The following is a 448,189-nucleotide window of genomic DNA, read 5'->3' as shown; positions in this document are numbered from 1 at the left end:
TGCAGGTCGCCCGTGACGTTGTCGGACGGCAGACCGGTGGCCTCATCGGTCATCGCGTCGAGCGACCGCCAGGTGTCGGCCGCCCAGCGGTTCAGCTCCTCGGTTCCCGGCTTACCGCCGCCGTGCCCGCCGTGTCCTGTGCCGTTGCCGCCGGCCACCGCAGGGCCGGCGAGAGCCAGCCCCGAGACGACCAGTCCTGCGGTCGCCACTGCACTCATCCATCGCTTCATCGCTTCTCCTCGTCGAGAACGGCGCTGCCGATCGCAGCGCTCCGATTCCCGAAAACCTAACAGGTGTTCGGTGTTCACTCAACCCCTCTCGTCACCGGGCGACCGCAGTCCTGGATCATGCCGGCCCTTCGCTCGTCGACGCCGAGGCGTAACCCGCACGCCGTGGGTCAGCGCGCAGCGCGCGAGATCGATACGGTGAGAGGGTGACGTCGTCGACCCCCGACCCCGCCGTCCGCCCTGCGCGACTCGACTGGCCCGATTCCGCGCGCGGACTCAGCGTGGCGCTCATCGTCGTGCTCCACCTCTGGGCCATCCACCTGACCTATTGGATCGCCGACGCCGCCGTGCTGCGGGTGATCGTCGACGTCGTGGAATGGACGATGCCGCTGCGCATCCCCCTCTTCTTCTTCGTGTCCGGCTACCTCGCGCACCGCTCCCTCGTGAAGCCGTGGCGTCAGGCGTGGCGGTCGCGCGTCTTCGCGATCCTCTACCTGTACCTGGGGTGGGTGGCTTTCACGACCGCGTTCTTCTGGCTCGAGAACCGGGCATACGGCAACCCCACCGAGAACCCCTTCGTCACCGTCGCACAGAACCTGATCGCCCCCCACACCCACCTCTGGTACCTGTGGGCGCTCGTCGTGTTCTTCGTGGCCGTGTGGGCGACGCGACTCGTCCCGGGCTGGATCGTACTCGCGATCGCCGCCGTGATCAGCGTCAGCGCGCCGTTCTTCCTCGCCCAGCCCTACCTGCAGGTCGGCTCCGCAGCCGTCTTCTACGTCGCGGGCGCACGGTTCCCCGCGATCACCGCGTGGCTGACGTCGACACGGCGGCTGTGGATCTTCACCGCAGCCGCCGCCCTCTACATCGCCTCCATGCTCCTCGGCCCGACCGGGCCCTACGGGCTCTCGGACCCGTTGACGTCGACGCTGGGTGTCGTCGCTGTGGTGGCGCTCCTGGCGATGGTGTCGCATCACCGGTGGATGGCGGTCTTGAAGATCATCGGACGCAACACTCTGCCGGTGTTCATCCTGAACCCCTTCATCTTCATCCTGCTCAACGACCTGCTCCTCAACAACCCGAGCCTGGCCGCATGGTTGAGCGAGCACCCGCGTGGTGCAGCGGTCTATACCGCGGGCGTCATCGTCGCCACGCTCGCACTCAGCGTCGGACTCAAGCTCGGAGCCGACCGCATCGGCCTGCGTTGGCTGTTCGCGATGCCGGATCGCTGGTTCCGGCGAGCGCCCGCGCGCAACGCGTGACCCCTACACGGCGCTTGGCGCGTGCGCCTCGAGGAACTCGTACACATCGGTCGAGTCGACGCCGGGGAAGGCACCGGTCGGCAGGGTCGCGAGCAGCGTCCGCGGCGTCTTCACGTTCGGCCACGACTGCTCGCGCCAGCGCTCCTCCAGGTCGGCGGGCGCCCGGCGGCAGCACACCTCGATCGAGTGCCGCGAAACTCCCCGATTCGGGGTGTCACGCCCCACGAACCATTTCGTGTCGTCGAAGCGCACGCCGACGCTGACCGAGTGCAGCCCCTCGCTCGACGCCTCCACGCGCGCGGTGCACCAGTAGGTCCCATTGCCCGTGTCGGTGTACTGGTAGTACGGGTTGAAGCGGTCGTCCTCGTCGAACACGACGCGGCTCGTCCATCGGCGGCAGCACATCTGCCCCTCGATCGCGCCGAGCCGATCCGTCGGGAAGTTCACGTCGTCGTTCTCGTACGCCTTGGTGATCGTCCCCGATTCGTGCACCTTCAGGAAGTGGACGGGGATGCCGAGATGCCGCGTCGCGAGATTGGTGAAGCGGTGCGCGGCGGTCTCGTACGACACCGAATAGGCGTCGCGCAGATCCTCGATCGAGATCGACCGCCGGGACTTGGCCTCCTGCAGCGCGGGCACGACGTGCGCCTCGGGCATCAGCAGCGCCCCCGTGAGGTAGTTCGTCTCGACGCGCTGACGCAGGAACTCGGCGTAGCTGCGCGGCTCTGCGTGCCCGAGCACGCGGCTCGACAGCGCCTGCAGCACCGCGGTGCGGGCGTCGCCCTTGGCCGGCACCGTGCTCGACAGGTACAGCCGCCCGTTCGCGAGATCCGCGACGCTCCGCGTGGTCTGCGGCAGGTCGGGGGCGTAGTGCAGCGTGAAGCCGAGGTAGGCGGCGATCTCCGACGCCGTGCGCTGCGTGAGCGGACCGCCCGGATGCCGCACCGCGGCGAGGATCTCGGACGCCTGGGCCTCCAGCTCGGCGAAGTGGTTGTCCTGTCGACGCATCAGGTGCCGGAGCTCGACGTTGGCGCGCCGCGCCTCCTCGGGCGTGGCCGCTCGCTCGTCGCGGAGTCGGTCGATCTCGCCGTGCAACGCGAGCAGCGCCTTGAGCGCATCGGTCGGCACGCTCTTGGCGATCCGGAACGGCTCGATGCCCAGCGCCTGGAACGTCTGCCCCTTCATGGCGCGTTCGAGGGCGATCTCGATCGCGCTGCGCTCGTCGAGCGGTTCTCCCTCCAGCAGTGCGTCGATCGTCACGCCGAGCGCACGGGCGATCGCCTGCAGCTGCGTGAGCTTGGGTTCGCGCTTGCCGGTCTCGATCATCGACAGCTGGCTCGGGGCGCGGTCGACGGCCGCCGCGAGGTCGTCGAGTGTCATCCCCCGCGCCGTGCGGAGCTGGCGGATGCGTCGCCCGATCGTGAGGGCATCGGTCTCTTCTGCACCGGCGGAGGCGTCCATGACGGTGATTCTGTCACAGAAACAGAATTTCGCCCGATCTTCACTCACAGAATCGTCATCGAGGGTGCGGAACTTCACGGATGGTGGATACACGCCACCCGGCACCGCCGCCGGCATCCGATGAAGGAGACAGCATGTCGAACACCGCCGAGAACCACACGCCCCGCCCCGCCGGACTCCGCGCGGGCGATCAGGTCCAGACGGCCGCCGAGCTGCAGGAGATCTGGGACACCGACCCGCGCTGGGACGGCGTCGAGCGCACCTACACGGCAAGCGACGTCATCCGCATCCGCGGCTCCGTCCGCGAGGACTCGACGCTCGCGCACCGCGGCGCGGAGAACCTGTGGAACCTGCTGCACACCGAGGACTACGTCCGGGCGCTCGGCGCCTACACCGGCGGACAGGCCGTGCAGCAGGTGCGCGCGGGCCTCAAGGCCATCTACCTCTCGGGCTGGCAGGTCGCGGCCGACGGCAATCTCGCGGGGCAGACCTACCCCGACCAGTCGCTGTACCCCGCGAACTCGGTGCCGGCGGTCGTGCGTCGCATCAACAACGCGCTCCTCCGCCAGGACCAGCTCGAGCACGCCGAGGGCACCGTCACGCAGGACTGGCTCGCGCCGATCGTCGCGGATGCCGAGGCCGGGTTCGGCGGTCCGCTCAACGCCTACGAGCTGGCGCAGTCGCTCATCCAGGCGGGCGCGGCAGCGATCCACTGGGAGGACCAGCTCGCGAGCGAGAAGAAGTGCGGCCACCTGGGCGGCAAGGTCCTCGTGCCGACGCAGCAGCACATCCGCACGCTCAACGCGGCCCGGCTCGCAGCCGATGTGGCGGGCGTCCCGACCGTGATCATCGCGCGGACGGATGCTCTCGCCGCCGACCTGCTGACGAGCGACGTCGACGAACGGGATCAGGCGTTCACGACAGGCGAGCGCACCCCCGAGGGCTTCTACCGCGTCCGCGCCGGCATCGACTCGGTCATCAGCCGCGGTCTCGCCTTCGCCCCGTACGCCGATCTGCTGTGGGTCGAGACGGGCGAGCCCGACATCGAGCTGGCCCGCGAGTTCGCGGCGGCGATCCACGCCGAGTTCCCCGGCAAGATGCTCGCGTACAACTGCTCCCCGTCGTTCAACTGGAAGCGCCACCTCTCGGATGCCGAGATCGCGACGTTCCAGCAGGAGCTGGCGGAACTGGGCTACAAGTTCCAGTTCATCACGCTGGCCGGGTTCCACGCCCTGAACCACTCCATGTTCGACCTCGCCCGCGGTTACGCCGAGCGCGCCATGAGCGCGTACGTCGAGCTGCAGGAGGCCGAGTTCGCCGCCGAAGCCGACGGCTACACCGCCACCAAGCACCAGCGCGAGGCGGGCACCGGCTACTTCGACGTGATCTCGACGGCGCTCAACCCCGACAGCGTCACGCTCGCCCTCGCCGGCTCCACCGAGACCGCGCAGTTCCACTGACCGCCCTTCCCCTCGCCGCGTTTCGTCTCGTCGCTCCCCGGTCGTTGAGCGAGGACGGCGAAGCCGACCGAGACGAAACGCGCCACACAGACAAGGACACCGATCATGACCACTCCCACCATCCAGCCCACGCAGCAGGGTCCGGCGATCACCGTCACCGGCCCACTGCGCGACCGCTACGCCGAGATCCTCACCCCCGAGGCGATCGCATTCCTCACCGAGCTGCACCACCGTTTCGCGTCGCGCCGCCACGACCGCCTCGCCGATCGGATGCGTCGCCGCTTCGAGATCGGCAACGGCCACGACCCGCGCTTCCGCGACGACACCCGGCACATCCGCGAGGACGCGTCCTGGCGGGTCGCCGGCGCCGGCCCGGGGCTCGAGGACCGCCGCGTCGAGATCACCGGCCCCACCGATCCGAAGATGACGATCAACGCGCTGAACTCGGGCGCGCGGGTCTGGCTGGCCGACCAGGAGGATGCCACGAGTCCCACCTGGAAGAACGTGATCGAGGGGCAGTTGTCGCTGCATGACGCGATCCGCGGCGAACTCTCCTTCACGGGACCGGCCACCGCCGAGGGCCCCGGCAAGGAGTACCGCGTCACCGCCGAGCGGACGCCCACGATCGTGATGCGCCCCCGCGGCTGGCATCTGCCGGAGAAGCACGTGGAGTTCATCGATCGGGCTGGACGTCGCACCGCGGCATCCGGTTCCCTCGTGGACTTCGGGCTGTACTTCCTGCACAACGCGCAGGAGCTCATCGCGAACGGCCGCGGCCCGTACTTCTACCTCGCGAAGATCGAATCCAGCGAGGAGGCGAAGCTGTGGGACGACGTGTTCTCGTTCAGCGAGGAGTACATCGGGATCCCCCACGGCACGATCCGCGCGACCGTGCTGATCGAGACGCTCCCCGCCGCGTTCGAGATGGACGAGATCCTCTACGAGCTGCGCGACCACTGCGCCGGCCTCAACGCTGGTCGCTGGGACTACATCTTCTCGATCATCAAGAACTACCGCGGCCGCGGGGCGCGCTTCGTGCTCCCCGACCGCAGCGAGGTCACGATGACGGTGCCGTTCATGCGGGCCTACACCGAGCTGCTCGTGCAGACCTGCCACAAGCGGGGCGCGTATGCCATCGGCGGCATGAGCGCCTTCATCCCGAACCGACGCGACCCCGAGGTCACCGCCCGGGCGATCGAGAAGGTGTCGGCCGACAAGAAGCGCGAAGCGGGCGACGGCTTCGACGGCACCTGGGTTGCGCACCCCGACCTGATCCCCACGGCGCAGGCGGAGTTCGACGCCGTGCTCGGCGACCGCCCGAACCAGCTCGACCGGCTGCAGCCCGAAGTGTCTGTCGCGCCGGAGGACCTGCTCGATCTGCACATCGGCCGGCCGATCACGGCGCAGGGCGTGCGCGACAACGTCTCGGTGGCCATCCGCTACCTCGAGGCGTGGCTGCGGGGTCTCGGCGCCGTGGCGATCGACAACCTCATGGAGGATGCCGCGACCGCCGAGATCAGCCGCTCGCAGGTGTGGCAGTGGATCCACCAGGACCGCACCACGGAGGACGGCACGCCCATCACGGCGGAGTACGTCGAGGGACTGATCGGGCAGGTGCTGGCTCAGGCGACCCGCTCTGCCGGCGACCGCTTCGACGACGCGGCCGAGGTGTTCCGCGAGGTGGCGCTGCAGCCCGAGTTCCCCGCGTTCCTCACGGTCGGCGCCTACTCCCGGTTCCTGCTCGAGGAGGACTGAGGTCGCGGATCTCGAGGGGCCCGGACGCCGAAGGCATCCGGGCCCCTCGTCGTGTCTTCCCGGCCCCCGCCCGCTCTGACGGGCGTAGCCTGACTGCATGACTGACACCTGGACCGGGATCGCCGCGGAGTTCCTGCACGTCTACCCCCGAGGGAAGCGACTGCTCGCGGTCGCGGGAACGGATGCCGAGCGCTCGCGCCGCGCCGCCGACGACCTCGCTGCGGCGCTGGTCACCGCCAGGCACCCGGTCGAGCGCGTGCACAGTGCTGACGGCGACGGGGACGTGCTGCGGACCGACGTGATCGCCCCGTTCCGCGCCGACGGGTCCGGCGGCGCGGTGCTCGTGGTCTCAGGACCCGCAGCTCTGCTGGGCGAGAGCACCCGTGGCCTGTGGAACTTCACGCTGTGGCAGCTCGCCGGCGAGGAGCAGCCGCACTCGGTGGCTTCCGCATTGGTCGACGTCACCGACCCCGAACACCCGACCCGGCGCTTCGCCGACTACTGCGCCCTCCCCGCCGCCTTCGGCGCCTGACTGGCGAACGTAGACAAATATCTTTATTTGCTAGAATCGGATGATGAAGACCATCTCCGTCGGCGATCTCCGTCAGAATCCGACTGCCGCCCTCGACGCGGTCGCACACGGAGAAACGTACTCCGTGACGCGACACCGTCGGGAGATCGCGCAACTCGTGCCGCCACGAACCCGCCGCGCGACGACCGCCGCCGATCTGCGCCGCACGCTTGCGGAAACGCCCGTGGATGCTGCGTGGGAGCAGGAGATCACCATCGAGCGCTCCGACCTCGACGACGCGCGGAACGCGTGGGAAGGATGATCGCGCTTCTCGATACGAACATCCTCATCGCCTCCGACTCTCGCGGCGAGTCGGCCGCCGATCTCGACGCGTTCGACGACCTGCGCGTGAGCTCCCTCACGTGGGCCGAACTCGCCAAGGGCCTCCACACGACGCAGGACATCCAGATCTTCAGGCAGCGGTCGGCACGACTGGCCGCGCTGCGCGCCGCCTTCGGCGATGGCATCCCGTTCGACGACGACTGCGCCGACGCCTACGACCGAGTACTCGCCCACTTGAGCGCGCAACGACTGCCGGCTCGTCCGCATACGTTCGACCGCATGCTCGCCGCGACCGCGCTCGCGCACGGGTTCACGCTCGTATCTCGCGACAGCGACGCCTTCCGTGGTCTGACCGACCTGGTCCCCGTGGTCCGCGCCTGACGGACGCCTACTCCGCGACGACGCCCGCGCCCTCAGCGGAACGACGCCGCGACCGAGTTGCGGTGGTAGTCGAACACGATGCTCGTGCGGGTCGAGGCGACGCTCGACTGCGCCGACAGGTGCTCGAGGACGAATTCCCGCATCTCCGACGAGTCGGCGACGGCGATGTGCAGCAGGAAGTCGTCGTCCCCACCGAGGAAGAACACCTGGATGACCTGGGGCAGCACGCGCACGCGGTCGGCGAACTCCACGATGCTCTCGCGTCGACCGCTCGGGCGCAACGTGACGCCGATCACGGCCTGGAGCCCTGCGCCCAGCATCCGCTCGTCGACGCTGGCGTGGAACCCCGTGATGACCCCGCGGTCGACGAGTGCGCGCAGCCGGGTGTGCGCGGTCGACGGCGCCACGCCCAAATGGCCGGCGAGCTCGGCGTTGGTCATGCGACCGTTGCCGCTCAGCAGTTGCACGATCCGGGCGTCGACACGGTCGAGCGCGGGCGCCCGAACGCTGTTCGACTCCGCCCCCTCAGGTGATGTCTCCATGCGAACGATTATGCAGGATTCACTCGCTCATCGATGATCCTTCAGTGAATCTGTCGCTTCGACGATGTTTCTGCGATTCTGTAGTCACGAACGTCACCAGGAGGATCGATGAAGATCGGCGTGCCCACCGAGGTCAAGAACAACGAGAACCGCACGGCGCTCACCCCCGCCGGAGCCGACCGGCTGGTGCACGAGGGCCATCGCGTCCTCGTCCAGTCGGGCGCCGGCGTCGGCTCGGGCATCTCCGACGATGCGTACCGCACCGCGGGCGCCGAGATCGTCGCGACGGCAGAGGAGACCTGGGGCGAGGCCGAGCTGCTCATCAAGGTCAAGGAGCCGATCGCTCAGGAGTACGGCTTCCTGCGCTCCGACCTGACGCTCTTCACCTACCTGCACCTCGCGGCCGACCGCGCCCTGACCACGGCGCTCGTCGACGCCGGCACCACGGCGGTCGCCTATGAGACCGTGCAGCTGCCCGACCGCAGCCTTCCGCTCCTCATCCCGATGAGCGAGATCGCCGGACGCCTCTCGGTCACGATGGGCTCGTACTCGCTCATGCGCTCCGCCGGCGGGCGGGGCGTGCTCATGGGCGGCATCGCCGGAGCGCCACGCGCACGGACCGTCGTGATCGGAGGCGGCGTCGCCGGAGAGCACGCGGCCGCGAACGCTCTGGGCCTCGGCTCGCAGGTGACCGTGATCGACATCTCCCTGCCGCGCCTGCGCGAGCTCGAGCACCGCTACGGCGGCGCGCTCGAGACGCGCGCGTCGAGCCGCTACGACATCGCCGAGGCGCTCACGACAGCCGATCTCGTGATCGGCTCCGTGCTGATCCCGGGCGCCGCCGCCCCCAAGCTCGTGACCGATGAGATGGTCGCGACCATGAAGCCGGGCTCGGTGCTCGTCGACATCGCGATCGACCAGGGCGGATGCTTCGAGGGCTCGCGCCCCACCACGCACGACGACCCCACGTTCGCGGTGCACGACTCGATCTACTACTGCGTCGCGAACATGCCGGGCGCCGTGCCGGAGACCGCGACGCGCTCGCTCACGAACGCCACCCTCCCCTACGTGTCGGCGATCGCCGGCAAGGGCTGGGAACGGGCCGCGGCCGAGGACCCGGCACTGGCGAAGGGGCTGAACGTGCAGGGCGGTCGCATCACCCTGGATGCAGTCGCCCAGGCTCACGGCTTCGCGACGGTCTGAGCATCCCGTCGCCCATGAAAGATCGGCGATTCTTGATGACGACTCACCCGGCGCGACGCGCGCCTTCCCGAGTACGCTCGTAACGTGACCGAACGCGCTCCCCTCTCCCGCAAGCTGTCCGCCATCGCCGAGTCGGCGACCCTCAAGGTCGACGCCAAGGCCAAGGCCCTCAAGGCCGAAGGCAAGGACGTCATCTCCTACGCCGCGGGAGAGCCGGACTTCTCGACGCCGCAGTTCATCGTGGATGCCGCGGCCGAGGCGCTGGCGGATCCTGCGAGCTACCGCTACACCCCGGCCGCCGGCCTCCCCGCGCTGCGCGAGGCCGTCGCCGCCAAGACGCTGCGCGACTCGGGCCTCGAGGTCTCGCCGTCGCAGGTCATCGTGACGAACGGCGGCAAGCAGTCGGTGTACCAGGCCTTCCAGACCGTCGTGAACCCGGGCGATGAGGTGCTGCTGCCGGCCCCGTACTGGACGACGTACCCCGAGGCGATCCGTCTCGCCGACGGCATCCCGGTCGAGGTCTTCGCGGGCGCCGACCAGGAGTACAAGGTCACCGTCGAGCAGCTCGAGGCCGCGCGCACCGAGCGCACTACCGTGCTCGTGTTCGTCTCGCCGTCGAACCCCACCGGCTCGGTGTACACGGCCGAGGAGACGAATGCGATCGGCGAGTGGGCGCTGGAGCACGGCATTTGGGTGATCTCCGACGAGATCTACCAGAACCTCACGTACGAGGGTGCCACCGCGACGTCGATCGTGGCGGCCGTCCCCGAGGTCGCCGGGCAGACGATCCTCGTGAACGGCGTCGCGAAGACCTACGCCATGACCGGATGGCGTGTCGGCTGGATGGTGGGTCCGGCCGACGCGATCAAGATCGCCGGCAACCTGCAGTCGCACCTGTCGAGCAATGTCAACAACGTGGCACAGAAGGCCGCGATCGCCGCCCTCAACGGCCCGCAGACCGAGGCCGAGCAGATGCGCGAGGCCTTCGACCGTCGTCGTCGCCTGATCGTGTCGGAGCTGTCGAAGATCGACGGCCTCATCGTGCCGAACCCGCTCGGCGCGTTCTACGTCTACCCCGACGTGCAGGGCCTCCTCGGCCGCACGTGGGGCGGCGTGACGCCGACGACGTCGCTCGAGCTCGCCGATCTCATCCTCGAGCAGGCCGAGGTCGCGGTGGTGCCGGGCGAGGCCTTCGGCCCGTCGGGCTACATCCGCATGTCCTACGCGCTGGGCGACGACCAGCTGCTCGCGGGCGTGCAGCGCCTGCAGCGCCTGTTCGCCTCCTAAGACGCGCGGCGCGTTTCGTCTCGCTGCGCTCGCTCAACGACCGGGTGGATACTCCCCGGTCGTTGAGCGACGAGACGAATCGCGCCGACGCGCACTACTCCCCCTGGAAGCCGATCAGCCAGCGGATGCCGTAGCGGTCGACGAGTGTGCCGTCGTAGTCCCCCCACGGGCGCTTCTGCAGCGCGTCGATCACGCGGCCTCCCGCGGACAGCTGGTCGAACCAGCTGGTGAGGGTCGTGGCGTCGGCGGTGCCGAGCAGCGACAGGAACATGCCGCTCATCTGCACGGCGTCGTCGTCGGCACCGGCATCCGCTCCGGCGAGCTCCACCGGACCGGTCAGCTGACCGTGCGCGATCGCGTCGCCCGGACCGTCGTGCCGACCGGCATCCGCGTAGCTCATGGTCTGCAGCTCACCGCCGAACACCGACCGGTACAGCTCGAGAGCCTCCGCCGCATTTCCGGGGAACAGCAGGTACGGGATCAGTCCGCTCATCCCGCGAGTGTAACCTCGCCGGGACGACCCCGCACCCGCTGTGATCTCAGGCCGCGGGCTTCGTGACGACCGCGACGGGCTTCGACGGGGCGGACACGTTGCCCGCCGCGTCCACCGCGACGACCTCGAGCTCGTAGGTCGTCGCCGGCGTCAACGCGACGCTGACGCCTTTCAGCCCGGTGATCCCGATGGTGCCGGGAACGGCCGCGACGGTCGTGCCCGAGATGCGGTCGCGCACCCGGTACTCGACGACACCGAGGTCGTCGACGGACTTGGACCACAGCAGGTACGCCGACGTGGATCCCACCCGCGCCTTCGGAGCGGCGAGCGACTTCACCGTCGAGGGCGCGGTCACGTCCGGCAGCAGGAGGGCTGCATCGCTCGACGGCATCCGCAGGTCGACGACGTTCGACCCGCTCGTGTTCCCGGCGGCGTCGTACGCCCACACCTGGAGCGAGTACCAGGCACCCGGCTTCAGGTTCGCGAGCGTCGCCTGCGTGGTGCTGCCGTCGACCGTCGCGAGCACCGTGGTCGAGGGGCTGCGGACCTCGTAGCGCGCGACCGCGACATCGTCGACGGCCGCCGCCCAGGAGAGGTTGATCGTCGAGGCACTCGTCGCACGAGCCTGGAGCGCGGTGACGTCCGACGGAGCCTGCGCATCCGTGGCACTCGCGGAGACGAGCCGCGTCGCGGGCTCCTGGGCGACGGCGTTCCCGGCCGAACCGAGCGCGGAGAGCAGGACGATCGCGCCGACGGCGCCGAGAGCGGTGGACTTCTTCGAGGAGATGATGGTCATCCTTCGAGCGTGTCAGCCACCGATCCCGGGAGTCGAGTGACCGCCGTGTCCCATTCCGGGATGCCGATGCACCGCAGGAGAGATGCCGACGGCGCGGACTACAGCTCCACGCCGAGCAGCACGGGCTCCGGCTGCAGCACCAGGCCGAACTCGGCGTGCACCCGGCTCTGGATGAACCGGGCCAGCTCCGAGACCTCCGCGGCGGTCGCGCCGCCGCGGTTGGTCAGGGCGAGCGCGTGCTTGGTCGACACCGAGGCGCGCGACCGCGGCAGCTTGAAGCCCTTGCGGATCCCCGCCTGCTCGATGAGCCAGGCGGCGCTGACCTTCACGTCCGGCGCCTCGGTCTTCGTCACCGGCACGAGCCCGTCGTACGAGGAGAGCGGGATCACCGTGACCGCGTCGAGGTCCGGGGCGACCGGCCACCGCGGGCACTCCGGAGGAAGGGTACGCGCGACGGCATCCGTCACGATCGCGTTCTGGAAGAACGATCCCACGCCGTGGGTGTCGGGATCGTGCTCGTCGAGCAGCATCCCCTTGGACGCCCGAGTGGCGAGGATGCGCTCACGCACCCACGTCAGCGGTACGGGATCGTCGGAGGCGAGACCCAGCGCCCGACGCAGTTGCTCGCCACGCACGACGCGCTCCCCCGCCACGAGCAGATCGACCGTGACCGACAGGATCACGGCCCGCCGCTGCGGCTCGTGCCCGTAGTGGTGCTTGAGCACCGAGGTGCGGAAGCCGAGGCCCAGGTCTGCGGCGGGGACCGTCGAGACCTCGCCCGTCGACTCGTCGATCAGCTCGACCTCGACCAGAGTCTCCTGGATCTCCTGGCCGTACGCGCCGATGTTCTGCACGGGGGACGCCCCGACCGTGCCCGGGATGCCGCTCATGGCCTCGAGACCCGCGTAGCCGTGCTCGACCGCGTACGCCACCAGTTCGTCCCACCCGTGGCCGGCCTCGACCCGCAGGCGGATGCGACCGGGATGCGGCGAGGGGTTCTCCTGGATGCCGCGGGTGAGGATCCGGATGACCGTGCCCTCGAAGCTCTCGTCGCCGACGAACAGGTTCGAACCGCCGCCGAGGGCGAGCCACTCGTCCCCGCGTTCCCAGACGTCAGCGAGCGCCGCGATGAGCTCCTCGCGAGTACGCGCCTCGACCATGCGCTCGGGAGCGCCGCCGGTGCGGAGGGTCGTGAGCGTCGACAGCCGCAGCGGCGGGATCTCGCGGACGTCGGGCACGGTGGAGCCCGCCATCACGCGGCGATGCGCAGCTGCGCCTTGACGAGGACCGTCGTCTCACCGAACGTGACCTTGAGGTCGACGCGGGTCGCCGACTCGTCGACCGCGCCGACCGTGGCGAGGACGTGCAGGTCCGCGCCGTCCTCAGGGTCGACCACCACGGGCTTGGTGAACCGCACGCCGTAGTCGAGCACGCGCGCCGCGGGGTCGAGCGCCGCGATCACGACCGACGACGCGATGCCCATGGTCAGCATCCCGTGCGCGAGCACGCCGGGCAGTCCCACGGCGGCGGCGATATCGTCGCGGTAGTGGATCGGGTTGAAGTCGCCCGAAGCGCCCGCGTAGCGCACGAGAGACTCACGGGTCAGGTGGACGGTGCGCTCGGCGACCACGTCTCCGACGGCGTACGGCATCACTCGGCTCCCTCTTCCGCGCCGACCAGCAGCACGCTGGTGGCGGTCACGACGTGCGCCCCCTCGGCATCCGCGATCTCGGCCTCGCTCGTGATCATGGCGTTGCCGCCCATCATGCGGATGCCGGTGACGCGGAGCTGCGCGGTGAGCTCGTCGCCCGCGACGATCGGACGGCTGTAGGCGAAGCGCTGCTCGGCATGGATCGTGCGGGCGAGCACGATGCCCGAGTCGGGCTCGCCGAGGAGCTGCTGCAGCGTGAGGTCCTGGATCACCATGGCGAACGTGGGCGGCGCGACGACGTCGGCGAAGCCCGCGGCGCGCGCGGCCTCGACGTCGGTGTGCTGCGGGGCGTCGGCGAACACGGCGCGCGCGAACTCGCGCACCTTCTCGCGTCCGACGAGGTACGGGGTGGTCGGCGGGAACTCCCGGCCGACGAGATCTTGGTTCACTGCCACCCCTCGATCCTACGTTCTCCGCCGTGCGCCGAGGATGCGTGCGACCGGACGAAACCCCGGTCAGTCCTTCTTACGACGCCCCTTGATCGCCTTCATCGCCATCTGCACCGCGATCACGACGAGGTATGCCGCGAACAGCATGTTCGCGGCCATGGGGTCGATCACAGTGGCGAGCCACGCGCCGAGCGCCGTGGTCGTGCACGCGGAGATCCCGACGAACGCGGCGGCGACCACATCGACGTTCTGGTTGCGGAGGTTGCCGATCGTGCCGGAGATCGCGGTCGGGATCATCATGAGCATCGAGGTTCCCTTGGCGACGAGGTCGCTCGTGCCGAACGCGAGCATGAGCACGGGTACGACGACGATCCCGCCTCCGACGCCGATGAGCCCCGAGAGGATGCCGGTCGCGACGCCGACCGCGACGAGCGCGATCCCGCTGAGGAGCGTCAGCTCGAAGACGGCGTCGCGCGAGGGGATCACGAGGAACAGGCTCACGATCACGACCGCGAGGAAGCCGACGAAGAACCAGCGGAGCGTCGTCTGCGAGATCTTGGGCAGCAGTCGGGTGCCGATCTGCGCGCCCACCACGGAGCCGGCGGCGAGGATGAGCGCGGGGATCCACGCGACCGAGCCGTGGATCGCGTACGAGATCACGCCGACGGTGGCGGTCGGGACGATCGCCGCGAGCGAGGTGCCGGCGCCGAGACGCTGGTTGAAGTGCAGGAACAGCACGAGGAGCGGGACGATCACGGTGCCGCCGCCGACGCCGAACAGACCGGAGAGCAGGCCCGCGACCAGGCCGATCACGATGAAGGATGCGTAGGCACGAGGCCCTCGGGTCAGGGTCTCTGCGTCACTCACCGGATCAGCCTACCCCCGCAGGACTCTTCTACTCTCACGAACGCTCCTGTGAGACGAGCACTGGGACCGGGTGCCCAGCTATGCGACACTGGATCGCATCACACGGCCCTGTCGCCGACCCGGATCGAAGGAGATCTCATGGTTCGCAGCACGTATCCCGACGTCGAGGTCCCGGAGGTCTCGATCTACGACTTCCTCTTCGGAGACATCGACCCGACACGCCTCGACGCGGTCGCCCTCGTCGACGGCACGAGCGGGGCCACCACCAGCTACCGCCAGCTCATCGGCCAGATCGACCGCTTCGCCGGCGCCCTGGCCGCGCGCGGCGTGGGAGTCGGCACGGTCGTCGGCGTGCTCTGCCCCAACGTGCCCGCCTTCGCGACCGTGCTGCACGGCATCCTGCGCGCGGGAGCGACGGCCACGACCATCAACTCCCTGTACACCTCGGAGGAGATCGCGAACCAGCTGACGGATGCCGGGGCGACGTGGCTCGTCACCGTGTCTCCCCTGCTGCCCGGGGCTGCGGCCGCCGCGGAGAGTCTCGGATTCGACGCGGACCACGTGATCGTGCTCGACGGCGCCGACGGACACCCCTCGCTGGGCGCGCTCCTGGGCGAGGGGCGCGGCGCCCCCGATGTCTCTTTCGACCCCGTAACCCACATCGCGGTGCTCCCGTACTCCTCGGGCACGACCGGGCGTCCGAAGGGCGTCATGCTCACCCACCGCAACCTCGTCGCGAACGTCAGCCAGTGCCGCTCGACGATCTCCCTCGCCGACGACGATCGCGTGCTGGCCGTCCTCCCCTTCTTCCACATCTACGGGCTGACGGTGCTCCTGAACTTCGCGCTGCGGCAGCGCTCCGCGCTCGTCACGATGCCGAAGTTCGACCTGACCGAGTTCCTCCGCGTCGTCCAGGACCACCGCACGAGCTGGATCTTCATCGCTCCGCCGATCGCGGTCGCCCTGGCCAAGCATCCGCTCGTCGACCAGTACGACCTCTCGTCGGTCAAGGTCGTGTTCTCGGGTGCCGCACCGCTCGACGGCGCTCTCGCGTCGGCGGTGGCAGCACGGCTCGACTGCACGGTGTGTCAGGGGTACGGGATGACCGAGACGAGTCCCGTGACGCATGCGATCCCGTACGACCGCACCGAGATCGACCGGTCCACGGTCGGCATGCTGCTCGCGAACACCGAGGCTCGGCTGCTCGCGGAAGACGGTACCGATGTCGACGCGCCCGCCGAGGGCGCCAGCGACCCCGGCGAACTGCTGATCCGCGGGCCTCAGGTCATGGCGGGATACCTGAACCGCCCGGACGCGACGGAGGAGATGCTCGACGCCGACGGCTGGCTGCACACGGGTGACGTGGCGACCGTCACGGCGGAGGGCGTGTTCCGCATCGTCGACCGTCTCAAGGAGCTCATCAAGTACAAGGGCTACCAGGTGGCGCCGGCCGTGCTGGAGGCCGTGCTGCTCGAGCATCCGTCCATCGCGGATGCCGCGGTGATCGGCTCCCTCGACGAGGACGGGCAGGAGGTCCCGAAGGCGTTCGTCGTGGTGCAGCCCGGATCGGGGCTCGACGCGGATGCCGTGATGGCGCATGTCGCGGCGCGCGTCGCGCCGCACGAGAAGGTGCGGCAGGTGGAGTTCATCGACGCGATCCCCAAGTCCGCCTCGGGCAAGATCCTGCGCAAGGACCTCCGCGCTCGCGCCTGAGGACCCGTCCCGATCTGCGGACGCCGCCTCGATCGGCCGACCGAACCCGACGAAACGTCCGCGGATCGGGACACGGTCCGCGAAACGGACCCTGTCGACCCCGACACGACGAAGCCCGCCACCCCGAGAGGGATGGCGGGCTTCGTGCGATGCGAGAGCTTACTTGTTCTCGACGGCGTCCTCGGCGGCGGCCTCAGCGGCCTCGCCCTCGGCCTGCGACTCGGCGCCGGCGTCTGCAGCGGTCTCCTCGGCGGGAGCCTCCTCGACGGCGGTCTCCTCAGCCGGAGCCTCCTCGGCCGGCTTCTCAGCCTTCTCGGCCTTCGGAGCAGCCTTGGCAGCCTTCTTCTTGGGGGTGACGGGCTCGAGGACGAGCTCGATCACGGCCATGGGCGCGTTGTCGCCCTTGCGGTTGCCGACCTTCGTGATGCGGGTGTAGCCGCCCTCACGGTCCGCGACGAGCGGAGCGATCTCGGCGAACAGCGTGTGCACGACGTCCTTGTCACCGATGACCGAGAGAACGCGACGACGAGCGTGCAGGTCTCCGCGCTTGGCGAAGGTGATCAGACGCTCGGCGAGCGGACGCAGGCGCTTGGCCTTCGTCTCGGTCGTCTTGATGGACTTGTGCGTGAACAGCGCAGCGGCGAGGTTGGCAAGCAGCAGGCGCTCGTGGGCGGGGCCGCCTCCGAGGCGGGGACCCTTGGTGGGCTTGGGCATAATCGTCTAACTCCTGGTCAGAAGGTCGGGGTTCAGAAGGACTCGTCTTCGCTGCCGCCGTAGAAGTGGGCGCCGTCGAAACCGGGCACCGAATCCTTGAGCGACAGACCGAGCGAGATGAGCTTGTCGCGCACCTCGTCGACCGACTTCTGGCCGAAATTGCGGATGTTCATGAGCTGCGTCTCCGACAGGGCGACGAGCTCCGAAACGGTGTTGATGCCCTCACGCTTCAGGCAGTTGTACGAGCGCACCGACAGGTCGAGGTCCTCGATCGGCATCGACAGCTCGCTGGAGTTCACAGCCTCCACCGGCGCCGGGCCGATCTCGATGCCCTCGGCCTCGACGTTCAGCTCGCGGGCGAGACCGAACAGCTCGGTGAGCGTCTTGGCAGCCGATGCGACGGCGTCGCGGGGGCTGATCGCCGACTTGGTCTCGACGTCCAGGACCAGCTTGTCGAAGTCGGTGCGCTCACCCGCACGGGTGGCGTCGACGCGGTAGCTGACCTTGAGGACCGGCGAGTAGATCGAGTCGATCGGGATCTGACCGGCCTCGGCGTACTCGTTGCGGTTCTGCGTCGCGGAGACGTAGCCACGGCCGCGCTCGATCGTGAGCTCGAGCTCGAACTTGGCGGTGTCGTTGAGCGTCGCGATGACGAGCTCGGGGTTGTGCACCTCGACACCGGCCGGAGCCGAGATGTCGGCGGCGGTCACTTCGCCCGCACCGGTCTTGCGGAGGTACGCGGTGATCGGCTCGTCGCGCTCGCTCGAGACGACGAGCTGCTTGATGTTGAGGATGATCTCGGTGACATCCTCCTTCACGCCGGGGATGGTGCTGAACTCGTGCAGCACGCCGTCGATGCGGACGCTGGTGACGGCGGCACCGGGGATCGACGACAGCAGGCTGCGACGCAGCGCGTTGCCGATCGTGTATCCGAAGCCGGGCTCCAGAGGCTCGATGACGAACCGGCTCCGGTTCTCGACGATCTTTTCCTCGGTGAGTGTGGGACGCTGTGCAATGAGCACTCTGTGTTCCTTTCGATCACATGACCGCTATATGACATGTGGTGGGTGAGGTCTTGAGTTGTGACGTTTCCGTCGGCCCGCAGTGCGGGCGAACCCGCGGAACGGGCATGTGAGGGATGCCGGAGCACCCCTCACATGAGCCGGATCAGACGCGGCGGCGCTTCGGCGGGCGGCAGCCGTTGTGCGCCTGCGGGGTGACGTCCGAGATCGAGCCGACCTCGAGGCCGGCGGCCTGGAGCGAGCGGATCGCGGTCTCGCGGCCGGAGCCCGGACCCTTCACGAGGACGTCGACCTTCTTGACGCCGTGCTCCGCAGCCTGGCGGGCGGCGGACTCGGCCGCCATTCCGGCGGCGTACGGGGTCGACTTGCGGGAGCCCTTGAAGCCCACGCCACCCGACGATGCCCACGCGATGACGGCGCCGGACGGGTCGGTGATCGAGACGATGGTGTTGTTGAACGTCGACTTGATGTGGGCCTGGCCCAGCGCGATGTTCTTCTTCTCCTTGCGGCGCGGCTTGCGCGCGGCGGCCTTGGGTGCAGCCATGAAAATGTTCTCCTAGTCCCTGGGGCCGCGCTTAGCGGGCCTTCTTCTTGCCGGCGACGGTGCGCTTCGGGCCCTTGCGGGTACGGGCGTTGGTCTTGGTGCGCTGACCACGGACCGGGAGGCCACGACGGTGGCGGATGCCCTCGTAGGAGCCGATCTCGACCTTGCGGCGGATGTCTGCGGCGACCTCGCGGCGCAGGTCACCCTCCACCTTGTAGTTGCCTTCGATGTAGTCGCGGAGTGCGACGAGCTGGTCGTCCGAGAGGTCCTTCACGCGGATCGACTCGTCGATCTCGGTGGCCTTGAGGATCTCGACCGAGCGGGTACGGCCGACGCCGTAGATGTAGGTAAGGGCGATCACCACGCGCTTGTCGCGCGGGATGTCAACGCCGGCAAGACGTGCCATGCGGTTCTCCTGAGTGTGGTGGAGGTGTGGAGCAGGATCGGTGCCCGGGCCTCCGCCCCGAGGTGTCCCCCACCGGAGTGGGATCTGATCCTGCCAGTATCCTTCGGTCGTTGAGCGAACGGAGCGAGACGAAACGCCTCGACGCTCGCGCGACCTGTATTGAGTTGTGAGTCAGATCTGTGTGATCAGCCCTGGCGCTGCTTGTGGCGCGGGTTGCTCTTGCAGATCACCATGACGCGGCCGTGACGGCGGATCACCTTGCAGTGATCGCAGATGGGCTTGACGCTGGGGTTGACCTTCATGATGATTCCTGTTCGCTGTCTTCACCGGGCAGGCACGGATGCCTGGGGTGTTACTTCTCGACCGATCAGCGGTAGCGGTAGACGATGCGGCCGCGGGTCAGGTCGTAGGGGCTGAGCTCCACGACCACGCGGTCCTCGGGGATGATGCGGATGTAGTTCTGCCGCATCTTTCCGGAGATCGTTGCCAGGACCTTGTGTCCGTTGGAGAGCTCAACGCGGAACATCGCGTTGGGCAGAGCCTCGGAGATCACGCCCTCGATCTCGATGACACCGTCTTTCTTAGCCATAGCCTCGCTTGCGCTTCTGCAGACCGGTCGATCTGCGTTGTGAGTGGGATTGCGGTGTCTCGCCGACTCGGACACGCCGAATCAAGGCACAAGGCACCAAAGATCTATGTTAGACGACGACGGGAGTTCCGGCAACCTGAGCAGGATGCCGGAACTCCCGGAATGGGCGAACCTCGATCAGCTGATGAGATCGGTGAACTTCTTGAGATCGGTCTGGTTCTGGAGATCCAGGCGCTCGCCGTTGATCTCGACGGTCGGCGTACCGCCGATCTCATTCGCCTTGGCTTGAGCGGCACCGAACTTGCGATAGGTCTCGTCGGTGATGCACGACACCGCGTCGGTCGCTCCGACCTGAGTGGCGAAGTCGGCGAGCTGGTCCGTCGTGAGACCCGGGGTGTTCTCGTCTGGCTGGTTCTCGAACAGGGTCTTGGCGTAGTCGAGGTACAGGTCGGGGTTCGACTCCGCGACGCAGACCGCCGCACCGGCGGACCGCGAGGAGAACTCCGTGCCCTGTGAGAACCGGTCGAGGATGGCGATCGGGTGGTACTCGAGCGTGATCCGGCCATCGGCAGCCGCGGACTCGAGTGCTGCCCCGAACTGGTCCTCGAAGTTCTTGCACACCGGGCACTGGAAGTCGACGAAGACCGCGACGGTGTCCTCGCCATCGCCGAAGGAGATCGACCCGGTCTCGGAATTGAACGTGTCGTTGCTCTTCGGCTGAGCGCCCGGGGCGGTGGCCTGGTTGTTCAGGAACACCACGACGAAGGCGAGGACGGCCAGCACGACCACCACGGCCGCCGAGACGCCGATCACGAACCAGTTGGGACTACTGCTCTTCGCGGCTGCCATTGCTTTCCGTTTCTGTCGAGGCCCGCTCGCGGCGAGTCCGGCCTGAAATCTGCGGGTGCAGTCGCACCCAAGCATCCATTCTGCCCGGAGAAACCTATGCGCCGGTTGTGATGCCGATGACGATACGGCGTCGTTACGCGAACGCGCGCGACAGGATCAGATCGTCACGCGATCGGAGTCGGCGTGACACCGAAGGCAGCGAGACCCGCCGCTCCCCCGTCGGCTGCCGTGAGCACCCAGATGCCGCCGTCGTGCAGCGCGACGCTGTGCTCCCAGTGCGAGCCGTCGGTGCCGTCGACGGTCGAGACAGTCCAGTCGTCGTCCTCGACGAAGGTCTCCTCGCCGCCGGCCGTGACCATGGGCTCGATCGCCAGCACGAGGCCCGGCTTGATCTCCGGGCCGGGGTCGGGCGTGCGGTAGTTGAAGACGCTCGGGGCCTCATGCATCTTGCGGCCGATGCCGTGCCCGACGTACTCGCGCAGGATGCCGTAGGTCTTCCCCGACACCGCAGAAGGACCCTGGTCCTCGATGTACCCCTGGATGGCGGCACCGAGGTCGCCCAGGTGCCGCGCAGAGGCCATCGCGGCGATACCCGCCCACATCGACCCCTCGGTGACCCGGGAGAGCTCCTCGCGGCGCGCGACGACCTCAGGACGCGTGTCATCCGGAACGACGACCGTGATGGCGCTGTCGCCGTTCCAGCCCTGGTACTGCGCGCCGCAGTCGATGGACACGATGTCGCCGGCCTGCAGCACGCGCTCACCGGGGATGCCGTGCACGACCTCCTCGTTCACCGAGATGCAGGTCGTGTGCCGATAGCCCCGCACGAGCTGGAAGTTCGACTCCGCGCCCCGCTCGAGGATCAGCCGGTTCGCCGCGGCGTCCAGCTCGAGAGTGGTGACGCCAGGGCGGACCAGCGGTCGCATGGCGTCGAGAGCCGCCGCCGTGATCAGCCCCGGCTCCACCATCGAGCGGAGCTGAGCCTGCGTCTTGTAGATCGACCGGCGGAACATGGACGACGTCAGGCGGCGAGGCGCAGACCGCGAGCTGCCAGCGCCGCGAACACGCGCTCAGTGATCTCGTCGAGCGTGCCGACGCCGTCGATGCGATCGACGATGCCGCGCTCGCCGTAGACCTCGAGGATCGGAGCGGTCTCGTGCTCGTAGATGTCCAGACGGTGCGCGATGGCCTCGTCGGTGTCGTCCGAACGGCCCTGCTCCGCGGCGCGGAGCTTCAGCCGGGCGATGCTCTCCTCGCGCGGCACGTCGAGCAGGATGACCGCGTCGAGCGACTCACCGCGTGCTCCGAGGAACTCCTCGAGGTGCGCGACCTGAGCCGTGTTGCGCGGGTAGCCGTCGAGCAGGAACCCGTTCGCGGCATCCTCCTGCGACAGACGATCGCGGACGATCTCGCTGGTCAGGGCGTCCGGCACGAGGTCGCCCTTGTCGAGGATCGCGGTGACCTGCAGTCCGAGGGGCGTGCCCTCCTTGATGTTCGCGCGGAACATGTCGCCGGTCGACACCACCGGGATGCCGTAGGACTCGGCGATGCGGACGCCCTGCGTGCCCTTTCCGGATCCCTGAGGACCGACGATCAGGAGACGTGCGGATGCGGTCATCGGAGGAGCCCTTCGTAGTGACGCTGCTGCAGCTGCGCATCGATCTGCTTGACCGTCTCGAGACCCACACCGACGATGATGAGGATCGAGGCGCCGCCGAACGGGAAGTTCTGGTTGGCGCCGACGGTGGCGAGGGCGATGAGCGGGATGAGCGCAATCAGACCGAGGTAGATCGAGCCGGGCAGCGTGATGCGGGTGAGCACGTAGTCGAGGTACTCGGCGGTCGGACGACCGGCACGGATGCCGGGGATGAACCCGCCGTACTTCTTCATGTTGTCGGCGACCTCGACCGGGTTGAACGTGATCGCGACATAGAAGTAGGTGAACCCGATGATCAGCAGGAAGTACGCCGCCATGTAGATCGGGTGGTTGCCCGTGGTGAAGTACGTGCTGATCCAGGTGACCCACGCGGCCGGCTCCGAGCCGTCCTGCGGGGTGTTGAACTGCGCGATGAGCGCCGGGATGTACAGCAGCGACGACGCGAAGATCACGGGGATCACACCCGCCATGTTCACCTTGATCGGGATGTAGGTGTTCGTGCCGCCGTACGTGCGGCGACCGACCATGCGCTTGGCGTACTGCACGGGGATGCGTCGCTGGGACTGCTCGACGAAGACGACGAGACCCATCACGATGATGCCGACGAGCAGCACGAGCAGGAAGACCTCGAAGCCGCGGCTCTCCCAGATCAGCCACATCGCGCCGGGGAACGTCGCGGCGATCGAGGTGAAGATGAGGAGGGACATGCCGTTGCCGACGCCGCGCTCGGTGACGAGCTCGGCGAACCACATGATGAGGCCGGTGCCGGCGGTCATCGCCATGATGATGAGCAGCTGCGCCCACCACACGTCGTTCGTGAGGAGGTTCTGGCACGCGGCGATGTCGGTCTGCCCGAACAGCTGTCCGCTGCGGGCCACCGTGACGAGCGTCGTCGACTGCAGAAGCGCGAGAGCGATCGTCAGGTAGCGCGTGTACTGGGTCAGACGGGCCTGGCCGGCCTGGCCCTCCTTGTGCAGCGCCTCGAAGTGCGGGATGACCACGCGGAGGAGTTGGGTGATGATCGTCGCGGTGATGTACGGCATGACGCCGAGCGCGAAGATGGAGAGCTGGAGGAGCGCGCCGCCGGAGAACAGGTTGACGAGACCCAGGAGACCGTCGGTCTGCGTGTTCTGTGCGAGACACTGCTCGACGTTCGGGAAGTTGACGAACGGAGCGGGGACGTTGGAGCCGAGTCGGTAGATCGCGACGATGGCGAGAGTGAAACCGATCTTCCGACGCAGGTCTGGCGTGCGGAAGATCCGCGCGATGGCGCTAAACAAGGGACGTTCCTCCTGAAAAGGTTGCCGATCCCCGAGGGACGGCTGAAAGAACAGGCTAACGCATAAGAGGGGCCGGAGAATCTCCGACCCCTCTCACGACGTGGTTACTTGACGGATCCGCCCGCTGCCACGATCTTCTGCTCGGCAGAACCCGAGACCTTGTCGACCGAGACGGTGAGCTTCACGGCGATGTCGCCGTTACCGAGAACCTTGACCTTCTCGTTCTTGCGAACGGCGCCCTTGGCGACCAGGTCGCCGACGGTGACGTCGCCGCCCTGGGGGTACAGCTCCGCGAGCTTCTCCAGGTTCACGACCTGGTACTCCACGCGGAACGGGTTCTTGAAACCGCGCAGCTTCGGGGTGCGCATGTGCAGAGGCATCTGCCCACCCTCGAAGCCGACGCGCACGGTGTTTCGCGCCTTGGTGCCCTTGGTGCCGCGACCGGCGGTCTTGCCCTTGGAACCCTCACCACGACCGACACGGGTCTTCGCGGTGTTGGATCCGGGGACCGGACGCAGGTGGTGCACCTTCAGGACGCCGGGACGGGATGCCGGAGCATCCTTCTTCGGCGCAGCCTTCTTGGCGGCGGGCTTCTTCGCAGGACCCTCGGCCTTGGCGTCGGCCGCGGCGGCCGGTGCCTTCTTGGCGGCGGGCTTCTTCTCGGCTGCAGCCTTGGGAGCGGCAGCCTTCTTCGGGGCCTTCTCAGCCTCGACGGCTTCGTTCTTCTCAGCCATTAGTCGATCTCCTCAACCTTCACGAGGTGCGCGACGGCCTTGACGTAACCGCGCGTCTGCGCGTCGTCGGGGCGGACGGTGCTGTCACCGATCCGCTTCAGACCGAGCGAACGCAGCGTGTCGCGCTGGTTCTGCTTCTCGCTCACCTTGGACTTCACCTGCGTGACCTGGAGCCGGGCGGCCATCAGGCACCTACCTTCTGTGCGGCGATGGCGTCGGCCTCGGCGCGGACGAGGCGCGCGGGTGCGACCTGGTCGAACTCGAGGCCACGACGTGCGGCGACCGCACGGGGCTCCTCGAGCTGCTTCAGGGCCGTCACCGTCGCGTGCACGATGTTGATCGTGTTCGACGAGCCGAGCGACTTCGACAGCACGTCGTGGATGCCGGCGCACTCGAGCACGGCGCGCACGGGACCACCCGCGATGACACCGGTACCGGCGGCAGCGGGACGCAGCAGCACGACACCGGCCGCAGCCTCACCCTGCACGGGGTGCGGGATGGTGCTGCCGACGCGCGGCACGCGGAAGAAGTTGCGCTTGGCCTCTTCGACGCCCTTCGAGATCGCGAGGGGGACCTCACGAGCCTTGCCGTAGCCGACGCCGACCAGACCGTTACCGTCGCCGACGACCACGAGAGCGGTGAAGCTGAAGCGACGACCACCCTTCACGACCTTCGACACGCGGTTGATGGTCACGACGCGCTCGAGGAACTGGTTGTCACCACGGTCGCGCGAGTTGCGGTCGCGTCCACCCTGGTTGCGGTCACCACGGCCGCCGCGGCGACCGTCGCGCTGGTCACGAGTCGGCTCGGCCTGCGTCGTGCCGGCGGCCGTCTCGGAAGTGGCAGCAGCCGCTTCGGTCACTTCGTTCTCCTTGTTGTCACTCACAGTGCCAGGCCTCCCTCACGAGCGCCATCGGCGATGGCGGCGACACGACCGGCGTAGCGGTTGCCGCCACGGTCGAACACTGCCTCGGAAACGCCTGCGGCCTTCGCGCGCTCGGCGAGGAGCTCGCCGACCTTGCGGGCCTTGGCGGTCTTGTCGCCCTCGAGCGAGCGCAGGTCGGTCTCGAGCGTCGAAGCCGACGCGACGGTGTGACCCTTGCTGTCGTCGACGAGCTGCACGAAGACGTGGCGCGACGAGCGGTTGACGACGAGGCGCGGACGCACCTCGGTGCCGACGACCTTCTTGCGAAGGCGGGCGTGACGACGCGCGCGGGCGTCAGACTTTGACTTGAGAGCCATGGTTACTTACCACTCTTTCCGGCCTTGCGACGCACGTTCTCGCCGGCGTAGCGCACGCCCTTGCCCTTGTACGGCTCGGGCTTGCGGATCTTGCGGATGTTGGCAGCTGCCTCGCCGACAGCCTGCTTGTCGATCCCGCTGACGGTGAGCTTGTTGGTGCCCTCGACCGTGAGCGTGATGCCGGCGGGAGCGTCGATCAGGACCGGGTGCGAGAAGCCGAGGGCGAACTCGACCGAGCTGCCCTTCTGCTGCACGCGGTAACCGGTGCCGACGACCTCGAGACCCTTGGAGTAGCCCTGGGTCACGCCGATGATGTTGTTGTTGATGAGCGTGCGGGTCAGGCCGTGGAGAGACCGCGACTCGCGCTCGTCGTCGGGACGGGTGACGAGAACCTGGTTCTCCTCGACCGCGACCTCGATGGGGCTGGCGACCGTCAGGGTGAGCTCACCCTTGGGGCCCTTCACCGCGACCTCACGGCCGTCGACCGAAACGGTCACGCCCGCGGGAACGTCGATGGGAAGTCGTCCGATACGCGACATGTCGAATCACCACACGTAGGCGAGAACTTCTCCGCCCACGCCCTTCTGCTCAGCCTGACGGTCGGTGAGAAGACCGGAGGAGGTGGACAGGATGGCCACGCCGAGGCCGCCGAGGACCTTGGGGAGCTCGGTGGACTTCGCGTACACGCGGAGTCCGGGCTTCGACACGCGCTTGATGCCCGCGATCGAACGCTCCCGGTTGGGGCCGTACTTCAGCTGCAGGGTGAGGTTCGTGCCGACGCGAGCGGCAGAGGTCTCCCAGCCCGCGATGTAGCCCTCCTGCTGGAGGATCTCGGCGATGTGCGTCTTGAGCTTGCTCGACGGCAGCGTCACGGAGTCGTGGTGCGCCGAGTTCGCGTTGCGCAGACGGGTCAGCAGATCTGCGACCGGGTCTGTCATTGTCATTGGTGTTTTCCTTTGTTCATGAGGTTCCGGCTGCCGTTACACGACAGACGGCCTGCGATGAGCACGCAATCTTCAATTGTACGGGCACTTCGACGGGCTCAGTGACCAGATGGTCGCCGAGCCCGTCGAGGTGTCACGCCTGTGCGTCGTCCGAGCGGAACGGGAAGCCGAGGTGGCGCAGCAGGGCGCGACCCTCGTCATCCGTCTTCGCGGTGGTGACGACGGTGATGTCGAAACCGCGAACCCGGTCGATCTTGTCCTGATCGATCTCGTGGAACACGCTCTGCTCCTGGAGACCGAAGGTGTAGTTGCCGTTGCCGTCGAACTGCTTGGCCGACAGACCGCGGAAGTCGCGGATGCGGGGCAGTGCGAGCGAGACCAGGCGGTCCACGAACTCCCAGGCGCGGTCGCCACGCAGGGTGACGTGCGCGCCGATGGCCTGTCCCTCACGCAGCTTGAACTGCGCGATGGACTTGCGGGCCTTCGTGACGATCGGCTTCTGGCCGGTGATCTTGGTGAGGTCGTCGACCGCGCCATCGATCACCTTGCTGTCGCGAGCTGCCTCGCCGACACCGGTGTTCACGACGACCTTGACCAGTCCGGGGATCTGCATGACGTTCGTGTAGCCGAACTCGTCCTGCATCGCCTTCTTGATCTCGGCGTTGTACTTCTGCTTCAGGCGGGGCTGGATCTTGCCAGCCTCCACGGCAGTCTCGGTTGCCATCAGAGGTCCTTACCGCTCTTCTTCGCGAAGCGCACGCGGACGGTGCGCTTGACGCCGTCCTTGGTCTGCTCCTCGACCCGGTGGCCGACCTTGGTCGGCTTCTTGGTCGAGGGGTCGACGAGTGCGACGTTCGAGATGTGGATGGGAGCCTCGACAGTCTCGAGGCCGCCCGTCTTGGTGCCGCGCTGCGTCTGACCGACGCGCGTGTGCTTGGTGACGTAGTTCACGCCCTCGACGACGACGCGGTTGCGCTCGGACAGGATCTCGAGGACCTTGCCCTGCTTGCCGCGCTCGTCCTTGGGTCCGGTGATGACCTGGACCAGGTCACCCTTCTTGATCTTCGCCATGACTTAGATAACCTCCGGCGCCAGCGAGACGATCTTCATGAACTTCTTGTCGCGAAGCTCACGGCCGACCGGGCCGAAGATACGGGTGCCGCGGGGCTCCCCGTCGTTCTTCAGGATCACGGCGGCGTTCTCGTCGAACTTGATGTACGAGCCGTCGGGACGGCGCGTGGACTTGACGGTGCGGACGATGACGGCCTTGACCACATCGCCCTTCTTGACGTTTCCACCGGGGATCGCGTCCTTGACGGTCGCGACGATGGTGTCGCCCAGGCCCGCGTAGCGGCGCTTGGAGCCACCGAGCACACGGATGGTGAGCAGCTCCTTGGCGCCGGTGTTGTCGGCGACCTTGAGGCGAGATTCCTGCTGAATCACTTGGCCTTCTCCAGAATCTCCACCAGACGCCAGCGCTTGGTGGCGCTGAGCGGGCGGGTCTCGTTGATCAGGACGAGGTCGCCGACGCCGGCGGTGTTCGCCTCGTCGTGCGCCTTGACCTTCGAGGTGCGGCGGATGACCTTGCCGTAAAGCGGGTGCTTCACACGGTCCTCGACCTCGACCACGATGGTCTTGTCCATCTTGTCGCTGACGACGTAGCCACGGCGGGCCTTGCGGTAACCGCGGGCGTCCGCGTCGCGGACGTCGTGCGCGGCGTGCTCGGCCTCAGCGGCTGCAGCCTTCTTCTCAGCCATCACTCGGCCTCTTCCTTCACGGCGTCGTCAGCGGCATCCGCCTTCTTCGCCTTCGACTTGGACGCCTTCTTGGCCGGAGCCTCGACCGGAGCGGGCGTCGCACGGATGCCCAGCTCGCGCTCGCGGATCACGGTGTAGAGGCGCGCGATGTCGCGCTTGACGGCGCGGATGCGGCCGTGGCTCTCCAGCTGGCCGGTGGCCGACTGGAAACGGAGGTTGAACAGCTCCTCCTTGGCCTTGCGCAGCTCCTCAACGAGGCGCTGGTCTTCGAACGTGTCGAGCTCTGCCGGAGCGAGCTCCTTGGTGCCGATCGCCATTACGCGTCGCCCTCCTCGCGCTTGATGATGCGTGCCTTGAGCGGCAGCTTGTGGATTGCTCGGGTGAGTGCCTCGCGAGCGAGTTCCTCGTTGACACCCGCAACCTCGAAGAGGACGCGACCCGGCTTGACGTTGGCGACCCACCACTCGGGCGAGCCCTTACCGGAACCCATGCGGGTCTCGGCCGGCTTCTTGGTGAGCGGTCGGTCCGGGTAGATGTTGATCCACACCTTTCCGCCACGCTTGATGTGACGGGTCATCGCGATACGAGCGGACTCGATCTGACGGTTCGTCACGTACGCCGGCGTGAGCGCTTGGATGCCGAACTCGCCGAAGGAGACCTTCGTGCCGCCGGTGGCCTGGCCATCGCGCTTGGGGTGATGCTGCTTGCGGTACTTGACCTTGCGGGGAATAAGCATCAGGCAGACGCTCCTTCTGCGACAGGGGCCTCGTTGCGCGGAGCGCGGCGGCGGTCGCCACCACGGTCGTCACGACGCGACTTCGGTGCGTTGGCCTGCTCGCGAGCAAGCTCCTTGTTGGTCAGGTCGCCCTTGTAGATCCAGACCTTCACGCCGATGCGGCCGAAGGTGGTCTTCGCCTCGTAGAAGCCGTAGTCGATGTTCGCGCGCAGCGTGTGCAGCGGCACACGACCCTCGCGGTAGAACTCCGAGCGGCTCATCTCGGCGCCGCCGAGGCGGCCGGAGACCTGGATGCGGATGCCCTTGGCACCAGCGCGCTGCGCGCCCTGGAGACCCTTGCGCATCGCACGACGGAACGCCACACGAGCAGACAGCTGCTCGGCGATGCCCTGCGCGACGAGCTGAGCGTCGGCCTCGGGGTTCTTGACCTCGAGGATGTTCAGCTGGATCTGCTTGCCGGTGAGCTTCTCGAGGTCGCCGCGGATGCGCTCGGCCTCGGCTCCACGACGACCGATCACGATGCCCGGGCGGGCGGTGTGGATGTCGACGCGGACGCGGTCACGGGTGCGCTCGATCTCGATGTTCGAGACGCCGGCGCGGTCGAGCTGCGTCTGCAGCAGACGACGGATCTTGATGTCCTCGGCGACGTAGTCGGCGTAACGCTGACCCGGCTTCGTCGAGTCCGAGAACCAGCGCGACACGTGGTCCGTGGTGATGCCGAGGCGGAAGCCGTACGGGTTTACCTTCTGTCCCATTACTTGCTCGCCTTCTTGTTGCTGTCGCCCGCAGCGGCCGGGGCCGCCTCAGGCGTCGAGAGCACGACCGTGATGTGGCTCGTGCGCTTCTTGATCTGGAAAGCGCGACCCTGTGCACGGGGCTGGAAACGCTTGAGCGTCGTGCCCTCGTCCACGTACGCGTTCTTCACGTACAGGTCCTGCTCGTCGAGGTACTCGCCGTCACGATCCGCCTTGACCTGCGCGTTGGCCATGGCCGACGCGACAAGCTTGTAGATCGGCTCACTGGCGGACTGCTGAGCGAACTTCAGGATCGCCAGAGCCTCCTGGGCCTGCTTGCCCTTGATGAGCGCGACGACACGACGAGCCTTCTGAGGGGTCACGCGGATGTGTCGCACGCGTGCGATGGACTCCACCATTTCTCTCTCCTCTATCGCCCCCGCGTCAGCGGCGGCGGCCCTTCTTGTCGTCCTTCTCGTGGCCGCGGAAGGTGCGGGTGGGCGCGAACTCGCCCAGCTTGTGGCCGACCATGGTCTCGGACACGAACACAGGGATGTGCTTGCGTCCGTCGTGGACCGCGATCGTGTGACCCAGCATGGCCGGGATGATCATGGACCGGCGGGACCAGGTCTTGATGACGTTCTTCGTGCCGGCTTCGTTCTGCACGACCACCTTGCGAAGCAGGTGCTCGTCGACGAAGGGGCCCTTCTTAAGACTGCGAGGCATCTTCTCTTACTCCTACTTGCGCTTCTTGCCGGCGTTGCGACGGCGCACGATGTACTTGTCGCTTTCCTTGTTGGCGTGACGGGTGCGACCCTCAGCCTGGCCCCAGGGGGAGACGGGGTGACGTCCACCGGACGTCTTGCCCTCACCACCACCGTGCGGGTGGTCGACCGGGTTCATCGCGACACCGCGCACGGTCGGGCGGACGCCCTTCCAGCGCATGCGGCCCGCCTTGCCCCAGTTGATGTTCGACTGCTCGGCGTTGCCGACCTCGCCGATGGTCGCGCGGCAGCGCGCATCGACGTTGCGGATCTCACCGGAGGGCAGACGCAGCTGGGCGAAGTTGCCGTCCTTGGCCACGAGGCGCACCGAGGCACCGGCCGAACGCGCCATCTTCGCGCCGCCACCGGGACGGAGCTCGATCGCGTGGATGACGGTACCCGTCGGGATGTTCTTCAGCGGGAGGTTGTTGCCCGGCTTGATGTCGGCGCCTGCACCCGACTCGACGATGTCGCCCTGCTTGAGCTTCGCCGGCGCGAGGATGTAGCGCTTCTCGCCGTCGAAGTAGTGCAGCAGCGCGATGCGTGCGGTGCGGTTGGGGTCGTACTCGATGTGAGCGACCTTGGCGTCCACGCCGTCCTTGTCATTGCGACGGAAGTCGATGACACGGTACTGGCGCTTGTGGCCACCACCGATGTGACGGGTCGTGATGCGTCCCTGGTTGTTGCGACCACCGGTCTTGGCGAGCGGGCGCAGCAGCGACTTCTCCGGCGTCGATCGGGTGATCTCGGCGAAGTCAGCCACCGACGAGCCGCGACGGCCCGGGGTCGTGGGCTTGTACTTGCGAATAGCCATGATTGTCCTTTATCCCCCGGATCAGCCGATTGCCGTGAAGATGTCGATGGTGCCCGACTTCAGGGTCACGATGGCGCGCTTGGTGTCCTTGCGCTTGCCGGTGCCGAAGCGGGTGCGACGAGCCTTGCCGACGCGGTTGAGGGTGTTGACCCCAGCGACCTTGACGCCGAAGATCTTCTCGATGGCGAGCTTGATCTCGGTCTTCGAAGCGCGCGGGTCGACGAGGAAGGTGTACTTGCCCTCGTCGATCAGACCGTAGCTCTTCTCGGACACGACCGGCTTCAGGATGATGTCGCGCGGGTCCTTGTTCAGGGCCGTCTGGAGAACAGATGCCTGCTCGCTCATGCGGAGACCTCCTGGTTGGCGCCGGTCTTCGAGGCGATGAAGCCCTCCAGAGCGGCCTGGGTGAAGACGATGTCGTCGGAGACGAGCACGTCGTAGGCGTTGAGCTGGTCGAACGTCAGCACGTGGACGTGGCCGAGGTTGCGGAGGCTCTTGAGCGCGAGCTCGTCGCCGCGCTCGGTGACCACGAGGACGTTCTTCGACGTCGCGACCTGGGCGAGGAAGCTCGCCGCGGCCTTGGTCGAGGGCGTGCCCTCGGCGCCGAACGTGTCGATCGCGTGCAGACGGTCACCGCGGAAGCGGTCGCTGAGCGCGCCCAGCAGGGCGGCGGCGATCATCTTCTTGGGGGTGCGCTGCGAGTAGTCGCGCGGCTTGGGGCCGTGCACGATGCCACCACCGGTCATGTGCGGCGCGCGGATGGAGCCCTGACGGGCGTTACCCGTGCCCTTCTGCTTGAAGGGCTTGCGGCCGGCACCGGAGACCTCGCCACGACGCTTGGTCGAGTGCGTGCCCTGGCGTGCCGCCGCGAGCTGCGCGACGACGACCTGGTGGATGAGCGGGATGTTCGTCTTGACGTCGAACAGCGCGGCGGGAAGCTCGACGGAGCCTGCCTTCTTGCCGTCTGCCTTGAGGACGTCGAGCGCGAGAGTCGAGTCAGCCATGATCAGGCACCCTTCACTGCGTTGCGGACGTAGACGATGCGGCCGCGCGCACCGGGGACGGCGCCCTTGACGAGCATGAGTCCCTTCTCGGCGTCGACGGCGTGCACCGTGAGGTTGAGGACGGTCACACGCTCGCCGCCCATACGGCCGGCCATGCGCATGCCCTTGAAGACGCGGCTCGGGGTCGACGATGCGCCGATGGAGCCGGGCTTGCGGTGGTTGCGGTGCGCACCGTGCGATGCCGAGACGCCCTTGAAGTTGTGGCGCTTCATGACACCGGCGAAGCCCTTGCCCTTGCTCGTGCCGACGACGTCGACGAGCTGGCCGGCCTCGAACGTGCCGTCGACCGTGAGCTCCTGGCCCAGGGTGTAGTCACCGGCGTCCGCGGTGCGGACCTCGGTGACGTGACGGCGCGGCGTGACGCCTGCAGCCTCGAAGTGGGCGGAGAGCGGCTTGTTGACCTTGCGGGGGTCGATCTGACCGTACGCGATCTGCACGGCGTTGTAGCCGTCCTTCTCGGGGGTACGGATCTGCGTGACCACGTTCGGGGCGAGCTCGATGACGGTGACGGGAACGAGCTTGCCGTTCTCGTTCCACACCTGGGTCATGCCGAGCTTGGTGCCCAGCAGGCCCTTGGAAACCTTGGAGTTGATGTCAGCCATGTCGGACCTCAGAGCTTGATCTCGATGTTGACGTCGGCCGGCAGGTCGAGGCGCATCAGCGAGTCGACGGCCTTGGGCGTCGGGTCGACGATGTCGATCAGACGCTTGTGGGTGCGCATCTCGAAGTGCTCGCGGCTGTCCTTGTACTTGTGGGGCGACCGGATAACGCACACGACGTTCTTCTCGGTCGGAAGGGGCACGGGGCCGACGACGGTCGCGCCCGCACGGGTCACGGTGTCGACGATCTTGCGTGCGGACGTGTCGATGACCTCGTGGTCATACGACTTCAGGCGAATGCGGATCTTCTGTCCCGCCATTGTCTGCTCTCTCTCTTTAGGCGTCTTACCGTCCTGGGCCGGGTGACCCAGGGGCATTGGACGCACGTCGGCGCTGTTCGCGCCTCGGCACTCGAACGGCTCCGGGGAGCCGGCCTGCGCACCACTGTTCTGCTGTCAGCCCGCACGCCTCTCGACGAGCGGATGCCGACCCCCGCCGCGCACGGCAGGGCCCTCGGGATGAGGGTGTCGGGGGTGTTCTGCCACCCGCGGCCTAGGTCCCTGCGCTCCCGCGCCGCCTATGCACTGCCCTGGTGGTGATCCGGCGCACGCGCGAACGCCGCCGAAATGTCGAACCTGTCTATTCTGCCACGGCGGATTTCCGTTCCGCAAACCCGGGCGTGTCGCGCGGGCTGAGCATCCCCTGAGGATGTCCGACTGCGGTCGTCGAGCGAGCGCGGAATGCGCGATCGGATGGCTCAGCGACGAGGTGAGAGCGGGGCGAGGCATCCCCATGCCTCGCCCCGCTTGGGGAGGGCGTTCAGTGCGAGGGGGCACACCGAACGCGAGGACACCGGCGTGAAGGGACGCCGGGTTCCTCGACCGAGGGCGCGGCGAGATGACCGCCGCGCAGGCGGGAAGACGCCAGGGCGCACAGAGTGCGCGCGTCGCACGATGATCCCCAAAATCGCTTTCCCCAGTTTGACGCGGCGAACCGCGTGATGTCAGGACGTCGAACCCCTTCGACATCCTTCGACCGCAAGATCCCCAGGCGGTCGTGTCCATCATAGGGGACTAGACCGCCGAAGCGCGAGAGCGCGACTCGAGAATATCGATGCACCGGTACACGGGAACGGCGGCCCTCCCCCGGAGAGCCGCCGTCCGCCGTCGCGTGACGGTCCTACTCGTTGCCGACGGCCTTGTCGGCCTGGTCGCGGATCTCGTCGATCTTGTCCGCGGCGCCGGGAGCGATCTTCTTCGCGAAGTCCGCGACGCCGTCGAGCACCTTGTCGCTGATGTCCTCGGCCTGCTCGCTCTTGACCGCATCCGCGATCTTGTCCTTGTTCTGCTCGTACAGGTCCTTGCCCTTGTTGACGACGTCATCGATACCCATGGCGGGCCCCCTTTTCGTTGATCGGAGCGGTGGAACTCCCGCGCCACGTTCATTCTGCACGGCGCGCACGGGGCGCGGAAGAGGGGTGGCCCCGCCCGGAGGACGCGCACCACCCCTCGCCCGACGCGTCAGTCCGCTCGCCGTGCGCCGGCCGCGCCGACCCGCCGGCGGTGGATGACGAGCGCGACCCCGCAGACCACCAGCAGCAGTGCGATGAGCACCAGGGTCCAGACGGGCCCTGCGCCGGTGGTCGCGAGCGCGTCGGCCGCCGCGACCTCCGCCGCGGCGCTCGCGACCAGCCGCGCACCGTCGAGCTGCTCGGAGGGCGAGTCGACCGTGACGACGTTCACGACCGACGGGAACGCCGCCTGATCGACGCGGACGTGGAGCGTCAGCGTGACCTCGCTATCTACCGGGATGCCGTCATGAAGCGTCCAGGTGACGGTCCGACCGTCCACTGAAACGCCGCCGTCGGGCGAATCGGCGAAGGAGAGGCCTGCGGGCAGCGCATCCGTGACGACGACGGGTCCCGGATCGGCGGTCGGGCCGTCGTTGCGCACGACGATCTCGTACGTGGAGGTCTTCCCGACCTGGAAGGTCCCGATCGCGGTCTTGGTCGTCGAGAGCGCCACCATCGCGGGCACCGAGACGGCGTCCTCGACGCGGTTGTCCTCCGGGGTCCGGTCGGGATGCTCGTCCGTGATCTCCGCAGCAGTCACAGCTGCCGTGTTGACCACCTCGGGATACGCCGCCACCTGCACGCGCGTCACGATCTCGAGATCCGCGGACTCGGCACCCGGCGCGATCGCCGGCGCGTAGCGTGCAGTCACGCGGGTTCCCCCGGCGGGGTCGTCCACATCGATCGGCTCGACGGACTCCACGGTCCAGCCCGCTCCGACCGGGTCGCCCGGCGCGGTCAGCACCTCCAGCCCCGCCGGCACGGTGTCGACGACGACGACGTCCGTCGCCTCGGACGGGCCGGCGTTGCGGACCTGCAGCGTGAACGGCAGCTCGTCGCCGATGCGCACCGCTCCCGCGTCGTGGCGCTTGAGGATCGCGAGGTCCACCTCTCGGGCGGCCGTGACGTCGGCGGTGTCCGTGTCGTTGTCCGCGTGGGAGTCCGGGGTTCCCGACGACACCGTCGCCGTGTTCCTCAGGACGGCCCCGTGCACCACGGCGGCGTCGACGTGCGCCTCGAACTCGATCGTCGGTGCGGACACCCCGCTCCCGAGGCCCGCCGCGGAAGGGATCAGCGCGAAGGTGACCGACCGCGGGTCCGTGTCGTCGACCGACGCGGACCACAGGTCGGCGGCAGCGCCCGTGAGCGCGACGAACGAAATGCCGTCCGGCAGCCGGTCGACCACCGAGATCGGGCCGATCGCGTCGCTTGCACCGAGGTTCTCGACCGCGATGCGGTAGCGGACGTCCTCCCCCGCCACGGCCGCAGCTGTCTCCTCGCCCTCCGTCGTGATCGCCGTCTTGACGAGCCGCAGGTCGGCGTCGGTCGTGACGTCGATCCGCGCGGAGTCCTCGTCCTCGTGCGGCGAGGTCGATCGGCTGTCCGTCCACGTCAGCGTCGCGGTGTTCGTGAGAGCCGTGCCGGTCGGCACGTCCGATCCGATCCGCGCGACGACCGTGATGGTGCTCTCGCCGACCGGGTGCTCGGCGCGCAGGCAGCTCTGGGTGCCGTCGTCGCAGGTCCATCCGTCACCCGCGATCGACACGGCGGTGAGCCCCGTCGGGAGCACGTCGGCGACGAACGCATCGGCGACCGAGGGGCCGTCGTTCGCGATCGTCAGGGTGTACGCGACCTCGGTCCCCGCGATCCACGGTCCGGCAGCCGCATCCTTCACGATCGACATCTCGGCCAGACGCACGATGTCGATCGCCGCCTCATCGTGGTTGTTGCTCGGATCGACGTCGTCCGTTCCGGTGACGTCCGCCGCGTTGACGAGCCGCTGCACGCGGACATCGGCGTCGACCGCTGCCGTGACCTCGATCACGATCGTCTCGCCGGTCGCGAGGGTGTCGGTGCCGGTGAGCGCCGCCCAGGAGATCGACCGCTCGTCCGTGCTGACGATCGCGTCGGCATCCGACGCAGTCGCCCCGGCCACGGAGATCGTGGACGACACGTAGGCGAGCCCGGCGGGAAGGCGGTCGTCGACCGTGATCGGTGCGCCGGAGATGCTCGGGCCGCGGTTGGTCACGGTCAGCAGGAAGCGCGTCTGCGTGCCGGCGGTCACCTCGGGGACGACGCCCTCGGCCACCGGTACGCCGGCCGCGTCGAGCGCCTGCTTGACGATCGACAGGTCGGCGACGCGGTCGGATGCCGTGGAGTCGCCGTCCCGCGGGACGTTGGTGGCGTTCTCCCCCTCGGCCCGCGCCTGGTTCTCCACCTCGGAGCCCGGAGCGAGTGCGGCGTCGACCGTGTAGGTCACGACGAAGGATCGCGTGTTCCGACCGGAGGCCGCGGGCACGGCCCCGTCCACGGTGAACGTGTCGAACGTGCCGGGGCCGGCCGTGCGGGTCCACGCGCCCGACTCGTCCTGCACGGACGCGAAGACCAGCATGTCGGGGACCTCGTCCACGACACGGACCTCGCGCGCATCGGCGGGCCCGTTGTTCGTCACCACCACGCGGTAGCTGATGGTCTCGCCGGCGAGCACAGCGGGCAGAGCGGTGCCGAGTTGTCCGGCATCCTTCCACGTGCCGCCGTCGAGCACCACGCGCGTCTTCGTGATCGCGAGGGTCGTGTCGTCGCCGGGCGTGACCGAGACGTCGCCCCGGTCGTTCGTCGGCGTCGGGTCGGTCGTGATCCCCGGCGCGACGGTGGCGGCGTTGCGGATCTCGCCACCGGTCCACGAGGAGTCGATCGTGCCGGTGAGCGACAGGTCCTGGGCGGGGCCCACGGCGAGCTGCGCCCCGAGGAACGTCCAGGTGATCGTGTCGCCGGATGCAGCGGGCCATCCGTCCGACGCCGTGACGCTCCACGCCGTGAGACCCGCGGACGGATCCGCCACTCCGCTGATGCCTGCGGGGATCGTGTCGGTCACGGTGATCGGCGACGAGGTGGTCGCCAGCGCCACGGACGGACCGTTGTTCCGCACCTTGATGCTCCAGGTGATGGGTCGTCCCGCTGTCGGCTCGGCCGTGTTCACGGTCTTCGTCACCGCGAGGTCGGCGGCGCTGGAGATCTCCTTCGACGCGGTGGCGGTGTTGTCCTTCGCGATGTCCTCGGGTCGCTCGAACGTGCGGGTCGTCACCGAGGCGGTGTTCGACGCCGTGCCGGTGGCCGGAGCCTGTACGGCGACGTTCGCCAACAGCACGATGCGGTCGCTTCCGTCGGCCTTGAGAGTGCGAGCGCGGTCGCCGACCACGAACGGATCGCTCGCCGTGCCAGTGCCCGACAGCGTCACCGCGACGCCTGTCGTGTCGGCGGCGCTGGAGTGGTACCGCGCGGTGAACCCGCCGGTCGTCACTCCCGCGGGGAGGTCGACGGCGTCGGTCACGAGGAACGGCCCGCTCGCGGCATCCGGCCCCTGGTTCGTGACGGTGATGCGCCACTGCGGCTGGGCGTAGCCCGCCCGAGCCGTCTCGCCCGCGGTCCAGGCGCCGTTCGAGTCTCCGCCGATCGCCTCCTTCGCGACACGCAGATCGGCGCGAGCGATGTGCGCGGATGCCGCGGCGTCCGGACCGGCGTAGGAGCCGGACGCGTTGCGCGTCGCTCCGGTCGTGTCGGTCGCCACTCCGCCGACGGTGTTCCGGTGGTCGATCGAGAGACCGGCGCCGGGATCCGTCACCGCGCCGGGGTGCGGCACGGTCGCGAAGGTCACGAGCAGCGTGCGCTGCGACTCGGCGGCCCCGCCGGTCGTCCCGGGGAGCAGCGGCTGCCCGGTCGACGACCCGAGAGCCCAGGTCAGCACCTGACGGCCGTCCTTCGCGGTCACGACGGGCGCGGCCAGATCGACCGGAGCCTGCGTACCCACCGTGAGGCGCGGCACGACCGTGGCGTCGTACTCCCAGTTGGCGGGCAGCGTGTCGGTCAGCGTGATCGTCTGCGCCTCCCCCGTCCCGGTGTTGCGCGCCTGGAGGGTCCACGAGAAGGACTCCCCGACGAACGCCTCGCTGCCCGAGGCGACGCGCTTGCTCAGCGCGACCTGCGGGAAGCGCGGGGTGATGTCCGCGGCGCTCGATGTGTTGGTCGCGAGGATCGCGCCGCCACCCGGTCGAGATCCGGTGCCCGGACGATAGGTCCATCCGCCGGTCTCGGCGGACTCGTAGCGTGTGACGACGGCACGGTTGCCGAGCGCCCCGGCGCCGAGGGACTCGGCCGGCACGAACGTGCCGCGGTAGACGAGGTCGATCGTGTTCGCGCCCGCCCGATTGTTCAGCGGACCCGCGAGCGTCCAGGTGATCACGCCACCGCGGCCCTCGCGCAGTGCGGTCTCGTCCGAGAACGTCGCGCCGGCGAATGCCGACTGCGTGGTGTCGATCCGGATGCCGCGGTCCACGGTGTCGGTGACGACCACGCCGTACGCGGGCGCGGTGCCGACGCCGGTCGCGTTGCTGACGCGGATCCGGTAGGTGAACGACTGCTCGGGACCGCCGGTGGAGGCGGCGCCGTAGGCGCTGTCATCCGCACTCGTGTTCTTGACCGCCTTGGCGATCGTGACGTTCGGGTTGAGGATCGTGAGCGGCGCGGTCGCGGTCTGCGTGCGGCGGTCGGACGACGTCGTCGAGCCGTCGACCTTGCTCCACGCGAACGTCGCGCTGTTGATCGGCGCCGCCGACGTCACGGCCGTCGTGATCCGCGCCTGGTACGTCACGGTGATGGACCGGGCGGACGTCCAGGCGAGCACGTCGTCGGACGAGATCGTCCACGACAGCGCGCGGCCGTCGACCGTCGGCGCGCCGATGACCGGGGCGTCGGGGCCGCCGGCCCATTGCACGGTCTGCGTGGTCGTCCCGTCGGCGAGGAACTCGACGCCGGCCGGGAGGGTGTCGCGCAGCGTGACGTCGTAGAAGTTGGTGTTCGACGGGAGGGATGCGGTCACGGAGTACGTGACGACGTCGCCGACGGCGGCCCCGGTGGGGCCGACCTTCTTCTCGATCGACGCCTCGGGCATCTTCACGGTGGCGGTGGTGGAGCGCGTGTACGTGCCGCGACGATCCGCGGTGTCTCCGTCGGTGCCGACGGCGAGGGGCAGCGTGTACCCCGTGAGCTCGGCGCGGTTCACGAACTCGGAGCCGCCGCCGGCGTGGGCCTGCACCGTGCCGAGGTATGTCAGCGTCGGCGCGACGTCGTCACCGCGCACCGCAGGGATCGTCCACTCGATGAGCGTTCCCGTGCCGGAGCCTCGGGCGATGGCGGTGGACGCAGAGCCGCTGCAGTCCTCGTCGAGGATGCGAGCGGATCCGACCGTCGCGCTGAGGGCGCTCGGGGTGACCTCCTGCGGCACGCAGTCGATCACGACGACGTCGTACAGTGCCGGACGACCCGAGGCATTGCTCGCGGTGAGCGTGTACGTGACCGTGCCGCTGGCCGACACCGTCGCGGAGGAGGTGGTCTTGCGCAGCGTGGGCGAGGGTTCGACGAACTGCGCGGACGCGGTGTCCGTGCGGGTCAGCCGGGCGCCGCCCGTCGCGTTCGGGTCGAGGAAGGTCAGACGTGCGGTGTTCGTGAGCGCCGTGCCGTGCGCGATGTCGGCTCGCGAGCCGCCGTCGGCCGAGGCGTCCTTGTCGGTCACCCACACCGTGATGCGTGCGCGGAAGGTCTGCGGCGCGGACGTCGCGTTGGTGTAGACGTCGGGGAAGGTGAGCACGCCGTGCGACTCCCCCGCGCGCTCGGAGGCACGGAAGTCGTTCGAGCCGGCGCCGATCGCGAGAGGAGCGCCGGAGGGACCGAAGAACGCCGCACTGCCCTCGACGTAACGGTAGGCCGTGGACCCGGAGCCGGGCGAGATGCCGAGCCGTCCGTCATCGGAGAGGATCGCGCCCCGAACCGTGGTGCGCGCCGGGATGGTCACGGAGTACTCGAACGTGGCCTGCTCGCCCTGCACGATCTGCGTCGCGCCGTTGCGCGTCCCGTCGCCGAGGTCCACGACGCCGGCCGCGGCATCCGCGGTCGGAGCCACCTCGGTGGAGACCAGCTTCTTCTCGATCACCACATCGGGCAGGTGGATCTCGGCGCTGTCGACGGTGTCGACGTCCGAGGCCGCCACCTCGCCGTCGCGCGGCGTGCGGTTCGTGAGCTGCTGAGCCCCGCCGTCGCGCTGCGGCACGACCGTCGTCGTGCGGCTCGGGGTGTTCTCGACGGCGTAGCTCACGATGCCCGCGGTGTTCGTGTAGCTCTGGGTCAGCTGTGCGGCATCCCCTCCGCCGACGATGCCTGCGGGGACCGTGAGCGTGTAGCCGAGACTCAGACCGCGGACGCGGGCGGAGGTCGTGTCGGTCGCGGCGACGGACCCGGCGAGGGACGCGTCGACGGTCCAGGCGATCACAGAGCGGTCGCCGAGAGCCGGGTCGAGCGCGATGCCGTCGGGCAGCGTCTCCCCCGCGTCGTACGCGGTCGCGGAGTACTGGGCGCTGGAGAGCGCCGAGGTGGCGCCGCCGTCGTAGCGCTCTGCGGAGTAGGCCGAGACGTCGGCCTTCTTCACGCCGGCCGGGAGGACGTCCCACACCACGTAGTCGGTCGTCGTGTTCTGCGGGGTCGTCACGTCGATGCGGTACTCGACCGCGTCGCCCTGCACGACCTGCCTGGTCTCGACGCGGGAGCCGAAGTCCGCTCCGATGACCGTGCCGCCGATCGCGCGGATGCCCTTGGTGAGCGTCGCCCCCCAGTCGAGGTCGATGCCGGCGTCGTCGCGGAGGAAGGAGATCTCGCCGTCGACGTTCACCTGCTGGTACTTGGCGTGGTTGAGGGGGCTGTCGACGTCGTCCTGCGAGGCGGACTGCGCCTGCACCACTCCTCGCAGATACACCGTGACGGCGCTGCCGGCGGGCATGAAGCGGTCGCCGCTGCCGCTGCGGTTGTGCGCCCCGAACTCCCAGGAGAGCGAGGTACCGGTCGCCGCGGTGTCGGGGATGTAGGCGGTCGGGAACGAACCGCTCCCCCAGGCGGTCGGGGTCGTGACGTCGGCGAATCCCGGGATGCCGCGGTAGGCGTAACGGAGCTCCGCGAGCTCGACGCCCTCGGGCAGATAGTCGGTGAGGATCGGATTGCGGGTGTCGATGCCCGTCGCGAACGGCACGACGAGGCGGTACCAGACGTCGTCGCCCGGAGAGAACGGCGCGGTGCTCTCGGCGGACCACGTCGCCCCGGCATCCGTCGGCGTCTGCCCGCGTTCGAGGACGGTCTTCTCGAGTGCGGTGAAGCGCGAGGTGATGAGCGCCGAGGAGTCGTCGAGCACGCGTCGCACTCCTCCGACGCGGTCGCGGAGCGCGGGGTCGTTCGCGATCGCCGCGATCGGGGTCGTCTCGGCCGCGACCTGCACCGTGTTGAGGAAGCGGTCACCCGAGCTCGTGCCTCCGTTCGCTCCCGTGTAGTTCGGGCGCTGCATTACGGCATATCGGCCGGTGTAGGACGAGTCCGCGGCGAGGTCGGCCACCGCGAAGGTCACGGTGAAGGTGCCGTCGCCCGGCGCGTACGTCATCGACGTGAGCGTGAGACCGTCCGAGAGCTCGGCTCCGCGCGCCTCGGTCGGGAAGTTGCAGGCGTCGCCCGGGATCTCGGCGTTCCACTCCGCCGCCGTGACGGATCGATCGCCGATCCTGAGCGCGACATCCGATCCCGAACCGGGGAACGCCGGGCAGAGCCCGTTCGGGATGACGTCCGTGAGCACGATGTGCGAGGCGTCCACGTACTCGCTGACGTCGACGCGCACGGCGTAGGCGGCGACCGCCCCCGTGTCGAACAGTCCACCGGTCTCCACGCTCTTCACGACGCGGACGTCGACCGCCTCGATCACCTCGTCGTCGTCATCGCGCGCGGCGCGGAGCGCGGGATCTCCACCGAGAACCGGCCCCTGGTACGTGCCTGCGACCGCCGCCACGTTGCGGAACGACTGCGCGGACTCCGCAGCGTCGGCCCCGCCGTGGCGCGTGGATGCACCGGTGTTGTTGTCGAGGTTGGCCGCCTGGGCACCGGCCGAGACATCGGGCGCGGTTCCGTCCCACAGCGCGTTCGCGAAGAGGGGCACCGCGGCGTGGTAGCGGATCTCGGCTGTGGCGCCGGGCGCGAGGTCGCCGAGCGACCAGACCACGACCGTGTAGACGCCGGCCCCGGGAAGGCCGAGGGCGTTCGCCCGGGCGGCGTCGATCCGCACCGTGTCGACGGACTCCGTCGCCGTGACGCCGCCGACCAGCGCGGGCGCGCCGTCGTACTCGACGCCCGCGGAGTTGTCGCCCGTGGCCAGGCCGAGGTACTCCAGACCCGCCGGAAGGTAGTCGGTGACGGTGACACCGGTGGTCGCACCACGAGTCGTGTTCTCGATCTTCATGGTGTAGGTCGTCACGTTGCGGTGCACACCGCGCAGGAGCTCGCTCTCGACGCTCGGCTCGTCCTTGACGATGCGCACCGCCTGAACGGGAACGTCGTCGGTCGCGGTGCCGGCACCCGAAGTGTGAGTGCTGGTGCGGGCGACGCTGGGCGAACCGTCGTAGGTCGGCAGACGCGAGGGATCGCCGCTCGTATAGGCGCGGACCGAGAATCCGATCTCGCCGCCTACCGGGTAGAGGTCACTGATCGGGGCGATCGCGATGCTCGAGGAGACCGTGGCTCCCTGCGGGAGGTCGTTGACGTTCGACCACACCCACACCTGCTGACCGGCGGGCACCGCGCAGAGCGGAGTCTCGGGAGAGTCGACGAGACCCTCCGCCGCACAGTCGCTCGCCGTGGTCCGGGAGCGGTTCGGCAGCGTCTCACCCTCCGCATACACGACAGGCGTGCCGAAGGATCCGCCGGAGACGAATGCGACGGATGCCGGCAGGGTGGCGACCAGGCTGAGGTTGAACTGCGCACCCCCGTCGCTGTTGCGCACGGAGACGTCGAAGGCGACGTCCTCGCCCGCGAGCACGAAGTCCTTGCCGGCTCCGGACGGGTCGACGTTCTGCGTCGTCACCGTAGGGGCCCAAGGGGCCGCTGCCGCCGTCTGCGCCGTGACCCCGAGGGCGAGCGCCCCGGTGACGAGCGAGACGACGGCGGTGACGGCCGTCAGTCTCCGGGCGCGCTGATCGAATTTCCGACGCAGGGTCGAACGCATGCTGAAACTCCCCTAAGACCCCGCACACCACTCCCCGATGTGCGGGCACTCCCCTCGCGCATGCACCGGGCGAGCACATCAGAGGAGGTTCGGGTTCCCCAGGTCACCCACGTCGGCTGCCGTCCCGGCCTTGACCCCGGTTCGACGCATACGGGCTGCACGATGTGCAGCAGCTCTCACCGTATACGACACTTCAAGTTATATTCAAAATCATGCACCGGCGCGTCGCGCTCGAATACGAGGAGATTCTTTGACTTCAGGGCACGAAAAAGGGGCCGGACCCGAAGGTCCGACCCCTTTTCAGTGATCTCAGGATGAACGAGGTTTCGACTTGCTCCGCTCGCTCAACCTGAGTCGATGCCGGGTCAACGCGGGCTTCGCTCGCATTGACCCGGCCCGACTCACTTGATGATGCTGGTCACCGTACCGGCGCCGACCGTACGACCACCCTCACGGATGGCGAAGCCGAGGCCCTCCTCCATGGCGATCGGCTGGATCAGCTCGACCGTCATGTCGGTGGTGTCGCCGGGCATGACCATCTCGGTGCCCTCGGGCAGCGAGATGACGCCGGTGACGTCCGTGGTGCGGAAGTAGAACTGCGGGCGGTAGTTCGTGTAGAACGGGTTGTGACGGCCACCCTCGTCCTTCGACAGGATGTACGCGGTGCCCGCGAAGTCGGTGTGCGGCGTGACCGAACCCGGCTTCACGATGACCTGGCCGCGCTCGACGTCCTCACGCTTGGTGCCGCGGAGCAGCAGACCACAGTTCTCGCCGGCCCATGCCTCGTCGAGCTGCTTGTGGAACATCTCGATACCGGTGACGGTCGTCTTCTGCGTCGGGCGCAGACCCACGATCTCGACCTCGGAGTTGATGGCCAGCGTGCCACGCTCGGCGCGACCCGTGACGACGGTACCACGACCGGTGATCGTGAAGACGTCCTCGACGGGCATCAGGAACGGCTTGTCGCGGTCACGCTCGGGGTCCGGGACGTTGTCGTCGACGGCCTGCATGAGGTCCAGGATCGCCTGGGTCCACTTCTCGTCGCCCTCGAGGGCCTTGAGAGCGGAGACGCGGACGACAGGAGCGTCCTCGGCGAAGCCCTGAGCCGCGAGCAGCTCCGAGACCTCGAGCTCGACGAGCTCCAGGATCTCCTCGTCGTCGACCATGTCGGCCTTGTTCAGCGCGACGAGCAGGTACGGCACGCCGACCTGCTTGGCGAGCAGCACGTGCTCACGCGTCTGAGCCATGGGGCCGTCGGTGGCGGCGACCACGAGGATCGCGCCGTCCATCTGAGCCGCACCGGTGATCATGTTCTTGACGTAGTCGGCGTGGCCGGGGGCGTCAACGTGTGCGTAGTGGCGCTTCGGGGTCTCGTACTCGATGTGCGAGATGTTGATGGTGATACCACGCTGGCGCTCTTCCGGCGCCGAGTCGATGGAAGCGAAGTCGCGCTGCACGTTGGTGTCGGACGGGTACTTGTCGGCAAGCACCTTCGAGATCGCTGCGGAGAGCGTGGTCTTGCCGTGGTCGACGTGACCGATCGTTCCGATGTTGACGTGCGGCTTGGTCCGCTCGAACTTGGCCTTAGCCACTGGGTCCTCCTCAGGACGTCGTTGTAGAGGTTCCGGGCACTGGATTGCGACCGGTTCTCTACGGGTTAGGTTCTCAGTTTAGTAGAGAGGGAATGTGAAGTTGTAGGGGACCTGGGAGCCGAGCCTCAACCCGGCTCCCAGGAAGTGTTACTCGCCCTTGGCCTTCTGGACGATCTCGTCGGCCACGGCACGGGGAACCTCAGCGTAGCTGTGGAACTCCATCGAGTAGACGGCGCGACCCGAGGTCTTCGAGCGCAGGTCGCCGATGTAGCCGAACATCTCGGACAGCGGGACCTGGGCACGGACGACCTTGACGCCGGCGGCGTCCTCCATCGACTGGATCTGGCCACGACGCGAGTTCAGGTCGCCGATGACGTCGCCCATGTACTCCTCGGGCGTACGGACCTCGACGGCCATGAGCGGCTCGAGCAGCACGGGGTTGGCGCGACGAGCCGCCTCCTTGAAGCCCATGGAGCCCGCGATCTTGAACGCCATCTCCGAGGAGTCGACGTCGTGCGCGGCACCGTCGACGATGGTCGCCTTGACGCCGACCATCGGGTAGCCGGCGAGCACGCCGACGTTCATGGCGTCCTGGAAGCCGGCGTCGATCGAGCCGATGTACTCACGCGGGATGCGACCACCGGTGACCGAGTTCACGAACTCGTAGGTCTTGTCGCCGTCGAGCTCGAGCGGCTCGATGTTGAACTGGATCTTGGCGAACTGGCCCGATCCACCGGTCTGCTTCTTGTGCGTGTAGTCGTGCTTCTCGACGGCCTTGCGGATCGTCTCGCGGTACGCCACCTGCGGCTTGCCGACGTTCGCCTCGACGCGGAACTCGCGCTTCATGCGGTCGACGAGGATGTCGAGGTGCAGCTCGCCCATGCCCTTGATGGTCGTCTGACCGGTCTCGGGGTTGAGCTCCGTGCGGAACGTCGGGTCCTCTTCGGCGAGCTTCTGGATCGCGGTGCCAAGTTTCTCCTGGTCGGCCTTGGTCTTCGGCTCGATCGCGACCTCGATGACGGGCTCGGGGAACGTCATCGACTCGAGGACGACGGGCGCGTCGATCGCGGCGAGGGTGTCACCGGTGGTGGTGTCCTTCAGACCGATCACGGCGTAGATGTTGCCCGCGGTGAGCGAGTCGACCGGGTTCTCCTTGTTGGCGTGCATCTGGAAGATCTTCCCGATGCGCTCCTTCTTGCCCTTGGTCGAGTTGATGACGGCCGAGCCGGAGTCGAGGTGACCCGAGTAGACGCGGACATAGGTCAGACGACCGAAGAACGGGTGCACGGCGACCTTGAACGCCAGGGCCGCGAACGGGTCCTTGGCGTCGGGGTGACGCTCGATGACCTTCTCCTCGTCCTTCGGGTCGTGCGCCTCGATGGCGCCGACGTCGAGGGGGTTCGGGAGGTAGTCGACGACCGCGTCGAGCATCGGCTGCACGCCGCGGTTCTTGAACGCCGAGCCGCAGAGGACCGGGTAGATCTCCGACGCGACGACCATCTTGCGGATGGCGCCCTTGATCTCGGCGACCGTGAGCTCCTCGCCGCCGAAGAACTTCTCGAGCAGCGCGTCGTCGGTCTCGGCGACGGTCTCGAGGAGCTGCTGACGGTACTCGTCGGCCTTCTCCTTGAGGTCGGCCGGGATCTCCTGGATCTCGTACGACGCGCCCATGGTCACGTCGCCCTTGGCGTCGCCGGGCCAGACCAGCGCGCGCATCTCGATGAGGTCGACGACGCCGACGAAGTCGTTCTCGGCGCCGATCGGGAGCTGCAGCACCAGCGGCTTGGCCCCGAGGCGGTTGACGATCGTGTCGACCGTGAAGTAGAAGTCCGCGCCGAGCTTGTCCATCTTGTTGACAAAGCAGATGCGGGGGACGTTGTACTTGTCGGCCTGACGCCACACGGTCTCGGACTGGGGCTCGACGCCCTCCTTGCCGTCGAACACGGCGACCGCGCCGTCGAGGACGCGGAGCGAGCGCTCCACCTCGACCGTGAAGTCCACGTGACCGGGGGTGTCGATGATGTTGATCTGGTTGTTGTTCCAGAAGCAGGTCACGGCGGCAGACGTGATCGTGATGCCGCGCTCCTTCTCCTGCTCCATCCAGTCGGTGGTCGAGGCGCCGTCGTGCGTCTCGCCCAGCTTGTGGTTGACGCCCGTGTAGAACAGGATGCGCTCGGTCGTGGTGGTCTTGCCGGCATCGATGTGAGCCATGATGCCGATGTTGCGGACCTTGCTCAGGTCCGTGAGCACGTCTTGTGCCACAGGAGTGTCCTTATCTTTTGGAGCAGGTGTACTGCGAAGAGGGGTGCCCGTCCCTCGGCGAGTGGCCGAGGGACGGGCGGAGCTGTTTACCAGCGGTAGTGAGCGAACGCGCGGTTCGACTCGGCCATCTTGTGCGTGTCCTCGCGGCGCTTGACCGCGGCGCCGAGACCGTTCGACGCGTCGAGGATCTCGTTCTGCAGACGCTCGGTCATCGTCTTCTCACGACGGCCCTTGGCGTAGCTGACGAGCCAGCGCAGCGCGAGCGTGTTGGCGCGGTGCGGCTTGACCTCGACCGGCACCTGGTAGGTCGAACCGCCGACGCGGCGGCTCTTGACCTCGAGGGTGGGACGGACGTTGTCGAGCGCCTTCTTGAGCGTGGCGACGGCATCCTGGCCGTTCTTCGCCTCGACGCCCTTGAGGGCGTTGTAGACGATCGACTCGGCGAGGGACTTCTTGCCGTCGACCAGGATCTTGTTGACCAGCTGGCTGACGATGGGAGCGCCGTAGACCGGGTCGTTGACGACGGGACGCTTGGGGGCGGGACCCTTACGAGGCATTGGACTCAGCCCTTCTTCGCGCCGTAGCGGCTGCGAGCCTGCTTACGGTTCTTGACGGCCTGGGTGTCCAGGGCGCCACGGACGATCTTGTAGCGGACACCGGGGAGGTCCTTGACACGACCACCGCGCACGAGCACCAGCGAGTGCTCCTGCAGGTTGTGGCCCTCACCGGGGATGTAAGCGGTGACCTCGGTGCCGTTGCGGAGCTTCACACGGGCGACCTTGCGCATCGCCGAGTTCGGCTTCTTCGGGGTGGTGGTGTAGACGCGGGTGCAGACCCCGGCCTGCTGCGGGTTCGACTTGAGCGCCGGAGCCTTGGTCTTCGAGACCTTGGGCGAGCGACCCTTGCGAACCAACTGCTGAATGGTTGGCACGTTCTCTCCTCATAGTGCTGCACGGTGACAGCGTGATGGGTTTCACATCATGACCCACCGGCACGCCGGAACCGGCGGGCTTTTGTGGTGGTGGGTATGCCGTGGGGGCGGACCGGCCATGGAGCCGACGCCCAGCGCGCACGTCGAGACGTGCACACACCTGACCAAGTGTAATGCCGCGTAACGTGACGGGTCAAATGAGCGCTGGACGCGGGCCCGTCTACGGCAGGTCGGGGTCGAACGGCGAGTCCAGCGACTGCGTCAGCTCGGCGAGCATCGCCTCGATCTGCGGCTCGACGTGCTGCGAGATCGCCGCCTGGATGCGGATGCGGTGGCGCAGCAGGATGCCGCAGATCTCGCGCCCCACGAGGTTCGCGTACTCGTCGGCGAGCGCGACCTCCTGTCGGAGCGCGGTCTTCGCCTCGTCGCTGAGCGGCGGAAGCGGCGGGAGGGCCGCGGCCTCGTCGTCGGCCATCCCCGCGATCGTGAACAGGAAGGGGGCGCCGGGCACGGGATCGGGATCGAGCGGCAGCCCGTCGAACTCCGGATCGAGGCCGTCGGCGGGTCGGTAGCTGCGCGCGCGATTGCGCGCGGCCTGCTGATCGAGCTCCTGCTGCAGCATCGGCAGGTTGCGCGAGGTGTACTCGGCGACGGCGTGGTCGACGATCGTCTTCATGCGCGTCGAGAGCCCGTGCTGAACGCCGTGCGGCGCGTTCGCCCCGATGCCCGCGGCGGACAGGATCGGCGACCCGAGGCAGCGTCGGCAGGGCGCGACGCGACCCCGATGGGTGGCCGGCTCCCAGCGCGGCACCCAGCGCAGCCAGGCCTCGACGGCCTGGTCGACCTGCGTCTCCAGCGAGCGCTCCACACTAAGAGAGTACGGCGCGGCGGTCGCCACCGCCGCGATTTCGCACCGGACGGCGGGGCGTCACCCCTCGTCGTCCCGCTCCCAAGGCCAGCGCGGATGCTCGGCGCGGGTGCGTCGCAGCGCGATCCCGCTCCATGCCGCGACCGCGGCCGCCACGAAGAGCACGATGCTCGCTCCCCCGCTCACGAGACCGCCGACCACGGCCGTGGCGATCACGAGGTCGCCGTCGCCGACGAGCACGCCGACCCACACTCCGGCGAGGTGGGCGAGCGCGGTCGCGAGCGCGACGACCGGTGCGGATGAGAACGACGGACGCGGGCGCCGCAGCCCCGCCCAGAGCACGAGGGCGAACGCGAGGAGCCCGACGAGCATCCCGAACACGCCAGGGCCCTGGCCGAGTCCGCGCACCGCGATGATGTCGGTGTCGGTCGCGACGCTCAGCGCCCCGAGGCCGAAGACGGCGAGCGCGAAGAACCCGATGACCGCGAGGACCAGCGCCAGGACGGCCGAAACCCCCGCAGGCTCGGGCGTGCGGGGGTTCGGCGAGGAGGTGTCCGTGATTACCTCGAGAGCGTCGGGCCCGCCTCGAGCGTGCGCTCGTACTCGCGCTGCGCCTCGGCGTTGAGCTCGGTCTTGCGGGCGCCGCTGCGGGCGACCCACGCGCCGAACCAGATGGTGAGCTCGCGACCGAACACGAAGGCGGCGATCGCGAGCGGCGCGAACAGCTGCCCGCCGATCAGCTCGTTCCCCTCGGATGCCGTGAGGAGCCAGAACCGCTCCTGGAACAGCTGGCCGAGGAGGTGACCGCCGTATGCGATCACGCCGACGATGATGCCGAAGACGACCCACAGGCCCCAGCGACCGCGGTTGATGAACGCGCCGAGCAGCCAGAAACCGAGGAAGAACACGACGACGGGCACCCAGTAACCCCAGGTCATGAGGGGCTCGAGCGCTGCCTCGCCGATGTTCTCACCCGTGACGTCGCCCATGAAGGCCCCGAGCCCGAGGGTGGTGCCCAGGTAGAGGATCGCGAACGCGAGGGTGGCGAGAAGGCCGATCGCGCCGGCCGTGCCGCGGTTGCCGCGTTCGCGCGGCGGCTCGGGAGCCTGAACGAAGATCGGCTGCTGTGCGAACGCGGGTGCGACGACGGGCTCGGCGACGACGGTCTCGGCCACGACGGGCTCAGAGGGGACGACGCGCGTCTCGGCGTCGTCGGGCGACGCGTACGCGGCATCCGCCATCGACGAGGAGTCGCGCGAGACGGGAGCGGAGTATGCGTCGGTTCCGGCGCCGAACGCCGGGGGACGCTGCGCGAACTCGGCGTCGTCGCGGACCGGCGTCGAGAACGTGCCGGGGTGGTCGCGCTCGGCGGCCTCGAAAGCGGCGAGATCGGGATCGACCGCCGGTTCGGTGCGAGGAGCGGGGACGTCGTCCGACGGGACGTAGGCGGCGTCGGACGACGCGGGCACGTCGGCGCGCGCGGCCTCGGCGGCGTCGAGACCAGCGTTGGCGCTGTCGACGACGTCATCGACGTCCTTCGGCCTCTCGGGCTGGGGAACCTCGGGGTCACTCATGGCTGCGCCTCTCCTCGGAAGTGTGCTCTGCGAGGGTACCGCCGCGTCTCGACGCGGGAACGGAGGCGAGCCGACGTGTCGTGGACCCCACGGCGTGTCGCGCTCGAGACGCGCCCCGGCGCCCTCAGCGCAGGACCGTGCGGAGCGTGTCCCCCACGAACGATGCCAGCACGGGCACGAGCGGGAACGAGAGCCAGACGAGGCTCACCACCACGCCGGTGCAGATCACGCCCGCGATCCAGCTCATCGCGATGCTGCGCCCCGCCACCCGTGCCATACCTCAACGCTACGACCGCAGTCCCCGTTCTGCGCGGCGCAACGCCGCGACGGATCGGCCCGTCGTAGAGCCGTCCGTCGGCCCGCCGACGATGCGGTGCCGCAGAGCAGGGGCACAGCGCCCTCGTGATCGATACACTTCTCGTCATGGCTGACAGTTCCTTTGACATCGTCTCGAAAGTGGATCACCAGGAGGCCGAGAACGCCCTGAACCAGGCCCGCAAGGAGATCGAGCAGCGCTACGACTTCAAGGGCACCGGCGCATCGATCGCCTGGAGCGGCGAGCAGGTGCTGATCATCGCCGGCACCGAGGAGCGCGCGAAGGCCGTGCTCGACGTGTTCCAGTCCAAGCTCATCAAGCGCGGGATCTCCCTCAAGAGCCTCGACTCCGGCGAGCCGTTCGCGAGCGGCAAGGAGTTCCGCATCGTCTCCTCCCTCAAGGACGGCATCTCCTCGGAGAACGCGAAGAAGATCGGCAAGATCATCCGCGACGAGGGCCCCAAGGGCGTGAAGAGCCAGATCCAGGGCGACGAGCTCCGCGTGCAGTCCAAGAGCCGCGACGACCTCCAGGCCGTGATCGCGCTACTCAAGGGCGCCGACCTCGATCTCGACCTGCAGTTCGTCAACTACCGCTGACGCGCGACCTTCGACCGACGAGGGGCGGATGCTGCGGCATCCGCCCCTCGTCGTGTGCTCACGGCCGTGCACCAGCCCTGCAAACCGCCGGGGAACCCGGCGCACGATCACACTCAGCCACTCCTCATGTGAACACCACTCGTGTACACCTGTGGATTATTGGCAGAGTGATCGACTTCGTGATGTAGTGGCGTTCCGGGCATTTCGGGGGGCTCGGGTCGGGAACGCAACTGGGGGCAGTCCATGAACAACAACCGTTCGACGACGGGCGTGCGGGAGAGCAAGCAGCTGCTTGCCGAAGAGGTCTTCCGGCACATCGGTTCGCAGATCGTCGACGGCAGGCTCGGGCCGGGCCACCGCATCCGCGACGTGGACGTCGCCGAGGAGCTGCATGTGTCGCGCACGCCGGTGCGCGAAGCCCTGCAGCGTCTGGAGCGACTGGGACTCGTCGTGATGTACCCGAGCCGCTATACGGAAGTCACCACGGTGACCCCCGAGATCGTCGAGCAGACCCTCGAGTTCGCCGGCTACCAGGCGGGCATGGCGGCCCGCATGGGCGTCGAACGCATGAGCCACCGCGACCGCGAACGCGCCGCCGCCCTCGTCGAGGAGCTGTACGACGAGCACGACGACCTGCGCGTCTTCGACATCCGCTGGACCGTGTTCACGTTCCTCAGCGACCACAGCCGCAACATCCAGCACCAGATCCTCCTCACCGACGCCAGCATGGCGCTCGCCCGCAACCTCCGTCACTGGAAGGTCCCCGCGAGCGAGCGGGAACGAATGCACGACATCTACCGCGACTTCCACGACGCGATCCTGCGCGGCGACGCCGGCGACGCCGAACGGCTCGCGCGCGCGATGCACGGCGTCTGACGCCTCCACCCTCGCAGCGGCCGCTCAGCCTGCGGACGACCAGCCCCGCACCCAGCGCTCGAGCCGTCGGTACGCCTCCTCCCGAGCATCGTGCCGCGAGAGGAAGACGTCGTGCAGGGCGCCGTCGATGCGTTCGACCGTCACCGACGGCCCCAGCTTCAGGGCCGCCCGCGCGATGTCGTCGACCACGAGGACCGAGTCGGCACGGGTCAGATCGTCCGACCACCGGGTCGGCGTCGCCGAACGCGCCGACAGCAGGACGCACACGGGTGCGCCGATCGCGAGTCCCGCGGCGACCGTCGCGTGTCCGGAGAGGATCGCGTGGAACCAGCCCGCGTGCACCGCCATCGTCTGCGCCGGACGCCACGCCAGGTTCACCTCTACAGGGTCATCGGGGTCAGCGACCGCCTCCTGGGCCCGGGTGTAGAACCCGAGGTCGACCTGGGGCGCGACGTCCCGCGGCGCCCACCGCGCCTGCAGCTCCGCCACCGGCGCGATGAGCGGCCGTGCCGACGCGACCTGGAACTCGAGCCAGGGGCTGTTGAGGATCACGGCATCCGCCGTGCCGGGGTGCCGGGAAGCCCACAGACTCAGCGTGAGCCCTCCGGTCGAGTGCCCCAGCAGCACGAGCCTTCGTCCCGACCCCGCTCCGTCGGCATCGCGTCCCATCGCGTCCAGCGCGGCAGCGATGTCCTCGTCGTAGGCGGCGAGGTCGGTGATGAATCCGGGAGTCTGCCCCTCGCGCAGGCTGCGTCCGTACTTGCGGAGGTCCAGGGCGAAGAACCTCGCACCCCGGGCCGTCCAGAACCGCGCGAGCCGTTTCTGGAAGAAGTAGTCCGACCACCCGTGCACGTACAGGACGTCGACGTCCTCCAGCATCCGCACCCGACCGCGCCAGCGATCCCACCACCCGATCTCTTGCGGCAGCGCCCGGACGAGCGTCGCGACGACGTCCCCCTCGTCGTCGGGCTCGAGCGCGAGCGTCAGCTGCGCGAACTCGTCGCCGAGGACGTCGGGGACCCAGTCAGCCATGCCGCCAGGCTAGCCGACACCCCCACGACTACTGCGGCGCGGTGACGCCGACGGTGAGGTTCTGGACAGCCGTCTCCGCGAACGGTCGCGGGTCGGATGCCCCCGACCCGTTGTCGTACGTCGTGAATCGGATCCAGTCCGATCCGACGCGTACGTCGAGGATGCGCTCGCCGTGCTCGCCCGCGCTGGCCTTCGCAGCGACGGCTCCGGCCACCTTCTCAGGCTCACCGCCTTGATGCTCGAACGCCCATGCACCCGCCGGAAGCGTCGTGATGCCGAGATAGCTCGCCAGTGAGCCGAGGTCGCCCTCGCCTGACGTGTAGTAGCAGATCCTCGACCCGTTGACGACCTGGTACACCTCGGCGGGAATGCCCCATCCGCCGAAGTCCGTGAAGAGCTTCACGTCGTCACCGACCGCCGCTGCGACCTGCTGCGGAGTGATCAACCTCTCGCAGGGAAGACCCACGATGTCGCTGTCCACGTACTCGACGTCATGGATGCTCGCGGCAGCCGCCGAAGCGAGGCGCCCGAGTGCGGCTCCGACCCGATCCGCGTCGTCATCGCCCAGCGCGGGGTCGGTGATCGATGCCGACAGCAGTACGTCGCCCTCCGGGAACTCGAAGGCGCAGAACCCGTTCTCACACCGACGCTGCTCCCCGAAGTACCCCTGCCGCTCGGTCGCGCCTGCGATGACGGAGTCCGCTCCCGGCACCATCGTGACCTCCCAGTATCGCGGGTGGTCGCCCGCCGAGCACGCGATGCCTCCCGCGCGCTGGAACGCGTACTGCATGGGTCCGGGTGTCCAGTTCGACGAGGACACGACCGACAGCGTGCCGCTGACAGCGGTCGTCGGCTCACCGACCAGCGCCGCCATCTCTGCCGCGACGTCGTCGCACGTGACGTCAAAAGCCGTCTCCGGCTCGACGATCGGATCGGGGGTCGGGGTAGACGTCGGCGTGGCCGCAGGGGACCGCGTGGGGGTCGGGCTGGGCGCAGGCTCGGGAGCGCACGCCGTCAGGACGAGCAGAGCGGCCATGCCGAGCATGAGCAGGGGACGCAGTCGCATGCGCCCAGCCTATTGACGCGGTCTCCCCGACACACGGTGGGCGGGTGACCATCCGGTAACGGTCACTCGCCGCGAGAGACCCGCACCATCTCCTCGCGGGGAACGACCTTGACGCGGGCGCGGTCCTGCGGGGCGCCCAGGCCGATCTCGTGCTCGTCGAGCCGGTGCCAGCCATCGAGGTCGGTCCAGCGGACACCGCGCTCCTGCAGGAGCGCGACGACGGCCTCCTCCGACGGGTCCTCCGGGTGCCACCACGAGCCCTGGTCGTTGATGATGTGCCGCACGGTCTCCATGGCGTCGGACTTGGTGTGGCCGATGAGGCCGACGGGTCCGCGCTTGATCCAGCCGGTCGCGTAGATGCCGGGCATCTGCTGGTTGGAGTCCTTGGCGAGCACCTGTCCCTCGCGGTTCGGGATCACGCCGTGCTTCTTGTCGAAGGGCACGTCGGGCAATGGCGATCCGAAGTAACCGATCGCGCGGTAGAGGGCCTGCAGGGGCACCTCGCGCAGCTCGCCCGTGCCGATCGCGCCGCCCTGCCCGTCAGGCTGCGTGCGCTCGTACACGAGAGCGGCGACGCGACCGGAATCGTCGGTGCGCACCTCGACCGGACGCGCCCAGAAGTGCAGGTGCAGACGGCGGGAGGCCGTGCCGCCCGCGTTGTTCACGGAGTCGCGCTTGCGCCACGACTGCAAGATGCGGTCGATCACCATGACCTGCTTGTTACTGGCGACGGCATCCTTCGACGCCTCGTCGTAGTCGAAGTCCTCGTCGTAGACGACCATGTCGACGTCGCGGAGCTCGCCGAGCTCACGGAGCTCGAGCGGCGTGAACTTCACCTGCGCGGGACCACGGCGGCCGAACACGTGCACATCGGTGATCTCGCTGGCCTTCAGACCGTCGTAGACGTTCTCCGGCACCTCGGTCACGAGGAGGTCCTCGGCGTGCTTCGCGAGCATCCGCGCGACGTCCAGGGCCACGTTGCCGTTGCCGAGGACACCGACCGATGCCGCGTCCAGCGGCCACTCACGCGGGACGTCCGGGTGACCGTCGAACCAGCTCACGTAGTCGGCCGCGCCGTACGAGGCCACCGCGTCGATGCCGGGGATGTCGAGCGAGGTGTCGCGGATCGCGCCGGTCGCGAAGATCACCGCGTTGTAGTGCTTCTTGAGATCCTCGAGCGTGATGTCCTCACCGAAGCGCACGTTGCCGAACAGGCGGATGTCGCCGCGGTCGAGCACGTCGCGCAGCGCCGTGATGATGCCCTTGATGCGGGGATGGTCGGGGGCGACGCCGTAGCGCACGAGGCCGTAGGGCGCGGGGAGCTGCTCGAACAGGTCGATCGACACGTCGAACTTGCGCTCGGCCTTCAGCAGGATGTCGGCGGCGTAGATGCCGGCGGGGCCCGCGCCGACGATGGCCAGTCGGAGCTTGGTCATAGGAGGGTCCTTTCGTGTGCCGTCACGCCCGGATCCGCACGGCCCGTGGCCGCGATCGGATCAGCTGGAGCGTTCGACGAGGGTCTCGGCGAAGCGCGTGAGCGCCTCGCGCACGGTGCCGCGCGGAAGCGGGGCGAGCGCGTCGATCGCATCCTGGGTCCAGGAGTGCGCGAGCGCCAGTGTCTTCTGCGTGCCGGTGTGGTCACGCAGCTCGGCGAGCGGACCGTCGAGGATCATGGGGTCGCCGCCGTCGGCGATGCGGGCGACGCCCTCGTCGATGCGCGCGGCGAGGTCGAGGGAGGCGTCGTCCGTCTCGGCTTTGAGGAGGAGGTACGGCATGGTCGGCACGCCGGCGCGCAGGTCGGTCCCCGGCACCTTGCCCGTGTCCTCGGGCTTCGCGGAGAGGTCGATCACGTCGTCGAGGAGCTGGAAGGCGACGCCGATCTTCTCGCCGTACACGCGCAGTGGCTCCTCGTACTCGCTCGGAGCGTTCGAGAAGATCACACCGCCCTGCGTCGCCGCGGCGATCAGCGAACCGGTCTTGTCGGCGAGCACCTGGATGTAGAACTCGATGGGGTCGTCGTCGGGCTGTGCGCCGATGGTCTCGTGCATCTGCCCGAGCACGAGCCGCTCGAAGGTGTCGGCCTGCAGACGGATCGCCCGCTCGCCGAGTCGGGACATGAGCTGGCTCGCCCGCGAGAACAGGATGTCGCCCGTGAGGATGGCGATGTTGTTGCCCCACACGGTCTGCGCGGCCGGCACCCCCCGACGGCGGTCGGCGCCGTCCATGACGTCGTCGTGGTACAGCGAGCCGAGATGCGTGATCTCGAGCGCCTTGGCGACGTCGACGACCTGCTGGGTGGTGCCGTCGCCGAGTTGGGCTGCGAGGAGCGTGAGCACCGGTCGGATGCGCTTGCCGCCGGCCTCGTACAGGTAGCGGCTCGCGGCGTCGGCGAGCGGGTCGGCGACGCGCACGTCCTCGGCGAGACCGGTCTCGACGAGCTCCAGTCCGTCTTCGATGGCCTGGGCGATGCGGCGGCCGGCCGTGCCGATGAAGACGCGGTCGCTGAAACCGAGACGGCTCGCCAGTCGCGAACCCGGGGCAACGCGGCTCGAAGTCACGGGTTCAGCCTACCGTCGTCCGTGATGCGGATTCGCGCGCGATGCTCACGCGGTGGTGCCGGTGCGGGGCTTGCGGGCGCGGTGCAGCGCCACGATGCCGAACGACAGATTGCGGTAGGCGACATCGGTCCAGCCGGCGTCGCGGATCCACGCGGCGAGCGTCTTCTGGTCGGGCCAGTCCCTGATGGACTCGTTCAGGTAGTCGTACGCCTCGCCGTTCGTGCCGGCGACCCGGGCGACGCGCGGCAACACCTGCGCGTTGTAGAAGCGGTACGCCGAACGGAAGAGCGTCGAGGGCGGCGTGGAGAACTCGTTGATCACGAGTCGACCGCCGGGCTTGGTGACACGGAACAGCTCGCGCAGAGCCTTCTTGGGGTCGTTCACGTTGCGCAGGGCGTAGGACATCGTGACGGCGTCGAACTCCTCGTCCGCGAAGGGCAGATCCGTGGCATCGGCCTGCACGAAAGACAGGTTGCGGATGCTGCCGTGCCGACGTCGCCCTTCCGCGAGCATCCCCGGCGAGAAGTCGGCGGCGACCACCTCGGCTCCGCTGCGCGCGAGGGATGCCGACGAGGAGGCGGTCCCGGCCCCGAGGTCGAGGATGCGCTCCCCCGGCTTCGGCGCCACGGCGCGCGTCGTCGCCGCGCGCCACAGCGCGTCGTTGCCGACCGTCATCGCCGTGTTCGTGCGGTCGTAGCCCGCGGCGACCTGGTCGAACATGCCGCTCACGCGGTCGGGGTCCTTGCCGAGGTCGGCGCGGTTCACATCGTTCGGGGTCACGGGTCCAGTCTAGGCGGGCGACCTGGGCGGCAGCCCGAGGGCGTCGAGGCGGTCGAGCCACTGATCGGCGGTGGCGTCGTCGAACGGCGCGACCTGAGCGCGCACACGCTCCTCGAGGTCGAGGGCGAGCTCCTCCAGCGTCGTCACGACCTCGGGCGGGTAGCCGAACAGCGCGCTGTGCTCGGCCCACTCGTCGCGATCGTCGACCCAGGTGCCGCGCTCGCCCACCACCCGGACGACGTCGAGGTCCATGTCGATGCCGGTGGCGAGCAGCGGATCGTCGGACCACTCGATCTCCCATCCGAGATCGATGTACACGCGCATGCCGCGGGGATGCGCTCGATTGACGGTGAGGGCGAAGTCGGGTCGCCGCGGGATCAGCGTGACGTTCGGCGTCTCGGCGATGAACGATGCCCTCGGACGGGCGCTGAGCCACCCCGTGGGCTGTCCGATCCAGTCGCCCCACTCGTCGGCGCCGAGGTACACGCACTCGTGACGCCAGTGCGGCGACCCGTCCCATTTGCGCCACTGGAAGATCATCTCGGCACCGGGAGCGGGTCGTGCGTCGGTCATGCCCTCAGCGTAGGCGGCGAGGGCAGGTCGTAGCGGAACTAGGCTGGTGGGGTGAGCAGCAGGCTGGTCGTGCGGACCCGTGAGATCGATCCGATCGAGGACCCTCTGGCCTACGCCGACCCCGACCGGCCGCTGGCGTGGCTGCGCCGCGGCGACGGGATCGTGGCCGTCGGAGCAGACGTCGTCGCCACGATCCGCGTCCCCCGCGGCGACGCCCCGCCGCGCTCCGGCGCCGTCGCCTCCGCGTGGCGGGAACTCGCCGACGGCGTCGAGATCGAGGATCCGCTCGGGCTCCCCGGCACCGGACTCGTCGCCTTCGGAGCCCTCGCGTTCGACGAGGACTCGGCCGCCGACAGCGTGCTCATCGTGCCGGCGCTCGTGATCGGCCGACACCACGGACGCACGTGGCTCACGAGCATCCGGGTCGCGGATGCACCGGAGCCGACCGATGCCGAGACGCATCCCTACGGCCCGCACTGGGCCGGCACCGTCGGCCCCGGCGCGCAGAGCCCTCAGGGCTACCAGGATTCGGTGCGCGCCGCGCTCGCCCGCATCGCGGACGGCGAACTCAGCAAGGTCGTGCTCGCCCGCGACCTCACCGGCAGCATCCCGGCCGGCTCCGACCTCCGTCGTCTCGTCCGGGCGCTGTCGACCGGCTACCCCGACACCTGGGCGTTCGCCGTCGACGGACTGATCGGCGCGAGCCCCGAGACGCTCGTGACCGTGCAGGACCGCACGGTCACGGCGCGAGTCCTCGCCGGCACGATCGGCCGCGGCGCCGACGCCGACGCCGACACCGCAGCATCCGCCCACCTCGCCTCCAGCACGAAGGACCTCGACGAGCACCAGTACGCGGTGCAGAGCGTGCTCGCCTCGCTGCGACCGCATACGCGTGCCCTGGCGGCCAGCGAGCAGCCGTTCCTGCTCAAGCTGCCGAACCTGTTCCATCTCGCCACGGACGTCGAGGGCGAGCTGGCCGAGGGCGGGTCGTCGCTCGACCTGGTCGGCGCGCTGCACCCCACCGCGGCGGTCGCCGGCACTCCGACGCCGGCCGCGATCGCCGCGATCCGCGAGCTCGAGCCCTTCGACCGCGGTCGCTACGCCGGACCGGTCGGGTGGGTGGATGCCGCGGGCAACGGCGAGTGGGCCATCGCGCTGCGCTGCGCGCAGTTCTCGCCGGTCGCGGACGGCATCGCCGTCACCGCCTACGCAGGCGCGGGCATCGTCGCGGGGTCGGACCCCGAGTCGGAGCTGCTCGAGACGCGGGTGAAGTTCCGCCCGCTGGTGGATGCCCTCGCCTGAGGTGTCCCGCGGGGCAGGGCGCGTTTCGTCTCGTCGCTGCGCTCCTCGCTCAATGACCGGTGGGCGGGTCCCGGCTCAGCTCGCCGCGAGACGCTTCTTCTCGGCCTCGACGTCGAAGTCGGCGGCGGGCCACTGCGGATCGATGCGCTGCAGGGCGTCGAGCAGCAGTTCCTGCACCGCCAGCCGCGCGTACCACTTGTGGTCGGCGGGCACCACGTGCCACGGCGCAGCCGCGGTCGAGGTGCGCTCGAACACGGTCTGGTACGCGGCCATGTACTCGTCCCAGAGCATCCGCTCGTCGACGTCGCCGGGGTTGTACTTCCAGTACTTGTCGGGCCTCTCGAGCCGTTCCATGAGCCGGGACTTCTGCTCCTCGCGGGAGATGTGCAGCATGACCTTGACGATGCGCGTTCCGGCCGCGGCCGCGGCATCCTCGAACTCGGTGATCGCCGCGTAGCGCCGCTCGATCTCGTCGGCCGGCGCGAGCGCGCGCACGCGCCCGATCAGCACGTCCTCGTAGTGGGAGCGGTCGAACACCCCGATGAACCCGGGCTCGGGCAGTCGCTTCTCGACCCGCCAGAGGAAGTCGTGCGCGAGCTCGTCCGCGGTCGGCGCCTTGAACGCCGTGAGCATGACGCCCTGCGGGTCGACGCCGCCGACCACGTGACGCACGATGCCGCCCTTGCCGGCCGAGTCCATGGCCTGCAGGATCAGCAGCACCGAATCCTCGGCCACCCCGACGCGGCTCCCGGCGAACAGGCGCTCCTGCAGGATGTTCAGCTCGTCGAGGCCTGCGGCGAGGTCGCGCGCACCGTCGGCCTTGCGCCCGTGGTACCCGGGGGTGCTCGCGGGGTCGACGTCGGCGAGGCGGAAGCCCTCGCCTACCTGCAGGGTGCGGGACCAGGAGTGCGCGTTCATGCGCCCATCCTGCCGCGTCGACCGCGCCGAGCGCGAGCACGGCGCGAAGCGCGTCACCGCGTCAGCGGAACCTCGATGAGCTGCCGACCGCCGGCCGGCGCCGTCAGCGCCTGATCGAGCGCCGCGCGCGTCGTGACACGGAGATACTCCCAGCCGTACGCGATCGCGAGCTGCTCGAGGCGCACCGTGTGCGGGGTGTAGAACGCACGGTCGAGGTCGGCGCGTTCGGCCGTGGTCGCGACCTCGAGCGCGTCGAAGATGGTGCCGCCGCCGTCGTTGCCGACGATCACCTGCAGGCGCGGCTCGTCCTCGTCGGGCGGGAGCAGCAACGACCCGACGTCGTGCAGCATCGTGAGATCCCCGAGCAGCACGCGCGTGATCCCGGGGGCGCCGCCCGCCTGACTGGCCAGCGCGATCCCGGTGGCGGTCGCGACCGTGCCGTCGATCCCGGCCAGGCCGCGATTGGCGTGCACGGGCACCTTCTTGCCGGGGAGCACCGCGTCGGCGACGCGCACGATCCGCGAGGACCCGAACACGAGCCGGTCGTGCGGCCAGGTCGCCCGCCACACCGCGTCGACCAGCAGCTCGCGGTCGAGGGGGCGGCGCACGGCGGCGAGCTCGGCGGCCACGGCGTCGCGTCGCGCCACCGGATCGGCCGAGACGAGTCCGTCCTGGTCGGGTGCGGCCTCGCTGAGGTCGACGACGTGAGAGGCGGATGCCGTGAGCCAGGCGCCGAGCCACTCCCGGTCGACCGGCCCCTCGGCGACCCGGACTGCGCCCACCGAGGTCGTGCGCCCGTTGAGGTCGAGGGCGTCGCCGCCGCGGCGCACCGCGATCACCTCTACGTCGGGCCGAGCGAGGAGTCGTGCGACCTGGCGGCTCAGGGTCGGGTGGCCGAGCACGACGGCGCGCTCGATGCGACCGCCGAGCTCCGGGTCGTCGAGCAGCGCACGGTAGCCGTGCACGAGTCGGCGGCCGAACCGGGCGCCGCTGACGATCTCGGCGAGGAGCGGCCATGATCCGGCATGCGCGAGCTCCTCGGCATCCGGCCCCGCATCCGCTCCGGCGACCACCACGGTCCGCGGCCCCTGCGCGAGTTCGAGCGGCTCGGCGACGGGAGGGCGCGGTGCATCGCCCGGTGCGAGGTCGACCGCGGGATGCGTTCCCGACAGCGGCTCTCGGGACGGCAGGTTCAGGTGCACCGGACCCGCGACCCCGGGCAGTCCGTGCGTGGCGTCTCCGCCCATCGCGGCGGTCACCGCACGCGCGCCGAGCCCCGCCCAGTCCCCGTCGGCCGGGCCGTCTCCGGGCACGGGCGCGTCGATCTGCTCACGGGCCCACGCGGCGAACATCCCCGGTTGCACCGTGGCCTGGTTCGCACCGATGCCGCGCAGCTCCGGCGGACGGTCGGCGGTGAGCAGCAGCAGCGGGACCCCCGCGTGGAAAGCCTCCATCGCGGCCGGCAGAAGGTTCGCGGCGGCGGTGCCGGACGTGCACACGACGACTGCCGGCACCCCGCTCTCACGCGACAGGCCGAGGGCCGTGAACCCGGCGACGCGCTCGTCGATGCGCACGTGCACGCGGAGCGCTCCCTGCTCGGAGGCGTGCACCGCGGCGAGCGCGAGAGCCTGCGAACGCGAACCCGGCGAGAGCACGACCTCGCGCACCCCGTGGGCGACGAGTTCCGCGAAGAGAGATGCCGCGGCATCCATCGCCGGCGATGAGGTCACGGACGCGGGTCCGGCGCGGTGCCGTCGTCGGATTCGTCCTCGAGCTTCGCGAGCTCCTCCTCCAGGCGGCGGATGCGCGCATCCTGCTCGCTCTTGCTGATGCTGCGGAGGAACTCGGGGTCGTCGTCCGGTGCGATCACGCGGATCGCGCCCTTCTCGTTCGCGCGGCGCCGGCCGATCGTGAACCAGAGGATGCCGCCGATGACGGGGATCAGCACGACGATGAGGATCCAGACCGCCTTGCGCACGCCCCGGTGACGCGTCGACGGCTGCACGGCGCAGTCGACGATGCTGAACACCCAGAACACGGCGGCCAGGAAGCCGCCTACGATCAACAGTCTCGCCACCCCTCCAGTCTAGGCGCGTGTCGCGGCCTCGGCTCGGCCGCGGGCCCCGGAGGCGGCACCGAGGCCGGATTGTTAGACTGCGCGCACCATGCGCACCCCGACGAACCGACTCTCCCCACGCGGGATCGAGCGGATGCTGATCGTCAGGGTCGCCCTCGCTCTGGGCCTCGCGCTGCTGCTCGTGATCGGCGCGTGGTCGACGTCGCACCGCACCGCGGACGCGCATTCCGCGCTGTGCCTCGCGCCGGGCGTCTCGGCGTCGTCGACGGGCGTCTCGGCGTCGTCGACGGGCAGCGGACGCGACCTCACGGCGGCCGCGTCGTCGCCGGTCGAGGCCTCCCCCATGGATGCCGGCGGCGTCGTGATCGCGGTGCTCTGCTGCCTCCTGCTCGTGCTGCTCCTGCTCCGCCTCCCCGGACGGGGCGCGCTGCTCTGCACCGACTCGCCGTGGCGCTCCGTGATTCCGTCACGGGCCGGCCCTCGTCGCGCGGTACCCGCCCTCACGCTCATCCAGCTCTCCCTCTCCCGTACCTGATCCGGCGCGCCGCGCCGCGGCATCCCCGCACTCGCACGCACCTCGCCCTGCCCGGATCACACGCCCGGATCACACGCCGGACCACCGTTGGAGAGACCCATGAAGACCCCTGTCAAAGCCACCCTGATCGCCCTCGGCGTCGCGATCGTTCTCGCGATCGTCGCCATCGTCTACGCCATGACGCAGCGCGCCGCCGACCCCGCCCCACCCGAGGGCGAACGCCTGCAGACCATCCGCACCGACTCGCACGTGCTCGACCAGGGCGGTGACGGCGCCGTGACGGTCGTGGAGTTCCTCGACTTCGAGTGCGAGGCGTGCGGCGCCTTCTATCCGATCGTCGAGGACCTGCGCGCGCAGTACGCGGGCGACATCACCTACGTCGTCCGCTACTTCCCGCTGCCCGGGCACATCAACTCGACCCAGGCCGCGCTCGCCGCCGAGGCCGCGGCGCAGCAGGATCGCTTCGAGGACATGTACCACCGCCTGTTCGAGACGCAGGCGCAGTGGGGAGAGAACAGCGTCGAGACCCCCGAGGTGTTCCGCGGCTTCGCGGAGGAGCTCGGACTCGATCTCGCGGCCTACGACGCCGCGATCGCCGACCCCGCGACGCTCGACCGCGTGCAGGCCGACAAGAGCGACGGCGAGAAGCTGGGCGTCCGCAGCACGCCGAGCTTCTTCATCGACGGGGAGGCCGTGACGCTGCAGGCGTGGGGCGACCTCGAGGCCGCGATCGCCGAGGCGGTCGGCGGCGGGCGGTGACCCACCGGTCGGCGATCACGACCTGAGCGACCCGCGCGTCCTGGTTCGCTCCCGGATCACCCCGCGACCGGGACGGAGATGATGCGGTCGTCGCCGTCGCGCGGTGTGCCGCGGCCGTCGGTGTTGTTGGTCAGCACCCACACCGCGCCGTCCGGGGCGATCACGACGTCGCGCAGTCGTCCGAGCTCGCCGATCCCGCGCTCGGACTCGGCCGAGAGGTCGTCGATGGGCACGACGCGCAGGCGCTCGCCGCGGAGGTTCGCGATGAGGATCTCGGAGTCGGTGACGGCGATGCCGCTCGGGCTCGCCTCGTCGGGAGACCACTGCTGCACCGGATCGATGAAGTCGCCGTCGTCGGCGATGCCCTCCACCTCGGGCCAGCCGTAGTTCCCCCCGGCCTCGATCACGTTGAGCTCGTCCCAGGTGTCCTGGCCGAACTCGCTCGCGTACATGGCGCCGGCGGCATCCCAGGCGATCCCCTGCGGGTTGCGGTGCCCGTAGCTGTAGACGGGAGAGTCCGCGAAGGGGTTGTCGTCAGGCACTGCGCCGTCGGGCGTGAGCCGCAGGATCTTGCCGGACAGCGCGTCGAGATCCTGAGCGCTGTCGCGGTCTCCCGCGTCGCCGGTCGTGACGTACAGCATCCCGTCGGGTCCGAACGCGATCCGTCCGCCGTTGTGCGTCCCCGCCGAGGGGATGCCGTCGATCACGACCTCCGCGTCGCCGAGCATCAGCCCGCCCGGTTCCCCGATGATCGTGCGCCGCTCCACCCGGTTCTCGCCGTCGGCGGTGAAGTACGCGTAGAGGTCGACGCCGCGCACCGCGAGGCCGAGGAGCCCGCCCTCTCCCCCGGGCGCGACATCATCGATCACGCCGACCTCACGGACGGATCCGTCGTCGCCGATCTCGAGGATCCGCGCGCTGTCGCGCTCGCTGACGAGCGCGGTCCCGCCGTGGAAGGCGATCGACCACGGGCCGTCCAGCCCCTGGACGATCGTGTGGACGTCGCTCGCGGGGGCGGGCGCGGGTTCGACCGCTCCGCATCCGAGGAGCGCACCCGTCGCGAGCATCAGGATGGATGCCGCGAGCGCCGCCATTCTGGCATTTCGGCCTCGTGGGCCGTGAGGTGTCCGATCGATGCTGCCCATGGGTCCATCCCATAACGCTTCGCGCCCCGCCGGCAAGGGAGTCCCCTCCCGCGGGCGCACCTCCGTCGCTACGCTGAGGCGCATGACCGAGGCGCGCCGCACCCCGTCCCCCGTGCATCCCGTCCGGGCGTTCGCCCGACGGATCCCCGCGACGCTCACGTTCGTGGCACTGATCCTCGTGGTGGGGGTCGTGTCGCAGGGACTCTGGCGTCCCTTCGAGGAGTCCGTGCTGTTCGGGGACGTCGCCTATGGCCTGCCCGCCTTCCTCGACGGCAAGTGGTGGACGCCGATCACGGGTACCTTCTTCGTCAACCAGCCGTGGGTGTACGCCTTCACGATCGCCGGTTTCTGGGGCATGGCGTACTTGGAGCACCGTCGCGGCAGCCGCGTCGCCCTCGCCTACTACGGCATCGGCCAGCTGTTCGCGATCCTCGCGACCGCACTGCTGCTGTCGGTCCTGTCCCTGTTCCCGTGGGCGTGGGCGACCACTCAGGCGCAGGCGCTCGACGTCGGCGCCTCGGGTGGCACCATGGCCTGCATCGCCGCGGCCGTCGGCCTGTTCCGGCCGCCCTGGCGGGTGCGCGGCTGGCTGATCCTGCTCGGGTTCGTGTTCATCGCGATGCTGTTCTGGGGCAAGGTCGCCGACCTCGAGCATCTGCTCGCGGTGCTGCTGGTGCTCGTCGTCGACCGCTCGCTGCGGGTGTCCCGCACCACGGTGCGCGAGCAGCGTCTCGTCGCCGTGGTGGCGATCCTCGTGCTCGGAGCCGTGGAGATCATCACGACGCTGATCGCGACCGACGGCCCGTTCGGGCCCACCGAGCCCGTCTCGGGCGGGTTCATCGACCTCGCGATCGACGTCGTCGTGATCCTCGTGCTCGTGAACGGGCTGCGCCGCGGACGACGCCTCGCCTGGGTGCTCGCGATCCTGCTCGGTGTCTTCAACGTGCTCATCGCCGCTCTGATCCTCACTCTCATCACGGTGTTCAGCCAGGCGCAGGTGGACTTCCGCTGGGACGGCGAGACCGAGCTCGCGCTCGCGAACGGGTTCCTGTGGGTCGTCATGCTCGCCTACCTCATCGGTGTGCGCCGGGCCTTCCGTGCCAAGCGCAAATCGCTGCTCGGAACGCAGCCCGCTCCGACCGTCGACGACGTCAAGACCGCTCTGCGCGCGCACGGCGGCGGGACGCTGTCGTGGATGACGACCTGGGACGGCAACAGCTACGCGCGCACCGAGGGCGGCATCGTCGCCTATCAGCGACGCAGCGGGGTGGCGCTCGCGCTCGCGGATCCGATCGGTCCGGCATCCGAGCGGCCTGCCGCCGTCGCGGACTTCATCCGGGTCGCCGAGCACGCGGGGCTGGTCCCCTGCTTCTTCAGCGCGGACCAGGCCACCCGCGACGCGGTGCCGGCAGGCTGGCGCAGCCTGGTCGTCGCGGACGACACGATCGTCGACCTGCCGGGGCTCGAGTTCACCGGCAAGCGCTGGAACTCGGTGCGCACCTCGCTCAACAAGGCCGGACGCGAGGACATGACGTTCCGGATGACGCATCTCAAGGCGGAGTCCTGGGGTGTGCAGCAGCAGCTGCGTGCGATCTCCGAGGCGTGGGTCGGCGATAAGGACCTCCCGGAGATGCGCTTCACCCTCGGCACGCTCGAGGAGGCAGAGGACCCCGAGGTGCGTCTGGCGCTCGCGCTCGCCCCGAACGGCGATGTCGACGGGTTCCTCTCCTGGCTGCCCGTGTACGGCGGCGACGGGGTCGTGCGCGGCTGGACCCTCGACCTCATGCGCCGACGGGAGGGCGGCTTCGGGCCGGTCATGGAGTTCCTGATCGGATCGTCGGCACGGGAGTTCTCGGATGAGGGCGCGGAGATCATGTCCCTCTCGGGCGCACCGCTCGCACACGACTACCCGCCGGATGCCGGGATGATCGCGGCGCTGAGCGACCGGCTCGCCGATGCACTGGAACCCGTGTACGGCTTCGGCTCGCTGCACCGCTTCAAGCAGAAGTTCCATCCGCGCTACGAGACCATGTACCTGCTGTTCCGCGACGAGAGCGACCTCGCGGCGATCGGACCGGCGCTCACCAGGGCGTTCCTCCCGGATGCGACGCTCCGCCAGTTCGCGGGCGCGGGGCTCGAACTTGTGCGCGGCGGAGGCGACGGAAAGGACTGAGCATGACCCCTCACGACAGCACCCCGATCAGACTCTCGGGCAACGCCGATTTCGACTTCGAGCTGAAGACCGTGATCGGCGCCGGCGTCGAGGGGGCGAGCGAGCCGGGCGAGGTCTTCGCGGCCGTCGGCGGCGTGCGCAAGGGAGACCACGACGGCTGGTTCACGGCGTGGAAGGGCCTCGGGGACCGCACTCTGGCGACGGCCACGAGCACCGCGGACGCCGGGCACGGTGTCAGCGCGGCATCCGCGTTCCTGCGCGCATCGACGTACTTCGGGGTTGCGGTGAACGCGGCGAGCGCCGCTGATGATTCCGAGCAGCTGTCGGCGCTGTTCGCGCATCAGCAGGAGGCGTGGCGCGGATTCACCGCCCACACCTCGACGCGCGTCGACGAGGTCGCGATCCCTTACGAGGGCGCGACGCTGCCCGGCTGGTTCTTCCGGCCGGAAGGAACCGCGACCGGCACTCTCGTGGCCGTGAACGGCAGCGATGGATCGCTCGCGTCGCTGTGGGCGTCGTGCGTCGCGGCCGGCCTCCGACGGGGGTACAACGTGCTCGTGTTCGACGGTCCCGGTCAGCAGTCGCAGCTGTTTGAGAAGGACGTGCCGTTCCGAGCCGACTGGGAGCACGTGCTCGCACCGGTGTTCGACTTCGCAGCCCGCCTCGACGGTGTGGACGCCATGCGCGTCGCGGTCTACGGCATCAGCCAGGGCGGGTACTGGGTGTCGCGAGCGCTCGCCTTCGAGCACCGCTTCGCCGCGGCGATCGTCGATCCGGGCATCGTCGACGTCTCGACATCCTGGACGAGCCACCTCCCCCACGGTCTGCTGAAGACCCTCGACGCCGGCGACGTCGCGAAGTTCGACAGGGAGATGGCGCTCGGCATGAAGTTCTCCGCCGACACCGCCCGGACATGGCAGTTCCGCGCACGCCCCTACGGCACGTCCGGGTACGGCGAGACGATCAAGGCGGTGCGCACCTACACAGTGGCCGACGTCGCCGCAGAGATCATGACGCCGCTGCTGATCCTCGCCCCCGAGGGAGAGCAGTTCTGGCCGGGTCAGGCGGAGCAGCTCGCCGCGCTCACGGCATCCGTCTCGACGCTCGTGCGGTTCACCGCCGCCGAGGGAGCCGACGGCCACTGCCAGCCGCTGGCCCGCACGCTCACGGCGCAGCGCATGTTCGACTGGCTCGACGAGCGGCTCGCGTGACCCTCCTGGTCACAGGTCGCGAGGCCGCTGTCGCAGCTGCTTGACGTCCGTGCGGCGGTGCTTGGCGGTGAGGCGGCGCTCCTTCGAGCCGCGGCTCGGCTTCGTGGCGCGCCGCGGCGGAGCCGGGGGCCGCAGCGCGGCGGCGACGAGTGCCGCGAGACGCTCGCGCGCGGCATCCCTGTTGCGCAGCTGCGCGCGATGCTCGGATGCCGCGATCGTCAGCACGCCGTCGACCAGTCGTGACGCCAGCCGATCGAGCAGCCGTTCGCGCTGCACCGGCGACAGCACGGTGCTGCGCCCGGCATCCCAGACGAGCTCGACACGCGAGTCGGCCGTGTTCACGCCCTGACCGCCCGGACCGGACGACCGCGAGAACCGCCACGACAGCTCGGCCTCGGGGATCGTGAGCGCGCCGGACACCCGAAGACCGGGGCGGTGAGGGGCGGGCATGCCTCCATCATCCACCCCGGCCGGGATGCGGTGACTCAGCCGCCGACGGGATCGAGCGTCTGCGCCTCAGGCACGGACGCGGATGCCGGCTCGCGCTTGGCCGTGTTGGCGATGTGCGCGCGGCCCACGACGATCGCGGCGACGATCATGAGGACGACGCCGAGCCAGTACGGTGCCGCGTGACTGACGGTCGTGTACAGCGCGGCGGCGATGAGCGGTGCGACCGTGCTCATGGCGGCGTTGAGCGACTGCGTCGCCCCGCCGAGCCATCCCTGCTCGTCATCGCCCACCGCGTTGGACATGGCGCCGTCCATCGCGGCCTGGGACGCCCCCTGCCCTGCCGCGAGCAGCAGCGCACCGACGATGAACACCCACGGTTGGGCGAGCACGGAGGCGACGATCGCGAGGCCGGCGAGGCCGACCATCTGCGCGATGATGCCGCTCACGATCACACCGCGCTCGCCGATGCGCGGAAGCAGGATGCCGAGCAGCACGCCCTGGATCAGGATGTCGATGATGCCGACCGCGGCCGTCAACAGGCCGATCTGCGTCGGCCCCCACTGAATCGAGTCGAGGGCCAGCACGCTGAAGTTGTTGACGAAGAAGCCGAAAGGCAGGGCGAGGAGGCCGAAGCCGATCATCAGCGCGCGGAGTTCACGACGGCCGAACGCCTCCTTGAAGACCGCGAAGGGCTGGACGTCGCGGGCGCGGATCGCGGGGATGCGGTTCTCGGGCTTGAGGCTCTCGGGCAGCAGGAAGAGGCTGAGGATCGCGATCACGAGCGAGACCGCTGCGGTGAGGAAGACGGGGAGCTGCAGGCTGACCGCCGCGAGGAGGCCGCCGATCGCCGGGCCGAGCATCATGCCGATGCCGGAGAGAGCGCCGAGGAGGCCGAAGCGCTGTGCGCGCTTCTCGGGCGGGGTGATGTCGGCGAGGTAGGCGAAGAGCGCGGGCATGTCGCCAGCGGTGAGGCCCTGGATGACGCGTGCGAGCACCAGCACCCAGATGGCGCCTCCGATGCCGAACAGCGCCATCGAGAACGCGGCGCCGAATGCGGCGGCGACGATCACCGGACGGCGACCGAACCGGTCGGAGAGACGTCCGAGGAACGGCGCCACGAGGAACGCGCAGAGCCCGTTGATGGCCTCGAGCACGCCGACCCAAAGCGCGAGGTCGTGCTCGTGGGTGACGTACTGCAGGACGACGAAGGGCAGCACGGGAAGGACGACGGTCATGCCGATGACGGTGAGCATCGTGAGGACGATGAGCATGACCCAGGCGCGCGTGTCGCCGCGAGCAGACGTGTTGAGTGAAGTCACTCCGTAACTGTATCAATACCAGTTTCGGTGTCAAGCCAGTTTTGGATCGACTTCGCGATAGAGTGACGGCATGACGACCAGCGAGCCCCTCGGCCGTCGCGAGCGCAAGAAGGCCGCGACGCGCAAGAACATCTCCGACGTCGCGACCAGGATGTTCCTCGAGCGCGGCTTCGACGAGGTCAGCATCCGTGAGGTGGCCGACGCCGCCGACGTCTCCCCCACGACCGTGTTCGCGCACTTCCCGCAGAAGGAGGCGCTCGTGTTCGACGAGGACGACGAGCAGCGCGACCGGCTCGTCGCCGCCGTGCGCGAGCGTCAGGACGGTGTGACGATCAGCCGCGCGATCCACGACTTCTACCGCGGGGAGGTGGGCCTGAACCTCGACGAGCACGGCGAGGACATGGCGCGCGTGTTCATGCGATTCCTCAACGCGACCCCCGCGCTGCGCGACTACGCCGCGAAGATGTGGCTGCGCCACGAGGATGCCCTCGCCGAGGCCATCGCCGACGAACTGGGCCTCGACGCCCCGACGGCCGAGGTGCGCGTGTTCTCGCGTTTCGTGCTGCAGATGCAACTGCTCGTGACGGACAGCGAGGATCAGCTCGCGACCCTGGAGGCCGGCTTCGCGGTGCTCGAGGGCGGCTGGGACCCGATCGAGAAGCGACTCGCGGGCCGCTGAGAGAGTGGACGCGACGGCGGGAGTCGAACCCGCAACGCCGTCAGATATGAGCTGAGGCCCGGGACCGCCCGGATCGCCGCGATGGGGTCGACGTTACCTGCGCGTGATCGGGAAAGCCAGCATCCGACGAGGGGTTGACGCCGCGTGTCGGGACGTGTCCTCCCATGACGGCGAGCGTCGGCGCGTGACCCGGTGACCAAGCGGAATACCGGTGTAGCGTCACGGGCATGGCCGCCGACGACGCCCCCGCCACCACCGGCCAGAAGACCCACCGCTACCTGCGCCTCGCGCTCGTGCTCGTCGTGTTCGCGCTGCTCGCGAGCGTCGCGCTGCAGAGCGTCGTCGTGACGTGGCAGCCGCTGCAGTTCGGCTGGCATCCGCTCGCGTCGATCAGTCACTCCTTCTACACGCCGATGCGCGATGTGTTCGCGGGCTCCCTGATCGCGGCATCCGTGGCGCTCCTGGCGCTGTCGGGACGGAACCGGGCGACCACGCTTCTCGACGTGTGCGCGGTGTTCGCGCCGCTCATCGCGATCGTGCCGACCGGGATCGCCGATTCCCGGGCCGAGGGGCATCTCCCGTGCCCGGCCGCGATGGACTGCATCCCCGGCGGAGCGATCGAGTCCGCGAAGGCGGGCATCGCGGTGTACGCGGTCGTCGTCGTCGCGACCGTGATCGTGACCGCGGTGATCCGCGGCCGCACGCGCACGCCGAACCGCTCGGCCGTGATCGTGTCGGCGATCGCGCTTGTCGCGGCCGCTGTCGTCACGGCGCTCGCGTTCTCGCCGGCCCTGAACCAGAGCTTCCCGTTCAACTTCTGGCCGGTGCGCAGCATCCATTTCGTGGTGACGCTGCTGTTCTTCGGATGCTTCGCGGCCGTGCCGATCCTCTACGCCGGCGGCCCGCTCGACGCGCACGAGACGCCGCCGACCCCCCGCCAGCGGGCCGTCTACCGGTGGATCTCCGGCCTGCTGATCGTCGACCTGCTGTTCCTTGTCGCGGCGATCTCGTTCCGCCAGGTGTTCGGCGAGACTCCGGCGGTGCTGATCGGCGAGGCCGTGGCGCTGCTGCTGTTCGCCTGGTTCTGGACCGTGCAGACGTTCCAGCGGTGGAACGACCCGAACCCGCCGTCGATCCTCGCGCCCCGCGGTGCGGGACCGCGGCGCTCAGAACCGTGATGGCGGCGTGGGAGCGTCGAGCGCGCGGATGAGGCGGCCGAGCGCCTCCCGCAGCTCCGCGCGGTGCGGCTCCGGGAAGTCGGTGGTGTACTCGACGCCGGGCGGCACGTAGAACATGCCGTACACGGCCTCCCGCCAGTCCGAGCCGCCGACGGGCCACCGGGTCCGCGTCTCGTCCTCGGGGATCGCGCCGTCCGCCCAGATCCCGAAGTGCTCGCGCATCCGCTCGATCGGCAGGTCCATGACGACGTCGGCCTCGATCTTCTGCGGCGACCAGGACGTCGCGAGCAGGATGCGCTCCTGCACCTCCTCCTCCGACAGATCGCGGGGCGCGAAGAGCACCCGCGTGTGCTCGACGGACTCGATGCGGTCGACGCGCAGGGTGCGCCAGTCGTCGCGCTCGAGGTCCCAGCAGAGCAGGTACCAGTTGCGGTCGGCGGGCGACAGCACATGCGGCTCGACACGGCGGATGCTCTCGACGCCCTCGCGATCGACGTACCGCAGCCGCACCCGCTCGTGGTCGCGCGCGGCGAGTGCGAGCTCTCCGAGCACCACGGGTGAGATGACGGATGCCGCGCGCGTCGACGTCGGCTGCACGGATGCGGCGAGCGCGTTGACCCGGCGACGCAGCGCGGCCGGGAGCACCTGCTCGAGCTTGGCGAGCGCGGTGAGCGTCACCTCGGATCCACCGACCAGCTGCTGCGTCGCCGCGACGCGCAGACCGATCGCCATGGTCACGGCCTCGTCGTCGGTGAGCAGCAGCGGCGGCACCGCGCTCCCCGCCTCCAGGCGGTACCCGCCGGCCGCTCCGGGCGTGGACTCGACGCGGTAACCCAGCTCCCGCAGCCGGTCGACGTCACGGCGCACGGTCCGCTCGGTCACGCCGAGCCGCGTGGCGAGCTCGCTGCCCGGCCAATGGCGGTGGGTCTGCAGCAGGTTCAGCAGGGAGAGGGCTCGCGAGGTGGTGTCGGACATGGGTCCAGATTGTCACGCATCGCGGACAGGATGTGTCCTGGTTGCCTCCTACCGTCGAGGCATGGCGAACGAACCCATCATCGAAACCGAGGGCCTGACCAAGGTCTTCACCGTCAAGAAGTCATCGGTCGAGGCTGTGACCGACCTCTCCTTCATCGCGGAGCGCGGCGAGCTCGTCGCGTTCCTCGGGCCCAACGGCGCGGGTAAGTCGACGAGTCTGCGGATGCTGACCACCCTGATCCCGCCGACCGCGGGGACAGCCCGAGTGGTCGGGCACGACATCCGCTCGGATGCAGCGGGCGTGCGCGCCCGGATCGGCTACGTCGGCCAGCTCACCAGCGGCAGCTTCTCGCAGCGCGTGCGTGACGAGCTTCTCAGTCAGGGCGCCTTCTACGGCATGTCGCGACGCGACAGCATCCGTCGCGCCGACGAGCTGATCGGCTCGCTCGACCTCGGGTCGTTCGCGACCCGCACGGTGCAGCAGCTCAGCGGCGGTCAGAAGCGCCGCCTCGACATCGCTCTCGGGCTCATGCACGCACCGCCGCTCATCTTCCTCGACGAGCCCTCGACGGGTCTCGACCCGCAGAGCCGAGCGAACCTCTGGGAGCACATCCTCGATCTGCGCACGCAGCACGGGACGACCGTCTTCCTCACCACCCACTACCTGGAGGAGGCCGATCGCTACGCCGAACGGGTCATGGTCATGGACAAGGGGCGCATCATCGCCGACGACGACGCCGCGTCGCTCAAGGCCACCCTCGCCGGAGACGTGCTGACGTTCGGCTTCGCGACCGAGGCGGATGCCGCGGCCGCGCGCCCCGTGATCGCCCGGCTCGCCGCGACCGAGGTGACGCTCGAGGAGGACGCGGTGAGTCTCGCAGCACCCGACGGCGACCGCCTGCTGCCGCGGATCGTGCGGGAGCTCGACGCCGCGGGCATCCTCGTGCGCCGGGCGACCGGTGTGCCGCCCACGCTGGACGACGTGTTCCTCGCCCTCACCGGGCGCACGCTGCGCGAAGCGGGCGAAGGGGACTCCTCGGCATCCGATCCCTCCGACGCCACCGAATCCGACAAGACAGGAGCCCTCTCATGAGCATCACCACCGACACCCTCGTGCGGCCGAACCTCGCCCGCGACACCCGCAACGTGCTCATGCGTGAACTGAAGCCCGTGCTGAGGGATCCGTTCACGCTGATCTTCAGCCTGCTACAGCCGCTCGTCTTCCTCGGACTCTTCGCGCCGCTCCTCGTAGGCGGGTCGGGGCAGCCGACGGGAGAGACCCTCGCCTGGTTCGTGCCCGGTGTGCTCGTCATGATCGTGCTGTTCGGCACGGGGGCGACCGGATCGAACCTGCAGTACGAGATGATGACCGGCTCGCACGAGCGTACCCTCGTGGCACCGCTCGCGCGCTCGTCGCTTCTCATCGGGCGCGCCCTGAAGGAGATCGCCCCGATCGTCGTGCAGGCCCTGGTGATCGTGCTCATCGCGTGGCCGTTCGGGTTCGCGATCCATGTGCCGGGGCTGCTGATCGGCCTCGCGCTGCTCGCGGTCTTCGGCGTGGGGCTGGGGGCCCTGTCGTACTCGCTCGCCCTGGCCACCAAGGACCGCGAGTGGTTGTTCTGGGGCGTGCAGCAGTCGCTCATCTTCCCGCTGCTGATCCTCTCGGGGATGCTGCTGCCGCTCGATGACGGCCCGGCATGGATGCGGGCTGTCGCCACCGTCAACCCCGTGAACTGGGTCGTGCAGGCCGAGCGCGCGCTGTTCGCCGGCGACCTGGGCGACATCACGGTGCTGTGGGGCTGGGTCGCCGCCCTCGCGGTCGCGGTCGCCGGTCTCGTGGTCGGGGTGCGGGCCATCCGCCGCAGCAGCTGACGCCGGCACGACCCCTCTGCTCAGCGCCGGATCGAGTCGTGGAACGGGTTCGGCTCGAGCGTGAAGTCCGTCGAGGCGTCGGCCCAGGTGCCGCCCTCGGCGGACGTCCGGCCGCGTCGCAGGCGGGAGATCGCCGCGGTCGCCGGCACGCCGAGCGCCAGAGCCGCCGCGCCGCGCAGCGACCGGTCCTCCCGCCCGAGCACGCTCGCGCGGTGCCAGGCCTCATGCATCGATCCGCCGCGCGGTGCGGGGACGGTCCGTGCGGGCAGGGCGCCCGTGCGCCGCAGCGCCACGAGCTCCTCCACCCGGTTCCACCACGTCGACTCCCCTGCCGGGTGGAAGTAGTTGTCGCGCAGCCAGTCAGGGTGCGGATGCCGGAACCGGCCGGCCACGACCTCGCTGCGTCCCCCGAGCAGACCGCTGCCGACGAACACCGTGTTCAGGAGCCCCTTGCTCACGCCGAAGGAGTCCAGCGCGATCACGGGGACGCCGAGCGCCACGGCCTCGACCGCGGCGGTGGAGCTCACGGTCACGAGGCCCGCGGCGGTGGACAGCGCCTGCGCCATCGAGTCGTAGGAGACGACGAGGTTCTCCGGACGCCGTGCGGGCAGCAGTTCGAGGTACGGGTCGCGTTCGAGGTGCGTCTCCGATTCCCCCGGACGCGAGCGCAGCTTGACCACGACGCGCCGTCGCGGGTCCGCCTCGGCTGCGCGCACGAGTGTCGCAGCGATCTCGGACCGCTCCTCCCGACCCGTCGGCACGAGCGCCTGAGCTGCGAACACGATGTCGGTCGCGGGCGCGCGCACGGCTCGTGGTTCCGTGTCCCCGGCGCGATCGGGACGCTCGGCGAGCAGTGTCGCCGTCGCGCCCGGCACGGTCGGGCCCGCGAGCACCCTGGCCCGGTCGGGCGCGAGCATGCGGGACCGGGGTCGCGCGAACGGCAGCGTCGCGAGCGCGGTCGGCAGCGTCACCGCGATGCGACGCCCGAGTTCCGCGAACGCGCGTTCCTCCCGGTGCGAGTGCACCACGAGCAGGTCGGCGTGCCGACGGTAGTCGAGCGCTCCGCGCTGCGCGGGGATCGCCATGCCGGGGAGGCCGGCCACCACCACGGGACGCCGTGACAGGCGGTCGATCACGCGACCGAGCAGCCGCACGAACGGACCTCGTCCGGCGAGCAGCACGACGTCGGGACGCTGACCCTCGAGCCACCCCGCGGTCTCGGCGAAGGTCAGCCGCGTGACGGCGGATTCCGGCATCCCGGTCCCGGCGAGCGCGGTGCGCTGCTGCTCGACGCTCGCGGTGAGGGGCGTCTGCACGAGCAGCAGGTGAGGCCGGATGCCGGGCACACCGCCGAGCAGTGACGCCGACCACTTCACGAACGAGTCGGCGTCGGCGATCGCCACGACCCGCAGCGGCTGCCCTGCCCGCGTGCTCATGCTCATGCGGTGACGCGGCGGAGCTTCGCCATGGGGGCGCGTTCGCTGTCGAACACGTGCTTCACGCCGTCGCCCAGCGCGGACTCGATCACGCGGATGTCGCGCACGAGGTGCTCGAGACCGGTGGGCTCGAGGGATGCCGCGTGGTCGGAGCCCCACATCGTGCGGTCGAGCGTGATGTGGCGCTCGACGGCGACGGCGCCGAGCGCGACGGCCGCGAGCGAGATCTGCAGGCCGCGCTCATGCCCCGAGTAGCCCACCGGAACCCCGGCGTAGCGGTCGCGCAGCGTGGCGATCATGCGCAGGTTGGCCTCGTCGGGCTCCAGGGGGTAGGTGGAGGTCGCGTGCATGAGCACGACGCGGTCGGTGCCCAGGGTGTCGAGCGCGCGATCGATCTGCTCCATCGTCGACATGCCGGTCGACAGGATGACGGGCTTCCCGGTCTCGCGCAGTGCGAGGAGCAGCTCGGTGTCCGTCAGGCTCGCGGAGGCGACCTTGTGCGCGACAACGTTCAGGTCCTCGAGGAAGTCGACGCTCGGCACGTCCCACGGCGAGGCGAACCAGTCGAGTCCGAGCATCGTGGCGTGGTCGCCGATCGCGATGTACTCGTCGCGGCCGAACTCGATGCGGTGCCGGTACTCGAAGTAGGTCATCGTGCCCCAGGGCGTCTCGCGCTGGACGTCGCGCATGTGCTCGGGGGTGGAGATCTCCGGAGTGCGCTTCTGGAACTTCACGGCGTCGGCTCCCGCCTTCGCCGCGACGTCGATGAGCCGTTTGGCGATCTCGACGTCGCCGTTGTGGTTGAGGCCGATCTCCGCGATGACGTAGGCGGGGCGGCCGCCTCCGATGACACGCGATCCGATGCTGACAGTCATGATTCCTCCGGTCGTCGAAATGGCCTACTCCCCTGGGTACGCGCCGAGGGTGAACTGCGTGCGACAGGACGGTTACCGGCACCCGTCAGGCACAGGTCAGCCCGGCAACACCCGTTCGATCAGCTCGCGCACGGCGCCGTGACCGCCGCGACGGGAGAGCACGACACGCGCCTCGGCGCGCACGCGCGGGTGCGCGTCGGCGACGGCGATCGGCCAGCCCACGATCCGCATCGCAGGCAGGTCGTTCACGTCGTTGCCGAGGTAGGCGATCTCGGCGAGGGCGAGGCCGTTCTCCTCGGCCCATCCGCGCAGCGCGGATTCCTTGTCGTCGATCCCGTGCAGCACCGGCACCTTGAGCTTCTCGGCCCGGGCGCGCACGACCGCGTTCACCTCGGTCGAGAGGATGAGCATGGGGATGCCGGAGCGTCGCAGCAGCGCGACGCCCATGCCGTCCTCACGGCTGACGCGCACGCGCTCGACCCCGTCGGCGTCCACGCTCGCGGTGTCGTCGGTGTGCACGCCGTCGAAATCGGTCACGACGGCCTGCACGCGGATGCGGGCGGGCGACTCGTGCAGGGCGGCGAGCGCGCGGGCGATCTCCAGCTGCTGGGCGTCGTCGATCTCGATCGCCGTCCACTCCGGCACCTCGGCGATGCGGATGCGCCCGAAGAACCGGTGCTGCGCTGCGCGGAAGCCCTCGGCCCCGAAGACGTAGAACGCCCCGGTCTCGAGATAGTGCGGCTCGCGGTCCTGCCGACGGGGGCGATGTCCTGCCTCGTGATTGAGTGCGACGGCTGCGTCGTCGCCCGTGCGCGCCCACAGGAATCCGTAGGTCTCGAACGCCGAGAACACGCTGTCGGCGCGGTCCTCCCGCACCTCGCGCACGGCGGAAGACAGGGCGTCGGAGGGGATGAACGGCGACGTCGCCTGCAGGAACGCGACGACGTCGATGTCGTGTCCGGCCGCGTCGAGCTCGTGCATGGCATGCAGGATCGCGCTCTCGGAGGACGCGGTGTCGCCCGAAATCTCCTCCGGACGACGGATGACGACGGCGCCGACTGAGCTCGCGACCGCGGCGATCTCGGCGTCGTCGGTCGACACCGCCACCAGGTCGACCCCCTCGGCGGCGAGCGCGGTGCGCACGGCCCGTTCGACGAGCGGCACACCGCCGACCCGCTGCACGTTCTTGCGCGGCACTCCCTTGGAGCCGCCGCGAGCGGGGATGATCGCGACCGTCGTCATGCGGTGTCCTCTCGTCCGTCTTCTCTCGTCACGCGCATCAACGCCCACGCAGAGCACGCCACGCGCGCCCCACCCGCCGCCTCGCTCCGAGCGCCGTGAGCTTGAGCTCCTCCACGCGCCCGATTCCCCCGGCGGGACGGATCGCCCGCTGCACGAGGCTCTGCTCCGGGGCTCCCGGCAGGCGCAGCTCGGTCAGGCGCTCCGCGGAGAAGTACCGATCCCGATCGGCAGGACGGATGCCGGCGAGCAGCCGCTCCGCCCGCTCGCGCAGGTGACCGGCGACCACGGGCTGCATCGCGTAGCCCACCGCGTCGATCAGCAGCTGCAGCTGGGCCGGCTCCCGGTACGGGGAGTCCGGACGGGTGAGCACGTCGACGATCGTGGCCGGGATGCGGTTGCTGTTCTCGTAGGGCGTGAGACGCCGCAGCAGGGCATCCGTCCCGACCGCGTCGATGTCGCGGCCGAACAGGGCGCGCACGGTCGGCAGAGCGGTCGAGAACCCGGCGACCACCATCCGCGCGTCGAGTCGTTCGGCGAGCAGTTCGGCCGACAGCGCTCCCCGGTACTCGACGAACTCGATGTCGTGGAACACGGCGCGCTCCCGCAGCGCAGCGGTCACCCGCGGCGGGGCGGCCGGGTGCGGCTTGAAGACGATGCGCCGCGGGGCGTGCCGCAGGGCGCGGTCGATCATGTCGACCTGCAGCGCGACCTCCTCGGCGGCCGTGAGGAGACCGAGCGCCGCGAGGTACTGGCCGAGCACGAGAACCGTCGGACCGTCGACGGGGCCGGGCACGGCGGCGTCGGGATCGCTCGGGACCGCATCCAGAAGCGCCCGACGGAACAGCTCCGGCGCCACGGGCACGGCCTCGGCGTGCGGCGCGCCCACGAGCGGCGCGACTCCCGGCACCACGTCGGCGTGCACGACGCGTCCGATCCGCGCGGTCACCGTGTGCGGCATCCGCACCCTCATCGGCGAGTAGGTCATGAGGCCGTCGCCGATGATCGTGAGGCGCGCCCGGGGGAACAGGGTCATGAGCGTGCGCGTCGGGGCCACCTGCGGGCTCTGCACGAGCAGCTCCAGGTCGTCGGGATCGAGATCCCACGCGCGGGTGAGCAGACGCTCCAGCACCGGCAGTTCCGCCGGCTCGGGCGTCCAGCCGCTCGGATGCAGCGGCCCGAGCAGCGCGTCGAGGTCCTCGATCCGGTCGAAGCGCGCACGTAGACGGGCGAGAGCGGGTTCCGCCGCGATGCCGACCGTGGTCTCGGGCACGCGCGCCGATACGAAGGGCACGAGCAGGCGGTCGCCGTGCGCGCCGAGCAGACCGCCGTCGATCGCGGCGGCGGCGGTCGCGAGACCGTAGGCGCTGTGCAGGGCGAAGAGCTGGGTCACGCGGCACGCCCCACGGTGCGCAGGAGCGGTGCGAGCACCCGTCGACGCGGACCGTCGAGGCGGCGCAGCACCTCGGACGATTCGGCCTGCGGCAGACGACCGAGCAGCTGCCGGATGCCGGAACGCATCTCCGCGCGGAGCCCCGGCGTCATGCGGCGAGCGCGCACGAGGTGCCGGGAGCTCAGCGCCAGCACGCTCCACACCGCCTTGGGCAGGAAGCGTTCGGCCTCGGCATCCGCGCCGACGATGTCGAGCACTTCGCCCATCGCCCTCACGAAGTCGAGCTGCCGCCGGTCACGCACCTGCGTGAGCGAGGTCGAGACCCCCCGCCGGTACAACAGCGCGGGAGCGTCGACCACCGCGAACGAGCGGGCGTTCAGGTGCAGGCGCCAGATCCACGGGCGATCCTCGGCCGTGAACAGACCGGGGGTGAAGTCCGCGAGCCCCTGGTCGAGCACGCGACGGTGCAGCAGCCCCGCCCAGGCGAAGGGATAGTCGACCATGGTCGACTCGTCCTCCGGCAGGATCGCCTCGCGGGGAGAGGCCGCGGTCTCGCGCCAGGCGAACGGCGCCCGCACGAGCGCTCGGGCGCTCCCTCTGACCGTGACGTGGTCGGTGCGCACGAGATCGCAGTCGAGGTCGCGCAGACGGCGCGCGAGCACGTCCAGTCGCTGCGGCTGCATCCAGTCGTCGCCGTCGAGGAACGTGAACGCCTCCCCCTCGACGTGCGCGAGGCCCTGGTTGCGGGCGGTCGCGAGGCCCTGCGGCCGGGGGTTCGCGATCACGGTCGCCCGCGGCATCCGCTCCGCGTAGCTGCGCATGATCGCGCCGGTGTCGTCGCGGGAGCCGTCGTCGATCGCGACGAGTTGCAGCGCCGTCGGATCGTCGAACTGGCGGGTCAGCGTCTCGAGCGTCGTGCCGATATAGGCACCGGCGTCCTTCGCAGGAAGGATGACGGTGACGAGGGGTGTGCGCACGGGTCTCCCGGGGTGGACGGTCCCGGCATGGTGTCAGGCGCTCGTTGCCGACCGGCGACCGGCAGGTGAACGCGGGGTGACTCGCCGGACGCCCCGCACCTCGGGTTCGCGTGATCCGACGCGATCGACCACGATGGAGGGCATGCTCTGGCCGTTCGGAACCACGTGGCGCCCGGTGCGGCAGAAGACGCGCACCGCGGTCGACCTGCGCTGGCTGACCGCGCGGTCGTGGACTCGTCGCTGGTACCCGCAGGGCGTCGACGTGGGCGAGTGGCACGGCCGCCGCACGCTCGCCGTCAGCTGGTTCCGGCAGCGTCTCGACGGGCACCACCTCGCCTCCCGGGTGGCCCTCGTCGACCTGGAGCGGTCGCGGCATCTCGACGTGCTGCTCGCCGTCGAGGACGACGGAGGGCTGCAGCCGGCGCCCATCCACGCGGGTGGGATCGCCTGGTTCGACGACCGCCTGTTCGTCGCGGCGACCGGCAAGGGGATCTGGGAGTTCGACCTGTCGCGCATCCGGCGTGTGCACGGCGCCGAGGCGCGGCGCGTGGCAGGATCCTCGGGGCGCGGGCCGCGCGTGAGCGCTCTCGTCGCGGTGCGCACCCGCGTGCATCCGATCGATCTGCGCTGCTCGTACCTCGGACGCGTGATCGACGCTGACGGGATGCCGGTGGACCGCGTGCTGATCGGCGAGTACAAGCCCGACGACACGGGACGCATCGCGGAGTTCGACCTACCCGAGGACGACGGCGGCTTCGTCGAGCGGGAGCGCTTCTCCCCCGGCATCCCCCGCATGCAGGGGGCCGTGCGCTGGGGCGACCGGCACTTCGTCTCGCAGTCCGACCATCTGCGGCCCGGGACCCTTTGGACCGGCGCTCGGGATGCTCTGACACCGAGCCGCATCCCGCTGCCAGTCGGCTGCGAGGACCTCGCCCTCGACCCCGAGGCGCGGCTGCTGTGGACGCTGGGCGAGCACCCGTGGAAGCGCGTCGTGCGCGGCATCCCGCTCGGCGCGCTGGGGCTCTGACGGCTGCCGTCCGCGTCCGGGCGCTCAGCTCGCTGCTCAGCGCGCGAACGTAGACTGGGAGCGTGAAGAAGCCCGCACCCCTCCTCGTCTACACCGTGCTCCGGCTGCTGGCGTTCCTCGTCCCGCTCGCGATCCTCTGGTTCTTCTTCCCGATCTTCCGGGAGTTCTGGTGGCTCGCCGCGGTCTTCGCCGCCCTGATCGGCGTGAGCATCTCGATGCTGTTCCTGCGCGCACCGCTCACCGACGCGTCCGCGCGGATCCAGGAGCGACGCGACAGCCGCTCCGCGGGAGAGCGCGCGGACGCGGATGCCGAGGACGCGGCCATCGACGCGGACGACGCCGACCACCCCGGTCGCTGACCGCGCCGCCGACCCCGGTCACTGGGTTGTCGAATCTGGGCGGGCCGGGCACAGCTGCGGACTCCCTCGACGACACGCCGGGACCTTCGTTCTGGGGACGGCGTGTCGGCTCTCGACTCCGAAGTCGTGCCCGCCGTCAGCCGGCGAACGCCCAGAACAGCGCACCCGCGTAGAGCAGCGCGGTCAGCGAGGTGAGCGCCAACGCGATCACCAGCTCCTTGGCCTCACGGTACGTCCAGACGATGAGGATCGCCGGGCCTCCCGCGAGCAGCGCGAGGAGTCCGATCCATCCGATCGGATACAGCAGCGCGAGGAACGCGAGGATGCCGAAGGGCGCGAGCACGAACAGCGTGAACAGCACCTGCGTGGCGCGCCGGCCGATCAGCACCGTGAGCGTGCGCTTGCCGACGAGGCGGTCCTGGTCGATGTCGCGGAGGTTGTTAGCGAGCAGCACGGCGCACGCGAACAGACCGGCCGCGATGGCACCGAGCCAGGCCTGCTGCGGGAGTTCGAAGACCTGCACCCAGGTCGTGCCGAGGGTGGCGACGAGGCCGAAGAACACGAAGACGAAGACCTCGCCGAGTCCGAAATAGCCGTAGGGGCGCTTGCCGCCGGTGTAGAACCAGGCCGCGACGATGCAGGCGGCGCCGACCGCCAGCATCCACCACTGGCCGGTGCGCACGACGATCGCGATGCCCACGGCGGCGGCGAGCGCGAAGAACACGAGTCCGATGATCAGCACGGTGCGCGGCTTCACCCGTCCGGAGGCGGTGAGGCGGGCGGGTCCCACGCGCACGGCGTCGGTGCCGCGGATGCCGTCGCTGTAGTCGTTCGTGAAGTTCACGCCGATCTGCAGCAGCACCGCGACCGCGAGGCAGGCGAGCGCGATCACCCAGTGGAACTCGGGACCGGTGCTCCGAGCAGCGCCCGTGCCGATCACGACCGGGGCGACGGCGAGGGGCAGCGTGCGCAGGCGCGCGGCGCCGATCCAGTCGCGTGCCGTGACAGGCCCTGCCTCCACGACCGGACGCTTGGCCGGGTTGCCGCTCGCGTGCGGCGCGGTCCGCCGGGACTTGGTGTTCTTCTTGCGCTGGGAGGATGCTGCCACGCAGGGAATCCTACTGGCCGCGTCTCTCCCGGCCGGTCAGGGATTCGGGTTGGAGTCCTTGCCGTCGAGCCAGAGCGTGTCGGACTTGTCGCCGTGCGCCCCGCCCGTGCCGACATGCTTGTCGCTGATCTTCGGGCCCTTGAGGATCACATGCACCATGGCCTGTGCGTGCCCGTGTCCGAGGCTGTACTCCTGCTTGAGCCAGTTCAGCACGACGGTCGATTTCGTGGTCTCGTCGAACCCCTGCTCCTTCGCGAGCTCGATGAACTGCCGCGGGGTGAGACCGGTCTGGGACTCGACCTTGTCGAGGTAGGCCTGGAAGGACATGCATGCTCCTGACATCGAGGGACATCGATCACGGTATCGCTTCGCGTCCCGCGGCCACTACCCCTCGCCGACGGTGACGATCGGTCGGTGCTCGTAGTAGGTCTGCAGCACCACGGTCGTGCGGGTGTTGACGTTCGCGGCGAGGCGTATGTCGCGCACGAGCTCCTCGAGATCGCGGGGCGTCGCGACGCGCACGAACAGCATGTAGCTCGCGTCGCCCGCGATCGAGTGGCATGCCTCGATCGCGCTGAGGTGCTCCAGGCGATCCGGAGCGTCGTCGGGCTGGGCCGGGTCGAGCGGCGTGATCTCGATGAATGCCGACAGCGGTGCGCCGACCTGCTCGGGGTCGAGCACGGCACGGTAGCCGGTGATCACCCCGCGGGTCTCGAGGCGACGCAACCGGGACTGCACGGCGGAGACGGACAGGCCGACGGCCTCGGACAGCTGGGCGAGGGTCGCCCGTCCGTCACGGGAGATCGCGGCGAGGATCGATCGGTCGACAGCATCATCCATGGATGTAAGATTATCGTCAGGATTCCGCATTGACCGGAATATTTCCTGCAACTACCGCGATCGGAGGTTCCATGTCCACTCCCACCCTGAACTCTCAGGCCATCGTCGGCGAACCCGAGGTCGTCGAGGACGCGTCGATCGCCGAGCAGAGCGCCGCGTGGGCGCAGCTCAAGGACGCCGCGATCGCGATCCGCGAGATGCAGATCAAGGACGGCTCGATCCCGGATGCCGCGCACCACGCCGCCGCGCGTGACCTCGTGTCCGCGATCACGGCGTCGATCCGCGCGCTGGCCCCGGCCTTCCCGCACGACGCCGACTACCTCGCGGCGTCCGTGGTGGACTTTGAGCGCTGGGTCTCGGAGGGCTTCGGCGTGCCCGATTTCCTCGACTCGCTGCTGGCCTTCCAGCCGCAGCAGCACCGCGTCGACGGCATCCGTCACCTCGTCGTGTTCCCGATGTACACGCAGAACGGCTCGAGCGACCGCCTCGTCGAGGCGCTGATCGTCGAGACGATCTGGCCGGAGTTCATCGCCGCGCTCGAAGCCGGCGACTACGGCAACAAGCTGTTCGTCTCGCTGCGCCTCGTGGACTTCACCCCCGGCTACGACACGAACTCGGCCGTGCTGTTCCCCGAGACCGTCGCGATGCGCGAGATCCCTTCGTTCACGTGGGGCGCGATCTTCCAGGACCGCGAGGCCGCCCGCTACCGCCGGGTCACCCGCGCGGCCGCCGAGATCACGAACCTCGACCTGCCGGAGCGCGCCGCGACGATGCTCGACGACCAGGCCCTCACGGAGCGCGCCTTCGTGATGTGGGACATCATCCACGACCGCACGCACATGCGCGGCGACCTGCCGTTCGACCCGTTCATGATCAAGCAGCGGATGCCGTTCTTCCTCTACTCGCTCGAGGAGATGCGCTGCGACATGACCGCGTTCCGCGAGTCGGTGAAGATCGAGCGCGCCCTCGCGGCCCGCATGGATGCCGGAGAGGAGCTCACCGACGCCGAGCGCGAGATGCACGACCACGCCGGTCTCGTGCAGTACGCCGTGATCTTCGACCGGATCTTCCGCTTCGCGATCACCGGCACGCGGGTGCGCAACTACGACGCGGTCGGCGGACAGCTCCTGTTCGCGTGGCTGCACCAGCGCGGCGTGCTGCACTGGACCGACACCGCCCTCGCGTTCGACTGGGACGCCGTGCCGGATGCCGTCGTCGCTCTCGGCGACGCGATCGACGACCTGTACTGGCACTCGATCGACCGCCCGAAGGTGGCCCACTGGCTCGCGGCGTACGAACTGGTGCGCGGCACGCTCACGCCGCACCCGGCGTCGCAGTGGGCCCGCGGATTGTCGGACGAGATCCTCGCCGGTGCTCCCAAGGGGTACACGGATGCCGTGATGGACGACGAGTTCCCGCTGTCGATGTTCTTCGAGACCCTCGACAAGAAGATGAAGCCGGTCATCGAGTCGACCGTCGGCATCCGCGGCGAGGACGACTGATCCGAGCGTGGTTTCTGGGGAGTCCGGTCGACGTTCTGCGGCCGGGCGCGATCTCTGCGGCCACTCCAGGGGGCAGTGGCCGCAGAAGTCGTTCTGATGCGCGAGAGTTGAGCACATGAGCGTCGCACACCGCACGATCGTCCTGGCCGGGGCCACGAGCCCATCCGGCATCGCCCTGACCTCGGCCCTGGTCGCCGCGGGCGCGCGCGTCGTCGCGACCGGGCGCTCCGCCGACCGACTCGCACCTCTGCGCGAACTCGGCGCGGAGGTCGCGGTAGCGGACGCCACGTCGCTCGATGCTATGACCGCTCTCGCCGCCCGTCTGGACACGGTCGACGCCGTGGTCCCGTTGGTCGGCGGATGGCGCGGTGGCGGCGGGCTCGCGGGACAGTCGGACGAGGACTTCGCGGCACTCCTGCCCGCGTTCGAGGCCGTGCGGGCGACGAGTCGCGCGTTCGACCCGCTGCTGCGTTCGGCGGAGGCCGGGCGCTTCGCGATCGTGTCGTCGACCGCGGTTGGGCGTCCGCTCGCCGGCGGGGCGAACTACGCGGCGGTCAAGGCCGCGAGCGAGGCGTGGGCGCGGGCGGTGGCCCAGGGGTATGCGAAGGCGGCACGGGATGCCGGAGAGCCGCTGCGCGCGGCATCCGTGATCTTCCGCGCGAAAGCCCTGAACCCGTCTTCGCTCGCGCCGCGCATCTCGGCGCTGTGGGATGAGGACGCCGCCGCGTTCAACGATCAGATTCGCCTGCTCGACGACTGACGCGCTCAGCGCCCTGCGGCACGGGCGGCACGGGCACGGGCACGGGCACGGGCACGGTACCGCGATGATCGGCGGCCGGCGTCGTGTCCCGCGGCGGGATCATCGGCGAGCGTCGGGGACCTCCGGCGGGAGGCCGCGCACCGGGGCGGGAGCCTCGAGCGCGGATCCGCTCGGGCCCTCTGCATCCGTGTCCGGGCCCGTCTCGGCGGCCGGCGCGTCCACTCCCCCGGAATCCGCCTCCCCACCGGGCAGCTCCTGCTCCGGCGCGTTCGCGTAGAGATCGGTGAGCTTGCGGTAGGACTTCGTGAAGAACGCGAGCGTTCCGACGACCACCATCACGAGACCCGCGAACAGGCAGATCAGGGCGATGCCCCGCGCATCGCCCTCGCCGAGCAACCAGCCCCACTGCTGCCGTCCGGCGCTGGTCTTCATGTAGGGGATCACCATGAACTCCGCAATAGGAGCGATCAGGAACGCGGTCACCGGAGCCGCCGCGGCCTCCATCGCGGCGGCGACGCCGAACACGCGCCCCTGCCGGTCGAAGCGCACGACCTTCTGGATCACGGTCTGCTCCGCCGCCTCGGCGGGAGGCACCAGCGCCATATAGATCCACATCCCGACCACGTACAGCGGCCACCACTCGCGCAGCATGAACACCGCCCCGAGCAGTCCCATCGCGATCACGACGAGCAGCAGCGTGCGCATGGGTTTCTTGCCGAGGCCGAACTTGGCCACGAGGCCGCCGCCGATCAAGAACCCGGTGGAGGCGAAGGCGAGGGCGAAGCCCCAGGTCTGCGCGTCGAAGAGCGTGAGCCCGTAGGGATCCATGAGCGCCATGTAGACGCCGCCGATCAGGTTGTTGAACGTCGAGAAGACGATCAGCGCGAAGAGTCCGGGCGCGAGGCGGATCGCCGCGACGCTGCCGCGGAAGTCGAGGGCACTCGAAGCCTCGGGGTCGGGCGCCGGGGTGCCCTCCGGGATGCGGATGAACAGCAGGTGCACGAAGGTCAGCACCATCGCCGCGATCGCGATGCCCAGGGTCCAGCCCATGCCGAGGAACCCGATGGACAGTCCGGAGAACACGCTCGTCACGAGGAACGCGAGTCCCTGCACCGTGCCGACGAGTCCGTTCGCGTTCGCCCGCCGCTCCTCGGGCACGAGCAGGGTGACCGTCGTCGAGAGCGCGATGTTGCGCATCTGCTCGATCACGCCGCCGAACAGGATGAGGATCGAGAACGCCCAGAACCACGGCCCGCCCAGGTCGAGGATCGCCGACTCCGGCTGCCAGACGTAGAGGATGCCGGCGAGGAGGAACGCCACAGCCGAGACGACGCTCGACAACAGCATGACGGTGTGCTTGCGATGACGATCGACGATCGTGCCGAAGATCATCGCGAAGAAGGCGATGAACAGCATGTAGGCGCCGCCGATGATGCCCGTCGCGAGCACCGACTGCGTCTCGATGTAGACCCAGAACGTGAGCGCGAACCACAGGAAGCTCGTCGTCACGTTGGCGATCAGCGTGTTGACGAGAACGTTCGCGAAGGCCGTCTTCGCCGGGGTGCGTTCCATGGGTCCGAGGGTAGGGGGTGCCTCCGACATCCGGTAGGGCGTCCGCGGATTAGGCTTGACCGGTGAGCATTCAGCATGACCCCGCGATCCGCGGCTTCGCGAGCGACAACTACTCCGGTGTGCACCCCGAGGTGCTCGAGGCGATCGCCCGGGCGAACGGCGGACACCAGATCGCGTACGGAGAGGACGCCTACACCGAGCGTCTGCAGGAGGTGTTCCGCGACCACTTCGGCGAGGGCGTCCAGGCGTTCCCGGTGTTCAACGGCACGGGCGCGAACGTCACCGGCATCCAGTCGATGCTCCCCCGCTGGGGCGCCGTGATCGCCGCATCCACCGCCCACATCAACGTCGACGAGGGCGGCGCCCCCGAGCGCATCGGCGGGTTCAAGATCCTCGCCGTCCCCACAGACGACGGCAAGCTCACGCCCGAGCTCGTCGACCGCGAGGCCTGGGGCTGGGGCGACGAGCATCGCGCGCAGCCGCTCGTCGTCTCGATCACGCAGTCCACCGAACTCGGCACCCTCTACTCGGTCGACGAGATCCGTACACTCGCCGACCACGCGCACGAGCACGGCATGCGACTGCACCTGGACGGCGCCCGGATCTCGAACGCCGCGGCCGCGCTCGACCTGCCGCTGCGCGCATTCACCCGCGACGCCGGCGTCGACGTGTTGAGCTTCGGGGGCACAAAGAACGGGGCGATGCTGGGCGAGGCCATCGTCGTGCTGAACCCCGAGGCGTCGACCGGCCTCACATACTCGCGCAAGTTCAACATGCAGCTGTCGTCGAAGATGCGGTTCGTGTCCGCTCAGCTCATCGCACTGCTCGAGGGCGACCTCTGGCTGCGCAACGCCCGACACGCGAACGCCATGGCCCAGCGCCTGCGCGGCTCGATCGAGGCCGGGATCGCGGACGGCGCCATCCGCGGCGTGGAGTTCACGCAGCCCACGCAGTCGAACGGCGTGTTCGCCACTCTGCCCGAGGGCGTCGCGGATCGGCTGCGCGAGAGCTTCCGCTTCTACGACTGGGATGCCGCTCGGCGCGAGGTCCGCTGGATGTGCGGCTTCGACACCGAGGAGTCCGACGTCGACCAGTTCGTCGCCGCGCTCGCGCGGCTCACCTCCGCCTGAGCTCCGCCTGAGCGCTCTCCGTCCGCGCTGCTCTGCGGCGGTCCGCTCGCCGACGCCCCGCCTGGTCACCCACGCCCCTGCTGGACGACGTACCTGAGCAGGGGCGTCGGCGACCAACAGGGGCGTCGGCGAGCGGGAGGCTTACGAGCAGGGGCGTCGGCGAGCGGGAGGCCTACGAGCAGGAGCGTCGGCGTGAGAAGGCGAGGGCGTCGGCCGGCAACACCGATCAGCGCAGAAGGCCGAGGTTGGCGAGCGCGAGGCGGATGAGCGTGCCGCGCCCACCCTCCATCTCGGCGGCGACCGCATCGGAGGCGGCGGCCTCGGGGGTGAACCAGGTGACCTCGAGCGCGTCCTGACGCGGTTCGCACGTGCCTGTGACCGGAACGACGAACGCCAGCGACACGGCGTGCTGCCTGTCGTCGTGGTACGCGCTCACGCCGGGCAGCGGGAAGTACTCCGCGACCGTGAACGGCAACGGCGACGCCGGCAGCAGCGGGAACGCCATGGGTCCGAGGTCGTTCTCGACGTGCCGGAAGAGCGCATCGCGGATCGTCTCGCCGAAGCGGACGCGACCCGACACGATCGTGCGGGTCATCTCGCCCAGCGGCGTGGAGCGGAGCAGGATGCCGATCTCGGTGACCTGCCCGGAACCGTCGGTGCGCACCGGGATCGCCTCGACGTAGAGCATCGGCAGGCGACGACGCGCTTCCTCGAGCTCGAACTCGCTGAGCCAGCCGGGGTTGCCGTCCGGCGCGGGCGGTTGCGCATCGCCGAAACCGCCGATGCCGTCGTCGGGCTCAGGATCGGGATCGGGTGTGCGGACGGCCATGTGTCCTTTCTACCAGCCGCACCTGCGCGTCGACAGCGACGACCGGCATACGGCTCCGGGCGGATCGGGTGTCGGCGGCCCCTGGCAGGATGGAGACGTGAGCGAGGAACTGAGAATCGACGGCGCCCTCACACGCTGGTCGACCGGCGAGCGCAGCGGGATGCCGCTGCTCGTGCTGCTGCACGGCTACGGCGCCGACGAGCACGACCTATTCGGACTCGTGCCCTACCTGCCCGAGGGCATCGCGGTGGCCGCCGTCGCCGCACCGCTCGCTCCCCCGTGGCCCATGCCCGGCCGCTCCTGGTACCCCATCGAAGGTCTCGACGGCCGCAGCTCGGCGAGTGTGACGGTCGCGGCCGAGGCGTTCCTGCGCTGGCTCGACGAGGATGCAGCGGATGCCGCATCCGTCGCCTTCCTCGGCTTCTCCCAGGGCGCTGCCGTGGCCTTGCAGGCGCTACGTCTCGACCCCGGCCGCGTCGGGGCGGTCGTGGCGCTGAGCGGCTATGTCGCGCCCGGGGACCTACCCCGCGACGAGGAGCTCGCCGAGCTCCGCCCGCACGTCTTCTGGGGTCGCGGCACGCACGACGATGTGATCCCCGAGGCACTCGTCGTGCACACCGCCGACTGGCTGCCCGGGCACTCCGAGCTGTCGGGCCGCGTCTACACTGGCCTCACGCACAGCATCTCCGAGGAGGAGCTCGGCGACGTCCACGCCTTCCTCGCGCGCTGGCTGGAACGCGTCGCCACAGGCTGACCGCTACCGCGCGCCGGGGCCGCCGATGTCGCGAGGGTCGTCCGGATCCTGGTCGAGCTCGTCTCCGGGCAGGCTCTCATCGCCCGGCATCCGCTTGTCCCGCCGCCACGGCGCCCGACTCAGCGCGACAGACAGCGAGAGGCCGATCACGAGGCCGATGCTGATCCCGACGATCATGTTGTCGAAGGTGACTCCGAGAGCGACGCCCACCCCCATGCCGATCGCGATCCCCGCACCCAACCCCATCCGGGCGCGCATCTCTTGAGGACTCGGTTCGCGGTCTGCCATGACTCCACCGTACGGAAGGCGACCGGCGGCGGCATCCCCCGCACGACGGAGCCTGCGACACGCCCGGGCGGTTGCGCAGACCGACACGCCCGGGTATGGTCGTCAGGTCCTGTCCGCCGTGTCTGGAAGTCCTTTGATCTGAATCGTCGCCCTCGCGCTCTCTCATCCGCGCGCTGACCCGACGACGCCTGTTCCACGGCCGACCACCGCCCGCCGTCTTTCTGACGGCATCCGCTTCTTGCGGTCCCCGATTGCGGGGACCCGGGCGATCGGTGTCAGTGCACCCTCGCACTCGACAGGAGACCCCATGACCACCCCCACCCTCCATTCCTCCGTCACGCTCGACCGCGTAAGCCTCATCTGGCCGGACGGCTCCACGGCCCTCGATGCCGTATCCGGATCGTTCGGCACGGGGCGCACCGGCCTCGTCGGCCGCAACGGCGCCGGCAAGTCCACGCTGCTGCGCCTCATGGCCGGCGAGCTCGCCCCGACGTCCGGCGTCCTGTCGACGACGGGCGAGGTCGCGTACCTGCCGCAGCAGCTCACGCTCGACGTGGATCGTCGAGTGGCGGAGCTACTGGGCGTCGCCGAGACGCTCGACGCCGTACGTGCGATCACGGCGGGCGACGTCGACCCCGCGCACTTCGACACGGTCGGCGACGACTGGGACATCGAGGCGCGCGCCGAAGTGGCGCTGGCCGAGGCCGGACTCGCCCCCGACTTCCTCGACCGTCGCGTCGGAGAGCTGTCGGGCGGCGAGGCCGTGCTCGTCGCGATCGCCGGCATCCGTCTGCGACGTGCGCCGATCACCCTGCTGGACGAGCCGACGAACAACCTCGATCGGGACGCACGGGCCGCGCTCGCGGCGATGGTGCGCGCCTGGAAGGGCACACTGATCGTCGTGAGCCACGACCTGTCGCTGCTCGAGCTCATGGACGACACGGCCGAGCTCTACGCCCAGACGCTGAGCGTGTTCGGCGGACCGTACTCCGAATGGCGCGCCTGGTTGGATGCCGAACAGGACGCCGCGCGCCAGGCCGAGGCGACCGCCAGACAGGAGTTCCGCAAGGAGAAGCGTCAGCGCATCGAGGCCGAGGTCAAGCTCGCACACCGTGCGCGCACGGCGAAGAAGGCCGAGATCGAGAAGCGGGTGCCGAAGATCATCGCACACGGGCGGCGCGGTGCCGCCGAGGTGTCAGCCGGTCGGCTGCGTACCGAGGTCGCCGGTAAGGAGGATGCCGCGCGGGCGGCGCTCGACGACGCGGGACGCCGCATCCGCTCCGACGCCTCGATGAAGATCGAGCTGCCGGACCCGCAGGTGTCGCCCGGCCGCCGCATCGCCGAACTCGGCGACGGCGAGCGCACCTGGGTCGTGCAGGGCCCGGAGCGGGTCGCGCTGATCGGACGCAACGGCGCCGGCAAGACGACGCTGCTGGAGCGGTTGGTGCACCCGGGGCTCGACAACTCCGGAGAGCCGGGCGCCGGGGGGTCGGAGTCGCCGGGAACCGCCGCTGGCGGCGCGGATCTCCGGAGTTGTGGACGACCGCAGGTGGCGACCGCGCTGCCGCTGACGGATCGGATCGGCTACCTGCCCCAACGGGTCGACGGGCTCGACGAGACGCGGTCGGTGTTCGAGAACATCGCGGATGCCGCGCCGCACGTTCCCGAGAAGGAGCTACGCAACCGCCTGGCGCGGTTCCTGATCCGCGGGGCGACCGCCGACCGGCCGGTGTCCGCGTTGTCGGGCGGCGAACGGTTCCGGGTGGCGCTCGCGAAGCTGCTGCTGTCGGACCCGCCGCCGCACCTGGTGCTGCTCGACGAGCCGACGAACAACCTCGACATCGACACGGTCGACCAGCTCGTGGAGGCGCTGCGCGCGTATCGGGGCGCGGTGCTCGTGGTGAGTCACGACGACGCGTTCCTCTCCCGGCTCGACCTCGACCTCACGCTCGAGATCGACGGCGAGGGGATGCTGCGGCAGGTGGACTGACCCTCAGGCCCGCCGGCTCCGCATCGCCCTCGTGTGGGCAACCGCGGGGTCGGCGGCGCGGAGCGTGTACTCCTCGGACTCGCGCGGCACCAGAGCGACGCGTCCCTCCTCGTCGTGGTCGAGTCCCCAGCCGTAGCGCTTGCCGAGCGGCGAGGACCGCAGGCACGGCTGTCCCTTTGCGAAGAACGCCTCGCGCGCGGCGGCGTCGTCGGGGTCGATGCCCTGGCGCAGCGCGTGGGTCGTGAAGATCACGTCGTCGGACGTGCGACCGTAGGGCTGCTCGGCGATCAGCCGGTAGTGCAGCGCGGCGATCGTCGGCTTCTCGCCGGTGGGCGGTTCTTCGGCATGATCGACCGGGCAGTCCTCGGCGACCTCGATGAACGTGGTGCGGTAGTTCGTGGTGTGCGCGGCCATGCCTACAGCATGCTCCCGACCTCGGACAATCCGGAACCCGATGTCGGCGGCACCCGCGATGATGGAGGGATGGGTGACGTCCTCGAGCGCTTCACCCCGGCCACGCAGGACTGGTTCCGGGGTGCGTTCACCGCGCCCACGCCCGCGCAGGCCGGCGCGTGGGAGGCGATCTCGCAGGGCAAGCACGCGCTCGTGGTCGCTCCGACCGGATCGGGCAAGACGCTCTCGGCGTTCCTCTGGGCGATCGACAGTGTGTTCCGCGAGCGCATCGCCGCGGGAGCCGTCGCCGGCGAGAAGGAGAGGAAGGCGAAGAAGGATGCCGAGGCGTCGCGCACCCGCATCCTCTACATCTCTCCGCTCAAGGCGCTGGGCGTCGACGTCGAGCGCAACCTGCGTTCCCCGTTGATCGGGATCGGTCAGTCCGCCCGGCGGCTGGACATGCCGGCACCGGCGGTGACGGTCGGGGTCCGCTCCGGCGACACGACGTCGAGCGATCGGCGCAAGCTCGTGTCGGATCCGCCCGACATCCTCATCACGACGCCCGAGTCGCTGTACCTCATGCTCACGAGCCGTGCCGGGGACACGCTGCGCGACGTGCACACCGTCATCATCGACGAGGTGCACGCGGTCGCGGCGACCAAGCGCGGAGCGCACCTCGCGGTGAGCCTCGAACGGCTCGACGCGCTGCGCGCAGCGCACGGGCACGAGCAGCCGGCGCAGCGCATCGGCCTGTCGGCGACCGTGCGACCGATCGACGAGGTCGCGCGCTTCCTCGGCGGCGCGGCCCCCGTCGAGATCGTCGCCCCACCCGCCTCGAAGACCTTCGAGCTCGGGGTGGTCGTGCCGATGGACGACATGACCAACCCGCCCCCGCCGCCCGGGGCCTCCACCACGACCGCCGACGAGGATGCCGCCGAGTACACCGAGGTCACGGGCTCGGTGTGGCCGCACGTGGAGGAGGCGATCGTCGACCGCATCCTGCAGAACAACTCCACGATCGTGTTCTCGAACTCCCGCCGACTGGCCGAGCGACTGACCGGCCGGCTCAACGAGATCTACTCCGAACGCATCGGCGTCCCCCTCCCCGACCAGACCGTGCCGGCGTCGATGATGGCGCAGGCCGGGGCCACGGCGGGCGCCGATCCCGTGCTCGCGAAGGCCCATCACGGCTCGGTGTCGAAGGAGCAGCGCGCCCAGGTCGAGGAGGAGCTGAAGTCCGGGGTCCTCCGCTGCGTGGTCGCGACGAGCAGCCTCGAACTCGGCATCGACATGGGCGCGGTCGACCTCGTGATCCAGGTCGAGGCCCCGCCCTCCGCCGCCTCCGGCCTGCAGCGTGTGGGCCGGGCGGGCCACCAGGTCGGCGAGATCAGCCGCGCTGCGCTGTTCCCCAAGCACCGCGGGGACGTGCTGCACACGGCGATCGTGACCGAGCGGATGCTGGCGGGCAAGATCGAGGCGATCCAGGTGCCCCGCAACCCGCTCGACATCCTGGCTCAGCAGACGGTCGCGGCCAGCGCGCTCGGGGCGATCAGCGTCGAGGAGTGGTTCGAGACCGTGCGACGGTCCGCACCGTTCCAGTCGCTCCCCCGTTCGGCGTACGAGGCGACGCTCGACCTCCTTGCCGGGCGCTTCCCCTCCGACGAGTTCGCCGAGCTGCGCCCTCGGCTCGTCTGGGACCGGGATGCCGGAACGCTGACGGGTCGGCCCGGCGCGCAGCGCATCGCGGTCACGAGCGGCGGCACCATCCCCGACCGCGGGCTGTTCGGCGTCTTCGTCGCAGGAGAGTCCACGGGCGCGCGGGTCGGCGAGCTCGACGAGGAGATGGTCTACGAGTCGCGGGTGGGAGACGTGTTCACGCTCGGCACGACCAGCTGGCGGATCGCCGAGATCACGCACGACCGAGTCAACGTGATCCCCGCCTACGGACAGCCGGGCAAGGTGCCGTTCTGGCACGGCGACGGCATCGGCCGCCCGTTCGAGCTGGGTGAGGCACTCGGGAAGTTCTCCCGTGAAGTGTCGTCGGCTGCCCCCGAGAAGGCTGCGCAGCGGCTGATCGAGGCCGGTCTCGACGAGCAGGCTCGGGCGAACCTCATGGCCCACCTGACCGAGCAGCGGGAGGCCACGGGCACGCTTCCGACGGATCGCTCGCTCACGGTCGAGCGGGGGCACGACGAGGTCGGCGACTGGCGCGTGATCCTGCATTCCCCGTACGGCATGAAGGTGCATGCGCCGTGGGCGCTCGCGATCAACGCCCGAGTGCGGGAGCGCCTGGGCGTCGAGGGATCGGCGGTCGCGAGCGACGACGGCATCATCGTCCGCCTGCCGGATGCGGAGTCCGAGCCGCCCGGAGCCGAGCTCTTCGTGTTCGACCCCGACGAGCTCGAGCAGCTCGTCACGCAGGAGGTCGGCGGCTCCGCGCTCTTCGCCTCCCGGTTCCGCGAGTGCGCAGCGCGAGCTCTGCTTATGCCCCGCACCAACCCCAACCGCCGTACGCCCCTGTGGCAGCAGCGGCAACGGTCCGCGCAGCTGCTCGAAGTCGCACGACGGCATCCGACGTTCCCGGTGATCCTGGAGACCCTGCGCGAGGTACTGCAGGACGTCTACGACCTGCCGTCGCTGCGGCGGCTCGCGACCTCGATCGCCGATCGTCGCATCCGGCTCGTCGAGACCCAGCCCTCGCAGCCGTCGCCCTACGCTCGCGACCTGCTGTTCGGCTACGTCGGCGCGTTCATGTACGAGGGCGACTCGCCGCTGGCCGAGCGACGCGCCGCCGCACTCTCGGTCGATCCGGCGCTCCTCGGCGAGCTGCTCGGCACGGTCGAGCTGCGCGAGCTGCTCGACCCCGCGGTGATCGCGCAGTTCGAACGCGAGGTGCAGCGGCTCGACCCCGAACGGCGAGCGCGAGGGCTCGAGGGGGTGGCCGACCTGCTGCGCGTGCTCGGCCCGCTGGACGCCGCGGAGGTGGCGCTGCGTCTGGAACGTGCGACCGAGACGACGACGGACACCGCGCTCGACACCGCGACGGATGCCGACACCGGTGCGATGATCGAGGCTGCCACGGCCCATCTCGACGCCCTCGTCGCCGCGCGACGCGCGATCCCCGTGACGATCGCGGGCACCACGCGCATCGCGGCGATCGAAGACGCCGGACGTCTGCGCGATGCACTCGGAGCCGCGCTGCCCACCGGCATCCCTGTGGCGTTCCTCGAGCCGATGGCCGATCCGCTGGGCGACCTCGTGGCGCGCTACGCGCGCACGCACGGTCCGTTCACGACCGATGCGCTCGCCTCACGGCTCGGCATCGGCGCCGCGGTCGCCCGGCACACGCTGCAGCGCCTCGAGCACTCCGGCCGGCTGACGAGCGGGTACTTCCTGCCCGAGGCCTCGGGGTCGGGCAGCGAGACCGAGTGGTGCGACACCGAGGTGCTGCGGCGGCTGCGGATGCGGTCGCTCGCAGCCATCCGCGGCAGCGTCGAGCCCGTCTCCCCGGAGGCCTATGCGCGGTTCCTGCCCGACTGGCAGCACCTGCATCGTCCGTTGGAAGGCATCGACGGCGTGCTCACGGTCATCGAGCAGTTCGCAGGTGTACCGATCCCCGCGAGCGCCTGGGAGTCGCTCGTGCTTCCGTCGCGGGTGCGCGACTACTCCCCCGCCCTGCTCGACGAGCTCACGGCCGCCGGTGAGGTCATCTGGTCGGGACACGGCACCCTGCCCGGCCGCGACGGGTGGGTCTCGCTGCATCCTGCCGACCTCGCGCCCTTCACCCTGCCCGAACCCGACTCGGAGATCGCCGCGGACTCGCTCGAGGCCCGCGTGCTCGAGGCGCTCGGCGCGGGAGGGGCGTACTTCGCCGCTCAGCTCCGCGACATGACCGGCGCCGAGAACGAGCAGTCCGTGCTCGAGGCACTCTGGAACCTCACCTGGGCCGGGCGCGTCACGAACGACACGTTCGCCCCGATCCGCTCCCTGCTCGCGGGCGGGTCGCAGGCGCATCGCGTCACGCGCCGCGCTCCGCGCACCCGGGCCTACCGAGGCATGTCGCTCGCGCGTCCCACACCGCGCCCCTCCTCCGTCGGCGGGCGCTGGTCGCTGCTCCCCGGGATCGAGACGGATGCCACGCGCCGCGCGACCGTCACTGCGGGCCTGCTGCTCGACCGCTACGGCGTCGTGACCCGCGGCGCCGTGCAGTCCGAAGGCGTTCCCGGAGGCTTCGCGCAGGCCTACCGCGTGCTCGCGGGTTTCGAGGAGGCCGGTCACTGCCGTCGCGGCTACGTGATCGAGAAGCTCGGCGCCGCGCAGTTCGCGGCCTCCGCCACCGTCGACCGCCTCCGCACCTTCGCGGGTCTCGCCGATCCGCCGCCCCGGCTCGCCGTCACGCTCGCGGCCACCGACCCGGCGAACCCCTATGGCGCGGCTCTGGGCTGGCCGCGCCGCGACGACGTCTCGCACCGGCCCGGACGCAAGGCCGGTGGACTCGTCGTACTCGTCGACGGCGCGCTCGTGCTGTACCTGGAACGCGGCGGACGCACCGTGCTCTGCTTCACCGACGACAGCGAGATCCTCCAGGCGGCCGCCGCCGACCTCGTCGCCACCTCCCGCGCCCGTCGCCTCGACACGCTCACGGTCGAGAAGGTCAACGGCGAAGGTGTCTACGGCACCGAGCTCGCGACCGCGCTGCAGGAGGCCGGGTTCGTCGCGACCCCACGCGGCTACACGCTCCGCAAGGCGATCTGAGGGACTCCCGCAGGGCGATCTGAGGAACTCCCCACAACGCGATCTGCGAGACTCCGAGGTCTCGGCTCCTCCCCGCGCCCGCAGGCCTGCGAGCTCACCGACCGCGACCTCACAGGCACGCGACCTCACCGACCGCGACGCCACCCGCCCGCTGTCACCCCGTCTGCCGGGTGAGTGACATGCCCTGCAGCGACGACTGCACCTGGAACGACATCACATCGGGCAGGTAGCGATCGTCGCCCGCCTCGATCGCCCGCCCGTCCGCAGCGTAGCTGACCCGGTTCACCCGCAGCAGCGGGCTCGACCGCCGCACGTCGAGCAGACGGGCGTCTTCGCTGGGGGCGGCGATCGCATCGATCGTGTGCTCGCCGTGCACCATGCGCACGCCGCGCTCTTCGAGGGCGCCGACGACCGAGGGCTCCTCCGGCGACAGATCCTCGACGAGCGGCGCGATCCACGACGGGTACGCGGTGCGCTCGAGCATCACGACCCGTCCGTTCAGCATCCGCAGGCGCACGACCTCGAGCACGTCGCCGATGCCGTGCCCACCGCGGAACCGCCGGACCTCGTGCGCGGTGGCCGCACGTCTCCGCTGCTCGACGACCCGTCCGCCCGGTTCCATGCCCCGACTCCGCGCCCACTGCGCGAACGACCGCATCTCCGAGAAGCGCTGGCTCAGCCCCGTCGTGCGCACGAGCCATCCGGACCCGCGTCGGGGGGCGATCGCGCCCTGCCTCGCCATGAGCACCAGCGCGTTGCGCACGGTCCCTCGAGACACCTCGTAGGTCACGGCGAGCTGCGCCTCTGCGGGCAGCATCCCGGTGGCGTCGAAGGCGCCGTCGGCGATCTGCATGGTGAGGTCGCGGGCGATCTCCCGGTACCGGTGCACGGTTTCTCCTCTCTACGGCGCCGGGTCGGATGCGGGCCGGTCCGCGGTCAGCGTAGCCCCGCGGCGGCGCGCGGATCCGCCTGTGCGACAGCATCCTGCACACCTGCACGCACCTGTCCGCGGAGTTTCCCGCGGCGTTCTCCTCGCGTTCACCCGCCGTTCCCGCTCAGTCCGGGCGGCGTCCTCCTGCCCCCGCGGAGATGGGGGCAGCGGTCCGTGGAGATCGACGCGACCGGAGGACGACCCATGACACACGATCCCGCGCCCCGATGGGGCGTCCTGAGCGACATGGACGGCACACTCCTCGACACCGAGAGCACGTGGCTGCGCGTCATCGAACGTTTCGTGAACGACCACGATGGAGCGGATGCCGTGGGCCTGGCCGCCGCCTCCGAGGGTCTCGACCTCGATCGCGCCGCGGCGCTGCTGAGCGAGCGCCTGGACCTCCGCGAGCCGCAGTCCGCGATCGCCCTCGACCTGGACCGTCGGGCTCTCGCGGCCTACGCCGAATCGGTCACGTGGCGTCCGGGAGCTCCCGCCCTTCTGCGCGCGCTGACGGAGGCCTCGGTGCCGCTCGCTCTCGTGACGTCGTCGCCGCGGCACTGGGTCGATCGCTTCGCGGAGAGCGTCGATCTGTCGGCGTTCCGGGTGTCGATCACGGCCGACGACTCCGTCCGCACGAAGCCGGCCCCGGATCCCTATCTCGACGGCGCTGCCGCACTGGGCCTCGACGCCGGACGCTGCGTCGTGCTCGAGGACTCCCAGGTCGGTGCGTGGTCGGCCGTGTCGGCAGGCTGCACGACCGTCGTGGTGGGCGACCCCGCCCGGAGCCTCCCACCCGGGGTCCACCGGGTCTCGTCATTGGAGCACGTGGATGTGGGGATGCTGCAGACGATCGTCCAACGCTCCGCGGCGTCCTGAGCGCGAGGTGCTCCCGCCGGGTGTCGGAGCCGTCTCCTAGGCTGGTCGCATGATCCGCGAGTTCGGCGAGGGCGTCCGCATGCTGCTGCGCGGCTTCGGCACCTGGCGCTCCCGTCCCCGGCTCATGGCGCTCGGCCTCGTGCCTGCGGTCATCGCCGCCGTGCTGCTGCTCGCGGCGCTGATCCCCCTGGCGCTCTCACTCGGCACGATCGCCGACGCACTCACCCCGTTCGCCGACGGCTGGGTCGAGCCCTGGCGCGGCCTGTTCCGCGGGGTCGTCGGTATCGTGCTCTTCGCCGCGGCCCTCGCTCTGGCGAGCACGGTGTTCAGCGCTCTGGCGCTCGCGATCGGAGACCCCTTCTATCAGCGCATCTGGCGGGCGGTGGAGGCCGATCTGGGCGATGCGCCCTCCGCCGACGGCGGCGGGTTCTGGACGGCGCTGGGCGAGGGCATCCGGCTCGTGCTGCTCGGCGTCCTCGTGGCGATCGTCGTGCTGCTCCTCGGTTTCGTGCCGCTCGTCGGCGGACTCCTCGGCCCGGTGATGGGTGTCACCCTCACGGGGCGGCTGCTGGCGCGCGAGCTCACCGCTCGGGCGTTCGACGCCCGCGAGCTGTCGCCCGCCGATCGCGCCGCGCTGTTCCGCGGCAGTCGCGCGCGGGTGCTGGGCTTCGGGGTCGCGACGCAGCTCTGCTTCCTGATCCCCGGGGGTGCGGTCGCCGTGATGCCCGCCGCGGTCGCCGGCTCGACGATCCTCGCCCGAACGATGCTGCAGCGCACCACTCTCGCTCCGCCGCCGCCCGCGCCGGACGCCACGGCCGCGCCGCTCCCGCCGCCCGCCGGGCACTCCTCCGGCACGGGAGCCGTCTGATGCCCGAGGGCGACACCGTCTTCCGCACCGCCCGACGCCTGGAGGATGCGCTCGTCGGATCGGAGGTCACGCGCTTCGACCTCCGCGTGCCCCAAGCCGCGACCGTCGACCTCACAGGCCAGCCGATCGTCTCCTCGGGCGCCCGGGGGAAGCATCTGCTGCTGCGGATCGGCGACAGCACGCTGCATTCCCATCTGCGCATGGATGGCGCCTGGCTCGTGTATCGACCGGGCGAGAAGTGGCGGCATCCAGCCTTCAAGGTCCGCGCGATCGTCGGTACGGCGCAGCGCGAGGCCGTGGGCATCGACCTGGCCGAGATCGAGGTCGTGCCGACCCGCGACGAGCAGCAGCTGATCGGCCATCTGGGTCCCGATCCACTCGCTCCCGACTGGGATGCGGCCGAAGCGGTGCGGCGACTGAGTGCCGACACGCGCAGCATCCACGTCGCGCTCCTCGACCAGCGCAACGTCGCCGGGTTCGGCAACGAGTACGCGGCGGAGCTCTTGTTCCTGAGGGGCGTGCTGCCCACGACGCCGACTCCCGAGGTCGACGTCGCAGCGCTCATCGAGCTCGGGGTCCGCACGATACGCGCGAACCGCGATCGTCGCCATCGCACCTTCACGGGTGTCGACCGGCCGGGCCAGGGCACCTGGGTGTACGGCCGCTCCGGCCGCCCCTGCCGACGCTGCGGCACCCTCATCCGCCGCGGCGAGCTGGGCGCCGATCCGACGCGCGAGCGCGTGACCTTCTGGTGCCCCGTCTGCCAGCGCTGAGGCGACACATCCGTCCCATCCATTCCGGGGAATGAATCCGAACCACTCATGGTTGTTCATATATCCGGGAGACTCCGGAGCACGGGAGGAATCGTGGGCAAGAACTACGTCGACATCGAGAACGACCGAGGCGACACGCTGCGCTACCGCAAGCACGCCAACGGTCGGGGTCTCGTCGCGCACGGCGCGAAGGTCCATCCGAAGGCGCACATCGAAGCGGGCGCTTACATCGAACCCGGCGCGCGCGTCGGCGCCGGGGCGTCCATCGCCCGCGGCGCGTGGATCGAACCGGATGCCGTGATCGGCGAGGGCGCGTTCATCGACGCGCACGCACACATCGGCGAGGGCGCGGCCGTGGGAGACCACGCGCACATCGGCGTCCGCACCGAGGTCGGGGCCGGGGCACGCATCGTGCGCGGCGCGCGGATCGGCGACGACGAGACGGTCGCGGCCGGTCTGACCATCGCCACGACGCCGAAGGGCCTGTGGCTCGCGGCGTGATCGGGTGACGGATCAGCGTCGCCTGGAGCCGCGCGGCGGGTAGCCTGGAGCGCATGGCGACCCAGGGACGACGACCGGCGCGCGGCGGGGGCAAGGGGTCCGGACGGGGCACGCCCGTGCGGCGCAACAAGGCCGCGCCCGCGCAGCGGTTCCCGCCGCCCAAGCCACCGCGCAAGACCGCGGATGTCGTGTTCGACGCGCCCGCACCCGAAGAGCCCCGAACGTTCCGGCTCGGAGCCGTCCCCGGAGCGACCCCCGGCAAGTGGATCGACGCGTGGAAGCAGCGGATGCCGCACGTGCCGCTCGAACTCGTCCCGATCGAGGTCGCGGGGCAGCGAACCGCGCTCGACGGGCTCGACGCCGCGCTCGTGCGCCTTCCCCTCGCGGATGACGATCTGCACGTCATCGCGCTCTACGAGGAGGTGCCCGTCGTCGTCGCCTCGAACGAGTCGCACCTGCTGGCGGCAGAGGAGCTCGCGATCGCCGACCTCGCGGGCGAGGTCGTGCTCGCGCTGACCGACGACGCACTCATCCCCTTCGACATCGCGGATGCCGTCGCACCGCGCTTCTCCGCGATGACGACCGCGGACGCGATCGCGACCGCCGCCACGGGCACGGGCGTCGCGATCGTACCCATGTCCCTGGCGCGCCTGCACCACCGCAAGGACGTCGAGCACCGGCCCCTCGCCGACGGTCCGACGTCGACCGTGGCCCTCGCCTGGCTGCGCGATCGGACGACGCCGGACGTCGAGACGTTCGTGGGGATCGTGCGCGGCCGCACCGCCAACTCGTCCCGGTGACGCCCGCGTCCGGAGGGGTCCCTCGCGCTCGTTAGACTCGCGTGGTGGTCTCGCTTCTCTACGTCTGCGTGCGTCCCGAGCTCGGGGCGGCGGATGCCGAGCACGCCTCGTTCCGACGGGCTCTCGGCGTGGATGTCGTCGACCGTCTCGACCTGCTCACGCAGCGCCTCGACACGGTCGACCTGACCCGCTACCGGGGCGTCGTCGTGGGCGGGTCGCCGTTCAACGTGAGCGATGAGCACAAGCCGACCGAGCAGCTCCGCGTCGAAGCCGACCTCGAGACTCTCGCGCGGCTCGCGATCGACCAGCGCATCGCAGTGTTCTTCACGTGCTTCAGCATCGGCGTCGTGACGCGGATGCTGGGAGGCGAGGTCACGACGGCGACACCCGAGCCCGCGAGCGCGACCGTGATCGAGACGACCGCGGCGGGTTCTGCCGACCCGGTCTTCGGCCCCAGCGCGCCGGCGCTCACGGTCTTCACGGCGCACAAGGAATCCGCGGCGTCGCTGCCCGACGGCGCTGTGCTGCTCGCGACGAACGCCGCGTGCCCGGTGCAGGCGTACCGCGTGGGCACGCACCTGTACACGGCGCAGTTCCACCCGGAGCCGACGCCGCGGGACTTCGCCGACCGCATGACGTTCTACCGCACGACCGGGTACTTCGACCCGGAGGAGTTCGACCTCGTGCAGGGCCAGGTGCTCGCGGCCTCCGTCACGGAGGGCGCCGCGCTGCTGCGACGCTTCGCGGAGACGTTCGCCGGGTGACATCGAAGGCGGCGCCGGGGCGTTTCGCCTCGTCACTGCGCTCCTCGCTCAACGACCGGGAACGCCTCGCTCTCGCTCAGCCCCGAAGGAGCTCCACCCGCTCGCGCAGGTAGGTCTCGAGCTGCATCCATCCACCGGCTGTGCTCCAGCGCACCGAGGGCACGCCGTCGACGACTGCGAGCGGACCGGATGCTCCGCCGGCATCCACCGCATCCACGTCGATCACGGTCCACCCCACGTGCGCGACCTCGCCCTCGTCGAACCCGCCGCGCAGGGCGAGCGCCCGACGCGCGGCTCGCTCGCGCGCGGACTCGGCCGTGTAGCCGCGTCGACCCGGGTCCGCGGCGCGCAGCACCTCGGCCGTCGCGAGCGCGTGCGTGTCGGTGAGCAACAGCACGCCGAGGTGCCAGACCCGGCCGATCTTCACGATGCGGTGGCCGCGCCAGCGCGATTCCCGCTCCTCCCCGAGCCCTTCGGTCGGAGCGCCCTGCAGAGCTGCGCGCGCCTCGGCGAGCAGCCGCGAGGCGAGGGGTGCGGGCGTCTCCATCCCTCCAGGGTATGGCGGCGATTCGCCCGGGGGTCGCATCCACGGCAGAATCGATGCACACCCCGAGGAGTCCTCCATGCCCCAGCCCGACACCGCCCGCCTGCTGATCGCCTGCGACGACCAGCCCGGCATCGTCGCCGCCGTCGCCGGCGTGCTCGCACAGCACGGCGCGAACATCATCTCGCTCGACCAGCACTCGACGGACTCCGAGGGCGGACGCTTCTTCCAGCGCACCGTCATCCACCTGCCCGGTCTCGCCGCGGCCCGCACCGCGCTCGAAGCCGATCTCGAGCGGGTCGCCGAGCGCTTCGGCATGGAGTGGTCGCTGCATGACACCGCCCGCCGCAAGCGCGTCGCTATCTTCGTGTCGAAGTACGACCACTGCCTCATGGAGCTGCTGTGGCGCACGCAGCGCGGACAGCTCGACATCGACGTGACGATGGTCGTCTCGAACCACCCCGACCTCGCGGAGGCCGTCCGGTCGTTCGGCGTGCCGTTCGTGCACATCCCCTCGGGCGACAAGGAGTCCATGGAGCAGCGCCAGCTGGAGCTGCTCCGCGGCAACGTCGACCTCGTGGTGCTCGCGCGCTACATGCAGATCCTCACGGACGATTTCATCGAGCGCCTCGAGGCGCCGGTGATCAACATCCACCACTCGTTCCTGCCCGCGTTCATCGGCGCGAACCCCTATGCGCGTGCGAAGGAGCGGGGCGTCAAGCTCATCGGAGCCACGGCGCACTACGCGACGGCCGACCTCGACGAGGGGCCGATCATCGAGCAGGACGTCACGCGCGTCACCCACTCCGAATCGGCCGCCGAACTGCAGCGCCGCGGCGCCGACGTCGAGCGTCTCGTGCTCGCGCGCGCCGTGCAGTGGCACGCGGAGGACCGCGTGATCGTGCACGGCCGCTCGACCGTCATCCTCTAGCGACGGAGAGCTTTCAGCCCGAACCGGCGTCGTCGATCACGTCGACGGCGAGACCGTGCGACGCGGATGCGAGCCTTCGGTCGTTCGTCCAGAACTCCGTGCATCCCGAGAGCTGCGCTGCGGCGAGATGCAGGGCGTCCGGCGTCTTGACCCCGAAGTCCGCGCGGAGCTCAGCGGCACGCACGAAGACTGCGGTGTCGAGGGGGATGCTCTCGAGGTGATCGAAGAGCGCCAGATATCGATCCCGCACCTCGAGGTTCCGCTCCCGGATCGGGAGCACGAGGCACTCCTGCAGCGCGAGCGGACTCGACGCCACCGTCTCGTCCATGCTTCGAAGCCGTCGGCGAACGGCATCGCCGCGGGGCCCTGCGTCCTCGAGCGCGTGCATCAGGATGCAGGAGTCGAGATAGATCATTCCCAGGCGTCCCGGTTCTCGGCGACCTGCGCGTCGATCTCGCGTGCGAGGCGCGAGAGTCGCGGGGGGAGCGGTGAACTCTCGATCCATTCCACGAGCAGTCGTCCGCTCTGAATCATGTCGACGGGGCCGACCGGCACGAGTCGTGCCACCGGCGTCCCGCGGCGGGTGATGACGACGTCCTCGCCGCTCTGCGACTCCACGATCAAGCGTGAGAGGTTGTTCCTCGCGTCGAGAACGTTGTGAGTTGACATGCGCACATTCTAGCCAGATATGTGGCTAGAACGGCCGTCACCCCTCCCGCGGCACCCCCGCCAGCAGCTCCGTGAAGGCCTCGGATGCCGTGCGGGCACGCGCCAACGGGGCACCCTGACCCATCCACAGCGACTGCAGCTCGCCGAGACCCTGATCGTTCGCGACAGCGCGGAACTTCCCGGTGAGCCAGTTCTGCATGGGGAACGGCGCGATCGTGCCGCTCGCCTCGATCGCCCGCACAGCGCGGTTGCGCGCTCCGCGGGCGAGACGTCCGCTCATGGCGCGGGTGAGCACGGTCTCGTCGGCGGCAGTGGAGCGGATCGCCTCACGGTGGGCATCGGTCGTGGCCGACTCGGCGGTCGCGAGGAAGGCTGTGCCGACCTGCACGGCCGAGGCTCCGAGCGCGAATGCCGCCGCGACTCCGCGCCGCTCCGCGATGCCTCCGGCCGCGACCACGGGCACGTCGACCGCGTCGACGACCTGCGGCACGAGCGCCAGGGTGCCGATGAGGGAGTCCTCGGCTGGACGCAGGAACGAGACACGGTGTCCTCCCGCCTCCAGACCGGTGGCGACGACGGCATCCACTCCCGCTTCGGCCAGCGCGACCGCCTCGGCGACCGTCGTCGCGGTGCCGACCACGCGGATGCCGCGGCGACGCGCCTCGGCGATCATCTCGTCCGTGGGCACGCCGAATACGACGCTGAGCACGGGCGGCGCGGACTCCCAGATCGCGTCGAGCTGCTCGTCGAGCGAGGGAAGGTACTGCTCGGGACGCCCGGGGACGTCGAGTCCGACCGCCTCGTAGAAGGGCTGCAGCGCCTGCGCGAACACGGTGTGCTGCGCGTTCGGCTCGACCTCGTCGCCGGTCGGCAGCCAGACGTTCACGGCGAACGGACGTGCGGTCGCCGAGCGGAGCGCCGCGACCGTGGAGCGGATGCGGGCGCCGTCGAACCCGTACAGCCCGAAGCCGCCGAGCCCGCCGGCATCGCTCACGGCCGCCGTCAGTGCGACCGAGGAGAGCCCGCCGAACGGGCCGAGGACGATCGGATGCTCGATGCCGAACAGGCGGCGCAGATCAGTCATGCCTCGAGGCTACGCCCGGAGCGGACAGCCCGTCCGCTCCGGGCCGCGGCACGGGCGCCGGTGTTACGCTCACGGTGAGGGAGGTGTGCGCGTGAGCGAGGGGTTCGGTCAGATGCTGGCCTTCGTCGCGTCCGCGCTCGGCCTCGTCGCCCTGCCCGACGCCGCCGCCCTCGGTCTCGCGATCGCGTTGATCGCGCTGACCACCCTCACGATCGCCGTCGCGCTGAGCCTCGCTCCCCCGTCGCCGCGCAGCGCCCCGCATCCGCTGCGTGCGATCGACGCCTCGACGCTGCTCGCGCAGAGCGATCCGGATGCCGCGGGGCATCCTCGTCCTCGTGCGCCGGGAGTCGCCGCCGCCGCGTAGTCCGTCTCTCGTACGGGACCGCGCGGCCTTCGCCGACCCTTCCCGACACACGAACGGACTTCCATGGACACCTTCGCCTTCCCTCCCCTCGCCGCCCTCCTCGACGCCGCCTACGGCGCGCTGGCCGGCCTCGCCACCCTCGTCGAGCCACTCGCCGGAGCATCCGCCGCGGCCCTCGCGGTCGTGCTCGTGACCCTCCTCGTGCGTGCGCTCCTGATCCCCGTCGGCTTCTCGCAGGCCAAGGCCGAGCAGACCAGAGCGCGCCTCGCGCCGCGGCTGCGCGAGCTGCAGAAGCGCCACAGGAAGAACCCCGAGCGACTGCAGAAGGAGATGATGGAGCTCTACCGCTCCGAGAACACCTCCCCCTTCGCGGGCATGCTGCCGGTGCTCGCCCAGGCGCCGGTCGTGGGCCTGATCTACACGCTGTTCCTGCGCCCCGAGATCGCCGGGCACCCCAACGACCTGCTCACGCACGAGCTGTTCGGCGCACCGCTCGGCACGAGCCTCGTCTCGGCGCTGTTCGGCGGCACGGCGACCCCCGCGACCTTCGCCGTGTTCGGCGTGCTCCTCGCGATCATCGTCGCGGTCGCCGAGGTGTCGCGCCGGGTCTTCCGTCCGGCGCCGGTCGAGGGTGCGGAGGAGTCTCCGTTGAACTCGCCCGCCATGATGAGGGTGGCGGGAGCCCTGCACTACCTGACGGCCGTGTTCGCCGCCTTTGTGCCGTTGGCCGCCGCGCTCTATCTGACCGTCACGGTCGCGTGGACGCTCGTGCAGCGGGTGCTCCTGCGGCGCCGGTATCCGCTTCCGGTCGCCCGGGCGGCCGCCCGAGTCGCGTGAGACGATGCCGCAGAGCGGTTCGCGAGATCAGTCGGGCAACGGGAGGGGGCCGGTGAACGGACCGGCCTCGTCCTCCTTCCGACGGCGTCGTGCGTCCTTGTCCTGGCGTCGCGCACCGAGCGTCGTCCCGACGCTGGCGGCGACCACGAGACCGATCGCGAGCAGCTTGAGCGGCGTCGCCGACTGACCGAGCACGAGCCAGCCGGCGAGGGTCGCGAAAGCGGGCTCGAGGCTCAGCAGCACGCCGAACACCCGCTGAGGCAGCCGCCGGAGCGCGGCGAGCTCGAAGCTGTACGGGATCACCGACGACAGCACAGCGGTGATCGCCGCGAGCAGCAGCAGCTGAATGTCTCCCGCCACGGTGACGGCGGCGGGCACCCCCACGGGGATCAGCAGCACCGCGGCGACGGCCAGCCCCATGGCGAGCCCGCCGCTGCCCGGGATCACAGCGCCCACGCGCGCGCTCATCCGGATGTACATGATCCAGAACCCGGCCGCGACGAGCACGAACAGGACGCCGAGCGGATCCAGCGGCTCCGCTCCGATCAGACCGTCGACCCCGAGCAGTACCATGCCGAGCAGCGCGATCCCGACCCAGGCGAAGTCCGCGAGGCGGCGCGTGAGCACAGCGGCGAGGATGAGCGGTCCGAGGAACTCGATCGCGACGGCCGGGCCCAGCGGGATGCGGTCGATCGCCGCGTAGAAGAACGCGTTCATCGCCGCGAGCGACAGCCCGAACAGCGCCGCGGCCGTCCACTGCTGCCGCGTCCACCCCCGCGGGTTCGGCCGCACGATCACCAGCAGCAGCAGCGCCGCGATCGCGACCCGCAGCGAGGTCACTCCCCACGGACCGAGCACCGGGAAGAGCTGCGCCGCGACGGCCGCGCCGAAGGGCAGCGACAGACACGATCCGATGACGAGGGCGATGCCCACCAGCGGGCGGGAGGACGCGGACTGCTGCACCGGTCCAGCCTAGGCCGCGCGCGGCCCTCTACAGGTGCTTGCCCCCGGTCACCGGGAGCACCGCGCCCGAGGTGTACGAGGCGTCGTCGGAGGCCAGGTACACATAGGCTCCCGCGAGCTCAGACGGCTGGCCGGCCCGACCCAGGGGCGTGTCCTCGCCGAAGGTCGCCAGACGTTCGGCATCCCACCCTGTCGCCGGGATGAGCGGCGTCCAGATCGGTCCGGGCGCCACGGCGTTCACGCGCACGCCCCGCGGACCGGCCTCTTCAGCGAGCGCCTTCACGAAGGCGACCTGGGCCGCCTTGGTCATGGCGTAGTCGATCAGGCCCGGCGACGGCTGGTACGCCTGCACGGATGCCGAGACGATCACGCTCGCGCCGGGCTGCAGGTGCGGGAACGCGGCGCGCGCCGTGAACAGCATCCCGATGAGGTTCGTGTCGAAGACCCGGCGCATCCGCTCGGTGCTGAGGGACTCGAAGCCGTCGATGTCGTGCTGGTAGGCGGCATTGAGCACGAGGACGTCGAGCCCGCCCAACGCGCTGCGCGTCTCGGTCACCACCCGGGTCGCGAAGTCCTCGTCGCGCACGTCTCCCGCGAGGCTGAGCGCCTTGCGCCCCTCGGCGCGGACGAGCGCGAGCGTGTCGTCGGCATCCTTCTGCTCCTCCGGCAGATGAACGATCGCGACGTCTGCTCCCTCTCGGGCGTAGGCGATGGCCACGGCGCGGCCGATGCCCGAGTCGCCGCCGGTGATCAGAGCTCGGCGCCCCTGCAGCCGTCCGTAGCCCCGATATGAGCTCTCGCCGTGGTCGGGATCGGGGCGGGTCTCGTCGGTCAGCCCCGGCTGATCCTGCTGCTGCGCGGGGAAGCCCTCTTCACGATGCGCGTGGCGCGGGTCGGTGGTGTCGGTCATGTCGCTCCTCTCGATCCGTGTCGTTCGAGACTCGCGGGAGCCGGCCGAGGTCGGCAGGGGGTTGACACGATCGCACGCGTCGCGCGGTGCGCGCCGCGCGGTGCGCGGGTCGTGCGGTGCGCGGGTCGTGCGGGCCGCGCTCGTCAGACCGGCGGCGTGACCGAATCGTCGACGTGGTCGGCCGACGAGCCGTGCGCGTCCTGCGGCTCGGGGACGAGATACAGGCCGCTGGGAGCATTCGCCGTGTACGCGAGGGCTTCGATCCAGGCGCGGTTGATCGACGGCTGACGACTGCCGAAGTACTTGAACACGAGCGAGCTTCCCGGCTGCACCCAGACGGTGGTGCGGCCGCCGCCGACGCTCGCGTCCTCGCGCCAGCTGAACGGGAAGGGCTCGGCGCGGCGGAGCTTGGCGGTGATGACGAGCTGGAGGTGCGTGAGCGCGCGGTCCTCGATCTCGGTCTTGACGTTTCCCTCGTAGATGAACTTGCCCATCGGCCCCTCTCCTCACTCGACACGGGGGCGCCGAACGACATCCCCCTGTCGGAGCGGCGCGCACCTGCGTAGCGTCGATCCTATGGGAATGATCTACTACGACGGTGCGGACAATCCGATCCAGATCGACGATCGCGCCCTCGCACATCTCAAAGTCGTGATCGCGACGAAGCTGCGCCGCAACGAGAGCTTCACGCTGAGCTGGCAGCATCCCGAAGGCGACGCTCCGGGCCGCACCACGATCTGGTTGCACCCCTCGATCCCCCTGCGCTTCATCTTCGACGACCCCACCCCCGTCGAACTCCGCTCCGAGTGGATCGCCGCGATGGCGAACTCGGCCAGCAGCACCGGAGGAATCACGCTGGTGCCGGAGGACGTCCTCCCGGCCCTCGAATTCGGGGAGTCGGACGACGCAGGGCGCTGAAGTCAACCCCCTGCAGAACGTCACCCCGCGCGGTAGCGTCGACACACGACCCGAGGAGGCCTTCTCATGAACGCACGGCACATCGACGACCGCCCGGACGAGGGCTACACGCCCGCGACGACGCATGCCGAGTACGGCGCGGGCGATCCCCGGTTGCGGATCAACCACGACGACGACCGCTCCGAGTTCGCGCTCGAGGCCGAGGTCGTGCGCATCGGATCCGCCGCCGAGGCCGACCTGCGGGTCCCGGGCGCTGACCCGGTTCACGCCACCATCACGCACGACGAACGGGACGAGTACGTCCTCGAGATGCACGGCGAGGGCGGGATGAACACCAACCCCGCGGCGGATGCGACGCATCCGGGCGACCGGACCGAGACGCTCCGCACGGGCGCGCAGTTCACGATCGGGGACTGGTCGTTCACGTTCGCTCGCGAGGAGTTCGCGGACCACGGCCGCCCGTTCGGCGGACGCCTCGGCGGCGAGTACTCCGACCAGCCGCTGCAGCAGCCGCGCCCGGACTATTCCGACCAGGCGGACGAGGCGCACGAGGCGGATGCCGCGGCGGGTTCGGATGCCGCGCCGGGTTCTGGTGCCGCGTCGGGTTCTGGTGCCGCGTCCGGCCCTGATGCCGCGTCCGATAAGGCACCCGACGACCCGGATGCCGTGCGATGACGACCGCGCGGGAGATCATGACGCCGAGCCCCCGTTGCATCGGTGTCAATGACTCATTGCGCATCGCGGCATCCGTCATGGCCGATCTCGACGTCGGCGCGCTGCCGATCTGCGGAGAGGACAGCAAGCTCAAGGGGATGCTCACCGACCGCGACATCGTGGTGGGCGCTGTTGCGATGGGCATGGATCCCGAGACGACTCCCGCCGGCCGGCTCGCGAAAGGCGCTCCGGTGACGATCGCGGCCGACGACGACGTGCGCGTCGTTCTCGAGCGCATGCAGCGTCATCAGGTGCGACGTCTCCCCGTGATCGAGAACCACAAGCTGGTGGGAATCGTCAGTCAGGCCGACGTCGCGCTGTCGCTCTCGGCGGCCTCGACGGGCAAGACGGTCGAGGGCATCTCGCAGTGACCGCAGCGCGAGACGCCCTGGAGAGACTGAGCGAGATCTCTGAGGAGCGCGGGTTGCGCGTCTGCGTCGTGGAGTCGCTCACCTCCGGTCGCCTCGCGAGCACGATCGGTGCGGCCGAGGGGGCCGGCGAATGGTTCGCCGGTGGCGTCGTGGCCTACCTCACCGACGTCAAGGAGCGCGTGCTGGGGCTGACGCCGGGAACGGATCCGGTCTCGGCGTCCTGCGCCGAACAGCTCGCTTCGAGTGCGCGGGACCTGTTCGACGCCGACCTGTGCGTCGCGACGACCGGGGTGGGCGGTCCGGGGCCGGACGGCGGGCATCCAGCGGGAACCGTCTTCCTCGGGTGGGCGGGGCCGGACGGCATCGGACACCGGATGCTCGCGCTCGCAGGCGATCCGCACGAGGTCCTCGACGAGACGGTCGACGCGGCCGTGAAGCTCTTGGCGTTCCATGCGGAAGGGCTGCGCGCCCCGGGGCCGCGCCGCGAGCGCGCCGATGCGCCCTGAACCGTGAGCGCGGTGATGTGCCCTGAACCGTGAGCGCGGCGAGGAGTCCGGCTCAGCGCGGCGACGAGGATGCCGGTATGTTCCGTGACTGACCCTCGGTATATTCGAACGTTTGTTCTAGACTGGGAGCATGACCCGGCGCACCGATCTCGACCTCGACATGGAGGAACGGTGCCGCCTGCTCGATGACTGGGTCGATACCCGCCGACAGATCGCGGCACTGGAGGCGCGCGCGTCGAACCTGTTGATCGACCGGATCGCGGTGCACGATGCGGATGTGGCGGAGAGTCCGTTTCACCGGGACGCGATCTACCGGTCGATGATCGCCGAGTACGCCGCCGCCGGACACATACCGCGTGCGACGGTGGAGCACGCGTTCACCGACGCTCGCACCCTCTCCCGCGACCTGCCCGCGGTGCGCGCCGCGTTCCAGGCCGGGACGATCACGGTCGGACACGTCCGCGAGATCGTCCAGGCGAGCACGGTCGTCTCCGAGGCGGTGCTCAACAACGTCGTGGATGCCGAGACGTTGGGCCTGTACGAGCAGTCGGTGCTCGTCGTCGCCGAACAGGACACCGCCGCCCGCACCCGAGCACACGCCCGCAAAGTCGCCGCCGCTCTCGCGAAGCAGACCGTCGTCGAACGCCACCGCCGCGCCACCGACGAACGATGCGTGAACGTCCGCTCCGTCGACGACGGCCTCGCCCTGCTCACCGCCGTGCTCCCCGAATGGCTCGCCGTCGCGATCGCCGACCGCCTCACCCGCATGGCCCGCGAGATCGTCCGCACCCGCAACGACCGCGAACCCGTCCTCCCGCCGCTCGAACCCTCCGCCCCCGACGACGAGTTCGCGCGCGACCTCGTGCCCGGCGATCCCCGCCTCGACGCCGACCAGGGGCAGAACATCATCCACGGCAAAGACGGAACGTACACGATCGACCCGCTCGCCGGACTCGTCGACCCGCTCACGGATCCGTCCAGCCCCGACATCGAGCACGTCCCGGCCGATGAGCGCACGCTCGACCAGATCCGTGCCGACCTCCTCACCGACCTGCTCCTCGCCTCAGCCCCCTCCGAGACGCTCGGCACCGGACTGGACACCATCCAGGCCCGCATCCAGGTCACCGTCTCCGCGACCACCCTCACCGGCACCGACGACCGGCCCGCGGAACTCGACGGCCACGGCCCGCTCCACCCCGACATCGCCCGCGACCTCGCCGGACGAAACACCGGATGGTCCCGCCTCTTCCTCGATCCCACCGGACTCGTCACCGAGACCGACACCTACACCCCCACCGAACCCATGCGCAGGTTCCTCCGCGCCCGCGACCAACACTGCCGCTTCCCCGGATGCCGAATGCCCACCCATCGCTGCGACATCGACCACACCCACGACCACGCCCTCGGCGGACCCACCCGCACCGACAACCTCGCCCACCTCTGCCGCACCCACCACACCCTCAAACACCCCGACAACGACGACCCCTACCGATGGACCGCACACCAGCACCCCGGAGGCGACCTCACCTGGACCAGCCCCCTCGGACGCACCTACACCGACCCACCACGACGACGCGTCATGTTCATCTGACGCACGCGTGTCCGCGAGGCTAGTGGGGGTATGCGCTCGTTCGGCACGTGGGCATGCCTCAGCGTCCGGGCACGAGTCCGATCCGCAGCGGTGCGTCCGGGGCGGTTGCCGCGACGAGCGCCTCGTCGATCGCCGCGAGCTGACGGACTTCTCCGACCGCGTCGGCGAAGGGGTATGCCCGCCCACGTCCGGCGAGGAAGGCGACGGCCTCGGCGAGCTCCGCTCCGGTGTAGTTGTGCACGCCCGCAATCGTCACCAGGCGACGCACAGCGCTCTCGGCATCGAACGGCACGGGATCAGCCGGGAACACACTGCCGACCAGTACGACCGTTCCGCCCGTGGCCACGCCCTCCAGGGCCTGCGACACCGCATGTCCCGACGCCTCGATCACGACGTCGGGATCGCGGTCGAGGCACGTGGCCCCGAAGCGCGACGCCAGTGCACGACGCAGCGGGTTGGGGTCGAGGACCTCGACCGTCGCGCCCCGCTCCACCGCGATCGCCGCGGCCGTGAGCCCGACCAGACCCGCGCCGTGGACGCGGACGGCGGCGCCGTCGAGATCCCGATCCCGGGCCGCGCGGGCGACAGCCGCCCACGCCGTCGCGGTCGCGCACGAGGCGGGAGCGAGCACCGAGGCAGGGAGCGACTCCGGCGCGCGGACGATCGCAGTCCCGCCCCGCACCTGCACATGGCTCGCGAACGCCCCGGTGAGGTCGCCGTGGACGCCGATGCGGTCGTGCCCGTACTTGCCGAGCGTGCGGCACTTCTGCGACAGGCCGCCCACACAGCGGTCGCAGGTGCCGCACGAGATCGTCACCGACCACACCACCCGGTCGCCGATGCGCAGCGGTGTGCCGTCGACCGCGGTGGCACCCGCATCGCCCGTCGCGATCACGCGACCGACGCACTCGTGCCCGAGGACCAGGGGCACGGGCACCGCACGCCGTCCCTGCACGGTGTGCACGTCGGAGCCGCAGATGGTCGACAGCTCGACCGCCACGAGCACGTCGTCGTCGCCGAGCGCCACTCCGGGCACCGCGATCGTCTCGTGCGGATGGCCGTCGCCGATCCACACCATCGCCGTCGCGGCGGGGCGCAGTGTGACGTCGCGGCGATGGCCGGGGGGCCGGATCAGCAGAGTGCCCATATCCCGCGCCTCAGGAGGTCGCGACGAGACGCAACAGCCCGTGCTCCGCCAGCGACCCGCGCAACGCCGAGACGTCGGCGAGCACCGCGTCGGCCCCCGCGCCCGACAGAGCGCGGAAGTCGTGAGCACCCGTCAAGACCCCGGCTACGAAACCCGCGCCGGCCCGGCGTCCGGACTCCACGTCGCTGACGGTGTCCCCTGCGACCGCCACCGCCGCGACCGCGGAGGTCCCGGTGCGCAGCAGCGCCGTGAGAACGAGGTCGGGAGCGGGCCGTCCACGTCCGGCATCCACCGGCGAGAGCGCCAGATCGACGAGTCCGCGCCAGCCGAGGCCGTCGAGCAGCGCATCACGGGTGACGGGCGCGAACCCCGTCGTCAGCACGACAGCGAGACCCGCGTCCTTGAGATCCTGGATCGCATCGGCAGCACCCGGGATCGGCGACACCCCCTGCTCGGCGACGATCTCGGCATAGGCGCCCTCGAACGCGGCGGTGGCGCGCCTCGCCGCCTCCCGGTCGCCGCCCGCGAGATGCGTGAACACGTCGATCTTCGACTGGCCCATGGTGTCGCGGACATACTGCAGAGCGTCCTCCCACGGCATCCGGTCGGCGACGCCCGTGCGTTCCGCCGCGCGCTGGAAAGCGGACTCCACGACGCCGTCGTCGAGCACGGTGGTGCCTGCCATGTCGAGGACGACGAGTTCGACGGGTCGGGGTTCGTGAGCGGTCATGGCGTTCCTTCCATAGCGGGTGTCCACCCGAAGGCGGCGGTGAGATTCTCTTCGGCGAACCCCAGTCCCGTCGTCATACCGATGCCGGTGGTCGCGGCGAGCACCAGCACCCCCTCGACGCCCCTGTCGACGAGGAACTCCTGCGGCCCCTTGGCGTAGACCCCCTGCCAGCGCTCCAGTACGCGCGGGGCACCGATCTCGAACAGAGCCTCGGCCTCGGCAAGGAAAGCCGCGAACGCGGCTTCGGGCTGGAACGGCGGCGGAGCCGCCGCGGTCGCATGCGAGTCACCGAGGATGAGCGTGCCGTCGGGCAGCTGCGTGTACATCTGGTTGAGGTCGAGCGCGGCGAGGTCGGGCCGTTCGGCGTGCAGTCGCTCGCGCAGCACCTGAGCCGCCGTCGACTGCGCGAAACGCCCGTACCGCACGAGCGACCAGCCCGTGAGCAGCGGCGCCGACAACGGCCGCGGAAGATCCGCCGCGATGCGCATCATGTCGAGCGCGCAGCGCTCTACGCCCACCCGCTCCGCGACGTCGGGCAGCAGCTGGTCGACGTCATGGTTCGCCGCGACCACGACGACCTCCGCCGAGATCACCCCGCGCGTCGTGCGTACCGCGCCCGCCGCGACCTCGAGGGCCGCCGTGCGGAACCGGAACTCGACGCCGAGTGCGGCCAGATGCCGCACGATGGCCGGGGCCGCCGCGCGCGGGTCGGTCTGCAGATCCGTCTCGATGTGGGCGCCGCCCACCAGCCCTTCGATGCGCAGCGGCGCCAGGTGGCGCAGCTCCGAAGCATCCAGCATCCGGATGCCGCCGTCCTGCGCCGCATGCTCCAGCACCGCGATCTCGTCGACGTGACGGGCCGCGACCAGCGTTCCCGACTCGCGGAGCCAGAACCCCGCGTCACGCGACAGCCGCAGCCAGAGGTCGCGGGACGCGTCGGCGTAGCGGCGGGCCTCCCCCGTCTGCGCACCGATGCACAGGTGCCCGAAGTTGCGGATCGTCGCGCCTACCGGAGCGTCCGAGCGGTCCACGACCACGACCCGCAGCCCGCGGCGGACGGCCGCGTACGCCGCTCCGAGCCCGACGATGCCCGAGCCGACGACGACGAGGTCCGCGGAGTCCCGGGAGGTCCGCCCGCCGATCATCGGAACACCTTCCGCATCCACATCGCGAGCCCCTCGACGACGAGCACCGCGACCAGGATCATCAGCACGATCGCCGTGACGGTCTCGTAGCGCGACCCCTGGCTGGCGTTGAGCAGGTAGTACCCGACTCCCCCGCCGCCCACGATGCCGAGGATCGTCGCCGCGCGGATGTTGGTGTCGAGCATGTAGAAGCTGTGCCCGATGAGAGCCCGCACCCCCTGCGGCACCGTGGCGGACGCGTACGTCTGCAGCCGCGTGGCGCCCACCGCACGCAGAGCGCGCTCCGGTCCGCGGTCGACCTCCTCGAACGAGTCCGCGATGAGCTTGCCGAGAAGTCCGATGCCGCCGATCGCGAGAGCGATCACGCCCGCCTGCGCGCCCAACCCCGTGACCACCACGAGCACGATCGCGAGGATGAGCTCCGGGATGCCGCGGATGCCGACGAGCAGGAGACGCGCGATGCCACGGACGCCGGGGCCAGGGGCGACGTTCGACGCCGCGAGCGACCCGAGCAGCAGCGACGGGAGCAGCGTCAGCACGGTCGCGGCGAGGGCGATCGCCACGGTGTCGCGCATCGCGAGGAACATGGCGGAGGCGTCGTAGCTGCCGAACGACGGCGGCCAGAACTTCACGGCGACCTCGGGCAGCTTGGCCCAGAAGGTGACGAAGTCCATCCAGTCGATCTGGCTCACGACGACGCTGCCGATCACGACCAGCACGGCGATCGCCACGCCGATCGTGTTCCGCACGCGCTCGGCCGTCCACGGACGACGCACGGCGGTCTGCGGTGAGGCCGCCCAGGCCGGACGAGCGGCCGACGCCCCGGCATCCGCATCCCGCATCCGCGGGTGGATGATCCGGTCGATCCACGAGCGCGTGTGCTTCTGCTTCCCGAGCATCGCCCCGCGCACCATGCTCGAGACGATCTCCATGACGATGCAGAGCACGAAGATCACGAGTGCGACCCCCAGGCCCTTGCCGTAGTTGAGAGCCTTGAACGCGTACGACATCTCGAGGCCGAGACCCGCGACGCCGACGTAGCCGAGCACCACGCTGCCGCGCAGGTTGATGTCGTTGCGGTGCAGCACGGTCGCGACCCAGCTCGGCAGCACCTGCGGGAGGATGCCGGCGGTGAACTCCTGCACCTTCGACCCCCCGGCGGCGCGGATGGCGAGACGGGGTCCCTCGTCGATCTGCTCGATCGCATCGGCGAACATCTTCGAGATCATGCCGATCGAGTGGATGCCGATCGCGAGGATCCCGGGCAGTGTGCCCAGCGAGAACATGAGCACGAACGCCATCGCGAGCACGACGTCCGGAAGAGCTCGGGTGAGCACGCCGACGAATCGCGCCGCGGCCCGCCAGCCGTTGCCGGGGGTCGTGTTCGCTGCGGCGAGATAGGCGATCGGCACCGACAGCACGGCGGCGAGCAGCGTGCCGACCAGCACGAGACCGACCGTCAGCGCGATGAGCCACACGAGGTCGCCGAACTCGGGGAACGACAGTCCGCCGACGCGGGCAATGAAGTTCTCGGCGTTGCCCCAGCTCTGCACCATCGCGGGGATCGAGATGTCGACCTCGCGGACGGCGAGGATGCCGAGCACGACGAGCGTCAGCAGCGTCAGCCCGGCGGCGATGCGCTCGGGCGAGATCGGACGACGAGGAGCGCGGGCGGCGACGGATCCGCCGCCCGCAGGCATCGGAGTGGCAGAGGTGTCCAGGAGCGTCACGAGACGGAGGCCTTGCTCACGGCTGCGGAGGCGGCGACCGCGGCTTCCCGGTCGACCTGCGCGACGTCGACGGCGGTCTCGGTGAGCTCGACCTGCACGGCCCGGATCTCGGCCGTCGACGTCGCGACGCGTCCGTAGATCTCCATGACCTCGGCCTTCGTGAGGTCGGTCGTGGGGGTGTCGAGCACGACCTCGCCGTGGCGGAGGCCGACGATGCGGTCGGCCCAGGAGATCGCGAGGTCGACCTGGTGGAGGCTGCACACGACCGTGAGGCCTTCATCGGCCGCGATCTCGCGGATGAGCGCCATCACCTGGTCGCTCGACTCCGGGTCGAGCGAGGCGACGGGCTCGTCGGCGAGCAGGATGTCCGGCTTCTGCATGAGGGCGCGCGCGATGGCGACGCGCTGCTGCTGCCCGCCGGAGAGGGTGTCGCTGCGCTGGTACGCACGGTCGAGCAGGCCGACGCGGTCGAGGTGCTCGAGGGCGCGGAGCTTGGCGGCCCGTGAGTACCCCCACAGCCCGAGGCGCGGACCGCGGACAGTCGACAGCGATCCGGTGAGCACGTTCTCGAGCACGGTGAGCGAGGGCACGAGCTCGAACTGCTGGAAGATGAAGCCGACGCGGCTGCGGAGCGCGCGCAGGGCCCGGCCCTTCAGCGCGGGGACCTGCTCGCCGAGCACCTGCACGGACCCGGTCGTGGGCACCTCGAGTCCGTCGAGGTGGCGCAGCAGTGTCGACTTGCCTGAGCCGGACAGGCCCAGGAGCACGACGATCTCGCCGCGCGCGACCTGGAGCGACGCGTCTTTCAGCGCCGTGGTCGAGCCGAAGGTCTTGGTCACGCCGTCGAGGCGGATCAGGGAGTCGGATGCTGCGTTCATGGTGTTCTCCCGGGAGTGAGGTCGTCGTGGAACTCGGTCGTGGAGCGAGGAGCGAAGAGACGAGACGAAACGCGCAGTGTCGACACGCTTCGTCTCGCCGCGCTCGCTCAACGAACGGGCGGGTGCGAGGTCAGGCCTTGCACTGCTCCGCTTCGGTCTCCGTGCAGATGTCGCGGATCAGGTCGTAGTACGCGTCGTCGACCGGCTCGGTGGCGTGGAACACGCTGCGGAACGAGTCCGAGTCGGCGCTGTCGATGCCCGCGGCGATGATGTCGTCGATCGTGATCTGGCCGAGGCCGTCGATGAGCTCCTGCGCGATGTCGTCCGGGAGGGTCGAGGAGTACACGAGCGGCGCGCCGGGGACCATGGTCTCGTCGATGACCTTCACCTTGTCCGACTTGGCGACCTCGGAGTCCTCAGCGAATCCGACCTCGCACTCGACACCTTCGCCGACCTTCTGCACCGATACGTCGTGCTTGCCTGCGAAGACCGGCGTGATGTCGGTCGTCGGGTCGATGCCCGCCTCGAGCAGGTTGTACGAGGGGAAGAGGTAGCCGGAGGTCGAGGACGGGTCGACGAAGCAGACCTTCTTGCCCGCGAAGTCCTCGATGCTGTCGATGTCGCTGTCGGCGGGAACGATGGCCTGGGAGTAGTAGCCGGGCTCCTGGCCCTCCTCGGTGACGATCGAGGAGATCGGGGTGAGCTTCGCACCGTTGTTGGTGGCGGTGACGTACGTGAAGCCCGAGAAGGAGGCCACGTCGACCTTGCCGGCGACCGCGGCTTCGATCAGCGCGGCATAGTCGGTGGACTCGTGGTACTCCACGGTCTTGCCGGTGATCTCGGCGATGTAGTCCATGAGCGGCTGGTAGTTCGTCTCGGTGTCCACCGAGTCGGGGACCACGCCGAACACGAGCGTGTTCTCGTCGACCGCGAACCCGCCGGTGGCGGACGCCGTGTCGACGTCGGAACCGGAGCCGTTCGCCTCGGCGTCGCCGGAGCAGCCTGCGAGACCGAGCGCGAGGATCGCTGCGCCGGCGAGGACGGGGAGAGCGCGAAGCTTCATGAGGACCTTTCAGAGGTGTGAGGGAGGTGATCCACGAGCAACTCTGACAGGAGCAAGCGCGACTTATGTACCTAACTCAGAAGAGTTCAGGTGCCGTTCACCGGGGATTCGTGCGGATGAACGCACGCCGAACAGGGAGACGGGCGTCGACGTGGCGAAGTAGTATGCCTATGTGGCCGAAGCTGTGTACACCCAGATCGCCGATGAGCTGCGCGCCCAGATCGCGACGGGGGCGCTGCGCCCGGGAGACGACGTCCCCACCGAGGCGGAGCTCGCCGAACGATGGAGCACGTCCCGCGGACCCATCCGCAACGCGCTCGCGCGCCTGCGCGGAGAGGGCCTGATCGAGACGGGTCGCGGACGCCCGGCCCGCGTGGTCGCGCGCAAGGCGAGCCAGGCGGTCGACGTATCGGTCCCGTTCACCCGATGGGCGCGGGAGCTGGGCGTCACCCCGGGAGCCGAGACCCAGGAGCTGAGCCTCCGCCGTGCTGGGGATCGCGCCGAACTGCTCGGCGTCACTCCCGAGGACACGATCGTCAGCGTGGTGCGCCTGCGTCTGCTCGATGGACGTCCGACCATGCTCGAGCGACTCTTCTATACGGAGGTCCCCGGACGGAGGCTCTTCGAGGTGGACACGGATCAGATCTCCATCACCGAACATCTGGCGTCCATCGGCCATCCGATCGTAGGACTGCAGCATCAGATCGACGCCGTGGCGGCCGATGAGCAGGATGCGGCGCTGCTGCGTGTCCCGCAGGGCACCCCGATCCTTCGCCTGATCCGCATCTCCCGAGATGCGGAAGGCCGGATCTTCGAGGCATCGGAGGACCGTTACCTCAGCGAGGTCGTGCGGTTCACGGTCGCGGCATCCGGGATATCCACAGACGGACACTACATGCGCGCCGTAGGCGGCTGAACCGGCGTCCAGCGAACGAGGGCGATGCGCGGCGAACGGCGGAGAACCTGATCGGTTCCGGAGAAGCCGATCGCGAGCGCGATGGGGATCAGATTCCAAGGATCGCGCTCGCGATCAAAGCGCTGGGGATGCGCTATTTCTGGGGTAGTACCAAGGTAAGCGTCCCGGTGCACCATAGAACACCGTCGAACGTCGAGACATTGCCTAGACTTTCGTCTAGTTCTGCTTGCGCCTCGCCCTGCGGAGAACTCGAGTCTCGACGCGGGCACCTTCCGAGGACTCTACCGCCTCCGCACTCGGTGCGCCGACATCCGCGGCGGGCGCGTCGTCCGTGTCCCGCGCCTGGCGGGCGATGGGCAGGTGGGCGGCGACGACCCAGCGGCCGTCGACCTCGCCGGCGCTGAACTCGCCGCTCGCGCCGAGCACGCGCTCAGCCATGCGGCCGATGCCGGTGCGGCTGGACGAGAGTTCACGCCGGGGGCTCGCCGAAAGGGGGCTGCCGATGGTCAGCCCTGCGGCGTCGTCCGTCACGTCGAGGCGGATCTCGATCTGACCCTGCCCCGCGTACTTGAGCACGTTGGTGGCGGACTCGCGCATGATGCGCGCGAAGATGATCTCAGCGGCACGCGGAATGCGCTCATCGGCGGGGTCGCCCACGAGCAGCACGGTGTGGCCGGCTGATTCGAACTCCTCGGTGGCCTCGGAGATCGAGGCGGCGAGGTCGCCGGTCGGCATACCCGCTGCGCGGGGGCCGTCATCGGCGAGATCGATCACGAAGCGGAGGTCCGTCATGGCCTTGCGGGCCGCGATGCGGATGGCCTCCTGCGACGCCGGGCTCGCGTCGGCGTCATCGAGCATCTGCACGTGCAGCGACACCACCGTGAGGTGATGGGCGATGCTGTCGTGCAACTCGCCGGCGATCCATCGTCGCTCGGCGAGAACCGCCTGTCGTTCCTGCTCGGCCTTCTCGGCCAGTTCCACCTCGAGCCTGCGCCCTCGGGCGAAGGCGAGTCTCAGCGCGTATCCGATGGCACCGGACACCGCCGCGCTGATGAGGAAGATGCCGACACTGATGTTGGCAGGGCCTTCCGGGTCGGAGAGAGCGACGAGCGCCGTCGCGACCAGGAACAGACCTGCATACGAGAGGATCAGGGCGTTCCACCCGAGGCGCATGATCAGACCGGCCGCGAAAGCGGCGGCGATCAGGACCTGGGATTCACTGCCCGTGAGGAAGGAGAGTGCGAACACCACGGCGAGCGCGCATGTCGCATAGAGAGGAGACCAGAGATAGAGGCCGAGCGAGACGGTCGTCGCGACGCCGATCGCAGCGACGAACGGGTCCACCCCCGGAGGGACGAAATACCCGATGACGTCGACGGTCAGGATCGTGACGAGGATCGCGAGAACGAAGATCCGTTCCAGAGCGATCAGCTTCTCACCCTTGCCGAGACGCGCGCCCGTCGTATCACGTGCGCTTCTCGGACTTAAAGCCATGCTTCAGTATCTCCTATTCGCCAGATATATTAGCGAGTGAAGCCAAAGAACTTACCGACACCCTGCCAAAAAGTCATATCAATTCACCTCCCGAGTTGGTCTTTTGTGAAGTCGTGATTACACCTTCTCGGCGATCTGAGCTCCGCACATCTGTCTTTCCGCTAGAGCTGACTAGACGAAGGTCTAGTCCTTCGCTCATCGACGCGCCGCGGGTAGGCTTCCCCCATGCCGGAAATCCGTGTCGTGATCGTCGATGACGATCCCCTCGTGCGCTCTGCCCTGTCCCACTTCGTGTCCCGCGACCCTGAGATCACCGTGATCGCCGAGGCGGAGACCGGACTCGAGGGCATCGACACCGTCGAACGCGAGCGTCCGGACGTGGTGATGATGGACGTGCAGATGCCGGAGATGAACGGAATCGAGGCCACCGCCGTGATCGCCGAGCGCTGGCCGGAGATCCGCATCCTCGCCGTGACCACGCTCGACGGCAGCGACACCGTTCTGCCGATGCTCAGCGCCGGCGCCTCCGGGTACATGCTCAAGGACTCCAGTGCCGCAAGCATCGTGTCGGCCGTGCGCGAGGTGTACAGCGGCCAGAGCTCGCTGTCGCCGCGGATCGCCTCGCTGCTCATCAAGCACGTGCGCGACACCGAACCCGTCACGAGCGACGGCACGCTCGAAGAGCTCACCGACCGCGAGCAGGAAGTGCTGCAGCGCCTCGCCCAGGGCATGTCGAACGCCGAGATCGCACGGTCGCTGATCGTGTCCGAGGGGACGGTCAAGGCCCACCTCGGACGCATCATGTCGAAGTGGCACGTGCGAGATCGCGTGCAGATCCTCGTGACGGCAGCCCACGCGGGACTCGTCGAGTTCCGCTGAGATCGGGTCGACCGGATCCGCTCACCGCGCCGACGGCACGATTCACAGCGCCAGCAGGACGATGCCCGCGGCGACGACCGCTGACGCCGCGATCCGCCACCCGGGGCGACTCTCGCGCAGCACGAAGACGCCGAAGAGGCTCACGAGCACGACGCTCACCTCGCGCAACGGCGCGACGAGCGCCACCGGCGCGATCTGGATCGCCGTGAGGACGAGGATGTACGACAGCGGCGACAGGATGCTGAACGCCGTGATCCGCCGCCACTGCGTCGTCCACAGCATCCGCACGGCCGACCACCGCCCCCGCACACCGACCGTGTAGAAGGGGATCTCGAGCAGCGTCGTACCCACCATGAACGCGACCGGCGAGAGACTCCAGGTGCGCACGGCGTTGGCGTCCCAGATCGTGTACGCGGCGATCGCGACGCCCGTCAACAGGCCGAACACGAGCCCGGGGTCGATGCGTCGCCGCACACCGCCGGAGCGCCCGCGGTCGACGATCCCGATCGCGACCACCCCCACGATGATCGCCGCGACGCCGAGCAGTGCCACGGCCGAGGGGCGTTCACCGAGCAGCAGCACCGCGACGATCACCGAAAGGAAGGGTCCGGTGCCGCGGGCCGTCGCGTACACGGTGGACAGATTGCCCTCGCGATATCCGCGCTGCAGCACGGCCATGTAGAGCACGTGGAGCACGCCGGACACCGCGACGCCCAGGGTGAAGCCCCACAGGTCGTCGGTTCCGAGTCCGCCCGTGAACGGGATGACGCCGATCCACACGACCGTGCTCCCGACCGCGCCCCACCAGAGGAACGGCGTGCCCGCCCGGCTCACGCCGTGCGCGATGACGTTCCAGGCCGCGTGCGCGAGAGCAGCGGTGATGACGAGGACGAACGCGAACGCGGACATGACCGACCCTTCCCTGCGTCGCGAGGCGCGACGCAGAGGGTCCTCCGGGCTTTTGTCCTGTCAGATGACGGCGTCCCTGCGGAGGGAGGCCGTGGCGCCGCTCGGACCAGACGGGGCGATCCCGACCGTCCGGCCGGCATCGCGCCCCGGAACCCTAGGCGCTATCGAGATCCATGGTAACGGCGGTGCGTGAACGCGCGGTGACGCAACGGGGACGGGCCGCGGAACTCACACGTTCCCCGGGCTCCGCCGGCGCCGCACCCGCTGACCATGCCGACGGCGCTGCCGGGCGAGCGCGAGCATCAGGCCGCCGAGCACGAGCAGCACGACGGCGGCGACCACGGCCGCGATCGACGTGGCCATCCCGCCGGTGGCCGCCAGGGACGACACGTCGACGGAGGCGGTCGCGCCGGACGTCACGACCACGGCGCCCGCAGCGGCGCTCACAGTCGCGACGTTGACGACCTCGCCGGACGCGACGTCGACCCCGGTAAGGCGGTAGCGGACCGGTCCGCATCCGGTGGTCTCCCCCGGCGCCAGGTCGGGGATCCGGCAGTCCAGTCGACCGCCGAGCTGCGGATCCTCGATCACGATGTCCGTGAGCGACCGCGCTCCGGTGTTGGTCACGGAGAACCGGAACGCCACCGAGTCGCCGGGGCTCACCTTCCGGTCGCCGTCGTCGTCGGCGTACTCGCCGCCGGACTTGACGAGGGCGATCGCGGGCTGGTTCTCGACGGGTGTGCGCACGGTCGCCTGGGCGGACACGGTCTCGCCGTTCGTCCTCGCCGCGGTCGCGGTCGCGGTGTTCACGATCTCGCCGGCGTCGATCTCCGACTGCGCGAGCACGGCCGCGATGCCGTGGCACATCGTGGAGCGGCCGGGCGCGAGGTCGACGGCGTCGCACCGGATGTCGCCGTCGAGGCGCGCATCCGCGACGACCACGTCGCGCAGACCGGTCGTCCCGAGGTTCGTCACGGTGAAGGTGTAGGCGATGGTGTCGCCGGCATCCACTCGTCCGCTGCCGTTCGCATCGACCGTGGCCGCCGCCGACTTGAGCAGGCCGATGCGGGACGCACCGGCGACCTCGACGTCGATCGTGGCGGAGTCCTCGACGGCATCCGCCCCGGACCGCGCGCCGACCGTGGCGGTGTTGCGGAGGATGCCGGCGTCGACGTCCTGCTGAACGAGGAGGTGCTCCACGGGCCCGCACTCGACCTCGGCTCCCGGCGAGAGCGCGAGGCCGACCAGCGCAGGGCACGCGATGGCGCCGCCGAGCAGCGGATCGTCCAGCGCGACGTCGCGCAGCGTGGTGCTGCCGACATTGCGGATCAGGAACGAGTACGCCACGCTGTCGCCTGCGCCGATCGCGCCGTCCGCGTCGACGTCGGTCACGGCTCCCGCGGACTTGCGCAGCTCGATTCCCGTCGAACCGTCGATCGTGACCTCGATCTCCGCCGCATCCTCGACGATCACGGCGCCCGGGGCTGTCGCCCGCACCACGGCCTCGTTGTGCACCCGTCCGCCGTCCACGTCCTCCTGGGAGAGGGTGTGGACGACGGGATCGCACGAGACGACCGCCCCGGGAGCCAGATCCGCGCCGTCGAGTCCCGCGCACGCGACGGCGCCTCCCAGCATCGGGTCCGTGATCTCCGCGGCACGCAGGGTCCGCGTCCCCGTGTGGGAGACGACGAATGCATATGAGACCGCGTCACCCGCGCCGATCGCCCCGTCGCCGTCGACGTCATCGACGGAGACGGCGGACTTGGTGAGCGCGATGCCGTCCGCACCCGGCACGGGCGAATCGGCCTCCGCACCATCGCCGACGTCGCCCGCCACCGACCGGGCGAGGACGGATGCCGTGTTGTGCACGGTGCCGGCATCCGCGTCCGCCTGGGAGAGCGCGTACGGCACGGGACCGCACGTGACCTCCGCCCCGGGGACCACCGCACGCTCCTCCAGCGCCTCGCAGGGCACGGCACCGCCGAGCAGCGGGTCGTCCAGCACGACCCCTCGCAGCGCGGTCGTGCCGGTGTTGCGCACCAGGAAGGTGTAGTCGATCGTGTCGCCGGCGCCCGCACGACCGTCGGCGTTCGTGTCGACCACGGGCCCGGCTGTCTTCACGAGCTCGACGCCGCTGGTGCCCCGGGCCTCCACACGTGCGGACGTGGTGTCCTCGGTCACACCGCGCGCACTGTCCGCGCTCGCACTCGCGACATTGAACGCGGAGCCGCTCTCGATGTCCCGCTGGGTGAGGGTGAGATCGACCGCGCCGCAGGTCGCCGACTGCCCGGGCGCGAGCGTGAGACCCTCCAGTGCCGGGCAGTCCACCACGCCGTCGAGGCGGACGTCTTCGATCACGATGTCGCGCAGCACCGTGGTCCCCGCGTTGCGGACGGTGAAGGTGTAGGCGACCGTGTCGCCCGCCCCGATCCGGCCATCGCCCGTGGCGTCGACGGGCGTCCCCGGCGTCTTCGTGAGGCGGATCACGCTCTCTCCCTGCACGACCACGTCGACGGACGCGTCGTCCGCGACCGCGCCGAGGGGGCTCGTGCCCTGAACCGACGCCGTGTTGCGGACGGTGCCTGCCTCGACCTCAGCCTGCGTGAGGGTGTGCCTGAACGGACCGCACTCCGCGACGGCATCCGGCGCGAGCACCCCGAGGTCGCACAGCGGCGCGGTGGCGAGCAGCGGATCCGAGACCGACACCCCGGTCGCGCTCGTGGTGCCCGTGTTCCGCACCGCGAACGTGTACTCGACCGCGTCGCCCGCGCCGATCATGCCGTCGTCGTCGACGTCGATGACGTCGCCGGCCGTCTTGCTCAGCTCGATCGCGGCGGTGCGGTCGAGGTCGGCGGATGCCGTGGCCGAGTCCCTCACCGTCCCTATCGGCGCGTCGGCGACCACGGACGCCTCGTTGCGCACGACCCCGGAATCGATGTCGTCCTGCGTCAGCGTGTACGACACCGCCGGGCACCTCACGGATCCGCCCGGATCGATCGCGATGCCGTCCAGCTCCGGGCACGAGACACCGCCCCCGAGCATCGGGTCGGTGATCCGCACGGCGCGGAGCGTCGTCGTCCCGGCGTTCGTGACCGTGAACGTGTACGAGATCGTGTCCCCCGCATCCACCCGTCCGTCCGCGTCGACGTCGACCACGGTGCTCGAGGACTTGGCGAGGTCGATCGCGTTGACCGCGGGCACCGTGACGGCCGCCGCGGCCTCATCCGTCGCGCTGCCGCGGGCCGACTGCGCGAGCACCATCGCGTCGTTGCGGAGCGTGCCCCGGTCGACGTCCTCCTGGGTCAGGACGTACAGCACGGGCGCGCACGTCACCTCGCTTCCTGGAGCGAGCGGCGCGGCGAACGCGGCGCAGCCGACCTCCCCGCCCAGAAGGGGATCCTCGATCGTCGCGGCCGTCAGCGTCACCGGACCGGTGTTGCGGATCGTGAAGGTGTAGGCCACCGCATCGCCCGCGCCGATGCGCCCGTCGCCTGTGGAGTCGGTCGGGGCGTCGGCGCGTTTCACGAGCTCGACCTGTGGCGTGCCCGTCACGGGCACCACGACCGTCGAAGAGTTGTCGGCCGGATCGGGGTCGGATGTGGTCGAGGCCACCGTCGCGGTGTTGGCGAGCGTGTCGGCCGCGGTCGCCGGGTCGAGCGTGCCGCTCACCGCCACGACGAACCTCGCCCCGGCGGCCAGCGTCGGCCGCGTGCAGGTCAGCTGCGATCCGGAGACCGTGCAGCCGGGACTGGTCGTCGCGGGCGACAGCAGCTCGGCAGGGAGCGCGTCGGTGACCGTGACGGCGGCGGCCTCGCTGGGCCCGTCGTTCGCCACCGTCAGTGTGTACGCGACCGGTCGGTTCAGCGCCGCTGGTGTCTCGGCGATGGTCTTCACGATCGACACGTCGGCGGACGGGGCGACGTCGACGGCCGCCGTCGCGCGGTCGTCCGACGGATCGGGGTCGGGCGTGGTCGTACTCGCCACGACGGTGTTGACGTGCCGCCCCTCGGCCGTACTCCCGGCCGTGACCGCGAGCGTCGCGGACGCTCCGGGCAGCAGAGTGCCGACCGTCCAGCGGGCGTCCTTGGCCGACCTCGAACCCGCGGACGGCGTCGCGGCGGTGATCGCGAGCCCTGGTGGGACGGCCTCGTCGACCGTCACGCCCCCCGCAGCCGAGGGACCGTCGTTGCGGACCGTGACCAGGAAGGACGCCGTGCCGCCACGCGGCAGCGTCGGAGTCGTCGTGGTCTTCACGACCGAGACGTCGGCGCTCGGCACGAGCCGCACCTCCGCCGTGGACTCGTTGTCGGCGGTGCGCGGGTCGGGGGTGGCCGAGAGGACGGCTGCGGTATTCAGCACGACACCGGACGCCGTGGCGCTCCACCGTCCCTCGACCCGGACGGTCGCCTCCGCCCCGGGCGCGAGGTCCCCCAGGTCGCACACGAGGGTCCCCGCGGAGACGACGCATCCGGGGCGGTCGACGGCGGCGGACTCGAAGCCGGCCGGCAGGGTGTCCCTCAGCGACGCTCCACGCGCGACCGAGGGGCCGGCGTTCGTGACGAGGAGCGTGTAGGCGAATCCGCTCCCGGGCTCGCCCGTCGCCGGGGCGGTCTTCTCGACGCGCAGGTCCGCACTGTGCACGATCTCGACGTCGACTGCATCCGCGTTGTCCGAGGTGTCGGCGTCGTCGGCTGGCGCCGCGACGGACGCTGTGTTCGTGACGATCCCCGCGGGTGCGTCCGCGGATACCCGGGCGCGCACGACCACGTTCGCCGGGCCGCCGACCGGGAACGTCGCCCACGTGCAGCGCACCGCGGCACCGGTGACCGTGCAGCTCGCCCCGGCAGGCGCCTCCACCCCGGCGACCGTGAATCCGGCGGGCAGGGTGTCGTCCAGCACCACGTTCGCCGCATCGGAGACTCCGCGGTTGCGCACCGCGAGGGTGAAGTCGACCGGATCCCCGGCCGACACCCGATCCGCGGAGGCGGTCTTGGTGAGCGAGAGGTCGGCGACGACACCGGGCTGGAAGCTCACCGAATCCACGTTGTTCGCGGGCTGGGCGTCGGACGTGCTCATGGTGACGGATGCGGTGTTCTGCACCACCGCGGTCACCCCCGCGGGTATCCGCACGACGACGGTCACGTCGACCGATGCACCGGGGGCCAGGGTGCCGATCGCGCACGTCAGGATCGAGGTCTGCACGGCGCAGTCGCCCTGGGGCGTCGTGGCGCTGACGAACGTCGTCGCGGGGTCGAGGGGATCGGTCAGCACCACATCGCGCGCCTCGGACGGCCCGGCGTTGTGCAGTGCAAGGGTGTACGTCAGGTCCTGCCCGGCGATCGGGGCCGCCGGCGCGAAGGTCTTCGCGATCGACACGTCCGCGACGGTCGAGATCGTCGCGGACGCGGTCGCCGTGTTGTTCGCGAGCATCGGGTCGGTGCGCGCGCCCATGACGGTCGCTGTGTTCGTGAGCGCGGCTCCGGGGTCCGCGTCGGCGCGCACGGTGCCGTTCACCCGGATCTGAACGGCTTCCCCGACAGCCATCTCGGGCACGGTGCAGCTCACGGCAGCGGCCACTGTGCAGGTCGCGCCCGCGGACGTGGCCGTCACGTCCGTCATCCCCGCGGGGATCGGGTCTGACACGACGACCCCCGTGGCGGCGTGCGGGCCGTTGTTCGAGACTGCGAGGGTGAACGACACGGCGCGTCCGGCGACGACCGTGGCGGTGTCGAGCGTCTTGATGATCGCGAGGTCGGCCGCTCGGTTCACGGGTGTGCTGGTCTGCTGACTGATGGAGGTGCGGCTCTGCGTCGTCACGTCGTCGCGGAAGACGACCCGCGCCTCGTTGAGCAGCGTGCGGCCGGCCGCCTCCACGGTCACCCGGGCGTCGAACGTGTAGCTCGTGCTCGCTCCCACGCCGACGGATCCGCCCGTCGTGGCCGTGGCTCCGTCGCCGAGCCGCACCTGCACCGTGCGGGTGGCCGCGAGGTGCTCTCCGCGATCGTCCGCGACCGCGTCGCTCACCGCGCCCTTGCCCGGTCCGCTGGCGATCGACAGCGAGCCGGGGACGAACTCGAGCCCCGCGGGGAGCACGTCCGTCGACACCGCCTGTCGCGCGGGGTTGCCGCCGTCGTTGCGCGTCGTCACGGTGTAGCGGAGGATGTCGCCGACCTCGGCGGTCGTGCCGCTGCGCGACAGGTTGGTCACCGCCTTGGTCGTGACGAGGCACGGGAACGAGCCGAAGGTGATGTCGTCGAGGAAGTTGCCCGCCGAGGCGTTGCCGCCCGCAGAGCTCACGGCCTCGAAGGCGAAACGCGTCACGGTCTGGCCGGCCGGAACCGTGTAGGTGCCCGTGTGCGTGCCCCAGGCGGTGTTGCCGTCGGACAGGTTCGCTCCGCTCTGCACGAGCGTTCCCCCGGGGGCGCCGATCATGACCCTCATGACGTCCGTGCCGATGCGCCCGCGATGGCGGAGCGACCAGTAGAAGGTCTGCCCCGGGGTCGTCGCGACGTCTTCGAACAGCCGGCTCGGGGTGTTGGCGTTGAGTTCGACGAACTGCCGCCCCTGGGCCGCCGGCACGCCCAGGAAGCCGCTGCTCCAGATCTCGATCACCTTCTGGGCGTCGGTCGTGGACCACCCGGGCACCTGGCTATCGGGGGTCAGCTTGTTCGTGGCATTCCCGATCGCCGGGGTCTCGAAGCCGCCGTTGCTCAGGGAGACCGCGCCGAGGCACTGCGCCGGGTCCTGCGCTGCGGATGCCGAGGGCGCGGCGATGCGGTCGTTCGCCACGGCAAGCCCGGCGACGAGAAGCAGAGCACAGGCGATCGCCGCGAGTGTCCGCCGGATGCTCGACCGCGCGCCTGCAGACACCGCTGCCCCCTGATTCTCCCCGTGGAGTCCCGCGATCCCCGGATCACGAACCTCTGGAGATGGACCTTATCCGAGAATCAGCGGACACTCCCGGCCTGCGCGAGGCTCTATATCGGCATACCGGTTGGGGCTCGACGAAGGGCGGGATGCCGTCGCATCCCGCCCCTCGTCGCTCACGCGTCCTGGGTCCGGCGGCGCATCCGGGCGACGAGCAGCACGAGCGCGCCGAGCACGAGCAGCGCGAGCGCCCATCCGAGTCCGGTGATCACGCCGCCCGTGGTCGCGAGCGCGGAGAGGTCCACGGTGGCCGTGGCCGCCGCCGTCACGACCACGCCTCCCGCTGCACCCCGCACGGTCGCGACGTTCACGACCTGCCCGTTCGCGACGTCGGCGGCCGTCAGCGTGTAGGCGATCGGGCCGCAGGCCGCGGTCGCTCCGGGAGCGAGGGTGGGGATGGCGCACTCCACGGCTCCGCCGAGCTTCGGATCGTCGATCGCGACGTCCGTCAGCGTGCGGGCTCCCGTGTTGGTCACGACGAAGCGGAACGCGATCGTGTCGCCGGCATCCGTCTTGCCGTTGCCGTTCGCGTCGGCGTACTCGCCGCCGGTCTTGGCGAGCGCGATCGCCGGCTGCGCCTCGAGCGGCGTCACGACCGTATCCTCCGTCGTCGGCGGCTGGTCGCCCGTTCCGGTGCCCGTCGCGGTGGCCGTGTTGACGATCTCGCCCGCGTCGACCTCGGCCTGCGTCAGCACCGCCACGGGGCCGGTGCACACGGTAGAGGCTCCGGGAGCAATCTCGGTCACGTCACAGACCACGGCGCCGTCGAGACGGGGGTCGGACACCGAGACGCCCGTCAGCGTCGTGGTTCCCGTGTTCGTCACGGTGAACGTGTACGCGATCGTGTCGCCCGCGTCGGTCCGGCCGTTGCCGTTCGCGTCGACGACGGCCGCTGCCGACTTCAGTAGCGTGAGGGCGTCCGTGCCGACCACCGTCACGTCGGCCGAGTCCTCGTCGTCGGCGGGACCCGCGACCGACTGAGCGCTCACGGTCGCCGTGTTGCGCACCTCTCCCGCGTCGACGTCGGCCTGCGTGAGGACGTAGTCGACCGGTCCGCACACCACCTCCGTCTGCGGCGCGAGCGCGAGCCCGTCGAGCGCCGGGCAGTCGATGGCACCGCCGAGGAGCGGGTCGTCGAGCAGGATGCCGGTGAGCAGCGTGGTGCCGGTGTTGCGGATCGTGAACGAGTATCCGACGGTGTCACCCGCGCCGATCATGCCGTCACCGGTCGCGTCGACCGGCTGGGTCGGCGTCTTGGTGAGTGCGATCGCCGCGGTCCCCGCGAACAGGACCTCGGCGGACGAGGTGTCGCCCACGGGCCCCAACGGGCTCGTGCCGGCGGCGGTCGCGGTGTTGGGCCGACGTCCGTCCTCGATGTCCTGCTGCGTCAGCGTGTAGGTGAACGGACCGCAGTCGGCGGACGCCCCGACGACGAGCGACGCGACCGTGCAGAGGGTCCCGGTGCCGAGCAGCGGATCGGTCACCGCCACGTCGGTCAACGTCGTGTTGCCGGTGTTGCGCACGGTGAAGGAGTACTCGACGGTGTCGCCCGCCCCGACCGCGCCATCGGCGACGGTGTCACGCACCTGACCGACCGTCTTGACGAGATCGAGTCCCGCCGTGCGGTCGATGTCGGCGGACGCGGATGCCGTGTCGTCGACGGTGCCGTCCGGTGCGTCGGCCGTGACGGTCGCCGTGTTGCGCACGACGCCCTGGTCGATGTCGTCCTGGGTGAGCGTGTAGTCGACCGGAGCGCACGTGATCGACTGCCCCGGTGCGAGGGACACGCCGTCGAGAGCAGCGCAGGTCACGCCGCCGCCCAGCATCGGGTCGGTGATCTCCGCGTTCTGCAGCGTCGTGGTGCCGGTGTTGGTGACCGTGAACGTGTAGGCGATCGTGTCGCCCGAGGTCACCTGACCCGCGCCGTCGACGTCGACCACGGTGCTCGGCGACTTGGTCAGCACGATGCTGTTGACCGACGGCACGATCACGTCGGCGGAGGCGTCGTCGGACACCAGGCCGAACGCGGACTCGGCACTCACGTCGGCATCGTTGTGAACTGTTCCGGCATCGATGTCCGCCTGGGTGAGCGTGTACGACACCGGACCGCACGTCACGGCGGCGCCGGGCGCGAGCGGGTCGGCCAGCGCCGCGCAGGCGATCGCGCCGCCGAGCACGGAATCGAAGAGGCTGGCATCCGTGAGCGTGACATCGCCCGTGTTGCGGACCGTGAACGTGTAGTCCACGGTGTCGCCGACGTCGATGCGGCCGCTGCCGTTCGCGTCGACGGGCGCGGCGACGGCCTTGACCAGCTCGATGCCGGGAACGCCGGCGATCGGCACCTCGACGGTCGAGGTGTTGTCGTCCGGGTCGGGGTCCGGGGTGTCGGACGTCACGGTCGCCGTGTTCGCGATCGCGGTGTCCGCCGAGGCGGGATCGACCGTGCCGGTGACGGTGGCCGTGAACGTCGCGCCCACCGCGAGCGTCGGGATCGCGCAGTCGAGAGCGCCCGCGGTGATCGAGCATCCCGCGGTCGGCGTCGTCGCGTTCAGCAGCGCGGCGGGGAGCGGATCCGAGATGACCACGGCGGATGCCGGGCTCGGCCCAGCGTTCGTCACGACGATCGTGTACGTGAGCGGTCCGTTCGAGGGCGCCGGGTTCGCCGAGGCCGTCTTCACGATCGACAGGTCGGCCGAGGGGGTGACCTCGACGGTCGACGTGCCGGTGTTGTCGGAGGGGTCGGGATCGGGCGTGGGCGACGTCGCGGTCGCCGTGTTCGTGTGCGTGCCGACCGCGGTCGCGGTGGCGGTCACCGTGAGGGTCGCGGACTCGCCGGGCAGGAGGGTGCCGACCGTCCAGCGATGATCAGTAGGAGCCCAGGTGCCGACGGACGGCGTGGCCGAGGTCACCGCGAGTCCCGCCGGCGCGAGCTCCGCGACGACGACTCCTGCGGCGGCCGAGGGGCCGTCGTTGCGCACCGTGATGACGAAGTCGGCGGTTCCGCCGAGCGGCACGCTGGGCGTGGAGGTCGTCTTCACGACGTTCACATCCGCGCTCGGCGTGAGCGCGACGTCCGCGGACGAGGCGTTGTTCGCGGTGTTCGGATCCGGCGTCGCGGACGAGGTCGTCGCGGTGTTGCGGATCGTGCCCACGACGGTGGCGCTCCAGACCCCGTCGACCGTCACGGTCGTGGAGGCGCCCGGAGCGAGATCGCCGAGCGCGCAGGTCACGGTGCCGGCGACGATCTCACAGCCGGCGGTGCCGACGGCGGCGGTCGTGAAGTCGGCGGGCAGGGTGTCCGAGAGCGTGGCGCCGCGGGCGACGGACGGGCCGTTGTTCGTGACGGCGAGCGTGTAGGTGAACGCACCGCCGGGGACTCCGGTCGCCGGCGCCGTCTTCGCGATCGCGAGATCGGCGCTCTGCACGACCTCGACCTCGGCCGAGTCGGAGTTGTTCGTCGGGTCCTGATCGTCGGCGGGCGAGGCGATCGACGCGGTGTTGATCACGGTGCCGGTGGGGGCGTCGGCCGCCACGACCGTGTTCACGACCACGGGCGTCGGTCCGCCGACCGGGAGCACGTCCCAGACGCAGCTCACCGAGGTCGAGGTGGAGGAGCACACCGCGCCAGCCGGAGCCTGCACGCCGGTCACCGTGAAGCCCGCGGGCACCGTGTCGGAGAGCACCGCGTTCACGGCATCCGAGGAGCCCAGGTTCCGCACCGCGAGGGTGAAGTCGACCGTGCCGCCGGCGGCGACCTGCGCGACCGAGGCGGTCTTCTCGACCGCGAGGTCGGCGATGATCTCGGGCTGGAAGCTCGTGGAGTCGACGTTGTTGCTCGGGTCCGGGTCGGGCGTGCTGCTCGTGACGGCGACGGAGTTCTGCACGACCGCGCTCGCACCCGCCGCGATCTGCACGACCACGGTGGTCACCACGGTCTGCCCGGGCGCCAGCGTGCCGATCCCGCAGTCGAGGATGCTGTTCGCGACCGTGCACGTGCCCTGCTGCGTCGCCGCACTGACGAACGTCGTCTCGGGGTCGAGCGGATCGTTGAGGCGCACGTTGCGCGCTTCGGACGGGCCCGCGTTCTGCGTCGTGAGCGTGTAGGTCACGTTCTGACCGGCCACGGGCGTCGCGGGGTCGAAGGTCTTGGTCACGGAGACGTCGGCGACCGCGGTGAGCGTCCCGGACGCGGTGGCGGTGTTGTTCGCGAGGTTCGCGTCGAAGCGGGAACCGGACACCGTCGCGGTGTTCGTGAGAGCCGCGCCAGGGGTGAACGACGGCGAGACGTCTCCCGTGACCGTGATCGTGGCGCTCGCCCCGACCGCGAGGTCCGGCAGCGCGCACGTGATCGTCCCGGTCACGGTGCAGGTGCCCGAGCTCGGGACCGCCTGGACGTTCGCGAACCCGGCGGGCACGGCATCCGTCACGGTGACCCCCGTACCGGTCTGCGGGCCGTTGTTCGTCACCCCGATCGTGAAGGTCGCGGGGCGTCCCGCCACGAGCGGTGTGGTGTCGAGCGTCTTCGTGACGGCGAGGTCGGCCGCGGGGTTGACGGGCGTCAGAGTCTCCTGAGTGACCGAGGTCCGATCGAGGTTCGTGACCGGCTCGCGGAAGGCGACGCGCGCCTCGTTCACGATGGTCGTGGCCGCGGCATCCGCCCGGACCTTCGCGTCGAACGTGTAGGAGGTGACGGTACCGGCGCTGATGGAGCCGCCGGTGGTCGCCGTGCCGCCCTCTCCGAGCCGAACGCGAACGGTGCGGCTGCCCGCCGCGTACTCGCCGCGGTCGTCGCCCGTGGCATCCGTCAGCGCTCCGGCTCCCGCGCCGCTGACGAGGCGGATCGAGCCGGGCACGAAGTCGATGCCGGCCGGGAGCACGTCGGTCGAGACCGACTGGAGGGCGGGGTTGCCGCCGTCGTTGCGCGTGGTCACGGTGTAGCGCAGCGTGTCGCCGATCTCGGCCGTCGTTCCGCCGCGCGTGAGGTTGGCGACCGTCTTGGTCGAGATGAGGCAGGGGCCGGTGCCGAAGGAGATGTCGTCGAGCAGGTTGCCGACCGACTGGTTGCCGGTCGCCGTGCTCACGGCCTGGAACCCGAAGCGGGTCGTCGTCTGCCCGGCGGGCACCGTGTACGAGCCGGTGTGCGTGCCCCACGCGGCGGTGCCGTCGGCGAGAGATCCGCTGACGTTGGTGAGCGTGCCTCCCGGGACGCCGATCATGACGCGCATGGTGTCCGTACCTTCTCGGCCACGGTGCTTGAGCGACCAGTAGAGCGTCTGGCCGGGGGTGGTCGCCACATCCTGGTAGAGCATGCTCGCCTGCGTGGCGTTGAGCTCGGCGAACTGCGATCCCTGGGCTGCGGCGTAACCTCGCGGATTGCCCGGAGAGCGCCAGATCTCGACCTGGTTGTCGGTCGCGGTCGTCGACCATCCCGGAACGACGTCCGCGTTGACGATCGACACTCCCGCGGTGAACGCCGGCTGCTCGAAGCTGCCGTTGGCGAGCGCGAGCGATCCGGCGCACTGCGTCGGATCCTGCGCGGCCGACGCCGGTGACGGCGAGACGGTCTCGGTGACGACGGTGAGTCCCGCCGCGATCATCAGTACCGACAGCGCCCCTGCGAGGGCGCGCCGAATAGACGAGTGAGCGTGTGCAGACACAGCTTTCCCCTGTTTCTCCCCCGGAGCCTCCCCGCGCCGTTCGAAACGACGCGACTCCCTGAAATGGGACCCTAACCGAGCCCCCGACTTAAGTCCATATCGGCATATCGGCATACAGGCGCTCGGGACGCGCTCGTCCGCAGCCCTCGCCCGCGCCGATTACGATCGAAACACGCCATCAGGAAGGTCGACCATGCCCGTCACCCCGGACGCCATCGCCCACGCCGAGGATCTCGCCGACTTCGTCGCCGCCTCCCCCTCCAGCTACCACGCCGCCGCCGAGACGGCCCGCAGGCTCGAGGACGCCGGATTCGAGCGCCTCCACGAGGAGCAGGCGTGGGAGATCGCCCCCGGAGGCCGCTACGTCGTGGTCCGTGACGGCGCGACGATCGCGTGGACCGTGCCCGCCGACGCGACCGCCACCACCCCGACGAACGTGTTCGGCGCGCACACCGACTCCCCCGGCTTCAAGCTCAAGCCGCAGCCCACCATCGGGTCCCGCGGATGGCTGCAGGCCGCGGTCGAGGTCTACGGCGGCCCGCTGCTGAACTCCTGGCTCGACCGCGAACTGCGTCTCGCGGGTCGTCTGGCCCTCGCCGACGGCCGCGTCGTGCTCGCCGACACCGGCGCCCTGCTGCGCCTCCCCCAGCTCGCGGTGCACCTCGACCGCGGCGTCAACAACAACGGCCTCGCCCTCGACAAGCAGAACGAGACGCAGCCCGTGTGGGGACTCGGCGACGCGAGCGAGGCCGACGTGCTGGCCGAGCTCGCCGGGTCCGCGGGCGTCTCCGCCGACGACATCCGCGGCTACGACGTCGTGATCGCCGACGCCGCGCGCGGCGCGGTGTTCGGCAAGGACGACGCGTTCTTCGCCTCCGGCCGCCTCGACGACCTCGCCTCCGTGCACGCCGGGGTGGTCGCGCTCGAAAAGGCGGGGGCCGCCGACTCCGGTCCGATCGCCGTGCTCGCCGCCTTCGACCACGAGGAGCTCGGCTCGAACTCGCGCTCCGGCGCCGCCGGCCCCTTCCTCGAAGACGTGCTCGGCCGCGTGTACGACGCGCTCGGCGCCGACGCCTCGCAGCGCCGCCAGGCCTTCGCCTCGTCGTGGTGCCTGTCGAGCGACGTCGGCCACTCGGTGCACCCGAACTACGCGCAGAAGCACGACCCCGTCGTGCAGCCGGTGCTCGGATCGGGACCGATCCTCAAGCTCAACGCCAACCAGCGGTATGCGACGGATGCCGTCGGCTCCGCCGCCTGGCGCGGCTGGTGCGACACGGCCGACGTCGTGACGCAGGAGTTCGTGTCGAACAACAACGTGCCCTGCGGGTCGACGATCGGCCCCATCACGGCCACGCGTCTCGGCATCCGCACCGTCGACGTCGGCATCCCGATCCTGTCGATGCACTCGGCACGCGAGCTCGCCGGCGTCACCGACCTGCACGACCTCACGCGCGTGGCGGGAGCCTTCTTCGCCGGCTGACAGACCCGTCTATTTCTGCGGAACGCACCCTTGGGACCCTCCATTCGTGCCGTTCGGCAGAAACAGACGGGCTGGGGTGCCATCATGAGCAGATGACGCAGATCCAGCCGGTGGAGACCCGCGGCGCACTCATCGAGCGCGCGGGCATCGAGATCATCCCCGAGTCCGAGCGCACCGCCCGGCCCCGCGACCTGTTCTGGCCGTGGTTCGCGGCGAACGTGTCGGTGTTCGGCATGTCGTACGGGTCGTTCGTGCTCGGCTTCGGCATCTCGTTCTGGCAGGCAACGATCGTGTCGGTCATCGGCATCGTCGTGTCGTTCCTGCTGTGCGGGCTCATCGCGATCGCCGGAAAGCGCGGTTCGGCGCCGACCATGGTGCTGTCGCGCGCGGCGTTCGGCGTGCACGGGCAGAAGGTCCCGGGAATCGTGTCGTGGCTCACGTCGATCGGCTGGGAGACGTTCCTGGCGATCATGGCCGTCCTCGCCACCGCGACCGTGATCACCCAGCTCGGCGGCGACGGCGACAGCGTCGCGCTGAAGATCATCGCGACCGTGATCGTCGCGGCTCTCATCGTCACCGCCTCCGTGCTCGGCTATCACACGATCATGAAGCTGCAGTCTGTGCTCACCTGGCTCACCGGCGCCGTCACGGTCCTCTACGTGATCCTCGCCGCGCCCAGCATCGACCTCGCCGCCGTCATGGCGCGTCCCGACGGCGGCCCCGGCCAGGTCATCGGTGCGCTCGTCATGGTCATGACCGGCTTCGGGCTCGGGTGGATCAACATCGCCGCCGACTGGTCGCGGTATCAGAAGCGCACGGCCTCCGACGGCGCGATCGTGGCGTGGAACACGATCGGCGGATCGATCGCCCCGGTCCTCCTCGTGGTCTTCGGGCTCCTGCTCGCGGGCTCGAACGACGACCTGTTCGCCGCGGTGCAGGCCGACCCGATCGGCGCCCTCGCGACGCTCCTGCCCGTGTGGGTGCTCGTGCCGTTCCTGCTCACCGCCGTGCTCGCTCTCGTCTCGGGCGCCGTGCTCGGCATCTACTCCTCCGGGCTCACGCTGATCAGTCTCGGCATCCGCATCCCCCGCCCCTCGGCCGCGGCGATCGACGGCGTGATCCTCACGCTCGGCACGATCTTCGTCGTCTTCTTCGCAGGCGACTTCCTCGGGCCGTTCCAGAGCTTCCTCATCACGCTCGGCGTGCCGCTCGCGTCGTGGGCCGGCATCCTCATCGCCGACATCCTGCGCCGCAGGAAGGACTACGACGAGGAGGCGCTGTTCGACAGCCGCGGCCGCTACGGGGCGTGGGACTGGACGTCGATCGGCACCATGGTGGTCACGAGCGTGATCGGCTGGGGGCTCGTGGTCAACAACTTCGCGGCGGATGCTCCGTGGAACAACTGGCAGGGCTACCTGCTGTTCCTGATCGGCGGACGCGAGGGCGACTGGGCCTACGCCAACCTCGGCGTCTTCTTCGCGCTCGTGCTGTCGTTCGTGTTCACCTGGTTCGCGCGGGCCGGGAGGATCCGCCGCCAGGAAGCCGGCGCGTGAGCGCGATCGACGCACGACCCTGGCTGGTCGTGATCGACCCGCAGAACATCTTCGCCTCACCCGATTCGGCGTGGGGGTCGCCGTTCTTCGGCGCGGCGATCGTGCGCATCCGCGAGCTCGCGGCGGCGTTCGGCGACCGCGTGCTCGTCACCCGATGGATGCCGACGGCCGACCGCTCCACGGCCTGGGGCGACTACTTCGCGGAGTGGCCGTTCGCCGACCGTCCCGCTGACGATCCGCTGTTCGACCTCGTTCCCGAGGCGCAGGACCTGTCGCCGCATCCGACCCTCGACCTGCCGACGTTCGGCAAGTGGGGACCCGAGATCGAGGCGGTCGTGGGGCGCGGCGCGCACGTCGTGCTGGCCGGCGTCTCCACCGACTGCTGCGTGCTGTCGACCGCTCTCGCCGCTGCGGATGCCGGGGCCCACGTCACTGTCGCCGCCGACGCCTGCGCGGGGTCGACGGCCGAGAACCATGCCGCCGCCCTGCATGTCATGGGCCTGTATCCGCCGCAGCTGATGGTGGGCGACACGGCGTCGGTGCTCTCGGGGCTCTGACCGGGGCGTCCGTCGTCCCGATCTGCTGACCCGGGCACGATCCGCTGACGGATCTGCCCGATCCATCCGCGAATCGGGACGTCGTCCGCGAATCGGGACGTCGTCCGCGAATCGGGACGTGTGAACCAGCGTCAGCCGGCGGCGCGCACGGCCTGGACGATGTCGGCGGGTGTGCCGTGCCACGGCGCGCCGTGGCCGGGCAGGACCCAGGATGCCGGGACGGCGGCGAGCCGGTCTAGGGAGTCGAGCGCGCGCTCGGGCTCATCGGTGAACGGCGCCGGCTGCGCGCCCTCGCGCCCCGTCAGGACGTGCCGCGTGGTGAGGGCGTCGCCCACGAAGACGGCGTCGACCGCCGGTACGTGGATCGCGACGCTGCCCGGCGAATGCCCCGGCATCCCGATGATCACGGGCGCGCCCGGCAGGTCGAGCACGTCGCCGTCGGCGACCTCGACGACCTCGGCGACGTGTCTCGTGCGCAGCGCGTTCTTGCGGATGCCGTAGGCGAGGAACCCGAGCATCGGGGCGAGACGCGAGGGGCCCATCGGCGTCTTCGGCTTCTCGCCGGTGCGGACGCGGTGCGCGTCGGCGGCGTGGATGAACACCGGCACTCCGGCCTCGGTGCGCAGCCGCTCCGCGAAGCCGATGTGGTCGCTGTCCCCGTGGGTGAGGACGACCCCGCGGATGTCGGAGACGGGTCGGCCGATCTCTGCGAGCTCGCGGTGCAGGTCGTGCCAGTGCCCCGGCATCCCCGCGTCGATCAGCGTGATCCCCTCGGGCAGGTCGATCAGGTACGAGGCGACGATGTCGTTTCCGAGGCGGTGCAGTTGGGGTGCGAGCTTCATGATGGATCCCTTCGGTTGCGAAGGCTACGATACGTAGCTATCATGGCTATTGTCAATAGCCATTGCGACCCGCACAGACGCGACCCGAAACCTGGAGAATCGGATGCCGACACCCGACCGCACCTCGCTCCCCGCCATCGTCGCGGCCGGCCGCGCGATCCTCGAAGAGCACGGCCCCGCCGGCCTCACGATGCAGGCCGTCGCAGCGCGCGTCGGCGTCCGCGCCCCCTCGCTGTACAAGCGCGTGCGCGACCGGGACGCCCTGCTCGCCGCGGTGACCCAGGCCGCGGCCGACGAACTCACCGAACGCCTCGAGCGCACCGACGGCGGGCTCGCTGAGATCGCCGTCGCCTATCGCGGCTTCGCGCACGACCAGCCCGAGGGGTTCCGCCTCCTGTTCACCTCGTCGGCGCCACCCGAGGCCCTCCGGGAGACGGCCCGCCCGGTGCTCCGCGCCTGCGAGACGCTGGTCGGCCCCGACGACGCCCTCGACGCGGCGCGCCTGTTCACCGCGTGGGCGACCGGCTTCCTGCAGATGGAGCTCAGCGGCGCGTTCCGCCTCGGCGGCGACGTCGACGCGGCCTTCGACTACGCGTCGGGCCGCATCATCCGCGCCCTCACGCCCTGAGCGGGGAGTTCACCACCGGGACCATGCCGCCCACAGCTCGGCGTAGGGCCCGGCATCCGCGACGAGCTCCTCGTGCGTCCCGGACTGCACGACACGGCCGTCCTGCATCACCAGGATGCGGTCGGCGACGACCGCCTGGCTCAGCCGATGCGCGATCACGATGCCGGTGCGTCCGTCGATCGCTCCCCGCGAGGCGCCGTCGAGCAGTTCCGAATCGGCCGACCCCGCCTCGGCCGTGGCCTCGTCGAGGATGACCACGGATGCCGCCGACAGTGCGACCCGCACGAGGGCGAGGTGCTGCGCCTGACCGGGGGTCAACGGATGCCCCGACTCGCCGATCACGGTGTCGAGACCCTCGGGCAGCCGGAGGATCCAGTCGGCGCCGAGACGATCGATCGCGGCGCGCATCCGTTCCTCGTCGCCGTCTCCGAACAGGGCGAGGTCGTCGCGGACCGTCCCCGCGAAGACGTGCGGCTCCTGGCTCAGCATCGCGACCGCGTCGCGGAGATCGTGCGGATGCCAGTCCTCGATGCCCCGGTCGTCGTGGCGCACCGTGCCCTCCCCCACGGGCAATGCGCCGGCGAGCACACGGGCGAGCGTGGTCTTGCCCGCACCGCTCGCTCCGACGATCGCGATCGTGTCGCCGGGAGCGGCAGAGAGCGAGACCCCGTCGAGGTCACGCCGATCCGGCGAGTGGCTGAACGACAGCCCCTCCACCTCGATCGCACCGTGTCGCTTCGCCGATGCGACGTCGGCCGGACGCTCGCGCGGCGTCGGGAGCCCGATCACCCCGAACAGGCGCGCGAGGCTGGCTCCGGCATCCTGCAGCTCGTCGATCCGATACAGCAGGGTTCCCATCGGACCGAACAGTCCGAGGAAGTACAGGGCCGCCGCGGTCGCCGCGCCGAGCTCGACGTGACCGCCCGTGACGAGCAGGTACCCGACCACCAGCACCGCCGAAAGGCCGACGAGCTCCGCGCCGTTGAGGAACACGTTGAAGTCGTTGCGCACCTTCGTGGCCCGCACCTCGAGCGCGATCGCCTGCTCGCTGGACTCGGCGATGCGGTCGAGATGCAGTTCCTCCGCGCGCAGGGCGCGGACCGTGTCGACGCCGCGCACCGCCTCGATCGTGCGCTGACCGCGCTCAGCGACCACGACCCGATGCTCGCGGTACACCGGGGCGGAGCGGCGCAGGAACCAGCGCAGCGAGAAGTACTGGGTCGGAGCCGCGGCGAGCGCCGCGAGGGCGAAGCGCCAATCCAGCAGTCCGAGGCCGAGCAGGCTGAGCACGATGCCGAACAGGGCCGTGAGGAAGGCGGGCAGCGCCTCCTCGACGACCTCGCCGACCGCACGGACGTCCCCGGACAGCCGCGCGACGAGATCGCCCGTGCCGGCCGACTCGATGCGCGCCGTCGGCTGGGCGAGCGCGGTGCCGAACGCGGCCTCGCGCACTTCGCGGATCGTGCCCTGACCGAGACGCGCGAGCAGCACCCGGCCGACCCAGGTGAGCGCGGCGCCCGCCGCGAGGGACCCGGCGAGCGCGAGGCCGAAGGGCAGGAGCGCTCCGCCGCCGGCCACGATGTCGTCGACCATGAGGCCGATGACCCACGGGGCGACGAGCGCGGCACCGACACCCGCGCACAGCGCGAGCATCGAGGCGATCGCCAGGCCGCGGCGGTGGCCGAGAGCGGTCAAAAGGCCGCGCGCGGTGTCGCGGCGGGTGGCGATCGGGAGCTTCTCGTCGGTCATGCGCGCGCCTCCCGCAGATCGTGCACCCGGTGACAGGAGGACAGCAGCGACGCGCGGTCGGTGAGCAGCACGATCGTGCGCTCTTCGCTCGCGAGTCCCGCCGCGACCTGCGCCTCGGTGATCGGGTCGATCGCCGTCGTGGGCTCGTGCAGCACGAGAAGCGGCTGCGGCTGGTGCAGCGCGCGGGCGAGCAGGAGGCGCTGGCGCTGACCGCCGGACAGGCGCAGCCCGCGCTCGCCGACCCTCTCGTCGAGCCCCTCAGGCAGACGGCGCAGCACCTCGTCGAACGCGGAGGCCGCGAGATGCGCGGCGTCGATGCGCGGCGCGATGTTCTCGGCCGCCGTGCCGCTGAAGACGGCGGCATCGTGCGGCGGCGCGAAGACGGCCGCACGCAGGGCCGCGTCGCCGAGGTCCGCGGCATCCGTCCCGTGGATCACGAGCTCGCCGGGTTCGGCAGGACGAAGACCCCCGAACAAGCGGGAGAGGTCGACGACGAGCTCGGGATCGGCGCGGATGCCGGTGACCTGACCGGCCGCGAGCTCGATCTCCCGGCCGGCGACGCGTAGGCGAGCGACGATCTCGTTCTCGGGCGCGGTCACGGCGAGCGTCGCGTCGGATGACCCGACGCCGTCCGCGCCCGCACCCGTCTCGGTCGAGAACTCGGCGATGCGTCGCGCCGAGCCGTGCTTCGAGGCGATCGCGGCCGGCAGGTAACCGAGTGACTGCAGGGGCCCGCGGATCGTCTGCGCGAGGCCCATCGCCGTGACGAAGCCGCCGACAGTGATGGCGCCGTCGAGTGCGAGCCATCCGCCGAGCATCGCGATGCCGGTGAACGCGAGTCCGCTCACCAGGAGGTTCAGCGCCGTGAGGCCGGCGGCGGCCTTCTCGGCACGATAGGCGGCCTCGGCCGCGATCGCGCTCTCGGCCACGTAGCGCTCGGTGGCGCGGGATGCTCCGCCCAGCGCCCCCAGCACGCGCAGCCCCGTCGCGAAGTCGGTGCTCACGGCATCGAGGCGCGCCGCCTGCTTCTGCGCCTCATAGCCGCGACGCCGCAGCCCGCCGCTGACGAGGTGCACGAGGAACGCCTGCACGAGCGTGCCGATCACGACGGCGATCGCGAGCGGCCAGGCGATCACGAGCAGCGTCGCACAGGCGACGAGCACCGCGGTCGCGGCGGCCGCCTGTTCGGCGATGACCCAGAAGAACCCGGCGGTCTGCCCGGCATCCGAGGAGGAGATCGTCAGCACCTCGCCCGCAGGGCGGCGGGTGCGCCGATGCAGCGCGAGCCCCAGCACCCCCTGGCGCAGCGCGTGCTCGCCGCGCGCGTAGACGACGGTGCCGGAGCGGTCGCCGAGCTGCCAGGCGCAGATCAGCACCGCGAACACGGCGACGAGGAAGGCGAGCGCCCAACCGAGCGCGACCGGGTCACCCGGGCCGATCGCCCGATCGATCACCACGCCGACCGCGACGGGCACCATGACCTCGGCCAGCTGATGTCCGCAGAAACCCACGACCGACAGAACGGCCCGGACACGGCGTCCACGTCCCCAGAGGCCCTCGGCGAAGACCTCACCGACGGTGGTGGTCATGTCGGATCCGCGTCAGAACGGCGGCGCGCGGGCGCAGGAGTGCAGAGGGACATCGGGGCTCCGGAGAGACGGGGGTGGTGCGGCGCGGATCGGCGCGGAGGCGAGTGCCTCCTCTCACGATAGGCGACCCGGATGTCGCGGAACGGCCGTCTCATGCGTCGTCGACGCCGAACCGGCGGGTTCACCCCTGGCGGTTCAGCCGCAGATCGGGACGGGCTCCGCAGATCGGGGCGTCACCCGCGCACGACGAACCGGAATACTGGCACACTGAGCGCGGAGAGGGGTTTCCATGACCACGAGCGCGCCCGCGGAGCACTCCGCGCCGATGACCGACGACCAGCGTCCCCGGCCCACCCGCCGCGAGCGTCGCTGGCGCCGGACGAAGATCGCGCTCCTCGTGGTGGCCGTCGTGGCCGTGATCGTCGGAATCGTCACGTCGCTGTCGCCCTGGCCGTCGGCGCTCCTCATCCGGGCGGTGTTCGAGAAGGGCGGCGCCGAGACCGCGGCCGAGATGCAGAAGCACGTGCCCGATGTCGAGCTCACCGAGCGCCTCGACGTGGCATACGGGGATGCCGGCGCCGACACGACCATGGATGTCTTCGCCCCGGCATCCGCGTCCGGTCCCCTGCCGACCGTGGTGTGGATCCATGGCGGCGCGTGGATCTCGGGCGAGAAGGAGAACGTCGACCCGTACCTGCGCATCCTCGCAGCCGAGGGCTACACGACCATCGGCGTGAACTACACGATCGGTCCCGAAGGCGTGTACCCGCTCGCCGTGACGCAGCTGAACGAGGCGCTGGCGTACATCGACGAGCACGCCGCCGACCTCGGCGCCGACCCGCAGCAGATCATCCTGGCCGGAGACTCCGCCGGCGGGCAGCTCGCGAGTCAGATGGCGACCCTCGTCACGAACCCGGACTACGCCGACATCCTCGGTGTCGAGCCGTCGATCGAGGCATCGCAGCTCGTCGCCACGATCCTCAACTGCGGGGTGTACGACCTCGCCGCGCTCGCGCGCCTCGACGGGGTCGCCGGATGGGGCTTCAAGTCGGCGATGTGGGCGTACTCGGGGACCAAGACCTGGGCGGAGGACTCGACCGGCGCCACCATGTCGACCATCGACTGGGTCACCGCCGACTTCCCCACGACGTACATCTCGGGCGGCAACGGCGACGGCCTCACGTGGCTGCAGTCGATCCCGATGGCGCAGCGGCTGGACGAGCTCGGCGTCGACGTCACGACGCTGTTCTGGCCCGCGCCGCACGAGCCGTCGCTGCCCCACGAGTACCAGTTCCACCTCGACATGCCCGACGCGCAGACCGCCCTGGAGCGGACTCTCGACTTCCTCGACGCGCATACGACGCGCTGAGAGGAGCTGACGGTTTCGCCGCGCAGCGCGTCGGGACGCCCCTAGAGCGGCGGGTCCAGCTCCTTCAGCGCGGCATCCATCCGCTCTGCCATCTGCGCGTACCCCTCGTCGGAGGGATGCAGTCCATCCGACGCCATCCAGCTGTCCTCCGACCCGGCGTAGTGCCCGTCGAGCCAGCGACTCGCTCCCGGGACCCAATCGGCGTCGATCATCGCGGCGGCGTCCCCGACCCACCCGCTGATGATGTCGACCGATTCGGGGCGGTCCTCGGTGTACCAGAAGGGCTCGACCACGACGAAGCGCGCGTCGGGGAGTGCGTCGTGCAGCCGGGTGAAGTCCTCGACGATGGCCTCTCGGATGCGGTCGGCCCGGTGGGCGTAGCTGAAGTTGTCGTTGAGTCCCATGGTGATGACGACGATGTCGGGATCCTCCGCGATGATCAGCGCGGGCAGGTCGTCCTCGCCGAACGAGCGCCGCTGGTTCACGAAACCGAGCCCGTTCACGCTGGGGTTGAACTCCCGCCATCCCCGCGACGCGCTGATGACGGTCGACCAGCGCTTCGTCTCCTCGCTCGCTCCGGTGCCGAGAGTGTACGAGTCCCCGTAGAAGGCGACCACCGGCCCGTCGCCCGGAGCGGGCGACGCGTCCGGGGCGGGCGACGGACTGCACGCCGTCAGGCCCAGGGCGAGGGCGATCACGGAGGCGAGAGATCGGCGGCGGCGCATGCTGGTCGTTCGTCGCGGAGTCGGGACCGGATGGGGGCGTGCGCGTCAGATCCGTGGATCCGCGCGACCCGCCCTCACTTCATGGTGTCGAGGATGCCGGTGAGCTCCTCGAACGTGGTGAGAGGGTTGAGGATCGCGAAGCGGGTGTTCGGCCGCCCGCGGTGCGAGCTCGGCACCACGAACGCGCGCTGCGAGTCGAGCAGCTCGTCGGACCAGCGGTCGTAGTCGGCGCGCTCCCATCCCTCACGCTCGAACACGACGACCGAGAGCTGCGGGTCACGCACGAGCCGGAGCTCGGGGCGTGCGGCGATCTCGGCCGCGATGCGCTGCGTCAGCGCCAGCGTCGCGCTGACGGCGTCGCGATACGCCTCCACTCCGTAAGTCGCGAGCGAGAACCACAGGGGCAGGCCCCGGGGGCGACGCGTGAGCTGGATCGAGTAGTCGGACGGGCTGTAGTCCCCGGCATCCGTGAGCGTGTCGAGGTACTCGGCGTGCTGCGTGTGCGCGCGACGCCCGGCTTCGGGGTCGCGATAGATCAGTGCGCAGCAGTCGAACGGCGCGAACAGCCACTTGTGCGGATCGACGATCACCGAGTCGGCGCGCTCCACACCCGAGAACACCGGGCGGGCTTCGGGCGCGAGCATCGCGGTGAGACCGTACGCGCCGTCGATGTGCAGCCAGAAGTCGAAGTCGTCCTTGAGCGCCGCGATGCCTCGGATGTCGTCGACGATGCCGAAGTTCGTCGATCCACCGGTCGCCACCACCGCGCAGATCTCGTCGCCGTGCTCCTCGAGCGCCGCGCGCACGGCGTCCGCCCGCAGCACTCCGTCGTCGCCCGCGGGCACGAGCAGCACGTCGGCGTCCATGACCTTCGCGGCCGACTTGTTCGAGGAGTGCGCCTCGACGCTGCAGAGGATCTTCCAGCGGGCGGGCGGCTCGACGCCGCGCTCGGCGAGTCGTGCCTTCGCCGACTCCCGCGCGGCCACGAGGGCCGACAGGTTGCCGATCGTGCCGCCCTGCACGAAGACGCCGCCGGCGGTGTCGGGCAGCCCGAACTCGGAGGCGAGGAACGACAGCACCTCGTTCTCGGCGTGTACCGCGCCCGCACCCTCGAGCCAGCTGCCGCCGTAGAGCCCGGAGGCCGAGACGACGAGGTCGAAGGCGATCGACGCGATCGTCGGCGCCGTGGGGATGAACGACAGGTAGGACGGGTGGCTCGTCGTGAGGCACGCCGGCGCGAGGATGTGCTCGAACACGCTGAGGGCGCGCTGCGCTCCGAGTCCCCGGTCGGTGATCGTCGTGCCGACGAGGCGGTTCAGCTCGGCCGGCGTCTGCGGTTTGTCGAGCGGGACGTCTGCGGCCAGCATCCGTCGTCGCGAGTAGTCGAGCACGGCGTCGACGATCGCGGTGGACTCCGGTGATGCCGCGTGCATGCGGTCTGCTCCCATGAGCGGTTTCCTAACTCTCGGCCGCGGCGACCGCGAGCGGGTTGTCGTCGGCCGGCGCGTCGAGCACGGCGGCCAGGGTGCGGCGGGCGAGGGCCGCGCGATCGTGCGGCGCCCATCCCACGAGGGAGTGCGCGCTCATGCCGTCGACCATCGCGAGCAGCATCCACGCGGATGAGGCGGGGTCGGCCCGCAGGCGCGGATCCTCGACGACGGCGCGCGCGATGAGGTCCTCCAGCGCGCTCTGCCAGCCGTCCATCTCGGAGCGCACGCGGGCGGCGAGCGTCTCGTTGCGCACGCCGAGCGCCCAGGACTGCGCCCACACCATCGCGACGTCGTCGCGCGCATCGTCGAGCAGCGTCTCGATGAGCCGCAGCAGGTTGGTGCGCAGGTCGAGTGCGGGGTCGTAGGAGGCGATGACCTCGTCGCGCTCGGCCGACACGATCGACGTGAAGACCTCGGCGACGAAGGAGTCCATGACGGGTCGGTAGTGCGCGACGAGCGCGGGCGTGACCCCCACGCGAGCGGCGATGGCGCGCACGGTCAACGCCTCGAGGCCGCTCTCGGAGGCGAGGCCGATGGCGCCGTGGACGATCGACCGCTCCCGCTCCTCCGGGGGAAGCCGTCGCGGTGCCGCGGGTCTTGACGTGCTGGTCATCACGGGCTACCGTAGCACTCGTTGATCGCATGTTCAATAGCGTCGCTGCGGAGCCGCAGAGACAGCGAGGAGACGAGCACATGGCCTGGCACATGCCCGCCGAGACCGCGCCGCACGAGCGGACGTGGATGGCGTTCCCCGCCGAGGGGGTGACGCTCGGCGAGAGCGCCTCCGAGCGCGAGGAGGGCTATGCGACCTGGACGGCGGTCGCGCACGCGGTGGCCGAGTTCGAGCCCGTCACGATGCTCGTCGATCCCTCCGAGATCGACCGTGCACGACGGATGCTGGGCGGCGGCGTCGAGATCGTCGAGGCCCCGGTCGACGAGTTCTGGATGCGCGACTCCGGCCCCACGTTCGTGGTCGACGACGAGCGACCCGGGGTGCTGGGCGCGGTCGACTGGATCTTCAACGGGTGGGGCGCCCCCGCGTGGGCGCAGTGGCGCAAGGCGGCCGAGCATGCCCGCATCATCGCCGGCGCGGTCGGCGCCGAGCTCGTCAGCTCGACGCTGGTGAACGAGGGCGGCGGCATCCACGTCGACGGCGAAGGCACCGTGCTGCTCACCGAGACCGTGCAGCTCGACCCCCGACGCAACCCCTACGCCGACCGACAGCGCGTCGAGGCCGAGATGGCGAGGACGATCGGGGCGACGAAGGCCGTGTGGCTGCCGCGCGGCCTCACCCGCGACTACGACGAATTCGGCACGAACGGGCACGTCGACATCGTCGCGACACTCACCTCTCCCGGGCATCTGCTGCTGCACGCGCAGCGCGACCCGGATCACCCCGACCACGAGGTCACCCGCGCACTGCGCGCACACCTGTCGGAGCAGACGGATGCCGCGGGTCGGCGCTTCGAGATCACCGACCTGCCGGCCCCCGCGACGCTGCGCGACGACGAGGGCTTCGTGGACTGGAGCTACGTCAACCACCTCGTGACCAACGACGGCGTCGTGGCGTGCGGCTTCGGAGACGAGAAGGCGGATGCCGCGGCGCGCGCGATCCTGTCGGACGCCTACCCCGGGCGCCGCGTCGTCACGGTCGACGCCCGTCCCCTGTTCGACCGCGGCGGCGGCATCCACTGCATCACGCAGCAGCAGCCCCGCGTGTCTGGTCGTTGAGCGAGCGCAGCCCCGGTCGTTGAGCGAGCGCAGCCCCGGTCGTTGAGCGAGCGCAGCCCCGGTCGTTGAGCGAGCGCAGCGAGACGAAACGCCCCCACCCCACCTCGAGGAGCCAGCCCCGATGAACGTCCACGAAGCATCCATCGCCGACCTCCGCCATGCGCTCAAGACGGGCGCGGCGACGTCCGTCGATCTCGTCGACGCGTACCTGGCTCGCATCGCGGCCTACGACGCCCCCGGCACCGCGACCGCGCTCAACGCGGTGGTCGTCGCGAACCCCGAGGCACGTGCCGAGGCCGAGGCGTCCGACGCACGGCGGGCGCGCGGCGAGACCCGAGGGCCGCTCGACGGCATCCCATACACCGCGAAGGACAGCTACCTCGTGCGCGGCCTCACCGCGGCATCCGGCAGTCCGGCCTTCGCCGAGCTCGTCGCGCAGCGCGACGCCTTCACGATCGAGCGCCTTCGCGCGGGCGGGGCGATCTGCCTGGGCCTGACGAACATGCCGCCCATGGCGAACGGCGGCATGCAGCGCGGCGTCTACGGCCGCGCCGAGAGCCCGTACAACGGCGAGTTCCTCACGGCTCCATTCGCCTCGGGCTCCTCGAACGGGTCGGGCACCGCGACGGCGGCGAGCTTCGCGGCGTTCGGGCTCGGCGAGGAGACCTGGTCGAGCGGCCGGGGCCCCGCGACGAACAACGCCCTGTGCGCCTACACTCCCTCGCGCGGCGTGATCTCGACGCGCGGCAACTGGCCCCTCGTGCCGACCATGGACGTCGTGGTGCCGCACGCCCGCACCATGGCAGATCTGCTCGAGGTGCTCGACGTGATCGTGGCCGACGACGCCGAGACCCGCGGCGACTTCTGGCGCGCGCAGCCCTGGGTCGAGATCCCCGCACCGTCGTCGGTTCGGCCGGAGTCGTATCGCGCGCTCGCGGATGCCGCGACGCTCGCGGGCGCTCGCATCGGCATCCCGCGCATGTACATCAATGCCGACCCGGATGCCGGAACCGCCGCCGACCCCGGCATCGGCGGCCCCACGGGGCAGCGCATCGACACCCGCGCCTCGGTGATCGCGCGCTGGGACGCAGCCCGTCGCGACCTCGAGGCAGCGGGGGCGACCGTCGTCGAGGTCGACTTCCCCGTGGTGTCGAACTACGAGGGCGATCGCCCCGGTGCCCCGACCATCGCGACCCGCGGGCTCGTGTCGCCGGCATACCTGCACCGCGAGATCGTCGACCTGTCAGCGTGGGGCTGGGAGGACTTCCTGCAGGCGAACGGAGACCCGCACCTGTCGACGCTCGCCGACGTCGACGGTGCGACGATCTTCCCGCACCCGGAGGGAGCGCTGCCCGATCGCTACACCGGCTTCGACGACGACATCGCCGAGTACCCCGACTGGGTGCGCGCGAACCCGGGCGTCGGGATCACCGACATGCCGGAGCTGCCCGCGGGGCTGCGCGGACTCGAGGAGACCCGCCGCGTCGACCTGGAGGAGTGGATGGACGGCCTCGGCCTCGACGCCGTCGTGTTCCCCGCGGTCGCCGACGTGGGCCCGGCCGACATGGATGTGAACGAGGCGTCGGCCGACCTCGGCTGGCGCAACGGCACCTGGATCGCCAACGGCAACCTCACGGTACGCCACCTCGGCATCCCGACCGTGACCGTGCCGATGGGGCTCATGGCCGACATCGGGATGCCGATCGGCCTGACCTTCGCAGGACGCGCCTACGACGACACGCGGCTGCTGCGACTCGCGGCCGCGTTCGAGGCGTCCGGCGACCCCGGCGAGCGCCGCACTCCCCCGCCGCGCACCCCCGCACTGTAGAAGGCTGCAGCAGCAGTCAGTGCGTCCAGGTGTGCACGGGCTCGCCGGCCTGCATCCGTTCGAGGTAGTCCCCGAGCATGCCGTGCAGCGCGTCGGACCGTGACGCGCCGGAGCGCTCGCGAGCCGCCACGTTCTCGCGCTGCCAGACGGCGCCGTTGCGGCCGGTGACGCACCGCTGCTCGATGATGCCGAGATAGCGATCGCGAACCTCGGGGGCGACGCCGAACGCGTCCAGCCCCTCGGCCGCCGCGGGGAGCAGCCGCCGCAACACGAGCTCTCGCGCGCCGATCCAGCCGACCTCCGGCCAGTACAGCCGCGAGTCGATGCCACCCCGCGCCGCCGCCTGCAGGTTCTCGGCGGCGGCGTCGAAGGTCATCTGCGTCCAGATCGGACGGTCGGCCTCGGCCATGCTGCGCACGAGTCCGTAGTAGAACGCGGCATCAGCCATCACGTCGACGACGCTCGGCCCGCCCGGCAGCACCCGGTTCTCGAGGCGCAGGTGCGCGGTCCCGTCGCCGGCGTCGTAGATCGGACGGTTCCAGCGGTAGACCGTGCCGTTGTGCATCCGCAGCTCGGAGAGCTCGGGCGCACGCCCCTCGTCGAGCGCCTCGAAGGGGTCCTCGTCCGAGCACACCGGCAGCAGGGCGGAGAAGTACCGCGAGTTCTCCTCGAAGAGGTCGAAGATCGACGTGACCCAGCGCTCGCCGAACCACACACGCGGTCGGACGCCCTGGTTCTTGAGCTCTTGCGGACGGATATCGGTGGCCTGCTCGAACATCGGGATCCGGGTCTCGTGCCACAGCGCCTTGCCCGCGAAGAACGGGGAGTTCGCGGCGAGCGCGACCTGCGGGCCCGCGATCGCCTGGGCCGCGTTCCAGTACGAGGCGAAGGACTCGGGGGCGACCTGGAGGTGCAGCTGCACCGAGGTGCAGGCCGCCTCGGGCAGGATCGTGTCGCAGACCATCGCGAGTCGGTCGCCGGGGCGATCGTCGCTCAGGGGGACCCCGTCGATCTGCAGCTCGATGTCCTCTCCGCGGGCCGCGAGGATCTGCTGTCCGAGAAGGCTGTAGCGAGGATCGGCCGAGAACCAGCGCTCGGTGAAGTGCGTCTCGTCGAGCGTCGGGAGCATCCCGATCATCGCCAGGCCGCTGCCGGTCGACCGCGCCCGCTGGTCGGCGACGTCGAGCGCGCCGCGCAGCACGTCCTCGAGCTCCCGGAGATGATCGTCGCCGATCGGCCGCGGCGCCACGTTGACCTCGACGTTGAAGCGGGCGAGCTCGGTCTGGAACGCCGGCGATGCGATCGCGTCGAGCACGGCCTCGTTGCTGCGGGCCGGCGCGCCCTGCTCATCGACCAGGTTCAGCTCGATCTCCATGCCGAGCTGCGACTCCGGAGCGTCCACGGGAGCGAACCGCCCGTCCGCCAGCATGGACGCCAGGGCGTCGAGGCACCGTTCGGTCTTCGCGCGGAACTGCGTACGGTCCTGGCGCGTGAACGTCCGCGCCTCGATGCTGTCGCCCATACGCCGACGGTATCCATCGCACGGCTCCCCGTCGAGCAAGGGCACCCATATCTCGGATGTCCCTCCGATCCCCCGCACGTTGAGCGAGCGCAGCGCGACGAAACGGGGCGACCCGAGCGCTACGCTGGCCGCATGGGCACCGGCGCGATCTCGTTCCTGCTGTTCTTCCCCGCCTTCGTCGTGCTCGTAATGATCACGGCAGGTCTGCTCCGTCTGGTGGTCGGACTCGTGATCGAGACGGTGACCAGCGAGAACAGACAGCGCCGGATTCGCACGTACGTGCGCAAACACCATCGCGAGAACTGGCCGTTGTGACCGCCAACGCGGCGAGGCAAAACGAGCGATCAGGTCTACGCTGAGCGCATGGACAACGGCTCCCTGTTGGTCGCCCTCTTCGGGTTTCCGTTCTGGGCGGGCATCGTCCTGGCGGGCCTGCTGTTGATCCTGATCGTCCCGATCGGCGTCCACCTGGTGATCCGCATCGTGATCGACGCGCTGCTCGCGCATCGGGGAGATCCCGCGCGGCGCCTGAGCGCATACGAGCGCGCGCATTCTCGCGATCGACGGATGCTCCACGCGAGGGCAGAGCACGAACAATGATCGAATTCGCCCTGACGGTCGTGTTCTGGGCGCTCGTGCTTCTCGGCGCGGCGACGACGGTGGTCTGGATCGCGGTGGCCGTGATCCTCGGTGTCGTCGAGACCCGCCGCGCACAGCGCGACGGGCCCGCCACGGAGTCGTCCGAGCGAGAGGATCCTCTCTCGGTCTTCTCGGAGGCGAGCTCGCTCACCCCAGGTCACTGAGCGAGGGCAGCGCTGACCTACAGCTCTACCGCGCGGACCATCGCGCCGAACCGCGCCGCATCGACGTCGAGCAGCCGCGCGACGCCGTCGAGCGGCATCCCCTCCGGTGCGACCCGCATCGCACCCGGCAGCAGGGACGCCAGTACCGGCTCCCATCCCGGCCGCAGCAGGTCGTCGGCGGCGCCGAGGCGTCCGAGGAGCACCCACGGCACGGCCCCATCGAGTCCGGAGCGGACGGCTCCGGCGACCACGACACCGGCGATATGCGCACCGGCCTCCCACCAGATGCTCGTCGCGACGGCATCCCCCGCGCGTGCGAGCTCGGCGACGTCCTTCGCGAACGAGGCGACGAGCGCCACGGGACTCTCATCGGCGGCGACCACTCCGGGGAACCCCGCGACCGGGCCGAACCGGGACTCCAGCCGTTCGAGCAGCGCGGGCGATGCGTGCGGGCGGCCGTCGGAGGCGCTGATCGCCGAGATGAGCCCACGTCGTCCGATCCACCAGCCGGCGCCCTCGTCGCCGATCATCCCGCCGACCCCGTCGACCCGGGCGGCTCCCGCGGGCCCCAGACCGAGACCGACCATGCCGGTCCCCGCCGCGACCACGACGCCATGCGCCTCACCCCGCGCGCCGAGGTACGCGGTCACCGCATCGTCGGCGACGACGGTGCGGCGCACGCCGTGGTCACGGTGCAGCGCCTCCGCGATGCCGTCGATCGGCGGCACCCGGCCGTGCACCCCGGTGCTCCCCACCGCGACGGCGTCGACGTGCGCCACCTCGAGGCGTTGCGTCGCCTCCCCGACGATCGCAGGGATAGCGCCGAGCAGGTCGGCGCCGTACACGAACCCGCGCGTCTCGATCTCGCGGGCGGCTCCGCGGGCGGCCTCGCCCACGGCGTCGCGGGCATCCCCTCGTGCGTCGCCCGCCGCCAGAACGCGGATGCGGGCCTGCGTCTGCCCGATGTCGATCGCCAGACCGACAGCGCCCGCCTCCGCCGCTCGCATCATGCCTCGGTGATCGCGTCGACGAACCACGAGGTGATCGAGGAGGGATGCGTGATCGCGGTACCGACGACGACCGAGTACGCCCCGGCGTCCAGCGCCGCCCTCGCCTCGGTCGGAGTGCGGATGCGTCCCTCGGCGAAGACGGGAACCGTGAGTCGCGACGCGAGGATCTCGACCAGCTCGAGATCCGGCCCGTCGGAGACCGGGCGCTCCCCTGTGTACCCCGAGAGGGTCGTCCCGACGATGTCGGCGCCGGCGTCCTCGGCGGCGAGCGCGTCGTCGACGCTGCCGGTGTCGGCCATCACCAGAAGCCCCGTCGCGGCCTTGAGGCGTGCGATCGTCTCGGCGAGCGTCAGCCCGTCGGGTCGCGGACGGCGCGTGCCGTCGATCGCGACGATGTCGGCCCCGGCCTCGGCGACCGCGAGCGCATGGTCGAGCGTGGGCGTGATGAAGACGCCCTCGTTCCCGACCTTCCACAGCCCGATCTGCGGCACGTCCACGACCTGGGCGATCGCGCGGATGTCGTCGAGACCCTGGGAGCGGATGCCGACCGCGCCGCCGGTCACGGCGGACTGCGCGATGCGCGCCATCGACTCCGGGTGCCGCAACGGCTCCCCCGGGTACGCCTGGCACGACACGACGAGCCCGCCGCGCAAGGCGCGAAAGCGCGCCGGCAGCGAGACGTCCACGTGCGCGGAGGTCACTTGTCGTCCCTCGTGACCGCGAGCTGGAAGGTGTAACGGTCGCCCCGGTAGATCGTGCGGGCGAACTCCACGAGCTGCCCGCGCCGCGAGGAGCTGACACGCGTGACCGCGAGCGCCGCGTCGCCGGGCGCCACCTCGAGCAGCTCGCCCTCCTGCTCCGTGAGTGTGATGGCCTTGATCTCCTGCTCGGCGCGGTACACGTCGTGCCCGGCCCCCCGGAGCTGCTCGTACAGAGAGGCGCCGAGGTTCAACGACTCGATCGCGAGCACGGCCAGCGGCACGTACACGTCCTCGATCGCGATGGGCACGTCGTCGGCGAGACGCAGACGGCGGATGTGCGTGGTCGCCGCTTTCGCCGGGAGGCCCAGCGCGGCCGCGACGGCATCCGGGGCATCCACCCTGGCGAGCTCGAGCACCCGCGACGACGGCACCGAGCCCCGACTGATCATGTCCTCGGTGAAGGAGGTGAGCTTCGGGGTCTTCGAGAAGATGTCGGCGGAGCCGACGTACGTGCCCGAACCGTGCACGTTGTACACGCGCCCTTCGTCGACGAGGGTCGCGATCGCCTTGCGCACCGTCATCCGGCTCACGCCGTGGATCGCCATGAGTTCGCGCTCGGAGGCGAGCGCATCGTGCGGCGACATCGACTGCGCGATCGACTCCCGGATGCTGGCTGCGACCTCTTCGTACTTGTGCGGCATGGTCCGTCCCTCCTGAACTGCCCGTTTCATTCCTTGACCGCACCCGAGGACAGCCCACTCACAAGGTATCGCTGGGCGAAGACCGCGAAGAGCAGCGGCGGCAGGGTCGACAGCACGGATGCCGCCGAGATGTCGCCCCAGCGGATGCCGGTGCTGGTGATGAAGTTCGCCGCACCCAGCGTGACCGGCGTGGCGTTCGAGGTCGACAGCACCAGCGCGAACAGGTAGTCGTTCCAGCTGAAGATGAACACGAGCACCGCGACCGCGACGACGGTCGGGGCGAGGAGCGGCATGACGATCGACCCGAGGGTGCGGTAGATGCTCGCGCCGTCGACGGCCGCCGCCTCCTCGATCTCCTGCGGGATGTCGCCGATCGCGGACGACAGCAGGATGATCGCGAGCGGCAGGTTGAGGAAGGCGTTCGCCGCGATGAGTCCCTGGATGGTGTCCTGGAGCCCCAGCGAGGAGAACAGCAGGAAGAACGGCACGACGAAGAAGATCGCGGGCAGCAGTCGCAGACCCGAGGCGCTGCTGATGATCCACCGGCCGCCGAAGCCGAGCCGCACGATCGCGTACGTGGCGGGGATCGCGATCACCAGCACGACGACGACCGTTCCGACCGCGATCAGGGCGGAGTTCAGGAAGAAGCGCGGGAAGTCGTATCCCGACGCGTAGAGGACGTTCGCGTAGTGGTCGAGCGTGGGCGAGGCGGGCAGCGCGAGCGGGTTCTTCGCGATCTCGCCGTCGGGCTTGAAGCTGACCAGCGCCGCGTTCAGCAGCGGCACGTTCACGATCAGAGCCACGACGCCGGCGAGCAGCGTGAACAGCCAGCGACGGCCGGACGTCGTGGGGCGGGGGTCGGATGCCGCGGAGCGTGCGCGGCTCTTCGCGGGGCGGGCGAGCGTCTCGGTGGTCATCGCTTCCCCTCCATTCCGGTCGAGGTGATGCGTCGCACGATGAACGGCACGAACGGGAGCAGGCACACGAGCACGACGAGGGCTGCCGCGGCGGCCTTGCCGAAGTCGCCGGCCTCGAACGCCGTCTTGTAGATGTAGATGCTGAGCGTCGTGGTGGTGGTCCCGGGACCGCCCGCGGTGAGGACGTAGATGACGTCGAAGGTGCGGATCGCGTCGATCGCGCGGAGGAAGAACGCGGCGAAGAGCACCGGCTTCAGCACCGGCACGACGACCGAGAACAGCGAGCGGAAGTAGCCGGCGCCGTCCATGGCGGAGGCTTCGAGCAGCTCCTTCGGCAGCGACTGGAGCCCCGCGTAGATGATGAGGAACGTGAACGGCGTCCACTGCAGCACGTCGAGCACCACGAGCAGCGGCACGACCGAGTCGGGCGAGAAGAGCGAGACGCTGAGCCCGATGCTCTCGAGCAGGGTCGGGAGGGCTCCGATGTCGCCGTTCAGGAGCAGCCGGAACATGACGCCGAGCAGCGCCGGCGCGATCATGATCGGCAGGAGGAGCAGGGTGAAGAAGAGCTTCTTGCCGGGGAACGCGCGGTTCATCAGCAGTGCGAGCGCGAAGCCGAGCACCATCTCGATCGCCACGACGATCGCCGAGAACCCGACCGTGAAGCCGGCGGCCTTGGCGAAGCCGTCGCTGCGGAACAGCGAGACGAAGTTGTCGATGCCGTTCAGCTCGTTCGACTGGTCGAGCAGCGTGCTGCTCTGGAACGCGGTGAGCGCTCCGGTGGCCAGAGGATACAGGACGAAGACCGCCGCGAAGAGGATCAGCGGCAGGCTGAGGACGGTCGCGGCGACGGTGCGCCGGCGGCGCTCCACCGCGATCGACCTCGCACGTTCGGCGGTATGGCTCATGACGTCACTTCGACCTTCCTCGGGTGGCGTGGTGTCCGGGGCGGGCGGCCGGCGCCCGCCCCGGGGTCTTCATCGGTCGAGCAGTTCCTGCAGGTTGGCGTTCGCGGTCTCGAGCGCCTCGTCGACGTCGGTCTGGCCGACCCAGGCGCCGCTGAGGTCCTCGGCGAGCTTGCTGTACGCCTGGAACGTCTGCGGGAAGACCGGCTCGGAGAACCCGTACTCGGAGATGCTGTCCGAGACCTGCGCGAAGGCGGGGTTGAGGGATGCCTGCGCCTCGAGCACCTCGGGCATCGCGGGGATGCCGCCGGCCTCGGCGTACTGCGTCATCGCGTCGGTCGTCGCGAGGAACGACAGGAACTTCTTGGCCGCATCCTTGTTCTGGCTGTACTTGTTGAGCGAGACCGCGAGCGCGTGCACGTGCGTCTGACCGCCGGGGACCGGGGCGATGGCGATCTTGCCGGCGACGTCGGGCGACTGCTCCGGGTCGTTGAGCTGCGCGAAGGCCGCCGACCACTGGATCGCGAACGCCGTGTCACCGGACTGCAGAGCGGCCTGGGTCTCGGGGAACTCGGCCTGCGCACTGTCGGGCGAGGTCCAGCCGTTCTCGTAGATGTCGGCGTACAGCTGAACGGCCTTCTTGGCGGCGTCGCTCGTGAGGGCAGCCTTGCCGTCCTCCTCCCAGTTGCCGCCGTAGCCCCACAGCACGTCGTTCCAGATCATGGTGTTGTAGAGCAGGTTCTTGGCCTGGAGGATCGTGCCGTACTCCGTGGGCGACGCCGGGTTCGTGCTCTGCGAGAAGTACGCTGCGGCGACCTTGAAGTCGTCGAGGTCCCAGTCGGCCGGGTCCTTCGGAGCGCGCTTCTCGCCGAGCACGGTCTCGCTGATCTTCTCGTACTCGGCCTGCGCGGCGGGATCTGCGAGCAGGGCGTCGATGAGGTCCTTGCGGTAGAGCAGGAAGTGGTTGCTCACGTCGAGGGGCAGCGCGTACAGCTCGCCCTCGTAGGTGAGCCCCTCGGCCGCGACCGGGAAGTACGCGGAGGTGTCGATGTCGGTGAGCGGGTCGAGCGACGGCGCGAACTGTCCGATGTTGTACGACGCCGTGAAGTAGATGTCGACGTCGGAGGACTTCGACGCCATGAGCGCCGTCTCCTTCGAGAAGGTGTCCTGGCGCGACAGCAGGGTCAGCTCGACGTTCACGCCGTCATCCTTGCCCTGACCGGCGTTGTAGGCGTCGACGACCTCGGCCATCGCGTCGCCCTCCGGGCCGGGCCAGGCGACGAGCTTCACGGTGCCCTCGCCCGATCCGTCGGAGCCGCCGGAGCCGCTCGTGCCGGTCGAGCAGCCTGCCAGCAGCGCCGCCGACACGACCAGGGCACCCAGGGTGAGTGTTCTCGTCCTTCGCATCTTTCCTCCAAGTGGTACGGTCCAGTGTTGCGTCGACTATGCCAGCGGCGCAGCGCAGATACGGAAAACGTAACCTGTTCGAAACAATTGGTACGGTCCAGTTGTGAAATTGACGCGTAAACCAGCATTTCACCACTGTGACGCCCGCCACAGAAGTGATATGTTCACTGCATGAGCACCGAGAACGAGCGCGCGCTCGAAGAGGGCATCGTCACCGACCTGACCGGCCGGATGACCTACGGGTCGTACCTGTCGCTCGACCAGCTGCTCACGGCGCAGCATCCGGTCAGCGTGCCCGAGCACCACGACGAGCTGCTGTTCATCATCCAGCACCAGACCACCGAGCTGTGGCTCAAGCAGCTGCTTCACGAGCTGTCGTCGGCACGCGAGCTGCTCGCCCGAGACGACCTGCGCGAGGCTCTCAAGCGCATCGCGCGCATCAAGCGCATCCAGGACGTCATCACCCAGCAGTGGTCGGTGCTCGCGACCCTGACCCCCACCGAGTACGCACAGTTCCGCGGCGCGCTCGGCAACTCCTCCGGCTTCCAGTCCGTGCAGTACCGCGCGGTGGAGTTCGCCCTCGGAAACAAGAACGAGAAGATGCTCGGCGTCTTCTCCGACCACCCCGCGAACCGTGCGCTGCTCGAGGCCGAGTGGGAGAAGCCGACCCTGTACGACGAGTTCCTGCGCTTCGCGGCCCGCCGCGGCCTGCCGGTGCCCGCCGAGATCCTCGACCGCGACGTGCGGCTGCCCTATCGCGAGACGCCCGCGCTCGTGCCGGCCATCCGCGAGATCTACCAGGATCCGGGCACCCACTGGGACCTCTACGAGGCCTGCGAGGACCTGGTCGACCTCGAGGACAACTTCCAGTTCTGGCGCTTCCGCCACCTCAAGACCGTGGCCCGCACGATCGGCATGAAGGTCGGCACGGGCGGATCCAGCGGCGTCGGCTTCCTGCAGCGTGCGCTCGACCTCACGTTCTTCCCCGAGCTCTACACGGTGCGCACGGAGATCGGCGGCTGATGCGCACAGCGATCTTCTTCGACGGGGAGGGATGGCGCGAGGGCGTCGTCCTGCTCGACGACGACGGTCGGATGCTGCTGCGCGACGAGCCCTCGGCATCCCGAATCCCGCGCCTCGACGGCGTCATCGTCGGCGGGTTCACCGATCACCACGTGCATCTGCAGCTCGTCGAGCAGGAGCTGCTCGCGCAGTCGCGGCTCGGGCGGGTCGTGGACCTCGGCGGGGACCCCGGGGTGATGACGGTTCTGGCGGAAGGTGCGCGTGCCACCCGGATCGAGTACGCCGGGGCCTTCCTCACACCGGTCGGCGGCTACCCCTCCGATCGAGACTGGGCTCCGGACGGGTCCGTCCGGCAGATCGTGAACGAGGCGTCGAGCACCTCCGCCGCAGCCGATGCCGTGGCCGAGATGGCGGATGCCGGGGCGTCGTGCATCAAGGTCGCGAGCAACCGCACCGCGGGACCGGTGTTCGACGACATCGTGTTCCGCGCGATCGTCGAGGCGGCGAGCGCGCACGGCCTCCCCGTCGTCGCCCACGCCGAGGGCCGCGACGAGGCGCAGCGCGTCGCCCGGCTCGGAGCCGCGACGCTCGCGCACGCGCCGTTCACGGAACGACTCGACGACGAGGAGATCGCCGAGCAGGCGGCATCCGTCACGTGGATCTCGACCCTCGCGATCCACGGCGGAGCGGACCTGCACGTCGCCCTCGACAACGTCCGCCGCTTCCACGCCGCAGGCGGACGGGTGCTCTACGGCACCGACATGGGCAACGGGCCGACACCCGTCGACCTGAACCCGCTCGAGCTCGCCGCACTCCGCGACGCCGGGCTGGACGGCCCCGCCCTGCGGGGCGCGCTCGCACCCCGGGACCCCCGCGATCCGGCATCCGTCCTGCTGCTCCTGCCGCACCGCGACGCCGACCCGACCCACGCACGCCGCCTGACCGCGGCCGATCTGGAGGCCTGACATGACGCACGACACCCGCGATCCCCGCCCCGCCCTCGACTCGCTGCTCGAGCTCGCGACCGCCCTCGACGCGTCCGATCCGCTCGGCGCGCACCTCGACGCGTTCGCTCCCGCACCCGGCGTCACGGCGTATCTCGACGGCAACTCGCTCGGCAGGCCCCTGCGCGACATCCCGGAGCGGCTCGCGGCGTTCGCGCGCGACGACTGGGGCACGCGGCTCATCCGCTCATGGGACGAGCAGTGGATGGCGCTGCCGATGGCGCTCGGCGACCGGATCGGCGCGCTGACGCTCGGCGCCGCGGCGGGCCAGACCGTGGTCGCCGATTCGACCAGCGTGCTGATCTACAAGCTCATGCGCGCCGCGCTCGCGCACGACCCGTCCCGCACCGAGCTCGTGATCGAGACGGGCAACTTCCCCACCGACCGCTTCCTCGCGGAGGGCGTCGCCGTCGAGACCGGCGCGACCATCCGCTGGATCGAGCCCGACCGCGTGCTCGGCGTGCAGGTCGCCGACGTCGAGGCCGTGGTCTCGGAGCGCACCGCGCTCGTGTCGCTGAGTCATGTCGACTACCGGTCGGGCGCGCTCGCCGACATGCCGGCCATCACCGCGGCCGCGCACGACGCGGGCGCGCTCATGATGTGGGACCTCTGCCACTCCGCCGGTGTCGTGCCGATGCAGCTCGACGAGTGGGGCGTCGACCTCGCCGTCGGATGCACGTACAAGTACCTCAACGGCGGGCCGGGCTCTCCCGCATTCGCCTATCTGCGACGGTCGCTGCAGGGCGTACTGCGGCAGCCGATCCAAGGCTGGTGGAGCGCGGCCGACATCTTCGCGATGGGCCCCGAGTACGTACCGGCCGGCGACATCCGTCAGCTGCTGAGCGGGACTCCCCCGGTGACCTCGATGCTCGCGATGCAGGGGATGCTCGACCTCATCGAGCAGGCCACGATCGACGCCGTCCGGGCGAAGTCCGAGTCGCTCACCGACCTCGCTGTCCGCGCGCACGACGAGCTGCTCGCCCCGCTCGGCGTGCGCCTGCTGAGCCCGCGGGACGCGGCGCTGCGCGGCGGCCATGTGACGATCGGACACCCCGACTTCCGCGCCGTCACGCAGCGGCTCTGGGCGGACGGCATCATCCCGGACTTCCGGTTCCCCGACGGCATCCGCCTCGGTCTCTCGCCGCTCAGCACCTCGTTCGTCGAGACCGTGACGGGCGTGATCGCGGTGCGCGACGCCCTGGAGTCGCATGAGCGCTGACCCCGAAAGCCCGACGGGCGCCCCCGCCGCCGACAGCGTGGTGCTCGACGACATCGATGCGCGCCCCGGCAGCACGGCCTCGCTGCTGCGCACCCTGATCGGTCTGTACCTGCGCCCGCTCGGCGGCTGGATCTCGACCGCGCACCTCGTGGCGCTCGCCGACGACCTCGGCATCCCCGCGGCTCCCGCCCGCACGGGCATCGCTCGACTGAAGCAGAAGGGCCTGCTGCTCGCCGAGCGCCGCGACGTCTCGGGGTACCGCCTGAACCCGGCGGCCGTGCCGATGCTCGAACGCGGCGACCGGCGCATCTTCGCGGTGCGGGAGACGACCGACGCCGACGGCTGGTGCCTGGTGTCGTTCTCGATCCCGGAGAGCGCACGCAGCGTGCGGCATCAGCTGCGTCGACGCCTGCAGTGGATCGGCGCCGGCACGGTGTCGGCCGCGCTGTGGATCTGCCCCGGGCACCTGCAGGGCGAGGTCGAGGAGATCGTCGACGACCTGGGGGCGCGAGGCTGGGTGACGCTGTTCCGCGGCGCGCATCCCGTCATCGCCCGATCGCCCCGCGAGGCCGCCGCCGAATGGTGGGATCTCGTGGCGCTGCGCGCCGAGCACCTCGCCTTCCAGGCCTCGCTCGCATCGCTGCCGGTCGAGCCGTTCGCCGCCTATGTGCGCCTGCTCGACGCGTGGCGGATGCTGCCGTACGTCGACCCCGGCCTCCCCCCGGCGATGCTCCCGGAGGACTGGCCCGGCCGGCGCAGCGTCGGCGAGTTCGCGCGGCTCTCCGCGGAACTCGCCGACGCCGCATCCGCGCACGTGCGCGCGACCGCCAGGCGGGAGAGCGCCTAGCCGGCGACCGCTCCGACGAACGCCTGGACGTGCTCCTGCAGGGCGAGGATGCGCAGGTCCCTGGCGAGTTCGCGGTCGTAGCCCTCGTAGGCGAGCGGCGGCAGGATGCGCACGTTCTTCGAGCATCCGAACTCCGCGCACACGAGCGTGCCGATCGTGTCGCCCTTGCGTCCCGCGGGTCCCGCCTTGCGGGCCGCGAACATCTGCACGTCGTTGCGGAGCGTGACGTCGTCGCACCACGAGCACTGCGCCCGGGCGATCACGCGCTGCTCTGCCCGCTGCAGGATGACTCCGGTGGCGACGTCGTCGATCCACACCACGACGTAGGCGCGGCGCGGCATCTTCGGATCGGTCCAGCCGAGGTAGTCGATCCTGTCGAAGTCGATCTCGTCGAAGCCGGGAGGGAGGTTCAGGTCGGAGACCTCTTTGCGGGAGGCGTTGATGAAGGAGGCGCGCAGAACGCGCTCGTCGAGGGGACGCATGAGTGTGTGTTCTTTCGAGTGGGCCGCGCTCCGCACGGCAGGGTCAGGAGATAAGAGGCCCGACGGATGCCGGGTACGACGTGGCTCCGGGGACGGGATGTTCCGCCTCCGGCCGATCGTCAGCCTCTGTCCGCGGCGCTGATCGCGCCTGCGGCTCCGTTCCGCGCCCGCTCGGGGGCGCTCATCGATGACAGCACCCGGAGAGTCTACGCCCGTTTGTGTCGTCGCGTGTCGGTCCCGGTTCTCTCCCGCCGGCAGCCGACCTACTCTTGCCGGACACCCGCTACCGAAGGAGACCCCCGTGTCCACGCCGCAGAACCATCTCTCACCCTCGACGGTGCGTGAGCGTTCGGCGTGCATGTGCGACCACGGCGACGTCTGCTCCTCGTACGCTCCCGGGCACGCGCTGCACCTCATCCAAGCGCGGCTAGCGTCGGCGACGCCCTCGGACTGGGCGGACGCCCTCGTCGAGCGGGCGGATGCCGCGACCGGACGCCTCGTCGTGCGCACGCTCGATGGCGCCGCACACGAGCTGTGGAGCCGCGCGGGGGCAGCCCTCGAAGCTCCCGCGGGCACCCCGGTGGCGCTGCACGGGCGCTACGGCGTGCTGGCCGTGGGGCGCACGCAGTTCAACGTCGCGCGGGTCTGAAAGCGTTTCGGCTCGCTGCGCTCGCTCAACGACCGGGAGCACGCGGGTCTGAAAGCGTTTCGTCTCGCTGCGCTCGCTCAACGACCGGGAGCACGCGGGTCTGAAAGCGTTTCAGGCCGGCATGAGCATGGCGCGCACGCTCATGCACGCATCCATGCACGCCTGACACGCCTGCGCACACATGCGGCACACGTCGCTGTGGGCGGCGTGCTCCATGCACTCGTCCATGCAGGTCTGGCACATCGCGATGCACGCGTCGAGCATCGCCATCATCGACGCGGGCGTCATGCCCTGCATCCGCATCATGGCGCGCATCATGGTGTTACACATGTCGGCGCAGTTCATGCACGCCGGCGAGCAGTCCATCATCTGCGTCGAGCACACCGTGCACGCCTGCTCACAGGCCGAGCACGCGTCCATACAGGCCTGCAGGACCGACATGTCCATCGCGGCCATGTCCATCATCGACGCGTCCGGCATCGAGGACATGTTCGTCTGCCAGGCATCCATCATCATCGAGTCCATCGCGCACCGCTTCCGTCGTCGGCCTGAGCCGGAGGTGACAGCGGGCAGGTCCACCCGCCTGAGGCCAGGGTAGTCCGGGATCACGCGGCCGTCGACGGTGGATCCGGCTGTCATGGAGACCGCCGATTGTCAATCCCGTAGGCGGCTCCGCGCGTGCGTGCGAGGGTGGCAGTCCCGTTGATCGGATGACGAAAGGACACACCATGAGTGCAGCAGACGACATCAAGAACACCGCCGAGAAGCTGACCGGAAAGGTCAAGGAGGGCGTCGGCAAGGTCACCGACAACGAGCGCCTCGAGGCCGAGGGCAAGGCCGATCAGGTCAAGGCCTCGGCGAAGCAGGCCGGCTCCAACGTCAAGGACGCCGCGAAGAACGTCGGCGACGGCGTCAAGGACGGCTTCCGCGAGTAGAACGCACAGAGAGGGGGCCCGCCGAAGCGGACCCCCTCTCTGACGGTTCGGGTCAGCGCGTGCGGTTCCCCGAGATGGATCGGATCAACCAGGCGATCACGGCGACCGCCAGCAGGACGAGTCCGACCCACAGCAGGAACTGCAGCGACTGGACGAGTCCACCGGTGATGGCCAGGATGATGGCGACGACGATGATGATGATCAGAAGGATGTTCATCGGTCTTTCCCTTCTTTTCGGGGCGCGGTGGCGCCCCTCTTGGTCACCCAACCTAGCCCTGTGTCGGGTCTCTCTTCGAGGGGCTTGACGCGGAGCATCCGCTCGTGAGTAGGGAGATGCAGACATGCCAGGACGCAGGAACAACTCGCTCAAGGATCCCGAGCTCTACGAGGAGCTCCGCGACGACGGCGCGTCGAAGGAGAAGGCCGCGCGGATCTCGAACGCGGCCGCGCGAGACGGTCGCAGCACGGTCGGGCGTCGCGGCGGCGAGCACGGCGACTACGAGGACTGGACGGTCCCCGAGCTGCGCACGCGCGCGAAGGAGATCGGCCTCACCGGCTACAGCGGCAAGCGCAAGGCCGAGCTCATCTCCGCGCTCCGGAACCACTAGGTCCGCCATGGCCCGGTTCGGCGTCGAGGAGGAGTTCGTGGTCCTCGACGAGGAGACACTCGTCCCTCTGGCACTGGACCGGGACACGCGGGAGAGCCTCGTCGGCTCGCGCCACGGCGGCACGATCACACCCGAGTACCTCACGAGCCAGCTCGAGATCGCGACCGCTCCCCTCTCGACCGTCGCAGAGGCCACCGAGCAGCTCGGCGCGCTCCGCGCGACGCTGGACGAGCACGTGTCACGGCAGCGGGCGGTCGTCGTCGCCACCGGCACGCCGTTCCTCGCCTCCCCGCACCCCGAGATCTTCCCGCTCGCGCACTACGACGCGGTGGCTGACATCCTCGGCGAGATCACCCGCGGGCACGAGGTCAACGGACTGCACGTGCACGTCGAGGTGCCCGCGGAGGAGGTGCGCGTGCGGGCCCTCAACCGCGCGGCACGCTGGATGCCGATGCTGCTCGCCCTGACCGGCAACTCGCCGTTCGCGGGCGGCCGGACGACGGGGTTCGCGAGCTGGCGGTCGGTGGTGATCCGGCGACTGCCGACCGCATGGACGCCGCCGCGCTTCCACGACTACAGCGATTACCGGGCCCGCGTCGACGCGCTGCTCGCGCTCGGCGGCATCACGGAGGAATCCTCGCTCGGCTGGACGCTGCGACTCTCGGCACGGTTCCCGACCGTGGAGGTGCGGGTGTGCGACGCGCAGCTCGACGTGGAGGACTCGCTGCTCGCCGCGGCGCTCTGCCGGGCGATCGTCACGGCCGCGGATCTCGATGACGGACCCGAGATCGGCAGCGACGCGATCGACGCCTCGCTGTGGACCGCGGCGCGCTACGGCATGCGGGCACGGATCCTCGATCCGACCACCGGCGAGGCCGCTGCCGCCGATGTCGTCCTCGACCGGATGCTGCAGCGCATCGCTCCCCAGCTCGCGGAGTCCGGTGACGCCGAGTTCGTCGAGGGGATGCTCGCACGCGTCCTCCGCGACGGCACCGGCGCCTACCGTCAGCTCCGCGCTCACGCGCGCGGCGGTGTCGCCGGCCTCCGCGACCTGTACCGCTCGACCACGCGCGACCTCCGCACGTCCGCTCCCGCGCCCTCCCCCTCCCCCGCACCCGCAGCCTCCCCCGCACCCGCACCCGACAGCCGCGTCGAAAGATCAGAAACGCCTCCCGAGAGCATCCTTCCGACGCGTTTCTGATCTCCCGTCGACCCGCACCCCCTCCTCACCGCAGTAGTGTCGCCCTGTGGCAACCTCTCGCTTCGCGCCGCTCCAGCGGCTGGTGATCTCGGTCGCGGTGCTCGCATCGTTCGTGACCTTCCTCGACGGCACCGTCGTGACCGTCGCGCTGCCCGCGATCAGCCGCGAGCTCGGCGGCGGGATCACGACGCAGCAGTGGGTCGTCGACGCCTACCTCATCACGCTCAGCGCGCTGATCCTGCTCGCGGGCTCACTGTCCGACGCATACGGGCGCGTGCTCGTGATGCGCGTGGGACTGATCGCGTTCGGCGTGGCCTCGATCGCCGTGGCCGCAGCCCCCGACCCGCTCGTCCTGATCATCGCCCGCGCGGCCCAGGGAGCAGCCGGCGCCCTGCTCGTGCCGAGTTCACTGGCCCTCATCACAGCCACCATGCGCTCCGACGTGCAGTCCCGGGCGATCGGCGTGTGGACCGCCTTCACGACCGGCGCGCAGCTGGTGGGTCCGCTGCTGGGCGGCTTGTTCGTGGACTTCCTGTCGTGGCGGCTCGTGTTCCTCATCAACGTGCTCCCCATCGGCGTGACCCTTCTCCTGCTCGCCCGGTTGAAGCTCAACGAGAAGCCGAGCGGCGTCCGTGTCGACTGGACCAGCGGCATCCTGTGCGCGGTCGGTCTCGGCGCCGTCGTGTTCGCCCTGATCGAGCAGCCCAACCTCGGATGGTCCTCCCCCGCGATCTGGCTGCCCGGCGTCGTGGGGGCCGCGCTCTTCGCCTGGTTCCTCGTGCGCCAGCAGCGCTCCGCCGCACCGCTCATGCCGATGTCGCTGTTCCGCGTGCGCGACTTCGCGTGGGGCAACCTCGCGACCCTGTTCGTGTACGCCGCCCTGTCGCTCAACGGCTTCGTGGTGGGCGTCTACCTGCAGCAGGGCGCGGGCCTGAGCGCGACGGCCGCGGGTCTCGCGAGCCTGCCGATGACGATCCTCATGATCCTCGTGAGCTCGCGCGCAGGGTCGTGGGCCGGTCGCTACGGGCCGCGCATCTTCATGACGGTCGGCCCGCTCGTGATGGCGGCCGGGGCGGTCATGCTCCTGCTCGTGGCCGAGGAGTTCGACTACTGGTGGCAGGTGCTCCCGGCGATGATCGTGATGGGCCTCGGCCTGTCGCTGACGGTCGCGCCGCTCACCTCGGCGATCCTCGGCGCGATCGACGAGTCGCGCTCCGGCATCGCCTCCGCGGTCAACAACGCGGTCTCGCGCGTCGCCGGGCTGCTCGTGGTCGCGATGCTGTCGACCATCATCGGCGGCACGCTGAACCTCGCCGGCTTCCACAGCGCGGCCTGGGTCACGGCAGCGCTGCTCGTGCTCGGCGGGGTCGTCTCCTGGATCGGGATCCGCCGCAATCCGGCCGAGGAGCAGCCGTCGGAGGACGCCGTCGTCCCCGAGGCCTGAGACCGCACGGCGCTCACGGTCCGCGGTGACGTCCCGTTGACGGTGTCGGCGCCCCCGTTGACGGTGTCGGCGGTCGGGCGCAGACTGGTGGGCACCGCCGCGGCGAACACGGCGTCCGAGCATCCGGAGGTCCCTCGTGAGCACCACCCAGACTCCCCTGCCGCCCGTCGTGGACGCCGACGCCTGGCGACGCGAACTCGATGCGCTGCGGGTGCGCGAGAAGGCGGCGACGCGCGAGCTCGACGCGATCGCGGCGCAGCGACGGCGTCTCCCCATGGTCGAGCTCCCGGAGTACACGCTCGAGGGGCCGGAAGGGCCCGTGCGCCTGGCCGACGTGTTCGACGGGCACTCGCAGCTCATCGTGTACAACCACATGTGGTCGGACGGCAACGAGTGGCAGTGCCCGGGCTGCACGGGCTTCACGTCGCAGTTCACGCGCCTCGACGTGATCGAGCGCTACTACGACGCGCGCTTCGTGATCGTCACGAACGGTCCGATCGAGGAGGCGCTGGCGTATCGCACCAAGGTCGGCAACACCATGGCGTGGTACTCGAGCGCGGGCAGCCCGTTCGGCGCGGACATGGATGCCGGGCCCGGCGAGGGCTTCGGAGTGAACGTGTTCCTGCGCGACGGCGATACCGTGTACCGCACCTGGCACACGAACGGGCGCGGCACCGAACGGCTCAGCTACCTGCAGGGACTCGTCGACCTCCTGCCCTACGGCCGTCAGGAGGAGTGGGAGGACTCGCCCGAGGGGTGGCCGCAGCATCCGACCTACGCGCAGGGGATGCGATCGAAGGAGGTCGCCGAGCTGTACGGTGAGGGGCATGACCACGCCTGACGCGCACCCGGCGCTGTGAGACGATCCGCCTCGATCGTCGTGGTCGGCCTGCTTGCGCTGTCCCTCGCCGGCTGCGCTCTGCCCGGCGCCGAGGTCCAGCTGCCCCCGGCCGGCGCGGTGCCCGACTACCAGCTCGGCGGCTCGTACGACCCCGCCGACGGCGTGGGGATCGTCGGGCGCGACCGCTCGTCCGATCCCGCCGACGGCGTCTACTCGATCTGCTACGTGAACGGGTTCCAGACGCAGCCGGGCGAACTCGACGAGTGGCCCGAGGAGCTCCTGCTCCCCGGCGACGACGGTCCCGTATTCGACCCGGACTGGCCCGACGAGGCCCTGCTCGACACCTCGACGCCCGAGAAGCGGGAGGCGATCGCCGCGATCGTGGGGCCGTGGATCGAGGGATGCGCGACGGCGGGCTTCCAGGCCGTGGAGTTCGACAACCTCGACACCTACTCCCGCTCCGCCGGCGCGCTCTCGCTCGACGACAACCTCGCGCTGGCGACGCGGTTCGTCGAGATCGCGCATGATGCGGGTCTCGCCGCCGGGCAGAAGAACGCCGCCGAGGACGCACGGGCGCTGCACGAGCAGGCGGGCTTCGACTTCGCCGTCGTCGAGGAGTGCGCGGCCTACCGCGAATGCGGCGCGTACACCGAGGTGTACGGCGAGCACGTGATCGACATCGAGTACACCGACGAGCTGCCCCGCCCGTTCGCGGAGGTGTGCGCGGACCCGGAGACACCACGATCGGTCGTCCTGCGCGACCGTCTGCTGCGGATCGCCGGAAGCGAGGGGCACGTCTTCGAGACCTGCGACTGAGCGGATGCTCCGGCGTCGCCTGTCTCCGCACACCGGGTAATCGTAATTTTTTCGCGATGAGCATTGCGTATCGAAGAAACTTCGGTAATCATGAGTGAGGGCTCACGCCCTCCCGCGCACGACGAAGTGGAAGCGACCTCCGATGACGAAGACACATGTGATGGCCCTGGATGCCGGGACCGGCAGCGTCCGCGCGATCCTGTTCGCCCACGACGGCTCCATCACGCACATCTGCCAGGAGGAGTTCGCCCAGCACTACCCGCAGCCGGGGTGGGTCGAGCACGACGCGAACGAGATCTGGGAGGCGCAGCTGCGGGTCGCGCACCAGGTGCTCGAGGAGTCCGGAGTCGAGGCCGCAGCGGTCGCCGGCATCGGCATCGCGAACCAGCGCGAGACCTGCGTCGTGTGGGACCGCCTGACGGGGATGCCCGTGCACCGCGCGATCGTCTGGCAGGACGGCCGCACCGCGGAGTTCTGCGACCGGCTGCGCGAAGACGGGCACGAGGAGTTGATCCGCTCGCGCACCGGCCTCCCGATCGACACCTACTTCTCCGCGACCAAGCTGAGCTGGCTGCTGGACACCGTCCCCGGGGTCAGGGAACGCGCCGAGGCCGGCGAGCTGCTGGCGGGCACGATCGACTCGTGGCTCATCTGGAAGCTGACCGACGGCGCCGCCCACGTCACCGACGTGTCGAACGCGTCCCGCACGCTGTGCTTCGACATCCGTGAAGCGGCATGGGACGACGACATCCTCGCCCTCCTCCGCATCCCGCGCACGCTGCTCCCCGAGGTGCGCCCGTCCAGTGAGGTGTACGGCCTCACGGGGGTCGCGGCGGGATTCGGGTCCGGGATCCCCGTCGCCGCCGCCGTCGGCGACCAGCAGAGCGCCCTGTTCGGCCAGGCGTGCTTCACGCCCGGCTCGGTCAAGGCCACGTACGGCACCGGCGGGTCGGTCATGATGAACACCGGCACCACGCCGGTCATGTCCGACGCCGGCCTGCTCACGACCGTCGCGTGGGGCATCGGCGACGAGGTGGAGTACGCGCTCGAGGGCGTGTTCTTCGCGGTCGGCGCCACCGTGATGTGGCTGCGCGACGAGCTCCGGATCGTCGACTCCGCGTCCGACACGGCGGCGCTGGCCGCGACGGTCGAGGACACCGGCGGCGTGTACATCGTGCCGGCCTTCCACGGGCTCGGCTCCCCCTACTGGGACCAGTACGCCCGGGCGGCGATCCTCGGCATCACGCCGGGCACGGGGCGCGCACATCTCGTGCGCGCAGCCCTCGAGTCCATGAGCTACACGTACCGCGACGCGATCGAGGTGATGGTCGCCGAGTCCGGAGCGCCTCTCCCCGAGCTGCGCGTCGACGGCGGGGCCGTGTCGAACGACTTCCACCTGCAGTTCCAGGCCGACCAGCTCGGCGTGCCCGTGCATCGCGCGCGCATCACCGAGTCCACCGCCCGCGGCGCCGCGTTCCTCGCGGGGCTGGCCGTCGGGTTCTGGGAGTCGAAGGACGAGCTGCGCCGATCCATCGACATCGAGCGCTCGTTCACCCCCGGATCGGATCCCGAGACCAGGGACCGCCTCTACGCGGGATGGCGCAAGGCCGTGTCCCGCGCCCAGGACTGGGTCGACCACTGACACGGTGCGACCCGCCCGGGTTCGCCCGGGAGCGATCGGGTCGGCGTGCGTGACCCGTCTAGTGGGTACCGGTCACGCGCGTCGGCTTGATCGCCGAGAGGTAGCTCTCATGAAGGTAATCGGCTGTCTCCTCGAAGTAGCGCGCGGCGTACGTGGCGTAGAGCACGTCGATCGCGAGCAGCTGACCCCACTTGCCGGTCACGGATTCGCCGTAGACGTCGGAGCTCGCGACGGTCCCTGCGGTGAGCAGGACACTGTCGACCACCGAGGCGAGGGCCGAGTCGACGTTCGAGGTGATGCCGAGCACGAACGCGCCGTGGAACTTGGCGATCTGCGCCGACGACACGATCGGCGTGGAGTCGCCGGAATCGCTGATCGCGATCAGGACGTCACCGGGCCCGAGCGTGGCGCTGCCCATCGACTGGATGCTCTGATCGCGGAAGAAGTGGCACCTCTTGCCCGCGCGGACGAAGCGCATGACGGCGCTCTCCGCCGAGGTCGCCGACGACCCCATCGCCGCGAGATACACGCACGAGGCGGAGTGGATGCGCTCCGCGGCGTCGTCGAGCACGGTCGGATCGAGTCGCTCGGCGGTGCGGTTCAGCGCCTCGATGCTGCCGTGCAGCACCTTCTGCAGGATCTGGTCGCGGCTGTCGCCGCGGAGGACGCCCTCGTACACCCAGGACGCCCGCTGCTCGGCATCCACGGGACGCGAGTAGATCGCCTGTGCGATGCCGAGACGGAGCTGGTTGTACCCGTCGAGGTCGAGCTCGCGGAGGAACCGGGAGACGGTCGAGTCTGCCACGCCGGCGCGACCGGCGAGCTCGGTGATCGACAGGGACTGTGCGCTCTCGGGATCCGACAGGATGACGTCGGCGACGCCGCGCAGGGCCGGACTCAGCGAACTCGCGCGGCGGGAGATCTGATGGAGCAGATTCCCGCCCTCGTCCTGGTCAGCCACGTCTGGAGTCTATGACATGCGCCGCGACGGTCACGGGAGCGGCCTGGTTCACGAGAACGTCAGGAGCGACTTCATGCCCGCTCCGGAGCGCGAGTGGTCCATGGCCGCCTCGATCTCGTCGAGGGCGAAGCGCGCGGAGACGATCGGCGACAGGTCGATCGCGTCATCCGCGACGATGTCGATCACATCGCCGTAGTCGCGCACGCTCGACCCCGTCGTCCCCGTCAGCGTCTGCTCGCGATAGTGCAGGGCGTTGACGTCGATCTGCGGACGCGCCTGATCGCCGAGACCCGAGAACACGTTGATGCGGCCGAGCCGCCCGGCGAGATCCGTGGTGGAGGCGATCACCTCCGGCTTCGACACGCACGTGATGACGACATCGGCCCCCGCTCCCCCGGTCAGCTCCATGACCTCGGTGCGCAGGTCGCTCTCGCCGACGTTCACGAGGTGGTCGGCGCCCAGCCTGCCGGCGATGTCGAGCCGCGGCTGTCGGGTGTTCGCGACGATGACCTGGCGGGCGCCCGACCGTTTCGCGAGCACGGTGTGGAAGCATCCGATGGGTCCCGCCCCGATGATGAGCACCGAGTCGTCCGCGGAGACGGCGACCTTGCGCTGCCCGTGCAGACAGCACGACATGGGCTCCATGAGAGCCGCGGACTCGTCCGAGAGCGCGTCGGGCACGACGAACACGTTGCCGCGCGCGATCGCCGCAGCGGGGATGCGGAGGTACTCCTGGAACCCGCCGTCCCACGTGATGCCGAAGGCGTCGTAGGTCGGGCACAGCTGGTTCAGGCCGCGCCGGCACATGGGGCAGGTGCCGCAGCCCACGTTGGGCGCGACGCTGACGCGATCGCCGACCGTGAAACTCTGCACGGCACGCCCGGTCTCGACGATGCGCCCCGTGAGCTCGTGCCCCAGCACGCGGCGCGTGCCCTCGGGGATGCGGAAGTGGCCGTGCTTCATGATCCGCAGATCCGTGCCGCAGATGCTCGCGGCCGTGACCTCGACGAGCAGGTCGCCGTCGCCGATCTCGGGGATCGGGATGTCGTCGACCTCGATGCGACCGGGTTCGATGAAGAGCGCGGCCCTCATGACCGCACCGCACTCGCCGACAGCGTCGCCGACAGCGACCGGGCGAGGGCGTCATCGCGCTCGGCGAGCGCCTCCTCCGAGATCGCGAAGAGCGTCTTGTTCGACCACTCGCCGCGGTCCGCCAGTCGGGCGAACACCTCGGGTGCGTCGTCGAGGCGCTCGACATGGCTCACGAGGTCGTCGACGAGCAGCGTGCGTCCGAGGCACGCCACGACCATCTCCCAGTCGTTCGTGGTGCGCGGGGTGATCACCGCGTTCCAGGTGCCCCGCAGCACGAGCTCACGACGCAGGATGCGCGACACCATCTCCTTCGGGAGGTCGACGTCGTCGCGCAGGTCGCCGAGCAGGATCACCTGGCCGCGGTGCGCGGCCGAGCGCACGGCCTGGAGGAACGTGACGGCGAGTCCGCTCGCCTCGACCGCGATGTCGACGCCCCGGCCGTCCGTGGCGGCGGTGGCGAGCTCGTCGGAGGGCCCGGCCGTCGCGTCGAGCACCTCGAAGCCGAGATGCTCGGCCACCTCGCGCTTGCGCGCGTCAATGTCGGACACGAGCACCCGGACGACGCCGAGGATCCGCAGCCACTGCGCCGCGAGCAGGCCGATGGGGCCGGCGCCGATCACGAGCGCCGTCGCGTTCGGCGGCACCTGTGCCTTGCGCACCGCGTGCAGGGCCACGCCGGCCGGCTCGACCATGGCTCCGGCGAGCAGCGAGGTGCCCGCCGGCAGCGGCACGAGATTGCGCTCGGGCACCCGCAGATACTCCTCGAGACCACCGTCGCGGCGCGACCCGAAGTAGTCGTACCGCTCGGCGAGCGTGAACTCGCCGATCTCGGTCATGGGGTCCTCGGCATCCGGGATGCAGGGGAAGATCGCGACGCGGTCCCCCGCGCGGAGCCGCCCGCTCGGGGAGTCCTCGACCACCGTGCCCGACATCTCGTGCCCGAGGACCAGCGGGAAGCCGTACCCCTTGCCGACCGCGTAGCGGAGGACGTCGGAGCCGCACACACCCACCGCGCCGACGCGCACGAGCACCGGGTCGACGCCGACGGGCTCGGGGTCGGGCACCTCGACGACCGCCATGTCACGGACGCCGCGCAGCACCGCCGCGCGCACCTCACACCTCCATGCCGTACCGCAGCACCTTGTGCGTCGGGTACAGCGAGAAGGTCGGGATGGTCACGTCGGGCGTGCGGGTCGCGATGTAGAGCGCCGCGTCGGCGACGTTGGAGACATCGATGCAGGTGGCGGAGAGCCCCTCTTCGATCTCCTTGTCGTCGAGCCAGCCCTCGGTGTACGCGGGCAGGTCGCCGTCGTAGAGGCCCTTGTCGATGATCTCCGTCATGGGCGTGCGCACGTGCGAGGGGTTGAGCACCGTGACCCCGATGTTCTTGTGCATGCCCTCGATCAGGATGTTCTTCGAGAACCCGAGCATCCCGTGCTTCGAGGCCCGATAGGGGCTGTGCCCGGGACCGGAGGCGACCTTGGTCGAGGAGGAGCCCATGTTGATGATGCGGCCGCCGCTCTCCTGGGTCTCCATGACCCGGAACGCCTCACGGCAGCACAGGAACACACCGGTGAGGTTCGGGCCGATCGTCTTGTTCCACTCCTCCAGCGTGACCTCGGTGACAGGCGGGGCCAACGAGTCGCGGCCCGCGCTGTTGATGACGAGGTCGATCCGCCCCCACTCCGCCACCGTGCGGGAGAAGAAGGACCGCACCGCATCCTCGTCGGCGACGTCCGCGACGACGGCCAGCACCTCCCCGCCGCGCGCCGTGATGTCGGCGGCGACCTGGTCGAGGCGCGCCGCGTCGATGTCGATCAGCGCGACCCGGCATCCGTTCGCGGCGTAGATCCGGGCCACGGCTTCGCCGATGCCGGAGGCCGCGCCCGTGATCAGGGCGACCTTGCCGGTGAGTGCGCTGCCGGGTTCGGGGAGGTAGTCGGGCACCATGAGGGCGCTCCTTTCGTGTGAGGGTGACAGCGGTTCGTGTGACGATGACGGGGGTCCGGGGACGGAGGCGTTCACGAGGCGAGTCCCATCTGCTCGGGGGTCTTCGCGCCGACCATGAGCGCGACCGCGTCGGCCATGTCGATCTGCGAGGTCTCGACCAGGGCGATCCGGCGTCCGAGGCGCTGGATGTGGATGCGGTCGGCGACCTCGAAGATCTGCGGCATGTTGTGGCTGATGAGGATGACCGGGATGCCGCGCGCGTTGATGTCCTTGATGAGGTTGACGACGCGCCCCGATTCCTTGACGCCGAGGGCCGCGGTCGGCTCGTCGAGGATCACGACCTTCGACCCGAACGCGGCCGCCCGGGCGACCGCGACGCCCTGCCGCTGACCGCCTGACAGCGTCTCGACCGACTGGCCGATGTTCTGCAGGGTCTGCAGGCCGAGCTGCGACATGACCTCGAGCGACTGCTCCCGCATCCGCTTCTTGTCGAGCATCCGGAACAGCGACCCGGCGATGCCCGGCCGTCGCAGCTCCCGTCCGAGGAAGATGTTGCTCGCGATATCGAGTGCGGGCGAGACGGCGAGGCTCTGGAACACGGTCTCGATGCCGAGGCGTCGGGCCTCGACGGGCGATCTGAGCGCGGTCGGCTCTCCCCCGACGAGCAGCTCGCCCTCGTCGGGCTGGACCGCGCCGGCGAGCACCTGGATCAGCGAGGACTTGCCCGCGCCGTTGTCGCCGATGACGGCGAGCACCTCGCCGCGGCGGATCTCGAAGTCGGTGTGGTCGAGCGCGACCACGCGGCCGTAGCGCTTGACGATCCCGCGCGCCTCGAGCACGAGGTCCGTGGCGGTGGAGGCGGTGTCGTGTGCAGAGGTCATATCATCGTCCGATCTTGCGAAGACGCTGGTCGACGGCGACCGCGCCGATGATGAGGATGCCGATCGTGAACTCCTGCCACAGGCTGTCGAAGCCCGCGAGCGAGAGTCCGCTCGAGAAGACCCCGACGATCAGCGAGCCGAGCAGCGTGCCCATGATCCGGCCGCGCCCGCCGAAGAGGCTCGTGCCGCCGATCACGACGGCGGTGATGGATGCGAGGTTGTACGCGGCGCCCGCGGTCGGGGAGATCGAGCCGATGCGTCCGATGAGCAGCCAGGCGGTGATGCCGATGATGAGTCCGGCGATCACGTAGACGGACATCAGCACCCTGTCGACGCGGATGCCGCTCAGCCGGGCGGCCTCGAGGTTGTCGCCGACCGCGTACACGTGCGTGCCCCAGGCGGTGCTGCGCAGGATGTACGCGAACAGCACGAACATGAGGAGGGTGAGCACCTGCCCCCAGGTGAAGGTCGTGCCGATGATCTGGAAGCCGGTGCCGAGCCAGGTGAGCAGCGCGGGCACCTCGGCGAAGGGCACGCTCTCGCCGTCGGAGATGAAGATGTTGAGCGCGTAGAAGATGCTCAGCGAGCCGAGCGTCGCGATGAAGGGCGGGATGTTGAGCTTCGTCACGATGAGACCGTTGATCGCGCCGCAGGCGATGCCGACCAGGATGCCGAGCACGAGCGAGAGCTCCACCGGGAGCCCCATCGCGACGGCGAACCGGCCCATCGCGACCTGGGACAGCAGCATCACCGCCGCGACGGACAGATCGATGCCCGCGGTGAGGATGATCAGGGTCTGGGCGATCCCGAGCATCGCGATGACCTGCACCTGCTGCAGGATCAGGGAGAAGTTCTGCAGCGTGCCGAAGTTCGGCGACACGATCGAGAACACGATCACCGCGATGACGAGCACCGCGATCGGGCCGATCAGGGGCCGCGTGAGCATCTTCCGCTCGATCCACTGCAGCGGGGTCGGGCGGGGACCCTGATCGATCTCGACCAGGCCCATCGAGAACCCCGCCGTCACGGTGCTCGCCCGCTCGTCGTCGGGCAGATCCGTCGCGCTTCTGTTCATGGTCGGCTCCTTCGCCGTCTCGTGCGGGGCGTCAGCCCCAGCACTCCTCCAGGCCGAAGGCGGAGTCCTCGGACTCGATGCCCGCCTGGGGCTGATCGGTGATGAGGGTCACACCGGTGTTGGTGAAGTCCAGGCCCTCGCTGTTCTGCGGCTTCGTCCCGTCGGCGAGGTAGGCGTCGACCGCCTGCAGCGCCTGCGCGGCCATGTCGAGCGGGAACTGCATCGACGTCGCGTCGATGATGCCCTTCTCGACGTTGGCGATGCCGGGGCAGCCGCCGTCGATCGAGACGATCATGATCTGGTCCTGCAGGCCCGCCGCGACGATCGCCTGGTAGGCACCGGCGGCGGCCGGCTCGTTCACGGTGTAGACGAGGTTGATCGTCGGGTCCTTCTGCAGGAGCTTCTCCATGCCGGTGCGCCCGCCCGCTTCGTTCGCGTCGGTCACCTCGTGCCCCACGAAGCGGGGGTCGTCCTCGTCCCACATCTTGGTGTCGTCGGCGAGGTCGATGCCGAAGCCCTCCAGGAACCCCTGGTTGCGGGCGACGTCGACGGGGATCTGGTCCGAGTTGAGGTCGAGCGTCGCGATGCGCGGCTCGGTGTCGCCGAGGGCCTCGCGGGCCCACTGGCCGACCAGCTCCCCTGCGAGGCGGTTGTCGGTCGCGAAGGTGCCGTCGACCCCGGAGTCGGCCGCGAGCGGGGAGTCGAGGGCGAAGACCAGGACCCCTGCCTGCTGGGCCTTGCGGATCGCGGGGATGATGCCGTCGCCGGCCGGCGTCACGAGGATCGCCTTGGCGCCCTTCGCGGTGAGGTTCTCGATCGCGGTGATCTGCGAGTCGACGTCGCTCTGGCCGTCGCCGCTGGCGATCTGGAGGTTCAGCCCGAGGGACTCCGCCTCGGACTTCGCCCCCTCGGTCATCTTCACGTAGAAGGGGTTGTCCTGCGTCTTGATGACGAGGCCGACGAGCGGCTCGTCGGATCCTGCCGAGGCGGCGCAGCCGCTGAGGCCTGCGAGCGCCATCGCTCCCACGGCCGTCGCAGCGACGATGCTGCGGATGTGTGCGTGCATGATGTCCCTTTCGGACCGGGTTCGAAATGTTTACCGACATCGTGAGCATAACGGAAATTTCTGCGATGTCGAGAGTTGCGACGAAGTTTTCTCGACGGGGGCTCGGCTCTGCGGTCGATAGGCTGACCCCGTGACGAGCTCGGGGGGACACGGCGCGGACGCGGCCACGGACTCCCCGGCGCGCGCAGGCACAGACTCCCCGGCGCGCGCACGCACGGACTCCCCGGCCCGCGCCGCGACGGCGACACGTACGGTGCTCGCCCGGTGGGGACGTGCGATCGCCGACGTTCCGCGCCTGGTCTGGATCGCGGCCGGGGTCGTCGTGCTCGGGCTCCTCGGCGTCGCGGTGACCGGCGGGTTCGCGCAGGTGCAGACCGCCGCGGACGAGGTCGGCGCGGGAACGGAGGTGCGCACCTCCGCCTATGCGATCGCAGTGCTCGACGCCGAGCTGACCGACGCCGTGGAGTCGGAGTACCTCGAGGCCGACCCGGGCGAGATGCTGCTCGTGCTGACCACGCGCATGGAGAACCTCTCGGACGAGGCGGTCGGCGTCGCCACGACCGCCGACCGCACGCGTGCCGGGTTCGTGAACACCGACGCCCCGCTGCTCGATCTCACCGGGGTGACGCCCCTCGGCGTGACCGCGGTCTGGCGCGACGACGGCTCAGCAGGGCAGGTCGTGCTGCAGCCCGGAGTCCCGAGCGAGGTGACGTTCGCTTTCACGGTGCCAGACGACGCGTACACGGATCGCCCGATCGCGCTCGACGTGCACGATGTCGAGGTGCGCCGCGGCGCCGTCATCCTCTCCTCCCGCGTCGTGACCTGGCGACCCGCCGAGGTCGTGGCGCGCATCGTCGTGCCCGCCACGGAGACGCCATGAGGCGCGCGCTCCCCTGGATCCTCGGCGCCGTGCTCGTGGTCGGCGCCGGCGCCGTGACCGCGATGACGCCCACCGAGGAGGACGTGCTCGGCCCGTTCGCGCTCCACGGCGCAGTGGGCGAGACGGTCTCCTCGCGCGCCCTGGTCGCCACGGTCGAGGATGCCGTGTTCGCTGACGAGGTCGCCGTGTCCGACGGCTCGTGGAGCGCTGAGGGCAATTGGCTCGTGGTGCGGATCACGGCGTCGGCGGCGCAGACCGAGGTCGACGCCGCGGTGCAGCTCGCGACCCTCGTGGTCGGCGATCGGGTGTTCCGCGCAAGCGAACGGCCCTCGGCGGCGCTGCGCGGCACAGCGCTGCGAGTGGGCATCGACACCGTCGGCGTGCTCGCGTTCGAGCTGCCTCCCGACGTGTCGACCGGCACCGCTGAGCTCCGCCTCACGACCGACTTCATCACCTCGGAGCTCGACGACCTGATCGTCGTGACGATCGATCTCGGCGACCTCGATCGGTCGGAGAGCATCGAGCTCAGCCGTTCGGAGGTGGTGCCGCGATGAGCTGGTGGCGGCGGCAGCGCACTGCGCTCCTGGCCTTGGCGGTCGCCACGGTCGCCGTCATCGGCGCCTACGTCTGGCTCGACGTGCTGCCCTCGGTGCGGTCGGGCGATCGGGTCGTCGAGGTCGAGACCGACGTCGACATCTCCGGGCAGACCCTCTCGATCGGGCCGGCCGAGTGGGGCGAGTTCGAGTCCCCGGCCGGTACGCGAACCCTCAGCATCCGTCTCCGATCGAGCGGCGGGACGGATGCCGCGCTGTGCGGACCGGCGACGCTCACCGACCCCTCGTCGTCGCGCACCTGGCTCAGCTCGCGGTCCGGACTCGACGTGCCCTCCGGCGAGGGCGAGTCGTCATGCGTCGCGGAGTCCTCGCCGTACCGCGTCCTGCTGGTGTTCCTGCTCCCCGACGACGTCGAGGGTCCGTTTCGACTCGACCTGGAGGGCGGCGACGATGTGACCGCCCGGTTCACCGTCGAGCCCTGAGCCGTCGATCCCTGAGTCGTCGAGCCCTGAGGGGCGGGTGTCGAGCCCGGCCTGCGGACGCGCGATGACGCTGTCATAGGCGGTGGCCACGATCGCCACGCGCACCGGCTCGGCGATCGCGCCGACCGCCACGACCACCAGCGGGTACACGCCCGCCCAGAACGCGTTCTCGTGCCCGCCGATCACCAGCAGCACTCCCCTGGTGCCGGACTGCTCCGCCCACGCCCATGCCGCGTATGCGACCGCGTACGCTCCGAACAGCAGCGGGCCGCCGCGCCAGATCACCGCGACCGCCGCCCACAGCCCTTCGAGTCGCAGGACGATCGTGCGCGCGACGCTCGCGAGCGCACCGCGCATCGCTCCCCCACCCCAGCGGGCGAAGGACGGCGTGGAGTCGAACGTCGTGCCGAACACGACCCCGGCGACCGTGAGCCACGCCGCCGGCACGATGACCGCGGCGATCACGATGCCGACGATCCAGGTCGCGACCTCCCAGACGACCGCGACGAGGGCGAGGTTCACGGCGAACCAGTCGCCGAAGACCTGCAGCCACCCGACGACCTCGCGCTGCCCGATCCAGTCGAGGATGCCGCTCCACCAGCGGGCGACGAGCGTGAAGAGCATGAAGGTCCACAGCACCTCCGCGTACACCGCCAGCACGACGCTCCAGCGCGGCAGTCGCGGCGCGAGACGCATGTAGACGAGGCGGGCGGCGAGCGCGATCACGAGCACCGCGACCGGCAGCGCGCCGACCGCGATCAGGCCGCCCCGGTCCCCCACCTGGTCGAGCTGGTAACCGGAGTCGGCGAGGGCGATGGCGCTCGCGACGCGGAAGAAGTCGATCTGATCCGCGTCCAGCATCCCCCACGCGGTGTAGAAAGCGAAGAACGGCAGGATCGCGGCGAGCGTGGCCGAGGCGAACTCCCGCGGGCCGCCGGCGTCCTCTCGCCGGCTGTGCGGCAGCGATGGGCGCACCGTCAGGTACATCGCGACGTACGAGACGAGCCGGGCGGCCACCGCGAGCGGCAGCAGCAGCAGACCTCCGAGCGTGGTGTGGCCGCCCACGAACCCCGCGAGCTCGATGAGCAGGCGGTGCATGGCCTCGCCGCCCAGGTACCACGCCATCAGCGCGGGCCAGTGCCGCGCGAGGATGCGCCCGAAGGTGCGGAGGGCCGGTGCCATGTGCCCTACCGTAGCGGGCGGGTGCGCACTCTGCCCGCGGCCGCTCCTCGCAGCCCTCGCTAGCGTTCGCCGAGGTGCGCGTCAACAGCATTGCGACGTGTGCTCGCCCCGCCGGACCATCGCGTCATGAGAACGATGCGATCCGTGGCGGTCGCCGGGACGGCGCTCGCATTCGCGCTCGGGCTGTCCGGCTGCGGCCTCACCGTACCCGCGGACCCCGACGGCACGCTCGAGAGCGTCACGCACGGCGAGCTGCGCGTGGGCTGGTCCGCCGATCCCGGACTCATCTCCGGCGGGACGTCGGACGAGCCGACCGGCAGTCTGCCCACCCTGGTCGAAGGCTTCGCGGACGACCTCGACGCCGACGTCGAATGGACCGAGGCCTCGGAGGAGACGCTCGTCGGGATGCTGGAACGCGGCGACCTCGACCTCGTGGTCGGCGGGATGACCGATCAGACCCTCTGGGTCGACCGGGCGGGCGTCACCCGCGGCTACCCCGGGATCGACGGGGCGGACGGACGATCGATCGTCCTTCTCGTGCCCCTGGGCGAGAACGCGTTCCTCGGCGCGCTCGAGCGGCACCTCGACGACGAGGTCGGATCGTGAGCCGCATCGGCCGCATCGGCCGCACCGAGCTGCCGGAGGAGCAGCAGACCGCTCTGCGCAAGGCGGTCCGCTGGGAGTGGTTCACGATCGTCTACACCGCCGTGACGATCGCCGTGATCGCGCTCGTCGTCGGCAACTCCCAGGCCATGCGGACGGCGTGGATCGAGGACATGCTCTCGCTCGTCCCGCAGATCGCCTTCCTCACGGCGCTGATCTTCGTACGTCGTCGACCGACCGTGAAGCATCCCTACGGTCTGCATCGTGCCATGGGCGTCGGACATCTCGTCGCCGGCGTCGCGCTGCTCGCCGTGGGCCTCAACCTCGCCCGCGAAGCCGTCGTCGGACTCGTCACGGCCGAGCATCCGACGATCGGGACGGTCGTGCTGTTCGGCCAGACGGTGTGGCTCGGGTGGCTCATGGTCGCCGTCATGGCGGTCGTGATCGTGGGCCCGGTGTTCTTCTACGGACCGGCGAAGTCGAAGCTCGCGCCCGTGCTGCACAACAAGCTGCTGTACGCCGACGCCGACATGGCGAAGGCGGACTGGCAGACGACGGTCGCGTCGATCGTCGGCGTGCTGGGAGTGGGCATCGGCCTGTGGTGGCTCGACGGCGCAGCCGCGCTCTTCATCTCCCTCGGCATCATCTGGGACGGGGTGAAGAACACCAAGACCGCCGTGATCGATCTCATGGACCAGCGTGCGCGCACATTCGACAGCAGCGAGCCGCATCCGCTGGCCGGCGACATCCTGTCGACCATGCGCTCGCGCCCGTGGGTCAAGGAGGCGTCGGTGAGGATGCGGGATCAGGGGCAGGTGTTCCACATCGAGGCGTTCGTGGTGCCGCGCCGGGGACGCGTGTCGCTCGACGAGATCACGGACCTCGAGGAGCGCATCACGGATCTCGACTGGAAGGTGCAGGAGATCGTGATCGTGCCCACCGAGTCGCTGCCCGAGGGGACCGACACGTCGGGCCGCGACTGAATCCGGCCGCGGGATCCGATGCCGGGTGCGGTGCCAGCCGGGATCGGATGCGGAGTGCGATGCCGGGCGGATGCCGGACCGGGATCGGATGCGGGGTGCAATGTCGGACGCGAGCGACGCCCACCGCACGCGGAAGGGGAATCCGAGCGGCGGGCGCCGTGGGCCGACCGCGAGGGAGCGGTCGGCAGTCTCTGCGCCGTTCAGGCGAGGCCGGTCAGGCGAGGTCGTTCAGGCCAGGTCGTTCAGACGGGGCCGGTCAGACGGACCCTGTCAGGCGAGGTCGTTCAGGTCGATCCTGTCGTCGTCCTCGTCCTGGCCGCGGCGGTGGTCGGGGTGGCCGTGACCGGCCTCGCCCTCGTCGTTCGCGACGCCGGCGGCATCAGGATCGTTCGCGACCGGGTCGTCCGACGTCTGTCGCGGGACGAGCTCCTCGGGGATCATCGGCGTCTCGTCGGCGGAACCGGTGTCCGACATGCGTGCTCCTCTCGTCGGTGGGTGGGTGGGTGTACAGCATCCCTCCGATCGGGCCCGCGCGAGTCCCCCTTGACACGCGCGCTTCGTGTGGCAGCCAGGTTGCTGACGATCCTCGCCCCGCACGTCAACCCCCTGGGTGCGACCGGCATCCCGGACGAGCATGCGAGAGACGAAGGGAGCCCGTCATGGCGAAGAACGTCCGCATCATGAACTGTCTTCCGGACGATGTGTTCCGGGTGCTGGGCGACGCCTGGCTGTACCCGGCCTGGGTGGTCGGCGCGTCGCGCATGCGCGACGTCGACGAGGCCTGGCCGCAGCGCGGCGCGGAACTGCACCACTCGGTGGGCGTCTGGCCGTTCCTGCTCGACGACACCACCGTGGTCGAGGACTGGTCGCCGCCGAACCGCATGGTGATGCGGGCGCGCGGCTGGCCCATCGGAGAGGCCCGCGTCACGCTGCGCGTGCGCTCCTACGGGCACCGGTGCATGGTGCGCATCGACGAAAAGCCTGTGTCAGGCCCGGGTGCGTTGCTGCCGGGGTTGGTCACGACCCCGTTGCTGCGCTGGCGCAACGGCGAGACCCTGCACCGGCTGGCGTACCTCGCGGAGGGTCGCGCCGAGTGACGCGCCCCTCCGCGCAGCCGTGGACCCGGTCTGCGGTCACACCGCGGAGGGATGCAGCACGACCTTGATGCAGCCGTCCTCCTTGCGCTGGAAGGTCTCGTAGAGTCCCGGCGCCTCCTCGAGCGGGGCGTCGTGGGTCACCAGATCCATGACGCCGAGCGGATCGGAGAGGTCCTCGACGAGCGGCATGAGGTCGTCGATCCACCGCTTCACGTTGCACTGGCCCATCCGCAGACTGAGCTGCTTGTCGAACATGGTCTTCATGGGCATGAGGTCGGCGTCGCCCGCGTACACGCCGCTCAACGACACCGTGCCGCCGCGCCGGGCGACGTCGATCGACGCGTGCAGGGCCGCGAGACGGTCGATCCCGGCCTTGTCCATGAGCTGACGGGCGAGCGGGTCCGGCAGCATCCCCACCGCGCGCTGCACCACTCCCACCCCGGGATTGCCGTGCGCCTCCATGCCGACCGCGTCGACCACGGCATCCGCTCCCCGACCTTCGGTGAGGTCGCGCAGTTCCGCGACGACATCATCCGTCAGGTCGAAGGCCTCCACGCCGTGGCGGGCCGCCATCTCGCGGCGTTCCACGACGGGATCGACGGCGAGCACGCGGTATCCGCGGTGCACGCCGATGCGCGCCGCGAACTGTCCGACCGGTCCGAGCCCCATGACGGCGAGCGTCCCGCCATCGGGGACGTTCGCGTACTCGACGCCCTGCCAGGCCGTCGGCAGGATGTCGCTGAGGAACAGGTAGCGCTCATCCGGCAGGTCGGAGGCGACCGTGATGTGGTTGTAGTCCGCGAGCGGCACGCGGAGATACTCCGCCTGGCCACCGGGGACCTGACCGTAGAGCTTCGTGTAGCCGAACAGCGTCGCGCCGCTGCCGTACTCGCGCACCTGCGTCGTCTCGCACTGCGACTGCAGCCCCTGTCGGCAGAAGAAGCACTCACCGCACGAGATCGTGAACGGGATGACCACGCGATCCCCGACCGCGAGGGTCGTGACCGCATCGCCCACCTCGACCACGACGCCCATCGGCTCGTGCCCGAGGATGTCGCCGCGGTCGAGGAACGGTCCGAGCAGCTCGTACAGATGGAGGTCGGATCCGCAGATCGCCGACGACGTGATCCTCACGATCGCATCCGTCGGTCGCTGGATCACCGGGTCGGGGACCTCCTCTACCGTCACGGTGCGGGTTCCCTGCCAGGTCAGTGCCTTCATGATGCGTTCCTCCTCGTGCGTCGTGATTCTCGTGTCTCGTGTCTCGTGTCTCGTGCGAAGGGGCCAGCCTCCGCGGGGATCGGACGTCGCGACAGTGGGTTGACAGAGCGGATGCCGTGGGCGAGACGCGCGACGGATGCCGGTGCCGGCCTGTGCACGCCCGCCCTGTCGTGTGCGCGTCCGCGCCGTACGCCCGGACGCACACGCCGCGCCCGCTGGGGCCGTATATCCCCGCACCCGCACCTGCACGCGCACCTGCACCTGCACCCGAATCTGCACTGGCGCCGCATCTGCACCCGCGTCCGGACCCGCACCCACACCCACACCCACACCCACACCCACACCCACACCCACACCCACACCCACACCCACACCCACACCCACACCCACACCCACACCCACACCCACACCCACCATCGCGCCGGCCCGCATCTGCACCCGCACCCACAGCCATCCGCACCCGCACCCGAGCACACCATCGCGCCGGCCCGCATGCGCACTCTCCCGCACGCCCGGACCTGCTCCTCCGTCGCCGAATTCGCGATATGCCGCGATCTCGCCACCGAGTTCCGGAATATCTTCTGAACTGGGCAAAAAGTGCGGCCGTGCGGCTCTGAATGTCGGTGGCCCCGAGTTGAATCGGGATATGACATCGCACCTCAGCCGCCTGCTCGATCAGGTCGTCTCCGACCTCGATCGGGTGCTGGCCGACGACGCGCTCGCCGGGCTTGCTCCCAGCGAGCGCATCGAGGTGCTGGCGGCAGCGGGAGCCGTGTTCCGCCGCGCAGAGGCGGTCATCGTCGAGACCGTCGCATCGGGTGACAGCGAGTTCCCGCATTCTGCGGGGTGCCGCACCGAGAACGAGCTGCTGCGACGCGCTCTGTTGATCGACACGGCGGGCGCGACGCGCGTCAGCAAGGCGGTCGATGCGTGCCGTCGCGACATCAGCATCGTTTCGGGCGAGCGGCTGCCGGCGCGATGGCCCGCCTTGCGGGACGCGCTGCTGAGCGGCGCAGTAGGCGTAGCGGGACTGCTCGCCGCGACAGCGCCTATCGAGGAAGTGTCGTACCGGATCGGCCTCGATGAGCGGCTCGACGCCGATGACTGCCTCGCCGAGGCGGCGCGTGGCGTGCGCGACGACGAGTCCGGCGCTGACGACGACGAGTCCGGTGCCGACGACGACTCCCCCGGCGAATCGCTCCGCGACGCATCGCGGGGTCCGGCGCCCATGCCCGAAGACCTTCGCCTTCTCGCCGAGATAATCGCCACACTGCTCGACCCCGACGGCGATGAGCCCCGCGACGACGCTGTGCGCCGCCGAGGCATCACGATCGGACGCATGCGCGACGGGCTGCGGTCGATCTCGGGCGCACTGACCCCCGAGGTCGCGGCCCAGCTCGAGCTCGTCCTCGACGCCCAGAACAATCCCAAGGGCGATGGTCCTCCACCACCGGGAGTGCGGTTCCTGCCCGCTGCCGGCGGTGAGAGTCCGGACGACGCCGACGACGAAAGCGGACATACCGACGCCGACGCAGTCCCTGAGACTGCGACCTCGGGACGAGATCCCTTCAATGACGACCCGCGACGGGTGATCGACGACCGCACTGCGGCGCAGAAGCGGCACGATGCTCTCGCTGCCGCCATCGGCATCGCCGCACGGCACCACGACATGCCCTCTCTCGGCGGGGCGGCCCCGACTCTCGTCGTGACAGTAGACGTCGCCGATCTCTCATCCGGGACCGGGCGAGCGAGCGTCACCGGCGCGCAGAATCAGGTTCCAGTGAGCATCGCCGCACAGATCGGCTGCACAGGCACGATCCAGCGGGTGACCATGGATGGCGGACGCATCATCGGCATCAGCTCCACCGATCGGGTGTTCACCGCACACCAGCGTCGGGCCATCATCGCCCGCGACAGGGAGTGCCTGATACCGGGATGCCACGTTCCAGCGTCCTGGTGCGAGATCCATCACGTCACAGAGCACGCCCGCGGCGGACCCACCCACACCGACAACGGCGTGCCGCTGTGCTGGTGGCATCATCGGAGCCTGGGTTCCTCGGGCTGGGAGATCAGGATGGACCAGGGCGTCCCGGAGATCCGCGGTCCGGCCTGGTGGGATCCGACAGGACGATGGCGCGCGCCTCGGCTCAGCGCGCCGATGACGTCTCCGCAACCACGTGCCACGAGACAACCCGCCGTGCTCGCCAGGGCTGGATGAGATCGGCGGGCCGATCCGTACCCCGACGCGCCACGGCGCGTCATGACCCGTCCCGATCCGTTCCGACCTGTCCCGATCCGTTCCGACCTGTCCCGATCCGTTCCGACCTGTCCCGATCCGTTCCGACCTGTCCCGATCCGTTCCGACCCGTTCAACCCGTTCCGACCTGCACAGCCGATGTTCCGGTTCGTCGCCTATCCTGGACCCAGTGATGTGAGAGTCGGTGCACCAGCACCGCGCGACGCTCGGGACGACCCGGACGTCATCTTCAGTCGGGGACGGCCCCACTTCGAAGGAGCGCGACCATGTCACCCACCGCCGATCACAACTCGCCCGAGGCCCGCACAGGCACCACATCCAGCGATCACCGCAACGGCGTCATGCGCCTCATCCGCCCCGCCGACACCGCGCGCATCGCGCTCGGCTGGGGCGCCTTCGGGGCCCTGCTGTTGGCGCACCCGCTGCTCGAGGCCCCCGCTCCGACACCGGCGCTCGTGATCGGACTCATCGCGATCATCGCCGTGATCCTCGTGTGCGCGTTCGGCGTCGTGAAACAGGCCGAAGCCTTAGCCCACCGACTCGGCGACCCCTACGGATCGCTCGTCCTCACGCTGTCGATCGTGCTCATCGAGGTGATCCTCATCTCGGCCGTCATGCTCGGACCCGGCGAGCACCAGACCATCGCCCGCGACTCCGTCATGGCCGTCGCGATGATCATCATGAACCTCGTGATCGGACTCGCACTGCTCCTCGGCGGCCTCCGCCACCGCGGACTGGAGCACAACCGCACCGGCACGTCGATGTACCTCGCGATGCTCGTGCTGCTCGTCACGCTGGCCTTCGGCCTCCCGGCTCTCATCGGCGACGGCGGCTCGTACACGCTCGCGCAGGAGATCCCCGTCGTGATCCTCACTCTCGGGATCTACGCGTTCTTCCTCGCCCGGCAGATGAGCGCGCAGGCCGAGGACTTCACCGAGGTGGCCACGATCCCGACAGCACGCGCGACCCCGGCACCACAGGCGATCCCGGCAGCGGAAGCGCACACCCCCGCGTCGATCGGAATCCGCGAGACCCTCGCCCTCCACCGCACCGAGGTGCTCGTGCGCCTCGCGCTGCTCGTCGTGACGGTGCTGCCGATCGTGCTCCTGTCGCACGACATGGCGGCGCTGCTCGACGACGGACTCGGACGCCTCGGCGCCCCACCGGCGCTGGCCGGCGTGCTCATCGCCGCGATCGTGTTCCTCCCGGAATCGATCACCGCCGTGCGCGCGGCGCTCGCGGGCGAAGCCCAGCGCGTGAACAACCTGTGTCACGGAGCCCTCGTGTCGACCGTCGGCCTCACGATCCCCGCCGTGCTGGTTATCGGGATGCTGACCGGGCAGACCGTGATCCTCGCCGAGTCACCCGCGAACCTGCTGATGCTCGGCGTGACACTGCTGCTGTCGGTCGCGACGTTCAGCGCGAAGCGCGTGACGGCCACCCACGGGGCCACCCACCTCGTGCTGTTCGCCGCCTACGCGATCGTGCTCTTCAGCTGATATCAGCGCCGCCTCTCGCCAAGGACCGACTCGCGGAGCAGGATAGGACGACGGGACCAATCCGACGGGACCAATCCGACGGGACCGTGGCACCGAACAACCCGGGGCCGGCTGCGCGAGCGGTCGGCCGGAAAGGGCACCATGGGACTGGCAACGACGCTCAAGCAATGGGAACTCGACACGAGGCCCATCCACCCCGAGACCAAGCGGGCTCTCGCCCTGCGCTGGGCGGAACTGCCCGAGCACGCGAAGACCCCGAACCAGCTGCTCGGCCGGTGCGCGGTCGGATGCGAGGGGACCCACGGCGTCTTCCCCAAATGCAACCTCACCTGCTCGCCCTGCTACCACTCCGCCGATGCGAACAAGGTGAGGATCGACGGCGATCACACGGTCGACAACGTCGCCTCCCAGATGTCATACCTCCGGCAGGTGCGCGGCCCGCGCGCCCACGCCCAGCTGATCGGCGGCGAGGTCAGCCTCCTCCCCGCCGAAGACCACGCCCAGGCGCTCCTCGCCATGCGCGACGCCGGGCGCGAACCGATGTCGATGACGCACGGCGACTTCGAGTACGACTACCTGCTGGACCTCGTGCTCGACGCCGAGGGCAAGCCCCGCTTCGACAAGGTCTCGTTCGCCGCCCACTTCGACTCCCTCATGCGAGGTCGCCGCGGCGCGGTGCGACCCCGGAGCGAAGCCGAGCTGAACCCCTTCCGCGAGAAGTTCGCGCAGATGTTCATCGACCTCAAGCGCGATCATGGCGTCGGCAGCTACCTCGCACACAACATGACGGTCACGCCGTCGAACGTCGACGAGGTCGAACAGGTCACTCGGGACGTGCTCGACATGCCGTTCGACATGATGTCCTTCCAGCCCGCCGCGTTCATCGGCGATGACCGCCGCTGGCGGGAGGACTTCGGCGAGGTCACGATCGACGCGGTCTGGGAGCGCATCGAACGCGGCGCCGGTCAGAAGCTGCCGTGGCAGGCGACGCAGTTCGGCGACCCTCGGTGCAACCGCTCCACGGTGGGAGTGCGCGTGGGCGGCAGCTTCGCACCGCTTCTCGACCCCGACGATCCCCAGGACATCGCCGCGCGCGACCGCTTCCTCGCGCACTTCGGCGGCATGATCTTCGGTGGCATCCCGACGTCGACGCTCATCGTGAAGGTCATCAGGGCCATCGCCGCGCACCCCGGCGACATCCCGCCGCTGATCGGACTCGGCCGTCGGGTCGTCCGTCGCGCGGGCGGACTCCGCCGTCTCGTCCGCGAGGCGCGGAAGGGCAGAGTGTCGTTCAAGACCTTCGTGATCCACAACTTCATGGATGCCGAGCAGGTGGCCCCCGCCTGGGAGATGATGCAGAACGGCGTGGTCGCCGACGACCCGCTGCTCAAGGAGACGCAGGAGCGCCTCGGCGCGTGCATGTACGCGATGTCCCACCCCGAGGACGGACGTCTCGTCCCCGCCTGCGTGCAGCATTCGGTGCTCGACCCGATCGAGAACGTCGAACTGCGGCGCCTCCTTCCCCTCCCGTCGCTGCGTGACGGCGCCGAGCCGCAGGTCGTGTCACGGCCGGCCGGTCTCACCGCGGTGCGGACGACCGGCGCGGCGCAGCCCGCGGCGAGCTGACGGCCAGGTCTGCACCCCGCAGGTCTGCACCCCGCACGTCTGCACCCCGCACGACGGTGTATTTCGCGGCCGAGCCGTTCGCGACAGGGAGTTGCGCGGCGTCACTCCGAGACGACGTGGACCGCGCGCACGGGGATCATGACCGACACCCGCTCTCCGATGCGGCGCGAGCGTGTCGGCGCATCCTCCGCGTGCAGCAGCGCGTCTCCGCACCTCACCACCACCTCGGAGCGGGGTCCCGTGACCCGCACCGTCTCGACCACGCCCTCCAGCACGAGTGCCTCGGAGCCGACGGCTTCCGCTGCACGGCCGGGCTGGTAGTCCTGCACGGCGACGTCTTCCTGCCGCACGACCAGCACACCGGGTCCGTCGGCGGCACCGGGCACCGGCACCGCCCCGAGAACACTCCGGTGGACCGCGTCGCGCACCTCACCCGGTACGGCGTTACGGCCTCCCATCAACGTCGAGGCGCGAAGGCTCCGCGGCCGGCGATAGGCGCCGTGGACGTCGCTCTCGTGCAGCAGGACGCCGTCCTCGATCAGAGCGATCCGGTCGGAAGCCCGCGCCGCCTCATCGCGATCGTGCGTGACGAGCACGATCGTCGGCGCCACCTGCGCCCGCACCGCATCCAGCAGGTCGTGCATGTCGCTCCGCAGCGCCGGATCGAGGGCGCTGAACGGCTCGTCGAGCAGGAGGACCGCGGGCTGTGCGGCGAGCGCCCGCGCGATCGCCACGCGCTGCTCCTGTCCGCCCGACAGCTCGTCGATACCGCGATCACCGAAACCGCCCAATCGCACCATGTCGAGATACTCCTCGGCACGGTCTCGCGCTCGTGCTCTGCCGCCCCCTCGGATCGTGTCGGAGAAGGCGACGTTGTCGCGCACCGACAGGTGCGGGAAGAGCAGCGACCGCTGGAAGACCATACCGACGCCGCGCCGCTCGGCATCCACTGCGTCCACGTCCCGCCCGTCGATCCGCACGTGACCGGCATCCGCGCGCTCGAGCCCCGCGACCACCCGCAGCAGGGTGCTCTTACCCGAACCGCTCGGCCCGAGGACGGCCGTGCACGTCCCCGCGGCGACGGTCAGGGAGAAGTCACGCAGCGCGGGCGTCGGCGACCCGGGAAAGTGCTTGTCGAGATGGCCGACCTCGAGATCGGCGCTCATGAGGGGGATCCTGACCGTGGGAGGAGGGCGGGCTCGGGTGCCGGAGCGGGATCGGATGCCGGAGCGGGATCGGATCTCGCGCGGCCGGGCGCAGGACGGCGGCGTCGTGCTGCGCGGCGATCGGATGCCGTGCGGCGTCCGCCGAAGGCCAGCACCGCGAGCAGCAGCGCGATCGGAGGGACGACCGAAGCGAGCGACATCACGGCGACGGCAGCGTCGTTGCCCAGTCCGGACGCCGCTCCCGCGACGACGAGCGGCAGACTGACGAGCGCGCCACCGCCGACGATGACCGTGACGATGTAGTCGCTCCAGGCCACCAGGAACGCGAGGAATGCCGCACGCGCGAGCGCCGGAGCCAGCATGGGCAGCTGCACCCGACGCAGCACCTGCAGGCGGGACGCACCGAGCAGACGGGCCTCCTCCTCGTACGACCGGTTATACGCACCGTACGCCGCGCGCATCACGAAAGCGGTGTACGGCAGTGCGAACACGACGAGCACCAGCACGACGCCGACGAGCGGCGGGACGTAGGCGCGCAGCAGCACGACGTTCACCCCGAGCACCGCGGCGAAGGGCGGGAGTGCGATCGGCGCCAGCAGAAGCGCCGACACGACACGCGGGAACGGCACGGCGCCGAACGTCAGAGCACGCGCGGCGAGGGCCCCCAGCGGCGTCGCTATCGCCGCGACCACCACGCCGAGCAGCACCGAGCGTCCGAAGGCAGGCAGTATGCCGAAGCCGATCGCATCCGAGACGCCCCGCACGCCCCAGGCGGTGGGGAGCGGCGACGGGAAGGACCACGCGTCGGCGAACGCCCACAGGGCCAGCGGCAGGAGCGGGATCGCGAACCACAGCACGAGCGCGGCCGTCGCGACCAGCCGGAGCACCCGGCTGAGGGTGCGCGGAGTCGCGAGGACGGGAGAGGTCACGTCGTCACCTCCACACCGCTGTGCGGCGCAGGGCTGCGAAGGCGAGCCCGACGACGGCGAGGGCGATCACGCTGGTCACGAGGGCGACGGCCGCGGCCTCCGGACGCGAGTCCAGAGCGACTCCCTGGAACAGCCGCACCGCGAGAACCGGAAGCGGCTCGGGGTACGCGCGGCCGAGCAGCCACGACACCTCGTACGATCCCAGCGCGTAGACGAAGCTGACGGTCGCGCAGATCACGATCGTCGGCGCGGTCAAGGGAAGCAGCACGTGGCGGAACCGCTTCCACCGCCCGGCGCCGAGCAGAGCGGCGGTCTCGTCGTAGGTCGCGATGCGAGTGGCGAGCGTGCCCGTGACCACGAGGGCGACGAACGCGGACTCCTTCCACGCGAACTCCACGATCACCGCTCCCCACAGCGGGCCGCCGACCCACGCCGGCCACGCCTCCGGCGCGATCCCGAGCAGTCGCGGCAACACCCCCGCATCCGACAGCAGCAGCCCGACGGTGGCGGCGCCGATCAGATGCGGAACCGTGATCACCGTGGCGCCGAGTCCCGCGAGGAGACGCCTGCCGGTCTTGCTCGCGGCGATCACGACCGCGGCACCGGTGCCGATCACGACCGCGATGACCGTCGCGGTCGTGGCGATCGCGAGCGACACGGAGATCGCCGCGACCAGGTCGTCGGAATGCGCCGTGAACGCGCCCACTCCCGGCGAGACGGGGCCGGCCACGGGCATGAGACCGAGAGCCTGCAGCGCGGTCGCGCCCAGCCCACCGCCCACGACGAACGCCGCGGCGGCGACGGCGGGGAGGACGAGGAGCGCACTGCGCATCCGCTCGCGGCGCGTCCCGCCCCGTCGCGTGACCGGTGCGAAGCTCATCGAGCGAGGACGCTCTTCCGCCAGCCCTCGTCGAGTGCCGGCACCCACTCCGCGGCCAGCTCGCCGTGCGCGTTCTCGGACAGCACCTCGTACCCCGGCACGACCGGCGAAGCGGGCAGGGCGTCGAACAGCGCACGGTCGTCTGCGCCGAGGGCGTCGATATCGAGCACGGTGAACTGCCCCCAGACGTCGGGCTTGGCCTTCTCGACCTGCTGCTCGACCGAGAGCGCGACGTCGGCGACGACCATCGCGCCGGCGATCGCGTCGGAGTTCGCCGGCAGGCCCAGGAAGCTCGCGTTGCCCACGGTTCCGTCCTCGAGCGGGAGGACGGTGGTCCCGGGCGGATATGTCCCGTCGGCGACGAGTCCGGTGAGGGTGGCCGGACCATAAGTCATGGTCATGTCGATCTGGCGGTCGGCGAACAGCTGACCGAGTTCCGCCTCGTCAGCCGGATACGTGTCCCCGCCGCGCCAGAGGCTCGGGGCCAGGTCTGCGAGGCGCTCGTACAGGGCGGGGGTCAGTTCGTCGTAAGCGTCGTCGGAGAACTGCGCGGGAACCTCGTCCGCTCCGCCCGACACGCTCGCGAGGACCTCACGCAGGAACACCGAGCCCGTGAAGTCCGGCGGTGCCGGGTAGGTGAATCGGCCGGGGTTCGCCTCAGCCCACTCCAGCACGCCCTCGACGGTCGTCGGCGGGTCGGGGATCGCCTCGGCGTTGTACGCCAACGTGAACTGGGCCTTGTGCCACGGCGCCTCGCACCCGTCGACCGGGGTGCCGAAGTCGGACTGCAGGAGCGGATCGTCGGGATCCGTCGCGGCCATCGACGGCAGCAGGCCGGTCCAGTCGCACAGCCAGGCGTCGGCCTCCTTGCCGGTGCGGAAGTTGTCGCCGTTGACCCAGATGAGGTCGACCGTGCCATCGTCGCGTCCCGCCTGCATCTCGGTGAACACTCGGTTCAGGGCGTCGACCGTGTCTGTGACGGGCACCCGCTCCAGGGTCACCCCGTACTCGGCGACCGCGGGAGCCAGCACGTCGTCGACGTAGGCGTTGCCCTGATCGTCGCCGCCGTACATCCAGAGCTGCACGGTCTGCCCCTTCGCATCCGCGAGCACGGCATCCCAATCGTCATAGCCGGCGGTGGCCTCCCCGCCCGAGGGGGCTGCGCATGCGGCGAGCGCCGCGAGCGGCAGCGCGATGCCGGCGAGTGCGGCGACCGCTCGACGGTGACGACGTCCGGTGCTGATCATGGGTTCCTCGTTTCGGGATGGGCCGGGCGCATCGCGGGATTAGGCTATAGGAGGTCGGAGGGATGCCGTGGACGCTGACGACGAGCGAGATCGAGTCGCCCCTCGGGGTCGCCGTCGGGCGGCGATCCGTCTCGGCATCCTCCTCCTGTTCGTCGCCGTCGCCGGAACGGTTGGGTTCCTCCTCACACCGAGCGATGTCGGGGTCGTACGGGACTGGGCGGAGGGCCTCGGGATCGGCGGTGCCGCGCTGTTCGTGCTCGCCTACGCGGCGATCACGCTCACCCCGGTGCCGAAGAACATCCTCACGATCGCCGCGGGTGTGGTCTGGGGCTTCTGGCCCGCGCTCGCCATGGTCTACGTGGGTGCACTCCTCGGCTCCGCCGCCTCCTTCGTGATCGGCAGGATGCTGGGGCGCGAGGCGGTCGAGAAGCTCACCGGTGCGCGCGTGGCACGGGTGGACGCCGTCCTCGCCGACCGCGGCTTCCTTGCGGTGCTGGGCGCACGCCTCGTGCCGATCATCCCCTTCACGCTCATCAACTACGGCGCGGGACTGACCTCCGTGCGCCCGCGCGATTACGCCGCGGGGACGGCTCTCGGCATCATCCCGGGCTCCGCCGCCTATGTCGCCCTCGGCGCGTTCGGTGTCGAGCTCGGACCGGGGTTCTGGGTGGCGATCGCAGGGCTGGGGGCGCTGGTGCTCGGCGGAGTGATCGCCGCAGCAGTGCTCCGACGGCGACAGGCAGAGCACCACGGCGGCGCATCGCGGGAGGACCCCCGTGCTTGATCGTTCCGTGCGCGCGGCGCTGAGTCGCCCCCTCGACGCGATCACCGCTGCGATCGACCGGCCCGGCGTCACCCCGGACCGGATCACGATGCTGGGGCTGGTGCTCGGGGTCGCGTCAGCCGTGGCCGCGGCGCTGCACCTCTGGTGGGTGGCGCTGGTGCTGTGGCTCGTGTCCCGGATCGCCGACGGCCTCGACGGCACCCTTGCACGCCGGCGACGTGCTCTCGCCGGCCCCGGTGCCGATGCGGGCGGCCCCGGTGACGATGCGCGCGGGTCGGAGGCCGGCGGCTTCCTCGACATCACGGCCGACTTCGTGGTCTACGGCGCGACCGTGATGGGTGTCGCGATCGGGGCGACGTCGGAGTTCGACGCACCCTGGTGGCCGTTCCTGGCCGTGCTCTTCGCCTACTACGTCAACGGCACGGCCTTCCTCGCGTTCTCCTCGATCGCGGAGCGCACCGGACGCACGATCGACGACGGACGCTCGCTGTCGTTCCTCGGACGGATCGCCGAGGGCACCGAGACGATCGTCGTGCATTCCGTGTGGCTGATCCTGCCGTTCTGGTCATGGCAGATCGCGATCGGGTGGTGCGTGTTCGTGTCCGTGAGCGCGGTGCAGCGGATCGTCGTGGGGTACCGCAGCCTGCGCTGATCAGGCGGGCAGGCATCCGCTCAGGCAACGGATGCCGCGGATGCGTCAGCCGCGCCGACGGCGGATGACGCGCAGCAGCCGGATCGCGAGACCCACCGCGCCGCCCGACAGCGAGTTCCGCGTGTCGGCGACGACCGCGTTCCAGCCCGCATCGGAGTACGTCGGATAGGCGTGGATGGTGCCTGCGAGGGCACCGGCCGTCAGGCGCAGCCTCGTCGCCACCGTGAGCTCCGCGAGCGCCTCCCCCGCCCGCGGTCCGACGACCACGGCGCCCCAGACGCGGGATCTCCGGTCGAGCACGATCGCGGTGTACCCCTCGGTCCGGCCGTCGGTGATCGCACGGTCGGCGTCGCGGAGGGGCTGCACGGCGACGCGGAGGCCGCGAGCGGCGGCATCCGCGGGCGCGATTCCGACCGCGGCGACCTCGGGGGCGGTGAAGGTGACGCGGGGCACGGCATCCGCATCGATCGTGCGACGCAGCCCGAGCACCGCGTTCGTGGCGGCGACGCTGCCGTACATCCCCGCGGTGTGGGTGAAGCGGGGCAGCGGGGTCGCGTCGCCGGCCGCCCGGATGCGCGGGTTCGACGTGCGCATCGTACGGTCGACCTCGATCGCGCCGCTGTCGCCCAGACGCACACCCGCGGCGTCGAGACCGAGCCCGGAGGTGTCCACCCGACGCCCAAGCGCCGCGAGGACGCGGTCGAACGCCACCTCGGCGCCGTCGCTCAACAGTGCGACGCCGCCGACGGTCGGTCCCGTCGACGACGCGGCGCCCGCCAATCCCGTGATCGTCGCACCGAGGCGCACGTCGACCCCGTCGGCCCTGAGCGCCTCGAGGACGATCGACGACGCCTGCGGATCCTCCTTCTCGAGAAGACGATCGCCGCGATGCACGAGCGTCACGGCGCTGCCCAGCCTGGCCATGGCCTGCGCGATCTCGCAGCCGATGGCGCCGCCGCCGTGCACGAGCAGCCGCCCGGGCTGCTCGTCGAGGTCCCAGAAGGTCTCGTTCGTCAACACGTCCACGTCGTCCACCCCCGGCACGTCGGGCAGGCGCGGCGAGCTCCCCGTCGCGACGAGGGCGTCGCGGAAGCGGATCGTCCATCCGTCCACGACGACGGCGCGGGGCGACGCGAACCGCGCACGGCCGTGGAGTGAGAACACCCCCGCGCTCGCGAGCGCGTCCGGGCTGTCAACCGGCGCGATCTCGTCGATGGCTCCGCGGACGTGCGACATCACCGCCGCGAAGTCGACGCGCACGGTGGCCGAGACGCCGAGCCGCTCACCCGCGAGTGCCGAGTGTGCCGCGTCGGCCGCCGCGATCAACGCTTTCGACGGAACGCAGCCTGTGTGCAGGCACTCGCCGCCGAAACGGTGCTCTTCCACGATCAGCACGCGCGCACCGAGGTGGGCGGCGGTCTTGGCGCCGACCAGACCGGCGCTCCCTGCGCCGATCACCACGAGATCCCAGACGCGACTCGCCGCCTGCTCGGCGTTCAGGGTGCGGGCCGTTCGTCGCGAGGAGGTGACCATTCCGACAGCCTAGAGTGGACGCGATCGGAGGGCGACGATGGCACGATTCGCGCGGTACACCGCCGGCGCACGCTGGTATGACATCCTGTCGGGCGAACGGTGGGTCTACGCGGCCGGACGCCGTGCCGGGCTCGAGCTGCTGGGCGCGCGCGCCGGTGACATCGTGATCGACCTCGGATGCGGCACCGGTCTGAACTTCTCGGGTCTGGTCTCGGCCGTCGGCCCGGACGGACTGGTGATCGGCGTCGACCGCAGTCCGCAGATGCTCGCGATGGCGGCCCGACGCGTGGAGGAGAGCGGCTGGCAGGATCGGGTCCGCCTTCTGCAGAGGGACGCGACGACGCTGCGCCCCGACGATGTCGCCGCGGTGATCGGCGCCGCGCGCGGGGGCGGGGACCGTGTCGCCGACGCTTTCCTGACGACCTATGCCCTCAGCGTCATCCCGGAGCGGGGAGAGGCGTGGCTGCGCGCGAAGGCCTTGCTCCGTGTCGGAGCCCGCGCCGTCATCGTGGACATGCAGCCGCCCCAGGGCCGATGGCGGTTCCTGTCGCCTCTCGCGCGTCTCGCGTGCGCCGCGGGAGGATCGGACATCACCGCGCGGCCATGGCGCATGCTCGAACACGATGCCGCCGACCCTCCCGGTGTCGAGCGCGCGGAGCGCAAGGGCGGGCACATCGTCGCCGTGAGCGGGGTGCTCGCCGCGCCGTCAGATCAGGCGTCGGCGCGCGCGGCCTCCAACGACGGGTAATCGGTGTACCCCTCGGCGGTGCGACCGTAGAACAGCGCCGGGCGCGGCTCGTTGAGCTCCGCCTCCTCGCGCCAGCGCGCGACCAGGTCGGGGTTGGCGATCACGGGACGCCCCGCGGCGACGGCATCCGCCCACCCGCCGGCGACGAGCTCGTCCGCGGCCTCGAGGGTCGTCGGCACCGAGAAGCCCGTGTTCACGATGAACGGTGCACGGGACGCGCGGCGGATGCCCTGCACGAGGTCGGTCGTCGGATCGGCGCTCAGCACATCGACGAACGCCAGCCCGAGCGGTGCGAGGCCCTCCGCGACCGCGAGATAGGTCGCGAGCGCGTCGGCATCATCCTCTTCGAGAACGCCCTGGATGTTGTGCTGCGGAGACAGGCGGATGCCGGTGCGATCGGCCCCGACCGCCGCGGCGACCGCCCGGCTCACCTCGATCGCGAAGCGCGCGCGGTTGTCCGGCGAGCCTCCATAGGCATCGTCGCGGACGTTCGACACGGGCGACAGGAACTCGTGCACGAGGTACCCGTTCGCACCGTGCACCTCGACCCCATCGAGCCCCGCGGCGATCGCATTCCGCGCCGCCAGCGCGAACTGCTCCACCACCATCGGGATCTCCTCGAGCGTGAGCGCATGCGCGACGGGCATCTGCGCCTTGCCGACGGGGGTGTGCGTCTCGCCGGGGGCGGCGAGCGCGCTCGGTGCGACCACGCGCGGCTCCCCCGAGATCTCCGGGTGCCCGACGCGTCCGCCGTGCATGAGCTGCATCACGATCGTGCCGCCGGCCTCGTGCACGGCGTCCGCGATGCGCCGCCAGCCCTCGATCTGCGCCGGCGTCACGATGCCGGGCTGGCCGGGATACGACTTGCCCTCGGCGGCGGGCCAGGTGCCCTCCGTGATGATGAGTCCCTGCCCCGCACGCTGGCGGTAGTACTCGGCCATGGTCTCGGTGGGCACGCCCTCGTCGTCCGCGCGCGTACGCGTCAGGGGCGCCATCACGACGCGGTTGGAGAGCGGAAGAGCGCCGAAGACGGCCGATTCGAAAAGACTCACGAGAAAGGCAAGCCGGTCGGCACGCGCAGTATTCCCACTCAGGATTCGCCGTCGCTGCCGCGATCCCTGCTGAGGTCGCCGAGCAGAGCGACGAACCGGTCGAGGTCCTCCGCCGACCAGCCGCGCACCCGTTCGCCGAGCCGCGCCTCGTACCGGGACCGGGCGATCGCGATGCGCTCCTGAGCGAGCGGCGTCGCCACGAGCACACGCGCCCGGCGGTCGACCGCATCGGGCACGCTCTCGATGAGCCCGAGCTGCTCGAGCTGGCGCACGTGACGGCTCACGGCCGACTTGTCGGTCTGCAGGCGATCGATGATCGCGCCCGCCGAGGTGGCAGCTCCCGACGCGATCGACGTGAGCACCTGATAGCCGAGTGGTTGAAGGTCGGGGTGCACCGTGATCGCCGCCTCGCGCCATCCCACCCGGATGCGCGCGAACAGGCGTCCGAGTTCGTGCTCGACCCGGTGCACCGCGTCATCGAGGTCGGCGGAATCGTCGGCGGGATCGTCGGCGGCGCTCATGCTCGCCAGCATACGGGGAACCGGGATCTCGGCCGCCGCCCGTCAGACCTCGGACAGCAGCCGGAACACCTTCGACGCGGCGCGGATCTCCTCGGACGACAGCTCCGCCATCACGGTGTGCAGACGCACGCTGTGGTCGCGGCGCAGCTCGGAGAGGGCCTCCCGAGCGGTCGGCGTCGCGCTGAGCACGCGCAGCCGACCGTCCCGCTCGTCCGGCCGGGACTCCAGCAGACCGAGCTCCTCCAGCATCCGCACCTGCCGGCTGATGACCGACTTGTCCATCTCGAACCGCTCCGCGAGCTCGTGCGCGCTGGCCGTACCCGCCCGCTCGATGAACGTGAGCAGCTTGTAGCCGCCCACCTGGAGGTCCGGGGCGATGCGGGCCGCGGACTCCCTCCAGAGCGTCCGGGTCCTCGCGAAGATGAGGTTGAGGTGAGTCTGGAGGTCGCCGATCGCGGTCTCCACATCCGGGGTGGAGTCCGCCTCGGGGGCGGACTCCACCGTGAGGGTCGCCGGAGCGTCCGGGGCGCTCATGTCAGCCCTTCGACTCCCGGTCGTCCTCGCGCTCGAGAACCGTGACGGGCGCGGTGGTGGGTGACGTCGTCGGCGTCGCGGATCCCTCCGCGAGGCCCGAGATCCGGATGACTCCGGTCGAGGCGCCGACCTCGGCCTCGGACACCTCGATGACCGACTCCTCGACCTGGTCGCGCATCTGCTCCGCCGCGTTCTTGGTCGACAGCGGCTTGTTGCGGATGAACGCGATCGCGATGACCGCGATGACCGCGAGCGGGATCGCGATGATGAAGGCGTCCGCGATGCCGTGCCCGTAGGCGCCTTCGACGATCGCGCGGATGCTGTCGGGCAGCTGCCCCACCTTCGGCACGTCGCCCGAGCCGAGGTGCTGGAGGGCGTCGATCTCGTCCTGCGTCGTGGGCGCGAAGCCTTCGAGGCCGTCCTTCACGTAGGTGGCGACGCTCGACGACAGCAGCGACCCCATGATCGTGACGCCGATGGTGCCGGCGATCGTGCGGAAGAAGTTGACGTTCGACGAAGCGGCGCCCAGCTGCTGCGGCGCGGTGTCGTTCTGCACGATGAGCGTGAGGTTCTGCATGACCATGCCGAGGCCCGCGCCGAGCACGAACATGTAGGTCGCGACGAGGCCGAACGGGGTGTCGTAGCGCAGGGTCGCCATGAGCGAGACGCCGACCGCGGTGAGTACCGCTCCGGTCAGCATCCACCCCTTCCACTTGCCGAAGCGGCTCACGAGCTGGCCGATGATGATCGACGCGCCCATCTGCCCGATGATCATCGGGATCGTCATGAGGCCGGACTCGGTCGGCGTGGCGCCGCGCGCGAGCTGGAAGTACTGGGCGAGGAACACCGAGGTCGCGAACATCGAGACGCCGATCGCGATCGAGGCGATGACCGAGAGCGTGAACGTGCGGTTGCGGAAGAGCGACATCGGGACGATGGGCTCCTTGACGAAGAACTCGACCGTGATGAACGCGGCGAGCGCGACGCCCGCGATGACCGCGAGCATGATGCTCGTGGAGGAGTCCCAGTCGAACTGGCTGCCGCCCATGGAGACCCAGATGAGGAGCGTGGAGACGCCGACCGCGAGGAGCACGATGCCGAAGTAGTCGATCGAGACCTTGGTGTCGCGCTGGGGCTTCGGCAGGTGCAGCGTGAACTGCAGCAGCACGAGCGCGAGGATCGCGAACGGCACGCCGACGAAGAAGTTGGAGCGCCAGCCCCACACGTCGGTGAGGAGACCGCCGAGCAGCGGTCCGCCGATCGTGCCGAGGGCCATGATGCCGCCGACGACGCCCATGTACTTGCCGCGCTCGCGCGGGGAGATGATGAGGGCGACCGCGATCATCACGAGGGACATGAGTCCGCCGACGCCGATGCCCTGGATGACGCGGACCGCGATGAGCATGTTCGTGTCGGTGGAGAAGCCGGCGATCACGGTGCCCACCGTGAAGAGGATGAGCGAGATCTGCACGAGGATCTTGCGGTCGACGAGGTCGGCGAGCTTGCCCCAGATGGGAGTGGAGACCGCGGTGGCCAGGAGGCTCGCGGTGATGACCCAGGTGTACTGGGACTGGGTGCCGCCGAGGTCGGCGATGATGACGGGCATCGAGGTCGACACGACGGTGCCGGAGAGCACGGCGACGAACATGCCGACGACGAGGCCCGAGATCGCGGTGAAGACCTCGCGGGCCGAGCGCGTGGTCTCGGTGGAGGTGGATGAGGGGATTGTCACTGTAGGAGAGCTCCGTCTAGAAAGTTGATAAGTGTCAACTATACATCTATTGGTTGCCAAAGTGCAACTATCCCGATGGATCGCCGTCGATGCGAGGATCGAGGGGTGACGGAACCGTGGGAGCTGCGCAGCTGGTTCGAGGACTACCTCGACGCATGCAACCGGCACGACCTCGACGACGTGCGCGAACTGCTCGACCCGCACGTGCGCCGAGCCCACCTCCCCGCGGGAGCCGACGCCTGGATCGACGACCTCGCCGATCTGTTCCATGGGTTCCCGGACTGGCAGTGGCGGCGCATCCAGCTGGTCGTCGAGGACGACCGCATCGCCGCGCACCTGCGCGGCGGCGGCACGCACTCGGGCGTCTACCGCGGCATCGCACCGACCAGGCGGCACGTCAACGTCGCCGAGTTCGGCATGTACCGCGTCACACGCGGTCGGGTGGTGGAGTTCAGCGGCACGGAGCACGACGCCCTGATGCGCGCGATCGAGTCCTGAACACCGGCATCCTGCTCGCAGCGACCCCGCTCGCGACGCCCCACTCCACGGTCACGCCGCCACCATGGGTCAGAATGGGTCGTGGGCCGCGCGCCCGGAGGAGGCAATGGTGGCAGAGAGCGGTGCACGCACGCCCGTCGCGGACCAGATGTACGAGGTCCTGCTCGGACAGTTCATGGACGGCATCCGCGGAGCCGGAGAGCCCCTGAACATCGGAGCCCTCTCCCGCGAGCTGAACGTCAGCCCGACCCCGCTGCGCGAAGCACTGGCCCGCCTCGAGCACACCGGGCTCGTGCACCGCGAGGCGCTGCGCGGCTACCGCGTCGCCCCGATGATGAGCCTCACCGAGGTGCGGCAGCTGCGCGACGCCCGCCTGCTCATCGAACCGCACCTCGCGGCGGAGGCCACCGCCCGCGCGACCGAGGCGTTCGTCACAAGCCTCGAGGAGACCGTGACGGACTTCGAGTCGTCGATCGATCACGCCGATCGCGAGACGGAGGGCTTCCGGATCTACTGGCGATCGGACGACCGCTTCCACCGCCTGATCGCCGCGCACGCCGGCAACCCGTTCCTCGCCACCGCCTACGACACGCTCGCCGGGCAGATCCAGCGCTTCCGACTGTTCTCCAAGCTCGGACGCACCGGAGCGAAGTGGGCAGCTCCCGAGCACCGCGCGATCCTCGACGCGATCCGCGCCCATGACGTGGAGGGCACGCGCGAGCGGATGCGGGAGCACATCGAAGGCGCAGCCGGACGCCTGCTGGATCCCTGAGCCGGAGTGCCCGAGCCGGAGTGCCCGAGCCGGAACACCTGGGGTCCACTCCCTCTGTCTGTGCAATACTATTGTCGATAGTATTGAGTACCGCGAGGGTCGACGACGACAGCTCACCTCCCCCGCGCGAAGGGAGAGAATCGAGCCATGTACACGCTGCACTCGCTCGTCGACGGCTTCCCGGGGAAGTCATCCTCGCACGGGGCGTTCGGATGGAGCAGCCTCTGGCTTCTGCAGGACGAAGAACGCCGGGTGCTCGTCGACGCCGGCCCGCCCGCGTACATCCCCCTGATCCACGCGGGCCTCGCCGAACTCGGACTCACGACCGCCGACATCACCGACGTCCTCGTGACGCACCTGCACTGGGATCACGTCGGGAACTTCACGATGTACCCGAACGCCACCACCTGGGTCGGCGAGGATGAGATGGCCTGGGCGGCGACGCAGCCGCCCGGCACGCCGTTCGTCCCCGACCTGCACGTGCAGGAGCTGCAGCGTCGCACCGAGGGCGTCGAGCGCATGCGCGACGGCCAGGAGGTGCTTCCCGGCATCACCGCGATCGCGAGCCCGGGCCACACGCCCGGACACCTCGCATTCCACGTGGAGGCCGCCGACCGCTCGCACGTCTTCGCCGGGGACGCCGTGAAGAACGTGTTCGAGCTCAATACCCTGCGGGTCGACTCGACCATGGACGCCGACGCCAGCCGCGCGAGCGTCGACCGACTCCGCTCGCTGATCCGCGACACCGACGGACTGCTCATCCCCGGTCACGACGTCGCCCTGGGCCTCGACGGCGCAGAGGCCGTGCGACTCGCCGCGCAGACCGCCCGCATCGGGTTCTTCGCCGACGGGGTGCAGGGCGAGGCCGACCGGAGCATCCGCTGACCCGGACCGCCCGACCGCCGACCGCCTGACCGCCGCCCGCCCGTCCGCGCACTGACCGCCCGCCTCGAGGAGAGATCATGACCGCCCTGCGATTCGACGCCAACCTCAAGTGGCTGTTCACGGAGCACCCCTTCGAGGAGCGTTTCGACGCCGCGGCCCGCGCCGGCTTCCGCGGCGTCGAGTTCCCCGCGCCGTACGCGTACGCCCCCGAGCGCCTCGCCGAGCTGCTGCGGCAGGCCGGCCTCGCGCAGGTCCTGATCAACACCCCCATGGGCCCGGCCGGATCGCCGACGCGTCAGGGACTCGCCTGCGTGCCCGGCGCGGAGGAGTCGTTCCGCGAGGGCGTGCTCGAGGGTCTCCGCTATGCGACGGCGCTCGACGCCCCGTTCCTGCACGTGGTGGCCGGCATCGTCCCCGACGGCGTGGAGCGCGAGCGGGCGTTCGCCCTCTACCAGGAGAACATCGGCTGGGCCGCGGAACAGGCCAGGGGCACCGGCATCCGCCTGCTGCTCGAGCCGCAGAACAAGCGCGACGCCCCGGGCTTCGTGCTCGACACCCAGGCTCAGGCCGCCGCGGTGGTCGACGCGGTCGGTCGGGATGCCGTCGGCCTGCTCATGGACTTCTACCACGCGCAGATCGACGAGGGCGACCTGATCACGACCTACCTCGCGCACCGCGAGCAGATCGCGCACATCCAGATCGCCGACCCGCCCGGACGCCACGAACCCGGCACCGGGGAGATCGCGTTCGACCGGATCTTCGCGACGATCGCCGACTCCGGCTACGACGGCTGGATCGGCTGCGAGTACCAGCCGCTCACCGACACCGTGAGCGGTCTCGACTGGATGAAGGGCCTCGCCGCATGACCACTCCCCCGCGCATCGCCCTGATCAGCGCCGTCACCGCCGCGATCGGTCCCGCCACCGCCGCGCTCGCCGAGCTGTACCCCGACGCCGAGGTGTGGAACATCCTCGACGACCGGCTGCTCGGCGACGCCGATGCACGCGGCGGCCTGGACGACGCGCTCCGCGCCCGCATGACGCGCCTGATCGATCACGCTCTCGCCGAGGGTGCGGACGGCGTGCTGCTCACCTGCTCGCTGTACGGACCCGTGGTCTCCGAGGTGAGTCGAGACGCTCCCGTGCTCGCCCCCGACGAGGCCGCGTTCGCCGAGATCGCGGATGCCGGCTACGGGCGCGTGCTCGTGGTCGCCTCCTTCCACGGGGCGATGCAGGACTCGGTCGACCGCCTGCGGCAGGCGCTGTCGCAGTCCGGCGCGACCACGGCGGTGACGGGCGTCGCCGTGCCCGCGGCCATGGCGGCGACCAAGGCCCAGGACCCCGACGCGCTGGTGACGGCTCTCGTCGACGCCTGCCGCCCCCTCGCCGCGGACGTGGATGCGATCCTCCTCGCCCAGTACTCGCTCGCACCCGCGGGTCCCTCGCTCAGCGCCGCCGTGGACCGCCCGGTGCTGTCCGGCCCCGCCAGCTCCGCGGTCGCCCTGCGCGACCGGCTCACGCCGAAGGAGGACGCCCGATGATCGGCATCATCGCCGACGACGTCACGGGCGGCACCGACGTGGCCGTCGCGTGCCGTCGCCAGGGACTGCGCACCGGGATCGTCTTCGGGGCGCCGTCGCCCGGCGCGATCGACACCTCCTGGGACGTCGCGGTCGTGGCCCTCAAGACGCGCACGATCCCCGCGGCGGATGCCGTGGCGCAGTCGCTCTCGGCGGCCGAGGCGCTCCGCGCGGCGGGTGCGACGCAGCTGTACCTCAAGTACTGCTCGACCTTCGACTCCACCGCGGAGGGGAACATCGGGCCGGTGCTCGACGCTCTCGCCGCGCTCGTGGGCGCGGAGCGCGTCGTGACGACGCCGAGCTCCCCCGAGCACGGGCGCACGGTCGACGCCGGACAGCTGCTGGTGCACGGCACGCCTCTCGCCGAGTCGCCCATGCGCGACCACCCGCTCACCCCGATGCGCGACTCCGACCTCGTGCGGCTGCTGGATCGGCAGCTCCCCGCCCCGGCGAGCGCCGCTGTCGCGCTCGACGTCGTGCGCCGCGGCCCCGACGCCCTGCGCGACGCCGTCTCCGCCCTCACGTCCGACGTCCGCTACGTGCTCCCGGATGCCATCGCCGACGACGACCTCGTCACGATCGCCCGGTCCGCGGCATCCGATCCCCTGTGGGGAGGCGCAGCCGGGTTCGCGGGCGCGCTCGCCCGCGTCGTCGCCGAGCAGCGCGGCGGCGACGACACGTCCACGGCCGCACCGACCGCCACGGGCCGCGCGGTCGTGCTCGCGGGGTCGTGCTCGCAGCGCACTCTCGAGCAGATCGACGCCATGCTCGACGCGGGGCGCCCCGCGTTCCGCCTCGACGCCCTCCGAGAGCAGGACCCGGACCGCCTCGCCGCCGAGGCGCTCGCCTGGTACGACGCCCTGGATTCGGACTCCAGACCCGACAGTGCGGCTCTCGTCTACGCCTCCCTCCCGCCGGCACAGCTGCACGAGGTGCAGGAGCGGCTCGGCGTCGCGGAGTCCGCGGCGATCCTCGAGGCCGCGCTCTCGCGCGTGGCCCAGGGCCTCCGCGAGCGCGGAGTGAGACGCTTCGTCACCGCCGGCGGCGAGACCTCGGGCGCCGTGGTCGCCGCCCTCGGTGTGGATGCCGGAGAGATCGGCGCGGAGGCCGCCCGTGGCGTGCCGTGGATCCATGCCGCCGACGGCATCCGTCTGCTCCTCAAGTCCGGCAATTTCGGCGAGGTCGACCTGCTCGTGAAGTCCTCTGCCGACGTCGTCGAGCGCGCAGGCGGCGCATGAACGAGGAACGGGCCGCCGTGATCCGCGCCGCGCGGTCGCTGTTCGATCGCGGTCTCACGCACGGCAGCACGGGCAACGTGTCGCTGCGCACGGGCGACGGCATCCTCGTGACGCCGACCGGCTCGAGCCTCGGCACCGTCACCGAGGACGACCTCTCGCTGATCGACGATCGAGGTGCTCACCTGGCCGGACCCCGTCCCTCGAAAGAGGCGTTCCTGCACGCAGCCGTGCTGCGCGCCCGCCCCTCGGCGCGTGCCGTCGTGCACACGCACTCCACCCACGCCGCAGCCGTGTCGTGCCTGCGCGACGTCGACCATGCCGATGCGCTCCCGCCCCTCACCGCCTACTTCGCGATGCGGGTCGGACGCCTGCCGCTGCTGCCGTACCACGCACCGGGCGACGACGCGCTCGAGGCCGTGGCCGAGGAGACCGCGCGTACGCACATCGCGCTGCTGCTGCGGAACCACGGACCCGTCGTCGCCGGCGCCTCACTGTCGGCGGCGATGGACGCGCTCGAGGAGCTCGAGGAGACGGCGAAGCTGTTCCTGCTGCTGCGGGGCCTGCCCACCCGGCCGCTCACGCCGGTCGAGGCCGAGGCGCTGCGCCCCGCCGACTGAGCCTGCGACCGACGCCAGCGCACGCGAAGCGGCGGGTGAGGAATCCTCACCCGCCGCTCCTGTCTCCGCCGGTCAGCGGTGCGCCGTGACCGCCGCCGTCAGCGCGTCGGCGACTGCCGCAGCATCGATGTCGAACAGCACGTCGACGTTGGGCTCGCCCTTCCAGCGGTCGATCATCTGCACGACCGTCTGCCCGCGGGTGTGCTCGCCGTGCAGCTCGATGTCGACACGCAGACGGCGCACCGTGAACCAGTCCGGGTTCAGGGCGTATGCGACGCACGGCACGTCGTTCAGGTGCATGCCCTCGGCCTTCCACTCGGGCATCTCGTCAGGATCGTCATGGCGGTCCGGGTAGCCGATCATCTCGCACAGCGCGCGTCCCATCGGCGACCCCGACTCCCACAGCGTCGCGATGTGAGCGGGGCTGAGGGCGAAGCTCCGCGACACGTCGAGTCCGACCTGGGTGAGCGGGGCACCCGACTTCACGACGATCTCGGCGGCCTCGGGGTCGTTGTAGATGTTCGCGCTCGCGACGGGCGTGACGTTGCCCCAGGTGAGCGCAGCTCCTCCCATGTAGATGATGCGGCGCACCGACTGCGCGAACCTGGGCTCCAGCTTGATCGCCAGGGCGACGTTCGTGAGCGGTGCGAGCGCCATGATCGTGATCTCCCCGGGCGACGACATGACCGCGTCGATCATGCGCAGCACGGCGTCGGACGGGACCACCGCATCCGGATCGGGATCGGGGTACTCCCAGTAGCCCACGCCTCCCGGGCGGTGGATGTGCTCCGCGAAGTGCGGCTCGCCGACGAGGGGCCGCGCGGCGCCGCTCCAGATCGGCAGGTCGGGGCGACCGGCGAGCGTCGCGATCTTGCGCGCGTTGATCGTCGCCGTCTCGACGGGGACGTTGCCGAAGACCGTGGTCAGCGCCTCGATCTGGAAGGCGTCCGAGGCGAGCGCCCAGAACAGCGCTCCCGCGTCGTCGATCCCGGGATCGGTGTCGATGATCAGTCGTTCCATGTGCATTCTCTCTTTCGGGCCCTACCGGCTCGTCTGCCGGTCTGACGCTTCTTCCGCAGGGTCGGGAGTGGGGGTCTGGTCCGCGTCCGCCGGCAGGGCATCCCGCGCCGCGCGAGCGGCACGGGCGCCCCGGAACAGGTACACGCAGTTGATCGCGATCAGCGTCACGTTGAGCGCGACCATCGGGGCGGAGCCGAGCAGCAGGTTGTAGGCCATCAGCAGCGACGACGCGCCGAGGTTCACCCACCGCAGGCGCGAGATCGTCGGCTGCATCAGCGAAGTGATCAGGAGGGCGCTCCCCACCCAGCCGACGATCTCGCGCCAGAGGTCCATCAGGCGGTCACTTGCCCACGAAGAGGCCGTTGCGCCGCTTGGCGAGCACGTACAGCACGACGCTCACGGCGCACAGGGTCGCGATGTAGATCGGGAAGACCCACATCAGCCCCAGGCTCTGCAGCCACAGCAGCAGGTAGGAGGCCGTACCGCCGAAGATCGCCACTCCGAGGCCGTAGCCGAGACCGAGAGCCGTGCCGCGGATGTGCTGGGGCAGAAGGGAGTTCGAGACCACCACGAAGATCGTCATGTTGAGCAGCAGCACGATCGCGCCGCCGAACATCACGCCGGCGAGCGTCCCGACGCCGGGCTGCGAGTAGAGCAGGGCGAGGAAGATCGTCGGGATGGCGAGCAGTCGGGCGACCACGAACCAGCGCGACATCGGGAACCGGTCGAGGATGCGGCTGAGCGCCAGCGCGCCCAGGGTGAGGAAGATCCCCATGCCGGTCGTGATGGCGAACACCGCGGTGGGGTCCTCGCCGAACGTGCCGTTCGCGAGGTTCGGGAGTCCGGCGATCCACGTGTAGTTGTACGCCTGGATCGCGCCGACGATGAAGATCGCCGCGAGCACGCTCAGCCAGTACTTGCGCACCTCGCGCCACACGGAGTTCTCCGGGGTGGGCACCGCGCCGACCGTGCGGATGGCCTCGGTGTTCAGCGTCTCGGGCAGCGTGCGGCGCAGCCACAGCACGAGCAGGCCGAACACACCGCCGATCAGGAACGGGATGCGCCAGCCGTACTCCGCGAGAACCGCGGGGCCGAGGAGCGAGCTGATGGCGAAGATCGACAGCGGCGCGAGCAGGTTGCCGAGGTTGTTGAAGAACGCGAAGAACCCGGCGACGTAGCCGGGCCGGTTGGGCACCAGCTCGAGCGCGTACGCGGTTCCGAGGGGCGCCTCGACGCCCGCGGAGAGCCCCTGCAGCAGACGTGCCGCCACGACGATGATCGGGGCGGCGACGCCGATCGTCTGATAGTCGGGGAGCACGCCGATCACAAAGCTCCCCAGCGCGACGGCGCCGATCGCGAAGATCATGATCTTGCGTCGGCCGAAGCGGTCGGCCACGAACCCGAACACGACGCCGCCGAGCGGACGGGCGACGAACCCCACCGCGAAGACCGCGAGCGCGTTGAGCGTCGAGGCGAGCGGGTTGTCGGACGGGAAGAACGCCGCGCCGAGGTAGACCGAGAGCAATCCGAAGATGGCCCAGTCGTACCATTCGAGTGCGTGCCCCCAGCTCAGCGCGCGGAGGTTGCGGCGCTCGGTCTTGCTGGCCTTGCCCTTCAACTGCTGCGGTGCCGTCGTCGTCACTGCTTCTTCATCGATGCTCATTCGAGCTCCTTCGCTCTACCCCGTGAGAGTGGGGTGTTCGGGTGTCGGGTGTGCGGGTGTGGGTGGGGGGTTCAGGTCCAGGGCAGCGGACGGCGGAGGGTGTCGCCGATGAGGTCGAGCACGCCGTCGAAGTCCATGTCGACGATCACGCGATGCAGCGGCCGGGTCTCGCCGCGCACCGGATGCACGCCGGCGAGGTAGCGGTCGCCGGTCGCCGGGTCCTCGAACGTCTGCAGCGGACGCTCCACCGAGGCGGCCACGAGCTCGGGACGAAGCAGGGTCGCAACCGCGAGGCTGTCGTTGATGCCCATGATCCGCCGGTCGTCGGGCTGCTCGTAGGAGCGCGTGTAGAAGCCGGCGTAGTCGGCGCTGATCGCCGTGATCAGCTGCGCGGCGGGCGAACCGGTCTCCGCGGCGATGTCGAGGAAGAACTGCTCGGGCACGAGCGCCTGACGGGTGACGTAGGGGCCGCACCACGTGACGTCTCCTTCGTGCCGCGCCACCTCCTGCGTGGCGTCGGGATCGAACGACACGTTGGGGTCGCGGGAGACGCGGAACCGGCGATCGGCCCACGGCTCGGTGTCGTGGTACAGCGCGGGGCCGAGCGTTCCCACGATCGTGACGCTGCGCAGGCGCTGCAGCAGGCGCGGCTCGCGATGGAGAGCGAGCGCCAGGTTGGTCTGCGGACCCAGTGCGATGTAGTCGATCTCGCCGTCATGCGCCTCGACGAGGTCGAGGATGACCTGCACGCCGTCCGGCTCGGCGGGAACGGAGACGGCGGGACGCAGGCCGGTGTTGCCGAAGCCGTCTTCGCCGTGCACCCCGGGGTTGAGCTGCAGGTCCTGTTCGAGGGGCACCGCGGCGCCGCGGTAGACGGGCACGTCGGAGCGTCCGCACGTGTCGAGCACGTAGCGTGCGTTGTCGGCTGCGCGCTCGCTCTCGCAGTTCCCGAAGACGCTGATCGCGGCGAGGATCTCGACCTCGGGGTCCGCGGCCAGCAGCATCAGGGCCAGAGCGTCGTCGACGCCCGTGTCGGTGTCGACAATGACTTTTCTCATGTTCCTCTTCTTCCGGGTGAGGGGATGTCGGGTGAGGGGATGCCGCTCAGGGGGCGCTGAGGCCGATGGCCGCGAACGCGCGACGGGCGGCAGGCTGCAGCAGGCTCTCGGCGAAGACCGACGCGGCCGGCGCCTCGGCCCGCACGCCGATCGCGAAGCGACCGTAGGACTGCAGGGCGTCCGGCAGCGGGGCCACGATGTGAGGGCCGGGCACGGAGCGCAGCTCGCTGATCTGCTGGATCGCGACGGTCGCACGGCCGTCCACGACGGCCTCCGCCGTGAGCCCCGAGGGGAATCGCACGGCTCTCTCGTCGATCTCGTCGAGCAGCCCGCGCTCGCGCAGCAGCGACATGAAATGCAGCCCGCTCGCGCCGCTCAGCGTGTAGGCGACGGCCGGCGCCGCACGCAGATAGTCGAGGAAGGCGGCCTCCCCGTCGTCGACGGGTGCCGCGCTCTCGGGGAGCCGCGCGAAGCCGACCGCCGACACCGCGATGTCGGCCACCTGCCGCGGGTCGAGCACGCCGTCCTCCGCGAGCTCGCGGACCGAGGCCGAGACGCCCAGGAGCAGGTCGGGTCGCGCGCCGGCCGCGATGCGGTCGAGCAGCACGGTGGTCGGCTCGAACGTCGTCTCGACGCGCTCTCCCGTCGCCTCCTCGAATGCGGGGATCACGGTCTCCTCGAGCGCCTGCTTCACCACCAGTCCGCTGTACAGCGAGATCACGCCGTCACCTCCTGCGTCGCCGCGGCGCGGTGCTCGGGGTTCACCACGAACTGCGGCTCTCCCCCGCCGAGCACGGCGATCACGGTGGCGGCGGCGATGCGTCCGGACTCCCCACGCGCTTCGCGGGTCGCCCCAGCGACGTGAGTGGTCGCGAGGATGCCCGGAGTGTGCAGCAGCGGGCTGGACGCCGGCAGCGGCTCCTGCGCGAACACGTCGAGCGCCGCGCCGCCGATGACACCGCGCCGCACAGCATCCACGAGGGCGTCCTCGTCGATGATCCCGCCGCGGGCGGTGTTGATGAGGACCGCGTCGTCCTTCATGAGCGCGAGACGGTCGGCATCCATCAGGTTGCGTGTGGTGTCGTCGAGGAACAGGTGCAGGGTCACGAAGTCCGACTCCGCGAGCACCTCGTCGAGGGTCGCCCGGCGGATGCCGTTCGCCGCGGCGAACTCCTCGTCGAAGTAGGGGTCGTAGGCCGCGACGCGCATTCCGAAGCCGCGGGCGATCGTCGCGACCGCCTTGCCGATCGAGCCGAGACCGAGGATGCCGAGGGTCGCCCCGCGCAGCTCCCGTCCCGTGAGCTGGTTCCAGCGCCCGTCGGCGAGGTTGCGGATGTTCTCGGGGATGCGTCGCGCCGAGGCGAGCATGAGGGCGAAGACGTGCTCGGCGACGGCCTGGCGGTTGGCTCCCGCGGTGATGCACACGGGGAGACCGAGCCGGGTGGCCGCGTCGACGTCGACGCTGTCGTAGCCGACGCCCGTGCGTACGACGACCTGCAGCTGTGCGGCCGCGGCCAGGTCGTCCGCTCCCAGGGGGCGCGTGCCGGCGATGATCGCGCGCACTCCAGCGAGGGCGGCCTCGCGTTCGTCTGCGGGGAGGGCGTCGAGCTCCGGCTCGTGCCTGGTCGTGAGTCCCGCATCGCGCAGGAGCAGGTCGACCTCGTCTCCGGGGGCGAGGAAGGCCGTCGTGATGAGGACGTCGGCGTTCCGGGCGTTCTCGGTGTTCACCAGATGCCTCCCTCGTAGTCCGCGGCCGTGAATGCGCCGCCGTGGTGGCGGGGCGTCGGCGCATCGGCGTCGACACCGCCCGCGTGGTCGGCGGCGTCGTCCTGCGGCACGTAGCCGATCGCGGCCCAACCGGCGGTGCCGTTCCACCAGGAACCGGTGTTGGCGGAGCATCCGTAGACGACCTGGCAGCCGACCGAGCCGTTCTCGATCGCGCAGCGGACCAGCTCGATGCCGTCGCGCCAGCTGAGCCACAGGGCGAGCTGGCGCACGTCCTCGGGTTCCGGGCGGAAGGTGCCGATGCGCAGGAGCACCGATTCGATGCCCCACTTGTCGTGGTACAGGCTGGCGAGCGCCTCTCCGAAGGCCTTGGAGACGCCGTAGAACGTGTCGGGCCGCAGCGGGGCGCTCTCGTCGAGCACCGTGCTCGCGTCGTGGAAGCCGACGACGTGGTTCGAGCTGGCGTACACGACGCGGCGCACCCCGGCTCGGCGCGCGGCCTCGTACACGTGCTGGGTGCCGTCGATGTTGGAGTCGCGGATGCTCTCGTACGTCGACTCGTCGGCGATGCCGCCCAGGTGCACGATGACGTCGACGCCCTGTGCGGCCGCCGTCAGCGCCTCGAGGTCGGCGAGGTCGCCGATCGCGACCTCCTCCCCCGCGTACAGCGCCTCCTCGGGTGCGTGGCGCGCGAACAGGACGACCCGGTCGTAACGTCCGGCGAGGCCCTCGCGGATCACCCGGCCCATCCGGCCGGTGCCTCCCGTGTACAGAACTGTGGTCATCATCGTCCTTCGATCGCGTTGCGAATCAAATAGTATTTTACATACTATTTTATCTGCGTCCAGTCTTCCGCCGACATCCACTGCAGAGACCTCTCCCGACTACCTGGCCGCAGTGATGCGCGCGACGGCCTCGGCGACCTCGTCCGGATCGCGGGGCTCCTCGTCGAGCGCGCGGTGGATCGACACACCTTCGATCATGGCATCCAGCAGTCGCGCGGTCTCGGGGTCGAAGTGTCGCTCGAGGGCCGTGCGGCTGCGTCGCATCCACGCGGTCGTGAGAGCGCGGTACGCGGGCTTGCGTGCGGCGAGCGTGTACAGCTCGTGCGAGAGGACCAGCTCGCGACCGTCGCCGAACACGTCCTCGTGGATGATCGCGACGACCGCGGCGCGTGCCGACTCGAGGTCGGTCGCGGCGGCCATGCGCTGCTCGAAGCGCTCACTCACGGTGTGCGAGAACCGGGTGAAGGTCTCGTGCAGCAGCTCGTCGATCCCGTCGAAGTGGTAGGTCATCGATCCGAGCGGCACCCCGGCAGCGTCCGCGATGCGACGGTGCGACGCCCCCGCGACTCCGGACTCGGCGATCACGTCGAGGCACGCGGCGATGATCCGATCCCGCCGCTCAGGGTCGTTCTTGCGGCCGCTGCGCGTGCCGGCGGCCGCGTCGCCCCCGGCCGCGTCGCCCGCGAGCATCCGCTCCCGGTTCGTGCGGGGGTCGCCTGCGAAGTGGTCGGTCATGACCCGATCATACCGGTATGCGTACGTTCGTACCCAAAGCCTCCCGCGTCACTCCGCCCGTGCGCCCCGCCCCGGCGACCCGAGCGGCACGAGGGCGCTCAGCACGACGAGCGACACGGCGCCGAGCGCGGCGATGCCGGCGGGGATCCAGAAGAGATGCGGCATCCCGAGCCACGCCGCCCCCACACTGCCGAGGAACCCGCCGAGGGCGGCGTTGAGCGCGTAGGAGCTGAGGAAGACGCTGGATGCCGTGCCGATGCGCTCCGGGAGTAGCCGCTGCGCCACCGTGATGCCGAGCACCCCGAACGTCGCGATGACTCCCGCCATGAGCAGCTGACCGAGCACCAGCAGCACGATAGGCTGCGCGACCGCATCCGCCGACGCGTACGCGACGTGCGCACCGACCGCCATCACCGCGCCGCCGAGCAGCACGCGGGTGACCCCGAACCGGTCCGCGAGCTTCGCGGCGAACAGCATGAGCGGCAGCTCGATGAGCGGCTGCAGGCCGATGACCGCGCCGCGGAGCCCCGCATCCATACCCAGGGTGCGGTCCATGTAGAGCGGAAGGTAGGCGAGCTTCACGGTCTCGCCGCACATGATGAGGATGTAGATCGCGGTGAACAGCAGCAGCGGCGCCATCGACCGCCGCACCGCGACGACGGTCGCCCCCGAGGGGACGGCGGGTGCGGCCGCACCCAGCTCGGCCGGATCGTCGCCCGCCGAGCGGATCGGCGAGGAGCGGTCGGCGCGCATGGGCGGCGTCCGCACCCCGATCAGCGGCACGATCGACAGCAGGATGCTGACACCTGTGAGGAGGAGCAGCGGTCGCAGCCCGAAGGCCGCGCCGAGCACGGCGCCGAGCACCGGCCCCACGACCCACCCGAACGCCATGGCCGTGCGCATCACGGCGATCACGCTGTTGTCGGCCGGCGTGGGCGAGGCGTTGAGCTCATCGCGCACGGCCGCCTGCAGCTGCGCGGCTCCGGCGCCGGCAGCACTGAGCAGCAGCATGTTGATCGCGAACGGCATCCACGCCTGCATCGCGACCGCCATCAGCGCCCACCCCACGAAGCCCGCGACCGCCGAGATGCGGAACACCAGCAGGCGCGATCCCATGCGGTCGGAGAGCGAGCCGACGATGTACCCGGTGATCGGCGCCACGAGATTGGTGAGGAAGTAGAGTCCCGCCTGCGAGTCGGTGAAGTGCAGCTCCTCGACGAGGAAAAGGGTGATCTGCGGGGCGGTGATCGACATGCCGATCCCCGAGATCACGAGGCTCAGGAACGCGCCGCGCAGCAGTCGCGAACGGAGGATGTACCGCGTGGCCGACGCCTCGGCCCGCGGGGACTGCTCGTGCGACACGGGGGACCGGCTCTCGGGGATCGCGGGGAAGCGGATGGGGAGGAATATGCAAGGGGAAGTTACAAACCTTGCTCGCCTCCATCGTATCGATTCGAAGCACACGCACGAACCCTCGGCAACCCCCTGTCCTCCCCGCCCCCACGGACGGATGCTGTCGCCATGAGCCACCCCGACGACATCAAGCAGCCGCTGGACCACCTGCCCCCGCTCGAGGAGCGCGACAAGGCCGTCGAGATCGAGGAGCCGCATTACCCCGGCACCGACGCCCCCGCCGGAGAGGGCAACGCCTCCCCCGACACCGCCGCCGAACCCGGCAAGCCCGCCCGGCACGGGGTCGACAAGCTGCCGCCGACCTCGCGCTGACCTCATCCGGAACGACCCGGAACAGCGCGGGACGGCTGCACACCGCGACTGACCGCGCGAGAAGCCCGCGCGGTAAGCCCGCGCGAGAAGCCCGCGCGAGAAGACCGCGAGAGAACAGAGAGCCGGAGCACGTCGAGCGCTCCAGCGCCCTCGCAGACCCGCCCGGTAGTCTGGTGCCATGCCCTCCCTCGCGATCTCCGGCGCCGTGCGCGCGCCGCGGTCGCTGCCGTCGGCCACGCCGATGGCGTCCTGGACGAAGGTCGTCATGCACCCGGGGACGAACGGGTGGACGAGCGTGTGGGGCACCCTGTCGCACGGCGAGATCGCAGGCTGCCCGCCGCCAGGCACTTGACGCGCCACCGACGCCGGTGCGCGCGATCGAGCCCGTCCCGCGTCCCTTCACCGTGAGGTCTCTCCGTGTCTTCGTCATCGTCTTCGCCATCCGATTCGTCATCCCGTCTCCCCCTCGCGCCGCATGAGCTGTGGCGCGGCATCCGCTCCACCGTCCGCAGCGACGTCACCGCCGGCGTGCTGCTGCTCGCCGCGACCGTCGCGGCGCTGATCCTCGCCAACAGCCCCGCGTCCGGCTGGTACAGCGCCGTGCGGGACTTCACGTTCGGCATCCCCGAACTGCACCTCGAGCTCAGCGTCGGCGCCTGGGCCGCCGACGGCCTGCTGGCGATCTTCTTCTTCGTCGTCGGCCTCGAGCTGAAGGAGGAGTTCACGACCGGGCGCCTGCGCGACCCCCGTGCCGCGGCGCTCCCGGTCGCCGCGGCGGCCGGCGGCGTCATCGCCCCCGCGCTGATCTTCCTGCTGCTCACCGCGGGCGGAGCCGCGGACGCCTCCCGGGGCTGGGCGATCCCCACCGCGACCGACATCGCCTTCGCGGTCGCCGTGATCGCGGTCGTGGGACGCTTCCTTCCGCCCGCGCTCCGGGTGTTCCTGCTCACGCTCGCCGTGGTCGACGACCTCATCGCGATCACGATCATCGCGACCGTCTACACCGACGACATCAGCCTGCTCTGGCTCGGGCTGGCCGTGCTGCCGCTCGCCGGGTTCGGATTCGCCGCGCAGCGCGGCATCCGCTCCTGGTGGATCCTGCTGCCCCTGGCTCTCGCGACCTGGGCTCTCGTGCACGCCTCGGGTGTGCACGCGACCGTGGCCGGGGTGCTGCTGGCGTTCACCGTCCCGGTGCGGCCGAACGACCGCGCGCACGTGATCCTGGGCCAGGGCGAGAAGCGCATGCGCGAGGGACTCGCCCCGCACTGGGCCGACCGCTGGGGCGTGGTCGCCACGCTCTTCGCCGTGCCCGTCTTCGCGTTCTTCTCCGCCGGCGTCCCCCTCGGGGGCATCGACGGTCTGCGCTCGGCGTTCGCCGACCCGATCACGCTCGGCATCGTGCTGGGTCTCGTGCTCGGCAAGCCCATCGGCATCCTGCTCACGACCCTCGGAGTCGGGAGCATCCCGGCACTGCGCCGCGACCCGAGCCTGCGCTGGCCCGATCTGATCGGCATGTCGTTCGTCGCGGGCATCGGCTTCACGGTGTCGCTGCTGATCGGCGAGCTGGCCTTCGGAAGCGCTTCGGTCGCCGACGAGCACGTGAAGATCGGGGTGCTCACGGGCTCGCTCGTCGCGGCGCTCATCGGCGGCACGATCCTCGCGATCCGCAGCGGACGCTACCGGCGGGGCCTGATCGGCTGACCCCGCCGGCGGCGCTCACACGGTCGCCGGCAGCAGCTCGCGCAGCAGGTCGTCGAGGGTCACGACGCCGACGAGCGACCCGCCCTCGACGACCGCGGCGAGCTGCACGTGCTCACGCTGCATGCGGCTGAGCGTGTCGTACGCGCCGGCGCCCGGGGCGACCGTGGTCACGGGCCGGGCGATCTCCACCACCGGGGTCGCGACGTCGAGCGGAAGCGTGTCGCGCACGTGCACCACGCGCGCCGCGGCCCCCTCCCCCACGAGGATCCGGAGGTGCCCCGACTCGGCGGCCACGGCCTGCACGTCGCGCACGGTCGCAGTGAGAGGCACGGCCGTCGGCGGGGCATCCGTCCGCACGATCTCGCCAACCGTGAGCGACTGCAGGGAGATGGCCCGAACGATGGGCTCCGAGTACTCGACCTCGAGGGTGCCGGCGGCGCGCGAGTGCGCCACGAGCTCGCGGATCGTGTCGACGTCCTGACCGCCGGCGGCGGCCTTCTCGACCGGCTCGACGCCCGAGGCCTTCACGAGGCGGTTCGCGATGCGGTTGATCCACAGCAGGAACGGCCGCAGCGGCCAGGTGAGGGCGCGGGCGAGGATGCTGGTGGCCTTCGCCGCGGTCTCGGGATGCGCGATCGCCCACGACTTCGGGGCCATCTCGCCGATCACGAGGTGCAGGAACGTGACGACGATGAGCGCGAGCATGAACGCGATGATGTCGGCCGCGATGTACGGCAGACCCCACGCCTCGAACACGGGCGACAGCGCGTAGTCGATCGCGGGCTTGGTGATCGCGCCGAGCAGGAACGTGCACGCCGTGATGCCCAGCTGCGCGAACGCGAGCATGACGGTGAGCTCGTTGAGACCGCGCAGGGCCGAGCGGGCGGAGGCGCTCGTGTCGGCCTCCGCCTCCAGCCGGTGCCGTCGCGCGGCGAGCAGCGCGAACTCGACGATGACGAAGAACGCGCTCGCGACGATCAGCGCCGTCGTGATCAGGGTGACCATCCACCAGCTCATCGGGCCACCTCCGTCGTGGGCTCGGCATCCGTGTCGGGATCCGCGCCCGACTCCTCGAGGGCGATGTGCACGACGGACGGCACGTGACGCGCGACCTCGACGATCCGCACGTCCAGCCAGCGGTCGATCTCGATCCCCTGCACGGTCTCGGCCGCCTTCGCGGGCAGGTCGATCCGCACGACGTCGCCCGCCTGCGGCAGGTCGCCGTGCGCGCTCACCACGAGTCCCGCGATCGTCTCGGCGTCGTCGTCGGGCGCGAAGTCGCGCCCGATCAGGCGCTCGATCTCGTCGAGGTGCACGTCGCCGGCGAGGGTCCAGCCGTCCTCGCCGCCCGCCACGACCACGGCATCCGGGTCGTGCTCGTCCTCGATCTCGCCGACGACCTCCTCGGTGAGGTCCTCGATCGTGAGGATGCCGTCGAAGTTGCCGTACTCGTCGACCACGCACGCGAGCTCGTTGCGCGTCTGGCGCATGCGGTCGAGCGCGAGCGGCAGCCGCATGGACGTCGGCAGGATGACGGGAGGGCGCATGACGTCGGACACCGGAGCGCCGTCGGCCGGCGCGAGGCGCAACAGGTCGATGAGCTCGACCACGCCGACCGGGATGTCCTCGTCGCCGATCACCGGGTACCGGGTGTGGCCGGTGGACATGAGCTCGCGGACCTCGGCGACCGTGGTCGACGGCGCGACGGTGTCGACCTTGGAGCGCGGGACCATGGCGTGCTCGACGTCGCGCTCGGGGAAGTCCAGCATCCGGTCGATGATGATCGACAGGTCGTCGGGCAGGTCGCCGCTCACGCGGGACTCCTCGACGATGGCCTCGAGGTCGCGCGCCGTGGCGCTCTCGTCGACGTCCTCGAGCGGCTCGATGCGCACGAGTCGCAGCAGCGCGTTCGCGGCGACGTCGAACACCGTGATGAGCCACCCGAACGCCGCGAGGTAGATGCGGGTGGGCAGGGCCAGGGCGCGGGCGAGCGGCTCGGGGCTCGCGATGGCCAGGTTCTTCGGGTACAGCTCGCCGAAGATCATCGTGACGATCGTGGCGAGCAGCAGCGCCCCGGTCGTGCCGATCAGCACCGAGACAGCGGGCGGGATGCCGACCCCGCCGAGCAGGGTGCCGATCGACTCGCCGATCAGCGGCTCGGCGACGTAGCCGATGAGGAGGCCCGTCACGGTGATGCCCAGCTGCGCGCCGGACAGCATGAAGGAGGTGCGCTTCGTGATCGCGAGCACACGTCCCGCCTGCGCGTCGCCCTTCTCGGCGAGGGCCGCCATGCGCGACCGGTCGACCGACATGTAGGCGAACTCCTGCGCGACGAAGAACCCGCACGCGGCGATGATCGCCAGCGTCAGCAGCACGCCGAGCAGCAGCGTCAGCACTGCCTCCAGCATCCGAACTCACCCCCTCGCACGAAGACGAAGGGGTCGGTAGATCGACCCTCCTGATCAGGGGCAGGGCGGTGACGGCTCACAGGTCTCTTCCTGGGGTCGTATGCGAGTCGCTCGTCCGACGGACGGCTCGATGTTCACTTTATCGAGTGGATGCTGTGATCGGGATGGGATTCCCGCCCTCGGGGCGCCATGGCTCAGCCGGCCAGAAGCCCCTGCCCCGGTCGGCGCGCGTTGCGCTCGGCGAGATCGACGGCGATCGCGACGCTCGCCGCGCTGCCGAGCCCGCGGTCCAGACCGTGCACGATCCCCGCGAAGAACGCGTCACCGCTTCCCGCGGGGAATCGTCCGTGCACCGACGGGGCGGGGATGCGCAGGTCGTCCCCGTCGACCAGGGCCGCCCCCGGATGGATGCCGTCGGTCACCACGGCATCCACCGCCAATTCCCCGTGCAGCGCGTGACATGCGGATGCCGCGTCCGCGAGATCCCGCCCCAGGATCTCCGACGCCTCGCGACGATTGACCTTCACGAGATCGCCCGCCGCTGCGAGCGTCTGCAGGGCGGGACCCGACATGTCGAGCGCCACGCGCGAGCCGCGGCCGCGCGCATCGGCGAGCACGGCGGCCAGCGCCACCGGATCGACGCCCTCGGGCAGTGAGCCCGAGACCGTGGTCCAGTCCGCGGCACGCCCGTCGGCGGAGCGCAGATCGGCGGCGGCCAGCGCGAACGCGTCCCACTCCCCCGCGGTCACCGGTGAGGCGGTGTCGTAGATGTCCGTGCTGGAAGCCCCGCCCTGCTCCTCGACGATCGCGAGGCACGTGCGGGTCTCGGCCGCGATGTCGACCACCGTCACCGGGACGCCGTCTCGGTCGAGCGCGGCGCGGATGCGGCGCCCATTCGCGCCGCCGAGCATCGCCAGGACCCGCACGTCGGCGCCGGCCGCGATGGCCACGCGCGCCATGTTGAGTCCCTTGCCTCCCGCCACCACGGTCGTGCGGGTCGGCCGGTTGATCTCCCCGATCACGAGCGACTCCACCTCGTAGGTGACGTCGAGGGCCGGCGACAGGGCCAGGACGGCGATCACGGGCGCTCCGCCCAGGGGCGCACGCGGCCGAGCGTCCGACCGACGCCGTCGTCGAGCACGGCGAGCACGGCATCCGACACCTCCGTCGGCGAGTGCCAGCGCGGAGACGCCGAATCGCCCGTCCAGCCGAGCTGCAGGGTGTCGTCCGGCACCACGACCTCTCCCCGCGCAGGATCCGCATCGGCGCTGGTGCGCACGACGACCGTCCGAGCGTCGACCGCATCGACGAGGAGCGCGAGAGAGGCGCCCGACAGCGCGGGCGCGTAGACCACGGCATTCGTCCAGCGCCGCGCACCGAGGGCCGCGGCGAGCGCCGTCGCGTCCCTGGCATCCACCCGCAGCGCCTCCACGCCGCGCGGCATCGGCCGGCTGCGGCCGACGCCCGTCACGGGCACGCCACGTGACCGCAGCGTGACGGCTGCGGGAGCGAGGATGCCGGAGGCGCCGACGATCAGGACGTTCCGCACGCCGCCCACTCTAGAGCGACCCCACGTCAGAACGCCTTGGGACCCACGGCAGCGCCCGAGCGGCCCTGCAGGAAATCGAGGTCGAGGCCCTCGTCCGCCTGCGTGACGTGCTCGATGTACAGCCGGGTCCATCCGCGGTCGCTCCCCGGCACGACGGGCGGGGTCCAGCCCCGACGGCGCTCCGCGAGCTCCTCGCCCGACACGTGCAGGTGCAGTGAGCGGTTCGCGACGTCGACCGTGACAGTGTCGCCGGTGCGCACGAACGCGAGCGGTCCCCCCGCCGCGGCCTCGGGCACGACGTGCAGCACGACCGTGCCGTACGAGGTGCCGCTCATCCGGGCATCCGAGATGCGCACCATGTCGGTCACCCCGGACTCGAGGATCTTCCGCGGCAGCGCGAGGTTGCCGACCTCCGGCATCCCCGGGTATCCGCGCGGACCCACGTAGCGGACGACGAGGATGTCGTCCGGGTGGACGTCGAGGTCGGGGTCCTCCGCGTCGGAGAGGTAGTCCTCGAGCGCATCCCACACGAGCGCACGACCGGTGTGCTGCATGAGCTCGGGCGCGGCCGCCGACTGCTTGATCACGGCACCGCGCGGAGCGAGGTTGCCGGTGAGCACCGCGATGCCCGAGCCCACGGGCTTGACAGGGTTGTCGAGCGGACGGATCACCTCGCGGTCGAACACCTCGGCGCCGGCGTAGTTCTCGCCCAGCGTGCGGCCGGTGACGGTGAGGGTGTCGCGGTGCAGCAGGTCGCCGAGCGTCTCGGCGAAGCCGGCGATGCCGCCCGCGTACTCGAAGTCCTCCATGAGGAACCGGCCGCTCGGCATGAGGTCGGCGAGCACGGGCACGTCGCGCACGAGGGTGTCGAAGTCGTCGAGCGTGAGCTCGACCCCGACGCGGCGAGCGAGCGCGAGCAGGTGGATCACCGCGTTCGTCGAACCGCCGAGTGCGGCGTTCGCGCGCACGCCGTTCTCGAACGCCTCACGGGTGAGGATCGCCGACGGGCGCAGATCCTCCGCGACCATCTCCACGATGCGACGGCCCGCGAGGTGCGCCGCGACCGCTCGCCGCGAGTCGTTCGCGGGCAGCGACGACGATCCGGGGAGCTGCATGCCCATGAGCTCGAACACGCTCGCGAGGGTCGAGGCCGTTCCCATCGTCTGGCAGTGCCCCTGGCTGCGGGCCATGCAGCCCTCGGCCTCGGTGATCGCCGTCTCGTCGATGAGCCCGGCACGGTAGGCCTCGGTGAACTTCCACACCGAGGTGCCCGAGCCGATGTCCTCGCCGCGGTGCTTGCCATTGAGCATCGGCCCGCCGGTGATAAGGAGAGCCGGGATGTCGACCGAGGCCGCGCCCATGAGGTACGCCGGCGTGGTCTTGTCGCAGCCCGCGAGCAGCACCACGCCGTCGAGCGGGTTGGCGCGCAGTGTCTCCTCGAGATCCATGGCCATGAGGTTGCGCAAGAGCATCGCGGTCGGCCGCACGAGGGGCTCGCCCGCGGAGGTGGTCGGGAACTCGAACGGCACGCCGCCGGCCTGCCAGATGCCGCGCTTGACGTGCTCGGCGAGGGCGCGGAGGTGGATGTTGCAGCTGGTCAGCTCGCTCCACGAGTTCGCGATGCCGATGATCGGCCGGCCGCGGAAGGAGTCGTCGGGCAGCCCCTCGCTGCGCAGCCACGACCGGTGCATGAACCCGGTCTTGCCCTCGGCGCCGAACCACTTCTGGCTGCGCAGACCCGTGCCCCAGTCGTGCTCGCCCGCGGGAGCGAAGCGGTCGAACGGGGCGTGCGGGATGCCGGGTTCGTACGGCTCGTGGGTCGAGCCGATGTTCTCGGCGCTCATGCGAACCTCGGCAGGTGCTGCGCCTGTGCGGCGATCAGGTCGTCGGCGAGGGCTGCCGCTCGATCGACGTCGAAGATCGCGCCATCGGCGATCATCGCCTCGACGACCAGGTCGCGGTCGCCGTTCAGCGCCGCGTCGACCGCGAGGTCGACCGAGGTGAGGCGCCGCGCGAGGATCGCGGTGAGCGGCTTGCCGAGGTCCGGTACGGCGATCGGACGGATGCCGCGGGCGGTCGCCACGCCGGGGATCTCGACGGCCGACCACTCGGGCAGCCCCGGGACCGCGCCGTCGTTGACGACGTTGCAGCTGAACATCTCGCGAGTGTCGAACGTGATGGAGCGGATGATCGCGATCAGCTGCTCCTGCTCGCCGCCCGAGCGCTCGAAGATCGACTGGTCGAGCGGATCCTGTCCCGTGGCCTGACGCTTCATGCCCTGGTAGCGGTTCTCCCCCCACTCGAGGATCTCCGGCAGGCTGAACGCATCGATGCCGAGCTTCTTGCCGTAGTAGTCGCCCGAGGCGAAGCGCTCAGGGAAGAACTCGACGACGTGGCGGTCGCCCGCCGCCGCGAAGGCGCCGTACCGGTCGAACAGCTCCCACGCGAACGGGTTGTGCCATGCGGTCGGGGTCTCGTAGAAGATGTTGCCGATGTCGTCGGGGTTCGGCGCCTGGGCGAGTTCACGATGCACGCGCTCGCGGATCAGCGGCCACGCGTCACGTCCCTTCCATCGGAAGTCGTAGATGAACGTGAGGTGGTTGATGCCGGCGTACAGCGTCGACGTCTCCTCGAACGGAGCGTCGATCAGCTGGGCGAGCTCACGCTGGATGTGGTGCATGCCGTGGCAGAGGCCCACGACGTCGAGGCCGGTCTGCTGGTGGATGGCCTGCACGTTCGCGGTCATCGGGTTCGAGTAGTTGAAGAAGAACGCCTCGGGGGCGAGGTCGGCGATGTCCTGCGCGATCTCGACGAGCACCGGCGTCGTGCGCAGCAGCCGCGAGATGCCACCGGGCATGATCGAGTCGCCGACCGGCTGGTGGATGCCGTGGCGCTGCACGATCTCGTGGTCGAGCTGCCACGCCGGTCGGCCGCCGACGCCCACGCACGTCACGATGAAGTCGGCGCCGGGCAGCACGGCGCGACGATCGGTCGAGCGGACGACGCGAATGCTGTCGCCGACGCCGCGGGAGGCGACCATCCCCTCGGCGAGATCGGCGGCGACGTCGAGGGCCGCGGAGTCGACGTCGACGAGGCGGATCTCCCAGGCCCCGAGGTCCTCGGCCCCGATCAGGTCGGCGAGCAGGCCCCGGGTGAAGACGGCTGACCCCGCGCCGATGAGGACGAGGACTCGGCGATCTGTGGTGTTCATCGTGGTGCTCCGTTTCGGGCGGGTGGGTCAGCGGGCGAGGAGCGAGCGGTGGACGAAGCGGTTGCGCAGCACGCCGATGCCCTCGACACCGGCCTCCACCACCTGCTCGTGCTGAAGGTAGCGCGGCGGTGTGCGGAACCCGCCGGCGCCCGCGGGTGTGCCGGTGAGGATGAGGTCGCCCGGTTCGAGGGTGACGCCGTCGCTGACGAACGCGAGGATCGTCGGGACGTCGAAGATCATGTCGGCGGTGTCGTCCTCCTGCAGCAGCTCTCCGTCGACGGAGGCGTGGATGCGGTGTCCGCCGGGCTCTCCGAACTCGTCGGGGGTGACGAGCCAGGGGCCGAGCGGGGTGAACGTGTCGAAGGACTTGCCGCGGGTCCATTGGACGTCGCCGAACTGGACGTCTCGGGCGGAGACGTCGTTGGCGACCGTGTACGCCGCGACGTCGTCGAGCGTGGCGGGGGTGTCGCCGCCGCAGCGACGGCCGATCACGAGAGCGAGCTCGGCCTCGAAGTCGACGCCCTGCGCGATGTGGTCGGGGATGACGACGTCACTGTAGGGGCCGGTGAGCGAGGTCGTGTACTTCGCGAAGGTGAGGGGGCGCTCGGGCTGCGCGAAGCCGGTCTCGGCGGTGTGGTCGACGTAGTTGAGGCCGACCGCGATGATCTTGCCGGCTCCCGCGACGGGGGCGAGGAGCTCGTGCGCGTCGAGGTCGATCACGGGCCAGGCGGAGAACGCGCCGGAGCGGGCCGACTCGATCGCGACGAGGGCGTCGTCGGCGTGCTCGAGCGGCGCGAGGTGCGCGGCATCCGCGTCGATCACGACGATGCGCGGCTGGCCGTCGACGAGGGTTCTGGCGATTCTCATGGTTCTCCTTCGAAAAGATGCGACGCACACATGCTGTCACAAACTTCCATGAATGAGCAAGAATAAGCAAATGCATTCACAGAACATCATCACCGTGGGAGCGGATCGGTCGACGTCGGGACCCGTGAGCCTCGCCCAGGGCGTCTACGGCACGCGGGGCAATCTCGAGCTGCTCGCGTGCGACGCCGCCGAAGGCCTCTGGGTCTTCTGGTTCAACGCCGATCGGGCCGAGGACCCGCTGGCGACGCCGCGCACGTGCCGCCGGGGAGCTGGAGCGCGGGACTCTCCTTCGCCGCCGGCACACGGTATCTCGACGCGCAGATCGTGCAGTCGACACTCGGCCCCGACCACCTCGAGGTCGTCGCGCTCGCGGACGCCGGGTCGCTGGAGAGCTGGTACTGGTCGCCCGGTCCGGGGTTCCAGCGGCGCGCCGGCGTCGTCGCCGCGGGCGTCCGCGCGTTCCGGCTGACGCATCGCGACGGCGAGCTGGAGGTCACGGTCGAGAGCCTCGACGGCGGCCGGTCGCTCATCGGCTCTCCCGCGATCGGCTACCCCGAGAGGTTCTGGAGCGCGCGCGACGGTGCGGCACCCCTCGACGACGACGCCGCCGGGATGCTGGAGGCGCACGGCATCCGCGACGCCCAGCCCGGAACCGCCCGATCTACGAGGTCGTCGCGCGACGGCGGCACGACCGAGCTCACGTGGCGCGGCGCCGACGGCGGCATCCGTCACCTCGGCATCCGCGACTGAACCTTCGCAGAACGACACGGATCTCGCAGGTCTCGCGCAAGATCCTGCGAGATATGTGTCGTTCTGCGAGATCAGCGCGCCCGGTGAAGCCCCTGAGCGACGGCCCGCATGACGAGATCCTGCACCAGGGCCCACTCCTGCGTCACCTGGTGATAGCCGACCCGGATCACGTGATACCCCATGAGTCGCAGCTGCGCATCGTGCCGGATGTCCTCGGCCCGCTGCGCGCCGACATGGTGACCGCCGTCGATCTGGATCACCAGCCGCTCGCCGACGAGGATGTCGACGCGATGCCCGGCGATCCAGATCTGCGCGCGGATCGGCAGCCGGAGCCACCGCAGCCGGACCCGCACGTACGTCTCGAGTCCCGCATCCGCGAACGGCGACGCCTCGTCGAGCAGCCGACGCGCCCGCGGACGCAGCGGGAGGTTGCTCAGGACGTCACGGTCGACCTGGTTCTGGTTGAGCGCCGACTCCCACGTCGCGAGTGCCTGCTCGTACGGCTCGCACTCCGCGACGAGGGCGAGGACGTTCTCGATCGGATCGACGAGCAGCCCGGGCGGCCTCGGGATCAGGGGCTTCGCCCAGTGCACGCGGATGCCGGATGACCGGCCCCCCGCGCTCCCCGGCGTGACGGCGACATGGATGCCGGGTCGCTCGTCGTGCACCCACAGGCCGAGTCGTCGGGCCTGCGTCAGACAGGACAGGACGACGCCGTGTCGGGCGGCCTGGACCACGAGCGGATCGGCGTCGGGTACGGCCACCCACCCGGGGCGCACCCGCCACAGCCGGGCCTCACGCAGAGCCGACTCGATCGCCGCCCGGCGAAAGCCGAACTCCGCGAGCTCGCGGACGCGGACGACGCCGCCGCGCTCGCGGACCAAGGCATCGATGGTCGGTCGGACGAGGGCGGTGCGCGGCATCGTCCGAGCATCCCGCGTCGGAGGGTTCTCGAGGCCGCCCCGGCATCCGCTCTCCACGATCTGGGGAGGAGTCCGCCCGCGGTGCGATTGTGGAGGAGGAAACAACCTCGCAGAACGGCACGGATCTCGCAGGTTTCGCCGAGAAACGTGCGAGATGCGTGTCGTTCTGCGCGACGGCCGAGACTCAGTTCACCCGGTGGATCATCGTGTTCGCGAATTGGTAGCGGTAGCCGGCCTCCTTCACGGCCTGATCGTGACGGGGGTTCTGCCCGTAGGACGAGCCGTGCAGCCACACGAACGCCGGCGCCTCCTGCCCCGTGACCGCTTCGAGCTGCGCCTTCGAGTCGACGACCTCGCGGCGGATGTCCTCGTCTGACAGCACGGTGTCGAAGCCCTCGTGGTGCGCCGTGTGGGGAAACACGACGTGTCGACGCGAGACCTCGGCGACCTCGTCCCAGCTCATCGCGATGCGACCGCCCTTCGTGTCCTCCTCGACGAGCGAGATCCAGTGCGCCCGCGCGAAGGCCTCCTGGTGCTCGGGGTCGCAGTCGACGAACGAGGTGGCGATCGGGAACCAGCCCGTGAGTCCGAGCTCGTCGCACAGCGGCGCCGCGACCGAGATCGAGTTCCGGTAGCCCTCGTAGAACACGGGGATGAGGCCGGGCTTGTCCTTGTGCCAGGTGCCGGTCTCGAACAGCCGGTCGAGGTCGTCGAGCGTGACCGGCGCGTAGTCGCGCGCGAAGCCGGCGAGCTCCCGGGCGAGCTCGTCGCGGGCCCCGCGCGGGGTCGAGTGGTAGTTCACCACGCGGATGAAGTGCCCGTCGGCGAGCTGCTGCCGCTGCGCGGCGAAGGACGGCGTGGTCATGAGAGGGTTCCTTCCCCGGTGAGGACCGGATCGATGGGATCGGATGCCGCCTCGCGTGGCTCGGGAGCATCGGATGCAGCAACGAGCGGCACGTCAGCGAGCGGAACGGCTCCCGGCGCGAAGTGCGTGTACGCGAGCACCTGCATCGCGGTGATGACGGCGCCCTCGTCCTCGTCGCGGGCCCACGGCACGAGCGCGTCGCGGTAGCGGTCGAGCACGGCGAGGAGCTCCTGGCCCTCGGCGCGCTGCGCCTCGGAGCCGGCGACGGGGATCGGACCGCGCTCGTCCGCAAGGCCGAGCACCATCGGGATGCCCTCCCGTTCGAGACGGCGGTCATGGCAGGCACGCATGAGTCCGACGATGTCGCCGGCCTCCAGCAGTGCGGCGGCGCTGGGCTCTCCGTCGTGCGACGACGGCCCCTGCACGGTGGCGGACATGGCTGGTTCCCTTCGGGTTCTCAGAGCGGGGTGGAGATGACGCCGAGCAGGTGCTCGACGTCGGCGGCGATCGCCTCGCGCGCCGCGGTCAGCGCTCGGCGCGGGTCGGCGCGGTCACCGAGCTCGGTGCGCAGCGCGCGCGAATACGCGGCCGACAGCTGCGTGCCGACGTTGACCTTGCGGATGCCGGCGGCCACCGCCGCGCGGATTCCGTCGTCGTCGACGCCGGACGAGCCGTGCAGCACGAGCGCCACCGGCACGGCATCCGCGAGTCGGGCGATGAGCGCGGCGTCGGGGCGAGCCGTGCGCTCGGTCATGGCGTGCGAGGTTCCGACGGCGACGGCGAGAGCGTCGACGCCGGTCGCGGCGACGAACGCGGCGGCCTCCGCGGGGTCGGTGCGCACACCGGGCGCGTGCGCGCCGTCCTTCCCGCCGATCTCACCGAGCTCGGCCTCGATCCACAGCCCTCGCTCCTGCCCGAGAGCGGCGACACGGGCGGTGGCTGCGACGTTCTCGGCGTACGGCAGCGTCGAGGCGTCGAACATCGCCGAGGCGAAGCCGAGCCCGGCCGACTCGAGCACGAGCTCCTCGGACTCGCAGTGATCGAGATGCAGCAGTACGGGCACGGATGCCGAGTCGGCGAGCGCCCGGCAGGCGGCCGCGAGCGGCGCGAGACCGCCGTGGAAGCGCACCGCGTTGTGACTGATCGACAGCACCACCGGGCGCTGCGCGCGCTCGGCGCCGAGGATGATCCCCTCGGCGTACTCGAGCGTGATGACGTTGAATGCGGCGATCGCGGGCAGGCTCGCGCCCAGCCCCACCGCCGCCAGGGTGGGCGGGATCAGCATGTCTCGACGGTCACCCCTGCCCCGCTCATGCGCGCCAGCACCTCGGCATCCGCGCCGTCGTCGACGATCAGCCGCGAGATGCCGTCGGTCGGGACGAGTCGTGCCGGCCCGCGCTTCGCGAGCTTGGAGTGGTCGGCGAGCACGATGAGCTCCCGCGCGGACGAGGCGAGCGAGCGGTCGGTCTGCGTCTCGGAGAGGTTCGTGCCGGTGACGCCCATCTCGGGGTCGACGCCGAACGCGCCCGTGAAGACCCGGTCGATGCCGAACTCGTCGAGCCCCGCGATCGTCAGGTGCCCGAGCAGGCTCATCTCGGTGCGACGCAGCAGCCCGCCGAGCACGATGATGTCGATGTCGGGGAACTGCGCGAGGCGGCTCACCACCGAGAGGCTGTTCGTCAGGACGGTGAGGCCGGGGATGCCGCCGAGGAAAGGCAGCATCGCCTCGGTCGTCGTGCCGCCGGTGATGAGCACGGTCGAGTTCGGCGTGATGTGCGCGGCGGCGGCGCGGCCGATGCGCTGCTTCTCCTCCGCGAACGCGACCTCGCGCTGCGGGCGCAGCGGCTCCACGTCGTCGTCGACCTGAGCGGCGCCGCCGTGCACGCGCTCGATGAGCTTCCTGTCCTGCAGCTCGTTGAGGTCGCGTCGCACGGTCGAGGTGCTCACCCCGAGCATCTTGGCCATCTCGCTGACCGACCCCGCCCCGTAGGTGCGGATGTAGTTGAGAAGCTCGCGCTGACGCTTCGGCCCGATCAGGGGCTCAGTAACCGGCTGCACGGTCCACCTCATTCAGCAAGGGCCGATCCTCGGCCAGTCGTGTCAGATTCTCGACGACGAGGTCGAGTGTCTGTGCATGATACTGCGGGGCGAGTCCGGCGACGTGGGGTGTCACCAGCGCGCCCGGTTCCGTCCACCACGGCGAGTCCGCGGGCAGCGGCTCGTCGTCGAACACGTCGAGGGCGACGCCGCCGATGCGCCCGTCGCGCATCCGCTCGCGCAGCGCGCTCTCGTCGACGATGCCGCCGCGGGCGATGTTCACCACGAACGCGCCGGGTGGGAGGAGGTCGAGCTGGCCGGGTCCGATCAGCCCGCGCGTCAGCTCTGTGAGCGGCACGACGACGACCAGGAAATCGCTGCGCCGCAGCACCTCGTCGAGCCGGTCGATCGCGAAGAGCTCGGCGGGGTCGTCGGCCGGCGCCTGGCGCCCGGTGTCGAACTTCTCGGCACCGGCGGCGCGCACGCCCGAGCGGCTCACGCCCAGCACCCGCATCCCGAACGCCGTGGCGAGGCGCGAGATCTCGCGGCCGATGCGCCCGTACCCGACGATCCCGACGGTCGCCCCGGGGAGCGCTCGCGGGGTGAGCGTGTCGAGCCGGTCGGCGTTCGTCGGCCACGAGCGCTCGGCGCGGTGCGCGACGATGCGCGGCATCCGGTGCGAGAGCTCCAGGATCGACATCAGCGCGTACTCGGCCATCGGCACGGGGGCGATGCCGCCGAGCGTCGCGATCGGCACCCCGGTCTCCCAGAGCGACGTGCCACGGACGTGGTCGACGCCCGAGGTGTCGAGCTGCACGAGCCGGACGGCGGGAATCGCGGCGGCATCCGGGAGCCACTCGCTCGTGTGCAGCAGGTCGACCTCGGCGAGGAGTTCGGCGGAGGGCGGCTCCGACGGCGACATGCGGTGCACGGAGACGTCGGGCATCCGCGCGCGCAGCTCGTCGAACCACGAGTCCGGCAAGGGGAGCGAGCAGAGGTAGGTGAGACTCATTTGATACCGCTCCGGGCGAAGCCCTGCACGAAGTAGCGCTGGAAGAAGATGAACAGCAGCACCATCGGCAGCACCGAGATCAGGGCCAGGGCCATGATCGCGTTGTAGTCGGGTGTGGTCTGGTCCTTGAGATAGAGGAGTCCGATCGGCAGGGTGAACAGCTCGTTGTCCTTGAGGGCGATGAGCGGCCACGCGAAGTCGTTCCAGCTTCCCATGAGAGTGAGCAGGATGAGCACGGCGATCAGCGGCTTGCACAGGGGCAGCACCACCTGCACGAAGATGCGCAGGTGACCGGCGCCGTCGATGCGGGCGGCCTCGATGATCTCGTCGGGGATGCCGATGAAGAACTGCCGTGCGAGGAAGATGCCGAACGCGGCGGCGGCACCGGGCAGGATCACGCCCCAGTAGGTGCCGTAGATGCCGAGCCCGGACACGAGCTTGAACTGCGCGACCATGATCGCCTGCACGGGGATCATCATCGTCGCGAGGGCGAGGATGAACACGGCGTTGCGGCCACCGAAGCGCAGTCGCGCGAACGCGTAACCGGCGAGCAGGTTCACGGTGACCGTGAGCACGGTGACGAACACGCCGATCACGACCGAGTTGCCGAGCCACGCGACCACGGGCACCCGGTCGAACACCTTGGCGAAGTTCTCGAGCGTCAGAGCGCTCGGCCAGAGCCGCAGCCCGGGCAGGAACACCTCGCCGCGCGGGGAGAACGCGACGACGACCATCCAGTACAGCGGGAACACGACGACGATCGACACGATCGCCGCGACGAGAGTGCGCCAGACGATGCCCTTGCGTCCGCTCGCCTGTCGGCGACGGCGGCGCTGCACCCGCGCCGCGCCCTTCTCCCCCAGCACCGCCGCGTCGGCGATCTGGATGACGGTGGTGGTCTCAGCCATGATGGATCCTCACTCGGCCAGGTCTCGGGTGCGGCTCGTCTTCCACTGGATGAACGTGAAGACGAGGGTGATGACGAGGATGACGATGCCGATCGCGGCGCCGTACCCCTGCTCGCGGATCTGGAAGCCGTTGCGGTACGCGTAGGTGACGAGCACCGAGGTGGCGTTGCCCGGTCCGCCGCCGGTCATGACGAAGATGAGGTCGAACACCTGGAACGACGCGATGACGTTCATGATCAACAGGAAGAACGTCGACGGACCCACGAGCGGCACGGTCACCGAGCGGAACTGCTGCCACCGCGAGGCGCCGTCGATGCGTGCGGCCTCGTACAGCTCCGGCGAGATCGACTGCAGGCCGGCGAGGTAGATGATCATGTTGAAGCCGAGGCGCAGCCAGATCGCCACGGCGATCACGGCGATCATCGCGGGCGTCCCCTCGGACTGCCAGCCGATCGGGTCGAGCCCGAGCGTCTGCAGGATCTTGTTGACCAGGCCGTTGGACTCGTAGAAGAGGATGACGGCGATCATGCCGGACGCGACACCGGAGATGACCATCGGCAGCACGATCATCGTGCGGAACAGCCCGCGCGCGGGCAGTACCGAGTTCAGCAGCACGGCGAGGCCCAGTCCGCCGGCGAGTTCGAGCGGCACCGTCGCGATCGTGAAGACCACGGTGTTCAGCAGACTCTGCCAGAAGACCGGGTCGGACACGAGCGTCGCGTAGTTGTCGAGTCCGATCCACTCCGGGTCACCGAACCCCTTGGTCTCCTGGAAGGAGAGGATCAGCGCCCAGACGATCGGGATGAACAGGAACAGCGACATCAGCACGAGGTTCGGAGCGGCGAACCCCCAGCCCACGAGCGATTCGCGGAATCGAGCCCGACGACGGGTCGCCCGCGGCCGGAACGACGCGGGCGCGTCGCTCCGGTCGTGGGTGGTGAGAGAGGTCATTACTTCGAGGCTTCCTCGATCGCGGCGGAGAGCTTCGCGAGCGTGTCGGCGGTGGACTGCCCGCCGATGAACGCGGCCTCGAGCTGGTCCTGCAGGGCCGTGTTGATGGCGGCCATCGCGGGCGAGGTGAGCTGCTTGACGTCGCCCGGCTCGATCGTCGACGCCTGGTCGACGAACACCGGCATGACGTCGGGGCGGACCTTGAACTCGACGGCGTCGCCCTCGAGGTCGACGCGCGTGGGCAGCTCGTTGGTGTTGGCGCAGAACTCGCTCATCGCATCCGCCGAGACCATGAACTTCAGGAACTCCGCGGCGAGCTCGGGATTCTTCGTGTCCTTGGTCGCGACGAGGGCGTTGCCGCCGAGGTCGGTCGCGCCGCGCTCATCCTTCGGCATCGGCAGCGCGGTCCAGTCGAAGGCGGCGAGCGAGTCGATGTCGGGCACGAGGAACGAGCCGGCGAACGCCATGGCCGCCGTGCCCTCGGTGAAGAGCGAGTCGGCGTACACGGTGCCCTTGGTCGAGCTCGTGGGCGGAACCCAGCCGTTGTCGAAGAAGCTCTTCGTGAAGTCGAGCGCCTTGGCGCCCTCGTCGGAGTCGATCGTCGCTGTCGTGCCGTCGAGGAACGTCCCGTCCGCCTGGAAGAGCCAGCTCAGCCAGCGCGGCGCTCCGCCGAGCTGCCAGTTGTACACGAAGGGGTACTTGTCGGCGGGCAGCGCCTCGCGCAGCTGGGTCGCGACGTCGGCGAACTCGTCCCAGGTCCACGCGTCGTCCTGCGTGGTGGGCAGCGTGGAGACGTCGATGCCGGCCTCGGTGAGCATGGCGGTGTTCACGAGCAGGGCGGACACGTCGGTCTGGTGCGGCACGCCGTAGGGGGCGCCGTCGTACGACACGGCCTCCCACATCGCCGGCGTGAACTCCGCGACCTCGTCGTCGGAGAAGGCGTCGCTCAGGTCGAGCAGCTGCCCCTGGCTCGAGTACACGCCGAGGTTGCCGTAGTCGACACGGAAGATGTCGGGGGCGTCGCCCGAGGAGAGCTGCGCGTCGATGTTCGAGAACATCTGGTCGTAGGGCACGACGTTGAGCTTGATGTCGACGCCCTCGTGCTCGGACTCGAACTGCTCGATGAGGGCCGTGAAGCTGGCTTCCTCGGACTCGCTGCCCCAGGTCGTGAACGTCAGGCTCTGGTCGCCGCCGTCATCCGAGCCGCCACCGCCGAAGCCGGCGCAGCCGGAGAGGACGAGTGCGCTGACGGCACCGAGCCCGATGATGCCTGCGAAGCGCTGGGTTCTGATTTTCACGCGTCGATCTCCTTCTCGTGGTGTGGTCTGCAGCGGCGTCGCTGCGTGACGTCCTTGTCGTAGGCAGTATTCAACAAACGGCGCAATCCGTCAAGAACTTTCATTCCATGCTCATTTCTGATTGAATCTGCACAGATCGCCGCCACATCACGACGGCACAGAGACGTGAAGGGTCTTCGAGATGAACGACAGCATCGCCGGATCGGGAGCGACGACACGGGCGGAGCTCTCCAGCCAGCCCGAGGTCTGGCAGCAGGCCCTCGACCTCGTGGACCAGCACGCGGCCCTCCTCCCCACGACGGGCGAGAAGGTGCTCGTGGTCGGCTGCGGCACCTCCTATTACATCGGCGACTCCTACGCCTACCTGCGCAACGACGCCGGCCTCGGACGCACCCGTGCCGCCATCCCCAGCGAACTGGACTGGATCGACGACGACGAGCACATCATCGTGATCTCGCGCTCCGGAACCACCGTCGACGTCGTCGACCTCGTCGAGAAGTACGGCAACACTCACCGGGTGACCGCGATCCTCGGCGACACCGACACCGCGCTCGGCCGCCTCTGCGCCGAGCGGACCGTGCACCTCGGCTTCGCCGACGAGAAGTCGATCGTGCAGACCCGCTTCGCGACCACCGTGCTCGCGACCCTGCGCGCCTCGATCGGCCAGGCCGACGACGCACTCGTCGCCGACGCGCGCACCGCGCTCGCCGCCGACCTCCCGGTCGACCCCGCCGAGGTGCAGCACATCGTCTTCCTCGGCCACCGGTGGACCAACGGCCTCGCCCAGGAGGCGGCCCTGAAGGTGCGCGAGTCGGCCGGGTTCTGGACCGAGGCGTACTCCATGTGGGAGTACCAGCACGGCCCGATCTCGTGCGCGGGTTCGAACACCCTGGTCTGGTTCCTCGGTGAGGCCCCGGACGTGGTCGCGGACGACGTGCGCTCCACCGGAGCCACCGTCTACGTGAACGACCTCGATCCGCACGCGAACCTGCCGCTCGTGCACCGCCTCGCCGTCGACCTCGCCGCGCTCCGCGGGCGCAACCCCGACACCCCGCCCTTCCTCAACCGCTCGGTCCTCGTCACCGACTGATGCCGGTCGTGACGATCGCCGCGCCGGCGCATCCCGACGAGGCGCAGCTGGCCGGGCGGGTGGCGGATGCCGTCGCCGACGCCCTCGGCCTGGGATCGGGCGACGTGGTGGCGATGACGATCCCGGCGCGGACGACCGTCGCGAGCGGCGGACACGGCGCGGGATCCGCGCCGTGGGCCGTCATCGGGGTCCACGGCTCGGACCGAGGAGCCGTCGCGATGCGCCGCGCGTGCGACGCCGCGCACGCGGTGGCCGCAGACTGGAACCTCGAACACGACGGCGCTCTGGAAGGGGTGTGGTGCGAATGGCTGCTTCCGCAGCGACCGTAGGCCGACTGCTCGTCGTCGGCGAGCTCTGCGTCGATCTCATCATCGAGGTCGACGACGACATCCGCTTCGGGCAGCACGAGCAGATCGTGCCACGCACGACGCTGACCATGGGCAGCTCCTCGGCGATCACCGCGTGCGGCGCCGCCGCTCTCGGCACCCCCACGTCGCTGGTCAGCGTGCGCGGCGACGACACCTTCGGGCTCTTCCTCGATGGCGAGCTGAGGGCGCGCGGCGTCGACACGTCCCGAATCCGCGTCGACGGCACCCGCCCCACGGGCGCATCGACGCACCTCACGCGCCCGAGCGGCGACCGCGCGATCCTCACCTCGATCGGCTCGATCGGCACGGTGCGCGCCTCCGACGTCGCCGCCGACGACCTCGCGAGCGCTCGACACCTGCACGTGGGGAGCTGGTTCCTGCAGCACGATCTGCACGACGACGCGCCCGCGCTGTTCGCCGCGGCCCGCGCGGCCGGCCTGAGCACGTCGCTCGACGGCAACTTCGACCCCGCCGAGACGTGGGATTCCGGCATCCTCGCTGTGCTCCCCCACGTCGACGTCTTCTTCGGCAACGAGGAGGAGCTCACGGGCATCACGGGCGCGTCCGACATCGAGGCCGCGATCCGCCGGATGCTGGAGATCATGCCCACGGGCGCGACCGTGATCGCGAAGCTCGGCGGCGACGGCGCCCTCGCCGCGCGACGGCACGACGACGGGATCCGCCTCACGAGCGCCCCCGTCCCCGCGGTCGACAGCCCCCTCGTCGACACCGTGGGAGCGGGCGATACGCTCGCCGCCGGATTCCTCACGGCTCGCCTCCGCGGGCTCCCCGAGAACGAGGCGATCGCGTTCGCGGTCGCCTGCGGCACCGCGTCGACACGCGGCCCGGGCGGCGTGGGCGCGCAGCCGGATGCCGAGACCGCCGCCGCTCTCGCCAACGGCATCCCGGCGTCGGTCAGCCGGATCTGACGCGGGGCGCGCACCTCGACGGCGCGCGTCGCCCGATCAGGCGTGCGCCCAGAGCCGCTCGATCGGCACGTCGCGACCGAGCACGCGCTCGGCCGCGCGATGCCCCGAGAGCATGGCCGCCGGCACGGTCGCGGGGTCGTCGGTCCAGGTCGCCTCGCCGGCGAGGTGCAGGATGCCGTCGATCGGCGTCGCGAGGTCGTCGTGGTCGGCTGTGGTCGAGCCGAGCGTCATATAGGCGTAGGAGCCGTGCGACCAGGGGTCGTCCTGCCAGTCCGTGCGGATCACTCCCACCGGCTGTGCGACGCGGTCGCCGAACAGGCGGCGCAGCTGTGCGAGCACCGACTCGACGACCTCCTCGTCGCTCCAGTCGCGGATGCCTCGGGCGGCCGGCCCCGCCGCGAACGTGAGCAGCGTGGGCTCGCCGTGCAACGCGGTGAGGTCGTACCAGGAGTGCCACCACCGACTCTCGGGACCCTGCTGACGGATCGCGTAGACGCCCTCGTCCCAGAACCGCTCGGGGAACCGCAGGAACACCTTCTCGAAGGCGTTCATCTCCAGGCGGGACAGAGCCTCGGCGTTCACGGCGGGCAGCGGCGGCGTGAAGGCGATCGCCTCCGCGCGCAGTACCCCCACGGGAACCGTCACGACCGCGGCATCCGCGGTGAACTCGCCGTGCGCGGTGCGGACGAGGATGCCGTCGCGACGGTCGATCGCCGTGACGGCGTGGTCCAGGCGCACGTCGAGCCCCTCGGCGAGGCGGGCCGGCAGCACGTCGTACCCCTCGGGGAAGACCACCTCGTCGCCGTCGATCGAGTCGTCGTCGAGGCCGTGAGCCGCGAGGTCGTCGATCCACGCGCCGTACTGCTCCTCCGAGCGGTGCTCCAGATACTCGCGGACGCGCTGCGTGCGCTGGGTATCCCACGCCTGCCGCACGAGCGCCGCATCCGTCACATCCCGGTACGAGGCCTCGGGCGCCGACTCCGCGATCGTCTCGCGCAGTGTCGCGTCGACCGTGCGCACGTCGGCCGCGAAAGCGCGTGCCGCCTCGTCGCTCAGCCGCACGCCGTTGGGGCCGTAGTACGCGATGGGCCTGCTGTCGGGCTGATAGCCGCCGACCGTGAACTCCACCGTCGGCATCCCGAACGCGGCGGCCGCCGCGGCCACCGGGCTGTCGGTCACACCGTGGATCCAGGAGGCGCCGCGGTCCGTCGCGGCCCCTGTGCGGTCGGTGTGCACGCGGCCTCCGACCCTGTCGCGCGCCTCCAGGACGATCACGCGCTGCCCGGCATCCACGAGCAGCCGCGCCGCGCTGAGTCCCGAGACCCCCGCCCCGACCACGATCGTGTCGACGTGCTCCATCGCCGCGCCCTTCTCCCTGACCCGGATCGGGTCGGCCTGTGCTGGCTGTGTGTCACCTCCGAGGATACGACCCGGTCGACCTTCCGACGGCTACGCGTTCTCGATCTCGTCCAGGAAAGATCGGGCGCCTTGCGCCGCGTCCGCGCGTAGCTGATCTTCCGTCGCCGAGTCACCCGTGGCGATCATCGTCTCGGCGAAGACCCCCGCCCACGATCCGGCCGAGTCCAGGTAGCGCTCCATCACGCGACGGATCTCCGCAGGGTCCGACGACTCCTCCGTGGCGGCGAGCTGCCGCGCGACAGCACGAGCGGCTTCTCGCGGGCCCGCGTCGTTGTACAGGGTCACGTACATCAGGTCGTACTTGTCCTTCGGAAGCATCCGCGATCGCGCCGCCGCAGCCTTGGCGATGAGATAGCCGCCGAGATTCGAGAAACGGAGCATCATCGTCTCGGGCGCGTCTGGCGTGTCTGCGCGCACGCCAGCGGACACCGCGAGTCGGCGCTCTATCGGTGAGTGGAGCGCCGCGGCAGGTCCGGCGATCTTGCTCGCCACCGCTCGGGCTGAGCCCGGGAGTGGAACAGTGTCCTCGGTGTGGTCCCAGACGTCGCACAGGAACTCCAGACGTATTCTCGCGTCCCCCGACCGGGCGTCCCAGCGCCACCCGTTCCTCGATGCGAACCCGCCAGCGTCGAGCGCGGCGTCCACCCAGGAGAAGTCCGGAGCGTCCGCGACGTGGTCGAACCCGAGAGCGAAGAGCAGATCGATGTCAGTCGTACCCTGATGAGGCACAGGCGCGTTGCTCGCCAGAAAGTCGGGGTTGAGCCCGCCGATCACGACGTAGTCGCGGGCATGCTCACCCGCGAGAAGCGCGAACCGGACGAGAGCGTCCTCCGCGCGGGCGCGGGCCTCACGGCTGCGGATCTCAGAATCCAATGGCGACCTCCCTCAGGTATTCCGCCGCCTCCACCGATCGTCCCCGCTCGCGCAGGAGGTCCCCGTACACGCGCACCGGCGACGCGATACGAAGGCCCCGCTGATCCTGGGCGAGACCGAGGAGGTACTCGTCGACGGTGAAAAGCCTCACCCGCCCGCCGCGGTCCACCTCGCGCACGTCCTCGTCGCTCGACAGCCGTCGACGCACTTCCGCCAGAGCACCGAACGGCACGACCACGTCCACAGTGGGGATGCTGGTGAGGTACGGAGCGATGCGATCGGCTGCCGCGGCCCCGGTCAGCGCCCAATCCAACGAACGAAGCGACGAGGCGAACATCGACAGTGTCTGGTCGTGATCGCGCCACGGAACGTGAAACTCCGCCGCCGGCGCCATGTCCTTCTGCGTGTACTGCCCGGCCCAGTCGCTCAGCATGCGTCCGGGATCGCGCAGCTCGCGTGTCGCGGTGCTCCCGCGCTCGGCACCGGTCTTCGCCGTGTACCCCTGCTCGTCGAACTGTCGGAGGACTCGCGCCGCATGCGCGACGGAGACGTCGGCAGTCTCCGCGATCACGCCGACCCGGCCGATCGAATCGGGCACGTCGTCACGCTGACGCACTCTCCAGGTCAGGAGAGTCTCCGCGACCGCCTGAGCGGCTCTCGACCATGTGAACGGCCGTCCCGCATCTGCGGGTACCGGATCGAATCGTGCGAGGTACACCTCTCCGGGAATGACGATCTTCGCGCGACCGCTCGCATCCACCCACGAGAGCTGTGACTCCTCAAGGAGCTCCCGGGCTCCCGGGCTCATCCGGCGAGCTGCGATGACGGGGAGCGCTTCGACCCCGGCACGTCCGTGGACGACGTCGTTCCGGACCCGGCGAATGTCGGCGGGGAGCCCCTCACCCGCCCAGATCGGCTGAAGCACCCAGCGGCGTGAATCGAGGGCGACGTCGACCGCGTCGACGCGCGGCTCGACGAGGAAATCCGATGGCAGGACGCGCAGCAGAGCTGCCACTGCGGGGTTTTCTCGCGATGCCATAGTTATATCCTAGACTGATATTTACTCGGTATTCTCAATTTAACTCGGTAAAATTCATCTGTGGAGAAAACGATACAAGTGAGCGATCGACCCGCATCGGCGTGACTCGCCCACCGGACGAGATTCGCACCCACCGGTAGAGTGCCAGGCATGGCCGCTACGACGCAGACCCCGAAACGCGAGGCCTTCGGCTCGCGGAACGTGTTCATCCTCTCGGCGATCGGCTCCGCGGTCGGGCTCGGCAACATCTGGCGTTTCCCGTACGTCGCCTACGAGGGCGGCGGCGGCGCCTTCCTCATCCCGTACCTGTGCGCGCTGCTCACCGCCGGCATCCCGCTGCTGTTCCTCGACTACGCGATCGGGCACCGCTACCGCGGCTCCGCCCCGCTCGCGTTCCGTCGCATGCACCGCGCCGCCGAACCGCTCGGCTGGTGGCAGGTGCTGATCTGCGTCGTGATCGCCGTGTACTACGCCGTCATCGTCGCCTGGGCGGGCATGTACACCTGGTTCTCGGCCCAGCTGACCTGGGGCCCCGGCAACGAGGAGGGCTTCTTCTTCACCGACTTCCTGCGCTCGGCCGACGTCGCCGAGGTCGGCCTGTCGGGCGAGTTCGTGCCGCAGGTCGGCATCCCCCTCGTCGTCGTGTGGCTGCTCGTGATCGTCATCATGGCGCTCGGCGTGAAGCGCGGCATCGGCGCGGCGAACATGATCCTCATGCCGCTGCTCACGGTCATGTTCGCGGTGCTCGTGGTGCAGTCACTGTTCCTGCCCGGCGCCATGCAGGGGCTCAACGCCTTCTTCACGCCCGACTGGCAGGCCCTCGCCGACCCGGGTGTCTGGGCCTCTGCCTACGGCCACATCTTCTTCTCGCTGTCGGTCGCCTTCGGCATCATGGTGACCTACTCCTCGTACCTCAAGCGCAAGACCGACCTCACCGGCTCCGGACTCGTCGTCGGCTTCGCGAACTCCGGCTTCGAGATCCTCGCGGGCATCGGCGTGTTCGCCGCCCTCGGCTTCATGGCGCAGGCGCAGGGTGTGGACGTCGACGGCGTGGCCTCGTCCGGCATCGGCCTCGCGTTCGTCGCGTTCCCGACGATCGTGTCCCAGGCCACCGGCGGATCCATCATCGGGGTGCTGTTCTTCGGCGCGCTCGTGTTCGCCGGGATCACCTCGCTCATCTCGATCCTCGAGGTCATCGTCGCCGCGCTGCAGGACAAGCTGGGGTGGCGCCGGGTGCGCACGACCCTCGTGGTGACGATCCCCCTCGCGGTGATCTCGATGGCCCTGTTCTCGACCACGACCGCGCTCTCGGTGCTCGACACCACGGATGCGTTCGTGAACGCCTTCGGCATCATGGCCGTCGCGCTCGTGGCCGTGATCGTCGTCGCCTGGCTCCTGCACAAGCTCCCCGTACTCGTCGAGCACCTCGACCGCCGATCGAGCTTCCGCGTCGGACGCATCTGGAAGCTGCTCGTGGGCGTGCTCGCGCCGCTCGTGCTCGGATACCTGCTGATCAGCGAGCTCGTGACGAAGATCACCCAGCCCTACGGCGGCTACCCCGACTGGTTCCTCGGCGTGTTCGGCTGGGGCATGGTGGTCGCCCTCGTGGTGCTCGGCCTCCTGCTGTCGGCCCTGCCGTGGGGTGCGCACTCGCACGCCAAGGACGACCCCGACTACGACGAGTTCCTCGAGAGCGAGGACTACGATCCCGACCCCGAGACCGCCGCCGTGCCGACGGCATCCGCCCCGAGCGAGAGGAGCGAGTCATGACCCCCGTCGCGATCGTCATGATGGTCATCGCCATGGTCACCGTGTGGGGCGGTCTGATCGCCGCCGTCGTCAACCTGGCACGGCACCCCGAGGTCGCGGAGAGCGAGCCGCAGCCGCCCGTCGAGCTCTAGCCCGTCGAGCTCTCGGAGGGGATGCACTTTCGTCGTCGCCCTCGACGTTGTTAGGGTCGTCGGACATGGCCTCCGAGAGCAGCAGACGACGTGCGGCACGCCGCGCGAAGCCCGGCGACGGCCACGAGCTCCAGAGGTACCGGTGGTGGCAGCCGTTCTCCCGCTCGCTCTTCCACCTGCGGATCGTCGGCGCCGACGGCATCCCGCAGACCTGGTCGGTGGACGTGCGGCACGGCGGCGACGAGAACGGCGTCGTGCGTGCGCGGCTGTACCGCGACGGTATCAACCAGGCGGCGTCGAAGCTGCCCGCCGCGTTCGCCGTACCCGGCGGCGTGATCGAGGTGGCCGTGAGCGGCTACGGACTCAAGCGCTGCCACTACGTCGCCGACGACGGCACCGCACGCGCGCTCTCCCCCGACACGTCATCCGCCGAGGGGTGGCGTGCGCGTCTGCATCGCCGCTCTCCGGGCGTGAGCCGCACGATCGGCATCGTCTCGATCCTGGTGCTCGTGGTCGCCCTCGTGCTCGGCATCCCGCAGATCATCGAACAGGTCACCCACATCCCGCCCGTCGCCGAGGCGATCGGCGCATTCGAGAGCCCCATCCGCCTGCCCGCGTGGCTCAACATCTCCCTCGTCGTCGGCGCGCTCGTCGCCAGCACCGAGCGCGCGCTGCGCCTGCGGTACAACTGGCTGCTCGACGGAGGCTTCTTCGACGGCGAGGAGTGACCTCGCCGCGCCGAGCGGCGAGACTGTCGTCATGAACTCCCTCCTCTACGAAGGCGCCCTGCAGGTCGTGCCGCTTTGCTGATCGCTCTCTACCTCGACAGGAGGATGCCGAACGACGGCGCGACCGAGAAGGCGCAGCGCTGGCAACGGTGGTCGAGCAAGTTCTCGCTCCTGTTGAACGCCGTCGCCTTTCTGTTGTCCCTGTTCATCGTCGCGGACATCATCCCCGCGAGTTCGCTGACCATCGCGATCGTCATCTCAGCCGTGGCCGGATCCATCGGACTGCTGTGCGGGCAGATCTGGGTGCGGATCGACCGGTCGGCGGGTCGGTCATCGCCCTGAGGCTCCTCGTTCTGGGAATCGTGCCCGCTTCGTTCGCCGGTCCTCCCGGATGACGCTGAGGATGCTGACCGTCGTCGCGATGAGCAGCAGGATCTGGAAAGCGACCGCGAACGGATTCGGGTCCTCCGCGGAGTGCGCGTTCGGCACGGACTCGCTTGGCGTCCCTGCGCCGGAGGCGAGGTACAGCACCCAATCGGTGAGGGCGTGCGCGAGCATGGCGACCCACAGTCTGCCGGTGACGCGACGCACCCAGTAGTACGCAGCTCCGGACGCGGCGAGGAACGACGCCTGGAAGGCGATGGTGCCGAGGGAGGCCCCGCCGATGATGCTCCCCGGGATGTGCGCGAGCGCGAACACCACGCTGGTTCCGAGGAGGGCCGCGAGCTCGCCGTGGCGGGCCCGGATGGCGGTGAGCAGGACCCCGCGGATGACCAGTTCCTCCCCGAACCCGACCATGAGCGTCCCCGCCGCGATGACGAGGACGTACCTGATCGAGCGCGAGGCCCACGGGACATCACCGAGCTGGCCGAGTGGCAGCAGGACCACGAGCACGGGGATCGAGATCAACCACCATCGCCGCGGAGCCAGCGTCGGCGTGGGCGACTCACGCCAAACATCCGCACCCCACCCCGTCCATCGCAGGAACAGCAACAGCCCGACGATCGCGACGGCGAGCGGGATGAAGTGTCCGAGCGAGAACTGGGCGAGCTCCTGATCGTCGCCGACCAGCCCGCTCAGCAGGTTGCCGAGACCGGCGGCAAGCAGGATGTAGACGACGACGGCAGCGAGGGCGAGCCAGATGCTCCGGGGACGGCCGGCAGCCCAGAACCCCTCCCTCGTCTGCCAGGAATCCATCACGGGTGCCCCCTCGGCTCCGCTCGCGCGAATAGGCGAGATCCTCCTCATCCTGGCGGGCGCGAGATGTCCACGTCAACGAGGTCTCGCCCCGTGAGCACATCGTCGTCATCCACGGAGGGCCATCTCCCCCGCACGATCGGGACCGCCGCCTAGACGACGCGCCCCCGATCCAACCGGACGACGCGGTCGGCCGCAGCGACCGCCTCGTCGTCGTGCGTGACGGTGCATACGGCGGCCCCGCGCGCGGCCTCCTCGCGGAGGATCAGCTGCATGCGCGCCGCGCTCTCCCGATCCAGCCCGGCGGCCGCCTCGTCGAGGAGCAGGATGCTCGGCGCGCGCACGATCCCCTGTGCGAGGAACACTCGTTGCCGCTGTCCACCGGAGAGCTCGGCCAGCGGACGGTCGGCCAGCTCGCTCATGTCCACGCGGTCGAGCGCCTGGGAGACCGCTCGTCGAGCGGCCATCCGTGACAGGCGGGCACCGCGCTTCCACGTGCCCATGCGCACCACGTCCGCCACCGTCACGGGGAGCGCATCCGGCACGGCGGGCCGCTGCACCACGAGGGCGAGGTCGCCGCCCCGGCGCACGTCCCCTCGTCGCGGAGCCTTCACTCCGGCGAGGATCTCGACGAGGGTCGACTTTCCCGAGCCGTTGTGGCCGGCCAGGGCGACGACTTCGCCGGAGCGCACGTCAAGGTCGACGGAGTGCAGCACGTCGTCTTCGCCGTAGCCGAAGCACACGGCGCGCGCGGAGAGCGCTGCGTTCGATGTCATCCCGCCACTGTAGCAATTGATAATCATTCTCATTTTTAGATAGAGTGCCCTTCCGTGCCCACTTTGCTCCAGCCCTTCACCGTCGAGTTCTTCGTCCGCGCCCTGGCCGGCGGAGTGCTCGTCGCCGTCATCTGCGGCGTCGTGGGCACCTGGGTCGTGATCCGAGGCATGGCCTTCCTCGGCGAGGCGATCGGCCACGGGATGCTGCCCGGCGTCGCGCTCGCGACGGTCCTCGGTGCCCCCGTCCTGCTCGGGGCCGCGCTGAGCGCCGCCGCGATGAGCGCGGCGATCGGTCTGCTGCAGCGCCGTGGCCGCCTGTCCTACGACACGAGCATCGGTCTGCTGTTCGTCGCGATGCTCTCGCTCGGCGTGATCATCGTCTCCCACTCGCGCAGCTTCGCCACCGACGCCACCGCGCTGCTGTTCGGCGACATCCTCGCGATCCGCCCTGACGACATCGCGATCCTGGCTGTCGCCGTCGCCGTCACGGTCGGCGTCGCAGCCGGCTTCCACCGCTCGTTCGTGGTCACCGCCTTCGACGCGCGGATCGCCCGCACCCTCGGGCTGCGGCCGCAGCTCGCGCACGTGGTGCTCGTCGCTCTCGTGACGGTCGCCGTCGTGGCCTCGTACCAGGCTGTCGGCACCCTCCTGGTCGTGGGCCTGCTCCTCGCCCCCGCCGTGGCCGCGCGCGCCTGGACGACCCGCATCCCGGCCACCATGATCGTCGCGACCCTGGTCGGCGCCGCGGCCGTGCTGATCGGCCTGCTCGTGTCCTGGCATTTCGCGACCGCTGCGGGTGCCTCGATCGCCGCGGCAGCCGTCCTGCTCGCGGCGCTCTCCGCGTCCATCCGCGCCGTGCTCGCCCGCGCCGCGCGGCGACGCCACCCCGTCGACGCCGATCTCGCCCACTCCCCCGAACCCGCGCCGGAACGCGCGCCCGTCGCGTTCCCCGAAAGGACCCGATGACCTCCCGCCCCCTCCTGCTCCTCCCCGCAGTCCTGGCCATCGCCGCACTCACCGCCTGCGCTGCGGCACCGAGCGCTTCTCCGTCGGCGGCTGCCACGTCCGGAGACGGCCATGGCGCGATCGCCGGCGCCGCAGAGGTCTCCGAACCGCCGCTCGGACTGCTCTCGGTCGACGCCGAGGGCAGCGTCGCAGTGCTCGACCTGCTCAGCGAGGAGACCGCGGATCTCGGCGCCACCGCGGCGCCGACCGCCCTTGCGAGTGACGGGCGCTACGGCTTCGTGACCACGGACGAGGGCGTGGAGATCGTCGACTCGGGCCGCTGGAGCTGGGATCACGGCGATCACTTCCACTACTACCTCGCGGAACCCGCCGTGCTCGGGACCGTGACGGGCGACGGCGCTGCGACCGTCACGACCGGCGCGCTGTCGACCGCCGGCACCACGGGGGTGTTCTTCGCCGGTTCCGGCGAAGCGGTCCTGCTCGACAACAAGGCGCTGTCCGACGGACGGATCGACGAGCTGTTCCGGATCGAGACGGGAGCGGATGCCGGACTCGTCGCCCCGGTCGGAGACGGCGCGCTCGTGACCGACGGCGAGGCTCTCGTGTTCCACGACAGCGACGGCGAGTCGGCAGGAACCCCGGTCGAGTGCGCCGACGCCGCGGGTGCCATCACGACCCGGGTGGGACTCGTCGTCGGCTGCGCGGACGGCGCCGTGCTCGCGACCTGGCAGGACGACGAGCTCCTCACCGAGCGCATCCCGTATCCGGCGGGCGCATCCGACCGCGCGCTGATGTTCGAGGGACGCAAGGGCCGTCCGACGGTCGCGGCCGTCGCCGGGACCACCGGCTTCTGGCTGCTGGACTCCCGCGAGCGCACCTGGACCCTGGTGCCGACCGAGCGCCCGCTCACCCGCGTTGTCGCGGTGGACGACGCCGAGGGCCACGTCGTCGCGATCGACGTCGACGGACGGATCGTCGTGCACCTCGCCGAGGGCGGAGTGCTCGTCGGCGCCACCGAACCCCTGCTCGCCGACGGCGGCACTGCCTCGTCGCTGGTGGTCGACGAGCAGCGCGCCTATGTCGGCGATCCGACGGCGGGCGTCGTGCACGAGATCGACTACGCCGACGGCGCCCGCATCGCGCGATCGCTCGAGACCCCCACGGCACCGACGTTCGTCACGGAGGTCGGCCGATGAGGATGCTGCGCACCGGCGCCCTGCTCGCGGGCCTCGCACTGATCGGCGCGGGAGTCACCGGGTGCGCCGCCCCGGCAGGGACTGACCGACCACAGATCGTCGTCACGACGAACATCCTCGGCGACGTCGTCGAGAACGTCGTCGGCGATGCCGCAGAGGTCACGGTGCTCATGAAGCCGAACGCCGACCCGCACTCGTTCGAGATCTCCGCGCAGGAGGCCGCGCAGATGGACGGCGCCGATCTGCTCGTGACGAACGGCCTCGGGCTCGAGGAAGGGCTGCAGCAGCACATCGACCGCACGGAGGCGACCGGGGTGCCGACCCTGGTCGCTGGAGACGTGATCGACGTGCTCCCCTACACCTCGGAGGATGCCGCCAGCGCCGACGATCCGCACTTCTGGACGGATCCCGCCCGGATGGTCGACGTCGTCAATGCTCTCGAAAACGCCCTCGCGGGCATCGACGGGATCGACGTCGAGAAGATCCGCGACAACGCCGACGCCTACCGCGGAGAGCTCGCCGAGCTCGACGAGGAGATGTCCGCGGCGTTCGACGCGATCCCTGCGGATCGCCGGGCGCTCGTGACGAACCACCACGTCTTCGGCTACCTCGCCGACCGGTTCGACTTCCGCCTCGTCGGCGCCGTCATCCCGGGCGGCACGACGCTCGCCGCCCCCAGCGCGGCCGATCTGCGCGACCTGACCGACGCGATCGACGAGGCCGGGGTCCGCACGATCTTCGCCGAGTCCTCGCAGCCCGATCGGCTCATCCAGGTGCTGGCCTCCGAGGCCGGCGTCGAGGTCGAGGTCGTCGAGCTGTTCACCGAATCCCTCACCGCACCGGGCGAGGGCGCCGATACCTACCTGACGATGATGCGCGCGAACACCGAGCGCATCGCCGACGGACTGAACCCATGAATGGACCCCGATCGGGGCCCGACACGAGAGGAAACACAATGAAGCGACACATGAGGATGAGTGCCGCTGTCGCGGCGCTCGCGGGCGTCTCGCTGCTCGCCACCGCGTGCGCCGGAGGAGCCACCGGCTCCGCCCCGGCAGACGAGGAGTCGCCGGCCGCGACCGCGCAGACGGGCCGCGTCGCGGTCTCCTACGAGGGCGGGATCGCCGTGCTCGACCCCGAGACGCTCGAGGTCGTCGACGAGTTCGAGACCGAGGAGTTCACGCGCCTCAACCCCTTCGGCGACGGCAGGACGATCGCCGTCACGACCTCCGAGGGCTTCCAGATGCTCGACACCGCCGAGCCTGCCCTGACCGACGCGCTGTTCGAGGGGACCACGCCCGGCCACGTCGTGATCCACGGCGAGAACACCGTGCTGTTCGACGACGGCACCGGCGTCACCACGATCGTGCCGACCGACGGGTTCGCCGACGGCTACGACGCGCTGCCCGAGACGACGACCTACACCGCGGATGCCGCGCACCACGGCGTCTCGATCGTCCTGGAGGACGGCACGCTCGTCACGACGGTCGGCGACGAGACCTCCCGCACGGGCGCGAAGTCGCTGCACGCGCACGACGACCACTGGGACGAAGCCGCGGCGAACGCCGAGTGCCCCGGCATCCACGGCGAAGGCACCGCTGCGGACGAGGCCGTGATCTTCGGTTGCGAGAACGGCGCGCTGCTGTTCAAGGACGAGGCCTTCACCAAGCTCACCGCGCCCGATGCATACGGCCGCATGGGCAACGCCTTCGTCTCGGAGACCAGCCCGATCGTCGTCGGCGACTACAAGACCGACCCCGACGCCGAGGGCTACCTGCTGAGCGCCGTGACGCTGATCGACACCGCGGCCGAGACCCTCGAGGTCGTCGAGCTCCCCACCGAGGTGCGCTACACGTTCCGGGACATCGCCCGCGGCCCCGGCGACCTCGCGTACATCCTGTCGACCGACGGGCAGATCCACGTGCTCGACCCCGAGACGGGCGAGCTGACCGACGCGTACCCCGTCGTCGCACCGTGGGAGGGCCCCGCCGAGTGGCAGGACGCCCACCCGGCGATCAAGGTCCACGGCGACATCGCCTACGTGACCGAGCCCGCCGCGAACAGCGTGCACGCGGTCGACCTCACCACCGGCGAGGTCATCGCCTCGGTCGAACTCGACCACACGCCGAACGAGCTGGCCGTCGCGATCGGCTGATCAGCGGCATCCGCGAACGGAGCGGGCAGGGCGTCCCGAGGGGGATGCCCTGCCCGCTCCTCGTTCTGCGTGACCGTCCCGGGCTACCGATCGCGGAGTCGTGGCACCGTGTCGGGTTGTGCGAACCACTCGGCGGAGAGCTCATGAGCCTTCGTCGCCTGGAGCGTCGCCTGCGCGGCGATCGCGTTGCCCTTGACCCGCACCCACGCGACGACGGCTCGACCTTCGGAAGCGAGGTGCCGGATCGTCGGGACGAAGTGCTGGCTCGACCCTGGGGTCAGCTGTCCGATGCGCCGACCGTCGAAACGAACCTCGACGACGTCTTTCGGTGCCTTCGCGGTACCGCCTGGAATGACATCCAGCGTCGCCAACTCGACTCCATCGCCCTGGGCGTTCGTGTAGCTCGCGAGTACATCCTGATGATGCTCCTCGCCGGTCACCTGCAGCCCGTGACCCCACGGCAGGATGCTGTGCTCATCCACGGGCGGATCGTTGAGTGGCAGGAGGAGGTGGGGCTCATTCAGCGCCAGCGTCACGCGCGCCACATACTTGAGCTTCTTCGAGTCCCAGGACTCCCGAGCCGACGCCCACACTCTCGCTCCCGTCGCCGCGACGTAACCGGCATCCCAGACCTGCCGGATCACCGGCTGATACCGCGCAGCATCCTCCTTCTCGAGGTAGCCGATGTGCTGACCGTTGATCTGCACCATGATGGCGTTCCTGTCGTGAGGATTGCTCGGCTCGGGCACGAGTGCTGCGACCAGATCCGTGAGCTCGATCTCCTCGTCGAGCTTCGGCTTGCGTCCTATCGCCTTGTGGATGCTGTCGACGCGAGCGAACTCGCCCGCGACCTCGGTGTTCGCATAGCCGTCGGCGCCGATGAGGAGGTATCCGGTGCGCGTGCCGCGCTGAGGAGATGAGGCGCCTTCGGCCCGTGCATGGCTGCTCGACTGCGCTCGGTCTTGTGGATACAGAGGATCGAGGGACTGCACGCCGTCATCAGCGACCCAGTCGGCCCATTGCGCACCGTCCCAGTACCGGTACTGGTGTCGCCCTGCGGGATCGGCATGCCAGGCAGCCGGGACTTGGTGCTCGTGCTCCGACACTCGCTCCCCCTCCGAGACGCGTTTTCTCGCGCCCTTTCGATGTCGACTGGTCGGTTCGACCGCGTCGTCTGACGTCACGCTATCGTGCTCAGCCCGGCGCGTGAGCAGGGGCTTCGTGGAATCGGTTGCCGTGCGTCGCCGCGCGCCGCTCCGCCGGACATGACGAAGGCCCCGCATCCCAGTCTTTACAACGGGAGTCGGGGCCTTCGTGGTGGCGGTGACGGTGGGATTTGAACCCATATTGATCAACGCCAGACTAAGCACTCACCGTCAGATTCAGCGGAAACACGGGGCATTTGGGCACATCTGCACACATCAGTTCACAGCGCATCGCATGCGTTCCGTTACTGCTGCGTTACCGCTGGAGCGCGGCAGCACGCTGACGGTGTAGTGCCGAAGCCACATCATCCAGATCGTCGTCGAGCAGGTCGGCGTATGTGTCGAGGGTCATAGCCGCACTCGCATGCCCGAGCATCCTCTGTATGGCCTTCACGTTCGCGCCAGCACTGATCGCCAATGACGCTGCCGTGTGTCGCAGATCATGGGGCGTGACTCGAGGCATGACGGCACGAACGTTCTCGCCGCGCGCCCGCGCCTCAGCGGCATCCGCCGCATCTTCGCGGCGAGCCCGCTTGCAGGCACCTGCGAACCATCCGGACTGCGCATTGCCCTGCCGAAGATAGCCGCCGGTCGCGGCGGGGAAGACCAAGTCATCCGGTCGCTTATGCGAGGTCGCTCGCGCCATCGCGTCATCTAGGAAGGCCGGATACACGACGGTTCGCCTCTCGTGGGTCTTCGGCGTACCGACGACGACGTGTCCATTGACAGTCACCGCATTGGAAGTGATATTCAGTCTGCGACGCGACAGATCGATGTCCGCGACCTTGAGCCCGGTGGCTTCTCCCCAACGGAGCCCCGTATAGGCCAAGAAGCGCACCAGGTCCGGGTAGAGCGAAGCGTCCGCAAGCCGCTCAACTTGCTGATGGGTGAGATAAGCCCTCGCCTTCGGGACCTTTCGAGGCGTCTTCACGTCCCGTGCCGGGTTCGATTGGAGTCGCCGGTCCCGCACTGCACCGTCGAGAATCGCGGCGAGCACGCCGTGACATCGCTTGACGGTTGTCGCCGACCGTTTCCGGCTCATCTCCGCCACCCACGCGGAGACCTCCGTGTGGCGGATTGTGCCGACTTGGCGACCTCCCCAGACCGGCTCGACGTGGACTCTCCACGCGCTCTCATCGCTGTGCAACGTCGACGGCTTGACCGCCGCTCCGTGCGCCACGAGCCACGCTGCACCAAGCGTGCCGACCGTGACGCGTGATTCTCCCGGCGCGATGTATGCCCCCTGAAGCTTCGCCGATTCCACCGTGGTAAGGTATGCCTCCGCGTCGCGCTTCCTCATGAAGCCGCCCTTCCGAGCAGTCTTCCCGTCCGGCTTGCGGTACCGCGCCTCCCACCGCCTGCCTTCTTTGGTCTCGTACGAGTAGGCGCTGCCCATCGGTCCTCCGCCAGTCTTGCTCTCAGTGTGGGATGCGAGCTTATGGCACACCACTGACATCTGTAGCGACACTGCACCCACGACGCCGACTGCAGCTTTCTGCTCGCAAACGAATGAAAACGTGTGCTACGGTGTCGACCTACACGATTCTGCAGCCCGAAAGTAAAAGGCTAGTTTCCGAATCCCTTTCAGGTTGAGCCCCACTCGGGCGGCAGCCCTCCTGGAAGCTTCGGGGATGCGATAGAGACGGTGCATCCGCACCAACCGCTTCACCACCATTGGCCGGTTCACGACGACCAGATGGAGCGGATCTCTTGGAGAGAAAACCACCTCCAAGGGATCCGTATGCCTACTCCGACCTCGCTCCCCGCTCCGTCAGTCCTCTCGACGCTCATCACGCCGGCGGCGCTCGCAGAGGCACTCGGCACCACTGAGCGCACTCTGAGCGAATGGCGTATTCGCGGCACGGGTCCCGCGTTCATCCGTGCGGGCGGCAGGGCCGTCCGCTACAGACCCGAAAGCGTGGACGAATGGCTGATCGCGCAAGAGCGCCGCAGCACTGCTGAAGAGCTCAGCGCCTGACCGTGGATCCCAGCGCCCCTTGGACTCACGTCGACCCGCCCGTCAGATCTGCTGCACCCCGCGCCCCGCCGCGCGCGACTGAGGTTCAAACGCCCAGTCGCCAGTTGCCAAGATGCACCAAAGGATGCCGCATGAGAATGACCACTTCACAGCTTCGAGCGAAGCAGATCGCCGACCTGCAAGCCCAGCAGGCCGCGTACGAGAGGAAGGTTGAAGAAGCCTTGAAATCCGCGGGCTATGCGCGTTGCGCAGTCGTTGAGGACTTATACGAGCTGATGGGGATTGAAGCTTCCCAGCGCAAGCGAAAGAACCGCAACGGAGAGATCATCCAGGTCCTTTCCGACAGGGATGAATCGGATCGCACGGCGCGTCTTATCGAAGCGGTGTCCTCCTTGCTCAACTCGAGCGAGCCCCTCAGCGCTCCGCTTTTCCCGCCTGCCACCTCGGCCTGAACACCGGTTGGCGGTGCGGAGGCCTCGACTTCGCACCGCCAACCTATCCCGCACTCTTGGGGTGTCGTCGTCTAGCCAGCTACCGAGCGGCAAGACAGGTCGAGACTCGAACAGCAGCATTCGCCAATTGAAGACCCTGCAGGTACAACGTGTGGATGCCACACTCCTTGGCTAAGTGCTTGAGTTAGCTCGCTAAGCGTGAGGTAAGGCGCCCCGGTTCCTCGATAGCGGTCGCGAATGGACAACTCGTTCTCGACCACCCACTCGTGCAGGCGGCCAAGCTTGGACACATCCCTTGGACGCAAGCCGATCACGCAGTCGCTAAGCACTACGCGTCCGACGTCGATCTGGAGCGGCGCCTGCCACCGGCCCACCCGCGAAAGACATACGAGGGGCGCATCGTCACCTAGGTGCGCTGGAGCAGAGTCGCAACGCTCCTTCTCAAATTGACGCATGGATGTCGTGTGCAGCAGCGGCAGTAGGTCCGAGGCGCTCGCAACCCGGCTGCGATTTTGGTGGACGGGAACTCGACCGCGCACCACTTCAACGCAGCTACACCCGTCGATAGCTTCCGTGGTCGCTCGTACCTCGTGCGCGATGCGCGGCGGCGGCGCGACGGCGTCTTCAGCTGCTCGTCGCGTCAACTGAATGATCGTTGTCGCGACACGAGCGCCAGGAAACGAAGATGTGCCTGGCGATCCCAACCGATCTACGGAGAAGTCCTGTCGGATAGCATCCCAAAGCTCACGGTTACGCTCCGCCTCAACCGCACCGTTCGGCAGTATCGCGACGAATCCCGCTGCGGGATTGAAGGACTTGAGCGCCGTTATCAGAAACTCGACCGCAGGTGCGACCGCCCCCTCAAATGATCGGTATGAAGCAGACGTACCACCGTTGCCACGGTATGAGAATGGAGGATTCAACAGCACCGCAGCGAGGCCAGCCCGCGCCGCCCGCGCGGCCGCGGATGCGGTTCGGGAACGACTGTCGAGGAAGTCGGCGTTGCTCACGACCCATGCCGGGTTCTCTCTGCGCAGCCGACGAGTTGTTTGCGAGTCGACATCGATCGCGGCGAGCCTGACGGAACTGCCGAATCGTTTCTCAGCAGCTTGTAGAAGCGCTCCCTCTCCCGCCGCCGGATCCAGCACCAGGCCATTCAGGTCCAGGGGCAGTGACGAGACCATCTGCTCGGCTAACCACGTGGGGGTGTAGTAGGCGTCCCGTTTTCTAGGCATCCGCACGCCATCGCCGGTGGTGTGCCATGAACCCTGAGACGTCATACACATACATTGATCGCGAGCCAACAGTCCGGTTCGCGGTACGCACCGGATGATCGTAGATCAATTCAACAGCGTCCATGTGGTCGATCGCATACAAGACCGCCCCCAGCGCGTGCGGTTTCGTACCGATAGGAGCCACCCGCAGATAACGACTACCTGCGGAGTGGTGGATTCGCTCAAGCGCTTGATAAGCCTCGAAGGGACAATGTGCGGCAGCGAACTCCACTCTGTCCTCCATCCTGTCCCGATCTAGCGTTTCCTTGTTCGCGATGTAGGACTGCATCGAGTACTCGAGTCGGAACGCAGGGATGCCAACCACGGGGGACGTCACTCGAGAATCCACCTCCTCCTGATCGAAGATGTGCTGCAGGCGAGCGCCTTCAAACCCGAGGAGCGGCGCGAACGTCCCCCGGTCGTCTGCTCTGCGACCGATTCGCGCAAACCCTGGCAAGGGTTCGATTCCGCGATTCGAGCTCAGGTCGTAGAGCGAACCCGGCTCTTGATCGTGCTTTCGATAGTCCTGCGGCTCCGCATACAGCGCGACCAGTGCACGTCCGGCGCGCAGCAACGTCCTCACGAGTGGCGCCCACACACGATGCTCCAAACTCGTCAAATCGATAGCGACCACCCCGGTCATACGAGCGACGAGCGATTCAAGATCGGCAGTCTCGTGCAGATTGAACGAATCAGTCCACGGAACGACATGCAGTATCGCTTCATCGACCAGCGTCACACAGTGGAGATCGACGCCAATCGTCGACAACTGCGATGCTGCCGTCCGAGCTCGATCCTCATCGATCGTCTCCCCGTAGATCAGATGTCTGATGGCGAACCGCCCCAGCTCGTGACTCGCGACCTTGAACGTGTACGACACCTCGTCGAGATGGAGCATGTCATACACCTAGCCCGGCGAAGAGATCCAATTGGTCCGGGGGAGCGCCTCCGTCATCATTGCTCGAGGACAAGATGCGCTTGAACGCCGCGGTCGCGGTCTCACGCTGCGTCAACGCGATTAGGTCATCCGCAGGAATTGTGAGTCGACGCTTACTTCGATGGCTATAGACGAACGCGGGAGCCAGCACAGGGTGGAGTTGATAGTCAAGCTCCGGCGGCCGCCCTCGTTCCGCAGCCTCTTTATTGCCGACGAAATCTACGAGAACACCCTGACCAACCGCCTCAGCCAGTAGCGCGTCAACACTTGCCTCGGGGACGGTCGCGCCAGAATAGCGAACTCGGAACTGCACGACTTCCGGCGTAGTCAAGGCACTTGAACGAGCGAGCGACCCAAACAGTCCTCCGAGCCCGACCGTGAGTCGAGTCAGTGCAACCCCTCTCGTCGACCAGCCCTGAAGATCGCGAACGGTGATCTCCCCGACACGCTTTGCCGCGAGCGTCTGACTCAAGGGTGACACGGGCTCTTCGAGCCCTGCACCTTCCTCAACGTGGCGGCGCAACGCCTCTTGGACAAGCCTAAGAAGATAACGAATGTTCCCATCTGCGAGTTGGCGGTAGGTGCGCCATCCCGTGTAGTACTTACGTTCCCCAACACTGCGCTGTCGAACGGTGAACAACACCGCGTGATTGTAGTTGCCGACACGCGTCTTCCACTTAGACGGCCATCGGAGAGCGAACCGTACGACGTCAATCACCTGTTCGCTGTGAAGCTCCGCCCATCGAACGATCAACGCAGCCTCAACGAGGTTCCGATCGGCCGCGAAGGCCACTTCTTCTTCCGACCCACCGTCAGACCGGACCTCGTGAAGCAGAGTCTCCTTGAGTGCCTCTGCGCCCAGAAGCTCCGCTTCCGCATCCAGCGTTAGCCCCGGCAGCAGCTGGTCGAGCGGCAAATGCGCCAGCCCCTCGGAACTGAGGCGGCGGGTGATTACGGATTCGGCAAACTTCTTGAATCCAGCGTCCTTCAGCCGAGTCACGATGTCGATTGTGGCGAAGTCAGCGGTGTCCTGAAGCGGCTGGCCCTCGATCATGGTCGCTCGCTCGATCGCGACCTTATTACGGACCCCAATCTTGAAAGTGAAGGGCGCTCCTCCAACCTGCTTCACGAGCGTATTGAGAAGCCGCTGTTGGTCTGCCGAGAGGTTTTCGTACTCATCCACGCAGAAGACGAACGGCTTGGAGAGAGAAACCTGGAGGCCGCCGAGTGCCGCAAAGAGGTACTCGATCGGCTTGCCGAGGATGGACGTTGGCAACGTGGCGAGTTCAGACACACGCCCGTTGACCTTCGATTCAATCTCGACAATGGCCATGTCGATGTTGGCCTGTAGCGACTGAAGGCTAGCGGCGTTCTTCAGTCCGCAAGACCCCGAGAACATCGACATGTGATGAGTGTCGATGTCGACAGCCTGCCCATTGGATGCCAGCCACACGGCGTACTCAACGACGAGCGAGCTCAAACGAAGATTCAAGTAGTGAGCAAAGACGCGTTCCCATGTCGTCGAGTCGATCCCCTTGCCACGAAAAACCGACACGACCGTAGGCTCAGCCTTCCAGTAGCCACCAATTGATTCCCAATCGCGCGGGTCAACGCTTCCCGAGAGTTGATGTTGCCCGCGGAAGCCGAGAGCGCGCAAGGTCGTCGTCTTCCCCGTGCCTCGACCTCCGACGAGGAATGTAGGCGTGATGCCGGCGAGCTGATGCACGTAGACAGGCAGAGCAAGTCGACCATACAGTTCGTCGTCGTCTGAGTATTCCGCGCGTACAGAGCCCAACGCCCGGTTCAACTTCTCCAGAACGTTGCTATCAGTCATCGCTGATCAAAGGCTTCCATGTTGGCGAGGGGCGGGCTGGTTGAAGGATGGGCAGAGTGTTATTCGGGGCCTTGTCCTGAAAACTCACGGCAAGACCTTGCGCTTTGTAACCCAACGGGCCATCTGCGTCGAGGCCGGTCGAGGGAGCGTGGCGCGTCGCGACCTCAATGAGATGCTCACGAAGGCTGTCTGGGACAAGTCTCGTATCAGGAGAGTTTGCGGAGTAATCCTCGCCAAGGAGGTACGCGGGATGCACGACCGCTTCTGTTCGAGCCTCTATCTGAGCCTTGGCGAGTTCGGTCGCGACGATCGGAACAAAGTACACAGCCCCAAGGCGCTGCTCAGCGGCAAGCTTCCTCAGAGAGGATCTCCCAGCCTGAGTCGAGTAGACGCGCTCCCAGTTCGCAATAAACTGTCCCCCGGTTCCGCTGATGTCGTCCAGGAAAACGATCGGTCGAAGCGTCTTGGCGCTCAGCAACTCGTGGATCAAGCGCTCGCTGTCGATGCACCTGGCGAAGCCCAACGCGCGAGCTGTTCGCAGGTATTGATATCCCGAGGCCGCGCCATCGCCCGCGAATGAAAGCGGGATCGAGGCGATCGCCTCCCCAAGGAATCTCTCCCACGCCTCGACCCGAGCGGACGCATCCCCGAACTCGGGTCGCGTCGATAGCGATCGGATGGTTGAACTGAGTGCGGCGATCCGGTGATCATCGTTGATGAAGACGAAGGAGTCAAGAAGCGCGTGCGCAACCTCACGGTCAATCCCGTGCTCAAAGTTCTCGACCCAAGCCTCGACATGGAGGTTTCGAGCCTTGGGCCAGACGCGGATACGCGAGAGGTAACGCCGAGCTTCGACGATGTCCCTCTCGTGGGTCATGAGTGCTCCTGGATGTCAGCGCGACACGGCCGACTTCCTGGCGATCGAGCCTGCGTCGGCGACGGGTGGCCGCTAGGAACTCGCCGTCAGCTAGAACCTAGCAGAGACGCGGACGGCCCCTGCGAGGCGTGCGCTCCGGACTCTTTAGCGAACCCATTACCGGCCGGCTCCGGATAGGTCACTTGATAGAGCGTCATACAGATAAACTGCTTGCCGTCTATGCGATAGGGTGATGAAACGCTCATATACGAGCAAGCAGTGGGCCGGTCTGCTAGGAACTCGATCGAGGTGGACCGACAGATGGCAGCGACCGGAAACGCGAAGAAGCAGACGACGAGTCACACGCGCCGAAAGAAGACGACCTTCGGTGAACGCCGCAGCATCCGCTTCAGCGAAGAGGAGGAGCGCAGCGTTCAGGACCTGCGCGAAGCGATCGCGGTGCGGTCAGGACGCGCGTTTGAGGACGTCACATTCAGCGAGGCCGTTCGACTCCTAGTGCGCGACAAGAAGAGCGCTGCAGAGATCGAGGCCCGCGCTCTCGCCATTCAGCGCGGCGGCGGGAACGCATCCGAGTGGGGCCTCTGGGCGATCTCGGAGCGACTCGGATACGAGCTCGCGCCGATGCGGCGGTACATCGCACGCATCGGCGGCGACCTCAATCGAATCGCTGGTCGGCTTGCCAAAGAGGAGAAGATTCCCTACGAGGAACTCGCAGATGCTCTGCAGGCCGCGGCTGACCTGCGGCATGTCCCCGATGACATCGAACGGCGCATCGCTCACCTAGTGCAACGCGGTCTTCCCGAGCGAGGCGTGAAGTAGATATGGCTGTCGTGATGGCGAGCTCCACACGCTCCGCCGACGACCTCATTCGTTACGTCCTCGAGCCCAAGAGCGATCAGCGCGGCGAGCGCTACGTGATGGCATCCGGGACGGGTGGGCTGCTCGTGTCGCTGGCCCGGGACCAGATGCGAGATGTCCGCGAGAGGTGGGGTAAGAACGAGCCCGGGGCGTACGTGCAGGCCTATCACGTCATCCAGAGTTTCTCAGCAAGAGATGAGCTCGACCCGGCCGATCCGAGCGATTGGATGACCGCACAGGACCTCGGGATTGCACTCGCCGAAGAGGTGTTCGCAGGACGGCAAGTGCTCGTCGTTACACAGCGGGATGGCGCCGGCGGTTGCCTCCACAACCACTTGGTCGCCTCGAGCGTGAACACTGAGACGGGCGACAGCTTGAATAGTTCGGTGGTCATGCATGCGCGTCTGGTCGAGACGCACGAGGCGGTTCTGGAGCGCGAGGGATTCCATCAGCCCGACGATTTGAGACAGGCATACACCGACGCGCTGGATCGCCGCGATCGTGGCGAGTCCAGCAGGCTCCGCCGCGCGCCAACGAAGGAGCAGCGCGCACTGATCGAGGCAACGCGCCACGCACAGTGGCAAGCCTTGCGCGCGACTGCCGAGTCGGGCACAGCACGTCGGCTCGAGCCATTCAGCTTGCTCGTTCTGAAGCACCGCATCGACAGTGCAGTGACGGCCCGAAGCACGACAGACTGGGTCACGTTTGTCACAAACGCGCGGACCGAAGGGGTGAGCGTGGAACGCGCGGAGGGAGATGATCTCGTGTCGTTTGGCATGATGCGTCGAATGCACGACGGATCCTTCCGCGCGCCTACGGCCAGCGATCGCCGCCGCGGTTCCACGATTGGCGAGGGTTACACCGTAACTGCCCTCGAACAACGGATCACCAGCCAGCTCGACGCGATCGCGAGGTCTGCGCGCACGATGACATTCGTCTTGACCGCGGAGGACGAAAGAGAAGTCGAGGCCCGCATGGCCATCTACTGGGCCGAGTTCGAGAATGAGCGCGCAAAACCGTTCCGCGCGCGGGGGTCGCTTGAACAGCAGCCTCCGCGAGACATCCCGTCAGCGGCGACAGGCGATGCGGATCCGAGCGACTCTGCGACTGGCGCACCGACGAGCGACCTGCAGAGAGAACGCGACTTGGACGACCTCCGCGTAGAGCTTGAAGGCAGCTCTCCCGGAAGTCTCCCAGCGCCGGTCTCTGCCGGCGCCAACGATAGCCTCAATCTGTCTGATCCCAGCACCGAGATCTGCGCTGACTACGAAGCTCCGCGGTCAACTCCGACGTCACCCGCACCCGAGAACCGCGATGCTAACTCGATCGCGGAGGCGAGACGACGTCGACCAAGACGACAGGCGATGTTCGACTTCGATTTGCAGGACGACACCTCGCCGCGTGTTGAGGGCGAGCTGGAACTATAGTCGACGGCTATCGACTGCGGAGATCCGGTACCGGCTTCGGAAGAAGATCCTCAATGGGCACCTGAAGGACCTGAGCGATCGAAAGGACTGAACGAAGCGCGGGGTTGGCTGCTGTGCCCCGCCGGGATTCACCGCTCTCGTACTGGCGGTAGATGAAGCGGCTCAGGCCAGCGCGAGAAGCCACTTCCTCCTGGCTCAGTCCCGCCTCGAGGCGAAGCCTGCGCAATTGCACCGAGAGCCCCAGGACGAACCTCTGCCACTCTGCATCCGCTGCGCTCGCGCCGTCCGTCACATCTTCAAGCGTTGCGAGAATGGCAGCCTTGTATGGGCTTACGCGTAAGCCATAGTGTTGTGCGCGGGGAGGCGGATCCGCAACGCATGCGAGATCGGCCACGCCCCCCCCTTTCGGCCGAGCGACGTGCGCAGGCTGTCGGGACGACGGAGTAAGAGCGAAAGGACGATAGCGGCGATGCCCAATCCGCGATCAAAACGCAAGTCCGCCACCTGGTGGGGCGGTAAAGGCTGCCCGCCGGCCGCATGGATCGCAGCATTCGACGACTTCACCCAGGGAGCTTCCGGCCGCGAATGGGGCCTGGCAGCCTCGCTATTCGTCATGCACCATCATCGCAAACACTCTGAGGGGCCGACCTTCCGCGAAGTGTTCGAGCACCTTTTACCCGAGACAAACGGAGCGCCTTCGCTTCTTGCCGGGTGGGAGCCATCCGAGCGGTTGCAAACCGTCCACCGCTTCAGGTACTTCGTTCTGTCGAAGTGGAGCCAGCGAGGGTTCGTCGAGTTTGACAAGGGTGTCAGCCGAAGCCTCCGCACGGGGCCACAGTTCCGAGAGATCGCGATCCGGGAACGCCGCATCCAAGACCTGGTTCGCAAAAAGCCCCCGCGATCTGGGCGCGGGCCGAGCGACGCCGTGGCGGCTGCGACGCTCGCCCCGGAGGGCGCGGCGGCTCGACTTCGCATCACCGAGACCGCGTTGAGGCGCCTTACAAAGGCGGGATACCTCCGCCGGGTCACACACGAAGGTCAAGCGCTCTATCCGTCCTGGCAGTTCTCACCCCAGCCGGATAAGCCTGTCGTCGCCGGCATAGAGGTCGTCGCCCCCGCCATCCCGGAGCACTGGCCGTTGGCCGCAGAACACTACTTCATGGCCGCCCCGCGTATGGAACTTGCAGTCGACGGTCGGCACCGCTCCCCCAGCGACTGGCTCGACCTGGGCATGAATCCACACGTCGTCGCCGGCATTCTCGAGAAGTACTCCTATGACATCGGCCGTTGAGCACGCGGCGGGCGCGGGATCGGAGCCATGGACTCAAGCCGACGCTGACACAGTTTCGGAGTCCTTGAATCTGCTCATTGAGACGGCTGCGCAGCAGGGGCGCGACGGAAAGCTGGTGAGCGCTCTGTTGACCACTATGACGGCGTTCATCGCAGACCGGGGTGCGGACGTCCTCGCCCCGCCAGATCCGGAGGATCCGGGGCGCCGGCTCCGCCCTGAGTTCAGAGCGCGAATCGACGCAATTGTCGACTCTCTGAGTGACGACGAGACCGCCGCCTTCCTCGGGATCGGCGTGCGACAGGTGCGGCGACGCGCGCATCAAGGAGCGCTCTACTTCTTCACCGTGGGAAAGCGACGCCGCTACCCCGCATGGCAGTTCGATGAACTGCTCGGTGTGCTCCCCGGTATTCGCGACATCTTGCGGGCTATCCCGGAGGACTGGACTCCCGAGCGAGCACAGCTGTTCATGTCTGGGGTAGGTGCCGAGCTCACGATCGCCGACAAGCCGATTTCGCCGCGGACCTGGCTGATTGTCGGCTTAGACCCGATGGAAATCGTCAACCTGATCCGGGAGGGCACGGAAGAGAATGGATAAGCGATCATCGACGCCCGAAGAGGCGAAGCGCGCACTCGCTGCCATCGACAAGGGCCACCAACTCGAGGGTAAGCAGCTGAACGCGCGCGATCTCGACCGCGCTCAGCGCATTCTGACGGGAGAGCTCAGCCCGGAGGAGGCTCGGACCGAGCTGCGGGAAGCGCTGGACCTGGTCATCGACACCGAACGAAGGCACGTGGAGGCCATTGGCTGGACGGACGCGGCGCCCACTGGGGCTCTCGCCCGCCGCCTGACGGCGGTCCTAGGGCCGACGCTCGTGTCCACTCTCGCCGGCTCGAAGGACCTCCGCACCGCCACAGGGTGGGGCTCTCCGGATGGGCCGCTGCCGAGTGCTTACGCCTCGCTTCGGCTGGAATGCGCCTACGACGCCTGGCAGAAGATCAGCACCGCTGAAGGCGACGACGTCGCTAGAGCGTGGTTCGTCGGCAGCAATCCCTGGTTAGGAAACGACTCACCCATCACGGCAATCCGCGAGGGCCGGTTCGTGGACGTAGCCAACGCGGCTGAGGCGTGCGCGAACGATTCATTCAGCGGGTAAGCAAGTACGTCACGGCTGTCCAGCATTCCTGTGTTCGGAGCTTCGCGGCCGTGGACTCTATCCGGTCGCGGCACAATGCGTCGGTTGGCCGTGAGCGTTCGATAGGTTCAAGGCATGTCCCGGCACTTCGACGATCCCGGCCTTTGGGCCGGGCAGCTTGAGGCGTACGAGCCCGCCGTCGCGAGCATCATCCTCCGCGCGCCCCTTCAGCGCGCAAGATCCTCGGGCGCCGGTGCGTTCTTGGGCATCGCGGACGATGGTCTGCAGTACTGGTTCAAAGTGCCTGGCAACCCCCAGGGAAACTACGTTCTCGCGAATGAAGTGATCGTGGAGGGCGTCGGCGCGCTCATCGGCGCTCCGGTATGCAAGAGGGCTCTTGCCACAATCACCACCGCATCGATGACGTGGGACATGTATCCCGGACCGCCCGTCCCGAACGCCGTGACCGCGCACGCGTCCCGACACGTTGGTGGCGCCATCGACGACGATGCTCTCGGCTACACCCGGCGAGACGACAACGCGCGTAGGCAAGCGGCGCTCGTCGCGTTGTGGGACTGGTGTCTCGGCGACGACGAGCAATGGTTGTATGAGGCTGCCGCGCAGTCCTCCGTCTGGTCGTACGATCACGGGTTGTGGTTCACCACTGGGGAGGGCGACTGGGACTCCGAGGTCCTGCGCAGTCTCGAGGGCATCGATGGATCCTTCCGGCAACCACCGTCAGGCCTGAACGAGCAGCGGCTCTTGGAGGTCGCCGATCGCATCGAAGCAGTCACCCCAGAGGAGCTTCTGCGGGTGATGTCCCAGGTGCCCGTAGAATGGGGTATCCCCAGCGGCGACCTGGAAACGATGGGGTGGCTTCTGTATCGACGGGCACCGGCAGTCGCCCAGCGAGTACGAGGACTCGCCTCGCTCCCCACAGCTACCCAGACAGGAAATCCACGATGAACGAGCCATACCTTTATTGGCTCGTTCGCTATGTGCCAGACGTCGCCCGAGGCGAGAGGGTCAACGTGGCCGTCATCGTCGGGCGCGACGGTGGCGACTGGGCTATTCGATCTGCACCAAATCTTCGTCGCGCCAGTCGTATCGGCGGCGACGCGCAAGCGATCCGGCCCTGGCTCGAAAGTCTCGAGCGCTCCGTGCGCGACTACGAGCATCCCCCGCTTGCATTGTTCGCATCGCTGGAACCTCAAACGGTGAGCCGAGCGTGGCTCTCGCTGCTCTCTCACCGCTTCAACAACACACTTCAGCTCAGCAGCCCTGCGCCCGTGGAAGCGGTGTCTGCAGAGGACGCGGCAGGCTTCCTCTATTCCGTTCTCGTAGCTACCCCCGACATCAGCCCGCGTTCGAAGACTCGAACCCGGCTCGTCCAGCACCTGAGCGACCTGTATCTGCGCACGAGCAGCCTCGAGCTCGGAGAATCATTACTGAGACGACCTCGAGCCCTGGTCGGCAAGCAGCGCGGTCGTTTTGATTTCGCCGTCGTCGATGATCACGTCGATCAGCTGTCGCATGCGTTCGCGTTCGACGTGAAGGACACCGATTCACTGGAGCAGGAACTGCAGTCGTGGAACTTCGTTGTCACGCGGCTGCGGGATAGCGGCGCGATCGTCGCGGCCGGTCAGGAGGAGCGCACGGCCGAATCCGACGTGCCGGTCTCGGTGGTATTCCAAGAACCTCCTCGCAGCGCGGACTCTCGGACGTGGGACGTCTTCGATGCCGCCCTCGAGGCCTGGCGCACCCTGGGCGTCGACGCCGTGCCGGGATCCGAGATGGACCGTATCGCGGTCGAAGCCCGGGATCTTTTCCACGCCTAGAGCTCGCACATCACTCACGACCGGCTGTCCATGCGTTGAGCGACGGGCCCGCTTCAGGACGGTGCCCCACCCTCGGCAAGGCTGAGTTCGGCGCCTTCGATTCGGCGAGCCCGCCCCCGGGCCTGATCTGCTCACCGACGACCAGACCCCCGCGATCCCGTTCGGCGACAGCTCAAACGCCGCACACCGGCTCGGCCCTATCTCACTTCAACGTCTAGCCCATTGCCGACGATAACAACAGTTATCCAGATTATCGGCGCGAACCCCTTCTCAGTTCTCCGCCCGGCCGTTTACCGACGATAAGACCACTCATCGCAACTATCCGGCGCAACTCTTGCCATCTTGCGAGCCCCTGTGCCAGCTTGTTGTACGTTCGCGAGCGGGCTGCGCAGCTCGGGGGCGGGTTCACAGGTTTTCCGGTTTACGCCATACCTACTTCAGCGACCGCGTAGCCACGGTGTTCTGGCCGCGGAGTAACATCTGTATCGGTAGGTTCGGCACGGTCTCTCGGAGCGCGGCGAGCCTCTCCCACGGGCCCTCCCCGAGAAAGCGGAGCGCGACATCAAAGGTCGCACCGCCCCACGCCTCAACAGCGAGCAACTCCGGTGTGACGCGGACCCCGTACGGTGCGATCCTGACGAGGTCTTTCGTGCGAACTCATGTCGCGAATAGAGACTGATGCGCGTCACAGTAGGTCGTCTCCGTGACGCCCAAGGCCTCTTGCGCGCAGAGCGGTCGCGAAGCCTCGCGGTCCAAGTTCGAGTAGCCGCGCACGGTGCCCGGCAATTACGGGCTGTGAGTGGGTCGAGTTCAGGCAACTTCATTCTGGGCTCCCCGAACCCGGGACGACCGCTCCTCATTCTCACCCGCCTGCTTACGCAGCTTCGGCCAGCGACGGCCAGCTGGGTCGGGCGAGCCGCGCCCTGACGGGGTAACCGATACATGAGAGTCCCGGTCAAACGCGCCCCAGCCGGACGCGCCTCAGTCGAGTGAGGCGCGTCCGGCAGCGGTGAAGCCGACCCGTCGGTGTGGGTCGAGCCGGTCAACGAGGGGTTCCAGGATGCGGGCGAGAGAGCCGAGATCCTCCTCCGACAGCTGGTCCATCACAAGCTCCTTCGCGAGCGCGATGTGGTCAGGAACCGCCCGGACGAGCGCCCGCCGCCCCGTCGTGGTGAGACGAACGTTCACGACCCTAGCGTCCGTCGTTCCCCCGGCGCGTTCGACGAGGCCTCGAGCCTCCAGCTTACTCAGAACGCGTGACAGACGAGGAGGCGTCGCATTCACCGCCGCAGCGAGATCCTTCGTCCGAAGAGCGCTCTTCGAGGCCTGCCTCAGGGTGCCGAGGACCATGAACTCGAAGTGGGTCAAATCCGCGTTGGACTGCAGCTGCGCATCAAGCACTGCAGGAAGGAGCTCCGCCATCCAGACCAGCGCAAGCCAGGCGCGCGACTGCTCCTCCGTCATCCGCGGCACCGTGTAAGTCATGATTTCGTCAGCCTACGGGAATAGATGCACCTGCAACCAGGTTCACCTTGATAGTTGTATATGCAACTGAAACTGATCAGGAGGAAAGAACATGGCAAGCATCTCCGTCATCGGAACGGGAAACATGGGGTCGGCCATCGCCAGCATCGCAGCGAAGGGCGGCGCATCCGTGCAGGTCATCGCACGCGACGCCGCCAAGGCAAACACTCTCGCAGCCCAGTTCGACGGCACTGCCACCGCGTTCGGAGAGACCCTTGCCGGCGACATCGTCGTGCTCGCCCTTCCCTACCCCGCGCTCGAAGACGTCATCACGGCCTACGGGGAGCAGCTGAACGGCAAGATCGTCGTCGACGTCACCAACCCCGTCGACTTCGACAGCTTTGACGCACTCACCGTCCCCGCCGATTCCTCCGCCGCCGCGCAACTCCAGAGCGCACTCCCCCACGCGAAGGTCATCAAGGCCTTTAACACCAACTTCGCCGCCACCCTCGGCAGTGGCGAAGTCGGAGGCGTCCCCACCACCGTCATCATCGCCGGGGACGACGAGCAGGCCAAGACTTATCTCACCGAACTCATCTCGTCGGGCGGCGTCTCCGTCACCGACGCCGGTTCGCTCAAGCGCGCACGCGAATTGGAAGCCGTCGGCTTCCTCCAGCTCGTCCTTGCTGTCCGCGAAGAGATCGCATGGACCGGAGGTTTCGCGGTCCGATCCTGACGCTGTGACCGGCGGGCGCAGCCTTGCGTCACAGCTCGCCCGCCGTCCGCCGTCCGCCGTTAGAGATACGACACCCGCTCAATAATCAGCTGCGGGCAAGGCGGTCTTCTGGATTACACGATCGGCATCGCGTTGCGCCCGTCGAGACGGTGCCGCGTATCGACGTAACACGTCGATGGACGCGTTCGCACCCTCGCACTCGTCGAGATCACGACCACCCAGGCGCTCGGACGTCAACCTACGAGCGGGCATTCGCCCTTGGCTAAGCGCGTCGAGCGATAGGTCATTGTCACTCGGCGAAAGTCACTGCACTGAGCGAGAACGTGCCAGCCGCCGATGGCGGGCCTGGATTCGACAATCCCGCTCAGGACTGGCGGCGCGTGATCTCTGCCATGGCCGACCAGTCGAGAGAAGCCAGCTCCTCATCGCGCAAGGTCTGTTCAAAGATCTCGGTGAGCACCGGTGCGGTCGGCAATGCTGCTCGATATTCTCCTGCGGCGGCTCGAGCCAGCATCAGGTCTTTGAGCCCTAGCTCCGCGGAGAACCCCACGGGCTTGTAACCGCGCTCCGCGATCATCTTTCCGTATCCCGTGTAAGCACTTCCGGTGTAGGCGGCATCCGTCAGAATCTCGACGAAGGTGGGCCCGTCGACACCTCCCCGCTCGATCAGATTAACGGACTCCGCCAGAGCCTGTAGCGTGTGGATCAGGTTGTAGTTGACGCCGATCTTTACCAGATTCGCAAGCTCGGGCTGGTGCCCTAGGCGCCAGGTGCGCTTGCCGAGAACAGAGAGGAACTCCTCGGCGCGGTCGAGTGCCTCCTCGGAGCCGGCTGTGACGATGTTGAGACCACCGCTGGCTGCCAGGTGAGGACGACCCAGCACAGGAGCAGCGACATAATCGACGCCGGCCGCACGATGCCGCTCGGCCAGATTCCGCACGGTGTCCAGGCTCAGCGTCGACATGTTCACGTGCACCGAGCCGGCCGCAGCGCGGAGCGACTCATCCGTGAAAACCGCGTTGGCGGCCGCATCGTTCGCGAGCATGGAGATCGCGACCCCGGCGCAGAGGGCCTCGGCTGGTGTCTCGGCCGCGCGGGCCCCGGCAGCGACGAGTGGCTCCAGTGGACCGCTCGAGCGGTTCCATACGAGCACGTCGTGCCCGGCATCGATGAGACGGTGAGCCATGCCTGCACCCATGGTGCCGAGGCCGAGGAAACCAACAGTGGTCACGAGAAACTCCGTTCGGTGGTGAGGGGAGAGAAGAAGCTCAGGGTGAGTATGCGGTCGTCGAGCCGCGCTCGATGAACTCGGGCTCGAGCGTCTGACGGACTTCGGTCGGCCGCACTCCTTCTAGGAGATCGAATGCTATGCGCGCACTGCGACGCCCCAGCTCGAAACCGGGCATACGCACCGTCGTGAGCGGCGGGTTGAGATGGTCGACGAGCGGCGCGTCGTTGTACCCGACCACCGAGATGTCCTCAGGACAACGCAATCTGGCGGCTCGAATCGCATCGATGGCGCCGATCGCCATCAGGTCGTTGTGCACGAAGATCGCCGTCGGCCGCCTGTCAGGTGGCTGACGAAGAAGCATCTCTGCCTGACGTCGCCCTTCCTCGACATTGCTGTCCGGCGCGTGGGCACCGGTCGACACGTCCGCGGCCTCTGGATGCTCACGCAGAGCCGCCTCGAACCCGCGCGCCCGCTCGACGAACGAAGAGATCTGGAACGTACCGGGAATCTGTGCGATGCGCCGGTGGCCCAGGGACAGGAGGTGGCCGGCCGCGACCCTGGCACCGACGAAGTCATCAGGCAACACTTCGAGATGGCGTCGTTCGATTCCGGACTGCGCCGAGGAACCGAATCCTCGCACCGCCAGTACCACCGGAACACGCCGCTCGAGGTCTGCGACGAAGTCCTCATCGTCGACCTGCGCGGCGCTCAGGATGATGCAGTCCACCTGATTGCGCAGCAGCCGTGTCACGACGCTGCGAAGTATCGCCGGGTCGTCGTGGGTTTCGGCGACGAGCGGCGTGTATGTGCCAGTGCGGACTTCGTGCTCGATCCCCCGCAGCAAGGAGACCACGAAGGAGTTGGCCAAGTCGGCGACGACGACACCGATGGTGCCCGTCCTTCCCCGGCGAAGACTCTGTGCGACCGCGTTGGTGCGATAGCCGAGCCCCTCGGCGATGGCGACCACCCTGGCCTTGGTCGCATCGCTCACGAGGTGGGCCTGGTCATCACTCAGAGCTCGCGACGCAGTGGCGACATGGACGCCGGCCTCACGGGCGACGTCCTTCAGATTCGGTACTCGAGATTCGGCCATATTCGCACTGTAACGCCCGTTGATTCGTCCCCGGCGCAGGGAGTCCGCGCTCCCCGTCACGCGGACCGATCCCCTGGGGTCTCGGTCCGCGCGAATGACGCCGTCACTCTGACCCACGCTCTCGTGAGATGTTTCCCTCGCTCAATAGGGGTTGGCGACCATGAGTTCGTCGGCGGGGTACTTCGTGAGAATCACCGGCCCTTCCTCCGTGACGACGACCTCTTCTTCGATGCGCGCGGCAGAGTAACCGTCGCTTGCGGGGCAGTAGGTCTCGACTGCGAACACCATTCCGGTCTTGATCTCGACGGGTTCGCGGTAGCTGTTCAGTCTCGAGATGACCGGTCGTTCGTGGAGTCCGAGCCCGAGGCCGTGGCAGAACTGCAGCCCGAAGGCCGACAACTCGTCTTCGAAGCCGAGGGTCTCCGCCGTGGGGAACAAGGACGCGATCTCGTCCGAGCCCACACCCGGCTTGATGGCGGCGATGGCGTTGTCCATCCACTCCCTCGCGCGGGAGTAGGCGCTCTTCTGCGGGCCCGTGGCGCGGCCCACGCTGAACGTGCGGTAGTAGCACGTGCGATAGCCGTTGAACGAGTGGATGATGTCGAAGAACGCCTGGTCTCCCGGACGGATGATCCGATCGGTGAAGTTGTGCGGGTGCGGGTTGCATCGCTCGCCGGAGATCGCGTTGATCGCTTCCACCTGGTCAGACCCGTACTCGTAGAGCTTCTTCGCGGCCATGGCGACGATGTCGCTCTCGCGCACGCCAGGCTTCAGCGCCTCGACGATGTCGGTGTACACGCCGTCGACCATCGCCGCAGCCTGGTTCAGCAACATGATTTCGTCGGAGCTCTTGATCTCGCGAGCATCGAGCATGTGCTGCTGGGCATCGACCACCGTGAGGCCCTGGCGCTGCATCTCGAACAGGAAGGGAGGCTCGACGATGTCGATCCCGACGGGTGCATTGTGCAGACCCATGTCCTTCAAGATGCCCTTGATCTCGGTCACCGCGTCGACCATGAGACCCGCCGTGGGAGCTACCGCGCCTCGGAAGCCGAGGAAACCAGGGTGATTGTGATCCTGCTTCAACCACGGCGAATAGAGCTGGTGGTGCTTCACCGCGGAACCGAAGTCCCACAGGTGCGGCTCGCCGCCTCGTGTGAGCAGGGCGTACCGGATCATCTTGTCGCCCAGAGCGCCTCCCACCCAGGACGACGTGGTGTAGCGGATGTTGTAGAAGTCGAACAAGAGGAACGCGCCGCATTCGCTCGCTTCCAGGGCCGCTTGGGCGCGCTGGAGGCGGTAATCCCGCAGGCGGGAGAAATCGACCCGCATCTCGTAGTCGACACCCATCTGTCCGGGCGTCAGGAGCGGTCGGGGAGTGTTGGCGGCCTCGGCCATCAGTGGCGGCCTCTCTGTCGGGACGGTTGTCATAGTCGACGTTACCGTAAATTCAAACGATTGCATTCACGCACGGAGGCCGATTCCTGGGGAATCGCCACCGCTTCCCCACGACGAACGCGAGGTAGCCACTTGGCGTCCGACTCACCACCCGACCGCGGAACAGGCGGGGTGGGCAGCGCCGTGATGTATGGAGCGCAGACAGAGCGCCTCCGGGTGGGCTTCCCTGCTCATGAAGCGAGGATGCCCACCCTGTCGGCCGTCAGCGCACCGCGGCGATGCCGTCGATCTCGATCGTGGCGCCGTTGTAGAGCGAGTGGACACCGATGACGGTGCTCGCGGAAGGCGTGGTTGTGTTGATGATGCGGTTGCGCGTCTCGCGCCAGGTGTATAGCTTCTCCTGGTCCAGCTCCGTGATGTACACGTTCACGCGAACCAGGTCGTCGTACGTCACGCCAGCCGCGTTCAGAGCGCGCTCGAACTCGCCGTACGTAAGCTCGATGGCACGGACGAAGTCGGTGGGGACGGAGCCGTCCTCTTCGAAGCCGACCTGGCCCGAGATGAAGACCAGCTCGCCCGCGGTAACGCGAGTGCTGTCCGAGATACCGGGCACCACGGGCGCCGGGATACGGGAGATGCGTTCGTTGGTCATATTCATTGCTCCTTGTTGTTGCGGATTGTCGAACGAGTGTTATTCGTCTCGCCCGTAGACGACGCAGAACGGGACGGACGAGGTCGGAAGCGAGGATCGGTCCGAGAGCGTGTGCCACCGACGGTTGTGATAGACGAGGGGCACGGGCTCCTTGTCGACATCGTCGCCGTGCAGCTTGGATTCGATCGCCTCGACGAGGATGAGGGTCGAGCCGTTGGCATCCACACGCTGTACGACCCGCCCGCGCAGCCAGTGCGCCCCCGGATAGTAGGGCTCGCCGGTGGGGAGCCGCCCCCACTCGACGTCCGGGCCGAATCGGTCGACACCGCGCTGCGCCCCCAGCTTGGCCAGCGCGACCTGATCCGCGGCGAGCATGTGCACGACGACCGTCTCGGCTTTGAGGATCGTCGGCGTGCTCGAAGAGAGGGCTGACGCGGAAAACACGAGAGTCGGCGGGTCGATAGACACGGACGCGACAGAGCTGACGGTCATCGCGACCGGTCCGTCGCCAGCGTCGGCGGTGACGATCGCGACGCCGGCCGGATGCGACCGGAAGGCGAAGCGGAAGTCGTCGGCGGAGATGGCGGAGGGCGTCTCAGTCATGGTCATTTTCTCACCGTTCACTTGGTTGGTTCCGAAGTCGGGTACAGCTCGGGACTCATACGACGGGCAAGACGAAGCGGGCATCGCCTTCACGGCCCACCATCACCCTGCCCAGAGCCTCGTAGCCGCTCGCAGAGAGGGTGTGCCCGTGTCGGGCCGCCGCTGCCTGGTCGCGCCAGATCCGCTGGAGAACCGACGAATCGGCGAACCCTGCGGAACCGTGCGCCGTCACGAGGTCGCCGATGAGCTGAGTGATCGTATCGATGACCCAGCCCGCCTTCGCGCGCAGGGCGATCCGGTCGGCGTACGGCGCATAGTCTCCCCGCTCTGCCGTGCGGTAGATCTCGTCGGCGACCTGTTCTGCCAGCGCTTCGGCCGCGGCAAGCTGCACGGCGGCCTTCGCGAGCGTGTACTGGAAGATCGTGGAGTCAGCCTGACGGTCGTATCCCGTGAAGGCGATCGACTTCGTTTCCGCCGCCGCTACGACGAAATCCAATGCCGCGCGCCCCATTCCGAGGTGTGGTCCCACCAGGTTCATGAAGAGAGAGGGCACGAACATCGTCCGGTACGACGTCCCGTGGTTGCTGCCGATGTACTCGCCCTCGATCGCGGCAGTCAACGGGAAGATGCGATGACTCGGCACGAAGACGTCGGTCGCGAGCTGAGTCACGCTCGCGGTCGACTTCATTCCGGCGACGAACCAGTCATCTTCGAAGGTGAGGTCCTCGCGCGGGATCAACGCGACACCGGCGTCGACGATCTCGCCCGCACCGTTCTTGAGTGGCACACCGAGGAGCGACCAATCCGCCTCGCGGCTGCCCGTGCCGTATGTCCATCGACCGGTGATACGGAATCCCCCGTCGACGGCGACCGCTTCTGACGTGGTGGCCAGCACGATGGAGACGAGTGCGCCCGCCTTCCCGCGCTCACCCCAGACGTCTTCCTGCGCCTGATCGCTCATGAGGCTCAGCACCCACGCGCCGGTGTTGTAGATGCCGGCCATCCAGGCGAGACTGCCGTCGCCTGCGCCGATCGCGCTGGTCACAGCCTGCACGTCGCGGGTACTGGCTGCGAGCCCGCCGAACTTCTCCGGTGCAGACACGTTGAAGGCACCCGTAGCCCGCACGGCTTCGAAGACACGCTCCGGAACGCGTCGAGAGAGATCCCCCTCGCGTCCGCCTTCCGCGAGCTCGGGGCGGAGCCTCATGACCTGGTCGACGATGTCGGCGGTCGATGGTAGAACAAATGTGTCAGACATGGGTGTTCCTCCTCGGGGCGGTTGATCGTTTGAAGCGAATGGCGAACTGCAAACGATTGCTTCTACTTGATCGTAAGCCGACATTGTTGCGGTGATGTTTCGCGGTCATGTGTGGTCGGCTGCGGCGTCGCTCGCACGGGGATTCCGCCTTCTGTGCGCTATGCATCGAAGACCCCCGGGTGGCGAGCAAGTTCCAATCGACTGCGGCGGATGTGCCGTCGGAGCACCTGCTCAGCCTCTTCGGCATCTCGCCGACGAAGAGCCGTGACGAGCAGATGGTGGTCGTGATGGACTGCATCGTCACCCTCGCGGTAGAAGAGACGCGTCGCGGTCCGCCGATAATGCTGCGTGCGATTCCACAGCCGGAAGACTGTCTCGCCGAGAACAGTCGTTTGCACCGCCTGCAGGCTCGAATGGTGGAACTCGCGGTCCAGGAGCAGGAAGCGCTCGACATCCGACGTGCTCGCCATCGCGTCAGCGAGGACATCCATGCTGTCGATCACCGAGTCTGGCAGGAGGGGGACATTCAACCCCAGGAGCAGTGGCTCCAGGCTCTCCCTCATTCGATACATCTCTTCACAGTCCGACATCGTGAGCCTCGACACCCACGCACCGGTGTTCGCGACGATCGTCACGAGTCCCTCCGCCTCCAGCATCCGCAATGCCTCGCGGACGGGCAGCCGACTGGCGCCGAGCTGGTCGGCGAGTTGGCCCTGACGGATACGCTCGCCCGGCGCGTACTGACCTAAGAGGATGGCATCGCGCAACGTCGCCGCAATGCGAGCGCCGGTCGCGCCATGGATGAGCGTGCTATTCGCTATCGACATGCGCGGCTCATCGTTCGGGGTGCGCCGGGTGCCAGAGCAGCCGGTCGGATGACTGTTCGTAAGCCTTGCCGTCGGGAAAGCTCACGAGCTCGAACTGCAGACCCCACGGGCTGGTGAAGTAGACCCAGCGCTGGCCCTCCGCGGCGTGTGCGCTGGACGTCGGCGAACCCATGACGTCGACGCCGTTCTCCTTCAGGTAGCGCACCGCCTCATCGAGTTCATCGACGTAGAACGCGATGTGATATCCGCCGAGGTCGCTGTTGCGCGGGTGGGGGGCCTGACCATCGGCAGCTTCGTAGAGGAACACCTCGAAGTTGGCCCCGTTGCCCAGGCGGAAGAAGCGAATCTCGCTGATGACGGTGCGCGGATGCACTCCCAGATGGGTGTGCATCCAGTCATCCTCGGACTGCTTCGATCCGAGGGTGTAGACGCGGTCGCAACCGAGGATGTCGACAAGGAAGCGCTCGGCTTCTTCGAGATCCGGGACGGTAAATCCGATGTGGTCGGTCCCGCGGATGCCGGGGATACCCCGTCGCACGGCGTCAGCCATATGTGGACTCCTCTGTCACTGCAAAATTGGATACACCGTACCCATATCCGGAGTCTACGACGGAGTATTCAGATATGCAAACGTTTGTATTGGATCCGATACTCCGCTACCGTCGACTCAGCGGTCAGGTGATCGCGCGAGAGGATGGGCGAAGATGCCGAAGAAGAAGCGACTCCAGACCGGCGTCGACTGGTTCCAGCTGACCACCACCGACGCGGATTGGAATGCCGCCGATCCCGCACTTCTGGGGACCATGCTGAGTGAGCTGCATCTGATCCGCGCCTTCGAGGAGACTGTCCTCGAGATCGCCGGCGAGGGTCTCGTCCATGGCCCCGCGCACTCGAGCATCGGACAGGAAGGCGGCGCCGTCGGCTCGATCGTCGGGCTGCGTTCGACGGACGGCGTCAACGGCTCTCACCGCGGGCACCACCAGTTCCTTGCCAAGGCGCTCACCCACGTCAGCGCCGGCACGATCGATCCCGCCGAGCCGGTGAACGATGCCATCCAGACCGTCCTACAGCGCACACTCGCCGAGATCCTCGGCCTCGCACAGGGGTACTGCCGCGGCCGCGGCGGGTCGATGCATTTGCAGTGGTTCGAAGCCGGCGCACTCGGCACCAACGCGATCGTCGGCGGAGGCGCACCGATGGCCACCGGTAACGCCTGGGCGCAGAAGCACTCGGGCACGACGGATCTCTCCATCAACTACTTCGGTGACGGAGCGGCACAGATCGGTTCCGTCCTGGAGTCCATGAACCTCGCTGCCGCATGGAAGCTGCCCGTCTGTTTCTTCGTCGAGAACAACCTGTATGCCGTGTCGACCCGCGCGGACGAGATCACCGCGGACCCCCGGTTCTCCGTCCGCGGCCAGGGCTTCGGCATTCCTTCGTGGCGCGTCGACGGCATGGACCCGCTCGCGGTGCACCTGGCAACTCTCGAGGCATCCGAGCGGATGCGCTCGGGCGAAGGTCCAACCGTCATCGAGGCCGAGGTCTACCGGTTCTTCCACCAGAACGGCGCGTATCCCGGCAGTGCGTTCGGGTATCGCACAAAGGAAGAGGAGGCGCACTGGGTTGCCCGTGACCCCCTGGATCTCGTTGCCCGGCACATGATCCGCCGCGGACTCATCGACGATGCCGGTGTCACAGCCCTTCGCGAGCGTGTTCAGGCCGCGATGACCGAGGCCACCGCTCAGCTTCTCGAGTCGGACCCGGACCGTCCCGGAAAGCGCCGCATCCGCCCGAAGCTGTGGCCCGAGACGAGCTTCGTCAACGTGGGCGTCCGCGGCGACGGCACCGAGTTGCAGGGTCTCCCCGCGCTCGACGAGTCCACTCCCCTGCGCCCGGTGAAGTTCATCGACGCCGTCTCCCAGGTGATGGACCGCCGCATGGAGACGGACCCGCGCATCGTCGTGATGGGCGAGGACGTGCACCGCCTCAACGGAGGCACCAACGGCGCCACCAAGGGGCTGCCGAAGAAGTACGGCGAGGAGCGCATCCTGGGCACCCCGATCAGCGAGAACGCGTTCGTCGGTCTCGCCGGCGGCCTCGCCCTGGACGGGCGCTTCCGCCCGGTCGTCGAGTTCATGTACCCCGACTTCATGTGGGTGGCCGCCGACCAGGTCTTCAACCAGATCGGCAAGGCGCGTCACATGTTCGGCGGGGACAATGATGTACCCCTGGTGCTGCGCACCAAGGTCGCGATGGGTTCCGGCTACGGGTCGCAGCACCTCATGGACCCCGCGGGCATCTTCGCGACCAGCCCCGGCTGGCGCATCGTCGCCCCCTCGAACGCGAGGGACTACGTCGGTCTGATGAATGCGGCTCTCGCACTGCAGGACCCCGTGCTCGTGATCGAGCACGTCGACCTCTACGGAGCCGCCGACGAGATCCCGGAGGGCGATCTCGACTACGTCATCGAGCCGGGCTCGGCCGCGGTGCTTCGCGAAGGCTCCGACGTCACGGTCCTCACCTACCTGTCCATGGTCGCGCACTCCAAGGAGGCCATCGAGCAGACCCGGATCGATGCCGAACTCATCGACCTGCGTTGGCTCGACCGGGCATCCATCGACTGGGACACGATCGGTGAGAGCATCCGCAAGACGAATGCCGTGCTGATCGTCGAACAGGGTTCGCAGGGCACGTCCTACGGTGCATGGCTGGCCGACGAGATCCAGCGGCGGTTCTTCGACTGGCTCGATCAGCCGATCGCCCGTGTCACCGGCGAAGAGGCATCGCCCAGCATCTCTCGTGTGTTGGAGCGGGCAGCCATCGCCCGCACGGAAGAAGTAGTCGCGGGGCTCGAAGCCGTCCGCGCCGGATTCGGATCCTGATCATGGTGGAAATCATCCGTATGCCCGCGATCCTCGCCGGCGCCGAGGAAGCGGCCGTCCAGGCGTGGCTCGTCGCCGCGGGCGAGACCATCGCACAGAATCAGCCGATCGCCGAGATCGAGACCGACAAGGCGAGCGTCGAAATGCTCTCGGAAGTCGCCGGAGTGGTCGGCCGACTCCTGGTGCCCCAGGGCGACAGCGTCGCGGTGGGCGATCCGATCTTCGTGATGCTCGCCCCCGGCGACACCGAGAAGGACATCGACACCGCGCTCGCCGCGATCGGGCTGGGGGCGCCGGCATCGCCCCCGCCATCAGAGCCGGAACCGGCGAGCGCCGTCCCGACGATCGCATCGACGGCCTTGTCGGATAAGACGCGCGCGCTCGCCGCGGAGCGGAGCGACGAGGTCGAGACACGCCGACTCGTCGCAACTCCCATTGTTCGCCGGCTCGCCGCTCAGCACGGCGTAGCGTTGAGCGATGTGCAGGGGACCGGCCCGCACGGCCGGATCGTGCGACGCGACTTCGACGCTCATCTTGCACACCTGACGGCGGCTCCCTCCGCCGCTCCAGCACAGGAACTCTCCGATGCGACCCCCGCAGCGGCAACGCCGAGCAGTGGAGCGGCTTACGAGGACATCCCCCTCGATCGGATGCGCAAGGCGATCGCCCGCCGCCTCACCGAGAGCAAGTCCACGGTGCCGCACTTCTACCTCGTGGCCGACTGCCGCGTGGACGCATTGATGGCCCTGCGTGCGACGGTGAATGAGACGGCGAGCCGCAAGATCTCGGTCAACGACTTCGTGGTGAAGGCCGTCGGTGCGGCTCTCATGGAGGTCACGCAGGCGAACGCGACGTGGAACGGCGACAGCATCCGCCAGTTCTCGTCCGCTGATGTCTCGGTCGCGGTCGCCTCGGAAGGCGGCCTGACAACCCCGGTCCTGCGCGGCATCGAACGCATGTCCCTGACGGAGGTGAGCGCGACCATCGCCGAGATGGCCGAGCGCGCACGCGCAGGGCGGCTCAAGCAGCACGAGCTCGAAGGAGGCAGCTTCTCGGTCTCCAATCTCGGGATGTACGGCACGTCGCAGTTCACCGCCATCCTCAACCCGCCGCAGGCGGGAATCCTCGCGGTCGGGGCCGCGCGGTCGGTGCCGGTGATCGACGCGGACGGGGCGCTTGCGACCGGGAAGGTCATGACCGTGACCCTCTCGGCTGACCATCGCGTGCTCGACGGGGCGGTCGCGGCCCAGTGGCTCGCCGCCTTCCAGCGACGCATCGAGAACCCTCTCACCATCCTGATCTGACCTGAGGAAAGAAGACGACCATGGCAATCATGCGAAGTGTCAACCCCACCACCGGGGAGGAGCTGGCGACGTTCGAGCACGACAGCGACGATGTCGTCGAGCAGAAGCTGGCCGCCGCCAGCGCCGCCGTGCCCCAGCTCAATGCGGCAGGGTGGGCACGACGAGCCGAACTCATGAACGCCGCCGCCGATCTACTGGAAGCAGACCTCGAGCAGGTCGCGGCGATGATCACCGACGAGATGGGCAAGCCCATCGCACAATCGCGTGGGGAGGTGACGAAGTCCGTCTACGCCATGCGCTACTACGCGGAGAACGCCGAAGCCTTCCTCAGCGGACGCACCCTCAACGACCCCTCCGCCGTCGGAGCGACCCGGGCTGGCACGCGCTTCGACCCGCTCGGCGTCGTCCTCGCCGTCATGCCGTGGAACTACCCCATCTGGCAGGTCGTACGCTTCGCCGCACCGGCTCTGATGGCGGGGAACGCCGGCGTCTTGAAGCACGCCTCGAATGTGCCGCAGGCCGCGGTATACCTCGGCCGCCTCTTCACCCGGGCTGGGTTCCCCGAAGGCTCTTTCTCAACCCTGCTCATCGGTGCCGGACGGGTTGAGGGCGTGATCCGGGACCCGCGCGTGTCTGCCGTCACCCTGACCGGTTCGGAGCCGGCAGGGCGTTCGGTCGCGTCGATCGCGGGAGACGTGTTGAAGAAGGTCGTGCTCGAACTCGGCGGATCCGATCCATTCATCGTGATGCCCTCCGCCGACCTCGATGCCGCCGCGGAGACGGCCGTGAAAGCCCGCACCACCAACAACGGCCAGGCCTGCATCAACGCGAAGCGCTTCATCGTGCACACCGACGCATACGCCGCGTTCGCCGAGAAGTTCGCCCAGAAGATGGCACAGCTGAGGATCGGTGATCCGCAGGATGCGAGCACCGACATCGGCCCCCTGGCCACTTCCTCGGGCCGCGACGACATCGTCGAGCTCGTCGACGATGCCCGGGAGAAGGGCGCGAGCATCATCGTGGGCGGCTCCTTCGATGACAGCGCCGACGGCTGGTTCTACCCGCCGACCGTGATCGCGGGGATCACCCCCGAGATGCGCCTGTTCGAGGAGGAGGCCTTCGGACCGGTCGCGAGCCTGTATGAGGCGGCTTCGCTCGAAGACGCTCTGGCGATCGCCAATAGTCTGGACTTCGGCCTGGGCTCGGCGTTCTGGAGCTCGGACGAAGCGGAGATCGACCACGCCATCAAGGCGATCGAGTCCGGCGCCGTCTTCGTCAACGGCATGACGATCTCCTATCCCGAGCTGCCCTTCGGAGGCATCAAGCGCTCCGGTTACGGCCGCGAGCTTTCCGCCGAGGGTATCCGGGAGTTCTGCAATCTCAAGACCGTGTGGGTCGCTTGACCCACCACGCGGCGTGAGGAGCTCACCCGCGAGCGCCCACGCCGCAAGACGGCCCCGTGGAGAAATCCGCGGGGCCGTCTTGCGTGTCCCGGACGAAGCAGCTCGGCGACACGAGAAGGCCCTCGGGGCGGTCGGCGTCTCCGTCGCCGCCCCGAGGGCCTTCCCCTGACGATCAGAAGGGCTGGACGTTGTCCTCGATGCCGAAGAGGAACTTGCCGTAGACCTCGGCGCCGATCTCCGGGTGCACCAGAGCGTGACGGCTCGCCGTCTCGCTGTTGCGCCAGAAACGCTGTAGAGGATTGATCTCGGCGAAGCTGAAAGCCCCGGCGATGCTGAGGCAGCGGTTGATCGACTTGCGCACGAGCGCTGCCGCCTGGCCGTTGTCCATACGAGTCCTGGCACGCTCCTCCACCGTCATCGGACGACGGTCGCGAGCGGCGGAATCGATGGTCGCGACGCTGCGCGTGACGAGCAGGTACGCCTGGTCGGCCTCGGACTGTGCCTTCGCAAGCTCGATCTGGTGCACGACCGAGTTCTTCGCGTGCTGGTACACGGAGTACGTGATCGGCTTCTCACCGACGCTGCGGGCGATCTCGATGGCGCCGCGCGCCATGCCGATCTGCGCCGCGCTCAGCACGATCTCCGCGACGGGAACGAAGGAGGCGTTGTAGTTGTCCTCCTCAGCCCACTCCCGAGGGTACTGCTCGGTTGCCAGGTCGCCGATCGGCACGATCCGGTGCTCGGGGATGAAGATGTCCTCGACGAAGACAGTGTTCGAGCCCGTTGCGCGCATGCCCGCCACGTACCAAGTGTCCCTGATGTTCGAGTCCACGCGCGGGATCAGAACGAGCGAGTTCACGGCGAGCCCGTTCTCGTCCTCGCTGGTGCGTACCGGAACGATCGACCAGTCCGCGTGCAGCGAACCGGTCGAGTAGCCCCACTCACCGGTGAGGCGGATGCCGCCTTCGACGTGCTCGACCTTCTTGGTGGAGTTCGCCTGCATGAAGGGGCCGCCGGGCGAAAGGACTGCGGCGACGGATGCGCGGGGGTTCGCACCGAAGACGTCATCCTGAGCCTGTTCGGGGAAAAGAGTGGCGAACCACGTGGACGAGTTCAGCAGCGCTGAAACCCAACCAGTCGCTCCGTCAGCCTGCCCGACAGCCGCGACGGTGTCGATGAAGGTGCGGAAGTTTCCGCCGAGACCGCCCCAGCGCTTCGGGATCGAGATGTGCAGAAGCCCGGCATCCCGCATCGCTGTGATGACCTCATCCGAGACACGGCGGTTCTCCTCACCCTGCTGGGCGTACTCGCGGATCAGAGGCTGCAGTGTCTGCGCCTTCGCGATAATCTCGTAGTCGGGGCCGGGGGCGCCGAAAAAGGCGTCCATGACTGGCGCTTCTTGAACTGAACTGCTCACTGTCGCTCTCCTTCGATGACTCTGGCCTGAAGCCTGCACGTTACTGCAATCGTTTGCTTCTGAAGATGATGCTATACGGCGGACGAGGACTTTTGTGTTTCAGTTTTGAAAACTTCAGGCTCGCGGACGCACAGCGAGGAGCCGAGCGGGACCACCGGGCTGCCGGACGTCGACCTGCACCGGCACGCAGAGGAAAGCATCCGATTGGGCGATGCTACCGACGTTGCGCCACGATACAACGTCCATTGCACCGGCGGTGCCCCACCAGGCCAGAGCCGCGCCGACGTCGCCGATCGGAGCCCGCCTCGGAGTCGCTATCGGGTTCTCCCGAAGATGCTCCCGCGGCACCACCACAAGGATTCACCCGGGTGCGGGAGGGGACCAGACCTAGCTCAGACTGCGGCGATCGCGTCAATCTCGATCACGGCTCCGTTGTACAGTGAGTGCACTCCGACAGCGGTGCTTGCCGGAAGTCGATCAGGATCGAGAATCGAATCGCGCACTCGGCGGTACGCCTGCAGCTTGGCCTCGTCGAGATGCTTGATGTAGACGTTCACCCTCACGAGGTCATCGAATGTCGCACCACCTCGATGCAAAGCTTCTCTCAGTGCTTCGAAGGTCAGTTTGATGGATTCCTCGTCGTTTCCTGGGTGCGGCGCGTAGACCCCCGACACGTAGAGGAGCCCGGTGGTCGTGTCCAGGACACTGTCGGAGATCCCGGGGACCACCGGAGCAGGAATGCGTATTAGCCGATCAGAAGGCAAGCTCTCTCCACTCACTCAGGACGACGGTGCTGCCGGAAACGCTCAAGAGTGCGGCTTCACGCTGCAGCCCCTTCGATGACGTTACCGTCTCATTAAGACTATTGCAATCGTTTGTAGATGTGGGTACACCTGGGTTAACTGCACAAGCGCGCAGCATCGACAGCTCTCACACGAAGCCCGAACCCGAGAAGGACACCACGAATGAGCGAACGCAAGACCGACTACTCTATTTACTCCCTTGAGTTCTGCCAGGGCACGATGCCCCATGACTTCTTCGGAGGTTCAGGCCTCTACAGCAACGCAGGGACGGTGCGCATCCCGATGCTGTACACCCTCCTCATCGGCGGGGAGGTCGGGGGCAAGCAGCACGTCGCCCTCGTGGACTGCGGCTTCCGCGATGACTACTGGCTCGACCGCTACCCGTTCCAGAGCTGGGAGAGCCCCGCCGAGGTCCTCGCCAAGGTCGACCTAACCCCCGAGGACATCGACATCATCCTCGTCTCTCACATGCACTTCGACCACATGGGCAACTTCGAAGCATTCCCCAATGCGCAGCTCTATGTGCAATTCGACGAGTACGTGGGCTGGTCCGAAGCGGTGAACCTCGCGAATCAGATGCCGAGCGACGCCGACCGCGCATGGATCTTCTCCTCATTCGACCCCACCGATCTGACTCGCGCAGCCAAAGGCATCGCGGACGGCCGCATCCGCTTCGTCAACGGCGATGAGGAACTCCTCCCCGGAGTCACCGCACGCCTGGCACGAGACTCCCACACCTTCGGATCCCAGTGGTTCAAAGTCGAGACCCAGAGCGGCCCCTTCGTCGTCGCCGGAGACACCGTCTACTGGTACTCCAACGTCGAGAAGATGTGGACCCCCGGCTACGGCCAAGGTAACGACTTCAACCTCATCCGGCTATACAAGACCCTCAAAGAAGAACTCAAAGAGGAAACCAGCCGCATCATCCCCGGCCATGATGTCGACATTGTCAATCGCTACAAGTCCTGGACCACTGACAGCGGCAACTACGTCATCGAGGTCAACACACGCGAGAACGAGGCCTCCCGCGCCCCCGCCGACGCAGGCATCCTCCTGACCTGATCCGACAGACGAGGTAGACCGCGCTTGCACCCGACAACGAGTGCAAGCGCGGTTCCGTCGTCAGCGTCGAGAGCGTTTCGGAACGCGCGACGCCGCTTTCAATCCGACGTTTCGGATCAGGTATCCGGAAGAACTTCTCGGAGACATCGATGCGATCCACCCGACGCTCGCCAGGCTCGACCGCGCCTCAGTCCGACGTGAAGTTCGCGACCTCGTCAGTGAGGCGGTGTCCGCGCTTGGCTGCGTCACGTCGAGCCTTGATAACGCTCGCCACGGTCGATACTGCCATGGCTGCAACGATGACGCCGAGCGACGTCCAGGTGTTGATCTCGGGCGCCCAGTCGATGTGCTCGCCGCCGTTGAGGAACGGGAGCTCGTTGACGTGCATGGCGTGGAAGACGAGCTTGACGCCGATGAAGGCGAGGATGAACGCGATGCCGTACTTGAGGTACTCGAGCCGTTCGAGCAGACCTCCGAGGAGGAAGTACAGCTGGCGCAGACCCATGAGCGCGAAGACGTTGGCGGTGAAGACGATGAACGGGCTCTGGGTGATTCCGAAGATCGCGGGGATGGAGTCGAGCGCGAAGAGGAGGTCGGTGGTGCCGATGGCGATGAGGACGATGAGCATCGGTGTGAAGTGCTTGTGGCCGTTCTCGGTCACCTTCAGCTTGATGCCGTTGTACGTGTCGGTGATCCGGATGCGCTTGCGCAGCGCGCGGACGATGAAGCTGTCCAAGTCGTCATCTTCGTGGTCACGCAACTGCTGGATAGCGGTCCAGACGAGCCACGCTCCGAAGATGTAGAAGATCCAGGAGAAGTTATCGATGAGTTGTGCGCCCAGGAGGATGAAGATGCCTCGCAGGAGCAGCGCGATGATGATGCCAATCATCAGCACTTCCTGCTGATTCTTCTTCGGCACGGAGAAGCGAGCCATGATGATGACGAACACGAACAGGTTGTCGATGGACAGGCTGTACTCGGTCAACCATCCTGCGAGGAACTGCCCTGCCCATTCACCGCCCGCGAAGTTGAGCATCAGCAGGGCGAACACGAGGGCAAGACCGACGTACAGGCTCACCCACAGCGTGGCTTCCTTCATGGATGGTACGTGCGGGCGTCGAACGACGATGAGCAGGTCGATGATGAGGATCGCGACGAGCGCGACCATCGAACCAATCTCGAAGAGAGGGGGCAGTTCAGGCATCGGAATGCTCCTTGTGGTGGCACGCGACTATGCGGGGAGGGTCTCGGCCAGCACGCGCTCGCGCGCGGGGATCACGATGGGATGGATGCCGGCCATACGTTCGAGGACGCGCACGACCTGGCAGCTGTAGCCGTATTCGTTGTCGTACCAGACGTAGAGGGTGAGGTTGACTCCGTCAGCGACGGTCGCGAGCCCGTCGACGATGCCGGCGCGGTGGGAGCCGACGAAGTCGGTCGACACGATCTCCGGCGATTCGACGTAGTCGATCTGCTGGCGCAGGGGCGAGTGCAATGACACTCGGCGCAGGTAGTCGTTGACCTCGTCGCGAGTGACCGCACGCTGCAGCGTGAGGTTGAGGATGGCGAGGGACACATCTGGAGTGGGCACACGGATGCTGGAGCCGGTGAGCTTTCCTTCCAGCTGAGGAAGTGCTTTCGCGACAGCCTTCGCGGCGCCCGTCTCGGTGATGACCATGTTCAGCACCGCGGAACGTCCTCGTCGGTCGCCCTTGTGGAAGTTGTCGATGAGGTTCTGGTCGTTCGTGAACGAGTGGACGGTCTCGACGTGGCCACGCGCGACACCGTAGGCATCGTCGAGCGCTTTCAGCACAGGGGTGATGGCGTTCGTCGTGCAGGACGCTGCGGACAGGATCCGGTCGGTGGAGTGGATCGTGTCGTCGTTGATGCCGTGGACGATGTTCTTCAACGGGGTCTTGCCGGGCGCAGTGAGCAGAACCCGGGATACGCCGGGACTGCGGAGATGCTGCATCAGGCCCTCTTCGTCACGCCAGCGGCCGGTGTTATCCACGACGACCGCGTCGTGGATGCCGTAGCTGGTGTAGTCGGTGGCGGCGGGGTCGTCGGAGTAGATGACCTGCACGCGCACACCATTGGCGATGAGGACGTTGGCCTCGTGGTCTACGGAGACGGACCCGGAGAACGGGCCGTGGACGGAGTCGCGCAAGAGGAGGCTGGCGCGCTTGTCGAGGTCGTTGCCCGATCCGCGGCGCACGACGATGGCGCGAAGCCGCAGTCCGTGTCCGTTGCCGGCCTGGGCGATGAGGATGCGGGCGAGCAGTCTGCCGATTCGGCCGAATCCGTAGAGGACAACGTCCGTGCTTCCGGCTTCGGTGTCAGGGATCTCAGCGAACAGCGCACTGAGGACGTCAGCCTCAGACGCCGCGACTGCGGCGGCGACACGGGCGATGTCTATCGAGGACGGCGCCGGTGCTGCGGCGAGGAGAGCCTCGAGGACGGAGGCAGTCTGCTCCAGAGCGATGGCGGGGTGGCCCATGTCGGCCGCTCGGTCGTGCGCGGCGATGACCCCGGTGGCGGAGAGGTTGATGAGGTGGTGACCGTGGATGGATGTCACCACTCCGTGGTCCCGGTACAGCTTCCCGATGAGGGGAATGAGGTTCTCGGCGAGCTCTTCGCGACGCACCCAGCTGTCGCGGTGGGAGTCGAAGGCGGATTCGGTCACGGCTGTTCTCTCGGTTTGGCGTCAGTCGATGCTGAGGCGGAAGGCGTGTGCGAGTTCTCTGATGCGTTGCGCGCGTCCGAGGCGCGGAAGGTCGCTGCCGTCGCGGACGACACCTCCCCGGTCATCGAAGTCGGCGAGAAAGTCGCGGGCCCAGATCACGTCGGAGCGCGAGGGGCTGAAGGCCTCGTTGACGACGGTGGGCTGCGCATCAGAGAGGCAGAGCTTGCCCGTCATCCCGAGTGCCACTCCGACCGCGGATTGCTCGCGCAGGGGCGCGTGTCCCGGGGTGACAGTGGGACCGTCGATGGGGCCTGGTAGCCCACCGATGCGGGATGCGATGACCAGGCGAGACCGCGGATAGGCCATGGCGAGGTCGTCGGCGCTGGCTCCCGTGTCGCGGCGGTAGTCGCCGCTGCCGAAGGCGAGTCGGGCCGCGCCTTCGGCCCGTGCGATGCCGACTGCCTCTTCGATGCCGAGTGCGGACTCGATGAGGGCGATGACGGGCGTCTCCCCGCCGAGACCTATGAATGTCTCCGTCACAGCCGTGGCCGACTCGACTTTCGCGAGGACGACGCCGCGGAGCCCTCGGAAACCTTTCAGCTCCGCGACGTCGTCGGCCCAGAACGGGCTCTCGTGATTGTTGATGCGCACCCAGGCGCTGTTGTCCGAGAGCCAGCTGGCGACATCCTGACGCGCGTCGTCCTTGAACGACTCATCGACGGCGTCCTCGATGTCGAGGACGATCTCGTCAGCGTCGCCCTCGGCAGCGACCTGGAACCTGCCAGTGTCCCGCGCGGAGACAAGGAGCCAGGATCGGGCGAGGTCGCTGCCGAGAGAGGTGCTGTCGAGAATGTCAGTCATGAGCGTCGTCAGAGGTCGGGATCAGAAGGCGGCGAGGACGTTGCGAAGGTGCTCGACCTGCGGGGTGCCATCGACGTGCGGGCCGATGAGTTCGCGCCACGCCAGGAACGCACCCGATTCGCGGAAGGTGACCATGTGGTCGTCGATGGACTCCCAGCCGACGAAGAGGCGGTACACGGTCGGCTTCTCCTCGGACGATTCGAGCCGGAACGTGCGGGCTCCGTGCGCCCGCTGGAACAGCGGCGCCGCCTGCGCGACGGCCTCCTCGAACTGCTGCTGGTGCCCGTCGATGACGGTGATGGTGGCCATCTCCGTCACGATTCGCACTGCGCCCGCTGCGGCGTCTGCCGACTCGGCGTCGACACGTCCGTACTCTCCGGACTCCGTGAGCGTGCGGGTCGCGTCGAGCGATCCATAGGTCCACAGGATCCGCATCTCCTCCGTTTCCGAGGAGTTCTCGAAGTGGTGGGGAATGTTCGCGGGCACGAAGGTGGTGTCGTACGTGTTCAGGGCGGTGCGTTCGCCGTTGATGTCGACGACGGCGGTGCCCTTGATGACCATGACGGACTCGGCCACGTTGTGGATGTGGTGTCCGATGGCCGCGCCGGGCTCGAATATGGTCACGCCGTTGAGGTAGGTCGTGCCGCCCCGGGAGGCGGTGACCAGTGGAACCGTCTTCGCCCCTCCTCCACGGTTCTTCGAGGGGAGCTCGTCCGGGCGGAAGACGTGCGTGGGCTGGGAGGTGATGTCGTTCGTAGCGGTCATCGGGTCACTCGCCGATCTTCTCGGCGACCGTCGGAGCCGGGGTCTTCGCCGGTCCGATCCACACCGTCTTGATGTTCACGAACTCGCGCAGCCCGTAGTCGCCGAGCTCGCGGCCGTATCCCGATGCCTTGATGCCACCGAAAGGCAGGCGGGCGTCGGAGGCCACCATGCCGTTGACGAACACGGCGCCGGCGTCGATCTGTCGCGTCAGCTTACGAGCAAGGTCGAGGTCCTGGGTCCACAGCGCCGCGCCCAGACCAAACTCGGTGTCGTTTGCCAGTTCGACGGCGTGGTCCGCGTTCTTCGCGCGGATGATGGCGGCGACGGGGCCGAAGGTCTCCTCTTCGAACGCGGTGTCCCCCGGCTCAACGTAGTCGATGACGGTCGGCGGGTAGAAGTAGCCGGGGCCGTCAAGCGGTGCGCCACCGAGCTTGAGGACGGTGCGTCCGTGCTCGAGTGTGCGCAGAACCTGGTCGTGGAGCTCGTCGCGGAGGTTGCCGCGGGCCATCGGCCCGATGTTGGTGTCATCCTCGAACGGGTCACCGATCTTCAGCGCTGCGGCGTGCTCGACGAATGCTGCCACGAACTCGTCGGCAACAGCGTCCTCGACGATGAAGCGCTTGGCGTTCACGCAGCTCTGTCCGACGTTGGTGAAGCGCGCCTTGACCGCAACCTTCGCAGCCTCGGCGATGTCGGCGCCTTCGAGAACGATGAACGGGTCGGACCCGCCGAGCTCGAGCACCTGCTTCTTCAGGGCCTTGCCCGCCTGGGAGGCGACGATGCGACCGACCTCGGTCGAACCGGTGAGGGTCACGGCGGCGATGCGGTCGTCTTCAATGAGGGCGGCGACGCGGTTCGACTCGATGAGCACCGTGGTGCAGAGGCCCTCAGGCGCGCCGGCTTTGCGCACGATCTCTTCCACGGCGACAGCGGCCGCCGGCACGTTGTTCGCGTGTTTCAGGAACGGTGCGTTACCGGCAGCGAGGGCGGGAGCGGCGAACCGGAAGAACTGCCAGAACGGGTAGTTCCACGGCATGATGGCGAGGACCACACCGAGCGGGTCGAAGACGACCGCGCTCTCAGTGGCGTTCGAGGCGATGCGCTCGTTCGCGAGGAACTTCGGCGCCTGCTCGGCGTAGTAGTCGAGGGTGACGGCGCACTTCTCGACCTCGGCGCGGGCCTCGACGATGGGCTTGCCCATCTCCCGGGTGATGATCTGCGCGTACTCTTCCTTGCCTTCGCGCAGCACCTCTGCGATGCGACGGAGCAGCGCGGTGCGGTCCTCGATGGACGTGCGACGCCAGCTCTTCTGCGCGGCGACGGCCGCGTCGAGCTTCTGCTCGAGCTGCTCGGGCGTGTGAAGCTCGAACGTGGCGACAGTCTCTTCCGTTGCCGGGTTGACCGAACTGATGACCATGATTGTGCCTTTCTTAGAACGAGCGTCAGAACAGGGGGTAAGCGAACAGGCCGCCGACGACGAGCATCACCAGGGCGACGATGGTGCCGCGCCAGATGACCTTCTTGAAGTGCTCGCCGAGGTTGACGTTGGCCAGACCGATGAGAAGAAGGAACGACGCCACCAGGGGGCTCGACTGGTGCAGTGCCTGACCCACCAGAGATGCGCGTGCCATCTCGACCGGCTCAATGCCGAAGTGGGTCGCCGTCTCAGCGAGAATCGGCAGAACACCGAAGTAGTACGCGTCGTTGGTCATGATGAAGGTCAGTGGAATACTGAGGATTCCAGCGATAGTCGCCATGAACGGCCCCAGCGCCGGCGGGATGATGTCAACGAGCCAACCGGCCATCGCCTCGACCATTCCGGTGCCGCTCATGATGCCGGTGAGGACCGAGGCCGCGAACACCATGCCGACGACGGAGATGACCGACGAGGCGTGCGCCTTGAGCTGTGCGGACTGCTCCTGCACACGGGGGAAGTTCACGACCAGCGCGGTTGCCGCGGCAATCATGAAGATGACGACGGGCTCGGTGACATCCATCACGAGGACGGTCATGACTGCAAGGGTGAGGATCAGGTTGAACCAGATCAGACGCGGACGTGCGTTCGGTCGGTCAAGCAGCTGCGTCCCGTCCTCGTTGGTCGGAACGGCGAAGTTGTTGGTCAGCACGACGGACGAGTCCCAGTCGCCACCGTTCGCCGCGGCCTTGCGCGTTGCGCGGTCGGCCGAGGAGTGCTTCAGCTCCACCCCGATATCCGCCTTCTTGAGGAAGCCGGGCGACTCGGTCAGCACGAGCTCGCCGATGCGCTTCGTCTCACGCCGTCCGAGGAAGTAGGCGATGATGATCACCGTTGCGAGACCCGCGATGATGGACGGGATCATCGGAACGAAGATGTCGATGGGCGACACGTTCAGTGCTGCTGCGGCGCGCGCGGTGGATCCACCCCACGGGACGGTGTTGAGGACACCATTGGACATCGCCGCCACCACTGTGAGGATCACCGGGCTCATACCGAGTCGCAGGTAGATCGGCAAGAACGCCGAGGTCACGATGATGAAGGTCGTCGAACCGTCCCCGTCCAGCGACACGATGGAAGTCAGCAGCGCCGTGCCCACAACGAGGCGGGTGGGGTGATTGCCCACGAACTTCAGAATCAGTTTGATGAGCGGGTCGAACAGCCCGACGTCAATCATTGTGCCGAAGAAGATGATGGCGAAGAACAGAAGCCCTGCGGTCGGTGCGAGCTTGAGGAACGACTCGACGATCATGTCGCTGAGGCCGAGGCCAGCTCCCGTGAAGAGGCCAAAGATGATGGGAACCAGGATCAGGGTTGCAACCGGCGTGGCCTTCTTGGCCATCACCAGGTACATGAACACGGCGATCATCAGGAAGCCGAGTATCACGAGCATCGTCGCTCCTTTTGCATAGAGGGGAACCTTGCGCAGTCGAGCGCGTCCATACAGTTATACATGCAGGTATACCTGTTTGTAAACTAGGATGGATTCATGAGCTCCGAGGACAGCGTCTGGCGCGGCAAAGCAGAGCGCGCGTATGCGCAGTTGCGCTCCGACATCGAGACCGGCGTGCTCGCGCCAGGTCAGACGCTGTCGGAGATCGAACTGGTCGCGTACACCGGAGCGTCTCGCACGCCTGTCCGCGAGGCGATCCGGCGCCTCGCCGCTGAGGGGCTCGTGGACCTCGCTCCCCGTCGAGCACCTACGGTGTCCCGCATTTCCCTGCGGAGCGCACGGGCGCTTTTCGACTTCCGTCGCATCGTCGAGCCCATCGCGGTGCGGATGGTCACTCAGAAGGCTGCGGATAACCCCTCGCTCCGAGAGGCCTTCCTCCGCGTGCTCGATGCGTTCGCTTCCATCCGAGGCGTCGAGTACTCCCCCGAGTTCGCGGCGCGTTTCCGCGACGCTGCGGCGGAGTTCGACCGGCTCATCGCGGTGAATACGCCGAACGAGTACCTCGGACGCTCCATCGTGGACCTGCGGCCTCATAGCGCGAGACTGCGATATATCGCGCATGGAGACCTCTCGCGCCTGCAGGAATCCGTCGCCGAGCACATGAATATGTGCCATGCCATCGTCGACGGCAACGCCGACGCCGCGGCTGAGGCGATGACCACTCACCTCAACCACGTCGACCAGGCAATCTTCCGTCAGCTGATGACCGGCGACGCCGGCGAGCTCCTCGTCACCTAGACGGAACAGTCTCCGAGGCGCCGAACAAACGTCGCCCTTCAGTGATGGTCTGAGACCCAGGAACGATGGTCTCAGCGACCGCCTGCTTCCACGCCGCGTAGTGCGCCGCGGACCGGTGCTCGACGACGAACGCGTCCCTGTCGCGGTAGATCTCATAGAAGGCGAACCGCTGCTCGGCTGCGTCGAGCTCGATGACGTCGAAGTAGTAGCAGCCCGGCTCATCGCGGACGGTGGCATCCGCGTTCGCAGCGATTGCAGCACGGAACTCATCGAGCTTCCCCTCGATGACCTGTACTTCCACCCAAACCGAGTGCATGGCAACTCCTCAAACCTCGTGATGCGAACTTTCCGTAGGTAGTGTATACCTGTAGGTGTACACATCTCATCCTGACTGATCGGACGGGCAGACCAATGGACGCTCAGCCTTCCCTCGACGCGGCACCCACTCAGTTGGTGTCCCCGTCTTCGCTTCGGACCTTCGCAACGCGAATCCTCACGTCGCAGGGCGTACCCGATGCCGATGCCGCTTTGGTCGCAGATAGCTTGGTCGCGGCCGACGAGTGGGGCCATCAGTCGCACGGCGTGCTGCGTCTGCCCTGGTATCTCGAGCGATTGCGCACCGGAGCGATGAAGACGGTGACCGCACCGTCCACCGTTATTGACACCGGAGCCCTCGCCATCTACGACGGCCACGACGGCATCGGACAGGTGCTGACCGAGCACGCGCGGATCGAAGCGGTGCGCCGCGCTCGAGAGCACGGCATCGGTGCGGTCGGCGTGCGAAACTCCAACCACTTCGGCACCGCGATGTACTTCACCCGCCGCGCCGCCGCCGACGGCTGCGCAGCGATCCTCACGACGAACGCCTCGCCTGCCATGGCCCCATGGGGCGGTCGCGAGAAGCGTCTGGGCACCAACCCCTGGTCTATCGCAGCGCCCTACGGTGACCGCGTCGTCGCCGTAGACATCGCCAACACCGCTGTGGCGCGCGGGAAGATCTACCTCGCCCGCCAGAAGGGCGAACTCATCCCCGACAGTTGGGCACTCACCGAGGACGGCGCACGGACCACCGATGCGGCCGAGGCAGTCCACGGTGTCATCTTGCCGATGGCCGCGCACAAGGGTTACGCCATCACCTTCATGATGGATGTGCTGTCGGGCGCCCTGACGGGCAGCGCCGTCGGCACCGGAGTGCACGGCCCGTACGAGGCGGACAAGGCCAGCGGCGCCGGCCACCTCTTCCTCGCCATCGACGTGAACGCTACCGGTGACCCCGAGGGATATGCAGAGCGCGTCTCCCACCTCGTCGACGAGGTGAAGAGCACTCCGCTCGCGCAGGACGCGAACGAGATCTTCTACCCCGGCGAAGTGGAGGACCGCTCTGCTGCTCGGGTGGCAGAGGCCGGCGGTCTGCAGCTTCCGGAGCAGACGATCCTGGACCTGCAGCTCATTGCGGACGAGCAGGGAGTGGAGTTCACCCTGTAGTTCTCCGCACCCACACTCGTGGGCCCCTCGCACTCCCTGGCGAGGGGCCCACGTTATGTTCGGAGTGGTCAACGGTGCGACAACGCCTCGACGACATGGCGGGTGAACTCCGCAGTACCGAGTGCTCCGCCGATGTCGCCCGTACGCGTCTGCGGGTTGCTGAGCACACGATCCACAGCGGCCTCAATGGCCCCCGCGGCATCCTGCAGTGCAACCGAGCCGTCCTGTCTGCCGCGCCAGTCCAGAAGCATCGCCGCGGACAGGATGAGCGAAGTCGGGTTGGCGATTCCGCGACCCGCGATATCGGGCGCGGAGCCGTGCTGCGCCTGCGCGACGGCGATGTCGTCGCCCACGTTCAGGGAACCACCCAGGCCCAGGCTGCCGGACAGTTCGGACGCTTCATCCGAGAGAATGTCGCCGAACATGTTCGTCGTCACGATGACGTCGAAGTGGTCGGGCCGCTTGATGAGCGCCGCGGCCGCCGCATCGACGATGAGTTCAGTGAGCTCGACGTCCGGGTACTCCTCAGCGACCTTGCGAACCTCGCGGAGGAACAGCCCGTCGGAGAGCTTCACGACGTTGGCCTTGTGGACGGCCGTGACCTTGTTGTTGCGGCGTTGAGCGATCTCGAACGCCGCACGTGCAACGCGTGACGATGCACGCGCCGTCACCTTCCGGATGCTGAAGGCGCTGTCGGGATCGGGCATGAATTCGCCGGATCCGGCGAACATGTTCCTGTCGGAGTAGAACCCCTCGGTGTTCTCGCGCACGAGGACTAGGTCCATCGGCGTCCGCAGAATGCTCATGTCCGCTCGCGACCGGCACGGCCGGACATTGGCGAACAGATCGAACTGCACGCGGAGTTCCGCCGAGGGGTTGAATCCGCCCTCGTGCTTGGCCGGGTACTCGTAGTGCGATACCGGGCCGAGGATGACTCCGTCCGCTTGGGGAACTCGCTTGAGGACGTCGGCCGGCAACGTCGTGCCGACCTCCGCGAGGCTCTTCAGGCCGATGTCGGCGCTTTCGATCTCGAAGGTCACGTCGTGGGTGCGCTCGACGGCGCGGAGCACTTCGAGGGTGGACTCGGTGATCTCTGGCCCGATGCCGTCTCCGGGCAGTACAAGGATGTGCATGGGGTCCTCTCAGGGGGTGGTCTTGTCGCCGGCGGACGCCTTGGCAGCCACCTTCGCCTCGCGGCGGGCGGTGCGCTTGTCGACGGTGCGAAGCGTGGAGGTGGCGAAGCCCGCGTCGACCTCATCCAGACCGACCTCGGCCGCGGTGCGGCGCTCCCAGCGCTTCAGGAAGAAGGGAACGATGGCGACGAGGATGACGAGCACGTAGCAGGCGATGGAGAACGGCGAGTGGATGAGCGCGAGTGCGTCGCCGTCCGAGATCGCCAATGCACGTCGAAGCTGCTGCTCAGCGACCGGGCCGAGGATCACACCGATGATGAGTGGTGCGATGGGGAAGCCATACTGCCGCATGAAGTAGCCCAGGATGCCGACGACCAAGAGGACGAAGACGTCGAACACGGACCCTTTGAGGCTGTACGCACCGAGCAGGGCGAAGATGATGATCCCCGCGTAGAGGTACGGAGTCGGGATCCGGAGCACCTTCACCCAGAGCCCGACGAGCGGGAGGTTGATGATGAGGAGCATCAGGTTTCCGATGAGGAGCGCTGCGACAAGACCCCAGACGAGCTCGGGCTGCGTCTCCAGCAGTCGCGGCCCCGGCTGGATGCCGTACTGCTGGAACGCAACGAGGATCACCGCGGCCGTGGCTGTTGTCGGCAGCCCGAGCGCGAGCAGCGGCATGAGAGCACCTGCGGCATTGGCATTGTTGGCCGCCTCGGGGCCGGCGACACCCTCGATGGCACCGTGTCCGAACTCCTCCTTGTGCCGGGAAAGGCGCTTCTCTGCCGCGTACGACAGGAAGGTCGGGACCTCGGACCCTCCGACCGGGACTGCGCCGAGGGGCCAGCCGATGAGCGTGCCGCGGAGCCACGCAGGCCAGGAGCGCTTCCAGTCTTCGCGGGTCATCCAGTGCTTGCCCTTGTTGATGGCCATGATCTGCGGCTTGCCCTTGCGCATCTTGGCCGCGAGGTAGACCGCTTCACCGAGCGCGAAGAGTCCGACGATGATGACGATGGAGCTGACGCCATCGAGTAGGCGAGGGATCCCGAAGGTGAACCGTGCGACGCCGCTCTGAGCGTCGAAGCCGATGAGGCCGATGACCAGACCGATGCTGACACTGACAAATCCGCGGGCGGGCGAGGCTCCCAGGAGCGCTCCGACCGTCATGAACGCGACCACGATGAGGGCGAGATAGTCCGCTGGGCCGAGGAGGATCGCGACATCGACGACGTAGGGGGCGACGAACGCGAGCAAAACGGTGGCGATGGTTCCAGCGACGAACGATCCGATGGCGGCAGTCGCGAGGGCTGCTGCCGCGCGCCCGGTCCTTGCCATCTTGTTGCCTTCGACGGCTGTCATCATCGACCCGGACTCGCCTGGAGTGTTCAGGAGGATGGATGTGGTTGAGCCACCGTACATCGCGCCGTAATAGATGCCAGCGAACATGATGAACGCCGCTTCCGGGGCGACCGTATAGGTCAGGGGCAGGAGCAGAGCGATGGTGAGCGCGGGTCCGATGCCGGGGAGAACACCGACGAAGGTTCCCGCGAGGACGCCGAGGAATGCGAAGAGCAGGTTCCCCGGAGTCAGCGCGACGGCGAAGCCGTCGATGAGTCCTTGCAAGCCTTCCATGATGGGACTTTCAGAAGAGGCCTTCGAACGGTCCGAGGGGTAGGTAGATACCCAGCACCTCGGTGAACAGAAGGAAGATGAGCACGGGGAGAACGACGGAGACGACGGTCATGAGCCACCAGCGCCGAGCACCGAAGGTCAGCAGCAGGCCGAACATGCACAGCGGCGCAGCGATGAGGTAGCCGAGCGGGTCCAGCAGGACGCCGAAGGCGATGACCGAGGCGACCAGGAGCGCGACGCGACCGAAGTGGAACTTCTGCGTCGGGTCGGCGAGCTCGGACTCTTCCGGGGACGCGGAGCGGCCACGCAGGATCTCGAGCAGAGTCCAGGCTGCAGCGACCGTGAGCAGGCCGCCGGCGAAGTACGGCATGAACCGGGGGCCGACGTTGCTCGCGGCAACAGGGATCGGAATCGCCGCCGTCTCGATGAGAACGAAGATGCCGAGGACAAGGAGGAGCCCGGCGAACGCGAGCTCCCCCTTGCTCTGAATCGAGAGCTTCATACCAGCCCGAGGTCCGCCAGCAGCTGCTGTGTCTGCTCCTGGACGGACGTCAGCTCGGTACCGAAGTCGTCACTGCCCAGCCACTCGTCGCTCCAGCCGTTGGTCTCGAGGACCTCTTTCCAGCTGTCGGACTTCACGACGTCTTCGAACAGCGCCTCGAGCGTCGCGCGGTCCTCGTCGCTGATCCCAGGAGGGGCGAAGACTCCACGCCAGTTCACAAGGGCGGAGTCGGGGTAACCGGCGTCAGCGATGGTGGGAGCGTCAGGTGCGATCTCCAGCGGCTCGGCGGACGCCGTCGCGAGGATGCGAAGGTCGCCATTCTCGATGGCGTCGGCGAACTCGCCGTAACCGGAGATGCCCGCCGCGACCTGGTTCCCGAGAAGAGCGATGAGCGCTTCCCCGCCACCGGAGAACGTGACGAAGTTCACGTCCGTGGCCTCGAGGCCTGCGTCCTGAGCGAGCATGCCGCCCCACATGTGGTCATACCCGCCCTGGTTGCCGATGGCGATGGGGTTCTTGCCCGGGTCGTCCGCCAGCGCGTCGAAGAAGTCTTGAAGCGTCTCGTGCGGGCTTGCGGCCGGCACGACGATGACGTCGTACTCGCCGATGAGGCGGGCGATGGGCGTCAGCTCTTCGAGCGTGTTCGGGGCGTTGTTCGTGATGGTGGCGCCGACGAGCGACAGTCCGCCGATCATCAGTTCATCCGGATCGGTCTTGGTCACGAACTCCGCCAGTGCCACGGTGCCGCCGGCGCCTTCCGTGTTGGAGACCTGGACGCGGGAGACGAGGTCTTCGCCCTTGAGCGTGGCCTCGATGGCGCGGGCGGTCTGGTCGTAGCCGCTGCCAGGACCGGACGGCGCGTCGATGGATACGCCTTGGCGCAGGATGTCGGGGGCTCCCCCGCCTCCCGCGCCGCCGCTGTTGCTGGCCGAGCAGGCGGTTGCGCCAAGGACGGCGGTAAGGGCGACTGCCGCGAGGGCGAGACGGACACTTCTCTTTCGGGTGAGCATCATCATTGATCTCCGCTGTGTGCGCAGTGCGTGCCGCTACTTTGCGGCGCCGACGCGATCTGCGTTGTCGGAAACGTAGCACTTCGTACATCTGTATACAACTATGCAACTGGTACAAGTATGCTGACGGCGGAGGTGGACATGGCGAACGCAACGATGCGGGGCTCGGGTAGTCATCTGGCGTACTCGGAGCTTCGTCGCAAGGTGCTCACACTCGAATTGCAGCCCGGCTCCCGACTCTCGGAGGAGAGCCTGGCGACGTCTTTGGGGGTGAGTCGCACGCCGCTGCGTGAGGCCGTGAGGCAACTCGTGTCGGAGAGCCTGCTCGAACGCCTCCCCACTGGCGGGCTCGTGGTGCCGCAGCTGAACCAGACCGAGATCTCAGAGCTGTATGACGTTCGCGCATCCCTCGAGTTGTTGATGGCTGGCGAAGCAGCGTCCCGTGCGACGGCTGCCGATATCGAAGAGTTGGAAGGGATCGTTGCCCGTAACGCCGCGATGGTCGATTTTCCGGACGACGCCATGCGATACGGCCAGGCGCTGCACAGTGCCCTTGCCGACATCGCCGGCAATGACTGGGCGGTGCGCCTTCACGCCCAGGTCTCCAGCCAGATGGAGCGTTATCGCCGGTTCACCAACCACAGCGCAGCCCGACGGCAGTCCGCTCTTGAACAGCATCGTGCACTGGTACGGCTTGTAGCTGACGGCGATGTCGAAGGCGCCCGCCGAATGGCCTTCCAGCACGTGATTGACGCGCGGGACGAGGCGCTGCGCGCTATCGGCGCGAATCTGGATTGATGAAGCCGTTCGGGCGTCTGTCGCTCGCGTCGCTTCTGCTGCATTCGGCGCTGATCCAGGCCGCCATCTTCCTCATCCGTCCTACCGCGTCGTATCGAGCGCTGGAGCTGGGGGCGCCGCCAGCGGCGCTCGGCGCGATTGGGGCAGCGTTCGCCGTGCTCCCTCTCCTCTTGGCCGTACCCGCGGGCCTTCTCGCTGACCGCATCGGCTCTCGGCCGATGATCCTCATGGGATCCGTCATCACACTTGGTGCGGCAGTGACATTCCTCTTCTGGGGCGGCGACCTCGTTGGCCTGATAGTCGCGACAGCGGTCCTCGGCGCCGGCCACCTGGCGTGTATCGTCGGCCAGCAGAGCGCGGTTGCCCACACCTCGCGAGGTGGGCGACTGGACTCGATGTTCGGCTACTACACGTTCATGGCTTCGCTTGGTCAGGCCGCCGGACCGTTGCTGATCCCGCTTGTCGGGGGCCACGGGCTTACGCCTTCGACGAACGCCCTGTTCAGCGCGGGAGTGTGCATCGCGGGTGCGCTCGTCGTCTTCGGTGCGCTGATGCGTAACGCGAAGTCCGAGAAGCCCTTGAACCGTGCCACCGACGGCAACACGTGGTCGATCCTCCGAACCCCAGGCGTCGCCCGTGCTATTGGCACGAGCGCGCTCATCGTCGCAGCCGTGGACCTCACCCTGGTCTACATCCCGGCGCTGGGCGTCGAACGGGAGATGACCGCCGCATCCGTCGGCGCGTTGCTCACCATCCGGGCGGTCGCGTCGATGGCGTCCAGACTGTTCCTCGGTCGTGCGGCCGCGCGCATCGGGCGAGCCCGGCTGATGGGGGTAAGCATCGCCATGGCCGCCATCTCGTTCCTGATCCTCGCCACCCCCGTGCCCGAGTGGGCGATCTTCGCCACGATGGTCACCCTCGGCCTCGGCCTCGGGGTCGGACAGCCGCTGACCATGTCCTGGGTGACGGAGCAGGTCCCACCCGGGCGTCGGGGAACAGCCCTTGCGGTGCGCCTCGCCGGGAACCGGTTGAGCCAGGTCGTGCTCCCGTCCGCAGTCGGATCTCTCGGCAGCATCGCGAGCGCCGGCGCCGTGCTGGGAGTGACGGGCTTGCTGTTGGTCGGCACTTTGGTGCTGATCGGGACCGTGCGTTTCGATGAAGACCCCTAGCTCCGCCAGCGTGATGCGTATGCCGCCGGTCAGGGGACGAGGTTGGCCCTCACCCACTCGCGGAGCGTTGTCGTCCTGATTTCCTGACGGGCATTGTAGGTAGTTGCCTTATCCCAGGCAACACCGCGCCCCTGCGCGAAGGCGGCACGATACTTCCGCGTCATATCATGAGGGTCGTCGGCGAGTTCCTCCATGAGCTGAGATTCCGACCACACCCTCAGCGCGAACGGATGTCCGAGCGCGTCCCCGAGCGTCTCGGCGACCTCTCCGTAGGTTACGGTGTCGCCGGCGACGTAGACGATCTCATTCTGAATTCGAGGTTCAGCGAAGAGGATCTCTGCGGTGAGCGCACCGATATCCTCCGGCGTCGTCACGGTGACGGCGGTCTCTGCTGACCCGAGCGCGTTGACGGTACGACTGGGTAGATCAACCATCCCCGAGCCGGGCTCAAAGAGGTAGTTCATGAACATGCCGGTCGAAATGATCACCCACTCGGTCTCTTCCTGCGACCGCAGGAGGTCTCGGACATCGAGCTGCGAGTCGAAGATATCCTGTGGGCTGCCGCGACCGATGACATCGAAGTCCACGCCGAACTGCCAAGGGAAGTACCGGGGTACTTTCGCCGCCAGTGCCGCGCGGGCGACCTTCATGGGAGCGTCAAGGCCCGCGGTGATCCCCGTGCATCCGATGACGGTGTCGTACCGGGTGAAGATGCTCACAAGCTCGTCGATCGTGTTCTGCACGAGGTCGCCGGGAACAATGCCTATCCCCAGATCGCGAATCTCGGCGAGATCGCGCTGCTTCGCCGGTGCCCCGGAATCGATGGTGGCGGAGCGGAGCAGAACGTCCACCGAGGAGCCTGGGACACCCATGGCGCGGCGCATGACGTTCCGCAGCACGGGCATGCCTAGCTCTCCTGCTCCGATTACGAGAATTTTCCTGGACTGGCCGTCCCACTCATGTCCTGACATCAATGCTCCTTTCCTTGCGTCTCGTGTGTCGAGGCGCCTGCATCCACAGAGCGTAAACTTTGACACTAGTGTCAAGGTCAAATCGGGATCGGTAGAGGAGAGTGAGCATGAAGATCAGCGAAGCCGCGGCCAAGGTCGGGGCACCTGCAAGGATGCTCCGGTACTACGAGCAGCAAGGCCTCATCGCGGCCTCGCGCTCAGGGAATGGATATCGCGACTACTCGGAGGAGCAGGTCGAGCATGCCCGCCACGTCCGGGCTCTGGTTGAAGCCGGTCTTTCGACACGCATGATCAAGATCGTCCTGGATATCGAGGCACCGCTCGAACGACAGCAGGCGGTTTCGTGCAGCCGTGCGTCAGCCGAGGACCTGGCCCGGGAGTTGCGTGTGGTCGAGAACCGCATCTCGTGCTTGGAGAAGAGCCGCGATGCCGTGATCCGCTACCTTCGAAGCTCGGAACATTCTGACGTGCTAGCCTCCTTCGCGCGATGAAGGAGATCATCCTGCAGATGCGAGCCGCATGATGCTCTCAGCAGATGTACACCTTGCGCAGGGTCTCGGTGACCGTCCACACGGTGCGTTGCCCTTCGGTCAGATACACGATCGATCCAGGACCGACTTCGATCGCGGTGAGCGGAGGCTCGACGAAGTCGATGCGCGCATGACCGGCCAGCACGACGAAAACTTCGTCGACCTCGATGTCCGATGCCGTGCCGGGCGTCATCTCCCAGATGCCGACCTCGATCTCACCGAGGGCAGCCAGCGCACGCGTGGCGGTCGTCGGCTGACCGAGCACTACCTCGTCGACAGGCAGCGGCTCGTGCACGAGCGGTAGTGCCGCGGCATCCACTCCCGCCCCGGCGGCGAGCAGGCTCACGAGTCGAATCCCATGCCGACGGCGTCGAGCGTCCGGAGGAAGAGGTTGCGCTTTCCCTCGTTGTGATCGGCGCGGTCCATCGCGGCGCGCACGAGGTTGATGCCGATCGCGGCGGCGGGCTCCGGAGGGAACGGGATGGGCTTCTCGCGCACCATCGCCAGCTCCGTGCGTTCGGTCTGCTCTCCCGAGAGTTCGTCGAGCATGACGTCGGCGGCGAACCGGGCGGCGCCGACGCCGAGCCCCGTGAAGCCGGTCGCGTAGGCGACCCGTCCCCGGCGGGCGGTGCCGAAGAAAGCGCAGAACCGGCTCGACGAGTCGATGGCGCCCGCCCAGCGGTGCGTGAAGCGCAGCCCTTCGAGCTGCGGGAACGTCGTGAAGAAGTGCGAGGCGAGTCTGCGGTGGCTCTCCATCCGGTCCTCGTACTCGGGGCGCACCTTGCCGCCGAAGTGGTACACGGCGTCGTAGCCGCCGAAGAGGATCCGGTTGTCGGCGGTGAGGCGGTAGTAGTGGAACTGGTTGGCGCTGTCTGCGAGGCCCTGGCGGTTCGACCAGCCGATCGACGTGAGCTGTTCGTCGCTCAGCGGTTCGCTCATCAGCACGTAGTCGTACACGGGGACGGTCATGAGCCGATTGCGCCTGAGGAGCGACGGGAAGACGTTCGTGGCGAGCGCGACGTCGTCGGCGATCACGCGTCCGCCGTCGCGGGTGACGACGGTCATCGGTCCCGTGCCGTCGCCCTCGATGCCTCGCACGAGCGAGTGCTCGAAGATCTCGACGCCCAGGTCGGCGGCGACCCGCGCGAGCTCGAGGCCGAGCTTCGCGGGATGCACGAGCGCCGTGGCATCGCGGTCCCACGCGCCGGCGAGGAAGGTCGGCGAATGCACTTCGGCCTGCACGGCCTCGCGGTCGAGGAAGCCGTCCTCCTCGCGGAGCCAGTCGACCTGATGAGGTTCGACGGCGAGCGTGATCGCGCCGGTGCGTTCGAAGTCGGCATCCATCCCGTATCGCTCCACGGTCCGGGCGATGCCGTCGAGGTTCTCGAGTCCGAGCTCCTCGAGTCGGTCAATCTCCTGCGGCCAGCGGGTCAGTCCGTTCTCGTGGCCGTGCGTGAGGCTCGCCTCGCAGAAGCCGCCGTTGCGGCCGGAGGCCGCCCACGCGATGCGCGACGCCTCGAGCAGCACGACCCGGCGCTGCGGGTCGCGCTCCTTCGCACGCACCGCGGTCCACAGTCCTGCGTACCCGCCGCCGACGATCACGAGATCGGCGGACACCGGGCCGGTGAGCGCCGGATGCGTCGGCCGCTCGACGTCGTCGAGCCAGAAGACGCTCAGCGCCGTCCCCTGCAGAGACGCGTCGATGACGGCATCCGAGGGGCGCTGGCGTTCGAAGACGGTGGTTCCCATGAATCTCTCCTTGTTTCCGGGCCGCGCGGTCAGCGCGTACCCCAGTTGTAGAGGTCTTTGTAGAGGCCGGCGTAGAGCAGGCTCTCGGTGTGGATGACGCCGGGGATGGTGCGGATGCGGGTGGCGATGAGGTCGAGCAGATGGGCGTCGCTCTCGCACACCGCTTCGACGAGGATGTCGTAGGTGCCGAGGGTCACGACCACGTAGGCGAGTTCGGTGATCTCCGTCAGCTGCTCTGCGACCGCACGGGGGTCGCCGGTGACGCGGATGCCGATCATCGACATGCGCTTGAAGCCGAGCTGCATCGGGTCGGTGACGGCGACGATCTGGATGATGCCCGCCTCCGTCATCCGCTGCACGCGCTGCCGGGCCGCGGCCTCGCTGAGCCCGACCTCGCGGCCGATCTCGGCGTAGGGGCGCCGGCCGTCCTCCTGCAGCAGCTCGACGATCCGCTTCGAGATGTCATCAAGGACTGGCTGTTTCGTTGCGGCACTCATGTGATGATATTGACAGCATCATCCAACATTCGCAACTGATTCCATTGCGTAGCCCCTGTAGAACTTCCGTATTCGCAATATTGTGGCTACTATGACCGTCATGGCCACAGAATCCCTGCAGAACTTCATCGGCGGTCGACGCGTTCCCGTGAACGGCGCAGGGCGGATGCCGCTGATCGACCCGGCGACGGAGGAGACGTACGGCGAGCTGCCCGTGTCGGACGCCTCCGACGTCGACGCCGCGTACGCCGCGGCCGCCGCCGCGTTTCCCGTCTGGCGCGACACGACCCCGGCCGACCGGCAGCTGGCCCTGTTCCGCATCGCCGACGAGATGCAGGCCCGCGCCGAGGAGTTCGCCGACCTGGAGTCGAAGGACACCGGCAAGCCGCGGGCCAGCCTCGTCGCCGACGAGATCCTGCAGTCCATCGACCAGCTGCGGTTCTTCGCCGGCGCCGCCCGCAGCCTCGAGGGCCGCGCCGCCGCCGAGTACCTCGCCGGCCACACCTCGTTCGTGCGCCGCGAGCCCATCGGCGTCATCGGCCAGGTCACGCCGTGGAACTACCCGCTCAACATGGCGGTGTGGAAGATCGCGCCAGCGCTCGCCGCCGGCAACACCGTGGTGCTGAAGCCCGCCGAATCGACCCCGCTGACCACGCTGTTGCTCGCCGAGATCGTGGCCGTGCACACGCCCGTCGGCACTCTGAACGTCGTGCTCGGCGACCGCGACACCGGGGTGGCGCTCGTCGAGCATCCGACGCCGCAGATGGTCGCGATCACCGGGTCGGTGCGGGCGGGCATGGCAGTGGCCCGCTCGGCCGCCGCCGACGTGAAGCGCGTGCACCTCGAACTCGGCGGCAAAGCGCCGGCGATCGTCTTCCCCGACGCCGACCTCGACAGGGCGGCCTCGGGCATCGTCACCGGCGCGTTCTTCAACGCCGGGCAGGACTGCACAGCCGCCACCCGCGTGCTCGTGCACTCCTCTGTGCACGACGAGTTCGTCGCGGCGCTGGTCGAGAAGACGAAAACGGATGCCCGCACCGGTGCACCGCATGAGGAGGGAGTCCTGTACGGGCCCCTCAGCAGCGCGGCCCAGCTCGCCCAGGTGCAGGGCTTCGTCGACCGGCTGCCGCCTCACGCCACGATCGAGACCGGCGGGCGTCACCAGGGAGACGCGGGCTACTTCTTCGAGGCCACCATCGTCTCGGGTCTGCACCAGGACGACGAGGCCGTGCAGAGCGAGATCTTCGGACCGGTGCTCACCGTGCAGGCCTTCGACACCGACGAGGAGGCGCTGGCGATGGCGAACGACGTCCCCTACGCTCTGGCCTCGTCGGTGTGGACGCGTGACCACACCAGGGCGATGCGCTTCTCCCGCGACCTCGACTTCGGGTGCGTGTGGATCAACACCCACATCCCGTTCGTGTCCGACATGCCGCACGGCGGCTTCAAGCACTCGGGCTACGGCAAGGACCTCTCGCAATACGGCTTCGACGACTACACCCGCATCAAGCACGTCATGACCGCGCTCGACTGAGCGCGACCCGCCGCCAGACGATCATGATTCGTTACGAGCCAGCCATCGACCTCGAGACGATCTCCGCGATCGACGTGCATGTGCACATCGAGGTCGACAGACACGGACGCACCTCGCTGCCTGATGACCTCTCGAGTGCCGCATCGGAGTACTTCTCTATTGACGGCCCGCGCCCGGACCTCGACTCGGTTGCGAAGTATTATCGGGAGCGCCGAATGGCAGCGGTCGTGTTCACGGTCGGCGCGACGACGCAGTTGGGACACACAGGCATCTTCAGCGAGGAAATCGCCGAGGGCGCAGCGCACAACAACGACGTCCTCATCCCTTTCGGATCGGTCGATCCACGCCTCGGCGCCGCGGCTGTGGATCGCGCACGCCGTTTGATCGACGACTACGGTGTGCGCGGCTTCAAGTTCCACCCCACTCTGCAGGGATTCGATCCGAGCGACGAAACGCATCACGCGCTTTACAGGCTCCTTGAGGGTGCCGGAGTGATCGCCCTCTTCCACACGGGACAAACCGGCATCGGCGCCGGACTCCGAGGAGGGCGCGGTCTGCGCCTGGGGCTCTCGAACCCGATGCTGCTCGACCCGGTGGCTGCGGACTTCCCCCGACCTACAGATCATCATGGCCCACCCGTCCGTGCCCTGGCAGGACGAGGCGCTGTCTGTAGCGACCCACAAGCCCAACACCTGGATCGACCTGTCCGGTTGGAGCCCCAAGTACTTCCCCGAGAACCTCGTGAGTCATGCCAACTCGCTTCTCCGTTCCCGCATCCTGTTCGGATCGGACTTCCCGCTCCTCACCCCCGAACGCTGGATGAGGGACGCCGAGAAGACCTCGCTCAAGCCCGAGGTGATGCCGGGGATCCTCAAGGACAACGCGGCGCGACTACTCGGTCTCGCAGACTGACACCGTCGGAAGGAGCACCATGACCACCACCGTCGCCTCCTGCTCTCCCTCGTCATCGGATTCCAGGCCTTCATCAAGCTGATGGCGAATTCTTCGACTGGCGATTCCGTCGTCGCCCGCGTACTCCGTGTCTTGGACACGTTCACACCCACTCGCACGGTCCAGACGCGCAGTGAGATCGGCCGTCGAGCGGGCCTCCCGAGCTCGACCGCCCATCGCATCGTGAACGACCTGGTCGAGAGCGGTGTGCTGGAACGCGACGAGCACAACGGCATGCGGGTGGGTGTGCGCCTGTGGGAGCTGGCGACTCGGTCGTCCGACGCGCTCCGTCTGCGTCAAGCTGCGTTGCCCTCGATGGAGCGGGTGCAGGCGCGGATCGGGGAGCACACCCAACTCGCCGTCAGGGAGGCCGACGAGGCGCTGTTCCTGGAACGCCTCAGTAGCCCCGAGTCCGGAGCGAACATCACCAAGATCGCCGGCCGCCTTCCCCTGCACGCATCATCCTCGGGATTGGTTCTGCTCGCGTTTGCAGATCGCGCGACTCGGGAGCGGGTTCTGAGCCTACCGATGAAGCGTCTGACGAAAAGCACGATCACGGAGAGTTCCGACCTGCGGAGGAAGCTCAATGAGGTCCGCAGTGTCGGGTTCAGCATCGCTCCCGGTTACGTCGAAGAGGTCTCCACAGGTGTCGCAGTGCCCATCCGCGGCGAGCGCGGTGTCATCGCTGCGCTTTCGGTGGTCCTGCCCCGCGACTCCCCTACGGAAGGCCCGTTGGTGGCGATCATTCAAGCCGCGCGAGACATCGAACGCGCGCTCGGCGCTCATCGGCAGCGATCGATCGGATCCCCATTGAATGGGAATCTCGGTGGTGTAGCGCCCCGCTGATTGGAGACTGAGACGGGCCCGCAGGCCTCGAGAATCACGTCAGAGGAGACGACATGCCCGCTCCCAGCCGCACCCGGGTCGCCATCATCGGCGCAGGCCCCGCAGGCCTCCTTCTCTCGCACCTGCTCTCGAGCGCCGGGATCGAGTCGATCGTCATCGATTCCCGCACCCGCGAGGAGATCGAGTCGACCATTCGCGCGGGGATCCTCGAGCAGGGCACTGTCGAGCTTTTCGAGCAGACCGGCGCCTCGACGCGGGCGCGCGCCGAGGGGCACCGTCACGAGGGCATCGAGCTCCGCTTCGCGGGCGAAGGACACCGCATCGACTTCGCGGGGCTGACCGGACGTGCCGTATGGCTGTATCCGCAGCACGAGGCACTGAAGGACCTCATCGCCGCGCGCCTCGCCGACGGTCAGGACCTCCGCTTCGGGGTCACGGCGAAGTCGGTGGAGGATGCCGAGGGCGACCGCCCTCGTGTCGTCGCCACGGACGCGGCCGGCGAGCGGTTCGAGATCGAGGCCGATTTCGTCGTGGGCGCGGATGGCTCGCGCAGCGTCGCACGCGCAGCCGTCACCGGCTCGCGCTCGGGCGGATACTTCCGCGAGTACCCGTTCGCCTGGTTCGGCATTCTCTGCGAGGCACCGCCGAGCGCGGACGAGCTGATCTACTCCAACTCCCCCGACGGCTTCGCGCTCATCAGCCAGCGCAGCGACACGGTGCAGCGCATGTACTTCCAGTGCGATCCCGACGACGACCCCATGGCCTACAGCGAAGCGCAGCTGTGGGAGGAGCTGCAGAAGCGGGTGCCCGGCACCACCCTCATCGAGGGCCGCATCTTCCAGCGCGACATCCTGCGGTTCCGCAGCTTCGTGGCACACCACCTGCTGAGGGGGCGCGTCGCCCTCATCGGCGACGCCGCCCACACCGTGCCGCCCAGCGGGGCGAAGGGCATGAACCTCGCGGTCGCCGACGTGGTCATCCTCGCGAAGGCGCTCCGCGCCCTGCTTCTCGAGAACGACTCCCGTCTCATCGAGGCGTTCCCCGAGACCGCGCGACAGCGCATCTGGAAAGCGCAGCAGTTCTCGTGGTGGATGACGAGCCTGCTGCATGTCGCCCCGGACGCGACCGACTTCGACCGCCTGCGCCAACTCGGCGAACTGCGCACGGTCGTGGAGTCCGAGGCCGGACGCACCTACCTCGCCGAGGCGTATACGGGATGGCCGCTCGCCGGTCTCTGAGCGGGTGCCTCTGCTGCGCCGGCCTCGGCCGGCGCAGCAGGCGGCGTCGTCACGAGGCGGATGCCGCGTGGAAGCTGTGCGCGATCGCGATCGCCGAGGCCTCCGGCGAGGCGAAGAACTCGAGGACCGCACGGGCCGCCCCCGGATCATTAGAGCTCCGCGAGACGGCACCCGAGAACACGGTGTCGATCGCGCAGTCGTCGGGGAGCACCCCGGTCACCCGGATGCCCGGCTGGCCCACGAGCTCGCTGAGCTGCTGGAAGCCCAGATCGACAGATCCCTGCGCCAGCAGCTGCGCCACCGGCACGCCGGGGTGGGCCTGCAGGAGCTTGGGGCCGACGGCATCCGTGAGACCCCATGCCCGGATCATCTCGAGCAGCGCCGTACCGCTCGGCCCTGTCGAGTACCCGACCCTCGCCGCTGAGCGCAGCGCGTCGCGCACGCCGGCCGCATCCGCGAAGGCGGCTTCGTCCGGCCGCTCGGCTCGACCGGCGCCGCCTGCGGTCACGGCGACCGCCACCTGCGAGATCACGAGCGGTGTGAGCGAGTCGTCGTCGACATGCCCCTGGGCGGCGAGGGCGGAAAGGGCTCCGGCGGCGAGGAAGACGAGGTCGAATCCCTCGCCCTCGGCGACGCGTCGGGCGGCCTCGACCCCTCCCGTCGACTCGATGTGCACGCGCGGGAGACCCACCTCGGCCGCGGCGACCGTGAGATCGGCGAGCAGATGCCGGGTGGCCATCGACGACACGGCTCTCATGCGGCCTCGAAGGTCTCGGTGTCGACGTCCGCAGCGGGACCCGGCGCGTACCGCGGTCCGGAGACGGTGTCGGTGCCGATGAGCCGTCCCGCCCTGCGCAGGATCTCCGGCGGCACCTCGACGTCGACGGCGGCGAGATCCTCGCGCAGATGCGTCGGATCCGTCGTGCCGGGGATCGCGACGACGTGCTCTCCGCGCGAGAGCACCCACGCGAGGGCGAGCTGCGCGGGAGTGCACCCGGCCTCGTCGGCGAGCGCGTGCCAGTCCGGAAGCAGCGCGGCGTTGATGGGCCAGTGCTCGGGCTGGAAGCGGGGCATGGAGCGACGGATGTCGTTCGACGCCAGGTGCGCCGGGTCCGACACCCCGCGGCTCAGGAAGCCGCGGGCGACGGGCGAGAAGGCGACGAACGCCACGCCGGACTCGCGGGTGGCGTCGAGCATGCCGAGTTCGGGGTTCCGACTCCAGAGCGAGTACTCGTTCTGCACGGCGGCGATCGGAGCAGTCCGCTGCGCCTCTCGAAGACGCGCGACCGACACCTCCGAGAGCCCGATCGCGCCGATCCTGCCGTCATCGACGAGCTCCGCCAGCGCGCCGACGCTCTCGCCGATCGGCACCGAGCGGTCCCAGCGGTGCAGATAGTAGAGGTCGATGCGGTCCACGCCGAGGCGACGCAGCGATTCGTCGACCTGGGTGCGCAGGGTGTCGGGGCGTCCGTCGATCGTGCGCACGCCGTCAACGAGCGCCATCCCGCCCTTGCTCGCGAGCAGCACCTCGTCGCGCCGACCGGCGACCGCCCTCCCGACGAGCTCCTCGTTGCGACCGCCGCCGTACAGGGTCGCGGTGTCGAGCATCCCCACTCCCGCGTCGAGCGCCGCACACAGCAGAGCCAGGCCGTCCGCGTCCGACGGGGGCACTCCGTAGGCGTGGCTCAGCGACATGCAGCCGAGGCCGATGCGGGGCAGGATCACGCGAGCTGCTCCTCCAGCGCGCCGAGCACGCGGTAGCAGTCGATGACCTGACGCAGCGACGAGTTCGGCTCGCGTCCTTCGCGGATCGCGGCGACGAACTCGCGGTCCTGCAGCTCGATGCCGTTGAAGCTCACGGCCACCTGCGACACGTCGATCTGCTGATCCCTGCCGTCGTAGAGGTCGTCGTAGCGGGCGACGTACGTGGCGGTGTCTCCGATGTAGCGGAAGAACGTGCCGAAGGGCCCGTCGTTGTTGAACGACAGCGACAGCGTGCAGATTGCCCCGGTCTCGCTCTTCAGCTGGATCGACATGTCCATCGCGATGCCGAGCTCGGGGTGGATCGGGCCCTGGATCGCGTGCGCCTGCACGATGCGCCCCGCCTGGTAAGCGAAGAGGTCGACGGTGTGGGCCGCGTGATGCCAGAGGAGGTGGTCGGTCCACGAGCGCGCCTCGCCCTTGGCGTTCGTGTTCGTGCGGCGGAAGAAGTACGTCTGCACGTCCATCTGCTGCACGGCGAACTCGCCGGCGGCGATGCGCTCGTGCACCAGCTGGTGGGAGGGGTTGAACCGCCGCGTGTGGCCGACCATTGCGACGCGGTCCGAGGCCTCGGCCACGGCGAGGGTGGCCTCGGCGTCGGCCAGCGAGTCCGCGAGCGGGATCTCGACCTGCACGTGCTTGCCGGCCGCGAGCACCGCCTGGGTCTGTGCGGCGTGCAGTCCGGTGGGAGTCGCGAGGATCACGGCGTCCACGTCGTCGCGCTCGAACACGGCATCCAGCCCCACGACGGCGGTCGCGACGCCGTACTGCGCGGCGACGGCATCCGCCTTCTCCTGCGAAGTCGCGCTGACGACCGTCACCTCCGCGTCCTCGATGTTCGCGAGGCCGTCGAGGTGCTTCATGCCGAAGGCGCCGTTGGCGCCGACAACCGCGATTCGGATCTTGTCTGTCATGCGGGTTTCCTCCCGGGGCTCCGGTTCAGGACGTCAGGCGTTCGACAGCGCTGCCATCGCCTCGGGCTCGCTCGAGCCCTCGGGCGCGGAGCTGCGCGTCGGCACGGCCGCATCGGCGTCGTCTTCGGCGAGGGCGGGCGTGCGGACCGGGTTCGACAGGACGAGGTGTCCGACCGCGGTGTTCGACGCGGGGACGTGATAGAACCGGTGGCCCACCTCGGGAGCCTCGCCGCCGAACTGGTCGTCCATCGCGCCGCGGGCGATGAGCCAGTCGACGAGCTCGATCCCCTCAGAGCCCGCCTCGTCGACGTACTCCATGTGAGGCCACTCCGTGAGTCCGAGCGGGTCCGCGATCAGGTGGTCGAGGAACGCGTTGTCCCACTCCTTGTTGATGAGTCCGGCGCGCGGCCCCTGCAGCTGGTGGCTCATGCCGCCGGTTCCCCAGATCTGCACGTTCAGCTCTTCGCCGTCCCACTTGTCGATCGCGCGGCGCAGAGCCTTGCCCAGCTCGTAGCAGCGTCGGCCGGACGGCACCGGGTACTGCACGACGTTCACGGCGAGCGGGATGACTCGGACCGGCCACTCCTCGACCTCGCCGTACACGAGGGACAGCGGCACGGTCAGGCCGTGGTCGACGACCATCTCGTTGACGAGGGTGAGGTCGAAGTCGTCCTGGATGATCGACTGCGCGAGGTGCGCGGCGAACTCCGGGTAGCCCTTCACATCCGGAACGGGACGAGGACCATAACCCTCGTCGGCGACCGGGTACTCGTCACCCGTGCCGAGGACGAAGGTGGGGATGATCGAGGCGTCGAAGGCCGTGGCGTGGTCGTTGTACACGAGGATCACGACATCGGGGGTGTTCTCCTTCGCCCATGTGCGGGTCCACCGGTAGCCGTCGAAGACCTTCTTCCAGTACGGCTCCTCCGTCTTGCCGAGATCCATCGCCGCACCGATCGCCGGGACGTGCGACGTGAACAGCGCCGAGGTGTAGCGGGCGGGGGCGTCCGGCCGGACGGCGGTCGCCTTCTCGGTCGACCGGGGCGTCCATCCGTCGAGGTCCTTCAGGCGGTTGCCCTCGGGGCGACGGCCGCCGGCGACCATCATGTCCCGGTACGCGGCCTCCGACATCCCGGTCATCGAGCCCGCCATCTGCTGGAAGCTGAGTCCGTGGGTCGCGCCGATCTTGCTGAGGAAGTAGATGTTCCCTCCCTCGGCGATCATGGTGTTAAGGTCCATGTCGAGCACCGCCTGGCGCTGCACCGGGTTCAGCGGCCACTCGTCGAGGTACGCCTCCTGATCCGCGAGGAACCGCTCCCGGTTCTCGGGCTTCATCAGCGACATCGAGAACTGGTTGAGGTGGTATCCCTTGCGCGCCTGCTCGGCGTCGTAGATCGTCGTGCCGGGGACGTCCTTGTACGGCTTGTCGAGTGCCATGGTCATTCTCCTTCTGGCCAGTACAGCCGCCGCGGGTTGTCGACGAGCAGCTGCCGCTGCAGGTCGGCGGTCGGGGCGATCTGCGGGATGTAGTCGACCAGGAGCCCGTCGTCGGGCATGTGGTCCTTGAGATTGGGGTGGGGCCAGTCGGTGCCCCACAGCACGCGGTCGGGGAACTCCTCGACCACGCGACGGGCGAAGGGCACGACGTCGGTGTACGCGTGCTGCTCGCCGTGCAGAGCGCGTGGACCGTCGATGCTGAGCCGCTCGGGGCACGACACCTTGGTCCACACGCGGGGGTTCTCGCGCAGGAAGCTCAGGAACAGCTCGAACTCCGGGCCGTCCGGATCCTTCGAGACATCGGGGCGACCCATGTGGTCGACGACGATATCCGTCGGGATGCCGGAGAAGAAGTCGTACAGCTCGGGGAGGTCGTCGGCTTCGAAGTAGATCACGACGTGCCAGCCGAGCGGCGCGACCTTCGCGACGATGTCTTCGAGCGAGTCGGTCGGCACCCGGTCGACCAGGCGCTTGACGAAGTTGAAGCGCACGCCGCGCACACCCGCCTCGTGCAGCTCGGCGAGCTCTTCGTCGGTCACATCGCGCCGCACGGTCGCGACGCCCCGGGCGCGGCCCTCGCTGCGGCGGAGGGCATCGAGGAGTGCGCTGTTGTCGGCGCCGTGGCAGGTGGCCTGCACGATCACGTTGCGGTCGAAGCCGAGGTGGTCCCGCAGGGCGAACAGCTGCTCCGCCGACGCATCGCACGGTGTGTACTTGCGTTCCGGCGCGTAGGGGAACTCAGCCCCCGGCCCGAACACATGGCAATGCGCGTCCACCGCACCCTCCGGCACCTGGAACATCGGCGTGCTGGGGCCGTCGTACCAGTCCAGCCATCCGGCGGTCTTCTCGAAGCCGCCGCTCGTGTCTCCGTGCGACACGTCAGTCCTCCCGGTACTCGAGGCCGGCGGCGGCGAGCTTCTCGCGCATGCCGTAGATGTCGAGGCCGAGCATGCCCTCGCGGAACTTCTCGCGCTTGGCCTCTTCGTTGTCCTCGCGTGCGCGGCTCGCGTCGGCGACCGCTCCGACCAGCGCGCGCGGCACCACGACGACGCCGTCGACGTCGGCCACGACGACATCACCCGGGTTGACCAGGGCATTGGCGACCACCACCGGGACGTTCACCGAGCCGAGCGTCGCCTTGACCGTCCCCTTGGAGTGGATCGCCCGCGAGAACACGGGGAAGTTCATCCGCTCAAGGTCGGCGACGTCTCGAACTCCGCCGTCGATCACGAGCCCCTTGCACCCGCGCGCGGTGAGCGAGGTTGCGAGCAGCTCGCCGAAGAAGCCGTCCTCGCTCTCCGTCGTACAGCCCGCGACGAGGACATCACCCGCGCTCACATGCTCCGCCGCGACGTGGAACATCCAGTTGTCACCTGGCTGCAGGAGCACGGTCACCGCGACGCCGCACAGCTTCGCTTCGGGATATACCGGACGGATGTAGGGGCGGAGAAGCCCGACCCTGCCCATCGCCTCATGAATGGTGGCGACGCCGAACTGGGAGATCCGCTCGACGTCGTCAGGATCGGGTCGCTCGATGTTCGTGTGGACGATACCGAGGTCGTTCAGGCGCATGGCGTACCTTTCAGAGCCCGCGGGCGGTCAGTGCTCGGTCGAGCCGCGGGTAGACCCGGCGGGCGTTGCCCTCGAAGACGGCGAAGCGCTCGATATCGGTCAGATTCGGCGTCGCGTCGACATAGCGCCTCGTGTCATCGAAATAATGCCCGGTGCGCGGGTCGATGTCGCGCACGGCACCGATCATCTCGCTGGCAAACAGGATGTTCCTCGTCGGAATGACTTCGGCCAGCAGATCGATCCCCGACTGGTGGTAGACACACGTGTCGAAGAACACGTTGCCCAGAAGATGCTCCTCGAGCTCCGGCTTCCCCAGTGCCATGGCCAGTCCACGAAAGCGACCCCAGTGATACGGGACCGCTCCGCCGCCGTGCGGGATCACGAACTTGAGGTCGGGGAAGTCGCGGAACAGATCGCCTTTGAGTAGTTGCATGAAGGCAGTGGTATCGGCACCGAGATAGTGGTCGCCGGTTGTGTGGAATACCGGCTTGCAAGACGTGCTGACGTGGATCATGGCCGGCAGCTCGTACTCCACGAGCTTCTCGTAGATCGGGTACCAGGATCGATCCGTGAGCGCGGGAGCCGTCCACAGCCCGCCGGCCGGGTCGGGGTTGAGATTGACCGTGACGACGCCGAGCTCTTCGACCGCACGCGTAATCTCGGCGACGCTCGTCGCGGGATCAGCCCCTGGGGATTGCGGGAGCATCGCGCCGGGGAGGAACCGGTCAGGGAAAAGCTCGCTCACCCGGGCGCACAGGTCATTGCAGATGCGCGCCCAGGTCTCGCTCACATTCAGATCGCCGATGTGGTGCGCCATGAAGGACGCGCGAGGGCTGAACAGGGTGAGGTCGCTGCCGCGGTCGTTCATCAGGCGAAGCTGGTTCGCCTCGATCGTCTCGCGGATATCGTCGTCGTCGATGCGGAGAGCAGCCGGATCGGGGGATTCTCCGTCGCCGTTCGTGAATGCGATCTGCAGATCCCGCCACGCACCGAGTTGAGCGGGGGCTGTCGTGTAGTGCCCGTGTACATCGATGATCACGGCGTGTCGTCCTTCTCACTGGAGGTGTGAATACTTCGAACGTAGATCGCCGCCGCTCAGCAGTCCAATAGATGCGTGCCGCCACCCGCATAGATAGGGTCTATTCGTGGACATCGTCGATCTGAACCAGCTACGCACCTTCGTCGTGCTCTACGAAATGCGCAGCGTGACCGCCGCGGCCGCGCGGCTTCATGTGACGCAGCCGACGGTGAGCTATACGCTGCGCCGTCTGCGGGAGCGCTTCGAGGATGACCTCTTCCGACGCGAGGGGCACGACATGGTCCCGACAGCCAGGGCGACAGCCCTCTTCGTGCCGTTGCACGAAGCACTCGCGCAGATCGACTCCGCGGTGGGCGACCCCCGTACGTTCGAGCCCGCAGGCTTTCGCGGAGAGCTCGTCATGGGGCTCACGTCCATCGGCGAACAGACGTTTCTCCCGCCGGTGATGGCCGCCCTGGCTCGACAAGGGTCTCGCCCCCACCTGAAGGTCGAACGACTAGACGCGGACCACGTGGAAGATGGACTCACCCGAGGCAAGATCGACCTCGCCATGACCGTCTCGATGGTCGGCAGCCCACGGCTGTGGCGCACGCACGTGCGCGCCGTGGAGTACGTCGCGCTCTCCTCGACGCGCCACCCCTTACCACCGACTGCTCCTGACATGTTCGACGGCCGACACTTCATCCGAGTGTCCGCCCGCGGGGGTCATGTCTTCCCGCTGCAGGCGTTGATCGAGCACGGACTGATGTCGCAGGTATCGCTCACCGTGGAGGAATACGCCACCGTACCCGCCGTGGTTCAGACGACCGACCTGGTGGTTTTGCTGCCGCGGCACGTCGCCGAGGTCTTCCGCGGATGGTTCCCTGACCTCGACATCACTGACCTCCCGTGGCCAGGACAGAGCACACCGGTTTCGCTGTACACCAGACGGGAGGCAGCACTATCCCCCGCGCAGAAATGGTTCCGGGAGCTCGTACGCGAGGCAGTGAGCACAGAGGAGTATCGACGCGCGCCGGCGGACGCCCTCTAAGGCTGCCGCTTTCGACCCCAACTCGCCTTCGTGGGGGCGAACGGACTCCGCACGTGGATCGACCAGGTCGAGTGCGGGTGTATCGAGAGAATCGCCTGCTCGTACCACGCGCGGGCATCCGGGTCGAGAGCAGCCAGGACAGCGTCCTTATCCACGTCATCCTCTGGTCGTGGTCGAAGCGCCTTCCACACGAGCTGCACCTCGGGAGCACCGGTGGGAACGCCGCCGATGTCGCGGACGGCACGATCCCACGGCAGCTGGAGCCGGGGGTCGCGCTTGTATACCCAAGCACGCTCCCCGCCGTCCTCGACGTTCACCTGGAGCACCCATTCCGTCGAAGAGTCATTCAAGATCTTCACACGATGAACGTCAGCGTCTTCGGGGACATCCCGGAAGAGGAGATGATCACAGTCATCGCCGATCGCCGCCCACGCGCTGAAGCGATCCGGCAGAGCTCGCACCAAAGCGGGCAGATCGTCACGGATAACGCTGATGTCGACGTCACCGCGCTTTCTGATCTCGCGCCCGACCCACCGGTCGAGAGCCACCCCTCCTGACAGCCACCACCGGATTCCCGCCGCGGACAGCAGATCGACGATCTCGCCCGCTGCGAGCGGTCGCCAAGGGGCGTCAGAGTGCGGGGTGGAGTCAGCCATGCGTCGAGAATAGGGCAAGAGCGGTGCCTTGTGATGAGCGGTCGGCGTCTATTCTCGGCAGGTGGTCAGCGACCGGACACCTTGCCGAAGAGCTGCGCGATCCCCGCGATCACCACGGGTCGAGCGGCGTGAACGCCACCGCCCATCACCGCGAGCGACGCCAGGAACAGCCCGAGGCCGAGCCAGCTCGCCGAGTCGTCGGCTGCGTAGATGTGGTTGAGGTTGCGCAGAGCCCCTGTCGCGAGGACGAGATCCCCGGGAATGATCTCGATTTCGAGGGCCCGGATCTCGGCGATGTCCTTCTGCTCCGACGACGATGCGGAACCGATGGCGGCTGGACGAAGCAGCACATTCACGGAGGCCCCGGGCACATCAGCCGTCCGGCGGGCGACGTTGCGCAGAACCGGCATCGCCAACTCCCCCGCTCCGATAACGAGGATCTTCCGCGATGATCCTTCCCGGTCTTGCGTGGTCATGTGCGTTCCATCCTCGGCGTCCCGAGGTCGGTGCCGAGTTCAGATACGAGCGTAAACCTTGACATCATTGTCAAGGTCTAATCTCGTCGATGGAGCGCTTGTGGGGTTCTCGGGAGAGCGACGGCGAACCCCGCGCATCAGCCCGGGTGCAGCTCAGTCACCACTAGCTCCGTAGGCGCAGCGTCACGGTCCCAGAGGCCTGCGAAGGACTCCGCCAGAATGCCTTCGATGCCGGCTAGGGATCTGACGCGGAACACCGCGCCGAACGACCTGACCTCGCCGTGATCATTCAACCCGTGCGCTCGAAGACCATGGTCGACAGCAAGCATCCAGGTCTCCGCTGCCGACTTGAGGGCGGCGTAGTTCGCAGAGCTGCCAGTCGGGCGGGAGACGACGACGGAAGAGACGATCGCCGTGCGACCGGCCGAGGACAGTCTCAGATCAGTGTCGAACGCTCGCGACACATGCCTCAGGGCACTGAGACTCGACTCCAACGACCTGTACGCTTCGTCGGTCTGCCCGGCGAGACCACCGCCCCCACTCCAACCGCCGACGAGATGGAGCACCCCGTCGACCCGCCCCCACGTGTCGAGGATTCGCTTGCGTAGCTCTGCGACCGATTCCTCGCTCGAGAGGTCCGCCCGCTGTACGTGCACCTGCGGGAGTTCGTCTCGGCACCGAGCCAGCTTCCCCGCATCCCGACCAACGATGATCACTTGTGCGCCGCGGTCGAGAAGCGCCTTCGCGGAGGCGAATCCCGAAGCGGACGTGCCCCCGGCGAGCAGCACGAGCCTGCCGGAAACGGGATGTTCGAGAGCGGTCTTCATCTGAGTTCCTCGTTCGTTCAATGCGACCCGCTTCTGCGGAGCGTTCTAGGAATCAGCCGCGGCGCCTTGCCGAAGTGCAGGAACCTGTCGAAGCGCAGGAACGCCATCTCCGCTCCGCTCCTGTGCGACCAGCAGCGCATCGACCACGAACGCGGCTCCTGAGGCCGGTTCGATGATCAGCGGGTTGAGGTCGCCCGCAACCAGGATGTCCTTCAAATCGACTGCCATCCACGAGAGCTTCACGAGGAGGTTGACGACGGATCCGACATCGACGACGGGATGAAGGTTCCTAAACCCATCAAGGAGCTGTGAGAGTCGAGTACCGTCGAGCAGGCGGCGCGCTGACTCCGGCGAGAGGGGCGCGATCGCATACTCCACGTCGTCGAGTAGCTCGACCAGCACTCCGCCGATGCCGATTCCTACAGCCACGCCGATGTCAGGGTCCGCGACGAAGCCGAGGAACGCTTCGATGCCCGTAGGGATCTGTCTCTGCACCTCGATGCCGCGAATTTCGGCATCTGGACGATGGCGATGCGCAGATCCGAGAATCGCCGCCCACGCGTCGCGCAGTTGCTCCTCATCCTGCAGGCCCAGCGCCACACCACCGACATCGGACCGATGGGTGATGTCGGGAGAATCGATCTTGGCCACGACCGGGTATCCGTTGCGCTCGCACCATCCGACCGCCTCGTCCACATCGCCGAACGAATGCGAACTGACGGTATTGATCCCGTAGACATCGAGAACCCGTCGCACGGAGTCCCGGTCGAGCACGCCCGATGTGCGCGCGAGAGAGCCGCGGATCTCTTCAACGATCGCAGAGCCGGGAACCGAGGACGGGCGGTCGAGCAGGCGCGGGCCTTGCCCTGCAACCTGAGCGGCTGCGCGGACGGCCGTCAAGGCGTTGCGAAGACCCCGGAGCACCGGGATGCTCGCGTCGGTCGTGGGCACCCGCACTGGATGCACGGTCATCGAGGAGCTGGAGGCAAGGAGCACGGGGACCTCGGCCTCAGCACTCAGTAGCGTGAAGGCGTCGACAATGTCGTCTTCGTACTCCAACTCGATCGCAGACAGGCTCGACTGCGCGTCGATGACACCGAGTACGACATCGACGCCCTCGTCCTCGCTGATGATCTGCAGGGTGCGCTGGAACGTGTCGTCGTCCGCATCCGCGCTCCCCCACGCATCGAGCGGGTTGATCGCGTGCATGTCCGGGAGGACTTCCTCGAGTCGCCGCTGCGTCTCCGGCGAGAAGCGCGCCAAAGTCGCGCCCACCTGTTCCGCCAGATCGGCTGCCAGGGCCGCCTGCCCTCCGGAGAGAGTGACGATTGCGGTCCGCCCCGCTCCGACGGCTCGCCAGTCGACGCGGGCGAGCAGATCGATTGCGGCGGCCAACTCGTCATAGTCCGCCAGAAGGGGCACGCCGATCTGCTCCATGTATGCGTCGATGACCGTTCGGTTGCTGAGCATCGCTCCGGTGTGAGCGAGCGTCGCCGCCCGCCCTGATTCGGAGGAGCCCACTTTCAGCGCCACGACCGGCTTACCGACCTCCCGTGCGGCTTCGACGGCCCGCGCCAAGCCTTCGGAGTCGTACACCGACTCCAGGATGAGTGCGATGACGCCTGTTCTGGAGTCCTCTGCGAGGTATCGCACGTAGTCGGCTGTGGTCAGGGCCGCTTCGTTTCCGGTCGACACGATGTGGGAGAAGCCGACGCCGCTCGTCGACCGCGCGACGAAGATCGCCCCCGACCCCGACTGCGAGACGATGGCGACGTTTCCGGCGGGAAGATCAGCGAGGATCCCCTCGTCCGCCCACAGCATCGTGCGGTCGTGGACGTTGATCAGTCCCATGCAGTTCGGCCCGTGGATGTGCATGCCGGAGCTGCGTGAGAAGTCGTTGATCGCCCGGATCTCATCAGGGGTGAATCCCACACTCATCACGAGTCCCGCCTTGACGCCGACAGCCGCGAGGCCACGCAACGCGGGGAGCACGGCGCCTGCGCGAAGGGTCACGACGACGAGGTCGGCGCCGGCCGCCTCGCTCACGTCTGAAAGCGCCTCGATGCCCTCGATCGTGCCACCACTCTGGCTGAGGACATCGATCCGGCCCCTGAACCCCCCATTACGGAGGTTGCGGAGCACCTGATTTCCGGTCGCGTCGGTCCGGGTCGAAGACGCGCCGACGACAACGACTCGCCTCGGGGAGACGAATGTGATCAGCGGGATGAGATCGGCGAGCGACATGAGGACTCCTTTTATGTAGCACTAACTATATAAAAAACTCGCGGGCTCGTCCAGCGACCGTGCCCAAGTCCGAGCGGTGGTCAGCCCGGCCGCTCCGGGCTGACCACCGCTCAACTCACAGGCGCCTAGTCGGCGCTCCCGATGAAGGACAGAGAAGGAAGGTTGACGTACACCGAAGAGGTGATCACGCCGCCCACACGATCGCTGACGAAGTTCACCTGGTATGGATTGACGATGGAGATTGTCGCGGCGCGCTCTTCGAAGCGATCCTGGATGTCAAGAGTGAGCTCGGTGCGGCGATCCTCGTCAAGCTCGGCGACAGCTTCACCGAAGAGCCCCTCAAGCTGCTCGTCCACGTAGCCATCCCAGTTGTAGAGGCCGTTGGGCAGGTAGTAGTAGCGGATCGAGGCAAGCGGCTCCTGCACGACGTCGCCACTGCTACTCAGGAGCAGATCGCTGTCGCCGCGCACGGCCGGATCGTACATCGCCTGAGCGTACTCGAGCGGCTGGAGTGCACGGATCGACACACTAAGGCCCGCCGCCTGCGCCTGGGCCTGAACGAGCTGACCGAGTTGAGAAGCCGTCTCGTCTCCGCTCGCCACGATCAGCTCGATCTCCTGATCCTCGACACCGGCCTCTTCGACCAGCTGCTTCGCCTTCTCCGGATCGTAGCCGCGACCGTCCGCGATCGCGGTCGTCCGCTTCTCTGTGCTGTCCCGCACAGAGGCCGGCCATGAAATGGGACTGATCGCGGTGCGCCACGGCTGGGCCGCACCATGGAAGACCGCCTGCGCGATCGCGTCCCGGTCGATCATCTGCTGAAAAGCCTGCCGCAGTGTTGCGTTGGTAGCGAGGATGCTGTCAGGGCTCGCGACACGGAGAGACCAGATCGTCGTGGTACCGCCGAAATACAACGAGCCCGTGTCGACGGCCTGCAGGGCGGGGATGGACGAGGCGGGAATCTCCCATCCACCGTCGACTTCCCCAGTCGCCATCGCCTGAGTGAGAGCACTCGTATCGGTGATGAAGGTGAGACGGACGGCGTCCGCTTTGGCCGCTCGGCCCTTGTCCCAGTAGTTCTCGTTCTTGACGAGCCGGATGTCGGTACCGACGTTCCACTTGGAGATCTCGAAGGGACCGGAACACATCAAGCCTCCCGCGGGAGTGCCGAGCGCCTCTCCGGCGTTCTCGCTGAACGCCTTCTCCATGACGACACCTCCGACTCCGACCATGGTCGGCAGGAAGGTGGCATCAGGTGCACTGAAGTCGATCGCGACCTCTGTGTCCGAGATGGCCGAGATGGCCGCGACGTTGGCGAACGTCGGCGCGAGGTAGGACGACGGCGAAGCAGCCCGGTTGAGACTGTAGGCGACGTCCTCGGTCGTCAGCGGTGCACCGTCCCAGAATGTCGCGTCGGTGCGGAGTGTGAACACGGCTCTAAGCGGAGACTCCTGCGTCACAGACGCGAGACCGGGTACGATCGCCCCCGACTCGTCGACTGAGAGCAGGGAGTCGCAGACGCTCGTGACGACAGCCATCGCCGAGTAGGTCGGGACGTTCGGCGGGTCCAGCGTCCCGGGCTCTCCTGACCCGAGGTTCCAGGTGATGGAGTCGACGGCTCCGTCCCCTCCCGGGGATCTGAGCACCGTCTTGACAGCGGTGTCCGGCGTCGTGTCAGGCACCGTCGCGGCGCATCCGACCACCATGCTCACGGTGGCGACGCTGACGGCGGCGACGAGTGCGGCCCTACGCTGGGCCCGGCGCGATCGATCCATGTCTCGTGCTTCCTCTCGACGTTCATCGTGAAGTCCTCGGGGCGGACTCCGGTTCCGTCATTGAAGCGCAGATCGACTTAAATGTGGTGACTTTTATATAACGATTGACTGATCACCGTGGATGCTCCCCTGATTAAAAAGTTCCTGTTGCGCTCGTCACTTTATTAATACAAGATGTTGCCAACCGTATCAATTATGTGACAGGAGATGCTGTGAGCACCGTCGTCAGCACTGCAGAGACCACCCTCCTCGAGCGCGTGACCGAGATCTTCCCTCTGGTTCGCGATTCCGAAGAGATCATCGAGAACGAGCGGAGGATGCCCGAAGAGATCACCAACGCGCTCTACGAGAACGGCATGTACCGCGCGTTCCTCCCCAAGGAGCTGGGTGGGCTCGAAGCGCACCCCGTCGAATGGCTTGAGGCCGTCGAGGCCCTCTCCCACGTGAACGGCTCGGCCGGCTGGCTCTGCATGCTGCACACCGGGCAGACCTGGGCCGGAAAGGAGGCCATGCAGCGCATCCTCGATGACGAACGCTGGATCATCGCCGGTAATGGAGGGCGTGCGGGAGGCGTGGCTCGCGCAGTCGAGGGCGGGTACTGGGTATCGGGTCGGTGGCCGTTCTCCAGCGGATCCCCCGAGGCCACACACCTCTTCGGCCTCTGCGTTCTCCATGACGACAATGGCGACGTCGTGCTCTCGCCGAAGGATGGGACGCCGTGGTTCGTGGTTCCCTACTTCCGCAGGGAGGACGTGACCCTGCACGACACGTGGGATGGCCTCGGTCTTCGCGGAACGGGAAGCGGAGACTTCTCGGTCGACCAGGAGGTCTTCGTGCCAGCCGACATGGTGGACGAGCGCGGCATCTGGGGCATCACCTATGGAACGCCGCACGAGAAGGGCCCGTTCATCCAGGCTGCGCACTCGGCTCATGCGCTCGGACTCGCAACCGCCGCGCTGGAGGAGTTGATCAAGCAGACGCATCTGAAGGCCCGACGCGGCTCCTACCGTCAGCTTCGCTTCGCGACCGACGAGAACCTGCACATCGCGATCGCTCGTTCCGACGCGCGGATCCGCGCATCGCGGCTGCTGCAGAACGACGTGATCTCCCGCGCATTCGAGAGTGCGCAGAACAACCGCTTCATCGACTACGAGCTCCGGGTGCTGATGGCGGAGATCAACACGTTCATCGTTCACGAGTGTCGCGATATCGTGAACACCCTGTTCGTCGAGAGCGGCGTCGGCGGCGTCGGAGCGAAGTCCCGGCTCGCGCGCATCTTCCGCGACATGGCGGTTGCTGCGAACCACATCATCATCGCTCAGAATCAGCTTCCCTCCGTGGGTGCCTACTGGATGACTCGCGACATGGAAGGCGGCCCCTTCATCGAGAACATCGAGATGTCTGCCATCTACCCTCCCCACCCGCAGTTCGCCGATCGCGCGAACATCCGGGTCGACCTCCCCACCCGGAAGCGGTCATGATGAGCACGCCGACACTGCCTACAGCGCCTCTGCTCGATTCACAGGCACTGCGTGGCGCGTTCTCGCGTTTCGCCACGGGCGTCACGATCGTCGGCTTCGAGGACAAGGAAGGTATCCACGGACTCACTGTCAACGCCTTCACCTCCGTGTCGCTGGATCCCCCTCTCCTTCTCGTGTCGATCCAGAAGACGTCTCGGTCACACGAGCGGCTCCTGCAGCAGTCGTTCTCGGTCAGCGTGCTCAACGACGCGCACGGCGCAACAGCGCGGTCCTTCGCCTCGAAGGACCGCTCCGGAGCGCCGGACTGGGATCGCTCCGGTCGGTTGCCTCGAATCTCCGGCGCGCTCGGATGGTTCGAATGCGATCATTGGGCACAGCACGACGCTGGTGATCACACCCTCGTGATCGGTCAGGTCTCTGACTTCGGGACAGCAGCTGGCGACCCGTTGCTATTCTTCAATGGTGCTCTCACCGGACTCAGCTGACGACTATGGCGATGCCGAGTTTCTTCGTGATGTCCCACGGGAAGCGGCGCTCTGAGTTGACGACGTCCGATTCCTCGACGACGGTGGAGCGGTCGATCGCTCTGCTCTGGGAGCTCTACGCGAATCCCGAGGGGCTGTCCGCTTCCGACCTCGCGCGTCGGCTCGACACCCAGCGCACTGCTCTCTATCGCCTATTGCGGCCGTTCCTGCGTACGCAGTTCATCCGCAGAGACGACCGCAAGCGCTACTATCTCGGATTCGGCATCACGGCGCTGGCTCGAGCGGTCGCAGAGCCCATCGAAAGCCTCGTGCGGGATACGCTCCAAAAGCTCGCAGATGCGACGGACTGCTCGGCGATGATCATCGCCGACACGGACGGCATCCTGGTCACCGTCGCCAGTGCCAGCCCGCAGCGTCCCGGAATGCATGTCGCCGCCCCTCCGGGGTTCGTGCATGAGAACAACGACGTCGCTCTCCGAGCGATCGACGCAGGCAGGGGGGGCGCTGCGGGGAACGATCTGCTCGCGGATGCCGCAAGACCATTCAGCAACGAGAATAGGGGGAGCGCGACGACCATTGCACTCCCCCTTCACGTGCCCATCATCGGATCGGACGCGTGCATACTCCTGGCCTCCGTCACCCCGTTCCGGCTCGACGACGTGCTCCCACTACTCTCGCATGCCTGCGAAGTCGTCGCTCACTCGCAGGACCCGTGACCTCCCTCACCGAGGCTGGCGCTGCGGCGGCGTCCAACCAGGGACCGGCACCGACTCGATGAGCCTGCGGGTATAGGCGGCCTGAGGATCGTCCAGCACCTGCTCGATTCCGCCCTCCTCCACGACCGCTCCGTCCCGCATCACCAGAACGCGATCGCAGATCTGACGGACGACCGCCAGATCGTGTGAAACGAACAAATACGCCAGCTGGGTTTCCTCGCGGAGATCACTGAGCAGCCTGAGCACCTGCGCCTGGACGCTGACGTCGAGAGCCGAGACCGCTTCGTCGAGGATCAACAGGTGCGGCTGCGGCGCCAGAGCCCGTGCGATGGCGAATCGCTGCCGTTGCCCTCCGGACAGATGCCGGGGATAGGAATCGGCATGGTGCGCCTCCAGCCCGACACGCTCTAGCAGCGTGCGCGCGAACTCGTTCGTCGATTGACCGGCCGGTGTGCCGTGGATGGCGAGGATCTCCGCGAGACACGCTCCGAGCTTCTGGCGAGGGTCCAAGGATCCGAACGGGTCCTGGAAGACCATCTGCACTCGACGGGCCTGGGCGCGGCGAGCGACCGCTGTCCGGGCGGGTCTCGTCTGCTCACCCCAGAAGGTGATCCGCCCCGCTGTGGTCCGCTCGAGTCCCGCGATCATTCGCGCGGTGGTGGACTTCCCCGAACCCGACTCACCGACGATCCCGACCGCCTCGCCGGCCATCAGGTCGAAACTCACGTCGTCGACGGCTCGGAACTCACCTCCGGGAGAGGGGAAGACCTTCGACACGTGTTCCAGTGAGACAAGAGATGCGGTCACTGTGCGGTCCTCTCCAGCCGGGTTCGAATCTCGTGAGTCCGCACGCATGCGGACACGCTGTCGTCGCCCACCGGCTGCAAGCGCGGTTCGCTCTCGACGCATTCGGGCTCGACGAAGCGGCATCGATCCGCGAAGGCGCAGCGATCGTGCACTGACGACGCGAGCGTCGGGACTCCCGGGATGCTGGCGGGAAGCTCGCGTCTCGTCAGAGAAGGACGCGCAGCCAGCAACGCAGAGGTGTAGGGATGCGTCGGGGTGCTCGTCACCGAGCGAGCCGGCCCCGCCTCGATGATACGCCCGGCGTACATCACCACCAGCCGATCGGTCGTGGCCGCAGCGAGATCGAGATCATGGGTCACGAAGAGGAGCCCGACATCGTGAGCCCGGATCACATCTCCGAAGATCGACATCACCTCCGCCTGAACGGTGACGTCGAGCGCGGTGGTCGGCTCGTCGGCGAGCAGGAGCTGAGGTTCGGGCATCAGGGCGGCGACGATCATCACGCGCTGCAGCAGACCCCCCGAGAGCTCGCCGGGGTACTGCTTCATCTGCCGCACAGGATCGCGGAACCCCACCTCTTCGAGCAGTCGCCCGGCGCGATCCCGCGCTTCGCGGCGGGAGAGACGACGATCGGCCACGACCGCCTCTGTGAGGAAGTCGCCGATGGTCCACAGTGGGTTGATGTGCGCTCGAGGATCCTGATAGATCATCCCCACCCGACGAGATCGAAACCTCGCGAGGTGCGAAGGTCGCATCGAGAGGACGTCCTCACCGTCGAACTGGATGGTGCCCTCGCTGCTGAAGCCCTTGGGCAGCTGTCCCATCACCGCGCGCAACGTCATCGACTTGCCCGAGCCGGACTCCCCTACGACGCCGACGGCTTCGCCGGGGCGCACGTCGAGGTCGACTCCGCTGAGGACCGGGATGAGCTCGCGCCCGACCCGATTGCGTACGTCCAGGCCCCGGATCGAGAGAAGCGGGGGACGAGGGTCTTCTGTGCGTGTCATCGACTCGCTCCCAGCATCCTCTGCAGACGTTCCCCCAGGAGGGTGAAAGAGATCACGGTGAGGACGATCATGACTCCGGCCGCTGTCGTCTGTTGAGGATTCCCGGCGAGGAGCTCGGTGCGGCCGGCGATGACCATGGCCCCCCATTCCGCGGTCGGCGGCTGGACTCCGAGTCCGACGAACGACAGCGCACCGAACTCGAGCAGCGCGACGCTGAAGCCGAAAGTGGCCTGAGCGAGCACGATCGGCATGACACCGCGCAGAATGTGCGCATTGATTCGCACGGTCGACACTCCAGAGAGTGCGAGCGCCTCGACGTAGGGGCGGTGCCGCTCCTGCAGCGCAGTTCCCCTGATCACGCGCGCCACATAGGGCGAACTCGCGAATGCCATGGCCAGCACGGGCGCCCAGAATCCGGCACCGAGAACCGTGACCGCGATGATGGCCACGATCATCCCGGGAATGGCGATGAACACGTTGAGAACCGAGGACGTCGCACTGTCCACGAACCCGCCGTACCAGGAAGCCAGCAGAGCGAGGAAGGTGCCGATGATGACGCTGATGCACACGATGAGCAAAGCCGCCGCGTAGCTGATCTGCGCGCCCCAGAGAATCCGGGAGAGCAGGTCTCGTCCGAGCGAATCCGTGCCGAGGAGGTGCGCCGGGCTCGGGCCTTGGTTGGCGGCGAGGAGATCAGTGGATTCCGGGGCGTACGGCGCGACCAGCGGCCCGATCACGGCCATCACGATAAGCGCCCCGCAGAGGACGATGAGGAAGATCGTGTACGGATCCAGGGCACGCAGGCGTGTCCGGCTCCATCGAGGAATGCGCAGAGCTGAGGTGATCCCGGCGAGTGTCATGCTCTCCCCTTTCGGGACCGGAGCGACGGATCCAGGAGCACATGGATCACATCGACCAGTGCCATGACGATCACGTACACGGCAACGACGATGACGGAGACCGCCGCGACCACAGGGACATCCTTTGTTCCCACGCTGCGGACGAGCAAGGATCCGATCCCGTCGAGCGTGAAGGCCGTCTCGACGATCACGCTGCCCGCGACGAGTGCGGCGAGGGTGAGACCTGTCGCTGTGACGATCGGGACCCCGGCATTGCGTAGCACATGCTTCCCGATCACCAGATGTCGCGGCAGTCCCCTGCCGATCGCTGTACGGACATGCTCCTTCGACCGCTGATCGTCGATGGACGCCATCGAGATCTGCGCCATGTAAGCGATCCACGACACCGAGAGCGCGATCGCCGGGAGGGTCAGATGCCAGAACCGATCCACGCCGGGCGCGCCCGCGCCGAAGCTCGGAAACCACCGCAGGTTCACTGCGAAAAGCCCGAGGAGCGCCGTCGCCGCAACATAGCTCGGTATCGAGATCAACAGGGCGATCAGTCCCGCGATCGCAGGCCTGATGCGCTGGGTGAGCCCGCCGATCAGACCGAGCGCGATACCGAGCAGCACGATCAGGACGGCGGCGTAGAGGACGAGTTGCAGAGTGACCTCTGCGCGAGGCGCGAGCACGGAGACGACAGAGTCCCGGTAGGTGTAGGAGGTGCCGAGGTCTCCACGCAGCAGACCTCCGATCCACTCGACGTAGCGCGCGATCAGCGGCTCGTCCAAGCCCAGCTGCTCTCGCATGGCCGCGCGGGCCTCGTCGGTCGCCTTCCCCCCGAGGATCTGAGCGATCGGGTCTCCCGGCGTGAGGGACAGCGCCGAGAAGACGAGGAACGACGTCACGAGTATCGTCGCCACGGGGAGCACGAGCCAGCGCACGAGCCGTTGGCGCCCTCTGGTCGCCGCAGAGGCGCGCCTTCCGATCGCCCGCACGCTCGCGGTCGATGGCCCCACATCGATCCCCGCTGTCACAGCCGGAACTCCGGGCGCAGGTGAGCCCACGGTTGCAGCGTCTCCCAGACGGCGGCCATCTGCAGAAGCCGCGCGTCGTGATGCTGAGGCATGTGCAGCTGCATGCCGACAGGCATCCCGTCGGAATCGAACCCCGCCGGCACCGTGATCGCGGGGATCCCGGCATGAGATGCGGGTTCGGTGTACCGATGAAAGTCGATCGCCGGGTGCGCGACGGGCACCCCGTCTATCTCGGTGTTGCCCCCCGCTGCGCCTGGATGCGGGAACGCCGCCACCGGGCTCGTGGGAGTGATGAGCAGATCGAACTCCTCGAACACGCGGTTGTAGGTCCGAGTGATTTCGGCTCGAGTCTCGGAAGCCGTGTGAAGGTGTCTCTCCAATGTGAGCCGCTGCGCCGCCTCGCTGACGCTGCGCATGGCGGGATGCGGCAGCGGAGCGTTCGGATCGAGGAAGGCGGGACCCCAGAAATCGATGAAGTACTCCACCGGGTCCGGCAGAGGCAGCTCGATGAGGTTGACCTCGGCTCCTGCGCCCGCCAGCACGTCGATGGCCCGACGGACGACGGCGGCCACCTCAGCACTCGGGGCCGCACCGGACGGGCTCTGCGCGTAGGCGATGCGGACACCGGCTAGGTCGGCGGGAAGGGCGCGCATGGCGCTGACGAAGTCGCGGACGGGCAACGGCGTCGAGAACGGAGCCGTTGGGTGATGCCCCGCCGTGACCTCCAGCAGAAGAGCCTGATCGACGACGGTACGGGTGAGCGGACCGTCGGTCACCGCCGAGTCCCAAGGATGCTCACCCGGGATCCAACGCAGCGAGGCTTTGAGCCCGACCACACCGCAGTAGGACGCGGGGATGCGCACCGACCCGCCGCCGTCTGAGCCCCAGGCGAGCTGTCCCATGCCGGATGCACTCGCCACTGCTGCACCGCCGCTGGATCCGCCGGCGGTGCGCGACAGCCGCCAAGGGTTGTTGGTGACTCCGGTGAGTGCGCTCTCGGTGACTCCGAGCATCCCGAACTCCGGGGTGGTCGTCTTGCCGATGAGGATAGCCCCAGCGCCTCGAAGACGGCCCACTGCGAGAGAATCCGCATCGGGGACGTGCTCGGCGAACTGCGTGCTGCCGAAGGTCGTTCTGATCCCCGCTGTGGCCGAGAGGTCCTTGACGGTGAGCGGCACGCCGAACAGCGGAGGCAGGTCTGCGGGATCTGCTCGCATCACCTCGTCGTCCGCACGCGCCGCCTGATCCATTGCCTGCTCGGCGAGGACCGTGACGAAGGCGTTCGTCTGCGCTTCGTGCTCATCGATCTGCTGAAGCGCGGCGGCCACCACCTCCGACGGCTTGACGCTGCGCGAGCGGATGAGGGACGCCACGTCTGCACCGGACATCCAGGCGAGTCCGTCGGAGCGCGGAATCGTCGACATCACGCCTCGTCCTCCTCGTCCACGCTCCACAGCGCCTTCCACGTCGCGACCATCGCCGGTCGCTCGGATCCCTCGATCTCCATGACGCAGTCGTAGGTGACGAGATAGCCGCCGGCTCGAGGCTGCAACTGCGTGATCTCACCCGCGACTCGCACACGGTCGGAGATGGTCACCGGAGACGTGAACCGGACTCGATCGAGACCGTAGTTCCACCCCGTCCACGCGTCCGCCTCCACGTACGACACCTGGCCCACGAGGTGATCCAGGAGCGCCAGCAGGTGGAATCCTTCCACCAGGCCCTCCGGATATCCTGCAGGATCGAACGGGCTCTCGGCCGGATCCAGGTAGGACGCCTTCTCGAAATGCATTCTGGCGTCGTCTGAGATCTCAAGCCATTCGCTGACGAACCGTCGTCCGACGAGACTCTCGATCTCGCTCCAAGGGGCCACGGCGCGCTCTGCGCTGGTTGGGATAGTGCTCACGGTGCTCCTCGGGTACTCACACTCATGGTCGGGTGAAAGCACTCTACGAAAAACCTCGCCGTTTGTATAGAGATCGTCACAAAATAATCATCGTCAGCCGTTCGCGCTCTGCTCACCCACCAGGCCGAGCGCCGCTAAGCCGCGCTCCACCACCGCTCGCTGACGCTCTTCCGTCCAGTACTGCGGGTGTTCGACCGCGGAGAGCACGGCTCCGTTGACGAGCATGCGAAGGAAGTCGATCGCCTCCCCCATCGCATCCTCATCGATCAGACCGTCGAGCCTCGCCCGGAATGCCGAACGGGCTCTGCCCTCCATCGAGTCGAAGAAGCCCGCTATCGCGCTGTTGTCCGCGGAGTGGACGAGCGCGACTCTGCAGCGCTCGATATCGATCTCCTCAGGCGTCAGCGGAACCATCCACAGCAGGTACGCGCGCAGGTCCTCGACACGGTCGCCGGTCAGAGGCAGCGATGCGACATCATCGTCGTAGTTCGTCGACAGCTCATCGATGATGCCGGCCAGGAGCGTCTTCCTGTCCGCATAGAAGTGCGTCACCAGCGTGATGGAGCCGTTGAGTTCACGCGCCAGCGCACGCAACGTCAGCCCGTCGGGGCCGCTGCGGGCGAGCACGCGCATCGCCGCCACGCTGATCTCATGCCTGCGCGCCGCATGGTCGACGATCTTCGGCATGATCTCTCCTCCGTCTGTAACACCCCGCCCGGTCAGAGCAGCTGGAAAACGCGGATCCGGATCCGCTGGCCTTCATCGCTCGCCACCCCGATGAACTGATTCTCCGCCAACCATCGGTACGTGGGCGAATCCGTTCGGAAAGTGAAGGCCGTACGAAAGTAGTACGAGCCTTCCTCGACGGGCTGCCCTGCCTCGAGAAGCTCCTCGACCTCGAGAGTCGCACGGAAGTAGCCCACGTTGGTGACGTCCACCACGACGCCATCACTCGTCTTGATGAGATACCGGGCCTCGACACGCGTCGTGTCCTGCCGCTTCACCGACCAGTCGCCGCCGCCCGAGAGCACCTCGCCGGAGAGGCGTGGCCCTTCGAAACTCCCCCCCGTGATGGGGGTGAACCACAGCTTCTCGTCTTCTCCGACACCGATGTGCCACCCCTCATCGATGTCGACGAGGATGTCGAAGGCGAACTCGAAGGACGGCATAGTCAGGTCGGGCATGGGGTTCCTTTTGTCGTGGTCTTTCGGGGGAGTCCTCCCGACGGGCGGGCGGACCGGGCGCGCAGTCACCGGGGCGACGGCAGAGATCCCGACACCACCGCGCCTGAGAAGACGACAGCCGTCGGCTGAACGGTCGCGAGCTCGTGGGCCGGGGTCGCGAACGGGTCTATGTTGAGCACGACGAGGTTCGCGAGTTTTCCCGGAGACACACTGCCGTAATCCTTCTCGATACGCAGCTGCACAGCGGCATCGATCGTGTATCCCCGCAGCAGTTGCGCGATCGACAGCGAGGCAGTACTAGCGGGACGCCGGCTCTCGGCGAATCGTTCAGGGTCGAGAGGCACTTCGGGATCTATGCGGGTGGCGGCGATCTGCATGCCGAAGAACGGTGCCGCCCGGTGGAGTTCGGCGGCGGACACCACATCGCTCGAGAAGGTCAGCCGGGCTCCGGAGTCGGCAATCGCGGTGAAGTCGTACATGCGCTCCCAGCGATGCGCACCGAGATGGCGTGCGGCTTCTTCCCCGAAGTATCCGCCGGACCAATGATTGGTCCAGTTGACGATGACCCCTAGCTCAGCGGGTCGAGCAAGGTCCGCCGGATCGACAAGCTCACAGTGAGCGAACGTGACCTGGAGGCTCCACTTGTCGCCCTCGGCCTCCGCCCGGGAGCGCGCACGCTCCACCGCGTCGCACGCCGTGCGGAAGGCCCTGTCACCGACCATGTGGATGTGAAGATCCACGGCCGCCCCGTTGCACAGGCGCATGCACTCCGCGAGGTCGTCGAGCTCCATCTGGATCGCGCCGAGCGGGCCGGCGTTGTCCTCGCTGAGCAGCGGGTCGAGGACGGCCCCGCTGCCGAGCTCATTCGTGCCGTCGAGGAACAGCTTGACGGTGCGTACCCGCACTCTGCTCGACGCGGAGTCGTCATCGAGCGCAGACACCGTCGCGAGCGCCTCGGGGAGATCACCGAGAGTTCGAAACCGTACCGCTCCCTCGTAGTGCAGGTGGAGGTCGCCACGGCTCTCCAGCTCACGCATCGCGGCGACGACCTCCGGCGTCTCGATGAGCGCGTCGAAGACGGCAACGACGCCGGTGCTTCCGAGGAAGTCCAAGACCGGGCGGATGATCTCCGGGGTCGGCTGCTCCGGCGGAGTCCAGCCCAGGGTCTCGTACATCCGCGGAAGGAAACGTACATGCGCGTTCTCGAATATGTAGCCTGTCGGACGTCCGTGGGCATCCCTCGCGAATCGTTCCAGGCCTGGCACGGGGTCGGGAGTGGTGTCGTCGACACCGAGGAGCTCCAGCATCCGGGTGTTGACCCAGCTCGCATGATCGCCGGCGTCCTGGACAAGCACCGGACGATCGGAGATCGCACGGTCGAGCAGCTCCTTGGTCGCACCGCCCTCACCGAGGAGAGCAGTCGGGAAGTACTCGAAGTACAAGTACGGCTCGTCCTCCTGAGGATGCGCCATCCCATACTCGCGGATGAAGTCGATGAGCTCATCCACGCTCTGCGTCTCGGGCAACTGTACGTGCCATCCACTCATCGCGACCAGCGCGGGGTGGGAGTGAGCATCGATCAGACCGGGGATCACCGCCCTCCCGTCGAGATCCACCACAGGAAGATCGATACTCCTGGGGAGATCGGAGGCGCGACCCACCCAGTCGAAGCGGCCGTCCCTGATCACAAGGGTGTCGGCCGCGGGACTCTGGTCATCGGAGGTGAGAATCACCGCGTTCGTCAGGATCATCCCGGACCTCTCCTCATCGTGAGCCTGGTCTCCCCGGTTCATTTGCCGTCACCTGTGCCGCCGAGGTAGGCGACAGAGGGCATCGACATGTACGCGAATGACGTGATCGCGCCACCGAGACGGTTGTTGAGGAACGTCGTGGTGTGGAGACTCAGCAGCGGGATCGCGGCCGACGTCATCTCTCCGATCTCTTGCGCCTCGATCACGAGGCGGGCGCGGTCTTCGGGGTCGACAGCCGCTCGGGCCTGATCGAGGAGACTGGTGAGCTCGGGGTCAGCGATCTGTGTGTAGTTGTACGGTGCACCTTCAGTCAGGGTGAATCCGAGCGGCTCCAGCGGCTCCGCCGTCGCGTTGAAAGACTCGCCGAGCATCAGATCCAAACCAAAGCGCTCGCGGACGACCGCGTCATACGCGGCGGTCGTGTAGTCGAGGGGCTGGAGCTCCTTGATCTCGATCTGGATGCCGACAGCCTCGGCGTCCTGCTGCACCAGTTGCGCCACCCGCGAGATGGTGGCCTGTCCCGTCGGCACACCCAGCACCAGCGTCTCCCCGGCATAGCCGGAGCCCGCGACGAGCTTCTTCGCGGCCTTGGGATCGAATGCCCGCGCGTCCGCCCACTTGTCATAAGCATTCTGGTAGAGCTCGCGTTGAGCGGTCGGCCACGTACGCGGGGTCACGGTGGTGTATAGAGGCGCCGCTGCTCCAGAATAGACGGTGGACGCGAGCACCTCCCTGTCGACGGCCTTCTGCAGGGCGTCCCTGAGGGCGACGTCGGCGAGCGGACCGTCCGCCCTCGCCACGTAAAGCTGCAGACTCTCCATCGACGGGCCGAAGTAGAGCTGCCCGTTCGAGGCTGTGCTGAGGGTCGGCACCGCCGAGGGATCGATGCGGTATGCGCCGTCGATCTCGCCGGTCGACAACGCCTGGGTCGCGGCCGTGCTGTCGGTGATGAAGGTGAACTTCGCACGATCGACGAGCAGCGGGAGATCTTCATTCCAGTAGTCGGGGTTGCGCTCGATGGTGATGTCGCTTCCGGAGCGCCACTCGTCGAGCATGTAGGGGCCGCTGCACATGATCCCTCCCGCCGCGGTCCCGAACGATGCGCCGGCCGTCTCGGCGAAGGAACGTTCGACGACAGCACCCGCGAACGTCGCCATCTGCGCGTTGAACATCGCGTCGGGCTGAGCAAACCGAACCGTCACCGTGACATCGTCCGTCTTCTCTACCTCGGCGACGCTCGCGAACAGGAAGGAGGTGGTCGCCGCCGGGTCTGCGGCTCGGTCCAGGCTATAGACGATGTCGTCTGCGGTGACGGGCTGGCCGTCCCAGAAAGTCGCCTCCGCTTCGATCGTGTAGACGAGCGTCAGGGGATCGGGGGCTTCGAAGCTGACGAGGTTCGGATGCAGCGTGTAGTCCTCATCGATCGCCAAGAGCGGGTCGCAGAGGTTCGCGACCACCGTCGCGCCCGAGTACGTCGCGGAGTCCCGGGGATCCAGGGTCGTCGGCTCACCATCAGGGAGGTTCCACGTGATCTCCGGCACCGCCTCCGCGGCCGACGGCGCACGGTCGGTCAATTCGACCTCGATCTCGGCAGGCCCTGTCGAGGTCGAGCATGCGGTGACGGACAACAGACCGGCAGCGAGGCTCGCGGCCATCCATGCTTTGCGGTACCGAGGGGACGTGCGTTCGGCCATGGTTGTCCTCCAGATGGGCGACTGTTCAGACTTTTATAGAACATTCGCTATTAAAAAAGCAAGAGCGCCGCCTCCTGTCGTGGATCACGCTGTCGAGACTCTGTGGACAAATGCATCAGTCGCGCGGCGTGAAGGCTACCTCGCGCAGGGTCGCGGCCAGGTGGCTCCGAGTCTCCTCGTCGAGCACCGAGTACAACCGCTCCTCCGCCGCACGCGCCGAGCGGTGGGCGATCCGGTGCAGGCGCACTCCGGCATCCGTCGCGACGACGACGTTCGCGCGGCGATCTCGTGGGTCAGGCTGCCGTTCGACCAGACCGTCTTCCTGGAGGTCATCGATGAGCGCCACGACCTGACTGGGGTCGAGCCGGAGGAAGTCGGCGAGCTCGCGCTGTGACGGACGCTCGCCGGACGCGGCGAGCGCGAGCACCGAGTAGGACCGCACACGCAGCCCGTGCGCGGCGAGCGCCACATTCCCCGCAGCGAGCGATAGGGCATTCGTCCGAGCGAGCAGGAAGCTGAGCTCATCGCCGAGGCTGCTGCCTCGCAATCGGTCGACAGCCGCGCTCACATCATCAGTCGGGATCGGAGAGGTCACGAAGTCACGATAACAAATAATGAGAGAACACAATGATTGACTTTCTCAATGATTGTGTGATTCGATCATCCTGATTCGAAAGGACACCATGTCTGTCAACGGAAAAGTCGCCATCGTCACTGGTTCGGGCCGCGGGCTAGGCCTCGCCTACGCGCAGGAACTCGCACGTCAGGGAGCCTCCGTCGTGATCAACGACGTCGATGCCGCCATCGCCGACGCCGCTGTCGATAACATCCGCTCGACGGGGGGGAAGGCCGTCGCCGTCGCGGCGCCTGTCGGTTCGGCAGACACCGCCCAGGCACTTGTCGACGCCGCTCTCTCCAGCTTCGGGCGCCTCGACATCCTGGTGACGAATGCGGGAGTCCTGCGCGACACGGTGCTGTGGAAGATGAGCGACGACGACTTCGACACCGTGATCGATGTTCACCTGCGCGGCACCTTCACCACCGTCCGCGCCGCCGTGACCCATATGCGAGAGAACGAGATCGCCGGCCGCATCATCTGCATCGGATCGCCGACCGGTCAGCGCGGCAACTTCGGGCAGACCAACTACGCGGCGGCGAAGGCGGGAATCGTCGGGATGGTGCGCACGTGGGCGCTCGAGCTCCGTCGCGCGGGGATTACCGCCAACGCGGTCATCCCCGTCGCCGCCACCGCGATGACCGCGACGGTGCCGTACTTCGCCGCCGCCGTCGAGGCGGATGCCGCAGGCCGGCCGATGCCGGACTTCTTCCGACACGACCTCGGCTTCGGCACTGCTGACGACGTCAGCGGACTCATCGCCTACCTGGCCTCGGACGACGCGGCCAGCGTGACCGGTCAGGCGATCGGCATCGGCGGCGACCGCATCCAGTTGTGGTCCCACCCCGAGCCCGTGGTCACGGAGTACCGCGAAGGCGGCTGGACGACCGCCGCGCTGGAAGAGAACTTCGCCACGCTGATCGGCGAGCAGCTGCAGGACGTCGGCGAGAAGTTCCCGCCGCTTCCCGCAGAACTCCAGCGTCCTGTTCCCCAGGATTGATGACCATGGCCCGCTACGAGTCGGCCATCGACCTCACGTCGATCACCGCCATCGACATGCACGTGCACATCGAAGTCGATGGACACGGGCACACGTCCCTTCCGACCGACCTCGCCGACGCCGCCTCTGCGTACTTCTCGACAGAGGGGCCGCGCCCCGATCTCGATTCGGTGGCCGCGTACTATCGCGATCACCGCATGGCCGCGGTCGTATTCACGGTCGACGCGACGACACAGCTGGGCCACAGGGGGCTCTCGAGCGAGGAGATCGCCGGGGGTGCGGCGCGCAACAACGACGTGCTGATCCCGTTCGGCTCAGTGGACCCGCGCCTCAGCGGCGAAGCCGTCGATCGCGCACGGCGCCTGATCGACGAACACGGCGTCCGCGGATTCAAGTTCCACCCGACCGTCCAGGGCTTCGATCCCAGTGACTCGACCTACTATCCGCTCTATGAAGTGCTGCAAGATGCCGGGATGGTCGCCCTCTTCCACACCGGACAGACGGGCATCGGAGCCGGGCTGCCAGGCGGTCGCGGTCTGCGTCTCGGGCTCTCGAACCCGATGCTGCTCGACCCGGTGGCTGCGGACTTTCCCGACCTACAGATCATCATGGCCCACCCGTCCGTGCCCTGGCAGGACGAGGCGCTGTCTGTAGCGACCCACAAGCCCAACACCTGGATCGACCTGTCCGGTTGGAGCCCCAAGTACTTCCCCGAGAACCTCGTGAGTCATGCCAACTCGCTTCTCCGTTCCCGCATCCTGTTCGGATCGGACTTCCCGCTCCTCACCCCCGAACGCTGGATGCGCGACGCCGAGAAGACCTCGCTTAAGCCCGAGGTGATGCCAGGGATCCTCAAGGACAACGCCGCACGCCTACTCGGTCTCACACGCTGACACCATCGAAAGGAACATCATGACCACCACCGTCGCCTATGCCGATGTCAACGGACTCGCCGGCTGCGATCTCGGCTGGTCCGAGTGGCTGGAGGTCACGCAGGACCGCGTGAACCTCTTCGCCGACGCCACCGACGACCACCAGTGGATCCACACCGATCCGGAGCGCGCGAAAGACGGCCCCTTCGGAAGGCCGATCGCCCATGGCTTCCTATCCCTGTCGCTCGTCATCAAGTTCTGGACCGAGCTTTTCGACGTCGAAGACGTCTCCACCAGGGTCAACTACGGTCTTGACAAGGTCCGCTTCATCTCCCCCGTCGTCGTCGGCGCTCAGGTGCGCGGCAACGCCGTGATCGCCGAGGTCACCGAAATCCCGGGAGGCTACCAACTCTCCGTCGACCACACCATCGAGATCCACGGTGCCGTCAAGCCCGCCGTCGCCACACGGAGTCTGTACCGCTTCTACGCGTAATACCCCCGGCGCTCGGCATCCGCCTCGCGCCGGCTCCACCCCGGCGCGAGGATGCGCCCTACCTCGATGAACAGAATGATGCACACAAAAGGATTGGGTGCCTGGCTCCCTCGCCGCCGTCTGCGAAACCCCGACAAGACGGCGATCGTTTTCGGAGACGGGCAGCGGCTCTCATACTCGCAGCTCGCACACTCGGCGGAGCGCGTCTCGCAAGTCCTCGTTGCACGCGGGGTGCGTGAGGGCGACAGCGTCGCCTATCTCGGCGAGAACAGCCCGGACTTCTTGATCACGCTGTTCGGGGCGGTACGTATCGGCGCCGTATTCGTCCCCGTCAACACTCGCCTCGCGATCCCCGAGATCGAACATGTCCTCTCCGACAGTGGCGCTCGCATCCTGATCCACGATCCGGAGTTCGCCCATCGGCTCGAGCGTCTGCTCACCGCTTCCGGAGCCCCGGCCCATGTTATCCGCACCGGCTCTTCGGGCCGCGATGGCACCCTCGGCCTTGCGCGGCTGATCGAGCAGGCCACAGACATACCGCCGTTGCATGCCGCAGACGACGACACTCCCGCAGCTATCGTCTACACCTCCGGAACCACAGGCCGGGCCAAAGGCGCCGTGCTCACACACGCGAACCTCACCGCGGTGGCCGTGAACAACCTCATCGACTACGACGTCTCCTCCGATGATGTCGCGCTGATGATCTCGCCACTGTTCCACGTCGCAGCATTGGGTATGGGCGCGTTGCCGGTTCTCCTCAAGGGCGGCACCCTCGTTCTCGAGAAGGGCTTCGATCCCGGCACGGCGCTGGATCTGGTCGAGCGCTACCGAGTGACGATGCTGTCCGGAGTCCCCACCACGTTCCAGCTCCTGGTGGATCACCCCGAATGGGGCTCGACCGACCTGTCGAGTCTCGACAAGCTGACCTGCGGAGGGTCTGCGGTGCCCTCGCGCATCCTCGCCGCCTATGAAGAGCGCGGGATGTCGTTCTCCCAGGGTTACGGGATGACCGAGACCTCACCGGGCGCGACCTCATTGTCTCCTGACATGACGGCGCATAAGCTCGGCAGCGTCGGTCTTCCGCACTTCTTCACCGACGTGCGGGTCGTCGACGAGAGTGGCGGGGCCGTCGAGACGGGGATCGTCGGCGAGATCCAGGTCGCGGGTCCCAATGTCTTCGCGGGCTATCACGGCCTTCCCGATGCGACTGCCGCCTCGCTCACCGCCGACGGATGGTTCCGCTCAGGTGATCTCGGATACGTCGATGACCACGGCTACCTCTACATCTCCGACCGACTGAAGGACATGATCATCTCCGGAGGGGAGAATATCTATCCCGCCGAGATCGAATCGCTCATCGCGGACATCGACGGGGTGACCGGAGCTGCCGTGATCGGCGTCCCCGACGAGAGGTGGGGCGAGGTGCCGATCGCGGTCCTCACGGTTCGAGATGGCTTCGACATTACGCTCGACACCATTCGCGGCACGCTGGAAGGACGTGTCGCCCGGTACAAGCTGCCCACCCGTGTCGAGATCGTCGGCTCACTGCCTCGAACCGCCTCGGGCAAAGTGCGAAAGCACGAACTGCGCGGGCTGTTTCCGCGGTAACGGCAGGGGTCTCAGGGCCCTATTCGTCGACGGCACCCAAGCACGCGGGTCTCAGCCGGACAAGGCGCATCATGTCGGCGATGAGAATCGCCTCATGATCACCCTTCGCCCACCGGAGCGTGAGCACGGAGTCGTCGGCATCGCCGTCTCCTCGTCGGAGAGCAGCCCCGCCACATCCACGACGCCGATTCCATCATGCATGTCGAGCGTCGTGAACTGCTTGCGGGGGCAGATCTCCAGCCAGCTGCGCAACCGATCGGTTCTTCCGGCCATGAGCGCGTGCAACATCAGCATCGGAAGCGCGACACCGTACCCCCAGTGTCCGCGTACGGACATCGCGAGCTGGACGCGGAAGTTCTCGTGGATCTCGGGGAGCATCTGCGTGCCCCGTTCACGGAGCGGCTCCATGCCGATGTCCAACACGTCCCACACATCGGGTTCGATGAAGAAGAAACTCGTTTTCGGGCTTTTGGCGGCGTTTGTGTTCGGCGTTGAGATCGTCGACTTGCTGTCAGCGACCGGACACCTTGCCGAAGAGCTGCGCGATCCCCGCGATCACCACGGGTCGAGCGGCGTGAACGCCACCGCCCATCACCGCGAGCGACGCCAGGAACAGCCCGAGGCCGAGCCAGCTCGCCGAGTCGTCGGCTGCGTAGATGTGGTTGAGGTTGCGCAGAGCCCCTGTCGCGAGGACGAGAACGACGTGGACGAGAATGAACAGCGCGAAGTAGATCATCACGGGGAACTGCACGGCTCGAGCGAACCTGATGGGGTACACCCGATTCAGCCAGCGGGAACCGCCGGGCCGGAGATGCGACAGTCGGAATCCCGTCAGCGCGGCGAGGGGAGTGCAAACGCTGCGCGCGTCATTCCCCACATCTATTCCGCCGTCACGAGCGCAGCTGCCGCTAGCGCGATGCGATCAGACTGAACTCTCACCCGCAACTTCAACAGTCGTAACCATCCCGCAACAACCCCTGATAGACCCTCGCCGAAAATCTTGGGATCTTCGCCGTCATCTTGGTCGAGCCGCCTCGTCTTTACTGGGTTTGCCCCGAGGCACGGCGTCGTCGATGGCGGCATACGTAGCGATTGAGCCGACCCGGGCGGATCCGCGGCGAGAACCCCACCCTGGCTCGCGTTACTGCTGCGTTACCGCACGCCCCGATCGGAGCAGGACAAAGGCCCCGCATCCCAGTCTTTTCAACGGGATTCGGGGCCTTCGTGGTGGCGGTGACGGTGGGATTTGAACCCACGGTAGGGGGTTACCCTACACAACTTTTCGAGAGTTGCACCTTCGGCCGCTCGGACACGTCACCGCGGACTAGCTTACGACAGTCCGCGTTCCCGCGCGAATCGTGGACCTGACGGCTTATGCACGGTCGCACACCGGGCGCCGCGGACGCAGGATAGTTAGGATGGCCTAAGCGACGCAACGGAGGGATGCGCACATGGGCTACATCACGTCGGAGGCGCTGGCCGAGACCGGCTACGTCGTGCTCGACGACCACGACCAGGCATCCGATCCCGCCGAGTGGCTCGATCTCGAGTACATCGGCTGGCGCTCGTCCGGGGTCACGCGCTTCGCGCCCCTCGCGAGCTACGCGGGCGAGATCGAGTGCAACGGCTTCTGGAACCACACACCTCCGCGCACCGACAAGGACGGCGTGTGGGTGCCGTCGCAGGTCGCGATCGCCCCGACCCTGCAGCGCCGTGCACTCGAGCCCGGTGCCGGCGTCGGGCGCTGCCGGGTGATCGAACTGCAGCCCAACACCTACGCCGATGCGGTCTACAACCTGCACCAGGACGACAACAACCGCCTGAACGACGAGGGCACGGGCTGGGTCGTGCGCGGCTACTACAACCTCACGGACGACCCCGACTCGCTGCTGCTCCTGCGCGGCGACCGCTTCGACCCGGCCACCGAGATCCGTCTGCCGCTGCGGGCGGGGTCCCGCATCGTCGTCGACACGCAGCGCTTCTGGCATGCCGTGTGGCACCGGGGCACGGCCCCGCGCTTCGCGCTGATCACGTCGTGGACCTCCGGCCCCGAGCTCGACGCGTACATCGCCGCGAATCACGGCGACCCGCATCCCGACACGGTCGCGCTCGACCCCCAGCTCGTCGACGATGCGCAGGTGGAGCTGCACCGCCGCATCGAGGAGCGCCGCCGCGCGTTCGAGGCGCAGGGCATCGTCATGGAGCCCCGCGCCGATCTCACTACCGGTCGTTGAGCGAGCGGAGCGAGCCGAAACGCACCACGGTTCCGCGGGACCTCAAGACCTGTCGTCTCGTCGCTGCGCTCCTCGCTCAACGACCGGTGACGGTGCGGCCGTCTTCCAGCCGCACGACGCGGTCGACCGATCCCTCGGGCGGGGCGACGTGCGAGATCAGCAGCACCGACTGCTCCCCCGCGGCGCCCAGGAGATCGGCGAGCAGCGCATCCGACGCCTCCGGGTCGACGCCCGCGGTCGGCTCGTCGAGCACGAGCACGGGGAACCCGCGCAGCAGCGCCCTCGCGAGCGCCAGACGCTGCGCCTGACCGCCCGACACGAGCGCGCCCCGATCGCCGACACGTGCATCGAGGCCTCCGCGCTCCCGCATCCAGTCGCCCAGACCGACGCGTGACAGCACTGCCAGCAACTCGTCATCGGTCGCGGTGTCCCGCGCGAACAGCAGGTTCTGACGGATGTCCTCGTCGAACAGCTGCGGGCTCTGCTCGCACAGCCCGATCGTGCGCCGCAGCGCCGGGCCCGACAGCTCGGCAGCGGACACACCCCCGACCGTGTACTCCCCCTCGGCCCGCAGGAAGCCGACGAGCACGGCGGCGAGCGAGCTCTTGCCCGCCCCGCTCGGCCCCGACACGAGCACCCGCTCCCCCGGATGCAGGTCGAGATCGACTCCGTGCAGCGCCGGCGCCCCGCCCGGCCAGTCGGCCCGCACGCCGCGCAGGCGCAGAGCCGGGGAGCCCTCCACGACATCGTCCGTCCCGGCATCCGGGCGCAGCTGGACCGGCATCCGCTCCGGCAGCACGTCGACGATGCGCTCGGCACTCGACCGCACGCTCCGCCAGGATGCCGCGGCGATCGGCACCGCGCCGAACACCTCGAACACGACCATCGGCACGAGCACCGCGACCGCGAGCCACGGCCCGTCGATCGCACTGCCGAGTCCCGGCGCCGCGGCCGCGAGCGCCCAGACCGACGCGGCACCGGCGACCGCCGACACGACCCCCGCGGCGACCGCCTGCGCGAGCGACGCTCCCGCGACGGCACGCCGCAGCGCGGCATCCGCAGCGCTCACCCGCTCGCGCGCCTCGGGTTCCGCCCCGTACGCGAGCAGCACGTCGAGCCCGCCCAGGTAGTCGGTGAGCGCAGCCGCGAGATCGCCGCGCCGCTGCGAGACGAGCGACTCGGCGCGTGAGCCGAACAGCCACCCCAGCCCGATCGCGGCGAGTGCGGCGATCACCAGACAGACCGCGAGCGTGAGCGCCGCAGGCACCGAGACGAACAGCAGGAACACGACGGCGCCGACCGCGACGACGCCGGACACCGCGAGGGGCTGCACGACGCGCAGCGGGAGGTTCTGCAGGTTCTCCACGTCGTCGACGAGCGCGGAGAGCACGCGGCCGTGGTCGGTGCGCCCGAGCCCCGCGGGCGACAGGGGCGTGAGCCTGCGGACCATGTCGGCGCGGGTCGCGGCGAGCTGCCGCAGGGCCGCGTCGTGACCGCTCAGGCGCTCGAGGTACCGCGTCACCGCGCGCGTCACCGCGAAGAAGCGCACACCGACCACGGCGATCGACAGCGGCACGAGCGAGTCGACGATCGAGGCGCTCACGATCAGCCACCCGCTCACCGCGAGCAGGCTCACCGCTGCCCCCGCCGACACCACACCCCAGACGAGTCCGGGGAGGAACCGCGGGAAGGGCGGCTGCGCGAGTCGCAGCACCTCCCGGATGCGGGCGGCCCGCGAGACGGATCCGGTGACGGAGCTCATACCCGCACCCCCAGTTCCACGACGCGGTCGGCGATGTCGCGCACGGAGCGCCGATGCGACACGAGGAGCACCGTCGCCCCGGCATCCGCCCGCGCGCGCAGCGAGGCCCACAGACGCTGCTCGGTGTCGGGGTCGAGCGCGCTGGACGGCTCATCGAGCGCGAGCACCGCCCCCGGCCTGCGCGTCTGCCGGTACAGCGCCCGCGCGACCGCGACCCGCTGCGCCTGTCCGCCGGAGAGCCCGCTGCCCTGCACACCGAGCTCGAGCGCGGCGTCGACCTCGTCGGCGCACGCCTCGTCGAGCGCGCGACGGATGCCGTCGGCCTCCGGTGCCGGATCGCCCAGCGCCACATTGGCGGTCACCGTGCCCCGACGGAGCTGCGGGCTCTGCCCGGCCCACGCCAGCCAGTCGGCGGGCGACAGCGCACGGACGTCTCGCCCGCCGATCGTCGCGGCCCCCTCGAACGCGACGGCCCCGCGGAGCGCCGCGAGCAGGCTCGACTTGCCGACCCCGCTCGGCCCCTCGATCAGGGTGATCGTGCCGGGCTCGGCCGTGAAGGAGACCGGCGGGAGGTCGCGCACGCGCAGGTCCGTGACGATCAGCGGGGAGGGGCGTTTCGTCTCGTCGCTGCGCTCCTCGCGGGGCGACCGAACACCGGTCGTTGAGCGAGCGGAGCGAGCCGAAACGTCGCCGGAATCACCCGCCTCGTCGAGCACCGCGAACACGTCCTCGGTCGCTGCGACCCCCTCCGCCGCGGCGTGGAACTGCACCCCGACCTGGCGGATCGGCAGGAACGCCTCCGGCGCGAGCAGCAGCACGAACAGGCCGACCTCGAGCGACAGGTCACCGGACAGCAGCCGGAACCCGATCGCCACGGCGATGAGCGCGACCGCGATCGACGACAGCAGCTCCATCGCGAAACCCGACAGGAACGAGAACCGCAGCACCTTCATGGTCTCGCGTCGGTACTCGTCGGCCGTGGTCTCGATCTGCGCGGCCGCACGGCCTGCGCGGCCGAACAGGCGCAGCGTCGCGAGCCCCTGCACGGTATCGGCGAACCGGGCGGCGAGGCGCTGCAGCGTCTGCCACTGCCGACGCTGCACGGTGCGGGTCGCCATGCCGATCAGGATGAGGAACAGCGGGATGAGCGGCAGCGTGACGATCGCCGTGAGTCCGCTAGGCCAGTCCTGCCACCACATGATCGCGACGATCACGGGGGTCGCCACGACCGTGAGCACGAGCTGCGGGATGTACCGCGCGAAGTACGCGTCGAGAGCCTCGAGCCCGTGCCCGGCCGTGACCGCCAGCTCCGCGCGGTTGCGCTGCGCGAGCCATCCGGGTCCGAGGCGGCCGATCGCGGCGATGAGCGCCGACCGCAGCTGCATCCCGGTCTTCGCGGCGGCGCGCATGCCGGCGGCATCCGAGGCGGCGATGAGCAGTCCGCGCAGCAGGGCCAGTGCGAGCAGCCACAGCAGGGATGCCGTGACGTCGCGTCCCGCGAGCGCGCCGGTCACGGCATCCGTGAGCATCCAGGCGAACGCGATCACGACCGCGGTCTGCGCGACCCCGATCACCCCGGAGAGGAGCAGGAACCCCCGGGCGGCGCTCGCATAGCGGAGGAGCCGGATGTCGACGGGTTTCACGCGTGCGCCGGAGCCCCCTCGATCGAACGGCGGGTGACGCGCTTGCGGAACACCCAGTAGGTCCACGCCTGGTAGGCGAGCACGAGCGGGGTCGCGATCAGCGCCGTCCAGCTCATGATCTCCAGCGTATATTGCGTGCTCGACGCGTTCGCGATCGTCAGGCTGTTCGCGTCGGCGATGGTCGACGGCATGACGTACGGGAACAGTGCGGCGAACAGCATCACGACCGCGAGCATCACGGTGACCATGCCGGCGAAGAACGCCCAGCCGTCCCGGCGCACGAGCGACAGGCCGACAGCGGCGATCAGCGCCACAGCCGCCACGGCCCCCGCACCGATCACGAGCCACAGCAGCGGCGCCTCCCGGTTCATGGCGATCACCGCCGTCCACACCACGGTGCCCGCGGCGGCGAGGATCGTGGGCCCGGCGGCGAGCTTCGCCAGCCGGTGCGCGTCCTCGTGCACGGGTCCGTCGGTCTTGAGCGCCACGAAGAGCACCCCGTGCAGGAAGAACAGCAGCAGCGTGGTCACGCCCACGAGGAGCGCGTAGGGGTTCAGCAGCGCGAAGAACCCGCCGACGTAGATGTGGTTCTCATCCAAGGCCACGCCCTGCACGATGTTGCCGAACGCGACGCCCCAGAGCAGCGCCGGGACGACGGAGCCGATCACGATCATCCGGTCGAAGCCGCGCTTCCACGCCGCGCTGTCGCGCTGATGACGGTACTCGAACGAGACGCCGCGCAGGATCAGCGCGAGCAGGATGAGGAGCAGCGGCAGGTAGAACCCGCTGAAGAGCGTGGCGTACCACTCGGGGAACGACGCGAACAGCACGGCGCCCGCGACGATGACCCACGTCTCGTTGAGGTCCCACACCGGGCCGATCGTGTTGATCACCTGGCGGCGGGAGACGTCGTCCTTGCCGAGGAACGGCAGCGACATGCCGACGCCGAAGTCGAATCCGTCGAGCACGAAGTAGCCGACGAAGAAGAAGGCGACGATGAAGAACCAGAGCGTTGCGAGATCCATGATGTTCCTTCCTCTCAGTACACGACCGACGGCAGCTGGGCCGTCTCCTCGTGGGGTTGCTCGTCGGTGTCCGGGCCCTTCTGCGCGGCCTTGACGATGAGTCGCACCTCGACGACCGCGAGGGCGGCGTAGATGGCCGTGAACGCGATGAGCGAGATCAGCACGTCGACGCCGGTCACGCCCGGCGAGACGCCGTCCTGCGTGGTCATGAGCCCGAACACGATCCACGGCTGTCGACCCATCTCGGTGAAGACCCAACCCATGATGTTGGCGACGAGCGCGAGGGGGAACGACCAGATCGCGAGCTTCCACATCCACGGCGCCGGCGGCTTCTTGGCGCCCTTGCGGGTCAGCCACAGGCCGATCACGGCGACGAGGCCGGCGGCCATGCCGAGGCCGATCATCCAGCGGAACGCCCAGTACGTGACCCAGAGGATCGGGGCGAACTCGGTGAGACCGGTGTCGGCGTACGTGGTCGCGTACTCGGCGTTCAGGTCGTTGATGCCGTGCACGCACGCGTCGAACGTGTGGGTCGACAGCAGCGACAGCAGGTACGGCACGCGGATGCTGAACAGCTCGGAGCTGCCGTCGGGGGTGCCGAGCGTGAAGAGGCTGAACGCGGCATCCGGCCCGCACACCGTGTTGAACGTCGCCTCCGCCGCGGCCATCTTCATGGGCTGCGCGGCGTACATCGCGAGTCCGAGCTGGTCGCCCGTGAGCACCACGCCCGCGGTCGAGAAGATCATCGCCCACAGGCCGAACTTGAGCGAGATGCGCATGGTGTCGAAGTGCTGGCCGCGAGCGAGGTGCCAGGCCGACACGGAGATCACGACGCCGGCGGCGAACATGAGCGCGCCGAAGATCGTGTGCGGGAAGGCGGCGAGCGCGACGGGGTTCGTCAGCAGCGCCCAGAAGTCGGTGAGCTCGGCGCGGTTCGTCTCGGGGTTGAACACGTAGCCGACCGGGTTCTGCATGAACGCGTTGGCGGCGATGATGAAGTAGGCCGACAGGATCGTGCCGATCGAGACGCACCAGATCGTCGCGAGGTGCAGCTTCTGCGGGAGCTTGTCCCAGCCGAAGATCCAGAGGCCGATGAACGTGGCCTCGAAGAAGAACGCCAGCAGTCCCTCGAACGCGAGCGGGGCGCCGAACACGTCGCCGACGAAGCGCGAGTAGTCCGACCAGTTCATGCCGAACTGGAACTCCTGCACGATGCCGGTCACGACGCCCATGGCGAAGTTGATGAGGAAGATCTTGCCGAAGAAGCGCGTCAGGTGGAGGTACTGCACCTTGCCGGTGCGCACCCACGCGGTCTGGAAGATCGCCGCGACCAGCGCCATGCCGATCGTCAGCGGCACGAACAGGTAGTGGTAGACGGTCGTGAGACCGAACTGCCATCGCGAGAGGGCGAGCGGATCGAGCCATTCCATCGGAGGCCACTCCTTCTTCTGTGCCTGTTCTTCAGTGCCTGCGGCCGCGAGGACCGCCGCCGTCGGCCCTCGCGGGGCCGTCGGTCCGGGAGGACAGACGATCGCCTAGGCGGCGGTCATCTCCGTCAGACGCAGCTGCACGGTGCATTCCTCCGGACGTCCGGGGGCGCGCACGGCCTCGGCAGCGAGCGGCCCGCCCGCTTCGGCGAGCACCCCCTGCATGAGGCCGAGATGCACGGAGCACAGCATCGGGCGGTCTTCGGCGCGGCCCGCGGCGTGCGGGCACGGGGTGAGATCGACCGTGAGCTGCTCGTCGTCGACGACGGGCTCGAAGCCGCTCTCCTCCAAGTGTTCGATGAGGGCGTCCAGCTGGTAGGTCGCGTCGCGACCCAGAGCGGATGCGGTCGCCGGGAGCATCCGGCGGAGCAGGTCGCCGCGGTGGGCTGCGGCCTTGGCCTTGTCGCGCGCGATCGGGCTGGAGGCGTCACCCGTGCCGGTCGCCGCGCTGTACAGGGTGCGCGGACGACCGCGGGTCGTGCGGTGCTCGGTGGCCTGGATCACGTAGCCGCCCTCGATCAGGCGCTGCAGGTGCTCGCGGACCGTGTTGGGGTGCAGGCCCGTGGCCTCGCACAGTTCGCCGATCGTGCGCGTGCCACGGATCTGGGCCGTGCCGGACTCGAACAGCGCGTGCAGGATCCGCACTCGCGAGAAGGTCGAGATGGGCCCGCAGACGGGCGCTCCGTTGGCCATGGATCCAGTATCGCGTGGCCGCTGCGCGACATCGAGGGCTGGGGCCGTGAATAATGCCCGCCGCGATAGGGATGTCGGATACCGGCGATAGCCTGGCTGCATGGCTACCCGCAAACCCGCTCCTCCCGCGTATGTGTGCACGGAATGCGGGTGGACGACCGCGAAGTGGGTCGGACGCTGCGGCGAGTGCCAGCAGTGGGGCACGGTGCAGGAGCAGAGCGCGCAGACCGGCATCCTCAGCCGGGTGACCCCCCTCGCGCCGACCGCCGATCGCGCTGCGCGGCCGATCACGCAGATCACCACGACCGATGCCCCGCGGCGCACGAGCGGTGTGGGCGAGTTCGACCGCGTGCTGGGCGGCGGCATCGTTCCGGGAGCGGCGATCCTGCTGAGCGGTGAGCCGGGTGTCGGCAAGTCGACGCTACTGCTCGAGGTGGCGGCGAAGGCCGCGCAGTCAGGGCGCCGCGTGCTGTACGCCAGCGCCGAGGAGTCCCCCGCGCAGGTGCGCCTGCGCGCCGAGCGCACCGGCGCACTGCACGATGAGCTGTACCTCGCGAGCGAGACCGATCTCGCGACGATCCTCGGGCACATCGACGAGGTCGAGCCGCAGCTCGTGATCGTGGACTCCGTGCAGACCGTGTCGTCGGCGCTGATCGACGGCGCCGCGGGTCAGCCGAGCCAGGTGCGCGACGTCGCGTCGACCCTGATCCGCGTGGCGAAGGAGCGCAGCCTGCCCATCATCATCGTCGGACACGTCACGAAGGACGGTCAGGTGGCGGGACCCCGCGTGCTCGAGCACCTGGTCGACGTCGTGTGCCACTTCGAGGGCGACCGCCAGACCTCGCTGCGGTTCATCCGCGCGCTCAAGAACCGCTTCGGGCCCACCGACGAGGTCGGATGCTTCGAGATGACGGGCGACGGCATCGCCGAGGTGCCCGACCCCTCGGGGCTGTTCCTGTCGCAGGGCGCGACCGAGCCCGGCACGTGCGTCGCGATCTCCCTCGAGGGGCGCCGTGCGCTGCCGGTCGAGGTGCAGGCGCTCACAGTCGGGACGACGGCGCCGAACCCGCGCCGAGTCGTGCACGGTCTCGACTCCTCGCGCGTGGCGATGGTGCTCGCGATCCTCGAACGGCGGGCAGGGATCAAGACCAGCACGCTCGACGTGTACGTGTCGACGGTCGGCGGGGTGCGCTTCACGGAACCCGCCGCGGATCTCGCGATCGCGATCGCCGTGGCGGGATCGATCCAACAGATCTCCGTGCCGCGCACGGTCGCCGCCGTGGGCGAGCTCAGCCTCGCGGGAGAGATCCGCCCGGTGACGCAGTCAGCCCAGCGGCGCTCCGAGGCCGCACGCCTGGGGTACGAGCAGGTCGTCGACGACCGGTCGAAGACGTTGCGGGCCGCGTTGAACGACGTCCGCGCGCGCAACACCTCACGCCGCGGCGAGGCCGACATCCCGCCGTTCTGAGCGGCGCTCGCCGTGCACACCGGTCGTTGAGCGAGGAGCGCAGCGACGAGACGAAACGCGCCCCATCCCGCGCAGCGTCTCAGGCGTCGAGGGCCTTGAGGATCTCCTCGGGCGACGCCTGCATCGGGTGCGGTCCCGCGATGTCGAGGAACACCGTCGTGATGGGATGCGTCGCGAGGAACTTCCGCAGCCAGTCGGCGGAGTAGATCCCGACGCCCGGCGGCAGGTTGGCCGGCTTGTTCTTCGCGTCGCTGAACAGGAGCAGCGCGAGATCGCCCGTGTTCGGGTCTCGGTACGTCCACACCTCGCCGCTGTCGAGCGGGTTGTCGCGCGCGCCGGGCTTGACGAGCGGGACGACCGTCGTGCCGTGGCGCAGGGCGAGAGCGACGGCTGCGACGTCCTGCTTCTCGAGCGCCTGGGCGAGAGCATCCGACCGGAAGTCCTCGGGTGCGGGCTTCTTCGCGGACTTCGACTTCTTCGCTGCCATGGTTCCAGCGTAGTCACGGCGCGGTCGGCATCGCGCCGGCATCCGCTCGGGAGAGGCCGGCATCCGGTCAGGAGAAGATTGGGGCCCTCTCGAGTCCCACATTGGGGACTGGGGTACTCGAGAGGGCCCGCGGGCTCTCGGGCGGCACGTGTCGAAGCGCTGGGGACGCTGTGAGTCGACGCCACTGGGGATGGCATGAACGCCGCATGATCAGAAAGCCGTTTCCAATGGTATCCCAAAGAAAGCGAGGTGTCAGCCCCGATACTGAGTGCAGATAGGTATTCGGGCGTGTCGCGAGGTCGACACCGCCCCGTCAGTAGAGCAGGATCTGCTTCGTCGCCGCCCCGGCGAAGCCGCCGATCTCGACCGCCACGTGATACGACGACCCACCGCCGGGCGCGCGCGGACGGTTCTCCTGCGCACAGGTGTCGACACTCGACCGCGTGCGGTCCCACACCACCGGCACCTTGCTGGTGACCGTCGCGCCCGCTGCGAGCGTCGCGATCATGCTGCTCGGGTTCTCCTGGCAGTCGGTCGACCGCCACCAGACGTCCGCACCGCTCGACACCGTGAACACCTGGGTGGTCGACCCGACGTCGATCGTGCAGTCCGCTGCGCCGTTGTTCGTGAGCGAGATCGACAGGTTGGGGAGCACGCCCGCGGCGTAGGTGTCGGCGTCGGTGACCGCCGTCACGACCACGTCCTTCGCCTCGCACGCCACGACACCCGGCGTCTCCTCGGCGCTCGGTTCGGGCGACGGGGACTCGGCCGTGTCTGTCGGAGTCGTGCTCGGCGTCGGCGTGCCCGTCGCCGTCGAGGTCGGCACGGGCGTCGCATCGGTGGCCGCGGCCCAGGGGCGCGCGATCAGCAGCCAGACCGCCAATCCGACGAACGCGATGAAGAGGACGAGCCCGACGAGAGCCACGATGCGCCGACGACGATAGACGGCGGCGGACTGGCGGGACATGATCCCAGGTTAGTTCAGCCGCTTCAGCATCCTGGTGTTGCCGAGCGTGTTCGGCTTGACGTGCGCGAGGTCGAGGAACTCCTCGACACCCGCGTCACCACTGCGCAGCAGCTGGGAGTACACGTCGGGGTCGACGACCTGCTCGCCGATGGGCGTATACCCGCGGCGTCCGAAGAACACGGTCTCGAACGTGAGGCAAAACAGACGGCTGAGCCCGAGCTCGCGGGCGTTGTCCTCGAGCCGGCCGACGATCGCGCCGCCGACGCCGTGGTGCAGCCAGTCCTCGCGCACCATGAGCGTGCGCACCTCGCCGAGGTCCTCCCAGAACGCGTGCAGGGCTCCGCAGCCGATGAGCTCGCCCTCGGCTTCGGCGACGACGAACTCCTGCACCGCGCCGTACAGCACCGCGAGATCCTTGCCGAGGAGCACGCGTCGCTCCACCATCGGCTGCAGGAGATCGCGGATGCCGACGATGTCCGCGCTGCGCGCCGGACGGACGATGTACTCACTCACCCGTCCAGCCTAGAACCGGTCGCCTCGATCGACCCTGAACACCTGCGGATCCTGAGTCCGCATGGACACCGTCGAGCTCATTGTCGCTCATTCACGAACATCCTCGATGCTGTGTCGTGGAACCCGAAGCTCGAGTCGTTGCCCCCACAACGTGCCGACCAAGACGAGGGCAACACCGATGAAACCCGTGAGGCCGAGTCGATCGCCGGCGATCGTCACCCCGATAAGCGCCGCCCATACGGGCTCTGTCCCGAGCACGAGGCTCACGCGGGTCGGGGAGGTCCGACGCACCGCCCACATCTGAATGAAGAAGGGAAACACCGTGCAGACGATCACCAGGTAAGCCATCCATACCGCGAGATTCCACCCCATCGATGTCAGGTAACTCCAGCTGGAGACACCCCAGATGCTGGAGAGGGCGACGAAGACCGCGCCGCAGGTGAGCATCTGGACGAACGTGAGAGCGAGGGAGTCTACGGAACGCGCGTGGGATAGGCGATGCATGCTCAGCACGTGGAGGGAACGCGCGAAGGCCGCGATCAGGATGAGAACGTCGCCGACGCCGAACGCCGTGAACCTGCTCCCTGTCGCGAGGAAGTACACGCCGGCGACCGCGGTGACGCCGGCGATGTAGAACAGAGCCCCCAAACGTCGCCTTCCCACCAGTGATTCCAAGACAGGGGTGATGATGATGGTCAAGCTGATGATGACCCCGGCGTTCGTTGCGCTGGTCATCGCGATCCCGAAAGTCTCGAAGATGAAGACAAGCGACAACATCACACCCAACACGAAGCCCACTCGCAAAGCGCCGCGAGTCATCCGTTGTCGAAGCAATGCCCACAGTGCGCCGAGCGCGAGAGCTGTCGCCGACATCCGAACGGCCAGCATCGCAAAGACCGTGTCTTCGGTTACAAGAATCTTCGCAACGAGGTAGGTCGACCCCCAGGCGACCGCGACCACGACTAGCAGAACATCCGCAACCCACGGTCGCGTTCCGAGCCTCCTAGCGCTGGACTCAGCCAATGCGTGACCCGGCGAGAGTACTGGCCATCGAGACCTCATAGGCAGACCGCTCGGCGCGGACGGCCTCGATCTCCCACACGTCTCGGTCACGCAGATAGAGTGGCTTCTCTGCCACGATGCTCACCGTGTCCGCCGATCGATGATTGATCGACCACGTCACCGATCCGGATACCTGCGAGACGGATGCGTCCACGAACGACTGAGCGGCAGCTCGAAGCTCACTGAACCACCGTCCCTCAAGCACTTCCTCGACCCAGATCTGCTCGACCCTCTGCTTCTCGCGGATATGAGGCTGCGTGAGCGTTGCTCCTTCCAGATGCCGCAATGTTCGGAGCAACAGCCACGCAGCCGGCATCTCCCGAACCTCGAGTACTTTCTGTCCGTGATCCAGATGCTCGAGTCCGCTGTATCGCCCGTAGCCGAACTTGCCGACCCGATAGTTGAGATCCTCGAGAATAGCCCCGAGACCCATCGGGCAGTCATTCAGAGCAACCGGTAGCCCGCGATTGAATGTGACCTTGATTCGCTCGTCGGCGTGCTGCCCCAGATCTTTGGTCCAGTGATAGAGGTCGTACTTCATCGCGTGCGCCTCGGGGTCATCCAGAAACCCGGACTCGTACTCGCGACACCAGAGGTTGGTGTCGCCGCTGACCACACGCTCCGCCATATGCGACATCCCAGCCTCCGTGATGCGCGCGATCTTCGTCACACGATCGATCGGGTCCAGGTCGTACGGGCTCCCATAGTGACCCTCGAAGCCCTGGGCTCGAATTGCCCCGTTCAGCCGCCGTAGCGAATTCTGCGACCTATTCGCGGTATGCAGGACGGCTCTTGCTCCTAGTTCCGCAGCAACGCGAAGGGCGCTCTTGGCAATCAAAGGTCGTGAGAGCGACGAGCTCACCGGATGCGTCTGCAGGTAGACAGCATGGGCACGCAGGGCAGGCGCCACATACTCATCGACGAACTCACTCCTGGAATCGACGGCCACTAGCCTCGCCCCGAGGTGGGCGGCGATCTCTTGCTTCCCCGCGTGCGAATCCTCGTCACCGACATCTACGGAAACTGCATGCACATCATGTGCCCCCAGTTCTTTAAGACGGAGGAGGAGGTAGGTACTGTCGAGTCCGCCACTGAACAGGGTGACGACCGGAGCGTGGAGATCGACTTCGCCGCTTTCGAGCTGAGCGAAGGAGCGAAGGAGCGAACAATTCTCGACACAACAGCCCTCAGTCTTCTACTACGGTAAACATCGCGATCAGCACGTCGCGGTGGCCGATCTCCTGCCCCTCTTCCAGCGACAACCCGGTAACACCGTGCATCAGTTTCTGATCGTCGACGAAGAGGTATTCTCCGGGCTCCGCCAACTGCGCTTCTGCCAGCAAGCCCTGGTTCTCAGCGGTGTAGACGCTGCTGACACCGCCCTGTGCTCCGACTCGGTCCACGAAAAGCGTGAGAACGAAGTCGACGCCGTCGCGATGCACGCCCTCTGGGGCAGGGTGACCGATTTCGTTAGGCGTCGACCTGATGCGATTCTGAAAACACTGCGCTTTCCAGGTCCGCCCCGGGCGCACTGCCTCGAGGTATGCAGCCGATGTGGCAAACGCCCGTGCCAGAGCATCACTGTCGACCACCCGCGACTCGAACGGTTCGTAAAGACGATCGATCCCCCCGTTCAGATGATTGACGTCGCGCTCCTGTCGGTAAGCGACGTGCGGAAGCAGGTTCGCAGCACCAGTTGTTCCGTTGACCGAGAACTCCGAGTACCGGCGAACGCGATACTCCCCGCCATCAGCCATGTATGTGTCGGGACGCAGATTGTCCCAGCTCTCCGCGAAGAGCTCCCAATCTGAAGCAAGGTCAAGCTTCGAATGTGCGTAACCCTTTGTGCGCAGGGACGCAACGTTCTGCGCGTCGGAGACGTTCGTCAATGCAGTGCCTCTCATAGGATCGACCTCGCCGCCCGAACTGCTCGCGAAATGGAATCGGCTCTCACATGCTGCTCGGAGTGGAGGCGAGACCGGGTCTTCGGTTCTGAGTTACCCAGGTCTTCGGTTCTGTGGTCACCTCGACGCTAGAGTCACCCCAAGCGGGTGTCCACCGGGACGGCTGTGCTGCATCGGTATGCTGCAATACATCAACGAATGACGTGGTCGACGGCGGTGATGACCGTGCACCCGGACACGACGAAGGGGCGGATGCCGCAGCATCCGCCCCTTCGTGTGCTCTGCGATCAGTCGTTGCCGGTGATCGCGAGGTCCGGCGTGGCCGAGATCTCGCCGCCGGTGTTCACACCGACCGCGACCTTCTCGCCGCGCGGGCCGTGCTCGAACAGGAACTCGCCGTCCTTCGCGTCGACCTTCACGTGGTCGCCGGGGTTGAGCTCGCCGTGCAGGATCTTCTCCGACAGACGGTCCTCGACCTCGTGCTGCATCGCGCGACGCAGCGGCCGTGCGCCGAGGGCCGGGTCGAACCCGATCTCGATCAGGCGCTCCTTGGCGGCCAGCGAGAGCTCGATCGTCATGTCGCGGTCCAGCAGACGCTCGCCGAGGCGCTTGGTGAACAGATCGACGATCTGCACCAGCTCCTCCTTGTTCAGCTGCGGGAACACGATGATGTCGTCGACACGGTTCAGGAACTCGGGCTTGAAGTTGCGCTTCAGCTCCTCGTTGACCTTGCCCTTCATGCGCTCGTAGGTCGTGGCGTTGCTGCCCTCGATCTGGAAGCCCACGGGACCACCGGCGATGTCACGAGCACCGAGGTTGGTGGTCATGATGATGACGGTGTTCTTGAAGTCGATCACGCGACCCTGGCCGTCGGTCAGACGACCCTCTTCCAGGATCTGCAGGAGCGAGTTGAAGATGTCCGGGTGCGCCTTCTCGATCTCGTCGAAGAGCACGACGCTGAACGGCTTGCGGCGCACCTTCTCGGTGAGCTGGCCGCCCTCTTCGAATCCGACGAATCCGGGAGGGGCGCCGAACAGACGCGAGACGGTGTGCTTCTCGCCGAACTCGCTCATGTCGAGCGAGATCAGCGCGGCCTCGTCGTCGAATAGGAACTCCGCGAGAGCCTTGGCGAGCTCGGTCTTTCCGACACCCGTGGGGCCGGCGAAGATGAACGAGCCCGAGGGGCGCTTCGGGTCCTTGAGGCCGGCGCGCTGACGACGGATCGTCTTGGAGAGGGCCGCGATGGCCTCCTCCTGTCCGATGACGCGCTGGTGCAGCGCCTTCTCCATGAAGACGAGCCGCGAGGACTCCTCCTCGGTCAGCTTGAACACCGGGATGCCGGTGGCCTGAGCGAGCACCTCGGCGATCAGACCCTCGTCGACGACCGCCTGGGTCGCGACGTCACCCGAACGCCACTGCTTCTCGAGACGCAGACGCTCGGCGAGGAGGCTCTTCTCCTCGTCGCGCAGTGACGCGGCCTTCTCAAAGTCCTGCTCCTCGGAGGCGATCTCCTTCTGCTCGCGCACGGCGGCGATCTTCTCGTCGAACTCGCGCAGCTCGGGAGGGCTCGAGAGGATCGACAGACGCAGGCGTGCGCCGGCCTCGTCGATCAGGTCGATCGCCTTGTCGGGCAGGAAGCGGTCCGAGACGTAGCGGTCGGCGAGGTTCGCCGCCGCGACGATCGCGCCGTCCGTGATCTGCACCTTGTGGTGCGCCTCGTAGCGGTCGCGCAGCCCCTTGAGGATGTTGATCGCGTGGGGCAGGCTCGGCTCGGCGACCTGGATCGGCTGGAAGCGGCGCTCGAGCGCAGCATCCTTCTCGAAGTGCTTGCGGTACTCGTCGAGCGTGGTGGCGCCGATGGTCTGCAGCTCGCCGCGCGCGAGGAGCGGCTTGAGGATGCTGGCCGCGTCGATCGCGCCCTCGGCGGCGCCCGCACCCACCAGGGTGTGGATCTCGTCGATGAAGACGATGATGTCGCCGCGGGTGCGGATCTCCTTCGTGACCTTCTTCAGGCGCTCCTCGAAGTCACCGCGGTAGCGGGAACCGGCGATGAGCGAGCCGAGGTCGAGCGAGTAGAGCTGCTTGTCCTTGAGCGTCTCGGGCACGTCGCCCTTGACGATGGCCTGCGCGAGACCCTCGACGACGGCGGTCTTGCCGACGCCGGGCTCACCGATCAGGACAGGGTTGTTCTTGGAGCGACGCGAGAGGATCTGCATGACCCGCTCGATCTCCTTCTCGCGCCCGATGACCGGGTCGAGCTTGTTGTCGCGCGCGGCCTGCGTGAGGTTGCGGCCGAACTGGTCGAGCACCTGCGAGCCGCCCTGGGCGCTCGGGGTGTCGTTCGACTGCGCACCGACGGCGGCGGGCTCGCGTCCGGGAGCGCCGGACAGGAGCTGGATGACCTGCTGACGGACCTTGTTCAGGTCGGCGCCGAGCTTGACGAGCACCTGGGCGGCGACGCCCTCGCCCTCGCGGATGAGGCCGAGGAGGATGTGCTCGGTGCCGATGTAGTTGTGGCCGAGCTGGAGGGCCTCGCGGAGGCTGAGCTCGAGCACCTTCTTGGCGCGCGGCGTGAACGGGATGTGCCCGGTCGGCTGCTGCTGACCCTGGCCGATGATGTCCTGCACCTGCTCGCGGACGGCGTCAAGGGAGATGCCGAGACTCTCGAGCGCCTTGGCGGCGACGCCCTCACCTTCGTGGATGAGGCCGAGCAGGATGTGCTCGGTGCCGATGTAGTTGTGGTTGAGCATCTTCGCCTCTTCCTGGGCGAGGACGACCACACGACGGGCTCGGTCGGTGAATCTCTCGAACATGCTGTGACTCCTTTATTCGCACGTGTTGTTCGACACTGGCGAAGACGCATGAAGCGCTTGTACATCGAGAGTAACCACCGTGCGCGGGTGGTATGCCCGTGTTCGCCGTCGGCATATCGCCGTGACGGGTGATGACGCGCGGATGCCGGGCGGATGCCGGAGTCGCGGTTGACATGCATATCGAAAGTCGATATGTTAACGATTGTCGGTAACAACGATAGTCGATAAGGAGTGGACAATGTCCCCCACGAAGAACGACCGGACGCTGAGTCGCGGCGACGTCGGAGCCCTCGTCGGGTTCTGCATCGCCGGCGTCGTCATCGCCGTGTACTTCACGGTGTACTCGATCGTCCGCATCATCGAACTGGCGGGCGGACGACAGGTCCCCGTGCGCGTCGAGTTCCGCGGCGACAGCGTCGACCTCCCGCTGTCGACAGGTGGCAGCATCCCGGTCGGACTCGAGAGCGGCACGATCGTCGCCCCGCAGCTGCCCCTCGTCGCCGTCGTCCCGGGGATCATCGCCCAGGTGCTGCAGATCATCACGGTGGTCGTCGTGATCGCGTGCCTCATCCTGCTCGCCCGCTTGACGATGGGAGGACGCATCTTCGGGCGCGGACGCACCGCGGTCGTCGCCACTGCGGGCATCACCGGCCTCCTCGGCTTCTCCGGGGTGCGCTTCTTCGACAACATGCTCGCGAACGCCACGGTCTCGCGCATCGCCGACAACGGCATCGACAACGCAGTCCTCACTGTCGAGCCGTTCACCTTCATCCTCGCGGCGTTCGTGGTCGCGCTCATCACCACGGTGTTCTCGATCGGCGACCGCCTGCAGCGCGAGACGGAAGGACTCGTCTGATGTCGACGAACGCCGCCACCCCCACGCGCTCGGAACGCGCCGATGCGATCACCGTGATCCTGTACGCCGGTGCAGCCCTCGTCATCGTCGGCATCGTCACGGTCATGCGGGCGCTCGACACCTTCCGCGCCGACGGCATCGCCTGGTCGATCCCGATCGACGAGCAGCCGATAGAGGCGACCGTGGACTCGGGCTCGATTCCCGTCGAGGGGATCGCGCAGCACGCGATGGTCGTCGCTTCGGACGTCAACGCGGTGTCCATCGCCGCGATCATCGCGGCCATCGCGCTGTGGGCGCTCGCGGCGCTCGCGATCATCGCCGCGGTCGCGCTCGTCGCCTGGAACTTCCTGCGTGGCCGCTTCTTCGTACGGGGCAACGCCCGCGCGTTCGATGTGATCGGCTGGACCCTCGTGCTCGCCCCGCTCCTGATCGTGATGCTCGAGACGATGGGCCGGAACGGCGTGACGGCCGCCCTCGGCCTGAGCGCGGCCGAGCCCACGCATCCGATCGAGTTCTGGGCGATCGCCCCGATCTTCGCCACGGGAGTGACGGTCGGCTTGATCGCCGTCGCGTTCCGCCGCGGGATCCGCGTGCAACAGGAGCGGGACTCGCTCGCCGACGACACCCGGGGCCTCGTATGACTCCGGCGGAGAGCGACGACGAGCTCACCGGCATCCACTGCCGACTCGACGAGCTGCTCGCCGAGCGCGGCATGACGCTGACCGAGCTGAGCGCACGCGTGGGCGTGAGCATCGTGAATCTGTCGGTGCTGAAGAACGATCGTGCGCGGGCGATCCGGTACTCGACGCTGCGCGCGATCTGCGATGCCCTGCAGTGCGAGGTCGGCGAACTGCTCGTGCTCGCCTGACGCCGAGTCAGACCGTCGGCTGCTGCGGTACCGACGGCGCGAGCGGCTCGACCACGACGGCCGTGCCGTAGGCGCAGATCTCGGTGAAGTTCGCGATCGATCCGGCGTCGAAGCGCATCGCGACGATCGCGTTGCCGCCGCGCTGCTGGGCCTCGGCCCACATGCGCCCCATCACGACCTGTCGCGCCTCGTACATGACCTGCGTGTACTCGGGGATCTCGCCGCCGCCGAGCGAGCGGAACCCCGCGGCGAACCCCTGGCCGAAGTCGGTCGACCGCACCGTGAGGCCCATGACCTCCCCGAGCACCTGGGTGATGCGGTAGCCGGGGATGTCGTTCGTCGTCACCATGAACATGACGCCATCGTGGCACTCCGCCATCCCGGGCGACAGATCATGGCGTGGGGATTTCTCCCCATGCAACCCCCTCTATGAATTCGCTGTGCGCCAATACTCTGGTGTGCATGAAGCTCAACGACCGGAACCTGCGCCCCGCCTCCCGACTGCTCCTGGCCCTGCCCATCGCGGCCGTCGCCCTCTCGCTCGCCGCCTGCGGCGGCCCCGCCGAACGCCCCTCCGCCGAGGACGTCTCGGACGGACTCATGAAGGTCCTCGAGGACCAGGGCATGGGCGACACCCTCACCGAGCCGATGGTCCTGTGCCTCTCCGAGGCCCTGGTCGACTCGGAGGTGTCGAACGACACGCTGGCCGCCATCGCGAAGGGCGACCAGAACGCGCAGACCAACCAGGACGACTTCGACCTCGTCCAGTCCACGATCACCGAGGCCGGGCCGGACTGCGTCACCGCCGAGTAGCAGGCATCGATGAAGGATGGCGGATGCTGCGGCATCCGTCATCCTTCGTCATAACGGCCCCGGGAATGTCAGCCGGCTCCTAGCGTTGACCGATATGTCGCGCACTCGCGCGCATCTGTCCGTCCACGCGCGTCCCCCGTCGCGCAACGACCCTGGAGTCCCCACCCCATGAGCACCACCGCGCGCGCCGCCAAGGCGCCAGACACCCGCGGGCCGGTCCGGAAGCTGCTGACCTCGTTCGGCTTCCAGATCCTCGCGGCCCTCGTCCTCGGCATCGCCGCCGGACTCGTCGCCCGCCAGCTCGGCGCGACCGCCGACGCCCCCAACGGCCTCTCGGCGACGCTCGACACGATCGGCAGCTCCTACGTGACGCTGCTGCGCGCCGCCGTCGTCCCGCTGATCTTCACCGCCATCGTCGCGAGCATCTCGAACCTGCGCCGCGTGCAGAACGCCGCACGCCTCGCGGGTCAGACCCTGCTGTGGTTCGCGATCACCGCGTTCATCGCCGTGACGATCGGCATCGTGCTGGGCCTCGTGATCCAGCCCGGCTCCCGCGCCGGCGAGGGCCTCGAGCCCAGCGACCCGTACACGGTCGGCACGTGGTGGAACTTCCTCCTCGGCCTCATCCCCCAGAACTTCCTCGGCCTGGGCGTCAGCACCAACCCGGGCGCGGTCGAGGGCACGTTCACCTCGAGCGTGAACTTCAACATCCTGCAGGTCATCGTCGTCGCGGTCGCCGTGGGCATCGCCGCACTGAAGGCCGGCAAGAAGGCGGAGCCGTTCCTCGCGTTCACCGAGTCGCTGCTCAAGGTCATCCAGCGCGTGCTGTGGTGGATCATCCGCATCGCCCCGATCGGCACGTTCGGCCTCATCGGCGCCGCGGTCGTCAAGTACGGCTGGGAGAAGCTCGCCGCGCTCGGCTGGTTCGCGATCGCCGTGTACATCGGCCTCGCGCTCGTGCTGTTCGTCGTCTACCCGGTGCTCGTGAAGACGCACGGCCTGTCGATCAAGCAGTACTTCTCGGGCGTGTGGCCCGCCGTGCAGCTCGGCTTCGTGAGCCGCTCGTCGATCGGCACGCTGCCCCTGACCGAGCGCGTCACCGAGCGCAACCTCGGCGTGCCCCGCTCGTACGCGTCGTTCGCAGTGCCGTTCGGCGCGACCACGAAGATGGACGGCTGCGCCGCGATCTACCCGGCGATCGCGGCGATCTTCGTCGCGCAGTTCTTCGGCATCGAGCTCAACATCGTGCAGTACCTGCTGATCGTGCTCGTGTCGGTCGTCGGCTCCGCCGCCACGGCCGGCACCACGGGCGCGACCGTCATGCTCACGCTCACGCTGTCGACCCTGGGCCTGCCGCTCGAGGGCGTCGGCCTGCTGCTCGCGATCGACCCGATCCTCGACATGGGCCGCACCGCGGTCAACGTCGCGGGCCAGGCGCTGGTGCCGGCGATCGTCGCCAAGCGCGAGGGCATCCTGAACGAGGACCTCTACAACGCGCCGCGCGAGGGCCTGCCCTTCGCCGACGACAACGACGACGAGCCCGAGGCGGACGCCACGGCATCCGCGTCGGAGCCCGCCGCCACCCGCTGACGCGCGCGTCACCGTACGAAGCGCCTCGCCCCTCCGGGGCGGGGCGCTTCTGCATCCCCGAGCCCCCGTCCGACCCGTCCGACCCGGCCATAGATGGAAAACGTCTCGCACCGGGACCCGGCAGCGACGTTATCCATCTCGCGACCGGCATATCGGCGGGAGGGGACGGCGGGAGGGGACGGGACGGGACGTGGCGGGATGGGATGCTCAGGCGCGGCCCTGCTGGCGGGTAGCGCCGCGCGTGTCGAGCGCCAGCTCCTCGGCATCCATGGCCGTCATGAGCTCGCGCATGACCTCCTCGTCGAGGTTGCCGGCGTCGCGCTCCTGCACGAGGATGTCGCGACGCACCTGCAGCCACCCGCGCGACAGCGCCACGAGGTCGTCGAACGAAGGACGGCGCACCGCGGCATCCTCGACCTCCTGCGCCTCGTCGGTGTCCTTCTGCACGCGCGTCATGCGCTTCGTGAACGCGTCGAACATGTCGAGGTCGGCGGGGCCGTGCTTCGCCTCCCACTCGGCGCGCTTCTCGGCGAGGAACTCCTTGCCGGCCGCGCGGCTCTTCGCCTTGACGGCCTCCAGCGCCCGCTCGTCCTCCTCCTCCTCGGAGTCGGTCGCGATCCCCAGGCCGCGGATCAGCATCGGCAGCGTGAGGCCCTGCAGCAACAGCGTGCCCACGGTGACGATGAACGCCACCACGACGATCGCGTGCGAGGGCTCGGTCCCGAGTCCTGCGAGGTCGGCCGCGGCGAGCGCGGTCGCCAGCGTCACGACGCCGCGCATCCCCGCCCAGGAGATCACGGCGTTGTCCTTCCAGGTGAGCTGAAGCCCCGCCATCCGGTCGCGCACGATCTTCGACCGCAGCTCCTCCGGCGTGTACTCCTTCCACCGCTTCGACTCGCGGCGGCGCTCGTCGAACGCCCCCGACGCGACGCTGCGATCCCAGCGCTCGAGGCGCCTGCGGTCCTGGAAGTTCGACCACATGTTGGTCGGATACACGTACAGCGGACGCATGACGAGCACGACCAGCAGCACCGCTCCGGACAGCAGCAGGATGCGGGGAACCTCCTCGCCGCCGAGGTCGCTCAGCACCCGCGGGAACTGCAGGCCGATGTACGCGAACACGAAGCTCTCCAGCAGCAGGTCGGCCGAGAGCCACAGGGGCTTCTCCTGCTGGCGGGTCGTGTAGTCGGTGCGCGGGGAGTTGTAGCCGACGAACAGGCCCATCGCGACGACCGCGAGCACTCCGGACCCGAGCAGGTGCTCGGCGATCGCGTAGGCGCCGAAGGGGGCGAGCAGCCCGAACGTGCCGATCACGACCGCGTCGTTCACCCGCATCCGGAGCTGGTGCAGCACCGCCCCGAACACGAGTCCGACCGCGACGCCCACGCCCACCGCAAGTCCGAACTGTCCGATCCCGCCCCACACCGAGACCGTCGCGCCCGCGATGATCGCCGCGAACACGCGGTACAGCGTCAGCGAGGTCGCGTCGTTGATGAGGCTCTCCCCCGACAGCACGGTCATGATGCGGCGCGGCAGACCGAGCTTGCGGCCGATCGCGGCGGCCGAGACCGCGTCGGGCGGGGCGACGATCGCACCGAGCAGCAGCGCGCCGGGCAACGTGAGCGAGGGCAGGATCCACCAGGCGACGAGCCCGACCGCGACCGAGGTCAGCAGCACGAGCGTGATACCGAGCCGGCGGATCTGCGGCAGGCTGCGCTTGAACCCCACGAACGACACGTCCAGCGCGGCCGAGTACAGCAGCGGCGGCAGCACGAGATTGAGCAGCAGGTGGCCGTCGATGTCGACGTCGGGCACGAAGGGCAGGAAGGATGCCGCGAGCGCGACCACCGTCACGAGCAGAGGTGCCGGCCAGCCCCGCCATCGCGCGACCGCCGCGACGACCACCGCACCGACGAGCACATAGAAGATCTCGGCATCCATGCCCCTCAAGATACTGCGCGGGGAATGCGCGCTGCAGTCCGCGGGTTGGAGAGGGGGTGACTGCTCTCTCCGTCCTCGACCTCGTCCCGGTGCGCACCGGGCAGACCAGCGCCGAGGCCATCGCGGCCTCCCTGTCCCTCGCCGAGACGGCCGACCGGCTGGGCTATGGCCGGTACTGGTTCGCCGAGCACCACAACATGCCGGCGGTCGCGTCCACCACTCCCCCGGTGCTGATCGCCGCCGCCGCGATGCGCACCTCCCGCATCCGCCTGGGATCGGGTGGAGTGATGCTGCCGAACCACGCGCCGCTCATCGTCGCGGAGCAGTTCGCCGCGCTCGAGGCGATCGCGCCGGGACGCATCGACCTCGGTCTCGGCCGCGCACCCGGGAGCGACCCCGTCATCACGCAGCTGCTGCGCGGATCGGGCACGACGAGCGACGTCGAGCAGTTCCCGCGCCACGTGCAGGACATCGGCGCGCTCACCTCGGACGAGGGCGCGACCGTGCGCTTCACGTCCGGCGGCGAGTACACCGTGCGCGCGACGCCCGCCGCGACCGGCGCCCCGGAGATCTGGCTGCTCGGGTCGAGCGACTACTCCGCTCAGCTCGCCGCCTCGCACGGACTGCCCTACGTGTTCGCGAACCACTTCTCGGGGCAGGGCCTCGAGCGCGCGCTCGACCTGTATCGCAGCGGGTACCGGCCGAGCGAGGAGCATCCCGAGCCGCGCACGTTCCTCACCGTGAACGCGGTCGCCGCACCCACGCAGGAGGAGGCCGAGGCCCGCGCCCTGCCACAGCTGCGCATGATGGCGCGGCTGCGCCTGAACAAGCCGCTCATCGCGCTGGAGACCGTCGAGGAGGCACAGGCCGCCGAGACGGATGCCGCCGAGCAGCAGGTCGTGGAGGGCGCGCGCTCGCGCTGGTTCGTCGGGACGGGCGAGTCCGTGGCCGCCGAGGCGCAGGCGTTCGCCGCGGCGCACGGCGTCGACGAGATCATGCTGTCGCCGGTCGCAGGCGCGTACGAGGCCGAGCCGCGCGACGCCGCCGGCGGGCGCGCGCAGACGCTCGAGCTCATCGCCGAGGCGCTGTAGCCCGCGGCATCCCGGCGCTCGCGGGAAGGGCTGGTTTTCGCGCACCTTCGGGCGTAGCCTCAGCGGCAATGGAAGGGGTTCGATCATGAGCACGAAGACTCTGGCCCTCTGGGTGGCGTACGGAACGAACGGCGTGGTCGGCAGCATCCGACACGATGACGAGGGGTACACCGTCGTCATGGCGGGCTCGGATGCCGCATCCGGCACCTTCCCCAGCCTCGCGTCGGCGAAGGGCGCCCTGCACGCGAAGATGCGGCCGGGCAGCGCCTGGCCGATGTTCCGCGAGCACTGATCCGCCTCCCCCTCCCCACCCCGCGCCCCGTCACCCGGCCCCCATCCGGGCGATATGCCGGTCGCGAGATGGATAACGCCGCTGCGCGGTCTCGCTGCGAGGCGTTTTCCATCTGTGGCTGGCTTGGGCGCGCCGCGAGCGCTCGGCGGATGCGGGAGATGACGTCGGTGGAAGCGTCGAGATCGTGCTGCGTCAGACGGATCACGATCCACCCGAGGTCCTCGAGACGCCGCTGTCGTGCGATGTCGCGTCGCCACTGCGCCTTGTCCGTGCGGTGCCCGTCTCCCTCGTACTCGATCGCGATCCGCTGGTCCGGGTAGGCGAGGTCCACGCGCGCGACGAACTCGCCGCCGCTCCAGACCTCGTGCTGGATGACCGGCTCGGGAAGCCCGGCGTCGACGATCATCAGTCTGGTCTGCGTCTCCTTCGGCGACTCCACGGCGTCGCGCACACGAAGCAGAGCCCGCCGAACCTTCGCGATCCCGGCCGATCCACGCCAGTTCTGCACGCGGGATGCGAGTTCCTCCCGCGACACCCGGGGACGTCGGACCTCCCGAAGACCGGGGTAGTTCCCCGACGACGTGATCACGGCATCGAGCATCACGACGAGCTGATCCGCAGTCAGCTCAGGAGCGCAGCTCAGGACAGCGGCGACGGGATCGACCACGGGCACCCCGTGCACCCGCCAGGTCTGCGCACGGGACAGGGCGAGACGTCGCCCCGCGACCCCGTGGGTGCGCGGCGGATTGCGGCGATGGCCCACGGCGATGTGCAGCGGCTCGTCTGCGCGCCACCCCGTCGGGCACGGCAGTCCCCACAGGCGGACGGCCGTGATCCCGACGAATCGCTGGCCGTCGCGGAGGCGCGGAACGTAGCAGCTCACGGTCTCCAGGAACGTCGTCGGCGGTTGGAACGCACGGATGCCGGAGAACGGACGCGCCAGGTCTGTGGCATCCGCCCGGCCACGGCGCACCCCGAGCGCCGATGCCTGCGCAAGGCTGAACCTGTCTCCCAGCTCGTGCGGGAGGTCGCTGCGATGACGCATCCGGGAAGCCTGCCAGCGTCCCTCGCCGCAGCGCCGTCCTCCGTCCGCTACGCCCACCGGATCGGGATAAGCCGCCCCCGCGGCCTCCTGTGCAGGGCGCGTTGCAGGTGGCGAGAGATGGAAAACGCCTCCAGCAGGCATCCCTCAGAGGCGTTTTCCATCTCTCGACGGGAGGGGACGGGACGGGACGGGGGCGGGGGCGGGGCGGGCGGAGCGGGAGGGGACGGGGACGGCTACGCCTCCGGCTCGCCCGAGAGGATGCCGCGCAGCCAGTCGCGCGCCTCGACGAAGACGTCGTCGGCGTAGCGGTCGGGGTACTGCACGATCTGGCGGTCTGCGCGCGGGTACGAGCCGAGGAACACGACGCGCGGGCTGAACCGCCGGATGCCGAGCAGCGCGTCGGCCATGCGCTCGTGGGAGATGTGCCCGTCGGCGTCGATCACGAACCGGTAGCGGCCGAGCTCGTCACCGATGGGCCGCGACTGGATCAGCGAGAGGTTGATCCCCCGGGTCGAGAACTGCTCGAGCATCTCGAGGAGCGATCCGGGGTGGTCGTTCGGGAGCTCGACGATCAGCGAGGTCTTGTCGGCGCCGGTCGGCTCCGGCGCCGTGGTCGTGCGCGTGACGAGCACGAACCGCGTGACGGCCTGCGCGTTGTCGCCGATGTCGGTCGCGAGCACGTCGACGTCGAGGTGCTTCACGACACCGGGAGCGGCGATGGCCGCCTGGGCGGGGAGCGACCCGTCGAGCACGCCGATCGCCGAGGCGACGTTGCTCGCGGCGGGCACGTGGGAGTGGGACGGCAGGTGCTCGCCGAGCCAGCCGTGGCACTGGGCGTAGGCGACCGGATGCGCGGCGATGACCGACACGTCCGACAGCGTGGTGCCCCGCGGGGCCACGAGCACGAAGTTCACCCGCACGAGGTACTCGCCGATGATCCGCAGCCCGGGGATGGTCGCGAGAGCGTCCTGCGTGGTGGAGACGCCGCCCTCGACCGAGTTCTCGATCGCGATCATCGCGGCGTGGCTGCGCCCCTCCAGCACGTCGGCGAGCGCCTCGCCGACGTTGTGCACGGCGCGCCACTCCTGCCCGCGCGCCTCGGCGACCTGCTCGAGCGCCGCCTCCGTGAACGTTCCGGCGGGGCCCAGATAGCTGTAGGTGCGGCGTTCGGTCACGCGTTTCACTGTAGGGCACGCGCCGGGTCCCGGAGGCGACGGGGCGGCCGCTGTCAAGCATCCGACTCGAAGGTGCGCGGATGCCGAGATGGGGGCAGACTGTCTGCATGACGAGCCGTGCCGGCCTCCCCGCGGAGGACACTGACCTGATCGACGTCGACGAGCTGATCTCGGCCTACTACGACCGCACCCCGGATCCCTCCGTCGCCGCGGAGCGTGTGGTGTTCGGCACCAGCGGTCACCGCGGGTCGTCGCTGTCGAAGAGCTTCAACGAGCATCACATCCTCGCCACCACACAGGCGATCGTCGACTACCGGGCGGCGCAGGGCATCACCGGGCCGCTGTTCCTCGGTCGCGACACGCACGCCCTCTCGCTGCCGGCCGAGCGCAGCGCGATCGAGGTGCTCGTCGCGAACGGGGTCGACGTGCGCGTGGACTCGCGCGACGCCTGGGTACCGACGCCGGCGCTCAGCCACGCGATCCTCACGTACAACTGGGGCCGCGCGGCGGACGACGCGGGCCGCGCCGACGGCATCGTCGTGACGCCGAGCCACAACCCGCCGCGCGACGGCGGGTTCAAGTACAACCCGCCGCACGGCGGACCGGCCGACACCGACGCGACCGGCTGGATCGCGAACCGCGCGAACGAGCTGATCGCCGCCGGGCTCGAGGGAGTGAAGCGCGAGCGGTTCGCGGACATCGACTGGGATGCCCTGCCCGGCTATGACTTCCGCGACGCGTACGTGCGCGACCTGTCGTCGATCATCGACGTCGACGCGATCCGCCGGGCGGGTGTGCGCATCGGCGCCGATCCGCTGGGTGGCGCCTCGGTCGAGTACTGGCAGCTCATCAAGGAGGTCCACGACCTGGACCTCACGGTCGTGAACCCCGAGGTCGACCCGACGTGGCGCTTCATGACGCTCGACTGGGACGAGAAGATCCGCATGGATCCGTCGTCGCCCTCGGCGATGGCCTCGCTCGTCGCGAAGCGGGGCGACTTCGACGTGCTCACCGGCAACGATGCGGATGCCGACCGCCACGGCATCGTCACCCCCGACGCCGGGCTCATGAACCCCAACCACTACCTCGCGGTCGCGATCGACTACCTGTTCTCGCACCGTGCCGAGTGGCCCCGCGATGCGGCGATCGGCAAGACGCTCGTGTCGTCCATGATCATCGACCGGGTCGCCGAGTCGCTCGGCCGCCGCCTGCTGGAGGTACCGGTCGGGTTCAAGTGGTTCGTGCCCGGTCTGCTCGACGGCAGTGTCGCGTTCGGCGGCGAGGAGTCGGCGGGTGCCTCGTTCCTCCGAATGGACGGCTCGGTCTGGTCGACCGACAAGGACGGCATCCTGCTGTGCCTGCTCGCGGCCGAGATCATCGCCGTGACGGGCAAGACGCCCTCGGAGCGCTACCGCGAGCTCGAGGAGGCGTTCGGATCGTCGGCCTATCAGCGCGTCGACGCGCCGGCCACGCCCGAGCAGAAGGCGACGCTCGGCAGGCTCGCACCGGATGCCGTCACGGCCACGTCCCTCGCGGGCGAGGAGATCACGGCGAAGCTGTCGAACGCCCCGGGCAACGGCGCCGCGATCGGCGGCCTCAAGGTGCAGACCGAGCACGCGTGGTTCGCCGCGCGGCCCTCGGGCACCGAGGACGTCTACAAGCTGTATGCCGAGAGCCTGCGGGGCCCTGATCACCTCGCGCAGGTGCAGGAAGAGGCCAGGGCGGTCGTATCGGCCGCGCTCGAGGGCTGAGCCCCGAGGCGGGTCACCGCGCTCAGCGAGCGAACCCGAGGCCCCGCTCGTTGAGCGAGCGCAGCGAGTCGAAACGCGCCGCACGTCGGCGGATGCGTTTCGTCTCGTCGCTGCGCTCCTCGCTCAACGACCGAGGTCAAGGACCGGTCGTGCGGGCGAGCACGGCGCCGGCCTCGCGCAGCCAGCGGGCCGGCTCCCGGAGCGCGGCATCCGACGACCCCGCCAGCGCGGTGAGTGACGCGGATGCCGTGAACAGCGCCGTGTCCGCGTCCTCCGTGATGCGACCGGCGGCGAGCATGGCCGCGGCTCCCGCAGAGGACGCGATCCCGGCGAGGAACGACGGGACCTTGCCGTCGCCGGACTGGCCGTCATAGGAGCCCTCGCCGGTGATCACGACGTCGGCTCCGCGGACGGCCTCCTCGAGTCCGATGAGCGCGGCGACCTCGGCGGCACCCGGCGCGAGTGTCGCGCCCCATGCGACGAGCGCCGCGCCCGTGCCTCCCGCCGCCCCGGTGCCCGGGGTGGTCGGATCGAGGTCGAGCAGGGTGGCGAGGCGCGCCAGCCCGGCATCCGCCGTGGTGATGTCGTCGACCGAGTCGAGGCCCTTCTGCGGGCCGAACACCGCTGCCGCACCGCGTGCGCCGATCAGAGGGTTCGTGACGTCGGTGAGAACGCGCACCTCGGGGGCGGCGCGCAGGGCGCTCCGGTCGACGGCGGCGAGGTCGGCGAGACCGCGAGCTCCCCGCGCGACGGGTGCGCCGTCCGCGTCGAGGAACCGGGCCCCGAGGGCGGTCAGCATCCCGGTTCCGCCGTCGGTCGAGGCGCTGGACCCGATGCCGACGACCAGACGGGACACTCCGTGGTCGAGGGCCGCGGCGATCGCCTGGCCGAAGCCGGTCGTGTCGGCATCCCAGGGGCGCAGCTCGTCGAGCAGCTCGATGCCGGACGTCGAGGCGAGATCGACCACCGCGGTCCCGCCCGGCGCTGCGGCGTCGCCGGGCAGCAGCAGCCACGAGGCGTCGATCCGACGCCCGGCGGGCCCGTCGACCGTCACGGGCATCCGGCGCGCTCCGGGCACCGCGGCCTCGAACGCCGCGACCGTGCCCTCCCCGCCGTCCGCCATCGGCCGGTGCACGAACTCGGCGTCGGAGTCGACCGACGCCCATCCCTCCGCGAGCGCCGCGGCGGCGTCGGCGGCCGTGATCGTGCCCTTGAAGCTGTCCGGGGCGAGGACGACGCGGGTCATGCGCCGGCTCCCGGCGTGCTCGACCGCACGACGACGTCGAGCGGCAGCGGGGTCTGCTCCCAGTCGGCGTCGACCGTGGCGCGGAAGGCCTGATAGCCGATGTCGCTCAGCGGCACCCGCACGGTCGTCAGCCCCGGCGTGACGTCGCTGCTCGAGGGCACGTCGTCGAAGCCGCACACCGCGATGTCACGACCGACCTCGCGTCCGGCGTCACGGATCGCCGACATGGCTCCGATCGCGATGACGTCGCTCATCCCGAACACGAGCGTTCCGGGTTCGACGCCCTCCGCGAGCGCTGCCGCCATGCTCGTCGCGCCCGACTCGCGACGGAAGTCCCCGCGCAGCACGCGGTCGACCGTTCCTCCCCCCTCTTCGAAGCCGCTGCGGAATCCCGCGAGACGCTCATCGGAGGTGAGGATGCCGGGCGCTGCGGCGAGCGCGATCGCCGAGCGGTAGCCGAGCGCGGCCATCCGACGACCGAGCTCCTCGGCGCCCGCGCGGTTGTCGATCTCGATGTGCCGGTTCTCGCCGACCCTGGCGCCGAACGTGACGACGCGGCTGCCGAAGCGCGCGAATCCGTCCAGTTCGGCGACCGCGTCGGCATCCGTCGTCCCGCTCGTGCGGGATGCCGCGATGATGAGACCTTGGGGACGCTGACCGCGCAGGGCCCGGACGATCCGCGCCTCGCGGGCCGGGTCGCGCTCGGTGATCGAGATCGTGACGACGAGACCGTGCTCGTCGGCGCCGCGCGCGACGCCGGCCGCGATCAGCCCGAAGTACGGGTCGGCGATGTCGGCGACGAGCAGGGCGATGACCGGGGACGTGCCGCGAGCGGTGGCCTGGGCCGAGACGTTCGCCGTGTAGCCGAGGGAGGCCGCGGCCTGCTCGACCTTCTCGCGGAACGACTCGGCCACCTTGCGATCGGAGCCGTTGAGCACGCGCGACGCGGTCGCAAGCGACACCCCCGCCTCCCGGGCGACGTCGTGCAGGGTGGGCGCCGCTCCGCGCGGCGGCCGCGGCTGACGCACGCGGGAAGGGCTTTCCGGCACACTCATGAGCCGAGCCTACTGGTCACCGCGACCGTGCCCGCGTGGAGGTCATGGCAGATGCGGTGACACCGCGGCCGCAAACGCCTCGGCGGTGCGCCGCACGACGTTCTCCGGCGCATCGGCCCAGACGTCGGCGTGGAAGATTTCGACCTCGATGTCACGGTCGTATCCGGCATCCACCACGGCCTTCGTGAGCGACCCGAAGTCGATCACGCCGTCGCCCGGATAGTGCCTCGACAGCAGCGGATCGGCCGCGAGCGGCGTCTTCCAGTCGCACACCTGATACGTCGCGATGCGCCCCTCGCGCCCGGCGCGGGCGATCTGCTCGAGCACCTGCGGGTCCCACCAGATATGGAACGTATCGACCGCCGCGCCCACGACCTCCGGCGCGAAGTCCGCCGCGATGTCGAGCGCCTGACCCAGGGTCGAGACGACGGCGCGATCGGACGCGTACATCGGATGCAGCGGCTCGATCGCGAGCGTGACTCCGGCGGCCTCGGCATCCGTCGCCAGCGTGCCGATCGCGTCGCGCACCCGCTCCCGCGCCCCGACGAGATCGCGGGAGCCGGTGGGCAGTCCGCCCGCGACGAGCACGAGCACGGCCGTCGACCCTTCCGCGCCGGCTGCGGCGAGCGTCGCGGTCTCCTCGATCGCGCGACGGTTGTCGTCGAGGGCTGCGATGCGCTCCGGCCCCTCCGGCAGGGTGAAGAACCCGCCACGGCAGTGGGTCGTGAACCGCAGGCCCGAATCGGCCAGCATCCGCGCCGCGAGGTCGAGACCCACCTCGTTCACGGGCTCGCGCCACAGTCCGATGGCGTGGATGCCGGCATCCGCCGTCGCACGCAGGGCGGTCGCGAGGTCGGCGTGCTTGATCGTCGCCTGGTTGATGCTCAGCCGCGGATCCGGTGCGTTCACGCGTCCACTCCGTTCAGGCGCAGCATCCCGTGCCAGCGCTCGCGCGCGAGCTGCGGATCCTCCAGGGCGAGCGAGGCGTTCGCGAGCTCGACGATCCGGCTGAGATGCGGGAGGCTGCGGGCCGAGTGCAGGCCGCCGACCATCTGGAAGGCCGGCTGGTGCCCGTTGAGCCACGCCAGGAACGCGACTCCTGTCTTGTAGTAGAACGTGGGGGCGGCGAACACCTGACGGCTGAGTTCTTCGGTCGGGCCGAGGATCTCGAGGTAGCGCTCCGCGTCTCCGGCGTCCAGCGCCTGGATCGCCGCCGAGGCGACCGGCGTGATCGCGGCGAACGCGCCGAGCAGCGCGTCGGAGTGGGTGCGTTTCGTCTCGCTCCCGTCGCTCGACGACCGACCTTCTCCCCCGATGAGCCCCACGTAGTGGAAGTCGTCGCCGGTGAACATCCGCACGCCCTCGGGCAACCGCTCCCGCACCGAGATCTCCGAGTCGGCGTTCAACAGGCTCATCTTCACGCCCGCGACCTTGTCGGGGTGCTCCCCGATGATGTCGAGGAGCACAGCGGATGCCGTCTCCCAGTCGTCCGCTCCGAAGTAGCCGTGCAGCTCGGGGTCGAAGGCCGGTCCGAGCCAGTGCAGCACGACCGGCGCCGTCGCGCTCGCCAGAACCTCCCGGTAGACGCGACGGTAGTCGTCGGCATCCCCCGCCGCCCTCGCGACATGACGAGACGCCATGAGCACAGGACCGGCTCCCTGCTCCTCGGTGAAGTGCAGCTGCTGCTTGTAGGCGTCGATCACGCGGTCGAGCGAGATGTGCGTCTCCTCGACGTGGTCGGTGTTCACCCCGACCACCACGGAGCCGCCCTCCTCGCGTGCCACCTCCGCGCTGCGGGCGATCAGCTCACGCACAGCCGTCGGGTCGAGCCCCATGTTCCGCTGCGCGGTGTCCATGGCGTCGGCGACGCCCAGGCCCCAGGAGTACACGTTGCGACGGAACGCGAGCGTGGCATCCCAGTCGATGTCGGCGGGGCGGCCGGGCGTGTTGTCGGCGTGCGCCTTCGGCGCGACGTGCGCGGCGGCGTACGCGACGCGGCTCTGCAGCGGGGCGGTTGGCCGGGTGTAGCCGCCGCTGTCGTGCAGTTCGGTCTCGGAGGTCGCGCCGTCGGCGGAGAGGAGGCGGAGCGTGGTCATCGCAGTCCCAGGGGCTCGATCGCGACCTTGCGGCCCTCGGCGCTGGAGGTCAGGCCCGCCTCGGCGAACTGCACACCGCGCGCGCCCGCGAGCAGGTCGAACGGGTAGTCGGTTCCCTCGACGTACGACACCAGGTATTCCTCCCACTGCTGGCGGAAGCCGTTGAGGAACACGTCGTTGGTCGGCACCTGCTGCCAGTCGGCGTCGTAGTCGTGGTCGTCTTCGAGGTCGGGGTTCCAGACCGGCTTCGGGGTGGCGCCCCGGGGCTGGATCTTCGCGCCGAACAGTCCGACCACGGCGGATCCGTGGGTGCCGTCGACCTGGAACTCGACGAGCTCGTCGCGATTCACGCGCACGGTCCAGCTCGAATTGATCTCGGCGATGACGCCGCCCTCGATCTCGAAGATGCCGTAGGCCGCGTCCTCGGCGGTCGCGGTGTAGTGCTCGCCCTTCTCGTCCCAGCGGTCGGCGATGTGCACCGCCGCCTGCGCGTACACGCTCTTCACCTCGCCGAACAGGTTCTCGAGCACGTAGTTCCAGTGCGGGAACATGTCGACGATGATGCCGCCGCCGTCCTCCGTGCGGTAGTTCCAGCTCGGACGCTGGGCGGGCTGCCAGTCGCCCTCGAACACCCAGTAGCCGAACTCCCCGCGCACGGAGAGGATGCGCCCGAAGAAGCCCGAGTCGATCAGGCGCTTGAGCTTCTGCAGACCGGGCAGGTAGAGCTTGTCGTGCACGACGCCGGTCTTGACGCCGGCCTCGTCCGCGAGACGGGCGAGTTCGAGCGCCTCCTCGAGCGATTCGGCGGTGGGCTTCTCGGTGTAGATCGCCTTGCCGGCGGCGATGGCCTTGCGGAGGGCGGCCGCGCGGGCCTTGGTCACGAGGAAGTCGGCGTAGATCTCCCACTGCGGGTCGGCGAGCGCGGCATCCAGGTCGGTCGTGTAGTCGGCGATGTCGTGGCGTGCGGCGAGCTCGGCGAGCTTGGCCTCGTTGCGGCCCACGAGCAGCGGCTTGACCGTGACGCGCGAGCCGTCGGGCACCTCGATGCCGCCCTGCTCTCGGATCGCGAGGATCGAGCGCACGAGGTGCTGCCGGTAGCCCATGCGCCCGGAGACGCCGTTCATGATGATCCCGATCTCGCGGGTGGTCGCCTGTGCCATGCGTGGTCCGTTCTGTGAATCTTGGTAAACGCTTTCCAGCACCATCTCATGGCTCGGAGCGGAACGCAACCGTTCTGGGAAAACGCTCTCCGCATCGGCGGGGTGCAACGAGAGATTGAGAACGCATCGGAAGTGCTCGCTTCCGGAGCGTTTTCGATCTCTCGAGTCAGAGGATGCTGGCGCGCGACACGAGAGCCGTCGGGACGACGGTGGATGCCGGGACGTCGGCACCCTCGATCTCCGCGACGAGCAGGTCCACGGCACGATGCGCGAGCGCGGTGAAGTCCTGCCGGACGGTCGTGAGCGGAGGGCGGAAGTTCGCCGCCTCCGGCACGTCGTCGAAGCCGATCACCGCGACATCCTCGGGCACCCGTCGCCCCGCTTCGGCGAGCGCCCGCAGCAGGCCCAGCGCCATCTGGTCGTTCGCGCAGAACACCGCGGATGCCGAGGCGAGCGCATCCCCCGCCGCGTACCCCGCGTCCGCCGACCAGTCCCCCCGTACGACCGGCGGCACCGCGGCACCCTCGGCCAGGAGCGTTTCGCGCCATCCGCGCTCGCGCTCGGCCGCCGCGAAGGAATCCGCCGGACCCGCGAGATGGTGCACCGTCGCGTGGCCGCTGTCGAGCAGGTGCGCGGTCGCGGCGGCGGCTCCCCCCGCGTGATCGCTGTGCACGACGACGAGACCGTCGTCCGCCGGGGCATCGACGACCACGAGGCGCAGATCGGCGGGGCGCTGCGCCGCAGGGACGAGCGCCGACGCCTCGTTGAGCACGAGCGCGCCGTCGACCTCCTGCTCGGCGAGACGCGCGAACGCCTCAGCGACCGAGTCGCCCGCGGTCACGAGCATGAGGGCGTACCCCCGTTCGGCCGCTGCTTCGGCCGTGGCCTGCAGCATGCGCGAGTTGCCCACCGTGGCGAGTGTCGTGACGACGAGACCGATCGTGTGCGAGCGCCCGGTGCGCAGGGCGCGCGCAGCGCGGTGCGGGCGGTAGCCGAGGTCGGCCATGGCCCGTTCGACGCGCATGCGCGTCTCGGGATCGACCCGCGGGCTGCCGTTCACGACGCGGGAGACCGTCTGGCCCGAGACGCCGGCGGCCGCGGCGACGGTCGCCATCGAGACGCGCGCCGAGGAGACAGCCCGAGCGTCGGGCGAGCGGGGCGGGGGTAGGGATCCGTCGTCCACTCGAGGCACCTCCGCTCCGCCGTCACAACTCCGGTGTGTTGACGTTACCACGCACCCATGCCTACCATGTTGACGTGAACACGCCTGATTCTCCGGAGAACCGCACGGCGACCAGCGCCGCCGCGCTGCCCCAGACGCTCCGGGCCGGAGTCGTGAAGCGCGCGACGACACTCGCCGACGGACGCGAACTGCTGTACTTCGACGACCCCGCCACGACCCTCGGCCCCGAGCGCGCGATCGACACCCGCGCGCTGGATGCTCGCGGCGAGACCGCGACCATGCGGCTCGACGTGCTCTCCGGGGACTGGATCACGGTCGCCGCGAACCGGCAGAACCGCGTGATGATGCCGAGCGCCGACGCCGATCCCCTCGCCCCGCAGAGCGCGACGAACCCCTCCGAGATCCCGTCGCTGTACGACGTCGCCGTGTTCGAGAACCGCTCGCCCGCATTCGGCCCCGCGCTCGCGGACGCGCTCGACGGAGCACCCGCCGCCGCCGACCCGCCCCGCGGTCTCGACGACCTCGCGACGCTGGACCTGGGCCGCACCCGAACCTCGGTCGGACGCTGCGAGGTCGTGTGCTTCAGCCCCGAGCACACCGGGTCGTTCGGCACGCAGTCGGTCACCCGGGCCCGCACCGTGATCGAGGCGTGGGCCGACCGCACGGCCGCTCTCTCGGCGCTCCCCGGCATCGAGCAAGTCTTCCCGTTCGAGAACCGCGGCGAGGCGATCGGCGTCACGCTCCCGCATCCGCACGGCCAGATCTACGCCTACCCGTACATCACGCCGCGCACGACTCGGCTGCTCGACAGCATCGACCGCACGGCACCCGACCTGTTCTCCCGCATCCTCGAGTTCGAGCAGCGGTCCGAGCGCGTCGTGCTGCGCGGCGAGCACTGGACCGCGTTCGTGCCCTTCGCGGCGCGCTGGCCCCTCGAGGTGCACCTCATGCCGCACCGGCACGTCGCCGACCTCGCCGAGACGACGGATGCCGAGCGCGACGAGCTCGCGCCCCTGTACCTGCGCCTGCTGCGAGGCGTCGACGCCCTGTACGAGACGCCCACCCCGTACATCGCCGCCTGGCATCAGGCCCCGGTCCGCCGCGGGCGCGACGGCGTGCGCCTGCACCTCCAGCTCACGAGCCCGCGTCGCGCGGCCGACAAGCTCAAGTTCCTGGCCGGGTCGGAGGCTGCGATGGGCGCCTGGGCCGCCGAGGTCGCACCCGAGCAGGGTGCCGAGCGTCTGCGCGCGGCGGTCGAGAGCATCCCCGAGGTCAGGGCATGAGCGCGCACGCCGCGCCGACCGCCGCTGCGGAGGAGCTGTTCACGACCCTGACCGGTCATGCCCCCGAGGGCCTCTGGTCGGCGCCCGGCCGCGTCAACCTCATCGGCGAGCACACCGACTACAACGACGGCTTCGTGCTGCCGTTCGCGATCCCGCACCGCACGGTCGCGGCCATGGGCCGTCGTGACGACGACCGCATCCGGGTGGCGTCGACCTTCGCGGACGAGTCCGTGGAGGTGGCGCTCGACGACCTACACCGGCTGTTCCCGACCCCCGCGGGCGAGGCACCCCGCGTCGCGGAATGGGCCGCGTACCCCCTCGGCGTCGCGTGGGCGCTGCGCGAAGCGGGCGTCGCCGGCTCCGGCGTCGACATCGCACTCGCGTCCGACGTCCCGGTCGGCGCGGGGCTCTCCTCGTCAGCGGCGATCGAGGGCGCGACGGCATCCGCCCTGAACGATCTGTGGGGCGCGGGACTCGATCGCGTCGCCCTCGCGCGCATCGGCCGGACGGCCGAGAACGACGCAGTGGGCGCCCCCACCGGGATCATGGACCAGATGGCGTCGATGCTGGGCGAGCCGGACTCCGCGATCTTCCTCGACTGCCGGTCCCTCGACGCGGTGCCCGTGCCGGTCGGAATCGTCGAGGCCGGTCTCGCGGTGCTCGTGATCGACACGCGCGTCGCGCACGCGCACTCGACGGGCGGCTATCGCGAGCGCCGTGCGTCGTGCGAGCGGGGAGCCCGGATGCTCGGGGCGACGAGCCTGCGCGACGTGTCGGTCGACGATCTCGGCCGCGCCGAGAGCATCCTCGACGATGTGACCTTCCGACGCGTCCGTCACGTCGTGACCGAGAACCAGCGCGTGCTCGACACGGTGCGCACGCTGCGCGCGCAGGGGGCCCGAGCGATCGGCGGCCTGCTCGTCGCCTCGCACGCCTCGATGCGCGACGACTTCGAGATCTCGGTGCCGGAGCTCGACACGGCCGTGGACGCAGCGCTCTCGGCGGGGGCGATCGGCGCGCGCATGACCGGCGGAGGATTCGGCGGCGCGGCGATCGCGCTGATCGACCGCGACGCCGTGGAGACAGTGACGGATGCCGTGCACGCCGCGTTCGCGGCATCCGGTTTCGCGCCACCCGTGATGTTCACGGTGACGCCCTCGGAAGGCCCGCGACGCGACGCCTGACACGGGTACCTGGGCGCAGACCCGGCGGTCGCCCGCGGGCGAACTGGAAGAATCGTCCTGAGCCGCGCAGCGCGGCAGGAGAGGAACACATGTCCTGGATCGTCACCGGCGGCGCCGGCTACATCGGAGCCCACGTGGTCCGCGCCCTCGCCGGAGCGGGCCTCGACCCCGTGATCATCGACGACCTCTCCAGCGGCGTCGCGTCGTTCGCCCCCGAGGGCGTGCCGTTCGTGCGCGGCAGCATCCTCGACCGCGAGCTCGTCGAGAGCACGCTGCGGGAGTACCGTGCGGAGGGCGTGATCCACGTCGCCGGCTACAAGTACGCGGGCGTCTCGGTGCAGCGCCCCCTGCACACGTACGCGCAGAACGTCGAGGGCACGCGCGTGATCCTCGAGGCCATGCAGGCCGTCGGCGTGCGGAACATCGTGTTCTCGTCGTCCGCGGCCGTGTTCGGCACCCCGGACGTGCCCCTCGTCGTCGAGGACACCGCGAAGCGCCCGGCGAGCCCCTACGGCGAATCCAAGCTCATCGGCGAGTGGCTGCTGCGCGACCAGGCGGTCGCGACGGCGGACTCGGATGCTCCGCTGCGCCACACCTCGCTGCGGTACTTCAACGTCGTGGGCTCGGCGGACCCCACCGTGTACGACGTGAGCCCGCACAACCTGTTCCCGATCGTGTTCGAGGCGCTGCTCGACGGCCGCACCCCGAAGATCTTCGGCGACGACTACGCCACGGAGGACGGCACCAACGTGCGCGACTACGTGCACGTCGGCGACATCGCGGCCGCGCACGTGGCCGCCGCGAAGCGGCTCGCAGCAGGCGAGCCGGTCGAGCCCGCGTACAACCTCGGCTCCGGCGACGGGCTGAGCGTGAAGCAGATCATGGATGCCGTGGCGCGCGTCACCGGCATCGACTTCACCCCGGAGATCGGGCCGCGCCGCGCGGGCGACCCCGACCGCATCGTGGCGACGGGCGAGCTCGCCGCGCGCGACCTCGACTGGAAGATGCGGTACTCGGTCGACGAGATGGTCCGCACCGGCTGGGAGGCCCGCCGCCGCGCGAGCTGAGACCCGTCCCGGCGACGCCCGTCAGACCGGAGCCGTCGTCCGGGCCCGCAGCGCGTCGAGATCGGCCCGCGAGGGGAGATCCGCCCCCGGCCTTCCGACGGTGAGGGATGCCGCCTCGGCGGCACCCTGCAGGATCTCCGCGAGAGTGGACCGGTGGAGCGCGCGAAGTCTCGCGCGGCCGTCCGCTCCCGAGATGCCCTGGCTGACGAGCCCGTCGAGCATCGCGGCCATGAACGTGTCGCCCGCCCCGACCGTGTCGACGACGTCGACGGATACGGCAGGCACTCGCAGCTCGGCCTCCCGCTCTCGCAGTGCGATGACTCCCTCGGCGCCCTGCGTGATCACGACCAGCGCCGAACCTCTGCCCAGCAGCTCGGCGCCCGCCCGCCGGAGGTCGACCCCCGGGAACATCCACGCGAGGTCCTCATCGCTCGCTTTCACGACATCCGCCCGGGCGAGGAGGTCGAGCATCCTCACCCGCGCCGCGACGGTGCCCGGCACGAGCGACGGCCGCACGTTGGGGTCGGCGCTGATCAGCGCGCGACCTCGGTGGCGATCGACGATCTGTGCGACCGCCCGCGCCCCCGGATCGAGCGCGACGGCGATCGATCCCACGTGGAGCGCATCGGCGATCGGCGCGTCGTCCGCGTCCAGTTCCCAATCGATGGCGAACCGGTAGGACGCGGCACCCCGGGAGTCGAGTTCGGCCGTGGCCGTCGACGTGCGTTCCCGGGGCGTCCCGACGAGCGCCACACCGGATTCCGCCAGCCAGCGTCGTAGGGCATCGCCTCGGTCGTCGGTCCCGATCGAGCTCAGCAGGGTCGGAGTCCGCCCCAGCCGCCCGAGTCCCAGGGCGACGTTCGCCGGGCTGCCGCCCGGGGTCTCGGTGACGGACCCGTCGAGCCGGTGCACGATGTCGACGAGCGCCTCGCCCACGACGAGGATCCGCGGTTCGTCGGTCGAGGGCGCCATCAGGTCACCGTTCCGAGTCGCACGGCGACCACTTCGTCGTGCGCGGTCGTGATCCGCGACGCGACCGCCTCCGAGTCCGTGAAGAGCAAGTGGGAGGCCGTCTGCTCTCCCTCGCCGAAGAAGATCTCCACCAGGGGACCGTCGACGACCACCAGCATCCGCGCTTCCGACGATGCGGTGAGGGTGAACTCGACCGACGACGGGAAATCCGGATGCAGGGCGGCGGCGTCGGTGCCGGAGCGGGTGATGCGCACATCCCCGGATTCGGGGCGGTGTTCGACGGCGAGGACGGCGTCCGCGTCGCCGGACACCTCGTAGCGCAAGGTTCCGGTCTGCGCCGGATCCCACCGCAGCTCGAGGACCGCATGCGCCTCGTGTGCACGCGCCCAGGGCGTGGAGACCCTGTGCTCGGGCTCGCCGGCCAGGATGTCCCGGAGGAAGTCCGCCGGCTGCTGGCACAGCGCCGGGCCATGGTCGTCCGTGCGCAGAGAGAGTCGACGGGGCAGCGACATCGCACCACGAGAGGGCGCCGCCGGAACGTCCGCCGCGTAGCGCCAGTTGCTCATCCACCCGACCATGATCGCGTCACCGTCGGGCGCGCTGTCGAAGGTCACGCCGGCGTAGAAGTCCCTGCCGTGGTCCAGGCGCCGCAGCTCGGCGTCGTCCGCGACGAAGACCGCGCCGTCGAAGTCCCCGATCACCCAGCTCATCGACGATCCGTCGGCGTCGGCGTCTGCGCCGACCGGGTTGGTGCTCACGACCAGCACCCAGCGCTGGTCATCCTCCCTACCGTCGACCCGCAGTCGCACCAGGTCGGGGCATTCCCACACGACGCCCTCGGGCCCGAGCGGACCGTACGACCCCCGGTACTCCCACGTGAGCAGATCGCGGGACGTGTGGAAGAGCACCTGGCGGTCCTCGGCCTCGACCGCGAGCATGACCCAGGTGAGAGTGCCGTCGTCATCGATGTGGCGGATGATCTTCGGATCCCGGAACGCGGTCGTGCCCCGATCCAGCACGGGCCCGGGAGGGTCCGTGACCCAGTACCGGCCGTCGACGCTGCGCGCCCGCGACTGCGCCTGACGACCGTCGTCGTATGCGCTCGTGTAGTAGGCGACCAGGCCGCCGTCCGGTGCGACCACCGCCGAGCCGGAGAACATCTGCTCGCCCGGACGACACGAGAGCGCGACCTCGTGCTCGGTCCAGCGCCGGAGGTCTCCACTCGTCGCATGACCCCAGCTCATGTTGCCCCAGTCGGCGCCCTCCGGGTTGTACTGGAAGTACAGATGCCACACACCGTCGACATGGACGAGGCCGTTCGGGTCGTTCATCCAGTTCGTCCGCGGGGTGAAGTGGAAGGCGGGGCGCGGGACCACCCTCGCGAGCGGCCGCTCTTCTGTGCCCACGTCCATCCCTCACACCGACCTGCGCCGAACCGGCGGGCACGTGACGAGGGTCGGACGGTCGTCTGCGGGCTTCTCCAGCCCGAGCAGCACGCGCACGCCCGACGCGCCCAGCTCATAGTGCGGGAGCGCGACGGTGGAGAGCGTCGGACGCAGATGCGCGGCTATCACATCCTGGTTGTCGAAGCCCATGACCGCGACGTCTTCGGGGATGCGCAGGTTCCGCTCGCGCAGCCCGTCGTAGACCCCCATCGCCACACGGTCGTTGTGGCAGAAGACCGCGGTCGCCCCCGATTCGACGATCCGCGCGGTGGCTTCGTATCCACCCTCCTGCTCCGGGGCCGCCGGCAGGACCAACGCATCGTCGTACTCGACCCCCGCGGCCTCGAGCGCCGCACGGTAGCCCTCGAGCCGCCCGGTCTGCGCGGGCGACGGAGTCGTCGTGTTCACGAAGGCGATCCGCCGGTGTCCTGCGGCGAGGAGCTCCTCGGTCGCAGTACGCCCGCCCTGCACTTCGTCCGGCACGATGGCGGGCAGCCCACTGCCCGGCGCGAAGCAGTCGACGAGGACCGAGTCGGTGTGATGGAGCGCCTCCGGCACTGCGATCTCCCGGTGATACCAGGTGGAGTAGAGGATGCCGCGCACCTGGTGCTCGAGCATCATCGCGATCGCGTCGTTCTCCACTTCGGCACGACCGTCGGTGTTCGCGACGAGCAGCACGAACCCGTGCTTCCACGCTTCGTCCTGGGCGCCGTGGATGATCTGACCGGCGAACGGCGTCGTCGCGATCTGGTCGGCGACGAGACCGATGAAGCGCGAGGTGCCCTGGGAGAGAGTCTTCGCCAGCGCGTTGGGTCGGTAACCCAGGTCGGCGACGGCCTCTTGAACGCGGCGACGGGCGTCCTCGCCGATCCGTGCGCCGGGCTTGTCATTGACGACGTGCGACACGGTCGCGATCGAGACGCCCGCGGCCTTGGCGACGTCGCGCATCGTGACGTTCGGCGCGTGTGCGCCCTGCCCTGCACTGCTCATCCCTTTGTCGCTCCGCTCTCGAGTCCCTGGATCATCGCCTTGTTGAGCACGAGGAACACCAGCAGCAACGGCGTCACCGACACGCAGACCGCCGCGAACGTCGCCGTCCAGTCGGTGTTCCCCATCGCCCCAATGTAGTTCTGCAGGCCGAGGGGAATCGTCTTCAGACCGTCGGATAGTACGAAGGTGTTCGCGAAGATGAAGTCGTTCCAGATGAAGATGCTGTTCACCAGGACCACCGTGATGATGGTGTTCAGGGACAGCGGCGAGGTGATCGTGAGGAAGATCCGATACGGGCCGGCACCGTCCAGCGACGCCGCCTCGTACGTTTCGCGGGGGATGTACTCGTAGAAGGACGAGAACAGGTACACCGCCATGGGGAGGGCGAACGCCGCGAGTGGGATGATCATCGACAGATGCGTGTCGAGCAGACCGACCTGCGAGTAATCGATGAAGAGCGGGACCAGTGCGATCTGCACGGGCACGATGATCCCGAGGAGGAACAGCGCGCGCACCATGCCGCTGAACCGGAACCCGAGCACCTGCAGGGCGAAGGCGGCCATCATGCCGGCGATCACGATGAGCAGGCTGGACCCGAGCGTGACGATCAGGCTGTTCACGATGTTCAGCCCCAGGTTGCCTGTCGCGAACGCCCGCCCGTAGTTGTCCAGGGTGAACTCGGACGGCAGGGCGAAGGGGTTGCCTCCCGCGAAGTCCGCGGCCGTGCGGAAGCTCGTGAGGAACAGCCAGGCCAACGGGTAGATCTGCACGATGACGATCAGCACGACCGTGACGGTGAGCAGCGTGCGCTGCGTGCGGAGCCGAGTCGAGCCGGGCCTCCGCCGCAGCGGTGTGCGCCGGGGCGCCGACTCCCCGGCCGGCGCGAGCACCTCGGTCGCGGGAGCGGTCATGATTCGTCCTTCCGACGGAGTACGAGCAGGATGAGTCCGACGGCCACGAGGCATTCGATCACGATGAACACCGAGATCGCGCTCGCGTATCCGTAGTCGGTGTGGACGAAGGCCGTCTTGTACATGTAGGTGGTCAGCAGCTCGGAGGCCTGGCCGGGGCCGCCGCCGGTGAGCAGGTAGGGGATGTCGAATCCGCGGAGCGCGAAGGTCGTCGCCATGATCGTCGTGGTGATCCACACCGGGCGGATGTGGGGGAAGCGGATCCGCCAGAACACCTGCCACCACGATGCACCGTCCAGGCGGGCAGCCTCCTCCAGCTCGCGCGGCACAGAGATCAACGCGGCGTAGATGATGAGCATGTACAGCCCGGTGAAGCGCCACCCCTCGGGGATCGAGACAGCGGCGAGCACGGTCTGCACGTTCGACAACCACGCCGTCTGCAGCCCTTCGAGCCCGATCCAGGCCAGAGCCTGATTCACCAGGCCCGCCGGCTCCAGGGAGTAGATCCGCTGGAAGAGGATCGCGATGGCGACCGTCGAGATGACGGCCGGCAGCAGATAGATCGTCTTGACGAGCTCGCGCGCCCGAGGGAGGGCGGTGAGCAGGGCGGCGACGACGAGCGCACCGCCGAGCTGGAGCACCAGGCAGATCACGAGGTAGCCGATCGCGTTCCCGAAGGCCGTCCAGAAGACGTCGTCTCGGGTGAGCATCTTCAGGTAGTTGTCGATGCCGACGAACACGAGGTCGGTGATGCCGTCCCAGCGGAAGAAGCTGAGGACGAGGGACTGGACGATCGGCAGCAGGACGGCGATCCCGTACAGCAGGAGCGGTGGGACCAGGAACACGAGCACCGAGAGCGTCGACCGACGCGGCAGCATGGACCCGGCCATCGGCCGTCGATGGGGCCTCCGGGACGGCCGCGCGCGAGGCGGGACCGTCCCGGAGGAGAGGACGTCAGCCATCGCTGTTCTCCGCGAGAGCGGCGTCCATGGTCTCGATGAACTCGTCCGGCGTGATCTCGCCCTGGACGAGCAGGGTGAGCTCCTGCTGGAGGCGGGTGTTGGTGGCCGGGTCCAGCTGCGTGTCCCACGGCATGGCGATCGCCTCGCCCACGCCGTCCGCCTGCTCCACGGCACGACTGTAGAGCGGCGTCGCGGTATCGGGCACGGTCGTGACGGCCGACGACGTCGGCGACAGCGCACCGGTCGCGGCGTAGAGCTCCGGGTACCGCTCGAGGGCGAAGGCGAGGAAGTCACGGACCAGCGGGTCGTACGTCTGGGCGTTCACGGCCATCCCGATCCCGGACGGAGTGACGTACTCGTTGTCGGCGGTCGCCGCACCGTCGATCGTCGGGAGGGTGAAGTAGTCGACCGCATCGCGCACCGAGGCGTCGAGGGAGTCAGTGGCGAGGTTGCCGAGCTCCCACGTGCCGATGTTGTACACCGCCGCCGTACCGGAGGTGAACTGCGCCTGCGCGTCGGCGTATCCGGTGGCCGAGAAGCCGTCGGAGAAGCATCCGGCCTGTCCCAGCGAGTGCAGCCACTCGGCCGCGGCGCGTCCGGCGGGGTCGCCGAACGAGGCGTCGCCGTTCTTGAGGTCCTGCACGTACTCGGGTCCCGCAAGGCGGAAGGGGTAGTACGACATGTACCGTTCGAGCGGCCACTGATCCTGGCCGTCGAGCGCGATCGGGGTGATTCCGGCTGCGCGCAGGTCCGTGCACATCTGCGGGAAGTCGTCGAGAGTCGCCGGCACCGTGGCGCCGGCTTCCTCGAACAGCGCGGTGTTGTACCAGAAGAACTCCAGCTGGAACTCGAAGGGCACCATGTACAGAGAACCGTCGTCGAAGCGCTGATAGTTCAGAGCCGCCGGGCGGTAGTCGTCGGTGAGCCCCAGGTCGTCGAGGAGGAGGTCGATGTCGAGCATCCGTCCCTGTCCGGCGAGTTTCTGGGCGAACGGCGTCGCGTCCGTGTCGAAGAGCTCCGGCAGCTTGTTCGCCGCGGCCAGCGTCTCGTACTTCTGGATGTAGGAGGGTCGGTCGGGGGTCGTGATCAGGTTGAGTGCGAACCCGGGATGATCCTCGGCGTACTCGTCGGCGATCTGCTCCATGGTGGTGATGACCCCGCCGTCCGCCGGCCGGGACAGCAACCAGGAGATCTCGCGGGGCACGATCTCGCCCTCGGGATCGACGTCGGTCGGATCCGCGGACGGCGAGGCGCCGCCGCAGGCGGTGAGCACGAGCGCGGCCGTCGCTGCGGCAGCGGCGAGAAGCACGATCCTGCGTGCGGGTCGAATCATGGTGTATCTCCTTCGATGTCCATTCGGGTGGGGGAAGAACTCACGCGCTGGTCGCGACGAGGTCGTGCTGCGGCATGACGACCGCTGAGCGGTCGCGGGAGTGAAGGGTGAGATCGAGGACGGTGGCCTCGCCCTCGCCGACGAAGACGCCGACGCGGCCCGACGGGTGGTCGTAGAGGCGGGTGCTCAGCACGACGGAGTCATCGACGGTGGCCACGCAGAGCTCGCCGTCCACGATCACGTCGAGCACGTGCTCGCCCGGGCCGAGATCGACGGGGCGCTCGAGTTCGATCAGGAACGGCACGTCTCCGGAGATCTGCCATTGCTCGGTTCCCGTCGCCCGTCGCGGCCACCGGTCGAACACCAGTCGACCGCGGTGGGGCTCGAGCCGGAGGACGTATCCGGAGTCCTCGTCGTCACCGACCCGGAGCACGACACCGCATTCCCGGGTGTCGTCGTCGGTGCGGAAACGCGCGACGAGTCGGAACGACTCGTCCACCGCGTGCTCGCTGAGCATCTGCCTGTATCCGTCCGGGGCGCTCAGCGCGGTGCCCGCGGGCAGGAGCGCGGTCGGCGCCCCGAACGTCGCGCGCAGCTCGCTCGTCGGGTGGAAGGCGAGGGTCCCGTCGGCACGCTGCTCGGCCTCGATGACGGACATCGTCCCCGCCCACTGCCATGCGCCGTCGTCGGCCCCGCCTTCGCGCGTCGCGATCCATCCGAAGAAGAGGCGGCGGTCCCCGCGGGACGCCGACTTGGCGGCGTAGAAGGCACGTGAGTCGAGCGTGTCGTGCGTCGGCACGATCCACGGGCCGTCGAGGCTGCGCGCCATGCGGTAGCGGGTCACGAACGCGTCGCTGAACTCGGAGGAGACCAGGTACCACCAGTCGCCCCACCGGAACACCTCGGGGCATTCGTGGGCGACACAGCGTCGGGGGCTCCAGAAGGGGGCGGCGGGTTCCCAGTGCGCGAGGTCGCGGGAGGTGCACTGCGCGATCACCCCGCGGCGGCGGTGCGGGCCGTCGTCGTGCCGCGCGGTGATCAGCATCCGCCATAGCCCCTCCCGCTCGTCGCGGAACACGAAGGGGTCCCGCCAGTCGGCGGTCTCGTATCCCCCGGTCGCGCCGAAGGTGTGCTCCGGATGCCGGTTCCACGTGGCCATGCCGTCGGTGCTCGTCGCATGCATCACGAGCTGCAGCGGAAGCCCATCGGGTCCGAGGCGGTCGGGGTTCTGTCCGGTGTAGAAGGCGTGGTGCAGCCCGTCCTCGTCTCGGACGATGCTGCCCGTGTAGACGTTGAAGTCGTCGGAGTCGGCGCCTCCGGAGGCGATGCCGTCGTGGTGCTCCCGGAAGTCGATGAGGTTCTCGGTGGAGATGCGACGCCACGGCATCCCGTCCTTGGGCACCCGGCGAGTCTCGTGCAGGTAGTACAGGTGGAAGACGCCCTCCTCCTGCCAGGGGATGACGTCACCCACCCACGCGCGGTGCGGTTGATAGAACCCTCGCTGGTCCACGTCCCGTCCAATCGTCTTTGGTTAATCGGTTACGCAGAGAGTAACCCGAATCCCTCGGCGTGGTCAAGCGGTTAATCAGGATAAATGGAGAGTGATCGGAGCCCGCGGCGGATGCCGGCAGAATCCCGGCTCGGGCGCAGCCGGTCAGACGTCGCGCGCGCGGATCGGGTAGAGCCAGAAGCACAGCCAGGCGAGAGCCGTGAACACGAGCGGCACGACCGCGACCATGATCCGGATGCCGCCGTCGACGGTCTCGGGCTGGGCGTCGCCGAGACCCGCGTCGAACCCGGATGCCGTGAGCACGGCCGCCGCGACGACGGCCTGCAGCACGACCGAGCCGCGCACCACGAAGCCGTTGATGCCGAAGTAGGCGCCCTCGCGCCGGTGCCCCGTGCGGACGGCATCCTCGTCGATGATCTGCGCGAGCACGACCTCGAGCAGCTGCAGCAGGCCTCCCACGCCGATGCCGACCGCGACGCCGACGAGCGCAGCGGCGAGCACGCTCGACGGCAGCAGGTAGCCGAGCACGGCGACGCCGAACACGGCCACGCTCCACAGCAGGGCGGTGCGCGGCGAGGTGCGGCGCACGACCGCGCTCCACAGCACGATCGAGGGGATCGCGGTGACGAAGATCGCCCCGAGCAGCAGACTCCCCTCGCCCTCGGCGGCGTGCAGCGAGTAGCGCACGTAGAACGGGATGGCGGCGAGGATCACCGCGATCGACGTCTGCACGAACAGCGAGCCGAGCACGTACGGCACGAAGGCCCGGTTCGCGAACGTGTACCGCAGCTGGTCGCCCCAGCGCATCGCCTCGGACGACGCCTCGGGCACGCGCCGCTCGACCATGCCGCCCGTGAACGACCAGACCAGCATCCCGAGGCACACGATCGCGAGCACGATCGCCATCCCGGGCCAGCCGATCCAGCCGTACAGGGCCGGGGCGCCGGCCGTGCCCAGCACCATTCCGAGGATCGCGAAGATCTGCCGTGGCACGTTGCCGCGGGCGCGCTCCTCGGTGGTGCGGAAGATCTCGGGGAACAGCGCCGAGACGTTGAGCACGACCACGACGAAGGCGATGTCGTACACCGCGACGACCACGAGGAACCAGACGATCAGACCCGCTGTCGGCAGGGCCGGCGGCATCCACACGAGGGCGAAGGCCACGACCAGGGGCACGATGCCGATCCCGATCCACGGGATGCGGCGGCCCCAGGGCGTGCGGATGCGGTCGGACAGCGCCCCGACGACCGGGTTCAACACGGCGTTCAGTACACCGTGGGCGACCATGGCCGCCGCGACCCAGCCCGGCGCGACGCCGAGGTGGGTGACGTAGAAGTAGACGACGAACGCCGAGAACGTCTGCGCCATGAGCTGCGTCGGGAATCCCGAGGCGCCGAACGCCAGGGCCTGAGCGCGGGTGGGCGCGGCATCGAGCCGTCGATCGCGCAGGCGCGTCGTGAGCGAGCTCACCGCTCTCCCCTCTGCAGGTCGCGCAGCTCGCGCCATCCGATGCGCACCAGACCCTCCTCCTCGATCGCCTGCAGCACCATCGGGTCGCTCAGCAGCCGCAGCTCATGCCCGCGCTTCTCGGCGCCGACGTCGACCGCGGCGCGCAGTTCCTCGTCGTCGACCATGGGATGCAGATAGATCTCGGTGACCCCTGCCGGCACGGCGCGCAACAGGGCGAGGAACCCCTCCCGCACCCATTCGTAGGTCTCTCCGGGCAGCGCGTCGAAGGGGTGCGTCCAGAGCCGATCGACGATCTCCACGCCGAGCGCGTCGGCGGCCGCGGCGGCCTCGGTGAGCTTCGCCTGCAGCGCGGGGTCGCCGGCCGCGCCCTCCATGGTCCGCGGGAGGCGGAAGGGCAGTCCGTGGCGGGCCGCCAGTTCGAGTACGGGGCCGAGGAAGTCGCGGCCGGTGAGCAGTCCGTAGACCGAGCCCATGTGGTTGTCGAGATGCGTGACGTCGACGCCGGCGTCGAGGGCGGCCTGCAGCTGCGCCGCGATCTCGGCGGCGACGTCGGCGTCTGACGCACCCTGCTCGACCGCGAGCACCTCGGCGGGGAAGTACCCCGCCCCGTCGACGAGGGTCGTGGCGGTGCCGGTCAGGGGACGCCAGCGGTACCGCGTCCACTCGCTCGTGAGCACGAGATGCACGCCCACGTCGAGGTCGGTTCGGGACGCCGCGAACGCGAGCGCCTCCGGCGCCCATGGGCACGGGACCATCACGGTCGTCGAGTCGATGAGTCCGGCCGGCAGCAGCTGCATGATGGCGGTGTTCGCGGCGTGACACATGCCGAAGTCGTCGGCGTTGACGATGATCGCGCGCGCCCCAGGGGCGAGGCCCAGACGGTCGGCGAGGTCCGAGATCATCGGGACGACCGTGCGCCCGTGGCGCCGCGATCGAGGGACGCGCCCCGATCTACAGAGGGGACCAGGCGCGAGAAGACGGTCGCACGCAATGCGGCGGCCGACTCCTGCACGGCGCCCACCAGCGGGGCCTCCGGCCCGAACGCCGACACGAGGAAGCGCATCGGCAGCTGCGCGGCGTACTCGTCCGCGACGCGCTCCACCGCCTCGACGAGCACGGGGTGCGTGGCGAGCCCGCCGAGGATGAACGCCTCGGGGTCGAGTACGAGCGCGATGCTGCCCGCCACGATCGTGAGGCGGCGTCCCATCTCGGCCGCCATCGCGAGGGCGGCCGCGTCCCCGGCGGCAGCGGCGTCGAGGTGCTGGTGGACGCTCTCCTCGGGGTCGCGTCCGTGCGCGAGAGCGAGGTCGCGCACCACGGCGTCGCCGAGGACGGGGGCGCCGATCGGCACGGGCGTCTGCGGCAGGAACGTGATCTCGCCGGCGACGCCGGAGAACCCCCGGTGCAGCATCCCGTCGATCACGATGCCGCCGCCGAGGCCGTCGTCGAGCAGCAGCAGCGCGAAGCTCGCGAGCTCGGAGCCGCGTCCGTCGGCGAGCTCCGCCAGAGCGGCGAGGTTCACGTCGTTCTCGACCCGGACGGCCGCGCCGAGCCTGGCGGAGAGCGCGGCGCGGAATGCTCCGCCGTCGGGGCCCTGGTCGTCGCGGATCGCCCCGTCGGCGGTGACGATGCCCGGCACGCCGACGACCGCGACGTGCAGGGGTCCGTTCACCTTGGCGAGACAGGCCTCGATCAGCTCGGCGATGTGGGCCACGCGGTCGCCGAGAGGCGGGAACGGGCCGTGGGTCTCCACGCGCACGGCGCCGGTCGCATCGACGAGCGCGACGTGCGCGGCCGAGGGCTCGACGTGCACGGCGGCCGCGTATCCGAGGGAGGGATGCAGGGACACGCGCCCCGCGGCGGGTCCGCGCGTCTCCCGGTCGACGCCGGCGGCGGCGACGGCCTCCGACCCCTCCAGCATCCGCAGCACCTGGGTGACCGCGGTGCGGGAGAGACCCGTCTCGGTCATGAGCTCGGCGCGTGTGAGAGGTCCGCGGCGGGCGAGCGATTCGAGGATCGCGCGTCCGTTCAGCGTGCGCAGCAGCGTCTGCGGACCGGCGAGCGGTCGTGCCATGAGGGTCCCCCCGGAGTCGACGTCGGACCCAGCATAGACACATCGTGTCTGACTGGTCGAGCCGTGACCGGAGCCCCGCGATCCGCGCTCAGTCGAGCGCGGTCATGACGTGCTTGAGCCGCGTGTAGTCGTCGAAGCCGTACTGCGACAGATCCTTGCCGTACCCGGAGTGCTTGAAGCCACCGTGCGGCATGTCCGAGACGAAGGGGATGTGCGTGTTGATCCACACGCAGCCGAAGTCGAGGTCACGCGAGAAGCGCATGGCGCGTGCGTGATCGGTCGTCCACACCGAGGAGGCGAGGGCGTAGGGCACGTCGTTCGCCATCGCGAGCGCCTCCTCCTCGGTCTCGAACGACTGCACCGTGAGCACCGGGCCGAAGATCTCGCCCTGCACGGCCTCGTCGTCCTGACGCATGCCCGTGACGATCGTCGCCTCGTAGAAGTAGCCCGTGTCGCCCTGCCGGCGCCCGCCGGTGACGACCGTCGCGTGCGCCGGCAGGCGGTCGACGAAGCCGGACACCTGGTCGAGCTGGGCCGCGCTGCTGAGCGGCCCGTAGAGCACACCCTCCTCGTGCGGACCGCCGGTGCGGGCATCCGCCTTCGCGCGGTCGACGAGCGCCGCGACGAGCTCATCGTGCAGCGAGGAGTGCACGAGCACCCTGGTCGCCGCCGTGCAGTCCTGGCCCGCGTTGAAGAAGGCTCCGGTGACGATGCCGGAGGCGGCCTTGGCGACATCCGCATCGGGGAACACGATCGCCGGGGCCTTGCCGCCGAGTTCGAGGTGCACGCGCTTCACATCCGCAGCCGCGGAACGCGCGACCGCCATGCCCGCGCGCACGGATCCGGTGATCGCGACCATCTGCGGGGTCGGATGCTCGACGAGCGCGACGCCCGTGTCCCGATCTCCGAGCACCACGTTGAGGGTGCCTGCAGGCGTGTGCACCGCGACGATCTCGGCGAGCAGCAGCGTCGTGAGCGGCGTGGACTCGGCGGGCTTGAGCACGACGGTGTTGCCCGCCGCGAGCGCGGGGGCGATCTTCCACACCGCCATGTTCAGCGGATAGTTCCACGGCGTGACCTGGCCGATCACGCCGATCGGCTCCCGCCGCACGAACGAGGTGTGACCCGCGAGGTACTCCGCGGCGGCCCGACCCTCGAGGCTCCGGGCCGCGCCCGCGAAGAAGCGCAGCTGGTCGACCGACTGCAGGATCTCGTCGGCGACCAGCGTCGCGCGCGGCTTGCCGGTGTCCTTCGACTCCAGGTCGGCGAACTCCTCCGCGCGGGCCTGCATCTCGTCGGCGATGCGGAAGAGCGCGAGCTGCCGGTCGGCGGGCGTGGTGTCACGCCACACGGGGAACGCTGCGGCTGCTGCGGCGTAGGCCGCGTCGACGTCGGAGGCGTCCGAGATCGGCAGTTCGCCGTAGGTCTCCTCGGTCGCGGGGTCGATCAGCGGCATCCGACCGGTGCCGCGCGCGGCGACGAACGCGCCGCCGATGAAGTTCTGCAGGAGCTCGGTGCGCGGATGCTGAGTGGCCATGCTCGCCATGCTAGCGACCGCTGTGCGAATACAGAAGAGTGCGCCGAGAACAACGATGGAATCAGTTGCAGGAATGGCATCCGCCTGTCAATATCGACATATGAGCGCGCCCGCGAAGCAGCCCGTGCTGGACGACATCTCGAAGCGGATCGTCGAACTCCTGCAGGAGGACGGCCGTCGCCCGTACGCGGAGATCGGTCGTGAGGTCGGGCTCAGCGAGGCCGCGGCCCGCCAGCGCGTGCAGCGCATGACCGAGGCGGGCATCATCCAGATCGTCGCGGTCACCGACCCCATGCAGCTCGGATTCCACCGCATGTCGATGATCGGCATCCGCGTCACGGGCGATCCGCGAGCGGTCGCCATCCAACTCACCGAGATCACCGAGCTCGCCTACGTCGTCGTGACGCTCGGCACCTACGACATCCTCGTCGAAGCGGTGTGCGAGAGCGACGCCGACCTGCTCGACCTCATCGCGACCCGCATCCGCACCATCCCCGGCGTGACGCACACCGAGAGCCTGCTGTACGCAGGCCTCTACAAGGACCTCTACAACTGGGGCACGCGCTGACGCGCGCCCGCCATCCGCATCGGAGTGACCATGGGAACCACCGTCTTCGAACGCCAGCGCCCGACGGATGCCGTCATCGACGCGTCCCTGCAGGACACCGCGCTGAGCGTGTTCTGGCTCGACGACGTCGAGCGGCCCGCGCATCCGCCGCTCCGCGGCACGACGAGCGCCGACCTCGTGATCGTCGGCGGCGGCTACACGGGCCTCTGGACCGCGATCCGCGCCAAGGAGCGCGAGCCGGCACGCTCGGTCGTGCTGGTCGAGGCGTCGCGCATCGCGTGGGCGGCGTCCGGTCGCAACGGCGGGTTCTGTGAGGCCAGTCTCACGCACGGGCACGAGAACGGCGTCACCCGCTGGCCGCAGGAGATCGACCGCCTCGAAGAGTTCGGGCTCGAGAACCTCGACGGCATCGAGGCGACCGTCCGCCGCTACGAGATGGACGCCGACTTCGAGCGCACCGGTCAGCTCGCCGTCGCCGTGGAACCGCACCAGGTGGAGTGGCTGCGCGAGGAGGAGGGCTTCCTCGATCGGGAGGCCGTGCAGGCCGAGGTGCACTCCCCCACGTTCCTCGCCGGGGCCTGGGAGCGCGACGCCTGCGCCATGGTGCACCCCGCCAAGCTCGGGCTCGAACTCGCCCGCGTGGCCGTCGAGCTCGGCGTCGAGATCCACGAGAACTCGCTCGTACGGGAGATCACCGGAGACGGCTCCGGCCCGGTCACGGTCGTCACGCGCGACGGGGCGAAGGTCATCGCCGAGTCCGTGGCGCTCGGCACGAACGTCTTCCCCTCGCTCCTCAAGCGCAACCGCCTCATGACCGTGCCCGTGTACGACTACGTGCTCATGACCGAGCCGCTGTCGGCCGAGCAGCTCGCATCGATCGGGTGGTCGAACCGTCAGGGGCTCGCCGACAGCGCGAACCAGTTCCACTACTACCGACTGACCGCCGACGACCGCATCCTGTTCGGCGGGTACGACGCCGTCTACCACTTCGGCGGCAAGGTGCGCCCGGAGTACGAGGACCGGATGGAGAGCCACCGCAAGCTCGCCTCGCACTTCTTCACGACGTTCCCGCAGCTCGAGGGTCTGCGCTTCACGCACCGCTGGGCTGGGGCGATCGACTCGTCGAGCCGCTTCTGCGCGTTCTTCGGCACGGCCCGTCGCGGTCGGGTCGCGTACGCGACCGGCTTCACGGGCCTCGGTGTGGGTGCTGCGCGCTTCGCCGCCGACGTCATGCTCGACAAGCTCTCGGGCGAGCCGACCGAGCGCACCGAGCTCGCGATGGTGCGCGAGAAGCCCATCCCCTTCCCACCCGAGCCCGCCGCCGCGATCGGCATCAACCTCGTGCGCGCCGCGATGAACCAGGCTGATCACAACGAGGGCAGGCGCAACCTGTTCCTCAAGACGCTGGATGCCGTCGGCATGGGGTTCGACTCGTGAGCGCACTCGCGCCGGGCGCCGTGGTGGATGCCGCGGCACTGCCCCTCGCGCACGAGCCGCTGCCCGCGTCCGAGGTGGTGTCGGGTGCTCCGACGACGGGCGCGGTCGCGCTCGACGAGCTGTCGGGGGTCGAGGTCGGGATCTGGGAGATGACCCCGGGCACGGCGTCCGACACCGAGGCCGACGAGGTCTTCGTCGTCCTGGCGGGGCGAGCACGCGTCGAGTTCGTCGACCCGGCGCTCCCGTCGATCGAGGTGGGACCCGGCTCGCTGGTGCGCCTCGCCGAGGGCACGCGCACGGTGTGGACGGTCACCGAGACCCTCCGCAAGGTCTACATCGCCTGAGGCGACGTCAGACGCCCGATACGAGCCGGACTCCCGCGCCGATCTGGGTCAGTAGGTACGACGCGAGCCGCGAAATCGGGTAGGGGTCGAGGAACTCGCGGCTGACCGCACTGAGCTGACCGACGTTAGCGACCGAGTCACGGTCCAGCCCCGACGCCGCCGCGGGGATGAGAACATTCCCCGGGAAGCCTTCGAGAGTCGTGTTCGATGTGAGCGGCACCACAAGCACCGTGTTGATCTGCGTGTCGAGCAGCCAGTCGTCCTGGAGCACGACTGCGGGCCTGACCTTGGCTGGTTCCGAGCCGCGCGGGACTCCGAAATCCACCCAGACGACGTCCCCGCGGCGGATCACCAGTCGGACTCTTCGCGCAGACGCTCCTCGTTCGCGCGCACGAAGAGGTCGTCGTCCGGGATGCCGGTTGCTCGCGCGAGCACATCGTCGGCGATGCGCGTGAGATCCGCAGCGCCCTCCAGCTCGTCCGCGAGCCTCGCACCCGCCACCCGGTAGAACTCGGATCGGTTCATTCCATGACGACGGGCGACGCGCTCGAAACGCGCGAAGTCGCCATCGGGTACCGAGATCGCTGTCTTCATGACTCGAGTATAACCGGTCATACCCGCAGCGGGCGCACGGTCGCGTACGCGTCCGCGACGTCACGGGTCTCGCTGTCGTAGACGCGCACGATCCCGGCATCCCCCTCGTGCTGCGGCCAGCCCGGATCCCCGCGCGTGATGAAGGAGACAGCCGCGGAATGCACCTCGTCGGCGAGCCGCTGCGGCGGGTTCGGGCCGGCGAGGTTCTCGATCCGAGGACCGTCGAGGCAGTCGAAGAAGAACGGGACGTCGAGGCAGTGCTCCGCGAAGCCGAAGCGCCCGGACGGCCACGAGAACCGGTACACCCAGGTCGGTGCGTCGCCGCGGGCGTCCGACACCCGCAGCACTCCGACGCGGAACATCCGGTCGGTGAGCACGCGCCCCGCCAGGCGGGACTTGCCGAGGCGCACGATGTCGGCGTTCGCGGCGAGGTAGTCGGCGCGGACGCTCCGCGGCAGCCCGAGCCGATCGAGCAGCACGTTCCGCGGCACCCAGCGCAACGCCTTCGCCGCCGCACCGCCGAACACCATCGTGAACTCGTCGTCGGTCGCGCCCAGCACGAGGGGCTTGTCCGCGCCGACGCCGGCGCGCAGCGAGTCGAGGGTCGGCCGGACGATCAGGTCGCCGTCGACGGCGGGGCCGAGCGGAAGCCCCTGATCGACCATGCTCGCGATGATCCGCGGATTCAGCTGCGTCGCGCGCTTCTGCAGCTCGAGGACCCGCAGCTCGTCGACCGTCGACAGCCCGGCGACCGTCGGGGCGACCCCGGCGGATGCGGCGAGCGCGCGACCGAACGATTCCGAGCGCGCGGCCGCGACGTCGGTGAGCGCCGACGACAGCGCGTAGACGCCATGGAACAGGTGCTGCGCCTTCTCCATCCCGAGCAGCGTGAGCACGGCTCCGCCGCCCGCGGACTGCCCGGCGATCGTGACGCGACCCGGATCTCCCCCGAAGGCCGCGATGTTCTGCTGCACCCATTCGAGCGCGAGCAGCCAGTCGCGCACGCCGCGGTTCGAGGGCGCATCCTCGATCCATCCGAATCCCTCGAAGCCCAGCCGGTACGAGAGCGTCACGGTCACGACGCCGTCGCGGTTGAAGCTCCGTCCGTCGTACCAGGGGCTCGCCGGGGACCCGGTCGTGAAGCCGCCGCCATGGATCCAGACGAGCACCGGCAGACCGGTCGCCTCCGGGTCGGGCGTGAACACGTTGACGTTGAGCGTGGACTCGCCCTCGACACTCGGCTCGGGGATCAGCGTGTCGCCCTGGTCGCCGCGCTGCGCGGTCGCGCCGAACGCGAGCGCATCCCGCACGCCCTCCCAGGCCGCATGCGGCACGGGAGCCGCGAAGCGCAGATCCCCGACCGGCGGCTCCGCGAACGGGATGCCGAGGAACGCGGCCGATCTCGGCGCGCCCCCACCACCCGTCGTCTCACGCCAGCGTCCGCGGACGCGCCCTGCAGCGGTGTCGACCTCGACGAATTCGCTCATCACAGCAGTCTGCCGGATCGTGCGGTGCGCTCAGCCCTGCACGACCTCGGCATGCGGCATCCGCTCCGTCATGACGCGGATCGCCTCGGGGTTGTCGTCCACGAGCACGGCGTCGCGGCCGAGCGCCGACGCGACGGCTCCGGTCGTGCCGCTGCCGGCGAAGAGGTCGAGCACGCGGTCGCCAGGGCGGCTCGACGCCCGCACGATGCGACGGAGGATGCCCTCGGGCTTCTGCGTCGGATACCCGGTCTTCTCGCGCCCCGTGGTCGGGACGATCGTGTGCCACCAGACGTCGGTGGGCAGCTTGCCGCGCGCGGCCTTCTCGGCCGTGACGAGCCCCGGGGCCATGTACGGCTCGCGGTCGACGTCGTCGGCATTGAACACGTACTCGCGCGGGTTCTTCACGTAGACGAGGATCGTGTCGTGCTTGGTCGGCCAGCGCCGCCGCGACTTCGCGCCGTAGTCGTACGCCCAGATGAGCTCGTTCAGGAAGCAGTCGCGCCCGAAAACCGCATCCAGCATGACCTTGGCGTAGTGCGCCTCGCGGTAGTCGAGGTGCAGGTACAGGGTGCCGTCGTCGGCGAGCAGGCGCCAGGCCTCCTCGAGGCGCGGCATGAGGAAGTCGCCGTAGTCGTCGAAACGGTCGTCGTAGGTACGTAGCATCCCCCGCACGCGCTCGTACCGATGCCCGTGGAAGCCGTGCCGCACCTCGGTGGTCGGCTCCTCCCGTTCAGGACTCCGGAGATCCGCGGCGGCCGGGCCGTCCGCTTCGCGTGATTCCTCGGTCGCGTCCTCCGCGACCACGGGGTTCTCCGGAGTTGTGAAAGCGCGCCGGGCGGTGACGACCTGCCGTTCCTGCGCCCGCCCGGTGTTGAACGGCGGGTCGAGGTAGACGAGCGTGAAGGACGCCGAGGGCAGCGTCGCCGAGACCGCGAGGTTGTCGCCCTGGATGACCGTGACGGCGCCGAGCGGATCGTCGGTCACGGGACCCGGTGCAGCCACGCGTCGGTGGCGAACTTCGACTCGACGAGCGCCTCGGCGTCGGCGTACTCGTCGGGCGTGATCGTGCCGTCCTCCGCGTGCGTGAGCGACCGGAACGTGGCCTTGAAGCGCTCGATGATCTCTGCGCGCGCAAGGCCCGTCTGACTGCGCAGCGGGTCGACGCGCTTGGCGGCCGAGGTCGTGCCCTTGTCGCTGAGCTTCTCGCGGCCGATGCGCAGCACCTCGGTCATGGTCTGCCCGTCGATGTCGTACGAGAGCGTGGCGTGGTGCAGGACGCCGCCGTTCGCGAGGCGCTTCTGCGCCGCGCCGCCGATCTTGCCCGAGGAGCTCGCGATGTCGTTGAGCGGCTGGTACACCGCGTCGATCCCGAGCGAGCGCAGCGCCTGCAGCACCCAGTCGTCGAGGAACGCGTAGGAGTCGGCGAACGTCATGCCCTGTACGAGGGATGCCGGCACGTACAGCGAGTAGGTGATGATCTGCCCCGCGGCCATGAGCATCGCCCCGCCGCCGGAGATGCGGCGGACGACGTCGAAGCCGTGGCGGGCCGCGCCCTCGGGGTCGACCTCGTTGCGGTAGGACTGGAACGACCCGATCACGACAGCCGACTGGTCCCACTCCCAGATCCGCAGCGTGGGCCGGCGGCGCCCCTCGCCGACGCGGGCGGTGAGCACCTCGTCGAGCGCGAGATTCATGCGCGGCGAGACGGCCTTCTCGTGCACGATCTCCCAGTCGAAGTCTCCCCATCCCGGAGCCGTGACGAGCGCTCGTCGCACCGCGGTGCCCACGGCTTCAGGCGTGAAGCCGAGCAGTTGGGCGCCCTCGGGCAGCGCGGCGCGCACGGCGGCGGCGATGGTCGTGGCGTCGGACTCCACGGGCAGCCCGTTCACGGCGGCGTCGATGTCCTCGATGGCCGAGTCCGGTTCCAGGAAGAAGTCGCCGGCGAGGCGGAATCGCGCGATCCGGTCGTCCTCGACTTCGAGGTCGACGACCACGAGCTTTCCGCCTGGGACCTTGTATTCTCCGTGCACGGTTCCAGCTTAAGGCGCGGCCCGCAGGGCCGGGGGCGGATGCCGGGCTCAGCGTCCGAGCACGACGACCCTCTCGCCCGCGCGGATCGGCAGGGAGTACCGGTTCTCGGCCGGCGGCTGCGGACACACGAACTGGTCGGAGAACGCGCACGGCGGCAGGTAGGCCCGGTTGAAGTCGACGACCGCGGTGCCGTCGTCCGCGGGTTCCTCCACGGGCAGGAAGCGGAAGCGGTAGGTCTCGGTGCCGTTCGTGCCGTCGGCGAAGACCGCGGTCAGGGCCCCCTGCGGCGTGCGGGTCGCGGAGAGGGTCAGGGGGATGCCGTCGAGCGCGAAGCGCAGGCGTCCGGCCAGCGGCTGCTCGTGCACGGCACCATCGAGCGCGGTGATAGTGATCGTCTCGTCGGGCGTCGCCTCGAAGTCGGCGCGCACCCGCCACCCCTCCCGTGGCGGGTACGCGTCGATCCCGCTGAAGCGCTCGCGTTCGGGCCGCCGCGGATTGAACACCCGCAGTGCGACGGCGCCGCGCCGGTCGAACACCCGCAGCTCGCGTCGGCCGAGGCGCAGCGTCTCGCGCCCTCGCAGCGTGACGACGTTCCCCGCGGTGCCGAGGTCGCTCCCGCGGATCCCGCCGTCGCCGGTGAGCGCCCACAGCCCGGGCACGCCCTCCACCGCGGCCGGTTCCGTGATGAGCCAGTTCGTCGATTCGAGCGCGGCCGGTCCGTATTCGGCGCCGGCGTAGCGCTCGCGCGACTCGTGCCAGCTGCGCCACTCCTGTTCGAAGCCCACCGCGCACCTCCCTCTCGACCCGGTCGCTGTCACCCTCCAGCCGTGAATCTATGGCGAGGAGAGGATGCCGGGCGGGCGCGGCGTCACGCGGATTCACCCGCTGTCATACGGGGTCACGCGAGGTCACGGGAGGACATCTCCCGCGGGCTCAGCGCGCGGGGATCCGGGCGCCGAGCCAGGAGAGCACGTCGGCGCGGACCTCGGCCTGGTTGAGCTCGGCGAAGATCTCGTGGCGGGCGTCGGGGTAGACGAGGGTCGTGACGTCGGTGAAGCCCGAGCGTGTGCGGTACGCCTCGGCGAGCCTGTGCACGCTGCGCGGTCCGCCGACCGGGTCGTCGCGACCGACGAGCAGCAGCAGCGGGATGTCGCGTCCGAGGTCCTTCCGCGGCCGCCCGTAGAGCTTGGCGGCCTCGATCGGCCCGAACAGCTTCAACAGCGGTTCCTCGGTCGTGAGCGGGTCGTCGTGGAACGCCGACCACACCTCGGGGTCGCGGCTGAGCCATTCGAGTCCGGTGGCGTCGGGAGCCGCCCACCGGGCGTTGAGCGGCGCGGCGTTGAGGGCGCCGGGCATGCGCAGCGCGGAGCCGGAGAGGATCACGGCGTCCCAGGCCTCGGGGTGGTCGTTGACGAGCATCTGCGCGAGGAACGATCCCCACGAGTGCCCGAGCAGCACGAGGGGCAGATCCGGCTGCTCGTCCTTGATGATCCCGGTGAGCTGCCAGATCGCGGCTTCGGCGGCGCGCAGCCCGCCCGCCCCCAGCCGGCCGAGCTTCGCCGGGCCCTCATGCTGACGGATGCCGGTTCGTCCGTGTCCGCGGTGGTCGTCGGCGTACACGTGGAACCCGGCGTCCGTGAGCGCCGCGATCAGCGCGACATAGCGGCCCGCATGCTCGCCGACGCCGTGCAGCAGTTGGACGACGCCTCGCGCCTCACCGGCCGCGGGGTGCACGTCGTAGACGATGGCGATGCCGTGGGCATCCGTGAACTCACGCGTTTCGGTCACGCCCCCACCCTACTGACCGGTGCCCGAGGGCGTCAGGGAGGCGAGCGCGGCGACGACCGCGCGGGCGGTGTCGAGGTCGGTGACCTCGTAGCCGCCGACGCCGTCGGACGCCGATCCCATGCGCACGCCGCCGTCTTCGCGCACCGTGCGCTTGGCCGAGAAGTGCAGGGCGTCGACGCCGGTCGCGGCGAGCGCGGTCGCGCTCTCGGCATCCACTCCGCTCCCGGCCATGACCTCGATCGCGCCGGCGGCTTCGACGACCATCGCGCGGAGCGTGTCGATCCCGTCGATCGCGGCCGAGGCGCCGCCCGAGGTGAGCACGCGGCGCAGTCCGAGCGAGCGAGCCGCGGCGAGCGTCGCCACGGGGTCGGCCGTGACGTCGATCGCGCGGTGCAGGGTGACGGATGCCGAGCCCGCGGCGTCGCGCAGACGCGCCATGGCGTCGAGGTCGAGCGCGCCGGCCGGGTCGAGCGCACCGACGACCACGCCGTCGGCTCCCGCCTCGACCGCACGGCGCACATCGAGGACGGACAGGGCGATCTCTTCGGCGTCGTAGTGGAATCCGCCGGCCCGTGGTCGCACGAGCACGTGCACCTCGACGCGGACCTCGCGCGCGGCGTCGATCGACAGCTCCAGGGTCGCCGGCGAGGGCGTCAACCCGCCGAGCGGCAGGGCCTGCGCGAGCTCCACACGCACGGCCCCGACCTCTCCGGCGATGCGGATGCCGGCGGGTCCGGTCACGGCGATCTCGAGTGCGGGCGTGCGGGTCGTCATCCGTCCATTCTGACGTGCCCACGACGACATCCGCGGCATCGGGCGCGTGGTGGGCTTTCGTTCGCGCGAGAAATTACTTAGACTGTCTAAGTAATGTCTGCGTCCGATGAAGCCCTCCACCTCACCGCGACAGACCTGCGCATGGCCGTGTTCCGGCTCGCGCGCCGCCTCCGCTGCGCCCGCGCGATCGACGCCATGAGCGATGCGCAGCTCGCTGTCCTCGCCACTCTCCGCATGCACGGCCGTCGCACGATCAGCGCTCTCGCCGAGCGCGAGCGCGTCACCGCACCCTCCATGACGAGCATGATCAACGGCCTGGAGGAGCAGGGCTACGTCGTGCGCATCCCCGACGAGGAGGACCGGCGACGCGTGCACGTCGACATCACCGAGACCGGCACCGCGATCGTCGCCGAGACCATCCAGCGCCGCGACGACCTCCTCGCCGACATGCTCGCCGAACTCGACTTCACCGACGACGAGCTCGCGACGCTGCGTGAGGCGAGTGCCCTGATACGCAAGGTGGTCGACCGATGAGCGCCATGTTCCGGTCGTTCGCGAACATCAACTACCGCATCTGGTTCGCGGGCGCGCTCGTCTCGAACGTCGGCGGGTGGATGCAGGCCACCGCCCAGGACTGGGTCGTGCTCACCGAGCTCACCGACAACGACGCGGCCGCCATGGGCGTGACGATGGCGCTGCAGTTCGGTCCGCCGCTCGTGCTCGTGAGCCTCACCGGATGGGTCGCCGACCGATTCGAGCGCCGCCGCATCCTGCTTGCGACCCAGACCTCCCTGCTGATCCTCGCGATCGCCGTCGGCACCCTGCTGCTGAACGGTCTCATGACCCTGCCGATGATGTTCGGCTTCGCGGCGGCCTTCGGCGTGGTCAACGCCTTCGACGCTCCGGCCCGCCAGGCGTTCGTGTCGGACATGGTGTCGGTCGGCGACACCTCGAACGCGGTCGCTCTCAACTCGGCCTCCTTCAACCTCGCCCGCATGATCGGGCCCGCGGTCGGCGGCCTGCTCATCGTCGCGATCGGCTCGGGGTGGGTGTTCATCGCGAACGCCGCGACCTTCCTTGCGATGCTCGTCGCGCTGCTGATGTTGCGCACCGGACAGCTCGCCCCTCGCCTCAAGGGCCGCAGCCGGGGAGGTCTCGCCGCGGGATTCCGGTACGTCTGGGGGCGCAGCGATCTGCGGGTCGTGTTCGTGACCGTGTTCCTGATCGGCGCGTTCGGCATGAACTTCCCGATCTTCGCCTCGACCATGGCGCTCGAGTTCGGCGCCGGGGCCGACGGCTACGGCGTGCTCAGCTCGATCCTCGCGATCGGCTCGCTCGCCGGCGCGCTGCTCGCCGCCCGCCGCGACCGCGCCCGCGTGCGCGTCGTGATCTTCGCCGCCGGCGGCTTCGGCGTCGCCGCCTTCGTGTCGGCCGCGATGCCGACCTACCTCACGTACGCGATCACGCTCACTTTCACCGGGTTCATGATCGTGACGCTGCTCACGACCGCGAACGGATACGTGCAGATGACGACCGACGCCGCGCTGCGCGGTCGCGTCCTCGCGCTGTACATGGCCGTCATCATGGGCTCGACCCCGGTGGGTGCGCCGATCGCCGGCTGGGTGGCCGACACCTTCGGACCCCGCAGCGCGATCATGCTCGGCGGCACCGCAGGGTTCCTCGCCTGCGCGATCGGCCTGACCTGGGTGCTCACCTCCGGGCGGCTGAGGCGCCGTGAGGACCGGCGCTTCCTCCTCACACTCGACGAGACGCGGCCGCTCAGCATCGTCGACGAGCCGGAGCTGGCCGAGCCCTCGGCATCCGCAGAGCCCGTCGACTACACCGAGAAGGCCACCGCGACGACCCCGATCCGGATCGCGAACCAGGACTGAGCGCCCGCGCTTTGTCAACGCCCTCTCGAGCGGATGCGGGCGCGCGTAGCGTCACCCCCATGGACGACAACACAGGACGCACCCCGCACCCCGAGCAGCCCGCCGAGGGCTCCCCCGACGTCAACCCCGAGCACAACACCGCCCCCGACGGCGAGGACGGCGGCGCGCAGGGCGCAGCTCAGGGCGGCGCGATCCAGGGCGACAGTGCGCACGGCGAATCGGCGCGCGGGGCCATCCAGGGCGAAGCCGAGGACGGAGACCCGCAGGGCGCGACGCAGGGCGGCGCGATCCAGGGAGACAGCTCCCACGGAGAGTCGCCGCACGGCGCGATCCAGGGCGACGCGAACCCCGACCGGGGCGCGCACCTGGGCGGCGACGCGACGACCGAGGAGCAGCTCGACGCCGACACCGAGGTCGAACGCGACACGCTGCGCACCCTCGACCCCGACGACACACCCGCCTGATCGGGGCGTGCTCCGGGCTACGCCCCCAGCACGTGCCGGAGCTGCTCGACGGCCCAGTCGAGTTCCGTCGCGCGCACCACGAGCGGCGGCGCGATGCGGATCGTCTGCCCGTGCGTGTCCTTGACGAGCACGCCGCGGTCGAGGAGTTTCTCGGCGATCTCGCGACCGGTGCCCTTCGCGGGGTCGATGTCGACGCCCGCCCACAGCCCCGCGATGCGCACGGCCGTGACGCCGTGCCCGATCAGGGGCTCGAGGGCCGCGGCGAGGTGCGCTCCGAGGGCACGAGCGCGCTCCTGGAACTCCCAGGTCTCGAGCATCTCGACCACGCGCAGACCGACCGCCGCGGCGAGCGGGTTGCCGCCGAACGTCGAGCCGTGCTCGCCCGGCTGGATCACTCCGAGCACGTCGGTGTTCCCGACCACGGCCGACACGGGCAGGATGCCGCCGCCCAGCGCCTTGCCGAGCAGATACAGGTCGGGCACCACGCCCTCGCGGTCGCACGCGAACGTCTCGCCCACACGCCCGAGGCCCGACTGGATCTCGTCGGCGATGAACAGCACGTTCTTCTCGTCGCAGATGTCGCGGATGCGGCGCAGGTAGCCTTCCGGCGGGATGATGACGCCGCCCTCGCCCTGGATGGGCTCGATCAGCACGGCGGCCGTGTCGACCGTGATCGCCGCGGCGACGGCATCCGCGTCCCCGTAGGGCACGACGTCGAAGCCGGGCGTATACGGGCCGAAGTCGGCGCGCGCCTCCTCGTCGTCGCTGAAGCTGACGATCGTCGTCGTGCGCCCGTGGAAGTTGCCGGCGGCGACGACGATGCGCGCGGCGCCGTCGGCGATGCCCTTGACCCGGTACCCCCAGGCGCGGGCCACCTTGATGCCGGTCTCGACGGCCTCGGCGCCGGTGTTCATCGGCAGCACCATGTCCTTGCCGGCGAGCTGCGCGAGCGCGGCGGCGAACGGCTCCAGTCGATCGCTCATGAACGCACGGCTCGTGAGCGTGACCCGTCCGAGCTGCTCGGTCAGCGCGGCGACGAGGGCCGGATGCCGGTGCCCGAAGTTCACGGCGGAGTACGCCGCGAGCAGGTCGAGGTAGCGCTTGCCCTCCACGTCGGTGACCCAGGCGCCCTCGCCGCGGGCGATCATGACGGGCATCGGGTGGTAGTTGTGCGCCACGTGGGGCTCGGCGCCGATCCCGGCCGCCGCCCCCGTGGTCTCGTCGAGCGCGGTCATGCGGCACCGCGCAGCTCGAGCGTGCAGCACTTGATCCCGCCGCCGCCGAGCAGCAGCTCCGACAGGTCGATCATGATCGGGTTGTAACCGCGCTCGCGCAGCTGCTTCTCGAAGCCGGTCGCCCGCGGCGAGATGACGACGTTGTAGCCGTCGCTGGCCGAGTTCAGGCCGAACACCGAGCCGTCCTCGTCGGACACGAGGATCGCGTCCGGGAAGCGCTCCTCGAGGATCGCGCGGCTCTCCGCGTCAAACGCGCCGGGCAGGTAGGCGATGTTGGCGCGCTCGGGGCCGCCGTTCTCGACACCCTGCACGGGGTCGAGCACCGCGATCGCGGTGTCGAGGTGGTAGAAGCGCGGGTCGACGAGCTTCAGCGACACGACCTCGCGGCCGAAGACCTCGCCGACCTCGCGGTGGCTGTCGCCCGTGGAGCGGAACCCGGTGCCGGCGAGGATCACGTCGCCCACGAGCAGGAAGTCGCCCTCGCCCTCGTTGACCTCCTCGGGGATGACCGTGTCGTAGCCGGCGGCACGGAACCAGTCGGCGAACGCCGGGGCCTCACCCTGACGCTCCACGAAGCGGAACTTGGGCACGTACGCGCGACCGTCGATGAGGAAGCCGCCGTTCGCGGTGTAGACCATGTCGGGGTAGCCGGCGAGCGGCTCGATCAGCTCGACCTCGTGGCCCAGCTCGAGGTACAGGTCGTGCAGCTTCTGCCACTGGGCGACCGCCTTCGCGGTGTCGGTCGGCTTCGCCGGCTCCATCCACGGGTTGATCGAGTAGTTGACCGTGAAGTGCGAGGGCTCGCACATCAGGTACCGGCGGTGGTGCGCGGTGCGGACCGGCGTGGTCGTGGCCGTGGTTTCGACAGACATGGAGCTCCTCGAACGGATGCGGCGGACGCTGTCCAGGGGCCCGGCGGTCCTTCGACCCGTGCCGCTCGCCGAGGAGCGAGTGCGGGGAAGATGCGACTCGAGCACGCCGCGACCATTCTGTCACCCGCTTCCCCAGCCCGTCTATTTCTGCCGTATGGCGCGAATAGACGGGCGGTTTGTGTCATACGGCAGAAATAGACGGGTCTGAGAGCACGATCAGCTTGCCGACCGTGTGACCGGCCTCGATGTGGCGGAGCGCCTCCCCGGCATCCTCGAACGCGTACTCGCGCTCGATCACGGGCGTGATGCGTCCCTCTGCGGCCAGATCGAGGAGCGCCGAGAGCACCTCGGCGCGCGGGGTCGCCAGCAGCGGACGGATGCGGCGGCGCGAGCCGATCGACCGCAGCGTCGCGGCGAGCAGGCGAGGGATCGGCCCCAGCACGTGACCCCCGTTGCCCGCCGTCAGCACGACCGTGCCGCCAGCGCGGACGAGACGCTGCAGATCGCGGAGCGGGATGCCGCCGGCGATGTCGACCACGGCGTCGAAATGCCCCTCGGGCAGCGTCGACAGAGGCTCACGACGATGGTCGAGCGTGCGGACCGCGCCGAGGTGCTCGACGAGACGGGCGTTGCGCTCCCCGCACGTCGCCCACACCTCGGCGCCGCGCAGCGCGGCGAGCTGCACCGTGAAGGTGCCGACACCGCCGGAGGCGCCGATCACGAGGACGCGCCCCGCACCGGCATCCGGCGCCCCACCTGCCGTGCGGATGCCGACGCCGGCGAGGTCGAGCGCCTGCCACGCCGTGCCGCCGGCCACGGGCAGGGTCGCCGCGATGTCGGACGGGACGTCCGGAGGCACGGCGACGAGACGCGACGAGGGCACCGCGACGTGCGAGGCGAGACCTCCGCCGCCGACGAGCTCGCCGACCATCCGGCTGCCGAGCTCCACGCCGATCGCCTCGGGGCCGAGCTCGACCACGGTGCCTGCGACCTCCATGCCCCGCACGGGGTTCTTGGGGCGGGTGAGACCGAAGGCCGGACGCACGACCAGCGGATCGCCGAGCAGCAGGCGGACGTCTCCCGCGTTGAGCGAGGTCGCCTCGACCCGCAGCACGACCTCGCCGCGGCGCGGCACGGGAATCGGACGCTGCGCGAGGCGGACGCCGTCGGCCGGTCCGTAGGTGTCGCGGCTCCACGCGGGCATGCTGGCGGCTGTCGTGGCGGGAGTGAAGTGTGAGGCGTTCATGTCAGTCCTCCGTCGATGCGGCGTCGGGGTATTGGAACAGGTCGTCGAGGCCGACGCCGAAGGCTCGGGCGATCTGGAACGCGAGCTCGAGCGTCGGGGAGTACTTCTCCTGCTCGATCGCGATGAGGGTCTGCCGGGTCACGCCGATCGTGCGGGCAAGCTCGGCCTGGGTGAGGCCGGCGGACTCGCGGTGGGCGCGGATGCGGTTGGAGACGAGGGTCGGCTTGACCATCACACGAGCCCCCGCCGGTAGGCGATAACTCGGGCGACCCCGCCGACGACGGCCGAGACGGCGAACCCGGCGAACATGGTGTTCGCGATCCAGAACACGTCGGCCCCGACCGCGCACAGCAGGATCACGCCGAGCCCGGCGAGCACGAGGAACGACTGCTCGACCCTGGTGCCCATGCGGCTGATGTCCCGGTCGCGGATGTCGGACTTCCCGACGCCGTCGGGGTCGCGAGCGCCGGCGACGATGCCCCACACTACGCTGAGGACGATGGTCGCGACGATGCCGATGCCGATCGTCCACAGCATGAGCGGGAACCAGTCGATCGTCTCGACGGGCCGGCCTGCCGCCTGCTGCAGGATGATGACGATGTAGGCAGGGATCACGAGGATGCTGACGATGAGTCCCGCCCAGACATTGCGCTCTTCGTAGACCATGACAGCCTCCCATGTAAAAGATTGTTTACATGGGAGAGTACGGCGACCCGGCATCCGGTGTCAAGAATTCTTTACACGCTGGACGCGGGACGCTCAGATGACCTCGGCACTCCAGTCGTCGGGGTTGCCGTAGCGGTGCGCCGTGATCGCGATCGCCTGCTCGTGCACGAACGGCAGCAGCTCGATGCGGCCCGCCGACGTCACCTCGCCGTCGTACACCGCCAGGTCGGGATCGCCGTCGAGGGCCGCGGCGAGAGCGCCGTGCAGCGCGGCGACCGAGTCCCGCTGCCCCACGATCCGCACACGGGCGGGACGCTCGGGCGACCGCATCCGCGCGATCCACTCCTCCTCGGACTCCATGTACACGACCGCGCCGAGGTCGCCCAACGCATGCCGCACGGCCGAGGGCAGACCCACCGGCGTCGAGAGCGTGAACGCGGCGCCGGCCCGCACCGCGGCCACGACGACCCGCAGCAGCTCCTGCCACCCGGCATCCGCCGTCGCCCTGATCGCGACCGGCACCGGCCGGTACCGGAACAGGTTGCGCTCCACGCCGAGCTGCGAGACGTCGCGGACACGGCCGAACTCGCGGTCCCAGGCGAGCGCATCCGACAGCGCCGAACGCCGCAGCCATTCGAAAGCCTCGTAGTCGAGCGACGACTGCGCGGCCTCGATGAGCTCGGTGATCCGCGAGTCGAGGCCCCGCAGGTGCAGCGTGCTCGAGACAGGACCGGAGCCGCGCGAGCGCCAGGTGCCGAGACCGATCAGGTAGTTGGGGCCGCCGGCCTTGGCGCCGGGGCCGACCGAGGAGCGCTTCCATCCGCCGAACGGCTGCCGCTGCACGATCGCCCCCGTGATGCCGCGGTTCACGTAGAGGTTCCCGGCCTGCACGCGGTCGAGCCAGAGGCCGAGGTCGTCGGGGTCCTGCGTGTACAGCCCCGCCGTGAGGCCGTAGGCGACCGCGTTCTGCATCTCGATCGCCGCCTCCAGCGTCGGCGCATGCATGACACCCAGCACCGGCCCGAAGAACTCCTCGGTGTGGAATCGCGAGCCCGGCTGCACGCCGACCCGGATGCCGGGGCGCCAGAGCCGTCCGGAGGGATCGTCGGCGGCGACAGCGGGTTCGATGAGCCATTGCTCGTCGCCCTCGAGCTCGGTCAGCGCCCAGGCGAGCTTGCCCTGCGGCCGCTCGATCACCGGACCCATCTCGGAGCGCGGGTCCTCGGGCCAGCCGACGTGCAGCGAGCGTGTCGCGTCGGCGAGCTGACGCGCGAACCGCTGCGAGCGGCCCACCGGACCCACGAGGATCGCGAGCGACGCCGCCGAGCATTTCTGTCCCGCATGCCCGAAGGCACTGCGCACCAGGTCGGACACCGCGAGGTCGAGGTCGGCCGAGGGCGTCACGATCATGGCGTTCTTGCCGCTCGTCTCGGCGAGCAGCGGCAGATCGGGCCGCCACGAGCGGAACAGCGCCGCCGTCTCCCACGACCCGGTGAGGATGACCCGGTCGACCGCGGGGTGCGCGATCAGCGTCCGCCCGAGATCCCCTTCCTCGATGTCGACCAGGGCGAGCGCATCGCGGGGCACGCCCACCTGCCACAGCGTCTCGGCGATCACCGCGGCGCAGCGGCGCGATTGGGGTGCGGGCTTGAACACGACGCCCGATCCCGCGGCGAGCGCGGCGAGCACGCCTCCGGCGGGTATCGCGAGCGGGAAGTTCCACGGCGGCGCCACGACGGTCACGCGCGCCGGTTCGAAGGCGGCGCCGGCGACGGCATCCAGCTCCCGCGCCTTCGCGGCGTAGTAGCGCGCGAAGTCGACCGCCTCGCTGACCTCCACGTCGGCCTCGGCGAACACCTTGCCGGTCTCGGACGCGGCCACCTCGATCAGCTCGCCGCGGCGTCCCTCCAGCGCGGCGGCGGCCCGCAGCAGCACCTCCGCGCGTTCGGCGGCCGGGCGCGAGCCCCAGCTGGTGCCGGCATCCCGGACGCGGGCGACCGTGGTCTCGAGCACCGCGGCGTCGTCGATGCGCGCGGCGGCGATCGTCTCCTCGCCGAGCGTCGATCCGGCGATGCGTGCGTGCACCTCGCGCGCCCAGGCCCGGTTCGCGGGCAGGGAGGCGTCGCTGTCGGGAGTGTTCTCGAAGCCCGGCGCTCCGCCGGTGCCGCGTTCGACCTCGCGCGGGTCGTACACCGCGGTCTCGAGGAACGGCCCTCCCCCGTCGCCGGATCCGCGCGAGATCCCGAGCACGGCCTTCGTGAGGTCCTGCTCGGGGGCGGGGGCGACGGGCGCCGGGCGCATCGACTCGTGCACGGGCGCGCTGCGATCCTGCGTGCGCCGAGGCCCCGTGCGCAGGTCGGGCGACGCGGAGCGGTCCAGGGCGTCGAGGAAGCGGTCCTGCTCGCGCACGAACAGCGCCTCGTCGTCGCCGAGCCGGAACGCCGCCGAGAGGAAGTTCTCCGAGGAGGCGTTCTCCTCGAGCCGGCGCACGAGGTAGCTGATCGCGACGTCGAACTCGTCGGGCTTCACGACGGGGACGTACAGCAGCACCTCGCCGACCTCGCGGGACACGGCCTGCACCTGCCCCTGCGCCATGCCGAGCAGCATCTCGAACTCGATCGGCGGCTGGCCGGCGATCGATCCCGCGCCGACAGCGGCCGTCGCACCCACCAGACCGCGCTCTCCCGCGAGCAGCCACGCATAGGCGATGCCGAAGAGGTTGTGCCCTGCGATGCCCAGGTGCACGGCGGCGATGTTCTCGGGACGCAGCGCCCAGTCGAGGCAGCGGAGGTAGTTCGCGTCGGTGTCGACCTTGGTGTCGTAGGTCGCGACGGGCCAGCCGTGCATGGTCGCCTCGACGTGCTCCATCGCGAGGTTCGCGCCCTTCACGAGCCGCACCTTGATGGGCGCTCCGCCGTGCTGCACGCGCTCGCGCGCCCAGGCGGTGAGCTCCTGCAGCGCGGGCAGCGCATCGGGCAGGTACGCCTGCAGGACGATGCCGCCCTCGAGTCCCTGCAGCCGCGGGTCCTCGAGGATGCGCGTGAACACCGCGATCGTGAGGTCGAGGTCGCGGTACTCCTCCATGTCGAGGTTGATGAAAGTGCGGTCGCCCGCGGCGGTGAGGTACAGCGGCAGGAGTCGCTCGACGACGGCATCCACCACGTCGTCGAACGCCCACATCGAGATGTGGCTCATGATCGCCGACACCTTGACCGAGACGTAGTCCACGTCGGGGCGGCGGATGAGGTCGTGGATGCCGTCGAGACGACGCTTCGCCTCGGCTTCGCCGAGCACGGCCTCGCCCAGCAGGTTGAGGTTCAGGCGCGCCCCGGACTCGCGGATCTTCGCGATGGCCGGTCCGAGCTTCGCGGGCCGGGCGTCGACCACGAGGTGTCCGACCATCTCGCGCAGCACCCGACGGGCGATCGGCACGACCGGGGCGGGGAGGACGGGTGCGACGCCGCCGCCGATCCTCACGGCCGACCGCAGGTACCAGGGCAGGAAGTCGGGCACGATCGGCGCGATGCGGTGCAGCTGGGATGCCGCAGCGCCCAGGCTCTCCGGGCGCATGACGCCGTCGACGAAGCCGAGTGTGAAGGGCAGCCCGTTGGCGTCCTGCAGCACGCCGGCAAGACGCTCGGCGGCGGGGTCGACGTCGGCGGCCGCGGATTCGGCGACCCACCGGCGCGCGAGCTCGATCGCGCGATCCGCGAGGGTGTCGGATGCGGGTGCGGACGGCGTCGGGTCGGCCATGTGCTCAGCCTAGGACTGCGCGTGCTCGTCGCCGCGTCCCCGCGCCGGGTGGCGGAGCTCGCGCCGTTCGGGGGCCTTCACCTCGGGGGCTGCCCTCCTCCCGCGGACCCTCCTCCCGCCGACGCCCCTGCTCAGCTGCGACGCCCCCGCTCAGTTGCGCAACTGAGCGGGGGCGTCGCAGCCCTATAGGGGCGTCGAGCCGGGTCGAGGGTGGCGGCTGGGCGAGGATGGTCGCCGGGAGGATGCTCGCGGGGCGAGGACGACCTCAGACCTCGAGCATCGCGTCGTAGCCCTCGCGGAACGTCGGATAGGCGAGCTCTCCGAGCAGCGCGTGGGCGCGAGCCCCGTCGAGCACCGTTCCGCCGCCGGCATCCCCCGCGCTCTGCGGCGGTATCGGAACGCCGAGCCGCGCCGCGATGTGCGCCACGACCTCACCGAGCTGAGCGGGTTCCTGATCGATCGCGTGCACGAGAGCGGGCGGCGCCTCGGCCCGCAGCAGCACCTCCAGCAGGCGCACCAGGTCGTGCTCGTGGATGCGGTTGGTGCGGCGCTCGTGGTCGACGGGCGCGCCCTCCCGCACGCGGCGGATCAACGAGTCGCGGCCTGGCCCGTAGATGCCCGCGGGTCGGACGATCACGGCACCCAGGAGGTCGACCGCGCGGCGCTCGCCGTCGAGCAGAGACTCACCGCGTTCTCCCGTGGGCCGTGGTTCGTCGAGCTCGGTGAGCGGCGCGCGTCCGTCGGCTCCGCCGAAAGCCTCAGACGCGTAGCCCTCGAACACCCGCGTCGACGATACGAACAGCACCCGCTCGGGCGTCGCTGGCAGCGCCTCCGCGATGTGCGCGAGGGCCGCGGGGTAGATCGACTCCTCGCCGCTGATGCCCGGCGGCAGCGTGATCACGACCGAGTCGAACTGCGGCAGCGACGCGAGAAGCGGATGCCGCAGATCCGCCTCAACCGCCGAGAAGGAGGACGGCAGACCGGTGGCGTCCCGCCGGATCGCGGTGACCTCGTCTCCCGCGGCGACGAGACGCTCCCCGAGCGCCGTGCCGAGCGCCCCGCAGCCGACGAGCAGCGTGCGTCCGGGGCGCCGACCCGCGGCATCCGTCACGACGTCAGCTCCAGTCGCTCGGAGCGGGCGTGCGCACGGGCGGCAGCGCGGAGGCCGCGGCCCAGTCGTGCACCCACGCGTCGATCTCGCGGACGCCCTCGGGCTTGCCGACAGCGGCGAAGAGCTCCTCGTTGCTGACGGTGCCGCCGGTGCGGCGCAGCATCCGCGCCCTCACGATCGCCCGCGCATAGACCTCGCCCTTCACGACCGCGCGGTGCTCCATGAAGACCGCCTTCTCATCGTGCCCGATGAAGCGGGTCTGCACGTCGAAGCGCTGCCACAACTGCAGCGACTTGCGGAACGTGACCGTCTCGCTCGACACGACCGCGTACCAGCCGCGATCCTTCATGGCATCGAACAGGCCGGTGCGGATGAGCAGGTCCCAGCGGCCGAGGTCGAACAGCGACAGGTAGCGGCCGTTGTTCATGTGGCGCAGGATGTCGATGTCGCTCGGCAGGGTCGTGAGCCGCACGGTGCCGACGGCCGTGGGATCGAGGGCTTTGCCGCGGCGCACACGGCGGCGGGCGGCGAGGATGACGAGGAGGGTGCGCCAGATCACGTTCACGAGGATCGATCGTAGCCATCGGTGCACGATCCGCGAACATCGTTGTCCGATTCCTCCATACGGTGTTACGGCGGCATTTCGGCATCCTGCTCGATTTCTCGATCCCGGATGCCGCGCGTAGAGTCACCGCATGAGCGCCGAAGCCCAGCCCGAAGTCATCGTCCGTCCGGTCCGTGATGTGGATGCGGAAGCCCTTGGTCGCGTGCACGCGCAGTGCTGGCACGAGACCTACGACCACCTGATCAGCAAGGCCGCGCTCGAGAAGGTCTCGCCCCGACGCATGGCCGAACTGTGGACGCACTGGGCGGCTCAGGGGCCCGAGTTCACCATGAACGCGGCCCTGGTCGACGGCGAGATCGTCGGCTTCGTCGGCTCGGGTCCTGCCCGCGACAAGGACGCCCCCGCTTTCCGCGAGCTGTACTTCATCTACCTGCTCGACGCGTGGCACGGCACCGGCATCGGCCAGAAGCTCTTCGACGCGGCCGTCGAGAAGGACGAGCCGCTGTACCTGTGGGTCGCCGAGGACAACCCCCGCGCGCACCGGTTCTACACGCGCAACGGCTTCACGCTCGACGGCGCCAGCCACACCGAGCCGTTCCTCGGCGAGACGCTGACCGAGGTCCGCTTCACGCGCTGAGCCCTGCGCCGTTCCCTCGCGGCACCGACGCCCCTGCTGAGCGCCGACGCCCCCTCTGAGATTCGCTTCTCAGCAGGGGCGTCGGCAACCAGCGGGGGCGTCGACGTGGGCGGCGGCACGATGCGCCGCGCGTCAGCGCCCGGACACGTTCCCGAAGAGCTTCGCGATCGGCGCGATCACGAGCGGCCGCGCGGCCACCCAGCCGACCGCGATCACCACGAGCGAGGCCACGAACACCCAGAATCCGGTCCAGGTGACGGCATCCTGCGAGGCGTACATGTGGTTGAGGTTGCGCAGGAACCCCGTCAGCATCACGAGCGCGACGTGCGCGATGATGAACGCCACGAAGTACAGCATCACCGGGAAGTGCAGTGCCCGCGCCCACTCGATCGGGTAGGCCTTCGAGAGCCGTTCGGCCTTCTTGGGCCACATCCCCGACATCCGGAAGCCGGTGATCGCGGCCAGCGGCGCGGCGAGGAACACGGTCGCGAAGTACGCGAGCTGCTGCAGGCTGTTGTAGTTGTTCCAGCCGTTCTCGTGCGGCCAGTCGAACGACACATACTGCAGCGCCGCCGACAGCGCGTTCGGGAAGACCTCCCAGCTGGTCGGCACGATGCGCGCCCAGTGCCCCGTCGTGAACAGCAGCACCACGAAGATCACGCCGTTCACCAGCCACAGCACGTCGAGCGCCTGGTGGAACCAGATCGTCAGGCTGACCTTGCCCTTCGGGTTGTTGCGCGGGGTCCAGAACGCTGTCGGCCGCTTCTCGGTGCGGATCGTCAGCCCCGAGCGGATGATCAGCACCATCAAGAACACGTTGAAGAAGTGCTGCCAGCCGATCCACGGCGCGAATCCCGGCTCGACGTGCACGGCGGGCTCGTACTCGCCGGGGAACGCCATCAGGAAATCCTGCATGAACGGCAGGCTCAGCAGCGTCCGTACGAAGGCGATCGCGGCTCCGGCGAGGATGCCGAGCGCCGCGGCGCCCAGCAGCACGGCGATACCCTGCGTCCAGGTGGGGCGTGGACGAGCGGATGCCGGGGCCGCGGCCACGTGACGAGGCGCACGGCCGTTCCACACGGTGCGACTCCACGGCAGCGGCGTCGAGACGTCGGCGGTCGTCGCAACGACGGTCGAAGGAGCGGATGCCGCTGCGACGGGCGTTCCCGTCGCCGTCGGTGCCATCGCGCCGAGGCTCTCCTCGGCACGACCGGCGACCGGCACGTCGGAGGTCGCAGACGTCTCGCGGGGCACGGTGCCGGCCGGCGGCCAGGGCTCGCCTCCGACCGTGCGGGGAAGGCCACGGCGGACGGATGCTCCGATCTCGCCCCGGTCGTCGAGCGACGACACCTCCGCGTCACCTCGGTCGTCGACCGAGGACGTCGATACGGCACCCCGGTCGTCGACCGAGGACGCCTCCGCCACCCCCTGGTCGTTGAGCGAGGACGACGGAGTCGACCGAGACGAAACGGGTTCCCCGACGGATGCAGTCTCGGCGGTCGTACCGGCGGGCGGCCAGGGCTCTCCGCCCGGCGTGCGCGGGAGGCCGCGGCGGAAGGTCGTGCGGGCGGGTCGGCGCGTCTCGTCTCGCTCCGCTTGCGGGACGACCTGAGGTGCAACCCCTTCCGGAGCCCGACGCGTTTCGTCTCGCTCCGCTCGCTCAACGACCGGAGACTCGACGACGGGAGACTCTGCGACCGGAGACTCGACGACCGGAGACTCGACGACCGGAGGCTCGGCCGCCGGGGTGCCCGGAACCACCACGACCGCACCGCCGGGGGGCCACGGCTCGCCACCGGGTGTGCGCGGGAGGCCGCGGCGCAGCATCCGCTCTGCCATGGCTACTTCTTCCGAGCCTCGAGAGCCGCGATGAGCTGCGGCACGACGGTGAACACGTCGCCGACGATGCCGAAGTCCGCGACGTCGAAGATCGGCGCCTCGGCATCCTTGTTGATCGCGACGATCGTCTTGGAGGTCTGCATGCCCGCGCGGTGCTGGATCGCGCCGGATATGCCGAGAGCGACATACAGCTGCGGCGATACCGAGACCCCTGTCTGCCCGACCTGGTGCGACTGCGGGATGTAATCCGCATCGACCGCGGCCCGGGATGCTCCGACGGCGGCGCCGAGCGCGTCGGCGAGCTCCTCGACGAGCACGAACTTCTCCTTGGAGGCGAGACCGCGTCCGCCCGAGACGACGCGCGTCGCGCCGCGCAGCTCTGGCCGCGACGACGCCTGCTCGACGGCCTCGATCGCGCCGACGGTCGCAGCGGGGACCTCGGATGCCGTGACCGCGAGCAGTTCGATGCGCGGCGACTCCACGGCTTCGGCCCGCGCCTCGACCGCACCCTGACGCACCGTGATGACGGGCGCTGCGAACGTGGGTGCCGAGTCGACGAGGTACGCCCCGCCGTACACGGAGTGGTGAGCCACGATGCCCTCGTCGTCGCGTGAGACGCCGACCGCGTCGACGGAGAGTGCGAGCTTCGCGCGCACGGCGAACCGTCCGGCGGCATCACGGCCCGCGATGGAGTTCGAGACGAGCACGGCATCGGGCTGTACCTGCGCGAAGGCCGACTGCAGCGCGTCGACGACCGGGGTCGTGAGCGTGGCGGCATCCGCGCCGGCAGTGAGCACGACGGATGCTCCGGCTGCGGCCGCCTGTGCCGCGGCGCCCTCCGCCCCGCCCACGACGAGCGCGACGGGAGATCCGACGGTCGATGCGGCACCGATCAGAGCGGCGGTGCTCGAGGCGACGTCACCCGAGGGCGTCACGTCGACGAGCACGAGGATCGGGTTGTCGGGGTAGCCCATGGTCACACCAGCCTGTTCTGCGCGAGGTACTCGACGAGCTTCTCGGCGGCGTCGCCCTCGTCGACGATCTTGACGCCCGCCGCGCGCGGGGGCTTCTCCGACACCGCGGTCATGATGGTGCGCGGCGCTGCCGCCGGATCGGCGGAGACACCGAGGTCGGCGAGAGACAGCACTTCGAGGGGCTTCTTCTTCGCGGCCATGATGCCCTTGAAGTTCGGGAACCGGGCATCGGGCAGCGCTTCGGTGATCGAGATCACGGCGGGCAGCGGGGCCGAGACAGACTGCGCACCGGCATCCGCTGCGCGCGTGCCGGTGACTCCCTCCGGCGTGATCTCGACGGAGGTGAGCGCGGTCGCCTGCGCCCAGCCGAGGTGCTCGGCGAGCATCGCGGGGATCACGCCGCCCGAGCCGTCGGTCGAGAGGTTGCCGGTGATGACGAGGTCGGGCTCGCCGCGGCGGATCGCGGCCGCGAGTACTTCGGCGGTGAGGCCCAGATCGGCGCCGGCGAGCTGCTCGTCGGCGATGTGCACGGCAGATCCTGCGCCGATCGCGAGAGCGCGGCGTACCGACGCGGTCGAGCCCTCGGGGGCCATCGAGAGAGCGACCACCTCGGTGCCCTCGTTCTTGTCGGCGTGACTCAGCGCGACCTCGAGAGCCCGCTCGGTGATCTCATCGAGCACCACGTCTCCGGCGCCGCGCTCGGCGAGCCCGGTCTCGAGGTTCAGGACGCGGTCGCCGTAGGTGTCGGGCACCTCTTTGACCAGGACGAAGATCTTCATCGATTGCTCCTCACGACTGCCTCGATTCTAGCGTGCTGAAACTGAGTGCCATCCAACGAGCGACCGAGGACCAACGCGCCGCGCGCCCCGCCATGCCCTACCGTAGAACCGTGGTCCAATCCCGTCCGCTCCCCGTCGATCCGCTCGCCGAAGCGAAGCGGCAATGGCTCGCGCACGGATGGACGGATGCCGCCGACGGCATGACCGTCGTCACCTCCGTGATGCGCGCGCAGCAGCTGCTCCTCGCCCGAGTGGATGCCGCGCTCAAACCCTTCGCGCTGAGCTTCGCCCGCTACGAGATGCTGCGTCTGCTGGCGTTCAGCCGCTCCGGACGCCTGCCGCTGTCGAGCGTGGTCGCCCGACTGCAGGTGCACGCGACGACCGTCACGAGCACGGCCGAGCGCCTGGTGCGCGACGGCCTGATCGTCCGCGAACCGCACCCGCACGACGGTCGCGCCGCTCTCCTCGCGCTCACCGACTCGGGTGGCGTCCTGGTCGAGCGTGCGACGACCGCGCTGAACTCCGAGGTGTTCGTCGACCCGGGCATCAGCCGCGAGGACGCCACCGAGCTCGTCGCCATCGTCGCGCGCATGCGCAAGGCGGCCGGTGACTTCGCCGACCCCCGCCCACAGCCCGACGCCCTCTGACATGGCGCGCTTCGTGCTCGAGCGGGTGATCGCCGCTCCCCCGGCCGAGGTCTTCGCCGCGGCGCTCGACCCCGGGCTGCACGTGCGGTCGATGGCACGACACGGCGAGACCATGGTCGAAGCGCCGGCCGGCGGGGCGTTCAGCGAGGGCTCGACCGTCACCTGGCGCGCGCGCCACTTCGGCATCCCGTTCCGGCTGCGCTCGCTGGTGTTCGACATCGACCGGCCGCGGGGTTTCCGCGATCGGCAGATCACGGGCCCCTTCGGGGCGTTCCTGCACGTGCACGAGTTCGAGGAGCATCCGCACGGAACGCTCATGCGCGACACGATCACGTTCCGCTCGCCGTTCGGTCCGCTCGGACGGCTCGTCGACCGCCTCGTGATGCGCACGTATCTGCAGCGTCTCATCGAGGAGCGCAACGACACGATCACCGCCGAGATCGAGGGGCGTGGGCGTACCCTGTCGCCATGAGCGAACTGCGTCTGCACACCGTCCTCGAGGGCCGCGGCCCCGCCGCGGCGATCATCCTGTCGGACGAGCAGGTCGCCTCGTTCGGCGCGGGCAAGGCATTCCCCGTCGCCGTGACGATCGGCGGCCGCACCGCCCGCCTGCGCCTGGCGCGCATGGGCGGGCAGAACATGATCGGCTTCAGCAAGGCCGTGCGTGCAGACCTCGGCGTCGAGATCGACCAGGAGGTCGACGCGGTCATCCGGGTCGACGGCGCCGAGCGCACGGTCGAGGTCCCGCCCGCACTCGCGGCGGCGCTCGACGCCGACCCGGCGCTGCGCTCGGCCTTCGACGCCCTCTCGTACTCGGTGCGCAAGGAGCACGCCCGCACCGTCGCCGAAGCCAAGCAGGAGGAGACGCGCGAGCGGCGCATCGCCAAGATCGTGGAGGCGCTGCGGAGCTGACGCGTCCGACGACAGTGCCTTAGCGGTTCTGGAAGTCGGGTGCACGTTTCTCCCGGAAGGCGGCCATGCCCTCCTTCTGGTCGGCGGTGTCGAACAGGGCGGCGAACGCCTGCTTCTCGTGGGCCAGGCCGTCGGCGAGACCGGTCTCCATCGCCGCATCCAGGGCCGCTTTCGCCGCGAACAGCGAGGGCAGCGACTTCGAGGCGATCGTGTCGGCGAGCGTCGTGGCCTCGGCGATCAGGTCGGATGCCGGGACGACGCGCGAGACGAGACCCGAGCGCTCCGCCTCCGCCGCGTCCATGAGCCGCCCGGAGAGCACGAGCTCCGCCGCCTTGTAGTAGCCGACCGCCCGGATGAGCCGCTGCGTGCCGCCCATGCCCGGGATGACGCCGAGGTTGATCTCGGGCTGACCGAACTTCGCGGTGTCGGCGGCGAGGATGATGTCGCACATCATCGCCAGTTCGCAGCCACCGCCGAGCGCGAAGCCCGAGACAGCGGCGATCACGGGGGTGCGCACCGCGGCGAACTCGTGCCAGATGCCGAAGTGGTCGGTGTCGAGCATCTCGGCCGCGGACATGCCCTCCATCTCCTTGATGTCGGCGCCCGCAGCGAAAGCCTTCTCCGACCCGGTGACGACGATCGCGCCGACGCCGTCATCCGCGTCGAAGGCCTGTGCCGCGGCGGTGATCTCCTCCGCGAGACGGGAGTTCAGCGCGTTCAGCGCCTGCGGGCGGTTCAGGGTGATCCATCCGACGCGTCCGCGCTGCTCGACCAGGATCGTCTCGTACTCGGTCATGAAGGCCCTCTCCGTCGGCTGTCGGTTCCAGTATGTCGCGGGGTCTGTGCGTTTCGTCTCGCTTCGCTCGCTCAACGACCGGGAGCTCCGTCGCGGATGTCGGTGATGATGCCGGAGAAGTCGCGACCCGCGCCCTCACCCGCGGCGAAGGCGGCGTAGAGCTCCTGCGCGAGCCGCCCCATCCGCGCATCGGTCGAGGTCTGCTCGATCGCCTGCAGCGCCAGGCCGAGGTCCTTCGCCATGAGCGCTCCTGCGAAGCCCGGCTGGTAGTCGCGGTTCGCGGGACTCGTGGGCACGGGGCCCGGCACGGGGCAGTTGGTGGTGATCGACCAGCACTGACCGGATGCCTGCGACACGACGTCGAACAGCGCCTGGTGCTCGAGTCCCAGACGCTCTCCGAGCACGAACGCCTCGGCGACGGCGATCTGCGACACCGCGAGCACCATGTTGTTGCACACCTTCGCGGCCTGTCCGAGCCCCGGTCCACCGCAGTGCACGATGCGCTTTCCCATGACCTCGAGTAGCGGCAGCGCGGTGGCGTGGTCCTCGTCGGAGCCGCCGACCATGAAAGCGAGCGTGCCGTTCTCGGCCCCCACCACACCGCCGGAGACCGGAGCGTCGATGTTGCGGTGGCCCGCCGCGAGCGCGAGCGCGTGCGCGGCCCTGGCCTCGTCGACCGCGATCGTCGACGACTCGATGAAGAGCGTCCCGGGTCGCGCGGCGGCGAGGAGCTCGGTGCGGTAGGCCTCGATCACGTGCCTCCCCGCGGGGAACATCGTGATGACGACGTCGGCGTCGGCGACGGCATCCGCTCCGCTCCCGGCGACCGGGATGCCGGCGGCACGCGCTGCGTCGATCGCGGCCGGCACGAGGTCGAAGCCGTGCACCTCGTGTCCCGCGGCGACGAGGTTCCGCGCCATGGGCAGACCCATGTGACCGAGCCCGAGGAACGCGACCGTATGGGCGGACGGGGCGGTCATGACTGACTCCGCATGGATGCGGAGCCCGACGGCCGCAGCATCTCCCGGCCGACGATCAAGCGCATGATCTCGTTGGTCCCCTCGAGGATCTGATGCACGCGCAGGTCGCGCACGACCCTCTCGATGCCGTAGTCCTGCAGGTAGCCGTAACCGCCGTGCAGCTGCAGCGCGCGGTTGGCGACGTCGAAGCCGGCGTCGGTCGCGAAGCGCTTGGCCATGGCGCAGCGCATCGTCGCGTCGGGCGCGTGCTCGTCGACCGCCCTCGCGCCGTCGCTGACCATGAGCCGGGCGGCCTGCAGGTCGGTGCGCATGTCGGCGACCTGGAAGAGGATCGACTGCTTCTCGGCCAGCGGCTCGCCGAACGCGACGCGCTCGTGCACGTACTGCACGGCACGGTCGAGCGCCCATTGCGCGCCGCCCAGCGAGCACGCGGCGATGTTCAGACGTCCGCCGTTCAGGGCCGACATCGCGATCGCGAAGCCGCGCCCCTCCTCGCCGAGACGAGCGGATGCCGGCACCCGCACCCCGTCGAGGATGACCTGGCGCGTGGGCTGAGCGTGCCAGCCCATCTTCTTCTCCGGCGCTCCGAAGCTGAGCCCTGCCGCATCGCCCGGCACGAGGAACGCGCTGATGCCGCGCGCTCCCGGCTCTCCCGTGCGTGCCATGACGACGTAGACCGCGGCCTCGCCCGCACCGGAGATGAACTGCTTGACGCCCGTGAGCACGTAGTCGTCGCCGTCGCGCACCGCGCTCGTGGCGATGTTCGCGGCATCCGATCCGACCCCCGGCTCGGTGAGGCAGTACCCGCCGAACTCCTGCATCGCGGTGAGCTGCGGCAGCCAGGCGGCACGTTGCGCGTCGTCGCCGTAGGTGTCGATCATCCACGCGACCATGTTGTGGATCGAGATGTACGCCGCGACCGCCGGGTCACCCGTCGCGAGCTCCTCGAAGATCGCGACGGTGTCGGTGCGGCTGAGGCCGGTGCCGCCGAACTCCTCGCGCACGTAGATGCCGCCCAGGCCCAGCTCGCCGCCGCGCTGCAGCGACTCCCGCGGGAACAGGTGCTTCTCGTCGCGCTCGGCGGCGAAGGGCGCGAGCTCGGTCTCGGCGAACTCGCGCACGGCGCCGATGATCGCCTCGCGCTCCTCGGCGGTGGTGGTGGTGGTGGCGGTGATGGTGTCAGTCATGTCTCTCTCCTGCGTTTCCTCTCGCTGCGCTCGCTCAAAGACCGATGGTCAGTGCATGGTCGGGATGACGAAGCTGGCGCCGTCCTTGATGCCGCTCGGCCATCGGCTCGTGACGGTCTTGGTCTTCGTGTAGAAGCGGAAGGCGTCGGCGCCGTGCTGGTTGAGGTCGCCGAATCCCGACCTCTTCCAGCCGCCGAACGTGTAGTACGCGATCGGCACGGGAATGGGCACGTTGACGCCGACCATGCCGACCTCCACCCGGGCGGCGAAATCGCGAGCCGCGTCGCCGTCACGCGTGAAGATGGCGACGCCGTTGCCGAACTCGTGCTCCGACGCCATGCGCAGCGCCTGCTCGTAGTCGTCCGCGCGGGCGATCACCAGCACCGGACCGAAGATCTCCTCTCGGTAGATCGCCATGTCGGTGGTGACGTGGTCGAACAGCGTCGGCCCGAGATAGAAGCCCTCCTCGTGACCTGCGACCGTGAAGCCGCGCCCGTCGGCGAGCAGCGTCGCCCCCTCGTCGACGCCCTGCTGGATGTAACCCTGCACGCGCTCGACCGCCGCGCGGGTCACGAGCGGGCCGTAGTCGACGTCCGCGGCGAGCGAAGGGCCCACGCGCAGCTGCGCGACGCGCTCCAGGAGCTTCGCGGCGAGAGCATCCGCCGTCTCCTGGCCGACCGGAACCGCGACCGAGATCGCCATGCAGCGCTCGCCCGCCGAGCCGTAGCCCGCGCCGATCAGCGCGTCGACGGCCTGGTCGAGGTCGGCGTCGGGCATCACGATCATGTGGTTCTTGGCTCCGCCGAAGCACTGCGCGCGCTTGCCATGCGCGGCCGCGGTGGCGTAGATGTACTCGGCGATCGGCGTCGAGCCGACGAAGCCGACGGCGCGGATGCGGTCGTCGGTGAGCAGCGCGTCGACCGCCTCCTTGTCGCCATGCACGACGTTGAGCACACCCGCGGGCAGACCCGCCTCGAGGAACAGCTCGGCGAGACGCACGGGCACCGAGGGGTCGCGCTCGCTGGGCTTGAGCACGACGGCGTTGCCGGCGGCGAGCGCAGGGCCGGCCTTCCACAGCGGGATCATCGCCGGGAAGTTGAAGGGGGTAATCGCGGCGACGACGCCGAGCGGCTGCCGCATCGAGTACACGTCGATGCCGGCGCCGGCTCCGGTCGAGTACTCGCCCTTAAGGAGATGCGGCGCACCGGCGGCGAACTCGATCACCTCGAGGCCGCGCTGGATGTCGCCCTTGGCGTCGTCGACGGTCTTGCCGTGCTCGCTCGCAAGCAGCTCGGCGAGAGACTGCATCTCGCGCTGGACGAGATCGAGGAAGCGCAGGAGCACGCGGGCGCGCTTCTGCGGGTTGGTCGCGGCCCAGTCCGCCTGCGCGGCCTCGGCGTTCGCGATCACCTCGCGCACCTCGTCGGCGGACGCGAGCGGCACGCGGGCCTGCACGGCTCCGCTGCTGGGGTCGAAGACGTCCGCGAAGCGTCCGGAGTCCGGAGTCACGGGCTTTCCGCCTACGAAATGCGGGATAGTACGAGTCATTGTGCGTTGTCCCTTCGGGCCGTCATTGGCACATTGCGATCATACTTCGGCATCCATGGATTTACTAGGGCATCCTAGTATCCTGACGAACGCGACAGCCGACGGTGTTCGCCCCGCGTTCACCGGCCGGACATCTCCGCCGACTACAACTGCTGATGCGCGGACACAGGACTCAGACCGGATCGGGTAGTCACGTCATCCGCGCTCCGCGGTGAGCATCTGCTCCCGTCGCGGTGTCACCCACCGCGAGGACCCCCGCCGAATCGGGTCGGCGGGGGTCTTCTCCGTCTCGGGCGGCTAGAGGCGCTCCACGATCAGGGCGTTCGCCATGCCGCCGCCCTCGCACATGGTCTGCAGGCCGAGCCTGCCGCCCGTCGCCTGGAGATGGTCGACCAGCGTGCCGAGCAGGCGTGTGCCCGAGGAGCCGAGCGCGTGGCCGAGCGCGATCGCCCCGCCCCGGGGGTTGAGCTTCGCGGCATCCGCCCCGACCTCGGCGGCCCACGCGAGCGGCACCGAGGCGAACGCCTCGTTGACCTCGTAGGCGTCGAGGTCGTCGATCGAGAGTCCCGCGCGCTCGAGGATGCGTCGCGTGGCGGGGATCGGGCCGGTCAGCATCATCAGCGGGTCGTCGCCCACCACCGTGAACCCGCGGAACCGCGCCCGCGGCACGAGCCCCAGCTGCTCCGCGCGGTCGGCGCTCATCAGCAGCGCGGCCGAGGCCCCGTCGGTGAGCGGCGAGGAGTTGCCCGGGGTGATGCGCCAGTCGATCTCGGGGAAGCGCTCGGCCAGTGCATCGGTGCGGAACGCCGGTGACAGACCGGCCAGAGCGGATGCCGTGGTGCCGGCCCGCACGGTCTCATCCCCCACGGCATCAGGAGCCTCGTCCACCGCGATCACCGTCCGGTCGAAGAACCCTTCGTCCCACGCGGCGGCGGCACGGCGATGCGACTCCGCGGAGTACGCGTCGAGGGCGTCGCGGTCGAGGCCCCACCGCTGCGCGATGAGCTCGGCGGAGACGCCCTGGTTCACGAGTCCCTCCGGGTAGCGAGCCCGCAGCCGAGGCGACATCGGACTTCCGGCGACGGCCGCCGACGATCCGAGCGGCACGCGGCTCATCGACTCCACGCCGCCCACGATCACGGCGTCGTAGGACCCGGCGATGATGCCCTGCGCCGCGGAGTGCACGGCCTGCTGGCTCGACCCGCACTGCCGGTCGATGGTCGTGGCAGGCACGGCCTCGTCGAAGCCGGCGGCGAGCACGGCCTGCCTCGCGATGTTCGACGACTGCTCGCCGACCTGGCTCACGCAACCGAGGAGCACGTCGTCGATCTGGCGCGACTCGAGTCCGCTGCGGGTGAGGATCGCCGCGAGCGCACCGGCGGCGAGGTCGACGGGGTGCACACCCGACAGCATCCCTCCGGGCTTGCCCCGACCCACCGGGGTGCGGACGACGTCGATCAGGACGGCTTCACTGCGCGCGCTCATGCGTCCCATTGTCACCCCGCTGGAGCGGTGCGGCGCTCGCCCGGTGGATGTCAGGTGGCGGGGAACGGCGGCCGCGAGACGATGCGGAGCGGCTTGAGCGAGCGGGCGCGGGGGCCCTTCTCGCGTTCATCCGACCGCACGGGTTCGTCCATGCGTGGTCGGGGCGGGCGTCTGTCTGCGTCCTTGTCGGACGAGCGGTGACTGCTCATGTCCCGACCGTACGGGGCGAACATGTACGCGCGTTCAGGTTCGCACGGCAGCGCCGACGCGATCGGGGTCGCCCCCGAGGCGCGCGGTGATCCGCTCCGTGCGAACGAGGCGTCGGGCCGCCGGCATCCGAAATAGAATCGGAGGGCGCCCGCACCCTGGCGCCGCCCCCCCCTGCCGATGCGCCCGAGACCCGGGCCGTGCTCTCCCGAGGATCCGCCATGTCCAGCGACTCCATCACCGTGTCCATCCGCCGCGAGGTCGACCCGACGCGTATCGCCGAGACCACCGAGTGGGTGCAGCGCGGGGTGAACAAGGCGAACACGTATCCGGGATTCCTCGGATCCGGGTGGGTGCGCGCCGGCGCCGACTCGCACGTCTGGCACATGCTGTACCGGTTCGCCGACGAGGACACGCTCGTCGCTTGGGAGGACTCCGCCGAGCGCGCGGCCTGGCTGGCCACCGGAGAGGGGCTCGTGCTGAGCGAGCGCTCCCGCCGACGCAGCGGCATCGAGGGGTGGTTCGACGAACCCGCGACAGGCTCGGTCACGGTGCAGACCGCCGAGGGGACGGCCGCTGGTGCCATCGTGAAGGCTCCCCCGCGGTGGAAGCAGGCCGTGTCGATCTGGCTCGGGTTCTTCCCCGTGAACCTCGCGTTCACGTACGCCATGAGCCCGGTCCCGGGCTTCAACGAGCTGCCGATCTGGTTGCGCGTGCTGGCCACGACGCTGGTGCTCACGCCGATCATGACCTACTGGGTGCTGCCCTGGGTCACGCGCGCGCTGCGCCGCTGGCTCGCCCGCTGACGCCCCAGCCTGCCCGTCTGTTTCTGGCGAATGCACGGTTGAGGAGTCCTATTTGTGCCGTTCGGCAGAAATAGACGGGCAGGGAGAGGGCGGACGTCAGATCGCGGAGATCGTCCAGGATGCCGCGTGCGCGGCGCCCGGCTCGAGGACCACGAGGTCCGTTCCCGAGTTGAAGGCGTCGGGTGGGCAGGTCATGGGTTCGACTGCGAGGCCGATGCGGTCGGAATCGTCCGCCGTGTGCACCTGCACCCAGGGACAGTGCTCGTCGAACCGCATCGCGACACCGGTCCCGGCGGCCGTCTCGAGGCGCACCTCGGCCACGCCGTCGGTCCGGGTGAGCCCCGTGAAGGCGTGGTCGACGAAGACGTCGCCGAGCACGCGCGGTGCACGGAAGTCCCACTCCGGATGCTCCGAGACGGGCTCGACCGCGACCGGAGACAGCCGATCCTGTGTCACCGTGAGCACCGAGGATGCCGGCAGCGTCAGCGTCCAATCGTCCACGCGCCCGCCGCCGGCCACGAGGTACGGGTGCGGACCGACGCCCCACGGCGCAGCATCCGTCCCGAGGTTGTGACCTGTCACGGTCTGCGTGAGACCGTGGGCGTCGAGGCGGTACTCGACCTCCACCTCGACACGGAAGGGGTAGCCGGTCCGGGGTTCGATCACCCCGGCCAGCACGACCCGGTCGTCGGAGACCACACGGTCGTCGAACTCGGTCCAGTCGATGAGGCCGTGCAGCGCGTGACCGCGCTCGGGCTCGGTGAGCGGCAGTCGGAGCTCGAGCCCGCCGAACGTGTACCGCCCGTCGACGATCCGGTTGGGCCAGGGTGCGAGCGTCGCCCCGCGATACGCCGGACGCACCTCGTCGGCGGCGAAGGGCACGACGAGGTCCCGCCCGGCGAAGGTCAGGGAACGGAGGGTCGCCCCGACGCTCGCGATCGCCGCCTCGTAGCCGTGCCCGGCGATCGTCAGCTGGCGGCCGGAGCGCGGCCGAACCGCGGACGTCGTCGAAACACTCACGCCGACGAGTGTATGCCGAATGGCCCGCGCCCCCTGTCGGCATGTCACGCTGGTGGCATGCGCATCGCACTCACCGGATCATCGGGAAAGCTCGGCTCCGTCGTCGCACGGGAGCTGCTGGCCGCGGGCCTGGATGTCGTCGGCATGGATATCGCCGGCGAGCGCGGCCCCGGGTTCGTGCAGGTCGACCTCACCGATTACGGCCAGGTCGTCGACGCGTTCACCGCTGTCGGCGACCAGCACGACGGCATCGACGGCGTCGTGCACCTGGGCGCGATCCCGGCGCCGGGCATCCGCAGCGACGTGGCGACGTTCCACAACAACATGCCCGCCACGTTCAACGTGTTCTGGGCGGCGGTGCGCCTCGGCATCCGTCGTATCGTCTACGCCTCCAGCGAGACGGTGCTCGGGCTCCCGTTCGACGCGCCGCCGCCGTACGTCCCCGTCGACGAGGAGTACCCGCCCCGGCCCGAGTCGGTGTACTCGCTCGTGAAGACGCTCGAGGAGCGCCTGGCGACCGAGCTCGTGCGCTGGCACCCTGACCTGTCGATCACGGCCCTGCGGTTCTCGAACGTCATGGTGCCCGAGGATTACGTCGAGTTCCCCTCATTCGACGCCGATGCCCTGCGGCGCAAGTGGAACCTGTGGGGCTACATCGACGCGCGTGACGGCGCCCAGGCCGTGCACCGGGCGCTCGAGGTCGCGCCGCCGGGGTTCGAGCAGTACATCATCGCCGCGGCCGACACAGTCATGTCACGGCCGAACGCCGAGCTGCTCGCCGAGGTCTTCCCCGACGTGCCCGCGGCGCGCGACGTGGGGGCGAACGAGACCCTGCTGTCGATCGACAAGGCGCGGCGGATGCTGGGCTACGAGCCGCAGCACTCCTGGCGCGACCACGTCTGAGCGCGCGACGACGTCTGAGCGCACGTCTGAGCGTCAGTTGTCGGTGTCGCGCGGGAGCACGGTCAGCACGCGCTCGATGTGGTCGCGGAACTCGCTCATGAAGCCGCGCAGGAAGTCGGCCGTGTCGGAGTGCGTGACCGTGCCGTCCTCGGCGTAGTGCTCGGGTTTGAACTGGATGTACGCCTCGGGGGCCGTCATCTGCCGGGCGTTGCAGAAGCTCAGCACGCCGCGCAGGCTCTGCTGGGCGACGGCGGTGCCGATCGCGCCGACCGAGGCGCCGATGACCGCGGCGGGGATGTGGTCGAAGGAGTTCTGCCCCCAGGGGCGCGAGGCCCAGTCGATCGCGTTCTTGAGACCGCCGGGGATCGACCGGTTGTACTCCGGCGTGACGAACAGCACCGCGTCGGCCGAGTCGATCGCCTCCTTGAGCGCCACCGCCTCCGGCGGATACGACTCGTCGTAGTCCTGGCTGTACAGCGGCAGGTCGCGGATCGGGATCTCGAAGAACTCCAGATCCCGCGGCGCCAACTCGATCAGGGCCGTCGCGAGGATCCGGTTGATGGATGTCGACGACAGGCTGCCGACGAAGTATCCGACCCTGAGTGCCATGTCCGCTCCTCCGTCTCGATGCCGAGCGCGCTGCCCGGGCACTGGGTCCAGTCTCGCGTCGGTCGTGGCCCGCGTCCACCCCCGCCGGGCGGCGCCTCGCTCAGAGGCCCAGCCGCTCCAAGTACGGGTTCACGAGCCGGCGCTCGGGGTCGTAGCGGGCAGCGAGCGCAGCGAAGTCGTCGAAGCGCGGGTACCGCGACCGCACCTCTGCGCCGTCGAGCGTGGAGACCTTGCCCCAGTGCGGTCGCGCCGTGCCGGGCAACGCCGCCTCGAGGGTCGGCAGGAACGCACGCACGGCCTCCTCGTCGGGCTTCCAGGTGAAGTGGATGCCGACAGCATCCGTTTCGTACGACGAGCTCAGCCACAGGTCGTCGGATTTGACCGTGCGGATCTCATTCACCAGGAGCAGGGGCGCGATCTGACCCGCGAGCGTGCGCACGACCTGGATGGCCTCGACGGCATCGGAGCGCGGCACGAGATACTCGCTCTGCAGCTCCGCTCCGGCCGACGGCGTGAACTCGAGCCGGAAGTGCGGCAGGCGGTCGAACCACGGACCAGGAACACCGCCCTGCTCCGTGCACGCGACCGGATCGACGCCGAGGATCGGATGCCGCTTCACGTCAGCCGGCTGTGCGTCGAGGCGTGAGAACAGGTCGGCGCGGGTGATCTCACGCGCCTCGGGTAACCGCTGCTTGACCCAGATCTGGTCCGCGACGTCGGTGCGCTCCCAGGTCGAGAAGATGCTGACGCTCGTGCCGATGCCGGTCACGTCGTCGAAGTCGCGGAGGATCGCGTCCCACGACGGACCCTCGAACACGTGCTGGGCGACCTCGTAGGCGGGTTCGACGTCGAGCGTGACGTCGATCACCGCTCCGAGCGCCCCGAGGCTCACGACCGCGCCGTCGAAGTCCTCGTCGCCGCGGGCGAGACTCCGCGTCTCCCCGGCGGCGGTCACGATCGTGAGGGCGCGCACCGCCGTCGCCAGCGAGCCGAGGGCGTCGCCCGAGCCGTGCGTGCCCGTCGCGACCGCGCCCGCGATCGAGATGTGCGGGAGAGAGGCGAGGTTCGCGAGCGCCAGCCCCTCGGCGTCCAGCAGCGGGGCGAGGTCTCCGTAGCGCAGCGCGCCGCTCACCCGAACCGCGTCACGTTCGCGGCTCACCTCGAACACGGCCGGCATCCGGTCGAGGGCGATCAACGTCCCGTCCGTGTCGGCCAGCGTGTTGAAGCTGTGGCGGGAGCCCAGCATCCGCACCGCTCCACCCTGCGCGAGGAGCTCCTGCAGCTGATCGGGCGACGCCGGGTGCTCCACCCGTGCGGCGCGGTACTCGATGTTGCCTGCCCAGTTCCGTTCGGAAGCCATCGCGCCAGGATACCGAGGCACGGCTCACCGGCCGGAGGGCGCGTCGGGCGTGACCCCCTTCTCCGGCGGATCCACGAGCGACAGCGGATCCGCGATGTCCTCGAGCGACTTGCCTGCCGCGCTGACGCCGAACACGCCGCACACGACGCCGCCGACGATCATGATCGCCGCGCCGAGCACGTAGCCCCAGAACAGGGGCCCGCGGTCGCCGGTCTCGGCGCTCTCGCCGATCAGCGCCCCGTACAGCGCGGGGGCGATCGCGCCCACGAGCTGCCCGATCGAGAACACGTAGGAGATCACCTGGCTGCGCAGCTCGAGCGGGAAGATCTCGCTCACAGTGAGGTACGCGGCCGAGGCCCCCGCCGAGGCGAAGAAGAACGACGCGCACCAGAACGCCGTGTGGGTGCCCGCGTTCAGCACGCCGGCGTGGAACAGGAACGCGCTCACGAGCAGGATCGACCCGGCCAGCACATAGGTCGCGAACAGCATCCGCCGCCGTCCCCACGTGTCGAAGAAGTGCCCGAGGACGAGCGCCCCGGCGAGATTGCCGATCGCGAAGATGATGAAGTACTGCGAGGCGGATGCCGGGGGCGTGTCGTAGAAGTTCTCGAGCACGAGCGCGTACGTGAAGAAGATCGCGTTGTACAGGAACGACTGCGTCACCATCATCGTGATGCCGACGAGTGTGCGCCGCGGATACTTCTGGAACAGCACCTTCACGATCACGAGGAACGGCACCCGACCGTACTCCTTGACCGTGATCGCCTTCGACTCGTCGACCGGCGGGATCTCCTTGCCCTCCTCGCGGATGCGCTGCTCGATCCCGTCGACGTTGCGCTCGGCCTCGTCCTCGCGTCCGTGCGTCATCTGCCAGCGCGGGCTCTCGGGGATGTGCCGGCGCAGCCAGATGATGAGGATGCCGAGCACGGGCCCCAGGAAGAAGCTGAGCCGCCAGCCGATGTCGGCGGGCAGGATGTCGGTGTTGAGGAAGAACAGGTTCGCGACGGCGCCGAGCGCCGCACCTCCCCAGTACGTGCCGTTGATGGCGATGTCGACGCGTCCCCGGTACTTCGCGGGGATGATCTCGTCGATCGCCGAATTGATCGCCGCGTACTCGCCGCCGATGCCCGCTCCCGCGACGAAGCGCCAGATGTAGAAGAACCAGGGCGCGAACGCGAGACCCGCGACCGCGGAGCCCACGAGGTACACCGCGAGCGACAGGATGAAGAGCTTCTTGCGTCCGAGCCGGTCGGTGAGCCGCCCGAACACCAGCGCGCCGAACACCTGGCCGAGCAGGTAGCAGGTGCCGGCGAGGCCGACCTCGGCTGGGCCCATCCCGAGCGTGGCGGCATAGCCGTTCGCGGCGACGATCTGCACCTCGAGGCCGTCGAGGATCCAGGAGAACCCGAGGCCGACGACGATCATCCAGTGGAATCGCGCCCACGGCAGCCGGTCCATCCGGGCGGGCACGAGCGACCGGACCTCCTTGACGTTGACACCCGACGCTGACACGGAGCCTCCTTCACCCGGGACCCCTCGGTCCCGGATCAGTGATACTCCTGGCGCGCGGGTCCGCGCATCCGGTTGATTCGCGCCGCGGATCGCGCTACGGCATCCGCCCGTCGCCCCGCCCGTCCCCCCGCCCGTCTCCCCGCCCGTCTATTTCTGCCGAACGGCAGCAATAGACCCTCTATTCGTGCCGTTCGGCAGAAATAGAGGGTCTTTGCGCGCTCAGCCCTGGACGTGCCTCTCGTCGACCCGGTCGTAGTGGGAGAGCGGACGGATGAGCGCATTCGCACCGGCCTGCTCGATCACGTGCGCGGTCCAGCCCGTGACGCGCGCGGCGACGAACAGCGGCGTGAACGTGAGCGTATCGAAGCCGATCAGGTTGTACGCCGGACCGGACGGGTAGTCGAGGTTCGGGTAGATGCCCTTGCGCTCGACGAACTCCGCCTCGAGCGCGTCGTAGAGCGCCGCGACCTCGGGCTTGTCGTAGTGCTCGACGAGCGTGTCGAGGGCCGCCTTCATGGTCGGCACGCGGGAGTCGCCGCGCTTGTACACGCGGTGTCCGAAGCCCATGATCTTGCGCTTCTCGGCGAGTGCCTTCTCGAGCCACGGCACGACGTTGTCCGCCTCCCCGATCTCGTCGAAGATGTGCAGCACGGCTTCGTTGGCGCCGCCGTGCAGCGGCCCCTTGAGCGCGCCGATGGCCCCGACCACCGCCGAGTACAGGTCGCTCAGCGTCGAGGTGATCACTCGCGCGGTGAACGTCGAGGCGTTGAAGGAGTGCTCTGCGTACAGGATCATCGAGCGGTTGAACGCGTCGACGACCACCGGGTCCGGCTCCTCGCCGAACGTCATCCACAGGAAGTTCGAGGAGTAGTCGAGGTCGTCGCGCGGCTCGACGATCTCCTGTCCGCGACGACGACGCTGCCCGTAAGCGACGATCGCCGGCAGGGCGGCGAAGAGGCGGATGCTGCGCTCGAGGTTCTGCTCGGGGCTGCCGCCCGCGTCGAGCACCGACCCACCGGCGGCGGGATCGGAGGCGCCGATCACACTCACGGCCGTGCGCACCTCGTCCATCGGGTGGGCGTCGAGCGGCACGAGGTCGATCGCGGCCTTGACGTTGTCGGCGAGCGCGCGGTGGCGGCGCTCCTCGAGCCGGAAGGCCGCGAGCTCCTCGGAGGTGGGGAGCTCGCCGTGCCACAGGAGGTACGCGACCGCCTCGAAGGGCTGCGTGTCGGCCAGCTCCTGCACGGGATAGCCGCGGTACAGCAGGCTGTTCGTCTCGGGGTTGACCTTCGAGATCGCCGTCGTGTCGACGACGACCCCTGCGAGGCCCTTCTTGATGTCAGGCTCGGTCATGCTCACTCCTTCGTGTCATTTCGGTCGTTGAGCGAGGAGCGAAGCGACGAGACGAAACGCGGTGGCGCGTTTCGTCTCGCTTCGCTCGCTCAACGACCGGTGGTGTCGATCGTGAAGTTGAAGACGCCGGAGTCGAAGTGGTTGTACGACTCGTAGTCGATCAGGTCGTAGAGATCGGCGCGGTGCTGCATCTCGCCGAGCTTCGAGGTCAGATGCCCCTCCTCGTTCAGCGTATCGAGAGCACGGCCCGCCGCGCCCATCGCGATCCGCAGTAGCGAGACCGGCCAGATGACCATGCTCACACCCGCGTCCCGCAACTGGTCGACGGAGAACAGGTCGCTCTTGCCGAACTCGGTCATGTTGGCGAGGATCGGCACGTCGAGAGCATCCGCCATCGCCTCGAACTCCGAGAGGTCGCGCATCGCCTCGGGGAAGATCGCGTCGGCCCCCGCGTCTACGAGGGCCTTGGCCCGATCGATCGCGGCATCCAGTCCGTCGATCGCGCGGATGTCGGTGCGGGCCATGATCAGGAAGTTCTCGTCTCGGCGCGCATCGGCGGCGGCGCGGATGCGCTTGATCGCCGTGTTCTCGTCGACCACGCTCTTGCCGTCGAGGTGACCGCAGCGCTTGGGGTTGATCTGGTCCTCGATATGGGTGCCGGCGAGTCCGGCATCCTCGAGCTCCTGGATCGTGCGCGCCACGTTCATCGGCTCGCCGAAACCGGTGTCGGCATCGACGATCGAGGGGATGTCGGTCATGCGGGCGATCTGCTTCGCGCGTCCGGCGACCTCGGTCAGCGTCGTGAGTCCGATGTCGGGCAGACCCAGATCGGCCGAGAGAACGGCCCCGGAGATGTAGACGCCGTCGAAGCCCCTCTGTTCGATGAGCTTGGCGCTGAGGGGGTTGAACGCTCCGGGGAAGCGCAGCAGTTCGCCGCTCGCGAGGCGCTCACGGAACAACCGCCTCTTCTCGGCCGGCGTCGTCGTGGAGTACAGCATCAGAACAGCCCCTTCGGCGTGTCCGCGCCCTCGAGGAGGCCGGGCTTCGCGATGATCGACAGCTCGCCGACCTCGGCGGCCGTCAGCTCGGGCAGGCGCTGCACGAGCTCGAGGAAGCGCTCGATCTCCGCGGGCTCCAGCACGGGCTCCGCGAGCAGCCGGAACTTCGCGATGTAGTTCTCGCGCGCGAACGGACGGGCCCCGAGCGGGTGCGCGTCGGCCACGGCGATCTCGTCGACGACGGTCGAGCCGTCCGTCAGCGTGAACTCCACACGACCGCCGAAGGCCTTCACGTCGGGGTCCTCGGAGTGGTAGCGACGCGTCCACTCGGCATCCTCGGCCGTCGTGATCTTGTGCCACAGCGCGACCGTGTCGGGGCGGCCTGCGCGCTCGGGGGTGTACGAGTCGACGTGGTGCCAGCCGCCGTCCTGCAGCGCGACGGCGAAGATGTACGGGATCGAGTGGTCGAGCGTCTCCCGCGACGCCGTCGGGTCGTACTTCTGCGGGTCGTTCGCGCCCGAGCCGATCACGTAGTGCGTGTGGTGGCTCGTGTGCAGCACGATCGACTCGATGTTCGCGGGGTCGCGAAGCGCCGGGTTCTCGGTGCCGAGCTTGCGGGCGAGGTCGATCCACGCCTGGGCCTGGTACTCGGCGGAGTGCTCCTTCGTGTACGAGTCGAGGATCGCGCGCTTCGGCTCGCCGGATGCCGGGAGCGGCACCTCGTACGCGGCATCCTTGCCGTCGAGCATCCAGGCGATCACGCCGTCCTCGCCCTCGTAGATCGGGGCGGGGCTGGTCTGGCCGCGCATGGCCCGGTCGACCGCTTCGACGGCCATCTTGCCGGCGAACGCCGGGGCGTGCGCCTTCCACGTGGAGATCTCGCCCTTGCGGCTCTGCCGGGTCGCGGTCGTGGTGTGCAGGCCCTGGCCGACGGCCTGGTAGATCGTCTCGACGTCGAGTCCGAGGAGCGTGCCGATGCCGGCGGAGGCCGAGGGTCCGAGGTGCGCGACGTGGTCGATCTTGTGCTTGTGCAGGCAGATCGCGCGCACGAGGTCCATCTGGATCTCATAGCCGGTCGCGATGGCGCGGACGAGCGCTCGACCGTCGGATCCGACGTGCTGCGCGACCGCGAGGATCGGCGGGATGTTGTCACCGGGGTGCGAGTACTCGGCGGCCAGGAACGTGTCGTGGTAGTCGAGCTCGCGCACCGCGACGCCGTTCACCCACGCCGCCCACTCCGGGCTCGTGCGCTGATCGAGCGCCGCGCCGAACACGGTCGCGCCCGCACCGCCGGTCGACACCGGGTGGCTGAACGCCTGCGCACGCGCCGCGTTGATCGGTCCGCGCGTGAGGGATGCTGCGGCGACCGAGGCGTTGTCGATGATGCGGTTGACGATCATGTCGACGACCGCGGGCTCGACCTCGACGGGATCGGCGGCGACCTCGGCGATCTTCCAGGCGAGCTGATCCTCACGGGCGAGGTTCTCGTCGCTCCGGTGGACGCGGACGTGGTGGGTGACGGTCATGACGGATCCCTACTCGTCGGAGGTCGTGGTCGTTGAGCGAGCGGAGCGAGCGCCGTGCTGAGTGAGCGGAGCGAGTCGAAGTGACGAAACGCCCTCCCCCGCCCCGGTCGTTGAGCGAGCGGAGCGAGTCGAAACGCCCTCCCCCACAGCATCCAGAGATTCCAGGATGCCGGTGAGCGCGTTGTGCAGGTGCACGTGCGTCGCGTGCGCGGCGAGGTCGCCGTCGCGGGCGGCGAGTGCCTGCGCGATCGTGCGGTGCTCGGAGGCGGAGGCCGCGAGGCGCGCGGGCTTGTCCTTCGCCATGCGGCGCACCCGCACCAGATGTGTGCGCACGGTGCGCAGCGCCGAGGCGATGTAGTCGTTCGCCACGGCGGCGTCGAGGGCCGCGTCGAAACGGGCGATGAGCGCGTAGTAGTCGTCGCGTCCGACGTCCGCCGCCAGGTCGACGTGCGCGAACTCCTCCGCGAGCGCGGCGAACAGCTCGGCGTCCCCGCGCTGCGCGGCGAGTCTCGCAGACGTCTCCTCCAGCGCGCGGCGGATCTCGAAGAGCTTGCGGATGTCGGAGGCGTCGAGGTCGGCGACCACGGTCACGCGCGGCGACTGCTGCACCACGAGACCGTCCGCGGCGAGGCGCCGAAGCGCTTCGCGCAGCGGCGTGCGGCTCACGCCCAGCCGTGCGGCCTGCTCGACCTCGCCGAGCACGGATCCCGCGGGCAGCACCCCGGATTGGATGTCGTCGAGAAGCGCGGCGTGGGCGCGCTCGCTCGCCGAGATGCGATCGACTGCCGGAAGCGCCATGCCCTCAGTGTATACACAAAGCGCGAACTGGGGTCAGAGTTCCGCTGTAAACCGATCCTCGGTATACACTGCATCCTCCGGCAGCGACTCGACGAACTCGGCAGCCGGCACCGGCTCGCCGAGCTTGACGACGACCACGCCCACCAGGACCAGCACGCCGCCGAGTGCCTGCAGCAGGTCGGGGAGCTGCCCGAGCAGGAGCCACCCGAACAGCAGCGCGGCCATGACCTCGGCGAGCGCGACGAACGACGCGAGGCGGGACCCCAGCATCCGCGTCGAGGTGATGCCGAGCACGTATGCGAGCGCGGTCGCCAGGACGCCGATCGCGAGCACCGGGACGAACCACGGCACGGTGCCGAAGCGGTAGGAGATGTCGTCGGTGGTCCAACGGAAGGGCAGGATGCCGACGGCGGCGGCGATCGAGAGTCCGACGGCCCCGAGCAGCAGCCCCGACCCCGCGAGGGCGATCGGCGGGATGCCGGTGTCGGCGCGGGCGGAGAGCACGAAGTAGGTGGCGGCGCCGACCATCGCGGCGAGCGCCCAGAGGATGCCGGCGACGTTGACCTCCGCGCCGGTGACGACATCGAGCATGAGGACGAGCCCGACGAACGCGATCACCGCACCGATCACGCTGCGGCGACTCGGCCGCTCGCCGCGGTGCAGCCACAGCCACAGGAGCACGGCGATCGGCGCGGTGTACTCGATCAGCAGCGCGATGCCGACGTCCATCACGGCGACGGCCTGGAAGTAGAACAGCTGCGTGGCGGCGACCGCGAGCAGGCCGTAGGCGGCCACCATGCCGGCGTTCCGCCACAGGGTGCGCCAGCGTTCGCGCAGCGCGAGGAGCGTGGGGATGAGCAGCACGAGCGCGGCGACCCACACCCGCACGGTGACCGCGGCCCCGGGCGTCCAGCCCGCATCGATGAGTCCGCGCGCCCAGGCGCCGGACATGCCGAAGGAGAAGGCCGCGGCGATCGCCAGCGGCAGCCCGAGGCCCATGCCCGTCGCGCGCTTGTCATCGGTGACTGTGCTCATGACACGTGACGCTACTCGCGCACGGAGTAAGGTGTCAACATGATCTTCACCGATGACACCGAGGAGGCGCTGCGCTCCGCCGTCTGGCTCGTGAACTCCGCGGAGGACCCCGACACGCTCGAGTCCCTCGACGACCATCGGGCGTTCCTCGCCGACTTCCCCTACTCCGGCCGCCTCGACCGCGATCGGGCCGAGCTCGACGCCCTGCGCGGCATCCGCCCCCGACTCCGCACGATGCTCCTCGCATCCCGCGACGACATGACCGAGCACGTCAACGCCGCCCTCGCCGAGACGCGCCTCACCCCGCGCCTCGTCCGCCACGACGCCGCCGACTGGCACCTGCACGCGGTCGCCGACGATCGACCCCTCGCCGAGCGCGTGCTCATCGAGACCGCCATGGCGCTGATCGACGTCATCCGCACCGACGAGGGCTCGCGCATCTCGGTATGCGCCGACGACACCTGCGAGGCGCTCGCGCTCGACCTCTCCCGCAACCGCTCGAAGCGCTACTGCTCACCGACCTGCACCAACCGCAACGCCGTCGCCGCGTACCGGGCGCGTCAGGCGAGCGCCTAGGCCTCCCGCGCTCTCGGATCGCGCAACGCGCGCATCGCGTCCACCAGACTCTCGTGGATGTACTCGAGCTCGGGTGAGGTGAACGCCGACCAGTCCTCCTGCTCCACACCCTCGTCACTGCCGGGCGCACCCCACTCCTCGGCATCCGCGAACCCGTCCGCCTCCGCGTCCGGCGCATGGCGATACACCCACCACAGGTTCCCTGCGGGATCGGCGAAGCGCGAGAAGGTGTCGCCGAAGAAGTCGGTCGGCGCCGTGACGATCCGCGCCCCGCGCTCGACCGCGCGGGCGAGCGTCGCCTCGACGTCGTCGACGTACACCTGCACGAAGCCCGGCGTGAAGGGCCAGTCGGGCTTGCGATCGGCGACGATGACGACCGAGTCCCCGATGCGCAGCTCGGAGTGCAGGATCAGCCCGTCGGTGTCGAGAGTGCGAGCCTCCGGCACGTCGACCGCGCCGAACACGTCGACGAGGAAGGCGATGATGCGCGGGGCATCGTCGGTCATCAGGAAGGGGTTCACGGTGTTGGATCCGGCGGGGATCGCGGGGAGATGAGTCATGGCTCGTCCTTTCGTCCCGGCCAGCATCCCCGACAACCAGGACATATACGGTCCTCAATGGAGAGCGGGATACGGTCGGATGATCATGACCTTCCCCGCGCCCTACGACACCTGGTTCCCGGATGCCGCGTTCGACAGCACCTACGGCTTCGACGAGAGCGCACTGCGTCGGGTCCGGCCGGTCGCCGCGCCTCCGGGTCTCGCGGAGACCTGGCGACGCTGGCGTGCGGAGGCGAGGACGGTGGATGCCGCGCCGCGCCTCCTCTCAACCGGCAGGCACGAGGGCCGAGAGGTCTCGATCGTCGAGCACGCCGGCGTCGACGGCATCCGCCTGCGATCCTGGGTCGTGGGCCCGGCAACGGGCGCAGCCCGCGTGGGGATCGTGCACTCGCACGGCTACGGCGGTCGCGACGCGGTCGACCTCGCCCGGGTGCCCGACGACGCGGCGGCGATCTTCCCGGTCGCGCGGGGTCTGCCGACCCTGAACGCGGGCGTCGGCGCCCCCGAGCCCGTGGAGCAGCACGTTCTCGCCGGACTCGATGACCCCGATCGGTACGTCCTCGGCCTGTGCGCGCGGGACCTCTGGCTCGCGGCGGACACGCTCCTCGCGATGGCCGGCGACCTGCCGCTCTACTACGTGGGCGAGAGCTTCGGCGGCGGCATCGGGGCTCTCGCGCTGCCCTGGGACGACCGGTGCATCGGCGCGACACTCATCGTGCCGAGCTTCGGCCAGTACGACGAGCGCCTCGCGGTTCGGTGCCTCGGCAGCGGCGAGGTCGTGCGGGCGCACGTCGCCACGCACCCCGAGGCCCGGGAGCAGCTGCGGCTGTTCGATGCGTCGAGCACGCTGGGCTTCGCCCGGGTGCCAGTGCGGGTCGAGGCCGCGCTGTGGGACGACTACGTACCGCCACCCGGGCAGTTCGGCGTCGCGAACGCCGTACGCGACCTCGACCTGGAGGTCCTGCCCGCCGGGCACGCGGAGTACCCGGGGTCGGATGCCGCTGCCGCCCGGGCCGTGCGCGGGGGACGCGCACATCTCACGCGAGCCCTGCGCGCCGCACCCTGAGCATCCTTCCCCCGCCCGTCCACACTCCCCGCCCGCTCGCGCGCCGCCCGCCGCTCTCCCGGCGACCCTGGGCGTAGGCGATCACCCGGGCGCAGGACGATCCGGGCCACATCTTCCTACCTCCGCGTCATCCCCTCCCTCCGCGCCTTCCCTCCACGCCCCCGCACCCGCACCCGCACCCGCGCCCGCACCTCCGCGCAGATGAGCACTGGACACCACTTGTCATAACAGGTACGCTCAACTTGTCATTACAGGTTGCGCAGTGTCGCAGCACCCTACGAGGAGCACCGATGCCCGAGTTCCACACCCCGCCGCTCTCCCCGATCGCGATCACCTTCGACGCCGAGAAGCTCACCCTGTCGCCCGAGGGCCCGACCCTCACGCGCCGCATGTCCGACCTCGAGGGTCTCTTCCTCGACACGGATGCCTGGAAGGCCGCCAGCGAAGGCGACAACCCCGTGGTCTACACGGTCGTGAGCTCCCCCGTGCCGGAGATCGACCGCGAGCTGCCCCAGTCGATCACGACGATCATGCCGGGCGACACCTCGGGCGAGCTCTGGATGACCAAGGGCCACCAGCACCCGAACCACCAGGGCGAGATCTACCTCGCGCTGAAGGGCCGCGGCGGACTGCTGATGTTCGACGGAGAGCGCTCCGAGTGGCTCGACATGCTCCCGGGCACGATCGGCTACATTCCGCCGGGCTGGGCGCACCGCTCGGTCAACACGGGTGACGAGCCCTACGCGTTCCTCGCGGTATACCCCGGCGGAGCCGGCCACGACTACGGCTGGGTGCTCGAGCACGGCATGGGCTCGCGGGCGTACCGCGCGTCCGCGGGCGTGGACCTCCGCCCCTACGCCGCCACCGCCGAATAGGCTCCGGCCATGATCATCGCGCACGACCTCGGCACGACCGGCAACAAGGCCTCACTGCACCACGACGACGGCCGGCTCGTGACCTCGGTCACGGTGCCGTATCCCGCGCACTTCGCGGCGGGCGGCATCGCCGAGCAGGACCCGGCGGACTGGTGGGGCGCGGTCGTCACCGCCACGCGGCAGCTGCTGTCGCAGTCGGGCATCGGGCCCGAGATCGTCGGCGGCCTGGTCGTGAGCGGTCAGATGATGGGCACGGTGCTGCTCGACGCGCACGGCGCCCCCGTACGCCCCGCGATCATCTGGGCCGACACGCGCTCGGGCGCCCAGACGCGGATGCTGGAGCAGGCGCTCGGCGCCGAGGCGGCCTACCGCGTGCTCGGCCACCGCCTCAACCCGACGTACTCGCTCGAGAAGATCATGTGGGTGCGCGACAACGAGCCCGACACGTGGGCGCGCGTGCGCCACTTCTGCGTCGCGAAGGACTTCATCGTCTACCGCCTCACCGGCCGCCTGGCGACCGAGCGCTCCGACGCCTCGGGCACGAACGCCTACGACCAGATCACCGGTACGTGGTCGGAGTCGGTGCTCGCCGCTGCCGGCCTCGACCCCGCGCTGTTCCCCGAGATCCTCGACTCGACGACCGTCGCGGGCACGCTCACGTCCGACGCCGCCGATGCGCTGGGTCTCCCGACCGGGACCCGGGTCGTGATGGGCGGCGGCGACGGTCCGCTCGCGGCTGTCGGCTCCGGTGTCGTCGCCCCGGAGGACGGCGCGTACGTGTGCCTGGGCACCTCGTCGTGGATCTCGTTCGCGAGCCCCACCCCGCTGCACGACCCGCAGATGCGCACCATGACGTTCGACAACGTCGTGCCCGGTTCGTTCGTGCCGACCGCGACGATGCAGGCCGGCGGCGCCTCGGTGCAGTGGATCGCGGAGGCGCTGTCCGCCGACCCGGCGCGCCCCGAGACCGGCCGTCTGACCGCCGACGCGGGCGGCGACCTCGACACGGAGGACCTCTACTTCCTGCCGTACCTCCTGGGCGAGCGCTCCCCGCTGTGGGACCCCGCCGCCCGCGGGGCGTTCGTCGGCATCGGCCGCCACCACACGCGAGCCCACCTGACCCGTGCGGTGCTCGAGGGCGTGGCGTTCAACCTCTTCACCTGCATCCAGGCGTTCCGCGAGTCCGGCGCCGTGATCGACCGCATCGACGCGGTCGGCGGCGGCGCGCAGAGCGACGTCTGGCTCGGCATTCTCGCCGACGTGTGGGGAGTGCCGGTGCGTCGCCGCACGATCGTCGAGGAGGCCAACAGCCTGGGTGCGGCGGTCACCGGCGCGGTGGGCCTCGGCCTCGCGGACTTCTCGGCCGCCCGCGCCCTGAGCGAGGTCACGGCCGAGTTCGCCCCGGATACCGGGCGCCACGCGGTGTACGCGCAGCGGCACGCCCGCTTCACGACGGCGTACGACGCGCTCGCGCCGTGGTTCGCCTCGGCCCCGTCCGCGGGGAGCGTGTGATGGGCGTCATCCTCGCCACGAGCCGTTCGTTCTCCGACGGCGACCTCGACCTCGTCGCCCGGGCGGAGGCCGCGGGGCACGAGATCGTGCGCGGACCCGCGCACCACGACCTCGCCGAGCTGACCCCGCTGCTCGCGACGGCCGAGGGGTGGATCGCGGGCACCGGCCCCGTGACCGACGAGCACCTCGCGGCGGCACCGCAGCTGCGCATCGTCGCCCGCTACGGCGTCGGCACCGAGGCGGTCGACATCGCGGCCGCCGAGCGCCGCGGCATCCCGGTGACGAACACTCCCGGCGCGAACGCGGATGCCGTCGCCGACCACGCGGTGGGCCTGATGCTCGCCGCGCTGCGCTTCATCCCCGACGGCGACCGACGCGTACGGGACGGTGACTGGAGCGTGCGGCGCGGCCGTGAGTTGGGCGCCGCGACCGTCGGGATCGTGGGCTTCGGCCGCATCGGCCAGGGCGTCGCCCGACGACTCTCCGGCTTCGGGTGCACGGTGCTCGCCGCCGACCCCTACCTCCCCGCGGAGCGGATCACCGAGCTGGGCGCGACCCCGGTCGACCTCGACGAGCTGTTCCGTAGCGCCGACCTCATCACGCTCCATGCCCCGGGCGGCCAGACGCTCGTGGACGCGGCGCGGCTGAGCGGCATCCATCCCGGCGCGATCGTCGTGAACACCGCCCGCCCCGATCTCGTCGACGAGGATGCCGTGGCCGCGTCCCTCCGCGACGGGCGCCTGGGCGCGTACGCGGCCGACACGCTCGCCGGCGACACCGCGGCGAGCGCGAGCCCGCTGCTCGCGGCCGACCTCGCCGAACGCGTGACCGTGACGCCGCACCTCGGCGCGCAGACCACCCAGGCCGTCGACAACATGGGCTCGCTGTCGCTCGACGACGTGCTCTCCGTACTCGCGGGGCGCGCACCGGCGCATCCCGTCTCCTCCCGACCCTGAAGCCCCTACCCCTGAAGGACCGACATGACCATCACTGAGAACACGCCGACCACGACCGGCGGCTACATGGGCTTCGTGGGCGTGAGCACCGGCTCGTCGTCGATCATGCAGGTCTTCCCCCGGTGGGCGGAGGTGCTCGACCTGCCGACGACCGAGCTGGTGGGCCACGACCTGCCCATGGATGCGACCCCCGCGCAATACCGCGCCATGGTCGAGCAGATCCGCGACGACCCGCACCACCGCGGAGCACTCGTGACGACCCACAAGATGAACGTGTTCGCCGCGGCATCCGACCTGTTCGACGAGCTCGATCCGTTCGCGGTGTCGTGCTCCGAGATCTCGAGCATCTCCAAGCGCGGCGACCTCCTGATCGGCCGCGCGAAGGATCCGCTCACGGTCGATCTCGCACTGAACGACTTCCTGCCCGCAGACCACTTCGCGCGCACGGGCGCCGAGGTCGTGATCCTGGGCGCCGGCGGCTCGGGCACCGCTCTGAGCTGGGCTCTCGCGGAGCGCGAGGACGCCCCGACGAAGATCACCGTGACCGCCCGCAGCGACGAGAAGCTCGAGCATCTGCGCGAGGTCCATCGCCAGCACGGCACCCGCGAAGGCCTCATCGAGTACGTGCGCACCGGTTCGGTCGAGGAGGCTGCCGCGGTCGTCGCCGCCGCCCCCGCCGGATCGCTCATCGTGAACGCCACCGGTCTCGGCAAGGACCGTCCAGGCTCTCCGCTGCCCGACGACGTGGTGTTCCCCGAAGACGCGTGGGTATGGGAGTTCAACTACCGCGGCACGCTCGAGTTCCTGCACCAGGCCCGCGCGCAGGAGGCCGCGCGCCGCCTGCACGTGGTCGACGGCTGGCGCTACTTCATCCACGGATGGTCGCAGGTCGTCGCCGACGTGTTCGAGCTGGAGCTCACGCCCGAGATCGTGGAGCGTCTGGCCGAGGCGGCGGAGTCGGTGCGCCGATGATCCGCACGGTCCTCGGCGACGTCGACCCGGCGGATCTGGGGACGACGGACTATCACGAGCACCTGTTCCAGGTGTCGCCGCTGCTGCCGGGCGACGAGCTCGACGACGAAGAGCGCTCGGGGGCCGAGGCCGCACTGCTGCGTGACAGCGGGTTCGCGGCGATGGTCGACGCCACGCCTGTCGGCCTCGGCCGCGACCCCGAGGCGCTCGCGCGCATCAGCGCCGCGACCGGACTCCGCATCGTCGCGACGACGGGACGCCACCGCGAGGCGCACTACTCCGCGGACCACCAGACGCGCCATCAGGATGCCGAGACCCTGACGAGGCAGTTCGTGCGCGAGATCGCCGAGGGGATGCCGCGCGACGACACCGATCCCGACGGCACACGGGCACTCGCCCCCGGCGGCGCCCCCGCGCGTGCCGGACTGCTCAAGGGCGGCGTCGACTACTGGCGCATCAGCGACTTCGAGAGCACGACCCTGCGCGCCCTCGCCGCCGCCCATCGCACCACCGGGGCCCCGATCATGGTGCACCTGGAGTTCTGCACGGCCGCGCACGAAGTGCTCGATCTGCTCGGCGCCGAGGGCGTGGGCGCCGAGCGCGTGGTGCTCGCGCACGCCGACCGGGACCCGGACGCGGGACTGCACGTCTCGCTCGCCGAACGCGGCGCCTACCTGGGGTACGACGGCTTCGCCCGCCCCCGCACGAGATCGGATGCCGAGCTGCTGGCCCTCACCGAAGCCGTTGTGTCGCGCGGCGCCGGCGACCGCGTGGTGCTCGGCGGCGACGTGGCGCGCGCGACCCGCTACATCGCGTACGGCGGGATGCCGGGCCTCGCCTACCTCGGCGAACGTTACGTGCCCCGGCTGCGTGCGGCGGTCGGCGACGACGCCGTCGACCGGATGCTCATCGCGAACCCCGCCCGCCTCCTGACCCTGACGTCTCCGTAGGCGTTTCGTCTCGTCGCTGCGCTCCTCGCTCAACGACCGCTACTCGGTCGTTGAGCGAGCGAAGCGAGACGAAACGCGCCGGATCCCCGCACGACACCCAGTTCGCAGCATCCGCCCCGAAGGAGTCCCTCATGACCGCACCGACCATCCTCCACGCAACCTTCACGGCGCGCCCGGGCGAGGGCGACCGCGTCGCTGCGCTGCTCGCGGACTTCGCCGAGGGCGTGCGCGCCGAGGAGGGCAACGTCGTGTTCGACGCGACCCGTCTCGTCGACGATCCCGACCGCTTCTTCGTGTACGAGGTCTATCGCGACGAGGCGGCGTTCCAGGCGCACCTCGCCTCCCCCGCCGGGAAGCCCTTCAACGAGGCGCTGCAGCAGCTCATCGTCGAGCCGTCGTCCGTCCTGACGTTCCTCCGCCGCCTCTGACGGCATCCCTCTGCCCTCTTCGCCTCCACGCCTCTTCGCCTCCACGTCGACGCCCCGGCTGGTTGCCCACGCCCCCGCTGACCGACGTCGATCAGACGGGGCGTCGGCAATCAGACGGGGCGTCGGCATCCGGGCAGGCCCAGACGGGGCGTCGGCATCCGGGCCACACACGCGAAAGAGCCCCCCGCCCGAAGGCGAGGGGCTCTCCCGTTCTCAGAGGATCACTCGTACAGGACCGCGGCGATCTTCGAGTCCTCGAGGTTCGTCTTGTCGTACCAGTACGAACCCGTGTCGTAGAACTTCTCGACCGACTTGCCGTTCGCGGCGTCGTACGCCGCCTGCACGACCTGCGCGCCGATGCCGATCGGGTCCTGCGTGATGGCGCCGGCCATCGTGCCGTCCTTGATCGCGTTGATCTGCGCAGCGCCGGAGTCGAAGCCGACGATCGTGATCTTGCCCTTCTCGAGGCCGAGCTCGTTCACGGCGTTGACGACGCCGATCGCGGAGCCCTCGTTGGTGCCGTAGATGCCCTTGAGGTCGGGGTGCGCGGCGATGAGGGTCTTGGCGATGTCGGCCGACTTCAGGTGGTCGCCGTCGCCGTACTGGATGTCGACGATGTCGATGTCCGGGTAGTCGGCTTCCATCTTCTCGACGAAGCCGTCGCGACGCTCGACACCGGTCGAGTTGATCTGCGAGTGGCCGACGATCGCGACCTCGCCCGATCCGCCGATCAGCTCGGCCATGTGCTCGGCGGCCAGCGCGCCGGCGACCTTGCTGTCGGTGGCCGAGAGGCTCAGGCCCACGTCTCCGTCGCAGGGGGCGTCGAAGTACACGACCGGGATGTCCTTCGACTTGGCCTGTTCGAGCGGGGCGACGCACGCCTCGGGGTCGAGGGCGGCGTAGGCGATGGCGTCCGGGTTCTTGTCGATGGCGGCGGTCAGCATCTCGAGCTGCTGGGCGATCTCGGTCTCGGCTGCGGGGCCTTCGAACGTGATGCGCACGCCCAGCTCCTCGGCCTTCTCCTCGGCGCCCTTCTTCACGGCCTGCCAGAACTGGTGCTGGAAGCCCTTCGACACCATGGCGATGTACATCTCGCCGTCGCCGCTGCCTCCGTCGCCGCTGCCCTCTTCGATGACGTCACCGCCGCCGCCGGCACAGCCGGCGAACACGAGGGCGGATGCGGCCACGAGTGCCGCGAATGCGGTCTTCTTGCCGAACTTCATGGAAACTCCATTGTTTGTGGGTGGGTACTGCTGTGGTGGGTGGGTACTGCTGTGATGATGCGTACTGCGGGTGGTGCTACGGGATGGGTCAGGTGTGCTGGCGGTTGCGCAGCGAGTCGAGGAACACGGCCAGCAGCACGACGATTCCGACGACGATGTTCTGCCACTCGGTCTGGATCGAGAGGATGCGCAGGCCGTTGACGAGCACGCTCATGATGAGCGCGCCGATCACGGTGCCGAGGATCGAGCCGCGTCCGCCGAGCAGCGAGGTG

Annotated in this window: 445 protein-coding genes, 1 tRNA gene and 5 pseudogenes (2 of these 451 only partly in view); 163 read left to right on the top strand and 288 right to left on the bottom strand. The window is 69.2% G+C overall.

Features of this window, described 5'->3' with window-relative positions; genetic code table 11:
• Positions 1–230, bottom strand: partial view of a glucoamylase family protein gene (locus MRBLMX7_RS14785; protein WP_363369603.1) — the beginning only. The gene continues 1,354 nt to the left of window position 1, outside the view; the window shows 230 of its 1,584 coding nt (coding positions 1–230); the start codon lies at positions 228–230; its stop codon lies off the left edge, out of view.
• A gap of 203 nt (positions 231–433) precedes the next feature.
• On the opposite strand from MRBLMX7_RS14785, the gene MRBLMX7_RS14780 reads away from it, so the two are divergent.
• Positions 434–1,489, top strand: coding sequence for an acyltransferase family protein (locus tag MRBLMX7_RS14780; protein ID WP_363369601.1), 1,056 nt, complete (start codon positions 434–436; stop codon positions 1,487–1,489).
• 3 nt (positions 1,490–1,492) lie between these two features.
• On the opposite strand, the gene MRBLMX7_RS14775 is transcribed toward MRBLMX7_RS14780, so the two are convergent.
• Positions 1,493–2,950 carry a helix-turn-helix domain-containing protein gene (locus tag MRBLMX7_RS14775; protein WP_363369599.1) on the bottom strand — a complete coding sequence of 486 codons (1,458 nt, stop codon included), beginning with the start codon at positions 2,948–2,950 and terminating at the stop codon, positions 1,493–1,495.
• Between the two features lie 134 nt (positions 2,951–3,084).
• Between MRBLMX7_RS14775 and aceA the strand changes: the two genes are divergently transcribed.
• From aceA to MRBLMX7_RS14750, 5 genes are all read left to right on the top strand, one after another.
• Complete coding sequence (gene aceA, locus MRBLMX7_RS14770) at positions 3,085–4,410, top strand: isocitrate lyase (protein WP_363369597.1); 1,326 nt, start codon at positions 3,085–3,087, stop codon at positions 4,408–4,410.
• 105 nt (positions 4,411–4,515) lie between these two features.
• Positions 4,516–6,165, top strand: a complete 1,650-nt coding sequence (gene aceB / locus MRBLMX7_RS14765) for a malate synthase A (protein ID WP_363369595.1) — start codon at positions 4,516–4,518, stop codon at positions 6,163–6,165.
• 97 nt (positions 6,166–6,262) lie between these two features.
• Positions 6,263–6,697, top strand: a complete 435-nt coding sequence (locus tag MRBLMX7_RS14760) for a hypothetical protein (protein ID WP_363369593.1) — start codon at positions 6,263–6,265, stop codon at positions 6,695–6,697.
• 43 nt (positions 6,698–6,740) lie between these two features.
• Positions 6,741–6,998, top strand: coding sequence for a type II toxin-antitoxin system Phd/YefM family antitoxin (locus MRBLMX7_RS14755; protein ID WP_363369590.1), 258 nt, complete (start codon positions 6,741–6,743; stop codon positions 6,996–6,998).
• The gene (locus MRBLMX7_RS14750; RefSeq protein WP_363369588.1) at positions 6,995–7,399 is read left to right on the top strand and encodes a PIN domain-containing protein; all 405 of its coding nucleotides are present in this window, start codon (positions 6,995–6,997) and stop codon (positions 7,397–7,399) included. The genes MRBLMX7_RS14755 and MRBLMX7_RS14750 overlap by 4 nt, the downstream gene beginning before the upstream one ends.
• A 32-nt stretch (positions 7,400–7,431) precedes the next feature.
• On the opposite strand, the gene MRBLMX7_RS14745 is transcribed toward MRBLMX7_RS14750, so the two are convergent.
• Entirely contained in the window at positions 7,432–7,941 is a 510-nt protein-coding gene (locus MRBLMX7_RS14745) for an Lrp/AsnC family transcriptional regulator (RefSeq protein ID WP_363369586.1), read from the bottom strand.
• Between the two features lie 108 nt (positions 7,942–8,049).
• Here MRBLMX7_RS14745 and ald point away from each other — a divergent pair, with 108 nt between their 5' ends.
• Together ald and MRBLMX7_RS14735 are read left to right on the top strand one after the other, a co-directional pair.
• The gene (gene ald, locus MRBLMX7_RS14740; protein WP_363369584.1) at positions 8,050–9,144 is read left to right on the top strand and encodes an alanine dehydrogenase; all 1,095 of its coding nucleotides are present in this window, start codon (positions 8,050–8,052) and stop codon (positions 9,142–9,144) included.
• Between the two features lie 84 nt (positions 9,145–9,228).
• The gene (locus MRBLMX7_RS14735) at positions 9,229–10,431 is read left to right on the top strand and encodes a pyridoxal phosphate-dependent aminotransferase (RefSeq protein ID WP_363369582.1); all 1,203 of its coding nucleotides are present in this window, start codon (positions 9,229–9,231) and stop codon (positions 10,429–10,431) included.
• A gap of 94 nt (positions 10,432–10,525) precedes the next feature.
• On the opposite strand, the gene MRBLMX7_RS14730 is transcribed toward MRBLMX7_RS14735, so the two are convergent.
• The 6 genes from MRBLMX7_RS14730 to MRBLMX7_RS14705 form a co-directional block, all read right to left on the bottom strand.
• Positions 10,526–10,924 carry a VOC family protein gene (locus tag MRBLMX7_RS14730; RefSeq protein ID WP_363369580.1) on the bottom strand — a complete coding sequence of 133 codons (399 nt, stop codon included), beginning with the start codon at positions 10,922–10,924 and terminating at the stop codon, positions 10,526–10,528.
• Between the two features lie 46 nt (positions 10,925–10,970).
• Positions 10,971–11,720, bottom strand: a complete 750-nt coding sequence (locus tag MRBLMX7_RS14725; RefSeq protein ID WP_363369578.1) for a fibronectin type III domain-containing protein — start codon at positions 11,718–11,720, stop codon at positions 10,971–10,973.
• Positions 11,721–11,818: 98 nt separating this feature from the next.
• A complete protein-coding gene (locus MRBLMX7_RS14720) occupies positions 11,819–12,973 on the bottom strand; it encodes a UDP-N-acetylmuramate dehydrogenase (RefSeq protein ID WP_363369576.1) in 1,155 nt (384 codons plus the stop codon).
• The gene (locus MRBLMX7_RS14715) at positions 12,973–13,371 is read right to left on the bottom strand and encodes a MaoC/PaaZ C-terminal domain-containing protein (protein ID WP_363369573.1); all 399 of its coding nucleotides are present in this window, start codon (positions 13,369–13,371) and stop codon (positions 12,973–12,975) included. Before MRBLMX7_RS14715 ends, MRBLMX7_RS14720 begins: the two co-directional genes overlap by 1 nt.
• Positions 13,371–13,826, bottom strand: a complete 456-nt coding sequence (locus tag MRBLMX7_RS14710; RefSeq protein ID WP_363369571.1) for an FAS1-like dehydratase domain-containing protein — start codon at positions 13,824–13,826, stop codon at positions 13,371–13,373. The genes MRBLMX7_RS14715 and MRBLMX7_RS14710 overlap by 1 nt, the downstream gene beginning before the upstream one ends.
• Before the next feature lie 60 nt (positions 13,827–13,886).
• Entirely contained in the window at positions 13,887–14,687 is an 801-nt protein-coding gene (locus tag MRBLMX7_RS14705) for a sulfite exporter TauE/SafE family protein (protein WP_363369569.1), read from the bottom strand.
• A gap of 138 nt (positions 14,688–14,825) precedes the next feature.
• Here MRBLMX7_RS14705 and MRBLMX7_RS14700 point away from each other — a divergent pair, with 138 nt between their 5' ends.
• Entirely contained in the window at positions 14,826–16,400 is a 1,575-nt protein-coding gene (locus MRBLMX7_RS14700) for an AMP-binding protein (RefSeq protein ID WP_363369567.1), read from the top strand.
• A gap of 159 nt (positions 16,401–16,559) precedes the next feature.
• Here the strand turns inward: MRBLMX7_RS14700 and rplQ are convergent, their stop codons facing one another.
• From rplQ to MRBLMX7_RS14500, 40 genes are all read right to left on the bottom strand, one after another.
• Entirely contained in the window at positions 16,560–17,114 is a 555-nt protein-coding gene (rplQ, locus tag MRBLMX7_RS14695) for a 50S ribosomal protein L17 (RefSeq protein WP_050722517.1), read from the bottom strand.
• A 32-nt stretch (positions 17,115–17,146) separates the two neighbouring features.
• Positions 17,147–18,136: a DNA-directed RNA polymerase subunit alpha gene (locus MRBLMX7_RS14690; protein ID WP_050722516.1), complete on the bottom strand. Its 990-nt coding sequence runs from the start codon at positions 18,134–18,136 to the stop codon at positions 17,147–17,149.
• Positions 18,137–18,281: 145 nt separating this feature from the next.
• Complete coding sequence (rpsK, locus tag MRBLMX7_RS14685; protein WP_050722515.1) at positions 18,282–18,680, bottom strand: 30S ribosomal protein S11; 399 nt, start codon at positions 18,678–18,680, stop codon at positions 18,282–18,284.
• Between the two features lie 31 nt (positions 18,681–18,711).
• Entirely contained in the window at positions 18,712–19,086 is a 375-nt protein-coding gene (gene rpsM / locus MRBLMX7_RS14680) for a 30S ribosomal protein S13 (RefSeq protein ID WP_050722514.1), read from the bottom strand.
• A 185-nt stretch (positions 19,087–19,271) separates the two neighbouring features.
• Positions 19,272–19,388: a 50S ribosomal protein L36 gene (gene rpmJ / locus MRBLMX7_RS14675; RefSeq protein WP_005050492.1), complete on the bottom strand. Its 117-nt coding sequence runs from the start codon at positions 19,386–19,388 to the stop codon at positions 19,272–19,274.
• 65 nt (positions 19,389–19,453) lie between these two features.
• Positions 19,454–19,675 (bottom strand): translation initiation factor IF-1, encoded by a 222-nt coding sequence (infA, locus tag MRBLMX7_RS14670; protein ID WP_017201569.1) that lies wholly within the window; start codon positions 19,673–19,675, stop codon positions 19,454–19,456.
• Between the two features lie 177 nt (positions 19,676–19,852).
• Complete coding sequence (locus tag MRBLMX7_RS14665; RefSeq protein ID WP_363369564.1) at positions 19,853–20,524, bottom strand: DsbA family protein; 672 nt, start codon at positions 20,522–20,524, stop codon at positions 19,853–19,855.
• A 164-nt stretch (positions 20,525–20,688) separates the two neighbouring features.
• Positions 20,689–21,537 carry a type I methionyl aminopeptidase gene (gene map / locus MRBLMX7_RS14660; protein ID WP_363369562.1) on the bottom strand — a complete coding sequence of 283 codons (849 nt, stop codon included), beginning with the start codon at positions 21,535–21,537 and terminating at the stop codon, positions 20,689–20,691.
• Between the two features lie 8 nt (positions 21,538–21,545).
• Entirely contained in the window at positions 21,546–22,142 is a 597-nt protein-coding gene (locus MRBLMX7_RS14655; protein ID WP_050722510.1) for an adenylate kinase, read from the bottom strand.
• Positions 22,139–23,461 (bottom strand): preprotein translocase subunit SecY, encoded by a 1,323-nt coding sequence (secY, locus tag MRBLMX7_RS14650; RefSeq protein WP_363369560.1) that lies wholly within the window; start codon positions 23,459–23,461, stop codon positions 22,139–22,141. Before secY ends, MRBLMX7_RS14655 begins: the two co-directional genes overlap by 4 nt.
• A gap of 104 nt (positions 23,462–23,565) precedes the next feature.
• Positions 23,566–24,195 (bottom strand): 50S ribosomal protein L15, encoded by a 630-nt coding sequence (rplO, locus tag MRBLMX7_RS14645; RefSeq protein ID WP_363369558.1) that lies wholly within the window; start codon positions 24,193–24,195, stop codon positions 23,566–23,568.
• Positions 24,195–24,380: a 50S ribosomal protein L30 gene (rpmD, locus tag MRBLMX7_RS14640; RefSeq protein ID WP_363369556.1), complete on the bottom strand. Its 186-nt coding sequence runs from the start codon at positions 24,378–24,380 to the stop codon at positions 24,195–24,197. The genes rplO and rpmD overlap by 1 nt, the downstream gene beginning before the upstream one ends.
• Positions 24,380–25,057, bottom strand: a complete 678-nt coding sequence (gene rpsE / locus MRBLMX7_RS14635; protein ID WP_268768102.1) for a 30S ribosomal protein S5 — start codon at positions 25,055–25,057, stop codon at positions 24,380–24,382. The genes rpmD and rpsE overlap by 1 nt, the downstream gene beginning before the upstream one ends.
• Before the next feature lie 20 nt (positions 25,058–25,077).
• Positions 25,078–25,437, bottom strand: coding sequence for a 50S ribosomal protein L18 (gene rplR / locus MRBLMX7_RS14630; protein ID WP_050722507.1), 360 nt, complete (start codon positions 25,435–25,437; stop codon positions 25,078–25,080).
• Positions 25,438–25,439: 2 nt separating this feature from the next.
• Complete coding sequence (gene rplF / locus MRBLMX7_RS14625) at positions 25,440–25,976, bottom strand: 50S ribosomal protein L6 (protein ID WP_050722506.1); 537 nt, start codon at positions 25,974–25,976, stop codon at positions 25,440–25,442.
• A 6-nt stretch (positions 25,977–25,982) separates the two neighbouring features.
• Positions 25,983–26,381 carry a 30S ribosomal protein S8 gene (gene rpsH, locus MRBLMX7_RS14620; protein WP_050722505.1) on the bottom strand — a complete coding sequence of 133 codons (399 nt, stop codon included), beginning with the start codon at positions 26,379–26,381 and terminating at the stop codon, positions 25,983–25,985.
• Between the two features lie 133 nt (positions 26,382–26,514).
• Positions 26,515–27,105, bottom strand: coding sequence for a 50S ribosomal protein L5 (rplE, locus tag MRBLMX7_RS14615; protein ID WP_050722504.1), 591 nt, complete (start codon positions 27,103–27,105; stop codon positions 26,515–26,517).
• Positions 27,105–27,452, bottom strand: coding sequence for a 50S ribosomal protein L24 (gene rplX / locus MRBLMX7_RS14610; protein ID WP_050722503.1), 348 nt, complete (start codon positions 27,450–27,452; stop codon positions 27,105–27,107). Before rplX ends, rplE begins: the two co-directional genes overlap by 1 nt.
• A 3-nt stretch (positions 27,453–27,455) precedes the next feature.
• Entirely contained in the window at positions 27,456–27,824 is a 369-nt protein-coding gene (gene rplN, locus MRBLMX7_RS14605; RefSeq protein WP_050722502.1) for a 50S ribosomal protein L14, read from the bottom strand.
• Positions 27,821–28,138 carry a 30S ribosomal protein S17 gene (gene rpsQ, locus MRBLMX7_RS14600; protein ID WP_050722501.1) on the bottom strand — a complete coding sequence of 106 codons (318 nt, stop codon included), beginning with the start codon at positions 28,136–28,138 and terminating at the stop codon, positions 27,821–27,823. Before rpsQ ends, rplN begins: the two co-directional genes overlap by 4 nt.
• Positions 28,138–28,455, bottom strand: coding sequence for a 50S ribosomal protein L29 (gene rpmC, locus MRBLMX7_RS14595; RefSeq protein WP_050722500.1), 318 nt, complete (start codon positions 28,453–28,455; stop codon positions 28,138–28,140). Before rpmC ends, rpsQ begins: the two co-directional genes overlap by 1 nt.
• Positions 28,455–28,874 carry a 50S ribosomal protein L16 gene (gene rplP / locus MRBLMX7_RS14590; protein WP_045275476.1) on the bottom strand — a complete coding sequence of 140 codons (420 nt, stop codon included), beginning with the start codon at positions 28,872–28,874 and terminating at the stop codon, positions 28,455–28,457. The genes rpmC and rplP overlap by 1 nt, the downstream gene beginning before the upstream one ends.
• A complete protein-coding gene (gene rpsC, locus MRBLMX7_RS14585; protein WP_050722499.1) occupies positions 28,874–29,629 on the bottom strand; it encodes a 30S ribosomal protein S3 in 756 nt (251 codons plus the stop codon). Before rpsC ends, rplP begins: the two co-directional genes overlap by 1 nt.
• Entirely contained in the window at positions 29,629–30,027 is a 399-nt protein-coding gene (gene rplV / locus MRBLMX7_RS14580) for a 50S ribosomal protein L22 (RefSeq protein WP_025102404.1), read from the bottom strand. Before rplV ends, rpsC begins: the two co-directional genes overlap by 1 nt.
• Positions 30,028–30,052: 25 nt before the next feature.
• Positions 30,053–30,334, bottom strand: coding sequence for a 30S ribosomal protein S19 (rpsS, locus tag MRBLMX7_RS14575; protein ID WP_017201589.1), 282 nt, complete (start codon positions 30,332–30,334; stop codon positions 30,053–30,055).
• A 12-nt stretch (positions 30,335–30,346) separates the two neighbouring features.
• Positions 30,347–31,186 carry a 50S ribosomal protein L2 gene (gene rplB / locus MRBLMX7_RS14570; protein WP_050722497.1) on the bottom strand — a complete coding sequence of 280 codons (840 nt, stop codon included), beginning with the start codon at positions 31,184–31,186 and terminating at the stop codon, positions 30,347–30,349.
• 21 nt (positions 31,187–31,207) lie between these two features.
• The gene (gene rplW / locus MRBLMX7_RS14565; protein ID WP_017829206.1) at positions 31,208–31,531 is read right to left on the bottom strand and encodes a 50S ribosomal protein L23; all 324 of its coding nucleotides are present in this window, start codon (positions 31,529–31,531) and stop codon (positions 31,208–31,210) included.
• The gene (gene rplD, locus MRBLMX7_RS14560) at positions 31,528–32,190 is read right to left on the bottom strand and encodes a 50S ribosomal protein L4 (RefSeq protein WP_050722496.1); all 663 of its coding nucleotides are present in this window, start codon (positions 32,188–32,190) and stop codon (positions 31,528–31,530) included. The genes rplW and rplD overlap by 4 nt, the downstream gene beginning before the upstream one ends.
• Before the next feature lie 2 nt (positions 32,191–32,192).
• A complete protein-coding gene (gene rplC / locus MRBLMX7_RS14555; protein WP_050722495.1) occupies positions 32,193–32,852 on the bottom strand; it encodes a 50S ribosomal protein L3 in 660 nt (219 codons plus the stop codon).
• 8 nt (positions 32,853–32,860) lie between these two features.
• On the bottom strand, positions 32,861–33,169 hold the full coding sequence (gene rpsJ, locus MRBLMX7_RS14550; protein ID WP_017201594.1) for a 30S ribosomal protein S10: 309 nt from the start codon (positions 33,167–33,169) through the stop codon (positions 32,861–32,863).
• 859 nt (positions 33,170–34,028) lie between these two features.
• Entirely contained in the window at positions 34,029–34,241 is a 213-nt protein-coding gene (locus MRBLMX7_RS14545; protein WP_050722494.1) for a hypothetical protein, read from the bottom strand.
• Positions 34,242–34,369: 128 nt separating this feature from the next.
• Complete coding sequence (locus MRBLMX7_RS14540) at positions 34,370–43,501, bottom strand: isopeptide-forming domain-containing fimbrial protein (RefSeq protein WP_363369548.1); 9,132 nt, start codon at positions 43,499–43,501, stop codon at positions 34,370–34,372.
• 401 nt (positions 43,502–43,902) lie between these two features.
• Positions 43,903–45,093: an elongation factor Tu gene (tuf, locus tag MRBLMX7_RS14535; protein WP_050722492.1), complete on the bottom strand. Its 1,191-nt coding sequence runs from the start codon at positions 45,091–45,093 to the stop codon at positions 43,903–43,905.
• A gap of 147 nt (positions 45,094–45,240) precedes the next feature.
• Complete coding sequence (gene fusA / locus MRBLMX7_RS14530; protein WP_050722491.1) at positions 45,241–47,355, bottom strand: elongation factor G; 2,115 nt, start codon at positions 47,353–47,355, stop codon at positions 45,241–45,243.
• Between the two features lie 86 nt (positions 47,356–47,441).
• Positions 47,442–47,912: a 30S ribosomal protein S7 gene (rpsG, locus tag MRBLMX7_RS14525; protein ID WP_042538706.1), complete on the bottom strand. Its 471-nt coding sequence runs from the start codon at positions 47,910–47,912 to the stop codon at positions 47,442–47,444.
• Between the two features lie 5 nt (positions 47,913–47,917).
• Complete coding sequence (gene rpsL / locus MRBLMX7_RS14520) at positions 47,918–48,286, bottom strand: 30S ribosomal protein S12 (RefSeq protein ID WP_013584051.1); 369 nt, start codon at positions 48,284–48,286, stop codon at positions 47,918–47,920.
• Between the two features lie 220 nt (positions 48,287–48,506).
• On the bottom strand, positions 48,507–49,154 hold the full coding sequence (locus tag MRBLMX7_RS14515) for a spermidine/putrescine ABC transporter substrate-binding protein (RefSeq protein WP_363369545.1): 648 nt from the start codon (positions 49,152–49,154) through the stop codon (positions 48,507–48,509).
• Positions 49,155–49,214: 60 nt separating this feature from the next.
• Complete coding sequence (locus tag MRBLMX7_RS14510; RefSeq protein WP_363369543.1) at positions 49,215–49,562, bottom strand: hypothetical protein; 348 nt, start codon at positions 49,560–49,562, stop codon at positions 49,215–49,217.
• A 152-nt stretch (positions 49,563–49,714) separates the two neighbouring features.
• Positions 49,715–50,728: an ABC transporter gene (locus tag MRBLMX7_RS14505; RefSeq protein ID WP_363369541.1), complete on the bottom strand. Its 1,014-nt coding sequence runs from the start codon at positions 50,726–50,728 to the stop codon at positions 49,715–49,717.
• Positions 50,729–50,852: 124 nt separating this feature from the next.
• On the bottom strand, positions 50,853–51,005 hold the full coding sequence (locus MRBLMX7_RS14500) for a hypothetical protein (RefSeq protein WP_162531779.1): 153 nt from the start codon (positions 51,003–51,005) through the stop codon (positions 50,853–50,855).
• Positions 51,006–51,151: 146 nt separating this feature from the next.
• On the opposite strand from MRBLMX7_RS14500, the gene MRBLMX7_RS14495 reads away from it, so the two are divergent.
• On the top strand, positions 51,152–51,640 hold the full coding sequence (locus MRBLMX7_RS14495) for a YajQ family cyclic di-GMP-binding protein (protein ID WP_050722487.1): 489 nt from the start codon (positions 51,152–51,154) through the stop codon (positions 51,638–51,640).
• A 243-nt stretch (positions 51,641–51,883) separates the two neighbouring features.
• Positions 51,884–52,516: a GntR family transcriptional regulator gene (locus MRBLMX7_RS14490; protein WP_363369538.1), complete on the top strand. Its 633-nt coding sequence runs from the start codon at positions 51,884–51,886 to the stop codon at positions 52,514–52,516.
• Positions 52,517–52,540: 24 nt separating this feature from the next.
• On the opposite strand, the gene MRBLMX7_RS14485 is transcribed toward MRBLMX7_RS14490, so the two are convergent.
• From MRBLMX7_RS14485 to MRBLMX7_RS14460, 6 genes are all read right to left on the bottom strand, one after another.
• Positions 52,541–53,548, bottom strand: a complete 1,008-nt coding sequence (locus MRBLMX7_RS14485; protein WP_363369536.1) for an alpha/beta hydrolase — start codon at positions 53,546–53,548, stop codon at positions 52,541–52,543.
• A 28-nt stretch (positions 53,549–53,576) separates the two neighbouring features.
• Complete coding sequence (locus MRBLMX7_RS14480; RefSeq protein WP_363369534.1) at positions 53,577–54,614, bottom strand: hypothetical protein; 1,038 nt, start codon at positions 54,612–54,614, stop codon at positions 53,577–53,579.
• A gap of 62 nt (positions 54,615–54,676) precedes the next feature.
• Complete coding sequence (locus MRBLMX7_RS14475) at positions 54,677–56,050, bottom strand: FAD-dependent oxidoreductase (protein ID WP_363369532.1); 1,374 nt, start codon at positions 56,048–56,050, stop codon at positions 54,677–54,679.
• Between the two features lie 60 nt (positions 56,051–56,110).
• Entirely contained in the window at positions 56,111–57,172 is a 1,062-nt protein-coding gene (locus tag MRBLMX7_RS14470; protein WP_363369530.1) for a polyprenyl synthetase family protein, read from the bottom strand.
• Positions 57,173–57,217: 45 nt separating this feature from the next.
• On the bottom strand, positions 57,218–57,952 hold the full coding sequence (locus MRBLMX7_RS14465) for a class I SAM-dependent methyltransferase (protein ID WP_363369528.1): 735 nt from the start codon (positions 57,950–57,952) through the stop codon (positions 57,218–57,220).
• 9 nt (positions 57,953–57,961) lie between these two features.
• Positions 57,962–58,525 (bottom strand): hypothetical protein, encoded by a 564-nt coding sequence (locus tag MRBLMX7_RS14460; protein ID WP_363369527.1) that lies wholly within the window; start codon positions 58,523–58,525, stop codon positions 57,962–57,964.
• Positions 58,526–58,576: 51 nt separating this feature from the next.
• On the opposite strand from MRBLMX7_RS14460, the gene MRBLMX7_RS14455 reads away from it, so the two are divergent.
• Entirely contained in the window at positions 58,577–59,827 is a 1,251-nt protein-coding gene (locus MRBLMX7_RS14455; protein WP_363369525.1) for an isochorismate synthase, read from the top strand.
• Positions 59,828–59,902: 75 nt separating this feature from the next.
• Here the strand turns inward: MRBLMX7_RS14455 and MRBLMX7_RS14450 are convergent, their stop codons facing one another.
• The 3 genes from MRBLMX7_RS14450 to MRBLMX7_RS14440 are packed head-to-tail and all read right to left on the bottom strand — an operon-like array spanning position 59,903 to position 62,822.
• A complete protein-coding gene (locus MRBLMX7_RS14450) occupies positions 59,903–60,745 on the bottom strand; it encodes a PPK2 family polyphosphate kinase (protein ID WP_363369523.1) in 843 nt (280 codons plus the stop codon).
• Positions 60,746–60,798: 53 nt separating this feature from the next.
• Positions 60,799–62,475, bottom strand: coding sequence for a 2-succinyl-5-enolpyruvyl-6-hydroxy-3-cyclohexene-1-carboxylic-acid synthase (menD, locus tag MRBLMX7_RS14445; RefSeq protein WP_414685096.1), 1,677 nt, complete (start codon positions 62,473–62,475; stop codon positions 60,799–60,801).
• A complete protein-coding gene (locus tag MRBLMX7_RS14440) occupies positions 62,472–62,822 on the bottom strand; it encodes a PLD nuclease N-terminal domain-containing protein (RefSeq protein WP_363369522.1) in 351 nt (116 codons plus the stop codon). Before MRBLMX7_RS14440 ends, menD begins: the two co-directional genes overlap by 4 nt.
• 88 nt (positions 62,823–62,910) lie before the next feature.
• Between MRBLMX7_RS14440 and MRBLMX7_RS14435 the strand changes: the two genes are divergently transcribed.
• Together MRBLMX7_RS14435 and MRBLMX7_RS14430 are read left to right on the top strand one after the other, a co-directional pair.
• Complete coding sequence (locus MRBLMX7_RS14435) at positions 62,911–63,357, top strand: hypothetical protein (protein ID WP_363369521.1); 447 nt, start codon at positions 62,911–62,913, stop codon at positions 63,355–63,357.
• 99 nt (positions 63,358–63,456) lie between these two features.
• Positions 63,457–64,116 (top strand): DsbA family protein, encoded by a 660-nt coding sequence (locus tag MRBLMX7_RS14430; RefSeq protein WP_363369519.1) that lies wholly within the window; start codon positions 63,457–63,459, stop codon positions 64,114–64,116.
• A 56-nt stretch (positions 64,117–64,172) separates the two neighbouring features.
• Here MRBLMX7_RS14430 and MRBLMX7_RS14425 read toward each other — a convergent pair whose 3' ends face one another.
• Positions 64,173–65,210, bottom strand: coding sequence for a PQQ-dependent sugar dehydrogenase (locus MRBLMX7_RS14425; protein WP_363369517.1), 1,038 nt, complete (start codon positions 65,208–65,210; stop codon positions 64,173–64,175).
• A 133-nt stretch (positions 65,211–65,343) separates the two neighbouring features.
• Here MRBLMX7_RS14425 and MRBLMX7_RS14420 point away from each other — a divergent pair, with 133 nt between their 5' ends.
• Positions 65,344–67,434, top strand: a complete 2,091-nt coding sequence (locus tag MRBLMX7_RS14420) for a bifunctional lysylphosphatidylglycerol flippase/synthetase MprF (RefSeq protein ID WP_363369515.1) — start codon at positions 65,344–65,346, stop codon at positions 67,432–67,434.
• Between the two features lie 2 nt (positions 67,435–67,436).
• Positions 67,437–68,645 (top strand): alpha/beta hydrolase family protein, encoded by a 1,209-nt coding sequence (locus MRBLMX7_RS14415; protein ID WP_363369513.1) that lies wholly within the window; start codon positions 67,437–67,439, stop codon positions 68,643–68,645.
• 9 nt (positions 68,646–68,654) lie between these two features.
• On the opposite strand, the gene arfB is transcribed toward MRBLMX7_RS14415, so the two are convergent.
• On the bottom strand, positions 68,655–69,095 hold the full coding sequence (gene arfB, locus MRBLMX7_RS14410) for an alternative ribosome rescue aminoacyl-tRNA hydrolase ArfB (protein WP_363369511.1): 441 nt from the start codon (positions 69,093–69,095) through the stop codon (positions 68,655–68,657).
• A gap of 35 nt (positions 69,096–69,130) precedes the next feature.
• Entirely contained in the window at positions 69,131–70,414 is a 1,284-nt protein-coding gene (locus tag MRBLMX7_RS14405) for an MFS transporter (protein ID WP_363369509.1), read from the bottom strand.
• Between the two features lie 70 nt (positions 70,415–70,484).
• Between MRBLMX7_RS14405 and MRBLMX7_RS14400 the strand changes: the two genes are divergently transcribed.
• A complete protein-coding gene (locus MRBLMX7_RS14400; protein ID WP_050722471.1) occupies positions 70,485–71,093 on the top strand; it encodes a TetR/AcrR family transcriptional regulator in 609 nt (202 codons plus the stop codon).
• 5 nt (positions 71,094–71,098) lie between these two features.
• Here MRBLMX7_RS14400 and MRBLMX7_RS14395 read toward each other — a convergent pair.
• Positions 71,099–71,174, bottom strand: a pseudogene (locus MRBLMX7_RS14395).
• Positions 71,175–71,320: 146 nt separating this feature from the next.
• Between MRBLMX7_RS14395 and MRBLMX7_RS14390 the strand changes: the two are divergent.
• Positions 71,321–72,271, top strand: a complete 951-nt coding sequence (locus MRBLMX7_RS14390) for a hypothetical protein (RefSeq protein WP_363369507.1) — start codon at positions 71,321–71,323, stop codon at positions 72,269–72,271.
• Here MRBLMX7_RS14390 and MRBLMX7_RS14385 read toward each other — a convergent pair.
• Complete coding sequence (locus MRBLMX7_RS14385) at positions 72,260–73,246, bottom strand: helix-turn-helix transcriptional regulator (protein WP_363369505.1); 987 nt, start codon at positions 73,244–73,246, stop codon at positions 72,260–72,262. The genes MRBLMX7_RS14390 and MRBLMX7_RS14385 overlap by 12 nt on opposite strands.
• 61 nt (positions 73,247–73,307) lie before the next feature.
• Here MRBLMX7_RS14385 and MRBLMX7_RS14380 point away from each other — a divergent pair, with 61 nt between their 5' ends.
• A complete protein-coding gene (locus MRBLMX7_RS14380) occupies positions 73,308–74,339 on the top strand; it encodes an ATP-binding cassette domain-containing protein (protein WP_363369503.1) in 1,032 nt (343 codons plus the stop codon).
• Complete coding sequence (locus tag MRBLMX7_RS14375) at positions 74,336–75,118, top strand: ABC transporter permease (protein WP_363369501.1); 783 nt, start codon at positions 74,336–74,338, stop codon at positions 75,116–75,118. Before MRBLMX7_RS14380 ends, MRBLMX7_RS14375 begins: the two co-directional genes overlap by 4 nt.
• Before the next feature lie 20 nt (positions 75,119–75,138).
• Here MRBLMX7_RS14375 and MRBLMX7_RS14370 read toward each other — a convergent pair whose 3' ends face one another.
• The 5 genes from MRBLMX7_RS14370 to MRBLMX7_RS14350 all read right to left on the bottom strand — a co-directional run bounded on the left by MRBLMX7_RS14370 (position 75,139) and on the right by MRBLMX7_RS14350 (position 81,038).
• The gene (locus MRBLMX7_RS14370; protein ID WP_363369499.1) at positions 75,139–76,560 is read right to left on the bottom strand and encodes a DUF6716 putative glycosyltransferase; all 1,422 of its coding nucleotides are present in this window, start codon (positions 76,558–76,560) and stop codon (positions 75,139–75,141) included.
• Positions 76,557–77,429, bottom strand: a complete 873-nt coding sequence (locus MRBLMX7_RS14365) for an N-acetylneuraminate synthase family protein (RefSeq protein WP_363369497.1) — start codon at positions 77,427–77,429, stop codon at positions 76,557–76,559. The genes MRBLMX7_RS14370 and MRBLMX7_RS14365 overlap by 4 nt, the downstream gene beginning before the upstream one ends.
• Before the next feature lie 96 nt (positions 77,430–77,525).
• Positions 77,526–78,671: an acylneuraminate cytidylyltransferase gene (locus tag MRBLMX7_RS14360; RefSeq protein ID WP_363369495.1), complete on the bottom strand. Its 1,146-nt coding sequence runs from the start codon at positions 78,669–78,671 to the stop codon at positions 77,526–77,528.
• Between the two features lie 37 nt (positions 78,672–78,708).
• Positions 78,709–80,061 carry a polysialyltransferase family glycosyltransferase gene (locus tag MRBLMX7_RS14355; protein WP_363369493.1) on the bottom strand — a complete coding sequence of 451 codons (1,353 nt, stop codon included), beginning with the start codon at positions 80,059–80,061 and terminating at the stop codon, positions 78,709–78,711.
• Positions 80,058–81,038: a glycosyltransferase family 2 protein gene (locus tag MRBLMX7_RS14350; protein WP_363369491.1), complete on the bottom strand. Its 981-nt coding sequence runs from the start codon at positions 81,036–81,038 to the stop codon at positions 80,058–80,060. The genes MRBLMX7_RS14355 and MRBLMX7_RS14350 overlap by 4 nt, the downstream gene beginning before the upstream one ends.
• Positions 81,039–81,180: 142 nt before the next feature.
• Between MRBLMX7_RS14350 and MRBLMX7_RS14345 the strand changes: the two genes are divergently transcribed.
• Positions 81,181–82,065 carry a hypothetical protein gene (locus MRBLMX7_RS14345; RefSeq protein ID WP_363369489.1) on the top strand — a complete coding sequence of 295 codons (885 nt, stop codon included), beginning with the start codon at positions 81,181–81,183 and terminating at the stop codon, positions 82,063–82,065.
• 62 nt (positions 82,066–82,127) lie between these two features.
• Positions 82,128–82,424 carry a DUF4229 domain-containing protein gene (locus tag MRBLMX7_RS14340; protein WP_363369487.1) on the top strand — a complete coding sequence of 99 codons (297 nt, stop codon included), beginning with the start codon at positions 82,128–82,130 and terminating at the stop codon, positions 82,422–82,424.
• 136 nt (positions 82,425–82,560) lie between these two features.
• On the opposite strand, the gene MRBLMX7_RS14335 is transcribed toward MRBLMX7_RS14340, so the two are convergent.
• Genes MRBLMX7_RS14335 through MRBLMX7_RS14325 form a run of 3 tightly spaced genes read right to left on the bottom strand, consistent with a single transcriptional unit; the run spans position 82,561 to position 84,372 of the window.
• Positions 82,561–83,532: a 1,4-dihydroxy-2-naphthoate polyprenyltransferase gene (locus MRBLMX7_RS14335; RefSeq protein WP_363369486.1), complete on the bottom strand. Its 972-nt coding sequence runs from the start codon at positions 83,530–83,532 to the stop codon at positions 82,561–82,563.
• A 36-nt stretch (positions 83,533–83,568) separates the two neighbouring features.
• Entirely contained in the window at positions 83,569–83,859 is a 291-nt protein-coding gene (locus tag MRBLMX7_RS14330; protein WP_363369484.1) for a DUF4287 domain-containing protein, read from the bottom strand.
• Positions 83,860–83,916: 57 nt separating this feature from the next.
• Positions 83,917–84,372, bottom strand: a complete 456-nt coding sequence (locus MRBLMX7_RS14325) for an Lrp/AsnC family transcriptional regulator (protein ID WP_050722457.1) — start codon at positions 84,370–84,372, stop codon at positions 83,917–83,919.
• Between the two features lie 71 nt (positions 84,373–84,443).
• Between MRBLMX7_RS14325 and MRBLMX7_RS14320 the strand changes: the two genes are divergently transcribed.
• Complete coding sequence (locus MRBLMX7_RS14320) at positions 84,444–85,874, top strand: DUF6421 family protein (protein WP_363369482.1); 1,431 nt, start codon at positions 84,444–84,446, stop codon at positions 85,872–85,874.
• Between the two features lie 115 nt (positions 85,875–85,989).
• The gene (locus MRBLMX7_RS14315; protein WP_363369480.1) at positions 85,990–86,634 is read left to right on the top strand and encodes an SDR family oxidoreductase; all 645 of its coding nucleotides are present in this window, start codon (positions 85,990–85,992) and stop codon (positions 86,632–86,634) included.
• A 99-nt stretch (positions 86,635–86,733) separates the two neighbouring features.
• Here the strand turns inward: MRBLMX7_RS14315 and MRBLMX7_RS14310 are convergent, their stop codons facing one another.
• Positions 86,734–88,206, bottom strand: a complete 1,473-nt coding sequence (locus tag MRBLMX7_RS14310; protein ID WP_363369478.1) for an MFS transporter — start codon at positions 88,204–88,206, stop codon at positions 86,734–86,736.
• 62 nt (positions 88,207–88,268) lie between these two features.
• On the opposite strand from MRBLMX7_RS14310, the gene MRBLMX7_RS14305 reads away from it, so the two are divergent.
• Positions 88,269–89,336 (top strand): threonine aldolase family protein, encoded by a 1,068-nt coding sequence (locus tag MRBLMX7_RS14305; protein WP_363369476.1) that lies wholly within the window; start codon positions 88,269–88,271, stop codon positions 89,334–89,336.
• Between the two features lie 226 nt (positions 89,337–89,562).
• Here the strand turns inward: MRBLMX7_RS14305 and MRBLMX7_RS14300 are convergent, their stop codons facing one another.
• On the bottom strand, positions 89,563–90,165 hold the full coding sequence (locus MRBLMX7_RS14300; protein ID WP_050722452.1) for an NUDIX hydrolase family protein: 603 nt from the start codon (positions 90,163–90,165) through the stop codon (positions 89,563–89,565).
• 97 nt (positions 90,166–90,262) lie between these two features.
• Between MRBLMX7_RS14300 and MRBLMX7_RS14295 the strand changes: the two genes are divergently transcribed.
• Positions 90,263–90,919: an alpha/beta hydrolase gene (locus MRBLMX7_RS14295; RefSeq protein ID WP_363369473.1), complete on the top strand. Its 657-nt coding sequence runs from the start codon at positions 90,263–90,265 to the stop codon at positions 90,917–90,919.
• 3 nt (positions 90,920–90,922) lie between these two features.
• Here MRBLMX7_RS14295 and MRBLMX7_RS14290 read toward each other — a convergent pair whose 3' ends face one another.
• A complete protein-coding gene (locus tag MRBLMX7_RS14290; RefSeq protein ID WP_363369471.1) occupies positions 90,923–91,207 on the bottom strand; it encodes a hypothetical protein in 285 nt (94 codons plus the stop codon).
• Between the two features lie 307 nt (positions 91,208–91,514).
• On the opposite strand from MRBLMX7_RS14290, the gene MRBLMX7_RS14285 reads away from it, so the two are divergent.
• Positions 91,515–93,197, top strand: coding sequence for an ABC-F family ATP-binding cassette domain-containing protein (locus tag MRBLMX7_RS14285; RefSeq protein WP_363369470.1), 1,683 nt, complete (start codon positions 91,515–91,517; stop codon positions 93,195–93,197).
• Between the two features lie 3 nt (positions 93,198–93,200).
• Here MRBLMX7_RS14285 and MRBLMX7_RS14280 read toward each other — a convergent pair whose 3' ends face one another.
• Positions 93,201–93,611 (bottom strand): DUF6157 family protein, encoded by a 411-nt coding sequence (locus tag MRBLMX7_RS14280; RefSeq protein ID WP_363369468.1) that lies wholly within the window; start codon positions 93,609–93,611, stop codon positions 93,201–93,203.
• Positions 93,612–93,680: 69 nt separating this feature from the next.
• Here MRBLMX7_RS14280 and MRBLMX7_RS14275 point away from each other — a divergent pair, with 69 nt between their 5' ends.
• A complete protein-coding gene (locus tag MRBLMX7_RS14275; protein WP_363369466.1) occupies positions 93,681–98,345 on the top strand; it encodes an ATP-dependent helicase in 4,665 nt (1,554 codons plus the stop codon).
• Between the two features lie 154 nt (positions 98,346–98,499).
• Here MRBLMX7_RS14275 and MRBLMX7_RS14270 read toward each other — a convergent pair whose 3' ends face one another.
• Entirely contained in the window at positions 98,500–99,234 is a 735-nt protein-coding gene (locus tag MRBLMX7_RS14270; RefSeq protein WP_363369464.1) for a GntR family transcriptional regulator, read from the bottom strand.
• A gap of 246 nt (positions 99,235–99,480) precedes the next feature.
• On the opposite strand from MRBLMX7_RS14270, the gene MRBLMX7_RS14265 reads away from it, so the two are divergent.
• From MRBLMX7_RS14265 to MRBLMX7_RS14240, 6 genes are all read left to right on the top strand, one after another.
• Positions 99,481–100,155 carry an HAD family hydrolase gene (locus MRBLMX7_RS14265; protein ID WP_363369462.1) on the top strand — a complete coding sequence of 225 codons (675 nt, stop codon included), beginning with the start codon at positions 99,481–99,483 and terminating at the stop codon, positions 100,153–100,155.
• A gap of 49 nt (positions 100,156–100,204) precedes the next feature.
• Positions 100,205–101,023, top strand: coding sequence for an EI24 domain-containing protein (locus MRBLMX7_RS14260; RefSeq protein WP_363369460.1), 819 nt, complete (start codon positions 100,205–100,207; stop codon positions 101,021–101,023).
• A complete protein-coding gene (locus MRBLMX7_RS14255) occupies positions 101,023–101,796 on the top strand; it encodes a DNA-formamidopyrimidine glycosylase family protein (RefSeq protein WP_363369458.1) in 774 nt (257 codons plus the stop codon). The genes MRBLMX7_RS14260 and MRBLMX7_RS14255 overlap by 1 nt, the downstream gene beginning before the upstream one ends.
• A 93-nt stretch (positions 101,797–101,889) precedes the next feature.
• Positions 101,890–102,297: a DapH/DapD/GlmU-related protein gene (locus tag MRBLMX7_RS14250; RefSeq protein ID WP_050722444.1), complete on the top strand. Its 408-nt coding sequence runs from the start codon at positions 101,890–101,892 to the stop codon at positions 102,295–102,297.
• Between the two features lie 53 nt (positions 102,298–102,350).
• Positions 102,351–103,097 carry a LysR substrate-binding domain-containing protein gene (locus tag MRBLMX7_RS14245; RefSeq protein WP_363369456.1) on the top strand — a complete coding sequence of 249 codons (747 nt, stop codon included), beginning with the start codon at positions 102,351–102,353 and terminating at the stop codon, positions 103,095–103,097.
• A gap of 44 nt (positions 103,098–103,141) precedes the next feature.
• Positions 103,142–103,861, top strand: a complete 720-nt coding sequence (locus MRBLMX7_RS14240) for a glutamine amidotransferase-related protein (RefSeq protein WP_363369454.1) — start codon at positions 103,142–103,144, stop codon at positions 103,859–103,861.
• Between the two features lie 76 nt (positions 103,862–103,937).
• Here MRBLMX7_RS14240 and MRBLMX7_RS14235 read toward each other — a convergent pair whose 3' ends face one another.
• Positions 103,938–104,408 carry a glutaminase gene (locus MRBLMX7_RS14235; RefSeq protein ID WP_363369452.1) on the bottom strand — a complete coding sequence of 157 codons (471 nt, stop codon included), beginning with the start codon at positions 104,406–104,408 and terminating at the stop codon, positions 103,938–103,940.
• A gap of 76 nt (positions 104,409–104,484) precedes the next feature.
• On the opposite strand from MRBLMX7_RS14235, the gene purU reads away from it, so the two are divergent.
• On the top strand, positions 104,485–105,336 hold the full coding sequence (gene purU / locus MRBLMX7_RS14230; protein ID WP_050722441.1) for a formyltetrahydrofolate deformylase: 852 nt from the start codon (positions 104,485–104,487) through the stop codon (positions 105,334–105,336).
• Between the two features lie 13 nt (positions 105,337–105,349).
• Here purU and MRBLMX7_RS14225 read toward each other — a convergent pair whose 3' ends face one another.
• From MRBLMX7_RS14225 to MRBLMX7_RS14215, 3 genes are read right to left on the bottom strand one after another with little or no spacing between them, the layout of a single operon-like run.
• On the bottom strand, positions 105,350–105,751 hold the full coding sequence (locus MRBLMX7_RS14225) for a type II toxin-antitoxin system VapC family toxin (protein ID WP_363369449.1): 402 nt from the start codon (positions 105,749–105,751) through the stop codon (positions 105,350–105,352).
• Positions 105,748–106,005, bottom strand: a complete 258-nt coding sequence (locus MRBLMX7_RS14220; RefSeq protein WP_363369447.1) for a type II toxin-antitoxin system Phd/YefM family antitoxin — start codon at positions 106,003–106,005, stop codon at positions 105,748–105,750. The genes MRBLMX7_RS14225 and MRBLMX7_RS14220 overlap by 4 nt, the downstream gene beginning before the upstream one ends.
• Positions 106,006–106,042: 37 nt before the next feature.
• On the bottom strand, positions 106,043–107,089 hold the full coding sequence (locus tag MRBLMX7_RS14215; RefSeq protein ID WP_363369445.1) for an NAD(P)H-dependent flavin oxidoreductase: 1,047 nt from the start codon (positions 107,087–107,089) through the stop codon (positions 106,043–106,045).
• Between the two features lie 91 nt (positions 107,090–107,180).
• Here MRBLMX7_RS14215 and MRBLMX7_RS14210 point away from each other — a divergent pair, with 91 nt between their 5' ends.
• On the top strand, positions 107,181–107,453 hold the full coding sequence (locus MRBLMX7_RS14210; protein ID WP_363369444.1) for a DUF6412 domain-containing protein: 273 nt from the start codon (positions 107,181–107,183) through the stop codon (positions 107,451–107,453).
• Between the two features lie 63 nt (positions 107,454–107,516).
• Positions 107,517–108,290 (top strand): YidC/Oxa1 family membrane protein insertase, encoded by a 774-nt coding sequence (locus MRBLMX7_RS14205; protein ID WP_363369442.1) that lies wholly within the window; start codon positions 107,517–107,519, stop codon positions 108,288–108,290.
• A gap of 27 nt (positions 108,291–108,317) precedes the next feature.
• Here MRBLMX7_RS14205 and MRBLMX7_RS14200 read toward each other — a convergent pair whose 3' ends face one another.
• The 3 genes from MRBLMX7_RS14200 to MRBLMX7_RS14190 form a co-directional block, all read right to left on the bottom strand.
• On the bottom strand, positions 108,318–109,253 hold the full coding sequence (locus MRBLMX7_RS14200; protein WP_363369440.1) for an EamA family transporter: 936 nt from the start codon (positions 109,251–109,253) through the stop codon (positions 108,318–108,320).
• A 28-nt stretch (positions 109,254–109,281) separates the two neighbouring features.
• Positions 109,282–110,163, bottom strand: a complete 882-nt coding sequence (locus MRBLMX7_RS14195) for an SDR family oxidoreductase (RefSeq protein WP_363369438.1) — start codon at positions 110,161–110,163, stop codon at positions 109,282–109,284.
• Positions 110,164–110,306: 143 nt separating this feature from the next.
• Positions 110,307–110,657, bottom strand: a complete 351-nt coding sequence (locus tag MRBLMX7_RS14190; RefSeq protein WP_363369436.1) for an ATP-dependent DNA ligase — start codon at positions 110,655–110,657, stop codon at positions 110,307–110,309.
• A gap of 82 nt (positions 110,658–110,739) precedes the next feature.
• Between MRBLMX7_RS14190 and MRBLMX7_RS14185 the strand changes: the two genes are divergently transcribed.
• From MRBLMX7_RS14185 to MRBLMX7_RS14165, 5 genes are all read left to right on the top strand, one after another.
• Positions 110,740–111,081 carry a hypothetical protein gene (locus MRBLMX7_RS14185; protein WP_363369434.1) on the top strand — a complete coding sequence of 114 codons (342 nt, stop codon included), beginning with the start codon at positions 110,740–110,742 and terminating at the stop codon, positions 111,079–111,081.
• Between the two features lie 66 nt (positions 111,082–111,147).
• Positions 111,148–111,756 (top strand): FHA domain-containing protein, encoded by a 609-nt coding sequence (locus MRBLMX7_RS14180; protein WP_363369432.1) that lies wholly within the window; start codon positions 111,148–111,150, stop codon positions 111,754–111,756.
• Positions 111,753–112,166: a CBS domain-containing protein gene (locus MRBLMX7_RS14175; protein WP_363369430.1), complete on the top strand. Its 414-nt coding sequence runs from the start codon at positions 111,753–111,755 to the stop codon at positions 112,164–112,166. The genes MRBLMX7_RS14180 and MRBLMX7_RS14175 overlap by 4 nt, the downstream gene beginning before the upstream one ends.
• Positions 112,163–112,672: a CinA family protein gene (locus MRBLMX7_RS14170; RefSeq protein ID WP_363369428.1), complete on the top strand. Its 510-nt coding sequence runs from the start codon at positions 112,163–112,165 to the stop codon at positions 112,670–112,672. Before MRBLMX7_RS14175 ends, MRBLMX7_RS14170 begins: the two co-directional genes overlap by 4 nt.
• Before the next feature lie 130 nt (positions 112,673–112,802).
• Positions 112,803–114,263 carry an HNH endonuclease signature motif containing protein gene (locus MRBLMX7_RS14165; protein WP_363369426.1) on the top strand — a complete coding sequence of 487 codons (1,461 nt, stop codon included), beginning with the start codon at positions 112,803–112,805 and terminating at the stop codon, positions 114,261–114,263.
• Between the two features lie 58 nt (positions 114,264–114,321).
• Here the strand turns inward: MRBLMX7_RS14165 and MRBLMX7_RS14160 are convergent, their stop codons facing one another.
• The 6 genes from MRBLMX7_RS14160 to phnD form a co-directional block, all read right to left on the bottom strand.
• A complete protein-coding gene (locus MRBLMX7_RS14160; RefSeq protein WP_363369424.1) occupies positions 114,322–115,410 on the bottom strand; it encodes an alcohol dehydrogenase catalytic domain-containing protein in 1,089 nt (362 codons plus the stop codon).
• A gap of 10 nt (positions 115,411–115,420) precedes the next feature.
• Positions 115,421–116,140, bottom strand: coding sequence for an HAD family hydrolase (locus MRBLMX7_RS14155; protein WP_363369422.1), 720 nt, complete (start codon positions 116,138–116,140; stop codon positions 115,421–115,423).
• Positions 116,137–117,285: a TIGR03364 family FAD-dependent oxidoreductase gene (locus MRBLMX7_RS14150; protein WP_363369420.1), complete on the bottom strand. Its 1,149-nt coding sequence runs from the start codon at positions 117,283–117,285 to the stop codon at positions 116,137–116,139. The genes MRBLMX7_RS14155 and MRBLMX7_RS14150 overlap by 4 nt, the downstream gene beginning before the upstream one ends.
• Entirely contained in the window at positions 117,282–119,015 is a 1,734-nt protein-coding gene (gene phnE / locus MRBLMX7_RS14145) for a phosphonate ABC transporter, permease protein PhnE (RefSeq protein WP_363369418.1), read from the bottom strand. The genes MRBLMX7_RS14150 and phnE overlap by 4 nt, the downstream gene beginning before the upstream one ends.
• A complete protein-coding gene (gene phnC / locus MRBLMX7_RS14140) occupies positions 119,012–119,893 on the bottom strand; it encodes a phosphonate ABC transporter ATP-binding protein (RefSeq protein ID WP_363369416.1) in 882 nt (293 codons plus the stop codon). The genes phnE and phnC overlap by 4 nt, the downstream gene beginning before the upstream one ends.
• 130 nt (positions 119,894–120,023) lie before the next feature.
• Complete coding sequence (phnD, locus tag MRBLMX7_RS14135) at positions 120,024–120,956, bottom strand: phosphate/phosphite/phosphonate ABC transporter substrate-binding protein (protein WP_363369415.1); 933 nt, start codon at positions 120,954–120,956, stop codon at positions 120,024–120,026.
• A 172-nt stretch (positions 120,957–121,128) separates the two neighbouring features.
• Between phnD and MRBLMX7_RS14130 the strand changes: the two genes are divergently transcribed.
• The gene (locus MRBLMX7_RS14130; RefSeq protein WP_363369412.1) at positions 121,129–121,872 is read left to right on the top strand and encodes a GntR family transcriptional regulator; all 744 of its coding nucleotides are present in this window, start codon (positions 121,129–121,131) and stop codon (positions 121,870–121,872) included.
• Positions 121,873–122,088: 216 nt separating this feature from the next.
• On the opposite strand, the gene MRBLMX7_RS14125 is transcribed toward MRBLMX7_RS14130, so the two are convergent.
• Positions 122,089–123,366 carry a sensor histidine kinase gene (locus tag MRBLMX7_RS14125; protein WP_363369410.1) on the bottom strand — a complete coding sequence of 426 codons (1,278 nt, stop codon included), beginning with the start codon at positions 123,364–123,366 and terminating at the stop codon, positions 122,089–122,091.
• 225 nt (positions 123,367–123,591) lie between these two features.
• Between MRBLMX7_RS14125 and MRBLMX7_RS14120 the strand changes: the two genes are divergently transcribed.
• Positions 123,592–124,245, top strand: coding sequence for a response regulator (locus MRBLMX7_RS14120; RefSeq protein ID WP_235556732.1), 654 nt, complete (start codon positions 123,592–123,594; stop codon positions 124,243–124,245).
• Between the two features lie 42 nt (positions 124,246–124,287).
• Here MRBLMX7_RS14120 and MRBLMX7_RS14115 read toward each other — a convergent pair whose 3' ends face one another.
• The 3 genes from MRBLMX7_RS14115 to MRBLMX7_RS14105 form a co-directional block, all read right to left on the bottom strand.
• Entirely contained in the window at positions 124,288–125,154 is an 867-nt protein-coding gene (locus MRBLMX7_RS14115) for a hypothetical protein (RefSeq protein WP_363369409.1), read from the bottom strand.
• A gap of 228 nt (positions 125,155–125,382) precedes the next feature.
• The gene (locus MRBLMX7_RS14110; RefSeq protein ID WP_363369407.1) at positions 125,383–132,024 is read right to left on the bottom strand and encodes a DUF7507 domain-containing protein; all 6,642 of its coding nucleotides are present in this window, start codon (positions 132,022–132,024) and stop codon (positions 125,383–125,385) included.
• Between the two features lie 173 nt (positions 132,025–132,197).
• Positions 132,198–137,738 (bottom strand): DUF7507 domain-containing protein, encoded by a 5,541-nt coding sequence (locus tag MRBLMX7_RS14105; protein WP_363369405.1) that lies wholly within the window; start codon positions 137,736–137,738, stop codon positions 132,198–132,200.
• 193 nt (positions 137,739–137,931) lie between these two features.
• Here MRBLMX7_RS14105 and MRBLMX7_RS14100 point away from each other — a divergent pair, with 193 nt between their 5' ends.
• From MRBLMX7_RS14100 to MRBLMX7_RS14090, 3 genes are all read left to right on the top strand, one after another.
• Positions 137,932–139,218 carry a M18 family aminopeptidase gene (locus tag MRBLMX7_RS14100; RefSeq protein ID WP_363369403.1) on the top strand — a complete coding sequence of 429 codons (1,287 nt, stop codon included), beginning with the start codon at positions 137,932–137,934 and terminating at the stop codon, positions 139,216–139,218.
• 92 nt (positions 139,219–139,310) lie between these two features.
• A complete protein-coding gene (locus tag MRBLMX7_RS14095) occupies positions 139,311–140,771 on the top strand; it encodes a purine-cytosine permease family protein (RefSeq protein WP_363369401.1) in 1,461 nt (486 codons plus the stop codon).
• Complete coding sequence (locus tag MRBLMX7_RS14090; protein WP_363369399.1) at positions 140,768–141,328, top strand: cysteine hydrolase family protein; 561 nt, start codon at positions 140,768–140,770, stop codon at positions 141,326–141,328. Before MRBLMX7_RS14095 ends, MRBLMX7_RS14090 begins: the two co-directional genes overlap by 4 nt.
• Before the next feature lie 131 nt (positions 141,329–141,459).
• Here the strand turns inward: MRBLMX7_RS14090 and MRBLMX7_RS14085 are convergent, their stop codons facing one another.
• A complete protein-coding gene (locus MRBLMX7_RS14085; RefSeq protein ID WP_363369398.1) occupies positions 141,460–142,170 on the bottom strand; it encodes an MBL fold metallo-hydrolase in 711 nt (236 codons plus the stop codon).
• Between the two features lie 103 nt (positions 142,171–142,273).
• Between MRBLMX7_RS14085 and MRBLMX7_RS14080 the strand changes: the two genes are divergently transcribed.
• Positions 142,274–142,798, top strand: coding sequence for a TetR/AcrR family transcriptional regulator (locus MRBLMX7_RS14080; RefSeq protein WP_363369396.1), 525 nt, complete (start codon positions 142,274–142,276; stop codon positions 142,796–142,798).
• Positions 142,799–142,807: 9 nt separating this feature from the next.
• Here MRBLMX7_RS14080 and MRBLMX7_RS14075 read toward each other — a convergent pair whose 3' ends face one another.
• Both MRBLMX7_RS14075 and MRBLMX7_RS14070 read right to left on the bottom strand, forming a co-directional pair.
• On the bottom strand, positions 142,808–144,547 hold the full coding sequence (locus MRBLMX7_RS14075; protein ID WP_363369394.1) for an ABC transporter ATP-binding protein: 1,740 nt from the start codon (positions 144,545–144,547) through the stop codon (positions 142,808–142,810).
• Complete coding sequence (locus MRBLMX7_RS14070; protein WP_363369393.1) at positions 144,544–146,136, bottom strand: ABC transporter ATP-binding protein; 1,593 nt, start codon at positions 146,134–146,136, stop codon at positions 144,544–144,546. Before MRBLMX7_RS14070 ends, MRBLMX7_RS14075 begins: the two co-directional genes overlap by 4 nt.
• 289 nt (positions 146,137–146,425) lie before the next feature.
• Between MRBLMX7_RS14070 and MRBLMX7_RS14065 the strand changes: the two genes are divergently transcribed.
• A complete protein-coding gene (locus MRBLMX7_RS14065; RefSeq protein ID WP_363369392.1) occupies positions 146,426–147,505 on the top strand; it encodes an alpha/beta hydrolase in 1,080 nt (359 codons plus the stop codon).
• Between the two features lie 41 nt (positions 147,506–147,546).
• Here MRBLMX7_RS14065 and MRBLMX7_RS14060 read toward each other — a convergent pair whose 3' ends face one another.
• The 3 genes from MRBLMX7_RS14060 to MRBLMX7_RS14050 form a co-directional block, all read right to left on the bottom strand.
• Positions 147,547–148,230: an SGNH/GDSL hydrolase family protein gene (locus tag MRBLMX7_RS14060; protein WP_363369391.1), complete on the bottom strand. Its 684-nt coding sequence runs from the start codon at positions 148,228–148,230 to the stop codon at positions 147,547–147,549.
• 74 nt (positions 148,231–148,304) lie between these two features.
• Complete coding sequence (locus MRBLMX7_RS14055) at positions 148,305–149,678, bottom strand: pyridoxal phosphate-dependent decarboxylase family protein (RefSeq protein ID WP_363369389.1); 1,374 nt, start codon at positions 149,676–149,678, stop codon at positions 148,305–148,307.
• A 10-nt stretch (positions 149,679–149,688) separates the two neighbouring features.
• Positions 149,689–150,333 (bottom strand): TetR/AcrR family transcriptional regulator, encoded by a 645-nt coding sequence (locus tag MRBLMX7_RS14050; protein ID WP_363369387.1) that lies wholly within the window; start codon positions 150,331–150,333, stop codon positions 149,689–149,691.
• Between the two features lie 80 nt (positions 150,334–150,413).
• Between MRBLMX7_RS14050 and MRBLMX7_RS14045 the strand changes: the two genes are divergently transcribed.
• Complete coding sequence (locus MRBLMX7_RS14045) at positions 150,414–151,451, top strand: agmatine deiminase family protein (RefSeq protein ID WP_363369385.1); 1,038 nt, start codon at positions 150,414–150,416, stop codon at positions 151,449–151,451.
• A gap of 121 nt (positions 151,452–151,572) precedes the next feature.
• Positions 151,573–153,279: an amidase gene (locus tag MRBLMX7_RS14040; protein WP_363369383.1), complete on the top strand. Its 1,707-nt coding sequence runs from the start codon at positions 151,573–151,575 to the stop codon at positions 153,277–153,279.
• A 16-nt stretch (positions 153,280–153,295) separates the two neighbouring features.
• Here MRBLMX7_RS14040 and MRBLMX7_RS14035 read toward each other — a convergent pair whose 3' ends face one another.
• Positions 153,296–154,801, bottom strand: a complete 1,506-nt coding sequence (locus MRBLMX7_RS14035) for a glutamate-cysteine ligase family protein (protein WP_050722408.1) — start codon at positions 154,799–154,801, stop codon at positions 153,296–153,298.
• Between the two features lie 132 nt (positions 154,802–154,933).
• Here MRBLMX7_RS14035 and MRBLMX7_RS14030 point away from each other — a divergent pair, with 132 nt between their 5' ends.
• Genes MRBLMX7_RS14030 through MRBLMX7_RS14020 form a run of 3 tightly spaced genes read left to right on the top strand, consistent with a single transcriptional unit; the run spans position 154,934 to position 155,604 of the window.
• A complete protein-coding gene (locus MRBLMX7_RS14030; RefSeq protein ID WP_363369381.1) occupies positions 154,934–155,116 on the top strand; it encodes a hypothetical protein in 183 nt (60 codons plus the stop codon).
• A gap of 48 nt (positions 155,117–155,164) precedes the next feature.
• Positions 155,165–155,401, top strand: coding sequence for a hypothetical protein (locus MRBLMX7_RS14025; RefSeq protein ID WP_363369379.1), 237 nt, complete (start codon positions 155,165–155,167; stop codon positions 155,399–155,401).
• Positions 155,398–155,604, top strand: coding sequence for a hypothetical protein (locus MRBLMX7_RS14020; protein ID WP_363369377.1), 207 nt, complete (start codon positions 155,398–155,400; stop codon positions 155,602–155,604). Before MRBLMX7_RS14025 ends, MRBLMX7_RS14020 begins: the two co-directional genes overlap by 4 nt.
• Before the next feature lie 17 nt (positions 155,605–155,621).
• On the opposite strand, the gene MRBLMX7_RS14015 is transcribed toward MRBLMX7_RS14020, so the two are convergent.
• The 6 genes from MRBLMX7_RS14015 to MRBLMX7_RS13990 form a co-directional block, all read right to left on the bottom strand.
• On the bottom strand, positions 155,622–156,614 hold the full coding sequence (locus MRBLMX7_RS14015) for a BadF/BadG/BcrA/BcrD ATPase family protein (RefSeq protein WP_363369375.1): 993 nt from the start codon (positions 156,612–156,614) through the stop codon (positions 155,622–155,624).
• Positions 156,611–157,315 (bottom strand): N-acetylmannosamine-6-phosphate 2-epimerase, encoded by a 705-nt coding sequence (locus MRBLMX7_RS14010; protein WP_363369374.1) that lies wholly within the window; start codon positions 157,313–157,315, stop codon positions 156,611–156,613. Before MRBLMX7_RS14010 ends, MRBLMX7_RS14015 begins: the two co-directional genes overlap by 4 nt.
• A complete protein-coding gene (locus MRBLMX7_RS14005; RefSeq protein WP_050722403.1) occupies positions 157,312–158,016 on the bottom strand; it encodes a GntR family transcriptional regulator in 705 nt (234 codons plus the stop codon). The genes MRBLMX7_RS14010 and MRBLMX7_RS14005 overlap by 4 nt, the downstream gene beginning before the upstream one ends.
• A 26-nt stretch (positions 158,017–158,042) precedes the next feature.
• Positions 158,043–158,933, bottom strand: coding sequence for a carbohydrate ABC transporter permease (locus MRBLMX7_RS14000; protein WP_363369372.1), 891 nt, complete (start codon positions 158,931–158,933; stop codon positions 158,043–158,045).
• A complete protein-coding gene (locus tag MRBLMX7_RS13995) occupies positions 158,930–159,841 on the bottom strand; it encodes a carbohydrate ABC transporter permease (RefSeq protein WP_050722401.1) in 912 nt (303 codons plus the stop codon). The genes MRBLMX7_RS14000 and MRBLMX7_RS13995 overlap by 4 nt, the downstream gene beginning before the upstream one ends.
• A 69-nt stretch (positions 159,842–159,910) precedes the next feature.
• The gene (locus MRBLMX7_RS13990) at positions 159,911–161,245 is read right to left on the bottom strand and encodes an extracellular solute-binding protein (RefSeq protein ID WP_363369369.1); all 1,335 of its coding nucleotides are present in this window, start codon (positions 161,243–161,245) and stop codon (positions 159,911–159,913) included.
• A gap of 171 nt (positions 161,246–161,416) precedes the next feature.
• Between MRBLMX7_RS13990 and MRBLMX7_RS13985 the strand changes: the two genes are divergently transcribed.
• The 4 genes from MRBLMX7_RS13985 to MRBLMX7_RS13970 are packed head-to-tail and all read left to right on the top strand — an operon-like array spanning position 161,417 to position 165,338.
• Entirely contained in the window at positions 161,417–162,268 is an 852-nt protein-coding gene (locus MRBLMX7_RS13985; RefSeq protein WP_363369367.1) for a tryptophan 2,3-dioxygenase, read from the top strand.
• On the top strand, positions 162,268–163,233 hold the full coding sequence (locus tag MRBLMX7_RS13980; protein ID WP_363369365.1) for an amidohydrolase family protein: 966 nt from the start codon (positions 162,268–162,270) through the stop codon (positions 163,231–163,233). Before MRBLMX7_RS13985 ends, MRBLMX7_RS13980 begins: the two co-directional genes overlap by 1 nt.
• A gap of 1 nt (position 163,234) precedes the next feature.
• Positions 163,235–164,491 (top strand): kynureninase, encoded by a 1,257-nt coding sequence (locus MRBLMX7_RS13975; protein ID WP_363369363.1) that lies wholly within the window; start codon positions 163,235–163,237, stop codon positions 164,489–164,491.
• On the top strand, positions 164,481–165,338 hold the full coding sequence (locus MRBLMX7_RS13970) for a PaaX family transcriptional regulator C-terminal domain-containing protein (protein WP_363369361.1): 858 nt from the start codon (positions 164,481–164,483) through the stop codon (positions 165,336–165,338). Before MRBLMX7_RS13975 ends, MRBLMX7_RS13970 begins: the two co-directional genes overlap by 11 nt.
• Here the strand turns inward: MRBLMX7_RS13970 and MRBLMX7_RS13965 are convergent.
• Entirely contained in the window at positions 165,335–165,820 is a 486-nt protein-coding gene (locus MRBLMX7_RS13965; RefSeq protein ID WP_363369359.1) for an FBP domain-containing protein, read from the bottom strand. The two genes, MRBLMX7_RS13970 and MRBLMX7_RS13965, sit on opposite strands and share 4 nt — an antisense overlap.
• 301 nt (positions 165,821–166,121) lie before the next feature.
• On the opposite strand from MRBLMX7_RS13965, the gene MRBLMX7_RS13960 reads away from it, so the two are divergent.
• Positions 166,122–166,469, top strand: coding sequence for a hypothetical protein (locus MRBLMX7_RS13960; protein WP_363369357.1), 348 nt, complete (start codon positions 166,122–166,124; stop codon positions 166,467–166,469).
• A gap of 111 nt (positions 166,470–166,580) precedes the next feature.
• On the opposite strand, the gene MRBLMX7_RS13955 is transcribed toward MRBLMX7_RS13960, so the two are convergent.
• A complete protein-coding gene (locus MRBLMX7_RS13955) occupies positions 166,581–166,994 on the bottom strand; it encodes a hypothetical protein (protein ID WP_363369355.1) in 414 nt (137 codons plus the stop codon).
• A 203-nt stretch (positions 166,995–167,197) separates the two neighbouring features.
• On the opposite strand from MRBLMX7_RS13955, the gene MRBLMX7_RS13950 reads away from it, so the two are divergent.
• Positions 167,198–167,404 carry a CsbD family protein gene (locus tag MRBLMX7_RS13950; RefSeq protein WP_050722394.1) on the top strand — a complete coding sequence of 69 codons (207 nt, stop codon included), beginning with the start codon at positions 167,198–167,200 and terminating at the stop codon, positions 167,402–167,404.
• 52 nt (positions 167,405–167,456) lie between these two features.
• Here MRBLMX7_RS13950 and MRBLMX7_RS13945 read toward each other — a convergent pair whose 3' ends face one another.
• On the bottom strand, positions 167,457–167,621 hold the full coding sequence (locus MRBLMX7_RS13945) for a hypothetical protein (protein ID WP_200903832.1): 165 nt from the start codon (positions 167,619–167,621) through the stop codon (positions 167,457–167,459).
• Between the two features lie 124 nt (positions 167,622–167,745).
• On the opposite strand from MRBLMX7_RS13945, the gene MRBLMX7_RS13940 reads away from it, so the two are divergent.
• The 6 genes from MRBLMX7_RS13940 (at position 167,746) to glpK (ending at position 173,956) form a co-directional block, all read left to right on the top strand.
• On the top strand, positions 167,746–168,012 hold the full coding sequence (locus MRBLMX7_RS13940; protein ID WP_050722393.1) for a DUF7218 family protein: 267 nt from the start codon (positions 167,746–167,748) through the stop codon (positions 168,010–168,012).
• 7 nt (positions 168,013–168,019) lie between these two features.
• Positions 168,020–169,213 carry a carboxylate-amine ligase gene (locus tag MRBLMX7_RS13935; protein WP_363369352.1) on the top strand — a complete coding sequence of 398 codons (1,194 nt, stop codon included), beginning with the start codon at positions 168,020–168,022 and terminating at the stop codon, positions 169,211–169,213.
• Between the two features lie 46 nt (positions 169,214–169,259).
• The gene (locus MRBLMX7_RS13930; protein ID WP_363369350.1) at positions 169,260–170,657 is read left to right on the top strand and encodes an MFS transporter; all 1,398 of its coding nucleotides are present in this window, start codon (positions 169,260–169,262) and stop codon (positions 170,655–170,657) included.
• Between the two features lie 136 nt (positions 170,658–170,793).
• A complete protein-coding gene (locus MRBLMX7_RS13925) occupies positions 170,794–171,498 on the top strand; it encodes a DUF899 domain-containing protein (RefSeq protein WP_363369348.1) in 705 nt (234 codons plus the stop codon).
• Between the two features lie 15 nt (positions 171,499–171,513).
• Positions 171,514–172,314, top strand: a complete 801-nt coding sequence (locus tag MRBLMX7_RS13920; protein ID WP_363369346.1) for an endo alpha-1,4 polygalactosaminidase — start codon at positions 171,514–171,516, stop codon at positions 172,312–172,314.
• Between the two features lie 142 nt (positions 172,315–172,456).
• The gene (gene glpK / locus MRBLMX7_RS13915; protein ID WP_363369344.1) at positions 172,457–173,956 is read left to right on the top strand and encodes a glycerol kinase GlpK; all 1,500 of its coding nucleotides are present in this window, start codon (positions 172,457–172,459) and stop codon (positions 173,954–173,956) included.
• Between the two features lie 58 nt (positions 173,957–174,014).
• Here the strand turns inward: glpK and MRBLMX7_RS13910 are convergent, their stop codons facing one another.
• The 7 genes from MRBLMX7_RS13910 to MRBLMX7_RS13880 all read right to left on the bottom strand — a co-directional run bounded on the left by MRBLMX7_RS13910 (position 174,015) and on the right by MRBLMX7_RS13880 (position 180,981).
• Positions 174,015–174,917 (bottom strand): MurR/RpiR family transcriptional regulator, encoded by a 903-nt coding sequence (locus MRBLMX7_RS13910; protein WP_050722389.1) that lies wholly within the window; start codon positions 174,915–174,917, stop codon positions 174,015–174,017.
• A gap of 48 nt (positions 174,918–174,965) precedes the next feature.
• On the bottom strand, positions 174,966–176,009 hold the full coding sequence (locus MRBLMX7_RS13905; RefSeq protein ID WP_363369342.1) for a zinc-dependent dehydrogenase: 1,044 nt from the start codon (positions 176,007–176,009) through the stop codon (positions 174,966–174,968).
• Entirely contained in the window at positions 176,006–177,121 is a 1,116-nt protein-coding gene (locus MRBLMX7_RS13900; RefSeq protein WP_363369340.1) for a galactitol-1-phosphate 5-dehydrogenase, read from the bottom strand. The genes MRBLMX7_RS13905 and MRBLMX7_RS13900 overlap by 4 nt, the downstream gene beginning before the upstream one ends.
• Before the next feature lies 1 nt (position 177,122).
• Complete coding sequence (locus MRBLMX7_RS13895) at positions 177,123–177,959, bottom strand: SDR family oxidoreductase (protein ID WP_363369338.1); 837 nt, start codon at positions 177,957–177,959, stop codon at positions 177,123–177,125.
• 71 nt (positions 177,960–178,030) lie between these two features.
• The gene (locus tag MRBLMX7_RS13890; protein ID WP_363369335.1) at positions 178,031–178,840 is read right to left on the bottom strand and encodes an ATP-binding cassette domain-containing protein; all 810 of its coding nucleotides are present in this window, start codon (positions 178,838–178,840) and stop codon (positions 178,031–178,033) included.
• Between the two features lies 1 nt (position 178,841).
• Positions 178,842–179,915, bottom strand: a complete 1,074-nt coding sequence (locus MRBLMX7_RS13885) for an ABC transporter permease (protein WP_050722384.1) — start codon at positions 179,913–179,915, stop codon at positions 178,842–178,844.
• A 31-nt stretch (positions 179,916–179,946) separates the two neighbouring features.
• On the bottom strand, positions 179,947–180,981 hold the full coding sequence (locus MRBLMX7_RS13880; RefSeq protein WP_363369332.1) for a substrate-binding domain-containing protein: 1,035 nt from the start codon (positions 180,979–180,981) through the stop codon (positions 179,947–179,949).
• Positions 180,982–181,111: 130 nt separating this feature from the next.
• Here MRBLMX7_RS13880 and MRBLMX7_RS13875 point away from each other — a divergent pair, with 130 nt between their 5' ends.
• Together MRBLMX7_RS13875 and MRBLMX7_RS13870 are read left to right on the top strand one after the other, a co-directional pair.
• Positions 181,112–181,861 (top strand): hypothetical protein, encoded by a 750-nt coding sequence (locus MRBLMX7_RS13875; RefSeq protein ID WP_363369330.1) that lies wholly within the window; start codon positions 181,112–181,114, stop codon positions 181,859–181,861.
• Entirely contained in the window at positions 181,858–182,415 is a 558-nt protein-coding gene (locus MRBLMX7_RS13870; protein ID WP_363369329.1) for a hypothetical protein, read from the top strand. The genes MRBLMX7_RS13875 and MRBLMX7_RS13870 overlap by 4 nt, the downstream gene beginning before the upstream one ends.
• A gap of 350 nt (positions 182,416–182,765) precedes the next feature.
• Here the strand turns inward: MRBLMX7_RS13870 and MRBLMX7_RS13865 are convergent, their stop codons facing one another.
• Positions 182,766–184,079, bottom strand: coding sequence for a hypothetical protein (locus tag MRBLMX7_RS13865; protein ID WP_363369327.1), 1,314 nt, complete (start codon positions 184,077–184,079; stop codon positions 182,766–182,768).
• 126 nt (positions 184,080–184,205) lie between these two features.
• Between MRBLMX7_RS13865 and MRBLMX7_RS13860 the strand changes: the two genes are divergently transcribed.
• Together MRBLMX7_RS13860 and MRBLMX7_RS13855 are read left to right on the top strand one after the other, a co-directional pair.
• The gene (locus MRBLMX7_RS13860; protein ID WP_363369325.1) at positions 184,206–184,685 is read left to right on the top strand and encodes a hypothetical protein; all 480 of its coding nucleotides are present in this window, start codon (positions 184,206–184,208) and stop codon (positions 184,683–184,685) included.
• Entirely contained in the window at positions 184,682–185,665 is a 984-nt protein-coding gene (locus MRBLMX7_RS13855) for a cation diffusion facilitator family transporter (protein WP_363369323.1), read from the top strand. Before MRBLMX7_RS13860 ends, MRBLMX7_RS13855 begins: the two co-directional genes overlap by 4 nt.
• Positions 185,666–185,935: 270 nt before the next feature.
• Here the strand turns inward: MRBLMX7_RS13855 and MRBLMX7_RS13850 are convergent, their stop codons facing one another.
• Entirely contained in the window at positions 185,936–186,139 is a 204-nt protein-coding gene (locus MRBLMX7_RS13850) for a hypothetical protein (RefSeq protein WP_363369321.1), read from the bottom strand.
• Positions 186,140–186,324: 185 nt separating this feature from the next.
• Between MRBLMX7_RS13850 and MRBLMX7_RS13845 the strand changes: the two genes are divergently transcribed.
• Positions 186,325–186,762, top strand: coding sequence for an SRPBCC family protein (locus MRBLMX7_RS13845; protein WP_363369319.1), 438 nt, complete (start codon positions 186,325–186,327; stop codon positions 186,760–186,762).
• A gap of 36 nt (positions 186,763–186,798) precedes the next feature.
• On the opposite strand, the gene MRBLMX7_RS13840 is transcribed toward MRBLMX7_RS13845, so the two are convergent.
• Positions 186,799–187,983 carry a zinc-dependent alcohol dehydrogenase gene (locus MRBLMX7_RS13840; RefSeq protein WP_363369318.1) on the bottom strand — a complete coding sequence of 395 codons (1,185 nt, stop codon included), beginning with the start codon at positions 187,981–187,983 and terminating at the stop codon, positions 186,799–186,801.
• A 646-nt stretch (positions 187,984–188,629) separates the two neighbouring features.
• Between MRBLMX7_RS13840 and MRBLMX7_RS13835 the strand changes: the two genes are divergently transcribed.
• The 3 genes from MRBLMX7_RS13835 (at position 188,630) to MRBLMX7_RS13825 (ending at position 193,365) form a co-directional block, all read left to right on the top strand.
• Positions 188,630–190,201 (top strand): HNH endonuclease signature motif containing protein, encoded by a 1,572-nt coding sequence (locus MRBLMX7_RS13835; protein WP_363369316.1) that lies wholly within the window; start codon positions 188,630–188,632, stop codon positions 190,199–190,201.
• Positions 190,202–190,581: 380 nt separating this feature from the next.
• On the top strand, positions 190,582–191,739 hold the full coding sequence (locus tag MRBLMX7_RS13830; protein ID WP_363370942.1) for a calcium:proton antiporter: 1,158 nt from the start codon (positions 190,582–190,584) through the stop codon (positions 191,737–191,739).
• A 141-nt stretch (positions 191,740–191,880) separates the two neighbouring features.
• Positions 191,881–193,365 (top strand): hypothetical protein, encoded by a 1,485-nt coding sequence (locus MRBLMX7_RS13825; RefSeq protein ID WP_363369315.1) that lies wholly within the window; start codon positions 191,881–191,883, stop codon positions 193,363–193,365.
• Positions 193,366–193,466: 101 nt separating this feature from the next.
• On the opposite strand, the gene MRBLMX7_RS13820 is transcribed toward MRBLMX7_RS13825, so the two are convergent.
• The 4 genes from MRBLMX7_RS13820 to MRBLMX7_RS13805 are packed head-to-tail and all read right to left on the bottom strand — an operon-like array spanning position 193,467 to position 197,587.
• Complete coding sequence (locus MRBLMX7_RS13820) at positions 193,467–194,531, bottom strand: ABC transporter ATP-binding protein (RefSeq protein WP_363369314.1); 1,065 nt, start codon at positions 194,529–194,531, stop codon at positions 193,467–193,469.
• On the bottom strand, positions 194,528–195,460 hold the full coding sequence (locus tag MRBLMX7_RS13815; protein WP_363369313.1) for an ABC transporter permease: 933 nt from the start codon (positions 195,458–195,460) through the stop codon (positions 194,528–194,530). Before MRBLMX7_RS13815 ends, MRBLMX7_RS13820 begins: the two co-directional genes overlap by 4 nt.
• Before the next feature lie 4 nt (positions 195,461–195,464).
• The gene (locus tag MRBLMX7_RS13810) at positions 195,465–196,340 is read right to left on the bottom strand and encodes an ABC transporter permease (RefSeq protein ID WP_363369312.1); all 876 of its coding nucleotides are present in this window, start codon (positions 196,338–196,340) and stop codon (positions 195,465–195,467) included.
• Entirely contained in the window at positions 196,337–197,587 is a 1,251-nt protein-coding gene (locus MRBLMX7_RS13805; RefSeq protein WP_363369311.1) for an ABC transporter substrate-binding protein, read from the bottom strand. The genes MRBLMX7_RS13810 and MRBLMX7_RS13805 overlap by 4 nt, the downstream gene beginning before the upstream one ends.
• A gap of 67 nt (positions 197,588–197,654) precedes the next feature.
• Here MRBLMX7_RS13805 and MRBLMX7_RS13800 point away from each other — a divergent pair, with 67 nt between their 5' ends.
• A complete protein-coding gene (locus MRBLMX7_RS13800) occupies positions 197,655–198,371 on the top strand; it encodes a TVP38/TMEM64 family protein (RefSeq protein ID WP_363369309.1) in 717 nt (238 codons plus the stop codon).
• A complete protein-coding gene (locus MRBLMX7_RS13795) occupies positions 198,364–199,023 on the top strand; it encodes a CDP-alcohol phosphatidyltransferase family protein (protein WP_363369307.1) in 660 nt (219 codons plus the stop codon). Before MRBLMX7_RS13800 ends, MRBLMX7_RS13795 begins: the two co-directional genes overlap by 8 nt.
• 45 nt (positions 199,024–199,068) lie before the next feature.
• Here MRBLMX7_RS13795 and MRBLMX7_RS13790 read toward each other — a convergent pair whose 3' ends face one another.
• Complete coding sequence (locus MRBLMX7_RS13790) at positions 199,069–200,556, bottom strand: dihydrolipoyl dehydrogenase family protein (protein ID WP_363369305.1); 1,488 nt, start codon at positions 200,554–200,556, stop codon at positions 199,069–199,071.
• 37 nt (positions 200,557–200,593) lie between these two features.
• On the opposite strand from MRBLMX7_RS13790, the gene MRBLMX7_RS13785 reads away from it, so the two are divergent.
• Positions 200,594–201,304, top strand: coding sequence for a class I SAM-dependent methyltransferase (locus MRBLMX7_RS13785; protein ID WP_363369304.1), 711 nt, complete (start codon positions 200,594–200,596; stop codon positions 201,302–201,304).
• On the opposite strand, the gene MRBLMX7_RS13780 is transcribed toward MRBLMX7_RS13785, so the two are convergent.
• From MRBLMX7_RS13780 to MRBLMX7_RS13765, 4 genes are read right to left on the bottom strand one after another with little or no spacing between them, the layout of a single operon-like run.
• On the bottom strand, positions 201,268–202,356 hold the full coding sequence (locus MRBLMX7_RS13780; RefSeq protein ID WP_363369303.1) for an alkene reductase: 1,089 nt from the start codon (positions 202,354–202,356) through the stop codon (positions 201,268–201,270). The genes MRBLMX7_RS13785 and MRBLMX7_RS13780 overlap by 37 nt on opposite strands.
• A 38-nt stretch (positions 202,357–202,394) precedes the next feature.
• The gene (locus MRBLMX7_RS13775; RefSeq protein WP_363369301.1) at positions 202,395–202,877 is read right to left on the bottom strand and encodes a MarR family winged helix-turn-helix transcriptional regulator; all 483 of its coding nucleotides are present in this window, start codon (positions 202,875–202,877) and stop codon (positions 202,395–202,397) included.
• Positions 202,878–202,919: 42 nt separating this feature from the next.
• Positions 202,920–203,411 (bottom strand): MarR family winged helix-turn-helix transcriptional regulator, encoded by a 492-nt coding sequence (locus MRBLMX7_RS13770; RefSeq protein ID WP_363369299.1) that lies wholly within the window; start codon positions 203,409–203,411, stop codon positions 202,920–202,922.
• Position 203,412: 1 nt separating this feature from the next.
• On the bottom strand, positions 203,413–205,143 hold the full coding sequence (locus MRBLMX7_RS13765) for a DHA2 family efflux MFS transporter permease subunit (protein WP_363369297.1): 1,731 nt from the start codon (positions 205,141–205,143) through the stop codon (positions 203,413–203,415).
• Between the two features lie 105 nt (positions 205,144–205,248).
• On the opposite strand from MRBLMX7_RS13765, the gene MRBLMX7_RS13760 reads away from it, so the two are divergent.
• From MRBLMX7_RS13760 to otnC, 7 genes are all read left to right on the top strand, one after another.
• Positions 205,249–205,641 (top strand): ester cyclase, encoded by a 393-nt coding sequence (locus MRBLMX7_RS13760; protein WP_363369295.1) that lies wholly within the window; start codon positions 205,249–205,251, stop codon positions 205,639–205,641.
• 109 nt (positions 205,642–205,750) lie between these two features.
• Entirely contained in the window at positions 205,751–206,413 is a 663-nt protein-coding gene (locus tag MRBLMX7_RS13755; RefSeq protein ID WP_235556727.1) for a GntR family transcriptional regulator, read from the top strand.
• A 147-nt stretch (positions 206,414–206,560) separates the two neighbouring features.
• Positions 206,561–207,298, top strand: coding sequence for an MBL fold metallo-hydrolase (locus MRBLMX7_RS13750; protein ID WP_363369292.1), 738 nt, complete (start codon positions 206,561–206,563; stop codon positions 207,296–207,298).
• A 77-nt stretch (positions 207,299–207,375) separates the two neighbouring features.
• Complete coding sequence (locus tag MRBLMX7_RS13745) at positions 207,376–208,164, top strand: hydroxypyruvate isomerase family protein (protein ID WP_363369290.1); 789 nt, start codon at positions 207,376–207,378, stop codon at positions 208,162–208,164.
• Complete coding sequence (locus MRBLMX7_RS13740; protein WP_363369289.1) at positions 208,161–208,838, top strand: aspartate/glutamate racemase family protein; 678 nt, start codon at positions 208,161–208,163, stop codon at positions 208,836–208,838. Before MRBLMX7_RS13745 ends, MRBLMX7_RS13740 begins: the two co-directional genes overlap by 4 nt.
• Entirely contained in the window at positions 208,835–210,115 is a 1,281-nt protein-coding gene (gene otnK, locus MRBLMX7_RS13735; protein WP_363369287.1) for a 3-oxo-tetronate kinase, read from the top strand. Before MRBLMX7_RS13740 ends, otnK begins: the two co-directional genes overlap by 4 nt.
• Positions 210,112–210,732, top strand: coding sequence for a 3-oxo-tetronate 4-phosphate decarboxylase (otnC, locus tag MRBLMX7_RS13730; RefSeq protein ID WP_363369285.1), 621 nt, complete (start codon positions 210,112–210,114; stop codon positions 210,730–210,732). Before otnK ends, otnC begins: the two co-directional genes overlap by 4 nt.
• A gap of 72 nt (positions 210,733–210,804) precedes the next feature.
• On the opposite strand, the gene MRBLMX7_RS13725 is transcribed toward otnC, so the two are convergent.
• The 9 genes from MRBLMX7_RS13725 to MRBLMX7_RS13685 all read right to left on the bottom strand — a co-directional run bounded on the left by MRBLMX7_RS13725 (position 210,805) and on the right by MRBLMX7_RS13685 (position 219,080).
• Entirely contained in the window at positions 210,805–211,752 is a 948-nt protein-coding gene (locus MRBLMX7_RS13725) for a nucleoside hydrolase (protein WP_363369283.1), read from the bottom strand.
• A 21-nt stretch (positions 211,753–211,773) separates the two neighbouring features.
• Positions 211,774–212,085, bottom strand: a complete 312-nt coding sequence (locus tag MRBLMX7_RS13720; protein ID WP_363369281.1) for a hypothetical protein — start codon at positions 212,083–212,085, stop codon at positions 211,774–211,776.
• Positions 212,086–212,092: 7 nt separating this feature from the next.
• Positions 212,093–213,415 (bottom strand): MFS transporter, encoded by a 1,323-nt coding sequence (locus MRBLMX7_RS13715; RefSeq protein WP_363369279.1) that lies wholly within the window; start codon positions 213,413–213,415, stop codon positions 212,093–212,095.
• Between the two features lie 71 nt (positions 213,416–213,486).
• Positions 213,487–214,473 carry a nucleoside hydrolase gene (locus MRBLMX7_RS13710; protein WP_363369278.1) on the bottom strand — a complete coding sequence of 329 codons (987 nt, stop codon included), beginning with the start codon at positions 214,471–214,473 and terminating at the stop codon, positions 213,487–213,489.
• Positions 214,474–214,519: 46 nt separating this feature from the next.
• A complete protein-coding gene (locus MRBLMX7_RS13705) occupies positions 214,520–215,194 on the bottom strand; it encodes a substrate-binding domain-containing protein (RefSeq protein WP_363369276.1) in 675 nt (224 codons plus the stop codon).
• Positions 215,191–216,201, bottom strand: coding sequence for a phosphoglycerate dehydrogenase (locus MRBLMX7_RS13700; protein WP_363369274.1), 1,011 nt, complete (start codon positions 216,199–216,201; stop codon positions 215,191–215,193). Before MRBLMX7_RS13700 ends, MRBLMX7_RS13705 begins: the two co-directional genes overlap by 4 nt.
• The gene (locus MRBLMX7_RS13695) at positions 216,198–216,983 is read right to left on the bottom strand and encodes an NAD-dependent epimerase/dehydratase family protein (RefSeq protein WP_363369272.1); all 786 of its coding nucleotides are present in this window, start codon (positions 216,981–216,983) and stop codon (positions 216,198–216,200) included. Before MRBLMX7_RS13695 ends, MRBLMX7_RS13700 begins: the two co-directional genes overlap by 4 nt.
• Before the next feature lie 99 nt (positions 216,984–217,082).
• Positions 217,083–217,673, bottom strand: a complete 591-nt coding sequence (locus MRBLMX7_RS13690; RefSeq protein ID WP_363370939.1) for a TetR/AcrR family transcriptional regulator — start codon at positions 217,671–217,673, stop codon at positions 217,083–217,085.
• A gap of 93 nt (positions 217,674–217,766) precedes the next feature.
• Positions 217,767–219,080: an MFS transporter gene (locus MRBLMX7_RS13685; protein WP_363369270.1), complete on the bottom strand. Its 1,314-nt coding sequence runs from the start codon at positions 219,078–219,080 to the stop codon at positions 217,767–217,769.
• A gap of 159 nt (positions 219,081–219,239) precedes the next feature.
• Between MRBLMX7_RS13685 and MRBLMX7_RS13680 the strand changes: the two genes are divergently transcribed.
• From MRBLMX7_RS13680 to nhaA, 3 genes are all read left to right on the top strand, one after another.
• Positions 219,240–219,443, top strand: coding sequence for a hypothetical protein (locus MRBLMX7_RS13680; protein ID WP_363369268.1), 204 nt, complete (start codon positions 219,240–219,242; stop codon positions 219,441–219,443).
• Between the two features lie 178 nt (positions 219,444–219,621).
• Positions 219,622–219,795, top strand: coding sequence for a hypothetical protein (locus MRBLMX7_RS13675; protein WP_363369267.1), 174 nt, complete (start codon positions 219,622–219,624; stop codon positions 219,793–219,795).
• Between the two features lie 65 nt (positions 219,796–219,860).
• Entirely contained in the window at positions 219,861–221,144 is a 1,284-nt protein-coding gene (gene nhaA, locus MRBLMX7_RS13670; protein WP_363369265.1) for a Na+/H+ antiporter NhaA, read from the top strand.
• Positions 221,145–221,159: 15 nt separating this feature from the next.
• On the opposite strand, the gene MRBLMX7_RS13665 is transcribed toward nhaA, so the two are convergent.
• The 7 genes from MRBLMX7_RS13665 to MRBLMX7_RS13635 form a co-directional block, all read right to left on the bottom strand.
• Complete coding sequence (locus MRBLMX7_RS13665) at positions 221,160–222,161, bottom strand: hemolysin family protein (RefSeq protein WP_363369263.1); 1,002 nt, start codon at positions 222,159–222,161, stop codon at positions 221,160–221,162.
• Positions 222,158–223,552, bottom strand: a complete 1,395-nt coding sequence (locus tag MRBLMX7_RS13660) for a hemolysin family protein (RefSeq protein ID WP_363369261.1) — start codon at positions 223,550–223,552, stop codon at positions 222,158–222,160. The genes MRBLMX7_RS13665 and MRBLMX7_RS13660 overlap by 4 nt, the downstream gene beginning before the upstream one ends.
• Positions 223,553–223,746: 194 nt before the next feature.
• Positions 223,747–224,634 (bottom strand): 1-phosphofructokinase family hexose kinase, encoded by an 888-nt coding sequence (locus MRBLMX7_RS13655; RefSeq protein WP_363369260.1) that lies wholly within the window; start codon positions 224,632–224,634, stop codon positions 223,747–223,749.
• Positions 224,631–225,101 carry a hypothetical protein gene (locus MRBLMX7_RS13650; RefSeq protein ID WP_363369258.1) on the bottom strand — a complete coding sequence of 157 codons (471 nt, stop codon included), beginning with the start codon at positions 225,099–225,101 and terminating at the stop codon, positions 224,631–224,633. Before MRBLMX7_RS13650 ends, MRBLMX7_RS13655 begins: the two co-directional genes overlap by 4 nt.
• A gap of 26 nt (positions 225,102–225,127) precedes the next feature.
• Positions 225,128–226,945 carry an IlvD/Edd family dehydratase gene (locus tag MRBLMX7_RS13645; protein WP_363369256.1) on the bottom strand — a complete coding sequence of 606 codons (1,818 nt, stop codon included), beginning with the start codon at positions 226,943–226,945 and terminating at the stop codon, positions 225,128–225,130.
• Positions 226,942–228,312: a hypothetical protein gene (locus tag MRBLMX7_RS13640; protein WP_363369254.1), complete on the bottom strand. Its 1,371-nt coding sequence runs from the start codon at positions 228,310–228,312 to the stop codon at positions 226,942–226,944. Before MRBLMX7_RS13640 ends, MRBLMX7_RS13645 begins: the two co-directional genes overlap by 4 nt.
• A 27-nt stretch (positions 228,313–228,339) precedes the next feature.
• Positions 228,340–229,179 carry a fumarylacetoacetate hydrolase family protein gene (locus tag MRBLMX7_RS13635; RefSeq protein WP_363369252.1) on the bottom strand — a complete coding sequence of 280 codons (840 nt, stop codon included), beginning with the start codon at positions 229,177–229,179 and terminating at the stop codon, positions 228,340–228,342.
• A 255-nt stretch (positions 229,180–229,434) separates the two neighbouring features.
• Here MRBLMX7_RS13635 and MRBLMX7_RS13630 point away from each other — a divergent pair, with 255 nt between their 5' ends.
• A complete protein-coding gene (locus MRBLMX7_RS13630) occupies positions 229,435–229,929 on the top strand; it encodes a hypothetical protein (RefSeq protein WP_363369250.1) in 495 nt (164 codons plus the stop codon).
• A gap of 71 nt (positions 229,930–230,000) precedes the next feature.
• Here MRBLMX7_RS13630 and MRBLMX7_RS13625 read toward each other — a convergent pair whose 3' ends face one another.
• The 9 genes from MRBLMX7_RS13625 to MRBLMX7_RS13585 all read right to left on the bottom strand — a co-directional run bounded on the left by MRBLMX7_RS13625 (position 230,001) and on the right by MRBLMX7_RS13585 (position 237,923).
• Positions 230,001–230,852: an endonuclease domain-containing protein gene (locus MRBLMX7_RS13625; protein WP_363369248.1), complete on the bottom strand. Its 852-nt coding sequence runs from the start codon at positions 230,850–230,852 to the stop codon at positions 230,001–230,003.
• Positions 230,853–231,036: 184 nt separating this feature from the next.
• Complete coding sequence (locus tag MRBLMX7_RS13620) at positions 231,037–231,717, bottom strand: polysaccharide deacetylase family protein (RefSeq protein ID WP_363369246.1); 681 nt, start codon at positions 231,715–231,717, stop codon at positions 231,037–231,039.
• The gene (locus MRBLMX7_RS13615) at positions 231,714–232,154 is read right to left on the bottom strand and encodes a hypothetical protein (protein ID WP_363369244.1); all 441 of its coding nucleotides are present in this window, start codon (positions 232,152–232,154) and stop codon (positions 231,714–231,716) included. Before MRBLMX7_RS13615 ends, MRBLMX7_RS13620 begins: the two co-directional genes overlap by 4 nt.
• A gap of 20 nt (positions 232,155–232,174) precedes the next feature.
• The gene (locus MRBLMX7_RS13610) at positions 232,175–233,002 is read right to left on the bottom strand and encodes a class II fructose-bisphosphate aldolase (protein WP_363369242.1); all 828 of its coding nucleotides are present in this window, start codon (positions 233,000–233,002) and stop codon (positions 232,175–232,177) included.
• Positions 232,996–233,775, bottom strand: a complete 780-nt coding sequence (locus tag MRBLMX7_RS13605) for a DeoR/GlpR family DNA-binding transcription regulator (protein WP_363369240.1) — start codon at positions 233,773–233,775, stop codon at positions 232,996–232,998. The genes MRBLMX7_RS13610 and MRBLMX7_RS13605 overlap by 7 nt, the downstream gene beginning before the upstream one ends.
• Positions 233,759–234,766 (bottom strand): D-2-hydroxyacid dehydrogenase, encoded by a 1,008-nt coding sequence (locus MRBLMX7_RS13600; protein ID WP_363369239.1) that lies wholly within the window; start codon positions 234,764–234,766, stop codon positions 233,759–233,761. The genes MRBLMX7_RS13605 and MRBLMX7_RS13600 overlap by 17 nt, the downstream gene beginning before the upstream one ends.
• Positions 234,763–235,674 (bottom strand): carbohydrate ABC transporter permease, encoded by a 912-nt coding sequence (locus MRBLMX7_RS13595; RefSeq protein ID WP_363369237.1) that lies wholly within the window; start codon positions 235,672–235,674, stop codon positions 234,763–234,765. Before MRBLMX7_RS13595 ends, MRBLMX7_RS13600 begins: the two co-directional genes overlap by 4 nt.
• A gap of 9 nt (positions 235,675–235,683) precedes the next feature.
• Entirely contained in the window at positions 235,684–236,625 is a 942-nt protein-coding gene (locus MRBLMX7_RS13590; protein WP_363369235.1) for a carbohydrate ABC transporter permease, read from the bottom strand.
• Complete coding sequence (locus MRBLMX7_RS13585; RefSeq protein WP_363369234.1) at positions 236,625–237,923, bottom strand: ABC transporter substrate-binding protein; 1,299 nt, start codon at positions 237,921–237,923, stop codon at positions 236,625–236,627. Before MRBLMX7_RS13585 ends, MRBLMX7_RS13590 begins: the two co-directional genes overlap by 1 nt.
• A 181-nt stretch (positions 237,924–238,104) precedes the next feature.
• On the opposite strand from MRBLMX7_RS13585, the gene MRBLMX7_RS13580 reads away from it, so the two are divergent.
• Genes MRBLMX7_RS13580 through MRBLMX7_RS13570 form a run of 3 tightly spaced genes read left to right on the top strand, consistent with a single transcriptional unit; the run spans position 238,105 to position 240,310 of the window.
• Entirely contained in the window at positions 238,105–239,013 is a 909-nt protein-coding gene (locus tag MRBLMX7_RS13580; RefSeq protein WP_363369231.1) for an SIS domain-containing protein, read from the top strand.
• Entirely contained in the window at positions 239,013–239,342 is a 330-nt protein-coding gene (locus tag MRBLMX7_RS13575) for a hypothetical protein (RefSeq protein ID WP_363369229.1), read from the top strand. The genes MRBLMX7_RS13580 and MRBLMX7_RS13575 overlap by 1 nt, the downstream gene beginning before the upstream one ends.
• Complete coding sequence (locus MRBLMX7_RS13570; protein WP_363369227.1) at positions 239,318–240,310, top strand: carbohydrate kinase family protein; 993 nt, start codon at positions 239,318–239,320, stop codon at positions 240,308–240,310. Before MRBLMX7_RS13575 ends, MRBLMX7_RS13570 begins: the two co-directional genes overlap by 25 nt.
• A gap of 36 nt (positions 240,311–240,346) precedes the next feature.
• Here MRBLMX7_RS13570 and MRBLMX7_RS13565 read toward each other — a convergent pair whose 3' ends face one another.
• From MRBLMX7_RS13565 to MRBLMX7_RS13555, 3 genes are all read right to left on the bottom strand, one after another.
• Positions 240,347–241,669: a flavin monoamine oxidase family protein gene (locus tag MRBLMX7_RS13565; RefSeq protein ID WP_363369225.1), complete on the bottom strand. Its 1,323-nt coding sequence runs from the start codon at positions 241,667–241,669 to the stop codon at positions 240,347–240,349.
• Between the two features lie 90 nt (positions 241,670–241,759).
• On the bottom strand, positions 241,760–242,602 hold the full coding sequence (locus MRBLMX7_RS13560) for a hypothetical protein (protein WP_363369223.1): 843 nt from the start codon (positions 242,600–242,602) through the stop codon (positions 241,760–241,762).
• A complete protein-coding gene (locus MRBLMX7_RS13555) occupies positions 242,592–243,641 on the bottom strand; it encodes a type IV toxin-antitoxin system AbiEi family antitoxin (RefSeq protein ID WP_363369221.1) in 1,050 nt (349 codons plus the stop codon). The genes MRBLMX7_RS13560 and MRBLMX7_RS13555 overlap by 11 nt, the downstream gene beginning before the upstream one ends.
• 150 nt (positions 243,642–243,791) lie before the next feature.
• On the opposite strand from MRBLMX7_RS13555, the gene MRBLMX7_RS13550 reads away from it, so the two are divergent.
• The 4 genes from MRBLMX7_RS13550 to MRBLMX7_RS13535 all read left to right on the top strand — a co-directional run bounded on the left by MRBLMX7_RS13550 (position 243,792) and on the right by MRBLMX7_RS13535 (position 246,612).
• Positions 243,792–245,411 (top strand): sodium-dependent transporter, encoded by a 1,620-nt coding sequence (locus tag MRBLMX7_RS13550; protein WP_363369219.1) that lies wholly within the window; start codon positions 243,792–243,794, stop codon positions 245,409–245,411.
• Complete coding sequence (locus MRBLMX7_RS13545) at positions 245,408–245,542, top strand: methionine/alanine import family NSS transporter small subunit (protein WP_082297520.1); 135 nt, start codon at positions 245,408–245,410, stop codon at positions 245,540–245,542. The genes MRBLMX7_RS13550 and MRBLMX7_RS13545 overlap by 4 nt, the downstream gene beginning before the upstream one ends.
• A gap of 65 nt (positions 245,543–245,607) precedes the next feature.
• The gene (locus MRBLMX7_RS13540) at positions 245,608–246,270 is read left to right on the top strand and encodes a hypothetical protein (protein WP_363369217.1); all 663 of its coding nucleotides are present in this window, start codon (positions 245,608–245,610) and stop codon (positions 246,268–246,270) included.
• A gap of 105 nt (positions 246,271–246,375) precedes the next feature.
• Positions 246,376–246,612, top strand: a complete 237-nt coding sequence (locus tag MRBLMX7_RS13535; protein ID WP_363369216.1) for a hypothetical protein — start codon at positions 246,376–246,378, stop codon at positions 246,610–246,612.
• Here the strand turns inward: MRBLMX7_RS13535 and MRBLMX7_RS13530 are convergent.
• Entirely contained in the window at positions 246,601–247,467 is an 867-nt protein-coding gene (locus MRBLMX7_RS13530) for a CPBP family intramembrane glutamic endopeptidase (protein WP_363370936.1), read from the bottom strand. The genes MRBLMX7_RS13535 and MRBLMX7_RS13530 overlap by 12 nt on opposite strands.
• Positions 247,468–247,619: 152 nt before the next feature.
• Positions 247,620–248,243, bottom strand: coding sequence for a metal ABC transporter ATP-binding protein (locus tag MRBLMX7_RS13525; protein ID WP_363369214.1), 624 nt, complete (start codon positions 248,241–248,243; stop codon positions 247,620–247,622).
• A gap of 54 nt (positions 248,244–248,297) precedes the next feature.
• On the opposite strand from MRBLMX7_RS13525, the gene aztB reads away from it, so the two are divergent.
• From aztB to aztD, 4 genes are read left to right on the top strand one after another with little or no spacing between them, the layout of a single operon-like run.
• Entirely contained in the window at positions 248,298–249,209 is a 912-nt protein-coding gene (aztB, locus tag MRBLMX7_RS13520) for a zinc ABC transporter permease AztB (RefSeq protein WP_363369212.1), read from the top strand.
• Complete coding sequence (locus MRBLMX7_RS13515; RefSeq protein ID WP_363369210.1) at positions 249,206–250,405, top strand: ABC transporter; 1,200 nt, start codon at positions 249,206–249,208, stop codon at positions 250,403–250,405. The genes aztB and MRBLMX7_RS13515 overlap by 4 nt, the downstream gene beginning before the upstream one ends.
• Positions 250,402–251,322: a zinc ABC transporter substrate-binding protein AztC gene (gene aztC, locus MRBLMX7_RS13510; RefSeq protein ID WP_363369208.1), complete on the top strand. Its 921-nt coding sequence runs from the start codon at positions 250,402–250,404 to the stop codon at positions 251,320–251,322. Before MRBLMX7_RS13515 ends, aztC begins: the two co-directional genes overlap by 4 nt.
• 50 nt (positions 251,323–251,372) lie before the next feature.
• The gene (gene aztD / locus MRBLMX7_RS13505; protein WP_363369206.1) at positions 251,373–252,560 is read left to right on the top strand and encodes a zinc metallochaperone AztD; all 1,188 of its coding nucleotides are present in this window, start codon (positions 251,373–251,375) and stop codon (positions 252,558–252,560) included.
• An 83-nt stretch (positions 252,561–252,643) separates the two neighbouring features.
• Here aztD and MRBLMX7_RS13500 read toward each other — a convergent pair whose 3' ends face one another.
• Both MRBLMX7_RS13500 and MRBLMX7_RS13495 read right to left on the bottom strand, forming a co-directional pair.
• A complete protein-coding gene (locus tag MRBLMX7_RS13500) occupies positions 252,644–253,666 on the bottom strand; it encodes an HIRAN domain-containing protein (protein WP_363369204.1) in 1,023 nt (340 codons plus the stop codon).
• A 355-nt stretch (positions 253,667–254,021) separates the two neighbouring features.
• The gene (locus MRBLMX7_RS13495; RefSeq protein WP_341933458.1) at positions 254,022–255,161 is read right to left on the bottom strand and encodes a site-specific integrase; all 1,140 of its coding nucleotides are present in this window, start codon (positions 255,159–255,161) and stop codon (positions 254,022–254,024) included.
• Positions 255,162–255,506: 345 nt separating this feature from the next.
• Here MRBLMX7_RS13495 and MRBLMX7_RS13490 point away from each other — a divergent pair, with 345 nt between their 5' ends.
• The gene (locus MRBLMX7_RS13490; protein ID WP_341933457.1) at positions 255,507–255,743 is read left to right on the top strand and encodes a helix-turn-helix domain-containing protein; all 237 of its coding nucleotides are present in this window, start codon (positions 255,507–255,509) and stop codon (positions 255,741–255,743) included.
• Between the two features lie 137 nt (positions 255,744–255,880).
• Positions 255,881–256,195 carry a hypothetical protein gene (locus MRBLMX7_RS13485; protein ID WP_341933456.1) on the top strand — a complete coding sequence of 105 codons (315 nt, stop codon included), beginning with the start codon at positions 255,881–255,883 and terminating at the stop codon, positions 256,193–256,195.
• Positions 256,196–257,422: 1,227 nt separating this feature from the next.
• Here the strand turns inward: MRBLMX7_RS13485 and MRBLMX7_RS13480 are convergent.
• The 3 genes from MRBLMX7_RS13480 to MRBLMX7_RS13470 are packed head-to-tail and all read right to left on the bottom strand — an operon-like array spanning position 257,423 to position 261,117.
• Positions 257,423–258,367: a hypothetical protein gene (locus MRBLMX7_RS13480; protein ID WP_341933455.1), complete on the bottom strand. Its 945-nt coding sequence runs from the start codon at positions 258,365–258,367 to the stop codon at positions 257,423–257,425.
• Between the two features lies 1 nt (position 258,368).
• Positions 258,369–260,240, bottom strand: a complete 1,872-nt coding sequence (locus tag MRBLMX7_RS13475) for a hypothetical protein (protein ID WP_341933454.1) — start codon at positions 260,238–260,240, stop codon at positions 258,369–258,371.
• Positions 260,233–261,117 carry a phosphoribosyltransferase-like protein gene (locus tag MRBLMX7_RS13470; RefSeq protein WP_341933453.1) on the bottom strand — a complete coding sequence of 295 codons (885 nt, stop codon included), beginning with the start codon at positions 261,115–261,117 and terminating at the stop codon, positions 260,233–260,235. Before MRBLMX7_RS13470 ends, MRBLMX7_RS13475 begins: the two co-directional genes overlap by 8 nt.
• A 300-nt stretch (positions 261,118–261,417) precedes the next feature.
• On the opposite strand from MRBLMX7_RS13470, the gene MRBLMX7_RS13465 reads away from it, so the two are divergent.
• Positions 261,418–261,936, top strand: coding sequence for a hypothetical protein (locus MRBLMX7_RS13465; RefSeq protein ID WP_341933452.1), 519 nt, complete (start codon positions 261,418–261,420; stop codon positions 261,934–261,936).
• 2 nt (positions 261,937–261,938) lie between these two features.
• Complete coding sequence (locus MRBLMX7_RS13460) at positions 261,939–263,402, top strand: relaxase/mobilization nuclease domain-containing protein (protein WP_341933451.1); 1,464 nt, start codon at positions 261,939–261,941, stop codon at positions 263,400–263,402.
• Between the two features lie 7 nt (positions 263,403–263,409).
• Here MRBLMX7_RS13460 and MRBLMX7_RS13455 read toward each other — a convergent pair whose 3' ends face one another.
• Positions 263,410–263,634: a helix-turn-helix transcriptional regulator gene (locus tag MRBLMX7_RS13455; RefSeq protein WP_363370934.1), complete on the bottom strand. Its 225-nt coding sequence runs from the start codon at positions 263,632–263,634 to the stop codon at positions 263,410–263,412.
• A gap of 237 nt (positions 263,635–263,871) precedes the next feature.
• Between MRBLMX7_RS13455 and MRBLMX7_RS13450 the strand changes: the two genes are divergently transcribed.
• The 5 genes from MRBLMX7_RS13450 (at position 263,872) to MRBLMX7_RS13430 (ending at position 267,664) form a co-directional block, all read left to right on the top strand.
• Positions 263,872–264,693 (top strand): hypothetical protein, encoded by an 822-nt coding sequence (locus MRBLMX7_RS13450; RefSeq protein ID WP_341936249.1) that lies wholly within the window; start codon positions 263,872–263,874, stop codon positions 264,691–264,693.
• Positions 264,677–265,288 carry a helix-turn-helix domain-containing protein gene (locus tag MRBLMX7_RS13445; RefSeq protein WP_341933449.1) on the top strand — a complete coding sequence of 204 codons (612 nt, stop codon included), beginning with the start codon at positions 264,677–264,679 and terminating at the stop codon, positions 265,286–265,288. The genes MRBLMX7_RS13450 and MRBLMX7_RS13445 overlap by 17 nt, the downstream gene beginning before the upstream one ends.
• Positions 265,281–265,847, top strand: coding sequence for a hypothetical protein (locus MRBLMX7_RS13440; RefSeq protein WP_341933448.1), 567 nt, complete (start codon positions 265,281–265,283; stop codon positions 265,845–265,847). Before MRBLMX7_RS13445 ends, MRBLMX7_RS13440 begins: the two co-directional genes overlap by 8 nt.
• A gap of 114 nt (positions 265,848–265,961) precedes the next feature.
• Positions 265,962–266,792: a hypothetical protein gene (locus tag MRBLMX7_RS13435; RefSeq protein ID WP_341933447.1), complete on the top strand. Its 831-nt coding sequence runs from the start codon at positions 265,962–265,964 to the stop codon at positions 266,790–266,792.
• Positions 266,793–266,857: 65 nt separating this feature from the next.
• Positions 266,858–267,664 (top strand): hypothetical protein, encoded by an 807-nt coding sequence (locus MRBLMX7_RS13430; RefSeq protein WP_341955345.1) that lies wholly within the window; start codon positions 266,858–266,860, stop codon positions 267,662–267,664.
• Positions 267,665–268,117: 453 nt separating this feature from the next.
• Here MRBLMX7_RS13430 and MRBLMX7_RS13425 read toward each other — a convergent pair.
• Positions 268,118–268,494, bottom strand: a pseudogene (locus tag MRBLMX7_RS13425) (pyruvate carboxylase); the annotation flags it as partial.
• A 151-nt stretch (positions 268,495–268,645) separates the two neighbouring features.
• Positions 268,646–269,149, bottom strand: a complete 504-nt coding sequence (locus MRBLMX7_RS13420; protein ID WP_341955346.1) for a MarR family winged helix-turn-helix transcriptional regulator — start codon at positions 269,147–269,149, stop codon at positions 268,646–268,648.
• Between the two features lie 91 nt (positions 269,150–269,240).
• On the opposite strand from MRBLMX7_RS13420, the gene MRBLMX7_RS13415 reads away from it, so the two are divergent.
• A complete protein-coding gene (locus MRBLMX7_RS13415; RefSeq protein WP_341933444.1) occupies positions 269,241–269,864 on the top strand; it encodes an NADPH-dependent F420 reductase in 624 nt (207 codons plus the stop codon).
• 364 nt (positions 269,865–270,228) lie between these two features.
• Here MRBLMX7_RS13415 and MRBLMX7_RS13410 read toward each other — a convergent pair whose 3' ends face one another.
• From MRBLMX7_RS13410 to MRBLMX7_RS13375, 8 genes are all read right to left on the bottom strand, one after another.
• Complete coding sequence (locus MRBLMX7_RS13410; RefSeq protein ID WP_341933443.1) at positions 270,229–271,095, bottom strand: NAD(P)-dependent oxidoreductase; 867 nt, start codon at positions 271,093–271,095, stop codon at positions 270,229–270,231.
• A gap of 37 nt (positions 271,096–271,132) precedes the next feature.
• Positions 271,133–272,188 carry a LacI family DNA-binding transcriptional regulator gene (locus tag MRBLMX7_RS13405; RefSeq protein ID WP_341933442.1) on the bottom strand — a complete coding sequence of 352 codons (1,056 nt, stop codon included), beginning with the start codon at positions 272,186–272,188 and terminating at the stop codon, positions 271,133–271,135.
• Between the two features lie 141 nt (positions 272,189–272,329).
• Positions 272,330–273,586: a M24 family metallopeptidase gene (locus tag MRBLMX7_RS13400; protein ID WP_341933441.1), complete on the bottom strand. Its 1,257-nt coding sequence runs from the start codon at positions 273,584–273,586 to the stop codon at positions 272,330–272,332.
• A 262-nt stretch (positions 273,587–273,848) separates the two neighbouring features.
• Positions 273,849–274,238, bottom strand: coding sequence for a RidA family protein (locus tag MRBLMX7_RS13395; RefSeq protein WP_341933440.1), 390 nt, complete (start codon positions 274,236–274,238; stop codon positions 273,849–273,851).
• Positions 274,239–274,277: 39 nt separating this feature from the next.
• A complete protein-coding gene (locus tag MRBLMX7_RS13390; RefSeq protein ID WP_363369196.1) occupies positions 274,278–274,841 on the bottom strand; it encodes a flavin reductase family protein in 564 nt (187 codons plus the stop codon).
• A gap of 55 nt (positions 274,842–274,896) precedes the next feature.
• Entirely contained in the window at positions 274,897–276,183 is a 1,287-nt protein-coding gene (locus tag MRBLMX7_RS13385; protein ID WP_341933438.1) for an acyl-CoA dehydrogenase family protein, read from the bottom strand.
• Positions 276,184–276,257: 74 nt separating this feature from the next.
• Positions 276,258–276,926 carry a GntR family transcriptional regulator gene (locus MRBLMX7_RS13380; protein WP_341933437.1) on the bottom strand — a complete coding sequence of 223 codons (669 nt, stop codon included), beginning with the start codon at positions 276,924–276,926 and terminating at the stop codon, positions 276,258–276,260.
• A 7-nt stretch (positions 276,927–276,933) separates the two neighbouring features.
• Positions 276,934–277,476, bottom strand: a complete 543-nt coding sequence (locus tag MRBLMX7_RS13375) for a VOC family protein (RefSeq protein WP_341933436.1) — start codon at positions 277,474–277,476, stop codon at positions 276,934–276,936.
• 154 nt (positions 277,477–277,630) lie between these two features.
• Between MRBLMX7_RS13375 and MRBLMX7_RS13370 the strand changes: the two genes are divergently transcribed.
• Genes MRBLMX7_RS13370 through MRBLMX7_RS13360 form a run of 3 tightly spaced genes read left to right on the top strand, consistent with a single transcriptional unit; the run spans position 277,631 to position 282,515 of the window.
• On the top strand, positions 277,631–279,808 hold the full coding sequence (locus MRBLMX7_RS13370) for an alpha-ketoacid dehydrogenase subunit alpha/beta (protein ID WP_341933435.1): 2,178 nt from the start codon (positions 277,631–277,633) through the stop codon (positions 279,806–279,808).
• Between the two features lie 2 nt (positions 279,809–279,810).
• The gene (locus MRBLMX7_RS13365) at positions 279,811–281,112 is read left to right on the top strand and encodes a dihydrolipoamide acetyltransferase family protein (RefSeq protein WP_341933434.1); all 1,302 of its coding nucleotides are present in this window, start codon (positions 279,811–279,813) and stop codon (positions 281,110–281,112) included.
• Positions 281,113–281,132: 20 nt separating this feature from the next.
• Positions 281,133–282,515, top strand: a complete 1,383-nt coding sequence (locus tag MRBLMX7_RS13360) for an aldehyde dehydrogenase family protein (protein WP_341933433.1) — start codon at positions 281,133–281,135, stop codon at positions 282,513–282,515.
• Positions 282,516–282,687: 172 nt separating this feature from the next.
• Here the strand turns inward: MRBLMX7_RS13360 and MRBLMX7_RS13355 are convergent, their stop codons facing one another.
• Positions 282,688–283,902 (bottom strand): acyl-CoA dehydrogenase family protein, encoded by a 1,215-nt coding sequence (locus MRBLMX7_RS13355; RefSeq protein ID WP_341933432.1) that lies wholly within the window; start codon positions 283,900–283,902, stop codon positions 282,688–282,690.
• Between the two features lie 422 nt (positions 283,903–284,324).
• Positions 284,325–284,660 carry a RidA family protein gene (locus tag MRBLMX7_RS13350; protein WP_341933431.1) on the bottom strand — a complete coding sequence of 112 codons (336 nt, stop codon included), beginning with the start codon at positions 284,658–284,660 and terminating at the stop codon, positions 284,325–284,327.
• A 237-nt stretch (positions 284,661–284,897) separates the two neighbouring features.
• Between MRBLMX7_RS13350 and MRBLMX7_RS13345 the strand changes: the two genes are divergently transcribed.
• Positions 284,898–285,797: an N-acyl homoserine lactonase family protein gene (locus tag MRBLMX7_RS13345; RefSeq protein ID WP_341933430.1), complete on the top strand. Its 900-nt coding sequence runs from the start codon at positions 284,898–284,900 to the stop codon at positions 285,795–285,797.
• Positions 285,798–285,984: 187 nt separating this feature from the next.
• Here the strand turns inward: MRBLMX7_RS13345 and MRBLMX7_RS13340 are convergent, their stop codons facing one another.
• Genes MRBLMX7_RS13340 through MRBLMX7_RS13315 form a run of 6 tightly spaced genes read right to left on the bottom strand, consistent with a single transcriptional unit; the run spans position 285,985 to position 292,973 of the window.
• Positions 285,985–287,001 carry a TerC family protein gene (locus MRBLMX7_RS13340; protein ID WP_341933429.1) on the bottom strand — a complete coding sequence of 339 codons (1,017 nt, stop codon included), beginning with the start codon at positions 286,999–287,001 and terminating at the stop codon, positions 285,985–285,987.
• 27 nt (positions 287,002–287,028) lie between these two features.
• Complete coding sequence (locus tag MRBLMX7_RS13335) at positions 287,029–288,480, bottom strand: glyceraldehyde-3-phosphate dehydrogenase (protein ID WP_341933428.1); 1,452 nt, start codon at positions 288,478–288,480, stop codon at positions 287,029–287,031.
• A 21-nt stretch (positions 288,481–288,501) separates the two neighbouring features.
• A complete protein-coding gene (locus tag MRBLMX7_RS13330; protein ID WP_341933427.1) occupies positions 288,502–289,341 on the bottom strand; it encodes an HpcH/HpaI aldolase/citrate lyase family protein in 840 nt (279 codons plus the stop codon).
• Positions 289,342–289,362: 21 nt separating this feature from the next.
• A complete protein-coding gene (locus tag MRBLMX7_RS13325) occupies positions 289,363–290,106 on the bottom strand; it encodes a cupin domain-containing protein (RefSeq protein ID WP_341933426.1) in 744 nt (247 codons plus the stop codon).
• A gap of 4 nt (positions 290,107–290,110) precedes the next feature.
• Positions 290,111–291,523 (bottom strand): NAD-dependent succinate-semialdehyde dehydrogenase, encoded by a 1,413-nt coding sequence (locus MRBLMX7_RS13320; protein ID WP_341933425.1) that lies wholly within the window; start codon positions 291,521–291,523, stop codon positions 290,111–290,113.
• A gap of 25 nt (positions 291,524–291,548) precedes the next feature.
• Positions 291,549–292,973: a CitMHS family transporter gene (locus tag MRBLMX7_RS13315; RefSeq protein ID WP_341933424.1), complete on the bottom strand. Its 1,425-nt coding sequence runs from the start codon at positions 292,971–292,973 to the stop codon at positions 291,549–291,551.
• Between the two features lie 96 nt (positions 292,974–293,069).
• Between MRBLMX7_RS13315 and MRBLMX7_RS13310 the strand changes: the two genes are divergently transcribed.
• The gene (locus tag MRBLMX7_RS13310) at positions 293,070–293,771 is read left to right on the top strand and encodes a GntR family transcriptional regulator (protein ID WP_341933423.1); all 702 of its coding nucleotides are present in this window, start codon (positions 293,070–293,072) and stop codon (positions 293,769–293,771) included.
• Here the strand turns inward: MRBLMX7_RS13310 and MRBLMX7_RS13305 are convergent.
• A complete protein-coding gene (locus tag MRBLMX7_RS13305) occupies positions 293,764–294,087 on the bottom strand; it encodes a putative quinol monooxygenase (RefSeq protein ID WP_341933422.1) in 324 nt (107 codons plus the stop codon). The two genes, MRBLMX7_RS13310 and MRBLMX7_RS13305, sit on opposite strands and share 8 nt — an antisense overlap.
• A gap of 95 nt (positions 294,088–294,182) precedes the next feature.
• Between MRBLMX7_RS13305 and MRBLMX7_RS13300 the strand changes: the two genes are divergently transcribed.
• Positions 294,183–295,256 (top strand): Ldh family oxidoreductase, encoded by a 1,074-nt coding sequence (locus tag MRBLMX7_RS13300; protein WP_341933421.1) that lies wholly within the window; start codon positions 294,183–294,185, stop codon positions 295,254–295,256.
• Positions 295,257–295,324: 68 nt separating this feature from the next.
• Here MRBLMX7_RS13300 and MRBLMX7_RS13295 read toward each other — a convergent pair whose 3' ends face one another.
• From MRBLMX7_RS13295 to MRBLMX7_RS13280, 4 genes are read right to left on the bottom strand one after another with little or no spacing between them, the layout of a single operon-like run.
• Positions 295,325–296,389 carry an isocitrate/isopropylmalate dehydrogenase family protein gene (locus MRBLMX7_RS13295; protein ID WP_341933420.1) on the bottom strand — a complete coding sequence of 355 codons (1,065 nt, stop codon included), beginning with the start codon at positions 296,387–296,389 and terminating at the stop codon, positions 295,325–295,327.
• A gap of 9 nt (positions 296,390–296,398) precedes the next feature.
• Positions 296,399–298,021 (bottom strand): tripartite tricarboxylate transporter permease, encoded by a 1,623-nt coding sequence (locus MRBLMX7_RS13290; RefSeq protein WP_341933419.1) that lies wholly within the window; start codon positions 298,019–298,021, stop codon positions 296,399–296,401.
• A gap of 10 nt (positions 298,022–298,031) precedes the next feature.
• Positions 298,032–298,523, bottom strand: a complete 492-nt coding sequence (locus MRBLMX7_RS13285; RefSeq protein ID WP_341933418.1) for a tripartite tricarboxylate transporter TctB family protein — start codon at positions 298,521–298,523, stop codon at positions 298,032–298,034.
• Positions 298,520–299,536, bottom strand: a complete 1,017-nt coding sequence (locus MRBLMX7_RS13280; protein WP_341933417.1) for a tripartite tricarboxylate transporter substrate binding protein — start codon at positions 299,534–299,536, stop codon at positions 298,520–298,522. The genes MRBLMX7_RS13285 and MRBLMX7_RS13280 overlap by 4 nt, the downstream gene beginning before the upstream one ends.
• A gap of 138 nt (positions 299,537–299,674) precedes the next feature.
• Between MRBLMX7_RS13280 and MRBLMX7_RS13275 the strand changes: the two genes are divergently transcribed.
• Both MRBLMX7_RS13275 and MRBLMX7_RS13270 read left to right on the top strand, forming a co-directional pair.
• Complete coding sequence (locus MRBLMX7_RS13275) at positions 299,675–300,331, top strand: GntR family transcriptional regulator (protein ID WP_341933416.1); 657 nt, start codon at positions 299,675–299,677, stop codon at positions 300,329–300,331.
• On the top strand, positions 300,331–301,500 hold the full coding sequence (locus tag MRBLMX7_RS13270) for an MFS transporter (RefSeq protein ID WP_341933415.1): 1,170 nt from the start codon (positions 300,331–300,333) through the stop codon (positions 301,498–301,500). The genes MRBLMX7_RS13275 and MRBLMX7_RS13270 overlap by 1 nt, the downstream gene beginning before the upstream one ends.
• 29 nt (positions 301,501–301,529) lie before the next feature.
• Here the strand turns inward: MRBLMX7_RS13270 and MRBLMX7_RS13265 are convergent, their stop codons facing one another.
• Positions 301,530–302,471 carry an aromatic alcohol reductase gene (locus MRBLMX7_RS13265; RefSeq protein ID WP_341933414.1) on the bottom strand — a complete coding sequence of 314 codons (942 nt, stop codon included), beginning with the start codon at positions 302,469–302,471 and terminating at the stop codon, positions 301,530–301,532.
• 107 nt (positions 302,472–302,578) lie between these two features.
• On the opposite strand from MRBLMX7_RS13265, the gene MRBLMX7_RS13260 reads away from it, so the two are divergent.
• Positions 302,579–302,962 (top strand): MerR family transcriptional regulator, encoded by a 384-nt coding sequence (locus MRBLMX7_RS13260; RefSeq protein ID WP_341933413.1) that lies wholly within the window; start codon positions 302,579–302,581, stop codon positions 302,960–302,962.
• Positions 302,963–302,999: 37 nt separating this feature from the next.
• On the opposite strand, the gene MRBLMX7_RS13255 is transcribed toward MRBLMX7_RS13260, so the two are convergent.
• Genes MRBLMX7_RS13255 through MRBLMX7_RS13245 form a run of 3 tightly spaced genes read right to left on the bottom strand, consistent with a single transcriptional unit; the run spans position 303,000 to position 305,247 of the window.
• Positions 303,000–303,347 (bottom strand): cupin domain-containing protein, encoded by a 348-nt coding sequence (locus MRBLMX7_RS13255; protein ID WP_341933412.1) that lies wholly within the window; start codon positions 303,345–303,347, stop codon positions 303,000–303,002.
• A complete protein-coding gene (locus tag MRBLMX7_RS13250; protein WP_341933411.1) occupies positions 303,344–304,750 on the bottom strand; it encodes an NAD(P)/FAD-dependent oxidoreductase in 1,407 nt (468 codons plus the stop codon). The genes MRBLMX7_RS13255 and MRBLMX7_RS13250 overlap by 4 nt, the downstream gene beginning before the upstream one ends.
• A gap of 29 nt (positions 304,751–304,779) precedes the next feature.
• The gene (locus tag MRBLMX7_RS13245; protein WP_341933410.1) at positions 304,780–305,247 is read right to left on the bottom strand and encodes an Lrp/AsnC family transcriptional regulator; all 468 of its coding nucleotides are present in this window, start codon (positions 305,245–305,247) and stop codon (positions 304,780–304,782) included.
• Positions 305,248–305,347: 100 nt separating this feature from the next.
• Between MRBLMX7_RS13245 and MRBLMX7_RS13240 the strand changes: the two genes are divergently transcribed.
• The 4 genes and pseudogenes from MRBLMX7_RS13240 (at position 305,348) to MRBLMX7_RS13225 (ending at position 309,816) form a co-directional block, all read left to right on the top strand.
• Positions 305,348–306,781: a gamma-aminobutyraldehyde dehydrogenase gene (locus MRBLMX7_RS13240; protein WP_341933409.1), complete on the top strand. Its 1,434-nt coding sequence runs from the start codon at positions 305,348–305,350 to the stop codon at positions 306,779–306,781.
• A gap of 23 nt (positions 306,782–306,804) precedes the next feature.
• A pseudogene (locus MRBLMX7_RS13235) lies at positions 306,805–307,693 on the top strand (amidohydrolase family protein).
• An 81-nt stretch (positions 307,694–307,774) separates the two neighbouring features.
• On the top strand, positions 307,775–308,578 hold the full coding sequence (locus tag MRBLMX7_RS13230) for an IclR family transcriptional regulator (protein WP_341933408.1): 804 nt from the start codon (positions 307,775–307,777) through the stop codon (positions 308,576–308,578).
• Between the two features lie 53 nt (positions 308,579–308,631).
• Positions 308,632–309,816 carry a 4-hydroxybenzoate 3-monooxygenase gene (locus tag MRBLMX7_RS13225; protein WP_341933407.1) on the top strand — a complete coding sequence of 395 codons (1,185 nt, stop codon included), beginning with the start codon at positions 308,632–308,634 and terminating at the stop codon, positions 309,814–309,816.
• 49 nt (positions 309,817–309,865) lie between these two features.
• On the opposite strand, the gene MRBLMX7_RS13220 is transcribed toward MRBLMX7_RS13225, so the two are convergent.
• Genes MRBLMX7_RS13220 through MRBLMX7_RS13190 form a run of 7 tightly spaced genes read right to left on the bottom strand, consistent with a single transcriptional unit; the run spans position 309,866 to position 316,599 of the window.
• A complete protein-coding gene (locus tag MRBLMX7_RS13220) occupies positions 309,866–310,573 on the bottom strand; it encodes a substrate-binding domain-containing protein (RefSeq protein WP_341933406.1) in 708 nt (235 codons plus the stop codon).
• Positions 310,570–311,541, bottom strand: coding sequence for an aldo/keto reductase (locus MRBLMX7_RS13215; RefSeq protein ID WP_341933405.1), 972 nt, complete (start codon positions 311,539–311,541; stop codon positions 310,570–310,572). The genes MRBLMX7_RS13220 and MRBLMX7_RS13215 overlap by 4 nt, the downstream gene beginning before the upstream one ends.
• Positions 311,538–312,491: a Gfo/Idh/MocA family oxidoreductase gene (locus MRBLMX7_RS13210; RefSeq protein WP_341933404.1), complete on the bottom strand. Its 954-nt coding sequence runs from the start codon at positions 312,489–312,491 to the stop codon at positions 311,538–311,540. Before MRBLMX7_RS13210 ends, MRBLMX7_RS13215 begins: the two co-directional genes overlap by 4 nt.
• A 33-nt stretch (positions 312,492–312,524) precedes the next feature.
• Positions 312,525–313,928, bottom strand: coding sequence for a protocatechuate 4,5-dioxygenase subunit alpha/beta (locus tag MRBLMX7_RS13205; protein ID WP_363369184.1), 1,404 nt, complete (start codon positions 313,926–313,928; stop codon positions 312,525–312,527).
• 2 nt (positions 313,929–313,930) lie between these two features.
• Complete coding sequence (locus MRBLMX7_RS13200) at positions 313,931–314,866, bottom strand: amidohydrolase family protein (protein ID WP_341933402.1); 936 nt, start codon at positions 314,864–314,866, stop codon at positions 313,931–313,933.
• A 1-nt stretch (position 314,867) separates the two neighbouring features.
• A complete protein-coding gene (gene ligK, locus MRBLMX7_RS13195; RefSeq protein WP_341933401.1) occupies positions 314,868–315,560 on the bottom strand; it encodes a 4-carboxy-4-hydroxy-2-oxoadipate aldolase/oxaloacetate decarboxylase in 693 nt (230 codons plus the stop codon).
• A 10-nt stretch (positions 315,561–315,570) separates the two neighbouring features.
• Positions 315,571–316,599, bottom strand: a complete 1,029-nt coding sequence (locus MRBLMX7_RS13190; RefSeq protein WP_341933400.1) for an amidohydrolase family protein — start codon at positions 316,597–316,599, stop codon at positions 315,571–315,573.
• Positions 316,600–316,705: 106 nt separating this feature from the next.
• Between MRBLMX7_RS13190 and MRBLMX7_RS13185 the strand changes: the two genes are divergently transcribed.
• Positions 316,706–317,629, top strand: coding sequence for a LysR family transcriptional regulator (locus MRBLMX7_RS13185; protein WP_341933399.1), 924 nt, complete (start codon positions 316,706–316,708; stop codon positions 317,627–317,629).
• On the opposite strand, the gene MRBLMX7_RS13180 is transcribed toward MRBLMX7_RS13185, so the two are convergent.
• A complete protein-coding gene (locus tag MRBLMX7_RS13180) occupies positions 317,626–317,988 on the bottom strand; it encodes a hypothetical protein (RefSeq protein WP_363369181.1) in 363 nt (120 codons plus the stop codon). The genes MRBLMX7_RS13185 and MRBLMX7_RS13180 overlap by 4 nt on opposite strands.
• Positions 317,989–317,991: 3 nt before the next feature.
• Between MRBLMX7_RS13180 and MRBLMX7_RS13175 the strand changes: the two genes are divergently transcribed.
• The gene (locus tag MRBLMX7_RS13175) at positions 317,992–318,186 is read left to right on the top strand and encodes a hypothetical protein (protein ID WP_341955361.1); all 195 of its coding nucleotides are present in this window, start codon (positions 317,992–317,994) and stop codon (positions 318,184–318,186) included.
• Here MRBLMX7_RS13175 and MRBLMX7_RS18705 read toward each other — a convergent pair.
• From MRBLMX7_RS18705 to MRBLMX7_RS13155, 5 genes and pseudogenes are all read right to left on the bottom strand, one after another.
• Positions 318,130–318,285, bottom strand: a pseudogene (locus tag MRBLMX7_RS18705) (nucleotidyltransferase domain-containing protein); the annotation flags it as partial. The gene MRBLMX7_RS13175 and the pseudogene MRBLMX7_RS18705 overlap by 57 nt on opposite strands.
• A 65-nt stretch (positions 318,286–318,350) precedes the next feature.
• Positions 318,351–318,761: a hypothetical protein gene (locus tag MRBLMX7_RS13170; RefSeq protein ID WP_341933397.1), complete on the bottom strand. Its 411-nt coding sequence runs from the start codon at positions 318,759–318,761 to the stop codon at positions 318,351–318,353.
• Between the two features lie 137 nt (positions 318,762–318,898).
• Positions 318,899–319,588 carry an SDR family NAD(P)-dependent oxidoreductase gene (locus MRBLMX7_RS13165; RefSeq protein ID WP_341933396.1) on the bottom strand — a complete coding sequence of 230 codons (690 nt, stop codon included), beginning with the start codon at positions 319,586–319,588 and terminating at the stop codon, positions 318,899–318,901.
• 45 nt (positions 319,589–319,633) lie between these two features.
• Positions 319,634–321,832 carry an acetate--CoA ligase family protein gene (locus MRBLMX7_RS13160; RefSeq protein ID WP_341933395.1) on the bottom strand — a complete coding sequence of 733 codons (2,199 nt, stop codon included), beginning with the start codon at positions 321,830–321,832 and terminating at the stop codon, positions 319,634–319,636.
• A 125-nt stretch (positions 321,833–321,957) separates the two neighbouring features.
• A complete protein-coding gene (locus MRBLMX7_RS13155; protein ID WP_363369178.1) occupies positions 321,958–323,370 on the bottom strand; it encodes an ABC transporter substrate-binding protein in 1,413 nt (470 codons plus the stop codon).
• Positions 323,371–323,819: 449 nt separating this feature from the next.
• Between MRBLMX7_RS13155 and MRBLMX7_RS13150 the strand changes: the two genes are divergently transcribed.
• The 3 genes from MRBLMX7_RS13150 to MRBLMX7_RS13140 are packed head-to-tail and all read left to right on the top strand — an operon-like array spanning position 323,820 to position 326,289.
• Complete coding sequence (locus MRBLMX7_RS13150) at positions 323,820–325,088, top strand: acyl-CoA dehydrogenase family protein (protein ID WP_341933394.1); 1,269 nt, start codon at positions 323,820–323,822, stop codon at positions 325,086–325,088.
• Complete coding sequence (locus MRBLMX7_RS13145; RefSeq protein ID WP_363369176.1) at positions 325,088–325,573, top strand: flavin reductase family protein; 486 nt, start codon at positions 325,088–325,090, stop codon at positions 325,571–325,573. The genes MRBLMX7_RS13150 and MRBLMX7_RS13145 overlap by 1 nt, the downstream gene beginning before the upstream one ends.
• A 56-nt stretch (positions 325,574–325,629) precedes the next feature.
• The gene (locus MRBLMX7_RS13140) at positions 325,630–326,289 is read left to right on the top strand and encodes a helix-turn-helix domain-containing protein (RefSeq protein WP_363369174.1); all 660 of its coding nucleotides are present in this window, start codon (positions 325,630–325,632) and stop codon (positions 326,287–326,289) included.
• Positions 326,290–326,295: 6 nt separating this feature from the next.
• Here MRBLMX7_RS13140 and MRBLMX7_RS13135 read toward each other — a convergent pair whose 3' ends face one another.
• From MRBLMX7_RS13135 to MRBLMX7_RS13085, 11 genes are all read right to left on the bottom strand, one after another.
• Entirely contained in the window at positions 326,296–327,066 is a 771-nt protein-coding gene (locus tag MRBLMX7_RS13135; RefSeq protein ID WP_363369172.1) for an ABC transporter ATP-binding protein, read from the bottom strand.
• Between the two features lie 26 nt (positions 327,067–327,092).
• On the bottom strand, positions 327,093–328,103 hold the full coding sequence (locus MRBLMX7_RS13130) for an ABC transporter ATP-binding protein (RefSeq protein WP_341933390.1): 1,011 nt from the start codon (positions 328,101–328,103) through the stop codon (positions 327,093–327,095).
• Positions 328,100–328,963, bottom strand: a complete 864-nt coding sequence (locus tag MRBLMX7_RS13125) for an ABC transporter permease (RefSeq protein WP_341933389.1) — start codon at positions 328,961–328,963, stop codon at positions 328,100–328,102. Before MRBLMX7_RS13125 ends, MRBLMX7_RS13130 begins: the two co-directional genes overlap by 4 nt.
• The gene (locus tag MRBLMX7_RS13120; RefSeq protein ID WP_341936194.1) at positions 328,960–329,886 is read right to left on the bottom strand and encodes an ABC transporter permease; all 927 of its coding nucleotides are present in this window, start codon (positions 329,884–329,886) and stop codon (positions 328,960–328,962) included. Before MRBLMX7_RS13120 ends, MRBLMX7_RS13125 begins: the two co-directional genes overlap by 4 nt.
• 89 nt (positions 329,887–329,975) lie before the next feature.
• Positions 329,976–331,403, bottom strand: a complete 1,428-nt coding sequence (locus tag MRBLMX7_RS13115; RefSeq protein ID WP_341936193.1) for an amidase — start codon at positions 331,401–331,403, stop codon at positions 329,976–329,978.
• Entirely contained in the window at positions 331,403–331,771 is a 369-nt protein-coding gene (locus tag MRBLMX7_RS13110) for a hypothetical protein (protein WP_341933388.1), read from the bottom strand. Before MRBLMX7_RS13110 ends, MRBLMX7_RS13115 begins: the two co-directional genes overlap by 1 nt.
• 207 nt (positions 331,772–331,978) lie before the next feature.
• Complete coding sequence (locus tag MRBLMX7_RS13105) at positions 331,979–332,572, bottom strand: TetR/AcrR family transcriptional regulator (protein ID WP_341933387.1); 594 nt, start codon at positions 332,570–332,572, stop codon at positions 331,979–331,981.
• A gap of 32 nt (positions 332,573–332,604) precedes the next feature.
• Positions 332,605–333,069 carry a DUF3237 domain-containing protein gene (locus MRBLMX7_RS13100; RefSeq protein WP_363369168.1) on the bottom strand — a complete coding sequence of 155 codons (465 nt, stop codon included), beginning with the start codon at positions 333,067–333,069 and terminating at the stop codon, positions 332,605–332,607.
• Between the two features lie 65 nt (positions 333,070–333,134).
• Positions 333,135–334,820 (bottom strand): amidohydrolase, encoded by a 1,686-nt coding sequence (locus tag MRBLMX7_RS13095; RefSeq protein ID WP_341933385.1) that lies wholly within the window; start codon positions 334,818–334,820, stop codon positions 333,135–333,137.
• 38 nt (positions 334,821–334,858) lie between these two features.
• On the bottom strand, positions 334,859–336,514 hold the full coding sequence (locus tag MRBLMX7_RS13090; RefSeq protein ID WP_341933384.1) for an ABC transporter substrate-binding protein: 1,656 nt from the start codon (positions 336,512–336,514) through the stop codon (positions 334,859–334,861).
• A 115-nt stretch (positions 336,515–336,629) separates the two neighbouring features.
• Positions 336,630–337,109: a MarR family winged helix-turn-helix transcriptional regulator gene (locus tag MRBLMX7_RS13085; RefSeq protein WP_341933383.1), complete on the bottom strand. Its 480-nt coding sequence runs from the start codon at positions 337,107–337,109 to the stop codon at positions 336,630–336,632.
• 88 nt (positions 337,110–337,197) lie between these two features.
• Between MRBLMX7_RS13085 and MRBLMX7_RS13080 the strand changes: the two genes are divergently transcribed.
• From MRBLMX7_RS13080 to MRBLMX7_RS13065, 4 genes are all read left to right on the top strand, one after another.
• A complete protein-coding gene (locus MRBLMX7_RS13080; protein WP_341933382.1) occupies positions 337,198–338,130 on the top strand; it encodes an SDR family NAD(P)-dependent oxidoreductase in 933 nt (310 codons plus the stop codon).
• A 5-nt stretch (positions 338,131–338,135) separates the two neighbouring features.
• Entirely contained in the window at positions 338,136–339,023 is an 888-nt protein-coding gene (locus MRBLMX7_RS13075; protein WP_341936192.1) for an amidohydrolase family protein, read from the top strand.
• Between the two features lie 19 nt (positions 339,024–339,042).
• Positions 339,043–339,495 carry a MaoC family dehydratase gene (locus MRBLMX7_RS13070; RefSeq protein WP_341933381.1) on the top strand — a complete coding sequence of 151 codons (453 nt, stop codon included), beginning with the start codon at positions 339,043–339,045 and terminating at the stop codon, positions 339,493–339,495.
• A gap of 78 nt (positions 339,496–339,573) precedes the next feature.
• Positions 339,574–341,103 (top strand): acyl-CoA synthetase, encoded by a 1,530-nt coding sequence (locus tag MRBLMX7_RS13065; protein WP_363369164.1) that lies wholly within the window; start codon positions 339,574–339,576, stop codon positions 341,101–341,103.
• Between the two features lie 69 nt (positions 341,104–341,172).
• On the opposite strand, the gene MRBLMX7_RS13060 is transcribed toward MRBLMX7_RS13065, so the two are convergent.
• From MRBLMX7_RS13060 to MRBLMX7_RS13050, 3 genes are all read right to left on the bottom strand, one after another.
• Entirely contained in the window at positions 341,173–341,526 is a 354-nt protein-coding gene (locus MRBLMX7_RS13060; RefSeq protein WP_341955382.1) for a hypothetical protein, read from the bottom strand.
• Positions 341,527–341,614: 88 nt separating this feature from the next.
• Positions 341,615–341,854, bottom strand: a complete 240-nt coding sequence (locus MRBLMX7_RS13055) for a hypothetical protein (protein WP_363369161.1) — start codon at positions 341,852–341,854, stop codon at positions 341,615–341,617.
• Positions 341,855–342,331: 477 nt separating this feature from the next.
• Positions 342,332–342,422: transfer RNA gene (locus MRBLMX7_RS13050), tRNA-Ser, on the bottom strand.
• 132 nt (positions 342,423–342,554) lie between these two features.
• Here MRBLMX7_RS13050 and MRBLMX7_RS13045 point away from each other — a divergent pair.
• Positions 342,555–343,337: a hypothetical protein gene (locus MRBLMX7_RS13045; protein WP_363369159.1), complete on the top strand. Its 783-nt coding sequence runs from the start codon at positions 342,555–342,557 to the stop codon at positions 343,335–343,337.
• A 76-nt stretch (positions 343,338–343,413) separates the two neighbouring features.
• Here MRBLMX7_RS13045 and cydC read toward each other — a convergent pair whose 3' ends face one another.
• The 5 genes from cydC to MRBLMX7_RS13020 all read right to left on the bottom strand — a co-directional run bounded on the left by cydC (position 343,414) and on the right by MRBLMX7_RS13020 (position 349,947).
• Entirely contained in the window at positions 343,414–345,099 is a 1,686-nt protein-coding gene (gene cydC, locus MRBLMX7_RS13040; protein WP_363369156.1) for a thiol reductant ABC exporter subunit CydC, read from the bottom strand.
• On the bottom strand, positions 345,096–346,742 hold the full coding sequence (gene cydD / locus MRBLMX7_RS13035) for a thiol reductant ABC exporter subunit CydD (RefSeq protein ID WP_363369154.1): 1,647 nt from the start codon (positions 346,740–346,742) through the stop codon (positions 345,096–345,098). Before cydD ends, cydC begins: the two co-directional genes overlap by 4 nt.
• A complete protein-coding gene (gene cydB, locus MRBLMX7_RS13030; protein ID WP_050722327.1) occupies positions 346,739–347,767 on the bottom strand; it encodes a cytochrome d ubiquinol oxidase subunit II in 1,029 nt (342 codons plus the stop codon). The genes cydD and cydB overlap by 4 nt, the downstream gene beginning before the upstream one ends.
• 14 nt (positions 347,768–347,781) lie before the next feature.
• On the bottom strand, positions 347,782–349,197 hold the full coding sequence (locus MRBLMX7_RS13025; RefSeq protein WP_050722326.1) for a cytochrome ubiquinol oxidase subunit I: 1,416 nt from the start codon (positions 349,195–349,197) through the stop codon (positions 347,782–347,784).
• Between the two features lie 105 nt (positions 349,198–349,302).
• Positions 349,303–349,947, bottom strand: coding sequence for a helix-turn-helix transcriptional regulator (locus MRBLMX7_RS13020; protein WP_363369151.1), 645 nt, complete (start codon positions 349,945–349,947; stop codon positions 349,303–349,305).
• A 100-nt stretch (positions 349,948–350,047) separates the two neighbouring features.
• Between MRBLMX7_RS13020 and radA the strand changes: the two genes are divergently transcribed.
• The gene (gene radA, locus MRBLMX7_RS13015; protein ID WP_363369149.1) at positions 350,048–351,415 is read left to right on the top strand and encodes a DNA repair protein RadA; all 1,368 of its coding nucleotides are present in this window, start codon (positions 350,048–350,050) and stop codon (positions 351,413–351,415) included.
• Positions 351,416–351,494: 79 nt separating this feature from the next.
• Here radA and MRBLMX7_RS13010 read toward each other — a convergent pair whose 3' ends face one another.
• The 7 genes and pseudogenes from MRBLMX7_RS13010 to MRBLMX7_RS12980 all read right to left on the bottom strand — a co-directional run bounded on the left by MRBLMX7_RS13010 (position 351,495) and on the right by MRBLMX7_RS12980 (position 359,161).
• On the bottom strand, positions 351,495–351,902 hold the full coding sequence (locus MRBLMX7_RS13010) for a dehydrogenase (protein WP_363369147.1): 408 nt from the start codon (positions 351,900–351,902) through the stop codon (positions 351,495–351,497).
• Between the two features lie 313 nt (positions 351,903–352,215).
• On the bottom strand, positions 352,216–352,869 hold the full coding sequence (locus MRBLMX7_RS13005; RefSeq protein ID WP_363369145.1) for a hypothetical protein: 654 nt from the start codon (positions 352,867–352,869) through the stop codon (positions 352,216–352,218).
• A 9-nt stretch (positions 352,870–352,878) separates the two neighbouring features.
• Positions 352,879–353,382 (bottom strand): amino-acid N-acetyltransferase, encoded by a 504-nt coding sequence (locus MRBLMX7_RS13000; RefSeq protein WP_363369143.1) that lies wholly within the window; start codon positions 353,380–353,382, stop codon positions 352,879–352,881.
• Positions 353,383–353,469: 87 nt separating this feature from the next.
• Complete coding sequence (locus MRBLMX7_RS12995; RefSeq protein ID WP_363370931.1) at positions 353,470–354,444, bottom strand: DMT family transporter; 975 nt, start codon at positions 354,442–354,444, stop codon at positions 353,470–353,472.
• Positions 354,398–355,591, bottom strand: a pseudogene (locus MRBLMX7_RS12990) (argininosuccinate synthase-related protein); the annotation flags it as partial. The pseudogene MRBLMX7_RS12990 and the gene MRBLMX7_RS12995, both read right to left, overlap by 47 nt.
• Before the next feature lie 40 nt (positions 355,592–355,631).
• Positions 355,632–356,333 (bottom strand): 2OG-Fe dioxygenase family protein, encoded by a 702-nt coding sequence (locus tag MRBLMX7_RS12985; protein WP_363369141.1) that lies wholly within the window; start codon positions 356,331–356,333, stop codon positions 355,632–355,634.
• A gap of 302 nt (positions 356,334–356,635) precedes the next feature.
• A complete protein-coding gene (locus tag MRBLMX7_RS12980; RefSeq protein ID WP_363369139.1) occupies positions 356,636–359,161 on the bottom strand; it encodes an ATP-dependent Clp protease ATP-binding subunit in 2,526 nt (841 codons plus the stop codon).
• 238 nt (positions 359,162–359,399) lie between these two features.
• On the opposite strand from MRBLMX7_RS12980, the gene MRBLMX7_RS12975 reads away from it, so the two are divergent.
• The 3 genes from MRBLMX7_RS12975 to MRBLMX7_RS12965 are packed head-to-tail and all read left to right on the top strand — an operon-like array spanning position 359,400 to position 360,885.
• Complete coding sequence (locus tag MRBLMX7_RS12975) at positions 359,400–360,017, top strand: hypothetical protein (protein ID WP_363369137.1); 618 nt, start codon at positions 359,400–359,402, stop codon at positions 360,015–360,017.
• Positions 360,017–360,658: a hypothetical protein gene (locus tag MRBLMX7_RS12970; protein ID WP_363369135.1), complete on the top strand. Its 642-nt coding sequence runs from the start codon at positions 360,017–360,019 to the stop codon at positions 360,656–360,658. The genes MRBLMX7_RS12975 and MRBLMX7_RS12970 overlap by 1 nt, the downstream gene beginning before the upstream one ends.
• On the top strand, positions 360,655–360,885 hold the full coding sequence (locus tag MRBLMX7_RS12965) for a helix-turn-helix domain-containing protein (RefSeq protein WP_363369133.1): 231 nt from the start codon (positions 360,655–360,657) through the stop codon (positions 360,883–360,885). The genes MRBLMX7_RS12970 and MRBLMX7_RS12965 overlap by 4 nt, the downstream gene beginning before the upstream one ends.
• 7 nt (positions 360,886–360,892) lie before the next feature.
• Here the strand turns inward: MRBLMX7_RS12965 and MRBLMX7_RS12960 are convergent, their stop codons facing one another.
• Complete coding sequence (locus tag MRBLMX7_RS12960) at positions 360,893–361,240, bottom strand: YbjQ family protein (RefSeq protein ID WP_363369132.1); 348 nt, start codon at positions 361,238–361,240, stop codon at positions 360,893–360,895.
• A 107-nt stretch (positions 361,241–361,347) separates the two neighbouring features.
• Here MRBLMX7_RS12960 and MRBLMX7_RS12955 point away from each other — a divergent pair, with 107 nt between their 5' ends.
• Positions 361,348–361,698: a hypothetical protein gene (locus tag MRBLMX7_RS12955; RefSeq protein WP_363369130.1), complete on the top strand. Its 351-nt coding sequence runs from the start codon at positions 361,348–361,350 to the stop codon at positions 361,696–361,698.
• A 168-nt stretch (positions 361,699–361,866) separates the two neighbouring features.
• A complete protein-coding gene (locus MRBLMX7_RS12950; RefSeq protein WP_363369129.1) occupies positions 361,867–363,288 on the top strand; it encodes a dicarboxylate/amino acid:cation symporter in 1,422 nt (473 codons plus the stop codon).
• A gap of 207 nt (positions 363,289–363,495) precedes the next feature.
• On the opposite strand, the gene MRBLMX7_RS12945 is transcribed toward MRBLMX7_RS12950, so the two are convergent.
• Entirely contained in the window at positions 363,496–365,229 is a 1,734-nt protein-coding gene (locus MRBLMX7_RS12945; RefSeq protein ID WP_363369127.1) for a cation:proton antiporter, read from the bottom strand.
• Between the two features lie 56 nt (positions 365,230–365,285).
• Here MRBLMX7_RS12945 and MRBLMX7_RS12940 point away from each other — a divergent pair, with 56 nt between their 5' ends.
• Positions 365,286–366,320, top strand: a complete 1,035-nt coding sequence (locus MRBLMX7_RS12940) for an LLM class flavin-dependent oxidoreductase (protein WP_363369125.1) — start codon at positions 365,286–365,288, stop codon at positions 366,318–366,320.
• Positions 366,321–366,496: 176 nt separating this feature from the next.
• On the opposite strand, the gene MRBLMX7_RS12935 is transcribed toward MRBLMX7_RS12940, so the two are convergent.
• Together MRBLMX7_RS12935 and pheA are read right to left on the bottom strand one after the other, a co-directional pair.
• On the bottom strand, positions 366,497–367,657 hold the full coding sequence (locus MRBLMX7_RS12935) for an endonuclease domain-containing protein (RefSeq protein WP_363369123.1): 1,161 nt from the start codon (positions 367,655–367,657) through the stop codon (positions 366,497–366,499).
• Between the two features lie 233 nt (positions 367,658–367,890).
• Positions 367,891–368,841: a prephenate dehydratase gene (gene pheA / locus MRBLMX7_RS12930; RefSeq protein WP_363369121.1), complete on the bottom strand. Its 951-nt coding sequence runs from the start codon at positions 368,839–368,841 to the stop codon at positions 367,891–367,893.
• 98 nt (positions 368,842–368,939) lie between these two features.
• On the opposite strand from pheA, the gene pgm reads away from it, so the two are divergent.
• Complete coding sequence (pgm, locus tag MRBLMX7_RS12925; protein WP_363369120.1) at positions 368,940–370,583, top strand: phosphoglucomutase (alpha-D-glucose-1,6-bisphosphate-dependent); 1,644 nt, start codon at positions 368,940–368,942, stop codon at positions 370,581–370,583.
• Positions 370,584–370,719: 136 nt separating this feature from the next.
• Here the strand turns inward: pgm and MRBLMX7_RS12920 are convergent, their stop codons facing one another.
• The 6 genes from MRBLMX7_RS12920 to MRBLMX7_RS12895 all read right to left on the bottom strand — a co-directional run bounded on the left by MRBLMX7_RS12920 (position 370,720) and on the right by MRBLMX7_RS12895 (position 377,254).
• Complete coding sequence (locus tag MRBLMX7_RS12920; protein WP_363369118.1) at positions 370,720–371,829, bottom strand: glycerate kinase; 1,110 nt, start codon at positions 371,827–371,829, stop codon at positions 370,720–370,722.
• The gene (locus MRBLMX7_RS12915) at positions 371,826–372,884 is read right to left on the bottom strand and encodes a LacI family DNA-binding transcriptional regulator (RefSeq protein ID WP_363369116.1); all 1,059 of its coding nucleotides are present in this window, start codon (positions 372,882–372,884) and stop codon (positions 371,826–371,828) included. The genes MRBLMX7_RS12920 and MRBLMX7_RS12915 overlap by 4 nt, the downstream gene beginning before the upstream one ends.
• 42 nt (positions 372,885–372,926) lie before the next feature.
• Positions 372,927–373,793 (bottom strand): sugar phosphate isomerase/epimerase family protein, encoded by an 867-nt coding sequence (locus tag MRBLMX7_RS12910; protein ID WP_363369114.1) that lies wholly within the window; start codon positions 373,791–373,793, stop codon positions 372,927–372,929.
• Positions 373,790–374,980: a dihydrodipicolinate synthase family protein gene (locus tag MRBLMX7_RS12905; RefSeq protein WP_363369113.1), complete on the bottom strand. Its 1,191-nt coding sequence runs from the start codon at positions 374,978–374,980 to the stop codon at positions 373,790–373,792. Before MRBLMX7_RS12905 ends, MRBLMX7_RS12910 begins: the two co-directional genes overlap by 4 nt.
• Entirely contained in the window at positions 374,977–376,140 is a 1,164-nt protein-coding gene (locus MRBLMX7_RS12900) for a Gfo/Idh/MocA family protein (protein ID WP_363369111.1), read from the bottom strand. Before MRBLMX7_RS12900 ends, MRBLMX7_RS12905 begins: the two co-directional genes overlap by 4 nt.
• Before the next feature lie 166 nt (positions 376,141–376,306).
• A complete protein-coding gene (locus tag MRBLMX7_RS12895) occupies positions 376,307–377,254 on the bottom strand; it encodes a LacI family DNA-binding transcriptional regulator (protein ID WP_363369109.1) in 948 nt (315 codons plus the stop codon).
• Between the two features lie 194 nt (positions 377,255–377,448).
• On the opposite strand from MRBLMX7_RS12895, the gene galT reads away from it, so the two are divergent.
• The 3 genes from galT to galE all read left to right on the top strand — a co-directional run bounded on the left by galT (position 377,449) and on the right by galE (position 380,857).
• Positions 377,449–378,606: a galactose-1-phosphate uridylyltransferase gene (gene galT / locus MRBLMX7_RS12890; RefSeq protein WP_363370929.1), complete on the top strand. Its 1,158-nt coding sequence runs from the start codon at positions 377,449–377,451 to the stop codon at positions 378,604–378,606.
• Positions 378,603–379,790 carry a galactokinase gene (gene galK, locus MRBLMX7_RS12885; protein WP_363369107.1) on the top strand — a complete coding sequence of 396 codons (1,188 nt, stop codon included), beginning with the start codon at positions 378,603–378,605 and terminating at the stop codon, positions 379,788–379,790. The genes galT and galK overlap by 4 nt, the downstream gene beginning before the upstream one ends.
• An 89-nt stretch (positions 379,791–379,879) precedes the next feature.
• The gene (gene galE / locus MRBLMX7_RS12880; protein WP_363369105.1) at positions 379,880–380,857 is read left to right on the top strand and encodes a UDP-glucose 4-epimerase GalE; all 978 of its coding nucleotides are present in this window, start codon (positions 379,880–379,882) and stop codon (positions 380,855–380,857) included.
• 21 nt (positions 380,858–380,878) lie between these two features.
• Here the strand turns inward: galE and MRBLMX7_RS12875 are convergent, their stop codons facing one another.
• The 11 genes from MRBLMX7_RS12875 to MRBLMX7_RS12825 all read right to left on the bottom strand — a co-directional run bounded on the left by MRBLMX7_RS12875 (position 380,879) and on the right by MRBLMX7_RS12825 (position 394,061).
• Positions 380,879–381,829, bottom strand: a complete 951-nt coding sequence (locus tag MRBLMX7_RS12875; protein ID WP_363369103.1) for a carbohydrate kinase family protein — start codon at positions 381,827–381,829, stop codon at positions 380,879–380,881.
• The gene (locus MRBLMX7_RS12870) at positions 381,829–383,235 is read right to left on the bottom strand and encodes a glycoside hydrolase family 32 protein (protein ID WP_363369101.1); all 1,407 of its coding nucleotides are present in this window, start codon (positions 383,233–383,235) and stop codon (positions 381,829–381,831) included. The genes MRBLMX7_RS12875 and MRBLMX7_RS12870 overlap by 1 nt, the downstream gene beginning before the upstream one ends.
• 9 nt (positions 383,236–383,244) lie before the next feature.
• Positions 383,245–384,264 (bottom strand): LacI family DNA-binding transcriptional regulator, encoded by a 1,020-nt coding sequence (locus MRBLMX7_RS12865; RefSeq protein ID WP_363369099.1) that lies wholly within the window; start codon positions 384,262–384,264, stop codon positions 383,245–383,247.
• Positions 384,261–385,175: a carbohydrate ABC transporter permease gene (locus MRBLMX7_RS12860; RefSeq protein WP_363369098.1), complete on the bottom strand. Its 915-nt coding sequence runs from the start codon at positions 385,173–385,175 to the stop codon at positions 384,261–384,263. Before MRBLMX7_RS12860 ends, MRBLMX7_RS12865 begins: the two co-directional genes overlap by 4 nt.
• Entirely contained in the window at positions 385,172–386,053 is an 882-nt protein-coding gene (locus MRBLMX7_RS12855; RefSeq protein ID WP_363370927.1) for a carbohydrate ABC transporter permease, read from the bottom strand. The genes MRBLMX7_RS12860 and MRBLMX7_RS12855 overlap by 4 nt, the downstream gene beginning before the upstream one ends.
• Before the next feature lie 76 nt (positions 386,054–386,129).
• Positions 386,130–387,470, bottom strand: coding sequence for an ABC transporter substrate-binding protein (locus MRBLMX7_RS12850; protein ID WP_363369097.1), 1,341 nt, complete (start codon positions 387,468–387,470; stop codon positions 386,130–386,132).
• Between the two features lie 40 nt (positions 387,471–387,510).
• Entirely contained in the window at positions 387,511–388,980 is a 1,470-nt protein-coding gene (locus MRBLMX7_RS12845) for a glycoside hydrolase (protein ID WP_363369096.1), read from the bottom strand.
• A 144-nt stretch (positions 388,981–389,124) separates the two neighbouring features.
• Positions 389,125–390,450, bottom strand: a complete 1,326-nt coding sequence (locus tag MRBLMX7_RS12840; protein ID WP_363369094.1) for an MFS transporter — start codon at positions 390,448–390,450, stop codon at positions 389,125–389,127.
• On the bottom strand, positions 390,447–391,352 hold the full coding sequence (locus tag MRBLMX7_RS12835) for a polysaccharide deacetylase family protein (RefSeq protein ID WP_363369092.1): 906 nt from the start codon (positions 391,350–391,352) through the stop codon (positions 390,447–390,449). The genes MRBLMX7_RS12840 and MRBLMX7_RS12835 overlap by 4 nt, the downstream gene beginning before the upstream one ends.
• Complete coding sequence (locus tag MRBLMX7_RS12830; RefSeq protein ID WP_363369090.1) at positions 391,349–392,524, bottom strand: ROK family transcriptional regulator; 1,176 nt, start codon at positions 392,522–392,524, stop codon at positions 391,349–391,351. The genes MRBLMX7_RS12835 and MRBLMX7_RS12830 overlap by 4 nt, the downstream gene beginning before the upstream one ends.
• An 88-nt stretch (positions 392,525–392,612) precedes the next feature.
• A complete protein-coding gene (locus MRBLMX7_RS12825) occupies positions 392,613–394,061 on the bottom strand; it encodes a gamma-aminobutyraldehyde dehydrogenase (RefSeq protein ID WP_414685095.1) in 1,449 nt (482 codons plus the stop codon).
• 100 nt (positions 394,062–394,161) lie between these two features.
• On the opposite strand from MRBLMX7_RS12825, the gene MRBLMX7_RS12820 reads away from it, so the two are divergent.
• From MRBLMX7_RS12820 to MRBLMX7_RS12810, 3 genes are read left to right on the top strand one after another with little or no spacing between them, the layout of a single operon-like run.
• The gene (locus tag MRBLMX7_RS12820) at positions 394,162–394,629 is read left to right on the top strand and encodes an Lrp/AsnC family transcriptional regulator (RefSeq protein WP_050722297.1); all 468 of its coding nucleotides are present in this window, start codon (positions 394,162–394,164) and stop codon (positions 394,627–394,629) included.
• Positions 394,630–394,659: 30 nt separating this feature from the next.
• Complete coding sequence (locus MRBLMX7_RS12815; protein ID WP_363369086.1) at positions 394,660–396,066, top strand: NAD(P)/FAD-dependent oxidoreductase; 1,407 nt, start codon at positions 394,660–394,662, stop codon at positions 396,064–396,066.
• On the top strand, positions 396,063–396,410 hold the full coding sequence (locus MRBLMX7_RS12810; RefSeq protein WP_363369084.1) for a cupin domain-containing protein: 348 nt from the start codon (positions 396,063–396,065) through the stop codon (positions 396,408–396,410). Before MRBLMX7_RS12815 ends, MRBLMX7_RS12810 begins: the two co-directional genes overlap by 4 nt.
• Positions 396,411–396,417: 7 nt before the next feature.
• On the opposite strand, the gene MRBLMX7_RS12805 is transcribed toward MRBLMX7_RS12810, so the two are convergent.
• The 8 genes from MRBLMX7_RS12805 to MRBLMX7_RS12770 form a co-directional block, all read right to left on the bottom strand.
• Entirely contained in the window at positions 396,418–396,762 is a 345-nt protein-coding gene (locus tag MRBLMX7_RS12805; protein ID WP_363369082.1) for a type II toxin-antitoxin system PemK/MazF family toxin, read from the bottom strand.
• On the bottom strand, positions 396,759–397,004 hold the full coding sequence (locus MRBLMX7_RS12800) for a CopG family transcriptional regulator (protein ID WP_363369081.1): 246 nt from the start codon (positions 397,002–397,004) through the stop codon (positions 396,759–396,761). Before MRBLMX7_RS12800 ends, MRBLMX7_RS12805 begins: the two co-directional genes overlap by 4 nt.
• A gap of 17 nt (positions 397,005–397,021) precedes the next feature.
• Positions 397,022–398,491, bottom strand: coding sequence for a carboxylesterase/lipase family protein (locus MRBLMX7_RS12795; protein WP_363369079.1), 1,470 nt, complete (start codon positions 398,489–398,491; stop codon positions 397,022–397,024).
• 30 nt (positions 398,492–398,521) lie between these two features.
• Complete coding sequence (locus MRBLMX7_RS12790; RefSeq protein WP_363369077.1) at positions 398,522–399,493, bottom strand: site-specific DNA-methyltransferase; 972 nt, start codon at positions 399,491–399,493, stop codon at positions 398,522–398,524.
• Complete coding sequence (locus tag MRBLMX7_RS12785; protein ID WP_363369075.1) at positions 399,472–400,521, bottom strand: lipoate--protein ligase family protein; 1,050 nt, start codon at positions 400,519–400,521, stop codon at positions 399,472–399,474. Before MRBLMX7_RS12785 ends, MRBLMX7_RS12790 begins: the two co-directional genes overlap by 22 nt.
• 48 nt (positions 400,522–400,569) lie before the next feature.
• Positions 400,570–401,307 carry a DUF1684 domain-containing protein gene (locus MRBLMX7_RS12780; protein ID WP_050722290.1) on the bottom strand — a complete coding sequence of 246 codons (738 nt, stop codon included), beginning with the start codon at positions 401,305–401,307 and terminating at the stop codon, positions 400,570–400,572.
• Between the two features lie 148 nt (positions 401,308–401,455).
• Positions 401,456–402,310 carry an alpha/beta fold hydrolase gene (locus tag MRBLMX7_RS12775; RefSeq protein ID WP_363369072.1) on the bottom strand — a complete coding sequence of 285 codons (855 nt, stop codon included), beginning with the start codon at positions 402,308–402,310 and terminating at the stop codon, positions 401,456–401,458.
• Between the two features lie 9 nt (positions 402,311–402,319).
• On the bottom strand, positions 402,320–403,084 hold the full coding sequence (locus tag MRBLMX7_RS12770; protein WP_363369070.1) for a copper homeostasis protein CutC: 765 nt from the start codon (positions 403,082–403,084) through the stop codon (positions 402,320–402,322).
• Positions 403,085–403,177: 93 nt separating this feature from the next.
• Between MRBLMX7_RS12770 and MRBLMX7_RS12765 the strand changes: the two genes are divergently transcribed.
• Genes MRBLMX7_RS12765 through MRBLMX7_RS12755 form a run of 3 tightly spaced genes read left to right on the top strand, consistent with a single transcriptional unit; the run spans position 403,178 to position 405,440 of the window.
• A complete protein-coding gene (locus MRBLMX7_RS12765) occupies positions 403,178–403,618 on the top strand; it encodes a MarR family winged helix-turn-helix transcriptional regulator (RefSeq protein ID WP_363369068.1) in 441 nt (146 codons plus the stop codon).
• Between the two features lie 5 nt (positions 403,619–403,623).
• Positions 403,624–404,976: an MFS transporter gene (locus tag MRBLMX7_RS12760; RefSeq protein WP_363370924.1), complete on the top strand. Its 1,353-nt coding sequence runs from the start codon at positions 403,624–403,626 to the stop codon at positions 404,974–404,976.
• A gap of 59 nt (positions 404,977–405,035) precedes the next feature.
• Positions 405,036–405,440 (top strand): hypothetical protein, encoded by a 405-nt coding sequence (locus MRBLMX7_RS12755; protein WP_363369066.1) that lies wholly within the window; start codon positions 405,036–405,038, stop codon positions 405,438–405,440.
• 17 nt (positions 405,441–405,457) lie between these two features.
• On the opposite strand, the gene rocD is transcribed toward MRBLMX7_RS12755, so the two are convergent.
• From rocD to MRBLMX7_RS12715, 8 genes are all read right to left on the bottom strand, one after another.
• Positions 405,458–406,675, bottom strand: coding sequence for an ornithine--oxo-acid transaminase (gene rocD / locus MRBLMX7_RS12750; protein WP_363369065.1), 1,218 nt, complete (start codon positions 406,673–406,675; stop codon positions 405,458–405,460).
• Positions 406,672–407,547 carry a dimethylargininase gene (ddaH, locus tag MRBLMX7_RS12745; RefSeq protein ID WP_363369062.1) on the bottom strand — a complete coding sequence of 292 codons (876 nt, stop codon included), beginning with the start codon at positions 407,545–407,547 and terminating at the stop codon, positions 406,672–406,674. The genes rocD and ddaH overlap by 4 nt, the downstream gene beginning before the upstream one ends.
• Positions 407,548–407,728: 181 nt before the next feature.
• Positions 407,729–408,793: an NAD(P)-dependent alcohol dehydrogenase gene (locus MRBLMX7_RS12740; protein ID WP_363369060.1), complete on the bottom strand. Its 1,065-nt coding sequence runs from the start codon at positions 408,791–408,793 to the stop codon at positions 407,729–407,731.
• A gap of 1 nt (position 408,794) precedes the next feature.
• A complete protein-coding gene (locus MRBLMX7_RS12735) occupies positions 408,795–409,025 on the bottom strand; it encodes a helix-turn-helix transcriptional regulator (RefSeq protein WP_363369058.1) in 231 nt (76 codons plus the stop codon).
• Positions 409,025–409,459, bottom strand: coding sequence for a hypothetical protein (locus tag MRBLMX7_RS12730; protein ID WP_363369056.1), 435 nt, complete (start codon positions 409,457–409,459; stop codon positions 409,025–409,027). Before MRBLMX7_RS12730 ends, MRBLMX7_RS12735 begins: the two co-directional genes overlap by 1 nt.
• Before the next feature lie 93 nt (positions 409,460–409,552).
• Positions 409,553–413,212, bottom strand: coding sequence for a bifunctional proline dehydrogenase/L-glutamate gamma-semialdehyde dehydrogenase (locus tag MRBLMX7_RS12725; protein ID WP_363369054.1), 3,660 nt, complete (start codon positions 413,210–413,212; stop codon positions 409,553–409,555).
• A 265-nt stretch (positions 413,213–413,477) separates the two neighbouring features.
• Positions 413,478–414,323, bottom strand: coding sequence for a sugar nucleotide-binding protein (locus MRBLMX7_RS12720; RefSeq protein ID WP_363369052.1), 846 nt, complete (start codon positions 414,321–414,323; stop codon positions 413,478–413,480).
• A gap of 4 nt (positions 414,324–414,327) precedes the next feature.
• Positions 414,328–414,888: an acyl-CoA thioesterase gene (locus tag MRBLMX7_RS12715; protein ID WP_363369050.1), complete on the bottom strand. Its 561-nt coding sequence runs from the start codon at positions 414,886–414,888 to the stop codon at positions 414,328–414,330.
• Between the two features lie 130 nt (positions 414,889–415,018).
• Between MRBLMX7_RS12715 and MRBLMX7_RS12710 the strand changes: the two genes are divergently transcribed.
• Positions 415,019–415,525 (top strand): GNAT family N-acetyltransferase, encoded by a 507-nt coding sequence (locus MRBLMX7_RS12710; RefSeq protein WP_363369048.1) that lies wholly within the window; start codon positions 415,019–415,021, stop codon positions 415,523–415,525.
• Between the two features lie 132 nt (positions 415,526–415,657).
• On the opposite strand, the gene MRBLMX7_RS12705 is transcribed toward MRBLMX7_RS12710, so the two are convergent.
• The 3 genes from MRBLMX7_RS12705 to MRBLMX7_RS12695 are packed head-to-tail and all read right to left on the bottom strand — an operon-like array spanning position 415,658 to position 419,117.
• Positions 415,658–417,364, bottom strand: a complete 1,707-nt coding sequence (locus MRBLMX7_RS12705; protein WP_363369046.1) for a cytochrome b/b6 domain-containing protein — start codon at positions 417,362–417,364, stop codon at positions 415,658–415,660.
• 2 nt (positions 417,365–417,366) lie between these two features.
• The gene (locus MRBLMX7_RS12700; RefSeq protein WP_363370922.1) at positions 417,367–418,338 is read right to left on the bottom strand and encodes an electron transfer flavoprotein subunit alpha/FixB family protein; all 972 of its coding nucleotides are present in this window, start codon (positions 418,336–418,338) and stop codon (positions 417,367–417,369) included.
• A 2-nt stretch (positions 418,339–418,340) separates the two neighbouring features.
• Entirely contained in the window at positions 418,341–419,117 is a 777-nt protein-coding gene (locus tag MRBLMX7_RS12695) for an electron transfer flavoprotein subunit beta/FixA family protein (RefSeq protein ID WP_363369044.1), read from the bottom strand.
• 110 nt (positions 419,118–419,227) lie between these two features.
• On the opposite strand from MRBLMX7_RS12695, the gene MRBLMX7_RS12690 reads away from it, so the two are divergent.
• Genes MRBLMX7_RS12690 through MRBLMX7_RS12680 form a run of 3 tightly spaced genes read left to right on the top strand, consistent with a single transcriptional unit; the run spans position 419,228 to position 420,676 of the window.
• Positions 419,228–419,764, top strand: coding sequence for a MarR family winged helix-turn-helix transcriptional regulator (locus tag MRBLMX7_RS12690; protein WP_363369042.1), 537 nt, complete (start codon positions 419,228–419,230; stop codon positions 419,762–419,764).
• Positions 419,724–420,236 (top strand): SRPBCC family protein, encoded by a 513-nt coding sequence (locus MRBLMX7_RS12685; protein ID WP_363369040.1) that lies wholly within the window; start codon positions 419,724–419,726, stop codon positions 420,234–420,236. The genes MRBLMX7_RS12690 and MRBLMX7_RS12685 overlap by 41 nt, the downstream gene beginning before the upstream one ends.
• The gene (locus MRBLMX7_RS12680; protein ID WP_363369039.1) at positions 420,233–420,676 is read left to right on the top strand and encodes a YdeI/OmpD-associated family protein; all 444 of its coding nucleotides are present in this window, start codon (positions 420,233–420,235) and stop codon (positions 420,674–420,676) included. Before MRBLMX7_RS12685 ends, MRBLMX7_RS12680 begins: the two co-directional genes overlap by 4 nt.
• Positions 420,677–420,695: 19 nt before the next feature.
• On the opposite strand, the gene MRBLMX7_RS12675 is transcribed toward MRBLMX7_RS12680, so the two are convergent.
• The 6 genes from MRBLMX7_RS12675 to MRBLMX7_RS12650 all read right to left on the bottom strand — a co-directional run bounded on the left by MRBLMX7_RS12675 (position 420,696) and on the right by MRBLMX7_RS12650 (position 426,881).
• Positions 420,696–421,472 (bottom strand): enoyl-CoA hydratase-related protein, encoded by a 777-nt coding sequence (locus MRBLMX7_RS12675; protein ID WP_363369037.1) that lies wholly within the window; start codon positions 421,470–421,472, stop codon positions 420,696–420,698.
• Positions 421,473–421,543: 71 nt separating this feature from the next.
• Positions 421,544–422,452, bottom strand: a complete 909-nt coding sequence (gene mmsB, locus MRBLMX7_RS12670) for a 3-hydroxyisobutyrate dehydrogenase (protein WP_363369035.1) — start codon at positions 422,450–422,452, stop codon at positions 421,544–421,546.
• The gene (locus MRBLMX7_RS12665; RefSeq protein WP_363369033.1) at positions 422,449–423,639 is read right to left on the bottom strand and encodes an acyl-CoA dehydrogenase family protein; all 1,191 of its coding nucleotides are present in this window, start codon (positions 423,637–423,639) and stop codon (positions 422,449–422,451) included. Before MRBLMX7_RS12665 ends, mmsB begins: the two co-directional genes overlap by 4 nt.
• A 48-nt stretch (positions 423,640–423,687) precedes the next feature.
• A complete protein-coding gene (locus tag MRBLMX7_RS12660; protein WP_363369031.1) occupies positions 423,688–425,187 on the bottom strand; it encodes a CoA-acylating methylmalonate-semialdehyde dehydrogenase in 1,500 nt (499 codons plus the stop codon).
• Positions 425,188–425,484: 297 nt separating this feature from the next.
• On the bottom strand, positions 425,485–426,672 hold the full coding sequence (locus tag MRBLMX7_RS12655) for a thiolase family protein (RefSeq protein WP_363369029.1): 1,188 nt from the start codon (positions 426,670–426,672) through the stop codon (positions 425,485–425,487).
• Positions 426,673–426,722: 50 nt separating this feature from the next.
• Positions 426,723–426,881, bottom strand: a complete 159-nt coding sequence (locus tag MRBLMX7_RS12650) for a hypothetical protein (RefSeq protein WP_363369027.1) — start codon at positions 426,879–426,881, stop codon at positions 426,723–426,725.
• Between the two features lie 219 nt (positions 426,882–427,100).
• On the opposite strand from MRBLMX7_RS12650, the gene MRBLMX7_RS12645 reads away from it, so the two are divergent.
• On the top strand, positions 427,101–427,685 hold the full coding sequence (locus tag MRBLMX7_RS12645) for an antibiotic biosynthesis monooxygenase (RefSeq protein ID WP_363369025.1): 585 nt from the start codon (positions 427,101–427,103) through the stop codon (positions 427,683–427,685).
• A gap of 96 nt (positions 427,686–427,781) precedes the next feature.
• Here MRBLMX7_RS12645 and MRBLMX7_RS12640 read toward each other — a convergent pair whose 3' ends face one another.
• A complete protein-coding gene (locus tag MRBLMX7_RS12640) occupies positions 427,782–428,705 on the bottom strand; it encodes an aldose 1-epimerase family protein (protein ID WP_414685094.1) in 924 nt (307 codons plus the stop codon).
• 57 nt (positions 428,706–428,762) lie between these two features.
• On the opposite strand from MRBLMX7_RS12640, the gene MRBLMX7_RS12635 reads away from it, so the two are divergent.
• Positions 428,763–429,608, top strand: a complete 846-nt coding sequence (locus MRBLMX7_RS12635; protein WP_363369023.1) for an NAD-dependent epimerase/dehydratase family protein — start codon at positions 428,763–428,765, stop codon at positions 429,606–429,608.
• 33 nt (positions 429,609–429,641) lie between these two features.
• Here the strand turns inward: MRBLMX7_RS12635 and MRBLMX7_RS12630 are convergent, their stop codons facing one another.
• The 8 genes from MRBLMX7_RS12630 to MRBLMX7_RS12595 all read right to left on the bottom strand — a co-directional run bounded on the left by MRBLMX7_RS12630 (position 429,642) and on the right by MRBLMX7_RS12595 (position 438,799).
• The gene (locus tag MRBLMX7_RS12630) at positions 429,642–430,217 is read right to left on the bottom strand and encodes an NADPH-dependent FMN reductase (protein ID WP_363369021.1); all 576 of its coding nucleotides are present in this window, start codon (positions 430,215–430,217) and stop codon (positions 429,642–429,644) included.
• A 100-nt stretch (positions 430,218–430,317) separates the two neighbouring features.
• Positions 430,318–431,577, bottom strand: a complete 1,260-nt coding sequence (locus MRBLMX7_RS12625; protein WP_363369020.1) for an FAD-binding protein — start codon at positions 431,575–431,577, stop codon at positions 430,318–430,320.
• A 24-nt stretch (positions 431,578–431,601) separates the two neighbouring features.
• Positions 431,602–433,089, bottom strand: coding sequence for an MFS transporter (locus MRBLMX7_RS12620; protein ID WP_363369018.1), 1,488 nt, complete (start codon positions 433,087–433,089; stop codon positions 431,602–431,604).
• A gap of 219 nt (positions 433,090–433,308) precedes the next feature.
• Complete coding sequence (locus MRBLMX7_RS12615; protein ID WP_363369015.1) at positions 433,309–434,442, bottom strand: bifunctional 2-methylcitrate synthase/citrate synthase; 1,134 nt, start codon at positions 434,440–434,442, stop codon at positions 433,309–433,311.
• An 89-nt stretch (positions 434,443–434,531) separates the two neighbouring features.
• Positions 434,532–435,440 carry a methylisocitrate lyase gene (gene prpB, locus MRBLMX7_RS12610; RefSeq protein ID WP_363369013.1) on the bottom strand — a complete coding sequence of 303 codons (909 nt, stop codon included), beginning with the start codon at positions 435,438–435,440 and terminating at the stop codon, positions 434,532–434,534.
• Positions 435,440–436,966, bottom strand: coding sequence for an MmgE/PrpD family protein (locus MRBLMX7_RS12605; RefSeq protein WP_363369011.1), 1,527 nt, complete (start codon positions 436,964–436,966; stop codon positions 435,440–435,442). Before MRBLMX7_RS12605 ends, prpB begins: the two co-directional genes overlap by 1 nt.
• Positions 436,967–436,975: 9 nt before the next feature.
• Positions 436,976–437,740, bottom strand: coding sequence for a GntR family transcriptional regulator (locus tag MRBLMX7_RS12600; protein ID WP_414685143.1), 765 nt, complete (start codon positions 437,738–437,740; stop codon positions 436,976–436,978).
• 57 nt (positions 437,741–437,797) lie between these two features.
• A complete protein-coding gene (locus tag MRBLMX7_RS12595) occupies positions 437,798–438,799 on the bottom strand; it encodes an EamA family transporter (protein ID WP_363369010.1) in 1,002 nt (333 codons plus the stop codon).
• A 39-nt stretch (positions 438,800–438,838) separates the two neighbouring features.
• Between MRBLMX7_RS12595 and MRBLMX7_RS12590 the strand changes: the two genes are divergently transcribed.
• The gene (locus MRBLMX7_RS12590; protein WP_363369008.1) at positions 438,839–439,375 is read left to right on the top strand and encodes a CGNR zinc finger domain-containing protein; all 537 of its coding nucleotides are present in this window, start codon (positions 438,839–438,841) and stop codon (positions 439,373–439,375) included.
• On the opposite strand, the gene MRBLMX7_RS12585 is transcribed toward MRBLMX7_RS12590, so the two are convergent.
• A complete protein-coding gene (locus MRBLMX7_RS12585; RefSeq protein WP_363369006.1) occupies positions 439,372–439,935 on the bottom strand; it encodes a VOC family protein in 564 nt (187 codons plus the stop codon). The genes MRBLMX7_RS12590 and MRBLMX7_RS12585 overlap by 4 nt on opposite strands.
• A gap of 85 nt (positions 439,936–440,020) precedes the next feature.
• Between MRBLMX7_RS12585 and MRBLMX7_RS12580 the strand changes: the two genes are divergently transcribed.
• From MRBLMX7_RS12580 to MRBLMX7_RS12550, 7 genes are all read left to right on the top strand, one after another.
• Positions 440,021–441,001: an acetylxylan esterase gene (locus tag MRBLMX7_RS12580; protein ID WP_363369004.1), complete on the top strand. Its 981-nt coding sequence runs from the start codon at positions 440,021–440,023 to the stop codon at positions 440,999–441,001.
• Positions 441,002–441,291: 290 nt separating this feature from the next.
• Positions 441,292–441,876, top strand: a complete 585-nt coding sequence (locus tag MRBLMX7_RS12575) for a glucose-6-phosphate isomerase family protein (RefSeq protein WP_363369002.1) — start codon at positions 441,292–441,294, stop codon at positions 441,874–441,876.
• Between the two features lie 9 nt (positions 441,877–441,885).
• Positions 441,886–443,388 (top strand): xylulokinase, encoded by a 1,503-nt coding sequence (gene xylB, locus MRBLMX7_RS12570; protein ID WP_363369000.1) that lies wholly within the window; start codon positions 441,886–441,888, stop codon positions 443,386–443,388.
• On the top strand, positions 443,388–444,344 hold the full coding sequence (locus tag MRBLMX7_RS12565) for an NAD(P)-dependent oxidoreductase (RefSeq protein ID WP_363368998.1): 957 nt from the start codon (positions 443,388–443,390) through the stop codon (positions 444,342–444,344). The genes xylB and MRBLMX7_RS12565 overlap by 1 nt, the downstream gene beginning before the upstream one ends.
• A gap of 24 nt (positions 444,345–444,368) precedes the next feature.
• Positions 444,369–445,316 carry a shikimate dehydrogenase family protein gene (locus MRBLMX7_RS12560; RefSeq protein WP_363368996.1) on the top strand — a complete coding sequence of 316 codons (948 nt, stop codon included), beginning with the start codon at positions 444,369–444,371 and terminating at the stop codon, positions 445,314–445,316.
• Complete coding sequence (locus MRBLMX7_RS12555) at positions 445,313–446,266, top strand: phosphotriesterase family protein (RefSeq protein WP_363368994.1); 954 nt, start codon at positions 445,313–445,315, stop codon at positions 446,264–446,266. The genes MRBLMX7_RS12560 and MRBLMX7_RS12555 overlap by 4 nt, the downstream gene beginning before the upstream one ends.
• A 131-nt stretch (positions 446,267–446,397) precedes the next feature.
• Complete coding sequence (locus MRBLMX7_RS12550) at positions 446,398–446,694, top strand: putative quinol monooxygenase (protein ID WP_363368992.1); 297 nt, start codon at positions 446,398–446,400, stop codon at positions 446,692–446,694.
• Between the two features lie 221 nt (positions 446,695–446,915).
• Here MRBLMX7_RS12550 and MRBLMX7_RS12545 read toward each other — a convergent pair whose 3' ends face one another.
• A complete protein-coding gene (locus MRBLMX7_RS12545; RefSeq protein ID WP_050722231.1) occupies positions 446,916–447,917 on the bottom strand; it encodes an ABC transporter substrate-binding protein in 1,002 nt (333 codons plus the stop codon).
• Between the two features lie 88 nt (positions 447,918–448,005).
• Positions 448,006–448,189, bottom strand: partial view of an ABC transporter permease gene (locus MRBLMX7_RS12540; protein WP_363368990.1) — the 3' portion only. The gene runs 848 nt beyond the window's last position; 184 of the gene's 1,032 nt are visible here — the last part of the coding sequence; its start codon lies beyond the right edge, outside the window — the gene reads right to left on this strand; the stop codon is at positions 448,006–448,008.

The organism is Microbacterium sp. LMX7-1.2 (genome assembly GCF_040675935.1).
In the GTDB taxonomy this organism is placed as follows: domain Bacteria; phylum Actinomycetota; class Actinomycetes; order Actinomycetales; family Microbacteriaceae; genus Microbacterium.
The sequence above is the reverse complement of the archived record's forward strand: the minus strand, read 5'-3'. Positions and strand labels throughout refer to the sequence as shown.

Bases quoted from the DNA above. Each gene is read 5' to 3' on its own strand.
- MRBLMX7_RS14775 (WP_363369599.1), bottom strand. From the start codon at position 2,950: ATGGACGCCTCCGCCGGTGCAGAAGAGACCGATGCCCTCACGATCGGG.
- aceA (WP_363369597.1), top strand. From the start codon at position 3,085: ATGTCGAACACCGCCGAGAACCACACGCCCCGCCCCGCCGGACTCCGC.
- aceB (WP_363369595.1), top strand. From the start codon at position 4,516: ATGACCACTCCCACCATCCAGCCCACGCAGCAGGGTCCGGCGATCACC.
- MRBLMX7_RS14760 (WP_363369593.1), top strand. From the start codon at position 6,263: ATGACTGACACCTGGACCGGGATCGCCGCGGAGTTCCTGCACGTCTAC.
- MRBLMX7_RS14755 (WP_363369590.1), top strand. From the start codon at position 6,741: ATGAAGACCATCTCCGTCGGCGATCTCCGTCAGAATCCGACTGCCGCC.
- MRBLMX7_RS14750 (WP_363369588.1), top strand. From the start codon at position 6,995: ATGATCGCGCTTCTCGATACGAACATCCTCATCGCCTCCGACTCTCGC.
- MRBLMX7_RS14745 (WP_363369586.1), bottom strand. From the start codon at position 7,941: ATGGAGACATCACCTGAGGGGGCGGAGTCGAACAGCGTTCGGGCGCCC.
- ald (WP_363369584.1), top strand. From the start codon at position 8,050: ATGAAGATCGGCGTGCCCACCGAGGTCAAGAACAACGAGAACCGCACG.
- MRBLMX7_RS14730 (WP_363369580.1), bottom strand. From the start codon at position 10,924: ATGAGCGGACTGATCCCGTACCTGCTGTTCCCCGGAAATGCGGCGGAG.
- MRBLMX7_RS14725 (WP_363369578.1), bottom strand. From the start codon at position 11,720: ATGACCATCATCTCCTCGAAGAAGTCCACCGCTCTCGGCGCCGTCGGC.
- MRBLMX7_RS14720 (WP_363369576.1), bottom strand. From the start codon at position 12,973: ATGGCGGGCTCCACCGTGCCCGACGTCCGCGAGATCCCGCCGCTGCGG.
- MRBLMX7_RS14715 (WP_363369573.1), bottom strand. From the start codon at position 13,371: ATGCCGTACGCCGTCGGAGACGTGGTCGCCGAGCGCACCGTCCACCTG.
- MRBLMX7_RS14700 (WP_363369567.1), top strand. From the start codon at position 14,826: ATGGTTCGCAGCACGTATCCCGACGTCGAGGTCCCGGAGGTCTCGATC.
- rplQ (WP_050722517.1), bottom strand. From the start codon at position 17,114: ATGCCCAAGCCCACCAAGGGTCCCCGCCTCGGAGGCGGCCCCGCCCAC.
- rpsK (WP_050722515.1), bottom strand. From the start codon at position 18,680: ATGGCTGCACCCAAGGCCGCCGCGCGCAAGCCGCGCCGCAAGGAGAAG.
- rpsM (WP_050722514.1), bottom strand. From the start codon at position 19,086: ATGGCACGTCTTGCCGGCGTTGACATCCCGCGCGACAAGCGCGTGGTG.
- rpmJ (WP_005050492.1), bottom strand. From the start codon at position 19,388: ATGAAGGTCAACCCCAGCGTCAAGCCCATCTGCGATCACTGCAAGGTG.
- infA (WP_017201569.1), bottom strand. From the start codon at position 19,675: ATGGCTAAGAAAGACGGTGTCATCGAGATCGAGGGCGTGATCTCCGAG.
- MRBLMX7_RS14665 (WP_363369564.1), bottom strand. From the start codon at position 20,524: ATGGCAGCCGCGAAGAGCAGTAGTCCCAACTGGTTCGTGATCGGCGTC.
- map (WP_363369562.1), bottom strand. From the start codon at position 21,537: ATGTTCCGCCGGTCGATCTACAAGACGCAGGCTCAGCTCCGCTCGATG.
- MRBLMX7_RS14655 (WP_050722510.1), bottom strand. From the start codon at position 22,142: ATGACCGCATCCGCACGTCTCCTGATCGTCGGTCCTCAGGGATCCGGA.
- rplO (WP_363369558.1), bottom strand. From the start codon at position 24,195: ATGGCTGAGAAGAACGAAGCCGTCGAGGCTGAGAAGGCCCCGAAGAAG.
- rpmD (WP_363369556.1), bottom strand. From the start codon at position 24,380: ATGGCCGCCCGGCTCCAGGTCACGCAGGTGAAGTCCAAGGTGAGCGAG.
- rplR (WP_050722507.1), bottom strand. From the start codon at position 25,437: ATGGCTCTCAAGTCAAAGTCTGACGCCCGCGCGCGTCGTCACGCCCGC.
- rplF (WP_050722506.1), bottom strand. From the start codon at position 25,976: ATGTCGCGTATCGGACGACTTCCCATCGACGTTCCCGCGGGCGTGACC.
- rpsH (WP_050722505.1), bottom strand. From the start codon at position 26,381: ATGACAATGACAGACCCGGTCGCAGATCTGCTGACCCGTCTGCGCAAC.
- rplE (WP_050722504.1), bottom strand. From the start codon at position 27,105: ATGGCAACCGAGACTGCCGTGGAGGCTGGCAAGATCCAGCCCCGCCTG.
- rplX (WP_050722503.1), bottom strand. From the start codon at position 27,452: ATGGCGAAGATCAAGAAGGGTGACCTGGTCCAGGTCATCACCGGACCC.
- rpsQ (WP_050722501.1), bottom strand. From the start codon at position 28,138: ATGGCTGAGAAGAAGGCTGCAGCCGCTGAGGCCGAGCACGCCGCGCAC.
- rpmC (WP_050722500.1), bottom strand. From the start codon at position 28,455: ATGGCGATCGGCACCAAGGAGCTCGCTCCGGCAGAGCTCGACACGTTC.
- rplP (WP_045275476.1), bottom strand. From the start codon at position 28,874: ATGCTTATTCCCCGCAAGGTCAAGTACCGCAAGCAGCATCACCCCAAG.
- rpsC (WP_050722499.1), bottom strand. From the start codon at position 29,629: ATGGGACAGAAGGTAAACCCGTACGGCTTCCGCCTCGGCATCACCACG.
- rplV (WP_025102404.1), bottom strand. From the start codon at position 30,027: ATGGTGGAGTCCATCGCACGCGTGCGACACATCCGCGTGACCCCTCAG.
- rpsS (WP_017201589.1), bottom strand. From the start codon at position 30,334: ATGCCTCGCAGTCTTAAGAAGGGCCCCTTCGTCGACGAGCACCTGCTT.
- rplB (WP_050722497.1), bottom strand. From the start codon at position 31,186: ATGGCTATTCGCAAGTACAAGCCCACGACCCCGGGCCGTCGCGGCTCG.
- rplW (WP_017829206.1), bottom strand. From the start codon at position 31,531: ATGAGCGAGCAGGCATCTGTTCTCCAGACGGCCCTGAACAAGGACCCG.
- rplD (WP_050722496.1), bottom strand. From the start codon at position 32,190: ATGGCTGACTCGACTCTCGCGCTCGACGTCCTCAAGGCAGACGGCAAG.
- rplC (WP_050722495.1), bottom strand. From the start codon at position 32,852: ATGGCTGACATCAACTCCAAGGTTTCCAAGGGCCTGCTGGGCACCAAG.
- rpsJ (WP_017201594.1), bottom strand. From the start codon at position 33,169: ATGGCGGGACAGAAGATCCGCATTCGCCTGAAGTCGTATGACCACGAG.
- MRBLMX7_RS14545 (WP_050722494.1), bottom strand. From the start codon at position 34,241: ATGGGTATCGATGACGTCGTCAACAAGGGCAAGGACCTGTACGAGCAG.
- MRBLMX7_RS14540 (WP_363369548.1), bottom strand. From the start codon at position 43,501: ATGCGTTCGACCCTGCGTCGGAAATTCGATCAGCGCGCCCGGAGACTG.
- rpsG (WP_042538706.1), bottom strand. From the start codon at position 47,912: ATGCCTCGTAAGGGTCCCGCCCCCAAGCGTCCCGTCGTCAACGACCCG.
- MRBLMX7_RS14505 (WP_363369541.1), bottom strand. From the start codon at position 50,728: ATGAGTGACCCCGAGGTTCCCCAGCCCGAGAGGCCGAAGGACGTCGAT.
- MRBLMX7_RS14500 (WP_162531779.1), bottom strand. From the start codon at position 51,005: ATGGCACGGGTGGCGGGGCGCAGCATCGCGATGAGCTGGATCGCGGGC.
- MRBLMX7_RS14495 (WP_050722487.1), top strand. From the start codon at position 51,152: ATGGCTGACAGTTCCTTTGACATCGTCTCGAAAGTGGATCACCAGGAG.
- MRBLMX7_RS14490 (WP_363369538.1), top strand. From the start codon at position 51,884: ATGAACAACAACCGTTCGACGACGGGCGTGCGGGAGAGCAAGCAGCTG.
- MRBLMX7_RS14485 (WP_363369536.1), bottom strand. From the start codon at position 53,548: ATGGCTGACTGGGTCCCCGACGTCCTCGGCGACGAGTTCGCGCAGCTG.
- MRBLMX7_RS14480 (WP_363369534.1), bottom strand. From the start codon at position 54,614: ATGCGACTGCGTCCCCTGCTCATGCTCGGCATGGCCGCTCTGCTCGTC.
- MRBLMX7_RS14475 (WP_363369532.1), bottom strand. From the start codon at position 56,050: ATGACCAAGCTCCGACTGGCCATCGTCGGCGCGGGCCCCGCCGGCATC.
- MRBLMX7_RS14460 (WP_363369527.1), bottom strand. From the start codon at position 58,525: ATGACCGACGCACGACCCGCTCCCGGTGCCGAGATGATCTTCCAGTGG.
- MRBLMX7_RS14450 (WP_363369523.1), bottom strand. From the start codon at position 60,745: ATGAACGCGCACTCCTGGTCCCGCACCCTGCAGGTAGGCGAGGGCTTC.
- MRBLMX7_RS14435 (WP_363369521.1), top strand. From the start codon at position 62,911: ATGCGCACCCCGACGAACCGACTCTCCCCACGCGGGATCGAGCGGATG.
- MRBLMX7_RS14430 (WP_363369519.1), top strand. From the start codon at position 63,457: ATGAAGACCCCTGTCAAAGCCACCCTGATCGCCCTCGGCGTCGCGATC.
- MRBLMX7_RS14425 (WP_363369517.1), bottom strand. From the start codon at position 65,210: ATGGCGGCGCTCGCGGCATCCATCCTGATGCTCGCGACGGGTGCGCTC.
- MRBLMX7_RS14420 (WP_363369515.1), top strand. From the start codon at position 65,344: ATGACCGAGGCGCGCCGCACCCCGTCCCCCGTGCATCCCGTCCGGGCG.
- MRBLMX7_RS14415 (WP_363369513.1), top strand. From the start codon at position 67,437: ATGACCCCTCACGACAGCACCCCGATCAGACTCTCGGGCAACGCCGAT.
- arfB (WP_363369511.1), bottom strand. From the start codon at position 69,095: ATGCCCGCCCCTCACCGCCCCGGTCTTCGGGTGTCCGGCGCGCTCACG.
- MRBLMX7_RS14400 (WP_050722471.1), top strand. From the start codon at position 70,485: ATGACGACCAGCGAGCCCCTCGGCCGTCGCGAGCGCAAGAAGGCCGCG.
- MRBLMX7_RS14390 (WP_363369507.1), top strand. From the start codon at position 71,321: ATGGCCGCCGACGACGCCCCCGCCACCACCGGCCAGAAGACCCACCGC.
- MRBLMX7_RS14385 (WP_363369505.1), bottom strand. From the start codon at position 73,246: ATGTCCGACACCACCTCGCGAGCCCTCTCCCTGCTGAACCTGCTGCAG.
- MRBLMX7_RS14380 (WP_363369503.1), top strand. From the start codon at position 73,308: ATGGCGAACGAACCCATCATCGAAACCGAGGGCCTGACCAAGGTCTTC.
- MRBLMX7_RS14375 (WP_363369501.1), top strand. From the start codon at position 74,336: ATGAGCATCACCACCGACACCCTCGTGCGGCCGAACCTCGCCCGCGAC.
- MRBLMX7_RS14370 (WP_363369499.1), bottom strand. From the start codon at position 76,560: ATGAGCATGAGCACGCGGGCAGGGCAGCCGCTGCGGGTCGTGGCGATC.
- MRBLMX7_RS14365 (WP_363369497.1), bottom strand. From the start codon at position 77,429: ATGACTGTCAGCATCGGATCGCGTGTCATCGGAGGCGGCCGCCCCGCC.
- MRBLMX7_RS14360 (WP_363369495.1), bottom strand. From the start codon at position 78,671: ATGACGACGGTCGCGATCATCCCCGCTCGCGGCGGCTCCAAGGGAGTG.
- MRBLMX7_RS14345 (WP_363369489.1), top strand. From the start codon at position 81,181: ATGCTCTGGCCGTTCGGAACCACGTGGCGCCCGGTGCGGCAGAAGACG.
- MRBLMX7_RS14330 (WP_363369484.1), bottom strand. From the start codon at position 83,859: ATGTCCTTCCAGGCCTACCTCGACAAGGTCGAGTCCCAGACCGGTCTC.
- MRBLMX7_RS14325 (WP_050722457.1), bottom strand. From the start codon at position 84,372: ATGGATGATGCTGTCGACCGATCGATCCTCGCCGCGATCTCCCGTGAC.
- MRBLMX7_RS14320 (WP_363369482.1), top strand. From the start codon at position 84,444: ATGTCCACTCCCACCCTGAACTCTCAGGCCATCGTCGGCGAACCCGAG.
- MRBLMX7_RS14315 (WP_363369480.1), top strand. From the start codon at position 85,990: ATGAGCGTCGCACACCGCACGATCGTCCTGGCCGGGGCCACGAGCCCA.
- MRBLMX7_RS14310 (WP_363369478.1), bottom strand. From the start codon at position 88,206: ATGGAACGCACCCCGGCGAAGACGGCCTTCGCGAACGTTCTCGTCAAC.
- MRBLMX7_RS14300 (WP_050722452.1), bottom strand. From the start codon at position 90,165: ATGGCCGTCCGCACACCCGATCCCGATCCTGAGCCCGACGACGGCATC.
- MRBLMX7_RS14290 (WP_363369471.1), bottom strand. From the start codon at position 91,207: ATGGCAGACCGCGAACCGAGTCCTCAAGAGATGCGCGCCCGGATGGGG.
- MRBLMX7_RS14285 (WP_363369470.1), top strand. From the start codon at position 91,515: ATGACCACCCCCACCCTCCATTCCTCCGTCACGCTCGACCGCGTAAGC.
- MRBLMX7_RS14280 (WP_363369468.1), bottom strand. From the start codon at position 93,611: ATGGCCGCGCACACCACGAACTACCGCACCACGTTCATCGAGGTCGCC.
- MRBLMX7_RS14275 (WP_363369466.1), top strand. From the start codon at position 93,681: ATGGGTGACGTCCTCGAGCGCTTCACCCCGGCCACGCAGGACTGGTTC.
- MRBLMX7_RS14265 (WP_363369462.1), top strand. From the start codon at position 99,481: ATGACACACGATCCCGCGCCCCGATGGGGCGTCCTGAGCGACATGGAC.
- MRBLMX7_RS14260 (WP_363369460.1), top strand. From the start codon at position 100,205: ATGATCCGCGAGTTCGGCGAGGGCGTCCGCATGCTGCTGCGCGGCTTC.
- MRBLMX7_RS14255 (WP_363369458.1), top strand. From the start codon at position 101,023: ATGCCCGAGGGCGACACCGTCTTCCGCACCGCCCGACGCCTGGAGGAT.
- MRBLMX7_RS14245 (WP_363369456.1), top strand. From the start codon at position 102,351: ATGGCGACCCAGGGACGACGACCGGCGCGCGGCGGGGGCAAGGGGTCC.
- MRBLMX7_RS14235 (WP_363369452.1), bottom strand. From the start codon at position 104,408: ATGGAGACGCCCGCACCCCTCGCCTCGCGGCTGCTCGCCGAGGCGCGC.
- purU (WP_050722441.1), top strand. From the start codon at position 104,485: ATGCCCCAGCCCGACACCGCCCGCCTGCTGATCGCCTGCGACGACCAG.
- MRBLMX7_RS14225 (WP_363369449.1), bottom strand. From the start codon at position 105,751: ATGATCTATCTCGACTCCTGCATCCTGATGCACGCGCTCGAGGACGCA.
- MRBLMX7_RS14220 (WP_363369447.1), bottom strand. From the start codon at position 106,005: ATGTCAACTCACAACGTTCTCGACGCGAGGAACAACCTCTCACGCTTG.
- MRBLMX7_RS14215 (WP_363369445.1), bottom strand. From the start codon at position 107,089: ATGACTGATCTGCGCCGCCTGTTCGGCATCGAGCATCCGATCGTCCTC.
- MRBLMX7_RS14205 (WP_363369442.1), top strand. From the start codon at position 107,517: ATGGACACCTTCGCCTTCCCTCCCCTCGCCGCCCTCCTCGACGCCGCC.
- MRBLMX7_RS14195 (WP_363369438.1), bottom strand. From the start codon at position 110,163: ATGACCGACACCACCGACCCGCGCCACGCGCATCGTGAAGAGGGCTTC.
- MRBLMX7_RS14190 (WP_363369436.1), bottom strand. From the start codon at position 110,657: ATGGGCAAGTTCATCTACGAGGGAAACGTCAAGACCGAGATCGAGGAC.
- MRBLMX7_RS14185 (WP_363369434.1), top strand. From the start codon at position 110,740: ATGGGAATGATCTACTACGACGGTGCGGACAATCCGATCCAGATCGAC.
- MRBLMX7_RS14180 (WP_363369432.1), top strand. From the start codon at position 111,148: ATGAACGCACGGCACATCGACGACCGCCCGGACGAGGGCTACACGCCC.
- MRBLMX7_RS14175 (WP_363369430.1), top strand. From the start codon at position 111,753: ATGACGACCGCGCGGGAGATCATGACGCCGAGCCCCCGTTGCATCGGT.
- MRBLMX7_RS14165 (WP_363369426.1), top strand. From the start codon at position 112,803: ATGACCCGGCGCACCGATCTCGACCTCGACATGGAGGAACGGTGCCGC.
- MRBLMX7_RS14160 (WP_363369424.1), bottom strand. From the start codon at position 115,410: ATGGGCACTCTGCTGATCCGGCCCCCCGGCCATCGCCGCGACGTCACA.
- MRBLMX7_RS14155 (WP_363369422.1), bottom strand. From the start codon at position 116,140: ATGACCGCTCACGAACCCCGACCCGTCGAACTCGTCGTCCTCGACATG.
- MRBLMX7_RS14150 (WP_363369420.1), bottom strand. From the start codon at position 117,285: ATGATCGGCGGGCGGACCTCCCGGGACTCCGCGGACCTCGTCGTCGTC.
- phnC (WP_363369416.1), bottom strand. From the start codon at position 119,893: ATGAACGCAGCATCCGACTCCCTGATCCGCCTCGACGGCGTGACCAAG.
- phnD (WP_363369415.1), bottom strand. From the start codon at position 120,956: ATGAAGCTTCGCGCTCTCCCCGTCCTCGCCGGCGCAGCGATCCTCGCG.
- MRBLMX7_RS14125 (WP_363369410.1), bottom strand. From the start codon at position 123,366: ATGGCTTTAAGTCCGAGAAGCGCACGTGATACGACGGGCGCGCGTCTC.
- MRBLMX7_RS14120 (WP_235556732.1), top strand. From the start codon at position 123,592: ATGCCGGAAATCCGTGTCGTGATCGTCGATGACGATCCCCTCGTGCGC.
- MRBLMX7_RS14115 (WP_363369409.1), bottom strand. From the start codon at position 125,154: ATGTCCGCGTTCGCGTTCGTCCTCGTCATCACCGCTGCTCTCGCGCAC.
- MRBLMX7_RS14100 (WP_363369403.1), top strand. From the start codon at position 137,932: ATGCCCGTCACCCCGGACGCCATCGCCCACGCCGAGGATCTCGCCGAC.
- MRBLMX7_RS14095 (WP_363369401.1), top strand. From the start codon at position 139,311: ATGACGCAGATCCAGCCGGTGGAGACCCGCGGCGCACTCATCGAGCGC.
- MRBLMX7_RS14085 (WP_363369398.1), bottom strand. From the start codon at position 142,170: ATGAAGCTCGCACCCCAACTGCACCGCCTCGGAAACGACATCGTCGCC.
- MRBLMX7_RS14080 (WP_363369396.1), top strand. From the start codon at position 142,274: ATGCCGACACCCGACCGCACCTCGCTCCCCGCCATCGTCGCGGCCGGC.
- MRBLMX7_RS14075 (WP_363369394.1), bottom strand. From the start codon at position 144,547: ATGACCGACGAGAAGCTCCCGATCGCCACCCGCCGCGACACCGCGCGC.
- MRBLMX7_RS14070 (WP_363369393.1), bottom strand. From the start codon at position 146,136: ATGACCACCACCGTCGGTGAGGTCTTCGCCGAGGGCCTCTGGGGACGT.
- MRBLMX7_RS14065 (WP_363369392.1), top strand. From the start codon at position 146,426: ATGACCACGAGCGCGCCCGCGGAGCACTCCGCGCCGATGACCGACGAC.
- MRBLMX7_RS14060 (WP_363369391.1), bottom strand. From the start codon at position 148,230: ATGCGCCGCCGCCGATCTCTCGCCTCCGTGATCGCCCTCGCCCTGGGC.
- MRBLMX7_RS14055 (WP_363369389.1), bottom strand. From the start codon at position 149,678: ATGGGAGCAGACCGCATGCACGCGGCATCACCGGAGTCCACCGCGATC.
- MRBLMX7_RS14050 (WP_363369387.1), bottom strand. From the start codon at position 150,333: ATGACCAGCACGTCAAGACCCGCGGCACCGCGACGGCTTCCCCCGGAG.
- MRBLMX7_RS14045 (WP_363369385.1), top strand. From the start codon at position 150,414: ATGGCCTGGCACATGCCCGCCGAGACCGCGCCGCACGAGCGGACGTGG.
- MRBLMX7_RS14040 (WP_363369383.1), top strand. From the start codon at position 151,573: ATGAACGTCCACGAAGCATCCATCGCCGACCTCCGCCATGCGCTCAAG.
- MRBLMX7_RS14035 (WP_050722408.1), bottom strand. From the start codon at position 154,801: ATGGGCGACAGCATCGAGGCGCGGACGTTCACGCGCCAGGACCGTACG.
- MRBLMX7_RS14030 (WP_363369381.1), top strand. From the start codon at position 154,934: ATGGGCACCGGCGCGATCTCGTTCCTGCTGTTCTTCCCCGCCTTCGTC.
- MRBLMX7_RS14025 (WP_363369379.1), top strand. From the start codon at position 155,165: ATGGACAACGGCTCCCTGTTGGTCGCCCTCTTCGGGTTTCCGTTCTGG.
- MRBLMX7_RS14020 (WP_363369377.1), top strand. From the start codon at position 155,398: ATGATCGAATTCGCCCTGACGGTCGTGTTCTGGGCGCTCGTGCTTCTC.
- MRBLMX7_RS14015 (WP_363369375.1), bottom strand. From the start codon at position 156,614: ATGATGCGAGCGGCGGAGGCGGGCGCTGTCGGTCTGGCGATCGACATC.
- MRBLMX7_RS14005 (WP_050722403.1), bottom strand. From the start codon at position 158,016: ATGCCGCACAAGTACGAAGAGGTCGCAGCCAGCATCCGGGAGTCGATC.
- MRBLMX7_RS14000 (WP_363369372.1), bottom strand. From the start codon at position 158,933: ATGACCACCGAGACGCTCGCCCGCCCCGCGAAGAGCCGCGCACGCTCC.
- MRBLMX7_RS13995 (WP_050722401.1), bottom strand. From the start codon at position 159,841: ATGAGCCATACCGCCGAACGTGCGAGGTCGATCGCGGTGGAGCGCCGC.
- MRBLMX7_RS13990 (WP_363369369.1), bottom strand. From the start codon at position 161,245: ATGCGAAGGACGAGAACACTCACCCTGGGTGCCCTGGTCGTGTCGGCG.
- MRBLMX7_RS13985 (WP_363369367.1), top strand. From the start codon at position 161,417: ATGAGCACCGAGAACGAGCGCGCGCTCGAAGAGGGCATCGTCACCGAC.
- MRBLMX7_RS13980 (WP_363369365.1), top strand. From the start codon at position 162,268: ATGCGCACAGCGATCTTCTTCGACGGGGAGGGATGGCGCGAGGGCGTC.
- MRBLMX7_RS13975 (WP_363369363.1), top strand. From the start codon at position 163,235: ATGACGCACGACACCCGCGATCCCCGCCCCGCCCTCGACTCGCTGCTC.
- MRBLMX7_RS13970 (WP_363369361.1), top strand. From the start codon at position 164,481: ATGAGCGCTGACCCCGAAAGCCCGACGGGCGCCCCCGCCGCCGACAGC.
- MRBLMX7_RS13965 (WP_363369359.1), bottom strand. From the start codon at position 165,820: ATGCGTCCCCTCGACGAGCGCGTTCTGCGCGCCTCCTTCATCAACGCC.
- MRBLMX7_RS13955 (WP_363369355.1), bottom strand. From the start codon at position 166,994: ATGGACTCGATGATGATGGATGCCTGGCAGACGAACATGTCCTCGATG.
- MRBLMX7_RS13950 (WP_050722394.1), top strand. From the start codon at position 167,198: ATGAGTGCAGCAGACGACATCAAGAACACCGCCGAGAAGCTGACCGGA.
- MRBLMX7_RS13945 (WP_200903832.1), bottom strand. From the start codon at position 167,621: ATGAACATCCTTCTGATCATCATCATCGTCGTCGCCATCATCCTGGCC.
- MRBLMX7_RS13940 (WP_050722393.1), top strand. From the start codon at position 167,746: ATGCCAGGACGCAGGAACAACTCGCTCAAGGATCCCGAGCTCTACGAG.
- MRBLMX7_RS13935 (WP_363369352.1), top strand. From the start codon at position 168,020: ATGGCCCGGTTCGGCGTCGAGGAGGAGTTCGTGGTCCTCGACGAGGAG.
- glpK (WP_363369344.1), top strand. From the start codon at position 172,457: ATGACGAAGACACATGTGATGGCCCTGGATGCCGGGACCGGCAGCGTC.
- MRBLMX7_RS13905 (WP_363369342.1), bottom strand. From the start codon at position 176,009: ATGAGGGCCGCGCTCTTCATCGAACCCGGTCGCATCGAGGTCGACGAC.
- MRBLMX7_RS13895 (WP_363369338.1), bottom strand. From the start codon at position 177,959: ATGGTGCCCGACTACCTCCCCGAACCCGGCAGCGCACTCACCGGCAAG.
- MRBLMX7_RS13890 (WP_363369335.1), bottom strand. From the start codon at position 178,840: ATGACCTCTGCACACGACACCGCCTCCACCGCCACGGACCTCGTGCTC.
- MRBLMX7_RS13885 (WP_050722384.1), bottom strand. From the start codon at position 179,915: ATGAACAGAAGCGCGACGGATCTGCCCGACGACGAGCGGGCGAGCACC.
- MRBLMX7_RS13880 (WP_363369332.1), bottom strand. From the start codon at position 180,981: ATGCACGCACACATCCGCAGCATCGTCGCTGCGACGGCCGTGGGAGCG.
- MRBLMX7_RS13870 (WP_363369329.1), top strand. From the start codon at position 181,858: ATGAGGCGCGCGCTCCCCTGGATCCTCGGCGCCGTGCTCGTGGTCGGC.
- MRBLMX7_RS13865 (WP_363369327.1), bottom strand. From the start codon at position 184,079: ATGGCACCGGCCCTCCGCACCTTCGGGCGCATCCTCGCGCGGCACTGG.
- MRBLMX7_RS13860 (WP_363369325.1), top strand. From the start codon at position 184,206: ATGAGAACGATGCGATCCGTGGCGGTCGCCGGGACGGCGCTCGCATTC.
- MRBLMX7_RS13850 (WP_363369321.1), bottom strand. From the start codon at position 186,139: ATGTCGGACACCGGTTCCGCCGACGAGACGCCGATGATCCCCGAGGAG.
- MRBLMX7_RS13845 (WP_363369319.1), top strand. From the start codon at position 186,325: ATGGCGAAGAACGTCCGCATCATGAACTGTCTTCCGGACGATGTGTTC.
- MRBLMX7_RS13840 (WP_363369318.1), bottom strand. From the start codon at position 187,983: ATGAAGGCACTGACCTGGCAGGGAACCCGCACCGTGACGGTAGAGGAG.
- MRBLMX7_RS13835 (WP_363369316.1), top strand. From the start codon at position 188,630: ATGACATCGCACCTCAGCCGCCTGCTCGATCAGGTCGTCTCCGACCTC.
- MRBLMX7_RS13830 (WP_363370942.1), top strand. From the start codon at position 190,582: ATGCGCCTCATCCGCCCCGCCGACACCGCGCGCATCGCGCTCGGCTGG.
- MRBLMX7_RS13825 (WP_363369315.1), top strand. From the start codon at position 191,881: ATGGGACTGGCAACGACGCTCAAGCAATGGGAACTCGACACGAGGCCC.
- MRBLMX7_RS13820 (WP_363369314.1), bottom strand. From the start codon at position 194,531: ATGAGCGCCGATCTCGAGGTCGGCCATCTCGACAAGCACTTTCCCGGG.
- MRBLMX7_RS13810 (WP_363369312.1), bottom strand. From the start codon at position 196,340: ATGAGCTTCGCACCGGTCACGCGACGGGGCGGGACGCGCCGCGAGCGG.
- MRBLMX7_RS13805 (WP_363369311.1), bottom strand. From the start codon at position 197,587: ATGATCAGCACCGGACGTCGTCACCGTCGAGCGGTCGCCGCACTCGCC.
- MRBLMX7_RS13790 (WP_363369305.1), bottom strand. From the start codon at position 200,556: ATGGTCACCTCCTCGCGACGAACGGCCCGCACCCTGAACGCCGAGCAG.
- MRBLMX7_RS13785 (WP_363369304.1), top strand. From the start codon at position 200,594: ATGGCACGATTCGCGCGGTACACCGCCGGCGCACGCTGGTATGACATC.
- MRBLMX7_RS13775 (WP_363369301.1), bottom strand. From the start codon at position 202,877: ATGAGCGCCGCCGACGATCCCGCCGACGATTCCGCCGACCTCGATGAC.
- MRBLMX7_RS13770 (WP_363369299.1), bottom strand. From the start codon at position 203,411: ATGAGCGCCCCGGACGCTCCGGCGACCCTCACGGTGGAGTCCGCCCCC.
- MRBLMX7_RS13750 (WP_363369292.1), top strand. From the start codon at position 206,561: ATGTACACGCTGCACTCGCTCGTCGACGGCTTCCCGGGGAAGTCATCC.
- MRBLMX7_RS13745 (WP_363369290.1), top strand. From the start codon at position 207,376: ATGACCGCCCTGCGATTCGACGCCAACCTCAAGTGGCTGTTCACGGAG.
- MRBLMX7_RS13740 (WP_363369289.1), top strand. From the start codon at position 208,161: ATGACCACTCCCCCGCGCATCGCCCTGATCAGCGCCGTCACCGCCGCG.
- otnK (WP_363369287.1), top strand. From the start codon at position 208,835: ATGATCGGCATCATCGCCGACGACGTCACGGGCGGCACCGACGTGGCC.
- otnC (WP_363369285.1), top strand. From the start codon at position 210,112: ATGAACGAGGAACGGGCCGCCGTGATCCGCGCCGCGCGGTCGCTGTTC.
- MRBLMX7_RS13725 (WP_363369283.1), bottom strand. From the start codon at position 211,752: ATGGAACGACTGATCATCGACACCGATCCCGGGATCGACGACGCGGGA.
- MRBLMX7_RS13720 (WP_363369281.1), bottom strand. From the start codon at position 212,085: ATGGACCTCTGGCGCGAGATCGTCGGCTGGGTGGGGAGCGCCCTCCTG.
- MRBLMX7_RS13715 (WP_363369279.1), bottom strand. From the start codon at position 213,415: ATGAGCATCGATGAAGAAGCAGTGACGACGACGGCACCGCAGCAGTTG.
- MRBLMX7_RS13710 (WP_363369278.1), bottom strand. From the start codon at position 214,473: ATGAGAAAAGTCATTGTCGACACCGACACGGGCGTCGACGACGCTCTG.
- MRBLMX7_RS13695 (WP_363369272.1), bottom strand. From the start codon at position 216,983: ATGACCACAGTTCTGTACACGGGAGGCACCGGCCGGATGGGCCGGGTG.
- MRBLMX7_RS13690 (WP_363370939.1), bottom strand. From the start codon at position 217,673: ATGCTCGCGGGCGACGCGGCCGGGGGCGACGCGGCCGCCGGCACGCGC.
- MRBLMX7_RS13680 (WP_363369268.1), top strand. From the start codon at position 219,240: ATGAGCCACCCCGACGACATCAAGCAGCCGCTGGACCACCTGCCCCCG.
- MRBLMX7_RS13675 (WP_363369267.1), top strand. From the start codon at position 219,622: ATGCCCTCCCTCGCGATCTCCGGCGCCGTGCGCGCGCCGCGGTCGCTG.
- MRBLMX7_RS13665 (WP_363369263.1), bottom strand. From the start codon at position 222,161: ATGAGCTGGTGGATGGTCACCCTGATCACGACGGCGCTGATCGTCGCG.
- MRBLMX7_RS13660 (WP_363369261.1), bottom strand. From the start codon at position 223,552: ATGCTGGAGGCAGTGCTGACGCTGCTGCTCGGCGTGCTGCTGACGCTG.
- MRBLMX7_RS13645 (WP_363369256.1), bottom strand. From the start codon at position 226,945: ATGAGCGCCGAGAACATCGGCTCGACCCACGAGCCGTACGAACCCGGC.
- MRBLMX7_RS13640 (WP_363369254.1), bottom strand. From the start codon at position 228,312: ATGAACACCACAGATCGCCGAGTCCTCGTCCTCATCGGCGCGGGGTCA.
- MRBLMX7_RS13635 (WP_363369252.1), bottom strand. From the start codon at position 229,179: ATGAGAATCGCCAGAACCCTCGTCGACGGCCAGCCGCGCATCGTCGTG.
- MRBLMX7_RS13625 (WP_363369248.1), bottom strand. From the start codon at position 230,852: ATGCCGCGCACCGCCCTCGTCCGACCGACCATCGATGCCTTGGTCCGC.
- MRBLMX7_RS13620 (WP_363369246.1), bottom strand. From the start codon at position 231,717: ATGACCACGCCGTCCTTCGCCGCGCAGCGGCAGCAGCTCGCCGACGGG.
- MRBLMX7_RS13615 (WP_363369244.1), bottom strand. From the start codon at position 232,154: ATGTCCGCCACCGTGCAGGGGCCGTCGTCGCACGACGGAGAGCCCAGC.
- MRBLMX7_RS13610 (WP_363369242.1), bottom strand. From the start codon at position 233,002: ATGCTGATCCCGCCCACCCTGGCGGCGGTGGGGCTGGGCGCGAGCCTG.
- MRBLMX7_RS13600 (WP_363369239.1), bottom strand. From the start codon at position 234,766: ATGAGTCTCACCTACCTCTGCTCGCTCCCCTTGCCGGACTCGTGGTTC.
- MRBLMX7_RS13595 (WP_363369237.1), bottom strand. From the start codon at position 235,674: ATGGCTGAGACCACCACCGTCATCCAGATCGCCGACGCGGCGGTGCTG.
- MRBLMX7_RS13590 (WP_363369235.1), bottom strand. From the start codon at position 236,625: ATGACCTCTCTCACCACCCACGACCGGAGCGACGCGCCCGCGTCGTTC.
- MRBLMX7_RS13580 (WP_363369231.1), top strand. From the start codon at position 238,105: ATGAACGACAGCATCGCCGGATCGGGAGCGACGACACGGGCGGAGCTC.
- MRBLMX7_RS13575 (WP_363369229.1), top strand. From the start codon at position 239,013: ATGCCGGTCGTGACGATCGCCGCGCCGGCGCATCCCGACGAGGCGCAG.
- MRBLMX7_RS13570 (WP_363369227.1), top strand. From the start codon at position 239,318: ATGGCTGCTTCCGCAGCGACCGTAGGCCGACTGCTCGTCGTCGGCGAG.
- MRBLMX7_RS13565 (WP_363369225.1), bottom strand. From the start codon at position 241,669: ATGGAGCACGTCGACACGATCGTGGTCGGGGCGGGGGTCTCGGGACTC.
- MRBLMX7_RS13555 (WP_363369221.1), bottom strand. From the start codon at position 243,641: ATGGCATCGCGAGAAAACCCCGCAGTGGCAGCTCTGCTGCGCGTCCTG.
- MRBLMX7_RS13550 (WP_363369219.1), top strand. From the start codon at position 243,792: ATGGCCGCTACGACGCAGACCCCGAAACGCGAGGCCTTCGGCTCGCGG.
- MRBLMX7_RS13545 (WP_082297520.1), top strand. From the start codon at position 245,408: ATGACCCCCGTCGCGATCGTCATGATGGTCATCGCCATGGTCACCGTG.
- MRBLMX7_RS13540 (WP_363369217.1), top strand. From the start codon at position 245,608: ATGGCCTCCGAGAGCAGCAGACGACGTGCGGCACGCCGCGCGAAGCCC.
- MRBLMX7_RS13535 (WP_363369216.1), top strand. From the start codon at position 246,376: ATGCCGAACGACGGCGCGACCGAGAAGGCGCAGCGCTGGCAACGGTGG.
- MRBLMX7_RS13530 (WP_363370936.1), bottom strand. From the start codon at position 247,467: ATGGATTCCTGGCAGACGAGGGAGGGGTTCTGGGCTGCCGGCCGTCCC.
- MRBLMX7_RS13525 (WP_363369214.1), bottom strand. From the start codon at position 248,243: ATGACATCGAACGCAGCGCTCTCCGCGCGCGCCGTGTGCTTCGGCTAC.
- MRBLMX7_RS13515 (WP_363369210.1), top strand. From the start codon at position 249,206: ATGACCTCCCGCCCCCTCCTGCTCCTCCCCGCAGTCCTGGCCATCGCC.
- aztC (WP_363369208.1), top strand. From the start codon at position 250,402: ATGAGGATGCTGCGCACCGGCGCCCTGCTCGCGGGCCTCGCACTGATC.
- aztD (WP_363369206.1), top strand. From the start codon at position 251,373: ATGAGGATGAGTGCCGCTGTCGCGGCGCTCGCGGGCGTCTCGCTGCTC.
- MRBLMX7_RS13495 (WP_341933458.1), bottom strand. From the start codon at position 255,161: ATGGGCAGCGCCTACTCGTACGAGACCAAAGAAGGCAGGCGGTGGGAG.
- MRBLMX7_RS13490 (WP_341933457.1), top strand. From the start codon at position 255,507: ATGCCTACTCCGACCTCGCTCCCCGCTCCGTCAGTCCTCTCGACGCTC.
- MRBLMX7_RS13485 (WP_341933456.1), top strand. From the start codon at position 255,881: ATGACCACTTCACAGCTTCGAGCGAAGCAGATCGCCGACCTGCAAGCC.
- MRBLMX7_RS13480 (WP_341933455.1), bottom strand. From the start codon at position 258,367: ATGCTCCATCTCGACGAGGTGTCGTACACGTTCAAGGTCGCGAGTCAC.
- MRBLMX7_RS13475 (WP_341933454.1), bottom strand. From the start codon at position 260,240: ATGACTGATAGCAACGTTCTGGAGAAGTTGAACCGGGCGTTGGGCTCT.
- MRBLMX7_RS13470 (WP_341933453.1), bottom strand. From the start codon at position 261,117: ATGACCCACGAGAGGGACATCGTCGAAGCTCGGCGTTACCTCTCGCGT.
- MRBLMX7_RS13465 (WP_341933452.1), top strand. From the start codon at position 261,418: ATGGCAGCGACCGGAAACGCGAAGAAGCAGACGACGAGTCACACGCGC.
- MRBLMX7_RS13460 (WP_341933451.1), top strand. From the start codon at position 261,939: ATGGCTGTCGTGATGGCGAGCTCCACACGCTCCGCCGACGACCTCATT.
- MRBLMX7_RS13450 (WP_341936249.1), top strand. From the start codon at position 263,872: ATGCCCAATCCGCGATCAAAACGCAAGTCCGCCACCTGGTGGGGCGGT.
- MRBLMX7_RS13445 (WP_341933449.1), top strand. From the start codon at position 264,677: ATGACATCGGCCGTTGAGCACGCGGCGGGCGCGGGATCGGAGCCATGG.
- MRBLMX7_RS13440 (WP_341933448.1), top strand. From the start codon at position 265,281: ATGGATAAGCGATCATCGACGCCCGAAGAGGCGAAGCGCGCACTCGCT.
- MRBLMX7_RS13435 (WP_341933447.1), top strand. From the start codon at position 265,962: ATGTCCCGGCACTTCGACGATCCCGGCCTTTGGGCCGGGCAGCTTGAG.
- MRBLMX7_RS13420 (WP_341955346.1), bottom strand. From the start codon at position 269,149: ATGACTTACACGGTGCCGCGGATGACGGAGGAGCAGTCGCGCGCCTGG.
- MRBLMX7_RS13415 (WP_341933444.1), top strand. From the start codon at position 269,241: ATGGCAAGCATCTCCGTCATCGGAACGGGAAACATGGGGTCGGCCATC.
- MRBLMX7_RS13405 (WP_341933442.1), bottom strand. From the start codon at position 272,188: ATGGCCGAATCTCGAGTACCGAATCTGAAGGACGTCGCCCGTGAGGCC.
- MRBLMX7_RS13400 (WP_341933441.1), bottom strand. From the start codon at position 273,586: ATGGCCGAGGCCGCCAACACTCCCCGACCGCTCCTGACGCCCGGACAG.
- MRBLMX7_RS13395 (WP_341933440.1), bottom strand. From the start codon at position 274,238: ATGACCAACGAACGCATCTCCCGTATCCCGGCGCCCGTGGTGCCCGGT.
- MRBLMX7_RS13390 (WP_363369196.1), bottom strand. From the start codon at position 274,841: ATGACTGAGACGCCCTCCGCCATCTCCGCCGACGACTTCCGCTTCGCC.
- MRBLMX7_RS13385 (WP_341933438.1), bottom strand. From the start codon at position 276,183: ATGTCGGCTTACGATCAAGTAGAAGCAATCGTTTGCAGTTCGCCATTC.
- MRBLMX7_RS13380 (WP_341933437.1), bottom strand. From the start codon at position 276,926: ATGTCGATAGCGAATAGCACGCTCATCCATGGCGCGACCGGCGCTCGC.
- MRBLMX7_RS13375 (WP_341933436.1), bottom strand. From the start codon at position 277,476: ATGGCTGACGCCGTGCGACGGGGTATCCCCGGCATCCGCGGGACCGAC.
- MRBLMX7_RS13370 (WP_341933435.1), top strand. From the start codon at position 277,631: ATGCCGAAGAAGAAGCGACTCCAGACCGGCGTCGACTGGTTCCAGCTG.
- MRBLMX7_RS13365 (WP_341933434.1), top strand. From the start codon at position 279,811: ATGGTGGAAATCATCCGTATGCCCGCGATCCTCGCCGGCGCCGAGGAA.
- MRBLMX7_RS13360 (WP_341933433.1), top strand. From the start codon at position 281,133: ATGGCAATCATGCGAAGTGTCAACCCCACCACCGGGGAGGAGCTGGCG.
- MRBLMX7_RS13355 (WP_341933432.1), bottom strand. From the start codon at position 283,902: ATGGACGCCTTTTTCGGCGCCCCCGGCCCCGACTACGAGATTATCGCG.
- MRBLMX7_RS13345 (WP_341933430.1), top strand. From the start codon at position 284,898: ATGAGCGAACGCAAGACCGACTACTCTATTTACTCCCTTGAGTTCTGC.
- MRBLMX7_RS13340 (WP_341933429.1), bottom strand. From the start codon at position 287,001: ATGCCTGAACTGCCCCCTCTCTTCGAGATTGGTTCGATGGTCGCGCTC.
- MRBLMX7_RS13330 (WP_341933427.1), bottom strand. From the start codon at position 289,341: ATGACTGACATTCTCGACAGCACCTCTCTCGGCAGCGACCTCGCCCGA.
- MRBLMX7_RS13325 (WP_341933426.1), bottom strand. From the start codon at position 290,106: ATGACCGCTACGAACGACATCACCTCCCAGCCCACGCACGTCTTCCGC.
- MRBLMX7_RS13320 (WP_341933425.1), bottom strand. From the start codon at position 291,523: ATGGTCATCAGTTCGGTCAACCCGGCAACGGAAGAGACTGTCGCCACG.
- MRBLMX7_RS13315 (WP_341933424.1), bottom strand. From the start codon at position 292,973: ATGCTCGTGATACTCGGCTTCCTGATGATCGCCGTGTTCATGTACCTG.
- MRBLMX7_RS13310 (WP_341933423.1), top strand. From the start codon at position 293,070: ATGAGCTCCGAGGACAGCGTCTGGCGCGGCAAAGCAGAGCGCGCGTAT.
- MRBLMX7_RS13305 (WP_341933422.1), bottom strand. From the start codon at position 294,087: ATGCACTCGGTTTGGGTGGAAGTACAGGTCATCGAGGGGAAGCTCGAT.
- MRBLMX7_RS13300 (WP_341933421.1), top strand. From the start codon at position 294,183: ATGGACGCTCAGCCTTCCCTCGACGCGGCACCCACTCAGTTGGTGTCC.
- MRBLMX7_RS13295 (WP_341933420.1), bottom strand. From the start codon at position 296,389: ATGCACATCCTTGTACTGCCCGGAGACGGCATCGGGCCAGAGATCACC.
- MRBLMX7_RS13290 (WP_341933419.1), bottom strand. From the start codon at position 298,021: ATGGAAGGCTTGCAAGGACTCATCGACGGCTTCGCCGTCGCGCTGACT.
- MRBLMX7_RS13285 (WP_341933418.1), bottom strand. From the start codon at position 298,523: ATGAAGCTCTCGATTCAGAGCAAGGGGGAGCTCGCGTTCGCCGGGCTC.
- MRBLMX7_RS13280 (WP_341933417.1), bottom strand. From the start codon at position 299,536: ATGATGCTCACCCGAAAGAGAAGTGTCCGTCTCGCCCTCGCGGCAGTC.
- MRBLMX7_RS13275 (WP_341933416.1), top strand. From the start codon at position 299,675: ATGGCGAACGCAACGATGCGGGGCTCGGGTAGTCATCTGGCGTACTCG.
- MRBLMX7_RS13270 (WP_341933415.1), top strand. From the start codon at position 300,331: ATGAAGCCGTTCGGGCGTCTGTCGCTCGCGTCGCTTCTGCTGCATTCG.
- MRBLMX7_RS13265 (WP_341933414.1), bottom strand. From the start codon at position 302,471: ATGTCAGGACATGAGTGGGACGGCCAGTCCAGGAAAATTCTCGTAATC.
- MRBLMX7_RS13260 (WP_341933413.1), top strand. From the start codon at position 302,579: ATGAAGATCAGCGAAGCCGCGGCCAAGGTCGGGGCACCTGCAAGGATG.
- MRBLMX7_RS13250 (WP_341933411.1), bottom strand. From the start codon at position 304,750: ATGGGAACCACCGTCTTCGAACGCCAGCGCCCCTCGGATGCCGTCATC.
- MRBLMX7_RS13245 (WP_341933410.1), bottom strand. From the start codon at position 305,247: ATGAGTGCCGCAACGAAACAGCCAGTCCTTGATGACATCTCGAAGCGG.
- MRBLMX7_RS13240 (WP_341933409.1), top strand. From the start codon at position 305,348: ATGGCCACAGAATCCCTGCAGAACTTCATCGGCGGTCGACGCGTTCCC.
- MRBLMX7_RS13230 (WP_341933408.1), top strand. From the start codon at position 307,775: ATGGCGAATTCTTCGACTGGCGATTCCGTCGTCGCCCGCGTACTCCGT.
- MRBLMX7_RS13225 (WP_341933407.1), top strand. From the start codon at position 308,632: ATGCCCGCTCCCAGCCGCACCCGGGTCGCCATCATCGGCGCAGGCCCC.
- MRBLMX7_RS13220 (WP_341933406.1), bottom strand. From the start codon at position 310,573: ATGAGAGCCGTGTCGTCGATGGCCACCCGGCATCTGCTCGCCGATCTC.
- MRBLMX7_RS13210 (WP_341933404.1), bottom strand. From the start codon at position 312,491: ATGACAGACAAGATCCGAATCGCGGTTGTCGGCGCCAACGGCGCCTTC.
- MRBLMX7_RS13205 (WP_363369184.1), bottom strand. From the start codon at position 313,928: ATGGCACTCGACAAGCCGTACAAGGACGTCCCCGGCACGACGATCTAC.
- ligK (WP_341933401.1), bottom strand. From the start codon at position 315,560: ATGCGCCTGAACGACCTCGGTATCGTCCACACGAACATCGAGCGACCC.
- MRBLMX7_RS13175 (WP_341955361.1), top strand. From the start codon at position 317,992: ATGAACGTCAGCGTCTTCGGGGACATCCCGGAAGAGGAGATGATCACA.
- MRBLMX7_RS13170 (WP_341933397.1), bottom strand. From the start codon at position 318,761: ATGACCACGCAAGACCGGGAAGGATCATCGCGGAAGATCCTCGTTATC.
- MRBLMX7_RS13165 (WP_341933396.1), bottom strand. From the start codon at position 319,588: ATGAAGACCGCTCTCGAACATCCCGTTTCCGGCAGGCTCGTGCTGCTC.
- MRBLMX7_RS13160 (WP_341933395.1), bottom strand. From the start codon at position 321,832: ATGTCGCTCGCCGATCTCATCCCGCTGATCACATTCGTCTCCCCGAGG.
- MRBLMX7_RS13155 (WP_363369178.1), bottom strand. From the start codon at position 323,370: ATGGCTGTCGTCACGAGCGTCTGCGACTCCCTGCTCTCAGTCGACGAG.
- MRBLMX7_RS13145 (WP_363369176.1), top strand. From the start codon at position 325,088: ATGAGCACGCCGACACTGCCTACAGCGCCTCTGCTCGATTCACAGGCA.
- MRBLMX7_RS13130 (WP_341933390.1), bottom strand. From the start codon at position 328,103: ATGACACGCACAGAAGACCCTCGTCCCCCGCTTCTCTCGATCCGGGGC.
- MRBLMX7_RS13125 (WP_341933389.1), bottom strand. From the start codon at position 328,963: ATGACACTCGCCGGGATCACCTCAGCTCTGCGCATTCCTCGATGGAGC.
- MRBLMX7_RS13115 (WP_341936193.1), bottom strand. From the start codon at position 331,403: ATGTCGACGATTCCGCGCTCCGACGGACTCGCCTGGATGTCCGGTGCA.
- MRBLMX7_RS13110 (WP_341933388.1), bottom strand. From the start codon at position 331,771: ATGCATTTCGAGAAGGCGTCCTACCTGGATCCGGCCGAGAGCCCGTTC.
- MRBLMX7_RS13105 (WP_341933387.1), bottom strand. From the start codon at position 332,572: ATGCCGAAGATCGTCGACCATGCGGCGCGCAGGCATGAGATCAGCGTG.
- MRBLMX7_RS13100 (WP_363369168.1), bottom strand. From the start codon at position 333,069: ATGCCCGACCTGACTATGCCGTCCTTCGAGTTCGCCTTCGACATCCTC.
- MRBLMX7_RS13095 (WP_341933385.1), bottom strand. From the start codon at position 334,820: ATGATCCTGACGAACGCGGTGATTCTCACCTCCGATGACCAGAGTCCC.
- MRBLMX7_RS13090 (WP_341933384.1), bottom strand. From the start codon at position 336,514: ATGGCCGAACGCACGTCCCCTCGGTACCGCAAAGCATGGATGGCCGCG.
- MRBLMX7_RS13080 (WP_341933382.1), top strand. From the start codon at position 337,198: ATGTCTGTCAACGGAAAAGTCGCCATCGTCACTGGTTCGGGCCGCGGG.
- MRBLMX7_RS13075 (WP_341936192.1), top strand. From the start codon at position 338,136: ATGGCCCGCTACGAGTCGGCCATCGACCTCACGTCGATCACCGCCATC.
- MRBLMX7_RS13070 (WP_341933381.1), top strand. From the start codon at position 339,043: ATGACCACCACCGTCGCCTATGCCGATGTCAACGGACTCGCCGGCTGC.
- MRBLMX7_RS13065 (WP_363369164.1), top strand. From the start codon at position 339,574: ATGCACACAAAAGGATTGGGTGCCTGGCTCCCTCGCCGCCGTCTGCGA.
- MRBLMX7_RS13045 (WP_363369159.1), top strand. From the start codon at position 342,555: ATGGGCTACATCACGTCGGAGGCGCTGGCCGAGACCGGCTACGTCGTG.
- cydC (WP_363369156.1), bottom strand. From the start codon at position 345,099: ATGAGCTCCGTCACCGGATCCGTCTCGCGGGCCGCCCGCATCCGGGAG.
- cydB (WP_050722327.1), bottom strand. From the start codon at position 347,767: ATGGATCTCGCAACGCTCTGGTTCTTCATCGTCGCCTTCTTCTTCGTC.
- MRBLMX7_RS13025 (WP_050722326.1), bottom strand. From the start codon at position 349,197: ATGGAATGGCTCGATCCGCTCGCCCTCTCGCGATGGCAGTTCGGTCTC.
- MRBLMX7_RS13020 (WP_363369151.1), bottom strand. From the start codon at position 349,947: ATGGCCAACGGAGCGCCCGTCTGCGGGCCCATCTCGACCTTCTCGCGA.
- radA (WP_363369149.1), top strand. From the start codon at position 350,048: ATGGCTACCCGCAAACCCGCTCCTCCCGCGTATGTGTGCACGGAATGC.
- MRBLMX7_RS13010 (WP_363369147.1), bottom strand. From the start codon at position 351,902: ATGGCAGCGAAGAAGTCGAAGTCCGCGAAGAAGCCCGCACCCGAGGAC.
- MRBLMX7_RS13005 (WP_363369145.1), bottom strand. From the start codon at position 352,869: ATGTCCCGCCAGTCCGCCGCCGTCTATCGTCGTCGGCGCATCGTGGCT.
- MRBLMX7_RS12995 (WP_363370931.1), bottom strand. From the start codon at position 354,444: ATGAGGTCTCGATGGCCAGTACTCTCGCCGGGTCACGCATTGGCTGAG.
- MRBLMX7_RS12980 (WP_363369139.1), bottom strand. From the start codon at position 359,161: ATGTTCGAGAGATTCACCGACCGAGCCCGTCGTGTGGTCGTCCTCGCC.
- MRBLMX7_RS12975 (WP_363369137.1), top strand. From the start codon at position 359,400: ATGTCCCCCACGAAGAACGACCGGACGCTGAGTCGCGGCGACGTCGGA.
- MRBLMX7_RS12970 (WP_363369135.1), top strand. From the start codon at position 360,017: ATGTCGACGAACGCCGCCACCCCCACGCGCTCGGAACGCGCCGATGCG.
- MRBLMX7_RS12965 (WP_363369133.1), top strand. From the start codon at position 360,655: ATGACTCCGGCGGAGAGCGACGACGAGCTCACCGGCATCCACTGCCGA.
- MRBLMX7_RS12960 (WP_363369132.1), bottom strand. From the start codon at position 361,240: ATGTTCATGGTGACGACGAACGACATCCCCGGCTACCGCATCACCCAG.
- MRBLMX7_RS12955 (WP_363369130.1), top strand. From the start codon at position 361,348: ATGAAGCTCAACGACCGGAACCTGCGCCCCGCCTCCCGACTGCTCCTG.
- MRBLMX7_RS12950 (WP_363369129.1), top strand. From the start codon at position 361,867: ATGAGCACCACCGCGCGCGCCGCCAAGGCGCCAGACACCCGCGGGCCG.
- MRBLMX7_RS12945 (WP_363369127.1), bottom strand. From the start codon at position 365,229: ATGGATGCCGAGATCTTCTATGTGCTCGTCGGTGCGGTGGTCGTCGCG.
- MRBLMX7_RS12935 (WP_363369123.1), bottom strand. From the start codon at position 367,657: ATGCGTCATCGCAGCGACCTCCCGCACGAGCTGGGAGACAGGTTCAGC.
- pgm (WP_363369120.1), top strand. From the start codon at position 368,940: ATGACGAGCCGTGCCGGCCTCCCCGCGGAGGACACTGACCTGATCGAC.
- MRBLMX7_RS12920 (WP_363369118.1), bottom strand. From the start codon at position 371,829: ATGACCCGCGTCGTCCTCGCCCCGGACAGCTTCAAGGGCACGATCACG.
- MRBLMX7_RS12915 (WP_363369116.1), bottom strand. From the start codon at position 372,884: ATGAGTGTGCCGGAAAGCCCTTCCCGCGTGCGTCAGCCGCGGCCGCCG.
- MRBLMX7_RS12905 (WP_363369113.1), bottom strand. From the start codon at position 374,980: ATGACCACGCTCCGCCTCCTCTCCGCCGACGGCGCGACCTCCGAGACC.
- MRBLMX7_RS12900 (WP_363369111.1), bottom strand. From the start codon at position 376,140: ATGGCACAGGCGACCACCCGCGAGATCGGGATCATCATGAACGGCGTC.
- MRBLMX7_RS12895 (WP_363369109.1), bottom strand. From the start codon at position 377,254: ATGGCGACCGTCGCCGCGGCCGCCGGCGTCTCGGGCCAGACGGTCTCC.
- galK (WP_363369107.1), top strand. From the start codon at position 378,603: ATGAGCGCGCACGCCGCGCCGACCGCCGCTGCGGAGGAGCTGTTCACG.
- galE (WP_363369105.1), top strand. From the start codon at position 379,880: ATGTCCTGGATCGTCACCGGCGGCGCCGGCTACATCGGAGCCCACGTG.
- MRBLMX7_RS12875 (WP_363369103.1), bottom strand. From the start codon at position 381,829: ATGGCGCCCTCGACCGACGAACCGCGGATCCTCGTCGTGGGCGAGGCG.
- MRBLMX7_RS12865 (WP_363369099.1), bottom strand. From the start codon at position 384,264: ATGAGCAGTGCAGGGCAGGGCGCACACGCGCCGAACGTCACGATGCGC.
- MRBLMX7_RS12860 (WP_363369098.1), bottom strand. From the start codon at position 385,175: ATGACCGCTCCCGCGACCGAGGTGCTCGCGCCGGCCGGGGAGTCGGCG.
- MRBLMX7_RS12855 (WP_363370927.1), bottom strand. From the start codon at position 386,053: ATGCTGCCGCGTCGGTCGACGCTCTCGGTGCTCGTGTTCCTGGTCCCA.
- MRBLMX7_RS12850 (WP_363369097.1), bottom strand. From the start codon at position 387,470: ATGATTCGACCCGCACGCAGGATCGTGCTTCTCGCCGCTGCCGCAGCG.
- MRBLMX7_RS12835 (WP_363369092.1), bottom strand. From the start codon at position 391,352: ATGATCTCGGACCTCGCCGACCGTCTGGGCCTCGCCCCTGGGGCGCGC.
- MRBLMX7_RS12830 (WP_363369090.1), bottom strand. From the start codon at position 392,524: ATGGCACGACCGCTCGCCGGTCCGCAGACGCTGCTGCGCACGCTGAAC.
- MRBLMX7_RS12825 (WP_414685095.1), bottom strand. From the start codon at position 394,061: ATGGCCACTCAGCATCCGCGCACCGAGCTCCTGCAGAACTTCATCGGC.
- MRBLMX7_RS12820 (WP_050722297.1), top strand. From the start codon at position 394,162: ATGAGCGCGCCCGCGAAGCAGCCCGTGCTGGACGACATCTCGAAGCGG.
- MRBLMX7_RS12815 (WP_363369086.1), top strand. From the start codon at position 394,660: ATGGGAACCACCGTCTTCGAACGCCAGCGCCCGACGGATGCCGTCATC.
- MRBLMX7_RS12800 (WP_363369081.1), bottom strand. From the start codon at position 397,004: ATGAAGACAGCGATCTCGGTACCCGATGGCGACTTCGCGCGTTTCGAG.
- MRBLMX7_RS12795 (WP_363369079.1), bottom strand. From the start codon at position 398,491: ATGAGCGAATTCGTCGAGGTCGACACCGCTGCAGGGCGCGTCCGCGGA.
- MRBLMX7_RS12770 (WP_363369070.1), bottom strand. From the start codon at position 403,084: ATGACGACCCGCACGCCCGCACTCGAGATCGCCGTGACCGGACCCGCC.
- MRBLMX7_RS12765 (WP_363369068.1), top strand. From the start codon at position 403,178: ATGTCTGCGTCCGATGAAGCCCTCCACCTCACCGCGACAGACCTGCGC.
- MRBLMX7_RS12760 (WP_363370924.1), top strand. From the start codon at position 403,624: ATGTTCCGGTCGTTCGCGAACATCAACTACCGCATCTGGTTCGCGGGC.
- MRBLMX7_RS12755 (WP_363369066.1), top strand. From the start codon at position 405,036: ATGGACGACAACACAGGACGCACCCCGCACCCCGAGCAGCCCGCCGAG.
- rocD (WP_363369065.1), bottom strand. From the start codon at position 406,675: ATGACCGCGCTCGACGAGACCACGGGGGCGGCGGCCGGGATCGGCGCC.
- ddaH (WP_363369062.1), bottom strand. From the start codon at position 407,547: ATGTCTGTCGAAACCACGGCCACGACCACGCCGGTCCGCACCGCGCAC.
- MRBLMX7_RS12740 (WP_363369060.1), bottom strand. From the start codon at position 408,793: ATGAACGCCTCACACTTCACTCCCGCCACGACAGCCGCCAGCATGCCC.
- MRBLMX7_RS12735 (WP_363369058.1), bottom strand. From the start codon at position 409,025: ATGGTCAAGCCGACCCTCGTCTCCAACCGCATCCGCGCCCACCGCGAG.
- MRBLMX7_RS12730 (WP_363369056.1), bottom strand. From the start codon at position 409,459: ATGGTCTACGAAGAGCGCAATGTCTGGGCGGGACTCATCGTCAGCATC.
- MRBLMX7_RS12725 (WP_363369054.1), bottom strand. From the start codon at position 413,212: ATGGCCGACCCGACGCCGTCCGCACCCGCATCCGACACCCTCGCGGAT.
- MRBLMX7_RS12710 (WP_363369048.1), top strand. From the start codon at position 415,019: ATGAGCGCCGAAGCCCAGCCCGAAGTCATCGTCCGTCCGGTCCGTGAT.
- MRBLMX7_RS12705 (WP_363369046.1), bottom strand. From the start codon at position 417,364: ATGGCAGAGCGGATGCTGCGCCGCGGCCTCCCGCGCACACCCGGTGGC.
- MRBLMX7_RS12700 (WP_363370922.1), bottom strand. From the start codon at position 418,338: ATGGGCTACCCCGACAACCCGATCCTCGTGCTCGTCGACGTGACGCCC.
- MRBLMX7_RS12695 (WP_363369044.1), bottom strand. From the start codon at position 419,117: ATGAAGATCTTCGTCCTGGTCAAAGAGGTGCCCGACACCTACGGCGAC.
- MRBLMX7_RS12680 (WP_363369039.1), top strand. From the start codon at position 420,233: ATGAGCGAACTGCGTCTGCACACCGTCCTCGAGGGCCGCGGCCCCGCC.
- MRBLMX7_RS12675 (WP_363369037.1), bottom strand. From the start codon at position 421,472: ATGACCGAGTACGAGACGATCCTGGTCGAGCAGCGCGGACGCGTCGGA.
- mmsB (WP_363369035.1), bottom strand. From the start codon at position 422,452: ATGACCGCCCCGTCCGCCCATACGGTCGCGTTCCTCGGGCTCGGTCAC.
- MRBLMX7_RS12665 (WP_363369033.1), bottom strand. From the start codon at position 423,639: ATGACTGACACCATCACCGCCACCACCACCACCACCGCCGAGGAGCGC.
- MRBLMX7_RS12660 (WP_363369031.1), bottom strand. From the start codon at position 425,187: ATGACTCGTACTATCCCGCATTTCGTAGGCGGAAAGCCCGTGACTCCG.
- MRBLMX7_RS12655 (WP_363369029.1), bottom strand. From the start codon at position 426,672: ATGAGCGCGCGCAGTGAAGCCGTCCTGATCGACGTCGTCCGCACCCCG.
- MRBLMX7_RS12650 (WP_363369027.1), bottom strand. From the start codon at position 426,881: ATGAGCAGTCACCGCTCGTCCGACAAGGACGCAGACAGACGCCCGCCC.
- MRBLMX7_RS12645 (WP_363369025.1), top strand. From the start codon at position 427,101: ATGTCCAGCGACTCCATCACCGTGTCCATCCGCCGCGAGGTCGACCCG.
- MRBLMX7_RS12635 (WP_363369023.1), top strand. From the start codon at position 428,763: ATGCGCATCGCACTCACCGGATCATCGGGAAAGCTCGGCTCCGTCGTC.
- MRBLMX7_RS12630 (WP_363369021.1), bottom strand. From the start codon at position 430,217: ATGGCACTCAGGGTCGGATACTTCGTCGGCAGCCTGTCGTCGACATCC.
- MRBLMX7_RS12625 (WP_363369020.1), bottom strand. From the start codon at position 431,577: ATGGCTTCCGAACGGAACTGGGCAGGCAACATCGAGTACCGCGCCGCA.
- MRBLMX7_RS12615 (WP_363369015.1), bottom strand. From the start codon at position 434,442: ATGACCGAGCCTGACATCAAGAAGGGCCTCGCAGGGGTCGTCGTCGAC.
- prpB (WP_363369013.1), bottom strand. From the start codon at position 435,440: ATGCTGTACTCCACGACGACGCCGGCCGAGAAGAGGCGGTTGTTCCGT.
- MRBLMX7_RS12605 (WP_363369011.1), bottom strand. From the start codon at position 436,966: ATGACCGTCACCCACCACGTCCGCGTCCACCGGAGCGACGAGAACCTC.
- MRBLMX7_RS12595 (WP_363369010.1), bottom strand. From the start codon at position 438,799: ATGAGCACAGTCACCGATGACAAGCGCGCGACGGGCATGGGCCTCGGG.
- MRBLMX7_RS12590 (WP_363369008.1), top strand. From the start codon at position 438,839: ATGATCTTCACCGATGACACCGAGGAGGCGCTGCGCTCCGCCGTCTGG.
- MRBLMX7_RS12585 (WP_363369006.1), bottom strand. From the start codon at position 439,935: ATGACTCATCTCCCCGCGATCCCCGCCGGATCCAACACCGTGAACCCC.
- MRBLMX7_RS12580 (WP_363369004.1), top strand. From the start codon at position 440,021: ATGACCTTCCCCGCGCCCTACGACACCTGGTTCCCGGATGCCGCGTTC.
- MRBLMX7_RS12575 (WP_363369002.1), top strand. From the start codon at position 441,292: ATGCCCGAGTTCCACACCCCGCCGCTCTCCCCGATCGCGATCACCTTC.
- xylB (WP_363369000.1), top strand. From the start codon at position 441,886: ATGATCATCGCGCACGACCTCGGCACGACCGGCAACAAGGCCTCACTG.
- MRBLMX7_RS12565 (WP_363368998.1), top strand. From the start codon at position 443,388: ATGGGCGTCATCCTCGCCACGAGCCGTTCGTTCTCCGACGGCGACCTC.
- MRBLMX7_RS12560 (WP_363368996.1), top strand. From the start codon at position 444,369: ATGACCATCACTGAGAACACGCCGACCACGACCGGCGGCTACATGGGC.
- MRBLMX7_RS12555 (WP_363368994.1), top strand. From the start codon at position 445,313: ATGATCCGCACGGTCCTCGGCGACGTCGACCCGGCGGATCTGGGGACG.
- MRBLMX7_RS12550 (WP_363368992.1), top strand. From the start codon at position 446,398: ATGACCGCACCGACCATCCTCCACGCAACCTTCACGGCGCGCCCGGGC.
- MRBLMX7_RS12545 (WP_050722231.1), bottom strand. From the start codon at position 447,917: ATGAAGTTCGGCAAGAAGACCGCATTCGCGGCACTCGTGGCCGCATCC.